Origin of the sequence: Micromonospora sp. NPDC005298 (genome assembly GCF_040607375.1) — a bacterium.
Classification (GTDB): Bacteria; Actinomycetota; Actinomycetes; order Mycobacteriales; family Micromonosporaceae; genus Micromonospora.
This window is the reverse complement of sequence record NZ_JBEXGP010000002.1, coordinates 227658-683612: the sequence shown is the minus strand read 5'-3', so window position 1 is coordinate 683612 and position 455955 is coordinate 227658. Positions and strand designations below refer to the sequence as shown.

The window sequence follows — 455955 nt, the reverse complement described above, 5'->3', positions numbered from 1 at the left end:
AGCTCTCCGCCGCCCTGCGCGAGCGGATCCTGGACGCCGCCCGCCAACTCGGCTATCCCGGCCCCAACCCCACCGCGCGATCCCTGCGACGCGGCTTCGTCGGCTCGATCGGGGTGCTGTTCACCTCGCAACTCTCGTACGCCTTCACCGACCCCTTCGCCGTTCGCTTCCTCACCGGTGTGGGCGAGGCCGCCGAGCGGCACGGCACCAGCATGCTGCTCGTGCCGCTGCCCGAGGCGCAGACCGACGCCCGCCAGGCGGTCGAGAACGCCGCAGTCGACGGCTTCTGCGTCTACTGCGTGGCCGACGAGGAATGGGCGCTGGACGTCATCCGGGCGCGCGGACTGCCGTACGTCAGCACCGCCCCCCGCGACGACGCCGGCGCGGACGAGCGGTTCGTCGGCATCGACGAACGGGCCGCGGCGTACAGCGCCGCCGCACACGTGGCCGGTCTCGGCCACCGCCGGGTGGCCCTGCTCGCCGACGGGCTGCTGCCCGACGCGCCGGCCGGGCCGCTCACCCTGTCCGGGGCGCACGAGGTGTGGCACCCGACGACCCGGGGCCGGCTCACCGGCTTCGCCGACGCGTTCGCCGAGGTCGGCGTCGACTGGGCCGAGCTGACCCTGCTCAACGCCCCGGGCAACAGCCGCCAGGCCGCGGCCGCCGCCATCGCCGGACTGTTCGACGGACCGGCGCCACCGACCGCCGTTCTGGCCGGCTCCGACGTGCTCGCCCTCGGCGTGCTGGACGTCCTGGCCCAGCGGCCCGGCGGCCCCCACCCGCAGGTGTCGGTCACCGGCTTCGACGACGTCCCCGAAGCCGCGGCGGCCGGCCTCACCACCGTCCGGCAACCGGCGAAGGAGAAGGGCCGCATCGCCGCCGAACTGCTGCTCGACCCGCCCGCGGACGCCGCGGCCGGCCACGTCCTGCTACCCACCGCACTCGTCGTCCGGGCCTCCACCGGACCTGTCCCGAGGAGTTGACCATGGAACACCCGACCGGATACGTCACCGCTCTCGACGCCATGAGCCGCCACGTCAACTCGGCCCGCCCGGACGCCCCCGTCCAGGTCGAGCGCGTCCGCCGGCCGCTGCTCGCCCCCAGCCGGCAGGCGACCGCCGTCGCCCTGCGCCGGCTCGCCGACCGGATCCAGCCCCGACCGGTGCCCCGCTGCTCCTGAGCACCGCCCATTTCGGTACGCCGAGGACGATTGGTGCCGGCCCGGGCACGCAGGGTGGTCGAGTGGGAACTCGCCAGGCAGACTGGTGAAGCCATGTCGCCCTTCATGCCCACCCTCCGTCTCCACGACCGCTACGTACTGCACGAGCGGATCGGTCTCGGTGGCATGTCCGAAGTGTGGCGGGCCGACGACGAGGTGCTCGGCCGGCCGGTCGCCGTCAAGGTGCTCGCCGGGCAACTCGCCGCCGACCCGCAACTGCGGGCCACCATCCAACGCGAGGCCCGCGCCGCCGCCCGGCTCACCCACCCGCACGTCACCCAGGTGTACGACTACGCCGAGGCGACCCTCGCCGGCGACGTCGTCGTCCCGTACCTGGTGATGGAGCTGGTGGACGGGCACAACCTGGCCGACCGGCTGCGTACCGGCCCGCTGCCCTGGCCCGAGGCGGTCCGGGTGGCCGGGCAGATCGCCGCCGCGCTGGCCGCCGCGCACCGCATCGGGGTGGTGCACCGGGACGTCAAACCGGGCAACGTCATGCTCACCGACACCGGCGCCAAGGTGCTCGACTTCGGGATCGCCGCGCTCGGCGGGCTCGACAGCCAGTCCGGTGAGCCGCTGATGGGCACACCCGCCTACTTCGCCCCGGAACGCCTCAGGGCCGGCCCACCCGACCCGGCCAGTGACGTGTACGCCCTCGGCGCGCTGCTCTACCGCACCCTCACCGGTCAGGCGCCGCTGCCCGTGCAGAGCTGGGAGGACGCCCTCGACGTGCACCGGCGGGGCACCCCGGTGCCGCCGCTGCGGGTGGCCGGCCTGCCCGCCGACGTCGCCGAGCTGACCCTCGCCTGCCTCTCCGCCGACCCGGCCCGCCGCCCGTCCGCCGCGCACCTGGCCCGCCGGTTCGGTGCCGGTCAGCCGGTCGAGCCACCCACCGAGCTGCTGCGCATCCCGTCCAGCGCGCACCCGCCCACCCTCATCGACCGCTCGGCCGCCCGCCCCCAGCCCGTACCCGTGCAGGCCCCGCCGCGCCGCCGTTCCCGCAGGCCCGCCGCCGTGCTGGTCGCGGCCGGCCTCGCGGCGCTGGTCGGCGGGGGAGTGCTGCTCGCCGACAACCTGGACTCTCCCGAGCGTCCCGGGCAGGTCGCCGCCCCGGCGCCGAGCGACACCCCCTCGCCCAAACCCAGCACCCGGTCGCCGTCGCCGACGCCGACGACCCCACCGTCGTCCAGGCCCCCGGCCCCCAGCAGCGCCGCGCCCTCGACCGTCGGTCAGCAGGTGCCGGTCAGCCTGCGCCAGGTCACCAACGAGTTCACGGCAGCGCTCGCCGAGGCGCAGGCCCGCGGCGAGATCGACCGCAGGACCGCCGAGGACCTGCGCGACGACCTCGCCGACGTCAACCGGCGGTCCCGCGACCGCGCCAAGCACCTCGCCGACCTTCGGGAGCGCATCGCCGACCTGGTCGATCGGGACCGTCTCTCCGCGCGAACGGCCGCCCACCTCGACGAACTGCTCAGTCAGGCGACCACCTTCTCCACCGGCCGTACGGACGACTGATCCATCAGCCCGCCTCACTGGCATGATGGGCCGATGCGGACACGGTTGATCTTCGTGCGTCACGGCGAGTCGGTCCACCAGGTCGACGGGACCGTGGGTGGGCCACACGGCTGCCGGGGGTTGACCGCGCGCGGTCACGACCAGGCACACCGGCTCGCCCGACGCCTCGCCGAGGACCATGCCGTCGACCGGCCGGTGGCGGTCTACTCGTCGGTGCTGCGCCGGACCGTCGAGACCGCGCAACCGATCGCCGCCGCGTTCGGCCTGCGCGCCGTGGCCGACTGCGGTCTGTGCACCTGGCACACGCCCCCGTACGCCGACGGGCTCCCCGTCACCCGTTTCCGGGCCGAGCACGCCGCGGCGGGTGGAGGACTGTTCCGGCCGTTCGAGACCGGCAACGAGAGCTGGGCCGAGCTGGTCGTACGCATCAGCCGGGCGATCATGGAGATCGCCGACCGGCACCGGGGGTCCACAGTGGTGCTGGTCGGTCACACCGCGACCGTCGAGGTCGCGTTCCACGCGCTCGCCGCACAGCCGCTGCACCGAGGATTCGACCTGGTCATCGCCCCAGCCTCGATCACCGAATGGACCACCGACCACGACACCGGCGCGTGGCCGCCGGCCCGCTGGACCCTGCACCGCTTCGGCGACACCGGCGGCTCGGCTAGAGGGTGATCCAGTAGCGGCGGGCCGGCCCGAGCTCGGTGTCCCGGATACCCTCCAGGACGCCACCGAGGCGCTCGACCGTCCGCGCCGAGGCGACGTTGTCCACCGCGCAGGCGATCAACACCCGGTCCAGGCCGAGCGCCCGCGCCTCGACGAGCATCCGGCCCAGCGCCCAGGTCGCCAGCCCTCGCCGGCGTGCCGACGGCCGGATGCCGTACCCGATGTGACCGGCGACGTTCAGCAGAAAGTCGTTCAGCTCGTGCCGCAGTGCGATCCCACCGAGCACACGGTCGTCCTTGACGATCCACCGGTGCGTGCACCGCACCTGACCGGCGCCCAGCGGCTTCGCGGGATCCGCCTGGTCGACCAGCCGCCGTACCCAGGCCGCGAACCCGTCCGGCGAGCGCACCTCGTCGGACGGCCGCAGCCCGAAACCATCCTCGTGGACGCCGGGACCCCACTCGTCGTGCGCCTCCAGCCAGGCGTCGTGCAGACGGACGGTGGGCACGGTCAGCTCGGGCATGGCGGCGACCCGGTCAGTCGCTCAGAATCTGCTCGCGCAGGATCTCCGCGTGCCCGCAGTGCTGGGCCAGCTCGCGCAGCACGTGCAGGTACACCCAGCGCAGCGGCAGCGGGCCGCGCCGGTTACCGCGGAGCAGGTCGTCCAGCCCGAGGGACGCCGTCGCGCGCCGGGACGCCTCGCACGCCTCACGATGTGCCCGCTGGACCGAGGCGATCGTGTCGGTGTCGTCGAGGACGAACGACTCGTCGGGCGTCGCGGGGATGCCGATCTCGGCGCGCGAGCGGCAGGTGACCGCCTCGTCGAACCAGACCTTCTCGACGAACGTCGTGTGCTTCACCAGACCCAGCAGCGTGGTCCGCGACGGCACCAGCGACCGGCGCGCCTGCTCCTCGGTCAGCCCGTCCAGATAGCCGTCGAGCATCCTGCGGTGCTCGTCGATGAACGCCTCGAACTGCGCCTGCGCCGGCTGGCCGACGACATCCTCGGCGAACGTCGGCGGGAAAGTGGTCATGGACAGAGCATTCCAAAGCGGGCCGGTCGGGAGCAACCACGGCACGCTCAACCGACTGTGACACGGTCGCCGTCCGCCACGCGGCCGGCACGGACCACCCTGGCGTACGCGCCGACGCACGGCTGCGGGCCCATCCCGGGCAGCGGCTCGACCCGGTTGAGCCGGGCGGGCACCCGCAGCGCCTCGGCCTCGCGGGGCAGTGGCCCGTGCGCGAGCGTCGGCACCGCGCAGCGCGGCGTCGGAGCGAGCACGGCGAGCACCAGGTCGGGGCCGACCCGCAGTTCCCGGCCCACCCAGTCGTTCTCGGCGAAGGCCTCCGCGTCCGTGTCGAGCACCAGATTGGGCCGGTAACGGTCGACAGTGCCGGCCCCGGGCGGCAGGCTCCCGGCGATCCGGTCCAGGGTCGCGGTGGTGACCAGGTGGATCGGGGCGAAGTCGAAGAAGGTGCCGGGCACCACCGCCCCGAGGCGGCTCTCGTCGGCCGGGACCTCGTCGGTCAGGCCGGCGGCGAGCACCGCGTCCGGGTGGGACCGCAGCAGGGTGGCACCGTCCGGAAGGGTGTCGACCACTGTCACCCGGCGGCCCACCGCGGCGCTGAGCGCCTCGTCGACGGTGGGGTCCGTGGCCGACAGGTGCCGCCCGTCGGGAAGGGTGATCCGGACCGGGTCGGGCGCCCCGCCGGTCGCCCGCAGGGTGAGCAGGTCGCGCCAGCGGTGCGGTTGCTTGGCGCTGGCGACCCGTCCGCTGGCCCGGTCCACCAAGGCCAGCGCACGATCACCCACGACGCCGGCCACACCGACCTCGGCGGCCGGGATCCGTTCGCCGAGCAGCGACTTCACCGGGTGTCGCCGCAGCTGCACCAGCCGTCCTGAGATCATCCAGCCACCCTAACCGGGCTCAGTCGATGCTCACTCGAACCAGCTCTCCCGGTGCCGTACCTGCCCGCGCGTACACCTCGCCCTGCGGCGTCCAGACGCCGGAACACCCCGCCGCCTCGGTGTAACCGCCACCGGTCGACCCGGCGAAACTCGCCACCGCCACCCACACCCGGTGCGTGACGGCGATCCGGTGCGCCCGCTGGTCCACCACCAGGGTGTCGCGCGCCGACTCCAGCACCCCCGCCGCGTACACGTCGATGCCGAGCCCGGCCGTGCGCTGCGCGTGCGCGGCGACGCCGGTGTCCTTGCAGACCGCCAGTCCCAGCCGCCAACCGTCCACAGTGAGCACACCAGGCGTGTCACCCGGCCGGAACCGGCGGGCCTCCACGTCACCCAGGAACATCTTCCGGTACGCCACCGCCACCCCATCACCGGTCACGGCCAGCACCCCGATGTGGTCACCGGCGACCGGCGCGCCCACCAGCGCCAACGCCCCCGTGTCGGCGCACGCCCGCACCAGCGGCGCCAACCGTGGGTCGTCGGTCGACACGACCGGGGCGTCCAACTCGTACCCGGTCAGTGACAGCTCCGGAAAGACCACCACCCGGGCACGCGCCGCGCGGACCGCCTCCGCGTGCGCCCGAGCATTCTCCGCGACATCGAGGGGTACGCACAGCGGTTGCGCCGCCGCGAGCCGCAGCGGGTTCCGGCCGTCGGCGCGTACGGCGGGCTCTCGGTTGGCTCTCAGGATCGGTTCGTAGCGTGTGTGCATGATTCGAACGTCGCACGCCGTGCTCGCCACCGGAACCCCTGCCGCCGCCGCGGAGCCGCCGCAGGGCGGCATCGTCGGCTACGTCAGCGACCTGGTGGAACGGCTCGGCGGGCCGGGCGCGGGCCTGGCGGTGGCGCTGGAGAACCTGTTCCCCCCGATCCCCAGCGAGGTGATCCTGCCGCTGGCCGGGTTCGTCGCCGCGCAGGGCCGGATCAGCCTGTTCGGTGCGATCTTCTGGACCACCCTCGGCTCGGTGGTGGGCGCGCTGGCTCTCTACCTGATCGGCGCGTCCCTGGGCCGCGACCGGATGCGCGCCATCGCCGCCCGGCTGCCGCTGATCAAACTCAGCGACGTGGACCGGACCGAGGCGTGGTTCCTGCGGCACGGGGTGAAGGCGGTCTTCTTCGGCCGGATGATCCCGATCTTCCGGAGCCTCATCTCCATTCCGGCCGGCGTGGAACGGATGCCCGTGCCGGTCTTCCTGCTCTACACCACCCTGGGCAGCCTGATCTGGAACACCACCTTCGTGCTCGCCGGCTACCTGCTCGGCGACAACTGGCACCTCGTCGAGGGGTACGTCGGCACGCTCCAGAACGTCGTCATCGTGGCCTGCGTGGCGGGCGTCGCGTGGTTCGTCGGGTCCCGGGTCGTACGCGCCCGCCGCGCCGCGCGCAGCCCCGAACCGACCGACCCCGAGCGGGACACCCTGAACGGCGTGCCCGACCCGGGCGGTCGCGGCACCCTCTACCGAAGCGGCTCGTGGCCCGCCGACGACCGCCGCACCGGCACGCCCTGACCAAACGGGCCGGTTGGTCTCCTCCAAAGGTCTCCAGGTGCACGGCCGGGGCGGCGATCATCGACACGACATCCCCGATGCGGCGGTTTCGTGTCGTCCCCGACTGCCCGTATCGGCGATACGGAGTGGATCATCGTCTGGATGCCCGAGACGAGCCCCGCTCCGTCAGGCCGGTTGGGGTGTTTGTCCGTTCGCGGCGTGTCTGGGTTGTGACCGGGCGCATCCGTGCGGCGGAATCATGGCGGGCCGGGGGTCGTTACACATCCTGACGATCGCAGGACCACGGCCGCTCGGCCCACCCTGCACGGGTGGGAATGGGAAGCCCTACGCGGTCGTTGCAGCCCCCAGGCACCGCCTCAATACGGGTGCCGCCGGCTCGGAATCATCCCGGCCCCCGGGTCGTTACGCAGACCCCTGGCACCGCCTCGATGCGGGTGCCGCCGGATGGGCCACCCCCGGAATGACCCCGGCCCCCGGGTCGTTACACACGGACCCGGCGCCGTGAGCCCCCCGGCTCGCAGGCCGCCGACCTTCCTCACAAGACTTTGTGCAGCGCCGGACGAGGTGCTCACACCCGCGCCGATCTTTTCCTCCGATGGTGTGGGTGTTTCCTACCCCCGAAGGAGCTACCCCCATGACCACGATCATCCGTAAGAGTGTGCTGTCCGTTGCTGGTCTGGCCTTCGCCGGTGGCGTGTTCGCCGGCCCGGTCGCCGCTCACGCCAACCCGGTCGACACCAAGCCCGTCGCCACGGCGGTGCAGACGGTGGCGGCGAAGCCGCAGGGCGACCAGTCCCACATCACCCTGAACGACGAGCAGACGGCGAACGTCAAGGCGATCATCGCCGCGACGAAGAAGGCCGGCCTGCCCGAGCGGGCCGCGGTCATCTCGATCGCGACGAGCCTGCAGGAGTCGAAGCTGGAGAACCTGGGCCACCTCGGTGACATGAACGACCATGACTCGCTGGGCCTGTTCCAGCAGCGCCCGAGCTCGGGTTGGGGTACGCCGGAGCAGATCACCGACCCCGCCTACTCCACGACCGCGTTCCTCAAGGGTTTGAAGCAGGTCGACGGGTGGCAGGACATGCCGCTGACCGACGCCGCGCAGACCGTGCAGGTCTCGGCCTACCCGGACGCCTACGCCCAGTGGGAGCAGCAGGCCACCGACCTGGTCAACCAGCACTGGAACAGCTGACCCACCGCACGACCCAACCGATGGCCGGCACCCCGCAACGGGGTGCCGGCCATCGGCATGCGGTCAGAAGAGGACCGTGGCCAGGGTGCCGACCGGCTGGAAGCCGCAGCGTTCGTAGACCCGGCGCGCCGGAAGGTTGAAGTCGTTGACGTACAGGCTGACCGTCGGGGCGACCCGCAGCAGCGCGTCGCGGACGACGGCGGCCATGGCGGCCGTGGCGATGCCCCGACCCCGCCACTCCGGTGCCACCCAGACGCCCTGCACCTGGGCGGTCCGCTTGGTCACCACGGCCAGCTCGGCCTTGAACACGACCTTGCCGTCGACGAAACGGGCGTACGCCCGACCGGCCCGGACCAGGTCGTTGACCCGCCGGCGGTAGCTGCGCCCGGCGTCCTCGACGAGGGGCGAGACGCCGACCTCCTCGGTGTACATCGCCACGGCGGCCGGGAAGAGCCGGTCGACCTCGCCGGCGCGGACCTGGCGTACCTCCGGGTCGGCCGGTACGGCTGGCAGCGTGTCGGTGGCCAGCAGCGGCTGGTTGGGGCGGATGTCCCGTGCTGGCCCCCACGTGTCGGAGAGCCGGTCCCACAGGCCGAGGACGGCGTCGGCGCGACCGACGATGGAGGAGCAGAGTCGTTCCTCGCCGGCGAGCAGGTCGGCGAAGGCGGCCACCGCGGCGTCGGTGGCGAGGACCGGGGTCAGGTTGCCGCCCAGCCAGCAGAGCGATTCCAGGTTGCGTCGGGCTCCGTACCCCAGGATCCTGCCCTCGGCCCGCCACCAGGACAGTCCGCGCGCGGCGATCCGCTCGGCGACCTGCGCGCCCGCGAACGGGTCCAGGTCGAGCAGTCGCTCGACCGCGCGGCGCTCCGATTCCCCCAGTTGGCGTACCGGCACCGTCAGCACGACTACCAGCCTGCCAGATCCACCCCGCCCCTCGCCGGCCGAGTGGCGAGCTCGACGGACCCGGAAGCCACATCAGCGTGAAGACTTGTCAGCGATACATAGCCGATATATCGTTGATGCATCAGCGACAGTACTACGAGAGGGAGAACCCGATGCGGTTCCATCGACAGCACCACGCGATGCAGGAGGCCCGGATGCGCGGATTCGGCTTCCCGCCGGTCCCGCCCGGCCATGGTCACGAGCGCGGACACGGCGGCCCCTGGGGCGGCCGGGGCCGTGGACGGGGTCGGGGCCGACGCCCCAACGTCCGGGCATCCGTGTTGGCCCTGCTCACCGAGCGGCCCATGCACGGCTACGAGATGATCCAGGAGATCGACTCCCGCACCGGCGGTGCGTGGCGGCCGAGCCCGGGATCGATCTACCCCACGCTCCAGCTGCTGGAGGACGAGGGTGTGATCGTCGCCAGCACCGAGGAGTCCGGTGGTGGGCGCAAGCGGTTCACGGTCACCGAGGCCGGTCAGGCCGAGGCCACCGAAGCCGCGCAGACCCCGCCGTGGGCGGACCTCGCGCAGGGCTCGGTGAGCAGCTGGCACGACATCCGCGACTCCGGCGCGCAGGCGATGAACGCCCTGCGCCAGGTCATGATGAACGGCACCGACGACCAGCGTGAGCGGGCCGCCCAGGTGCTCGACGAGACCCGGCGCAAGCTGTACGCGATCCTCGCCGAATCCGAGTGACCCTCGGCAGCACCACACCGACCGACAGCACAGCGGCCGTTCCCCGCACGGGGAACGGCCGCTGTCGTGTACGGAACAGGATCAGTGCACGGTGACGGTCGGGCCGGTGACCAGCCCGCGCAGCTCCTCGGGCAGTTCGGCGCCCATCTCGTCGGCGATCCGCAGCGCCTCCTCGATCAGCGTCTCCACGATCTGCGCCTCGGGCACCGTCTTGACGACCTGCCCCTTGACGAAGATCTGACCCTTGCCGTTGCCGGAGGCGACGCCGAGGTCGGCCTCGCGGGCCTCGCCCGGACCGTTGACGACGCAGCCCATGACGGCCACCCGCAGCGGCACCGGCAGCCCTTCCAGACCGGCGGTGACCTCCTCGGCGAGCTTGTAGACGTCCACCTGGGCGCGACCGCAGGACGGGCAGGAGACGATCTCCAGGCCGCGCTCACGCAGACCCAGCGACTCCAGGATCTGGTTGCCGACCTTGATCTCCTCGACCGGCGGGGCGGACAGCGACACCCGGATGGTGTCGCCGATCCCCTCGGCGAGCAGGGCGCCGAAGGCGACAGCCGACTTGATGGTGCCCTGGAACGCCGGGCCGGCCTCGGTGACACCCAGGTGCAGCGGGTAGTCGCACTGCTCGGCCAACTGGCGGTACGCCCGGATCATCACGACCGGGTCGTTGTGCTTGACCGAGATCTTGATGTCGCGGAAGCCGTGCTCCTCGAACAGCGAGCACTCCCACAGCGCGGACTCGACGAGCGCCTCGGCGGTGGCCTTGCCGTACTTGGCCAGCAGCCGCTTGTCGAGCGAACCGGCGTTGACGCCGATCCGGATCGGCACACCGGCGTCGCCGGCGGCCCTGGCGATCTCCTTGACCTTGTCGTCGAACTGGCGGATGTTGCCGGGGTTGACCCGGACGGCCGCGCAGCCGGCGTCGATGGCGGCGAAGACGTACTTGGGCTGGAAGTGGATGTCGGCGATCACCGGGATCTGCGACTTCTTGGCGATCGCGGGCAGGGCCTCGACGTCGTCCTGGGACGGCACCGCCACCCGGACGATCTGGCAGCCGGACGCGGTCAGCTCGGCGATCTGCTGGAGCGTGGCGTTGACGTCGGAGGTGAGGGTGGTGGTCATCGACTGCACGGACACCGGCGCACCACCGCCGACCGGGACCGAGCCGACCATGATCTGGCGGCTGGCCCGGCGGGGCGCGAGCGGCGGAGGCGGTACGGCCGGCATACCGAGACTGATTGCGGTCACTTCAGCACTCACCTTGGGAAGAGCGTGATCGGGTTGACGACGTCAGCGGTGATGGTCAGCAGCGTGAACACGCCACCGATCAGGATCACCACGTACGTGAAGGGCATCAGCTTGAGATAGTCGACCCGGCCGGGGTCGGCGCGGCCGATCTTCCCGTACAGCCAGGAGCGGGCCCGTTCGAACCAGGCGATGGCGATGTGCCCGCCGTCGAGTGGGAGCAGCGGCAGCAGGTTGAACACGCCGATGAAGAAGTTCAGCGAGATGAACAGCGTCACGAACAGCAGCCACGCCTTGTTGGCGAACGCCTCACCGCCGAGGCGGCTGGCGCCGACGACGCTGATCGGGGTGTCGACGTCCCGTTCGCCGCCGGTGATGGCGGTCCACAGGGCGGGCACCTTCTGCGGCAGTCGCTGCAACGCCTGGGCGGTGCCGACGGCCAGTTCACGGGTGAAGTCGGCGGTGGCGCCGAACGCCTCGCCCGGCCCGTACGTCAGGCGGGTCGGGGTGGTGGGCACGAGGCCGACGCCGAGCGCGGCGACGGGGGCGACGGCGCCCTTCGGGTCGTCGAGCGGCGGCCGCTGGGTCTGCGCGAGCACCGTGCTGGTCTCGCCGGGCTGCCCGTCGCGGACGTACCCGATCTTCGCGGTCTCGCCCGGCTTGAGCCCGCGCAGGGCGGCGAGCATCTCGCCGTAGTTGTTGATCGGCGTGCCGTTGAGCGAGGTGATCCGGTCGCCGTCGCGCAGTTGCGCCTGGGCGGCAGGGCTTGCGGCGTCGCCGGGGGCGCAGGCCCGCGGGGCGCTGTCGGGGATCACGCAGTCGGACAGCGCGATCACCGCCGGCTCCTGCCGGATCTGGGCATCGGTGGTGGGGAAGTTCTGGTTGGGCAGGCCCAGGGTGACGGCGGCGATCCAGATGGCGATCAGTGCGAGCGCGAAGTGGGTGATGGAGCCCGCGGACATGACGATCGTCCGCTTCCAGACCGGGTAGCGCCACATCGCGCGCGGCTCGTCGGCCGGGTCGACGTCGTCGTCCTGCGCGGTCATCCCGACGATCTTGCAGAAGCCGCCGAGCGGAATGCCCTTGATGCCGTACTCGGTCTCACCCCGCTTGAAGGACCAGAGGGTGGGGCCGAAGCCGACGAAGTACTTGGTGACCTTCATCCCGAACGCCTTGGCGGTCACCATGTGACCGGCTTCGTGCAGGCTCACCGAGACGAGAATTGCCAGGGCGAAGAGCGCCACCCCGAGCAGGTTAGCCATCAAGCTCCTTCCACCGAACCCGCGATGATCTCCTGGGCGTGCGCGCGCGCCCATGACTCGGCCGTGAGCACGTCCTCGACGGTACCTGGTTCGGCGAAGTCCGGAGCGTCCTCCAACACGCGTTCGAGGGTGTCGACGATACCCAGGAACGGCAGCCGTCCCGCCACGAACGCCGCCACGCACTCCTCGTTCGCCGCGTTGTAGATCGCCGGGCGGCAGCGCCCGGCCTCCCCGGCGGCCTTGGCCAGGGCGACGGCCGGGAACGCCTCGTCGTCGAGCGGCGCGAACTCCCAGGTGTGCGCGGCCGTCCAGTCCACGGCGGCGGCGGCCTCGGGCACCCGGTCCGGCCAGCCGATGCCCAGGGCGATGGGCAGGCGCATGTCGGGTGGGCTGGCCTGCGCGATCGTCGAGCCGTCCACGAACTCGACCATCGAGTGGATCACCGACTGCGGGTGCACCATGACGGCGATGTCGGCGTACGGCACGTCGAACAGCTCGTGCGCCTCGATCACCTCCAGCGCCTTGTTGACCATGGTCGCCGAGTTGATCGTGACGACCGGCCCCATGTTCCACGTCGGGTGCGCGAGCGCCTGCTCGGGTGTGACCTGCGTCAACTCGTCGCGCCGCCGGCCCCGGAACGGGCCGCCGCTGGCCGTGACGACCAGCCGGCGCACCTCGCCGCGCGACCCGGACCGCAGACACTGCGCCAACGCCGAATGCTCCGAGTCGACAGGCACGATCTGCCCCGGCCGCGTCACCGCGGCCTTGACCAGCGGGCCGCCGGCCACGAGCGACTCCTTGTTCGCCAACGCGAGGGTACGACCACCACGCAGCGCGGCCAGTGTAGGAGCGAGGCCCAGCGAGCCGACCACCCCGTTGAGCACGACGTCGCAGGGCCACTGGGCCAGCTCGGTCATCGCGTCCGGACCGGCCACGATCTTGGGAAGCTTGAAGTCTCCGGTGGCCCAGCCGCGCCGACTCGCCTCGGCGTAGAACGCGAGCTGGAGGTCCTGCGCGGCGGACGCCCTGGCCACCCCGACCGCCTCGACGCCCAGCTCGAGGGCCTGGGTGGCGAGCAGTTCCACGTTGCCGCCGCCCGCACCCACCGCCACCACCCGGAACCGGTCCGGGTTGCGCCTGACGATGTCGATGGCCTGTGTGCCGATCGAACCGGTGGACCCGAGCAGGACGAGGTCGCGGGGGGAAGTCACCCGGCCATTCTTCCCCACCGTCGCTGCACGCCCGCTGGGAGCCTCAGCCCGCCCCGCCCGGCTCTCGCGGCGCTGATCAACTCCAGATCGCCGATGTGGGGGTATCCGCAGCTCTCCGACACCCCCACATCGCCGAAACCGTGTCGATCAAGCGGTGCCAGGCTCTTCCGGGACTGCTTCCTCGCCCAGCAGGTCGCCCGGATCGATAGAGAACTCGAACGGCTCGCGCATGACGAACCGCGTGCCGGCGGCAGCAGCGGCCACCGGTCGGTACTCCCCCTCGGTCAGCTCGTACAGAGCGAGGGTGGGCACCCGATTGCGCAGGTCGACCCGGAGAAAGAAGGGCACACCGACAGCGGCGTACTCACGCGGTCGGTCGATGATGTCCTTACGTCGGTTGCCGGGAGAGACGATCTCGCCGAGCAGCACCGCGTGCCTGATGTCCATCGTCGTCCGGCCGCCAGCAGGAGCATCAAGAATCACGATGTCCGGAATGAAGAGGTCTTCGCCCGAGACGACGTTCGTCTCCAGATAGAGCCACAGCTTCGCGCGCCGAGCCGCCTGCTTCAGGAGATAGGCCAGATCGAGCTCCGCGTCCTGATGGTCATATCCCGCATGTGGTGTCACGATCACGCTTCCGCTCAGGACCTCAACCTTGGGGCCGTTGGTCTCCGGCAACAGGTCGAGGGCGAGCTGCGCGGTCCACGGCTCGTCATGCCACCGCAGCACGTCGAATGACGGCTCGGTGTGCTGGGGCGCCGGCTCCGGCGCGAACGCTGCCTGGGCCATCCGGACTCACCCCCTCAGCGGGACATTCTGCTCACGTCAGCCTAACCACCGCAGCCCTCAGAACGCGTCATCGCACAACCAGTCCGTCGACGGCCGAGGACGGAGTCACGGTCAGCGGGCCGACCGCGATCAGATGACCCTCGGTGAGGACGATTACCTGATTGGCGGTGACCGAGACGATCCGGCGGACCTGTCCAGGTAGCGCGACGGACCAGATGGTGCGGCCTGTCTCGATCTCCCAGACGCGCAGGACCCGGTCGGCGCAGCCGGTGGCGACCACCGGGACGCCGTCGAGGACGGTTGGCAGCATCGCACCGACCGCGCCGGGGTGCACCAGGGCCGGCCCGGTCGACTCCCCGGTGGTGATGTCGGCGCAGGTGACGGTGCCGCTCACGGCGCTGATCACGACCGATCCGAGCACGTGCAACCGGCTGACGGCGGCCGGTCCGGGCCAGTTCCAGCTCTCCGGGGCGGTTCGGCCGGTGCGCTCGGCGAACCGGCCTGGCGGTGTGAGCTCGGTCAGATCGGCGCTGTCGAACCAGCGAAAACCTCCACCGTCGGTGCCCGTCAGCACGACGGTGCGGCCGTGCAGGTCACCGAGCGCGATGGAGGTCGTCTCCCGCAGGTCCAGTTGCAGGGAGGCGCGCAGAGCCAGCGTGGCCGCGTCCCAGACGGCGAGGGCGCCTCCGCGGTCGATCGCCGCGATGAGGCCGTCGCGCGCGACGACCGCGTGTAGCACGGCGGGGGTCAGGGGCGACTCGGGCACGGTGTGGGCCTCCCCGGTGGCCAGGTCGACGGTTGCCGGCTTGAGCCTGGACAGCGCGACGACCAGGTCACGGCCCTCAAGGGTGACACGCCCCAGTAGCGGGCTCCAGTCTGCGGCGCGGTAGGTGATGTGCCGTTCGCCGGCCGGCCCGCCGAGATCTCTCCCGTCGGCGGCATCGACGACCGCAAACGCCCCACTCTGGTCCACGGCGACAACCACAGGCCGCCCGTTGATCATGGCCAACACCGCCTCATCGAAATACGGCCGCTCCGGGTCGTCCTGCGCGAGGGGATCGGCGAGTTCAAAGAGGTTCGTCCGCCCCTCGGTGCTTCCCCCCTGTGCCACGAAGAGGAACGAGCCGCGCACGGCGACCTGGTGAACGGGCTGTGTGAAGTCGGACCGGATCGTTCCGCGCAGGGTTCCGTCCCGCAGGTCCATGATCCGCAGCGCACGCCTCTCGCCAAGTACGGCCCAGGCGCCGCCGGCGAGAAATACCGGCGCCCCGCGCGGGTCTGTCGTGGTGGGGAACTGCGCGACCGGGGCGACCGTGGTGTCGTTCCAGACGGTCAGGAGACCATCGCCGCCGACGGTCACCGCGCGCCGCTGACCGTCGAGCACCGTCCAGCCGCCGCACGTCGTCGGCTCGGCCATGGCCACTTCGCCGGTGCGGCGCAGACCGTCGAGGTCGTGGAAACACAGCGTCATCGTGTGATCGTCCTCGCCACCGAGACTCAGGACGAGCGGAGCGCCGTCGGCGCTGATCGCCACCTGGAAGACATAGCCGCTGTGGGCGGCGGTCCTGCTCAGCAACCGACCGTCGGCCAGATCCCACTTCAACAGATAGCCGCCCTCGGTGCCGGTGACCGCCACTCCGGCACCGACCGCGAGGCTCCGCAGGGGCCCCGCGCGTAGGGGAATGCCATCCGGGTCGGTCGCCAGTAGCAGCTTTCCCGTCGCGACGTCCCACACGAGCAGCCGCTCATCCTCGACCGCGACCACTGTCTCGTCGTCGAACACGGCTTCCGGGTAGTAGGACTCGTGCCTGCCCTCCAGGCGCACCCGGTGCGACTCACCGCCGGCGATGGGCATTCGGTAGATGCTGCCGTCAGCCATTGCCCAGGCGTACCTGTCGTCCAGGCGAACCGCTTTGATCGAAGACCCGAGCTGGTGCACCTGCCGCAGCGCCGGGCTCAACGGCTCGCCGGCCGTCCATCGGGGCAGAAGCGCCGCGGGCTCCTCGGCGCGTAGTTGATCGGCACGGGCCGTCTGTCCACTGCGCAACAGCGCCACCATGCGTTCGAACCGGTCCACCCCGCACCCTCCCCAGGAATCGCGGGGAGGCTAACCCGGACCTGCGACAGACCGTGGAGAGGAGTCACCCCTCCGCGAGCGGCTCAGTGACGGGGGTCCAACTGCCTCGCACGTGTCGCCGCGACGAAAGCCGACCAGGCCGACTCGGTGAAGGTAAGCGTCGGCCCCTGCTGGTCCTTGCTGTCGCGGACACCGACCGTCTCCGCGAACCCCGCCACCTCGACGCAGTTGCTGAGCATCGTGAAGGTGCCGGACTGTGCCCGGCGGACCAGCCCCGCGTCTAACGGCAGCACCCGGATGCTGATGTTCTGCTGCCGCGACGACACCAGCAGCGACTCCAGTTGCCGGGCCATCGCCGCCCGGTCCCGCAGCGGGCGGCGCAGCACCGCCTCGCTCAGGATGACGTCGAGGCGTGGAGCCCGGGGCACCGCCCGAGCCAGCAGGCGTTGGCGGCGAAGCCGCACGTCGACCTTCGCCTGACGTTGCTGCTCGCCCATCTGCGGGTGACCGGTGGCGACTACCTCGGTCATGTACTCGGCCGTCTGCAACAGGCCGGCGACGCGCAGTTTCTGCGTACCCGAGTGTCTTGTGACGCCCGGCTCGGCGGCGTCGGCCGGTGCCGGCGGCCCGACGCCCACGACGGCCCCTTCGGGCAGGCCCGAAACAGCGGGTGACCCGACACCGCCCATGGCCGACCGTCATGATCATGCGTCTGATCGACGGATGACCCGGAGTGTCCTGCTCCGCAAGCATCAGCGGCGATCACGGTCAGACACGGAGGGGACCACATGAACCAGAAGCTTCAGGCGCGCGCGTTCGAGCGGGTGGCGTCGATCCTGCAACCCGGGGAACAGCCGGTCACCGCGACCCGGGCGATGGTCGGGAGTTTCTCGGCCGGTCGACTCGGGACGGTCGTCTCGCAAGGACTGATCACCGCGGGTGCGGGGGCGGCGGGCCACGCGCTGTCGCGGACCAAGAAGCAGTTCGTCGTCCTCACCGACCGGCGACTCATCTTCCTGCCGCAGACCTTCCTCGGCGGACCCGGCACCGGTCTTCTCGGCGAGGTACCCCGGGAACACGTCGCGCTCGCCGAGGCGAAGATGGGCATCGTGAGCCTGCTGCGTCTCGCCTTCGGCGACGCGGGAGACGGCGTCACGTTGACCTTCCCCCGGGTGGACAAGAAGAACGCCGAGGCCCTCGCGGCGGCCCTGGCACCGGTGCCGACCGCCTGACCTGCCCCGGCCCGCAGCAGGGACACACGCAGATCTTGGACAGTTTCCGTTCGGCGCGGACGGAAACTGTCCAAGATCTGCAGGAGTGGGGTATCCGTGGAACGCGCATACCCCGATATCGCTGAAGGCCGAGGGTGGGTGGAACGGCCGAGGGCCACCGGAGTGGCCCCCGACCGGGTTCAGCTCCCGTTGATGACGAACTGCGAGCCCGGCTGGATGACGACGTTGCCGTCGGCCGAGTTGGTGATGGTGACGTTCGTCAGGTTGGCGTTGCCGCGCGCGCCGCTCATCGCGAGGATGCCGGCGCCGTTGTTGGACTTGTCGATCCGCACGTTGGTGATGGCGACGTTCGGCATGTTGCCGCCGCCGTTCTTGAACTGGATGCCGTCGTACGTCGAATCGATGATGTCGGTGTCGCGGATCGTGACGCCGACGATGTCCCTGGTGGCGGGGAAGAGCGTGATGGCGCCGAACTCCTGGTCCTCGTTCCAGAAGGCGCCGCCGGTGCGGTAGAGCCCGTTGTTGGCGATCAGCGTCGTACCGGAGAACGGCAGCGGGTCGTGGTCGGTCGCCAGCATGATGCCCGGGTAGTTGGCGGTGTCGTAGATCAGGTTGTTCTCGATCGAGTTGTCGTAGCCGCCGTAGATGGCGATGCCGTTGGCCCGCCACGGCAGCTGGATGGTGTTGTTGACGAAGTGGTTGTCGTGGGCGATGTCGACGGTGCGGTCCTTGACGTACGGGTTGGCCCAGACCGCGAGGGCGTCGTCACCGGTGGTGCGGAACGACGAGTTGAACACCCGCGAGTTGCGCGTGCCGTTGCTGAAGTTGATGCCGTCGGCGTACGTGTCGCGGATCCGCATCCCGCTGAACTCCAGCCCGTCGGCCGGCCCCCACAGGTCGGGGATGTTGTCGTAGTCGCGGCCCACCCAGACGCCCACGTTGGCGTGCTCGATCCACACGTTGCTGACCTTCGTGCCGGTGCCGAAGCGACCGTTCAGACCGACCCCACCCTCGGCGTTGCCGTCACCGCCCCGGATCCGGCCGGAGCCGAAGATGGCGATGTCGGAAATCTGGGTGTTCTTGTCGATGTCGAAGCCGAAGTTGCCCTCGTGCGGGTGGTTGATGCCGCCCACCACGTTCTGCGGCTCGGTGAGCGTGTAGAGCTGCGAGTGCCACATGCCGGCGCCCCGGATGGTGACGTTGCTGATGCCGACCTGGTTGTGCGTACCCCGGTTCAGCGGGTCGTCGGTCAGGATCTTCTGCTCCTGCCGCCACTGCCCGGCGGGGATCCAGACGCAGCCGATGACGCCGTTCTGGTCGTCGGTCACCGCCCGCTGGATGGCCGCGGTGTCGTCGAGCCCGTCGTTCGGGACCGCGCCGTACTGGGTGATCGAGGTGCAGCCCGCCGGCTGGGTCGCCGGAGGCGCCACCTGCTCCAGGTCGATCATGTCGATGACGTAGAAGGAGGCGGTGTCACCGGCGTCGCGCTGCAACCTGAACCGGGTGCCTGCCGGGTACGACTGCGCCAGCAGCGCGTTCGACTCGTCGAAGAGCCGCCGGGCGTCCGCCTGCGGGGTGTTGGTCAGCGCCTCCGGCCCGTCCGTGTTGCCGTAGAGCCAGCTGTGCTTCGACGACAGGGTCAACTTGCGGGAGAAGACGTCGTTGACGTACAGGCTGATTGTCGCCTCGATGCCGCCGCCACCCGGCGCGTCCGGGATGGAGTTCCGGACCACTATGGCGTTGGCCTGGTTGGCCGAGGTGAACTCGACGAACTGGCCGGTGCTGGTGAGCCGTACCGACCTGCGGCCGGAGGACTCGCTGGCGAAGTTGGTGTGCCCGAAGGTCCGGAGTGGATCGGCCTCCAGCAGCGTGCCCTGGTAACGGCCGGCCTCCGCCTCGTACGAGACGTACGGAACCGCCGCGCCGCGCCCGACCACTATGGACTGACTCAACGCGTTGTTCGTCTCGTTGGTCTCGGCGACCACGTTCGTGGCGTCGGCGGTGGCGGTGGCGGTGGCGCCGCCGCTGGTGGCGGTCCAGCTGCCGCTGACCGCCACGGTGACCGTCGCGCCGGCGGCGATCGAGGCGGTGGTGGTGTTGAGCGTGGTGCTGCCCGCCACCAGCCGGGTGACCGTGGTCGCGCCGGTCGCGGTGATGCCCCGGTTACGGACCACCACGGTGAAGGTGACCGACGCCCCGACCGCCGGGTTCGGCGGGTTCGAGGCGATGCTGAGCACCTGGAGGTCCGGGCCGGGGGCCTGCGCCACCACCAGCGGCGACGCGGCCGTGAGGCTGTTGTTGCCGTTGTTCTGCTCGACGATCGTGTTGGCCGGGTCGACCACCGCCGAGACGGCGTAGCTGCCCATGGGTCGCGTACCCGCGTTGAACGACACGGTGGTCGACGCCCCCGCGGCGAGCGCGCCCACCGTGGCGCTGCCCACGACCGCGCCGGCCAGGCTGAAGTTGACGGTGGTCGCGGCGGCGGACGCCGAACCGATGTTCCGCACCACCGCCGAGAGCGTGACCGGGGAAACCTCGCTGGGCGAGGTGGGCGACCAGGTCACCGAGCTGACCACCAGGTCCGGGTTGGGCGCGGGCGTGCCGCACACCTCAAACTCGGCCACCTGCCCGGACGGCGCGCCGGTGTTACCGGTGAACCGCAGCTGCACGTCGGCGGTGGTCGCGCTCACCGGGATGGTCACCGAGTTGGTGCCCTGGACGAACTGGTACGTCGCCGCCGGCATCAGACTGGTGTACGCGGACGACGCCTGGTCGCGGCCGAGGACCTGGATGGTCTGGGTACGGGTGCCCCACGCCGGGTCCGGGTTGAGCTTCACGGTGACGCCGGAGATGGAGTGGTTCGCGCCCAGCGCCACCGTCAGGTTCTGCGGGTAGCTCGCCGCGCCCTCCCAGTAGGTGGTGAGCTGCCCGTCGTTCGCCTTGTCGGGGGTGAAGGTGAAGGTGGAGCCGCTCGCCGTCATGCTCCGGCCCTGCGCCACGTTGGTGCAGGCGGGCGGGTTGCCGCCGGTACGGGTGACGGTGTTGCTGTTGCCGGACAGGTTGCCCGCGCCGTCGCGGGCACGGACGTAGTAGGACACCGTCGCGGTGGCCGGCTGGCTGTCCTGGTACGTGAGGACGGTGCCCAGCGTGGCGATCAGGCTGCCGCCCCGGTAGACGTTGTAGCCGGCCAGCCCACTGCCACCGGAGTCGGTGGAGGCGCCCCAGTTCAGCGTGATGGTGCTGCCCGACGTGCTCTGCGACAGCGTCCCCGGCACGCTCGGCGCGGTGGTGTCCGGTGTGGTGCCGCCGCTGCCGTACACCTCCAGCTCGGAGAGCTGCCCGGCCGGCCAGCCGCTGTTGGCGGTGATGGTGATCCGGACGTGGCGGGTGGCGGTCGCGCTGAGGTTGATCGTGACGGTGTTGCCGCTCGCCGGGTTGAAGGTGTACGTCTGCGACCCGACCAGGTCGGTGAAGGACGAACCGTCGGCGCTGCCCCGCACGCTCAACGTCTGCGTCCGGGTCGCCCAGCCCGAGGTGGGCAGCTTCAGGACGACCTGGTTGACGGACTGCGACGAGCCGAGATCGACCTGCACCCACTGCGGGAACGAGTTGTTGACGCTCTCCCAGTAGCTGCCCGCGTTGCCGTCGACGACCCTCGACGAGTCGTAGACGTCGGCGTGGCCGCTCTCCTGGGTGGGACGGCCCTGGGCGAGGTTGGTGGCCGCCGGGGCGAACCCGGTGCCCGGTGCGGCCACCGGGTCGGCGGGGCGGGCGGCGGCCGGATGCGCGAGGGCCGTCGCGATCAGCGTGGTCGCGACTGTCGCCGCCACCATCCTGAACAGATTCGCTCGTCTCATGACTGTCCTGTCGTCGGGGGACGGTTGCCGCGGGCGGGGCGACCCCGGTGGGGGTGGGCGGCGGGCACACAGGATCCAACTAGCCGGGTTTTCCGGGAGGATGTACGAAAAGAAGCATGGCTTTGTCGAAATCTTGCATGACTTTGGCCAAAGGTTACTGACGTGCTACGGGAGCGTCAACACTTCGACAGGCGTGACTATTGGGACCGCTCGAAGGTCTCCAGCTCCTCGCCGCCGTACCAGTCGCCGCGGCGGCCCACGTACGCCATGTCGAGCCGCCGGCACACCGCCATCGACGCCTCGTTGCCCGGCGACACGACCGCGTAGATCCGCCGCGTACCGGCGGCGAACTCCCGTGCCATGACCGCACGGGCCGCCTCGGTGGCGTAGCCGTGCCCCCACGAGTCCGGGTGCAGGTGCCAGCCCACCTCGATGTCCGCCGTCCGAGTCGCCCCGTCCCGCCCCGGCAGGGGCTTGAGCAGCACCGTGCCCGCCACCACGCCGCTGTCGCGCACCTCGATCGCCCAGGTGCCGTACCGGCCGTGGTCGGTCGCGTGCCGCTCCCGCCAGATCCGCAGCCGGTCGACGGCCTGCGCGGGGTCGGTCATCGGCAGGCCGGGAACCGCGCCCAACCAGCGGGTGATCTCGGAGCGGGAGTAGATGTCGTAGATCCGCGCCAGATCGGCCGGATCGTCGGTCCAGTCGCGCAGAATCAGGCGTCCGGTGGTGAGAACAGTCATGACCGGCGAGCTTAGGGAGTGACGGACACGGCGACGGGGAAAGAGATCACGATGGGCAGCGGATGGCAGAGGGCGAAGCGGATCACCAGTGCCGCGTTCCGTCCGGTGCGGGGACGGGACCTGTCGCTGCACGCCGCCGCGATCACCTTCTACGGGGCCATCGCTGTCGTACCGGTGGCGCTGCTGGCCATCTGGCTCACCTCCCTGGTCGCCGGAGCCGACCGGGTACGCCGACTCACCTCGTACGCCGTGGAGGCGCTGCCCACCGCGATCGGCGCGCCCCGGGCGGTGGAAGCGCTGGTCACCGCCGGGGTGGAGTTGACCCCGCTGCTGGCGCTGGCCTCGCTGCTGCCCGCGTCGCTGTACGGCGAGGGCCTGCGCCGGGCGTTCGTGTCGGTGGCGAGACCCGACACCGACGAGCACCTGGTGGGGTGGCGGGGCCGACTCCTGCTGCTGCCGCTGCTCGCGCCGGCTCCCGCCCTGCTGCTGTCGATCCTGCTGGCCCTGCCGCTCACCACCCACCTGGTCAAACAGGGCGGCTGGGTCGGCGCGCTGGGCGTGGTGCTGTCGTTCCTGGCGGTGTGGCTGGTGCTCACGCCGGTGCTGATGTGGGTGTTCCGGGTGGTCGGACCGGCATCACCGGACTGGCTCTCCACCCTCGCGGTCGGGTCGTTCACCGCCGCGAACCTCTCCGGCTTCCTGCACGGCTTCGTGCTCTTCGCCTCGCTCCCGCTGGACCTCGGTGTGCCGTTCGGCGGCTTCGACCAGATCGGCGGCGGCGTCGCCGTGCTCCTGTGGCTCTACCTGTTCCACGTGATCGTCCTCGCCGGCTACTCCGCCACCCTGGCCCTCTCCCACTGGCGCGCCCACCGCACCCCCTCGTCCACCCCGTAGCCGGTCACCGGCGGAAGGGCCCCTGGATCTCGTACGTGACGCCGTTGGCGCCGGTGCGGTCGCCGGAGGTGCCGCGCTGTGACGAGAAGTAGAGGCGGGAGCCGTCCGGGGAGAACGCCGGACCGGTGATCTCCGACGACGACTGGCCCAGGAGGCGTACGACCGGGGCCACCACACCGGCCGGCGTGATCACGTTGATCTCCATGTTGCCGCCGTCCTCGGCGACGTAGAGGTCACCGGCCGCGGTGCCGGTGATGTTGTCCACCCCGGTCAGCGGCGCGGCGCCGGACGGCACCAGCGAATCGTCGTACGCCAGGTCCAGACGCTGGTTGACCGCGTCGTACGCCCACACCCGGTTGTCGCCCTTCGTGGTGAACCAGCAGGTGCCCCGGTCGTACCAGCAACCCTCGCCGCCGTCGAAGTGCTTCGCCGCGCCCACCTGGAAACGGGTGGGGATCGGGAAGCCGTCCCGGTCCGGGACGTCCCGCCAGGTGACCGGCCCGGCGACCTGGTCCGCAGGGGCGCACAGCACCTGCACCCGGCCGGTGCGCAGGTCACCCCAGGCGTCCGGGACGAAGCGGTAGAAGCAGCCGTCCCCCTCGTCCTCGGTCAGGTAGACCACCCTCCGGTCCGGGTCGCAGGCCGCCGCCTCGTGGGTGAACCGACCCATCCGGGTCCGTTCCTCGGCCGACCGGCTGCCGTCCGGCCAGGTCTCGAAGACCCGCCCGAGCGGCACCTCCTCGCAGGACAGCCAGGTCCCCCACGGGGTCGCGCCACCGGCGCAGTTGATGTTCGTGCCACCGAGGATCCGGTACGCGGAGACGACCGACCCGTCCGCGGCGAAGCGCACCGCCGACGCGCCGCCGATGATCGGGACCTCGGAGTTCGACACGTAGATCCAGCCGTCGGCGGCCGGGAAGCAGGCGCCGCCGTCGGGCGCCCAGTGCCAGAGGTACGAGGTGCCGGCGACCCGCTGGCCGGAACGGGCGATCACCCTGCCGGTGAATCCAGCCGGCAACTGGATGCCGTTGGCGTCGGCGGCCAACAGATCCCCGTACGGGCCGGGGCCGGGCTGCGCGGGGGCGGCCAGCGCGGCGCCCGCCCACAGGCTGCCGGAGAAGGCGGCCGCGCCGGCGACGGCGGAGCGCAGGACGGTGCGACGGTCCATCGGAAGACCTCCCGGAGTGGTCGATGTCCGACCAACGGTAGGCCCGGACGGCATCGACCGCAGCCACTGTCCGGTGAACGAGGGGTGACGGGTCCGCCGGCGAGGGGCTGACCTGGCCCGTCGGGGCGGACTAGGCTGCCGCGGCATGAGCAGTGAGATTCCGGACCGCGCCGACGTGGTGATCGTCGGTGCCGGGCACAACGGCCTGGTCTCCGCCGTCCTGCTGGCCCGCGCCGGCCTGGACGTCCTGGTGCTGGAGGCCGCCGACGTGATCGGCGGCGCGACCCGCACCGAGAACCCGTTCCCGAAGGTGCCGGGGCTACGCCACTCCACCGGCTCGTACCTGCTCGGGCTGATGCCGCCGGAACTGCTCGCCACCCTCGACGTACACATCCCGGTGCTGCGCCGCGACCCGCACTACTTCCTGCCCACCCCGGGTGGCGTCGGCTCGCCGTACCTGCTCTTCGGCAGCGACACCGCCGCCACCCGGGCGCAGTTCACCGAGTTCTTCTCCCCCGCCGACGTGGCAGCCGACGACGCCATGCAGGCCGAACTGGCAGCGCTGCGCGAGGACCTCGCCCCGGCCTGGCTGGCGGAGCCACTGACCGTCCAGGAGACCGCCGAGCGGTACGTCCGACCCGCCCTGCGGCAGGTCTTCGTCGACCTCGTCCAGGGGTCGGTCGCCGACTACCTGGCCCGGTTCGAGTTCCGCTCCGAACTGCTGGTCAGCATGTACGCGGTCACCGACGGCCTGTCCGGGCTCAACGCCGGACCGGACGACCCCGGCACCGGCCACAACTTCCTCGTGCACAACATGTGCCGGCTGCCCGGCTCGGGTGGCACCTGGATGATCGCCGAGGGCGGGATGGGCACGGTCTCGCGCACGTTCGCCGACGCCGCGCGCGCCGCCGGGGCGACAATCCTGACCGGTACGCCGGTGAGCGCCGTGACCCTCGACGGCGGCGCGGCCAGCGGAGTGGTGCTGGCCGACGGCCGGCAGGTCGCCGCCCGGGTGGTGCTCGGCGCGTGTGACCCGTACCGGCTGATGGACCTGTTGCCCGACGGCGCGCTGCCGGCGGCACTCGGCCAGCGGATGGCTGCGGTCCGCCGCCCCGGCACCACCCTCAAGCTCAACCTGGCACTCACCGGGCTGCCCCGGTTCTCCTGCCTGCCGGCCGGCGCACCCAGCCCGTTCGGCTCGACGATCCACCTGCTGCCCGGCTCCGCGTCGCTGGTCGGCGGGGACGACACCTCGCCGATGACCGCGCTGCGCGGCATGTGGGCGGACGTGCGGGCCGGGCGGCTGCCGGCGGAGCCGACCATCGAGTGGTACCTGCACACCACTGTCGACCCGTCGCTCTCCGACGCCGCCGGGCACCACTCGTCGGCGCTGTTCGTGCAGTCCGTCCCCTACGACCTGGCCGGCACCACCTGGGACGCGGAACTGCCCGGCTACGTCGACCGGCTGATCGGGATCGTCGAACGGTACGCCCCCGGCACCGCCGACCTGATCGCCGACGCGGTGCCGCTGCCCCCACCGGGCATCGAGGCGCACTTCGGCATCACCGGCGGGCACATCCACCACGTCGACAACACCGTCTCGTTCACCGACCGAATGCCCCACGCCACGGGCATCGACGGCGTCTACGCGGGCAGCGCCGGCTGCCACCCGGCGGGCAGCGTGATCGGCGCAGCCGGCCACAACGCAGCCCGCCGAATCCTGGCCGACCTCCGTTAGGCCCCCTTCACCCGTTGATCATGAAGTTAGCGTCCGTCGCCTTGGCGTGTCACGACGACAAGTTCATGATCGACTGGGTTCAGCGGGTGGGGTGGGGCCGCGGGTCAGATTGCGGCCTCGCCGGCGGGGGCCGGGGTTTCCGCGTCCACGCGGTGGGCGCGGACCTTGTGGCCGACGCTCGTCAGGCAGCGGCCGCTCGGCAGGTCGAAGCGCCAGCCGTGCAGCTGGCAGGTGAGCTGGTCACCCTCGACGATGCCGAAGCGGGTCAGGTCGGCCTTCAGGTGCGGGCAGCGGCGCTGCACCACCCAGTCGCCCAGGGTGATGTCCTCGGCGTCGGTGCTGCGCTCGTGCTCGTCGTACCAGCCCTCCGCGTACTGGAGCCGCTCCTCGGACAGGCACTTGAAGAACGCGTAGACGAACTCGTTGTACTGGCCGATCCGGGCCGCCGAGAACCGGCACGACAGGAAGAGCGAGTTGACCCAGTCCACCTCGTCGATGAAGAGCAGGTGCTCGATCAGCGCCCGATCGGTCCGGAACCGGTAGCGGACCTTCTCGTCGGCGTACGGCCGGACCTCCTTGCCCGGGAAGTCCACCACGATGGATTCAACAGTCTCGCCGCCTGAGCTGTCAGTGCCGACCAGGTCGAAGCGGACCGGCCCGCCGACGCCCTTGGCCAGGTAGATCGACTCGTCGAGGAGCGGCTCGATGCGGCGCTTCATCTCACCGAGCACGTCCACCTCGGGGTGCCGCCAGGACGCCTTCTCCGCCTCGATGATCGGACGCTTGCGCTCCCGCATCTCCTCCAGGTGGGCGACCTTGTTCGCGAAGAACTCCTCGATCGGCACCGGGTGGGTGGTGCTCGCGCCCTCGGTGGTGACCTCGGCGACGCTGCCCGGCAGCAGCACGATCCCGTTGGTGCCGCCGACCTTCGCGTACTCCGACAGGAACACCGACTGGTCGGGGAAGATGTTGCCCTCGTCGCCGTGGATGTCGTTGAACTGCCACAGGGCGTCGTCGAGGAAGCACGGCGGGCCGGCGATCGGGAAGACGTGGTCGGCCTTCAGGTCGTCGATGTAACGCCAGGTCCGGTCGAACTGCCGGTCACGCTTCTGCTTGCCGAACGCGGTCTTCGCCGCCTGCGGCAGCTCGTAGACCATCGGGTACCAGATCGCGCCGGAGAACTGGAGCAGGTGCGCGTGCACGTGGCCCAGCTCGGCGAAGACACTCAGGTCGGTGGGGCGGGCGTCGTTCTGGTTGAGCAGCCGCACCCCGTCGTACTCCACCCAGAGCGACGAGTCGCCGATCGGGCCGTCCGTCGGGCTGGTCAACGCCTGGATCATGACCTTCAGGCCGCCGTCCAGCTCCACGACCTGCTCGTTGGGCGCCTTGAGGAACTTCGTGAAGCCCAGCGCCCGGAACTCGTCCTCCATCTCCGAGGTGGGGAACTCGGGCAGCAGGACCGTCGCGTCCTTCGAGACGAAGTCCCGCAGGTGCTTCGCGTCGAAATGGTCCCGGTGCAGGTGGGAGACGTACAGGTAGTCGACCTGACCCAGGGTCTCCCAGTCGAGCAGGGAATTGTCCGGGAAGGGAAACCACGAGGCGAAGTACGCCGGGTTGACCCACGGGTCGCACAGGATGCTGCCCGCGGCCGTGTCGATCCGCATACTGGCGTGCCCGGTTCCGGTCACTCGCACCGCACAGTCCCCCTCAAACAGACAATCAGGTGTACGCCAAACGCTACCGGAGGGAGTCTGACCGCCGCCCCGCGACGCCGGTAGTGTCGTTCCGCCCGCCCTGAAGGGGTCGGAAGGCCCGCCCCGGCCGCCGGTCAGTTCGCGGCCGGAGACGTCCAGCTGCGACGGGACGGGTCGGCCCCACGCCACGCGTCCATCAGGCGGGGGATCTCGTCGGCGGGGGCCGCCACGTTCACCTGCTGCGCACCAGCGACCTGGTGGTCCGCGTCCTGCGACACGTTCCCCTCGCTACAGCAGGAGCAGATGAACTGCACTCCGCTGGCCGGCTCCGCCGCGTACCCGTGCTTGTCGAACAGCGCCGCCAGGGCACGGACGTCCTCCGGCGTCCCGGCCGTGACGTGGACGGTGGCCGTCGGCAGCGTGGACGCCCGGAACAGCAGCAGCTCGTCGAAGACGGAGTACGTCCGCCCGTCCACCACACGCTCCCCGTTCGGCGCGCCGTCGTGCACCACGACCTCACCGAACCGACGGCCCGACTCCGGGGTCGGCACGTTCAACACCCGGGCCCGGGTGGGGCAGAGCCGCTGCGCCCAGACCACCTCGTTGTTGCCGGCCGGACCGAGTCGGATCGGAGTGACCCCGAAGTCCGCCACGATCTCGCCGTCGCCGTCCGGCACGCTCAGCCCGAAGCCGCGCCAGGCGTACCGGGCGGTCGCCCAGTCCTCCATGATCGTCGCTGCGATGCCGAGATTCCAGAAGGCCGGATCCTGCGCGTCACGGTCCGCTCGGGCTGCCGCCTCGCGGCCCAGCTCATACGCCTTCGCCCAGTTGCGCAGGAACTTGTACGCCAGCGCCGCGTCGTACCACCAGACCCCTGCCCTCGGATGGTCGGGGTGCCGCCGCACCAACCGCTCCAGCAGTTCGCCCGCCTGCGGCCAGTCCTCGGACTCCCACGCCTCGTAGGCCGCCTTCAGCAGCTCCCGATCCTCCTCGCGGGCCACGTCGTCCCCTCCATCTGGTCGGACCCTGCGCCGGGCCCGGCACGAGGCGTGCCAGACTAACCAAAGATCCGATCGCGAGGGAAGGACCGACAGTGGCAGGAAGCGAGCCGGTAACGTCGCCAGACCAGCACAAGCCCGGGCACCGGAAGGCCGGGCGCATCGGCGCGGTGCTGTCCGCGCTGGCGCTGCTGGCGATGATCTGCGGCAACCACGAGGGCAGGGTCGAGGACATCTGGCTGGTCGGCCTGGCCGTGCTGCTGCTGATCATCGTGATCGGCGACGCCGTACTGCGTCGCAACGGTCTGCGTTCCTGACCTCCGCCGGGCAACCCCCGGCCGACGTACGACCGAGGGCCCGCCCCCACCCGGGGACGGGCCCTCGTCACGTACGCGTCGGGCTCAGCGCCCGAACAGGATGTCCTGCACGTCCTTGAGCGCGGCGTCGACCTCGGCCTCGAAGTAGCCGCCGGGAACCAGGCCGAACCGCAGCGTGTCCAGGTCCTTCGGGTCGACCGGCATCGGGTTGCGGCGCTGCATGCCGCCGAGCAGGGTCTCGAAGAACCGGTCCACCTGGTCCGGGTCGTACCCGCTGCCGAACCGGCGTACCTGGAAACTGCGCCGGATCTGGTCGACCCGGTACAGGTCGCTGCCGGGAGGGCCGGCCATCGGCGGACCACCCGCCGGCGGACCGGCCACGGCGGGCGGACCGGCCATCGGCGGACCACCGATGCCCGGCTGCGGCATGGGCGGCGGACCGGCCGGACCACGGCGCATGTCGCGCAGGTCCCGTTCCGGCATCCGGATCTCGGCGGTCATGTCGGCGCGACCGTGCCGGCCGGCCTCGAAACCGTCGAAGCGCGGCTCCTCCGGCGGGTAGCCGCCGGACGAACGCGGGTCGTCGGGCGGCCCGTAGCCGCCGGGCATGCGCTGGTCGTCCGGAGGGCCGTAGCCACCGGGCATCCGCTGGTCGTCAGGGGGGCCGTAGCCGGTGGGGCCGGCAGGCAGGCCGCGAGGCGGTACGCCGTGCCCACCCATCGGGCCGCCGGGACCCATCGGGCCCGGTCCGGCCGGGCCACGCGGCGCGTCGTAACCGCCACGGGGGGCGTCGTACCCACCGGCGAAGGCACCCGTCGGCTCGTCATAGCGGCCGTACCGGTCGGGCGGGCCGGACTGGGCCGGCATCGGCCGCGGCGGCATCGGCTGCGGCACCATGCCCCGGTCGTCGCGCATCGGCGGACCCATCCGGTCCGGTGGGCCCATCCGGGGGTCAGCGCCGCCGCGCCCCGCGCCGGTGCGCTCCTCCAACTCGGCCAGCTGCCGCTCGACGCGGTCCAGGTGCAGGTCGACCTGCCACTCGTCGTAGCCGTTGAACCGGACCCGGAAGACGACGTCGTGGACCTCCTGGGAGGCCACCGGCGCACCGACCTGCCGGCCGTCGAGCGTCGCCTCGACCCGGTCGAGGAAGGCATCCACCTCGTCGACCTTGTATCCCCGGCGGAGCGCCTTGCGCCGGAAACGCTGACCCTGACTCGCCACTATGTCTCCTGGTCTCGTTCGCCACGCCCGGTCACGCCGGTGCCTCTCCGGCGCGGTCGGTGTTGGTGTCGGTGTCCTCGGCGGCGGCGAGTTGGCCACACGCGCCGTCGATCTCACGACCCCGGGTGTCCCGTACGGTGGTGGACACCCCGGCGTCGCGCAACCGCCGGACGAACTCCCGCTCCACCGGCTTCGGGCTCGCGTCCCAGCGGCTGCCCGGCGTCGGATTGAGCGGGATGAGGTTCACGTGCGCCAACTTGCCGGCCAGCAGCCGCCCGAGCAGATCGGCTCGCCACGGCTGGTCGTTCACGTCCTTGATCATCGCGTACTCGATCGACACGCGACGGCCCGTCCGGGCGGCGTAGTCCCACGCTGCGTCCAGCACCTCGGCTACCTTCCAGCGCTGGTTCACCGGCACGAGTTCGTCGCGCAGATCATCATCGGGCGCGTGCAACGACAACGCAAGGGTCACAGAGAGGTCTTCGCTGGCCAGTCGGCGGATGGCCGGAACCAGCCCCACCGTGGAAACGGTGATGTGCCGCTGGGACAGGCCGAGGCCCTCCGGAGCGGGGCTGACCAGGCGACGGATCGCCGCGATCACCCGGTTGTAGTTGGCCAGCGGCTCACCCATGCCCATGAAGACGACGTGCGACAGTCGCGGCGGCGAGCCGGCGACCGCTCCGGACGCCGCCACCCCGGCCAGGTAGACCGCCTGGTCGACGATCTCGGCGGTCGACAGGTTACGGGTCAGCCCGGCCTGGCCGGTCGCGCAGAACGGGCAGGCCATGCCGCAGCCCGCCTGGCTGGAGATGCAGACGGTCACCCGGTCCGGGTAACCCATCAGCACGCTCTCCACGAGCGCGCCGTCGTGCAGCTTCCACAGCGCCTTGCGGGTGGCGCCGTCGTCGCAGGCCAGCTCGCGTACCGGGGTGAGCAGCGTGGGCAGCAGTTGGTCGGCCAGCCGCTCCCGGGTCGCCGCGGGCAGGTCGGTCATCGCCTGCGGATCGCGGACCAACCGCCCGAAGTAGTGGTTGGAGACCTGCTTGGCGCGGAACGCCGGCTCACCCAACCCGGTGACCAACGCCTGGCGGCCGGCCAGGTCCAGGTCAGCGAGGTGCTGAGGGGGCATGGACGCCCGGCGCGCGGCGGAGGCGTTCGAGATGGCGGGGATCAGGGGCAGGCTCGTCATGGCTGGTCCAGTGTGTCACGCCTGGGGCGGCACACACCCGTCCGGAGGTGCCGAACCGCTCCCGACCGCCGGATCGGGGAGACCGGGAAGCGGTGTTCCATGCCTCACCCCACCACCGGCACGAAGATCGCCAGCAGCAGGTAGGCGGTCGGCACCGCGAACAGGATCGAGTCCAGGCGGTCCATCAGGCCACCGTGGCCCGGCAGCAGGTTACTCATGTCCTTGACCCCGAGATCCCGCTTGATCATCGACTCGGCGAGGTCACCGAGGACCGCGGCGCACGAGACGGCCACCCCGAACAGCGCACCCCACCAGGGGGCCACGTCCAACATCAGCCACAGCAGCACGGCGCTGCCCAGCGCCGCCGCGCCGACCGAACCGGCGAAGCCCTCCCAGGACTTCTTCGGGCTGATCGACGGGGCCATCGGGTGGCGGCCGAACGACACGCCGGCCGCGTACCCGCCGGTGTCGGAGAGGACCACCGCGATCAGCGTGGCCAGGACGCGCAGCCGCCCGTCGTCGGGGGCCGCCGCCAGCAGCGCCGCGAAACCCCCCAGGAACGGCACGTACACCGCGATCAGGGTGGCCGCGGTCAGATCCCGCTGGAAACCGGCCGGGCCGTCACCCAATCGCCAGATCATGGTGCCCAGCACGGTGACCAGCAGCCCCAGACTGAGCGCGTCCGGGCCGGCGAACCAGGCCAGACCCACGGTCAGCACACCACCGGCGATCAACGGCACCAGCGGCGGGTGCGCGCCACTGCGGCGGACCGCGCGGGCCATCTCCCACATGCCGATGGCAATCGCACCGGCGAGCACCGGCAGGAACGCCAACGGGTAGAAGACCAGCGGCACCACGATCAGCGCGCCGAGGCCCAACCCCACACCGATCGCGGCTGGCAGGTTGCGGCCCGCCCGTCCGGTGCCCAACTGCTGGGTGGCCGGCCGGTCGACGCTGGCCCGGCGTCGACCCTTCGGCCGCCGACCGGCCGGAGGCTCGGGGTCGGGCTCGGTCACCGGATCCAGGTCCGGACCGAGTTCCGCGCCGATGGGGGCGATCTGGGCGGTCGGATACTCGGCGTCGTCGTCGAAGCCGCCCGGCCCAGCGAAGGACTCGGGGCCGTCGTAGCGGCCAGGCTCGTCGTACCGCTGCGGGCCCTCGTGCCGGGGCGGGGCGCCGTCGCGGCCGGCGGGCGGACCATCACCGTACCGGCCGGGCCGGCCCCGATCGTCGTACCGGTCGGGTTGGTTGCGGTCGTCGAAGCGGTCCCGGTCGTCCGGGCGGACCGACCGGCCGCGCTCGTCGTACGGGTCCGCCGGCTCGGCGTACGGGCGGGTGCGCGGCTCCGCGTACAGCTCAGGGCCGGACGGACGGCGACTCCACTGGCCCGCCTCGATCTCGGGCTCGGGCCAGGGCAGGGCCACCGGACGCTCCGGCCGGTCCCAGCCGCGCGGCTCTCCCACGTAGGGGTCGGGGTGGGACATCACGCACCGCGACGTGGCGCGAGAACGACCACATGACGCAAGACCACAACCATCCCCTACAACGCGATGTTCCTCCGATTGACCGCCTCGACGGTCGGTCGATTCCCGGTGTTCACCGCCCGGTGGCCGGGAATCGTGCCGAGCCTACTGCACCCGCCGTCCGGGCGAGGTGGACGAGGGCGGCCCACGGCGCGCAGCCGCGGCGTCGGTCGGACGCGGACGAGGCCCGCCCCGGCAGTCGGGGCAGGCCTCGTCGCAGCGTACGAATGCCGGGGTCACACCTCGAGAAGCTCGGTCTCCTTGTGCTTGACGAGGTCGTCGATGTTGGCGACGTAGCGCTGGGTCAGGTCGTCCAGTTCCTTCTCGGCACGGCGACCGTCGTCCTCGCCGGCCTCACCGTCCTTGACGATCCGGTCCAGCTCCTCCTTGCCACGGCGGCGGACGTTGCGGATCGCCACCTTGGCCTCCTCGCCCTTGTGCCGAGCCACCTTGATCATGTCGCGGCGGCGTTCCTCGGTCATCTGCGGGAGCAGGATGCGCAGCTGGTTGCCCTCGTTGTTCGGGTTCACCCCGAGGTCCGAGTCGCGGATCGCCTTCTCCATCGCGTTGATCTGCGAGTTGTCGTACGGCTTGATGATCGCCATCCGCGGCTCGGGAACCGCGATGGACGCCATCTGGGTCAGCGGCGTGGGCGTGCCGTAGTAGTCGATGATGACCTTGGAGAACATGGCGGCGTTGGCGCGACCGGTACGGATGGCGCCGAACTCCTCCTTGGCGTGCTCAACCGCACGCTCCATCTTCTCCTCGGCCTCGAGGAGGGTGTCGTCGATCACCGGTCTCCTCGCCTCCTTCTGTGCTCGTGGTGGGCTCTGCTGAAAGTCGTCAGGCGGTGATCAGGGTGCCGATCTTGTCGCCACCCACCGCGCGGATGATGGTGTCGTCACCCTGCGCGCCGAAGACCAGCATCGGCAGGCCGTTCTCCATACACAGGCTGAACGCCGCCGCGTCGGCCACCCGAAGGTTGCGGCGCAGCACCTCGGAGAAGGTGATCGAGTCGAGCTTGCTGGCGGTGGGGTCGATCCGCGGGTCGGCGGTGTAGACGCCGTCCACGCCGTTCTTGCTCATCAGCACCACGTCGGCCCGGATCTCCAGCGCCCGCTGGGCGGCCACGGTGTCGGTGGAGAAGTACGGCATGCCGGCGCCGGCGCCGAAGATGACCACGCGGCCCTTCTCCAGGTGCCGGATCGCCCGCAACGGGATGTACGGTTCGGCGACCTGGGCCATCGTGATGGCGCTCTGCACCCGGGTCTCGATGCCTTCCTTCTCCAGGAAGTCCTGCAGGGCGAGGCAGTTCATCACGGTGCCGAGCATGCCCATGTAGTCGGCGCGGGCCCGGTCCATCCCACGCTTCTGCAACTCCGCGCCGCGGAAGAAGTTGCCACCACCGACGACCACGGAAACCTGCACGCCGCGACGGACCACGGTGGCGATCTGCCGGGCGATGGCCTGGACGACATCCGGGTCGACGCCGATCGCGCCGCCACCGAACACCTCACCGGAGAGCTTCAGCACCACCCGGCGGGCCCGCCCCGGCGGCGGCGCCGTCGGATCGTCCACCGCCAGCGTCCGGTCACTCACAACCTGCGTCATCCGCCCCGCCCTTCCCCACGCGCACGCCCCGTGCGGCGCGTACCGCGAACCTGCCTGCCGACCCTATGTGACGAGGAGGCCGCGGTGCTGTCACGTACACCGGCGGCCTCCTCGTCGACGTCTCCTGCCCACGGGCGCGCGCGGCGCCCGGAGGCGGCTCAGGCCTGGCCGACCTCGAACCGCACGAAGCGGGTGACCTCGATGCCGGCCTCGGCCAGCATCTGCTTCACCGACTTCTTGTTGTCAGCGACGGACGCCTGCTCGACGAGGACGTAGTCCTTGAAGAAGGCGTTCACCCGACCCTCGACGATCTTCGGCAGGGCCGCCTCGGGCTTGTTCTCCTCGCGGGCGGTCTGCTCGGCGATGCGCCGCTCGGACTCGACGACCTCGGCCGGAACCTCGTCCCGGGTGAGGTACTTCGGCCGCATCGCGGCGATCTGCATGGCCACACCACGGGCGTCGGCGTCGCCCGCCTCGTCGGACTTACCGGTGTACGACACCAGCACACCGACGGCCGGCGGCAGGTCCTGCGCCTTGCGGTGCAGGTAGACCGCGGTGGTGCCCTCGACCTTGGCGAACCGGTTGAGGACCAGCTTCTCGCCGATCTTGGCGGACTGCTCCTGGATCAGGTCGGCGACGACCTTGCCGTCGAGCTCGCTGGCGAGCAGCTCCTCGGCGGTGTTCACGCCGGAACGCTCACCGTGCTCGACGAGCTGCTGGGCCAGCGCGATGAACGACTCGGTCTTGGCGACGAAGTCGGTCTCGCAGTTCAGCTCGAGCAGCGCCTTGCCGGAGTGGGCGACCAGGCCGTTGGCGGCCGTACGACCGGCCCGCTTGCCGACGTCCTTGGCGCCCTTGACGCGCAGGATCTCGACGGCCTTGTCGAAGTCGCCCTCGGCCTCGGTCAGCGCCTTCTTGCTGTCCATCATGCCGGCGCCGGTGAGGTCGCGGAGCTTCTTGACGTCCGCGGCGGTGATTTGGGACATGGCTCTCTCTTCGGTGTTGAGACGGCGTGTGGATGGTCAGAGGTGCCGGTTACCCGGATCCGGGCGGATCGTGCCCGGCGTACCGCCGCTGCCCGCCGTCCGCGAAAACGGACGGCGAGGCAGCGACGGTGCGGTCACTCCGCGGTGGCGGCCGCCGGCTGCTCGGTGGAAGCCTGCTCCGGGGTGGCGGCGGGCTGCTCGGTAGCGGCGGCGGGCTGCTCGGCGGCGGCAGCGGCCGGCTGCTCGGCCGGGGCGGCCGACTCGTCGGCCTTCTTCGGCTCCAGCAGCTCGCGCTCCCACTCGGTCAGCGGCTCGTCGGTCGCGACACCCTCGGGCTTCTCGTCGTTGCCCCGGCGACGGCCGGAACGCGCGATCAGACCATCCGCGACGGCGGCGGCGACGACCTTGGTCAGCAGCTCCGCCGAGCGGATCGCGTCGTCGTTACCCGGGATCGGGAAGTCGACCTCGTCCGGGTCACAGTTGGTGTCCAGCACCGCGATCACCGGGATGCCCAGCTTGCGGGCCTCGTCGACGGCGATGTGCTCCTTCTTGGTGTCGACGATCCAGACCGCGGCCGGAAGCTTCTGCATGTCCCGCAGACCACCGAGGGTGCGGGTCAGCTTGATCTTCTCGCGGGAGAGCTGCAGGGTCTCCTTCTTGGTGTAACCGGCGGCGGTGCCGCTCAGGTCACCCAGGCCCTCCAGCTCCTTCATCCGCTGGAGCCGCTTGTACACGGTCTGGAAGTTGGTCAGCATGCCACCGAGCCAGCGGTGGTTGACGTACGGCTGGCCGACCCGGGTCGCCTGCTCGGCGATGGCCTCCTGGGCCTGCTTCTTGGTGCCGACGAACAGGATGCTGCCGCCCTCGGCGACGGTCCCACGCACGAACTCGTACGCCTTCTCGATGTACTCGAGGGTCTGGCGCAGGTCGATGATGTAGATGCCGTTGCGCTCGGTCATGATGAAGCGCTTCATCTTCGGGTTCCAGCGCCGGGTCTGGTGCCCGAAGTGGACACCGCTCTCCAGCAGCTGACGCATGGTCACGACGGCCATGGTTGGGTTACTCCTCAAGATCCCTGGTTGTCACGCCCGGCCGGTGGCCGGGCGTCCTGGTGCCTGGTCGCCGGCCCATGGTGGGCCCGATGAGAATCGGGACCAGGGAGGCCGTCGCTCCACGACGATTTCGTGAAGAGGGCACGCGAGGTCGACCGCGCAAGGCGGTCGCCAGTTGGCCAGTGTACGCCCCTCCCCCGCCCGACACCCCCCGGGTGCTGCTCCGCCGCCCCAGCCCCTCGGCCTGCCCCCTCGCCCCCAGCCCGCCCGGCTGGTCGCGGTCATTCGCCCGGCCAGCGGGTTGGTCGCGGTTCCTCGCCCGGCCGAGCGGCTTGATCGCGGTCACTCACCCGGTTCAGCGGCTTGATCGCGGTTCCTCGCCCGGCCCAGCGGCTTGATCGCGCTGGTTCCAGGAAAGAGTGGCCTCCGGGGCGCGGGAGGCCACTCTTTCCTGGTTGTTGTGTGGATCATCAGGCTCGAACAGACACGACGGGCCGGGTCAGCGGGTGCGGCGGGTCAGCCCGCGGCGAGCGCGGCGGCCACGAAGAGCACCAGGCCGACCGTCAGGTAGGCCGTCGGCGGGCGCAGCCACCCACGGCCGGTGTCGGAGAGCGCGAGACCCCCGGTCCGCAGCCCGTACAGCCCGGTCGCGAAGATCGGCAGCCCGGCGACCAGGGCGATGCCCGCCACCACGTTCCCGGCGGAGACCGGATCGCCGGTCACCCCGGCCAGCAGCACCCGCAGCGCCGGAACCTCAAAGATCAACACCAGCAGGGCGAAGAGTACGGCCAGCACCGGCCGCCGGGTCCGGTACACGCCGTCGGTAACCGGGGGGTACGCCGGCGACTCGCCAACCGGCAGCTCGACGCGGGGACCGATACCGGGCATCGGGCCGGTCGGCATGTCCAGCGGGTGCGGCGTCTCGGCGCCACCCCGGGTCGGTTCGACGATCGGGTACCCGCCGAGCGGGGCGGGCCGGGTCTGCTCGGCGAGCACACCGGTAGCCGGAGGGGCGTCCGCGACGGCCTCCGGTACGGCGGTGGTCAGCGGGTTCGCGGCGGCCTCCCGGGCGGCGCGACGACCGGGCAGCTCACCGGAGATCTCCGACGGATCCCGATCGGCCCTGCGTGAGCGGGTCGCCCGGTAACCGTCAGCCTCCGGCCGCGCGTCACCTAGCGGGTCGACCGCGCCGAACCGTCCCGAGTCGGGCTCGGGCACACCGAAGCGGGCCGACTGGCCGTCGAGCGCCCCGAAACGCCCGGAGTCCGGCTCGGGTGCCCCGAAGCGACCGGCGTCCACCGCGCTCAGACGCCCCGAGTCCGGCTCCGGCGTGCCGAAGCGACCGGCGTCCACCGCGCCGAGGCGGCCCGGGTCGGGCTCCCGACGGCGTCCGGAGCCGGTGTCCTCGTCGTAGCGACTCCCGTCCGCGCCGCGCTGCTCGGGGACCTCGCCGTCCCGGTACCGCGGTTCACCCGCGGCACGCCACTCCGCCTCGCCGTAGCCGCGACCCCGCTCGTCGGGATACCAGCGCGACTCCTGATCTTCGGGAAAGCTCCGTCGTCCGTCCACGTCCGGCACCGTATGCGACCAGCCGCGGCCGCGCCATTTGGGCCCCGGCCAGCCGCCGCCGGCGACCCGGCCCCCGTCGTGACCATGGGCGGTGGCGGGTCCGTCGTAGCACGGGATGGGCTTGATCGTCCGGTTGTCCACAGGTCGCCTGTTGTCCACAGGTAAGGGTTACGCGGGGTCGCGGCACGCCCGCCTCGACGGGCAGCGTGCCGGGCATGACGAAGCGGAACCAGGCGGTCGGGGCGTACGGCGAGCGGTGCGCCACCCGGCACCTCACCGAGGCGGGGCTGCGCCCGATCGCCCGAAACTGGCGCTGCCCGTCCGGGGAGATCGACATCATCGCCTGGGATGGGCCGGTGCTCGCCTTCTGCGAGGTGAAGACCCGCCGGGGCGACGGCTTCGGCACGCCGGCCGAGGCGGTCGTACCGGCCAAGGCCCGTCGGCTGCGCGGGCTCGCCGCGCGGTGGCTCGCCGAGACCGGGACGACCGCCGACGAGGTGCGGTTCGACGTGCTCTCGGTACGGCTGCCCGACAGCGGTCCGGCTCAGGTCGACCACCTCAAGGGCGCGTTCTGAGATGCGCACAGGCAAGGTCGGTGACGCGCCGTGAGCTACGCCAAGGTGTTGTGCGTGGGGCTGGTCGGTGTCACCGGCCACCTGGTCGAGGTAGAGGCCGACCTGGCCGCCGGGCTGCCGGCCGTGGTGATCTCCGGATTACCGGACACCGCCCTGCACGAGGCGCGCGACCGGGTCCGCGCCGCCGTGGTCAACTCCGGTCAACGCTGGCCGAACCGCCGGATCACACTGAACCTGCTGCCGGCCACCCTGCCGAAGTTCGGCTCGGCCTTCGACCTCGCCATCGCCGCCGCACTCCTGGGTGGCTCGGGTGAGCTGCCGCTGCTCCCGCTGGAGGGGGTGGTGATCCTGGGCGAGCTGGGCCTGGACGGGACGGTCCGGCCGGTGCGGGGCGTACTCCCGATGGTCGCCGCCGCGGCCCGCGCCGGCGTCGGGCGGGTGATCGTGCCCGCCGGCAACGCCGCCGAGGCGGCGGTCATCCCCGGGGTACGGGTCCGCGCGGTCGACACCCTGCACCGACTGGTCGCCTTCGTCCGTGACGGCACCCCGCTGATCGAGCCGCCGGAGGCTACCCCGACACCCGAGGTGGGTGGACCGGACCTCGCCGAGGTCGCCGGGCAGCAGTTGGGCCGGCGCGCGTTGGAGGTGGCTGCCGCCGGCGGGCACCACCTTGCGCTGCTCGGGCCTCCGGGAGCGGGCAAGACGATGCTGGCCGAGCGGCTGCCGTCGATCCTGCCCGAGCTGGACGACGACGCGGCGCTGGAGGTGACCGCGCTGCACTCGGTGGCCGGGCTGCTGCCACCGGGCGGCCAGCTGCTGCGCCGCCCGCCGTTCCAGGCGCCGCACCACACGGCCACGGTCCCGTCGTTGGTCGGCGGTGGCTCGGGGCTGGCCCGTCCCGGCGCGGTGTCGCTGGCCCACCGCGGGGTGCTCTTCCTCGACGAGGCCCCCGAGTTCAGCAAGGGCGCGCTGGAGGCGCTGCGTCAGCCACTGGAGAACGGCCGGATCCAGCTGAGCCGCAGTGGGGGCGGCACCGAGTACCCGGCCCGTACCCAACTGGTGCTGGCGGCCAATCCGTGCCCGTGCGCGAAGCCGTCCGGCGACGCGCACTGCGAGTGCACGCCGCTGGCACGCCGCCGCTACCTGGGCCGGCTCTCCGGCCCGCTGCTCGACCGGATCGACGTGCAGGTACGGCTGATGCCGGTCCGCGCCGCGGAGCTGATGGCGTCCGGCGGCGACGCCGAGTCGTCGGCCACGGTCGCCGCCCGGGTGGCGGGGGCCCGACGGGCGGCGGCCACCCGTTGGAGCGGACTGGGCCGAAGGCTCAACGCCGAGGTGGACGGCCCGCACCTGCGTCGACCGCCGTGGCGGCTGCCCGCCCGGGTCACCGCCGAGCTGCGTGGCCGGCTCGACTCCGGCTCGCTGTCGGCGCGCGGCTTCGACCGGGTGATCCGGATGGCCTGGACGATCGCGGATCTGGACGGGCGGGACCGGCCGGATCTGGACGACGTCCGGGAGGCGACCCAACTACGAACGGGGGAGGCGACGTGAGCGCCGACTACGAGAGCAGGCTGGCCCGGGTGGCGCTGACCTGGCTGGCTGAACCGGGCACCAGGGTGGTGTACCAACTGGTCGAGCGGTTGGGGCCGGTGGCGACGCTGGATCTGCTGCTCGACGGTGGCAGCCCCGACGGCTGGTTGCATTCCACGGTGGCGGCCCGGTCGTCCGCTGGCGACGCCCGCGCGGTGGCCGCCGAGGCGCTGGAGAGGGCGGACCGGCTCGGCGCACGACTGGTCACGCCCGACGACGAGGAGTGGCCGACCCGGGTCCGTGATCTCGCCAAGCTACGGCTTCCGGACGTGACCCGACGGGTGGACGGCGAGACTGCGCCACCGCTCTGTTTCTGGGTACGCGGGGGCTGGCCGCTGGGCGAGGCACTGGAGCGTTCGGTGGCCGTGGTCGGCGCGCGGGCGTCCACCGGCTACGGCCAGCACGTCGCCACCGACCTGGGGTACGGGTTGGCCGAGCGGGACTGGACGGTGGTGTCCGGCGGGGCCTTCGGCATCGACGCGGCCGCCCACCGGGGTGCCCTGAACGCCGGCGGGTTGACCGTCGCCGTGCTGGCGTGCGGCGTCGACCGGCCGTACCCGGTGGGCAACACCGCACTCTTCGACCGGATCGCCGACACCGGGTTGCTGGTCAGCGAGTGGCCACCGGGTGCCGACCCGCTGCGGCCCCGGTTCCTGATCCGGAACCGGGTGATCGCCGGGGGCACGCTGGGCACCGTCGTGGTGGAGGCGTCGGCACGCAGCGGCGCGACGCAGACCGCGCGGCGGGCCATCCACACCGGCCGGGTCGCGATGGTGGTGCCCGGGCCGGTGACCTCGGCCATGTCCGTCGGCGCGCACGAACTTCTCCGCGACCAACCCAGGGCGCGGCTGGTGACCTGTGTGGCACACGTCCTGGAGGAGGTGGGCCGCATCGGCGCGGACCTGGCCCCGGTGGTGCGGGGGCCGCAACGGCCGACCGACGAGCTGGACGACGACTCCCGGTCGCTTCTCGAGGCGCTCCCCCGCCGGGGCGTGATGGGCGTGGACAGGCTCGCCGGACGCGCCGGCGTCGACGTACGCACCGCGTTGCGCAAGCTGTCCCTGCTGGAACAGCTGTCCATTGTGGTCCGACGCGATGACGGCTACGCCCTCGTCCCGCCCGCCAAAACCAAGACAGAGGCCAAGACTGAGGCCGAGGCCGAGCAGCACGCCTGAGCAGGGGCGACGAACGGGCAGGCGGACCGGTACGGTGCACGGTCATGGGTGCGATCAAGCCGTGGCACATCGCCACGCTGTGCTGTCTCGTCACGTCCGCCATCGTCATCGGCGGTCTGATCGTGTTCCTCGTCAAGCGGTCGAACCGCCGTTAGGCCGAGGTGACATCGGCGTGCCGGCGGCGAGGGGCGCTCGGCCGTACGCTGGTGCCGTGCCAGCAGTCAGTGGGGGTGCGCGTGCCGTGCGGCGGGCATCCATGCCGCCCCCGTCTGCGCGTCGGCGATGAGCCGGTCTGGCCGGAGCACCAGGGCCACCCACCAGGAGCTGCCGCCGGCGCTGCGCGACGCGGTCGACGACTTCGCCGCACACCTGTCCCGGGTCCGTAACCGGTCGGCGCACACCGTCCGCGCGTACGTCACCGATGTCGTGGCGCTGCTCGACCACGCCGTCCGGATGGGCTGCGTCGAGTTGGGCGAGCTGGATCTGTCGGTGCTGCGCAGCTGGCTGGCCCGGCAGCGGACCACCGGCGCCGCCCGTACGTCGCTGGCCCGACGGGCCGCGTCGGCCCGGGCGTTCAGCGCCTGGGCGCACCGAGCCGGCCTGCTCCCCACGGACGTGGGGGCCGCACTGGCCAGCCCGCGTGCCCACCGGGAGCTGCCCGGCGTCCTGCGCGCCGACCAGGCCGCCGCCCTCGTCGAGGCACCGGCCCGACGACAGACGGCCACGACACCGGCGGCCAGCGACGGCACGACCAGGACCACGACCACCGCAACCGCAACCGCAACCGCAACGACGACGGCGGCACAGGCGGCCAAGACACCGGCGGCCGCGAAACCGGCGGCCACGACACCGGCGGCCAGCGACGCGGCCGGTGGGGCAGCCGCGGACGCGGTGCAGCTTCGTGATCGGGCGCTGCTGGAGCTGCTCTACGCCACCGGGGTACGGGTCAGCGAGGCGTGTGGGCTGGACGTCGGGGACGTCGACCACGGGCGGCGGGTGATCCGGGTGTTCGGCAAGGGCGGGCGGGAACGCTCGGTGCCGTACGGGGTCCCGGCGCAGCGGGCGCTGGACGATTGGCTGCTCCGTGGCCGGCCGGTGCTGGTCGGCGCCCACTCGGGCAGTGCGCTGCTGCTCGGTGCCCGGGGTGGTCGGCTCAACCCGACGACCGCGCGTGCGGTCGTCGCCGGGTACGCGGAGGCCGCGGGTCTCCCCCGGACCAGCCCGCACGGGTTGCGCCACTCCGCGGCCACCCATCTGCTGGAGGGCGGCGCGGATCTGCGCGCCGTGCAGGAGCTGCTCGGTCACTCGTCGCTGGCCAGCACACAGATATACACGCACGTCTCGGTGGAACGGCTGCGTGCCGCCTACCGGCAGGCGCACCCCCGGGCCTGATCAACGGGCCGGAAGGGCGACCGCCCGGCGGTTACGATCATCGGGTGAGCGTCCCGCAGCCTCCCGAGCCGATCCCGGGCGCCCGTCTGCTCTTCTCCCTGGACCCGGCGGTCAGCCATCTCAACCACGGCGCGTTCGGCGCGGTGCCGATCCCGGTGCAGCGAGCCCAGCGGCGGCTGCGAGACGAGATGGAGGCGAACCCGCTGCGCTTCTTCACGCAGGGGCTGGCCGACCGGATCGCGCACACCCGCCGGCACCTCGCCGGGTTCCTGGGCGCCGACCCCGAGGGCAGTGCCCTGGTCGGCAACACCACCACCGGTGTCGCCGTGGTGCTCCAGTCGGTGGGCCTGCAACCGGGTGACGAGGTGCTCACCACCGACCACGGGTACGGGGCGGTGAGCCTGGCCATCCAGCGGGAGTGCCGGCGCACCGGGGCGGTCAGCCGGGTCCTGCCGATCCCCCTGGCCGACAGCGACGAGCAGATCGTCCAGGCCATCCGGGCCGGCCTGCGGCCGGGAAGGACCCGGCTGCTCGTCATCGACCAGCTCACCTCGGTCACCGCCAGGCTCTTCCCGACCGCCGCCATCGTCGCCGTGGCCCACGAGCAGGGTGTTCCGGTCCTGGTGGATGCCGCGCACGCCCCCGGCATGATCGCCACGACGGTGAGCAGCATCGGCGCCGACTTCTGGGCCGGCAACCTGCACAAGTGGGGGTTCGCGCCGCGCGGGACGGCCCTGTTGTCGGTGGCCCCGCAGTGGCGGGACCGGATCGAGCCGCTGGTGGTCTCCTGGGAGCAGGACGCCGGTTACCCGGCCCGGGTGGAGTGGCAGGCGACCCTGGACTACACGTCCTGGTTGGCCGCCCCCGCAGGCCTGTTCACGTTGCGCAGTCTCGGTGTCGACCGGGTGCGGGCGCACAACGCGGCGCTCGCCGCGTACGGCCAGCGGGTCGTGGGGGACGCGCTGGGGGTGCCCCCCACGCAGCTGCCCGACCCCGGCGGACCGGGGGTGTCCCTGCGTCTCATTCCGCTGCCCGCCGGTATCGCCACCACAATCGACGCTGCGCGGGCGTTGCAGACCCGGATCGGCGAACGGCTCGCCGCCGAGGTGGCCGTGATCGGCTGGAACGGCCGGGGGTGGCTGCGGCTCGCCGGTCAGGTGTACAACACCGCCGACGAGTACGAACGGCTGGCCGTGCGGTTGCCGGCCCTGCTCGCCCAGCGCTGACGGCTTTAGTCCACCGCCGACCGGGAACAGTCGCACCGGACCGAGGCCGAGCAGTGCCAGCGGATCCAGGTATTCGGTGCCCCGGCGCAGCCCCCAGTGCAGGCACGCCTCGGCCGGGCAGCCCGGATGCCCCGGCAGCAGGTCGCCCAGCGGCGCACCGGCGGTGACCGGCTGGCCGGCGCGGACCGTCGGGCGTACCGGCTCGTGGGTGGTCCGCAGCCCGCCGGTGTGGCCCACGGTGACCACCGGGCGGCCGGCCACCAGGCCCGCGAAGAGGACGGTGCCCGGCCCGGCGCTGCGGACCACCGCTCCGGGCGGGGCGGCCAGGTCGACGCCTCGGTGCCCGGCCAGCCAGGGCCGGGGCGGCGGGTCGAATCGGCGGACCGGTGCCGGCGGACCGTCGAGTGGCCAGCGGAACCGCGCCGTGACGAGGTCCATGGTGGAGGACGCCGGCAGCGCCCGTGGCGGCGGGCGGCCCGGCGTCGCCACCACGAGCACGGCCACCCCGCAGAGGTACGCGGCCAGCGCGAGTGGAACCGCCACGCGAAGCGCGACGGTGCGGCTGATCGAGCCGGCCCGGCGGCCGGATGACGCTTGCATGACGGCAGCCTCCGGCCACGGCCGGCTCGCCCGCCACCCCACCGCACGGGGCTGTGGACAACCGGGGGCGCTGTGGACGAGCACCGGAACGGTCGATGATCTGCTATGTCGGGCGGCGGCCGGACGTGCCTAGATTGTGTCGATGACGAAGGACTGGCTCTCCTGGCACGACGACTACGACCGGCCCGGTTCGGCGTTGGCCGCCCGGCTGGCCGAGGTGCGGGAGCAGGTCCGGGCGGCGCTGGATCGGGCGCCGACCGGGCCGCTGCGGGTGGTCAGCGCCTGCGCCGGGCAGGGGCGGGACCTCATCCCGGTGCTCGCCACGCACCCCCGCCGGGGCGACGTGACCGCCCGCCTCGTCGAACTGGACCCTCGCAACGTCGCACTGGCGAAGGACGCCGTCCGGGCGGCCGGGTTGACCGGCGTCCAGGTGGTGCTGGGCGACGCCGCGTCCACCGACGCGTACGCCGATCTGGTCCCCGCCGACCTGGTGCTGCTCTGCGGGGTGTTCGGCAACGTGTCGGACCACGACGTCCGGGCGATCGTCGGGCACTGCGCCGCCCTCTGCGCGGGCGGTGGCACGGTGATCTGGACCCGGCACCGGGGCGAGCCCGATCTGGTCCCCACCATCTGCGACTGGTTCGCGCGGGAGGGTTTCGCGCAGGTCGCCCTCAGCACCCCGGCGCACCGGGTCGGCGTCGGCGTACACCGGCTCGTCGGCAATTCCCGGCCGTTGCCCTCCAGCGTGACGATGTTCCGCTTCCTGCCCGACTGAACCGGCGTCGGCCGGACCGGCGGTCAGGGGCCGTCCGGCCGGCTGCCGGGCCGTGCCCGCGTCGACGGCGAGGGCCTACGCTGGGCCGGTGCGGCGTGCCGCCGCCGTCCGGACCAGGGAGGCCCTCGCATGACCAGTGTCGATGACCGGATGCCGACCCTGGACGAGGTGAGCGAGCCGTCCCGGCTCGCCGGGCCGGACGAGGCGATCAGCGCGGAGGAGTTGCAGCTGGCCGCCCGCAACCACGGCATCCCCCTGGAGGCGCTGCGGTACGACGTCACCCCGGCCGGGCTGCACTACCTGCTGATCCACTACGACATCCCGGACGTGGACGCGGCCACGCACGCGCTGACCGTCGGCGGGGCGGTCGACCGGCCGCTGACCGTCAGCCTGGCCGAGCTGCGCGAGCGTCCCCGGCTCACCCACCAGGTGACCCTGGAGTGCGCCGGCAACGGCCGTGCGCTGCTGCACCCGCGGCCGGTCAGCCAGCCGTGGCTCGTGGAGGCCGTCGGCAACGCCGAGTGGACGGGTACGCCGCTGGCGCCGCTGCTGCGCGACGCGGGTCTCGGGCCGGACGCGGTCGACGTGGTCTTCACCGGCGCGGACCACGGCGTCGAACGCGGGATCGAGCAGGACTACCAGCGGGCACTGCCGGTGGCCGACGCGCTGCGCGACGAGGTGCTGCTGGCGTACGAGATGAACGGCGCTCCCCTGCTGCCGCAGCACGGTGCCCCGCTGCGGCTGATCGTGCCCGGCTGGTACGGCATGGCGCACGTGAAGTGGCTGCACTCGATCGAGGTGCGGACCGAGCCGTTCGAGGGCTACCAGAACGCGGTCGCGTACCGGCTCCGCGGCGATGCCGACGACCCGGGTGTGCCGGTGACCCGGATCGAGCCCCGCGCGTTGGTCAGGCCGCCCGGCTTCCCCGACTTCATGTCCCGCCGCCGGGTGCTGCGGCCCGGGCCGTGCACGGTGGACGGTCGGGCCTGGTCGGGGCACGCGCCGGTGGTGGCCGTGGAGGTGACCACGGACGGCGGGCAGAGCTGGGTGTCGGCCGAGTTGGACCCGTCGGACGGTGGGGACTTCGCCTGGCGGCGGTGGCGGTACGAGTGGACCGCCACCCCGGGCCGGTACGTGCTCGGCGCGCGGGCGACGGACGCGTCCGGGCGGACGCAGCCGGTCGAGCAGCCGTGGAACCGGGGTGGGTTCGCCAACAACCTGGTGCAGCGGGTCGAGGTCGTGGTGCCGGCCGAGTGACCGGCGGGTCACGCCACGGGTGGGGGGCCCGTGGTGCGGCCGGGTGCTGCGGTCAGCCGCCGAAGCCGGAGTCGGCGGGCAGCGAGATGTCGGGCTTCTCCAGCTCCTCGACGTTGACGTCCTTGAAGGTCATCACCCGGACGTTCTTCACGAAGCGGGCGGGACGATACATGTCCCACACCCAGGCGTCGTGCATCTCGACCTCGAAGTAGACCTCGCCGTCGGAGTTGCGCACGTGCAGGTCGACCTGGTTGGCCAGGTAGAACCGACGCTCCGTCTCCACCACGTACGAGAACTGGCGGACGATGTCGCGGTACTCCCGGTAGAGCTGAAGCTCCATCTCGGTCTCGTACTTCTCGAGATCTTCCGCGCTCATCGCACTCCGCCTTCCATGACCACATCTTCCCCCACCGGCACCGGAGGTCGAGGCTGCTCGCCCAACGCCACGCCGACGGTACCCCCTGACGCCCAGGAGCGCTCCATCGGCTCGTCCGCGCCCGCGTCGGCGGGCCGGCGGGAGCGCGGCGGCCGGCCGTCGCGGCCGGAGACCACCGCGACATTGACGTACGAGAAACGGTGCTCCCGGCACGGCCCGTGCTCCCGCAGGGCGGCGCTGTGCTCCGGGGTGATGTAGCCCTTGTGCTCGGCGAACCCGTACGCCGGGAACACCCCGTCCAACTCCACCATGATCCGGTCCCGGGTGACCTTGGCAAGCACGCTCGCCGCCGCCACGCACGCGGCCACCCGGTCGCCCTTCCACACCGCCAGCCCCGGCACACCCAGGCCGTCCACGCCGAAGCCGTCGGTCAGCACGTACTCCGGTCGGGTGGTCAGCGAGGCGAGAGCCCGCCGCATCGCCGCGAGGTTGCACACGTGCAACCCCCGGGCGTCGACCTCCTCGGCCGGGATGACCACCACGGCGTACGCCAGGGCGCGGTCCACGACCTCGGCGTACACCCGTTCCCGGCTGGCCGGGGTGAGCAGCTTGGAATCGGCCAGCCCTTCGATCTCGCCGCGTCGCCCCTCCGGCAGGACAGCGGCGGCGGCGACCAGCGGGCCGGCGCACGCGCCCCGGCCGGCCTCGTCGGCACCGGCCACGTGTCGGAAGCCACGCCGTTGCAGCGCCCGCTCCAGCGCGTACAACCCGGCCTCCCGGCGGACGACGGTGCGCGGCGGGGTCAGCACGGCGCCTCCTCGGTGCGGGTGTCGGCGGTCGGTGTCAGGAGTCGGGCCAGCAGCACGGGCAGCTCGGGCGGGTAGTACCGCTCGTCGCTGGCGGCCAGCTCGGCGGGTGGCCACCAGCGGTGACCGGCGATGCTGCGCCGCTCGACGTCGTTGAAACCGACGCTGTCGACCTGCCAGGACGGCACCCGCAGAAGGTAGAAGTCCTGCACCTGGCGGTACCAGGTGCCGTCGAACGGGAACTCGGTCGTGTCGGACCAGACGGGGTCGCCCAGTTCGGCGGGGTCGATCCGCAGCCCGGTCTCCTCGGCCAACTCCCGGGCGGCGCCCGCCGCCGGTGACTCCGCCGCTTCGAGCCCGCCGCCCGGCGTGAACCAGTAGCGGTGCCCGGGGCGGGCCGGGTCGAAGCCCTGAAAGAGCAGCACCCGACCGGCCGCGTCGACGAGCAGCACGCGTGCGGCGCGTCGAGGGGTGTAGAGGGTCACCGCCCCAGCCTGCCAGACCGGAGGCGGTTCGCCCACGCCCCCGCCGGTCCTACGGCTTGGGGATGCCCTCGAACTGCTCCGGGACGGTCAGCCAGGTGGCCCGACTGACCGGCCAGAAGACGGTGAACGCCCGCCCGACGACCTCCCCCTCGGGGATGGTGGCCTCGGTGATGTTCTGCCCGGACTGCTGCCAGTGCTCCAACGAGTCGCCCGACGCCGAGCGGTGGTCGCCCATCACCCACAGCCGGCCCTTGGGCACGGTGATGTCGAACTCCTGGTCGGCCGGCTTGTCGCGGACCCCGTCCATCGAGAAGATGTACGGCTCGTCCAGCGCCCGGCCGTTGATGACCAGCCGCTCCTGCGGGTCACAGCAGACCACGTGGTCGCCGCCGACGCCGATCACCCGCTTGATGAAGTCCTCACCGTCGGGGTTGCCGCTCCACTCGGTCGGCGCCTTGAAGACGATCACCTCGCCGCGGTGCGGTGACCGGAAGTCGTAGACCAGCTTGTTGACCAGCACCCGGTCATCGATCTTGAGAGTGTTCTCCATGGACGGGGACGGGATGAAGAAGGTCTGCAGCACGAAGGCGCGGACCAGCACCGCGACCAGGATCGCCACACCCAGCAGGATCGGCAGCTCCTTCCAGAAGGAGCTACGCGGCTTGTCGGTCTGCTCGTCAATCACGCCAAGGAGCCTACGTTGCCGGGCCGGACGTCACCGTCCGGAACGCGCGGGAACCCCGTAGCGCCACCACCACGGGAAGAATCAGCAGCACGCCACCCTGCGGGGTGGGTCGGACCGGGGGCGCGCCCGAGGAGGCCGTGACGGGCCCGGCCACGTCCGCGAACGTCGGCGGCACCGACAGGGTGGTCCACCGCGACGACGGCCAGACCACCATGAAGGCGCGGCCCACCACGTTGTCGATCGGCACCGGGCCCTGGCAGCGGGCGTCCTGTGAGACCTCCCGGTGGTCACCCATCACGAAGATCTGACCGGGCGGCACGAGCACCTCGTCGAAGCGCCGGGAGCGGCACTCCTGCGGGTTGGGCGGCAGGTCCAGCGGGGAGTCCCGCAGCACGTACGACTCGGTGAGCGGGGTCCCGTTGACGGTGACCCGGCCCTGGGTGTCGCAGCACTTCACCCGGTCGCCGGGCAGCCCGATCACCCGCTTGATGAAGTCCTTCTCACCGGGGCGGCTCACCCCGACCAGATCGCCGACAGTGCGTGCGAACTTGCCGGCGAGGCCCGGCTCCGGCTGCTCGTCGACCTGCGGCGCCCAGCGGTCGGTGCCCCGGAACACGACCACCTCGCCGCGTACCGGGTCACGGACGTCGTAGACGACCTTGTTGACCAGCACCCGGTCACCGATCAGGAGGGTGTCCTCCATCGAGCCGGACGGGATGAAGAACGCCTGGAGCAGGAAGGTGCGGATCAGCACCGCGAGGCAGAACGCGACGACCAGCAGCAGCGGCAGCTCCTGCCAGAGGGGCATCTGCCGGCGGCCACGACGGGCCCGTCGGCGCCACGGATCGACGGTGTCGTCCTCGTCAAGCGTCTGCACCACGCCACTCCCCGGTCCGCAGAAACACCACCGCCCGGGAGCCTCGTCGAGGCTCCACGGGCGGTTGTGGACGGCTGCCCGCCACGAGGGCGGGGCCGCCGCCTGGCTGCGCCCGTACGACCAGGGTAATGCTGTCCGGGCGGTACGGCATACGCGCAGTTCAGGCGGCGTGGCGAGCGGGAAGTCAGCTGGGCTGCTTCTCCCGCTTCTCCTTGATCTTGGCCTTCTTGCCGCGCAGCTCGCGCAGGTAGTACAGCTTCGCGCGGCGCACGGCACCGCGGGTCACGACCTCGATCCGGTCGATGCCCGGGCCGTTGAGCGGGTAGGTCCGCTCGACGCCGACACCGAAGCTGACCTTGCGGACCGAGAAGGTCTCGCGCAGACCGTCACCCTGGCGGCGGATCACGACGCCCTGGAAGATCTGGACACGGGACCGGTTGCCCTCGACGACCCGCGCGTGCACCTTGACGGTGTCACCGGCACGGAAGTCGGGAAGGTCGGTCCGCTTCGACTGGGCGTCAAGGGCGTCCAGGATGTTCATCGCTGCGTCCTCGTAAGGCTCACGGCGCACCGTCACTCGGTGCGCGGGTGGGTGATTCTGATCCCCGGGTGGTAGTCGGCGGGCCGACCCCGGTCGGGGATCCTCGCAGCCGCCCACGGGCGCGGGCGGATGCGGCAACCCCCCTACTTTGCCACATCCCCCGGTGGGGACTGAAATCCGGCCCGGTCCAGGGCCGCGATGTCCCGTTTGTCGAGCTGATCGGCCGGCAACGCGGCCAGCAGATCGGGCCGTCGGGCGGCGGTGCGCACCAGCCCCTCCTCGCGCCGCCACCGCGCGATCCTGCCGTGGTCGCCGGAGCGGAGCACCTCCGGCACGTCGTGCCCACGCCAGCTCGGCGGCTTGGTGTAGATCGGCGCCTCCAGCAGCCCGTGGGCGTGCGACTCCTCGTCGAGTGAGCCGGCGTTGCCCAGCACTCCCGGCAGCAGCCGGGTGACCGCCTCCAGGATCACCAGCACCGCCACCTCGCCGCCGAACAGCACGTAGTCACCGAGCGAGACCTCGGTGACCGGCATCCGCGTCGCGGCGTGCGTCAACACCCGCTGGTCGATGCCCTCGTACCGGCCGCAGGCGAAGAGCAGGTGCGACTCGGCCGCCAGCTCGTGCGCCATGGCCTGGGTGAACGGGACACCGGCCGGCGAGGGCACCAGCAACCGGGGCGGTGCGGCGGGGGTGGCCGGCGCGAGCGCGTCGAGCGCCTCACCCCACGGCTCGGGCCGCATCACCATGCCCGGGCCGCCGCCGTACGGGGTGTCGTCGACCGTGCGGTGCACGTCGTGGGTCCAGGTCCGCAGGTCGTGCACGGCGAGCTGGAGTACGCCGTTGGCCCGGGCCCGACCGATCAGCGACAGGTCCAGCGGGGCGAAGTACTCCGGGAAGATCGACACGACGTCGACGCGCATGGGGTGGGTCCTAAAGGTCGAGCAGGCCGGCCGGCGGGTCGACGATCACACGTCCGCCGGCCAGGTCGACCTCCGGGACGATCGCCCGGACGAACGGGATCAGCGCGGTACGCCCCTCGGGGCGGCGCAGCACCAGCAGGTCCGAGGAGGGTGCGTGGTCGATGCGGGCCACCTCGCCCAGAGGCTCACCGGCCGGGGTGACCACCGCCAGGCCGACGAGTTGGTGGTCGTGGAACTCCTCCGGGTCGTCCGGCGGGGCCACGTCGGCGCTGTCCACGACGAGCAGGGTGCCCCGCAGCGCCTCGGCGGTGTTGCGGTCCAGGATTCCAGCGAACGCGATCAGCACCCGGCCCTGGTGGAAGCGGGCCTCCTCGATGGTCAGCTCCGCCGGCACCCGGAACGGCACACCCGGCGCGTCCGCCGAGGCGGGCGGCGGAACCGCCCCCGGCTCGGTGCGCAGCACCGTGCCGGGGGCGAACCGCGCTTCGGGCTCGTCGGTCCGCACTTCCACGGTGACCTCACCGCGGACGCCGTGCGGCTTGCCGATCCTTCCGACGACGAGCTGCATCAGTACGAGTCGACGATGTCGACGCGTACCCCGCGCCCGCCGATGGAGCCGATCACCTGACGCAGCGCCTTGGCGGTCCGGCCGGACCGCCCGATCACCGTGCCGAGGTCCTCGGGGTGCACGCGGACTTCGAGCCGCTTGCCCCGACGGGAATCGACCATCCGCACCCGGACGTCGTCCGGGTGATCGACGATGCCCTTGACCAGGTGCTCCAACGCCGGACGCAGAGGCATGTCAGGCCTGCTCACCGGCGTCGGCAGTGGCAGCCGGGGCCTCGGCCGGAGCCTCGGTCTTCGGCGCCTCGGCCTTGGGAGCCTCAGCCGGAGCGTCGGTCTTCGGCGCGTCGGCCTTCGGAGCCTCGGCCGGAGCGTCGGCCTTCGGAGCCTCGGCCTTCGGAGCCTCGGCGGCCTTGGCGGCCTTCTTGGCCGGCTTGGCCGGGGTCTCCGGGGCCAGCCCGGCGGCGGCCTTCGACTCAGCCTCGTACGCCGCCTTGCGGTCGGCCTTCTCGGGGGCGACCAGCAGCGGCGGCGGCGCCGGCAGGCCCTTGAACTTCTGCCAGTCACCGGTCAGCTCCAGCAGCCGCTGCACCGCCTCGCTCGGCTGCGCGCCTACGGACAGCCAGTACTGGACCCGCTCCGACTTGACCTCGATGACCGAAGGGTCTTCCTTCGGCTGGTACACCCCGACGAACTCGATCGCACGACCGTCACGCTTGGTGCGCGAGTCGGCGATGACGATGCGGTACTGCGGGTTGCGGATCTTGCCCATCCGCAGGAGCCGGATCTTTACGGCCACAGTTGTTTCGCTCCTGTTGCGATCTCACCGGCCCGTACGGGCGGTGTGCATGGGTGAGCGCCGACCGGCACAGTGGGGTTGGGCCGGAGACTACTCGGTGGACTGGCGACGCGCCCGGGTTAGAGGGCGCCGGACGCGCGCCGGATACCAGCGACCCATTCTGCCAGATCCGCTGCCGATCTCCCGCATCGGACCCGGACACGGCGTCACGGGTGACCGGGAACACCGCTCAGCGCACCGGCGGACGGTCCCATCCCGAGGGAAGTTCGTCCGGTACGTCCCAGTCCGCCGGTGGGGTGAAGTCGCACCAGGTGCCGTCGAACGGGAACTCACCCGCCTCGGCGAGCGCGATCACCCGCTCCCCCTCGGCCCGGACCGCCTTCTCGTCGGTCACCCAGTAGTCGTCCCCGAACGCGAGCCGCTCGACGAACTCGTCCTCGTCCTTCCACTGCCAGCTCAGGTCCGGGTGCACCACCACGTCGAGGTCCTGGTCCACCACGTCGACGCCGGCCACCGGGCCGTCGTCCCAGCGGACGCCGGGCTCCTCGAGGTTGACGTACCAGTGGGCGAACCGGCCCTGCGCGTCGCGGAACCACCAGACGGAGTGCGCCGCCCCGGTGGGCAGGAACTTCAACAGCGGCGGGCCGTTCCAGCGCCCCTCCGCCAACCGGTACGACGACGAGATCCACTCGGCGAACGGCATCGCCCGCATCCCCTGCCCGGCCTCGGTCACCTCGTGGGCCACCGGCGAGTCCCGGGCGATCCAGACCAGCAACCCTCGATCGTCGTCGCTGACCACGCGGGCCGGCCGGACCCACCCGATCCGGCCGTGCCGCACGTTCCGGTGCATGATCAGCCGACCCGGCGCGAAGCGCACGGCAAAACCTCCGGGGCTGTTTGCAGGGGGCCCTTCCTCTACCGCAGGCGATGGGAAGGTGCCCTTCCTTACACCTCAGTAGGCGCGGGCGAGGATCGCGACCAGGTCCGGCTCGTCCTCCGAGTCCGGCACCGAGCCGTCGGCCCGCAGCAGGCAGCGCACCGTGACGCCCTGGCCGTTCGCCTCGGCCTCGCCAGCCACACCCACCGCCGACCACGGCACCTTGGCCCAGCCGGTGGCGGCCGCCTCGATCGCCTCACCCAGGGTGGCGACCTCCACGGTGCGCGACTTGCGGTTCGCCAACGCCTGGTCGTGCAGCACCTGCTGGTCGGCCTCCAGCGCGGCAAGCACCGCGCCGACCACGTCGGCCACCGGCGTCGGGGACTTCGACCCGTCCGTACGACGCACCACGGTCGCGTTACCGACGGCCAGGTCACGGGGGCCGACCTCGACGCGTACCGGATAACCGCGCAGCTCGGCGTCGACGGCCCGGCGGCCGAAGGCGGTGTCGGTCCGGTCGTCGAGCGCGACCCGGACACCGGCGTCACGCAGGCCGTCGTGCAGCTTGGCCGCCGCCTCCGCGACGCCCTCGCCATCCTTGACGATCATGATGTACGCCTGGATCGGCGCCAACCTCGGCGGCACCCGCAGGCCGTTGTCGTCGCCGTGCGCCATGATCAGGCCGCCGAGCATCCGGGTGGACGTGCCCCACGAGGTCGTCCAGGCGTGCTCCCGGCCACCCTCCTTGGAGGAGTAGCTGATGTCGAACGCCTTGGCGAAGTTCTGACCCAGCTCGTGGCTGGTGCCCAACTGAAGCGCCTTGCCGTCGCCCATCATGCCTTCGCAGGTGTACGTGGCAGTCGCGCCGGCGAACCGCTCACGGGCCGTCTTCAGGCCCACCACCACCGGGATACCCAGCACGTTGACCATCAGGTCCTCGTACGCCTCGTGCAGGATCCGCCGCGCGTACGCCCGCGCGTCCTCGCGGGTGGCGTGCGCGGTGTGCCCCTCCTGCCAGAGGAACTCGCTGGTCCGCAGGAAGATCCGCGGACGAAGCTCCCACCGGACCACGTTCGCCCACTGGTTGAGCAGCAGCGGCAGGTCCCGGTACGAGTCGATCCACTTGGCCATGAACTCGCCGATCACCGTCTCGCTGGTGGGACGCACCACCACCGGCTCGGCGAGCTGCTTGCCGCCACCGTGGGTGACCACCGCCAGCTCTGGCGAGAAGCCCTCGACGTGCTCGGCCTCACGCTTGAGGTAGCTCTCCGGGATGAACAGCGGGAAGTACGCGTTCTCCGCCCCGGCAGCCTTGATCCGGGCGTCCATCTCGGCCTGCATCCGTTCCCAGATGGCGTAGCCGGCCGGGCGGATGACCATGGTGCCGCGGACCGGGCCGTTGTCGGCCAGCTTCGCCTTGGCGATCAGGTCCTGGTACCAGCGGGGGAAGTCCTCCGCGCGGGGAGTGAGCACGCGTGCCATGACCGCACATCCTATGCGTCGGGCGGGGCGACACCGCGCCCGGGAGCCGTCGTGCCGCGCGGGGCGCGTCGACGGACGGTCGACCGACGCGCGCTGGGCGCTTCGACCGCGCGGCCCTAGAATTCGACCACCATGACTGCATCGACGGACCCGCCCCGCCAACGACTGCGGGACACGATCGTGGACGCCGCCCGCACCCGGACCATCGCCGCCGGCTGGGACGCGGTCCGGATGGGCGGCGTGGCCACCACGGCGGGGGTGAGCCGGCAGACCGTCTACAACGAGTTCGGCAGCAAGGCGGGACTGGCCGAGGCACTCGCCCGCCGGGAGGTGGACCGGTTCGTCGGCGAGGTCCGCGCCGCCCTGCTCGCCCACGACTCCGATGTACGGGCCGGCGCGTACGCGGCCATCGAACGCACCCTTACCACCGCAGCCGACAACCCCCTCGTCAAAGCCATCCTGACAAGCGCCCGAGGCGGGTCCGACGAACTGCTTCCGTACCTCACCACGCGGGCCGAGGTGGTGCTCACCGAGGCGTCCGGCGCGCTCATCGACTGGGCCGGCGACCACCTGCCCGGAGCCGATCAGGCCGCGCTGGCCTTCGCAGCCGACACCATCGTGCGGCTCGTGGTGAGCCACATCGTGCTCCCCCGCGCCCCGATCGACGAGACCGCCACGGCCCTCACCGACCTGGCCGTACGCCTCTTCAGCGCCGCCGCCCGCACCCGCTGACCCGCTGACCCCGCACCGCGAGCCAACCGCGGCACAACCCGCGCCTGCGCCTGCCCTGCCCTGCGTCTGTCCCTGCGCCTGCGACCGCGCCTGTCCTTGCGGCTATATCCGCACAACTTCAATGAAGGTGCTGTCTCACGACGCCTGAGACCGCAACAACCCCGATGTTGCGCGGATCTGCCTTCGATCCAGCGCAAGATCGCGCTCGATCCTGGATGTAGTGGCATCCCACGACGCCGGAGGCCCTACTTCCTGGATCGAGCGCGATCTTGCGGGCGCGGGCGCGCGAGGCACGCGGGCGGCGCGAGGCAAACGGGGGCGCGCGCGGGCAGCGCAGGCCAGCCCGCGGGCAGCGCGGGCAGCGCGCAGGCAGCGCGGGCAGCGCGCAGGCAGCGCGGGCAGCGCGCGAGCAGCGCAAGGCGCGCGAGCAGCGCAAGGCACGCGAGCAGCGCAAGGCACGCGAGCAGCGCGGGTCAGCGGAGCACGCGGCCGCGCAGGATCGTGCGGGACGGGGCGCGGACGACGCGCAGGTCGACGCGGGGGTCCTCGGGGTAGACGGTCAGGTCGGCGAGGCCGCCTTCGACCAGGCCGGGGAAGCCGAGCCAGTCCCGGGCGCCCCAGGAGGCGGCGGCGAGCACGTCGATGGGTGCCATGCCGGCGCGTTCGTGCAGCAGCATCATCTCCTCGGCGGCGAGGCCGTGGTCGATGCCGCCGCCGGCGTCGGTGCCGACGTAGATGGGTACGCCCGCCTCGTACGCGGCGCGCACCACTTCGGGGAAGCCGTCGCGTAGGGCGAGCATGTGGTCGGCGTATCCGGGGAACTTGGCCCGCGCCTGTTCGGCGATGCCGCCGAAGGTGGCGATATTGATCATGGTGGGGATCAACGCGGTGCCCCGTCGGGCCATCTCGTCGATCAGGTCGAGGCTGAGGCCGGTGCCGTGTTCCACCGAGTCCACCCCGGCCCGCACCATGATCTCGACCGCGGATTCGGAGAAGGTGTGCACCGCGGCGCGTACCCCGGCGTCGTGCGCGGCCTGGACGGCCGCGGTGAGGGTGTCGGCGTCCCAGGCCGGCGCGAGGTCGCCGACGCCACGGTCGATCCAGTCACCGACCAGCTTGATCCACCCGTTGCCGGACCGTGCCTGCGCGGCCACGGTGGCGGCCACCTCGGCGGCGCCGACCTCCACCCCGATGTCGCGCAGGTAGCGCTTCGGCGGCGCGACGTGCCGGCCGGCGCGGGCGAGTCGCGGCAGGTCCGGTTCGTCGTCGAGTTCGGGGTACGGGTACGGCGATCCGGCGTCGCGGATGGCCAGCACGCCGGCGTCCCGGTCGACGCGGGCCAGTTCGCGGGCCTGTCTGAGGGACGTGATCGGGGCGCCGCCGCGGGCGATGCCGATGTGGCAGTGCGCGTCGACCAGGCCCGGCAGGACGAAGCCGCCGTCGACGACGGTCTCCGCCCCAGGGACCGGCGTGAAGGTCACCTGGTCGCCGACCAGCCAGATGTCCCGGACCTCGTCGTCGGGGAGCAGCACACCGCGCACATGAAGAGCCATGCGCACAGTCCTACCCGATCACCGCGTCCTCCGCGAAGCGGCGGGCGTCATCCACACCCGATCAGCGGGGGCGGTTGTCGCCCTTGCCGAGCTTGTTGAAGTCGATCTTCGGGAGCTTGAAGCCGGGCGGCAGGCCCTGGCCTCCGGCGAGGTCGTTCGGGTCCGTCCCCGGCGGGAGCTGCGGCATGCCACCCGGGAAGCCGCCCGGCATCCCGGCGCCGGTACGCGGACGACCGCCGCCCTTGGTGCCCTTGCGCTTGTTCTTCGGCGACTTGGTCGCCTTGCGCCGGCCGCCACCGGGCAGGCCCATCATGCCGCCCATCTGCTTCATCATCTTCTGCGCGTCGGCGAAGCGGTTGAGCAGCTGGTTGACGTCCATCACGGTGACGCCGGAGCCGTTGGCGATGCGCGCCCGGCGGGAGCCGTTGATGATCTTCGGGTTGGTCCGCTCGCCGGGGGTCATCGACCGGATGATCGCGGTGACCCGGTCGAAGTGGCTGTCGTCCAGCTCGGCGAGCTGGTCCTTCATCTGCCCCATGCCGGGCATCATGGCCAGCACGTTGGCGATCGGACCCATCCGTCGTACGGCGATGAGCTGGTCGAGGAAGTCGTCAAGGGTGAACTGTTCGCCGCCCATCAGCTTGGCGGTCATCTTCTCCTTCTGATCGGAGTCGAAGGCCTGCTCGGCCTGCTCGATCAGAGTGAGGACGTCGCCCATGCCGAGGATCCGGCTGGCCATCCGGTCGGGGTGGAAGACGTCGAAGTCCTCCAGCTTCTCACCGGTGGAGGCGAACAGGATCGGCTGCCCGGTGACCTCGCGGACCGACAGCGCGGCACCACCGCGGGCGTCGCCGTCGAGCTTGGAGAGCACCACGCCGGTGATGCCGACGCCGTCGCGGAACGCCTCGGCGGTGCGCACTGCGTCCTGACCGACCATCGCGTCGATGACGAAGATGACCTCGTCGGGCGAGACGGCGTCGCGGATGTCGGCAGCCTGCTGCATCATCTCGGCGTCGATGCCGAGTCGGCCCGCGGTGTCGACGATGACGATGTCGCGGGCGGCGCGCCTGGCGTGCTCGATCGAGGCGCGGGCCACCTGCACCGGGTCGCCGGTGCCGTTGCCGGGCTCCGGGGCGTACACCTCGACGCCGGCCCGACCACCGAGCACCTGGAGCTGCCCGACGGCGTTGGGGCGCTGGAGGTCGGCGGCGACCAGCAGCGGCTGGTGCCCCTGGCCCTTGAGCCAGCGGGCCAGCTTGCCAGCCAGGGTGGTCTTACCGGACCCCTGGAGGCCGGCCAGCATGATCACGGTCGGCGGCTGCTTGGCGAACTGGAGCCGCCGCCCCTCGCCGCCGAGCACGTTGATCAGCTCTTCGTTGACGATCTTGATGATCTGCTGGGCCGGGTTCAGCGCCTGGGAGACCTCGGCGCTGCGGGCGCGCTCCTTGACGGCCGCGATGAAGCCCTTGACCACCGGCAGCGCGACGTCCGCCTCCAGGAGCGCGAGGCGGATCTCGCGCGCGGTGGCGTCGATGTCGGCGTCGGTGAGCCGCCCCTTGCCGCGGAGCTTGGTGAAGATCCCGGACAGGCGGTCACTCAAGGTGTCAAACACGCGAACATCCCGTTTGTCAGTGTTCCGGCGGGCACAACGCGGCCGGCACTGCGGAGTCCGGCCACCGCTAGGGTAGCCGCCCGGCCGCACGGCCGCTGGCGGCCCGGCCTCACCCCGAAACCAACCCCGACTGGTACGCGAAGACGACGAGCTGGGCCCGGTCCCGGGCTCCCAGCTTGCCCATCGCCCGGCTGACGTGCGTCCGCGCGGTCGCCGGGCTGACCACCAGCCGGGCGGCGATCTCCTCGTTGTTCAGCCCTTCGCCGACCAGGCCGACCACCTGACGCTCCCGGTCGGTGAGCGTGTCCAGCCGGGGGTGCGGGCGGGGCACCCTCGACGGCCGGGTGGCGAACTCCCGCACCACCCGACGGGTCACCGACGGCGACAGCAGCGCCTCGCCCTCGGCCACCAGTCGAATCGCGCGCAGCAGCTCCGCCGGGCGGGTGTCCTTGGTCAGGAACCCGCTCGCGCCGTGCCGCAGCGCGTCGAAGACGTACTCGTCCAGCTCGAAGGTCGTGAGCACCACCACCCGCGTACCGGTCAGGTCGGGATCGGCGACGATGCGGCGGGTCGCCTCGATGCCGTCGATGCCGGGCATCCGGATGTCCATCAGCACCACGTCGGGCCGTTCCTGACGGGCCAGCTCCACCGCCCGCAGTCCGTCGGACGCCTCGCCGGCCAGCGCCAGGTCGTCCTCGCTCTGCACCAGCGCCCGCAGCCCGAGCCGGACCAGGTCCTGGTCGTCGGCGATCAGCACCCGGATCACGCGGCCGACCCCACCGGCAGCCACGCGGACACCCGGAACCCGCCGTCGGGGCCCGGCCCGGCGGTGAGCCGTCCACCCAGCGCGGTGACCCGTTCCCGCATCCCGGCCAGCCCGTGCCCGCTGTCGTCGGCGGCGGGATCGGAGCCGGTTCGGCCGACGCCCGCGCCCCGGTCGGTGATCTGGACGGTCACCTCGTCGGGGCGGTACCCCACGGTCACCTCCGCGCGGCCCACCCCCGCGTGCCGCAGCACGTTCGTCAACGCCTCCTGCACCACCCGGTACGCGGCCAGGTCCACCGGCGCCGGCAGCTCACGGGCGTCACCGACCACGCGCACCTCGACGGTGAGCCCCGCCCCGGCGAGCCGGTCGCGCAGCGCGGGGAGCCGGGCCAGGCCGGGCACCGGCCCGCGCTCCGCGCCCCGCCGGACCGCACCCAGGGTGACCCGCAGCTCGTCGAGCGCCTCGCGGCTGGTCCGGCTGATCGCGGTGAGGGCGACCTCCGCCTGCTCCGGCCGCTTGGGCAGCAGGTGCAGGGCGATCTCGGCCTGCATGCTGATCGCGGCGAGCCCGTGCCCCACGACGTCGTGCACCTCCTGTGCGATGCGGAGCCGCTCCTCGTCGGCCTGCCGCCGGGCCTGTTCGGCGCGGTCGCGGGCCTGCTCGACCCGGGTGCGCGCGGCGGCCTCCCGGCTCACACGCACCACCACACCCACCGCGAACGGTACGACCACCCAGGCCGAGGCGGGCAGCACTCCCGTCCATCCCGGCGCCGGGCCACGGGCGAAGAAGACGTGCGCCAGCAGCAGGACGAACGCGGCGCCGGCGGCGAGCGCGGCCGGGCGCACCGGCAGCCGCACCGCCACGGAGTACACCGCCACCAGGAACGTGAGCAGGACGGGTCCGTACGGGTAGCCGACCAGCAGGTACGTCGACGTGGCCACGGTGACCACGGCCAGTGTGACGACCGGGACGCGCCGCCGGACCGACAGGGCGAGCGCGGCGACGGCGATCAGCAGCCGACAGACGGTGTCCACGGGACGCGACCCCGGCTGGTTCTCCCCGGCCAGGCCGGTGGCGAGCAGCCCGAAGACGAGCAGCGGCAGTGCGAGCGCGGCGTCCGCCGCCGTCGTCCGCCACCCGTTGCGCCACATGGCCGTCATTCTGCCCGCGCCGGGGGCACTCGTCGTGCGTCCGGCGGCGGCACCGCCGCTACGTCCGCCGACGTACCCGCCGCCACCGGTCCGGCCTGCCGCTCCCCCGCGCGCCGGGGAGGCGGCGGCGCACACACCGGTGAGCGATATGACTCTCAGGTATGAATATGACTCTGCGGTATGTGGCTCAACGGGGTGGCCGGCTCGCATGAGCGGCGCGCCGTCGTTCCTGCGACGCGCGGCCGGCCCGACGCACGACCGGCCCGACGCACGGCCCGACGCACGACCGGCCCGACGCACGGCCCGACGCACGACCGGCCCGACGCACGGCCCGACGCACGACCGGCCCGACGCACGGCCCGACGACGGCCGGGAACCGCAGGTCAGACGGCGGCGAGGACGGCGGCCTCCAGGCGAGCCCGGGTGTCGTCGTCCGGCCAGCCGCCCACCAGGTAGAAGGCGTCCACCACGTCGCCGCCGAGGGTGGAGATCCGGGCCGCGCGGACCAGGGCTCCGGCCTCGTCGAGCGCGCAGGCGACCCGGTAGAGCAGCCCGGCGGCGTCGGCGGCGCGTAGTTCCAGGAGCACGGCGTCGGTGGCCGCCTCGCGGTGCCACACCACGCGGGGGGCCGCGCCACCGCCACGACCGGCGAGCGCACGCCCGCGCAGCCGCTGGGTGACCGACACGTCCCCGGCGACGGCCCGGCGCAGGTCGGCCCGGAGTGGGACCGGGTCCGGTGGTAACCCGTAGCGGGGTTGCACCCGGCACTCGACCAGGGCCCGGCCGTCGACCGCCGAGGCGTCCGCCGAGATCACCTCCAGCCGGTGCAGCGCCAGACAGCCGGCCACCGTGGCGAGCAGCCCACGCCGGTCGGCGGCGGCCACCGCCACCCGGTCCTCGGCGAGGTGGACGACCGGAAGCGGCCCGGCCAGCAGCGCCGGGTCCGGAGCCGGCGGCTCGGGCAGGGCGCCGGTGTCCAGTGCGGTACGGACCCGGGCGACCAGCTCGGCGACGAGTCGACCCTTCCAGTCCGACCAGGCCGCCGGCCCGGTCGCCGCCGCGTCCGCGCGCACCAGCGCGTGCAGCAGGTCGAGCGTGCCGGTGTCACCGACCGCCTCCGCCACCGAGGCGATGGTGACCGGGTCGGCCAGGTCCCGGCGGGTGGCCACGTCGGGCAGCAGCAGGTGCAGTCGCACAAGCGTGCCGATCAGCTCGGCCTCGGCGGCCGGCAGCCCGATCCGGGTCGCCACCGCCTCGGCGAGCGGCACCCCGACGGTGCTGTGGTCACCGGGGAGGCCCTTTCCGATGTCGTGCAGCAGGGCGCCGAGCAGCAGCAGGTCGGGGCGTTCCACCTCGCGGGTGTGTCGGCTGGCCTCGTGGGCGGTCTGCACCAGGTGCCGGTCGAGGGTGTAGCGGTGCACCGGGTTGTGCTGGGGCAGGCTGCGCAGGCGGGTCCACTCGGGCAGCCAGCCGTCGACCAGCCCGTACCTGTCGCACGTCTCCCAGGCTGGCACCAGACCGGGACCGGCGCCGAGCAGGGTGGTCAGCGCGGCCCTCGCCTCGGCCGGCCAGGGTGCGGGCAGCGGCGGGCAGTACGCCGCCAGCCACTCGCAGGTGGCCCGGGCGATCGGCAGCCGGGTGGTGGCCGCCGCAGCGGCGATCCGCAGGGACAGGCTCGGGTCGGGGCGCGCGCCGATGGCGGTCCGGGCGAGCACCAGCTCGCCGTCATGTTCGACGACGTCACGGGCCACCGGGCGGCGCACGGGACCGTTCCCGCCTCGGGACCGGCCCGAACGCAGCCGGTCGGCGGCCCGGAAGGCGTCGTCCAGGGCGTGGCTGACCGTGCGGGCGTCCCCGGCGACCCGACGCAGGAGGGCGTCCCCGTCCTCCAGGCCAAGCAGCGCGGCCACGCCGTCGCGTTCCTGGGCGACCAACCGGTCGACCCGGCGCCCGACCTGCTGGTGCAGGGCGTCGCGGGTGTCCAGCAGGCGCAGGTGGGCGGCCCGTACGGCGGGGCGCAGCGCGTCGGTGATGCCGGCGGCGGAGATGGCCCGCAGCAGCCCCACGTCGCGCAGGCCGCCAGCTGCCTCCTTGAGGTCACCCTCGAGCAGGAAGGCCAGCTCGCCGTGGGCCTGCCAGCGGGCGTCGGTGACCTGCCGCAGACCGGGCAGGTGCCGCAGGGCGGTCCGCCGCCAGTGGTCGGCGGCGGTGCGGATCAGCGCGTCGGCCAGTGCCCGGTCGCCGGCCACCAGTCGCGCGTCGAGCAACCCGAGGGCCACCTTGACGTCGTCCTGGGCCACCGACAGCGCCTCGGAGACGGTGCGTACCGAGTGGTCGAGGCGCAGGCCGGCGTCCCAGATCGGGTACCAGACCGAGGCGGCCAGCTCGTCGGTGCCGGGCACCCCGGCGTGCAGGAGGACGAGGTCGAGGTCGCCGTACGGCGCGCACTGCCGCCGCCCCAACCCGCCGACGGCGAGCAGTGCCACCCCGTCCCGTGCCGGCAGCAACCCGCGCAGAAAGGAGTCGTAAACGGCCGCCCGCCCCACCCGGGCGGTCTCCCCGATCCCCCCGCGTACGCCGACGACCTCGTTGATCAAGAGGTTCGCGTCGCCGTCACCGGCGTGTCCTGACGCGTTCTTCCTGATCAACGAGGTCATGTCGGCGTCCTCGCGGTCAGAGGGCGTCTAGGCCGCGTTCGCCGGTACGGACCCGGACGACCTCTTCGACACCGGTGACCCACACCTTGCCGTCACCGATCTTGCCCGTGCGGGCGGCGCCGACGATGGCGTCCACCACCTTGTCCACGTCGATCTCGTCGGTGAGCACCTCGACCCGGATCTTGGGCAGGAACTCGACCGTGTACTCGGCACCCCGGTAGACCTCGGTGTGCCCCTTCTGCCGTCCGTACCCCTGGACCTCGCTGACGGTCAGCCCGGCCACGCCGAGGGCGTGCAGGGCCTCCTTCACCGCGTCCAGCTGGTACGGCTTGATGACCGCGGTCACCAGCTTCATGTCCAACCCCTCCATCCCAGGAACGTTAACCGGCGACCTTTTCGCTTACCGGCTCGGCGGGCTCCGCCTCCGGCTTGGCGCCGCTCGTGCCGCCACCGGGGGTGCCGATGCCGGCCATCGCGAACGCGCTGCCCGTGCCGCCGCCCGCAGGAGACAGGTCGTAGCTGCTCTCGGCGTGCTCGGCGATGTCGATGCCCTCGACCTCGGCCTCACCCTTGACGCGGAAGCCGATGGTCTTCTCGATGACGAAGGCCAGCACCCAGGCGATACCGAACGACCACACGGTGACGATCAGGCCGGCCAGGGCCTGCCGTCCGAGCTGGGTCGCGCCGCCGCCGTAGAAGAGGCCGTCGGAGGCACCCACCACGTCGCTGATCGCGGCGTTCACCGAGTTGGTGGCGAACAGGCCCAGCCAGAGCGACCCGATCCAACCACCGACGAAGTGCACGCCGACCACGTCGAGGGAGTCGTCGTAGCCGAGCTTGTACTTGAGGCTGACCGCGAGCGCACACACGACCCCGGCGACGATGCCGAGCAGGACGGCCGCCCACGGGGCGATGAAGCCACAGGCCGGGGTGATGGCGACCAGGCCGGCGACCGCGCCGGACGACGCGCCCACCATTGTCGGCTTCCGGTCCTTGATCCACTCGACAGCGATCCAGCCGAGTACCGCCGCCGCCGTGGCGAGCTGCGTGTTGATGAAGGCGAGACCGGCGACCGAGTCGACGGTCAGCTCCGACCCGGCGTTGAACCCGAACCACCCGAACCACAGCAGACCGGCGCCGAGCGCGACAAGCGGGATGTTGTGCGGCTTCATGCCCTCACGTGGCCAGCCGAGCCGCTTGCCGAGCACCAGCGCCACGGCCAGGGCCGCCGCACCGGCGTTGATGTGCACCGCGGTACCGCCGGCGAAGTCCAGCGCGTGGATGTCGGCGCCGATGATGCCGCCGCCCCACACCCAGTGGGCGACCGGGAAGTAGACCAGGGTGGCCCACCCGAACGCGAACAGCAGCCAGCCGGCGAACTTGGCCCGGTCGGCGATGGCGCCACTGATCAGCGCGACGGTGATCACCGCGAAGACCATCTGGAACGCCATGAACACGTAGAGCGGGACCCCGATGCCGCTGGGGTTCTCCGCCGTGGCACCCCACAGGTCGGTCTCGGCGAGGAACGTCTTGGTGCCGAGGTACGCGCCCGGGTCGCCCCAGAAACCGTTCACGTCGGCCCCGAAGGCGACGCTGAAGCCGTAGAACCACCACAGAACACTGATGAGCCCGATGGCGGAGAAGCTCATCATCATCATGTTGAGTACGCCCTTGGCCCGGTTGAGGCCGCCGTAGAACAGCGCCAGTCCGGGGGTCATGAGCAGCACGAGCGCGGTCGAAACCAGCAGCCACGTGGTATTGGCGCCGTCGATCGTCGGTGCTTCAGGCACGCTGGCCTCCTAAAAGGTGAAGTCCTCCTTCGCGGCTTTCCGGGGCAGCGTCGCCCGTAGGCCGGTTGCGCGGAAGCTTCGCGGCCGGCTGTTTCACCAAGCGTCCCGTGCGGGTTTCCGTTTGGTGACGGGTTGTTTCGTACGTGTCACGAAGTCCGCACAGTACGCGGCATGGACGGGGGCGGATCGCCCGGACGGCGCGCGTCGATGGCCGACCGGCCGGTTTCATCGACCGGACGGCGCTCAGCGGAGGGCGTTCTCCAAGGCGTGCCGCTCGTAGTCGAGCAGCCGCAGGTCACGCATCGGCCGGCGCAGGTGCCCCTTGTGCACGATCCGGACGAACGCCGGCTCGCCGGCTGCGGCCATCCGGCGGATGCCCTCGACGTGGTCCACGATCCGCTTGCGGATGGTGCGGATCAGCCGGTGCCGGTCCCGCGGGATCAGACCGTACGCGTCGGCGAAGAGGCGCAACCGGCGCGGCCGGTCCGGACGCTTCCAGCCCAGGGTGATCGAGTCCCGGTCCGCGAAGATCGGCACCCAGGTCCAGGCCGCGTACGCCACGTCGTAGATCCGGGCGCCGGGCGAGGCGAGGTCGAAGTCGATCAGCCCGAGGGTGCCGTCGGGTCGCCAGATCACGTTGTGCGGCGCGGCGTCGTGGTGGCAGATCACCTCGGTGTCCGGCGGCGGTGGCCCGAACGAGCGCCAGACCGCCCCCGGCGGCGGGGTGAAGCCGTACTGCGCGTCGTGGAACATCCGCAGCATGGTGGCGACGGTGACCAGCGCCTCGTCGGTGACCCAGTGCGGGGCCAGGGGGTACTCCCCGCACTCCCCCTCCAGGTACGACAGCACCTCGCGGTTGCGTTCGTCCATGCCCAGCGCCCGGGGCGCGCCGGTGAAGCCGACGTACTCCAGGTGCCGCAGCAGGGCGTGCACGGACGGGGTCCACGGCCCGGCGTTGCGACGGACCGTGTCCCCGACCCGGACCACGGTGCTCACGTTGCCGCCGTGCAGCGGGATCTCCTGCGAAGTCACGTACGGTCTCCCGAGGCGCTGCGAGGGGTGGCCGGGGTCGCGCCAGCCCGCGTACGCGCGATCGTCGGTGGTCACCCGAGACTACGCGTCCCGTCCGGTGGCCTCGGTCCCCAGCAACGCGTCGACGAACTGCGCGGGGTCGAACGGGGCCAGATCGTCCTTGCCTTCGCCGAGACCGACGAGCTTCACCGGGATGCCGAGCTTGCGTTGCACGGCGATCACGATGCCACCCTTGGCGGTGCCGTCGAGCTTGGTCAGCACCACACCTGTCACGTTGACGACCTCGGTGAAGACCCGGGCCTGTTCCAGGCCGTTCTGCCCGGTGGTGGCGTCGAGGATGAGCAGTGTCTCGTCGATGGGGCCCTGCTTCTCCACCACGCGCTTGACCTTGCCCAGCTCGTCCATCAGGCCGACCTTGTTCTGCAGGCGGCCGGCGGTGTCGATGAGCACGGTGTCCACGCCGGTGTCGATGCCGCGCTTGACGGCGTCGAAGGCGACGCTTGCCGGGTCGGCGGCCTCGGGGCCGCGCACGGTCTCCGCGCCGACGCGGGACCCCCAGGTCTCCAGCTGGTCGGCGGCGGCGGCCCGGAAGGTGTCCGCGGCGCCGAGCAGCACGCTGCGGCCGTCGGCCACCAGCACCCGGGCGATCTTGCCGCAGGTGGTGGTCTTGCCGGCGCCGTTGACGCCGACCACGAGCACGACCGCCGGGACGCCGTCCTTCGGGGCGGTCCGCAGCGAGCGGTCCATGCCCGGGTCGAGGGCGTTGACCAGCTCGGCGGCGAGCAGCGCCCGCAGCTCGGAGGCGGACCGGGTGCCGAGCACCCGGGTCCGTTCGCGGAGCCGGTCGACGATGTCGCGGGTGGCGTCGACGCCGACGTCGGCGGTGATCAGGCTGTCCTCGATCTCCTCCCAGACGTCCTCGTCGAGGTGGTCGCGGGCAAGCAGGCCGAGCAGGCCCTTGCCGAAGACGTTCTGCGAGCGGGAGAGCCGCGAGCGGAGCCGGACCAGCCGTCCGGCGGTCGGCTCGGGCACCTCCACGGGTGCCTCGATCACCGGTGGCGGCTCGACCAGGACACCGGTGGACAGATCGGACTCGGGTGCCTCGACCGGCGGGCCGGCGAGATCCTCTTCGGCCCGGGTGTCGACCTCGGTGCGGGGCAGCGGGGGCTCGGGCCGCCGCCGCAGGCGCGGCACGACCAGCCCGACTGTGCCGGCGATCAGCACACCGAGCAGGACCAGAGCGAGGACGAGATATTCGGCCATGCCGGAATCCTGTCAGATGCCGGCGACGGCGTCCCAGCCACCGCACCCCGGCCGGTGCCGGGAACCGGCGGTAGGCTCGGCCGCATGCCCGCCGCACACCTCCTCATCGGCCCTCTCCTGCGGCGAGTCGTCGACACCCGGGCGACCATCTGGGTGGAGACGGCGGCGCCCGCCGTGGTCACCGTCCGCACCGCCAGCGGCGCCACCGGCACCGCGCCCACCTTCTCGGCGTACGACCACCACTACGCCCTCGTCGTGGTGGAGGGGCTCAGCCCGGACAGCGAGACCACCTACGAGGTGCTCGTCGACGACCAGCTGGTCTGGCCGGTGCCCAGCAGCGGCTTCCCGCCGAGCGTGATCCGCACCCGGGCGGCCGACGACCGGGACCAGCCGGTCAACCTGATCTTCGGCTCGTGCCGGGAGACGACGCAGCACTCCACCACCCGCAAGCTCCCGCCGGACGCGCTCGACGCGTACGCCAGGCGGTTGATGGCCGACCCGGAGTCCAACGCGCTGCCGGACCTGCTGGTGCTGCTCGGCGACCAGGTGTACGCCGATGTGACCTCGCCGACGGTGCGGCGGCTGCTGCGTCGGCGCCGGCGGCGGCCGAAGGGCGCTCCGGCCGACCAGGTGGTGAGCTTCGACGAGTACACGAAGCTCTATCTGGAGTCGTGGCGCGATCCGGAGATCCGCTGGCTGCTCTCCACCGTGCCGAGCGTGATGATCTTCGACGATCACGAGATCATCGACGACTGGAACACCTCGGCGGCGTGGCGCGCCGAGATGCGCGAGCAGCCGTGGTGGCAGGAGCGGATCGGCAGTGGGCTCGCCTCGTACTGGGTCTACCAGCACCTGGGCAACCTCTCCCCGGACGAGATCGCCGCCGACCCGGTCTTCGCCAAGGTCGCCACCGCCGAGGACGCCACGAGCGTGCTGCGCGAGTTCGGGCACCGGGTGGACCAGGAGTCCGACCTGGCGCACGACACGGAGCGCTGGCGCGCGGTGCAGTACCAGTGGAGTTACGCCCTGGACCTGGGCCGTACCCGGCTGGTCATGCTGGACAACAGGTGCAGTCGGGTGCTCGAGCCGGGCAGCCGGGCGATGTTGCCGCCGGGCGAGTGGTCCTGGTTCCTCGACCAGGCGCACGGCGTCTACGACCACCTGGTGGTCGGCGCCTCGCTGCCCTGGCTGCTGCCGCAGGGCATCCACCACATCGAGGCGTGGAACGAGAAGTTGGCGGACTCGCGCCGGCCGTGGATGGCGCGGTGGGCGGAGAAGCTGCGCCGCGCTCTGGACCTGGAGCACTGGGCGGCGTTCCGGCGCTCCTTCGAGGCGCTCGCGGAGACGTTCGCCCGGATCGGCACCGGCACCCCGAGGGAGTCCGGCGCCCGGGTCGGCGCGGGACCGGCGTACGCCCCACCGGCGTCGATCAGCGTGCTCTCCGGGGATGTGCACCACTCGTACGTGGCGCGGGCCCGGTTCGCCGATCCCGCCGTGGTGACCCCCGTGCACCAGCTCACCTGCTCACCGATCCACAACCAGGTGCCGGCCGGCATCCGTCCGTTGATGCGGCTGGGCTGGTCTGCCGGTCCGGCCGGGGCCACCCGGGCGCTGGCCCGTTCGGCGGGCGTACGCCGGCCGAGCGTGCGCTGGCGCAAGCTGGCGGGTCCGTACTTCGGTAACGCGGTGGCCACCCTGACCCATGAGGGGCGTGGTGCGGACGTGACGATCGAGGGCACCACGAAGGACGGGCACCTACGGCCGGTGATGCGACGTCGACTCTCGGCTGGCGGGGACCGGACCGCGCCGTAGTCTCTAGGCCGTGGACGAGCACCTGCCGCAACCGATCCGGGCGGTCGAGCACGAGTTGACCGCTCTGCTGCGTCGAGGGCGCGCGGTTTCGTGGGAGATCGCCCGGGAGGTGCATCCGACCCTCGAACCGAACACCTACGGGCTGCTGCTCTGGCTGCGGCGCAGTGGGTCGATCCGGTTGACCGAGTTGGCGGCGCGGCTCGGCGTGGGCAAGGGGACGCTGAGCCGGCAGATCAACGCGCTGGAGGTCCTCGGTCTGGTCCGTCGCGACCCCGACCCGAACGACCGGCGGGCCGCGCAGATCACGTTCACCGAGGAGGGCCAGCGCCGGTTCGACGCGGCCCGGGCCGCGCGGGTGGGAGAGTTGCTGCGCACGTTGAACGACTGGCCGGCCCGGGACGTCGAGGAGTTCGCGCGGCTGCTCGGCCGGTTCAACGACGCCTGGCAGTAGGCGGACGCCGTCCGGGGAATAGCGCGCCGCTCCGTCAGGTTGTTGCTTCGGGCAACCAAACATACGGTTGCCTCAGGCAACTCTCAGGCGACCCTCGCGAAACCGCCCCCGTCGCTCCACCTCGACTCCATCCGGAGGCAGCAACGATGAGCCAGGCGACAGCGCCCACACGGGCGACCGGCGTCGACATGACGCACCGGCAGATCCTGCAGGCCCTCTCCGGCCTGCTGCTGGGCATGTTCGTCGCGATCCTCTCCTCCACGGTCGTCTCGAACGCGCTGCCGAGGATCATCACCGAACTGAAGGGCGGCCAGTCCGCGTACACCTGGGTCGTCACCTCGGCCCTGCTCGCGACCACCGCGACCACCCCCATCTGGGGCAAACTCGCGGACCTGACCAGCAAGAAACTCCTGGTCCAGATCTCCCTGGGGATCTACGTGCTGGGCTCGGTGCTGGCCGGGGCCGCGCAGGGCACCAGTGAGCTGATCGCCTGCCGGGTTCTCCAGGGAATCGGCGCCGGTGGCCTCACCGCGCTGGCCCAGGTCATCATGGCAACCATGATCGCGCCGCGCGAGCGGGGCCGCTACAGCGGCTACCTCGGCGCCGTGATGGCCGTCGGCACGATCGGCGGCCCGCTGATCGGCGGTGTGATCGTCGACACCTCATGGCTCGGCTGGCGCTGGTGCTTCTACGTCGGCGTGCCGTTCGCCATCGCCGCGCTGGTCGTTCTCCAGAAGACCCTGCACCTGCCCGTGATCAAGCGGAAGGCGCAGATCGACTGGTGGGGCGCCACGCTGATCACCGCGGCCGTCTCGCTGCTGCTGATCTGGGTCTCGCTCGCCGGCGGTCAGTTCGCCTGGGCCTCCTGGCAGAGCGCCGTGATGGTGGTCGGCGCCCTGGCGCTCGCCGCGCTGGCGATCCGGGTCGAGACCCGGGCAGCCGAGCCGATGATCCCGCCGCGGCTGTTCCGCAACCGCACCATCACCCTGGCCGTCGTCGCCAGCATCGCGGTCGGCGTGGGCATGTTCGGCGCCTCGGTCTTCCTCGGCCAGTACTTCCAGATCAGCCGCGGCCAGAGCCCGACCATGTCCGGCCTGATGACGCTGCCGATGATCCTCGGTCTGCTGGTCTCCTCCACGCTGAGCGGACGGATCATCACCCGGACCGGCCGCTGGAAGCGGTTCCTGGTCATCGGTACGGCGCTGCTCACCGCCGGCTTCGCGCTGATGGGCACGCTCCGCGCCGACACCAGCTTCACCCTGCTCAGCGTCTACATGGCGCTGGTCGGCATCGGTCTGGGCATGACCATGCAGAACCTGGTCCTCGCCGTGCAGAACACCGTCGGCACGCACGAACTCGGCGTGGCCAGCTCGACTGTCGCGTTCTTCCGCAGCCTCGGCGGCGCGATCGGCGTCTCCGTGCTCGGCGCGGTGCTCGCCCACAAGGTCACGGGCTACACCGCGGAGGGCCTCGGCCGGCTCGGGATCGCCGCGTCCAGCTCGGGCAGCGGCGGCACCCTTCCCGACGTGCACACCCTGCCCGGGCCGATCCGGGCCGTGGTCGAGGGCGCGTACGGCCACGGTGCCGGCGACATCTTCCTGGCCGCCGCCCCCTTCGCGCTGATCGCGTTGATCGCGGTGAGCTTCATCAAGGAGGTGCCGCTGCGGCAGCACAGCGGCTCCGCGGTCGTCCCCGAGGTCGAGCAGGAACCAACCATCGCGGTCGGCGCTGGCGCGGCCGTGGTCCGTACCGGCGAGCAGAGGTGAGGTAGCACCATGAGCGTGGGAGCCCCCGACCGCGAGGAGTACGGCCCCCGGACCCGCCCACTGCCCTTCGAACGCGGCACGGACGGGCCCCGGGTCGTCCTGGTCGGCGTCGACGGCACCCGCACCTCCGAGCGGGCCGGCTGGTACGCCGCTGGCCTGGCCCGCCGACAGGGCGCCGCGCTCGTGGTGGTCTTCGTCAGCTCCACGAGCGGGCTGACCGCCATGCTGCCCGGAATGGACGCCGGCGCCGTTCAGCGGACCCACGACGAGCTGGCCGAGGAACTGCGCCGCGAATGCCGGCGCGGGGCCGAGGAGCTGGGCGTGCCGCTGACCTTCCTGTGCCGGCGCGGCGACGCGTACGCCGAGCTGTGCGCGGCGGCCGACGAGGTGCAGGCCGACATGGTCGTGGTGGGCTGCTCCGAGCAGGCCGGTCACCGGCTGGTCGGCTCGGTCGCCACCCGGCTGGTCCGCACCGGCCGCTGGCCCGTCGTCGTGGTGCCCTGATAATCCGTCGCGGCGTGTCGGGGGCGCCGGGCAGGATGCGCGGCATGACCTGGACAGCACCGGAGATCACCCGGACCCCCGAACCGTACGTCGGCGACGAGCGCACCATGCTCGACGGCTGGCTCGACTACCACCGGCAGACACTGCTGCTCAAGTGCGCCGGCCTGACCGGGGAGCAGTTGCGCACGCCGAGCGTGGAGCCGTCCGGGCTGACCCTGCTCGGCCTGGTCCGGCACCTGGCCGAGGTGGAGGCCTGGTGGTTCCGGGAGAACTTCGCCGGGCAGCAGGTCGACTACCCGTACTTCACGCCGGAGAACCCCGACGCCGACCACGACGTCAGCAGCGCCGACGCCGAGGCGGACTTCGCCATCTTCCACCGGGAGGTGGCGCTGGCCCGCGAGGCCGCCGCCGGCCACTCGCTGGACGAGACCTTCACCGAGGTCAGCGCCAAGAAGCGCACGTTCAACCTGCGCTGGGTGTACGTGCACATGATCGAGGAGTACGCCCGGCACAACGGCCACGCCGACCTGATCCGGGAACGCATCGACGGCGTCACCGGCGAGTGACAGGCGTTCAGTGGTCCAGGGCCGCCCGCAGGTAGCGCAGGTCGGCGTGGCCGCCCCAGCGGTGCGCCGACAGGCCTGCTGCGCGGGCACCCCGTACGGCCCAGTCCTCGTCGTCGACGAAGAGCACCCGGGCCGGTGGGGTGGCAAGCGCCCGGCAGGCCGCCTGGAAATACTCCGGGGCCGGCTTGTGCACGCCGACGACCGACGAGTTGACCACCACGTCCAGCTCGTCGACGAGGCCGAGGGCGGCAAGGTCGGCGTCGAGCAGGTCGGTGGCGTTGGTGCCCAGCCCGACCCGGACGCCGGCAGCCCGCACCTCGCGGACGAACGCCAGCACCTCCGGGTCCACCTCGCCCCGGTACCGCTGCCACTGCTCGACGGCGGCGCGCGCCCGCTCCGGGCTGCCCACGGAGTCGGTGAGCGCGTCCGCCACGCTCGCCATCCAGTCGGCGTGGCTGATCTGGCCGGTCAGCACCGGCTGGAGCCGACCCCACTGCATCGCGATCTCGCCGAGCACCCCCTCGGAGAGGCCGTACTCCCGCTCGACCTCCGCGGCCACCGCCGGTTCCCAGCGACGCAGTACGCCGTCGAAGTCCAGCAGGAGCGCCGTCGCGCGTTCCCGAGCCACTACCCGTTCTCCTCGCCGCGGCTGTGCCGCTGGTCGTCCTCGTCGGCCCGGTTGAGCCGTTGGCTGATCACCTGCGTGACCCCGCTGCGCATGGTCACGCCGTAGAGCGCGTCGGCGATCTCCATCGTCCGCTTCTGGTGGGTGATGACGATCAGCTGACTCTTCTCCCGCAACTGTGCCAGCAACGTGATCAGCCGGCCCAGGTTGACGTCGTCCAGGGCCGCCTCCACCTCGTCCATGATGTAGAACGGGCTGGGCCGGGCGCGGAAGATCGCCACCAGCATGGCCACCGCGGTCAGCGACCGTTCGCCGCCGGAGAGCAGGGAGAGCCGCTTGATCTTCTTGCCCGGTGGTCGGGCCTCCACCTCGACGCCGGTGGTGAGCAGGTCCTCGGGGTCGGTGAGGATCAGCCGGCCCTCACCGCCGGGGAAGAGCACGGTGAACACCTGCTCGAACTCCCGGGCGGTGTCCTCGAACGCGCTGGCGAAGACCTCCAGGATCCGCTCGTCGACGTCCTTGACCACGGTGAGCAGGTCGCGCCGGGTGGCCTTGAGGTCCTCCAACTGCTCGGAGAGGAACTTGAAGCGCTCCTCCAGCGCGGCGAACTCCTCGAGCGCGAGCGGGTTGACCTTGCCGAGCAGGGCCAGTTCCCGTTCCGCCTTGGCGGCCCGCTTCTCCTGCACCGGCCGCTCGTAGCGGACCGGCTCGGGCACCGGCAGCCCGTCCCGTTCGGCCAGCGCCACGTCGGCCGGGGTGGGCGGGACCGGCTGGGTGGGGCCGTACTCGGCGACCAGGGTCTCCACGTCCAACCCGAAGTCCTCGGCGGCCTTGGCCTCCAGTTGTTCGATGCGCAGGCGCTGCTCGGCGCGGGCCACCTCGTCGCGGTGCACCTGGCTGGTCAGCCGCTCCAGCTCCGCGCCGAGCCGCTTGGCCGCCCCGCGTACCTCCTGGAGCTCCGCCTCGCGGGCGGCCCGTTCCCGGGCGACCGCGTCGCGGCGTTCCTCGGCCGTCGCGATCGAGGTGGTGAGCCGGGTGAGCGCCTCCCGGGCGCCACCGGCGACGGCCCGGGCGATGCCCGCGCCCCGGGTGCGCGCGGCCCGCCGGGCGGCGGCGCGCTCGCGCGCGGCGCGCTCCGCGGTGGCCTGCCGGGCGAGGGAGTCGGCCCGGCCGGCGATCGAGGAGACCCGCTCCTCGGCGGTACGCACCGCGAGCCGGACCTCCATCTCGTTCTGCCGGGCCTGCGGCACCATCGCGGCGAGCTGGTCCCGCTCCTCGCTTGACGGCTCGGCGTCGACCGGGGTCTCCTCGGCCAGCCGCAGCCGCTCCTCCAGCTCGGCGAGCGCGGTGAGGTCCCGTTGCCGGGCGGCCTCGGCGCGGGAACGGGAGTCGCCGAGCCGGTCGGTCTCCGCCTTCGCGGAGCGGGCGGCGGCACCCAGCTCGGCGAGCCGGCGGGCGGCGGCGTTGCGGTGGCTCTCCGCCTCGCGCTTCTCGGCGGCGGCGTGCTGCACCCTCTCCTTGGCGGCGGCCACCTCGGCGCGCGCCTCGACGAGCTGGTCGCGCAGCTCCGCACCGGCGCGTTCGGCGGTGACCCGGTTGGCGCGGGCCTCCTCGACCGCCGCCTGCACCTCGATGTAGCTGGGCGCCTTGGACGACCCGCCGGCCGCCGCGTACGCCCCGACCACATCGCCGTCGGGGGTGACCGCGCGCAGCTCGGGGTTGCCGGCGACCAGCTCGGCGGCGGCGGCGAGGTCGTCGACGAGCGCCACGTCCCGCAGCGCCCGGTGCACCGCCGGGCGCAGCTCGGCGCCGCACTCCACCAGGTCGGGTGCCCAGCGGGCGCCGTCGGGCAGCTTCGGGCGCAGTGTGTCGGCGGAGCCGGTCATGCCCGGTCCGGCCGGGCTGCCGACCAGCAGGCCGGCCCGGCCGGCGTCGGAGATCTTCAACAGCCGCATCGCCTCGACGGCCTCGTCGACCCCGCTGACGGCGACCGCGTCGGCGAGGCCACCGAGCGCGGCGGCCAGCGCGGCCTCGTTGCCGGGGGCGACGGTGAGCAGCCCGGCGAGACTGCCGAGCAGCCCCGGTACGTCGTCGGCGCGGGCGAGCAGCGCTCCGGCGCCGTCCTTGCGCCGCAGCCCGAGCGCGAGCGCCTCCTCGCGGGCCTTCCAGGTGGCGGCGTCCTTCTCGGCGGCCCGCTCGGCGTCGGCGAGTGACCGCACGGTGGCCTGCGCGCGCTCCTGCTCGGCGACGGCCTCGGCGTGCCGGGCGTCCAGGTCGGCGTTGTCCCGGTCCGCCTCGGTGGACTGCGCGGCGACCGCGTCCAGGTCGGCCTGGGCCTGTTCGGCGCGGGCGAGAGCGTCGGCGTGCGCGACGGCGAGACGTTCGATCTCCTCGCCGGCGCTCGTGGTCCGGGCGCGGGCCGAGTTGACCTGCCCGGTGAGCCGGGCCATGCCCTCGCGCCGGTCGGCGATGGCCTTGGCGGCGGCGACCAGCTCCCGTTCGGCGGCGGCGAGCTGCCGTTCCAGCTCCTGGCGGTGCTCGACGGCCTCGGCGAGCCGGATCTGGTCGTCGGTCAACGCCGCGCGCAGCTCCTCCTCCTGCTCGCGGACCCGCTCCGACTCGGCCTCCAGCTGGTCCGGGTCGCGGCCGGGCCGCTCGTCGTCGCCGCTGGTGCTGAGGTGCCGCAGCCGTTCCCGGGCCAACTGCTCGATCGAGCGGAAGCGCTCCTGTAGGGCGGACAGCTTGTACCAGGTGTCCTGGGCGGCGGCGAGCAGCGGGGCGTCCTCGGCCAGGGCCGCCTCCAGCTCACCGAGGCGGCCCTGCACCTCGGCGTGCTCGCCCTCGATCTGCTCGCGCCGCTCCCGCAGGGCGGTCTCGTCGGCGATCTCCCGGTCCAGGGTGGTGCGCAGGGTGGCCAGGTCGTCGGCGAGCAGCCGCAGCCGGGCGTCGCGCAGGTTGGCCTGGATGGCGGCGGCGCGGCGGGCCACCTCGGCCTGCCGGCCCAGCGGCTTGAGCTGGCGGCGCAGCTCGGCGGTGAGGTCGGTCAGGCGGTTCAGGTTCACCTGCATGGCGTCGAGCTTGCGCAGCGCCTTTTCCTTGCGCTTGCGGTGCTTGAGGACGCCGGCCGCCTCCTCGATGAACGCGCGGCGGTCCTCCGGCTTGGCGTGCAGCATGCCGTCGAGCCGCCCCTGGCCGACGATGATGTGCATCTCCCGGCCGATGCCCGAGTCCGACAGCAGCTCCTGGATGTCGAGCAGTCGGCAGGAGTCGCCGTTGATCTCGTACTCGCTCTCGCCGGAGCGGAACATCCGGCGGGTGATGGAGACCTCGGTGTACTCGATCGGCAGCGCGCCGTCGGTGTTGTCGATGGTGAGGGTGACCTCGGCGCGACCCAGCGGCGCCCGACCGGCGGTGCCGGCGAAGATGACGTCCTCCATCTTGCCGCCGCGCAGCGCCTTGGCGCCCTGCTCGCCGAGCACCCAGGCGATGGCGTCGACGACGTTCGACTTGCCGGAGCCGTTCGGGCCCACCACGCAGGTGATCCCGGGCTCCAGCTTCAACGTCGTGGCGGAGGCGAAGGACTTGAAGCCCTTCACCGTCAGGCTCTTGAGATACACCTTCTCGATCCTCGTCCGGTGGCCGCCGTACCGTCGCCGGCTGCGCGGACCTGGGTGAACCCGCAGACTAACCCGGTGACGCGAGCGGGCCGGCACGCGACCCGCCCCGGACGGCGCCGGACGAGGGCGCGGGACGCGTTCCGAGGGACGCGCGGGAAAGACAAGCGCCTTTCATGATCGGCTTATCCGTCGCGCCTTTCCCGGGAGTGCTCACCCGTTTCCGCGCGACCCAGCGCAAGATCAGGAATCGTCGGGCGCGAAAGGGAGCCGGACAGCGTCGCGCGCCGGCACATGACGTGTCGGCGCGCTTTTCTGCGGTGGTGCGATTCAGTTTTTCCGACCCGAAGGTCAGGTCAGCGCCGGCTCGGCCAGACGGAGCAGGTCGTCCGCCTCCGCCGCAGCCGCCGCGAGCCGATCATTGTCGGCACGCAGACGCGTGATCTCGAACTCCAGTGCCTGAACCCTGGCACGCAGCCGGGTGACCTCGTCGAGCAGACGCCGGTCGGGCGCTGCACCTACGTGGCCGTAGAGGGCCTTCGCCATGCTGACTCCTTGATATGCGCTGCCGGAAAGGCCGGCCAACGCGCGCCCATTTATACGCGGCTGTCATTCCAGGCTGTATCTGGGCATGACCGGGCGCGACTGGCGACACCTATATATTGAGCCGCACACCCCTCCTTCGTCAAGTTCTCGCAGGCCGTAGATCATCTCTACGTCGACCTGTCCACTTGTCGGGGGGCTGCCTTCGCGGCACGGACACTCTCTGTCCGGACGCCTTTACTGTACGCCCGGATCCGGGGAAGTCAGCACCTTGGCGTCCGACTTCCCCTTAACTCTTCCTTAGCCACGTTGCCGCAGCTCGTAGGCGGGTCGTAGCGTCAGCCCGGCCAACAACCGACCCCGTGGAGGCAGAGGCGTGTACGGCTGGACCGACCCGATGGACCCGAACGGCGCACCCCGGCGCGCTGAGCGGCAGACAGACGAGCCGGACTGGCTGACCGACCGCCCGGAGCCCCGCTCGGCCTACCTGTTCGGCGACGACCCGGACCGGCCCGGCGACGAGTGGCAGCGTGCGCAGCCCACCGCCCGCTGGCAGCCGGAGCCCCCCGCCGACGCGTACGCCGCCGCCTGGCCGGCCCACCAGCCGGCCGACGACGACCCGACCGACCGGCACGTCCGCGCCGGCTCCACCGGTTGGCGCGCCGACGCCGGCCCGGAGTCCACCGACGGCTGGAGCGCCGCCGAGGCCGAGCCCACCGCGCGGACGGGCGAGGGGAAGCACCGCTCCCCGCGCCGCTGGCGTCGACCGCTGATGATCGGCGGCGCGGCCGCCGCTGCCACCCTCGTGGTGAGCTTCGGCGTCGGGGCGCTCGCGCTGCCCGGCGGCGACGACAACACGGCAAGCGAGCCGACGGCCGTCGACGACACGTACGCCACGTCCGCGGCGCCGGCCGAACAACCGGCCCTGGACACCCTCACGGCGCCCTCCCCGACCGGCACACCCACGGCCGCCACCCCGCCGAGCCCGTCGCCGAGCACGGTCGTCAAGCCCAGCCCGACGCCGTCGCGGACCACCGCCGCCTCCCGACGCGTCGCGCCGCGCAGCACCGGAGGGATCACCACAAACGGCTCCGGCAGCTCCAGCGGCACGGTGAGCAGCCAGGCGCGCGAGGTGGTGAACCTGGTCAACGCCGAACGGGCCAAGGCCGGCTGCAAGGCGCTGAGCATCGACGACAAGCTGATGACCGCCGCCCAGAAGCACAGCCAGGACCAGGCCGACCACCAGAACATGTCGCACACCGGCAGCGACGGCAGCAACGCCGGCGTCCGGCTGGACCGCGTCGGCTACACGTGGCGCACCTACGGCGAGAACGTGGCCTGGAACCAGAAGACCCCGGCCGCCGTGATGGACGCCTGGATGAACAGCTCCGGCCACCGGGCCAACATCCTGAACTGCGCGTTCACCGAGATCGGCGTCGGCATCGCCAGCAGCAACGGCCCGTACTGGACGCAGGTCTTCGCGGCGCCGCGCTGACCGCGCGTCGTCCGCGCCCCCGCGCTCGTTTGACCCGGTGAGGTACGTCGGGCCGAGCGCGGGGCCGGCGTACCGGCCGAGGGCGGCGAGGGGCCGCCCGGGACCCGGGAGATGCCGATGCGGATCCGGCCGCGGCGACCTGCCGCGACGCGTTCACCGCGCCGCCTCCTGGCCGCCGGCCTCGCGGCGGTCCTGGTGGTGCCGGCGTACGGCTGCCGTGCCGAGCTGACCCCACCCGGCGCCCCCACCGCGTGGCCGGCCGGTCAGTCCCGCCAGTGGCAGTGGCAGTGGCAGCTCACCGGGCCGCTGGACACGACGGTGGACGCGGACGTCTTCCTGCTGGACCCGGTCGACACCACCGCCGCGCAGACCGCCGAGCTGCGCTCGCACGACCGTCGACTGATCTGCCAGGTGCACGTCGGGTCGATCCGGTCGGCCGACCCGGACGCCAGCCGCTTCCCGGACGCCGTGCGGGGCGCGGTCGGGCGTCGGCCCGGCAGCCGGTGGCTGGACGTCCGCGCCTGGGACGCCCTCGAACCGGTGCTCGCCGACCGGTTCCGGCTCTGCCGGGGCAAGGGCTTCGGCGCGGTGGCCCTCGCCGACGCCGACGGGTACGCGTCCCGCACCGGCTTCGCGCTCGACTTCGACGACCAGTTGCTGTTCAACCGCCGGCTGGCCCGACTGGCCCGGTCGTTGAGCCTCTCCCCCGGCCTGGTGAACGACGTGCCGCAGGTCGCCGCGCTCGCGCCGGACTTCGACTTCGCGGTCAACGAGGAGTGCGTCCGCCTGGGCCAGTGCGCCAAACTGCTGCCGTTCGCGGACGCGGACAAACCCGTCTTCCACGTCGAGTACACCGGCTCGACCGCCGACTTCTGCGTCACGACCGTCGGCTACGGCTTCGCCTCGATCCGCAAGGACCGCACGCTCGACGCCGGGCGGGACGCCTGCCCGCTGCCCTGAGACGGCTGACCGGGCCGCGGTCGCGGCCCGGCCACATCGTCTGCCCTCAGGGCACCGGCACCAGCTCCGGGGCGGGCGCCGGCGGGTCGGCGGGGGCGGGCGCCGGACGCTGCCGCAGGAAGCGGGGCGCCCACCAGTTCGCGTCGCCCAGCATGGTCATCAGCGACGGCAGCACCACTCCCCGGATGATCGTGGCGTCCAGCAGGATGGCCGCCGCGAGGCCGATGCCGAGCTGCTTCATGTCGATCGTGCTCAACGTGGCGAAGATCGAGAACACGCCGACCATCACGATCGCCGCGCTTGTCACCACGCCGGCCGACGAGGTGATCCCGTACGACACGGCGTCCCGGTTGGGCATCCCCGCCCGGATGCCCTCGCGGATCCGGCTGACCACGAACACGTGGTAGTCCATCGACAGCCCGAAGAGCACCACGAAGAGGAACAACGGCAGCCAGGACACGATGGCGCCCATCGAGGTGAACCCGAGCACCCCCTCGGCCCAGTCCCCCTGGAAGACCAGCACCAGCAGCCCGTACGCGGCGCCGGCGGAGAGCAGGTTCAGCACGATCGAGCTGGCCGCGACCACCACCGACCGGAACGTGAGCACCATGACCAGGAAGGTGAGCACCAGCACGAAACCCATCACCAGCGGCAGCTTGTCGCGGACGTGCTGCGCGTAGTCCTCGCTGTCGGCCACGCTGCCGCCGACCGCGTACTCGATGCCCGGGATGCCCCGCAGCTCGGCCGGGACCAGGTCCGAGCGCAGCTCCTCCAGCGACCGCACCGAGCGGTCGTCCCGGCTGGCGTACGGGGTGGCGACGTCCAGCACCGACACCCGCCGGTCGGCCGACACCCGGATCTTCGGGCCGTCCGCCTCGGTCGGGGCGAACAGCGGGTCACCGGCGGCCCGGGTGGCCAGGTCGGTGAGGGCGGAGCGCACCCGGTCGGCCTGCTCGGCCGGCGCCCGGACGGCCACCACGTGGTTGGTGCCGGTGCTCGGGAAGGCCGCGGTGAGCCGGTCGTACGCCTGCATGGCCGGGGTGGTGCGGGGCAGGTCCTCCATGCCGGGGAACTTCAGTTTCATGCCCAGCGCCGGTGCCGCCAGGGCGAGCAGTAGCCCGACCGAGATCACCAGGGTCGCCACCGGGGCGCGCAGCGCGGGCCGGAGCAGCGCCGGCCAGAGCCGGGGCGGGCGAGGCGTGCCGTGCCGGCCGGTACGCGGCGCGGTCAACCGCCAGAGCAGCGGCACCCGCGGCCGGTCGACCCAGCGGCCGAGCCGGGCCAGCAGGGCGGGCAGCACGGTCAGCGAACCGGTGACCGCGACGGCGACCACCAGGATCGAGCCGACGGCGAGGGACGAGAAGACCACGTCGCCGGCGAGCAGCAGCCCGGCCATCGCGATGATCACGGCGAAGCCGGAGACCACGACCGCGTGCCCCGACGTCTCCGCGGCGATCTCCACGGCGTCCAGACCGGACCGGCCCTTGGCACGCTCCTCCCGTTCCCGGCGGATGTAGAACAGCGAGTAGTCGACCCCGACGGCCATGCCGATCAGCAGGATCACCGGGGACGTGGTGTCGGTGGCCGGCACCAGGTGCGAGGCGAGGGTGGACAGACCCATCGCCGCGGCGACCGAGGAGAGCGCCAGCAGCACCGGGACGCTCGCCGCGATCAGCGCGCCGAACGCGATGATCAGGATGGCGAGGGTGACCGGCAGGCTGAGCAGTTCGGCACGCTTGAAGTCCTTGCCCAGGGTGTCGTCCAGGGCCTGACCGATCGACGGACCACCGACCTGCTCGACGCGGAGCTGCGGATGCGCGCTCTGCACGGTGGCGGTGGCGTCGCGCAACGGCTGCACCCGGTCCGACGCCGTCTCCGGATCGCCGGACATGGTGATCGGCAGCAGCAGCGCGGACCCGTCGCGGGCCGGGACAGGCTGACCCACCTCGGCGACGCCGGTGACCGTCCGCAGCCGGGCCGCCGCGTCGTCGGCCGCGACCTTCGCCGCCGCCGCGTCCAGCGCACCACCCCGCGAGGTGATCAGGACGTTCTCCACCGCCGGGTCGTCAAAGTCGCCGGCGTCCACGATGAGGCCGGCCCGTCCCGCCTCGCCGATCGCCTGGTCGCCGCTCGTGGCCTCGTTGAGACCGGCGGCGTTGCCACCGACGAAGCACACCGCCACGAACACGGCCCAAAGGGCGATCGCCCGCCACGGGTGCTCGGCGCTCCACCGCGCCATCCGCACCGTCACCGGTCTGCCAGCCATCTCGGATCCCCCCGTCACGTCAGCCCCCTGCCAACTGTGCTGACGCTAGGGGCGTGACGAGACGGTCACATCGGGGTTCGGCCCTGGGCCGACCCGGAATCCGTACACAAGGGAAGGCCGGCCCGTCCGACGGGCATCAACCCACGATCCGGGCTCGCTCCCGGGTGCGGCCCGGAGCGTCAGGCCGCGACCCGCCGAAGCCGACCCGGAGCCGGCTCCGGGTCATCCCCGAGCGGCACCCCGAGGCCGCGGCTGACAGCGTGGGCAGCTGTACGACGAACGGTTCATGAACGCCTCACGTCGGATCGGCGTGCCGCACCGCCGGCACGGCTCACCCTCACGCCCGTAGACGTTCAGCTCCCGGTCGAAGTAGCCGCTCTCGCCGTTGACGTTGACGTAGAGGGCGTCGAAGCTGGTCCCGCCCTCCCTGATCGCCTCGCCGAGCACGTCCCGGACGTGCCCGAGCAGGCGCTGCGCCGCCGGGCCGGTCAACACGTCGGTGGGGCGTACCCCGTGCAGCCGGGCACGCCAGAGCGCCTCGTCGGCGTAGATGTTGCCCACCCCGGAGATCAGCGTCTGGTCGAGCAGGGCCCGCTTCACCTCGGTCCGCCGTCGGCGCAGCGCGGCCACGAACGCCGCGTCGGAGAACTCCGGGTCCATCGGATCGCGGGCGATGTGCGCGATCTCCGCCGGCAGGTCGGCGCCGCCCTCGCTGACCGACAGTCCCCCGAAGGTGCGCTGGTCGACGAAGCGCAGCTCCGGCCCGTCGTCGGCGAACCGGAACCGCACCCGCAGGTGCGTCTCGTCCGGGGTGCCCGACGGTTGCAGGAGCAGCTGACCGGACATCCCCAGGTGACCGATCACCGCGTCACCGCTGTCCAGCGGGAGCCACAGATACTTGCCGCGCCGCCGCACGTCGAGCACCGTACGGCCGGTGAGCACGTCGGCGAAGTGCGCGCCACCGGGGACGTGCCGGCGGACGGCGCGCGGGTGGCGGACCTCCACCGAGCCGATCCGGCGACCGATGACCCACTGGGCCAGCCCCTGCCGGACGGTCTCCACCTCGGGCAGCTCAGGCACGCCCCGCCCCCGCGTCGCGGTCGACGGCCGCGCCGACCCGGTCCTGCGTGCCACCGCCCGACGACTCCTGGGCCGCGACGTCGGCCGGCATCACCTGCGCCAGGTGGTCGGCCTCCTCCGTCCGGGCGACCCGCTCGGCCCGCTCCAGCGGACCCACCGACTCCCGGTCGGCCGACCCGTCCCGGTCCCCCGAGCCGTCCTGGTCGTTCTGCTCGGCGAGCGTCCGCCAGGCCGCCTCCGCGGCCCGCTGCTCGGCCTCCTTCTTGCTGCGCCCCTCGGCGCCGCCGTACCGGTTGCCGGCCACCACCACCCACGCGGTGAACGTCTTGAGGTGGTCCGGGCCGGTGCCCTCGATCCGATACTCCGGCACACCCAGCCCGAGCGCCGCCGTCAACTCCTGGAGGCTGGTCTTCCAGTCCAGCGCGGCGCCCCGGCCGGCCGACTCCGCCATCAGCGGGTCGAAGAGCCGGTGGATGACGATCCCGGCGGTGTCCAGCCCGTACTGGAGGTAGATCGCGCCGAGCAGCGCCTCCAGGGTGTCGGCGAGGATGCTCGCCTTGTCCCGGCCGCCGGTGGTCTCCTCGCCCTTGCCGAGCAGCAGGTACGCGCCGAGGCCGTCCGGGCCCAGACCACGGGCCACGTCGGCGAGCGCCCGCATGTTGACGACGCTGGCGCGCAACTTGGCGAGCTGCCCCTCGGGCAGGTCCGGGTGGTTGTGGAAGAGAGCCGTGGTGATCACCACGCCGAGCACCGAGTCGCCGAGGAACTCCAGCCGCTCGTTGGTGGGCAGACCGCCGTTCTCGTACGCGTACGAGCGGTGGGTCAACGCCCGTTGCAGCAGCTCCGGTTCCAGGCTCACGCCGAACGCGGCTTCCAGGTGACCGACGGACGCCCGCCGCCGCTTGTCGTTGCTCATGTACGTACCTCGGTGTCGGTGGAGCGGTCGGTGTTCTCCGTCGCGACGTCGCCGTCGAGCAGGGCGGAGACCAGGTCGGTGGCGTGCCGCCGCCACAGGTGGGCGGCGAGGGCGATGCCGGAGGCGACATCGTCGGCGCGAGCGGAACCGTGGCAGACGACCACCGTTCCCGCCACGCCCAGCAGTGCGGCGGCGCGGGGGGCGCCACCCCCGACGGGCGGGCCGCCGGCCATGGCGTACGCGCCCTCGATGGCCTTGAGCAGCACGTTACCGGTGAAGCCGTCGGTGACCACGACATCGGCGCGCGCGCCGAGCGTCACGTCGTACCCCTCGACCAGGCCGACGTAGCGCGCGTCGCCGGGCAGCGGCTCGACGGCCAGCAGCGGGTCGGTGGCGCGGCGGACCCGGTCGCCCTTGCCCGCCTCGGTGCCGACCGAGAGCAGGCCGACCCGGGGAGCGGCGATCGAGTGCGCCACCTCGGCGTACGCGGCGCCGAGCACGGCGTGCCGGGCGAGGGTGGCGGGGCGGGGCTCCAGTGAGCCGCCGACGTCGAGCAGCACGACCGGCCCGGTGACCGCGGGCAGGGTGGCGACCAGGGCGGGTTGGCGGATCTCCGGCCAGCGGCCGAGCCCGAGCACGGCGGCGGTGACTGTCGCGCCGGTGGCGCCGGCCGAGACCAGGGCGTCGGCCGTCCCGTCGCGCACGGCGGTGACGGCGGCTCGCACGGTGCTCTCGGCGCGGGCGGCGCTGGGGTGGTCGGCCATGCCGACGACGGCACGGACCGGTCGCACGGTGATCCGGGACCGTTGGTCCGGATCGAGCGCGGCGATCAACTCGTCGGCGACCTCGGTCGGACCGACGAGCAGCAGGTGCAGGTCCGGGTCGGCGCGCACGGCCCGCAGAGCGCCGTCAACCACGACGGCGGGAGCATTGTCCCCGCCGAGGAGGTCAACGGCGATCCGCGCGGTGCCCGGCTCCACCGGGACGTCGACCGGGTTGGGCCGGCCGGCGTCGGAGGGAGCCGGGGCACCGGGCGAATGCCAGGGTGCGCGCGCCGCCCGACCTGGGGTCGGGGGCGTCACTCGGCGTCCAGGTCAGACCTCGATGACCTGGCGGCCGTTGTAGGTGCCGCAGACGGAGCAGGCGGCGTGCGGCAGCTTCGGGGACTTGCACTGCGGGCACGCGACGGTCGCGACCACGGTCGCCTTCCAGTTCGCCCGGCGGGACCGGGTGTTGCTGCGCGACATCTTGCGCTTGGGGACGGCCACGGTTCTTACTCCTCTGTACGGGTCAGTTGCGACAGGCCCGCCCAACGCGGGTCGATCTGCTGGTGACTGTGGTCGGCCGGCAGATCGTCCCAGTGCGTCCCGCATTCGGGGCACAGTCCTGGGCAGTCCTCCCGGCAGAGCGGGTTGGTCGGCAGCGTGAGCACCAACGCGTCCCGCAGCGCCGGCTCCAGGTCGATCAGATCGCCCTGCATCCGGCCCACCTCGTCCTCGTCGGTCGTGGCGTCCGTGGTGCTGTTCTCGTACGCGTACAGCTCCTGGATCGTCACGGCCATCGATTCGTTGATCTCGCGCAGGCAGCGCCCGCACTCGCCCCGGATGGGACCGGTGATGGTCCCGGTGACGAGCACGCCCTCGGACACCGACTGCAACCTCAGATCGAGGTCGAGGTCCGCGCCCTCCGGCACGCCGATCAACTCCACACCGAGGTCCGTCGGTGCCGGCACCACCCGCTGGACCTCACGCAACGCACCAGGGCGGCGCGGCAGGTCCCTCGTGTCGAGGACCAGCGGCGACCTGGGGTCGAGTGTCGATGGCGAATGCTTGGGCATAGTCAGACTCCGGCCGGTGAGAGGCCGACAAAAGAGGTTACCTGGGCGACCGCCGGACCGTCGAACCGGGGGCGACGCCCGCCCGCGAATGTCGGCTGGTGAGGTGCCGCTCAGAAGGGTAGCGGGCGTTCGGCCTCATCCCCACCGAAGGTGCCGATCTCCCGCAGCGCGTGCATCTTGTCGCGGCCACGCTCTATCGAGGCCAGGGCCCGGGTGAGGAACTGCTCGAAGTTGGCGAGCGCCGTGTCGACGTAGTCGTCGACCTCCTCCCGCAGGCGCTGCGCCTCGGCGCGGGCCTCGGCGATGATCCGCGCGCCCTCGTGCTCGGCCGACACGGTGATTTCGTTCACCGACACGAGGCGGGCGTGTTCCGCCTCACCCTCGCTGATGATCCGGTCCGCCTCGCGCTTGCCGGCGTCCATGATCTTGTCGCGCTCCTCGAGCAGCGCGGCGGCCCGGCGCAGGTCGGCGGGGAGTTCGGCGCGCATCTCGTCCAGGGCCGCGATCATCTCGCCCCGGTCGACCATGCAGTTGTTGCGCGACATCGGGACGGAGCGGGCCTGCTCCACCATGGCGATCAGTTCGTCGATGCGATCGAGCGGGTCCACCGGTACCTCACTCCTGTCGTTCGTCGGCCGACCTCCATGATGCGGGCTACGGCCGGTCCCCCGCTTGACCAATCATGTCGTGCCCGCCCCACACCTGCCCCATCCACCCCAACCCGGCGCGTCGCGCCGTCATCGCGCTCCGCGATGAAGGTCAACTCCCAAACCCCGTCGATCTTGCACTTTCCGCCTCGACAAATGCCGCAACTGACGCCATTCCAGCGACAGAACCTGCAAGATCGCGGGAGTGAAGGGGTGGGAGCGGGGTCAGGGGCGGGGGGTCAGCCGGGCCTGGAGGGCCTCACGGACCAGGTCGGGGACGTGGGCGGAGATGTCGCCACCCCACTTGGCCACGTCCTTGACGAGGCTGGAGGAGAGGAACGAGTAGAGCGGGTTGGTCGGCATGAACAACGTCTCGACGCCGGCCAGACCGATGTTCATCTGGGCCATCTGCAACTCGTAGTCGAAGTCGCTGACCGCCCGCAGACCCTTGATCAACACGCTCGCCTGCTGCGCCCGACAGAAGTCGACAAGCAGCCCACGGAACGACTCGACCCGTACGTTGCCGTACGAGGCGGTCACCTCCCGGAGCATGTCGATCCGCTCCTCGACGGTGAACAGGCCGCTCTTCGACTGGTTCACCAGCACGCCGACGATCACCTCATCGAACAGCCGGCTCGCGCGGCCGATGATGTCGAGGTGTCCGTTGGTGACCGGGTCGAACGAGCCGGGACACACCGCACGTCTCATGATCGGCGACCGTACCAAAGGGTGGTCTCGCCGTAACGGCGACTGCGCTGCGGGGTGATCCCCTCCACCCAGTCGAACTCCCTGGTCCGCCGGGACCGCTCCACCACCACAAGCGCATCGGGCACCAACCAGCCGCCCTCGACCAGGGTGGTCAGCAGCGCGGTGATCTCCGCGTCCGGCACCGCGTAGGGCGGGTCGGCGAAGACCACGTCGTAGCCGCCGCCGTCGGGGCCGGCGGCCAGCACCGTCGCCACCTTGCCGGTGACCAGCCGTACGGCCGCGCCGGCCCGCAGCGTCGTCACGTTCTCCCGGATCACCCGGGCCGCGCGCGGGTCGGACTCGACGAGCAACACGTGCCCGGCGCCCCGGGACAGTGCCTCCAGACCGACCGCGCCGGAGCCGGCGTACAGGTCGGCGAAACGCGCGCCGTCGAGGTCGACCTCGGACTCGACGGCGCTGAAGAGCGCCTCCCGGACCCGGTCGGAGGTGGGTCGGGTGCCGGCGCCGGGTGGCGCGGCGATCCGCCGGCCGCCGAGCGTCCCGGCGACGATCCGGGTCACCGTCTCCTCCTGCTCATGACCACGACGCTACGCGACCCGCCGGACCCGCCGACCGACACGGTCGGTACCGCCACGGGGAGGACGTGATCACTTCTCGTATATCAATGATCTCAAGTTCATAACATCAGTCTTAGCAAATCCTGAGCGCTGTATCACGCGCGGCTATCTCGCTAGGGTCTGCCGGGTGTCGGCGGCAACCCACCGGCCCACGGCTCGGGAGTGCGCCTCTCCGATCGGACGTGCAGCGACCGTCCACTGTCACTCCCGTGCCACCCCCCTGACGCTTCAGCACTCCAGGAGTACCCGTGATCCGTCCCAAGCTGTCGCTCCGGCGACCGCTGGCCATCCTGGGAGCCGCCCTCATCGGCCTCACCGGGGTCGTCGCGGTGGCCACCCCAGCCAGCGCCCACCACACCACGATCACCGCCAAGGCGGACTGCGACCGGCTCACCGGCGAGCGCGTGATCACGTGGAAGGTGGAGAACAGCGAAGCCAAGAAGGACGCGACGATCCAGAGGGTGACCGCTGACCCGGGCACCCCGGTGAACTCGCTGGTCGCGGGGGCGAAGGAGGCGAAGCCGCTGCAGGGGCTGATCATCCCCAGGGGCTCCTCCAAGCTGGCCGTCCAGCGCGTGCCCGGCAACACCACCAAGGCCCACCTCCAGGTGTACGCCGAGTGGATCAAGGAGGGGAAGGTCACGGCGCACCACACCGCCGACGGCGACATCAACCTCGCCTCCGACAAGTCGTGCGCGCCAGCCCCGAAGTGCGTCGAGGTCGACAAGGCCAAGTACAGCCACACCTTCGACGGTCCGAAGGGCACCGCCACCGTCAAGCTCGACGGTGACCTGCCGCTCTGCGGCGAGGGCAAGCAGTGGTTCACGCTGGTGTCGTACTTCGCGCCGCGGCCGCAGTTCGCCACCCCGCAGTACGTGTACGGGACGCCGGACAGCGACTTCATCGGCGGCACCCAGACCGAGATCAAGCTCAACGTGGAGATCCCGGACTGCCACACCCAGGTCGACCTGATCTGGGGCGGTGAGGACCAGGTCATCGACGAGCTGGTCGACGGCGGCAAGCGCTACGACAACAAGAAGCTCGGCTCGCCGGGCGCCCCGGGCAACCGGTCCAAGGGCCCGCAGGGCTGGTACAACGGCGGCAGCAAGAGCTGCACCACCCCGGCCTCCACCTTCGCGTCCAACTGCGACGGTTCGGTCGCCGTCTCGCTGAGCAACGACGGCAAGATCAGCAAGTACGCGGTCGAGTTCGAGGTCAAGGGCGAGAACGGCTTCACCAAGAAGGTCTCCGTCCCGGCCGGCAAGGCCGACACGAGCATCGTGGTGCCCGCCGCCGACGCCGGCAAGATCGAGGTTCTGGTCGACGGCAAGGTCATCGAGCACGGCACCTACTCGTGGGAGCGCCCCGAGGACTGCCCGCTGCCGGCCGTCACCACCAAGGCCGACTGCAAGGAGTTCGCCCTCACCGTGACCAACCCCGAGGGTGGTCTCCCGGTCAAGGCGACGTTCACCTACGGCGACAAGACCGAGACCCGTACGGTCGCGCCCGGCGCGTCGGAGACCGTGACCTTCAAGGCCGGCAAGGACAAGACGGCTGTCGTCGCCCTGCCCGACATGGACCTTGAGATGGAAGCCATCTACACGCCGGAGGGCAACTGCGGCGGTGGCGGCGCTGGCGGCGAGGAGCCGGGTCTTCCGGTCACCGGTGCGGCGGCGGGCGGCATCGCCGCCGGCGCGATCGCACTGCTGATCGCCGGCGCGGTGCTCTTCGTCATCGCCCGTCGGCGTCGGGTGACCTTCACCGCCTGACCTGACCTGCGCTGAAGCCCGAGGGCGCGTCGACCACCCGGTCGGCGCGCCCTCGGTCGTCGTGGCCCAGGTGTCCGCACGGATGCCTCTGCCTCTGGCGGGCCGAGTGGATCGGTGCCAGGCGCCCGACGACCGGCCCCGACGCCCGGCGTCAGGTGAAGGGCGACCGCGTCAGCCCTTCTCCAGGTACTCCGCGCGGTCCTCGTCGACCAGGGCCGCGACCGACGCGGCGAGGGCCGGGTTGCGGGTCAGCTCCGGGTCGTCCTCGATCAGGGTGATCGCCTCGGCGCGGGCGTCGCGGATCAGGTCGGCGTCGCGACGCAGGGACAGCAGGCGCAGGTGCGAGCGGTGCCCGGACTGGGTGGCGCCCAGGACGTCACCCTCGCGGCGCTGCTCCAGATCCAGTTCGGCAAGCTTGAAACCGTCGCTCGTGGACGCCACCGCGTCCAGCCGTTCCCGCGCCGACGATCCCTCGGCGGCCTCGCTGACCAGCAGGCACAGCCCCGCGGCGGACCCCCGGCCGACCCGGCCGCGCAGCTGGTGCAGTTGGGAGACACCGAACCGGTCCGCGTCCAGCACGATCATCACGGTGGCGTTGGGCACGTCCACGCCGACCTCGATCACGGTGGTCGCCACCAGCACGTCCAGGTCACCGGCCGCGAAGGACCGCATCACCGCGTCCTTCTCGTCGGCGGGCAGCCGGCCGTGCAGGACCCCGATCCGCAGCCGGTGCAGCGGCCCCTCGGCCAGCAGCGGGGCCACCTCGGTCACCGCCAGCGGAGGCCGCCGGCCGTTGTCGTCGACCGGCGGTGGCTCCTCGTCGCTGACCGGCCCCTCGCCGATCCGGGGGCACACCACGTACGCCTGGTGGCCGGCGGCCACCTCCTCGCGCAGCCGCCGCCACGCCCGGTCGAGGAAGGCGGGCTTCTCGGCGGCCGGCACCACGTGCGAGGCGATCGGCGATCGGCCCCGGGGCAGTTGGGAGAGGGTGGAGACCTCCAGGTCTCCGTAGACGGTCATCGCCACCGTGCGCGGGATCGGGGTGGCCGTCATCACCAGCGTGTGCGGTGGCTGGTCGGCCTTGGCCCGCAGCGCGTCGCGTTGCTCCACACCGAAGCGGTGCTGCTCGTCGACCACCACGAGGCCGAGGTCGGCGAAGTCGACGCCCTCGTACAGCAGGGCGTGGGTGCCGAGCACGATGCCGGCGGCCCCGCTGGCCACCTCGCCCAGCGCCCGACGGCGGGCCGCCGCGCCGAGCGAGCCGGTGACCAGCTCGACCCGGGTGGCGTGCTCGGCGGAATCCAGCTCACCGGCACGCCCGAGCGGCCCGAGCAGGTCGAGCATGCCCCGGTGGTGCTGCGCGGCAAGCACCTCGGTGGGCGCCAGCAGTGCCGCCTGCCCGCCCGCGTCCACCACCTGGAGCATCGCCCGCAGCGCCACCACCGTCTTGCCCGAGCCCACCTCACCCTGCAACAGGCGGTGCATCGGGTGCGGGGTGGCCAGGTCCGCGGCGATCTCCTCGCCCACGTCGCGCTGCCCGGCGGTCAGCTCGTACGGCAGCCGGGCGTCGAAGGCGTCCAGCAGCCCACCCGTACGCGGCGGGCGGGGCCGGGCCGGCCAGTCGGCGGCCCGGTGCTTGCGCTGCACCAGGGTCACCTGGACGGCGAACGCCTCGTCCCACTTGAGCCGCCGCCGCGCCCGGTGGAGCGCCTCCTTGGTCGACGGTCGGTGGATCTCGCGCAGGGCGGCGCCCAGGTCGACGAGGTTGCGGCTGGCCCGTACGCCGGCCGGCAGCGGATCCTCCGGCGGGGTGAACGTGTCCAGGACGACCCGTACGCAGCGGGCGATGACCCAGGTCGGCACGGCCGCGGCGGCCGGATACACGGGGATCAGCGCGCCCGCGAACTCCTCGATCTCGTCGTTGACGGCTGCCTCGCCGTCGCCGCCCTCGCCGAGCAGGACGTACTCCGGGCCGTTGAGCTGGCGTTTGCCCCGGAACTCGGTGACCTTGCCGGCGAACAGCCCCCACCGGCCCGGACGCAGCTCGCGTTCGCGCCAGGCCTGGTTGCCGAAGAACGTCAGCGTGAGCAGACCGCCCGAGCCGTCGCCGACGGTCACCTCCAGCAGGTTGCCCCGGCGCTGACGCATCGGTCGTACGGCGGTGCGCTGCACCTGGGCCAGCACGGTGACCTGCTCCCCCACGTCCAGGGAGCGGATGTCGGTGTGTTCGCCGCGCTCGTCGTACCGGCGCGGGAAGTGGTAGATCAGGTCACCGGCGGTGTGCAGGTCGAGGTGGGAGGCCAGGGCCTTGGCCGTCTTCTCCCCGACGAGCTTCTTCAGCGGCGTGTCCATGGTGGACGGCTCGCTCATTCGACCCCCACCAGCAGTGGATAGAACGGTTGGCCGCCCGGGTACGCGTGCACCTCGACGAACGGCCAGCGCCGCGCGACGTGCGCGCGGACGGCGTCGGTGAGCCCGGCCGGGGCGTCCGCCCCGGTCAGCAGGGTGACCAGTTCCCCGCCGCCGCCGAGCATCCGGTCGACGACGGCGGCGCAGATGTCGGCGAGGTCGGCGCCGATGAGGTGCACCTCCCCCTCGACCAGTGCCAGCACGTCGCCGGGGTGGCACGGGCCGGCGACTGTCAACGCCTCCCGGCTGGCGTGGCAGACCTCCGCGTAACGGCAGGCGCCGGCGGCCTCGGCCATGGCGATCACGTCGTCCTCGAAGCGGCGGGCGCCGTCGCGGACCGCGAGGGCGGCCAGGGCCTGCACGGGTGAGCGGGTCGGCACCACGCTCACCTTGATGCCGTACCGGTGTGCCTCGCGGGCCGCCGCACTCGCCACGGCCTCCGTGTCGGGGTCGTTGGGCAGCACCACCACCCTGGCGACGTTGGTGTTGCGCACCGCGTCCAGCAGCTCCCCGATCGACGGGTTGCCCGGTACCACCGTGGCGCCCTCGGCGGCGAACAGTTCGGCGATCCCGGAGCCGGTGGCGACCACCACGGCCGCCCGGCCGTGCGCCGCCGGGCCGGGCGACGGCTCCGGCTGGTCGGCGAAGCGGGTCACCGAGATCCGGTACGGACGGCCGGCGACGACACCCGCCTCGACCGCCGCGCCCACGTCGTTGACGTGCACGTGCACGTTCCAGGTGCCCTGCGGCTCACGCCCGTCGCCGACGACGACCAGGGAGTCGCCCAACGCGTCGAGCGTCCGGCGCATCTGGTCGACCGCCTCGGCCGTGGCGTCGAGCAGGAACTGGACCTCGTAGGCGTACTCCTCGGAACCGGTCTCGCGGGCGACGGTGGCCGCCGGCCGCGCGGTGCGGGGGGCCGGCGCCACCTGGGCGGCGCTCTCCCCCGTGAGCACCTCGACCAGCGCGTCGAGCAGCACGCACAGTCCCTTGCCGCCCGCGTCGACCACCCCCGCTCGGGCCAGGGCCGGCAACTGCTGCGGCGTCCGGGACAGCGCCTCGGCCGCCGCCCGCGCGGCGGCGCGGGCCACCCGGCACAGGTCGTCGGTGTCCGTGCGTTCGGCGGCCTCGGCGGCGGCGGCGACCACGGTGAGCAGGGTGCCCTCCACCGGCCGGCCGACCGCGGTGTACGCGGCGGTGGTCGCGGACCGCAGCGCGACGGCCAGCTCCCGGCCGCGCACCACCGGCACGGCGGCGACGGCGTCGGCGAAGCCGCGCAGGATCTGCGACAGGATCACCCCGGAGTTGCCCCGCGCGCCGAGCAGGGCGCCCTGGGCCATCAGCCGCGACGCGTGCCCGTGTGCGGTCGGCCCGCTGTCGGGCAGCGTGTCCAGGTCCATCGCGAGGGCCTGCTGGGCCGACGTGAGGGTGAGCACCAGGTTGGTGCCGGTGTCGCCGTCGGGCACCGGATAGACGTTGAGCTGGTCGATCTCGCTCTGGTGGCGTTTCAGCGCGGCCAACCCACCCACACACCAGCGGCGGACCGCTGCGGCGTCGAGGGTGTCCAGCACGGCAGAAGCCTACTGGCGCGGACTGACACCCGTCGGACTCGTCCGGCGTGTCCGCTGGACCGGGGCGGTTGGCCCGGTCGGCGGGTCATCGGGTAACCTGACCAGGTTGCCCGGGCAGCACCTGCCGGCGACCCCATGAACGTATCAATCCCAGGAGTATCCCGTGGCTAGCGTGTGCGACGTCTGTGGCAAGGGACCGGGCTTCGGCCACAACGTGTCCCACTCGCACCGGCGGACCAACCGCCGCTGGAACCCGAACATCCAGTCGGTGCGTACCCCGGCCGGTGGCGGCAACACCAAGAAGTTGCAGGTCTGCACCTCGTGCATCAAGGCCGGCAAGGTCACCCGCGCCTGACGCGCGGCACCGACCCCTTCGTTACGGCTCAGCCGGCGGACCGATGCGGTCCGCCGGCTTTTGTCGTGCGCGCCGAGGGGCGCCTCGCCGTCCGGTCCGCGCCCGGCCGTCCGGTTCCCCGGGCAGGTCAGAGGGTGCGGCCGAAGGAGACGCAGCCCTCGTGGTCCTTGTAGAAGCCGAAGTTCGGGATGCGCTCGTAGCCGGCGGCCGTGTACATGGCGATCGCCTCGGGCTGCTTGTCGCCGCACTCCAGGACCATCCGCTTGCGGCCCTGCTCACGCGCCGACCGTTCGACCGCCGCGAGGACGCCGCGGGCGACGCCGCGCCCCCGGGCCGCCGGGGCGGTGTACATCCGCTTCAGCTCGGCGGTGTCCGCGCCGTGGCTGCGCCAGCCACCGCAACCGACCGGTTCGCCGGCCAGGTAGGCGATGAGGAACGCGCCGGCCGGCGGCTCGAACTCGGTGGCTGCCACCGGGGTGTCGTCGCCGGTGCCGCCGTAGCGGGCACCGAGGTCGGCCAGCGCGTCACGGATCAACTGCTGCGCCACCGGTGCGTCGAACCGCACCAGCCGGATCTCGATCTCACTCACGGTGTCCAGGGTACGGCGGCCACCGGGCCTCACCGGAAGTGGTCCCAGCCGGTCGGACCGTCGTAGGACGCGCCGTCGACTGTCACGCCGGCACCGTCGGTCACCACGCCGATCGCCCGCCACTCCGGCGGCAACGCCACCGCCGGGGGGAAGGTCGCGGCCAGGGCGTGGTCGTCGCCACCGGCCAGGATCCAGGTGTACGGGTCGACGCCGAGGGCCTGCGCCGCGTCGGCCATCTGCCGGGGCACCTCGAACGCGTCCCGGCGGACGTCGATCGCCACCCGGCTGGCCGTCGACACGTGACCGAGGTCGGCGAGCAGGCCGTCCGACACGTCGATCATCGAGGTGGCGCCGAGGCGGGCTGCCTGCGGGCCGGCCTGGTACGGCACCAGTGGCCGCCGGTACGCCTCGACCAGCAGTCGGGGCGTCCGGAAACCGCGGGTGAGCACGGTCAGCCCGGCGGCCGCGTACCCGGTGCGCCCGGCCAGGGCGAGCACATCCCCGGGGCGGGCGCCCGAGCGCACCACCGGCGGGCGGCCGTCGAGGTCGCCCAGCGCGGTCACCGCGACGGTCAGGGTGGGGCTTGCCGACATGTCCCCGCCGACGACGCTCGCGCCGACCGTGCCCGCCTCCGCCGCGAGCCCGTCGGCCAGCTCCTCGGCCCAGCCCGTCGGCAGGTCCGCCGGCATGCAGAGGGCGACGAGCAGGGCGGTCGGGGTGGCGCCCATCGCCGCGATGTCGGCCAGGTTCGCCGCCGCCGCGCGGTGTCCGACGTCACGCCCCGACGACCAGTCACGCCGGAAGTGCCGCCCGTCGACCAGCACATCCGTGGAGGCCACAACCCGGGCGTCCGGCGCGGCCACCACCGCCGCGTCGTCCCCCGGACCGAGCAGGGTCGTGGGCCCGACCGGCAGCCGGGCGGTGATCCGCCCGATCAACCCGAACTCGCCGATACCGGCCACGCTGGCGCCACCGCCGACGTTCCGTCCGTTCTGCCCGGCACCGCCGCGCTCGCTCACCGCTGCTCCTTGACCACCGATAGGGATCGGACCTGCTCCGTAAGGTAGTTTCACCCTTCGGGCCGCCCCGCGGCGGCGACGGACGGAGGTCGAGTCGTGGTACAGGCGTACATCCTCATCCAGACCGAGGTCGGCCGGGCACGTGACGTGGCCGGTCTCATCGCGGACCTTGCCGGCGTGGTACGCGTCGACGCCGTCACCGGGCCGTACGACGTGGTCGTCCTCACCGAGGCCAACACCGTCGACGAGCTCGGCAAACTCATCGTCAGCAAGGTGCAGATGGTGCCCGGCATCACTCGCACCCTCACGTGTTCGGTGGTGCGGTTGTAAGTGGACGAGATGACGACCTCCTCCGCTGCTCTCGACGACGACGAGACGCGCGGCACGACCGGCGGGACGTCCGAGCCGGCTGACGGTATCCGCGAGTCCGGCGAGCCGGGCGCCGACGCGCCGAGCGGCCGGGACCGGACGATCCGTGGGGCCGCGCTGCTGGCCACGTTGATCGCGCTGCCGGTCACCCTGCTGGTCGCCCTGCTGGCCTTCTCGAAGCTCTCGCCGGACACTCCGGCCGCCGCGCCGAGCCCTTCGCCGAGCACCGCGCGGGTGCAGTCCACCGCACCCGTGGAGATGGCCGCCCCGGCGCTCGCCGACCGCCCGGCCACGGTCTGCCGCGCGCTGGTCTCCCAGCTGCCGCAGACCATCCGCGACCTGGCCCAGCGTCCGGTCACCGCGGGCCCGGAGCAGAACGCGGCGTACGGCGATCCGGCCCTGACCGTGGCCTGCGGTGGCGCCGCGCCGACCGTTCCGGCCACCGACGAGGTGTGGCGGGTGAACTCGGTCTGCTGGCACCCGGTCGAAGAGGCCGACGCGACGGTGCTCACCGCGGTCGACCGGGAGACACCTGTCACCCTGCGCATTCCCCGCTCGTACGAGCAGCCGTTGCAGTGGGCGGCACCGATCTCCAACACCATCGTGGCGACGGTGCCCTCGGGTGGCGCCGCCCCCGCCGGCTGCCGGGGCTGACCCGACCCGCGCCGCCTCAGCGAGGGCGGGCGGTCTCAGTGCAGGCCGACGCCGCGCCGCTGCGCGGTACGGATCAGGCGGTTGACCAGCTTCGGGTACTCCAGGCCGGAGGCCGCCCACATCCGCGGGAACATCGACGTCGGGGTGAACCCGGGCATCGTGTTGATCTCGTTGAGGTAGACGTCCAGCTCGGGGGTGACGAAGAAGTCGGCCCGCGCCAGACCGGCGCAGTCCAGTGCGGTGAACGCGCGCACCGCGTACTCCTGCACCTGGCGGGTCACCTTGTCCGGTAGGCCGGCCGGGATGTCGTACTCGCAGGAGTCGTCGAGGTACTTCGCCTCGAAGTCGTAGAAGTCGTGGTCGGCGACGACCCGCACCTCGGCCAGGACGGACGCCTCGGGGACGCCGCCGGCCTCGCCCTCCAGCACACCGCACTCGACCTCGCGGCCGACGATCGCCGCCTCGATGATGACCTTCGGGTCGAACTGCCGGGCGGTGGCGACCGCCGCGTCGAGCCGCGCCCAGTCGGTGACCCGGGTGATGCCGAACGACGAGCCGGCCCGCGACGGCTTCACGAACACCGGCAGGCCGAGCCGGTCCTTGTCCTGCTCGCTGAGCGTCATGCCGTTGCGCAGCACCGCGTACGTGCCGACCGGGATGCCCTCGGCGGCGCAGAGCTTCTTGGTGAACTCCTTGTCCATGGCGGCGGCGGAGGCGAACACGTTCGCGCCGACGTAGGGGATGCCGGCCATCTCCAGCATTCCCTGGATGGTGCCGTCCTCGCCGTACGCGCCGTGCAGCACCGGGAAGACCACGTCGACGTCGGCGAGGACCCGGGGGCCCTCGGTCGGGTCGAGCACCATCAGGCCGTTGCCGGTGGGGTCGGCGCGCAGCACGATGTCGTCGCCGGAGTCGGCGGTGATCTCCGGCAGTTGGCGGGCGTTGATCGCGAGCTGGGCGGGATCGCCGCTGGTCAGCACCCACTGGCCGGCCCGGGTGATGCCCACCGGCACCACCTCGAACTCGTCCGGGTCGAGGGCGCCGAACACGCTGCCGGCGCTGACGCAGGAGATGCCGTGCTCCGGGCTGCGGCCGCCGAAGACGATCGCCACGCGGGTCTTGCCTGGGGTGGTCACTCCGGTCACCTCTTCGTACGCGACTGCGGCTGGTCGTGCTCGCCGGTGGCGCTCACCCGGTTGACCTTACTGTGCGTGGCGGTAGGGCGAGGCGATACCCGGTGAGCCACGGCGGTGCGCGGCAATCGGTCAACAGAGGTTATACGGTGCGTGACGGGATGAAGGTGGTCGCATCGATCGGCGGCGCGGGCCGTTCAGTCCCGGGCGTGCCGGCGGCCGACCGCGATCACCTTGACGCGCTGCCGGCCGGCCCGGACCATGCCCAGCGCCATGAAGGCCCCGGCTATCCGGTCGGCGGCCTCCCGACTGTTGGCGCCGACCACCTGCCGGCGCCGCTCGGGGGCGGTCCGCTCGTTGCGTTCGAGGCCCTCGACGGGACGTACGTCGGTGAGCACCACCAGGAAGCGGGTCATCGCCGACCGCCAGGCTGCACGGCGGGGCGCTGCGGACCGTCACGCACGTCGTCTCCTTCCGGCGGGGTGGGATGGCTGCGGCACGCGGCGATCGGGCACGGGGGAGAAACCCGATCGCCGCGCGCCCCATCCCCTCCGGTCGCTCACCACCACCGTCGCCACGACAACCGGCGGTGAGGACGCGATGACAGATTGACACGTGGACAGCCGTGAATGCAACTCTCATCGACGTTCTCTCATGCAGACGTTCCCACGAATGTGTGCGACCATCGATGCATGGCCCCGAAGACCGCTCGCGCCCGCCGACTCGGCATCGCCCTGCGCCACCACCGGGAAGCCGCCGGACTGACGCTGGAGACCGCCGCGGATGAGATCAACAGCACCCGCAGCACCCTCTCCCGCTACGAGAACGCCCAGACACTCATCACCCCGGCCACCGTGCGCGCCCTGCTGACCTCGTACGGGGTGGGCGCCGAGGAGGTGGCCTCGGCGGTGCAGCTCGCCAAGGACGCCCGCAAACCGGGCTGGTGGGTGTCCTACTCGTACCTGCTGGATCCCCGCACCATCGACTTCATCGCGCTGGAGGCCGAGGCGACGGCCATCGCCAACTTCGAGCCCTCGGTGGTGCCCGGCCTGCTCCAGACCGCCGACTACATCCGAGGGGTGATGCGCGGCGGCCCCCACACTCTCGGCGACGACCTCGTCGAGCAACGGGTCAAGGTCCGCCTCGACCGTCAACAGCGGCTCACCGGCGACGACCCGCCGATCCTCGACGCGGTCATCGACGAGGGCGCGCTGCTCCGGCCGGTCGGCGACCAGTCGGTGATGGACGGTCAGCTACGCCACCTCGTCAAGATGGCCGAGCTGCCGAACATCACCGTCCAGGTGATCCCGCTGTCCGCCGGCTACCACCGCGGCACCCGGGGCTCGCTGCACATCCTGGAATTCGTCGACCCGGAGGATCCGATCATCGCCTCGGTGGAGACCGTCGCCGGGCAGATGATCCTCGACCGGGCCGGCGAGACGCGTACCTGCACCAAGATCATGGAGCATCTGCGCAGCGTGGCGCTCAGTCCGGCGGACAGCCGGGCGATGCTCCTGTCAGTCCTGAAGGGACGGTAGGACCGATGACACCGACGATCACAGCGGCGTTGGCCGTGGCGGCGTGGCGCAAGAGCAGCCGCAGCGGCGATCAGGGCGCCTGCGTGGAGGTGGCCGCGATCCCGCGGCTGGTGGCCGTCCGCGACTCCAAGGACCCCGCCGGTCCGGCCCTGCTGTTCCCGCCGGCCGCGTGGGCCGCCTTCACCCAGGCCCCACCCCGCAGCTGACCGACCGCCGACGCGACCGGCCAGGTCCCGGCGGGTCGCCCACCGGCGTGGCCGGCCAGGTCCCGGCGGGTCGCTCAGCGGCCCGCCGGGATGCGGTCCTGCTTCAGGCCACCAGCGGACGGGACTCCGGCACGTCGCGCAGCGCCTCCAGGGCGGCGATCGCCACTCCCCGGGCACCGGCCATGTCCCGATCCGGCACCAGGGCGAAGGTCGCCACGGCCGCCTGCTCCTCCCGGAGCACCGTGTGCTCGCGGACCGTCGCCAGGAACCAGTCGCGGAACTCCGGCGCCGCCTCCACCACGCCACCGCCGACGAAGTACGCGTGCGGGTCGGTGAAGTTGGCCGCCACGGTGAACAGCCGGCCCAACGCCATCGCCTGCTGAGCGAACAGGTCCCGCGCGAGGGCGTCGCCCCGTTCGCCGTACCCGCGTACCAGCTTCGCCGCCCGGGCCACCGGCTCGGCGGCGAGCGGATGGTCGGGGTGCCGGGTCAGCCAGTACGGCAGCAGGTTGCGCTCGATGCCGGTCAGCGAGGCGACGCTCTCCACGTCGCCGGTGAAGCCGCAGGCGCAGGTGGGCTCGGGCTGTCCCGGGCCGAGCAGGCCGTTCAGCGGGATGTGCACGTGCCCCAGCTCCCCGGCCATCCCGGCCGCGCCGGCGATCACCCGGCCGCTCTCGACCACCCCGCCGCCGAGGCCGGTGCCGACGATCGCGGCGACCGACGACCGGTTCATCGCCTCGGCGCCGAAGTACACGTGGTGGGCGTAGAGAGCCGCCGCGTTGCCGTCGTTGTGGTAGACGACCGGCAGGCCGAGCCGTCGCTCCAGCGCGCCCCGCACGTCGAAACCGCGCCAGGCCGGCTGGGAGAAGTTGGTCGAGCCGCGCGACGAGATGACGCCGTCGGCGCTGGCGGGGCCGGGCGTGTCCAGCCCCACCGCCCGGACGAGCTCGCGCGGCACCCCGGTCTGCGCCAACGCGCCGTCCAGCGCCCGGGCGAGAGCCTCGATCGCCGCCTCCGGCCCGTCCCGTACCTCGCTGGGGATCTCCAACAGCCCGTCCACCAGGAAGCGGCCGTCCACCGTCAGCACTGTGGCGTTGTTGCTGGTGCCGCCGTTGTCCAACCCGACGACCACCGGCACCCCTGCGCTGCCCACCGAAAACCGCCTCCCGCCGTCATGGGTGTGAGCCGAGGCTAGTGCCAACCCTCCTCCCCCGCCACGCCCACCGCTCCCGCGATCTTGCACCCACCGTCGCGACACAGGGTGTATCGCACCCATTTCGACGACCGAAACCGCAAGATCGCGGGTGGGGATCAGGGGCGCCGGGCGGTTACGGCGGTGGCGTCCAGGTCTTCGTCCTGGCGGACGCCCGGCTGCAGGCCGGCTGCGGCGAACGCCTCGCAGAGCGCGTCCACCTGGGTGACGCCCGCCTCGACCACCAGGTGCCCGCCGGGGGCCAGCCACTCGACCGCCTCGGCACCCACCCGGCGCAGCACCGAGAGCCCGTCCGGGCCGCCGTCGAGCGCCACCGGTGCCTCGTGCAGCCGCGCCTCCGGCGGCATCAGCGCCACCGCCTCGGTGGGCACGTACGGGGCGTTGGCGACCACCAGGTCCAGCCGACCGCGCCACCGTCGGGGCAGCGGCGCGAACAGGTCACCCTCGTACACCTCTGCCGCCAGCCCGACGAGGTTGCGACGGGCGCACGCCACGGCCGCCGGGTCGATGTCGGCGGCGGCCAGCCAGCGCGGCGCGAGCCGGTGCGCCAGCGCGACAGTGGTGGCCCCGGAACCGCAGCACAGGTCGACCACGGCCGGCGCCGCGCCGGTCAGCGCCGCCGCCGCCTCGACCAGCAGAGCGGTCCGGCCGCGCGGCACGAACACCCCCGGGTCGACGGCGATCCGCAGGCCGCAGAACTCCGCCCAGCCGAGCAGGTACTCCAACGGCTCGCCGGCCACCCGACGCTCGGTCAGCTCGGCCACCGTCGCCGGATCGTCGGCGGCGGCCAGCAGCAGGTCCGCCTCGTCCTCGGCGTACACGCAGCCGGCGGCGCGCAGCCGGCCCACGAGGGCGGACCTGTCGACGGGAGACGGCTCCACTCAGACCTCTCCGGCGGCGTCCAGCGCGGCGGCGATGTCGGCCACCAGGTCGGCGGTGTCCTCCACGCCGCAGGAGAGCCGGACGAAGCCGGGCGCGGTGTCGTCGCCCCACTGCGCCCGCCGGTCCGCCGTGGTGTGCAGGCCGCCGAACGAGGTGGCCGCGGCCACCAGCCGGGCGGCCTCGACGAACCGGCTCACCCGGTCGGCGTCGCCCAGGTCGAACGAGAGCACGCCGGGCATCCGGCGCATCTGCGTCGAGGCCACCGCGTACGCGGGGTCGTCGGGTCGGCCCGGCCAGCGCAGACCCGTCACGTCCGCGCGGCCGGCGAGCAGGTCGGCGAGCGCGGCGGCGTTCACGCTCTGCCGGGCCAGCCGCAGGTCGAGGGTGGCCAGCGACCGGTGCGCCAGCCAGGCGTCGAACGCGCCCGGCACCGACCCCGTGGTGGTACGCCAGAGCGTCACCGCCTCGACCAGCTCGGTGGACCGGCTCGCCAGGTAGCCGAGCAGCAGGTCGGAGTGCCCGGTGAGCGCCTTGGTGCCGGATGCGACCACCAGGTCGGCGCCGAGGTCCAGGGGACGCTGCCCGAGCGGGGTGGCGGTGGTGTTGTCCACCGCGAGCAGCGCGCCGGCGGCGTGCGCCCGCTCGGCCAGGGCCGCCACGTCGACCACGTCCAGACCCGGATTGGCGGGGGTCTCCACCAGCACCAGCCGGACGCCGTCGAGGGACGGGTACGGTCCGACGGTCGGCACGAAGACCACCCGTACGCCGATCGTCTCCAGCACGTCGGTGGCGAACGACCGGACCGGGAAGTAGCCGTCGCTGGGAAGCAGCACGGTGTCACCCGGGCGCAGCAGGGCGAGCAGCATGCCGGTGATGGCCGCCTGACCGCTGGAGAAGACCCGGCAGTCGCCGCCCTCCAGCTCGCCGACGGCCGCCTCCAGGAGGCGTCGGGTGGGGTTGTCGGGGCGACCGTAGCCGTTCGGTGAGGCGGCGGGGCCCTGCCACGGGTCGAGGTGGTACGGCGCGGCGAGGACCGGCCCCGGCAGGAACGGGTCCCCCGGAGCCGGCTCGGGCAGGCCGGCCCGTACGCAGCGGGTGCCGTCTCCCAGATCAGTCATCGGATCCTCATTCGTACGACTCGGGTTTGGCGGTCCGGCTCATCAGCGTGTCCACGGCCAGCCGAGGGTCCATCCCCTCGTGGCAGATCCGCTCGACCTGCTCGGTGATCGGCATCTCCACACCGTGGGCGCGGGCCAGGTCACGGATCGCCAGGCAGCTCTTCACACCCTCGGCGGTCTGCCGGGTGGCGGCCTGGGCCTGCTCCAGGGTCTCGCCCCGGCCCAGGTGCTCGCCGAAGGTGCGGTTACGGGCCAGCGGGGACGAGCAGGAGGCGACGAGGTCACCCATGCCGGCCAGGCCGGCGAAGGTGATCGGGTCGGCGCCCAGCGCCACGCCCAGGCGGGCCGTCTCGGCCAGCCCCCGGGTCATCAGCATGGCCCGGGTGTTGTCGCCGAACCCCATCGCGGTGGCGACGCCGTACGACAGGGCGATGACGTTCTTGACGGCCCCGCCCAGCTCGCAGCCGATCACGTCGTCGTTGGTGTAGGGGCGCAGGTAGGGCGTCCGGATCGACGACTGCACGAGCACCGTGCGGTGGCTGTTCGTCCCGGCCACGACCGTGGCGGCCGGTTGTTCGGCGGCGATCTCCGGGGCCAGGTTCGGGCCGGACACGACCACCACCCGGTCCGCGGCCACCCCGGCGGTCTCCACGATGACCTCGCTCATCCGCTTGGTGGTGCCGAGTTCGATGCCCTTCATCAGCGACACCAGGGTCGAGTCCGGATGCAGGTGCCCGGCCCACCCGGCGAGGTTGCCGCGCAGGGTCTGCGACGGTACGGCCAGCACCACCAGTTCGGCGCCGGTGATCGCCTCCTCGGCGTCGGCGGTGCCGGTGACCCGGGCCGGCAGCAGCAGGTCCGGCAGGTACTCAGGGTTGCGGCGCTCGGCGCGGATGCTCTCGGCCACCGGTGCGCGGCGGGCCCAGACGGTCACGTCCCGCCCGGCGTCGGCGAGGATCTTGGCGAAGGCGGTGCCCCAGGAGCCGGCGCCCAGGACCGCGACGTGGCCGCTCACGCGGCTTCGCCCTGCTCGTGACGGGCGGACGGTCGGACCGGCCGTTCCCACAGCGGTGGCGGGGTGCCGCCACGGATCTCGGCGAGCATGTCCCGCAAACGCAGCATGATGGCGTCCGTCATCTCCTCCAGGGTCGCCCGGGTCGGCGCGGCGTCCGCCCACCGGCCCAGGTCGACCGGTTCCCCGGCGACCACGGTCACCGGGATCCGGGGTCGCGGGTTGAACCGGCTGGTCCGCGGGTCGAAGATCCGCTCCGGCCCCCACATCACCACTGGCACCACGGGCGCGCCGGTGGCCAACGCCAGCCGGGCCGCGCCGGTCTTGGCCTTCATCGGCCACAGGTCCGGCTGCCGGGTCGTGGTGCCCTCCGGGTAGATCACCACGGCGCCGCCCTGGTCGAGCGCGGCGACCAGCTTGTCCAGCGAGCGGACGGCGTCCACGCTGCCGCGCTCGACCGGGATCTGCAGGCAGCGGTGCAGGATCCAGCCGACCACCGGCACCCGGAACACGCTCGCCTTGCCCAGGTACTGCGGCCAGCGCCCGGACTCGTAGATGAAGTGCGCGGAGACCAGCGGGTCGGCGTGCGAGATGTGGTTCGCCACGATGATCACGCCGCCGTCACGGCCGAGGTGCTCCTGACCACGCCAGGTACGCCGGGTCCAGACGATCATCACCGGCTTCACCAGCACCACGGCGAACCGTTGCCAGAACCCCAGCCTCCGCCGTGCCACTGTGCCTCCTCGTCGCGCCCGCCCCGCCGCGAACCCCGCCCGCGACACCCGCAGCGGAAATCATGCCTGCTCGCCCCCGGTACGGCCAGCGAGGGTCCCACCGTCCTGCTGGCAGGATTGCGGACGTGAGTCAGCCGAGGTGGGCCGTGGTGGTGCCGGTGAAGCGTCTGACCGCCGCCAAGAGCCGGCTGCGGGGCGCTCTGCCAGGCGTACCGCATGAGGAGCTGGCACTGGCGCTGGCGGCCGACACGCTCCGCGCGGTGCTGGCCTGCCCGGCGGTGGCCGAGGTCCGGGTGGTCTGCGACGACGCCCGGGTGGCGGCGGTGGCCCGCACGGCGGGCGCGCGGGTGCTGCCCGACGAGCCGGACGCCGGCCTGAACGCCGCGTTCCGGCACGGCGCGGCGGCCGGGACCGCCGGATGGGTGGCGGGGCTCACCGCCGACCTGCCGGCGCTGCGCCCGGCCGAGCTGGCCGCCGCGCTGCTCGCGGCGCAGGACCGGGACGGGGTACGCCGGTTCGTGCCGGACGCGCCGGGCGGCGGCACCGTGCTGCTGGCCGCGCCGCCCGGCGTCGCGCTGGACCCGCGCTTCGGGGTGGGCTCGGCGGCGGCGCACGCGGCGAGCGGCGCCCTGCCGCTGACCGGGGACTGGCCCAGTCTGCGCCGCGACGTGGACACCGCGGCGGACCTGGCCGCCGCCGCGCGGCTCGGGCTCGGGCCACGCACGGCCGCGCTGCTCGACGCCGGCTGCCCGGCCGCCTCCGCGAGCTGACCCACCGGTGTACGGTGCCAGCATGCAGGGCACGGTGGCCAGCTACGACGGGGCGACGCGCAGCGGCGTCCTGCTGCTCGACGACGGCACCGAGCTGCGCTTCCCGGCACGGGCCTTCGACGCCTCCGGCCTGCGGTTGCTGCGGCTCGGCCAGCGGGTGCGCATCGACACCGATCCCGACGGCGAGGTCGTCCGGGTGACATTGCCGACGATGATCTGAACCGGCGGGCCCAAGTTCATTTTGCGTTAACCCGAATCGGGTGATTATGAGCGGGTGAGCACCCCTCGCGAGCACCCGGCCATCCCTTCAGCCACCGACTCCCTCAACGGCGCCCCCACCCGTGGCGCCGACGGTCGTTTCCGTCCGTCCCGCGCCGAACGCGCCGGCGCCGCCCGGGCCGACACCCTCGGCGACGACCCCGGATCGGCCTCCTCCGGGCTGGACGAGGTCCTCGACCCCGCCGTCGGGCCCACCGAGACGGACGGCCCGGCGGCCGGCGGCGTCGTCCAGCCGGCCGGTGCCGCCGAGGAGGACGAGGCGCCGCCCGCCGCACCGCTGCCGGAGGACCGGTTCCTCAACCGGGAGCTCTCCTGGCTCGACTTCAACGCCCGCGTGCTCACGCTCGCCGAGGACCAGCGCACCCCCCTGCTGGAACGGGCCAAGTTCCTCGCCATCTTCGCCAGCAACCTCGACGAGTTCTACATGGTGCGGGTCGCCGGGCTGAAGCGGCGGCTCTCCGCCGGCCTGCCGGTCCGTGGCGGGGACCGGCTGCCCCTGCGCACCCAGTTGGAGCTGATCGCCGAGCGGACCGCCGAGCTGGTTGCCCGGCACGCCGCCTGTTTCGTCGACGACGTGCTGCCCAAGCTGGCCGGGGAGGGCATCCGCATCCTGCGCTGGGCCGAGCTGGGCGACCCGGAGCGGGAGCGGCTGCGTACGTACTTCCGGGAGCACATCTTCCCGGTGCTGACCCCGCTCGCGGTCGACCCGGCCCACCCGTTCCCGTACATCTCCGGGCGGTCGCTGAACCTGGCGGTGGCGGTCCGCGACCCGGACGGCGGCTCGGAGCTGTTCGCCCGGGTGAAGGTGCCGAACAACGTGCCCCGTTTCGTCCGGGTGGACCGGGACCAGCCGGGCGTACGGATGCTTCCGGTGGAGGACCTGATCTCGGTGCACCTGGGTCAGCTGTTCAGCGGCATGCAGGTCGTCGAGTGCCACCTGTTCCGGGTCACCCGTAACGCCGAGGTGGAGGTCGACGAGGACCGCGACGAGGACCTGCTCCAGGCCCTGGAGCGGGAGCTGGCCCGGCGCCGCTTCGGCCCGCCGGTCCGGTTGGAGGTCGCCGCGTCGATCTCCGACCACATGCTGGAGCTGCTCGTGCGTGAGCTGGACATGGACGACCAGGACGTGCTGCGGGTGCCCGGCCTGCTGGACCTCTCCGCGCTGTGGCAGGTGTACGGCGAGGCCGACCGACCCGATCTCAAGGACCCGCCGTTCGTGCCGGCCACCCATCCCCGGCTCGCCGAGGGCGAGGTGCCGCGCAGCGTCTTCGCCACCCTGCGCGACGGGGACATCCTCGTGCACCACCCGTACCACTCGTTCGCCACGAGCGTGCAGCGCTTCGTCGAGCAGGCCGCCGCCGACCCGAACGTGCTGGCCATCAAGCAGACCCTCTACCGCACCAGCGGCGACTCCCCGATCGTCGACGCGCTCGTCGACGCGGCCGCCGCCGGCAAGCAGGTGGTGGTGCTGGTGGAGGTGAAGGCCCGCTTCGACGAGGTGGCCAACATCGGTTGGGCGCGCACGCTGGAACGCGCCGGCTGCCACGTGGTGTACGGCCTGGTGGGGCTCAAGACGCACTGCAAGACCGCGCTCGTGGTCCGGCAGGAGGGCAACCAGATCCGCCGCTACTGCCACATCGGCACCGGCAACTACCATCCGAAGACCGCCCGGCTGTACGAGGACTTCGGCATGCTCACCGCCGACCCGGAGATCGGCGCCGACCTCACCGACCTGTTCAACGTGCTCACCGGCTACAGCCGGCAGACCGCGTACCGGCGGCTGCTGGTCGCGCCGCAGGGCATCCGCAGTGGCCTGATCGAGCGCATCGAGCGGGAGATCTCGCACGTCCGCCTCGGCATGCCCGGTCTGGTCCAGTTCAAGGTCAATTCGTTGGTCGACGAGGGAGTCACCGACGCGCTGTACCGGGCCTCCCAGGCCGGCGTGCACGTCGACCTGCTGATCCGGGGCATGTGCACGCTGCGCCCGGGGGTGCCGGGGCTGTCGGAGAACATCCGGGTCCGCTCCATCCTGGGCCGGTTCCTGGAGCACTCCCGGGTCTTCCGGTTCGGCAACAACGGCGAGGCCGAGTTCTGGATGGGCTCGGCGGACCTCATGCACCGCAACCTGGACCGCCGGGTGGAGGCGCTGGTACAGGTGAGCGACCCGGTCGCGCGGGCCGAGCTGGACCATGTGCTGACCGCCGCGATGGGCCCGGACGTGGACGCGTTCGAGCTGGCCGGCGACGGCACCTGGACCCGACGGGCCGGCGGCGACGAGGCGGCCGGGACGCATCTGCAGGAACTGTTGCTGCGCCGCGTCGGTGGCACGGCCGGCTGACCGATCGCGGCATAGGCTGAGCTGATGGTGGAGGAGGAGCAGAAGTACGAGGTGGACGACGCGTACGTGCTGCCGGACCTGTCCGCCGTGGCTCCGGCGGGTGGCCGGGTCCGGGCGCTGCCGCCGGTGACGCTCGTCGCCCGCTACCTCGACACGGTCGACCTGCGGCTGGCCCGGGCCGGTGCGTCGTTGCGGCACCGCAAGGGCGACGAGCTGCCCTGGACGGTGAAGCTGCCGACCGGCACTCCCGGTGTCCGGCACGAGATATCCCGCCCCGGCCCGAAGGGGCAACCGCCACCGGAGCTGGTGGAGCTGGTCACGGTCCTGCACCGGGGCGCGTCGCTGGCCCCGGTGACTGTCGTCCGCACCGTCCGGCACGCCCACGAGGTGTGCGACGAGGCCGGCACGGTGCTCGTCGAGGTGGTGGACGACCGGGTACGCGTGCTTGACGCCTCCGGCACCGCCACCGGCGCGTTCCGCGAGCTGGAGGTGGAACTCAAGGCCGGCGACCGGGAGCTGCTGGAGCGGGCCGGTTCGGTGCTGCGCGGGGCCGGGGCACGGGGCGGCTCGTTCACCCCGAAGCACGTACGCGCCCTGGGCGCCGCGGCGCAGGCCGACCCGGACCTGGTCGCGCCGGCCGGGCTGCCGACCGACCCGAGCGCCGGCGACGTGGTCACCGAGGCGGTCCGCAAGGAGGTACGCCGCCTGCTGACGCACGATCCGTTGGTACGGCTGCGCGCCCCCGCCGCCAGCGGCGACACCGCCGTGCACCAGATGCGGGTGGCCTGTCGGCGGCTGCGCAGCGACCTGCGCACCTTCCAACCGCTGGTCCGCAGGAGCTGGTCCCGCCCGCTGCGCGACGAGCTGCGCTGGCTCGCCGGGGTGCTCGGCGCGGCCCGGGACGCCGAGGTGCTGCGCGAACGGTTGCGGCGCGCCGCGAGCGCCGACCCGCTCAGCCCGCTGGACTCCGGTGCGGTGGACCGACTCGATGAGGCGCTCGTCGCGCGGCAGCGGGTGGCGCACGCCGCGATCGACGAGGCGCTGCGCTCCCCGCGTTACCTGGCCCTGGTCGACGCGCTGGTGCTCGCCGCACGCGCGCCCCGGCTCACCCGCCGGGCGGCCACACCGGCGGCGCGGGCGCTGCCCAAACTGGTGGCCCGGCCGTGGCGGCGGCTGACCGGCCCGGACGGCGTCGACGGGCTCGACCCGTCGTCGCCCGACGAGCGCTGGCACGCCGTCCGCAAGCAGGGCAAGCAGGCCCGGTACGCGGTCAACGCGGTCGCCCCGGCGGTCGACAGGGCCGCACGACGGCTGTCCCGCGCGCTGGCCGGCGTACAGGACGTGCTCGGCGAACACCAGGACGCCGCCGTCGCCGCGGACACGTGGCTGGAACTCGCCGCCGAGCGGCCGGCCGACCACGAGGTGGCGGTCACCGCCGGCCGGCTGGCCGAACGGGAACGGGAGTCGGTGCGCCAGATGCGGGCCCGCTTCCCCGCCGCGTGGCACCGGGCGACCCGACGGCGGCGGACCCGTTGGCTGCCGTGACGGGCATCCGCGCGGCCGGCGGGGTGGCCTGGCGCCCGTCCGAGGACGGCGTCCGGGTCTGCCTGGTGCACCGCCCGCGCTACGGCGACTGGACGCTGCCGAAGGGCAAACTGGAGCTGGGCGAGCACCCCATGGTCGCGGCGGTCCGTGAGGTGGCCGAGGAGGCCGACGTGCGGGGCGTACCGCAGGTGCGGCTGCCGTCGGTGCGCTACCGCAGTGAGGGTCAGGCCAAGCTTGTCGACTACTGGTCCATGCTGGCGGTCGCCGACGGCGGTTTCCAGCCGGGCACCGAGGTGGACGACATCCGGTGGCTGGCCGTGGACGAGGCGATCCGGCTGGTCAGCTATCCGCACGACGCCGAGGTGCTCAGCGCGTTCGCGGCGCTGCCGCCGGTGACCGCTACCGTCGCGCTGGTCCGCCACGCGCACGCCGGCAAGCGCGCCACCTGGACCGGCCCGGACACGGCCCGGCCCCTGGACGCGGAGGGCTGGGCCCAGGCGTCCGCCCTGGCCGACCTGATCGCCGTGGTCCGGCCGGGCCGGCTGGTGTCCGCGTCGCCGCGCCGCTGCGTACAGACCCTCGACCCGGTTGCCGCGCTGCTCGACCTGCCCATCGAGATCTGCGGCGACCTGGACGAGCCCCAGCCGGGCCAGCAGGGCGACGAACAGGTCCTCGCCACCGCCGCCCGGGTGCTGGAGTTGGCCCACGCCGGCGGGCAGGTGGCGGTGTGCAGCCAGGGCAAGGTGCTGCCGGGCGCGTTGGAGCGGCTGTCCGGGCGGACCGACGGGGACTTCACGACGCCCAAGGGCGGCGGGTGGCTGCTCGCCTTCACCGCGGACGGGCTGCTCGCCACCGACCGCCTGTAGCGCCCGTCAGCGGGGCGGCAGGGTGAGGGTGACCGCGACCGGCAGGTGGTCGCTGGCCGTGCCGCGCGGCGCGACAGGTGCGGACGCGTTCAGGCCGGGCGAGACGAAGACGTGGTCGATCTGCTGGCGCGGGTCGTCGGCGGGGCTGGTGGCAAGTGGTCGGGCGCTGCTCAACGCGTCCACCAGTCCGGCGGCCGTGAACTGCCCGAACGCCTCGTCGCCCGGCTCGGTGTTCAGGTCACCCGCCACCACCAGGGGACGGCCGGCCGCGTACGCCGTGGCGAAGTCGGCGACCGCGCGGGCCTGGACCACCGGCCCCTCGTCGGGCGGCGGTTGCAGGTGGGTGCTGACCACGGCGGTGCGCACGTCGTCGCCGAGGTCCAGGGTGACGGCGAGGGCCTGCGCCCCGGTGGGCGCGCCGACGGCCGGCAGCGGCAGGGTCCGCGGGTCGGTCACCGGCCACCGGCTGAGCACCGCGTCGCCCCAGACGGGGTCGGCGGCCGGCCCGAAGACGTACGGCATGCCCAGCCGGTCGGACAGCAGGTCCAGGGTGTCGTGGCCGCCGTTGAGCAGCCACGCCCGGTCCACCTCGCTGAGCAGCACGACGTCGGGCCGCTGCCGCTCGACGGCGCCGGCGAGCCCGTCCAGGTCGAACCGGCCGTCCAGCCCGAAGCCCATCCGGATGTTGTACGCCACGACTGTCAGTCGTTGCGGCGGGCCGTCCCGGTTGCTGGCGACCGGCAGTTCGTCGGCGAGGACCGGGGCCAGCAGGGCCAGCGCGGTGACCACGGCGGTGGCGCGCAGCGCCGGGAACGGTCCGGTGGTCCGGGGTGCGGCGGGACGGGCGGCGAACGCCACCACGGCGACCAGCGCGGCGACCAGCACCGGCACCGCCGCGTTGGGGTAGCCGAGGTCGTAGGCGGAGTAGTAGCCGACCGCGCCGAGTGCGAAGACGAGCATCCCGGCGGCTGCCGCGTACCCGCGACGGGCCGCCGCGCGCGCGTCGTCGACGGTGCCGGTGTCCGTGGTGGCGTCGTCGCCGGCGTCGTCGGCCAGGGCGAGGCAGGCGCCGAGTCCGGCGGCGGCGAGCCCGATGGCCACGAGGAGCAGGCCGCCCCGGTCGAGGGCGAAGAGCACCGCGCCGGCCAGCAACGCCGCCGGTCCCAGCGCCCGCACCCACCGGCGCGGTGGCGCGGTCAGCGCCGCGAGGAGGAACACGGCGACCGCGACCGGCACTGGCGCCATCCCGACCAGCGGAGAACGGGCCACCCCGTCCCCACCGGCCAGGTACGACATCCCGGTCTCAGCCAGCGCCGGCGTCAGGGCCACCATTCCGGCCAGCAGCACCGCCGGCCCGGCCAACAACCACGCCCGCCCCCCGGTGGAGCCGGCCGGCGGCGCCGGCCGCGTCGTACCGAGCAGGAACAGCGCCACCGCCACCGCGCTGAGCAGCCACGCCCACCAGTCGCCCCGCCAGACGAGGTCGTACGTGTCCAGCACGGCGTGGACGGCCGCGTTGACCGCCAGGCCCAGCGCCAGGCCGGGCACCGGCCGGTCGGTGCCGGCGGCGACGCCGACAAGCCACACCAGCCCGGCGAGCAGACCGGCGGTGGCCAGCCAGAGCTGTGGACGCCCACCGGGGGTGGCGGTGAGCGCGAGGCGGGCACCGGCAAGCACGACGGCCGCGGCCACGGTGACCGGGCGGGCGCCCAGCCGGCGGACCACCGCCGGCGCGGCCAGTGCCAGAACGAACCAGCCGAGGGCGAAGGCGCCCATCAGCTCGGCCGGGGTCGACGCGGCCTGGCCGAAGATGGTGATGATGCCGGGCAGCCACACCCGCAGCACGTCGATGAGCAGGAGGACGCCAAGCGCGAGCGTCGCGGTGGCGAGTTGGCGGTAGCGCACCGGCGCCCCATTTCCCGTCGGCGGGCCGGCGGAGGGGGGCCGGCACGGCGATTCTGCGCGTACCCGGCGGTCCGGTCAACGGCCCGCGTACGCCGAAAGGGCGCCCACCACACGGGTGGACGCCCTGTCGGCAGGGTCGGTCAGCGCTTGCTGGCCGCCTTCTTGGCCGGAGCCTTCTTCGCGGGCGCCTTCTTCGCCGCCGCGCTCTTGCTGGCCGCCGCGGTGGTCTTCTTCGCCGCGGTGGACTTGGTCGCCGCGGTGGTCTTCTTCGCCGCCGCGGTGGTCTTCTTGCTGGCGGCCGTCTTGGTCGCCGTGGTGCTCTTGCTCGCCTTGGCCGGGGCGGTCTTCTTGCTGGCGGCCGTCTTGGTCGCCGTGGCGGTCTTGCTCGCCTTGGCCGGGGCGGTCTTCTTGCTGGCCGCCTTGGCGGCGGTGGCCTTGGTGCCCGTCGCCTTCGCGCCGGCGGTCTTCGCCGTCGTCGCGGCAGCGGTCTTCTTCACCGCCGCCGTGGCCTTCGGCACCTTGCCGCTGGCCACCATCTCCTTGAACCCGGCGCCGGGGCGGAAGGTCGGCACGGATGTCTTCTTGACCTTCACCGCCTCGCCGGTACGCGGGTTGCGCGCTGTTCGCGCGCCACGCACACGCTTTTCGAATGCTCCGAATCCGGTGATCGCCACCTTCTCGCCCTTGGTGACCGCCGCCTGGACCTCGGTGAGGACCGCGTCGAGCGCGGCCGTCGCCATCTTCCGGTCCCCCAGGCGAACGGCGAGCGCCTCGATGAGCTCGGCCTTGTTCACGACTTCCTCCCGATTGTGCAACTGACTCGACGCGAGCCATTCTGCGCGCACGGTATGCCCTGTGCTGCCGGGACACAAACATTCGGTGGAAAAAAGCCCTTGTGTCGTAACGGATTCGCCCCCACCGGTTGGACCGGTGGGGGCGGAATCGGCTGTGCGGAGGGACGTACGGCTATGCCACCGAGGGCAGGAACGGCAGTCGACGCGCCTCGTACGAGTCGATGTCGGCGACGTTGCGGAGGGTGAGTCCAATGTCGTCCAGGCCCTCCAGCAGGCGCCAGCGGCTGAAGTCGTCAAGCGGGAACGACCAGTTCGCGTCGCCCGCGCGGAGCTGACGGGCGGTCAGGTCGACGGTCACCGGGGTCGTCGGGTCGGCCTCGACAAGGTCCCACAATTCTTCGACGGCTTTCAATTCCAACTCGACCGGCAGCAGCCCCTCCTTGAGGGCGTTGCCACGGAAGATGTCGCCGAAGCGGGGGGCCACGACGGCGCGGAAGCCCCAGTCCCGCAGCGCCCAGACGGCGTGCTCCCGAGAGGATCCGGTGCCGAACTCCGGCCCGGCGATGAGGATCGACGCCCCGGAATAGGATTCATCGTTGAGCACGAATGCCGGGTCTTCCCGCCACGCGTTGAACAGCCCGTCAGCGAAACCGGTCCGGGTCACCCGCTTGAGGTACACGGCGGGGATGATCTGGTCGGTGTCCACGTTGGATCTCCGCAGCGGCACGGCGGTGCCGGTGTGGGTGGTGAACTTGTCCATCTCGTCGGTCCCTTCTTACAGGTCGGCGGGGGCGGCCAGCCGACCGACCACGGCGGTGGCGGCGGCGACCGGCGGGGAGACCAGGTGGGTACGTCCGCCCCGGCCCTGCCGGCCCTCGAAGTTGCGGTTGGAGGTGGACGCGGAACGCTCGCCGGGCTTGAGCGTGTCGGGGTTCATGCCCAGGCACATCGAGCAGCCGGCGAACCGCCACTCGGCACCGGCGTCGGCGAAGACCTTGTCCAGCCCCTCGGCCTCGGCTGCCTCGCGTACGGCGGCGGAGCCGGGCACCACGAGCATCCGGACGCCGTCGGCGACCCGGTGGCCGCGCAGCACGTCGGCGGCGGCCCGCAGGTCCTCCAGTCGCCCGTTGGTGCAGGAGCCCACGAAGACCACGTCGATCGGCAGCTCCCGCAGCGGCGTGCCGGGGCGCAGGTCCATGTACTCGAGCGCCCTGCGGGCCGCCGTGCGCTCCGAGTCGGTGGTGAACTCCTCCGGGTCCGGCACCGGTGCGCTCAGCGGCGCGCCCTGCCCGGGGTTGGTGCCCCAGGTGACGAACGGCGTGATCCGGCTGGCGTCGAGGGTCACCTCGGCGTCGAAGCGCGCGCCCTCGTCGGTGGGCAGCGTCCGCCACCACGCCAGCGCCGCGTCCCAGTCCGCGCCCTGCGGCGCGTTCGGTCGACCCTTGAGGTACGCGAAGGTGGTCTCGTCCGGCGCGATCATGCCGGCCTTGGCGCCCCACTCGATGGACATGTTGGCGATGGTCATCCGCCCCTCCATGGAGAGGGCCTGGATCGCCTCGCCGCGGTACTCGACGATGTGTCCGCGACCGCCGCCGGTGCCGACCTGGGTGATCAGCGCGAGCACCAGGTCCTTGGCGGTGACGCCGGGAGCGAGGCGGCCGGTGACGTTCACGGCCATCGTCTTCGGCCGGCTCTGCGGCAGCGTCTGGGTGGCCAGGACGTGCTCCACCTCGCTGGTGCCGATGCCGAAGGCGAGCGCGCCGAACGCGCCGTGGGTGGCGGTGTGCGAGTCGCCGCAGACGATCGTCATGCCGGGCTGGGTGAGCCCGAGCTGCGGGCCGATGACGTGCACGATGCCCTGGTTGTCGTCGCCGAGCGGGTGCAGTCGCACACCGAACTCGGCGCAGTTGCGGCGCAGCGTCTCGATCTGCGTGCGCGACGTGGGGTCCGCGATGGTGAGCAGGTCACCACGGCGGGACCGGAACGCCGGATCGGCGTACCCGGTCGGGGTGTTGTGGTCCTCGGTCGCGAGCGTCAGGTCGGTACGACGCACCCGGCGCCCGGCGAGCCGGAGCCCGTCGAACGCCTGGGGGCTGGTCACCTCGTGCAGCAGGTGCAGGTCGATGAAGAGCAGGTCCGGCTCACCGGCGGCGGACCGTACGACGTGCGCGTCCCAGACCTTCTCGGCCAGGGTCCTCGGCTCAGGAGTGACTCCCACCATCTGGACATCCTAAATTCTGGGAGGTAAGTTTCGGCTTGTGGGACACAGTATGAGCGGTGTCGGCGTTCTCGACAAGGCGGTGGTCATCCTGGCCGCCTGTGTCGACGGCGCCAGCCTGGCCGAACTCGTTGACCGTACGAAGCTGCCCCGGGCCACCGCGCACCGGCTGGCACAGGCACTGGAGATCCACCGGATGCTGGTCCGGGACACCCAGGGCCGCTGGCGTCCCGGCCCCCGGCTCGGCGAGCTGGCCAACGCCGCACCGGACGTCCTGCTGACCGCCGCCGAGCCGCTGCTCGCCGCGCTGCGGGACGCCACCGGGGAGAGCGCCCAGCTGTATCTGCGCCGCGCCGACGAGCGGATCTGCGTGGCGGCGGCGGAACGCGCCAGCGGCCTGCGGGACACCGTTCCGGTGGGTTCGGTGCTGCCGATGACGGCCGGCTCGGCGGCCCAGATCCTGCTCGCCTGGGAACCGCCGGAGGCGGTCATGCCCCTGCTGCCGCGCAGCAAGTTCACCGGCCGCACACTGGCCGAGGTACGCCGCCGGGGCTGGGCCCAGAGCGTCGCCGAACGCGAGGCCGGTGTGGCGAGCGTCTCCGCCCCGATCCGCGACCGCACCGGCAGGGTCATCGCCTCGGTCAGCATCTCCGGCCCCATCGAGCGCCTCGGCCGCCGTCCCGGGGAACGCCACGCCATGGCCGTGGTCCGGGCCGGCCAACGCCTCTCCGGCCTCTGACCCCCCGGTGATCAAGAGGTTCGCGTCACGACACGCCGGAAGCGGTGACGCAGAGCTCTTGATCACCGACGCAAAAGGGGTGGGTACGGAAAAGGCTCACCTCGCTGCGCGAGGTGAGCCTTTTGGTTGTAGCCCCGACCGGATTCGAACCGGCGCTACCGCCTTGAGAGGGCGGCGTCCTGGGCCGCTAGACGACGGGGCCAGAACTTCATCCGTTCACCGCCCTCGCGGGCGGTGCGGCAGTAGTCTAGCGGCACCACCATCGGGTGCGAGCACGGGGTGCGGGCCCGCCGGCGCGGCCGGCCACGGACACGAAACAGCCCGCCTCACCAGGTGAGACGGGCTGTACACGATGTAGCCCCGACCGGATTCGAACCGGCGCTACCGCCTTGAGAGGGCGGCGTCCTGGGCCGCTAGACGACGGGGCCAGAACCACTTCCGCTCCCCCACCCTCGCGGGCGGAGGAGCTGCACTCTACCAGAGGCCACCCTCCGCCCCCGAAAGGGCGGAGGGAACTCCGTCAGAATCCAGCGTCCGGAATTCTCGCGAATTCCAGCTGCGCTGGGGTACCAGGACTCGAACCTAGACTAACTGAACCAGAATCAGTCGGGCTGCCAATTACCCCATACCCCATTGGCCCCTTGCGGCGCCGGGAGTGAACTTTACCCTCCCGGTGCCGGCAGGCCAAATCCGATCCCCCCGAACCACCCGTGAGCTGCGGAAACAGGGGCATCCGGCGGATCAGGCGACGGGGACCACCGGGTTGCTGAGCTCGCCGATGCCCTCGATCCGCACGGTGACGGTATCCCCCTCAAGGAGGGGGCTAACCCCCGCCGGCGTACCGGTGAGCACCACGTCGCCGGGCAGCAGCGTCATCACGTGCGAGATGTACGACACCAGGCCCGGAACGTCGAACACCATGTCCTTCGTCCGGCCAAGCTGGCGTACCTCCATCTCGTCGGGATTACGGCCCACCTCGCACCGGATCTCCAGGTCGGAGACGTCCAGCCCGGTGGTGATCCACGGGCCGATCGGGCAGAACGAGTCGAAGCCCTTGGCCCGGGTCCACTGCCCGTCCGAGCGCTGGAGGTCCCGGGCGGTCACGTCGTTGGCGCAGGTGTAGCCGAAGATGGCGCGTTCGGCGGCGGCCCGGTCGGCCCGGCGCGCGCCCGGCGCACCGATCACCACCGCCAGTTCCGCCTCGTGCTCGACCTGCTTGGAGAAGATCGGCAGCCGGATGGCGTCCCGGGGGCCGATCACCGAGGTGGACGGCTTGAGGAAGAGCAACGGCTCCTTGGGTACGTCGTTGCCGAGTTCGGCGGCGTGGTCAGCGTAGTTGCGACCCACGCAGACCACCTTGCTGGGCAGGATCGGCGAGAGGAGTCGGACGTCGGAGAGGGCCCAGCGGGCCCCGCTGAAGGAGAGCGTGCCGAACGGGTGACCCTCGATCTCGGCGATGGTCAGGCCCTGCGGCCCGGCCTCCGGCTCGCCTTCGACGGCCCCGAACGACATTCCCTTGGCATGAGCGAAACGAGCGATACGCACCCGGCCAATCTAGCGCCGCCGACCCCGCCACCGGCCAGGACGGGCCGGCGGGTGTGCGCAAGCCGTCACCGCGCGGCACCTTATCGGAGCAGGAGGTGAGCGGGGCGGTCTTCCCGACTTCGTACCCGCACGGAGGTGCCACGCCCCTAGCGTCGGCTCCGGAGGTTCGTTCGTATGCCTGCATCGACACGACACCACAGAGCCCTCGCAGTGTTCGTGCACTGCCTCGGCATCCTCGCCGCCGTGCCGGCGCTGCCCTCGGCGGCGCCGCAGGAGGCGACGGCCGCGCCCCGGCCACCGGCGGCCACGCCACGGCCCTCGGCGGCGGCGCCACGACCGCCGGCCGGTACGCCACCGCCCGTGGGGGTCGCACCCCGCGCGACGGCGGCCACCGGGCCGACGGCGGCGGTGCCGCCCCTGCCAGCTGCACCGTCACCGGTGGCGGTGCTCGCCGGGGTGAGCGCGGAGCCCACCCCGCCCTCGGCGCCGCCGGCGGTGGCGCCGCCCTCGCCGACGCCGGCGGCGAGGCTTCCGCAACCGGTCACCGTGGCGATGGCACCGGAGAGCAGTCCAGCGCCGCGCTACCGGATCCACGTCCGCAACGTGGGCAGCTCGCCCATCGAGACGACGGTGCGTCAGGAGCTGCCGCCCGACGCCTCGGCCACCGCGATCACCGCAGGTGGCCGGTCCACCGGCGTCGGGGGTTCCACGAACGAGGTGACCTGGCGGTTGCGGCTGCCCGCGCACAGCACCACGACCCTGGGCACCGCGCTGGCCGCCACCGCCCCCGGCCAGACGCTCACCGCGCCGGCCTGCGCTTTCACCAGCGACGGCAGCCGCCCGTACGACTGCGCCACCGCCACCTGGCAGGGCGCGGCGACACCGGCCGAGGTGACCGAGGCCCCGGCCTGGCGGCGGTACCCGGTGCTGCTGGCCGGACTGGCCGTCCTGCTGCTGCTCGTCGTGGGCGGGATCTGGCTGTGGCGGCGGCGAGGACGGGGGCGGCGCAGGCTGACGGCCGCCGCGCTGGCCAGCGCCCCGGGACCGGACGACGGGCGCGGCACGATCTACCCGCGCCCGGCCGCCCCGAGCGCGACGAGGCGCCGGCGTACCCCGCCGGTCTGGGTGCTGGTCGGTACGGCCGTGGTGGTGCTTGCCGCCGTGGTCGGCACGGCGGGCTGGACGGCGACCCGGCGGGTGGCGGCGATCGACACCCAGAAGCAGCCGACCAGCGGCGCGTGGCGGGGCACGGGGGTCTCCGGGCCGATGGGTGTGCCGCTGCGGGAGTCGGCCTTCGAGTTCACCGTCTACCGGATGTCCTGCGCGGCGCCCGGCACCACCGACGGCGGCGGCGCGGCTCCGGCCGACGGGCGGCGCTGCCAGGCCACGGTGGGCGTGCGCAACCTCACCGGCGACCAGCAGCCCTGGCACGGCCAGTTGCAACGCGCCTACCTGCCGGGCGGTCGCTGGGTCGGCATCGACGAATCGGCCACCCGGGCGGCGAACCTGGGTCGGGACGTCTTCGCCGATCCGATGGCCGCCGGCAGCAGGGTCGTGCTGCCGTTGGTCTTCACCGTCGACGGGCGGGAGCCGCCCCGGCAGCTGGAGCTGCGCAGCGGGGTGTTCTCCGCGGGCGTGCGGGTGGACCTGCCCTGACCGGTGGGCGGGCGGCGGTCGTACTCTGGGGTCCGTGACCGCCGCCCTCGCCCCCGCCGTGCTCGACGTGGCGGCCTGGCAGGCCCGCCGCCGGGCCCACGAGCAGCGGGCCGACGTGTGGCTGACCCCGCACCTGGCCCGCCGCCGGCGCGGCGAGCGGCATCCGGTCGCCGACTTCCTGTTCACCTACTACTCGCACCGCCCGGCCCAGCTGCGTCGCTGGCACCCGGGCGCGGGCGTCGAGCTGCGGGGCGCCGACCCGGCCGAGTTCGGCCGGGACTACCGCGGCACCGCCGCCGGGGTCACCCTCGACACCGAGGGGGTACGCGCGCGGCGCGGCGAGTCGATCGCCTGGATCCGCTCGTTGCTGACGGCCACCGCGGGGCGGGCGCCGCACTTCGGCTGCTTCGGGATGCACGAGTGGGCGATGGTCTACCGGCAGACCCGCGAGGAGTTGCGGCACAACGCGTGGCCGTTGCGGCTCACCCCGGAGGGCACCGCCACCATCGTCGAGGAGCGGGGCGTACGGTGCAGCCACTTCGACGCGTACCGCTTCTTCACCCCGCCGGCCCGGCCGTTGAACGTGCTCACCCCGACCCGGGAGACGCAGCACGCGCATGAGCAGCCGGGCTGCCTGCACGCCAACATGGATCTGTACAAGTGGGCGTACAAGATGTCGCCGCTGGTGCCGTCCGAGCTGGTCGCGGACTGCTTCGAGCTGGCCCGGGACGTCCGCACGCTCGACATGCGGGCCAGCCCGTACGACCTGGCGGCGCTCGGTTACCCGCCGGTGCGGGTGGAGACCCCTGAGGGTCGGGCCGAGTACGCGGTCGCGCAGCGCGGGTTCGCCGAGCGGGCCGCCGTGCTGCGGGACCGGCTGCTCGCCGCCATACCGGCCTGACCGGCGGGGGCGCCGGTCAGCCGGTCGGGCGGGTCCGCAGACCGTTGAGGAGCAGCGCGACCACCGCTTCCAGGTCGTCGTCGAGGCCGGGCTCGGTCCACTCGGTGCGGTGTGACGGGTGGTGGAAACGGGCGGTGGCCTGGAGCAGCGCCCGCCCGGCCACCGCCGCGTCGGGCACGCTGAAGTCGCCGGCCGCCACCCCGTCCGCGACGATCATGCTGAGCTGACCGGCGAGCACCTCGAGGTGGTTGGCGACGGCACCCTCGGAGAGGGTGGCGAGCTGGTGGAAGTTGTCGAACAGCTCCGGGTCCTCCCGGGCCATCCGGCGTTTGGTGCCGCTCAGCTCGGCCAGCCACCGGCGCAGGCGCTTCGGTGCCGGCTCGGTGGTGGTGGCCACCTCGATCAGCGGGGTGGAGACCCGGGCCAGCCAACGTTCGGCGACCGCCTCGCGCAGCGCGGCCTTGCTGGCGAAGTGCCGGTAGACGCTGCCGTGGCTGACGCCGAGCGCGCGGGCGACGTCCAGGACGGTGGCCTTGGCCGGCCCGTACCGGCGCAGCACCTCCTCGGCGGTGTCGAGGATGCGGTCGGCGGTCAGGGCGGTGGCGTCGCTCATCCCTTCAGCCTCCCTGACCTCGTTGGCCGGCCGTGGCGCGACCCCCTTGCGACGGTCGCGCCAGGGCCGGGTGCTCATGCGCGCTCGCTGTCCAGCATGGCCATCTGCGCCTCGTCGTACCGGCTGCCGGCGACCGCGTCGGCGGGGACGGCGGCTTCGATGGCGGCCAGGTCCGCCTCGGTCAGGGTGACCGTCGCGGCGCCCAGCGCCTCGGTGAGCCGCTCCCGGCGGCGGGCGCCGATCAGCGGCACGATGTTCTCGCCGCGGGCCAGCACCCACGCGATGGCGATCTGCGCCACGGTGACGCCTCGCGCCTCGGCGATGACGCGCAACGCGTCGACCAGGGCGAGGTTGCGGTCCAGGTTCGCGCCGGCGAACCGGGGCAGGTGGCTGCGGAAGTCGGTGCCGGTCGTCTGCCGTCCGGCCGTCCAGTGGCCGCTGATCAGTCCACGGGACAGCACCCCGTACGCGGTGATCCCCACGCCCAGCTCACGGGCCGTCGGCAGGATCTGGGCCTCCGGGTCGCGGGAGATCAGCGAGTATTCGAGCTGGAGGTCGGTGATCGGGTGTACGGCGTGCGCCCGGCGCAGCGTCTCCGCGCTGACCTCGGACAGGCCGATGTGCCGGATGTGGCCGGCCTTGACCAGCTCGGCGAGGGCGCCCACCACCTCCTCGACGGGGACGTCCGGGGTGAGCCGGGCCGGGCGGTAGATGTCGACGTGGTCGGTGCCGAGCCGGCGCAGGGTGTACGCCAGGAAGTTCTTGATCGCGACGGGTCGCAGGTCGCTGCCGTTCCAGCCGCCGTCGATGTCGCGCAGCGCGCCGAACTTCACGCTGATCACGGCGTTGTCCCGGTTGCGGCCGCGCAGCGCGTCGCGCAGCAGCATCTCGTTGTGGCCCATGCCGTAGAAGTCGCCGGTGTCGAGAAGGGTGATGCCGGCGTCGAGCGCGGCGTGGATGGTGGCGATGCTCTCGGCCTCGTCGGCGTCGCCGTAGAGGTCGGACATGCCCATCAGGCCGAGCCCGAGGGCGGAGACGGTGGGGCCGGTCGTGCCGAGGGTGCGGGTGTCCATGGGGTCGTTCCTCTCGCTGGGTGACGCACTCAGCGTACAACCTCCTGATGACAGATTCCAGATTCTGTCACTCATAAGACGCCGGTCACCCGGTCGCAGAGGACGATTCGACCTACTCGCCGTCGACGCGGCGGTCGCGTTTGCGCTGGGACTGGCGCTTCTTCTCGGCCAGCCGGCGCTCCTTGGCTCCCCGGGACGGGCGGGTCGCGCGGCGCGGCGGCGGCGGGGGTGCGGCGGCCTCCCGCAGCAGCGCCAGCAGCCGCTCGCGGGCCGCTTCCCGATTGGCGAGCTGCGCCCGGTGCTCGCTGGCCGCGATCGTGAGGACGCCGTCCACCAGCCGGTTGGCCAGGCGTTCCAACGCCCGGGACCGGATCCAGTCCGGCACGGACGGGGAGTTGGCCAGGTCGTAGCTCAACTCGACCCGGGAGTCGGCGGTGTTCACACCCTGCCCACCCGGCCCGGACGAACGGGAGAAACGCTCCCGCAGCTCCCCGGCGGGAACCACCCACCGGTCGGTCACCCGCAGCCCGTCGTCCACGCCCTGAGGCTAACCCCCGACGACCCGCCGGAGGTCACCGGTGCGCGGGCTCGCTCCGCGTCGCCGACGGGCTCGGCGCCGGGCCGGCGGTCTCGTCGTCGGAGCCGACCGCCGCGTACGCCACCGCGCCGAAGAGCAGCAGCCCGATCACCGCCGCCTTCACGGCTACGCCGCGGATCAGCAACCAGGCGCCGCGGCGTGCCGTCGGCACCGTCTTCTTCACCGTCTGGTAATCGGCCCACCCGCGTCGCGCCCGGGCGTACGCCGACCCCACCGCACATCCGATGACCAGGCCCACCAGCAGGAGGACCGCAAGAAGGGGACTCTCCACCTCCGCCAGTATCCATACCGAGCGTGATATTTCCATGGCCCGATCCCCTCGGGCCGGATATCCGACAGTCACACCCCCACCCGGGGCGTACGGGCAGCTCAGCCACCCTTACCGATGATCGTGTCGGCGGTCTGCTGGACCTGCTCGATCGGAATGGCGAACCCGATGCCGATCGAGCCGTTGCCGTCGATGGTGGCGATGGCGGTGTTCACCCCGACCACCTCCCCGCGGGCGTTCACCAACGGCCCGCCCGAGTTGCCCGGGTTGATCGAGGCGTCGGTCTGCACGGCGCTGTGCCGGTTGTTGCCCAGCCGCACCTCGCGGTCCAACGCGCTGACGATGCCGGCGGTGACCGTCCCGGACAGGCCGAGCGGCGAACCCACCGCGAGCACCGGCTCGCCGACGCGGGTGGCACCCGGCTTGGCCAGCGGCAGAGGGCTGAGACCGGCCGACGGCGGCACCTTCAGCACCGCCAGGTCGCTGCGCGGTTCCCGGCCCACGACCTCGGCGGCGAACCGGCGACCGTCGGGCAGCTCCACCGTCACCGGCCCGCCACCGCCCTTGGCGAGGATGTGGTCGTTGGTGATCAGGTGCTGCTGGTCGTCCACGGCGAACCCGGAGCCCGTCGCGGAGGCGCCGTTCCCACCGCCGGCCAGCACCGACACCACCCCGGGAACGGTGCGCTCGGCGGCGGTGACCAGCTCCGCCGGCACCGGGGCCGCGGACGCGGCGGCCGGACCCGCACCGCCCTCCCGGCCGGCCACCACTCCGCCGGCCACGGCACCCGAGACGGTGGACAGCGCCACCACCGCCAGTACGGCGAGGAGGCGGCGCGGTCGCCGCCCGCCCGGTTCCCGACCGGTCCCGGGCGCGTCCCACCACCCCCGCCCGTCCGGGTCGAGTTCCGGTGAGACGAACCAGGGACCGCGCGGTTCGCCCAGTCCGGTCTGCACTGCCATGCGTACTCCTCACGGTCGACGCCTGTTGAGCGCGGGCGGTCAGGGCAGGCGCGAGAACCAACGCATCGAGCCGGCGGCGGCACCCATCGCGAACACCAGCCCGAGGCCGATGAACCGGGCCGAGATGTCCTGCCGTTCGGTGCGGTAGCCGACCGAGCTGCCGATGTCGTCGTAGACGGCGCGCAGCTCGTCGGTGGTGCTGGCCTCGTGGAACATCCCGCCGGTCTCGTCGGCGACAGCCCGCAGGGTCTGCCCGTCCACCGGCACCTGGATGGGCCGTCCACCCCGGTCCACGAATCCGGACGGGGTGCCGAAGGAGATCGCGTGCACCGGCACCTTCGCGGCCACCGCGTCCGCGGCCGCCTCCATCGGGTCCATCCCGGACGTGTTGGCCCCGTCCGACAGCAGGATGATCCGGGCCGGTGGTGGTTCCTTCGCCGCCTGGCTGTCCAGCCCCTTGACCGCGCCGAGCGAGGTGTTGATGGCCTCGCCGATGGCGGTGCCCTGCACTCCGGTGACCCCCTCGGCGAGCCGGTCGATCCCCTCGTCCAGGGCCCCCCGGTCGGTACCCGGCGGCACCAGGACGGCGGCGCTGCCGGCGAACGCGACGAGACCCACGTTGAACTCGTCGGGCAGCCCCTCGACGAAGCGGCGCGCCGCCTGTTTGGCGGCGGCCAGCCGGTCCGGCTCCACGTCGGTCGCGAGCATGGACGTGGACACGTCGACGGCCACCATGACGGTGGCCCGTTCCCGGGGCACCCGGACCTCGGCGGTGGGCCGCGCGAAGCCGACCACGAGCAGCGCCAGCATGGCCAGGAACAGGCCGGCCGGTACGTGCCGACGCCACGCCGGTCGCTGCGGCGCCACCCGGTCCAGCAGCCGCAGGTTGGTGAAGCGGACCGCGTACCGGCTGCGCCTGCGCTGCATGACCAGGTAGGTGACGACCAGGGCGAGAACCCCGAGCAGCAGCCAGAGCCGCAGCGGCGACTGCCAGATCACGCGGCACCTCCCCGGGCGGACCCGGCCGGGGCGGCGGCCAGCCGACGCTGGGCGTGCACGTGCCGGACGATGTCCGCGCTCCAGTCCCGGTCGGTCCGCAGCGTCAGGTGGCTGGCCCCGCTGCGGCGCAACGCCTGGCGTACCTGGTCGCGTTCGGCCTCGGCCGCCGCCGCGTACCGCTCCCGCAGCCCACGGTCCGATGTGCACACCTCGCGGTGGCGGCCGGTCTCCGGGTCGACGAGGGTGACGATGCCGACGTCGGGCAGCTCCAACTCGCGCGGGTCGGTCACCTCGATCGCCAGCACCTGGTGCCGGACGGTCAGCCGGCGCAGCGTCCGTTCCCAGGGCGGCTGTTTCCCGGGATCGTCGGGCAGCCCGTCGAGGAAGTCGGAGACGATCACGACCAGTCCCCGCCGGTTGGCGACCCGGTGCAGCGCGTCGAGGCCGTCCACCAGCTCCGGCGGAGTTGACGGCCCCCGTACCGGCCGGTCGGTGGGCGCGGTGGCACGCGGGGCCGCGAGCAACGCGCGCAGCAGACCGAGCAGATGGGTACGCCCGCTGCGGGCCGGGAACCGGCGTACCCCGTCGGCGCCCAGCACCTGCGCGCCGAGGCGGTTGCCGACACCCGCGGTGAGGAAGCCGACGGCCGCGACCGCCGCGACCGCCAGCTCCCGCTTGTCCAGCTCGGCTGTGCCGAACTCCATGCTGGCGCTGGAGTCGACGAGCAGCCACGTGGTCAGTTCACGGTCGGCGTCGACCTGCCGTACGTGCGGCACCGTGGTCCGGGCGGTCACCGCCCAGTCCATCCGGCGGACCTCGTCCTCGCCCGGCCGGTACTCGCGGCTGCCGGCGGGTTCGCTGCCCGGGCCGGGCAGCAGGCCCCGGTACTGGCCGTGCAGGAGACCGTTCAACCGGCGGGTGACCGTCAGTTCCAGGCGGCGCAACCGCTGGTCCGGCGCCAGCTCCGCCAACCCGGGGTCGGTCGACGCGACACTCGCGCGTCTCATGCCGCCGCCAGGTCGGGGGCCTGCTGCGGGTGCCCGTGTGCGAGCCGGGGCGGTGGGACGGCATCGACGAGTCGCCGGACCACGCTCTCGGCGGACACCCCGTCGGCGACCGCGTCGAAGGAGAGCACCAGCCGGTGGGCGAGCACGTCCACGGCCAGCTCGCGGATGTCCTCGGGCAGCACGTACTCCCGTCCCCGCAGCAGCGCCTGGGCCCGGGCGGCCGCGACCAGGCCGAGGGTGGCCCGGGGGCTGGCGCCGTACGCCAGCATCGGCGCGATCTCCGCCAGGCCGAAGCGCCCCGGGTCACGGGTGGCGAGGATGAGCCGGACCACGTACTCGGCGAGGGCGTGGTGGACGAAGACCCGTTCGGCCTGGATCTGGAGGTCCCGCAGCCGTTGCGCGTCGAGCACCCGGCGCGGGGTCGGCCGGTCGGTGCTCATCCGGTAGAGGATCGCCAGTTCGTCGGCGTCGCTGGGGTAGTCGACGACCACCTTCATCAGGAACCGGTCGCGCTGTGCCTCGGGGAGCTGGTAGACCCCCTCGGACTCGATCGGGTTCTGGGTGGCCAGCACCAGGAACGGCGCCGGTACCGGCCAGCTGCGTCCGCCGATGGAGACCTGCCGCTCGGCCATGGCCTCCAACAGCGCCGACTGGACCTTCGCCGGGGCGCGGTTGATCTCGTCGGCGAGCACCAGGTTGGCCATGATCGGGCCCAGCTCGATGTCGAAGGTCTCCTTGGAGGCCCGGTAGATCCGGGTACCGACGATGTCGGAGGGGACCAGGTCCGGGGTGAACTGGATCCGGGAGAAGGTGCCACCGACCACGGTGGCGAGGGTTTGCGCGGCCAGCGTCTTGGCCACGCCGGGAACCCCCTCCAGGAGGCAGTGCCCGTTGGCGACCAGTGCGGTGAGCAGGCGTTCGACGAGCCGATCCTGCCCGACGATCACGCGTTTGACCTCGAAGAGGGTCTGTTCCAGCTCGACGCCGGTCGGCTCCTGATCGACCGGGGTGGGCAGGCTGGCCAGGGTGTCCGAGATGTCCGTCACGGTGCTTGCTTCCCGTGGCGGGGGGCCGGCAAACGTCGGATTGTGAGCGCCGGACGGGTCCGTTGCGGCCCGGACGGGGATGAGCCGCCCGTACGGGGTACGAGCGGCACGAGTCGGTCAGCGAACCCAGGACGGTCGCAAGTGGGCACCGGCCGGGTCGAGCAGCCGTCGATATGCCCGAGCGGCCGTGGACCGCGAGGATCGAAAGCGATCCGGCCCCCGCGTGCGGGACGCGGGGGCCGGACATCGCCGTCGGTCAGGAGGTGTGGACGACCAGGTGGAAACCGAGGTCGGTCGGGGTGCCGGCCGAGTTGCGGGTCTGCACGAAGACCGCGTTCGGCGTGCTCAGCCGCGGCGCGACCGAGACCTCGCCGCCCGGCGGGATGCAGCACGCGTCAGCGCGGCCGACGGTGGCCACGTAGACGCCGGTCGTGACGGTGAAACCGAACTGGACCTCGTACTGACCGACGCCGTACTTGATCACGGTGCCAGTACCGCGCGCCTTGGTGCCGTTGGAGTTGACGACGACCGTGGTGGCGGTGGCGACGAGTGTCGAGTTGGCCTTCAGCGCGGCCTTCGCCGAGCGTGCCGACTCGGCCGTCACCGGCGGCTGGGAGTTGGTGCCGCGCGCCGCCGGCTGGACGGCCTCCTGTGGCGCCTTGGCCGACGGCTGGGCGGCGGCGATCCCACCGCCGGCCAGGGTCAACGCCAGAACGGCGAACGTGACCGCCGTCGCCTTACGTCGGAAGAATGTGCTCATGACAGGTCCCCCTTGTGTGACCGTGCGAATTCGGCCGACCCGCGGGGCGGGACGGATGATTGCCTGAAAATAGGGTCACGACCATTACGGGTGCGGATTATTCGACAATCTGCATCCCGCCTGAGCTGGTGTTACTACTCAGAGTTGCGTCGTTTAGGCCAGATGGAACGTAGCACCGTAAAAAGCCGACCGTCAATAGTTGATCTCACTTTGACGCACTGTCGGCCAGCCGTCAGCCAATTGTGAAAGGTGAAGGCAGAAACATTCACGAAATGCGTCGGGCGGTCCCGCTACGCTCATCGCCATGATCGTGGACACCCCGCCCGCGCCGACCCGACGCCACCACCGGCGGGTCGGCACCGCGCTCGCCTGGGTGGCGGTCGGGCCGGTGGCCGCCTGGGCCACGCTCCGGCTCGCCGGCCTCGACCGGGGGCCACTGGTGCAGGCGCTCGCCTTCACCCCGTACGCCGCGGGATGGAGCGTGCTGGCCCTCGCCGCCGCCGTCGCCCTGCGGCGCTGGTGGCCGGCGGCGGTCGCGGCACTGGCCGCCGTGACACTGCTCGGCCTGGTCGTGCCCAGGGCACTGCCCGCCCCGCAGCCGGCGGTGGCCGGGCCGACCCTGCGGCTGCTCACCGCGAACCTGCTCGCCGGCGCCGCGGACGCCCGGACCCTCGTCGACCTCGTCCGCGAACATCGGGTCGACGTGCTCACCGTGCAGGAGTTCACCCCGGACGCGCAGGCCGCCCTGGACCGGCTCGGCCTCGACCGCCTCCTGCCCTACCGGCACCTCAATCCCCAGGTGGGGACCCCCGGCTCGGGGCTCTACTCCCGCTGGCCCATCAGCGACACCGGCATCCGCGCCAACCGGGGCGGATGGGGTTTCACCCAGGCGTACGGCACGATCGCCGTCCCCGGCGCACCCCCGGTACGCGTCGAGTCGGCCCACCCCGCCGCGCCGTACGCGCTGGACCAGGTCGGCGCCTGGCGAGCTGACCTGACCGCGCAGCCACCGGCCACCGGTGACGGCGAGCTGCGGATCCTCGCCGGGGACTTCAACGCCACCCTCGACCACAGCCCCCTGCGCGCCCTGCTGCGCACCGGCTACGTGGACGCCGCCGACGCCACAGGCGCGGGGCTCACCGGCACCTGGGGTCCGTATGACGGCGACCTCATCCCCCCGGTCACCATCGACCACGTCCTGGTCGACAGCCGCATCGCCGTCCGCTCGGTGCGGGTGCACGCCCTCCCCGGCAGCGACCACCGCGCGGTCCTGGCCACCCTCACCCTCCCCTGACCGCCCCTGGCCGTGCCGGGGGCGGTCCGGGAGGGCGCGTCAGACGCGGGTGGGGGACAGTCCGTAGGTCAGGGCGTCCACCAGGGCGTGCCAACTGGCCTCCACCACGTTCGGGTGCACCCCGACAGTGGTCCAGTCTCGGCCGTCGCTGTCGGCGGTCTCCAGCAGGACCCGGGTGACCGCGCCGGTGCCGTGGCTGCCCTCCAGGATGCGCACCTTGTAGTCGGCCAGCTCGAAGTCGCGCAACTGCGGGTAGTGCCGGGCCAGCCCCACCCGCAGCGCCTCGTCGAGGGCGTTGACCGGGCCGTTGCCCTCGGCGGTGGCGATCACCCGCTCGCCGCGTACCCGGATCTTCACGGTGGCCTCGGAGACCACCGAGCCGTCCTCGCGGTGCTCGACGAGCACCCGGTACGACTCCAGGGCGAACGGGCGGGCCGGCCCGCCCTCGGGCAACTCGGAGCGGACGAGCAGCTCGAACGACGCGTCGGCCGCCTCGAACGACCAGCCGCCCGCCTCCAGTTCCTTGACCCGCCTGGTGACCGCGGTCAGCGCCTCCGGACGGCCGGCCAGGTCGAGGCCGAGTTCACGACTCTTGAGCTCGACGCTGGCCCGGCCGGCCATCTCGGTCACCAGGATCCGCATGTCGTTGCCCACCACCGACGGGTCCACGTGGTTGTAGAGCAACGGGTCGACCTTGATCGCGCTCGCGTGCAGCCCCGCCTTGTGGGCGAAGGCGGCGGCCCCGGCGTACGCCTGGTGGGTGTCGGGGGCGATGTTGGCGATCTCGGCGATGGCGTGCGAGACCCGCACCATCTGCGCCAGGCAGCCCTCCGGTAGGACGGTCATGCCCAGCTTGAGTTGGAGGTTGGCGACGACGGCGAAGATGTCGGCGTTGCCGGGACGTTCGCCGTAGCCGTTGGCGGTGCCCTGGACGTGCCGCACGCCGGCCTCGACGGCGGCGATCGTGTTGGCCACCGCGCAGGACGTGTCGTTCTGCGCGTGCATACCGAGCAGCGCGGGGTCGATTCCGAGCGTGGCGGTGAGGTCGAGGATCGCGGCGGTCACCTGGGAGGGCAGCATGCCGCCGTTGGTGTCGCAGAGCACCATGCGTTCGGCACCGGCGGCGAGTGCGGTCTGCACCACGGCAGCCCCGTACGCCGGGTCGTGCCGGTAGCCGTCGAAGAAGTGTTCACCGTCGACGAAGACCCGGCGTCCCTCAGCGACGAGGTGGCTGACCGTGTCGTGGATCATCGCCAGGTTCTCCGCGCCGCTGGTGCGCAGCGCACGCTCGACATGCCGGATGTCGGCCTTGGCGACCAGGGCGATCGCCGGGGTCTGCGCGTCGAGGAGGCCGCGCACCTGGGGGTCGTCGGCGACGGCGACGCTGGCCTTGCGGGTGGCGCCGAAGGCCACGAGGACGGCGTGCCGCAGGCTCAACTCGGTGCGCGCCCGGCGGAAGAACTCGGTGTCCTTGGGCACCGCTCCCGGCCAGCCGCCCTCGATGAAGCCGACGCCGAACTCGTCAAGCAGCCGGGCCACCGCGAGCTTGTCGACCACCGAGTAGGTGAGCCCCTCACGCTGGGCGCCGTCGCGCAACGTCGTGTCGAAGACCTGGAACGTCATCAGGATCCTTTCTCGGAGCAACAAAAAGACCTCCCGCGGGTGCGGGAGGTCTGCGCGCTCGGCGGAGGGGAGAGCCGGCGCGCTAGGTCGCAATAATCAGGGCGGTGCTGGTCACGACCATCACTCTGCCACTCCTCCCCCGCTTTTGGGAGGACCTATCCATATCGCGGGATGGTGACACAGCGTGGTTTCGCTGGGCGGCTCGCCGGCCGTGACCCGTCTCACCGCTCACCTGCCCACCCATGGTGGGACCATGCGTACGCGTGCCGCTATCGAGGAGGACCCGTGCTCACTCCCAGCAACCGCATCGGGGCCTGACCGTGGGTCTGGACGCGATCAGAGCCGCCCTGCCCGCGTACGCCCGGGACATCGCGCTCAACCTGGACTCCACCGTCGGCGCCAGCGCGCTGACGCCGGCACAGGCCTGGGGGACGGCGCTGGCCTGCGCGGTCGCCGCCCGCAACCCGGTGGTGCTGCGCGAGATCGCCGCCGAGGCGCTCGGTCACCTCGGACCGGACGGCGTCGAGGCGGCCAAGGGCGCCGCCGCCATCATGGCGATGACCAACACCTACTACCGGGCCCGGCACCACATCGGCGACGAGCGGTACGCCGCGCTCCCCGCCCGGCTGCGGATGCGGATCGTCGCCCGGCCCGGGGTGGACAAGGGCAACTTCAAGCTGTGGTGCCTCGCCGTGTCGGCGATCAACGGCTGCGACATCTGCCTGCGGACCCACGAGAAGACGCTGAGTGGTGCCGGCTTCACCCCTGAGCAGGTGAACGAGGCACTGCGGATCTCCGCCGTGGTGCACGCCGCGGCGGTCACACTCGACGCCGAGGCCGCCCTGGCCTGACCGGGTACACCGCCGTTTCCGGCCCCCGGCGGCCGGGTAGCTCCTGCGGGGACGCACCGCACCCACCGCCGCCGAGCCGATCGGCGACAGTCAGGAGTGAACGGCATGGACAGGATCGACCCGCACGCCGCCCACGCCGGGCCGGACCCGCTGCGCGGCGGCGACCAGGGCACCGTCCCCGGAGGCGCGCCGGCCGGCACCTTCGACCCCTGGCGCTACCGGGACCAGGCCGAGGTGGCCGACGCCGACCTGGTCGGCTACAAGGTCGAGGCCACCGACGGTGGCATCGGCAAGATCGACAGCGCCAGCCACGAGGTGGACGGCAGCTACCTGGTGGTGGACACCGGCCCGTGGATCTTCGGCAAGAAGGTGATGCTGCCGGCCGGCACGGTCAACCAGGTCGACCACGACCAGCGCACCGTCTCCGTCGACCGGACCCGCGACCAGATCAAGGCCGCCCCGGAGTACGACGAGACCAGCCACAGCGACCCGACCTACCGGGACCGGCTGGGCGGCTACTACGACGAGACGTACGGCGCGCTGCCGCCCGGAACGGCGCGCTGACGTTCGGACCCGACGGCCGGTGGGGCCAGACCCCGCCGGCCGTTACGGTGTCAGCGTGGACGCCATCGACGACAACCGACACATTCCGCTGCCCGCGACCTTCAACTTCCGTGACGTCGGCGGCTACGTCGGCCACGACGGGCGGACCGTACGCCGGGGCCGGCTCTACCGCTCCGACTCCCTGCACCGCCTCGACGAGCAGGACCGCGACGCGTTCGCCGCGATCGGCGTCCGTACCGTCATCGACCTGCGTCGGCCCAGCGAGGTGGAACGCGACGGCCGGGTGCCCGCGTACCCGGGGCTCGTCTACCGGCACATCCACCCGGAGCACGCGGACTGGGCCGGCAAGCGGCACGAGGAGGGCGAGAGCCTCGCCCGTTACCTGGCGGACCGCTACGCCGACCTGGCGCAGACCGGCACCGCAGGGCTGGCCGAGGCGGTGGGACTGATCGCCGACTCCACGAACGCCCCGGTGGTGGTGCACTGCGTCGCGGGCAAGGACCGCACCGGCATCGTGTGCGCCCTGACCCTCGCCGTGCTGGGTGTCGACGACGCCGACATCGTGGCGGACTACGCGCTGAGCACTGAGGCGTCGGCCCGGTTCAGTGCCTGGCTGGCCGAGACCGTGCCGGGCGGGGTGGACCTGCCGGCGCCGTTCCTGGCCTCGCCAGCCGAGGCGATGCAGATCTTCCTGGACGAGCTGCGCGCGGGGCACGGCTCGGTCAAGGCGTACCTGCGCCACGCCGGGGTGACCGACGAGCAGCTCGCCGCCCTGCGCGAGCACCTGCTCGACGAGGCCTGACACGCCACGCTGACCGGCCCGCCCGTCGGGGGGGCCGGTCAGCGGTGGACGTCAGAAGACCCGGTGCACCCAGCCGTGCGGGTCGGCCGCCTTGCCCCGCTGGATGTCGACAAGCTGCTGGCGCAGCGACATGGTGACCCGGCCCGGCTCGCCGCCGCCGATCAGGAACTCGCCGTCCGGGAAACGGACCCCGCCGATCGGGGTGATCACCGCGGCCGTGCCGCAGGCGAAGACCTCACGGAGCCGGCCGCTCGCCGCGTCGGCCTGCCAGTCGGCGAAGGAGACCGGCCGCTCCTCGACCCGGTGCCCGGCCTCGCCGGCCAACGTCATGATCGCGTCACGGGTGATGCCCGGCAGGATCGTGCCGCTAAGCGGCGGGGTGACCACCGAGTCGTCGTCGTAGACGAAGAAGACGTTCATCCCGCCCAGCTCGTCGACGAAGCGCCGCTCCACCGCGTCCAGGAAGACGACCTGGTCGCAGCCGGCCTCGATCGCCTCGGCCTGCGCCGCCAGGGACGCGGCGTAGTTGCCGCCGCACTTGGCCGCGCCGGTGCCGCCGGGCGCGGCCCGGGTGTGGTCCGGGGAGACCCAGACGGTGACCGGCTTGACCCCACTTGTGAAGTACGCCCCGACCGGCGAGGCGATCACCATGTACAGGTACTCGTTGGCCGGACGGACGCCGAGGAAGACCTCCGTGGCGAACATGAACGGCCGCAGGTAGAGGCTGCCGTCCTCGCCGGTCGGGATCCACTCCTGGTCGATCTCGATGAGCTTGTCGAGCGAGTCGACGAAGACCTCGGGCGGCAGCGTCGGCATCGCCATCCGCTGCGCCGACGTGACGAACCGCGCGGCGTTGGCGTCCGGCCGGAACGTGGTCACGCCGCCGTCGGTCGTCCGGTACGCCTTGAGCCCTTCGAAGATCTCCTGCGCGTAGTGCAGGACCGCGCTTGCCGGGTCCATCGGGATCGGCGCGCGCGCCTCGATCCGGGCGTCATACCAGCCCTTGCCGTCGGCGTACCGGACGGTGACCATGTGGTCGGTGAACACCCGGCCGAACCCGGGGTTGACCAGCAGGGCGGCCCGGTCGGCGGCGGATACCGGCGCGGGATTCGGACGGATCTCGAAGTCGAGCTTGTCACCACCGCTCATCGCGCTGACCTCCCTGCGGGACAACGGTATGCGGGACCGCACACCGACATGGCTGTGCCAGAAACTTACCCCGAACGGTCGTTCAGAGGTAGTGCCGCTCGGAGCGAGCGGAGTGCCCGGACACCGGCGGATACCGCTCGGCGTCGGTGGGCCGGGGCGGTCAGGCTACGGCGTGCGCGGCGAGCCGGTCGCCGACCTCGGCGGTCCGCAGAGCCACACCAGGGGCCCGGCCTGCCAGTTCGGCGGCGACCGCCGCGTTGACACGCGTCGCGGCCTCGGCGTGCCCGAGCTGCTCCAGCAGCAACGCCACCGAGAGCACCGCGGCGACCGGGTCGGCTACGCCCTGACCGGCGATGTCCGGCGCGGAGCCGTGTACCGGCTCGAACATCGAGGGGTACGCCCCCTCGGGGTTGATGCAGCCGCTGGCGGCCAGCCCGATACCGCCGGTGACGGCGGCGGCGATGTCGGTGAGGATGTCGCCGAACAGGTTGTCGGTGACCACCACGTCGTAGCGCTGCGGCTGGGTGACCAGGAACATCGCGGCGGCGTCGACGTGCTGGTACTCGGTGGCGACGTCCGGGTGCTCGGCGGCGACCGCATCGAAGGCGCGCGCCCACAGCGACCCGGCGTGGGTCAGCACGTTGGTCTTGTGCACCAGCGTGACCTTGCGACGCTCCCGGCGACCGGCCCGGGCGAACGCGTCACGGATCACCCGCTCCACGCCGTGCCGGGTGTTGAGGCTCTCCTCGGTGGCGACCTCGGCCGGGGTGTCGCGGTGCAGCGAGCCACCCGCGCCGGCGTAGAGCCCCTCGGTGCCCTCGCGCACCACGACCAGGTCGACCTCGCCGGGCTTGACGTTGCCCAGCGGCCCGGCGACGCCGGGCCAGAGGCGGGAGGGACGCAGGTTGACGTACTGGTCGAAGGCGAACCGGAGCTTGAGCAGCAGTCCGCGCTCCAGCACACCCGGCGGAACCGTCGGGTCACCGACCGCGCCGAGCAGGATCGCGTCGTGCCCGGCCAGCTCGGCCAGGACCGAGTCGGGCAGCACCTCTGCGGTACGGTGCCAGCGGGCGGCGCCGAGGTCGTACTCGGTGGCCTGCACACCGGGCAGCACCGCGTCGAGGACCTTGCGTGCCTGCGCGACAACCTCGGGCCCGATGCCGTCCCCGGCCACCACCGCGATCCGCGCCACGCCCGACTCCCCACATTTCGACTGCCCGTCCGGCCACGGTACGTCGCCGTCCCGCCTCCCGGTATGAACCTTCCACCATCTGGGAAGGGACGATCCACAGCACCCTCTCAGCCAGGACTCACCGAGCGATCATCTCCGCTGCCTAAGCTGAGCCTCGGCGGGTCACGGAGCCCGCGAACGGCGTCGCGACGGCGCGGCGCCAACTGCGAGGGGGCAGATGCGATGCGCATCGACGAGCAGCCGCGTACCCGCTGGCCGGACCCGTCGGCGTTCCGCAACCGCCGACCGGACCTCCGGCTCGGCGGCCGGCGGCACCGGATCGACCCGGCCGGCGCCACCCACGGCCGGATCGCGGTACGACACACCGTCCGCACCGGCACCGCCGAGTACACCCTGATCCTCAACGCCCCCGAGTGGCTCGGCCGTCGGGGTGTCGGCGAGGCCCTGCGGGACAGCGTCGCGGAACTGCGCGCCATCGACCTCACCTACGGCCCGAACCGGCCGGAGAGCCTGGTCTCCCGGCTGCGTCGAGGTGAGATCAGCCCCGACTCGTACCCCCCGCTGGCCGACCTCGTGGACCGCTGCGCGGCGATGCGCGCCGCCACCGACGGATGGTTCGACGCCTGGGCCGTGCCGGGTGGCTTCGATCCCGGTGGTCTGCTCGGCGGCTGGGCCGTGGAACGCGCCGCCGAGCGACTCCGCGCCGCGGGCGTCCACGACTACGCCGTGCTCACCGGCGCCGACCTGGTGGTCCGCGGCCACGCCCCGCACGGCGGGCCGTGGCGGGTGGCCGTACACCACCCGACCGCACCCGAACGCGCGCCGACGGTCCTGGAGATGACGGCCGGCGCGGTCGGCACCTCCGGGGTGAGCGGGCGACAGGGACACGTGGTGGACCCGCACACCGGCGAGCCGGCCGACCACCTCGTCGCCGCCACCGTCGTCGGCCCCGACCTGACGGCCGCCGACGCCTACGCCACCGCGTTGTACGCCGCCGGCACCACAGGCCTGGCGTGGTTCCGGGGAAACTCCGACTACCGAGCGCTCTTCGCCCACCGGCGCTGAGCGGAACGTCGCCCCACCGCGTCGTCTCCCCGCGGCGCTCCGGCCCGATTCGCACCTCGGCCGCCCCTCGGACGGCCGGTCGGGCCTGCGATCGGCCCCCACAGCCTCGGCAACGGCCGTGGGGGCCGGTCAGCGACGAGTGCGCGTGGCTCGCACAATCGAGGGGTGCGGACCCGGTCGGACCGGACGTCGACCGCGCCACCCGAAGACGGGCCGGCGCCGCGAACTCGGCCAGTGACCGCAGTCGTACGCTAGCGAATCGACGCAACTCGACGCAAGAGTCTCCACAGCGGACCGTCCCGGACGGACCGTGGCGGATCAGCGATTGGCCTGCGGTGAGGCAGTTTCGACACGGTGAACGTCGGATGGCACGCTGTCCGCCGTGAGTTTCGATCTGAGTGTGTGGGCCCTGGAGAACGGGGCGACGCCCGAGGACGTGCGGGCAGCGGTCGACGGTTGCCGGCAGGGGCGGCACGTGGACCGTTACCCGGACGCGCGAGTCGTCGCCTTCTACCGGGCGATCACCGCGTCCTATCCGGACCGTCACCCCGGCCCGGACAGCCCGTGGGCACGGGCGCCGCTGCACGCCGCCCACGACCACGTCGAGCTGAACCTGCACCCGACCTGCCCGGACCAGGTGCTGCTGGACATCGAACGGCTGGCCGGCGAACACGGGCTGATGCTCTTCGACCCGCAGGACGGCTCGGTCTATCCGCCCCCGGCCCGGATGCCCGGCTGACCCGATCCCGGGCGGCGGGACACCCACCCCGGGTACGACGAAGGGGCCCAGCGGATCGCCGGGCCCCCCGTGGTGCTGCCGTGACTACTCGTCGCGCAGGTCCGCCGCGCTCGCCGCCGTCGCGCCGATCGACTCGGCCGCCGAGGTGAGCAGGTCGGCACCGAGCGCCTGGTCGACGGTGAGCGTCATCAGCGTCTCGCCGCCCGCCTCGCGCCGGGCCACCTGCATGGCCGCGATGTTGATGCCCGACTCGCCGAGCAGGGTGCCGACGACGCCGACGACGCCCGGCCGGTCGGCGTACCGGAGGAAGAGCAGGATGCCCTCCGCGCCGATCTCCACGTCGAAGCCGTCCACCTCGGTCAGCTTGAGCACGTCGCGGGTGCCCGAGTGGGTGACCGTGCCGGAGACGCTGACCGTCCGGCCGTCCGGCAGCGCGCCGCGCACGGTGACGTGCGTGGGCTGCTCGGCCGTCTCGGCGAGGCTGGACAGGGTGACCTCGACGCCACGCTCGGCGGCCAGGTGCGGCGCGTTGACGTAGGTGACCTGCTCCTCGACCACCGAACTGAACAGGCCCTTCGTCGCGGCGAGCTTGAGCACCGACACGTCGTGCGCGACGATCTCGCCGCGGACCTCGACGGTGACGCTCGCGGCGACGACGCCGGCCACCGCGGTGAACGCCCGGCCGAGCTTCTCGGCCAACGGCAGCAGCGGCCGTACGTCCTCAGCGACCACGCCGCCGACCTGCACGTTCACCGCGTCCGGCACGAACTCGCCCTGCAACGCCAGCTTCACGCTCTTGGCCACCGCCAGGCCGGCCTTGTCCTGCGCCTCGTTCGTGGAGGCACCCAGGTGCGGGGTGGCCACCACGTTGTCGAAGGCGAACAGCGGCGACGACGTGCAGGGCTCCTTGCTGTACACGTCCACGCCGGCGCCGGCGACCCGGCCCTCGGCAATGGCGTCGGCGAGGGCCTGCTCGTCGACCAGGCCACCGCGGGCGGCGTTGACGATGCGGACGCCCGGCTTGACGATCGCCAGTTCCTTCTCGCCGATCAGGCCCACCGTCTCGGGGGTCTTCGGCAGGTGGATCGAGATGAAGTCGCTCTCGCGCAGCAGCTCGTCCAGACCGACCAGGCGGACGCCGAGCTGCGCGGCCCGCGCCGGCTGGATGTACGGGTCGTACGCGATCAGCCGGGTGCCGAACGCGGCGATGCGCTGGGCGAAGAGCACACCGATGCGACCGAGCCCGACCACGCCGACGGTCTTGCCCTGCACCTCGACGCCCGTGTACTTGGACCGCTTCCACTCCCCCGCCTTGAGCGCGGAGCTGGCGCTCGCGGTGTTGCGGGCCACGGCCAGCAGCAGCGCGACGGCCTGCTCGGCGGCGGAGACGATGTTCGAGGTGGGTGCGTTGACGACCATGACGCCCCGGGCGGTGGCGGCCGGCACCTCGACGTTGTCCAGCCCGACGCCCGCGCGGGCGACCACCTTGAGTCGCGGCGCGGCGGCGATCGCCTCGGCGTCGATCTGGGTCGCGCTGCGCACGATGACGGCGTCGGCCTCGGAGAGCGCCGAGAGCAGCGCCGGACGGTCGGTGCCGTCGACGTGCCGGACGTCGAAGTCGTGGGCGAGCACCTCGATGGCGGCGGGGGCGAGTTCTTCGGCGATCAGTACGACAGGATTCATCGGTCCTCGTAGACGTCGTGTTTGCGATCGGCTCGGCGGCAAGGCGCCGCACTGCGCCCTGCGCTGGTCCGTGCCGTGGCCGTCAGGTGCCGGCTGCTGCACCTACCCGCGATCGTAGGGGCCGCGCTGGTCGGCGTGTTCCGGTCTTCGGGGTGAGTGCCCTCACACGCCCGGTCGGGCGACGGACATCGGCCGTTCACCACAGCGAAACCGCCCCTGCCCGCTTGGGCGCAGGTCGGGCGTCGCACCGCGGTGAGCGACATACCTCAGAGGCATGAATATGACTCCCCGGTATACGGCTGCCCGGCGACCCTCCGAGCCGAGGGAACACCGGAGCCCTACCGGGGTGCACGGATGGTCGACGGCCCCGGGTCGCGCTGGGGAGAGCGCGACCCGGGGCCGTCGTCCGGCCGAGCGGTCAGGCGGTCTCGGTGATCGGGCGGTCGACCCAGCTCATCATTCCGCGCAGCTTCTTGCCGGTCTCCTCGATCGGGTGCGCCGCACCCTCGGCCTGCCACTTGGTGAAGTTGGGCCGGCCCGCCTCGTCCTCGGCGACCCACTCGCGGGCGAACTCGCCGGACTGGATCTCACCGAGGATCTTGCGCATCTCCTCCTTGACCCGGGCGTCGATGATGCGCGAGCCACGGGAGAGGTCGCCGTACTCGGCGGTGTCGGAGATGCTGTACCGCATCTTCGCGATGCCGCCCTCGTACATGAGGTCGACGATCAGCTTCAGCTCGTGCAGGCACTCGAAGTAGGCGACCTCGGGGGCGTAGCCCGCCTCGGTGAGCACCTCGAAACCGGTCTGCACCAGGGCCGCCGCGCCACCGCAGAGCACCGCCTGCTCGCCGAAGAGGTCGGTCTCGGTCTCCTCGGTGAAGGTGGTCCTGATCGCGCCGGCGCGGGTGCCGCCGATCCCCTTGGCGTACGCCAGGGCCAGGGCCAGGGCGTTGCCGCTGGCGTCCTGCTCGACGGCGACGAGACAGGGCACACCCTTGCCGTCGGTGTACTGGCGGCGGACCAGGTGGCCGGGGCCCTTCGGGGCGACCATCGCCACGTCGACCTCGGCCGGGGGCTTGATGAGGCCGTAGCGGATGTTGAATCCGTGCCCGAAGAAGAGCGCCTTGCCGGCGGTCAGGTTCGGGGCGATCGACTCGGCGTACAGGGCGCGCTGGGCGGTGTCCGGTGCGAGCACCATGATCACGTCGGCCTCGGCGGCGGCCTGCGCCGGCGTGGCCACCCGCAGGCCCTGCTCCTCGGCCTTGGGACGGCTCTTCGAACCCTCCGGCAGACCGATCACCACGTCGACGCCGGAGTCCCGCAGCGACAGCGCGTGCGCGTGGCCCTGGCTGCCGTAGCCGATCACCGCGACCTTCTTGGCCTGGATCAGGCCGAGGTCGGCATCGTCGTCGTAGTACACCTCAACGCTCATGAGACTTCCCTTTCGTACGACGGCCTCGGTGGCCCGTCGTGGTCTGTGCGGATGGGTTCGTGGCCCGCCGGAGCCGGCCAGCGGCAGGTCAGGCGGCCCGCAGCGCGGGACCGGCGGTGATCGCACGCGAGCCGCGCCCGATCGCCACCAGCCCGGACTGGACCATCTCCTTGATGCCGAAGGGTTCGAGGTCGCGCAGCAACGCGTCGAGCTTGTCCGGGGTGCCGGTGGCCTCGATGGTCAGCGTGTCGGGTGCGACGTCGACCACCCGGGCGCGGAACAGGTTGACCGTCTCCAGCACCTGCGTGCGCGCGGACCGGTCGGCGCGGACCTTCACCAGCAGCAACTCCCGGGCGACCGAGACCTGCGGGTCCAGCTCAACGATCTTGAGGACGTTCACCAGCTTGTTGAGCTGCTTGGTGACCTGCTCCAGGGGGGACGACTCCGCGTTGACCACGATGGTGATCCGGGAGACGTCCGGGTTCTCGGTCTCGCCGACGGCGAGGCTGTCGATGTTGAACCCACGCCGGGAGAACAGGCCGGAGACCCGGGCGAGGACACCGGGCTTGTTCTCGACGAGTACCGAAAGGGTGTGCATGGTCATCAGATCTCATCCTCGTCGAAGGCCGGGCGGACGCCGCGGGCGAACATGATCTCGTCGTTGCTGGTGCCGGCGGCGACCATCGGCCAGACCATGGCGTCCTTGCCCACCACGAAGTCGATCACCACGGGGGCGTCGTTGATCTCCATGGCGGCGGCGATGGTCTTGTCCACGTCGGCGGCGTTCTCGCAGCGCAGACCCACGCAACCCAACGCCTCGGCGAGCTTGACGAAGTCGGGAATGCGGTGCTTGTGGGTGCCCAGCTCGGTGTTCGAGTACCGCTCGTTGTAGAAGAGCGTCTGCCACTGCCGGACCATGCCGAGGTTGCCGTTGTTGATCACGGCGATCTTGACCGGGATGCCCTCCAGCGCGCAGGTCGCCAACTCCTGGTTGGTCATCTGGAAGCAGCCGTCGCCGTCCACCGCCCACACCACCGTGTCCGGCTTGCCGACCTTGGCGCCCATCGCCGCCGGCACCGCGTAGCCCATCGTGCCGAGACCGCCGGAATTCAACCAGGTGTACGGCTTCTCGTAGGAGATGAACTGCGACGCCCACATCTGGTGCTGACCCACACCCGCCACGAAGATCGCATCCGAACCGACGACCTCGCCCAGCCGCTTGATCACGTACTGCGGGGAGAGCGTGCCGTCGGCCGGCTCGTCGTAGCCCAACGGGTAGCGGGTCCGCAGGTCGTCGAGCTGCGTCCACCAGTCACCGAGGTCGGCGCCGTGCCCCGCCGACCGCTCGGCAGTCACCGCGGCGATCAGCTCGTCGATGACGTGCTTGGCGTCACCCACGATCGGCACGTCCGCGTGCCGGTTCTTGCCGATCTCCGCCGGGTCGATGTCGGCGTGCACCACCGTCGCGTCCGGGGCGAACGAGTCCAGCCTGCCGGTGACCCGGTCGTCGAACCGCGCGCCCAACGCGACGATCAGATCCGCCTTCTGAAGGCCGTACACGGCGGAGACGGTGCCGTGCATGCCCGGCATACCCAGGTGCTGCGGGTGCGAGTCCGGGAACGCGCCGAGCGCCATCAGCGTGGTCACCACCGGAATGCCGGTCAGCTCGGCCAACTGGCGCAGCCCGTCGGTGGCACCGGCCTTGAGCACCCCGCCGCCGACGTACAACACCGGCCGGCGGGCGGCGGCCATCAGCCGGGCCGCCTCCCGGATCTGCTTGCCGTGCGGATGCAGGGTGGGCCGGTAACCGGGCAGGTCGAGCGTGGGCGGCCAGGTGAAGGTCGTCGACGCCTGGAGCACGTCCTTGGGGATGTCGACCAGCACCGGGCCGGGCCGCCCGGTACTGGCCAGGTGGAACGCCTCGGCCAGCACCTGCGGGATCTCGTCGGCGCTCTGCACCAGGAAGTTGTGCTTCGTGATCGGCAGCGTGATGCCCTGGATGTCCGCCTCCTGGAAGGCGTCCGTGCCGATCGACGCGCGGGCCACCTGGCCGGTGATCGCCACCATCGCCACGGAGTCCATGTACGCGTCGGCGATCGGCGTGACCAGGTTCGTCGCACCCGGACCGGAGGTCGCCATGCAGACACCGACCTTGCCGGTGGCCTGCGCGTACCCGGTCGCCGCGTGCCCCGCGCCCTGCTCGTGCCGGACCAGGATGTGCCGGACCGTGGAGTCGTAGAGCGGGTCGTACGCCGGCAGGATCGCGCCACCCGGGATGCCGAAGACGACGTCGACGTCGAGCGCCTCGAGGGACCGCACCAGCGAACCGGCGCCGGACACCTGGGCCGGAGCTGTGGAGCGTACCGCCGGGGTGGCCGGGCTGGCCGGGTTGCGCGCGGCGGCCTGGTTGACGTCGGCGGCCGGCTCGGCGGTCGCGCGGGCCCGCCGGGCGGTGTGGGCGAGGGTCTCGGGCGTGGGTCTCGTCATGGTGGGTCTGGCCTTCGGCTGGAGCGGCTGGGGCTTGTTCAGCGATGCGACTGGGCGGTGAGCCCGTCGCGACAGGTTCCGACGGCAATAAAAACGGCCCTCGTGCAGATGCACGGGGCCAGCGCACTCTCGACGGAGGAGAGTGCGCTCAGGTAAGTACTCGCAGCGACCGGTACGACGACATGCGGCTAAGCCTGACGCATCTCACGCGATGAGTCAACTGATCCCACATGTTGGTTAACGGACGGCGGCGCGTCGGCCGGCGACGCGCCATCACCAGCCAGTTTGGCCTGCCCGGACCCCCCGGGCACCCGGCGTGGCGTGGGCAGCGGAGCGGGACGCGCACCCGGCGACGTCGCCGCCTCCAGCATCGCCTCCAGGTGCTCCGCCGGAACCCCCCAACCGAAGAGCGCCCCCTGCCCGAAGCGGCAACCGGCGGCCACCACCGCGGCCAACTCGGTCGGTGTGGTCACCCCCTCGGCGATCACCTCGAGCCCCAACTGGTGGCCCAGCCGCATCACGATGTCGACCATCGGCGCGAACGCCGGACCGTCCTGGCCGACCGGGCGGACCGGCTCGTGCTCGGCCACCAGACTGTGGTCGATCTTCAGGATGTCGATCGGCAGGCGACGCAGCTGCCCCAGCGAGGAGTAGCCGGCGCCGAAGTCGTCCAGGGCGATCCGCACACCGGTCAGCCGCAGCGCGGTCAGCCGTCGGATCAGCTCGTCCAGGTCGGTCGCGACGGCGTGCTCGGTGACCTCCAGGACCAGCCGCTGCGGCGGCACGTGGTGGGCGCGCAGCGCCTCGGCGACCTGCACCACGTACTCCGGGGCGTGCAGCTCGCGGGGGGACACGTTCACCGACACCCAGACGTCGTGCCCGTCGGCCAGCCACCGGGAGAGCTGGTAGCAGGCCTGGTGCAGCACCCACGCGCCGAGCGTGGAGATCATCCCGCACTCCTCGGCGAGGGGGATGAACTCGTCCGGGCGCACGTTGCCCAGCTCCGGATGGTGCCAGCGCAGCAACGCCTCGGCGCCCACCGGGCGCACCGACGGCAGCGAGGCCACCGGCTGGAAGGCCAGCCGCAGCTCGTCGCGGTCGATCGCGCCGCGCAGCTCGTGCTCCAGCGTCGTCCGCCGACGCAGCAACTGGTCGTAGGTGGCGTCGTAGCGCTCGATCCGGTTCTTGCCGCGCTGCTTGGCGTACCGCAGCGCCAGGTCGGCGTGGCGCAGCAGCAACTCCACGTCGGGCTCGTCGGCCCACCCGGCCACCCCGATGCTCACCGACAGGAAGACCGGCCCCTCCGGCTGGTCGTACGGCCGGTTGACCACCCCGAGCAGCCGCTCGGCGACCCGGTCCGCGTCGGCCGGCCGGCCCTGCATGAGGACGGCGAACTCGTCGCCGCCGAGCCGGGCCGCCACGTCCCCGGGGCGCAGGTTGCCGCGCAGCCGACGGCCCACCTCGGCCAGCACGGCGTCGCCCACGTCGTGGCCGCGCATGTCGTTGACGTGCTTGAAGCCGTCCAGGTCCAGGCCGAGCAGGACGCACGGGGTGCCCGCGGCCGCGCTGTCGTGCAACGCGCGCAGCAGCCCGCGCCGGTTGGCCAACGCGGTCAGCGGATCGGTGTGCGCCAGCTCGCGGAAGTGCGCCTCGCGCTCGGCCAGCCGGCCCGCGTAGTCCCGGACGTCCTTGAGCGTCAGGTACTGGCGGGCCACCAGGGCGAAGCCCTCCACGCTGCCGGCCACGATGCCCGCCGCCGTGAACCGGCCGTCCTGGAGCAGGTGGTACATCGCCGAGGCGGCCATCGCCAGCATCGGGGCGAGCGCGTACTCCCCGTCGCGGCCGATCAGGTCCAGGTCGACGTGGCCCGGCCGGTCGGCCCGTTGCACGGCGAGCGCGACGCTCAGCAGGCCGGCGGCGAGCACCGCCCCGCCGGTCAGCGCCAGCACCGGCCCGGCCTGGCAGAGCCCCGCGCTCAGACCCAGCCCGCCGCAGCTCACCGCGCTGATGCCGGCGCCGAGCACGGCCAGCCGGCGACGCGGCGCGGCGGCCCGGAAGACGATGATCACGGCGAGCCCGGCGCCGATGGCGGCGCTCACCGTGGCGAGCAGGATCGCCGGGCAGGCCATCGGGGTGGCGTCGCCGAGCAGGCGGGTGGGCTCGGAGAAGAGCACCCAGCCGACGAACCACAGCGCGGCCGCCATGGTCAGGCCGTCCAGGGCGAGCCGGGCGGTCCCGGCGGCGGTGGCGGCCACCCCGGGCAGCCGGAGCAGACCGGCCGCGAACGCCAGCCCGCTCACCGCCGTGCCGATCGCCGCCACTGTCGCCCAGCCGGTGCGCTGCCCCTGCTCGTGTGCCCAGTGGTCGTTGGCGGCGAGCGCCGCCCCCACGCCGATCACGAGGCTGGACAGGGAGATCCCGGCACCCACCGCGAGGAGCACGTGCGCGGGCCGGCGCGGCCCGGTGCGGCGCCCGGCGACGACGGTCAGCAGGGCTGCGGCCACCGCGGCGACGAGCCCGCTCAGCGCCGCGACCGCGACCATGCCCGGGGGGAGATGCACGTGCTCCAGAGTGCCGGATGAGCGCTCGCCGTGGGGGACCAGGTGTGCATCTGTTGGGACACGGCACACACGGCCGACGGCGGGCACCGTGGCGGTGTCATGCTGAGAGACATGCCTGAGCTGCGGTCGAAGACCTCCACGCACGGTCGGACGATGGCCGGCGCCCGGGCCCTCTGGCGGGCCACCGGGATGACCGACGACGATTTCGGCAAGCCGATCGTCGCCATCGCCAACAGTTTCACCCAGTTCGTGCCTGGTCACGTACACCTCAAGGACATGGGTGGCCTGGTCGCCGACGCGGTGGCCGAGGCCGGCGGCGTGGGTCGGGAGTTCAACACCATCGCCGTCGACGACGGCATCGCGATGGGCCACGGCGGGATGCTCTACTCGCTGCCCAGCCGCGAGCTGATCGCCGACGCGGTCGAGTACATGGTCAACGCGCACTGCGCGGACGCCCTGGTCTGCATCTCGAACTGCGACAAGATCACCCCGGGAATGCTGCTGGCCGCACTGCGGCTCAACATCCCGACCGTCTTTGTCTCCGGTGGCCCGATGGAGGCCGGCAAGACGATGGCGATCGAGGGCGTCGTGCACAGCAAGATCGACCTGATCGACGCGATGATCGCCTCCTCCAACGAGTCCGTCACGGACGAGCAGCTCGGCGAGATCGAACGCTCCGCCTGCCCGACCTGCGGCTCCTGCTCCGGCATGTTCACCGCCAACTCGATGAACTGCCTCACCGAGGCCATCGGCCTGGCGCTGCCCGGCAACGGGTCGACGCTTGCCACCCACGCCGCCCGCAGGTCGCTCTTCGTCGAGGCCGGCCGCACCGTCGTGGAGATCGCCAAGCGGTGGTACGACGGCGACGACGACTCAGTGCTGCCCCGCACGGTCGCCTCCAAGGCCGCCTTCGAGAACGCCGTCGCGCTGGACGTGGCGATGGGCGGCTCCACCAACACGGTGCTGCACCTGCTCGCCGCCGCCCGCGAGGCGGAACTGGACTTCGGTGTCGCCGACATCGACGCCATCTCCCGGCGGGTGCCGTGCCTGGCCAAGGTCGCCCCGAACTCGCCGAACTACCACATGGAGGACGTGCACCGGGCCGGCGGCATCCCGGCCATCCTCGGTGAGCTGGACCGGGCCGGGCAGCTCAACCGGGACGTGCACGCCGTGCACTCCCCCTCGCTGGCGCAGTGGCTGACCGACTGGGACGTGCGCGGCGGCTCACCCACCCCGACGGCCGTCGAGCTGTTCCACGCCGCACCCGGCGGTGTGCGCACCACCCAACCGTTCTCCACCACCAACCGCTGGTCGTCCCTGGACACCGACGCGGCCGGCGGCTGCATCCGCGACCGCGACCACGCGTACTCCGCCGACGGGGGCCTGGCCATCCTGCACGGCAACCTGGCACCGGAGGGCTGCGTCGTGAAGACCGCGGGCGTCCCGGACGACTGCCTGACCTTCCGCGGCCCCGCGAAGGTGTACGAGTCGCAGGACGACGGGGTGACCGCTATCCTCGCCAAGGAGATCGTCGCCGGTGACGTCGTGGTGATCCGGTACGAGGGCCCCAAGGGTGGCCCCGGCATGCAGGAGATGCTCTACCCCACCTCGTTCCTCAAGGGACGCGGCCTGGGTCGCTCCTGCGCGCTGCTCACCGACGGCCGTTTCTCCGGCGGCACCTCCGGGCTGTCCATCGGCCACGCCTCCCCCGAGGCCGCCTCCGGTGGGCTGATCGCCCTGGTCCGCGAGGGCGACGAGATCGTCATCGACATCCCGGCCCGGTCCATCGAGCTGAACGTGCCGGCCGACGAGCTGGAGGCCCGTCGGGTGGCGGAGGAGAAGCGCGACAGGCCGTACACCCCGGTCGACCGGCAGCGGCCGGTGTCGGCGGCCCTGCGCGCGTACGCCTCGATGGCCACCTCGGCCAGTGACGGCGCCTACCGCCGCGTCCCGGAGTAACGGTCCACGGGGCGGCGGCACGTGCCGCCGCCCGGCATACTTCCCGGGATGCGCACCCGTACGCTGCTCGCCATCGCAGCTCCGGTCGCGCTCGCCCCGTTCCTGCTAGCCGGCGTGGTGTGGTGGGCGCTGCGCCCGCCCGAGCCGGTTTGGCACGACAGCGCGGTGGCGGACGCGATCAGCACCGTCGACCGGATCGAGGCGCGGTTCGAGTACGACCATCTGTACAAGGCGGAAGACTACGCGCGCACGGCGGCGCGGGAGCCCGACGTGGCCGTGCTGGCGGTCAGCGGCGAGACGCACTGGCAGACCGGGGTGACCCTGGTGCTCCGGGTCACCGGGCACGGGGAGGGTGTCAGTAGCGGCGTCGTCGTCAAGGGGGAGGAGAAGGTCTGCTTCCGGTTCCGGCTCGGCCCCGAACGGGACAGCCGCGACGATGGCATCGACTGCCCCACCCGCACCCCGCTGCCGATCCGCCCCGAACCGTCACTGCACGCGGTGGACGGACGCCTCAAGCAGGCCCTCGGGGTCGCCGGCCCGGACGAGACCCGGGTCCGCGCGGCTCTCGACGCGCTCGACCTGGACCCTGCCGTGCGGCGGGACGTCGCGACCGAGGGCGGCACCGTCGGGCTGGCCCTGCGCGCCTCGCAGTACGACTGTCTCCTGGCCCGGGTCGACGCGGCAGGCGCGCAGACCTGGCGGCCGTCGCACACCCAGCTCGCCCCCGGGGAGTTGCCCTGCTCGGCAGGCACCGCGCTGAGCAGGCAGTTCGGCCACGGCCCGCGCTGACGCGGCCCGCCCCAAGGGCGAGCGCGCAGCACCCGACATGACCGTGCTGATCGCGCTCGAACAGGGATGTGGTGGCCTCCCTCGACGGGGAGGCCACCACATCATGGATCGAGCACGATCATGGGAGGTCAGCCCCGGTCGTTGACGCAGCGCAGCACCGGGCGGGCGGTGAGGGCCGCAGGGTCCAGCGGCACGTCCGCTCGCACGGTGAAGGTGACCGACTCGCCCGGCAGGAGGGTGACCAGGGCCTTGTCGACGGACGCGGCCGGGTCCAGCCGGTCCGGGAAGAGGGTCAGGTCGCGCAGCACCGTGCGCGCCGTCACCCGGACCCGCTGCCCACCGTCGAACGGCTCGACCGTCGCGTCCCACGCCGCCGCCGGCCAGTCGACCTCCCGGTCCTCGGCGAAGAACCACAGCGCCCGCTCCGCCGGGGCGCCGGCCTCCGCGACCAGCAGCTCACGGCGGCTCTCGTCCGGCCGCGCCAGGTCCGCCGGCAGCGCCAGCACCACCGAGGAGTACGCCGGGACGTCGAGGTCGACCGAGGTCTTCGCCCTCGGCTCCCCGGCGAGCGTGAGCCGGGTGACCGTGGCCGGTCCGCTCCACGGCTCGCCGGTCTCGTTCACCGCGACCAGGGCCAGCCCGCCGTCGCGGGGCTGCACGGTGAGGAGCCGATCGGCGTACGCGTGGCGCAGCGCGTACCACAGGGGTTTGCGCCGGCCGTCGCCGTCGACGGCCGACCAGGAGGTGACCGGCCAGCAGTCGTTGAGCTGCCAGACGATGGTGCCCGCGCAGACGTCCCGGTGGGAGCGGAAGTGCTCCACGCCGAGTTGGATGGCGCGGGCCTGGTTGAGCTGCGTCAGGTAGTGCCAGTCGTCGAAGTCCGCCGGGGCGGGCAGGTGCGCGTCCAGGCCCCGCTGGAGCTTGGCGTCGCCGCCCGTCGCCTTCTGGTGGTGGGCCATGCCGGGCGAGTCGGGGGCCAGGGGTTCGTCGCTCAGCGCCCGGCGCAGCGTCGCGTACGCGGGCGGCCCCTGGTAGCCGAACTCGGCGACGAAGCGCGGCACGTACTCCCGGTATTTGGTGTAGTCGTCGGTGTTCCACACGTCCCAGATGTGGGTGGTGCCGTGCGCCGGGTCGTTGGGGTGGATCTCGTCGCTGCCCGACCAGGGGCTGCCCGGCCAGTACGGGCGGGTCGGGTCCAGCTCGCCGACGACGCGCGGCAGTACGTCGAGGTAGTAGCCGCGCCCCCAGGTACGCCCGGCCAGCGGCTCCTGCCAGTCCCAGTCGTGCCAGCCCCAGATGTTCTCGTTGTTGCCGGTCCAGAGCACCAGCGACGGGTGCGGTGCCAGCCGGGTCACCTGCTCGGCGGCCTCGGCGGCCACCTCGCCGCCGAACGGCTCCTCCTCCGGGTACGCGGCGCAGGCGAAGAGGAAGTCCTGCTGTACCAGCAGGCCGCGTTCGTCGGCCAGGTCGTAGAAGTCCTGCGACTCGTACCGGCCGCCGCCCCAGACGCGCAGCAGGTTGACGTTGGCGTCGGCGGCCTGCGCGAACCGCCCGGCCAGCCGCTCCCGGGTGATCCGGGTGGGGAACACGTCGTCGGGGATCCAGTTGACGCCCCGCACGAAGACCGGCACGTCGTTGACCGACAGCACGAACGGGGTGCCGTGCTCGTCGGGTGTGGTGTCCAGCCGGACCGTGCGGAAGCCGACCCGGCGGGACCAGCTGTCCATTGTGTCACCGTTCGGGGCGTGCAGGGTCACCTCCAGCAGGTGTCGGGCCTGCTCGCCGTACCCCCGGGGCCACCACAGCGCGGGCTCGCGGACGGCGAGGGTCAGCACGGCCGTGCGCTGCCCGGCCGGGACGACCACGTCGGCGCTGGCACCGGCGACGGCGGCCCGGACGGTCAGCGGGACGTCCGCGACCCGCTCGACCTCGACGTGCAGCTCGACGCGGCCGTCGCGGCCGTCGACGGTGACGAGCGGGCGGACGGTAGCCAGCCGGGCGGTCGACCAGGCGTGCAGGCCGATGTCCTGCCAGATGCCGGCGGTGACGAGCGTCGGCCCCCAGTCCCAGCCGAAGTTGCAGGCCATCTTGCGGATGAACTGGAAGGGCTCGGGGTAGGCGTTGGGCCGGTCGCCGAGCCGTTCCCGCTGCGCCTCGGCGTAGCGGTAGGCCGAGTCGAACGCGACGACCAGCTCGTTGTCGCCGTCGCGCAGCAGCGGCCGGACGTCGAACCGGTAGCCGCGGTGCATGTTCTCGGTACGGCCGACCTCGACACCGTTGAGGGTGAGCGTGGCGACGGTGTCCAGGCCGGCGCAGACCAGGTCGATCCGGTCCGCGTCGCCCGGCGCGTGCGCGAACGTGGTCCGGTAGGTCCAGTCGGTGCGCCCGATCCAGGCCAGCGCCAGCTCGTTGTCGTCGAGGTAGGGGTCGGGGATCAGCCCGGCGTCGAGCAGGTCGGTGTGTACGCAACCGGGCACGGTCGCCGGCACGGCCCGCCCGGCGATCTCGGCCGGCACCTGCGCCCCCGGTGCCGCGCGCAGGGTCCAGCCGTCGTGGAGTGCCTGTCGGCTCAAGACTTCACCGCACCTTCCATGATTCCGCGGACGATCTGGCGTCCACCGATGAACAGCATGACCAGCAGGGGGATCGTCGCCACGAACGCCCCGGCGAGCACCCGACGGTAGATCACGTAGTTGCCGCTGGCCAGGTCGGAGATGGCGACCATCGAGGTCGGGTAGTCGGTGCCGCCGAGGGTGATCAGCGGCCACTGGAAGTCGTTCCAGGTCGCCACGAAGGTCAGCAGGCCGAGCACCGCGAGGGCCGGCCGGATCGCCGGCAGGACGATCGACCGGTACACCCGCATGGTGGTCGCCCCGTCCATGCGGGCCGACTCGACCAGCTCGTCCGGCACGGTGTTGACGATGAACTGCCGCATGTAGAAGACGCCGAACGCGGTGACCAGGCCGGGCACGATGACCGCCAGCAGGGTGCCGTTCCAGCCCAGCTTGCCCATCACGATGTAGAGCGCGACGACGCCGAGCTGGTTGGGCACGGTGAGGGTGAGCACCACGAACAGCATCAGCCACCGGCTGCCGGCGAAGCGCAGCTTGGCGAAGGCGAACCCGGCCAGCGAGCAGAAGAACAGCATCGCGGCGGTCACCACAGTCGAGACGATGACGCTGTTGACCAGCGAGGCGGCGAAGTAGACGTCCTGGAGGGAGAAGACCTCGTCCAGGTTGACCAGGAACCGGTCCCCCGGGACCACTGCGGGCGGGATCCGGGCCAGGGCCTCGTCGGTGCTGGTGGCGATGACGAACATCCAGTACAGCGGGAAGGCGGCGAAGAGCATGGTGGTGGCGAGCAGCAGGTACGTCCCGATGCCGGCGGGGGTGTCCTGTGGCGCGCGGCCCGTCAGCGCGGCCCGCCGGCGTCGCCTGGTGACGCGTGGTGCGGTGTCGACGGCGCTCACCTGGATCGCCCTCCCGAGAGTCGGTTGGTCAGCAGGGTGTTGATCCCGGCCACGACCAGGATGATCAGGAAGAGCGCCCAGCTCATCGCCGCGGCGTAGCCGAGGTTGAGGTCCTTCCAGCCGACCTTGTAGATGAGTTGGGCGATGGTCTGCCACTCGCCGTTGGGTCCGCCGGTGGCCGCCTGCGCGTTGAGGTCGAACAGCATCGGCTCGATGAAGAGCTGGAACCCGCCGATGGTGGACAGGATCACGGTGAACACGATCACCGGTTGGATCATCGGCACGGTGATCCGCCAGAGCTGCCGCCACGGGCCTGCGCCGTCGACCGCGGCGGCCTCGTAGACGTCACGCGGGATGGACTGCATGGCGGCCAGGTACAGCAACGCGTTGTAGCCGATCCACTTCCAGTTGACCATGGTGGCGATGGCGATCCAGGAGTGCAGCTTGTCGGCACGCCAGTTGATCGGCTCGTCGCCGCCGACGCCGAACAGGCCGAGCACCCAGTTCGCCATGCCGAAGTCGCGGGAGAAGAAGACGCTGAACACCATCGTCGAGGCGACGATCGGGGTGACGTACGGCAGCAGGACGCCGACCCGCCACCAGGTCTGCGCCCGCAGCCGGCGGTTGAGCAGCGACGCCACGACGAGCGCGAGCAGCAGTTGCGGCACCGACGAGAGCAGGAAGATGCCGAAGGTGTTGTAGAGCGCGTTCCAGAAGTCCTCGTCGCCGAAGAGCTGCCGGAAGTTGTCGAGCCCCGCCCAGCCGGCCGCGGCGGGATCGTCGAGCCGGTAGGTGCGCAGCGCGATGACGCCGTTGAAGACCAACGGGAACAGGCCGAACACCAGGAAGATCAGGAAGAAGGGCGCGATCAGCAGGTACGGCATGTAGCGCATGTCGAACCGGTACAGCCGGTCGCGCCAGCCGAGTCGGTGGTGGCGGTCCGGGCCGGCGCCGTCGCCGCGCCGCCCGGCGGCGATGCGACGGCCCGGCGACGCGGGTGCGGCGCGGGTGGTGGACATCGGGCTCACTCCAGGGCCGAAGAGACGGGGGGACGGGGTGGCGCCCGGGGGCGGCCCGACGACCGGCCGCCCCCGCGCCCGCGCTCAGGAGGTGCTTGCCTTCTCGGCCTCCCTGACCGCCTCCGCCCAGGCGTCCTCCGGCTTGAGCGTCCTGTTCTGCACCCGGATCAGCACGTTCTCCACGGCCACGCGGGTGGGGCCGTTCTTCTTGCCCAGGTACTGCGGGGTGAGGCCCTGCGCCATCTTCGGGAAGATCTGCCCGACCGGCGCGTTGTTGAAGAACGGGTTCTCGAAGTCGGCGATGGCCGGGTCGCTGTAGAGGGCCGGCTGGGACGGCAGGTTGCCGACCTTCTTGAAGATCTCGATCTGCTGCTCGGGCTGGACCAGCCACTCCAGCAGCTTGTACGCCTCGTCGACGTTCCTGCTCTGCTTGGGGATGGTCAGGAACGAGCCGCCCCAGTTGCCGCCGCCGCCGGGCACCGCCGCGATGTCCCACTTGCCCTGGGTGCCGGGGGCGGTGTCCTTGATGTGCCCGAGCATCCAGGCCGGGCAGGCGAGCACCGCGAACGATCCGCTGGTGAAGCCCTTGTCCCAGTCGGCCTGGAAGCTCGCCAGGTTGGCGGAGAGGCCGGCCTGGATGGCCCTGACTGTGTAGTCGAAGGCGATCTTCGGGCCCTGCTCCATCCGGAGCTGGTCCTTGTCGTCGTAGAAGCCGACCGGCTGCTGGCCGAGGATCGGGTTGAACAGGTTGCTGCCGGCGTCGATGAACTTCTTGTTGGTCCTGCCGGTGTACTGCTGCCCGACCTCGATGAACCTGTCCCAGGTGGGCCATAGGGCGGAGACCTGGTCGCGTTCGGTGGGCAGGCCGGCGGCCTTGAACAGGTCGGTGCGGTAGCACATGGCCAGGCCGCCGGTGTCGGTGCCGAGGCCGATCTGGGTCCTACCGTCGGCGGAGAGCGACTGCTTCCACTTCCAGGGCAGGTACCTGCCCTCGTACGAGCCGGCGCCCTTGTCGAGCAGGTTGACGAACTTGTCGGACTGGCTCCGGAACTGCACCATGAAGCCCTCGTCGATGGCCGCGATGTCCGCCGCGCCGGAGCCGGCGACCAGCTTCTTCTGCAGGTCCTCGTGCTGGGCGTTGTACTCGCCGGAGTTCAGCTGGATCTTGACGTTCGGGTTGGCCGTCTCGTACTTCGTCTTGAGGTCCTGAAGGCCGAAGTCACCCCAGAAGTTGATCTTCAGGGTGACCTGCCCGTCGGCGGTGCCGGAATCCTGACCACTCTTGCCGCTGCACGCGGCGACCAGCGCGAGGCCGACCGTCCCCGCGGCGACCGTACGGGCCCAGCGGGTCCAGGACCGTTTCATGTCGTCCTCCGAGCATCTGGGAACGCTCCCGATATCGAGAGACGTTGACTGAACCGGATAAGTGAAGTCACCGTACGGTCCGGCTCAGGGAGTGTCAACGGCCGGCCGAACCTGCCGCCGATCGATGCGCCAACCGGCTCCTCTAAGCGTGAAAATGCGTGGTGGAGCGCTTTCTGTCGCACCTGCGCACACCCTCCGGTGACCCCGCCACGTGCCACCGCCGGTACGCTGAACCGGGCAAGCGGATGACCACCCCATTCGATCCGCTCGACCGTGGACGGACGGCCGACGCCGGTTGCGCTAGGTTGAGGCCGCCGACGCGGCCCAACGGCCCGGCCCGACCGCGACGGTCACGACCCCCGCCCGGGGCGGAGAGTGGAGGAGCACGCCGGTGAAGCGGCCGACCATCGCCGACGTCGCCCGACGCGCCGGAGTGTCGAAGGGCGCCGTGTCGTACGCGCTGAACGGGCAGCCCGGCGTCTCCGAGGCCACCCGGCAACGCATCCTGGCCATCGCCACCGAGATCGGCTTCAGCCCGAGCAGCGCCGCGCGCGCCCTCTCCGGGGCCACCGCCGAGGCCGTCGGTCTGGCGCTCTGCCGGCCCGCCCGGATACTGGGGATCGAGCCCTTCTTCATGGAGCTGATCAGCGGCGTCGAGGCGGAACTCTCCGCCCGCTCGTACGCGCTGACCCTCCAGGTGGTGGCCGACCAGGATGCCGAGATCGCCGTCTACCGACGCTGGTGGGGCGAACGCCGGGTCGACGGCGTACTCGTCTGCGACCTGCGCACCGACGACCGGCGCATCCCCGCACTCGAACAGCTCCAACTGCCCGCCGTGGTGATCGGCGGTCCGGGCGGCACCGGCGACCTGGCGAGCGTCTGGTCCGACGACGCCGCCGCGCTGACCGAGGCGGTGGAGTACCTGGTCGCGCTCGGGCACCGACGGATCGCCCGGGTCGGCGGCCTGCCCGACCTGCGGCACACCCAGATCCGCACCGACGCCTTCACGACCGTGTGCGGGCAGCTCGGCCTGGTCGACGCGGTGACCGTCTGGTCCGACTACACGGGCGAGGAGGGCGGCCGGGCGACCCGCCGCCTGCTCAGCTCGGCCCACCGGCCCACCGCGGTCATCTACGACAACGACGTCATGGCCATCGCCGGGCTGTCCGTGGCCCAGGAGATGGGGCTCACCGTGCCGGGTGACCTGTCCATCGTGGCGTGGGACGACTCACCGCTCTGCCGGCTCGTGCACCCACCGCTGACCGCGCTGGGCCGGGACATCCCGGCGTACGGGGCGCACGCCGCCCGCCAACTCCTCGCCGTGATCGCCGGTCAGCCCGCCGGCCGGGTGCAGGACGAGACACCGCACCTCACCCCGCGCGGCAGCACCGCACCGCCCCGCGAGAGGTGAACCGGTTCACCACGCGGGTGGGTCAGCGGGACGCCGACGGGAACTCCTCGAAGTAGGCCTCCACCCGCTCGGCCGTCGCCGGTCGGGCCAGCGCGAAGCCCTGCCCGTACCGGCAGCCGGCCCGGTGCGCCCCCTCGACCTGGGCGGGCGACTCCAACTCCTCCGCGACGATCTCCACACCCAGCCGCTCGCCGACGTTGACCACCACGTCGATCAACGGCGGCTGCCCGTCCGGCCGCGCACCCACCAGCTCCGGACCCACCTTGAGCAGATCGATCGGCAGCCGGCGCAGCTGGGCCAGCGAGGCGTGTTCGGCCCGGAAGTCGTCCAACGCGGTACGCACACCCAGCGACCGCAGCCCGGCCAGGCGGGCCACCACGGTCGACAGGTCGGCGGCGATCCTCGGCTCGGACACCTCGACCACCAACCGCTCCGGCGACACCCCGTACGCGGCCAGCACGGCCGCGGCGCGCTGCACGAAGTCGGGAGTTGTCAGCTCCCGGGGGGTGACGTTCACCGCCATCCACAACTCCCGGACGCCCGTCGACCAGTGGGACAGCTGCCGGCAGGCCCGATCCAGCACCCACCACTCCAGCTCACCGATCAGATCCAGGTCCTCCGCGACCGGCAGCAGCTCGGCGGGGAGGACCGTGCCGAGCACCGGACTGCGCCAGCGCAGCAACGCCTCCGCGCCCACCGGCTGCCGGTCCGCCAGATCCAGGACCGGCTGGTAGACGAGGTCCAACTCGCCGCGCGCCACCGCACCGGGCAGCTCGCGTTCCAGGTCGAGCCGGCGGACCAACTGCTCCTCCAGGAACGCGTCGTACCACTCGACCCGGTCCCGGCCCAGCTGCACGGCCCGCCGGCGGGCCAGTTCGGCCTGGCGGAGCACGTCCGCCGGCCCGGCACCGCTCACCTCGGCCAACCCGATGCTCGCCTGCACCCGCACGGCCGACCCGCCCAGCAGGTAGGGCGGGGCGAGCGCGGTCAGCAGTCGGGTGCCCAGCGCGTACGCCAGCACCGGTCCCGCCGCGGTGACCACCGCGAACCCGGAGCCCGTGCAGCCGGTGACCAGATCGCCGGGGGCCACGGCCGCGCGGGCCCGGGCGACCGCCTCGGCCGCCAGGTCGTCGCGGGCGGACGGGCCGAGCACGTCACCTCCGTGCAGGTCCACAAGCAGCAGCGCGCCGGCCGGGGCGGGCACGTCGCCGATCGCGGCGAGGGCGTCCAGCAGGCCTGCCCGGTCCCCCGGGCCACCGCCGCCCGGGGTCGCCGCCCGGCCGGCCCTCGGCGGGGCGGCACCATCGCCTGACGACCAGGCCGCGCCGTCGTCCGACGACCAGGCCGCAGCGTCCTCCGACGACCAGGCCGCAGCGTCCTCCGACGACCAGGCCGCGGCGTCCTCCGACGGCCAGGCCGCGTCGAGGCCGCTCGGGGCACCGGATCGACCGGTCGGAGCGCCCCCGTCCGGCGCCTGGTCGGCGGACGGGGGTTGGGTCCTCGCCCAGCGGGACGCCGCCGCGCGGCGGTGCCGGACCCCGCGACCGGTACGCCGGCGGTGCGCGGCACGCCGTTCCGGGACGGCCGCGTCGCCGGTCCGCAGCAACTCCCGCAGCACCAGTGGCGGCACCGCGGCGAGGGCGAGCAGCACGCTCGTGCGGTCCGGTGCCCGGCCGGCGCCCACGTGCAGGCCGGCCGCCAGCAGCAGCACCGTCGCCGGGAGCACCGCCCGGGGCCACGCCGGTGCGACCCGGTCCGCGGTCGGCTCCGCCTCGGCGGTGTCCACCGCGACGGCCGCGCCGAGCGCGGTGAGCAGCATCCCCAGCACCAGCGGCGGTACGGCCAGCAGGGCCGCCCGGCCGGTCACCCCGGGTGGCAGGGCCGCCAGCACGGCCAGGCCGAGCAGGACGAGCAGCAGCCCACCCCGGCACACCGCCGCGGGCGAACGCCGATCCGATCCGGTGAACGCGCTGATCGAGGCCATCCCCAACGCGCCGAGCACAAGCGCGGCGGCCAGCCGGGCCGGAACCGGCAGGTCGTCGTCGGGCAGCAGCAGCCAGGCGGCAAGGGCCAACCCGAGCGCCGGACCGGCCGCCTCGACCAGAGCCCGCAGCCGGACGTCGGACGGTGGTCGCCACCGCCCCGGGAGCCGGCGCAGCCCGGCCACCGACAGCACCGCCACGACGAGCGACCCGAGCAGCGCGGCGACACGGTGCCCGTCGGCGACAAGCGGCAGCACGGCGGCGGCGAGACCGGCCGTGACGACCGCCGCGTCGAGCCGTACACCCGCCGCACGGCCGGACGACCCGGTCGGCGACGCGGGACCGGTGGGATGCCGGATGGCCAGCCGGGAGAGCCGGACACCGGCGAGCGTGGCGCCCGCGCCACCGGCCAGAGCGATCACCACCGAGGTCGACACCAGATCGGCGGCGCCGGCGAGGACGAGCAGCGCCACCCCCGTGGACACGGCGGCCTCCGGCAGCGCACGGCGGGGGACGTGGACGCGGAACGGGTACGCGAGGAGCACGGCGGTCGCCTTCGTGAGGGGGCACGGGGGCGGTGCGGCGGTGCGGCGGCATCGGACGTTGCGGGTCCGCTGCCCACCAGTCGAGAACGACCAAAGGCCGAAAGAGTTACGCGTTGGTCATCGGAGGGAAGCAATGACCTGTGTCACTGTACGGCGCATCGGGCCGCACCGGCACCGCCCGCCGCGACCGAGATCCGTCGGGGGTGGGATCATCGCAGGGTGAGTAAGTCCGACACGGTCCGCTTCCGGCACAACCAAGCCATCCTGGTCGCCGCGGTGATCGCCTTCATCGGCGCGCTGCCACTGGCCAACGCACGGGGCTACCTGCTGCCGGTGCTGCTCGTCCCGCTCGGCGTCGCGGTGTGGGCCTGGCGGGCCGGCACCGACGCCGACGCCCGAGGGCTGCGCCTGCGCGCGCTGCTCGGGCAGCGTCGCATCGACTGGGAACAGGTCGTCGAGCTGACCAGCGACACGCGCGGACGGGCCGTCGCCCGGCTCGACGACGGCCAGCAGGTCACCCTGCCGGCGGTACGCGGCGTGGACCTGCCCCACCTGGTGTCGGCCAGCGGGCAGGCGCTGCCCGGCGAGACGGCCGAGACGCCCGGTCAGTAACCGTCGACAACCCTGTTGATCAACGGCTGACCGGCGGCGAACCTGCGCACCTGGTCACCCACCAGCCGGTAGGCGCGGGGCAGCAACCCGCGCACCGACCCGGCCACGTGCGGGGTGAGCAGCACGTTCGGCATCGTCCACAGCGGCGAGTCGGCCGGCAGGGGCTCCGGGTCGGTGACGTCGAGCGCGGCCGAGATCCGGCCCGTGCCCAGCTCGGCGACGAGCGCCTCGGTACGCGCCACCGGCCCCCGGGCGGCGTTGACCAGCAGCGCCCCGTCCGACATCGCGGCCAGGAACTCCTTGTCGATCAGCCCACGGGTCTGCTCGGTGAGCGGCACGAGCACCACCACCACGTCCGCCTCGGGCAGCAGCCGGGGCAGCTCGTCGACACCGTGCACCCCCTGCTCCGGCCGGGCGGTACGGGCGACGAGCGTGAAGCTCACCTCGAACGGCGCGAGCCGGTCCCGTACCGCCGTACCGATCGAACCGGCCCCGACGATCAGCACCCGCTTGCCGGTCAGCTCGTCGGTCGGAGCGACCCCGTCGTACGCCCACCGGCGCTCGGCCTGCGCCCGGACGAACGCCGGGAACGCGCGCAACTGGGCGAGGATCGCGGTGACGACCCACTCCGCCGTGGACGGGTCGTGCACCCCTCGGGCGTCGCAGAGCGTCACACCGTCCGGCGTCCGTCCCACCCACGCGTCCGCGCCGGCCGAGAGCAACTGCACCACCGCCAGGTCGGGCAACTCCCGCGCCAGGGCCGTCGAGTCCGACCCGCCCAGGAACGGCGGCACCCAGAACCGCACCCCGGCCGCCGTCGAGGGCAGCCGGTCGGCGTGCTCCACGACCTCCACCGTCACGTCCGACGGCACCTCGCCGAGCAGGTCCAGACCGGCCTCGTGCGGAATCCATACCTTCACGTCCGCCGACGATAGCCGCCGGCGGGGCGGCCCGCGCGGGCACCGTCGCGATCCGACCGCACGGCCGGTGGCGCCCGCCGCCGCGGGGGGCGAGACTCAGCACACCGATGTTCGCCCGAGCCCTGAACGAGGTATAACGAAGGCCCGGAGGGCCGGTCGGCCTCCACCCCGGCAGACAGGTGCTCGATGACCGACGGCTCCCCCGCCAGCCCTCGCCGCACGCCCGGGCCTCCCCCGGCGCTCGGCGATCCGGCACGTCTGCGCGCGCTCGCCGACACCGGGCTGGACGCCGTCCCGGACGAGGCGTTCGACCGCTTCGCCCGGCTGGTCAGCGACCTGCTGGACGTCCCGGTCGCGCTGGTCTCCCTGGTGTCCGCCGACCGTCAGTTCTTTCCGGGTGCGGTCGGGTTGCCCGAGCCGTGGTCGGAACGCCGGCAGACTCCGTTGAGCCACTCGTTCTGCCAGCACGTGGTGGACATCGAGGTGCCGATGGTGCTGCCGGACGCCCGGCTCTACCCCCGGGTCCGGACCAACCTGGCCATCGAGGACCTGGGTGTGGTCGCGTACGCCGGGATGCCCCTGACCGACCTGTCCGGCCGGGTGCTCGGTTCGCTCTGCGCCATCGACAGCAAGCCCCGCGCCTGGACGGCGGCGCAGCTGCGGACACTTGCTGACCTGGCGGCCGCCTGCTCGTCGGAGCTGCGGCTGCGGATCGCGCTCGACGGCGCGCAGGAGGCCCGCCGACGGGTCGTGCAGGCGCACGAACGGCTGGAGCTGCTGGCCGGCGTGAGCGAGACCCTGGCCGACACCCTGGACGTGGGCGTGGCGGTACGTCGACTCGCCGCCACTATGGTGCCGCTGCTGGCCGACTGGTGCCTGCTCACCCTTGTCGGCCCGACCGGCCTGCCCCGCGAGGTCGTCGCCGTGCACCGCGACCCGGCCCGTACGGCGGACATCGACCGCTTCGCGCAACTGCTGCGGACCGGCCTGAGCCAGGATTCGATCATCAGGGCGGTGCTGCGGACCGGTCAGCCCCGGTTGGGCAGCGCGGCGTCCCTGGCCGACGTGTCGCGGGGCACCACCCATCCGGAGATGGGCCCGATCGCCGAGCGGCTCGGCATCACCTCCTACCTGAGCGTGCCGGTCCGCGCGGCGGGCGGCACCGTGCTCGGCGCGATCACCCTCGTCAACGGGGACGAACGCCAGCAGTTCGACGACCGCGACCTGCTCACCGCGATCGACATCGGTCGCCGTGCCGGGCAGGCCATCGGCAACAGCTCGATGTACGGCGAACAGCGGCACGTCGCCGAGGTCCTGCAACACAGCATGCTGCCGCGGCTGCCGGTGGTGGCCGAGCTGGAGCTGGCGGCCCGCTACCAGCCGGCGGCAGACCGGGTGGAGGTGGGCGGCGACTGGTACGACGCCTTCGTCCAGCCCGACGGGGATCTGATCGCGGCGATCGGGGACGTGGCCGGGCACGACATCGAGGCGGCGGCGACCATGGGTCAGCTGCGCAACCTGGTACGCGGCAACGCGTTCGGTCGACCGGACGCGGTCGGGGAGCTGATGACCCACCTGGACGGCGCGATCCAGGGCCTGCGACTGCCGATCGCGGCCACCGCGACGCTCGTGCGGATCTGCCCGCAGCGCGCCGGTGTGCACGAGGTGACCTGGTCCAACGCCGGGCACCCGCCGGCCCTGCTGGTGCGCGCCGACGGCACCGTCGAACGTCTCGAGGCGACACCGGAGCCGCTGCTCGGCCTGGCCCGGCCCTCCCGACGGTCCAGCCGGTCGGCCAGCCTGGCGACCGGCGACACCCTGCTGCTCTACACCGACGGGCTGATCGAGCGTCGGGACCGGTCCATCGACGATGGCCTCGCCGAGCTGGTCAACCGGATCACCGGCACCGGCGGCGTGCCCCTCGACGAGCTGTGTGACCTGCTGCTCGCGTCGATCCAGCACCGGGAGGACGACACCGCGCTGCTCGCCGTCCGGGCCCGGTGAGCGGTCCCGTCGTACGCCGTGCGCATCTGTCGGACCCGGGCGGGCTGTCCGGCGGGATACCCTGGGCCGGGTGAGCGCCCGTCCCCCGTACCCTCGCGTCCGCCGCCTCCGGGCGGTCCTCGCGGCGTCCTGCGCGGCGCTGCTGTTCACCACGGGTTGCAGCTTCGGTGAGCCGGAGCCGGACCCGGCCGGTGAGCCGCCCAACCTGCCGACCCCGTCGACGTCGGCGAACCCCGGCGGCGCCGGTCGGCAGGCGGTGACGACGGTGCTCGCCAAGGGGCTGCGGGTGCCCTGGGGCATCGCCTTCCTGCCGGACGGCGGCGCGCTGGTGACCGAACGCGACAGCGGCCGGATCCTCCAGGTCGGCCCCGAGTCCGGGCCGGACGGGCTGCGGGTCCGGGTGGTGCAGACGATCAGCGACGTGGCGGCGGCGGGCGAGGGCGGCCTGCTCGGCATCGCCGTCTCCCCGGCCTACGCGCAGGACCGCACGGTCTTCGTCTACTACACCACCGAGCAGGACAACCGGGTCGCCCGGCTGCAGGTCGGCGGGCAGCCCACGCCGATCCTCACCGGCATCCCCAAGGCCAACGTGCACAACGGCGGCGGGCTGGGCTTCGGCCCGGACGGGCAGCTCTACGTCAGCACCGGTGACGCCGGGGAACGCCCCCTCGCCCAGGACACGAAGAGCCTCGGCGGCAAGATCCTGCGGGTCACCCGGGACGGCAAACCCGCGGCGGGCAACCCGTACCCCGGCTCCCCGGTGTGGTCCCTCGGCCACCGCAACGTGCAGGGCTTCACCTGGGACGCGGGCAAGCGGATGTACGCGGTCGAGTTCGGCCAGAACACCTGGGACGAGATCAACCAGATCACCAGGGGCGGCAACTACGGCTGGCCGCAGGTGGAGGGGCGGGCGGGTGACCGTAAATACGTCGACCCGATCACGCAGTGGGCGACCTCGGACGCGTCCTGCTCGGGGCTGGCCGCCACGGACCGGCTGCTGGTCACCGGCTGCCTGCGGGGCAAGCGGCTGTGGGTGCTGGAGGTGACCGACACGGGCACCCTGCTCGGCCAGCCCAGCGAACTGCTCACCAACCGGTACGGCCGGCTGCGGGCGGTGGCCGCCGCCCCGGACGGATCGCTCTGGGTGAGCACCTCGAACCACGACGGCCGGGGCGATCCGGCGGCCGACGACGACCGGTTGCTGCGGGTGGTGTTCGCCGGCGGCGACGGCGGTCGCAGCTGATCCTTGTCACCATCCGTTCAGGTTTGCCAAGATCTCCCGACGGGCAGGTCAGAATCTCAGCATGGACGGGCAGCACGACGAGCAGCATGACGAGACCGGAGGCCGGGGCGACGACCCGGTGACCGGCGCCGACCCGTCGTCGCCCGTGGGCAACCGGCCCGGCCCGCTGCGGCGGACCGGGGTGATCCTCGCCGTCCTCGCCGTCGGCCTGGTGGGGGCGGCGCTCGGGGTGCTGGCCGGCGGGCACGTGGACACCGACATCGGGCCGTTCCGCGCCAACCTCGCCCTCACCCCGGCCAGCGCCGGCGGCACCACTGTCGACGTGCCGCCGCTCGGCGCGCTGCTGCTGGACAGCCACGACGGGCCGGTCCACCTCACCGTACGGCTGGGCGCGCTGGACCAGAGCCGCACCGAGGCGCTGCTCGACGACCCGGCCAGCATCAGCCGGGCCAGCCAGAGCGCCGTCGAGGACGTCCGCACCGGCGTGATGCGCCTCGGCCTGCGGACCCTCGCCTCGTCGGTGCTCGTCACCCTGCTCCTGGCCGGGTTGGTCTTCCGCGACGTACGGCGGACCGCCTGGGCGGGTGGGCTGGCCCTGCTCGTCACGGCCGGCAGCCTCGGCGCGGCGGCGGCGACCCTGCGCCCCCAGGCCATCGAGGAGCCGCGCTACGAGGGGCTGCTGGTCAACGCCCCGGCCATCGTCGGTGACGCCCGCCGCATCGCCAACGACTACACCAAGTACGCCGAGCAGCTGCAACGCCTCGTCGGCAACGTCAGTCAGCTCTACACCACCGTCTCGGCGCTCCCGTTGCTGGAGCCCACCCCCGGCACCACCCGGGTGCTGCACGTCTCCGACATGCACCTCAACCCGACCGGCTGGCAGTTGATCCGGACGGTGGTGGAGCAGTTCGGCATCGACGTGGTGATCGACACCGGCGACATCACCGACTGGGGCAGCGAACCGGAGGCGTCCTTCGTCGGCTCGATCGGCCTGCTCAAGAAGCCGTACGTCTTCATCCGGGGCAACCACGACTCGGGTAAGACCGCCGCCGCCGTCGCCCGCCAACCGAACGCGATCGTCCTGAACAACTCGACGACGACGGTGGCCGGGTTGACCATCGCCGGCATCGGCGACCCCCGCTTCACCCCGGACAAGAACACCTCACCGGCCGGCAGCGGCCTGACCCAGCAGGTCGCCGACCAGGTGATCGGCGCCGGCGAGCAGCTCGCCACCACGGTGCGCCGCGCACCCCGGCCGGTGAACATCGCGCTGGTGCACGACCCGGCGTCGGCCGGGCCGCTCGCCGGCACCTGCCCGCTGGTGCTGGCCGGGCACACCCACGCGCGACAGGTCTCCAAGCTGCCCGAGGCCCCCGGGCAGCAGCCCACCACCCTGATGGTGGAGGGCTCCACCGGCGGCGCCGGGCTGCGCGGCCTGGAGGGTGAGAAGCCCACCCCGCTGTCCATGACCGTGCTCTACTTCGACCAGGACAAGATGCTCCAGGCGTACGACGACATCACCGTCGGCGGCACCGGGCAGGCCCAGGTCAACCTGGAACGGCACGTGGTGCAGGCCCCGACCGCCGGCGCGCCCGCCTCGGTCACCCCGACCCCGACCCGCTGAGCGCGGGCCGGGGGCGCCGGGATCAGCGCAGGGCGATGGCGGCCAGCGCCGCGTTGACGATGCTGCCGGGCAGCAGGTCGTGCACCTCGTACAGCTCCGCCACGGTGCCCGACTGACCGAACTCGTCCACACCGAGCGGTACCGCCGGAGCACCGACCGCCGACCCGAGCCAGGCCATCGCGTGCGACGCCGCGTCGTGCACGGTCACCACCGGCACGCGGTCGGCGAACGCGGACCGCAGGGCGCCCGGCACGCTGGGCACGGTCGCGGTGCGTACGCCCTGGCGCAGGGTGCGCTGCCACGCCCGGTACAGCCGGTCGAGACTCGTCACGTCGACCACGTGCGCCGCGACGCCCTCCTCGGCCAGCTCGGCCGCGGCGGCCAGCACCTCGGGCAGCACCGCGCCGGACGCGGCCAACTGCACCACCGGCGCGTCGGCCAGGTGCGGGTACGCCTGGTGCGCGTCGACGAGGCGGTACGCCCCGGCGACCACCTGCCGGCGCAACACCGCGTCACCGAGCCGGGTCCGGGCCGCCTCGAACGGCGCCTGGTCCAGTGGACGGGTGCTGAGCCGGAAGTAGTACGCGCCGTCCTCGGCGGGCGCGGCCGTCGCCACCGGAGTCGACCCGCCGGCGATCTGCCCGAGCGCGTCGCAGAGCAGCCAGTCGAGGCTCGCCGCGTACGCCGGTTCGAGGAACGTCACCCCCGGCAGCTCCAGGCCGACCGACGCGGTGATGGTGGACTGGTGTGCGCCGCCCTCCGGGGCCAGGGTGATGCCCGACGGGGTGCCGGCCACCACGAACCGGGAGCCGGAGTACGTGCCGTACAGGAACGCGTCCAGGCCGCGCAGCACGAACGGGTCATAGACGGTGCCGACCGGCAGCAGCGGCTGCCCGGACAGGTCCCACGACAGTCCGAGCTGACCCAGCAGCAGGAACAGGTTCATCTCCGAGATGCCCAGCTCGATGTGCTGCCCGGAGGGGCTCTCGGTCCAGCGCAGCATCCGGTCCTCGGTCCAGGAACGCTGCTCGGTGGGGGCGAACACCCCGGTCTTGTTGATGAACCCGGCCAGGTTGGTGGAGGTGGCCACGTCCGGGGCGGTGGTCACCAGGTAACGCCCGACCTCCCGGTCCCGGGCCAGGTCCACCAGCACCCGACCGAAGACCTCCTGCGTGGAGATCGGCTTGTTGGCGCGTACTCCCGTGCTCTCCGGAACGGTGACCCCCAGCGCGCGCTCGCGCGGCGCGCGGGACAGCGCCTCGCGGCGGGCGCCGGCCCGGATGCCGCCGGGTGACGCCGGGTCGAGGCGGTCCCACTCGGTGTCCCGGGTCAGGCCCTGCGCGGCCCGCAGCGTGTCCACCTGCTCGGTGCTGAGCAGCGCCGAGTGGTTGCGCGGATTGCCGGCGATGGGCAGACCCCACCCCTTCACCGTGTACGCGAAGACGACGCTGGGCCGGTCGGTGACCGCGTCGCACTGGGCGTACGCGTCGAGCATCGCGGCCAGGTCGTGCCCGCCCAGGTCGGTGACGAGCGGGCCCAGCTCCCGGTCCGGGATGTCGGCGATGAACTCCGCGATGCCCGCCGGGGCGCCGTCCAGGAACTGCTTGCGCAACACCTCGCCGTCCAGCCCGAACAGCGACTGGTACTGCTCGTTGGGCATCGCGTCGATCCAGTCGCGCAACGCCTCGCCGCCCGGCCGGGCGTACGCCTCGGCGAGCTTGCGGCCGTACTTGACCTCCACGACGTGCCAGCCGGCCGCCTCGAACTGCCCCCGCCACTGGTTGATGCGGATGCCCGGCACCACCCGGTCCAGCGACTGCCTGTTGAAATCGACGAGCCACATGACGTTGCCCAGCCCGACGGTCGCCGGGTCGGCCACCGCCTCCCAGATGTTCCCCTCGTCCAGCTCGGCGTCACCGATCAGCGCCACGAACCGGGAGTGCGGCCGGGCCCCGAAGTGCGCGTCCACGTAACGCCGGGTGGCGGCGGCGAAGAGCGGCGCCGCCGCGCCCAGGCCGACCGAACCGGTGGAGAAGTCCACCTCGTCCGGGTCCTTGGTGCGCGACGGGTACGACTGGAGGCCACCCCGGGCCCGCAGCCGGGGCAGGTAGGAGCGGTCCAGGTTGCCGAGCAGGTACTGGATGGCGTGGAACACCGGCGACGCGTGCGGCTTCACGGCGACCCGGTCCTCGGCGTCCAGGTGCGCGAACCACAACGCGGTCATCGCGGTGACGAGCGAGGCGCTCGACGCCTGGTGACCGCCGACCTTCACCCCGTCGCCGGTGGTCCGGTCGTGGTTGGCGGCGTCCACGATCCGGGTGGCTAGCCAGAGCACCCGCCGCTGGATCTCGTCGAGGACATCGAGGTCGTGCTGGTTCACGGTGACTCCATCCGGGCGTCGCCGTTGACGCCCAAGCAGGTGCAGGGGGTGCAAGGAAGGGCCCCTTCTTAACGCCTGGTGCATAAGAAGGGGCCCTTCCTAACCGATCAGCCCTGGACGCCGAGGCGCTCCAGGATCAGCGTGCGGACGGCTGCGGCGTCGGCCTGCCCACGGGTGGTCTTCATGACCGCGCCGACCAGGGCACCGGCCGCGGCGACCTTGCCACTGCGGATCTTGTCGGCGATGCCCGGGTTGGCGGCGATGGCCTCGTCCACGGCGGCCGTCAGCGCGCCGGTGTCCGACACCACCTCCAGGCCCCGACTGGTCATGATCTCGGTGGGCGAACCCTCACCGTCGACCACGCCCTCCAGCACCGTACGGGCCATCTTGTCGTTGAGCTTGCCGGCGTCGACCAGACCCTGCAACTCGGCGACCTGCGCCGGGGTGGCCCCGATGTCGGCCAGCTCCACGCCGCTCTCGTTGGCCCGCCGGGACAGCTCACCGAGCCACCACTTGCGGGCCGCCGCCGGGGTGGTGCCGGCGGCCACGGTGGCCTCGATCAGCTCGACCGCACCGGCATTGAGCACCGACTGCATGTCCAGGTCCGAGAGCCCCCACTGCTGCTGGAGCCGACGCCGGTGCACCCGGGGCAGCTCCGGCAGGGCGGCCTTCAACTCGGCGACCCAGGCCCGGTCCGGGGCGATCGGCACCAGGTCCGGCTCCGGGAAGTACCGGTAGTCGGTGGCCGTCTCCTTCGAACGCCCGGGGGTGGTGTCACCGGTGTCCTCGTGGAAGTGCCGGGTCTCCTGGGTGATCCGGCCACCCGCGTCGAGCACCGATGCCTGCCGCAGCATCTCGGAGCGGACCGCCCGCTCCACCGACCGCAGCGAGTTGACGTTCTTCGTCTCGGTACGGGTGCCCCACTCCTGGCCCGGCAGGTTGAGCGAGGTGTTCACGTCGCAACGCAGCGAACCCTCCTCCATCCGCACGTCGGAGACGCCGAGGGTGCGGATCACGTCGCGCAGCTCGGCGACGTACGCCTTGGCCACGTCGGGCGCGAGCGCACCGGTGCCCGCGATCGGCCTGGTGACGATCTCCACCAGCGGGATGCCGGCCCGGTTGTAGTCGACGAGCGACTCCGTCGCGCCGTGGATGCGGCCGGTGGCGCCGCCCACGTGCAGCGTCTTGCCGGTGTCCTCCTCCAGGTGCACCCGCTCGATCTCGATCCGCACCGTCTCGCCGCCCACCTCGACGTCCAGGTAGCCGTCGACGCAGATCGGCTCGTCGTACTGGCTGATCTGGAAGTTCTTCGGCATGTCCGGGTAGAAGTAGTTCTTGCGGGCGAAGCGGCACCACTCGGCGATCGAGCAGTTCAGCGCCAGGCCGATCCGGATGATCGCCTCGATGGCCGCCTTGTTGGCCACCGGCAGCGACCCGGGCAGGCCCAGGCACACCGGGCAGACCCGGGTGTTCGGCTCGCCACCGAAGTCGGTCGGGCAGCCACAGAACATCTTGGTGTTCGTGCCCAGCTCGACGTGGGTCTCCAGGCCGATCACCGGTTCGTAGCGCGCGACGACCTCGTCGTACGCGGGAAGCGTCGTCGTCATCTGGGCTCCTGCCTCACAGTGCCGGTGGGGTGAACGTGCCGACCGCGGACTCCAACGCGGCGGCGACCCGGTACATCCGGTCGTCGGCCATCGTCGGGGCCATCACCTGCAGGCCCACGGGCAGCCCCTCGGAGAGGCCGCAGGGCACCGAGATGCCCGGCCCGCCGTACAGGTTCGTCGGAATGGTGTACAGGTCGGCCAGGTACATCTGGTACGGGTCGGCGGTCCGCGCGCCGATCGGGAACGCCACCGACGGCGTGGTCGGCGAGATCAACGCGTCGACCCGCTCGAACGCGGCGGTGAAGTCCCGCGTGATCAGCGTCCGGACCTTCTGCGCCTGCCCGTAGTACGCGTCGTAGTACCCCGACGACAGCGCGTACGTGCCGATCATGATGCGGCGCTTGACCTCGGGGCCGAAGCCGGTCTCCCGGGTCAGCGACATGACCTCCTCCAGCGACCGGTTGCCGTCGTCGCCGACCCGCAGACCGAAGCGGACGCCGTCGAACCGGGCCAGGTTGGAGGAGCACTCGCTCGGGGCGATCAGGTAGTACGCCGGCAGGGCGTACGCGAACGTCGGGCAGGAGATCTCGACGATCTCCGCGCCCATCTTCGCCAGGGCGTCCACCGACTCGCGGAACGCCGTCATCACGCCCGGCTCGGCGCCCTCGCCGACGAACTCGCTGACGATGCCGAGCCGTACGCCGGTCAGGTCGCCGGTCGCGCCCAGCTTCGCCGCCGCCACCACGTCCGGCACCGGCTGCGGGATCGACGTGGAGTCGCGCGGGTCGTGCCCGCCGATCACCTGGTGCAGCAGGGCCGCGTCGAGGACGTTCCGGGCGCACGGGCCGGGGGTGTCCAACGACGAGGAGAAGGCCACCAGGCCGTACCGGGAGGTGCCGCCGTAGGTGGGCTTCGCGCCGACGGTGCCGGTGACCGCGCCGGGCTGGCGGATCGAGCCACCGGTGTCCGAGCCGATCGCCAGCGGCGCCTCGTACGCGGCCAGCGCGGCGGCGCTGCCACCGCCCGAGCCGCCCGGGATCCGGTCCAGGTCCCACGGGTTGTGCGTCGGCCCGTACGCGGAGTACTCGGTGGAGGAGCCCATCGCGAACTCGTCCATGTTCGTCTTGCCGAGCATCACCGTGCCGGCCTCGCGCAGCCGCTGCACGATCGTCGCGTCGTACGGCGGGCGCCAGCCCTCCAGGATCTTCGAGCCCACGGTGGTGGGGACGCCCCGGGTGGCGAGCACGTCCTTCACGGCGACCGGTACACCCGCCAGGGGGCCCAGTTCCTCGCCGGCGGCCCGGCGCTCGTCCACGGCGCGGGCGGCGGCCAACGCGCCGTCGGTGTCCACGTGCAGGAAGGCGTGCACTCGGTCGTCGACGGCGGCGATCCGGTCCAGGTGCGCCCGGGTCACCTCGACGGCGGAGGTCTCGCCGCCGGCGACCAGCGCGGCGATCTCCGTCGCGGTCAATCTGGTCAGGTCACTCACGATGCCACGTCCTCGCTCAGGATCCGCGGTACGCGGAAACGCTGGTCCTCGGCGTCCGGCGCACCCGACAGCACCTCCTGCGGGGTGAGGCACGGCGTCACGACGTCCTCGCGGAAGATGTTGGTCAGCGGCACCGAGTGCGAGGTCGGCGGGATGTCCGCGGCGGCGACCTCGCCGACCTGGGCGACCGCCTGGAGGATCACGTCGAGCTGGCCGGCGAAGGTGTCCAGCTCCTCCTCGGTGACGGCGAGCCGCGACAGGCGCGCCAGGTGCGCGACCTCCTCGCGGGAGATGGCGGCCATCCGTGCCCCCTTCTGATGTCCTGCTGATCGGGCGGTGTGCCGGCCGCGCGGCGCGTACGGCGTGACGCGCGGTGACCGGAGCGAGTCTATTGTTCCGCCCCCTCCGCCGGCTGCTCGGGTGGGTCGGCGGGCGGGTCAGCGGGTCAGTCGGCGGCCGGCGTCCGGCTCGGGGCCGCCGCTGGGGCGGACCGGCCGGTACCGGGCCAGCCAGGTGACCAGCTCCTCGGCGGGCATCGGCCGGGCGTAGAACCAGCCCTGGGCCGCGTCGCAGCCGGCGGCGTGCAGCATCCGCCAGGTCCGCTCGTCCTCCACGCCCTCGGCGACCACCCGCAGCCCCAGAGCGCCCGCCAGTTCGATCATCGACCGGACGATGGCCGCGTCGTCGGCGTCGTCGGCCATGCCGAGTACGAACGAGCGGTCCACCTTCACCTCGGACAGCGGCAACCGGCGCAGGTGTTGCAGGGACGAGTAGCCGGTGCCGAAGTCGTCAAGGGCGATGGCCACGCCGATCCGGTGCAGCCGGGAGATGGTGGCCAGCACCCGGCGGGGGTCGGCCATCAGCGCGCCCTCGGTGATCTCCAGTTGCAGTCGCTCGGCTGGTACCCCGTAGCGGGCCAGGCGGTCGGCGATCTGGTCGGCGATCTCACCGGTGTGCAGGTCGCGGACGCTCACGTTGAGGGCCGCGCGCAACCCGATGCCGGCCGCCGACCACTTGGCGAGCTGCTCCACGACGTCGTCGACGACCCGCCGGGTCAGCAGCCGCATCACCGCGCTCTGCTCGGCGACCCGGATCAGCTCCTCCGGGTCGACCATGCCCCGGCGCGGGTGTCGCCACCGCAGCAACGCCTCGACGCCCACCACCTCACCTGTCGCGATGGCGATCTGCGGCTGGTAGTACATGGTGATCTCACCGGCGTCGTCGGCCATCTCACCGGGCTCGTGCGCCCACCCGGACGGCTCGGTCGGCTGCGTTCCCGGGCCGCCGTCGCCCCGCCGCACCGGTCCGCCGCGCTCCGGCGCGGGCACGGCACCGCCGTTCCGGGGCCGCCGGCCGCCGCCGGAGTGCCGGTCCCGGACCTGACCGGGTCGGCTGCCGGGGACCACCGCGCGGGCGTTGCGGCCCCGGATGGGGTCGGCGCTCGTCGCGATCCGATTGATCAGCTCGTCGGCGTGCGCGAGCTCGGCGTCGGAGCGCCGGCGGCGACCCCACCAGCGGCCGCCGAGCCTCGGCGCCGTGGCGACCACCGGCGCCGGGTCGCCGGGCGACCTGGTCTCGGCCCCGGTGGGCAGCGCCGCGCCGTCGCCGCCGCGCACCTCCGCCGCCCTGTCCAGGGGTACGTCGGGAACGTCGACGGGCACGTCCGCGCCCGCCTCGGATCGCGTCCGCTGGCCCTGCGCGGCGGACGACGCGTCGAACATGTCGTCGGTCGACGGACCCGCCTCCAGCACCCGACGCAGATCGGCCAGGAGACCGAGCCGCTCGGCGGAGTTGTGGTCGGACTCCGGGGCGTACACGGCGACCGTGTCGTTGCGGTGCTTCGCGTCGTACATCGCCACGTCGGCGTGGCGCATCAGGGTCGCGAAGTCGTCACCGTGCTCGGGGAACAGGGCGATCCCGATCGAGCCGCCCACGTCCAGTGGCAGACCGTCCAGCGGCACCGGCTCGGCCAGCGCCTGCACCACCCGGTCGGCCAGTTCGCGCGCCTGAGCGGCGTCGGTCAGCCCGGTCATGACGACCGCGAACTCGTCCCCGCCGAGGCGGGCGACCATCTGCGGTCGCGGCTGGACGTCGGTGAGCCGGGCGCTGACCTCGACCAGCAGTCGGTCACCCACCGCGTGCCCGAGCGCGTCGTTGACGTTCTTGAACCGGTCCAGGTCGATCAGCAGCAACGCCAGGTGACCGTCGGGTTCGCCACGGGCGGTCCGCTCGGCGTGCAGGTGCACCTGCTCCGCCACCTCGGTCAGCAGTGCCTTGCGGTTGGGCAGCCCGGTGAGCGGGTCGGCGGCGGCGAGGTGCTGCTGCTCGACGGTCAGCCGGGCCATCCGGTACACGGCGAAGAGCGGCACCAGCACCAGCGGGATCAGCGCCGCGCTGACCCGCGCGGCGGCGACCAGCACCGGCGCGAGCAGCAGCAACGAGCCGGTGGACAGCAGCTCGAAGCCGAGACCCTGGCGCAGGGTGGGCAACCACCGGTCGCCGAAGCGCAGTCGTACCGCCCAGCTGACCAGCCCGTAGTTGACCGCGAACCAGGCCGCCGTGGCGCCACCTATCGCGGCGACGTCGGTCCAGTGCAGCCGACCGCCGGAGAAGACCATGCCCGGCCCGAGTCGCAGGACGCCGTACGCGGCGGCGAGGGCGCAGGCGTACTGGCCGACGTTGAACGCGGTCCGCCACGGGGCGTGCCGCATCCGCCACCCGGACACCACCACCCCGACCGCCTGCACGGCCACCGCCGGGCCGAGGCCCCAACCGAGCAGGATCGCGAAGGTGAAGCAGGTGGACGGGAAGACCGCCGAGGTCTGCCGGCGTCCGGGCGGAACGAACGGGCGGGCGTCGCACACCACGGCGAGGGCGGCCATCGTCCAGAACGCCACCGGCAGCCGGGACAGCTCGGCCGGAAGCGTCGCGAGTGGACCGGCGGCGGTCAGCGCGGCCACCGCCAGGATGCCGCCGACGAAGGTGGCGAACGGCGCCACCCGGCCGGGCGGTAGCGAGTTGCGCGGGTCCGCGACCTCCACCACACCTCCCGACCGACAGTCGACGTGCCGGTGCGCACGCCGTGACCCAATGAAACGCCCTCGGCCCCAGCTTTCCCGGTATGACAGTCACGAATCGGTCGTAGTCGTAATTAAGTTGGTATACGCGCCGGGCCGCCGCGAGGTCAGCCCTCGACGCGGGCGACCTCCCGGGCGGCGTCCGGACCGGCGTCCAGCAGCAGCCGGAACCCGTCCTCGTCGAGCACCGGCACCTTGAGGCTGGCCGCCTTGTCGGCCTTGGATCCGGGGTTGTCCCCCACCACCACGAAACTCGTCTTCTTGGAGACCGACCCGCTGACCTTCCCGCCCCGGCTCTGCACCGCCTCGGCGGCCTGATCCCTGGAGAAACCGGCGAGCGTGCCGGTCACCACCACGGTCATCCCCTCCAACGGGCGCGGCCCCTCGTCCACCGCCTCCTCGGCCATCCGTACGCCCGCCTCGGCCCACTTGCGGACCACCTCGCGGTGCCAGTCCACCGCGAACCACTCCCGGATGCTCGCCGCGATGGTCGGGCCGACCCCGTCGACCGAGGACAGCTCCTCCTCGCTGGCCGCGTCGATGGCGTCCATCGAGCGGAAGTGCCGAGCGAGCGCCTGGGCCGCGGTCGGGCCGACGTGCCGGATGGAGAGCGCCACCAGCACCCGCCACAGGTCCCGTTCCCGGGCCACCGCCAGGTTGTCGAGCAGCTTGACCGCGTTGCTGCCCAGGCTGCCGTCCTTGTTGACGAAGAACGGGGACCGCGACAACTGCTCGGCGTCGAGCTGGAAGAGGTCACCCTCATCGGTGATGATCTCCGCGTCGAGCAGGGCCGCCGCACCCTTGTAGCCGAGCACCTCGATGTCGAAGCCGCCCCGGCCGGCGAGGTGGAACACCCGCTCGCGCAGCTGGGCCGGGCAGCTGCGGGTGTTGGGGCAGCGGATGTCGACGTCGCCCTCCTTGGACGGCGCGAGCGGGGTGCCGCAGGCCGGGCAGCTGGTCGGCATGACGAACGGCCGGGCGTCGGCGGGCCGCAGGTCGACCACCGGGCCGAGCACCTCGGGGATCACGTCGCCGGCCTTGCGCAGCACCACCGTGTCGCCGATCAGCACGCCCTTGCGCTCGACCTCGCGGGCGTTGTGCAGGGTGGCGAGCGCAACCGTGGAGCCGGCCACCCGCACCGGCTCGAGCACGGCGAACGGGGTGACCCGGCCGGTACGCCCCACGTTGACGTCGATGTCGAGGAGCTTGGTGGTCACCTCCTCCGGCGGGTACTTGAAGGCGATGGCCCAGCGCGGCGCCCGGCTGGTCGAGCCGAGCCGGCCCTGGATGGAGACGGGGTCGACCTTGACCACCACGCCGTCGATCTCGTGCTCGACGTCGTGCCGGTGCTCGGCGTAGTAGGCGATGTACTCCGCGACACCGGCCAGGTCCGGCACCACCCGCCAGCGGTCGCTGGTCGGCAGCCCCCACGCCTTGAGCGCCGCGTACGACTCGGACTGTGCCGTGGGCCGGAACCCGCGCCGGGCGCCGATGCCGTGCACCACCAGGCGCAGCGGACGGGAGGCGGTGACCCGTGGATCCTTCTGCCGCAGGCTGCCGGCGGCGGCGTTACGCGGGTTGGCGAAGGGCGCACGGCCCTGCTCGACGAGCCCCGCGTTGAGGTCGGCGAACCCGGCGACCGGGAAGTAGATCTCGCCCCGGACCTCCAGCAGCTCGGGCACGTCGGGGTATTCGGCGGACGGGGTGAGCTGGCCGGGCACGTCCCGGATGCTGCGCACGTTCGCAGTGACGTCCTCGCCGGTGCGGCCGTCGCCCCGGGTCGCCGCGCGGACCAGCCGGCCACCCTCGTAGGTGAGGTTGATCGCCAGCCCGTCGACCTTGAGCTCGCACAGGTAGGGCACCGGGCCACCGGCGTCCCGCTCGACCCGCTCGGCCCACGCGGCCAGCTCCTCGTCGGCGAAGGCGTTGTCCAGGGAGAGCATCCGCTCGGCGTGGGTGACCGGGGTGAAGTCGGTGGAGAACGTGCCGCCTACCCGCTGGGTCGGGGAGTCGGGCGTCCGCAGCGCCGGGAACTCCTCCTCCAGTGCCTCCAGCTCGCGCAGCTGCCTGTCGAACTCGGCGTCGGCGATGGTCGGCGCGTCAAGCACGTAGTAGCGGTACTGATGCTCGGTCAGCTCACGGCTGAGGGTGGCGTGCCGTTCGCGCGCCTGCGGCGGCGGCTCCGCGCCGGCCGCCGCCTCCTGAGCCGGGCTGACCTGCTGACCGATCTGCTCCTCGGACACCCCGCCACCTTCGGACACGCCTGCGACCTCCCTGATCACGCTACTCCGGCACGGTATCGGGCCGGGGTGACAATCCGCCGGCCGCCCGCGCCGGTGAAACCCGCCCGTCTCGTGTCCACCGGACGCCGAGCGTCGCCCCGGGGCGCTGCCGGGCTCTGCCGCGCTTCCCACGTCGGACACGAGGGGCGCGGCAGGCCGCCGCGTGCGAGGATCGCCGGACGAAGCGGCAGGTGTCGCACCGAGGAGGTACGCATGCGCGACGGGCTGCTCTGGGCGGCGGTGATCCTGCTGGCGGTGACCGCCGGCTGGGCGTGGAACAGTTGGCGGCACCGGGTGGCGAACCGGCCTCCGGGCACCCGACCGGGTCGGGACACCCGCGGCAGTCGCCCCGCCCCACCGCGCCCACGCGACGCGGGCCGGCCCCGGTCGGGCGACGGCGACCGGGCGGGCGGCACTCCGGCGGCCGGCGAGATCTGGTGGGCGGACGTGCCGTACGCCGACGGCAGCGGATCGAAGGTACGCCCCTGTCTGGTGCTGCGCGCCGACTCGCGGGGTGCCGACGTCCTGAAGATCACCAGTCAGGACAAGAGCGACCGCGACGACCACGTCCGGATCCCCACCCGGGACTGGGATCCGGGTGCCGAGCACGACAGTTACCTGAGCCTGACCGAACCCGTCCGGATCAGCGCGGCCGACTTCGCCGACCGCGCCGGCCGCTGCGACGCCGACCTGTGGCGCAAGGTCCGCGGCCTGCGCCACCTGCCCACCAGCTGACGCCCACCGGGTCAGTCCCAGGCGGCGCCGAGGGCGGCGAGCTGGTCGGCGTACTCGATGCGCTCGGCCCACCCGGCCGGCCAGGCCGCCATCCCGGCTGCCGCGCCCACGAACGCGCCGGCCAGGGCGGCGATCGAGTCGGAATCGCCGGCGGTGGTGGCGCCCCGGGCCAGCGCGGAGACCGGGTCGTCGGCGTGCCGTACGGCGCAGAGCAAGGCGGTGGCCAGCGCCTCCTCGGCAACCCAGCCCTCACCGGTGGCCCGGCACGGGTCGCCGCCGTCGTCCGGCCGCTCCAGGGCTGTGGTCAGCCGGCCCAACGCCGCCAGGCACTCGTCCCAGCCCGCGCTGCTGAACGCCGTCGGGGTGCTGGCACCGGCGCGCTGCCACAGGTCACCGAGCCAGCGCTCCTGATACACCCCGCGCTGGGATCGCGCCCGCTCGACGAGGATCCCGGGAACCTCGGACAGGCCGGCGCCGCCACGCAGGACGAGGACCGCGTACGCGGTCAGCTCGCTGGCGGCCAGCCCGGTCGGATGGCCGTGGGTCAGCCCGGCCTGCAACTGGGCCAGACCGGCGAGCGTGTCCGCGTCGACGTCGAGCAGCCCGACCGGGGTGACCCGCATGTTGGCCCCGCACCCCTTGGAGTCGACAACGGTCGCCGCCTGCCAGGGCAGCCCTCGGCCCAACTCGGCGCAGGCCCGCAGGCAGGTCATGCCCGGGGCGCGGTTGTTGTCCGGGCTGACCGACCAGGCCACGAAGCGGCGCCGCAGCAACGGCTCCACCGCCTCCGGGGTGAACGACGACGCCTCGTGCAGCGCCCCGCCCACCGCCAACGCCATCTGGGTGTCGTCGGTGACCAGGGCCGGGTCGCCGGACAACGCCCGGGGACCGGTCGGGCCGTAGCGGCGCTGGATCTCGGCGACGGACAGGAACTCGGTCGGCTTGCCCAACGCGTCACCGTAGGCGAGACCGAACAGCGAGCCGGAGGCGCGCAGCGCGGAGGGTGAGGTCACGGCGGTCATGATGCCCGGCCGCCGCAACCCCGCCCGGCTCAGTCCCAGCAGAGACAGAACGGGTGACCGACCGGATCCGCGTAGACCCGCCAGCCCTCACCCTCACCGGGCAGCCGCCGGGCGCCCAGGGCGAGCGCCGCCTTCTCGGCGGCCTCGATGTCGTCGACGGTCACGTCGATGTGGAACTGCTGGGGCCGCTCCGGATCGGGCCAGGCCGGCGGACGCAGGTTGAGCGCCCGCTGGAACGCCAGCCGGGGCTGGTGCCCGGGTGGGCCGCCGAGCACCACCCACTCGTCGTCGGAGTCACCCTCGACCAGAGGGATGCCGAGCAACTCGGCGTAGAACGCCCCCAACGCCCGCGGATCGGGGCAGTCGATCACCACTGAACGCAGCTGTCCAACCATGACCGTCATCCTGCCCACCCGGTACGACAGGAAACGTCAGTCCTCGGTGAACCGCCGGCCGGCGTCCCGGCACGCCGCGAGCACCGCCCGGGCGTACTGCGGGGTGGCCCCGGCCAGGCCGCAGGCGGGCGTGACGACCACCTGCTCGGCGAGCTGCCGGCGAGGAAAGCCGAGGCGGTCCCAGAGCTGGCGTACCCGGTCGGCGACCTGCGCGGAGGTCGGCACGGCACCGGCCGACGGCGGCCGGGTCGGCGCGGCCCCGGCCAGCAACCCCAGGCCGGCGTCGATGGCCTCACCCAGCGGGTCCAGATCGGTGACCAGGTCGAGGTCGAGGGCGACCGCCGTGGCGCCGGTGGAACGGATCAGCTCCAGCGGCACCTCCGGGGCGCAGCAGTGCACCACAGTCGGCACACCGACCGCCTCGACGACAGTCCGCAGCAGCGCCGCCGCGTCCGCCGACTCGACCGCCCGGTACGCGCCCAGCCCGCTCTCGGTCGGCACCCGCCCGGCCAGCACCGTCGGCAGTGACGGTTCGTCCAGTTGGAGCAGCACCGAGGCCCGGGGCAGCCGCCGGGCGACCGCCGCCACGTGCGCGCGCAGACCCTCGGCGAGGGAGCCGGTCAGGTCCCGGACCGCGCCCGGATCGCGCAGCAGCCGGCCGCCGATCGGCAGCTCCAGCGCCGCGGCCAGGGTGAGTGGCCCGCCGGCCTGCACCTTGATCGGACCGGCGTACTCCTCGGCCTGCTCGGCGAGCTGGTCCAGGTCGCGTTCCATCAGGTCGCGGGACCGACGCAGGTCCCGCCCCGGGCGGGGAGCGACCCGCCACCGACCGGCGTACAACTCCACGGGCAGCTCGACCAGCAGCCCGGCCGTACGTCCGACCAGGTCGGCCCCCGGTCCACGGGCCGGCAACTCGGGCAGATGGGGCAGCGCGGGAAGCTCACCGAGGACCACCCGCTGCGCCTCGGCGATGTCGGTGCCGGGCAGCGAACCAATTCCGGTCGCCGCGCCGGCCGGCCAGGGCCACGCCTGATCTGTCACGGCCGAAGGCTATCCCGCCGCGGGCGCGAGCCGTGCGGCGACCGGACCGTCAGCCGGTGATGGTGGCGGAGCCGAGGACCACGTCGCCGGCCGGGTCCGGCCGGTACGCCACGATGGCCTGGCCTGCGGCGACACCGCGTACCGGTCGGCGCAGCTCGGCGTGCAGCAGGTCGCCGTCGAGGGCGACGGTGGCCGGCACCACGTCGCCGTGCGCCCGCAACTGCACCTCGCACTCCACCGGGGCGGCCGGGCGCGCGCCGCCGGTCCAGACCGGACGGACGGCCCGGACCTCGGACACCTCCAACGCCTCGGCCGGGCCGACGGTCACCGTGTTGGTCTTCGGCGTGATGGACAGCACGTAGCGGGGCCGCCCGTCCGGCGCCGGCCGGTCCAGGTGCAGGCCACGACGCTGACCCACCGTGTACGCGTACGCGCCGGTGTGGCTGCCCACCACCGCGCCGGTGCTGGCGTCCACCACGTCGCCGGGCGCCTCGCCGAGCCGGCCGGCCAGGAAGCCCCGGGTGTCGCCGTCGGCGATGAAGCAGATGTCGTGCGAGTCCGGCTTGTCGGCCACCGCCAGGCCCCGCTCGGCGGCCTCCGCGCGGACCTGCGCCTTGGTCGAGTCACCGAGCGGGAACATCGACCGGTCCAGCTGCTCGCGGGTGAGCACGGCCAGCACGTACGACTGGTCCTTGGCCACGTCGACGCTGCGGCGCAGCAGCCCGTCCGGGCCGAGTCGGGCGTGGTGCCCGGTGACCACCGCGTCGAAGCCCAGGGCCACCGCCCGGTCCAGCACCGCCGCGAACTTGATCTTCTCGTTGCACCGGAGGCAGGGATTCGGCGTACGACCGGCGGCGTACTCGGCCACGAAGTCGTCCACCACGTCCTCGTGGAAGCGGTCGGCCATGTCCCACACGTAGAACGGGATGCCGATCACGTCGGCGGCCCGCCGGGCGTCGCGGGAGTCCTCCAGGGTGCAGCAGCCACGGGCCCCGGTGCGGTAGGTCTGCGGGTTGCGGGCCAGCGCCAGGTGCACGCCTGTCACGTCGTGCCCGGCCGCCACCGCCCGCGCCGCCGCCACCGCCGAGTCGACACCGCCCGACATCGCCGCCAGAACCCTCACCAGCGAACTCCCTTCCCCACCGACAAGCCTACCCACCCGCCCCGCACTCTCCGTCAGGGCGCGGAGCGACAGCGCCGACCTTGGATGTGTGGTGGCCGCAGAAGCCACCATTCGGCACCACAGGTCGATGATCGACCGCGGGTGGGTCGGAAGGGGGTCAGCGGGGCGTGCGGAGGGCGGCGGCGCGGCGGGCACGGTCGACCGCCGCCGGCAGGGCCGCCACCAGGGCGTCCACGTCGGCCTGGGTGCTGGTGTGGCCGAGGGTGAAGCGCAGCGAGGAGCGGGCGCGGTCGTCGTCGGCGCCCATCGCCAGCAGCACGTGCGAGGGCTGGGCCACACCCGCGGAGCAGGCCGAACCCGTCGAGCAGGCGATGCCCTGCGCGTCGAGCAGCAGCAGCAGGGCGTCGCCCTCACAGCCGGGGAAGGAGAAGTGCGCGTTGCCGGGCAGCCGGTCGACCGGGTCGCCGTTGTAGACCACCTCGGGCACCGCCCGGCGGACCCGTTCGATCAGGTCGTCGCGCAGCGCGGCCACCCGGGCCGCGTACTCCTGCTGGCCCTTCACCGCCGCTTCCACGGCGACGGCGAAGGCGACGATGCCGGCGGTGTCGAGCGTGCCGGAGCGGACGTCGCGTTCCTGACCGCCGCCGTGCAGCAGCGGCGTGGCCGGCACGTCCCGGGCGAGCAGCAGGGCGCCCACGCCGGTCGGACCGCCGAGCTTGTGCCCGGTGACGGTCAACGCGGCGACCCCGCTGGCGGCGAAGTCGACGGGCACCTGACCGACCGCCTGGATGGCGTCGGTGTGGAACGGCACACCGTGCTCGGCGGCGACGGCGGCCAGCTCGGCCACCGGCTGGACGGTGCCCACCTCGTTGTTCGCCCACATGGCGGTGACCACGGCCACCCGGTCGGCGTACGCGGTCAGCTCGGCGCGCAGCGTCTCAGGGTGGAGTCGGCCGACGTCGTCCACCGACAACAGGCCCACCTCGGCGCCCTCGTGCTCGGCGAGCCAGTCGACCGCGTCCAGTACGGCGTGGTGCTCGACGGCGCTGGAGACCACCCGGCGACGGTCGGAGCCGGCGCCCCGACGGGCCCAGAAGATGCCCTTGACGGCCAGGTTGTCGCTCTCCGTGCCACCACCGGTGAAGATCACCTCGGACGGCCGGGCGCCGAGCACGGCGGCCACCCGCTCGCGCGACTCCTCGACCCGGCGGCGGGCACGGCGACCCGCCGCGTGCAGGGAGGACGCGTTGCCGACCTCGCGGGCGGTGGCGACGTACGCCTCCAGTGCCTCGTCGAGCATCGGAGTCGTCGCCGCGTGATCCAGGTAAGCCATCACCGTTCAGCCTACGGCCGGGTTGTCGGGAAGCGGAGGGCGGAGGGGCCTCTCGCGCAACGGCCGGGGTGGGTCTCCCCACCCCGGCCGGTCGACCGCGTACCCGCTCAGGCGGGCACGGCGGTGACGACGATGTTGTCGCGGTACTTGCGGGCCTTGGCGTCGAACGGCCCGCCGCAGGTGATCAGGGTCAGACGCGGCTTGCCGTCCCGGGCGAAGTAACGGTCCAACGGGATCTTGGTCTTGTCGTACTCCTCCCGGGCCACGACCCGGTACTTGCGGACCTTGCCGTCGCTGCCGGTCGCGGTCAGGGTGTCGCCCTGGTCGAGTTCCCGCAGCCGGAAGAACGCGCCCTTGCCCTGCTGGGCGCTGTCGACGTGACCGGCGACGACGACCGAGCCGGCCTCCGCCTCCAGGCCGGGGCCGTACCGGTACCAGCCGATCTTGTCGACGCTCGGCGGCACCTCGAACTCGTTGGTCCGCTTGTTGATGCCGACCGCGTTGATCGTGGCGGTGACGTCGATCGCCGGGATCGCCAGCCGGACCGGCGGGACGATCTCCGCCCCCGCCGGCAGTTCTCCGGCGGTCACCGGGACCGCCGGGCCGTCGGTGGCGCCGGCCGACGGTGCCGGGGTGGCGGTCGCGAGGTTGGCCGCCTCGTCGGCGCCCACGTCCTCCGCCGGCTGGGAGCCGCACGCCACCAGCGTGGCGACGGTGAGCGCGGCAACGCCGGCGGCCAGAGCCGCCAGCGCGCCGCGGTTGCGCACCGTCACTTGCGACCGGTCCGCGCGGTCGCCATCCGCACCCCACCGCCGAGCAGCAGGAGTACGCCGGCACCGGTGAGCACGTACCACCAGGTGTTCACGCCCGTGCCGGCCTGGCCGCCGTCACCGCTGGGCACGCCGCCCGGAGCCGAGTGCAGGCCGGTGATCGTCTGGGCGACCACGTCGAGGGTCTTGCCCTCGGCGGAGCCGATCGCGTAGACGATCGTGGCGGTGCCCTCCTTGAGGTTGAGGTCCGCCGGGCCGATGGCCACGGTGTCGGTGCCGGCCAGCACCACGTCCGCCTTCACCTTGCCCGCGTCGACGTCGCCCTTGGCCTCGTTCGGGTTGGTGAGGTTCTTGAAGACCGGGGTGCCCCCGGCGCGAACGTCCACCTCGGGGGCGGCGGCGGTGTGCCGGACGATCAGCCGCGCCTTGCCGGCGTCGACCTTGGAGACGTCGTTCACGAACGGGGTGATCTTCGGCTGGCCGGCGGCGTCGAGGTGCGCGGCGATGCTGATGTTCGCCCCACCCGGCACCGCGGCGTTGTCGACCTTGAGGATCGCGCTGCCGACCGGCTCGCCCGGCTTGGTCAGCGCGATGTCGTAGTCGCCCTCCTCCAGGTTCAGGGGGCCGGCGACGTCACCGGGCTTGAAGTTGTCGAGCGTCTTCTTGCCGTTGACGTAGACGTCGACCGGGGTGTCCGGAATGCCGTGCACGACGGAGACCTTCGACGTGGCGGCGTACGCGGGGGTGGCGGTGAACGCCCCGACGCCGGCGAACGCCAGCGCGGCGACGGCGCCGCCGGCGGCGACCCGACGGAAGTACGAGAGCTGCATGTCTGCCTCCTGGTGATTACTGCTGATTCGTCAGGCCTGGCTTGCAGAACGGGTTACGCCGGCTCCCCGACGGACGGATGCGCCCGGACGCACTTTTCTTTTTTCGGTCTCGTCCGCATCCGGATCGATGGCGAAAGACGAAGAGCAGGTGAGATGACATCGACCGGGAAAGTGGGGCGGAGGCTGTGGCAGCTACAGTCGGGTATGCCCCATCGAAGGCGAGCCGCCCGATGACGGCGCCACCCCATGATCCAGACCCCCCGGTGGACGACACAGCCCTCCGGTTCCGGGCTGGCGACGAGGCGGCGCTGCGCGAGGCCTACGACCGCTACGGCCGTGCCGTGCTGCACCTGGCCACCACAATGCTGGCCAACCGTGCCGACGCCGAGGACGTGACCCAGGCGACATTCGTCGCCGCCTGGCTGGGAAGGGACACCTTCGACCCGGCCAAGGGGTCGCTGATCGGCTGGCTGCTCGGCATCGGCCGACGAAAGGTGATCGACCGGATGCGGGCCTCGGCCCGGGAGACCCGGGTGGTGGAGACGGTCCGGCAGCTGCCCGAGCCGGCACAGACCGGCCCGGACCCCGACCGTGTGGTGGACCGGCTGGTCGTCGCCGACGAGCTGGCCCGACTGCCGGACGACCAACGGCGCATGCTGGAGTTGGCGTTCTACGACGACCTGACACACCAGCAGATATCGGCGGTGACCGGCGTACCGCTGGGCACCGTGAAGAGTCACATCCGGCGCGGCATGGCGAGCTTGAAACGCAGATGGGAGGTGGACGGTGCAGCACCTGGACCACGACCGGCTGGTCTTTCTGGCGCTCGGTGAGAGCGAGGCGGACAACGGCGAGAGCACCCACCTCGACACCTGCGCGCACTGCCGCGCGGAGATCGAGGCCTTCCAGCAGGTGGCCGGGCTCGGCGCGGAGACGCAGGGTCTCGCCGACCTGCCCGACCCGCCGGAGCACATCTGGCAGGGCATCGCGGCGGAGGTCAGAGCGGCGGAGGCTCTGCCGGCGCTGACCGACTCCCGCCGGCAACAGGTACCCGAGCAGGTGAACGGCACGACGGCCGAGTCGGGCACCGGCACGGCCGTCACCCCGTTGGGTGCGACCCACCGGTCCCGCCGGGGCCGCGGCTGGTCCCGCTGGGCGTCCGTCGCCGTGACCGCGGCGGCCGCCGCGGCGGTCGGTGTGTTGGGCACGGCCTCCGTACTGCGCTCGGACGACCCGGCTCCCACCCCGCCGCAGGCGGTGGTGGCCAGCGCGCCGCTCGCGGCGTACGGATCGACACCGCCGGCGGCCACGGGTGACGCCCGGGTTCTCCAGGACGGCCAACTGCACCTGCATGTGGCGAATCTCCCGAGCGTCCCGGGGTACTACGAGGTCTGGCTCATCAACCCGACGACGATGGAGATGTTCTCGGTCGGCACCCTGGGTGGCGGCTCCGACGCCCTGCTGCCGCTGCCCCCGAACGTCGACCTCAAGAGCTACTCCGTGGTCGACGTCTCGGCCGAGCAGTTCGACAACAACACCCGCCACTCCGGTGACAGCCTCCTCAGGGGCACCCTGACGGGCTGATCGGCGGGCCGGCTCAGCTCCCCGGCCCGCCGATCAGCTCCCCGCGGAAACGACAGTGGCCGCCCCGAATGCTCGGGGCGGCCACTGTCGCGCAGGGTCACTTGCGCTTGCGGATCTCCTCGGCGGCCTGCGGGACGATCTTGAACAGGTCGCCGACGACGCCGAAGTCGGCCAGCTCGAAGATCGGCGCCTCGCCGTCCTTGTTGACCGCGACGATGGTCTTCGAGGTCTGCATGCCGGCCCGGTGCTGGATGGCACCGGAGATGCCGAGCGCCACGTAGAGCTGCGGGGAGACCGTCTTGCCGGTCTGGCCCACCTGGAACTGGTGCGGGTAGAAGCCGGAGTCGACCGCCGCGCGGGACGCGCCGACGGCGCCGCCGAGCAGGTCGGCCAGCTCCTCGACCAGCTTGAAGTTGTCGGCGTTGCCGACACCGCGACCGCCGGAGACGACCACGCCGGCCTCGGTCAGCTCGGGGCGGGAGCCCTTCTGCTCGGCGACCCGCTCGACGACCCTGGCCAGCTTGTCCGTGTCGGTGACCGACACGGTGAGCTGCTCGATCGCCGGGGTGGCGGCGGCCGGGCTCGGGGTGACCGAGTTGGGTCGCACGGTGACCAGCGGCAGGCCCTTGGTGACCTTGGACTTGACGATGGTGGAGCCGGCGAAGGCGACCTGGGTGGCGGTGCCGTCGGCGGCCAGGCCGACCACGTCGGTCAGGATGCCGTTGTCCAGCTTGACGGCGAGGCGGGCGGCGATCTCCTTGCCCTCCTGGGCCGACGCCAGCAGCACGGCGGACGGCTGCACCCGCTGGACCAGCTCGGCCAGCACGGTGGCCTTGGGGGCCACCAGGTAGCCGTCGATCTCGTCACCCTCGGCGGCGTAGATCTTCTCCGCGCCGTACTCGCCCAGCTTGCCGCTCAGCGCCTCGGCCGCGCCGGCGCCGCCGAGCACGACCGCGCTGGGCGTACCCAGCTCACGGGCGAGGGTGAGCATCTCCAGGGTGACCTTCTTGACGCCGAATTCCTTGGTGGCTTCGACGACGACGAGAACCTCAGACATGTCCAGACCCCGCTCTCACACGAACTTCTCGGTGGCGAGGAACTCGACCAGCTTGACGCCGCCCTCGCCCTCGTCGGTGACCTTGGCGCCGCCGGAGCGCGGCGGACGCTTGGAGTGCTCGACGACAGCGCTGGTCGCGCCGTCGAAGCCCACCTCGGTCGGTGCGACGCCGAGGTCGGCCAGGGAGAACGTCTGTACCGGCTTCTTCTTGGCGGCCATGATCCCCTTGAACGAGGGGTACCGCGGCTCGTTGATGGTGTCCCAGACGGAGACCACGGCCGGCGTGGAGGCGGTGACGACCTCGTAGCCCTCTTCGGTCTGCCGCTCGACGGTCAGGTTGCCGCCGTCGACGGTGAGCTTGCGGGCGCCGGTGAGCGCGGCGACGCCGAGCCGCTCGGCGATCATGTGCGGCATGACCTGGACCCGGCCGTCGGTGGACTCCGCGCCGCAGATCACGAGGTCGGCGTTGAGCTGACCGAGCGCGGCGGCGAGCACCTTCGAGGTGGCCACGGCGCAGGAACCGTGCAGGGCGTCGTCCACCACGTGCACGGCCTTGTCCGGGCCCATGGAGAGCGCCTTGCGGATGGATTCGGTCGCCCGGTCCGGACCCATGGTCAGGATGGTGACCTCGCCACCGTGCGCCTCCTTGATCTTCAGCGCCTCCTCGATGGCGTACTCGTCCATCTCATTGATCACGTTGTTCGCCGAACCGCGGTCGACGGTGTTGTCGTCATTGCGCAGGTTGCGGTCCGCGCCCGAATCAGGCACCTGCTTGACGAGTACGACGATATTCATCGCGCTTCGACGACCCTCCTGTGTGGTGATGCGAGTTCGCTCGCCCGGTCTGGGCCGCAGCCTCGCGCGTCGGTCGACGCCTGGTCAACCGCGGGCTGTTGTGCGGTTGCCCACGACGCAATGTTACCTGCCAGTAGGTTGCGGCTCCCGGGCACTCAGAGTGACACAGCTCACCAGCGTCCGCGCAGTCAGGCCGACTCGGCCAACGCGCCCCGGATCCGGTCGATCACCGCGGCCTCGGCCGGCGCCACCCCGTTGTGCGCCCGGGCGGCACGGTCCGCCGCCGTCAACACCACCGAGCGGTACGTCTCCACGTCCGTCGGAGACTTCTCCCGCAGGATCCGCACCGCGCCGGTGAGCGCCGGAAAAACCACCGACTCGATCTCCAACTCGGAGTCGCGGGGCAGCCGGGGCAACGGGCCGGTGGTCAACGCCTCCTTGACCACGCCGCTCGCGCCGGCCAGCGCACCGGACGCGGCGAAGCTCTCCCGGAACACGGCCACCATCCCCGGATCGGCGTTGGTGACCAGGAGGACGGCGCCGAACGCGCCGGTCTTGAGGGTCAACCGCTCCTGGTCCGTCAACCGCTGCTCCATGATCACGGAGTGTAGACGTACGGCGTGGTGGTGGTGACCGGGACGAGACCGAGACGTTGCAGGATGGGCCGGCTGTCCTCGGACGCGTCGACCTGCAACAGCGTCCGGCCCCGCTGGTCGGCCAGCCGGGCCCGGTAGGTCACCAACGCCCGGTAGATGCCCCTGCGACGCCACTGCGGCAGGGTCGAGCCGCCCCACAGGGTGGCGAAGCCGGTGTTTGCCGGGAAACGCACCCAGCCCGCGCTGACCACCGTCCCGTCCGCCTCGGCCACCACGACGGTGATCGAGTGCCGGTCGGCCTCGATCTCCTTGGCCAACCCCCACACGAGGTGCGAGCGGTCCTCCTGCCAGACCTCCTCCTCCATGGCGGCGATCCGCTCCAGGTCCTCCCGGGAGGTCACCTCACGCAGGCGTACCCCCTCGGGTGCCACCGGCAGCGCGGCGGCCAGCGGCGCGACCGGCCCGACCACGACGGTCTCCCGCTCCTGCGGCACGAAGCCCGCGGCGCGGAGCCGGTCGGCCAGGTCCGCCGGCTCGTCGTGCTCGTTGAGCTTCCACTCGACGGACTGGTCACGCCCGCGGAACAGCTCCACCTGCCGGGCGATCAGCTCGTCGAGCTCCGCGCCGGTCAACCCACCCAGGTCGCGGTAGGTGAGGAACCCGCCGGCGTCGAGCCCGACGATCCGGACCAGCGGCCCGTCCCGCTCCACCGTCACCCCGGCCGGGACCGGGTCGGGGATCTCCGGACGGAGTTGGTTGTCGTAGGCGTTGCGCAGCGTCAGCACGTCGAGATCGGTCACCGGCTCAGGCTAAGCCGGACATCAAGCGGATAATCGGCAGCGTGTGGGAGGCGATCAGACGGTGGTTCGACCCGGCAGACCTGCGCTCGGTCGGCGAGCCACCGGACTACCGGTTCTCGCTGGCCAACGAGCGCACGTTCCTCGCCTGGCTACGCACCGGCCTGGCGCTGGTCGGCGGCGGGCTGGCCGCCGCGCAGTTCCTCCCGCCGCTGCCGATGAGTCACCTGCGGGAGGTGATCGCGGTCGCGCTGCTGCTGCTCGGCGGCATCGTCGCGATCCGCGCGGTGGACCACTGGGCGCGTACCGAACGGGCCATCCGGCTCGGTGAGGAGCTGCCCGCCTCCCGGTTCCCCGCCCTGCTCGCCCTCGCCGTCGGCGCCGGCGCGGTACTGCTGGTGATCGCCGTGCTGGTCCGGGCGGTCGGCGAAGGGTGAGCACCGGACGCGATCCCGGGTTGCAGCCGGAACGGACCCGGTTGGCGTGGCGGCGCAGCATGCTGGCGTTGACCGTGGTGACCGCGCTCGCCGTCCGGCTGGGATCGACCGGCGACGCCGTGGGCGCGCTGGCCGCCGGGGGCACCGTGCTGGTCTGGGGCGCCCTGCTCGTGCTGTGCTGGCCCCGGGGCACCGGCACCGGACCGGCCCGTACCGGTGGCCGCACGCTGCCCCTGGTCGCGCTCGGCACCGTCGCGCTCGCGGGGCTGGGTGTGCTGCTCGCGCTTCGCGGACTGTGGTGACGCGACCGGGTGAGCCATGATGGGTGGATGGCCCGGCTCTACGTACTCCTCTTCCTGGCGCAGATCGTCCTCGCCGTATTCGCGCTGATCAGTTGCCTCTCCGCCGAGGACGGCCAGGTGCGCGCCCTCCCCCGGATCGCCTGGGTGCTGATCATCCTGTTCTTCCCGCTGGTCGGGTCGATCGCCTGGTTCGTCGCCGGCCGGGAGCCCAGCGCCCGCGGGACCGCGCCGATCGGCGGTGGCACGGTCCAACGGCCACGTCGACCGCTCGCCCCCGACGACGACCCCGAGTTCCTGCGCTCCGTGCAGGAGCGCGCCCAGCAGCAGGACCAGGAACTGTTCCGCCGCTGGGAGGAGGACCTGCGCCGGCGCGAGGACGACCTGCGCCGCCGCGACGGTGAGCCGCCACGCGAGGGTGACCGGCCCGAGGTGTGAACGCGCGGCCGCCGCCGTCGCCCCGACCGGGGCGACGGCGGCGGGTGCTACTCAGGCCAGGTTCGACGACCGGGGGTACGCGTCGGTCGGGTCGGTGAGCACGTTCACCAGGTACGGCACACCGGAGTCGAACGCGCGCTGCAACGCCGGACCCAGGTCGGCGGCCTTCGCGACCGTCTCCCCCGCCCCGCCCAGCGCGCTGACCACCGTGTCGTAGCGCAACTCCGGCTGGAGGTCGGCGGCGACGTCGTAGCCGTACATGGCCCGCATCGGGTGCTTCTCCAACCCCCAGATGCCGTTGTTGCCGACCACGATCACCACGGGCAGCTTCTGCCGGACCAGCGACTCGACGTCCATCAGCGAGAAGCCCGCCGCGCCGTCGCCCATCAGCACGCAGATCTGCCGGTCCGGGTGGCTGACCCGGGCCCCCATCGCGTAGCCCATGCCGGTGCCCAGGCAGCCGTACGGGCCCGGGTCCAGCCAGGTGCCGGGCTGCGCGGGCTCCAGGTAGCGGCCGGCGTACGAGACGAAGTCACCGCCGTCGCCGATGGTGATCGCGTCCGGGGCCAGCACCCGGCGCAGTTCGCCGTAGATGCGCGCCGGGCGGATCGGGTCGGTCTCGGCGGCCATCTCCGCCGCGTCGCGCGCCTTGGCGGCGTCCTCGGCGGCGCGCAGGTCCGCGATCCAGTCGCCGTGGTCGGCGCGGTCACCAGCGTGGTCGGCCAGCGCGGACAGGATCAGGCGCAGGTCCCCGGCGGGGGCGGCGGCCGGCTGCACGTGCCCGGCGCGCTGGCTGGGAGCGTCGACGATGTGCACCACCTTCGCGTCGCCGAAGTCACCGAAGCTGAGCCGGAAGTCCAGCGGGGTGCCGACCACCACGACGACGTCGGCGCCGGAGAGCGCGGCCCGACGGGCCTTGGCGAAGGAGAGCGGGTGCTCCGGCGGGAGCGAGCCGCGGCCCATGCCGTTGGTGAAGACCGGCACCTGCAACGCCTCGGCGGCCTCCCGCAGGGCGGCGACCGCGTCACCGGCGTACACGTCCGAGCCGGCGATGATGACCGGTCGTTGCGCGGCGGCGATCAGCAGCGCCGCGCGGCCGACCTCCTCCGGGTCGGGCACGACCGGGTCGACGCCCGCCACGGCGGGCAGCTCGACCTCGGCGACCGAGAAGACCGTCTCCAGCGGGAAGTCGAGGAACGCCGGGCCGCGGTGCGGGGTGAGCGCGGCGGTGAGCGCGGCACCCACCGCGCGTGGGATGTCGTCGGTGCTGAACACCGTTTCGGCGTGCTTGGTGACCGGGGCGACCAGCGGCAGGTGGTCCATCTCCTGGAGGCTGCCCGAGCCCCAGCGGAACGCGGGCGCCCTGCCGCCCAGCACCAGCACCGGGGAGGCGTTGAAGAAGGCGCTGGTCATGCCCGAGATGCCGTTGGTGACGCCGGGGCCGGCGGTGAGCACGGCGAGGCCGGGGCGGCGCTGGAGCTTGGCCACCGCCTCGGCGGCGAAGACCGCGGACTGCTCGTGCCGGACGTCGTAGATCGGGAAGTCGGTCTTGTGCGCGGCGTCGTAGAGGGGAAAGACGTGCCCGCCGGACAGCGTGAACATCTCCCGTACGCCGTGCGCGCGTAGCGCCGCCAGCGCCAGTTCCCCGCCGTGACCCTCGAACCGCTCCGTCATTCGCCGCTCCCCTTCGTTCCTCGTGACCGAGGCCCCACGCTACTGGCCGGTAGGAACAATGTGAACCGCTCTCGTCTAATCGTCAGCGGCCGGTGAAGTCCGGCTTGCGCTTCTCCACGAAGGCCGTCATGCCCTCGCGCCTGTCGTCGGTGGCGAACAACGCCGCGAAGAGCTGGCTCTCCCAGGCCAGACCCGAGTTCAGGTCCATGTCCAGGCCGCCGTCGACCGCCAGCTTCGCCGCCCGCAGCGCCTGCACCGGACCGGTCAGGTACGGCGTGATCAACGCGACCGCCGCGTCGTAGACCTCGGCGGCCGGTACGACCCGGTCGGCCAGGCCGATCCGCAGCGCCTCCTGCGCGTCCACCATCCGCCCGGACATGATCAGATCCTTGGCGCGGGCCGGGCCGACCAGGCGAGCCAGCCGCTGGGTGCCACCCGCGCCCGGGATGATGCCGAGCTTGATCTCCGGCTGGCCGAGCTTGGCGTCCTCGGCCACGACCCGCCAGTCGCAGGCCAGCGCCAGCTCGCAGCCACCACCGAGGGCGTACCCGGTGATCGCGGCCACCACCGGCTTGGGGATCCGGGCGATCGCACCGAGCGCGCTCGACAGGTTCGCCGCCCGGTCGGCCATGTCCACGTAGGACATCTCGGCCATCTGCTTGATGTCCGCGCCGGCGGCGAAGACCTTCTCCCCGCCGTACACGATGACGGCGCGGACGCCGGGGTCGTCGGTGGCCGCCGTGGCGGCGGCGCGCAACTCCTCCTGCACCTGGGTGTTGAGCGCGTTCATCGGCGGCCGCTCCAGCCGAATGGTCCCGATGCCGTCAGTGGTCTCCAGCCGAACGAACTCGCCCACGCTGCCCTCACTTCCTCGTCGAAGTCGCGTGCCAACCTTACGACCCGGCTCGTTTGGGTAAGTAGTGTGGTGTCAGCCCCGCGGGCGGGAGTCCAGCCATGATCACGTATTACGACGACAGGTCGGTGCAGGTCACCTCCACCGCCGTCCGGGTGGACGGCCGTAGCTACCCACTGGCCGAGATCACCATGGTCTGGCACCGCCGGGGCACCCGCTCCTGGCGGGTGCTCGTCGGTCGGGGCGCGATCGGCGCCGCACTGGCCGGCCCGCTGATCGCCGCGGTACTCGGCATCGCCCTCGCCGTCTGGCTGCACCGCTCACCCACGGTGACGATCGCCATCGTCGGCGCGTCGGTGCTCGTCGGGCTGGCCGTCGGGCCGGTCGCCGACTTCCTCTTCGAACACCTGGACCGCTCGTACGCCCGGGGCAGCCGTCAACTGGAGATGTGGGCCCGCTGGCGTGGCCAGCCGGTACGGCTGCTGCGCACCGGTGACTCGCTGCGCTTCGGTCAGATCTACCGGGCGGTGCAGCGGGCGGTCGAGCACAGCCACCCGGCCCGCCCGACCAGCCGACGCTAGCCGACCAGCCTGCGGGCGCTCCGCACCGCCGTCGCGGCGGAAGAACGCGCGGGGCGAGGTTGCCCGCCGGTGGTTAGGCTTAGTGATGACCCTCTATTACCGGGACGACGCGGTGCAGGTGACCTCCGAGTCGATTCGTTCGGGTGGTCACGTGGTCGCCCTCTCCGACGTGACGTACGTCTGGCACGCGCGCGGTCCGAAGACGCTCGCGGTGCGCGGCCGGGTGCTCGGTCGCGGTGTCCTGGCGCTGCTGCTCTCGCTGCCCCCACTGGTCGCGCTGGTCTGCGTGGTCTCGCTGGCCTGGTCGGCGCAGGAACGCGGCAACTGGAAGGTGACGCTGATCGTCCTGGCCGCCTTCGCGGTGGGCGCGCTGGCGTTGATCCCGTTCCTGGAGATCCCCCTGGGCTGGCTGGACCGCTCCTACGAGCGCGGCAGCCACGTGCACGAACTGTGGGTGCAGCACCACGGCCGGGAGGACCTGCTGCTGCGCACCCCTGACGCGCTGCGCTTCGGCCAGATCTACCGGGCCGTGCAGCGGGCCGTCGAACAGCAGGGAGACCACAGGTGAGCGCCTTCGGGGCGCGGTCACCGCCCCGGACGGCGGTCAGCTCAACGGCAGGGTGGTGGCGATCGGCCAACCCACCAGGACGGCGCCCACCGTGGCCAGCAGCCAGCGCGGGGCCGCGTACCGCCGCAGCACCGCCGCCCACACGACGTGCCAGCCGAGCAGGACCACGAACAGCGGGACGACCAGCACCACGAAGCCGGGCGCCAGGCCGACAAGCGCCGACGTGGTCAGCACCAGCACGGTGACCGCGACGACCAGCAGGTGCCGAACGGTCCGCCCGGCGGCGACCACCTCGACGGCGAACAGGAACAGCAGACAGGCGGCGAGCACCAGCGGGAGCAGCCACCAGCGGGCGCCCACCAGCAGCGCCGAGGTCAGTCCCAGGTGGATCGGAACGGCGACGGAGAGGACCGCGTACCCGGTCAGGGCCAACGCCGCGACGACGGTCCGCGTACGGCGATCCGGGGCGGCGACGTTCTCGTCGGCCGGTGGCACCGGGGCGCCCGGTCGTGCCGTGGCGGGCAGCCACCGGTGACCGGCGAGTACCAGCGCGCCGGTGACCAGCAGGAACCCGGTCACGTAGCCGCCCACCGCGAGCGGGATACGGGCCGTGGGCAGCACCGCCGCGGCGACCGCGCCGACACCGGCGGCGACGACCGCCAACCCGAGCAGCGCCGCACCGGTGACCGGCACCGGATCGCCCGGACGGGCGCCGGTGGCCCGTCGGCCCAGCAGCAGAGCGGCAAGCGGAACCACTCCCACGCCGAACGCGAACAGCAGCAGCGCCGCCCCCGCGAGCCGCACGAACGGGCGCGGCGCACCCGTCCCGTCGAGGGTGGGCAGCCAGTTGACGATCTCCTCGTGGGTGCGCGGGGCGAACAGCACCGAGATGTGTTCCACACCGGACACCACCACCGCCGGTCGCCGGCTCACCGCCGCACCCCGTTGGACCGCGTCGTCGGCCGCACGCCGGAAACCGGGGAACTCCAGGCCGCCGACGATCAGCAGCAACCGCGTCGGCCGGCCCGGGGGCAGTTCGCCGGCGTCGGGCAGTGAGATCGCCACCGTCCGGGCGATCTCCGGGTGCCCGACCGCGTAGCGGGTGACCGCCCCGGCGCCCATCGAGTGCCCGACCAGCGCGATGTGGTCCGGGTCCACGTCCGGCCGGGAACGCAGGTACCCGACGGCGACGTCCAGGTCGGCGGCGAGCGTCGAGTCGGAGGTGGCGCTGTCGAGCCGCGCCGGGTTGGCCCCGTGCCCGGCGAAGTCGACGAGCAGCGCGACCGCCCCCCGACGGGCGACGCTGTCGGCGATCGGGCGCATCAGGCGGGCCGAGCCGGCGAACCCGTGCGCGACAACCACACCGGGACGCCGTACACCGGGCGTCGGCAGGTCGGCGCGTACCTCGGTCAACGGCACACCGTCGACGGTGACCTGGCGGACGGTGAGGCCGGCGTCGGCGCGTACCAGCACCAGCGTGCCGAGCGCGGCGGCGACCGCCGCGACCACGGCGAGCAGGACGGCGGCGCGGGTGCTCGGCGGATGGTGCGGCGAGGGGGCCGGCATGCCGGCACCCTACCGCCGCGAGAGGCCCCTGACGGTGGGCGAGCGGTTGCGGCGCGGGCGACGCACACTGGATCCCATGGCGATCCCCCTCCCCACACCGGCCGCGATGGTCGGCCTGACCCGCTCCGCCCTCGACCAGGCCCTCGGCTCGGCGGCCTCGTTCGCCGCCGTGCCCGCCCGCGCCTTCGCGGTGCTGGACGGTGTGGAGGCCCTGCTCAGCCGGATCAACGGCGTGGTGGACCGGATCGAGACGACCCTGGACCGGACCGACCAGGTGGTCGCCAAGGCGGACGCGGTGGCCGACCGCGCGGCCGTCACCGTGGGGACCGCTGCGGAGGCGGCCGGCACGGCTGCCGAGTTGCTGGCGGCGTACGAGCCGGCGCTGCGCCGGGCCGCACCGATGACCGAGCGGTTCGTCGAACAGCTCAGCCACGAGGAGATCACCGCCGCGATCCACCTGATCGACGAGTTGCCCAAGCTCAAGCAGCACCTGACGGCGGACATCCTGCCGATCCTGGCGACCCTGGACCGGGTCGGGCCCGACCTGCACGACCTGCTCGACGTCACCCGCGACCTCAAGCTCGCCGTGGCCGGCATCCCCGGCCTGGGCATGCTGCGCCGGCGCGGGGAGAAGATCGTCGACGACCCGGCCCACTGAGCGCCCGCCCGCCGGCGACGCCCTGGACGCCGTGTCAGCAGTCGCAGGTGATCGTCGACCGGGGCGCGGTCAGGTCGTCGACCGGGCGCCGCGTCAGCCCCGTCTCCGTGACCACCGGCAGGCCCTCCCGCACCCAGTACTCGAACCCGCCGAGCATCTCCTTGACCGGGTGACCGAGCCGCGCGAACTCCAGCGCGGCCCGGGTCGCGCCGTTGCAGCCCGGCCCCCAGCAGTAGGTGACGACCGCCGCGCCGGCCGGGACCAGACCGGCCGCACGGGTCGCGATCTCGGCGGTGGGCAGGTGCACCGCACCCGGCAGGTGCCCCTGCGCCCAGGCGGCCGATCCCCGGCTGTCGACGACCACCAGACCGGGGGTACGGGCGGACAGGTCGGCGTGCACGTCGCTGACGTCGGTCTCGACGCTGAGCCGGGCGAGGAAATGGGCGGTGGCGGTGGCCGGATCGGCCGCCGGGACGGCGAAGGTGAAGGTCATGCACCGATCCTGGCGGCCCGTGCCGCGCCTCACGAGTGGCGGTAGGGACGTTCTTCGCTAACATCCCGCCATGCCGTCCCGCGCCCAGGCCACACGCCCACTCCCGGTGCCGACGGCCCGCTGGCCCACAGCCGGGTACCGCGTCGCCGTGCTCGCCTACGCGGGGATGTCGATGTTCGAGATCGGCATCGTCACCGAGGTGTTCGGACTGCCCCGGCCCGAGTTCGACGTCGACTGGTACGACCTGGTGGTCTGCGCCGAGCAGCCCGGGCCGGTGCCGGTCGTCGGCGGCGCCAGCCTGCACACCCCGTACGGCCTGCGGGAGTTGGCGACCGCGCAGATGATCATCGTGCCCGGCGTGCCCGATATGAGCGCTGAACCGTCACCCGAGGTGGTGGACGCCCTACGTCGCGCGCACCGGCGAGGTGCCCGGATCATGTCGATCTGCTCCGGCGCGTTCGCGCTCGCCGGCGCCGGGCTGCTGGACGGGCGGCGGGCCACCACCCACTGGCGCTACGCGGAGCTGCTGGCGCGGCGCTACCCACTGGTCACGGTGGACCCGGACGTGCTCTACCTCGACGACGGCGAGCTGCTCACCAGCGCCGGCAGCGCCGCCGGGCTCGACCTCTGCGTCCACGTGGTGCGGCGGGACCACGGCGCCGCGATCGCCAACGCGGTCGCCCGCCGGTTGGTGATCCCCCCACACCGCGACGGTGGGCAGGCCCAGTTCGTCGAGGCCCCGGTGAACACCGATCCGGCCGACGACCGCATCGCCGGCAGTATCGACTGGGCGCTCACACACCTCACCGAGCCGCTGAGTGTGGCCCGACTCGCCGAGCAGGCCCGCATGTCGCCCCGCACCTACCTGCGGCACTTCGCCCGAGCCACCGGCACCAGCCCGATCCGGTGGGTCATCGACAAGCGGGTCCGGGCCAGTCTGGCGCTGCTGGAGGAGACCGACTCCCCGGTCGAGCAGATCGCCGGCGCGGTCGGGTTCGACACCCCGGTCACCTACCGCCACCATTTCGCGCGGGTCATGCTGACCTCGCCGTCGGCGTACCGCCGGGCCTTTCGGACCGGGACCGCGACGAACCAGCAGGCGTGACGCGCGGCCGGGTCAACCGTGCGCGTACAGCTCGTCGATCTCGGCGCGCTGGGGCAGCGCCACCGAGGCGCCGAGCCGGCGGACGCAGGCAGCGCCGGCCGCCGCCGCCCAACGCATCGCGTCGACGAGGTCACGTCCCTCACCCCAGCCGACGGCGAGCGCGGCGGTGAACGCGTCACCCGCCGCGGTGGAGTCGACCACGTCGACCCGGAACGCGGGCACGTGCACGTCCGCGCCGTCCCGGTCGACGTACCGGGCGCCGGCACCGCCGAGGGTGAGTACCGCCCGGGGCACCAGGTCGAGCAGCGCCCGGGGCTCGTCCCGGCCCCGGCCGGTGAGGGCCTGCGCCTCGCCCTCGTTGACGACCAGCAGGTCCACCGCGGCGAGCAGTTCCGGTGGGAGGTCCCGGGCCGGGGCGGCGTTCAGGATGACGCGGGTGCCGGCGGCGCGGGCGGCCGTCGCGGCGGCGGTCACCGTCTGCACGGGGATCTCCAGCTGGGCGACCAGGACGTCGGCGCCCCGTACCGTCGCCAACTCCTCGTCGGTGAGACCGACAAGCATGTCGTTCGCGCCGGGGATGACCACGATGGCGTTCTCCCCCTCGGCGTTGACCATGACGAGGGCGACGCCCGAGGTGCCGTAGACGACCCGCAGCTGGGCGGTGTCCACGCCGGCCGCGGTGATCCGGGCCCGGAGCGTGACACCGAACGCGTCGGAGCCGATCGCGCCGAGGAAGGCGCAGGAGGCACCGGCCCGGACCGCCGCGACGGCCTGGTTGGCGCCCTTGCCTCCGGGCACCATCACGAAGTCGGTGCCGAGCAGGGTCTCGCCCAGCCGGGGCAGCGCGGGCGCCATCGCGACCAGGTCCATGTTGGCGCTGCCCACCACGGCCACCCGGGTCGGGGACACGTCAGGCCCTCCGCCCGGTCAGCTGGCGCGGGCGGTGTAGCGGTCGCCCGACCGCTCGACCACCAGCGGCAGGCCGAAGGTCTTGGAGAGGTTGTCGCCGGTCAGCGTCTCGGCCAGCAGACCCTGAGCGACCACCGCGCCCTCGCGCAGCAGCAGCGCGTGGGTGAACCCGGGCGGGATCTCCTCCACGTGGTGGGTGACGACCACCAGAGCCGGGGCGTCCGGGTCGTACGCCAACTCGGCCAGCCGGGCCACCAGGTCCTCGCGGCCACCCAGGTCGAGCCCGGCGGCCGGCTCGTCGAGCAGCAGCAGTTCCGGGTCGGTCATCAGGGCGCGGGCGATCTGCACGCGCTTGCGTTCGCCCTCGGAGAGGGTGCCGTAGCGGCGCTCGGCGAGGCCGCCGATGCCGAGTTGGCTGAGCAGGGCCCGCGCCCGCGCCTCGTCGCCGCGATCGTAGTTCTCCCGCCAGCGGCCGACCACCGACCAGGCGGCCGTCACCACCACGTCGCTGACCTGCTCCTCGGCGGGCACCCGCTCGGCGAGCGCGGCGGTGGAGAGCCCGATCCGGGTGCGCAGCTCGTTGACGTCGGTGCGGCCGATCCGCTCACCGAGGACGTGCGCGACACCGGTGGTGGGGTGCAGCCGCCCGGCGGCGAGGTTGAGCAGTGTCGTCTTACCCGCCCCGTTGGGCCCGAGCACGACCCAGCGCTCGTCCAGCTCGACCCGCCAGGTCAGGTCCTGCAACAGCGCGGTGCCGGACCGGCGTACGCCGACGCCGTCGAGGCTGACCACCAGATCCGGGTCCACGGGTGCGGCGGCGGAGGTGGCGTCGGCAGCGCCACGGATCAGGTCACCAGTCACCACTCCATCCAACCACGCACCGCCGGGGCGCCCCCCATGGGCGGCGCTCCGGCCATAGGCTGGTGCACCGTGTCGTTGATCACCAACCCGGAGGACGCCGCATGCCCGGTCGGGGTACGGAGCCGCGCGGATGAGCGCGGTCATCGAGATCGAGGGCCTGCGCAAGACCTTCCACGGCCTACGCAGCGGCAAACGGGTGGCGGTCGACGGGTTCGACCTGCTGGTCGAGGCGGGTCAGATCCACGGTTTCCTGGGGCCGAACGGCTCGGGCAAGACCACCACCCTGCGCGCCCTGCTCGGGCTGGTCCGGGCCGACGGTGGGCGGATGACGGTGCTGGGTGAGCGGTCCCCGGAGCTGCTGCCGCGGGTGGCCGGCCAGGTCGGCGCCATCGTGGAGAGCCCGCAGTTCTTCGGCAACTTCACCGGGTACCGCACGTTGCGGCTGCTGGCCCGCGCCGGCGGGGTGCCGGTGTCGCGGGTGGACGAGGCTCTGGAGCTGGTGGGTCTGCGGGACCGGGGCGACGAGCGGGTGAAGGGCTACTCGCTGGGCATGAAGCAGCGCCTGGCTGTGGCGTCGGCGCTGTTGAAGGATCCGCGGCTGCTCATCCTGGACGAGCCGGCGAACGGGTTGGACCCGGCGGGCATCAGGGAGATGCGGGACCTGATGCGGTCGTTGGCGGCGTCCGGGGTGACGGTGCTGGTGTCCAGCCACATCCTGGGCGAGATCCAGCTGATCTGCGACCACGTGACGATCATCTCGCGGGGTCGGCGGGTGGCGGCCGGTCGGGTGGACGAGGTGCTGGCCGGCCACGACAGGCACGAGTACCTGGTCCGGGTGACCGAGCCGGAGCGGGCCGTGGAGCTGTTGCTGGCGGCCGGACTGACGGCGGTCGTGGAGCCGGAGGCGCTGGTGGTCAGCGGGGCTGACGACCCGACGGTGATCAGCCGCGTGCTCGGCGAGCAGGGGCTGTGGGTGGGCGAGTTGACGCCGCTACGGCCCGATCTGGAGAGCGTCTTCCTGGAGCTGACCGGGGGCTACGCGCACCCGTCGGTGCCCCGGCAGGTCGACGACGGGCCGTTGTCGTACGCCGACCAGGGCGAAGCTGTGATCAACCTCGATCGGGGAGTGGGCGCGTGAACCTGGTCCGTGCCGAGTTGGAGCGGCTGACGGCGCGCCGCTTCGTGCAGCTCATGGTCGTCCTGCTGGTGGTGGCGTTCGCCGTCACGGTGGCGACCACGCTCGCCGGCTCCCACAAGCCGAGCGCGGACGAGATGAACACGGCGCAGACGCGGGCCGCCGAGGCGCGAAACGGGATGGAGACCGCCTACCAGCAGTGCGTGGCCCGGCAGAACGACGTGCTCTCGCAGGACGACGTGGACCAGTACTTCCCGGAGCAGTGCTCGGAGATCGACCCGCTCCGGCAGGACCGGATGCCGATCGCGGCGGACTTCCTGCCGGGGGTGTTCAGCTTCGCCCAGCAGGCGCGCCCGTTGCTCTACTTCCTGATCGCGTTCCTCGTGCTGTTCGGGTTTCTGGTGGGCGCCTCCTTCATCGGCGCCGACCTGAACTCGGGCGGTGTGGTGAACCTGCTGCTCTGGCGCCCGCGCCGGTTGACGGTGCTCGCGGCCAAGTTGGGCACTCTGCTCGGCACGGTGCTGGTGCTGGCCCTGCTGGCGTCGGTGGCCTACCTCGCCTCGTTCTGGGTGATCGGGCAGACCGCCGGGTTGCCGGGTCGGCTGAACGCCGACTTCTGGCGTTCACTCGGTGCGGTGCACGGCCGTGGCATGGTGCTGGTGCTGCTGGCCTCGGCGTTGGGTTTCGCGATAGCCACGCTGGGTCGGCACACGTCGGCGGCGCTGGGCGCGGCGGCCGCGTACCTGGTGGTGTGGGAGTTGGGTGCGCGTCTGGTCCTGGAGATCGTCGACACCCGCCGACCGGATCGGTTGATGCTCTCCAGCCACGTCGGGGCGTGGCTGACCGGTGAGGCACGGTTCTACGACGCGCGGCAGTGCCTCGACGAGGGCAACAGCCTGTGCGACGGCTTCTACAGCCTGACCTGGAGGCCGGCGCTGCTGGTGCTGCTCGTGATCACCGGCGGGTTGACGGCGGCGGCGTTCGCCGTGTTCCGTCGCCGCGACCTGATCTGAGCCGCCGCCGGGCCGCCGCCTCGGGCAGGTGAGCGGCCCGGCGACCCACCCGATCCGGCAAGAGCTTGCAACCCGCTGACGTGCGGTGAAATATTCCTTCACATGACGGCCGCAGTGGGCTCAGCCGACGGTGGAGCCGAACACCTCGTCGCGGACGGCGTTCAACGCGGTGCGCAGCGCGCCGTGCAGGATCGGCTCCTCGGTCAGCCCGGTGGGCACCACCCGCGGCTGGACCAGGGTGATCGCGGCGACCTCCTGCTGGACCCGCTCGGCGAGCGCCACGCCGCCGGCCTGGCCGACCTCGCCGGCGAGCACCACGAGCGGCGGGTCGAGGACCACGCAGGTGCTGGCCACGCCGAGCGCGAGCCGGCGGGCCAGCTCGTCGAGCATCGCGCCACCCTTGGCGCCGTCCGCGGCGGCGGCGCGGACGGCCTCGGCGGCGTCGACGTCCGGGTACCCGAGCTCGCGGGCCACTGCCCGCACCGAGTCTCCACCGACCAACTGCTGGAAGGCCGGCTTGGCGCGGCGGGAGACGTCGCGCGGGATGGGCGCGCCGGGCACCGGCAGGTAGCCGATCTCACCGGCCGCGCCGCTGCTGCCGTGGTGCAGCCGCCCGCCCAGCATGATCGCCAGACCGACGCCGGCACCCACCCAGACCAGCACGAAGTCCGACAGCCCCTGCGCGGCGCCGGACTGCGCCTCGGCCACGGCGGCCAGGTTGACGTCGTTCTCGAAGACCACCGGCGTGTGCAGGTCGTCGCGCAGCGCGGCGAGCAGACCGCTGTGCCAACGCGGCAGGTTGAAGGCGAAGGTGATGTCGCCGGTGCCGGGGTCGACCAGGCCCGGTGTGCCGAGCACGATCCGCCGTACGCTGCTCAGCTGCGCCTGGGCGCTGCTCGCGGCCTGCACGACGGCGTTGTGCACCACGCCCACCGGGTCGTCGGTGTCCCGGGTCGACTGCTCCACCCGGCCGATCACGGCACCGGTGATGTCGGCGCACGCGGCCACCACCCGGTCGGGGCCGACGTCCACCCCGACCACGTGCGCGCTGGACGGGCGGACGGCGTAGAGCTGGGCGTTCGGCCCTCGCCCGCCGGCCTGCTCGCCGACCCGGCTGACCAGGCCGCGCTCCTCCAGTCGCTCGACCAGCTGGGAGGCGGTGACCTTGGACAGCCCGGTCAGCTCGCCGAGCCGGGCGCGGGTCAGCGGCCCCCGCTCGAGGAGCAGTTCCAGTGCCGCTCGGTCGTTGAGCGCCCGCAACAGGCGGGGGGTGCCGGGCAGCCGGGTCGCACTCATGCCACGTCCTCTAGTTTTAGTAAACTTTGCTAACTGTAAACCGACCTGCGAACGGGTAGCCGTAGCGTAACGGCCACCCGCGCGGGGAGCGCTCGGCCGACCCGGCAGGGCGCAGACCACCGCCGGTACGAGGTTTCGACCTTCCGGCGCCGAAGGAGGACGATCACGTGGGTCTGGATCCAGGACTACGTCGGCTCGCGCTGGGCACCCTGCTCGCCGCGTACCCGGGACCGGTCCCGCCGGACTGGGCGGTCGACCTGCTGGCCGACGGGCTGGCCGGGCACACCCTGTTCGGCACCAACGTGCACGACCCCGCCCAGGTGGCGGCCAGCACGGCGGCGCTGCGCGCCGGCCGCCCGGACGCCCTGATCGCCATCGACGAGGAGGGCGGCGACGTGACCCGGCTGGCGCACGCCACCGGCAGCCCGTACCCCGGCAACGCCGCCCTCGGCGCGATCGGCGACGTGGCGCTGACCCGCCGCGTCTACCAGGCCATCGGCGCGGAGCTGTCCGCGCTCGGCATCACTGTCAACCTCGCCCCCACTGTCGACGTGAACACCGCCGACGACAATCCGGTGATCGGCACCCGCTCGTTCGGCGCCGACCCGGTGCGGGTGGCCGCCCACTCGGCCGCCGCCGTCGCCGGCCTCCAGGCCGCCGGGGTGGCCGCCTGCGCCAAGCACTTCCCCGGCCACGGCGCCACCGTCACCGACTCGCACCACGAACTGCCCACCGTGGACGTCCCGCCGGGTGTGCTGCGGCAGCGGGACCTGCCGCCGTTCGCCGCGGTCGTCGCCGCCGGTGCGCGCGCCGTGATGACCGCGCACATCCGGGTGCCGGCGCTGACCGGTGACGGCCCGGCCACCTTCAGCCGGGCGGTGCTTGTCGACCTGCTGCGCACCGAGTACGGCTTCACCGGCACCGTCATCACCGACGCGCTGGAGATGAAGGGCGCCGCGGTGGCTGCCGGTGGGGTCGGGCCGGCCGCCGTGCGGGCCCTGGCCGCCGGCGCCGACCTGCTCTGCATCGGCGCGACTGTCGACGCCGACCTCGTGGAGCGGGTGGCCGCCGAGATCGTCGACGCGCTCGGCGACGGCCGGTTGACGACCGCCCGGGTCGAGGAGGCGGCCGGTCGCGCCGCCGCGCTCGCCGCGTGGACCCGGACCGCCGGCGCCGCGCCGGTCACCGCCCACACCGACCTGGGGTACGCGGCGGCGCGCCGGGCGGTCCGGGTGGACGGCGTGCTCACCGGCCTGGACCGCCCCCTCGTGGTGCAACTGCACACCGAGTCCACGATCGCCGAGGGGCGCGTGCCGTGGGGCCTCGGCCCGCACCTGGACGGGATCGAGGAGATCCGGGTCGTGGCCACCGAGACCGATCCGGCGCGGCTGCGCGGGCTGGCCGGTGACCGGCCGATCGTGCTTGTCGGTCGCCACCTGCACCGCCTGCCCGGTGGTCCGGAGCTGATCTCCGGGCTGGCCACCGAGCATCCGGTGACGGTGGTGGAGATGGGGTGGCCGGCACAGTGGCGTCCGGACGGCGTCCGCGCGTTCGTCACCACGTACGGCGCGAGCCACGCCAACGGTCGGGCTGCGGCCGAGGCCCTGGGTCTCGTCGGCTGAGCGGTCCGCCGTCCAGTCGCTCTTGAACATGTTCAAAGACTCCCCTACGCTGACGGCATCGGTAGTTGAACACGTTCAAGAGAGGTGTCCGCATGGACATGAAGGTCTGGATGTACGTCATCTACCTCGCCGTCAGCGTCGGCCTGACGATCTGGGTGGCCCGCGCGTTGTCCCGCAACGGGCAGGTCTTCCTGGAGGAGGTGTTCTCCGACGAACGACTGGCCCGAGCGGTCAACAGCCTCCTGGTGGTGGGCTTCTACCTGCTCAACCTCGGATACGTCACGGTCGCCATGAAGCACGACGACCCGGTGCTCTCGACCAGCCAGGCCATGGAGGAACTCTCGATGAAGGTCGGGCTGGTGCTGCTGGTGCTCGGCGCGCTGCACTTCTTCAACGTGTTCGCGCTCGGCCGCTACCGCCGTAACCGGCTCCGCCAGTTCGCCACCCATCCGCCCGTCGCACCGATCGGCCGGCTTCCCGTGCAGACCGGACCGCACGGCCCCTACCCCGTCGCCCCGCACCCGACCGGTCCACAGCCGGGCGGTCCGCACCCGGTCGCCCCGCAACCGGCCGCCCCGCAACCGACCGCCCCGCAGCCGGGCGGCGGGCCGGCCGGTCCACCGCCGACCCGATGACCGGGCCATCGACCGACGACGTCGGCCGGCCGTCGGACTCCACCGCACACGGGGGCGGTGGAGTCCGGAGGTTCACGGTCCTGTTCGACGCGAACTGCCCGCTCTGCCGCGCCGCCCGCCGGTGGCTCGCGTCGCGCATCCAACTCGTACCCCTGGAGTTCGTCGCGGCCGGGTCGGTCGAGGCCAGGCGGCGGTTCCCCGGCCTGGACCACGACGCCACGCTGCGCGACCTCACGGTGGTCGCCGACACCGGCGACGTGTACGCGGGCGACGGCGCCTGGTTCGCCTGCCTCTGGGCGCTGGCCGACCACCGGTCCACCGCCGAACGGTTGGCCCGACCCCACCTGATGCCGCTCGCCCGGCAGGTGGTGGCCGCCGCCTCGGCGATCCGGGAACGGGTCCGCGACCCGGGGTTCGAGCCGACCGACGAGCTGGCGGGATACGGTGGCCCCGATGACCGAGCAGCCTGCGCCGACGACCACTGCGGGTGATCCTGCCACCGCCCGTGGGGAGCAGACCCGGCAGCTGATCAGGGACACCGCGATGCGGCTGTTCCGCGAGCGCGGGTACGCCCAGACCACCATGCGGGCCATCGCGCAGGAGGCCGGCGTGGCGGTCGGCAACGCCTACTACTACTTCGGCTCCAAGGACCACCTGATCCAGGAGTTCTACGCCCAGTCCCAGGTCGAACACCGGGCCGCCGCGCAGCCCGTGCTCGACCGGGAGGAGTCGTTCGGTGCCCGGCTGGCCGGGGTGCTGCACGCCGGGATCGACGTGCTGACGCCGTCGCACCAGTTCGCGGCGACCTTCTTCAAGACGGCGGCGGAGCCGACCTCCCCGCTCAGCCCCTTCTCCGCGGAGTCCTCCGGCCCCCGGGAGGCGGCGATCGCCCTCTTCGCCGAGGTGCTGAACGGTTCGACCGCCAAGGTCGACGCCGACCTGCGTCCGCAGCTGCCCGAGTTGCTCTGGCTCGCGTACATGGGTGTGGTCCTCTACTGGGTGCACGACCGGTCGCCCGGGCAGACCAAGACCCGGCAGTTGATCGACGGCGCCGTCCCGCTGATCGACCGGCTCACGGCACTGTCCCGACTCCGGGTCCTGCGCCCCGTGACCCGGCAGGTGCTCGACCTGATCCGCACGCTACGTCACTGACCCGACCCGCACCCTCGGCACCGCCGAGCCGCAGGTCAAGTCCACTATTCGACACTCCGAACCGACAGCTCACGCCTTGCACCGAGCTTGCTCGATACGTAGCGTGATCGGCACGGACCGGCCCGCCCTCGTGCGTGGGCGGTCGCCCGGAACCGGGACCTGGGGGGAGGTCGCGGACCGTGGATCCGGCCCGGGATCCACGGTCCGCGCCCGACGCGGGGTCAGCGCGGATAGACCCCGTACGCGCGCCAGCCCCGGTCCGGGAAACCCGCCGCTTCGGCGACCCGGGCGGAGGCGGGATTGTCCCGCTCGTGCAGGTAGGTGGGCACCGCACCCTCGTCGAGCACCCGACGCGCCGCCTGGGCGACCAGCCGACGGGCGAGGCCGCGGCCCCGCGCGGCGGGCACGGTGCCGACGGCCAACTCCTGCCCGTACGCGTCGTGCCTCTTCATCGCCGCCCCGGCCAGGTAGTTGCCGTCCGCGTCGCGGACCACGAGCACCGGCCGGTCGAACAGCCGCAGCCAGGGTGGCAGGCCGGGGGCGGTGGGCTCGGTCCACTCCCCCACGTCGGGCAGCGGCGCGGGAGCGAGGCTCCACCGGAACGGGCCGTCGTGCACGCACCACTGCGGTAGCCCGACCGCCTCGGGCAGTGCGCCGAGCAGCCGGCCCGGCGCACCGTCGGCCAGCGCGCGGACCGCGTCCACCCGGTCGGGCGCCACGGAGAGGACGGCGCTGCGGCCGGTGTCGACGGCGAGTGCCGGGCGCAGCCGGCCGTCCCAGGCCGGCCTGGCGCGCCGGTACGAGCCGATCACGTGCAGACCCGGTCCGGCCGGCCACTGTCCGAGCCAGGTGGCCAGGTGCAGGTGGAGCCGCCGGTCGAGCATGCGCACCTCCCCCGTCACCCGACCCGTCGTGGATCACCGTACGCCGGGGTCGGCCGGGCGGGCGGGCGATCCCCGGGGCAGCGGGGTCGGGTCACGGCGCCGTCGGGGCGGTGGGGTGGTGGCCGCCGTGGTGGTGCTGGTGCACCACCGCGTGTCCCCTCCCCCGGACGATCAGGGCGCGGTTCACCGGCACGGTCACCGCGAAGGCCACCGCCAGCGCACCGGCCAGGCTGCCCCAGAACAGGGGGTCGGCGAGGCCGGCGCGCATCGCGCCCGGGACGGCGAGCATGACGCCGTTGTCGACCAGTTCCATGACCGCGATGCTGACCGTGTCGGCGACCAGGGCCACCCGGACCGCCCGGGCGAGGGGCAGGCCCGAGCGGAGCACCGGGCGGATCGTCAACGCGTAGCCGAAGACGAAGGCCAGCAGGACGGCGAGGGCAATGGTGGCCAGGTCGGACCAGCCGAGCGCGGTGCCGACGACCATGCCGAGCACCTCGCCGATGGCGCAGCCGGTCAGGCAGTGCAGGGTCGCGGCGATGGCCAGTCGGGTGGGATTCGCGTTCTCCATGCCCGGCACGTTATACCCCCAGGGGGTATCCTGCCAGTGACCGGCGCCACGTCGAGGTCAGCGACCCGGGAACCCGCCGGACCTATCGACCGTCATAGGTATTTCCATACATGGACACCTTTGTTTGGGACGGTATGGCCATGCCGATTCAGCCGAACGACCGCCACCACCAGGACCCCGAGCGACTCTGGTGGCCGGCGGAGGCAGTCGAACACCTGCCGGTCCAACCACGTCATCGCGGACCCGGGGTCACCGGAGGCGGCATGTCGTGGGGCGAACTGAACAGACTGCGCGTCGGCAGTTCCAGTCGGCACGGGCTGAACACGCACTGACGCACCGGCCCCGCGTCCGGTGGCGCCTTACGACACACCGGTGGAGGTCCAGCGGCGGCTTTCGCACACCTGTCGGGTAATTTCTTGTGGTCCGGCATCCGGCCTACGACAGGAGAAGCTCCGCGCATGGGCAAGAAGACGATCCACGTCTCCGACTTCACCGGCACCGTCCTCCAGCAGGACGACGAGGCGGTGCGCGTCGTCGTCCTGGAGCACCCGGACCTGGTCGCCGGGCCCGTACAGTTGGACGCCACCCCCGCCGAGGTGGAGAACATCGACGACGCCGCGCTCGACGTCGCCGTTGTCGAGATCCACGACCGGCACGGGGGCGGCGAGCCCCGCCGCGTCGTGCTGACCGCCAGCGAGTTCGACGCGATGGCCACCGACGTGCCGATGGCACAACTGTTGAAGACCGCCGAGCGGGTCCGCCCACCGAAGGCCCGCAAGAGCGCCGAGAAGATCGACTACGGCACGATCGAACACGCCGGCAAGCCGCACCGGGGACGGGTCACCGAGGAGGAGGCCCGACTGGTGCGCGAGCGGCTCGACGAGGTCAACAAGCGCCTCGCCGACGCGGGCGTACGCCAGATCGACCCTGCCGATCCGGAGCACGCCCTGCGCTACGGCTTCCCCGAGGTCTCCTGACCCGGGCTGATCACTGCTGCGCGACGGCGGCGGAGAGGTCGGCCTCGACCGCCGACTTCTCCAGGCCGAGGTCGGCGAGCACGCCGGAGCCGTCCTCCTGCTCCAGCAGGGCGAGCAGCAGGTGCTCGGTGCCGATGTAGTTGTGCCCGAGGCGCAGCGCCTCCCGGAAGGTCAACTCCAGCGCCTTCTTGCCGCGCGCGTCGTACGGGATGAGGTCCGGGACCTGGTCGGCCGGCGGCGGGAGGGCGGCGCCCACCGCCTGGCGTACCGCCTCGGGGGTGGCCCCGCGACCGGCCATGACCCTGGCGGCCAACCCGTCCGGCTCGGCCAGCAGGCCCAGGACCAGGTGCTCCGGCCCGATCTCGGCATGACCGCTGGCCCGGGCCTCCTCCTGCGAGGCCACCACCACGTTGCGGGCCCGTGGGGTGAACCGGCCGAAGCCGGCGTTCGGGTCGAGCGCCGCCGCGTCGGTGGCCTTCGGCACGAAGCGCTTCTGCGCCGCCTGCTTGGTGACCCCCATGCTGCGGCCGATGTCGGTCCAGGAGGCGCCCGAGCGGCGGGCCTGGTCGACGAAGTGACCGATCAGGTGGTCGGCGACCTCGCCGAGGTGGTCGGCCGCGATGACCGCGTCGGTGAGTTGGTCGAGCGCGTCGGTGTGCGCCTTCTTGATGGCCTGGATGAGGTCGTCGAGCTTGACCGTGTTGCTGATCTGGATGGGATCCGTCATGCGTCAACCATAGGTTGACGACATCCGATCGTCAATCAAAGGTTGACGATCGCAGGTGTGAGCGACTGCGGTTCAGGCGGCGGCGTACTCCGGCAGGTGCTGCGCGACCGTCGCCGGCGACGGCATCGCGGCGATCTCCCCGGCGATCGCCCGGGCCGCGTCACCGTGCTCGCTCCGGCCGTGCCGCGGCAGCAACCTGCCGGCCTGCTCGGCGACGGCGGCCGCGTCCACCTCGTGCGGCAGCAGGCGCAGGGCCGCACCCGCCGCGCTGACCGCGTCCGCGTTCGCGAACTGGTCGGCACCCTGCGGCAGCATGAGCTGCGGTACGCCCACCGCGAGCGCGCCGAGGGTCGTGCCACTGCCACCGTGGTGCACCACGAGGTCCACGTGCGACAGCAACTCCGCCTGCGGCAGCCACGGATGCACCGTCACGTGGTCGGGCACCTCGCCCAGCTCCCGCGGCGCCACCCGCCCGGCGGCGACCACCACGTCGGCACCCAACGTCGCCAGCCCCGCGACGGCCGTGGCCAACAACTCCGGCGTGCCGAACGCCGTACCGAGCGTCAGGTAGACCAGCGGTCGGGAGCCGCGGCCGGCGACGTCGGGCAGCGGGGCCGGCGGCGAGAACGGCACCGGCCGCAGCGCGATGCGCCGCTGCGAGGCGAGGAACTCCCGGTCCTGGAGCGAGGGAGGGCAGATGTCGACGTGCGGGCGGTCGCCAACCTCGGCGTTACCCATCGGTCGTTCGAGTCCGATGCCGTCGGGGAACATCCGGCCGAACCCGTGCCAGAGCCCGGGGATGCCGGCCCGCCGGGCGGCGACGGCCGCCCCCGGCAGCCCCCACTCGTGCACCACCAGATCCGGGCGCAACCGGGCCAGCTCCGGTTCGAGATCCTCGGCGTACACCTCGTAGAAGGCGTCGCCGGGGCGGAACGGCCGCAGCCCGTTCGCGGCCAGCGGCGCGTGCACCGCCGTACCGGTGGCGAAGTGCACCTCGTGGCCGGCGTCCCGGGCGGCGACCGCCAGTGGGATCAGCGGGTAGGTGTGACCGACGGACGCGAGACTGGCGAACAGCAGACGCATGGCGACGGACCCTACCCGCCACACCGGCCCGTCCCGTGGCGTACGCACGCGTATACCGTGGGCTCCGGTCGGGCGCGGTACGGCGGAGGGAGGGCGGTCGTGCGGCTTGCCGTGGGATGCGCGATGTGGACCCACCGGGCATGGCAGGGGCGGCTGCTGGCACACCCGCTCGCGCCGCAGGAGCGCCTGCGGCACTACGCGGGCTGGTGCGACGCCGTCGAGGGCAACACCACGTTCTACGCGACACCGGCCCGGGAGACCGTGGAGTCGTGGGCCGCGCAGACCGACCCGGATTTCCGGTTCGTTCTCAAACTCCCCAAGGTCGTCACGCACGAGCGCCGGCTCACCGACACCGGCGAGCCGCTACGCGCATTCCTGGACGCGATCGAACCGCTCGGCCCGCGTACCCATGCTCTCTGGGTCCAGTTGCCCGGCGCGTTCTCCCCCGCCGACGTGCCGACCCTGGGCCGGTTCCTGGGCCAACTGCCCCGCTCCCACCGGTACGCCGTGGAGGTCCGCCACCCGGCGTTCTTCACCGACGCCCGCGCGATCCGGCTGCTCGAACAGACCCTCGCCGAGACGGACGCCGAATGGGTCCCGTTCGACACCACCGCGTTCTTCGCCACCCCACCGACGAGCGACGCGGAGCGGGACGCCTGGGTGAAGAAGCCGCGCGTCCCGCTGCGGGCCGTGGCGCTGACCGACCGGCCGATCGTCCGCTACCTCGGCCGCGACGCCGCCGACCGGACCGTCCAGGGATGGCGGCGCTGGGTCGACGTCACCGCCGGCTGGCTGCGCGAGGGACGCTCGCCGACGGTGTTCGTCCACACCCCGGACAACGCCGACGCACCGGTGCTGGCCCGCCGCTTCCACGACGAGGTACGGGCGCGCGTGCCCGGCCTCGACCCGCTGCCCGATCCGACACCTGTCGGACCGCTCACCCTCTTCTAGGGACAGCGGCGCTCGTCGAGAAGTTCGTCGAGGTGGGACGCGGTGCTGATCAGCGACAGATGACTGAACGCCTGCGGGAAGTTGCCGATCTGCTCGCCGGTGGCGGCGATCTCCTCCGAGTAGAGGCCCAGCGGGCTGCTGTAGGTGAGCATCTTCTCGAAGGTCAGCCGGGCGTCGTCGATCCGACCCGCCTGGGCGAGGGCCTGCACGTACCAGAAGGTGCACATGCTGAAGGTGCCCTCGGTGCCCGCCAGCCCGTCCGGGGAGGCCCTCGGGTCGTAGCGGTAGACGAGGCTGTCGGAGGCCAGGTCGGCGTCCACCGCCCGCAGGGTCGACCTCCACATCGGGTCGTTCGCCGAGATGAAGCCGACCCCGGGCATCGCGAGGAGCGAGGCGTCCAGGATGTCGGTCTGGTAGTGCTGCACGAACGCCTCACGCTCCCGATGGAAGCCACGAGCCATGACCTGCTCGTAGATGGCGTTGCGGTGGATCGCCCAGCGGGCGGTGTCGCCGGGGCGACCGCGGCGCTGCGCGAGGCGGATGGCACGGTCCAGCGCCACCCAGGACATCATCCGCCCGTACGTGAAGTCCTGCCGGCCGGACCGGGTCTCCCAGATACCGTCCTCGGGCTGGTCCCAGTGGTCGCAGAGCCAGTCCATCAACCCGGCCGTCTTGCGCCATCCCTCGTGCGGGGCGATCAGTCCACTGCGGTCGGCGAGTTCCAGGGAGTTCAGCGCCTCGCCGTAGATGTCGAGCTGCAACTGGTCGGCCGCGCCGTTGCCGATGCGTACGGGCGCCGAGCCGCGGTAGCCCTCCAGGTGGCCCAGCACCTCCTCGGGGAGGTCGGGTGAGCCGTCGATCCGGTACATGATCTGTAGGGGAAGGTCGCCGTCCCGGGCGTCCCGGATGCGGGCGTCGAGCCAGTACAGATATTTCGCGGCCTCGTCGGTGAAGCCCAACCGGAGCAGCGCGTGCACCGAGAAGGACGCGTCCCGGATCCACGTGTAGCGGTAGTCCCAGTTCCGCTGCCCGCCGACCTGCTCCGGCAGCCCCGTGGTGGGTGCGGCCACCAGGGCGCCGGTCGGGGCGTACGTCATCAGCTTGAGCGTCATCGCCGACCGCTCGACCATCTCCCTCCACCGTCCGGTGTACCGGGAATGGTCCAGCCACCGACGCCAGTGGTCGCGGGTCTGGGCGAGCAGCTCGCACGCCTCCTCGGTGCCGAGCGCCCGGGGCGCGTGCGGGCAGGCCGTCTCCAGGACCACCCCGCCGATCTCGTCGGCGTGCAGCGTGAACCGCGCGGACACGCCCTCCGCGTCCCGGCGAACTCCGTCCACGCCGATCAGCCGTTCGACGTTCCGGAACGGGGTGACGGTGAGGCTCATGGTCGGGCTACGGAACACGTCGCCCTCGGGGTGCACGTCGATCTCGCACGCGTCGCGGGCGTAGTTGAACCGGGGCTGGCAGTCGAAGCGGAACCGCATCGTCCCCCGCACCATCCGGATCAGCCGGATCAACCGGTGCCGGTCGGTGGCCTGCGCGCCGGTGACGGGCATGAAGTCCAGCATCTCGCCCACACCGTCCGCGCTGTGGAAACGGGTGATCAGGATCGGCGTCCCGGGTAGGTAGAGCTGCTTGCTCGTGTACGCGACGCCGTCGGGTGCGAGCTGGAAGTGCCCACCCTTGCGGCGATCCAGCAGGGCGCCGAAGATGCTCGGAGAGTCGAAACGGGGCGCGCAGAACCAGTCGATCGTACCGTCGGCGGTGATGAGCGCCGCGGTCTGCAGATCGCCGATCAGGCCGTGCTCCTCCAGTGCCGGGTAGGTCTCCACCCTGTCTCCCGCCGCTAGATCCGACGGCGGCGACTACCCGGGAACAGGCGTCTCACACCGCGCCGGGGCGGGGGCGCGTGGTCCCCGGCCCCGACGCCGTGGAGGGCTCAGGAGCCGACGTACGCCGCCAGGTGCTCTCCGGTGAGGGTGGAGCGGGCGGCCACGAGGTCGGCGGGGGTGCCCTCGAAGACGACGCGGCCCCCGTCGTGCCCTGCGCCCGGACCGAGGTCGATGATCCAGTCCGCGTGCGCCATGACCGCCTGGTGGTGCTCGACGACGATGACCGACTTGCCCGAGTCGACGAGCCGGTCCAGCAGGCCGAGCAGTTGCTCGACGTCGGCCAGGTGCAGGCCGGTGGTCGGCTCGTCGAGGACGTAGACGCCGCCCTTGTCGGACATGTGGGTGGCCAGCCTGAGCCGCTGACGCTCACCACCGGACAGTGTCGTGAGCGGTTGGCCGAGGCTGAGGTAGCCGAGCCCGACGTCCGCGAGCCGGTCGAGGATGGCGTGCGCGGCCGGCGTACGCGCGTCACCCGCGCCGAAGAACTTCTCTGCCTCCGACACCGACATCGCGAGGACCTCGCTGATGTCACGACCGCCGAGGTGGTACTCCAGCACCGAGGCCTGGAACCGCTTGCCCTCGCAGTCCTCGCAGGTGGTGGCGACGCCGGCCATCATCGCCAGGTCGGTGTAGATGACCCCGGCGCCGTTGCAGGTCGGGCAGGCGCCCTCGGAGTTGGCGCTGAACAGCGCCGGCTTCACGCCGTTGGCCTTGGCGAACGCCTTACGGATCGGATCGAGCAGACCCGTGTACGTGGCCGGGTTGCTCCGCCGCGAGCCGCGGATCGCGCCCTGGTCGATCGACACCACTCCCGCGCCGGCCGGGACCGAGCCGTGGATCAGCGAACTCTTGCCGGACCCGGCGACGCCGGTGACGACACAGAGCACCCCCAGTGGAACGTCGACGTCGACGTCACGGAGGTTGTGGGCGTTGGCACCGCGGATCTCCAACGCCCCGGTGGGCTTGCGCACCGTCGGCTTGAGCTGGGCCCGATCGTCGAGGTGGCGGCCGGTGATGGTGCCGCTGCCCCGCAGCCCTTCGACGCTGCCCTCGTAGCAGACGGTGCCGCCACCCGTGCCGGCGCCGGGGCCGAGGTCGACGACGTGGTCGGCGATGGCGATGGCCTCCGGCTTGTGCTCCACGACCAGCACGGTGTTGCCCTTGTCGCGCAACTGCAACAGCAGTTCGTTCATCCGCTGGATGTCGTGCGGGTGCAGCCCGATCGTCGGCTCGTCGAAGACGTAGGTGACGTCGGTGAGCGACGACCCGAGATGGCGGATCATCTTGGTGCGCTGCGCCTCACCACCGGACAGCGTGCCCGACGGCCGGTCGAGCGAGAGGTAGCCCAGCCCGATCTCCTCGAACGAGTCGAGGAGGTGTTGCAGGCCCTTGATGAGTGGCGCCACCGACGGCTCGTCGAGGCCCCGCACCCAGGCGGCCAGGTCGCTGATCTGCATCGCGCAGACGTCGGCGATGTTCTTTCCCTTGATCTTCGAGGAGAGGGCCGCCTGGCTGAGCCGGGTGCCGCCACACTCGGGACAGGTCGTGAACGTCACCGCCCGGTCCACGAAGGCGCGGATGTGCGGCTGCAACGCGTCGACGTCCTTGGACAGGAACGACTTCTGGATCGACGGGATCAGACCGGCGTACGTCAGGTTGATGCCGTCGATCTTGAGCTTGGTCGGCTCCCGGTGCAGCAGGTCGTCCAACTCCCGCTTGGTGTACTTCGCGATCGGCTTGTCCGGGTCGAAGTAGCCGCAGCCACGGAAGATGCGGCCGTACCAGCCCTCCATGCTGTAGCCGGGGATGGTGATCGCGCCCTCGTTGAGCGACAGGGTGTCGTCGTACAGCGCGGACCTGTCGATGTCGGTGACCGCACCCATGCCCTCACAGCGCGGACACATCCCGCCGAGTCTGGTGAACGTCGCCTTCTCGGTCTTCGTCCGACCCTCGCCCCGCTCGACGGTGATCGCGCCGCTGGCCTTCACCGAGGGGACGTTGAAGGAGTACGCGTTGGGTGAGCCGATGTGCGGCCGCCCGAGCCTGCTGAACAGGATGCGCAGCATCGCATTCGCGTCCGTGGCCGTGCCGACCGTGGAACGGGAGTTCGCGCCCATCCGCTCCTGGTCCACGATGATCGCGGTCGTCAGACCGTCCAGCAGGTCGACGTCCGGACGGGCCAGCGTCGGCATGAAACCCTGCACGAACGAGCTGTACGTCTCGTTGATCATCCGCTGGGACTCGGCGGCGATGGTGCCGAACACCAGCGAACTCTTGCCGGAGCCGGAGACACCGGTGAACACCGTGAGGCGGCGCTTCGGGATCTCGACGCTGACGTCGCGGAGGTTGTTGACGCGCGCCCCCTGCACCCGGATCAGGTCGTGACTGTCGGCCGCGTGCGGCCCCGACGCCCTCTTCATCGTGTCTCCATCTGCCGTCCGGCCCCGGCGACCGCTCAGCGCTTCTTCTCCTGAATGCGGACCATGTTGCCAGCGGGGTCGCGCAGGGCACAGTCCCGGACGCCGTATGGCTGGTCGGTGGGCTCCTGGACGACCTCGGCGCCGGCGCTCGCCAACGTCCCGAACGTCTCGTCCAGGTCGGTGGCGGCCAGGTTGACGCCGAAGTAGCTGCCCTTGGCCATCATCTCGGCGATGGTGCGGCGCTCGTCGTCGGTGAGGCCGGGCGTGGCGCCCGGCGGGTGCAGGACGATCGCCGTGTCGGGCTGACCGACGGGGCCGACCGTGATCCACCGCATGCCCTGGTATCCGACGTCGTTGCGGACCTCGAAGCCGAGGACGTCGCGGTAGAAGGCCAGCGAGGCGTCCGGGTCGGTGTGCGGAAGGAAGCTGGAGTGAATGCTGATGTCCATGTCAGTCAGGCTAGGTGCGGCGTGACGTGCGCGGCTTCTCGATTCCTGATCGGTCTGGTCACCTGCTTCGCCACGCAGGACGGCATCCCGTCCGTCGCGCGTACCGCCTCGCGTCGGTAGACGCTCGGCGGAACACCCACCAGTTCGGTGAAGCGGGTGCTGAACGTGCCGAGCGAGGAGCAGCCGACCGCGAAGCAGACATCGGTGACGCTCAGGTCGCCCCGGCGCAGCAGGGCCATCGCCCGCTCGATCCGCCGCGTCATGAGATAGCTGTACGGGGACTCCCCGTACGCCTGCCGGAACTCCCGGCTGAGGTGCCCCGAGGACATGTGCTCGCCCCGGGCGAGCGCCTCGACGTCGAGCGGCTGCGCGTACTCGCGGTCGATCCGGTCACGGACGCGGCGCAGCCGCGCGAGATCGCGCAGCCGCTGCTCCTCGGCAGGTGTGCTGGTCACGGCCCAAATCGTGCCACATCCGCGAGGCCCGGTTGGCAACCGGAACAATGTTCCGTACAGTGGTTAGCGGAACAACGATCCGCTTAACCTCTCGTGGAGGACAGTCATGCAGTACCGCACCCTGGGCCGCACCGGCGTACAGGTCAGCACCCTCGCGCTCGGCGCGATGAACTTCGGCAGCCTGGGACGCGTCACCCAGGACGAGGCCACCGCCCTGGTCGGCGCGGCCCTGGACGCCGGCGTCAACCTCGTCGACACCGCCGACATGTACAGCCAGGGCGAGTCGGAGGAGATGGTGGGCAAGGCCATCGTGGGCCGCCGCGACGACATCGTGCTGGCCACCAAGGCCGGCATGCCGATGGGCGACGAGCGCAACCACCAGGGCAGCTCGCGACGCTGGCTGGTGACCGAGCTGGACAACAGCCTGCGCCGCCTCGGCGTCGACCACGTCGACCTCTACCAGATCCACCGCTGGGACCCGCGCACAAGCGACGAGGAGACCCTGTCGGCCCTGACCGACCTCCAGCGCGCCGGCAAGATCCGCTACTTCGGCTCGTCGACGTTCCCCGCGTACCGCATCGTGCAGGCCGAGTGGACCGCGCGCGAACACCACCTGGGCCGGTACGTCACCGAGCAGCCCAGCTACTCGATCCTGCAACGCGGGATCGAGACGCACGTCCTGCCCGTCACCGAGGAGTACGGGCTCGGCGTTCTGGCCTGGAGCCCGCTCGCCTCAGGCTGGCTGTCCGGCGCGGTCCGCGCGGGCCGGGAGATCAGCACCCACCGCTCGGCGGTGCTGCCGCAACGCTTCGACACCACCATCCCCGCCAACCAGGCCCGGCTCGACGCCGTCGAGCGGCTGGCCACTGTCGCCGACGAGGCCGGCCTGACGATGATCCAGCTCGCGCTTGGTTTCGTCACCGCCCACCCGGCCGTGACCAGCGCGATCATCGGCCCCCGCACCATGGAGCACCTGCGTTCCCAGCTCGACGCCGCGGACACCGTCCTCTCCGCCGACGTGCTCGACGCGATCGACGCGATCGTGGCCCCGGGCGTCGACCTCGCCGCCCACGAGAAGTTCGACACCCCGCCCGCACTGCTCGACCCGGCCCGCCGACGGCGCTGACGGGCCCGCCGCTCAGGGAACGATCGGGAGGTCGTCCGAGCCTCCGCCCTGGGTCGGGACGGCGTCAGCGGTCACCGCGCTCCCCCACCCCGGGCAGCCAGCGCAGTGCGGCGTCGGCAGTGTCCTCGGGGCTGCTGTTGAAGGCGATCGCCGCACCGGGGGCGTGTCGCCGGACCAGGTTGACCACCGTCTCGAAGAGCGCAAGCAGCGGCTCGTGCTTGCGGATGCCGCCGCCGACCACCACACAGGCGTACGCCCTGCCTGTCAACGCCTCGACGACCGCCGCCTCCGCGCTCTCGTCCGGCACCACCAGGCACAGGTCGGCCTCGATGCCGTACTCGTCGAAGCGGGCCTGACCTCGTGCTATCGCGGCCACGACCGGCTCCGGGTCCCATCCCGGGATCCGCAGCGGATCGAGGCCGATCACCAGCACAGGTCCCCGTGCCATGTCCACCCCCCGCAGAACGGTCCGCCACGACCCCGCACGTCGATGCTGCCACGGGAGCAGCGGGATGAGTACGAACACTCATCCCGCTGCTCCCGCCAGCCGGCAAGCTCGACGCCATGGCACTCGTTCCCCGGGTCGGCGCGGTGGTGATGGCAGCCTGCCTGCTGCTCAGCGGATGCGCGGAACACCGCGACGGCGACGCGATGGCACGGGACACGGCGGCGGCCGAAGCCGAACGCCTCGCCACCGACCGCGGCCACCGCAACCGGGTGCGGGACGCCGAGTACATAGCCGCGACTGCCATCCCGCCGGTGGACACCGACGCGCCGATACGGTGCGGGCGGCGTTCCCCGAGCAGCGCGTCACAGTCGACACGACCACCCACGAGGGCGTACTCGTCGCCGCCGTGGGTGTGCCCGCCGAACGGGACTGCCTCCTGCCGATCCGTACCGCCGGTGGGGCCGTCGAGTCACCCGGGTACGACCCGACCTGGCTGGAGCCGGGCGAGACCGGGTGCCGGACCGGGCTGTACACCTCGCCCCCTCGGTAGGGTGGCTTCTCAGAGTTGACGCAGGATCACCGGGTCCTTGATCTTCTTGTCGGCGGCCAGGAGCAGCGCCTTGCTGATGATCTCGGCGAGTCGGTTGTCGCCCTCGAAGGGGAGGAACAGCTCCGGCTCCCTCGCCTTCGCCGAGGCCGGGATGATGCACAGGTACCTGTCGTCCGGGGCGATCAGGATGTTGCCCGAGCCGCAGTGGATGCGGTACGTGTGCAGGTCACCGCGTACATCGAGGAACCTGTCGGTGACGGTGCAGCGGTCGGCGATCCCCAGCCGTGGGATCAGCTCCGCCAGCACGTCCCGGCGTGTCTGGGCGGTCGGGGTGAGGTCGCCGAAGCTTGTCTGCGCCCAGTAGTCGCGGTACCTGCCGGCGGGGCCGCCGTCGTACCAGTTCGGGTCGGCGCCCACCCCGGCCGTGGCCACGAACAGGTCGACGTCCCGCATCACCTCGCTCAGCACCACCGCCGGAACCTCCTCCAGCGGCACCGGCGTGTGCTCGCCCCGGACGAACCACAGCTGGTCGGTGCCCATCGTGTCGAAGACGCCGTCGTCCCGGTCCTCGATGCCCGCGACGTTCAGCTGGGCGCGCAGCCCCCAGTCGGGAAGGGCCAACCAGGGCAGGTCGTAGCTGGCGCCGTCGTTGCGGTGCTGGACGTACGACCAGCCGCGCCGGGACAGCAGCGCGTTGAGGCGGTGCTGCTGGACGATGTGCGCGGCGAACCTGTTGGAGTAGGTGCCGGTGGCCCGCTCCGCGTCGGTGAGCAGGTACTGCTCCCGGTGCGCCTGCTTGAACGGCTGGGTGATCTCGTGCCGGGCCAGGAAGGCCCGCCACGGCAGGACCTCGGTCGGGTCGAGCACCGGGTGCCACAGTCGGACAGTGGCGTCGGCGGCCGGGTCGAGGACTGTGCCGTCCACGGTCCGCAGCGCATCGCCGCCCCAGCAGCAGGCCACACCGCCGACGGTCCAGATGAGCCGCCGGGCCAGGGTACGGGCCAGCGGGTGGTCCAGGAACCGGTCGCGCCACTGCTCGACGGTCCACGACCGGTCCCGCCGCAGCAGCCCCTCCAGACGGTCGCGGGTGGCGACGAGCGTCCCGGCGACGTCAGCGACAGTCCCCTTCAACTCCTTCACCTCGTCGCCGTGCTCCGCGCGTACCCGTGCCGGCGGGGCCTTGACCACCCTGCCCTCGGCGGTGCGCCACACGAGCACGGCATCGACGCCGCGCAACTCCAGCTCGTACGAGCAGTCGCCCAGCTTGTCGGCGAGCGGCAGCCCGAAACCGGGTAGCGCCATCTCCTCGACGTCGTCCCGACCGACGCCGAGTGCCTCGGCGTGCGCCGTCAGCCCCTTCTCGACGAGACGGAGCGTGCTTTTGTAGGTGAGCCGGGACGACAGCCGGGCCAGGTGCGCGAGGGCGCCGGGGTGATCGGTGTCGACGAGCGCCGCGACCGCGACGTTCGCCAGCTTGGGGCTCGCCGGGCCGTGGCCGGGGATCTTGCTGGCGGCCCGTTCCGCGATCTGGCCGAGCCCGCGCAGGGACTCCTCCGACGGCGGGCACATCACACGCATCCAGATCAGGCCCCACAGCAGCCCGACGTTGTAGCGGTCGATCGTCCGTGGCGACATGTCCGCGAGGTGACCGGGACAGCACGTGGTCATGCGCAGCGGCAGGGTGCGCGCCTGACCGACAAGCGGAAGCCACTCGTCGACCCGGGCGGCGAACTCGGAACGGCCGACCGCGTCGAGCAGATGCTGGGCCTGCCTACGCCAGGCGGCCGTGGGCTTGGCCCTGTCCGCACCGGCCGGGCAGTGGACAAGCAGCGCCTGCCACGCGCTCCGACGCTCCGCCGGCATCGCCTCGATGTCCGCGATGGCACGGTCGGCCCACCGCTCACCGACGTTGGGAACCGGCCACATCCGGTCGGCGTCGGCGCCCAGGTCGTCGAGCGAACGCTCGATCCTCGTGCGGCGCCACGCCGCAAGCGCCGCCGGGTTCGTCCGGTCGGCCGCCTCCGCCGCCTCGATGGACTCCCAGGTGAACGCCACCAGCAGCGCGCTCCAGCCACCGAACCCCAACCAGGCCTGGCCGCCCAGCCGCTCCAGCCAGAGCGTGCCGTCGAGCCCGCCGCCGGAGCACGCGGCACGGATCAGCTTTCCCCGCCCGTCGATGCCCTCCTCCGGCACCGCCAACGCGTCGAACACCACCTGCCGCACCGGCGTCGGCTGCGCGGCCACGAGTTGCTTCGCCCGCTCCCACGCGCGGCCACGGGCGTGGTCCCACGGGGTCTCGCGCCGATACGCGAGTCGCGGCAGTTGGTCGATCACGGTGAGCGCGGCCGCCGCCCGGCGCTCGGTGTCGGCGGTGTCGCCGGCCAGGTCCGCCACGGCGGCGGCGACCAGCTCGGCCTGCCGCGTGGCCTCCGGCAGCAGCGCGATCTGCGGCGGGGCGAGGTCGTACGGCCCGTGCGGATCGTTCAGGGCGGCGAGCAGCACCGGGACCGTGCCGGCCGGGGCCCAGCCACAGACCGTGGCCACACGAACGACGAAGTCCCGCTGATTGCGCTCGTTGAGGGTCTGGTTGCTGCGCTCGCACCGTCCCCGGACGGTGTCGACAACTTCACGCAGCGCCGGCTCCGGGTCGTACGTGCCCGTGTCGAGCGTGCCCACTCAGCCACCCACCAGCGGGACGAGCTTGAGGAACGTGATCCGGGACCCGGCGTGCAGGTGGACCTGCTCGTCCAGGGCCGTCACCTGCCGGTCGTCAACAAGCACCACGAAGCCGTTGCGGCGGAACGAGTCGAGGGTGTCCCGCGTCCGCGCCTCCGGGTCGACGTCCGCGCCGGACTCGGCGACCTCCAGGAACACCCGCCGACGGATCAGCTCGTCGAGGCGGACGCACTCCTGGAAGACCTCCATCGTCCACTCAGGCACGCGCGGCGCTCCCGTCACTTCATCGGCGATCGTGATCATCGGCATGGCGTAGAAGCTAGCGCAGGGCACCGACACCGCTTCGCGCACAACAGGTGGCGGAACGGCGAAGGCTCCGGCCGGATGGACCACCCACCGGACCGGAGCCCCTGCCGCCGAGCCCGCCTAGGTGCGCAGGCTCCACTGCTGGTTGGCGCCGCCGTTGCACGCCCACAGGATGATCTTCGTGCCGTTTGCGGTGGCGGCACCGTTGGCGTCGAGGCAGAGCCCGGACTGGCCGTTCGTGATGGTGCCGTTGGCGTTGACGTTCCACTGCTGGTTGAGGCCGCCGTGGCAGTCCCAGATGATGACCTGGGTGCCGTTGGCCGTGCCCGCCCCGGACGCGTCCAGGCACTTGTTGCCGTACACCGTCAGTTGCCTGCCGCTGGTGGCGGTCCACCGCTGGTTCGTGCCGCCGCCGCAGTCCCAGAGCTGCACCTGGGTGCCGTTCGTTGTCGTCGAGTTGGGCACCTCGACGCAGCGGCCGGACTGGCCGCCCACGAGCTGGCCGCCCTGCGGGGTGCCGCCGCCGCTCTGCTGCCGGACGATGGCTGTCGACTCCGCCGACCGGTTGCCCTGTGCGTCGACGACGTAGAGCCGGTACTCCCCCTGGGACGCCGGCACGGCGATGGTCGTGGCGTTACCGGACGCCCTGGTCATCGTCGGCCCGGCGGTGAAGGTGGTGGTGCCGGCGGGCGCCAACCAGACCGACCTGGTGGCGTCGCCGGTGCTCCGGATCGGGATCGACGCCGTGGCGCTGGTGACGAACGTGCTGGCCGGCAGCACGTAGTTCGGTGCGGAGAAGGTGCTCGCCGGGAGGATGTCCCGGTACGCGTCCTCGAGGCCGGAGTTCGCGGCGATGGCGTACGCCGCCGCCGGCCAGACGTAGTCGGAGGAGACGAGGATGTCGGCGACCGTGCTGTTCGGCAGGTTCTTGTTGGAGACCTTGTTGATGGGGCCGTAGATCTGCGTGATGCTCAGGTCGTGCTTCCGGCCGAAGTCATCTGAATTGATCATCCAGGTGACGTTCTTGTCGATGCTCAGGACGTTGTCCCGGAAGGTGATGAACGCCGAACCCTCGTCCGGGTGCAGACCGTACTTGTGGCCCGAGGGCACGCCCTGGAGGTAGTTGTCGGTGATCGTCGTGCCCGGCTGGCTGCCGAGCGTGTAGATCGGCGCCGTGTCGCTGAGGCGCTGCACCGTGTCGATGATGTGGTTGTGGCTGATGGTGTTGCTGCGGGCCGTCGTGGTCGGGCGGTTGGGCACGATCGAGCCCGACGACCCGTCGAAGTTCCACCACCCCCAGCCGAGGGTGATGCCCGACCACGGGGTCTTCTCGATCCGGTTGTGCTGGATCGTGAGGGTGTCGGCGAAGTACGCCGAGATCGGGCTGTGTCCGTTGAACAGGACCGCGCTGTCGTAGAGGTGGTTGTTCTTGATGTCGATGTTCTTCGGCAGCCCCTCGACCTGCGGGGAGTACTTCTCCCGGTTGGTCGACGTGCCGTCTCCGATGTAGACGTGCTGAGGGTGGCCGACGTCGACGGCCGACCCGGCGATGTCGTTGGTGTGGTTTCCGATCAACTGCGTGTTCTGTACGTCGTTGACGAGGCTGATGCCGTCGGCGCCGGAGTGCTGGACCCGGTTCCGGTGCAGCAGGATCCCGTCGGCGTTCTGCACCTGGATCATGCCGGGGGTCACGTCGACGTTGCGGTAGTGGTAGACGTGGAAGTTGCCCTTCGCGTACGCCTGCGCGCCGAGATTGCCCTGCTGCGCCTGCTTGAAGGACGACCCGGCGACGGAGAACAGGTTCCAGTCGGAGTGCTGCACGGTCAGGCCGGAGAACGTGATGTTGCGCGCGTGGCTGCTCGTCGAGGTGCCGGCGACCCGCAGCAGGGTGGTCACGTTGTTCGGGGCGTAGACCGTCGCGGTCGCCATGTTCTCGCTGCTGGACTTGTAGTAGTAGACGGTCCGGGCGCTCTTGTCGAAGTAGAACTCGCCAGGGGCGTCCAGGAACTCGTAGGCGTTCATGAGTTTGTGGGTGCCGCCCACCTGGGCGTTGCCGTTGAACGCGCCCTGGGCGATTGCCGCGCCGGGCTGCTGGAACAGGGCGACCCGGTTCGCGCCGTCGGAACTCGTGGTCACCTGCCGCACGCCCACGATGGCCGTGGTCCAGGTCGTGCCCGTCTCGATCTCGATGTCGTCGTGGTTGCGGGCGATGGCGGGGAAGTCGGCCAGGTTGTACTTCGCGCCGTCGCACTGGGAGCCCGATTCCCAGGCCCAGTCGGCCTGACCGGCCGTGACGGTGTACGTGCCGTAACAGCCCGCCGAGCCGACCGTCTTCGACGCCATGGACGCGCGCTTGTCGTTGACGTAGAGCGCCCGGAGCTTGTTGCCGCGGTCGAGCGGCGCCTTCCAGATGTTGCCGCTGTGCTGGGTCCACCCGGTCACCTGGACGCCGCCGTCGAGGATCGGCGTCTCGCCCGCGTAGGCGGCGTAGCTGACCCGGAATCCGTTGGTGCCGGAGTCGCCGGCACCGAACTCGACGGTGCTGCCGACCGGATACCTGCCGCCGCGCAGATAGACATTGATGTCGCCGGTCATGCCCGCGTTCACCGTGCGAACGACGTCCCGCGCGCGTTGGATCGTCCGGAATGGAGACGCCAGTGTGCCGGGGTTGGCGTCGTTGCCGTCGGGGGCGACGTAGTAGGTCGCCTGGACCGCCGCCGAGGCCGGCGACTGATCGACCACCACGGTCGGCAGCGTGGCGGCGACGAGAGCGGCCACCGCCAGCAGTGACGTTCGAGCGGTTGACACGATTGATCTCACGGACCCGTTCCTCTCACGTGCCGTCGACAGGGAACCCCGTGCGTACCGAGCGATGAGCACCGATGTAATCGCCCTGAAATCTTTCCGAAGCGTAGGTCACACGTGTGATGAATGCAACGGTCGATCGTCAGCCTTCTATGAGTCACGGGCCCGTGATCGGCGCAGACCATCCGCCGAGGTTCAACTCGGCGATCTGGTCATCAGATGAATGGCGCACCCGGTCGGCCCGGGCCGGGGCGCGACGCCGCCCCGGCCCGGGCTTGCTCACCCGATGCTGAACGTCGCCAGCCGCAGCGGGGAGTCGAACACCAGGTACACGTCGTGGGTGCCGGCGGCCCGCGCCAGGTCGGCGTCGACGCTCACGTACCGGTAGTCGTCACCGGTGCTGGGCACGGTGACCGTGCCGAGCAGCCGGCCGGTGGGCGAACCCAGCCGGACCTGGATCGTGCCGGTGCCCGCGCCGGCCCGGGCGACCCGCGCGGTGAGGGTGCGGGCGCCGGGACGCAACGCGGACCCGGCGAACGCGACCCACTGGCCGGCCCCGGTCGCGCCGACGACCGTGCCGCTGGCCTTGGTCTCGTCGAGCAGACGGACCCCGGAGTACCTGTCGAAGTTCTCCGCCCGGGTCGGCCGGGACAGGTCCCGGTCCGGGACCGTCTCACCGCGTACCCGGATCTGCGTCCGCGCCCGGATGTCCTCTGCGGACGCGCCCACCATGAGGTCGTGGACCGACGACTCGACAACCCACCGGCTGCGGGTGACGTCCCAGTGCGCCAGGTCGGCGGCGGGCAGCCGCAACGTCACGGTACGGGTCTGCCCGGGCGCGAGTTCCACCCGCTGGAACGCCTTGAGCTGGCGGATCGGTGTCCTGACCCGTGAGGTGCGCTGGTGGGTGTAGAGCTGCACCACCTCCGACCCGGCGCGGCTCCCGGTGTTCGTCACGTCCACACTCACCGAGATGGTGCCGTCGGCCGCGACGGACGTCGTGCCGGGGCGCGGCTGGCCGTAGCGGAACCGGGTGTACGACAGCCCGTGCCCGAACGGGTAGAGCGGCTTCGCGGTGCTGTACAGGTACGTCTGCCCGGACGAGATGATGTCGTACTCCAGCAGGTCCGGCGGCAGTTGCCCGTCCGAGCGGTACCAGGTCTGGGTGAGCCTGCCGGACGGGTTGCGGTCACCGAACAGGACGTCGGCGACGGCGTGCCCGGTCTCGGCGCCCGCGTGGGTGGTCCAGACGATCGCCGGAACGTGCTGCTGCTCCCACGTCAGGGTGACCGGGTAGCTGGTCTGGAGCACCAGCACCGTACGCGGATTGGCCCTGGTCACGGCCTTGACCAGCGCCTCCTGGCCGGCGCTCAACGCGGTGGAGGTCCGGTCGTGCGCCTCGCGGCCGTTGATGAACGGGTTGCTGCCGACGACCAGGACGGCGGTGTCGGCGGCCCGGGCCGCCGCGACGGCCCGGTCGATGCCACTGCTGATCACCTCGCGGCTGAAGTGGGCAGCATCGGCGGCCGTGGACGCGCCGAGCGTGAGAGCACCGTCGGCGCCCACGGTGACGTACGTGTTGGCCCCGAACCAGCTCTCCGTGGTCTCGTAGCCGGCGTAGCGCAGCGCGACCGTCCCGTCGGACTGCGGCTCCAGCTTGAACTGCTGCTGGACGTACCAGCCGTTCGGCTGCGCGTCCCGGGTGACGAACGGCCCCCAGTTGTAGCCGAGGTAGCGGCCGTTGGCGGCGTTGCGCAACGTCACCACGTCCTGCCCCCAGTCGACAACGTCGAACTGGGCGACGAGCGCCGGCACGGCGCCGGTCCCGAGGACCCGGTCGGCGTCGGTGGTGCCGGTGGCCGAGACGTACCGGCCGGTCGCCACGTTCTTCAGCGCGATCCGGTCCGCCCCGTCGAGCCCGCTCACGCTGGCCCTGTCGCCCAGGCGTTCGCGGATGCCGTCGAGCGCCGTCACCTGGTACGGCAGGTCGCCGCCGTACCAGTCGGAGTAGAGGGTGTCGGCCAGCGGACCGAGCACGGCCACCCTGCGGGTGCGAGCCGGGTCCAGGGGCAGGGCCTGCCGGGAGTTCTTCAGCAGGACCATGGCCTCTCCGGCGGCCTGCCGGGCCAGCCGCTGGTGTTCCGGACTGTTGATGACGTCCGGGGTGATGCCGCCGTACCGGCCGCCACCCGGGTCGAACTCCCCCAACCGGAACCGGACGCTGAGGATCTCCCGGATCCGGGCGTCGATGTCGCCCTCGCTGAGCAGCCCGGCCGCCAGCGCCTGCTTGATGGCCGTCACTGTCGGCTGGGCGTTCGTGTCGTCGGTGATGAAACTGTTCAGGCCGGCCTTGACGATCGCCGCGTTCGCCTCGGGCTGGGTGGCGTAGTACCCCTGGGAGGCGACGAGGTTGTTCGGGGCCCAGGCGTCTGTGACGTTCATCAGCGGCCTGTCGGTCCAGCCGCGGACCACCGTGGCGAGGTCCGGATCGACAGTCGCGGGTCGACCGTTGACCAGGTTGTACGCGGCCATCACCCCGGTCGCCGCGTCGGCGGCGAGGGCCGGTTTGAAGGCGGCGCGATCGTACTCGTTGAGCACCCGAGGGGGCACGTTCGACGAGGTCACGTCACGCCGGACCTCGTTGTTGTAGGCCAGGTAGTGCTTCAGGGTGGGTGCGCTCTTGAGGTGGTCCGGGTCACCGCCTGTCATGCCCGAGCCGTACGCGGTGGAGATGGCCGCGGTGAGCAGCGGGTCCTCGGAGTAGCCCTCCTCGTTGCGACCCCAGCGGGGATCGCGGAGCAGGTTGACCACCGGCGCCCAGAGGTTGAGGCCCCAGACCCGTGGGTTCTGCGCGTGGTAGCCGCGCGCCTCGTCGCCGACGGCCGAGCCGACCCGGTTGATCAGGTCGGTGTCCCAGGTGCTCGCCATGCCCACCGGCTGGGGAAACGAGGTGCCGCGGGCCTTGACGACGGCCCCGTTGTTGTCGATGTCGGTCGACCAGGCAACCCCGTGCAGGGCCTCGGTGCCGGTCTTGAACAGGCCGATGCCCAGCCGGGGAATGGCCGGCTGGTACTGGTGCAGCCAGGAGATCTTCTCGTCCAGCGTGAGCCGCCCCAGCAGGTCGTCGACCCGGGCGTTCACCGGCAGGTGGGGATCTCGAAAGGGGTAGGTGGGTTCGGCGAGCGCCGTGCCGGGAACGGCAGGCAGGGCCAGCAGGGCGAGCGCGAGCGCGGTGATTCCGCGCCGAAGGCGCCTGTTGCGCATGCGGTTTCTCCTCATGTCGTACGACCGACGTCACGGGGACGCCGAGACCGGCGTGGCCAGGCTCGACACCCGGCTGACGGGCCTGGACGACGGATCGTCGAAGCGCTTCGACGATCCGGCCGCAGGGACCACGGCCATGATCTGGTGATTTCGGCAACTATAGATGCGGGCCGATGAAGCGCACCAGTGGCCGCCGGCGGATCCGGGCCGGGACGATCCCGGCCGGGCGGTCCGGTTGATCACCCGGGTAGGCTTGTTACCGCTGCGTACCGTGCTGTCCGCACGGCACCGACAGGTGTCACGGGTACGGCTGGCCGCCGCGTCGCGGCCCCGCAGTCCATTCCGCTCGCGCCGCTCCAGGGGGACGTCACCAGGTGAGCACCCACTCGATGTTGCTGTTCGTGCTCGCCGCCGTCGCGGTCATCGTCGCCGTGCGGTGGGTGGCGGCCCGCACCGGACTGCCGGCCGCGGCGCTGCTGCCGCTCATCGGCATCGCGTACGCGCTGCTCCCCGGCCCGAACATCGGGCTGGATCCCGACCTCGTGCTCATGGTCGTGCTGCCGCCACTGCTCTACAGCGCGGCACTGGACTCCTCGCTGCTGGACATCCGCCGCAACCTGCGCATCGTGGTCAGCCTGTCGGTGCTGCTGGTGCTCCTCACAGGCGTCCTCGTCGGCATCGGTTTCCACCTGTTCGTCGCCGGCGCGACACTCGCCGCCGGGATCGCGGTGGGCGCCGCCATCGCGCCCCCCGACCCGGTGGCCGCCCTCGCGGTGGGCCGCCGGGTCAACCTGCCGCCGAAGATGGTCACCATCATCCAGGGCGAGGGGCTGCTCAACGACGCCACCGCCCTGACCATGCTCAGCGTCGCGGTGGCCGCCGCCGTGGGCGGCGAGTTCTCGTTCCCGGGGGCCGTGGCGAAGTTCCTGCTGGCGGCCGTCGGCGGGATCGCCGTGGGAGCGGCCGTCGCCTGGGTCGTCCGTCTGGCCCGACCGCTCACCAGAGACCCGTTGATGTCGAACGCCATCTCGCTCGCGACACCGTTCGTGGCCTACCTGCTGGGTGAGGAGCTGCACGTCTCCGGGGTGCTCGCCGTGGTGATCGCCGGCCTGATCGTCGGCCACCAGACACCCCAGCTCGGGTCCGGCGCGGCCCGGTTGCAGACGAGCGCGGTGTGGCGACTTGTCGACTTCCTCCTCGAAGGTTTCGTCTTCCTGCTGATCGGCCAGCAGCTGCCCGAGGTCGTCAAGGGCCTGCGCCAGTACGAGACGTCGACGATCGCCATCGCCGTCGCGGTGTCGGTGGGCGTGGTGCTGCTGCTGCGCCCCGCCTGGCTGGTGCTGACCCAGTCCCTCCCCCGGTCGCTGCACACCCGGTTGGGAGGCATCTCCGAGCAGGACGACCCCGACGAGCCGGGTAGCGCCCGGCAGGTCGCCCGCGCCGACCGCAACGCCCAGCGGCTGTCCCTGCGTGAGGTGACGGCGCTGAGCTGGTCGGGCACCCGTGGCGTGATCAGCCTGGCCGCGATCTTCACCCTGCCGTTGACCACGAACAGCGGCGCGCCCTTCCCCGACCGGGACCTGCTGCTGTTCTGCACCTTCGTGGTCGTCCTGGTGACACTCGTCGGGCAGGGCCTGACGTTCGCGCCGCTCGTGCGGAGGCTGGGCCTACGCGCCAACGAGACCGACCAGGCCCGGGTACGCAACGAGGCCCGCTCGGCGGCGGTCGAGGCCGCCCTGGCCCGCCTGGACGAGGTCGCCGCCCAGGATCCGGACAGCGCGGTGGCCGTCAACACCACGCGTACCCAGCTGCTGGCCCGGCTGGCGCGCTACCGCGGGCGGCTCGACCTGCTCGAACAGAGCGGGTCGTCGGAGATACCGACCTCACCGCAGTACGAGACGGCGCTCCAGGTCCGCCGGACTACCATCGACGCCCAGCGGGAGGAACTCGTGCGCTGGCGGGACAGCGGCCGGCTGCCCGACGAGGAACTCCGCGTCCTGGAACGGGAACTCGATCATGAGGAGCTGCTGCTCCCCAGGCGCGCGTCCAGCTGACCGCGTGGCGGCGCGCCGCCACTCCGGCTGCCCGGGCACAGCCGCCGCTCAGTCGTGACGGTCGGGCTCCCCCGCCCGCCTGACCGCCGCGGCCGCCTTGTCGGGGTCCATCCCACTGGCGCTGAGCAGGTCCTGGGCGGCCAGACGCAGCTCACCAGCGGCGATCATCCCCGAGTAGCCCAGACGGTGGGTGTGCGGGCGGGTCGGGTCCCGCGCCGCTTTCCCCTGCGCCCGTCCGACCAGATCGACCGCCGCCAGGAGCTGCTCGCGCGGATCTCGCGGCTCGTTGTGCGAGCAGATCGAGCAGCGCAGGGCCCAAGCGCTGTTGGCGAGCAGGTCGATGGCTGCGGGAAACTCCGCAGGTATCGGTTCGTCGTCCCTGAGGGCTTTCGTGAGTCGTCGCGCCATGGAGCGGCAGCTGTGCAGGCTGCGTTCCAGATGCCTGATGTACGCCGCGTGGAAGGCCAGGGAGGGACGTTCGCGCCAGCGGAGGGGCGCCAGGCGCACCACCTCCTCGGCGGCGGTCAGCCCTTCGTCCAGCGCGGTGAGCTGAGGGCTGAGGTCCCGCATCGTGTTCAGGCTCCCCTCGACCTTGCCAAGATCGCGGGTACGCAGCGCCCTGGCGAGGTCGGCCAGGGCGGCCACCGCCCGCCCGACGAGCGGCCCGGCCAGGCGCTGCAGCGTCCGTTGCGGGTGGATCGGCACCAACAACAGACCGACAGCGATCCCGATCAGCCCACCGAGTGCGGCGTCGACGAAGCGGGGGATGGACAGTTCGCGCACTGGCGGCTCCAGGGTGGCGATGAGCACCGCGGTGCCGCCGGCCTGGACGAGCAGGGAACCACCGCCCTTGAGCAGGACGGCGACGATGATCGCCAGCCCGACGACGACGCCGGTCTGCCAGGGTCCAACGCCGAAGAACGGCATGAGCAGGTCACCGGCGGCGAGCCCGAGGGTGATACCGGCCAGCAGCTCGAGGGTGCGCCGCACGCGTGACCCCATCGAGGCCGCCACGATGCCGACCGCCGTGGTGGGTGCCAGGATCGGGGTGGGGTTGTGCAGGAAGTGGAACGAGACGAACCAGGTGATCGCCGCCGCGACGCCGGCCTGCACGGCGAGCAGGCCGAACAGGCGCACCCGCCAGGCGCGGATGCGCAGCGCGCGCTCCGACCGTTCCCGCAGGTGCAGAGACGCCCAGAAAGCACGAAACCGCCCTCGTGGTGCCGGGCCCACATCGTTTGCCGGCTCCTCGCTCGCGGGCATGCGCGCCGCATACCCGCCAGACACGGACCTATCCCCGGCGGTGCGCGGGCGCGACAGTTGCCTCGCCGGTGCGGTGAGCTGCACCGGCGAGGCAACGATCACGGACGGGCGCTACCCCTTGGCGATCTTGATGGTCGCCGTACGGTAGTTGTTGCGCCTGTCGTTAGTCGTCGGGTCGTAGTTCTTCTCGATGTTGCCGGCGCTGTCCACCGAGAACCAGCGGAACGTCGTCGTCTCGGTCACGTGGAACACCTGCCCCGGCTCACGGAATTCCGTCGCGGCATAGCGGGGCGACTGGAGCGTGGGGCGGCTGCCGTCGGTCGTGTAGTAGATGGTGGCCGGCTCGCTCGTCTCGAAGCGCACGTCGACAGGCCCGCGGTACGTCCCGCCGCCCGGAACGAGCTGGGACGTCGGGTCCTTCCTGTCCCGGCCCCAGTCCGCCGCGACCCGGAACATCTCCATGATCCCGTTGGCGTACTCCATCGTCTCGGCGTGACCGCTTACCAGCTCGGGGTTCCCCGCCCACTCCGGCTGGAACGAACCGCCCTGCCAGTCACCCGTGGCCGGGTTGTAGACGGAGCCGCCGACCTCCCAGCCGAAGGCGTAGATCCCGTAGGTGTAGTACAGGTCCTCGCGCACGTTGCCTGCGGAGGAGTAGAGGACGTCGGACGAGCCGCCGACGTTCTCCGGCGTGACCACGGTCTCCCGGTGCGCCTTGACCTGCGACAGGATCCGGGATGCCGACTGCCAGTAGAACGCCTCGTCGCCCAGCGGCGGACGCGGCGTGGTGATCCGCCCGTCCGCGATGTACGCGCCGGGCTGCCAGAACAACTGGCCGCCGTTCGAGTGCACGGACATCATGAACTTGATGTTCGGGTACTTCTCGACCAGCCAGATGATGTTCTTCGACTCGGGCTCGGACAACTCCTCCGGACCCTGGTAGGTGCCGCTGACGCAGTTGGTCGACCCTCCCGCGTAGCCGTCGTGACCCGACCCGACCCGGTAGTTGCGGTTCAGGTCGACGCCCCAGGAATTCCGCTGCCCCGGATCCGCTGTCGCGTCCGGGCAGTGGTTCGTCATGTTCTTCCGCTGCGAGGCGAAGTTGAAGAAGCTGTAGTTCGCCCCGTCGGGGTTGTTGGAGAGGATGAAGAAGACGTCGGTGTTGTCGACGATCTTCTTCGTCTCCCGGTCCGACCGGTAGTTGTGCACCAGACGCTCGGCCGACTCCAGGCTGGTCGTCGCCGGCACCCACTCGCGGGCGTGGTCCTGGGCCTGGATCAGGACGCCCGGCTTCTTACCGTCCCGGTGCTTGCCGATCCGCAGGACGGGGATGGTGACCGGGCCGCGTGGCACCTCACCCTCCGGCGCGCCGACGCGCTTCTGGTCGAGGAAGTCGCTCAACGCCACCGGCCCGGTGGTCGGCGCGACGACTCCGGTGCCCGCGTTGGTGCGGTACGGGTGCGCCCGGTCGATGAGGCCCTGGGACCGTGCCTTCAGCGCGTCCGCCACCTGGACGGCCGTACTCGCCGGCGCACCTGAGGCGTCCGTGGCGAGCAGGACACGGACCGCCGTTCCCGCGACCTCCACGTCGAGCGGGAGATCCGCCTCCGGCCGACCCACGAACTCGACTGTGACGTCGTTGCCACCCTCGTGGCCCCACGCCGCCGAGCTGACCACGACCGCCGACTGGCCCGTACCGCCGATCGTGGCCTGCGCCTTGCGCTGGTAGCCGTTTGTCTGGTTCGGCAGGTAGACGATCTCGGCGATGTCCGGGTACTGGCGGGCGATCTCCTTCGCGCGGCCGTAGAGCTGCTGCGGGTGCTTGTAGCCGTCCACGAAGTCCGACTTGTAGGACGGGTTCGCCGTCAGCGGCGGCGGGGCGTCCTCAAGCCAGTCGGAGACCTTGCCGGTGGCGACGCCGCCGGTCGAGCTCGTGACCCGGATCTGGTTCGGACGGGCGTCCAGCTTGAACAGGTTCCGGTGGAACATGTACTGCCCGGAGTCGACGAAACGGCTCATCGTCCGGGCGAAGCCGAACGGCGTGGCCCTGCCGGAGTCGTTCTCGAGCTGCATCTCCACGACCGGTTCGGCCTGCTGGCCCTCGGTGGTGCGCGCCTCGACGTACAGGAAGCCCTGGCCCTTGGTGGTGAACCAGTCGGCGCGGGCGATCCGCACCGTCGCCTCGTGGCTGGCCGGCTGCGCCGCCCGCGCGGCGCCCGCGATGCCGCCGTCCGGCTCGTCACTCCAGACGAAGCCCTCATCCGCGTCGAGGACCTCGACGCCCAGCGCCGTCAGCTCGGTGACCTGCTCGGCGGTGACCACCGCCTCGCCCTCGATGCCGGTCGGCACGCGCTTGAGTCCGTGTTCGAGGTCGAAGCCGGCAGCGACGACCCGGTCCAGCATGTCGGCACCGGCCAGCTTGACGTGTACGCGGCGTACCTGGTCCCGGGTATCGAACTCAGATCGCGCGGAGCCGGCCGTGGCGGTCGGCTCCGTCGGATCCGCGCCCGCCGGCCCGGTCGACACGAGGACGCCCGCCATCAGGGCGGGCAGCACCACAGACGCGATGCGCCGTTGTCTGCGTCGCATTTCCCCTCCTTCGTGTTCGCATTGATCCACATAGGACGGACGGTTGACGCTCGCGCATCATGGGTCCGGGCAGGGGCGATGGTTGGCGTGGCGAGAAGGTCGGGGGCCGTGCGCGAGTCCGGTGAGCGTATGCGCGTCGCCGACGACATCGGCGCAGATCACCGTAATTTGAGCATTACTTGAGGCACCGCACGGGCGGACGGACAACCGCCCGTCGCCCAGTGCCAGTTTGTGTGACCTGGGCGGGTCGCAGCCCATCTCCACGGTGTACGAGGATGTCCCGTGAAGGTGAGGTTGTGAGCGTGACCTATCACGCGTACCCGAACAGAACCGACCTGTCGGCGGTGGTGGACGCGGCCCGCCGCGGCGACCACGCCGCGACGGACGTGTTGGTGTCGCACTACCTGCCGCTCGTGTACAACATCGTGGGCCGGGCACTGAACCGGTCCGCGGACGTCGACGACGTCGTGCAGAACACGATGTTGAGCGTCGTACGAGGGCTGTCCGGCGTACGCGATCCGCGACTCTTCCGGTCCTGGCTGGTGGCCGTCACCATGAACGAGGTCCGCGCCTACCGGAAGCACCGGCACACCACACCGACGCCGCCGGAGGACATCGACAACATGGTCGACCCGGGCTCCGACTTCGAGGACCTGACCCTGACCCAGCTCCGCCTGTCCGATCAGCGCCGCGAGGTGGTCCTGGCCACCCGCTGGCTGGACGACGACCACCGCCACCTGCTCTCCCTGTGGTGGCTGGTCGAGGCCGGTCACCTGTCCCGCGCCGACCTCGTCGACGCGCTGCGGATCGACCCCCACCACGTGACCGTCCGCGTGGCCCGGATGAAGGCGCAGCTGGACACGGCTCGGCTTGTCGTACGGGCCCTCATCGCCCGGCCCGGCTGCGCCGGCCTCATCGACACGGCCTCCGACTGGGACGGCCAACCGGCACCGGTGTGGCGCAAGCGGCTCGCACGGCACATCCGCGACTGCACGTACTGCCCGAACACCACATCCGACCTCGTTCCCGCCGAACGGCTGCTCGCCGGCCTCGCGCTCACGCCGGTGCCGGCCAGCCTCGCCTCGGACGTCTCACACCAGGTCCAACTCGTCTCCTCGTCGCAGGGTGCCGCGTCGGCAGGCGCGTACGCGAAGGTCGGGCTGGCGCACAAGGCCCGCCTGACGGCACTGTCCCTCCCCAAGACCCTGGTCGGCGCCTTCGCGGCCGTCGCCCTGGTCGGAGGGAGCGGCCTCATCCTCACCACCTACGCCGACGGGCCGACGAAACAGCCAGCGAGCGCCATCGAAGCCCAGCCCTCGATCCAGAGCACCGAATTCGCCGCCGGGACCAGCGAACCCACGACCGGGTCGCCCTCGCCCGACGCACCCGCGCCCTCCCCCACCACGGCGCGTCCGAGTCCCACTCCCACCCGCTCGGCGACGCCGACCAGAGCGCCGAAGCCCACCCCGTCACCGACCAGGTCGGCCAGTACGTCGGCCGCCCTACCGGCAGGCGTGTCCGCCGCCGAACAACGCCTGCTGGTGCTGCTCAACGAGCGACGCCGCGCGCTCGGGCTGCCCGAGGTCAAGATGCGCACGAACGAACAGCGCGCCGCGGAGTCCTGCGTGAAGCAGAACCTGGACGCCGGCACCATGACGCACTGCGGCCACGAGGTCCTGTTCGCCTCCTCGGGCAACTCCTCACCGGAGCAGATGATCGCGGCCTGGTTCAACAGTCCCGCCCACAAGACGGCACTGACCTACGCCAGCTCCCGCTTCGCCGGCCCCGCCATCGTCTACAACGGCACCCGCCAGGTCTCCGCCATCAACATCGACTACTGAGGCTCCCCGGCCCGGCGACCATCCTCGCCGGGCCGGGGAGCCTACGACCCGCCGCCACCACTCGGCGGCATCGGCCGCACGGAGGCCTCGGTGGCCAGCCGCGCCGCCAACCGCTCATCGAGGTACGCGGTCACCCGCGCATCCTCGGCCGGGGTCAGCGTCGTCCGGCACAGGTACCGAGGCTGCTGGTCCGCGCAGTCCAGGCGGTACGCCTCCCGCATCCGAACGGCGTGCCGTATCGCCGTCCACGGCAACCGCAACGCCGCATGAGCGGTGTGCCACTCGATGGCATCAGCGGTGAACACGTACCGCACGGGCGCGCGCAACTCGGCGTGGCGTCGCAGGTACACCGAGCCGTTGACAAATCCCGCGAAGCACCAGACCACACCGAACGGGAGACCGAACAGCCCCGCGAGGAGCCACCCGCCGTCGGCGGTGAACGTACCGAGACTCGTGATCGACAGCAGCAGACCCGAGAGGACGAACAGCCAACTCATCCGCCGCAGATCCCGTCGCAGCAACCGCGTGAACCGGACGTCGGGATTGACGAGCAGGTCGAACCCGCCCCGGACGTCTGCCTCGTCGAGCTTCTCGTCGCCCACCCCGTACCCCCGCCGCCGTCGTCGATACAACCGCGAAGAAACCTAGACTCTGCCGCCCGGACGAACCAGACCGCTACCAGCGGTCGGAACAGCTGCCGGCGGATGAGCGGGATGTCGCCCGGTCCGGACCGGATGCGAGGCTGAACGCGTGGCTTCCCGACCGACCTGCACGTGGACACCTCCGGCAGCCCGGCGGCCTGGTACCCACCCGACGCCCGCGACCCCCGTATGAGCTTGGTGTCGGCGTTCGTACCGATCTGGATCCTCACCGCGGTCGGCTACGCGGCCTGCCGGTGGGGCCTGCTGGGCGAGGCGGCGGCGTCGGTGCTCGGCCGGTTCGTGTTCCAACTCGCGATGCCGTCCGCCCTGTTCCTGGCCCTGTCCCGAATGCCGCTCTCCGGGTTCGCCGGTCGCTCGCTGCTGGCCTTCGGGGTGAGCACCGCCGCGGTCATCGGGTTCGGCTGGGCCGGCGCGGGCCGGCTGTTCGGTCGCACGCCCGGTGAACGGCCCATCTGGGGCATGACCGCCGGCTACGTGAACTCGGCGAACCTCGGCATCCCGATCGCCACGCAGGTCCTCGGCAACGTGTCGTTCCTGGCGCAGGTGGTGCTGCTGCAGGTGTTGGTGGTGACGCCCGTGATCCTGGTCGCCCTGGACCGGCACAGCGCCCCCACCGGGCGGGTACGGGTCCGCCGTATCGCCTCCCTGCCGGGACGCAACCCGGTGATCCTGGCGTCGCTGCTCGGTGTCGCCTGCTCCGCTGCCGGCCTGCATCCGCCGTCGGCCGTGGACGCGTCGCTCACCCTGCTGTCCGGCGCCGCGGTTCCGGCCGCCCTGGTCGCGCTCGGAGCGTCGCTGCACCGCACGACGCCATCGCAGGCAGAGCCGGCGAACCCGGCCGAGCTGGCCGTGATCACCGCGCTGAAACTCATCGCACAGCCGGTCATCGCGTACGCGGCCGGACTGGCGTTGCACCTGTCCGCCCCGCAGCTGCTCGCCGTGGTGGTCTGCGCGGGCCTGCCGACGGCGCAGAACACGTTCATCTACGGCCAGGAGTACGGCGTCGGCGAGGCGGTGGCCAACCGGGCGGTGGTGGTGACCACGACGCTGTCACTGGCCACGGTGGCCGCAGCGGCGACGCTCCTCGGGTAGGGACGTCCTCGGGCTTCGTTGCGTTCGGCATGTGAGGTTGGAGGTGGCAACGACACGAACGCCGGGGTACGTCGACCGGCAGGCGAGCCACCGTGCGTTCCGCTCGGCTTCCGCGTCCACGGCGTCGTCGCGCCCTTGCCTGCGGACGGTGTGAGAACCGGGGCGGGGCTGGCCGGTACGGCACCGCCAGCCCTGCTCAGTTTCCCGACGACCCCAGCTGTCGTGCCTCGACGATCGCCGCGTCGACGGCCTGCCGGGTGGTGGCGGTGCGCTGCACCAGCACGACGAGCACCTGTTTGGCGCTCTCCAGAGCCTGGAGCAGCGGCGCGGGCTGCCCACCGTGCAGGACGGCGACCACAAGCTGCTGGGCCTCACCGACGTGCGTGATCGTGGCGGACGCCTGGTCGCGGATGCCGTCGACAGCGCTCTGCAGCGGAGTCAGCCCGGTGATCGTCTCGGCCGGACTGGCCTGCTCGGGGACACCAGCGGCCGCCTTCGTGGCATCACCGACGGCACCGGCGAGACCACCCAGTCCACCCCGGACGGTGGCGATGACACCGCGAACCCGCGCCACACCGGCGGCGACCGCGGCGAATCCCGCACCGGCCGCGCGCAGCGCGATCTCCTGCGCCTGCTGATCAGCGGCGGCAGCCAGGCCCTGCGCACGCTCGACCCCGGCGGCCAGCGTACGGAGTTCCGTAGTGATCTTCTCGACGTGCGACACGCTGCCGGATTCCTCCACCTGGTGACGAAAGCCCTTCGAGAGGTCGAACCTACCGGCACTGCATCGCCGTCACCAGGCGTCGCAGAGGACGGGGATGGCGGCACGACGGAGAGCGGGAACGAGCTGATCCGACCGAGGACTGCTGCGCCGAAACGGCGTCACCGGTGGCCGGCGGAGCTGTTCCACGGGGGCGGAACGTTCGGAAGCAGGTCGTCGTCGCGTCCCGTCTGCGGTAGGCCGGCGGCAGCGGCGATTGTCTCGACGGCCTCGTCGAGTCCGGTGGTCTCGGGCAGGACGAGTTCGTCGGACCAGCCCAGGACGTCGTGAGCGGCGTACCAGCCGCTCATCTGGTCGGCGGTGAACTCGGTGGCCTGCGGGCGGGTGAGGTGCCGACGCAGGGTCTCGGGCAGGGAGACGTCGAGGTAGCAGAAGAGGGACCGCCCCCGGTGGCCGTCCCGCAGGGCGGTCAGCATTCCCCGGTAGCGGCTGGTGTGCATGATGCCTTCCAGCACCACGTGGTAGCCGCGGTCGAGCGCGAACCGGACGGTCTGCCCGATCAGCGCCGGTGCCGCGCCGCCCGGCCTGTCCCGTTCGCGCAGCACGATGCGGCGCAGGTAGTCCTGCTCGACCAGGGCGCAGCCCCGGCCGTACCGGCGTCGTAGCGCGCGGGCGATGCTGCTCTTGCCCGAGCCGGAGTTGCCCCGGACGCAGACGAGGATCGTGTCCGGGCTGCCGGTCGGTTCAGCGACCACGATGCCTCCTCGGCTTCAGTTGTCGCGGACGGTGAGGTCGAGGGCGGCGACGGTCAGGCGGGTGAGGTCAGCAAGTTGGTCCTCGCCGAGGGTGACGCCGCGCAGGTTGTCCAGCGGCGTCTTGAGACCGTGCAGGCGGCTGCCGCGCAGGTCGGTGCCGTCGAGGTGGCAGGAGTCCAGTTCCAGTCCGGCGAGGTCACACGACCGCAGCGCGACGCGCGGTAGTCGGCAGGACGACCACGCGCCGTTGGTAAGAGTGCAGTCGGTGAACGCGACCGAGCCGGCAGCGGTGACACGCTGGAAGGTGGCGTAGTCGAAGCGGCAACCGTCGAACAGGACATCCTTCAGGCGCACGTCGGTGAGTCTGGTGCCGGTGAACCGGGAGCCGGTGATCGCGCACCGTTCGATGGTGATGCCGGTCAGGGTCGCGCCGGAGAAGTCGGTGCGGGTGATCTCGCAGCCGAAGAGGCTGCCGGCCTCCGAGGTGCTCCCGCTCAGGTCCACGCCGGTGAGCAGGCTGCTGCGGATGCTGACGTCCTCGATGTGCGAGCCGCGCCATGCGGCGTCTTGGACAAGAGCCTCGGTGAGGCCGCCGGCGAGGTCCGTCGTGGTGTCGAGGTCGTCCGGTTCGAGGTCCGGCAGCAGGATCTTCACGCCGCCGACAGTCGTGGTGCGCATGTGTCCTCAACCTGTACGGGCGGGCACGCCACCCCGCGCGTTCCCGTGGCCGGGGCTACCTCTTCCGGTGTGCCCCACGCGGCCAGCCTAATCGCCAGTGATCGGCCCGGCGTGGATGCTCGAAGCAGGCGCGTCGACGCCCGGGCGGGCGGGACGCGCCGATGACCCCGAGGGCCCGACGCGAGCACCCGCCGAGCGACCAACATCCGCACGCGTACCCGAAAAAGGCCCCGACCCGGTGTCAACCACCAGGTCAGGGCCTTGCTCGTTGGTGCGCCGCCAGGGACTCGAACCCCGAACCCGCGGATTAAGAGTCCGCTGCTCTGCCAGTTGAGCTAGCGGCGCTCGCTGACAACGGGACGAGACGTTAGCACGCCCCGGACGCCGCCCCGAACAAGCAGGGGTCCGCGTCACCACAACGTCAGTGTGACCTGCCCGGTCGCCACCCCGGACGGGTCCACCACCAGGGTGTACGTGCCGGACGCCGGCAGCACTGTCGGCCCGATGTCGCCGGCCCCGTTGACCCCGCAACCGCTGGTGATCGGGCTGCCATCCGGGGCGCGTAGCTCCAGCACGCCGCACTGGTCGGGAAGGTCCGAGGCGGTCGCGTCAGCCTCACCGACGTGCCGGCGCTGGCGGTGAACCGGTAGGTGGTGACCGCGCCGGGTCGGTCGAGGGTGGCGACGACCTGCGGCCCGCCGACGGTGATCGTCGCCGCCCGGTCGCGGCTGCTGACCAGCCGGGGTCGCCGTGGGAGCGGCCGTCGCCGCTGGTACGTCTGGCCCGACCGTTCACCGCGGACCCACTGTTGTCGAACGCCATCTCGCTCGCGACACCGTTCGTGGCCTACCTGTTGGGCGAGGAACTGCACGTCTCAGGGGTGCTCACCGTGGTGATCGCCGGGCTGATCGTCGGCCATCAGGCACCCCAGCTCACCTCGGGCGCCGCCCGGCTGCAGACCAGCGCGGTGTGGCGGCTGGTCGACTTCCTCCGCGAAGGCTTCGTCTTTGCTGATCGGCCAGCAGCTTCCCGAGGTAGCCAAGGTCCTGCGTCAGTACGACACGTCGACAATCGTCATCGCCGTCGCGGTATCGGTCGGCGTGGTGCTGCTCCTCCGCCCCGCGTGGCTGGTGCTGACCCAGTCCCTCCCCCGGTCGATGCACACCCGGCTGGGCGGCATCTCCGAGCAGGACGACCCGGACGAGCCCGGCAGCGCCCGGCAGGTCGCCCGCGCGGACCGCAACGCCCGCCGGCTCACCCGCCGCGAAGTGGTGGCACTGAGCTGGTCCGGCACCCGCGGCGTGATCAGCCTCGCCGCGATCTTCACTTTGCCGCTGACCACCAACAGTGGCGCACCCTTTCCCGACCGTGACCTCCTCCTGTTCTGCACCTTCGTGGTCGTCCTGGTGACACTCGTCGGGCAGGGCATGACGTTCGCGCCGCTCGTGCGGATGCTGGGCCTGCGCGCCAACGAAAGCGACCAGGCCCGGGTACGCAACGAGGCTCGCTCGGCGGCGGTCGAGGCCGCCCTGGCCCGCCTCGACGACGTTGGCGCCGACGAGCCGGACAGTGCGGTGGCCGTCAACATCACACGTACGCAGCTGCTGGCCCGGTTGGCGCGCTACCGCGGGCGTCTGGAGCAGAGCGACTCATCCGAGATACCCGCCTCACCGGAGTACGAGACGGCGCTTCGTGTCCGGCGGACAGCCATCGAGCTCGTGCGCTGGCGCGACTCCGGCTGGCTGCCGGATGAAGAACTCCGCGTCCTGGAACGTGAACTCGATCACGAGGAGCTGCTACTCCCGAAGCGGGCTTCCAGCTGACCTGCCTCGCCAGTGCGGTGGACCCCACTGGCGAGGCAACGGTCGCCGGATGAGCGCTACTTCACCGTGCCAACTGGTGCAGGATCACCGGATCCTTGATCTTCTTGTCGGCGGCCAGCAGCAACGCCTTGCTGATGATTTCGCCGAGCCGGCTGTCGCCCTCGAAGGGCAGGTACATCTCCGGCTGCTTCGCCTTCGCCGAGTCGGGGATGATGCAGAGATACCGGTCCTCCGGGGCGATCAGGATGTTGCCCGAGCCGCAGTGGATGCGGTACGTGTGCAGATCGCCACGCACTTCGAGGAACCGGTCGGTGAACGTGCACCGGTTGGCGATCGCCAGCCGGGGAACCAGCTCGGCCAGCACCTCCCGGCGCGTCTGAGCGGTCGGGCTGAGGTCGCCGAAGCTGTTCTGCGACCAGTAGTCGCGATACCGGCCCCGTGGACCACCGTCGTACCAGTTCGGGTCGTTGCCCACCCCGGCGGCGGCCACGAACAGGTCGACGTCGCGCATCACCTCGCTCAGTACGACCGCCGGAACCTCCTCCAGCGGCACCGGCGTGCATTCCCCCCGGAGGAACACCAGTTGGTCGGTCCCCATCGTGTCGAACATCAGGTCGTCGCCCTGATCCTCGATCCCGGCGATGTGCAGCACGGCGCGCAGCTCCCAGTCCGGAAGAGCCAACCAGGGGTCCTGGGGGCTGGTGCCGTCGTTGCGGTGTCGAACGTGCGACCAGCCGCGCCGGGACAGCAGCGCGATGAGACGGTGCTGGCGCACGATGTGCGCGGCGAAGCGGTTGGAGTACGTGCCGGTGGCCCGCTCCGCGTCGGTCAGCAGGTACTGCTCGCGGTGCGCCTGCTTGAACGGCTGGGTGATCGTGTGCCGGGCCAGGAAGTCCCGCCAGGCCAGGACCGTGGTCGGATCGTCGACCGGATGCCACAGCCTCACCGTGGCGTCGCCAGCCGGCTCGAACAGCGTGTCGTCCACGGTCCGCAGGGCGTCGGAGCCCCAGCAGCAGGCGACGCCGTCGATGGTCCAGATCAGCCTTCGGGCCAGGGTCCCGGCCAGCGGGTGGTCCAGGAACCGTTCCCGCCACTGCTCGACGGTCCACGCGCGGTCGCGCCGCAGCAGTCCTTCCAGACGGTCGCGGGTCCCGGTCAGCGTCGCGCCGATGTCCGCGATTGTCGCCTTCAGCTCCTTCAACTCCTCGCCGTGGTCCTTGCGCACCTGAGCCGGAGGAGCCTTGACCACCTTGCCGTCGGAGTTGCGCCACACCACTGTGGCATCGACGCCGCGCACCTCGACCTCGTACGAGCTGTCACCCAGCTTGTCCGCGAGTGGCAGCCCGAAGCCGGGCAGCGCCATCTCCTCGACGTCCTCACGGCCGATGCCGAGCGCCTCGGCGTGCTTGGTCAGGCCCTTCTCGACGATGCGGAGCGTGCTCTTGTAGGTCAGCCGCGACGCCAGCCTGGCCAGCTGTGCGAGGGCCGCGGGGTGATCGGTGTCGACGAGGACCGCGACCGCGACGTTCGCCAGCTTCGGGCTCGACGGACCGTGCCCGGGAACCTTCCGGGCGGCCCGTTCCGCGATGTGGCCGAGACTGCGCAGGGTCTCCTCCGAGGGCGGACACATCGCTCGCGCCCAGAGTAGGCCCCACAGCACCCCGACGTTGTGCCGGTCGACCAACCGCGGCGGGAAATCGTTGACGTGACCGGGGCAGCACGTGGTCATGCGCAGCGGCACACTGCGCGGCAGACCCACCAGCGGAAGCCAGTCGTCGAGCCGCTCGGTGAACTCGTCGACGCCGACCGCGTCGAGCAGAACCCGGGCGCTCTTCTGCCAGGCGGCCGTCGGCCGCGCCTTGTCCGCGCCGAGCAGGCAGTGGGCAAGCAACGCCTGCCACCCGGATCGGCGCCCCTCCGGCATCGCCTCGATGTCCGCGACGGCCCGGTCAGCCCACTGCTCACCGACGTTGACGAGGGGCCACATCGCCAGGTCGTCCTCACCCATGAGGGAGTATGCGCGCTCGATCCGCGTCCGACGCCACGTCGCCAGCGCCGCCGGATGCGAACGCCCGGCGAGGTGCTCGGCCTGTAGCGACTCCCGGGTGAAGCTCACCAGCGACGTGCTCCACCGACCGAATCCCAGCCACGCCTGACCGCCCAGCCGGTCCAGCCAGACGGCGCCGTTCAGCCCACCGCCCGAGAGCAGAACACGGATGAACATGGACAGCCCATCCCTGTCCTGCCCGGGCACGACCAACGCGTCGAACACGCTCTGCCGGACCTGCACCGGTTGCGCGGCCAGGATCTGCTCAACCCGCTCCCACATCTCGCGGCAGGCAGCCCCCCATGAGGATTCCCTGGTGATGTTGTGGTGGCGTGGCAGGCTTCCGATCACCGTCATCGCCGCGGCGACACGCCGCTCGTGATCCGCCTCGGCGCCGTCCAGCGTCGCGATATCGGAGCTGAGCAACTCCGCCTGACGCGTCGCCTCCGGCAACAACTCGATCTGCGGCGGAGCAAGATCGTACGGGCCGTTCGGATCGTTGAGCGCGGCGAGCAGCGTCGGGCTCGTGCTGGCCGGCGCCCAGCCGCACACCACGGCCACCTGATCGACGAAGTCCCGCTGATCAGTGTCGTTGAGAGCGTTTTCCCAGCGCTCGGACCGCCTTCTGAAGGCGGTGACCACGTCGCGCAGCGCCTGCTCCGGGTCGAACGTGTCCATCAGCCACCCACCAGCGGGACGAGCTTGAGGAACGTGACGCGGGAGCCCGCGTGCAGGTGGACCTTGTCGTCCAGGGCCGTCACCTGCCGGTCGTCGACCAGCACCACGAAACCGTTGCGGCCGAACGCCTCGAGCGCCACCCGGGTGCGCTCCTCCGGATCGACCTGCACGCCGGACTCGGCGACCTCCACAAATGTTCGCCGGCGGATCAACTCGTCGAGACGGACTGTCTCTTCGAAGACCTCCATGGTCCACTCGGGCCCGCTCGGCGCTCCGGTTGCGTCATCGACGACGGTGATCAACGGCATGGCGCAGAGGCTAACCGAACACTCCGACACGCCGTTTCCCTCTCGTTCCCCCGCCCGGTGACCGGTGACCGCGCGGGGGTTGACCCGGCGCAGGCCGGGTAGCAGCACCGCATGCGACTACCAACTCTGGTCAAAACCGCGGCGGCGGTCGCCGCGACGGCCGCCGCCGGGACGGCGGTGAACGACACGTCCAACCGCTGGTACCAGCGGCTGCGCAAGCCGAGCTGGCAGCCGCCGCCCGTGGTGTTCCCGCTGGCGTGGACGCCGCTGTACGCGCTGATCGCGGTGGCCGGCGCCCGCGTGCTGGACCGCACCAGCGGCGCCGAACGCGCCGCGTTCACCCGCGCCTACGCAATCAACCTGGCCCTCAACATCGGGTGGAGCGCGCTGTTCTTCAAGGCCCGCAAACCCACCGCCGCGCTGGCCGAGATCGCCGCGCTCAACGCCTCCAACTTCGCGCTGCTCCGCCGCGCCTCGCGTGCCGATCGTGCCGCCGCTGTCGCGCTGGCCCCGTACGCCGCATGGACGGTCTTCGCTACCGCCCTCAACGGCACCATCGTCCACCTCAACAGCAACAGATGAGTTCGTTGGCGGCATGCCCGACAATCTGGTCGTTGCGGGCTCCGACTTCGAGGACCTGACGCTGACCGGGCTTCGCCTGTCCACTGAGCGCCGGGAGGTGGTCCTGGCCACGCGCTGGCTGGACGACGACCACCGCCACCTGCTGTCCCTGTGGTGGCTGGTCGAGGCCGGTCACCTTTGCCGCGCCGACCTGGTCGATGCCCTGCAGTTGGACCCACACCACGTGACCGTCCGGGTGGCCCGGATGAAGGCGCAGTTGGACACCGCTCGGCTGGTGGTGCGTGCCCGCTCCGCCCGGCCCGGCTGCGCGGGCCTGATCGACACGGCCTCGGATTGGGACGGTCAGCCCGCGCAGGTGTGGCGCAAGCGATTGGCACGGCGCATTCGCACCTGCGCGCAGTGCCCGAACGCCACGTCGGATCTGGTTCCGGCCGAGCGGCTGCTGGCCGGCCTGGCGCTCACCCCGCTCCCGGCCGGCCTCGCGTCGGACGTCTCGCAGGAGGCGCACACCGTCTCCGGGGGTGTCGCAGGGCGTCGCGCCGACCGGCGCGTCCGCGAAGACCGCCGGGGTGTCGCATCAGGCCGGCGTCGCGGCACTGTCTCTGCCCAAGACCCTGGTCGGCGCCTTCGCGGCCGTCGCCGCGCGCTCGGGCTGCCAGAGGTCGCGCTGGGATCAGTGGCGAGAATCCGGCGGACCGTGGCATTTTCGCCTCTCGTCTCCGGTGGCAGGCCTTCCTAGGCTCCTTCCCGACATGCTCTTCCACGAGAGGGAACGGGGCTGGATCGTGCTTCGCTATGTCATGCCGGTGGTGATCGGGCTGGTCTACGTCGGGCTCAACTCCCTCGTGCCGGAGCCGCACCGGCGGCGCCTGAACGCGCTCGTCGTCACCGGCGCCGGCGCCGCGTACATCAGCGGTGGCTCATTCGGGCTCTGGGAGCTGGCGTTCTGCGCGCTGTTGCTGGTAGTGGGCTACGCCGGGCTCACCTCGTACACCTTCATCGGCGTCGGATGGCTCCTGCACACCGTCTGGGACGTCCTGCACCACCGGCGCGGCACCCCGATCATCCCGTCGCTGCACGACTCGTCGTTCGGCTGCGCGCTCTGCGATCCGGTCATCGCGCTCTGGTGCCTCACCGGCGGTCTGTCGGTCCGGGACCTGTACGACCGGGTCGCGCGGCGGCCGGCCGGTGCGCGCCCGCCGGTCACCGCACAGCCCTGACTGGTTGAATTCCGCCATGCACACCGTGGCCGTGCTCGCCCTCGACAGCGTCGTCCCGTTCGACCTGGCCACCCCGATGGAGGTCTTCCACCGGACCCGCCTGCCCGACGGCCGCGCCGGCTACCGTGTCCTCGTCTGCGCCGCGACGCCGACGGTCACCGCGGGCGCGTTCAGCATGGCGGTGCCGTGGGGCCTGGACGTCCTTGCCGACGCCGACACCGTCGTCGTGCCGGGTGTCTCCGACCCCGCCGCCGCGACGCCGCCCGCGGTCCTCGACTCGCTGCGCGCGGCCGCCGCGAACGGCGCCCGGATCGCCTCGATCTGCGGGGGCGCGTTCACGCTCGCCGCCACCGGCCTGCTCGACGGACGCCGCGCCACCACGCACTGGCTGGCGACCGACCGGCTGGCCGCCCAGTATCCGCGGGTCCAGGTCGACCCCAACGTGTTGTACGTGGACAACGGCCAGTTCCTGACCTCCGCCGGCGCCGCCGCCGGGCTCGATCTGTGCCTGCACCTGGTCCGCCGTGACCACGGCGCCGCCGTCGCCGCCGACGCGGCGAGGTTGTCCGTCATGCCGCTGGAACGCGCGGGCGGGCAGGCGCAGTTCATCACGCACGAACCACCGGTCCCCGAGGGTGCCACCCTGGAGCCGCTGCTGGCCTGGATGCGCGACAACGCCCGGCGGGAGCTGACCCTCGCCGACATCGCCCGCCACGCCGGGATGAGTACCCGGACGCTGAACCGGCGCTTCCGCGACCAGACCGGTACCACGCCGCTGCGGTGGCTGCACCGGGTCCGCGTCCACCGGGCGCAGCACCTCCTGGAGACCACCAGCCATCCCGTCGACCGGGTGGCGACGCATGTCGGTTTCGGTTCCGCCACCGCCTTCCGGGACCACTTCAGACGGATCACCGGCACCAGCCCGCAGGCGTACCGGCGTAGCTTCGGCGGGCGGGACACCCTCACCGCAGGGCCACGGTGACCTGCCCGGTCGCCGCCCCCAGGGGTCGACCAGGAGCGTGTACGTCCCGGCCGTCGGCAGCAGTGTCGGCGCGACACCGCCGGCGCCGTTGATCACGCAGCCGGTGGCGGGTGTGCCGCCGTCCGGGGCGCGCAGCGCCAGCACGCCGCACTGGTCGGGCAGGTTCGAGGCGGTCGCGGTCACCGTCACCGACGTGCCGGCCCCGGCGGTGAACCGGGAGCCGGTGACCGGGCCGGGCCGGGCCGGGCGACGGTGGAGACGACGGCAGGCCCGCCCAACGCGATGGTGCCCGTCCTGTCCCGGCTGCTGACCAGCCGCAGGGTGACCGTGCCGGTGCCGCGTTCCACCGGGTCGACAAGCAGGGTGTACGCGCCGTCGGCGGGAAGGAGCGTGCCGTCGACCTCACCGACTCCGTTGATGACGCAGCCGCTGGTCAGGTGCGCTGCGGCACCGACACGAAAAGGCCCCGACCAGATGAGTGGTCGGGGCCTTTGACACCAGGTGCGCCGCCAGGGACTCGAACCCCGAACCCGCGGATTAAGAGTCCGCTGCTCTGCCAGTTGAGCTAGCGGCGCTCGATCGGCAACGGAGAGAAGATTAGCACCCGGTCGAGCCGGGCTCCAATCCGGTTACCCGGCTCCCCCCTTCGGTCGAGCTTACCGGGCATATGGCCACAAAGGCACCAGGGTACGGAAGTCCGGGGCGTGGGTCCCGGCACTGATACGGCACGATGTCCGCCAGGTACGCGAGAACAGAGGTGGGGATGGCACGGTTCACGCGAGCCGGGGCGGTGGTGGGCGCTCTGACCCTGGCGGCGTCGCTGGCACTGACCGGGTGCGGCGACGAGCAGAAGAAGCCGGAATTCGTGGGCGGGACGTCGTCCGAGGCGAGTGCGGGCGCCGAGCCCGGCTCGGCCGCGCCCTCGGCCCCGGCGACGCCGAGCGGGCCGGCGCTCACGCTGAGCCCGGCGGACGGCGCGAAGAACAGGCCGGCGAGTACGGAGATCAGCGCCAAGCTCCCGGACGGCGCGAAGGTGTCCGAGGTAACCCTGACGGCCGACGGCGGGGGCACGGTGGAGGGCAAGCTGCGCACCGACGGCTCGTCGTGGGTGCCGTCCGCGCCGCTCAAGTACGGGACGCGGTACACGGCCACGGTGACGGCGAACGCGCCCGACGGCACGAGCAGCCAGGGCACCAGCAGCTTCACCACGATGGCCAAGCCGAAGTCGACGATCGGGTCCGGGCTGTACCTGTTCGACGACAAAAGCTACGGGGTGGCCATGCCCGTGGTCACCGAGTTCCACCCGGGCATCCCGAAGAAGGACCGCGCCGCGGTGCAGAAGCGGATGTTCGTCAAGACCGACCCGCCGCAGCCGGGCGCCTGGCACTGGGTCAGCAACGGCACGCAGGCGTACTACCGGGCGCCGACGTACTGGAAGCCGGGCACCACGATCACGGTGCGGATCGCGCTCGGCGGGATGCCGCTGAGCAACGGCAGGTACGGCGACATCGACCGCAAGGCCACCGCCAAGATCGGCCGGTCGTTCGAAATGAAGGTCGACAACGCCAACAAGAAGATGTTGGTCTACGAGAACGGCGCGTTGCTCCGCACCATCCCGGTGAGCCTGGGCAAGAAGAGCACGCCGTCGTCGAGCGGCACGATGGTCGTGATGGAGAAGAAGGAAGCCACCGTCTTCGACACCCGCGACGATCCGGACCCGGCCAACCGCTACGTCACCGACATCCAGTTCGCCCAGCGGCTCACCTGGGGCGGCGAGTACATCCACGCCGCGCCCTGGTCGGAGCACGTGCAGGGGCGGCTGAACGTCTCGCACGGCTGCGTGAACGTGTCGATGGCGAACGCCAAGTGGCTGTTCGACAAGACCCGGATCGGTGACCCGATCACGATCAAGGGCACCGAGCGCAGGATCGCCGCCGGCAACGGCTGGACGGCGTGGAGTCTGAGCTGGTCGGAGTTCATCAAGGGCAGCGCGTTGCCGGTGCCCAAGGGCGGGTCCGGTCCGACGCTCTGAGTCGTCCGGTCTCTTCGCGCCGGCCCTGCCGATGGCACGGGCCGGCGCGTACCCTTGCACTGCCCACGACGCGACGACGGCGGCGGCGACCCCTCAGACCCCGCACGAAGACGAGGCCGAATCACGAAACGCCGGATAGTAACAAAAATCCGGCATCATGATCGGCGTGTTCCGGTTCACCCTCGGCAACCGGGGCCGGTTCCGGCGCGTCTTTAGGAGACGATGGGTCAGGGACCACGACTGTGAGGACATCATGCGAGCTAGCCAGGACCAGCTGATCCGGCCCCGGGGGCGACGCCGCGTGCTCGCGGCGGGGCTGCTCGCCGTGGCGCTGGCCTTCACCTCCGCCTGCACCGACGACGGCGGCAAGCCGTCCTCGTGGCAGGGCGGCGGCGAGAGCCCGCCCCCCAAGGCCGCGGCGACCATCAGCGAGCCGGCGGCCGACGCCAAGGACGTACCGGCGTCCACCGGCATCACCTTCACCACGAAGGACGCCGAGGAGACGGCCGTCGAGCTGAAGGACGCGGCCGGCAAGGCGGTCGAGGGCAAGCTCGCAGCGGACGGCAAGACCTGGCTCCCGGCCGGCGCGCTGGAGTACGGCACCAGTTACACCGCCACCGTGACCGCCACCGGGGACGACGGGCGTCCGGCCACCGCGACCAGCACCTTCACCACCATGGCCAAGCCCGGCAAGCAGATCCGGGTGAGCAGCTTCCTCGGCGACGACCAGGTCGTCGGCGTCGGGATGCCGCTGATCGTGAAGTTCGACCGGGCCATCCCGGAGGACTACCGCGACGACATGCAGCGCCGGATGACGGTGACCTCCACGCCGGCCCAGGAGGGCATCTGGCACTGGGTCAGCCCCACCGAGGTCCGGTACCGGCCGAAGGAGTTCTGGAAGACCGGCAGCAAGGTCTCGTACCGGGTGCAGGCCGGCGGCCTGCCGCTGGGGTCGGGCTGGTACGGCCGCGCCGACCTCTCCGTGGACATCAAGATCGGCGCCGCGGTGGTCATGACCGTGGACAACAAGACGAAGCGGATGACGGTGACCCGCAACGGCGCAGTGGTCAAGACCATCCCGGTCAGCCTCGGCAAGAAGAGCACCCCGTCGTCCAGCGGGACGATGGTCGTGATCGAGAAGCTGCGCAAGACGGTCTTCGACACGTTCGAGGAGCTGGGCCCGGAGGACGGCTACCGCACCAAGATCGACTTCGCGCAGCGCCTCACCTGGGGCGGCGAGTTCATCCACGCGGCGCCCTGGTCCGAGGGCCAGCAGGGCAGCGTGAACGTCTCGCACGGCTGCGTCAACGTGTCGATGGCCAACGGCGACTGGCTGTTCAGGAACACCCAGATCGGCGACCCGATCACGGTCAAGGGCACCGAACGCAAGCTCCAGAACGGCAACGGCTGGACCGACTGGAACATGAGCTGGGACGAGTACGTCAAGGGCAGTGCCCTGCCGTACGAGCCGCCGGCCGACCCGGACACCTCGCCGACGCCGGACGGGGCGCTCACGCCCACCCCCACGCCGACCGCCTGAGCGGCCGGAACGACGAGAGCCTCCTCCTCGGAGGGGGCTCTCGCATCGTCTTCCCACAACGACTCAGGCCCCCTCCGAAGAGGGGGCCTGAGCAGTGAAACACGTGGGGTGACTGATGGGAATTGAACCCACGACAACCGGGACCACAACCCGGTGCTCTGCCAACTGAGCTACAGCCACCATGCCGCCGTCGCCCGGTCGTTCGCCCCGGGCGGGGTGCGGACCAATAATAGCCACACCCCCGCCGGGCCCGTCCAGCGGGTTGCCGGCTCGACGGCCGAGGGGGTCAGAGTTCGGCGGCGATGCCCTTGGCGGTCTCGACGTCCGGGCCGGGCAGCGGGACGAAGATGGTGCGCCGGTAGTACTCCAACTCCCGGATGCTCTCCCGGATGTCGGCGAGCGCCCGGTGCGCGAGGCCCTTCTGCGGCTGACCGAAGTACACCCGCGGATACCAGCGGCGGCACAACTCCTTGATCGACGACACGTCGATCATGCGGTAGTGCAGGTGCGCGTCGAGGCGGGGCATGTCCCGGGCGATGAAGCCCCGGTCCGTGGCGATCGAGTTGCCGCAGAGCGGAGCCGTACGCGGATCCTTGACGAAGGTGCGGACGTACTCCAGGACCAGATCCTCGGCCTCGGCGAGGGTGACCGCCGAACGACGGACCTCCTCGGTGAGGCCGGACTTGGCGTGCATCGTCTGCACGATCTCCGGCATCCCCTCCAGTGCCGCCTCGTCGGCGTGGATCACCACGTCGACACCGTCACCCAGCACGTTGAGGTTGGGATCGGTGACGAGTGCCGCGACCTCGATCAGCTTGTCCCTGCCGAGGTCCAAACCGGTCATCTCACAGTCGATCCAGACGAGGAGTTCAGCCACCGGCACAGCCTACGCGCAGACCACGCCCCGCGGCTGCGCGCTATGGACGGAGCGGACCGCTAGGGTTTCGGGGTGCCAGCAGAACCCGTCGCACCGCCCGCCGTCACCGAGGACGATCCCGGCGGCCGTACGGTCCGTCGGTTGGTCGCGGTGGTGGCCCTGGTCGCCGTGCTGCCGGCGCTGTACCTGCCGGGGCTGGTGCACAACTTCTTCGACCTGAAGATCTACATGTCGGCGATGGACTGGTGGACGGCCGGCAACCCGCTGTACGACTACGTCCAGCCGGACCGGGTGCAGGGCGAGTTGTACTTCACCTACCCGCCATTCAGCGCGCTGCTGCTGTGGCCGTTCGGTCTGCTGCGGCTCGGCGTCACCGTGACGATCTTCACAGTGCTCACCATCCTGGCCGTGGTGCTGACCACCCGGTGGCTGGTGCTGCCGGTGATCGACCGGCACGGGCTGCCGCGGGCGTTCACGCTCACCGTCGCGGTGCTGCTGGTGCTGGCGGTGGAGAGCACCCGCGAGACGATCACCTTCGGGCAGATCAACATGCTGCTGGTCGTGCTGATCCTGGCCGACCTGCTGTTCGCCGTACCGCAGGCGCGGCGCTGGGCCGGGGTCGGCGTCGGTCTGGCGACGGCGCTCAAGCTCTTCCCCGGCATCTTCATCGTGTACCTGCTGGCCACCAGGCGGTGGCGGGCCGCGGTGGTGGCGAGCGCGACCGCGGCGGCGGCGACGCTGCTCGCGGCGGCGATCGCGCCGGAGGACTCGTGGCGATTCTGGACCCGGGAGCTGTGGGACAACGATCGGGTGGGCCGCACCGACTACGTCGGCAACCAGTCGCTCTTCGGCCTGCTCAGCCGGTTCACCGCGCCGGAGAAGCCGGACCGGCTGCTGTGGCTGCTGATCGTCGCCGTGGTCGCCGGCTACGGACTGTGGCGCGCCGCCCGCGCGGCTCGCGCCGGTGACCTGCTGACCGGCCTGACCCTGACCGGCCTGGTCGGTGCCCTGGTCAGCCCGATCACCTGGACCCACCACATCTACTGGTTCGTGCCCGCGGTGGTGCTGCTCGTCGACGCGGCGATCAGCGCCGACCGGCCGGACGAGGCGCGTCGGCGTTGGTGGTCGGCCGCGCTCGCGCTGGGCACCACCGCTGTCATCACCTACGGGGTGGTGACGTTCCAGAAGTGGGGCACGGACCCGGTCCGGACCCGGGATCCGGTGGACTTCGTCGTGCAGAACAGTTACGTGCTGCTCAGTCTGCTGTTGCTGGTGGCCCTGCCGGTGCGGGCGAAGCGGGTCGCCGAAAAATCGCATCAAATGGACAGAGTTCCCCAGTAGCCACGATCGCGGCTAATCTTCTCTCATCTACCTCAAGCGTCGCTCGGGTAGCACCGATCCCCCGGTGAGAGCGGCCCTCCGTGTCGGCAGCGCGGAGGGCCGCTCGCCGTCTCGTCCTCCACCACCACCGGTCGGGCCGTCGGCTCCGCCGCGGCGGGCGGCCACGCCAGACTCAACGTCACCTCCGGCGGGCGGAGCTGCCCGGCCGCCTCGTCCAGGTCGGCCAGGGTGGCCGGTCGGGCGGCCGGCTCGGCGCCGATCGCCGAACGCGCTCGCTCACCCGAGCCGACCGGGGCGAGCTGCCGCACCGTCGGCACCGGTGGGGCCGCACCGGGCTCCCGGACACCGAGGCCACTCAGCGAGGTGACCCCGAGCCGGCCGGCGAGCACCGGCACCTGGTCCGGTTCGACCACGAAGATCACCTCACGGGGGCGCTGCGGTCGCAGCAGGAGCAGCACCGCGCCCACCACCAGCAGCACACCGAGGGCGAGCAGACCCCAGGTCGCCGGGCCGGTCCAGGTCGCGCGCAACTCCGCCCGCAGATCCAGGGCAAGGTCGGCGCCGCCGTCCGGGCGCATCATCACCAGGCTCATCGGCTCGCCGGCCAGGTCGTCGGCGCTCCACTCCAGCGAGCCGATCCCCTCGCGTACCCAGAAGGGACGGCCCAGCGGGCTGGCCGGTTCGCCGGCGGCCGGCGCGACGGCCGGGCCGGCCGGGTCCAGCCGGACCGGCAGCGGACCCCGGGCCAGTGCGACGCGGCGGACCGTGGCGTGCGGCACCGGCTCCAGCCAGCGACGGACCTCGGCGGTGGGCGCCAGACCGACGAACGCCGGGCCGTCAGGTGTACGCGCGTCCACCCGCAGCCCGGTCTGGGCGGTACGCGCGAACGGCGCCTCCTGCCGCAGCAACCGGTCGAGATCGCCGACGACGACGGCGTGTCCGGGTGTGCGGACCGTCTCGAAGCGGGCGGCGAAGGCCCCACCGGGGTCGGCGTGCCGGGTCACCAGCCAGAGCGTCCCGCCGGCGAACACCGCCGGAATCCCGATGACCAACAGCAGCACTCCGGCGATCATCCGCACGAAACGCATTCGCACCGTCCCCCTCCGTAGCCAGATACCCGGCCGACCTTACCGACGTCGACCGCCTGATCAGGGGATATCCACGGCACGGCCGGGTCCGGCCGCAGAAAGCACGCTGGCCCGCCGGATGCTCCGGCGGGCCAGCGGACGCGCGGCGGGTCAGGACCTGGCGGCCGGCTCCCGGCGGGTCCGTGCGAACGCCAGGCCGCCGAGCGCCAGACCGGCGAGACCGGCGACGAGTCCGGCCACGCCGAGGCCGACCGCGAGGCCGTCGCCCTCGTCGTCGTCATCGTCGTTGTTCGACGCCACGGCTGCGGCCGGCGCTGCCGACGCCGACGGCGCGGCGGCCGTCAGGGTGAGCACCGGCGCCGGCTTCTCCGGCTCGGCGCCACCCGGCTGCGGCTCGTCGATCCACCGCGACACGTTGCCGTCGGAGTACGTCTGGAGGGTCTTGAAGACCATCGACTCGACCTTGGGCAGCGGGCCCATCGAGACTCCGAACTCCTGGAACTGACCCGGCTTCACGGCGGCGTCACCGGTGGCCGTCCAAGTGATCTTGGAGACCGCCTCGGTGATCTGGCTGCCGTGCACCTCGATCGGCGGATCCACCTTGCGGTTCTCCACGGCGACCGTCCAGCCGGGCACCGGCAGGGTCGACACCGAACCGACCGGGGCGTTCTCCGGCAGCACCACCTCCAGCTTGGTGGTCGACGCGGTGTCGCTCTCGTTGGGCACCCGGAACGCCAGCCGGGCATAGCCGCCCTGGGTGGCCTCCTTCGGGTTCACCGTGACGTGGGCCGATGCCGCCCCGGCGAAGCCGAGGACAGCGACGGCGGTGAACGCCAGGGTGGCAGCGGCGGTTGCGGTACGCCGGAGTCGGGTCATGGGTTTCGCGAACCTCTCTAACGGATGGGCACGGTGGCGGTCACCGTGGCCTGGTCGATGTCCGTCGTCCGGACAGTGATCTTGAGCTGCCAGTCACCGGCGGCCGGCAGGCTGACGTCGCCGTACGCGTGGTTGTCGACGAGCGGCAGCAGCGGGACGTCGATCGGCTCGATCCCGGCCGACGGCAGCGCGGCGGTGGCCTTCCACTCCTCCACCGGCAGCGGCTGCGACTGGTTGTCCGGGGCGTACGCGTAGAGGTGGATCGAGTTGTTGCCCCGCTGTGCCGGGTCCAGTTCGACCCGCAGGGAGTAGAGCTGGCTGGTCAGGGTGGTGGTGAACAGGCCGGCCTGGGTGCCGGAGGGCTCCCCCACGGCGGTCCGCGCGGGTGTCGTCTGCACCAACGTCGCGGACAGGCCCAGCACCACCGCGGTGACGGCCAACTCCACCCACACCGCCCGGCGCACCGGCACCGGCCGCTGCGCGGCGACGCGTCGACGCACCATCTGCCGGGAGTACGCGGCCACGGCGATGACGATCGCGAACAGGCCGATCTTGGCCAGCAGCAGGCGGCCGTAGGTGGTGCTGAACAGGGCGTCCGGGGTGGCCACCTCGATCAACGCCTGGACGGTGCCGGCCAGCAGCAGCGCCGAGACGGCGAGCGCCGCCCACCGGGACCAGATCGGCAGGATCGCGCCCAGCTCCCGCTCGTCGGCCTGGCGCAGCAGGAAACCGCCGAGCATCAGCAGACCGCCCAACCAGACCGCCATGCTGCCGAGGTGCACCGCGTCGACGACCACCGACACCGCGGGGGCCGGGGACGCCGCCGGGTGCCCGGCCAGCGGCCAGGTCAGCAGCGCCGCCCCGCCCAGCACGGCCAGGATGATCGCGTCGGTGCGGCCGGCCGGGCGGGCCAGCATCGGCCGCAGCAGGAACGCCGACGCCGCCAGCAGGCCGAGCCGGACCAGGTGGGCGGCGCCGAAGGAACTGCCGAACACGCTGCCGAACCCCTCGCCGGTCACCGCGAAGATGCCACCACCGGCGGTGTAGGGCACCTGCAACCACAGGTCGGCGACGGTGGCCAGGGCCACCAGCCCGAGACCGGCCCAGGCCAGCCGGGTCGGACCCCGCCGGGAGAGCCGGCGCGGCCACAGCGCGGCGAGCACCAGCACCGGCCCGACCAGCAGCACCAGCCCGGCGTAGCCGAGGAAACGGGCCACCTTCACCGCGTTCACCACCACCGGGTTGGCGCGGCTGTCGTTGCCGGCGTCCACCGGCGGGGTCGACGGCGCGCCCACCGAGTAGGTGAAGGCCCCGGAGACGGGGTGACTGTCGGCGGAGATCACCCGGAAGGTGACCAGGTAGGTGCCGCGCCCGCCGGACGGGTCCACCGGGATGGTCACCGTGCCGCCGTCGAACGACGGCTCACCCCGGTCGGCCCGGGAGCCGTCCGGCGCGATCACCCGGACCTTGTCGGGGACCTTGCGGACCGACTCGGTGAACGTGAGAACCACCTCGGACGGCGCGCTCGGCACCACAGCGGACGCCGCCGGTGTGCTGCCCGACAGCACCGCGTGGGCGCTGGCGGGGGTGGCCGGCGCGATCAACAGGGCGACGACGGTGACCAGGAGGCCGGCGGCTGCGGCCAGGCGGGCGGCCCAACGGCGGGGGGCGACAGTCATGCCGGCCATGGTCGCCGACCGACGCGGCCCTCGGCGACCCGAGGCGGGTGAACGGCTCACCTGCACCCAGCCACCAGCGCCGCGCGTACCTGGTCGCGTGTCATGAGCAGGTAGTCGGCGCGGCACGGGAAAAAGTTCCCGACGTGGCGCAGACCATCCAAGGGCCGAAGGACCCTGACGCTCCGCCGGGCCCCGCGTAACCTGGGTTGTCGTGATCCCCGTCCCGCGTGACACCGGTGCCTCCGGTCCCGCCGAGCCGACCGACGCCGCCGTGCGGGACCCGGCGACCGAGTGGGCGCTGACCGCCCGCGACGGTGATCCCGCAGCTCAAGCCGCGTTCGTCCGGCTGACCCAGTCCGAGGTGTGGCGCTTCGCCGCGGCGCTTGTCGACACCGACAGCGCCGACGATCTGACCCAGGAGACGTACCTGCGGGCGTTCCGGGCACTGCCGGCCTTCGAGGGTCGCTCCAGCGCCCGCACCTGGCTGCTCGGCATCGCCCGGCGGGCCTGCGCCGACCATCTGCGGACCGTCATCCGCCGTCGCCGCCTCGACGAGCGGCTGGCCGCGAACGCGTACACCGACCGGCCGCATCCCGACCCGGCCGGGCAGTTCGGCGCCACCGACCTCGTCCGCCGGTTGAGCGCCGAGCGCCGCGCCGCGTTCGTGCTCACGCAACTGCTCGGCCTGTCGTACGCGGAGGCAGCCGCCGTCGAGGGGGTGCCGGTGGGCACCATCCGCTCCCGGGTCGCCCGAGCACGTGACGAGCTGGTCGAGGCGGTCGGCGACGCCCTGGCCGGCTGAACGCGGAACTTCCTGCGGAGACGGGACGACAAATGAGCGTGACAGCACCACCCGCGCGGGCCGGCCGCTGGCCCACCGTCCGACCCTGGCTCGGTGTCGCCGCCCGGCTCGGTCTCGCGGCCGTCTGGTTGATCGCCGGCGCGTCGAAGGTCGGCGACCTGGCCGCGTCCGGGCGGGCCGTCAACGCCTACCAGGTGCTGCCGTACGACGTGGCGACGGTGGTCGGCGCCGCGCTGCCGTTCATCGAGCTGGCGCTGGGCGTGCTGCTGCTGCTCGGGCTGGCGACCCGGCTCGGCGCCGGGGTGTCGGCCGCGCTGCTCGTGGTCTTCATCGCCGGGATCGCGTCGGCGTGGGCGCGCGGCCTGGCCATCGACTGCGGCTGCTTCGGCAGCGGCGGGCAGTTGGCGCAGGGGCAGGCACCCAGTTACCTCCCGGAGATCCTGCGTGACCTGGGATTCTTGGTGCTGGCCGGATTTCTGCTGTGCTGGCCGCGTACGCCCGTGTCGGTGGACGGGTGGTTGTCCGGCGAACCCGCTGTGGAGGACGAGGATGAGTAGTCGCAAGGGGCAGCGGGACGCCGCCCGGGTGGTCCGCGAGCAGCTCGCCCGCGAACGGCGGCGCCGCCGCACGATCTGGGTCTCCGCCGCCGCCGTCGCCGTGCTGGTGATTGCCGGTGTGATCGGCTGGGCCGTCTGGTCCAGCCAGAAGTCGGACACCTTCACCACCCCGCCCGGGGCGAACGCCGACGCCACCGGAATCGTCACCGGCGGCGGCCCGGTCACCGTCGACGTCTACGAGGACTTCCTCTGCCCGGCCTGCAACCAGTTCGAGCAGACCAGCGGCGCCACCCTGGAACAGCTGGTCGCCGAGAACAAGGCGAAGGTCGTCTACCACCCGGTGGCGTACCTCAACCGCTTCTCCACCACCGAGTACTCGACCCGGTCCTCGGCCGCCTCCGGCTGCGCGGCGGCCGGCGGCAAGTTCCGCGAGTACGCCAAGGCGCTCTTCGCGAAGCAGCCACCGGAGGGCAGCGCCGGGCTCAGCAACGACGAACTGATCGACATCGGCGCCGGGGTGGGGCTCGACCGGGCCTCGTTCGGCGGCTGCGTCAAGGACGGCACCTACCGGACGTGGACCGCGCACGTCACCGACGAGGCCAGCCGCAACGACGTCACCGGCACGCCGACCATCCTGGTCAACGGCCAGCCGCTCGCCGACCGCAGCCCGCAGGGCCTCACCGCTGCCGTGGCGGCGGCCGGCAAGTGATCCGTACCCTGCTGGCCCGTGCCGGCCTGGTCGCCACCGCCGCCTGCGCGGCCACCCTGCTCACCGCGGCGCCCGCCGCCGCGCACGGCGCGGACGCCCCGAACGGCACCGACTACCGCACGCGGGCCACCGGTGTCACCCCGGCCCGCGCCGGCCTGGAGGTACGCGTCGTCGAGGCGGGCGCCCGACTGGAGCTGACCAACCGCACCGGCCGCCCGATCGAGGTGCTCGGCTACTCCGGTGAGCCGTACCTGCGGGTCGGCCCGGACGGGGTGTACGAGAACACCCGCTCCCCGGCCACCTACCTGAACCGCACCCTCGCCGGGGACACCGCGCTCCCCGCCGACGCCGACCCGGCGGCGCCCGCCTCGTGGCGGCGGATCGCCGACGGGAGCACCGCCCGCTGGCACGACCAGCGCGCCCTGTGGCAGGAGTCGGCGCCTCCGCAGGCGGTACGCGCCGCGCCGGAGCGCGAGCACCGGGTGCGGGACTGGACGGTCCCGCTGCGTGACGGCACCGACCCGGTACGGATCGACGGCACGTTGGACTGGGTGCCGCCACCCGACGCGTACACCTGGTGGGCCGTGACCATCGTGGGGGTGCTCGCCGTGGGCGCGCTCGGCCTGCTCGCCGCCGCCTCCCCCGCCGGCGGGCGGGCGCTGTCCGCGCTCGCTGTGCTGCTCGTCGCCGGTGGCGCGGTCGCCGTGGTGTACCCGGTCGGGCGGGAGCTGGACGCTGGCGCCCAGGGTGTCGGAGGTGTGCTCGTCGGGCTGCTGTCCGGGCAGGTGTGGTCGTTGCTGACCGGCCTCGGCGCGATCGCCGCCGGCTGGTACGCGCTGACCCGCCGGCCGGGAGCCGACTTCGTGGTCGCGCTGGGCGGGGCCTGTCTGGCGCTCCTCGCCGGCACGGCGAACGCCGCCGTGTTCGCCCGGTCCATCGCCCCGGTGCCGTGGGCACCCGAAGCGGCCCGCGTGATGGTCGCGGCGGTGCTCATCACCGGCGCCGGCGCGACAGCCGCCGGTGTCCTCCGCCTGCACGCCACCGCCCGCGCCGCCACACCGGCCCCGCGGGTCGGGGCCGCCGAGCGCGGGACTACGCCAGCGGAGTGAAGCCGTAGGGGAGTTCCAGGCGGTGCCGGGCCAGCAGGGCGGAATCCGTCAGCAGGTCGCGGGTGGGTGCGTCGGCGACGATCCGGCCACCGTCCAGGATCACCGAGCGTTCGCACAGCTCGGCCGCGTACGGCAGGTCGTGGGTGACCATCAGCAGCGTCACCGGCAGGCCGCGCAGGATCTCGGCCAGCTCGCGGCGGGCCGCCGGGTCCAGGTTCGACGACGGCTCGTCGAGCACCAGGATCTCCGGGTGCATGGCGAGGACGGTGGCCACCGCCACTCGGCGGCGCTGCCCGAAGGACAGGTGCTGCGGCGACCGGTCCCGGTGCTCGCCCATCCCGACGGCGGCCAGGGCCTCGTCGACCCGGGCCGACAGCTCCGCCCCGCGCAGCCCCAGGTTGGCCGGCCCGAACGCCACGTCCTCCGCCACCGTGGGCAGGAACAGCTGGTCGTCGGGGTCCTGGAAGACGATGCCCACCCGACGGCGCACCTCGGCCAGGGCGGCCCGGTCCGAGGTGACGGTCAACCCGCCGACGCTCACGCTGCCCTCGGTCGGCGTGAGGATGCCGTTGAGGTGCAGCACCAGCGTGGTCTTGCCGGCGCCGTTCGGCCCCAGCAGCGCCACCCGGTCACCGCGCGGCACCGTCAGGTCCACGCCGTGCAGGGCGACGTGCCCGTCCGGGTACGCGTACCGGACACCACGAACGTCCAGCGAGACAGCGGTCTGCACGACTCCGATCATGTCAGCACGACGGCGGCGGCGGCGATGGAGGCCGCCACCACCGGAACGGTCGCCGCGACCAGCCACTGGCCGGCGGTCGCCGCGCCCTCGCCCTGCCACACGACGGGCATCCGCCCGGTGTAGCCCCGGGACAGCATCGCCAGGTAGACCCGCTCACCGCGTTCGAAGGCGCGCAGGAACAGCGCCCCGATCCCGGCGGCGAAGCCGCGCAACTGCCACAGGAAGCGCGGGTCGTCGCCCCGGGAGATCCGGGCCACCCGCATCCGCCGCGCCTCGCCGACGAGCACGTCGAGGTACCGCAGCATGAACGTGGCGATCTGGGTGAGCACCTGCGGGCAGTGCAGCCGGTCCAGCCCCACGATCAGGTCCCGGGTGGTGGTGGTCGCGGCGAGCAGCAGCGAGGCGAGCACGCCCAGGGTGCCCTTGGCCAGGATGTTCCACGCGCCGTGCAGCCCGTCCTCGGACAACCGCAGACCCAGCACGTCGACCCGCTCGCCGGCGCCCAGGAACGGCAGCGCGATGGCGAACACCACGAACGGCAGCTCGATCAACGCACGGCTGAGCAGCCACCGTGGCCCCACCCGGGCCAGCGCGGCCACCACCGCGACGAGCACGGCGTACGCGCCGAAGGCCCAGAACGCCTCGCGCGGCGTGGCCACCACGGCGATGGTGAAGGCCACCATCGCCACGATCTTGACCTCGGGCGGGAGCCGGTGCACCGGCGAGTCCGACTCGCGGTACAGCACGTGCCCGTGACCGGCACCCATCCGCGTACCCCCTGCTCAGCCGTTGGCGCCGGCGTGGCGACGATCGTCGCCGGACGCCACGGCGTCGCCCTCGGCGGGCGTCGTCGCGTCACCGTCGGTCGGCGTGGTGCCCCGGCGGCGCAGCAGCCAGAAACCGCCGGCACCGATCGCGAAGGTCACCAGCACCCCGAGCACCCCGGAGAGCCCGGTGGAGAGGAAGCCGTTCTCCACTCCGCGCACGCCGTAGTCGGCGAGCGGGCTGTCGCCCAGCTCGTGGTCCTTCGCCTGCTGCGCCGGGCAGCTGCCGCCGACGATGTTGTCGTCGGCGTCGACGGTGCAGCCCTTGAGCAGGGACGAGTCCAGCCCGTCCGGGTGCGACGAGGCGTAGTTGCTGACCACTCCGGCGAGCAGCAGGGCGACCAGCAGGCCGCCGGCCAGGAAGGCCCAGGAACGGTTCTTCATCGGACACCTCCGGCGACCGGGACGACGGGAGCGGCGGGCGTGCGCAGGGAGCGCAGCGCGTACACCAGGTCGGGGCGCACCTTCGCGACGGTGAGCACGGTGGTCGCGGTGATCAGGCCCTCACCGATGCCGATGAGCAGGTGGACACCGGCCATCGTGCCGGCCAGTCCGGCCAGGTTGCCGCCCAGGTCGGTGGTGCCGCCGAGCCAGTACTGCACGACGAAGCCCTGCGACGCGACGACCACGCTGAGCATCGCGGCGACGAAGGCGGTGACCGCCAGGCCGGCGGGCGTACGGGGGAGCACCCGCAGCAGCACGGCGATGAGCAGGTACGCGGCGGCGGTGCCGAGCAGCGCCATGTTGGTGATGTTGAGGCCGAGCATCGCCACGCCCCCGTCACCGAAGATCAGCGCCTGGACGACCAGGACGACCGCCACGCAGAGCGCGCCGACCCACGGGCCGACAAGCATGGCGGCGAGCGCGCCACCGAGCAGGTGGCCGCTGACACCGGCCGTGAAGATCGGGAAGTTGAGCATCTGGACGGCGAAGATGAACGCGGCCACCAGGCCCGCCATCGGCGCGAGCCGGTCGTCCAGGTCGCGGCGGGCGCGCAGGACGCAGAAGGTGAGCGCGGCGAGTGCGACTGCCGCGAAGACCGCTGCGACGGGACCGTTGATGATCCCGTTCGAGATGTGCATCGCCAGTGTTTCCACGCGACCTCCCACGCGTCAACGGACCCGTGCGGGGCCGACGGGGTCAGCCTATTTCCCAAACCTCGTTGTTGCCAGAGTCTTGCAACAAGGCATGGCCTTGATCACCTCGCGCCGCCCGGGACGTCACCGGCCCCGGCCGCCTGTCGCGCCCCTGGCGCGTCGGCGACGACAGCACCGCGCGGCCCGGCGGTAGGGTCGGGCCATGACCACGCCCGACCGCCTCTCCCCCGGTGACCCCGCCCCCGACTGGACCCTGCCCACCGACACCGGCGACCAGCTCTCCCTCGCCGACCTGCGCGGTCGCAAGGTCGTCCTGTACGCCTACCCGGCGGCCATGACCCCCGGCTGCACCAAGCAGGCCTGCGACTTCCGCGACTCGCTCGCCAGCCTCCAGACGGCCGGCTACGAGGTGGTCGGCATCTCCCCCGACAAGCCGGAGAAGCTGGCGAAGTTCCGCGACCGCGACGCGATCACCTTCCCCCTGGTGTCGGACGTCGACCGGGCCGTGCTGACCGCGTACGGCGCGTACGGCGAGAAGCGGCTCTACGGCAAGACGGTGACCGGCGTGATCCGCTCCACCTTCGTGATCGACGCCGACGGCAAGATCGAACGGGCGCTCTACAACGTCAAGGCCACCGGGCACGTCGCCAAGCTCCGCCGAGACCTCGGCCTGGACTGACCGGCGCAGCGGGACGCCCGGGCTCGACACCGGCGCGGCGGGACGCTCTAAACTCGGTGCGTTGGCGGGAGTGGCGTAATGGCAGCCGCGCAGGTCTTAGGAACCTGTATCCGGAAGGATGTGGGGGTTCGAATCCCCTCTCCCGCACAGGGTCACACAGACTGACCGGTCAGCCGCACCAACGGGCGGTGGCCCCGGCCGGACGGGTGGACGGTGTCTCGGCGGGCGGCGCGCTCGCCCTCGCGACCTCGACCGGGCGGGCCGGTGCCGGCGTGCCCCCGGCCCGGGTGGCGGACGGCCGGGCCGAGGCCGACTTCCGCGGACCTGCCGACGCGCCGGGGCCGTACATCCGGACGGTGCTGGTCTGGACCTGGCCGGGCGCCATCCGGATGCCGGAGACGGTGACCCGGTTGCCGTACACGTCGCTGACCCGGATGCTGAACGGTCCGGCGCCCGCGCCGGAGGGGATCAGCCAGTAGTTGTAGTCCTGCCGGGCCGTCGACCGCCACGGGCCGCTGCCGCCCTGGCGGACCTCGACGCCGCGCAGCGGGTTGCCGTGGTTGCCGACCCGGACGGCGAACCAGAACTGCGACGCCCCCTCCTTGATCCGGAAGGTGAGAGGGCCGGGCAGCGGCGGGTTGACCACCGCCCGGTAGGTGACCGGGACCTGCCCCTGGACCGGGTTGGCGATCCGGGCGAACGCCTCCCGGGACAGGTCGAGATGCCCGGGCGCGCACTCCGGGCACTGGTCCATGATGAGGACCCGGACGGTGCCCTTCGGGCCGGTCACGTCGAGGAAGCCGCCGCAGGCGGCGCCGGCCGCGTACTCGCTCGGGCCGAGCGCCACGTAGAGCCGGTTGGCGGGCGCGGCCGGGTTCGAGCAGTTGCCGCCGGCGCCGTCGGAGTCGTAGAAGGTGGCCTTGCCGCTGTGCGTGGCGGTGCCGGTGGGCGGCGCGGCGGCGAGCGTACGGCCGGACGCGCAGGCCGGGGCCGAACCGGAGCGCAGCGCCAGACTGAGTCCGAGGGTCGCCGCGAGGACGGTGACGCCGGCGGCGACAAGCCAGGACAGCGGGCCGGACGAGGGCGCGGGCCGGTCGGCGGGGACCCGGTCCAGGTCGATGTCGATGTCGACGACCACGGGAGCGCTTCCGTCCGTCACGACGGCGATGGTGCCGGACCCGCGTGTCACCGGACAAGCGGGCTAAGCCAAAGCTAAGACAGCGTCGACGGACGGTGACCGGAGCGTGCCGACGGCGACCGGAGCCGCCGGTCAGGGCTCCACGACGACCTGGTCACCCACGGCCACCGGGCCCTCGTCGATCGGGACGATGTGCAGTCCGAACAGGAGCTTGCGCCCGATGGTGCGGTACCGCGCGAGGGTGCGCAGGGGCTCCTTCGCGCGTACCCCGGTCTCCTGGTCGGTGGTGGTCACCACGCAGCGGTCGCACGGTCCGGCGGCGCGCATCCGCAGGCCGCCGACGCGCAGCGACCGGCCGGCCCAGCCGTCCTCCACCCAGGCCGGCGCTCCGTCGACCACCAGGTTGGGCCGGAACCGGGTCATCGGCACCGGCTCCTCACCCGCCTCGGCGAGCCAGCCGTTGAGCGCGCCGAGGGAGGCGGTGTTCGTCAGCAGCAGCGGATGGACGTCGGCGAAGTTGACCTGGTCGCCGGTGTCGTACTCGCGGCTCCCGACGGCCAGGTGGCGGGTCGGTCGGGCCAGCCAGACCAGCCGGACCGGTCGGTCGAGCAGAGCGCCGAGCCAGGCGTCCGCCGCCGGACCGGCGGCCACCGCGGGTACCGGCAGCTCGCGTCTGCGGAACGTGCGCACCGGCACCGGGTCACCGTCGACCGGCTCGGGCACGTCCAGGTCGGGCCGCCCGGCGGCGCGCAGCGTCAGACCCCCCGGGCGCACGGTGGCGCGCAGGTCGACCAGCCGGGTCGTCTCCCGCTGGGTGACGCCGACGCCGTCGGCGTCCACCACCATCCAGCGCCGGTCGCCCGCCAGGCCCCACGCCCGCACGAACGCGCCGTCGTGGTCGACCCGGTGACAACCCTTGACGGGGTACGTGTGGATCGAGCTCAGCCGCACCCGCCTACCATGCCACGCCGATGCCGTCGCCCGGATACCAGTGGTTCGCCGGGCTCTCCCGGTAGGCCAGGAACCGTCGGCCGGTGCGTTCGGCGTGCTCGGCGAGGACGTTCGTGCTCGTGACGTTGTCGGTGAGCAGGATCGCGCCGGGGGCGAGCTTCGGCTCCACCGCGTCGAACTCACGCCTCTCGTGGGCGCGACTGTGGTCGCTGTCGTGCAGGAACAGGTCGACCGGCCGGTCCAGCGCCCCGATCGACGTGATCGAGTCGCCGATCACCAGGTCGACGACCTCGGACCAGGGCGCGCCGGCCGCGAGGTAGCCGGCCTCCGGGTTGATGTCGAGCGAGGTGACCCGGCCCGGGTGGCCCTCCTGCGCGTTGCGCAGCAGGGCGGCGGCCAGGACGCAGGTGCCCAGCCCCTTGTCGACGCCGGTCTCGACCACGTGCGCGGGTCGGGTGGCGCGGACGATCGCGTACCAGCCGACCCGGCGGGCATAGTGCACCCGCTTGTCGGCGAGGCCGCGGCGGGCGGCACCGGCGGTGGCCCGCTCGATGTGCTGGCGCAGCGCCTGGTCGGACTCGATCTCGTCGATCCACGTGCGGACCTGCTTGACCGGCTGGTCGCAGACCACGCTGACGAACCAGGCCAGGTGCTGGCGGCTGAGCTTGGTCAGCTCGTACGTGTAGTTGTGGTGCTCACGGGACGTCACCAGCCAGCGGGCCGAGACGCGCAGCACCCGGGCGTCGTGGCGGGCGACGCGGGCGAACCGCTTGGGGAAGGCGGCGACCGGCGCGAGAGGCGTACGGGCGATGGCCCGGCGCAGCTTCGATGCGTCCACGGCTGTTTCATACCAGGTTCGGGGGCCCGCCGGTCGGGAAAAGATTGCAGTCGTCAAACGGACCCATGTGGACCCCCTCCGGGGGACGTGAGCGAAACCCGCGGTCAGTAGCATCGAAGCTCATGCGGTATCGCCAGGAGCACGCGGAGCCCGAGACCCAGTTCATCGAGGCACAGCCACCATCGGAGCCGACGCAGGAGGCACCACCGAAGCGTCGCCGGTGGAAGAGGGTCGTGCTGATCACCCTCGCGGTCCTGGTGCTGCTCGCCGGGGGCGGCGTGCTCGCCGGAGGGCTCTACTACCGTTCGGTCAACAACGGGATCGAGCGGGTCGACGCCTTCGACGGCGTACCGGAGGCCGAGCGCCCGCCCGTGGTGGAGAAGGCCAAGGGCGCCCTGAACATCATGATCCTGGGCAGCGACTCGCGGGACCCGGAGAGCGACTCGGGCTCCCGCACCGACACCATCATCCTGGCCCACATCCCGAAGGACCACTCCAGCGCCCAGCTCATCTCGATCCCCCGGGACACCTGGGTGAGCGTGCCGAAGTCGGCGCAGGGTCGGGGCGGCCGGGACGCGAAGATCAACGCGTCGTTCGCCTGGGGTGGGATCCCGTTGATGGTGCAGACGGTGGAGAAGTTCACCGGGGTCCGCGTCGACCACGTGACGACGGTCGACTTCGGCGGCTTCAAGGAGATCGTGGACGCCCTGGGCGGCATCGACGTGGACGTGGAGAAGGGCTTCACCACGCTGTACGCGCTCAACGGCAGCCGGACGTTCGCCACCGGTCGGCAGCGGATGGACGGTGCCGCCGCCCTCGACTACGCCCGGGAGCGCCACGCCTTCGCCGACGGCGACTTCGCCCGCATCAAGCACCAGCAGCAGGTCATCAAGGCGATCCTGGACAAGGCGGCGTCCGGCGGGACGCTCGCGAACCCGGCCAAACTCAACTCCTTCGTCAAGGCGACGGCGGACGCGGTGGCCGTGGACAAGTCGCTCAACCTGCTGGACCTCGCGTCCGATCTCCGGGAGCTGCGCAGCGGCAACCTGACGTTCCTGACCTGCCCCACGAAGGGCACCGGGACGATCGGCGGCGAGAGCGTGGTCCTGGCCGACAAGGAGAGGGCCGCACGGGTCTTCGAGGCGGTCCGGAGCGACAACGTGCCGGAGATCCTGTCCGCCGCGAAGTAGTGCCTGCCGACCACGGCGGCGCGTTCCGGCCGAGCCCGACGCCCGGTCGCGGTCTTCGAACGGGCGATCACGGGGAGGTCCACAGTGTCAAGCCAACCGACGATGAGCCCATCCCCCGTGCCCCAGACCCGGCAGCCGGAGACCGGGGCGGAGCCGGCCGGGCTGAGCACCACGGCCGTGCTGCCGTACGCCCGGTCCCGCACGTCGTCGCGGACCCGGTGGCTGCGGGCGTGGATGGTGACCGCGCCCGTCGACGTCGTCGCGCTCGTCGCCCCGCTGGCGCTGAGCCTCGACTACTGGAAGGGCACACTTGCCAACGCCGCCCTGACGGTGGCCCTCTTCGCGGCCGGTGGCCTCTACCGGCCCCGCCGGCACGTGAGCATCCTGGACGAGCTGCCCGGCCTCTGCGGTCGCCTGCTGGCCTCCGCCGCGGTGGTGGCGATCATCGCGGCGGAACGCCACTCGTCGGTGACGTACGTGAGCGGGTTCATGCGGGGCGTCGCCCTGTCGGCGGGGCTCGTGATCCTCGGGCGGGCCGCCAGCCGGGCGTTCACCGTCCTGTCCCGCAAGCGGCGCTGGGCCGAGCACAACGCGATCATCGTCGGCGGTGGGCCGGTCGGCGTCGAACTCGCCCGTCTGCTGCGCCGCTACCCGCAGTACGGCCTGCGCTTCGTCGGCTGCGTCGACGCGCCGTCCCGCCAGGGCACCGACGTGCTGCCGTTGAGCGGCACCCTGTCCGATCTGGAGCACCTCATCCGATTGCTGGAGTGCGAGGTGCTGGTCATCGCCGATCCGGACTGCCTCGAGTCCACGCTCATGGAGACCCTGCTGCGTCCCCGCAGCTCCCGATGTGACCTCTGGGCGGTGCCCCGCCTGTGGGGTTCGCGCTCGCACAGCGGCTACCCGGACCACATCGGGGCGTTCCCCATCGTCAAGATCAGGGACATTTCGCTGACCGGCCCCCGCTGGGCGATCAAACGGGCGTCCGACATCGTGTTCGCGGCGTTCGCCCTCATCCTGTTGAGTCCGCTGCTGCTGCTCTGCACGATCGCCACGTTCGTCGACGGCGGCCCGGGGATCTTCTTCCACCAGGAGCGGATCGGCAGGTACGGCAGACCGTTCAAGGTCATCAAGTTCCGGACCATGCAGCCGGTGAACAACCACGAGTCGCAGACCAACTGGTCCATCGCGTACGACAAGCGGGTCCGGCCGATCGGCCGGTTCCTGCGCCGGACCTCGCTCGACGAGCTGCCCCAGCTGTGGAACATCCTGCGCGGCGACATGAGCGTGGTCGGGCCGCGGCCGGAGCGGCCGTACTTCGTCGAGAAGTTCTCCGCCGAGTACCCGACGTACGCGGCGCGGCACCGCGTCCCCGTGGGGCTCACCGGGCTCGCCCAGGTCAGCGGCCTGCGCGGCGACACCCCGATCTCCGACCGGGCCCGGTTCGACAACTACTACATCGAGAACTGGTCACTGTGGTTGGACGTCAAGGTGGTGCTGCGTACGGTCGCGGAGGTGTTCCGTGGCGGCGGCCGTTGATCCCCGGCACCGGCCCCGCCCGGTGCGGCCATCGACGTGGTTGCGGGTGCCGGAGCGTTCGGGTAGACAGTGCCAGCGGTGTGGACCTCGTCGTCCCCGCCGGTGTGCCGCACCACCCGGGGGAGACGAGTGAAGAGCGTTTCGGTGTCCAACGCCGGTCGGTCGTCGCCGGACGCCCCTGACGTCCCCGCGCCCGGTCCGCTCCGGCGACTCGTCGCGCCGGAGCGCCTGTACCTCGCGGCCCTCGGTCTGACCGGCCTGGCGGCGGTCGTGTCGGTGGCCCTGCCCGCCGCCGAGCGCGGTGAACTGTCCGCGAACATGGTCAGCGCCACGCTGGGCGCGGCCGTCGGCGGGCTGTCGCTGGACACCTTCCTGTTGTCGCGTCCGGCGGGTTGGGTCTTCTCCCGTGGGCGGGTGTGGGTCCTCGCGATGTTCGTGACCTCGGTGCTGCTGTCCGCGGTCGCCGCCGCGCTGCTGACGGCGTTGAGCGGGATCGGCGGCTACCTGATCGGTGTGGGCTCCGCCGCCGGTCTGACCATCGCCAACACGGTCTCGTCGATCGCGTTGCGGCAGCGGAGTTTCCTCGCCGTCTACTCGATGCGCGCCGCGAGCGGCGCCGTCCTGGTCGGTGGTTACCTGGCGCTGCTCGCCACCGGGCACCTTGACGGCGGTGTGTGGAGCGTCGCCTGGCTCGCCGTCCAGTGGGTGACCGCGTTTGCCGTGTGCGCCCTGGTGCTGGGGATGGTCCGGCGGGCCGGGCCCGCGCCGGCACCGACGGCCAACGCACTGGACTACCGCGCCGACCTGCGCGCGGTCGGCAACCTGCACACCGGGATCTTCGCGCAGATGATGACGCTGCGGTTCAACCAGATCCTGGTGGCCAGGTACGTCGGCGCCGGGCCGCTCGGTGTGTACGCCCTGGCGGTCGCGGCGCTGGAGTTCGCGCAGGCCGGTGCCGTGGTGCGCGCCCAACGGATCCTCGCCGACCGGAACGTCGACGCGTCGGCGCACCGGGCCGCGCCCGTGGTCCGGTCGGCTGTTCCGGTGGCCCTGGCCGCCGTGGCCGCGTTGGCGGTGCTGGGGTTCCTGCGGCCGGAGTACCGGCTCGCCTGGGTGCTGGGGCTCTGCCTCCTGCCGGGGACGCTGGCCGCGGCGGCCGGCAAGACCTGGAGTTCCCTGCTGTTGAAGAAGCGGGGCGAGAGGGCGACGACGGTCGCGGCGGTCATCACCCTCATCGTCGCGATCACCGCCTACTTCGGGGTCATCCCGGTGGCCGGGGTGATCGGAGCGGCGTTGGCCTCGTCGCTCGCGTACGCCGTGCACGCCTTCATCTCTCGTGCGAGCTTGCGACGGTCGCGGCCGCGAATCCCTGGGACGGTATGAGTTGGATGCCTCGATTGTGGTCCTCGCCTGGGAGGACTACGACCGTACGCGCGCCTGCGTGCTGTCGTTGCCCCGCGAGGCGGAGATCGTCGTCGTCGACAACGGCAGCTCGGACGACATCCGCCAGGCACTCGAGGAGTTCTGCGCCCGGCAGGGCGTCCGCTACGTCCAGTCCGGCTCGAACCTGGGCTACGCCCGGGGGATGAACCTGGGTGTCCGGCACACCACCAGGGCGAACGTCATCCTGTCGAACAACGACATCCTCGTGCACGAGGGGGCCGTCGAGCGGTTGCTGCGGGCACTCGACGACCCCACGGTGGGTGCCGCCTTCCCGGGTGTCGTCGCCCCGTCCGGCGAACCGCGGACGGAGGGCGGACGCTTCCTGAGCGTGCCCGTCGGGCTCGCCCACGCGACAGGTCTGAGCATGGTCCTGCCGAACCTGCGGATCATCGCCGACCCGGCGACGGCGGACTGGCTGACCGGGCCGTTCGTCGCGCTGCGGCGCAGCACCCTCGACGCGATCGGCGGCGTCGACGAGACGTCATTCTTCTACGGCGAGGACATGCGCCTGTGCTGGGCGGTGCAGCAGCGCGGCCTGCGCCTGGCGTACGTGCCGGACGCGGTGGTCATGCACGAGGACGACGCCACGGCCAAGCGGCGCTGGACCGAGGAGGAGATCTCCCAGCGGCGGACGCGTGAGCTGATCCGGGCCACCCGGCAGATGGCCGGCCGGCGGGGGCAGGTCGCCGGCGCCGCGTTCGTGGTCGGGGTGCTGCTGCGCGCGGCCGTCGGCCCGAACCCGGTACGGCGGGCGATCGCACGGGGCGCCGTCGAAGGACTGCGTGCCCGATGAAGGTGCTGTTCGTCTGCACCACCGGCGGGTCCGGCCGGCGCCAGTTCGGCGGCGCGGAGCGGATCCTCACGGAGATCATCCCCGCGCACGCACGGACCGGCGTCGACGTCGTCGCCGCCACCTCCGACGACGAGGTGGGCGCCTCGCTGCGGGAGTCCGGGGTCCCGTGGGTCAGCCTCGGCGCCGCCCGCCGGGTCGACCCGGGGTACGCCCGTTCGCTCCGGCGTCTCGTCGACGAGGTGAGGCCGGACGTGGTCTGCGCGCACCTGCTGTCCGCGGCGATGCACTCGCGGGCCGCCCTGGCCACCGCACACCGGGACACACCCCTGGTGGTCACCATGCACACCAGCCTGTGGCAGTTCCTCGACACGGCGCCCTCGGTGGCGCGCCGGGCCAGCATCCAGTCGAACATCACGCTCGACCTGCTCATGCGCCGGCTGCGCCCGCACGCGAGCGTGGCCGTGTCCCAGTTCGAGGCGGACGAGCTGCGCAACCGGGGCCACGTCCGGAACGTCCACGTGATCCCCAATCCCCTCCCGGCCGCCTGGCCCGCGCCGGCACCGACGGCGCCGGGGTCCCGGCGGCCCGTGGTGGGTTACCTGGGCCGGTTGGAGCCCGAGAAGGGCGTCGACCTGATACCCGACGTCGCGTCGCTCATGACGGACACCGACTTCGCCGTCGCCGGCACCGGGGCGCTGGCCCTGGCCGCCCGACCGAACGTGGAAACCGTCGGCCGGGTCGACGCCGCCGACTTCCTGCGCCGGATCGACTGTCTCCTCGTGCCGTCCCGGGTCGAGGCCTTCGGCCTGAGCGCCCTGGAGGCGCTGTCCCTCGGCGTACCGGTGGTCCACTCCGGGGCTGGAGGTCTCGCCGAGGTGACCCGGCACGCGGCCGGAACGCTGGCGTTCCAGAGCGCCCTCACCCCCTCGTCGATCGCCGCCACGATCCGCCAGGCCGTCGCGGCGGCCACCGTCGAGCAGCGGCGCGCCGTCGCGGACCGGTACGCGAGGGAGTACGCCTTCGACCGGTGCGTCACGCGGTGGCAGAGCCTGTACCGGTCACTCCTCACGAGGAACGCAGAATGATCTTCCAGAAGTACCTGACCGTCGGGCTGTGGGTCGCCGCGGTCGCCGTCGTCGTACCGATCTACCTGGTCGACGCGGCAGCCGGAACGGTGGCGGCGTTCGCGGCCGTCGCGGTCATCGCGGTGCGGTCCGCGCTGTGGCTCGCGGTGTGCTCCGCCGCGTGGTCGCTCGTCTTCCTCGCGGTGATCACGATTCCGGGCCCGTACGACTCGCCGGCCGGCCGGGCCGTCATCCCGGTGCTCGGCGTCTTCGTCGGTTGCTTCCTCGCCGCCTGGTACGCCGGTCGGTGGCTGGCTGGCCGTGGTCGGTCCGCCCTCGCCGAGCCGGCGAAGGCCCCTCCACTGTGGTGGATCCAGCCGGCGGGTCAGGACCGGTCCTCCGCCGCCACGACGGCCCCCGCGAGCCGGTCGCCGCGTCCCACGTTGCGGTGGCCGTCGGATCGTCGCCTCACGGCGTTCCTGCTCGTCGTGCTGGCCGTCGCGGTCATCGGGGGTGCGCTGAAGTTCCACGGTGCGGTGCCGCCGCTCTTCGCCGACAACCCGGACGTCGCCCGCGCCGAACTGGGCCTCAGGTCGAACATCGTCGTGGGCCTGCTGGCGGAGGCGTGGACGCTGGGCATGGCGATCTCTCTCCTGCGGGTGCTCAACGGCAGGTCCGAGGGCCGCTGGCGGTACCTGCTCCTGGTCGTGGTCTTCACGTTCGGGGCGGCACTCGGCGCCAGCAAGAACTCGGTGCTGGTGGGGATCGTCCCCGCGCTCGTCGCGGCGCTCTCCACGCGACGCGAGTCGGGCGGCATGAGTGTCCGGCACCGGCAGATCGCGGCCCTGGTCGTGGTCCTGGTCGGCCTCGGGGTCGTGGGCGGCGCCGTCTACCTCGGTGGGCAGCGCACCCTCGCCGGCACCGGCACCTTCGAGGACCAGTTCCGGGCTCAGTACGGCGGCAGCGCGCTCTCCACGAGCGTCGGGTCGCTCGACCTGTCGCTCAGTTCGTCGGTGGAGACGTTCGGTCGCCTCTGGGAGCACCGGGACGAGTACGACCCGGCGTGGGGGCGGTACTCGCTGACCTTCACCGGTTCGGTCGGCGAGCGGCTCCTCGGGCCGGTCGACCTCTACCAGATCACCGGTGGGCTCAGCCAGCCGTTCTACATGAACACCGCGACCTTCGTGGCGGTGCCACTGATGGACTTCGGACCGGTCGGTGCGGGTGTGGCGCTGGCCCTCACCGGGTTGATCGTCGGTTTCGCCGAACGGCGGCTCAGCGAGGCCCCCAGCCCGGCGCACCACATCGGGCGCGCGTTCCTCATCTACTACGCCACCTTCGGGGTCTACGAGTTCTACCCGGTCATCCAGCCGTTCTGGCTGTCCCTCGTCCCCGGGATCATCGCGTTCTACCTGGTCAGCAACCCCTCCAGGCTGGCGCTGCCGGCCTGGCCGAAGCTGGTGACGCCGACGTGGAAACGCTGACGATCGTCACGGTGCTCTACCGGTCCGCCGGCATGCTCGCCGAGACGCTGCCGACCTGGGTACGCGGTGCCGAGGGCCTGCCGGTGCGGTTCCTCTTCGCCGACAACTCGCCGGAGGACGGCTGTCGGAAGGTCATCGCCGACCACCTGGACGACGACCGCTACGAGTACCTGCCCGACCCCGCGAACCCGGGCTTCGCGACCGGCTGCAACCGGGCGGTGGCGCGTACGACGACGAGCCACGTCCTGCTGCTGAACCCGGACGTGTGGCTGCCCGAGGGCGCCCTGGCGACGCTCTGCGCGACCATCGCCGAGGTCACCGACGCGCCGGTCGCGGTCGGTCTGTCCATGCACGGCGGCGAGTACGTCGGCATCGACCTCAACCCGATCTCGCTGTTCATCGACCGGCCGGCCACCGCGACGAGAGGTCCGCTGGGTCCGTCGGGCGGAGCCGCCGTCTTCCCGGTCGAGCTGTTCCGACGGTTCGGCGGCTTCTACGAGCACCTGTTCGCCTGGGGTGAGGACGCCGACCTGGCCTTCCGCCTCTACGCGTCCGGGGTGCGCACCCACCGGTCGGAGCTGGTCCTGCCGCACGCCGGCGGGCACAGCGTCGAGGGTGACCACACGTTGCAGGGGTTCCGCGCGTACCTGCTGGCCCGCAACCGGCTCCTGGTCGCGGCCCGCACCTTCACCTGGCCACTGATGCTCGTGGCGATCCCGGTGCTGGCCCTGGCGCACCTCGCGCTGGCCGTCCGCCGGGTGCGTCAGGGCCTGCTGCGACCGTTCCTGCGGGGGGTGGGCGAGGGCCTGCGGGGCGGGCCGCGCGCCCGTCGGCAGTGGCCCGGTGAACGGTTCGGCTTCGCCACCCTGATCAGCTACCTGACAGTTCGGAGAGCGTGATGACGGGACGACGCTGGAGTGTCGTGACGGTCACCTACAACTCGGCGCGGACGCTGCGCGACTGCTGGCGGGGCGGGGCCAGACCGTACGAGTGGATCGTCGTGGACAACTGCTCCTCCGACGACTCGGTGGCCGTGGCGGAGGAGCTGGGCGCCCGGGTCGTCCGGCTACCGGAGAACGTCGGCTTCTCCCGGGCCAACAACATCGGGCTCCGCGAGGTGGTGGGCGAGTACGTCCTGTTCGCCAACCCGGACCTGGAGATCAACCCGACCGAGGGGTTCACCGTCCTGGAGGGACACCTCGACGCGCACGGCGGACTGGCCGCGCCGCAACTGCTCTCCTCGGACGGCGTACCGCAACCGAACGGCCGCGGCTTCCCCTACGCCACCGCCAAACTGGGCAACCGGAAGATCTGGCCGTTGTCCCGGCTGCACGCCTCGTACCGGTTGACGGCCGCACCCGGCGAGGCGGTGTGGGTGGCGTGGGTCATGGGCGCGGCGGTCGCCGCACGGACCAGGGACTTCATCGACCTGGGCGGCTGGAACGAACGGTTCTTCCTCTACTACGAGGACCACGAACTCGGCCTGCGCGCCTGGCGCGGCGGACATCCGGTGGCGCTGCTCGGCGACGTGCGGTGGACACACCACTGGGGCCGCGCGACCAACTCGTTGCGCTGGTCCCGGGCACACACACTTGAACTGCGCAGCGCCCGGACGTTCTTCGGCATGTTCCCGGAGTTCCTGACCGGGCTGCCACCGGCGCCGCGCCGGCACCGGCAGGCGGCGCGTCTGGTCGGCTCTCCCGTCCCGAACGGCCGCTGACCGCGGTCCGGGACTCTGACCCGCGATGACGAGAGGGGCTCCGATGGCAGTGACCACCGCCGACGGTCCGCTCCCCCGGGCGACGCCACCGGACGTCCGCGACCGGGTCGCGCGGCTCGGCCGCTCCTTCCTGCGCGGCATCTGGCTCTTCCCGGCCCTGCTCACCGTCCTGCTGACGGTGCTGACCGTGCTCCAGATCAGCGGCTCGTCGATAGGCGTCTACCAGTCGATGCTCTACGGGTCGCAGCACGACGCGAACCTGCTGGCCAACGAGCCGCAGCCGATCCGGTCGGACGAGTGGATCGTCAACACCCAGCTGACCATCGCGCAGGACGCCGCCGGATATCCCCGGATCAACCCCAACATGGGGCAGGGCGCGGACGTCTCCCTGGTCCTGGACGTGCCGTACAAGGACTGGTCGGCCGCGTTCCGGCCACACAACCTGGCGTTCCTGGTGCTCCCGCTCGACCACGCGTTCGCGTTCAAGTGGTGGCTCATGGCGGTGCTGCTCATCCTGAGTGGCTACTTCTTCGTGCTGGTGCTGATACCGGACCAGCGCTGGCTCGCCGCCGGGCTGTCGTTGACGCTCTTCTTCAGCCCGTTCGTGCAGTGGTGGTACCAGTACATCACCGTCGGCCCGCTGTACTACGCGCTGTTCATCGCGACGGTCTTCGTCCTCGTGCTGCGGTCGACCCGGATGCTCGCCACCGTCGCCTGGGCGGCGCTGCTGGCGTACCTGCTCACCTGTTTCGCGCTCGTCCTCTATCCGCCCTTCCAGATTCCCTGCGCCCTGGCGCTGACGGCGTTCTGCGTGGGGCACCTCGTCGAGCGGTACACCGCCCGACGGGACCCCCTGCTGCGTCACCTGGGCCTCGTCGCCGCGTCGATCGTGGTCGCGGGCATCCTGGTCGCCCTGTTCGTCACCACCCGGCTGGACGCCATCAACGCCGTCCTGAACACCGCCTACCCGGGTCAGCGGCTCACCCGCAGCGGCGGCTTCGACCTGGCCCACCTGTTCTCCGGACACACAAGCCTGGGCCTGGAGTCGAGCCGCTCGGCGGCGCAGTACACCATCCCGGACAAGGGCCTGACCAACCAGAGCGAGAACTCCAACTTCCTGCTCGTCCTGCCGTACCTGGCCGTGCCGTGTCTCTACCTGCTGTACCGGTCACACCGGAGCAGGCGTGTCGTCGACTGGCCGCTGCTGCTGGTCAACCTCGCGTTCCTCGGGGCGCTCGCGTGGCTGTACGTGTCCCACCTGGACGCGTGGGGCCGGCTGCTGTTCCTGGACCGGGTGCCGCACACCCGGCTGCTCATCGGCATCGGCCTGCTCAACTTCATCGGGCTCGTACTGTTCGTCCGGCTGCTGCGCGACAAGCGTTCGGCGCTGCCGGGTCGTACCGTCGTCATCGGCTACACACTGGCGCTGCTGCTCGTCCAGGCGCTCCTCAGCCTGCACGTGGTGCGGGCCTTCCCCGGCTTCCTGGGCCTCGGCGGCTTCGTCCTGTCGCTCGTTCCGGTGCCGTTGGTGGTGTATCTGACGCTCCGGCGCCGCTTCACCTGGGCCGCGTCGGTCCTGCTGGCGTTCTCGGTCGCCATGACGGCCTTCATCCACCCGCTCTACCGGGGTACGGCCATCCTGACCCAGACACCCCTGTCCCGGACCATCCGGGCCATCACCGCCGAGGATCCGGACGCCAGGTGGGCGGCGGAGGTGGGCATCGTCCAGAACTTCGCCGCCATGAACGGCGCCCCGTCCCTGTCCGGCGTCTTCGCGTACCCCCAGTCGCAGCTGTGGCGCAGCGCCGCCGTGCAGGACCAGCAGGAGTACGTCGTCAACCGCTACGCGCACGTCTGGTTCACGTTCGACCGGAACCCCGCCGTGATGGTGACGACGACCTTCACCCTCACGGCGGCGGACCACTTCCTGGTCAACACCGAGCCGTGCGGCCCCTTCCTCCGGCAGAACCGCGTCACGTACCTCGTGACGGGCACCGAGATCAACGAGTCGTGCCTGAAGCTGCGGGCCACGATCCGCTATCCGGCTGCCACGTTCCTCATCTACGAGTTCTGGTAGGGCGTCCGCTCAGCTGTTCCGGTGCCAGAGGTCGCGCAGCGCGTCCCAGTTGCCGCCGATGCCGGACTCGCACGGCGTCTCGAAGTACACGGCGCCCAGCCGGTCGTCCCGGTCCCACCAGATGCCGCACATGACGCGCCCGTCACCGGGGTTGCCTGCGTACTCCACGTAGCTGCCGGTGGCCCCGCTGGCGCCCCCTGTGGTGCGCGCCCCCTGCCTGATCCCCGGTGAGAGGGTGCCGGCGAGGAAGGCGAGCTGCTCGCGGTAGGCGCGCGCCGCGTCCTTCGTCGTCGTGGACTCGAAGAGCGCGAAGTGGACGAACACGTTGCCGTACCGGCAGAAGACGTGCCGCTTCTCGTCCTTGGGCAGCTTCGGGCCACCGGCCTCGCGGTCGGACGCGCAGTCGCCCATCCGGGCCAGCCACGGCTCGGCGAGCGGCACCAGATCCGGGTCGAACTTCGCCTTGTTCAGGGCGTACTGGGTCTTCTCGAACAGCGGCGTGGCCGGGCTGGCCGGGGACCGGGTCGCGGACGGCGTGTCGTCACCGAGGGCGCCACCGCCGAGGAATCCGGCGCCTGCGGCCAGCACGGCGGCCAGGACGATGCCGCCGATCCACAGGCCCGTCCTGCTGCGTGGCGGTCGCGCCACCGGGGCGATCCGCCGACCGCCGGAGGTCGAGAGTGGATCGAACGACGGAACCGGCGCAGGGCTGTCGGCGTACGCCGGGGACTGCGGAGCGGCCGAGACCGGCGTGGGCGGGGGCGGCGCGGGCGAGGCGGGCGCGGCCGAGACCGGCTGCGGCGACGCCGACACCGGCTGCCCGGAGACCGGGGTCATGTGGACCGCCCACGGGAGCTGCGGCATCTCGGACACCAGCTCGGGCGCCGGGGGTTGCGCCGGCCCGGTGGCCTGCTGCGGCACACCGGACACCGGTGGGGTGGGCGGCGCGGAGGTGGGTGGCGCCGACGTGGGGGGCGCGGACACCGGCAGGTCGGACACCGGCTGGTAGTCCATGCCGAGGCTCTGGAAGAGCCGCTGCGGCGCGTGCCCCTCCTCGGCCCGGTAGGCCACCCACGGGTGGGATGCGGTCAGGTCGGCGTCCGCGTAACGGTGGCCGCCGGCGGCCTGGGCCAGCGCGTTCGCCGCGTTGCCGAAGGCCACCCGCCAGCGCTCGTCGGACGCGGCGACCCCGTCCAGCACGGCCACGGTGGCGAACTGCCCCTGCCCGTCCACCGCGGCCCAGGCCTTACCAACCTGACACGCGCCCAACATGTGGGTGTACCTGTATGGGCTCTCCGGCTGCATGCCACTCCTTAGCTCAACCGCCGTGGATCCTACAGAGGTGGCGCCATCCCAGCGCCCCGCCGGTCGGCGGAGCGACAGGTGGAGAGACGGGCGAACCCTTGCCCCCTGAAAGTTTTCATGCATAGAGTCACGCTGTGAATGAAGGAGCGTCGGTCGAGCAGGTGCTGGACCTGTTCGACGGAGTGCGGCTCACCCCCACCCAGCGGCGGATCGCCCACTGCCTCGTGCAGCACGCACCGGCCGTGGCGTACCTGTCGGCGGCCGAGGTCGCCGAACTGGCCGGGGTCAGCCAGCCGTCGGTCACCCGGTTCGCCGTCGCGCTCGGCCACGACGGCTACCCGGCGCTGCGCCGTCGGCTGCGCGACCTGACCGCCGCCGCCGGCCGGCCGGCGGACGCCGGCAACGAACTCCAGCAGGCGGTACGCGCCGAGATGGGCAACCTGGACCGGCTGGCCGGTCAACTCTCCGACCGGGACCGGATCGCCGAGACCGGACGGCTGCTCGCCGCCAGCCGTCCGCTGCCGGTGCTCGGCCTGCGCGCCGCCGCGCCGCTGGCCGCGTACTTCGCCTACTTCGCCGCCAAGGTCCACCCGGACGTACGGGTCCTCGACGACGGCGGCAGCATGCTCACCGACCGCCTGGAACAGGCCGCCGAGGCCGGGGCGTCCGCCCTGCTCGCCTTCGTGCTGCCCCGCTATCCCCGGGAGACGCTCGACGCGCTGCGCGAGGCCCGCGCCGCCGGGCTGACCGTGGTGGCGATCAGCGACTCGCCGGTCAGTCCGGCCACCGAGCACGCCGACGTGGTGCTGCCCGCCGCGGTCGGCGCGCACCTCGTCTTCGACCTGCACACCGCCCCGATGACCCTGGCCATGGTGCTGTTGCAGGCGATCTGCGACGCCGCGCCGGCCGACACCCAACGCCGACTGGAGGCGTTCGAAGCCTCCGCGGCCCGCCGACAGTTGTTCCTCGGATGACCGGAGGAGACCAGAGATGACCCAGCCCGTCCGTGCCGCACGGGGCAGCCAGCTCACCGCCCGGGGCTGGCCGCAGGAGGCCGCCCTGCGGATGCTGATGAACAACCTCGACCCCGAGGTGGCCGAACGCCCCGACGACCTGGTCGTCTACGGGGGCACCGGCAGGGCCGCGCGGGACTGGCCGTCGTACCACGCGTTGGTCCGTACGCTCACCGACCTGCGTGAGGACGAGACGATGCTGGTGCAGTCGGGCCGCCCGGTCGGGGTCATGCGCACCCACGAGTGGGCGCCCCGGGTGCTGCTGGCCAACTCCAACCTGGTGGGCGACTGGGCGACCTGGCCGGAGTTCCGCCGCCTGGAACAGCTCGGCCTCACCATGTACGGGCAGATGACCGCCGGCTCGTGGATCTACATCGGCACCCAGGGCATCCTCCAGGGCACCTACGAGACGTTCGCGGCCGTTGCCACCAAGCGGTTCGGGGGCACCCTCGCGGGCACGCTGACGCTGACCGCCGGCTGTGGCGGGATGGGCGGCGCGCAGCCGCTCGCGGTCACCATGAACGACGGCGTCTGCCTCGTCGTGGACGTGGACCGCACCCGCCTGGACCGCCGGGTGCACGACCGCTACCTGGACGAGGTGGCGGACTCCCTGGACGACGCGGTCGCGAGGGTCCTCGCCGCGAAGCGGGAGCGCCGGGCACTGAGCGTCGGCGTGGTCGGCAACGCCGCCGAGGTCTTCCCCGAGCTGCTGAACCGGGGCGTCGAGATCGACGTCGTGACCGACCAGACCAGCGCGCACGACCCGCTGGCGTACCTGCCGGTGGGGGTGGAGCTGGCCGAGGCCCGGGACTACGCCGCCGCGAAGCCGGCGGAGTTCACCGACCGGGCCCGCGCGTCGATGGCGAAGCACGTGGAGGCGATGGTCGGCTTCCTCGACGCCGGCGCCGAGGTGTTCGACTACGGCAACTCGATCCGGGGCGAGGCGCAGCTCGGCGGCTACCAGCGGGCCTTCGACTTCCCCGGTTTCGTGCCGGCGTACATCCGGCCGCTGTTCTGTGAGGGCCGGGGGCCGTTCCGGTGGGCGGCGCTCTCCGGCGACCCGGCCGACATCGCCGCCACCGACCGGGCCATCCTCGACCTGTTCCCGGAGAACGAGTCGCTGGCCCGGTGGATCAAGCTGGCCGGTGAGCGGGTCGCCTTCCAGGGCCTGCCGGCGCGGATCTGCTGGCTCGGCCAGGGCGAACGGGACAAGGCGGGTGTGCGGTTCAACGACATGGTCGCCTCCGGTGAACTCTCCGCCCCGGTCGTCATCGGCCGGGACCACCTGGACACCGGCAGCGTCGCCAGCCCGTACCGGGAGACCGAGGGGATGGCCGACGGCTCCGACGCGATCGCCGACTGGCCGCTGCTCAACGCGCTCGTCAACACGGCGAGCGGAGCCTCCTGGGTCTCCATCCACCACGGCGGTGGTGTCGGCATCGGACGGTCGATCCACGCCGGGCAGGTGTGCGTGGCCGACGGCACCGCCCTGGCCGGGCAGAAGATCGAGCGGGTGCTCACCAATGACCCGGCGATGGGTGTCATCAGGCACGTCGACGCCGGCTACGACATCGCCCGCGACGTCGCCGCGCGCACCGGCGTGCGGGTGCCGATGGCCGAGGGCGCCGCGTGAGCGACGACCTGCCCGGCCGGTTCCGGGCGCTGTGGGACGAGATCGCGCCGATCGGGCGGGACGCCGGCAGCGGCGGCTACCTGCGGTACGCGCTGACCAAGCCGGAGCGGGAGCTGCGCGCCTGGTTCCGGGCACAGGCCGAACGCCGTGCCATGCCGGTCACCGAGGACGGCAACGGCAACCTCTTCGCGCACTGGGGTGACCCGCAGGGCTCCGACGCGGTGCTGACCGGCAGCCACTTCGACTCGGTGCCGCACGGCGGGGCGTACGACGGGCCGCTCGGCATCGTCAGCGCGTTCCTGGCCGTGGACGAGCTGCGCGCCGCGGGGGTCACCCCGGGACGGCCGCTGGTGCTGGCCGCGTTCGTGGAGGAGGAGGGGGCCCGTTTCGGCGTACCCTGCCTGGGGTCGCGGCTGCTCACCGGCGCGCTGGCGGCCGACCGCGCGGCCGGCCTGCGCGACGCGGCCGGGGTGAGCTTCGCCGAGGCGCTGGGCGACCGGCCGGCGGGCGCCCGGCCGGACCTGCTGGGCCGGTTCGGCGCCTTCGTGGAGCTGCACGTCGAGCAGGGCCGCGCGCTCGTCGACGCGGACGCGCCGGTCGGCGTGGCGAGCGCGATCTGGCCGCACGGCCGCTGGCGCTTCGAGGTGGTCGGCGAGGGCAACCACGCGGGTACCACCCGGATGGCCGACCGCCGCGATCCGATGCTCACCTACGCGTTCACGGTGCTGGCCGCCAACAAGGAGGCCCGGCTGCGCGGCGCGCACGCCACCGTCGGCCGGGTCGCCGTGGAACCCAACGCCACGAACGCCATCCCGTCGAAGGTGACCGGCTGGCTGGACGCCCGCGCCGCCGACCCGGAGACACTGACCGGGCTGGTCGACGCGGTACGCGGCAAGCTCGCCGAGCGGGCCCGCCGCGACGGTACGGAGGTGACCGTCACCGAGGAGTCGGTGACGCCGCTCGTCGCCTTCGACGGTGGGCTGGCCGAGCGGCTGGCCACGCTGCTCGACGCCCCGGTGCTGCCCACCGGCGCGGGACACGACGCCGGGGTGCTCGCCGCTCACCTGCCCACCGCGATGCTCTTCGTGCGCAACCCGACCGGGGTGTCGCACTCCCCCTTCGAGTCGGCCACCGACGACGACTGCGCCGCCGGGGTGCGCGCGCTGGCCCGGGTGCTCAAGGAGCTGACATGCCGGTGACACCGACCCGCTGGCTCGCCGAGTACGCCTGGCTGCCCCAGCACGCCGAACCCACGCCCGACGTGCTGATCGAGGTGGAGGACGGCCGGATCAGCGCGGTGACGCCGCTGACTCCGGGGAGCAGGCCAGCGGCCGGGGTCGAGGTGTACGCCGACGCCGTTCCGCTGCCCGGCCTGACCCTCCCCGGGCTCGCCGACGCGCACTCGCACGCCTTCCACCGGGCGCTACGTGGGCGCACCCACGGTGGCCGGGGCGACTTCTTCAGCTGGCGGGACCGGATGTACGCCGTCGCGGACCGGCTGGACCCGGACACCTACCTCGCCCTGGCCCGCGCGGTGTACGCCGAGATGGCGCTGGCCGGGATCACCTGCGTCGGCGAGTTCCACTACCTGCACCACCGGCCCGACGGCGGCGCGTACGACGACCCGAACGCGATGGGCGCGGCGCTCGTCGAGGCCGCCGCACATGCCGGTATCCGGCTCACGCTGCTGGACACCTGCTACCTGAGCGCGGGGGTGGACGGCCGACCCCTCGCCGGACCGCAGCGCCGTTTCGGCGACGGGGACGCGGCGCGGTGGGCCGAGCGGGCCGGGGCGTTCCGCCCCACCGACGCCCATGCCCGGGTCGGCGCGGCCGTGCACTCGGTGCGGGCGGTCCCCGCCGACCAGCTCCGTACGGTCGCCGACTGGGCCCGGGACCGGCACGCGCCCCTGCACGTGCACCTCTCCGAGCAGCCCGCCGAGAACGACGAGTGCCGGGCCGTGCACGGGCGTACCCCCGCCGCCCTGCTCGCCGACCACGGCGTCCTCGGGCCGGACACCACAGCCGTGCACGCCACCCACCCGACCGGCGCCGACATCTCGCTGCTCGCGGACAGCCGGACCGGGGTGTGCCTCTGCCCGACCACTGAACGCGACCTCGCCGACGGTATCGGCCCGGCCCGGCGGATGGCCGACGCCGGGATCCGGCTGAGCCTGGGCAGCGACAGTCACGCGGTCGTCGACCTGTTCGAGGAGGCCCGCGCGGTGGAGTTGGACGAGCGGCTGCGCACCCGCCGCCGTGGCCACTTCGCGCCTGTCGACCTGCTGGCCGCCGCCACCGCCACCGGGCACGCGGCGCTGGGCTGGGCCGACGCCGGGCGGATCGCCGTGGGCGCCCGCGCCGACCTGGTGACCGTACGGCTGGACAGCGCCCGCACCGCCGGAGTTCCGCCGGTTGGCGTGTTCTTCGCGGCCGGGGCGGCGGACGTCGACCAGGTCGTCGTGGACGGTCGGGTGGTCGTGGCCGAGGGCCGGCACCTGAGCGTCGACGTGCCCGCCGAGCTGGCGGCGTCGATCGAGGCGGTGACGCCGTCATGAGCGGCAGCCTGCTGGTCGACAACATAGGCGAACTGGTCACCAACGGCGTCGGCGAGGGCCCGCTGGGCATCCGCCGCGACGCGGCCGTGCTGGTCGAGGACGGCCGGGTGGCCTGGGTCGGGGCCGCCGCGTACGCGCCGGCCGCCGACCGGCGGGTCGACGCCGGCGGGGCCGCCGTGCTGCCCGGTTTCGTGGACAGCCACGCCCACCTGGTCTTCGCCGGGGACCGGGCCGCCGAGTTCGCCGCCCGGATGGCCGGCCAGCCGTACACCGGCGGCGGGATCCGCACCACTGTCGGCGCGACCCGGGCCGCCAGCGACGACGAGCTGCGGGCCACCGTGCTCCGGCTGCGCGGGGAGGCCCTGCGCCAGGGCACCACGACCATGGAAATCAAGAGTGGGTACGGGCTGACCGTCGCCGACGAGGCCCGCTCGCTGCGGATCGCCGCCGAGTTCGGCACCGAGACCACCTTCCTCGGGGCGCACGTGGTGCCCGCCGAGTACGCCGACCGCCCGGACGACTACGTCGGACTGGTCTGCGGGCCGATGCTGGCCGCCGCCGCGCCGCACGCGAAGTGGATCGACGTGTTCTGCGAGCGGGGCGCCTTCGACGTCGACCACGCCCGCGCCATCCTCGCCTGCGGGCAGGCCGCCGGACTGGGCGTACGGCTGCACGCCAACCAGCTCGGCCCCGGCCCCGGCGTCCAGCTCGGGGTCGAACTGGGCGCGGCGAGCGTGGACCACTGCACCCACCTGAGCGACGCCGACGTCGACGCGCTCGCGGACGCGCACACCACCACCGTCGCCACCCTGCTGCCCGGGGCCGAGTTCTCCACCCGCTCGCCGTACCCGGACGCGCGCCGGCTGCTCGACGCCGGTGTCACCGTGGCCCTGGCGACGGACTGCAACCCCGGTTCGTCGTACACCTCGTCGATGCCCTTCTGCATCGCCCTCGCGGTCCGTGAGATGCGGATGACCCCGGCGGAGGCGGTCCGGGCCGCGACCGCCGGCGGCGCGCGGGCGCTGCGCCGCGACGACGTCGGCGTGCTCACCCCCGGCGCGCGGGCCGACCTCGTCGTCCTGGACGCGCCGTCCCACCTGCACCTGGCCTACCGGCCCGGTGTCCCACTGATCCGCAAGGTTCTGCTCAACGGAGTTCCGCAATGACGAACGTGACCATCCAGCCCACCGGGATCTCCGCCGACGACGTCCTCGCGGTGGCCCGCGGCACCGCCACGGTGGTCCTCGACCCGGCCACCCGGGAGGCGATGGCGACCAGCCGCGCGATCGTGGACGGCATCGAGGCCGCCGGGCGACCCGTGTACGGCGTGTCCACCGGGTTCGGGGCGCTGGCGAACACCTTCGTCGCCCCGGAGCGGCGGGCCGAACTGCAACACGCGCTGATCCGCTCGCACGCCGCCGGGGTGGGTGCGCCCATGCCCCGCGAGGTGGTCCGGGCCATGATGCTGCTGCGCGTACGGTCGCTCGCGCTGGGCCGCTCCGGGGTCCGCCCGCTTGTCGCCGAGGCGCTCGTCGACCTGCTCAACCACGACATCACCCCGTGGGTGCCGGAGCACGGCTCGCTTGGCGCGTCCGGTGATCTGGCGCCGCTGGCGCACTGCGCGCTGGTGCTGCTCGGCGAGGGCTGGGTCCTCGGCCCGGCCGGTGAGCGGCGCGACGCGGCCGACGTGCTCGCCGCCGCCGGGCTCAAGCCGATCGAGCTGGCCGCCAAGGAGGGGCTGGCGCTGATCAACGGCACCGACGGGATGCTCGGCATGCTGCTGCTGGCCATCCACGACGCGGCACACCTGTTCGCCATGGCGGACGTGACCGCCGCGCTGGCCATCGAGGCGATGCTCGGTTCGGAGCGGCCGTTCCTGCCCGAGCTGCACACGATCCGCCCGCACCCCGGTCAGGCGACGTCGGCGGCGAACATCCACCGCCTGTTGCAGGACTCCCGGGTGATGGACTCGCATCGGGACGACCTGGCGCACGCCGTGCAGGACGCGTACTCGATGCGGTGTGCCCCCCAGGTCGCCGGCGCGGCCCGGGACACCCTGGACTTCGTCCGCACGGTCGCGGCGCGGGAGCTGGTGTCCGTCGTGGACAACCCGGTGGTGCTGCCCGACGGCCGGGTCGAGTCGACCGGTAACTTCCACGGCGCGCCGCTCGGCTTCGCCGCCGACTTCCTCGCCATCGCCGCCGCCGAGGTGGGCGCGATCGCCGAGCGGCGGGTCGACCGGCTCCTCGACGTCACCCGGTCCCGGGAACTGCCCGCGTTCCTCTCCCCCGACGCCGGTGTCAACTCCGGGCTGATGATCGCCCAGTACACGGCGGCCGGGATCGTCGCGGAGAACCGCCGTCTGGCCGCCCCCGCCTCGGTGGACTCGCTGCCCACCAGCGGCATGCAGGAGGACCACGTGTCGATGGGCTGGGCGGCGACCAAGAAGCTGCGCACCGTCCTGGACAACCTGACCAGCCTGCTCGCGGTGGAGCTGCTCGCCGGGGTACGCGGTCTTCAGCTTCGTGCACCACTGGTGCCGTCGCCGGCCGGCCGGGCCGCCGTCGCCGCTCTCGGCGGGGCGGCCGGCGACCCCGGCCCGGACGTGTTCCTCGCCCCCGTCATGGAGGCGGCTCGTGCGGTGCTGGCCGGCCCGCAGCTGCGCGCCGCCATCGAACGGGAGATCGGCCCGCTGGGCTGACCTCCGCCCGGTCGCTGTCGCCCGCCGCGGGTCAGGCGGCGGGCGACAGCACCTCGCGCACGTCAGGCGGGCGGCAGCACCTTCGCGACAAGCTTGGCCAGCTCGCGCAGCGCCTTGCCCCGGTGACTGATCGCGTCCTTCTCCGCCGGGCTCAACTCGGCGTTGGTCCGGTCCTGCCCGTCGCCCAGGAAGATCGGGTCGTAGCCGAAACCGCCGTCACCGCGCGGGGCCCGCAGCAGACGCCCGGCCTGCCGCCCGTCGACCAGATGCTCCTTGCCGCCGGGCAGCACAAGGGCCACCGTGCAGACGAACGAGGCGGACCGCTGGTCGTCGGGCAGGTCGGCGATCTGGTCCAGCACCAGCTCGAGGTTGGCGCGGTCGTCGCCGTGCCGGCCCGCCCAGCGGGCGCTGAGCACCCCCGGCATGCCGTTGAGCGCGTCCACCGCGAGACCGGAGTCGTCGGCGACCGTCGGCAGGCCCGTACGCCGACAGCCCTCCCGCGCCTTGATCAGCGCGTTCTCGCCGAAGGTGAGACCGGACTCCGGCAGCTCCGGGTACTCCTCGACGTCGTCGAGGCCGATCAGGGCGACCCGGTGCGCGCCGAGCGCGGAGTCCAGGATCCGCTGGAGTTCCACAAGCTTCTTCTGGTTGCGCGTGGCCAACAGGACCTTGTTCACAGCAGTGCCTTCCGCTGGGCTTCGGCCAATTCGGCGCACCCGGCCACGGCCAGGTCGAGCAGACTGTCGAGCTGGTCCCGGGCGAAGACGCCGGCCTCACCGGTGCCCTGCACCTCGACGAAGTCACCCGCGCCGGTGCACACCACGTTCATGTCCACCTCGGCGGCGACGTCCTCCTCGTAGCAGAGGTCGAGGCGCGGCTCACCGGCGATGATCCCCACGCTGACCGCGGCCACCGAACGGTGCATGACCTTCTCCGGCTTGCCGGCGAGGGCCTTGCGGGCGGCCAGCCAGCTGACCGCGTCGTGCAGCGCGACGTACGCGCCGGTGATCGCGGCGGTGCGGGTGCCGCCGTCGGCCTGGAGCACGTCGCAGTCGAGGACGACCGAGTTCTCCCCGAGCGCCTTGAGGTCGATGCACGCCCGCAGGCTGCGGCCGATCAGGCGGGAGATCTCGTGGGTCCGACCACCGACGCGACCCTTGACGCTCTCCCGATCGGAGCGGGTGTTGGTGGCGCGGGGCAGCATCGCGTACTCGGCCGTCACCCAGCCGAGCCCGGAGCCCTTGCGCCAGCGGGGCACGCCCTCGGTGACGCTCGCCGTGCAGAGCACCCGGGTGCCGCCGAACTCGACGAGCACCGAACCCTCCGGGTGGGTGCTCCAGCCCCGCGTCAGGGTCACCGGTCGTAGTTGAGAGGGCCCTCGCCCGTCAGGTCGCGCCATGCCTGCACCCTATGCGGTGCGGTGATCCACCTCCGCCGGGGTGTCCCGACAGGTGTCCGCGTCGTGCGTCCGGAGATGCCGGCGACCGCAGCCGACGCCGACCACCTCGGGCGCGTGCGAGGTCAGATGTCGTAGCTGGCGCCGGGCCGGACCACGTCGATCGGCCCGGTGTACGCGCCGGCGGCCGACTCCAACGTGTGCGCCTCGCTGCCCCAGGCGGCCACCAGATGGGTGAGCAGCAGTCGGCCCACCACCGCCTTGGTCGCCGTCTCGCCGGCCTCCCGGCCGGTCAGGTGCAGATCCGGTGGGTTGTCCACCCCGTCGAGGAAGCTCGCCTCACACAGGAAGGTGTCGACGTTCTGGGCCAGCCGCAACAGCGCGTCGCAGGGCGCGGTGTCCGACGAATAGCACAGCGACCGGCCGTCGTGCTCCAGCCGCACCCCGTACGTCTCGACCGGATGGTTGACCCGGTCGACGGTGACCGTGAACGGACCGATCGGGAAGGTGCCCGGCTCCAGTGCATAGAACTGGTAGACGTCCTCCACCGTGCCGTCGTCGTGGTACGCGGCGCTGAGCCGGTCCGGAGCGCCCGCCGGGGCGTACACCGGCAGGGGCGGATAGGGGCCCTCCGGGGCGTAGCGGCGGACCACCACGTACGTCACGGCGTCGAGGATGTGGTCGCAGTGCAGGTGGGTCAGCAGGATGGCGTCGGGGGCGTGCAGGCCCGCGTACCGCTGGAGGCTGGACAGGGACCCGGAACCGAAGTCGACCAGGAGCCGGAAGCCGGCGGCCTCGACGAGGTAGGCCGAGCAGGGTGATTCAGGGCCGGGAAAGCTGCCGGCACAACCCAGGACGGTCAGTCGCATCGGGTCGTCCCATTGTCACTGTCAGTAGCATTGGTGTCGGCCGTCGCTCCAGCCATGATCTCAACCGACGCGTGCGCCACGCTGCGCAGCCTACGCTGAGGTACCCGGAGGCAAGAATCATCCGCTGGAACTTGTCACGAACGTGACACCTGCTCACAGGTGGGGCACGGCAGCGTTCGGGCCGCCGACGCACGCGTCGACGGCCCGCACAGGAAGATCATCGCGGTCAGGCCCAGAGCTGACCCTCAAGGGCGTCCTCGGCGTCGGCCAGCGTCCCGCCGTACGCACCGGTGGAGAGGTACTTCCACCCGCCGTCGCAGACCACGAACGCCACGTCGGCCCGACGACCGTCGCGGACCGCCTCGTGCGCCACCGCGAGCGCGGCGTGCAGGATCGCGCCCGTGGAGAACCCGGCGAAGATGCCCTCCACCTCGACGAGCTGGCGGGTACGCAGCACCGCGTCCCGGGTGCCCACCGAGAACCGCCGGGAGAGCACCGAGGCGTCGTACAGCTCCGGCACGTACCCCTCGTCGATGTTGCGCAGCCCGTAGACCAGCTCTCCGTAGCGCGGCTCGGCCGCCACCACCTGGATGCCCTCGACCTTCTCCCGCAGGTAGCGGCCGGTGCCCATCAGGGTGCCAGTGGTGCCCAGCCCGGCCACGAAGTGCGTGATGGTGGGCAGGTCGTGCAGCAGCTCCGGACCGGTCGTCTCGTAGTGCGCCCGGGCGTTGGCCTCGTTGCCGTACTGGTAGAGCATCACCCAGTCCGGATGCTCGGCGGAGATCTGCTTGGCGGTGGCGACAGCCTGGTTCGACCCGCCCGCCGCCGGCGAGAAGATGATCTCGGCACCGTACATGCGGAGCAGCTGGATCCGCTCGGTCGAGACGTTCTCCGGCATCACACAGACCAGCCGGTAGCCGCGCAGCTTCGCCACCATGGCCAGCGAGATGCCGGTGTTGCCGCTGGTCGGCTCGAGGATGGTGTCACCCGCGCGGAGCCGGCCCGCCTCCTCCGCGGCACGGACCATGAACAGCGCCGCCCGGTCCTTGATGCTGCCGGTCGGGTTCCGGTCCTCCAGTTTGGCCCAGAGCCGCACCGGCGGAGCACCGTCGGGCACCGTCGGGGAGAGCCGGGGCAGACCGACGAGCGGTGTGCCCCCGCACGCGTCGAGCAGACTGTCGTACCGCGCCATGGCGGCCGTCCTCAGCGAGCAGCGACGGCGTGCTGGCTGATCGCGGCAGCGGCCGCGAAGCCGAACGCGCCGCCGGCCACCGCCGGCAGGATGGTGACGCTGTCACCGTCGGAGAGCTTGGCGTCCAACGCGCCGAGGAAACGCACATCCTCGTCGTTGACGTAGACGTTGACGAAGCGGTGCAGCGCGCCGGCCTCGGTGACCAGCCGGCCACGCAGCCCGGCGTGCCGGGAGTCCAGGTCGGCGAGCAGGTCGCCCAGGGTGTCGCCGGCGCCGTCGACGACCTTGGCGCCGCCGGTGTAGCTGCGCAGGATGGTGGGGATGCGAACCTCGATGGCCATGATGTCGTGCTCCTCGCTCGGGTGTGCCTACGGTGACGGGACGAAAACGGGTGCGGACGCTGACGGATCAGCGGCCGGAACACTCGTAGTCGACCGTCGCCGGGCTCTGCCCGAACATGTACGACTGGACGGCGTGCGGGTCGACGGCGGCCTCCACGATCTGGACCGGCTCCTCGGTCACCACGCCGTCGACGATCCGGAACGACCGGATCTCCTCCGAGTCGGGCTCACGGGTCGAGACCAGCAGGTAGTGCGCGCCCGGCTCGCCGGCGAAGGAGACGTCGGTCCGTGACGGGTACGCCTCGGTGGCCGTGTGCGAGTGGTAGATGACCACCGGCTCCTCGTCGCGGTCGTCCATCTCCCGCCACACGCGCAGCTGCTCCATCGAGTCGAACTCGTAGAAGGTCATCGAACGCGCCGCGTTGTCCATCGGGATGTGCCGGGTCGGGGTGTCGCTGCCGACGGCACCGGCGACGACGCCGCACGCCTCGTCGGGGTGGTCCCGGCGCGCGTGGGCGACGATCGCGTCGATGATCGACCGGTCGATGCTCAGCACGTGCACCAGCCTAACCCCTGTCGGACAGGGGCTGAAGTGGTGCCGGTCACGCCTAGTCGATCAAGGCGTTGAGCAGCGACTCCTGTAGATACCCGAGGTACTCGTAGACCGACAGCTGGAACACCCGGCTCGAACCCGGGTCCTCGGTGACCGCGTCGTCGAGCTCCTCACCCAGGTCGGTGCCGTCCTTGATCTCCAGACGGACACCCATCGCCAGCCGCGCGTCGTTCAACGCCCGCAGCCACGCCTCGGCCGCCTCGGCGTCCAGCCGCACCTCGCCACCGGCCTCGTCCGGCAACGCGGCCAGGATCGCGCCCGCCTGATCAATCTTGGCGGTCTTCAGGTCACCCTCGGTGTAGCGACGGAACTCCGCAGTACCCGCCACGTCCTTCGGGTAGACCGCCGGAAAGAGCCGGCCGACGACCGGGTCGGTGTGGTCGAAGCCATCGGTGAGCAGGCCGACAACCTCGGAGGCGACCTTGCGCAGCACCCGCACCTCGTCGACCGCGAAGGTGGCGACGTAGCAGCCGGCCTGCCGACGGAACATGCTCACGACTTGTCCACCGTCGCCCACAGCCCGTACGCGTGCAGCTGCGACGCGTCGTGCTCCATCCGCTCCCGCGCGCCGGTGGAGACCACGGCCCGGCCCTTGTGGTGCACGTCCAGCATGAGCTGCTCGGCCCTCTCCCGGCTGTAGCCGAAGAGCTTCTGGAAGACCCAGGTCACGTACGTCATCAGATTGACCGGGTCGTCCCACACGATCGTCACCCATTGCCGGTCAGCCGCCGGCACCTCGTCAGTGTCCGGCGTCTCGACCGGCGCAACCTGTGGAGCCGCCATGCCCCCCATCGTGCCACCGGTTTCCCGGAACCGAGGAACCGGAACGCCGGCCCGTCGAGGATCGCCCACTTCGGCCGTGCCCGACCCGCCCCGCACGTCGTCGGCCGCGAAGGGTGGAGCGAGCCCGGACGGTTGGGCGACCACGCCGTCAGGCGAGCAGGATGCCGTGGTCGACTGCATCGGAGAGCACCGCGCCCAGCGAGAGGCGGATCACCTCGAACCGCCGGGACACCTCCCGGGACAACCCCAGCTCGACCTCCCGCAACGCCCGCTGGGACCAGGCCCGCGCCGCGTTGTGGTCCTCGTTGCCGGGCGTACGCCACTGCTGCCAGCACCCGCCGGAGAGCGCCACCGCCACCGGCGGCAGCACCTCGTCGCGGGACGGCGTCGGATAGCCGGCGAGGGCGTCGATCGCATCCGCGCCGGTCAGGTTGGCCACCCCGGCCGTACTCGTGATCAACAGCACCCGGTCCAGGTCGCCGCCGTTGCGGTGGTCGGCCAGGCCGTACCGCACGGCGGTGGCGATCCGGCGGCGCACGCCCTCGGCCGGCGGGGCGCCGAGCACCCGGGTCGCCGCGTCGGTCAGGATGCCCCGCACGGCGTGGTCGCACTGGGCGGTGGCCAGCAACGACAGGGCGGCCATCTCCCGGTCCAGCAGGTCGGGCAGGCCGGGGCAGCCCACCCCGAAGACGATCTCCTGGACGGCCCGCAGGTGGATGTTGGCCAGCTCCAGGGCGAGATGCTGGCGGATGCGCTGCGAGCAGGAACGGGTCTGCCGATCCAACTGCTCGGACCAGTCCCCGGGGTCGGCGACGACGGTGACCCGCTCGTGCTGGCCCGGCAAGACCGGAGGATCGGCGCTGGCGCGTTGCAGGCCCTCACCCGCCGCCCAGCCCACCAGGGCCCGGCGCAGGTCGGCCGCGGAGGCGGCGTCGTCGACCGGGAACCAGCGCGCGCCGGCCAACGCCGGCACGGCGGCCAGCAGCGCAGCGCGGTGCGCCTCCACGGTCACCGCGACCGGGTCCACGTCGTTCGACGACAGCGATGCCCCGGCACCTACCCTCGGGGTCACGCGCTCGGCCGGCGTGCCCCAGCCCGCCGCGCCCGGGGTGACCGCGAAGGCGACCTCCACCGCCGCCTGGGCGATCTCGGCGAGCAGGTTCAGCTCCGCCCCGGTGAACGCCTGGTCGGCCGCGATCACGAAGAGCAGCGCGCCGGCCCGGCCCACCGCGTCGAGCAGCACCCGGCCGCCGGCCACACCGAGCGTGCCCGTGTCGGGTGTGTCGATCAGGGTGAAGTGCCGCAGCAGCGGCTCGGCCACGCTCAACTCGACCCGCCGGGGCGGGCGGGCGAGCGCCGGCCCGGCCGCGTCGCGGTCCGCTCCGTACGAGTAGGGCTGGCGGTAGCCGGGGACGAACGCGGCCCGGGTCGGCACCTTGGCGTGCCGCACCACCAGCCAACTGCCCGCCGGAACGGTGAGCATGACCGGGTCGAGCCCCAGCAGGGTGGCGAGCACGGTACGCCGCTCGGCACCGGCCGGGCCGACGGCGACCACGCCGAGCGGCTCCTCGGGGGCGGGACCGGTCACGCCGGTGCGGGTCGGCAGCGGCCCGCAACTGGGCAGGTCGGTATGGCCAGACACGTCGTCGGACGAGTCGACCGAGGGGAGAGGGCCCTGCTTCATCGGGTGACCTCCCAGGGCAGGTGACCGGGGAACCGGTCGCGTGGAAACTCCGGTGACGCTAGCCGGATGCCGGAAGCGTACGGGCGGCCCGGTGACCGGGCGGAACACTTCGGATACTCACGGGTAATCGCCAGATTACTCAACTTCGGTGCGTGACGGTGCGGGCGCGGACAGGTCTCGATGGATATGCTGCGCAAATGAGTCGATGGAAGTTCGTCGGCCGCACCGATGAACTCAACCGCCTGCTGGCAGCGGTGACCGGCGAAGCCGGCCGAGGGCTCTTCTTCAGCGGCAGCGCCGGCATCGGCAAGAGCCGCCTGCTGCGCGAGGGCGTCGCCACACTGCCCAGCGACAGGTACGCCATCTGGTCCATCGCGGCGAGCGCCACCACCGCGGCGTTGCCGTTCGGCGGGCTGGTGCAGGTCCTGCCCGCCGAGCAGCCACAGGGCCTCTCCCCCGCCGGCATCCTCCGCTGGGCGCTGGACGTGCTGCAACAACAGGCCGCCGGCCGCCGGATCGTGCTGGCCATCGACGACGCGCACCTGCTCGATCCGCCGTCCGCGGCCCTGGTGCACCTGGTCGCGCGTACGGACAACGCCACAGTGGTCGGCACCCTGCGCGACGGCGAGCAGATCCCCCTGCCGATCCGCGCACTGTGGACCGACGACCTGGTCGAACACGTCGAGCTGACGCCGATGCCACCGGCGGAGACCGCCGGGCTGCTCGCGGAGATCCTGGGCGGCCCGGTCGACGCCGGCTCCGCCGACCGGCTCGGCCGACTCTCCTCGGGCAACCCGCTGCTGCTGCGCGAACTGGTGCACGCCGCCACCGGCAGCGAGGAGCTCAAGCGCACCTACGGGATCTGGAAGTGGACCGGACGACTGGAGCTGGCACCCAACCTGACCGACCTGATCGACACCCGGGTCGGGCAGCTCACCGACGGCGTGCGCGCGGTCGGCGAGCTGGTCGCCTTCGGTGAACCCCTCGGCCTGCACCTGCTCAACCAGGTCGCCGACCAGGCGGACGTGGAGATGGCCGAGGAACGCGGACTGATCACCGTGGTGCAGCACGACCGGCGGACCAACGTCCGGCTGGCCCACCCGCTCTACGGCGAGGTGCTGCGCCGCCGCTGCCCGGTCAGCCGGACCCGGCGGCTCCAGGCCCGCCTCGCCGAGCTGCTGGAGCAGGTCGGCAAGCGCCGCCGCGACGACCTCCTGCGGGTGGCGGTCTGGCGCCTCGACTCCGGCACCGCACAGGACCCGGCCCTGCTGGTGGACGCCGCGGTGCAGGCGTTCACCCGCTACGACGTACCGCTGGCGACCCGGCTGGCCCGCGCCGCGCTGGACGCCGACGGCGGTTCGGACGCCGCCGAACTGCTGGCCACCATCCTGATGTTCGCCGACCGGCCGAACGAGGCCATCGACGTCCTCGACGCGGTCACTCCCGAACCCGGCGACGAGCGGCGGCTCTGCCGTTGGCTGACGGTCCGCGGGATGGTCAGCTACTGGGGGCTGAGCCAGGAGTCCACCGTGGAGGAGATCGCGAGCCGGGCGGCGCGGATCAGCGACTCCGCCGACCGCACCCGGGTGCACGCCTTCGAGGCGATCATGCGCCTGCACCGGCTGGACACGACCGCCGCCGTACGGCTGAGCCAACGCGTCCTGGACCGGCCGGCGGCCGGCGTCGCCGCCCGCGAGCTGGCCCGCTCCACGATCGCGTACGTCCAGGCCGCGCAGGGCGACCTGACCCGCAGCGGCGCGGCGATCGCCCAGGTGCACTCCGCGGCGGCCAGTTGGCGCACCGACATGCCGTACCTGCAACTGGCGCTGGAGCTGGCCCGGGGCACCCGGCTCATGCTCACCGGCGACCTGGCCGGGATCGACGCGATCGTGGCCGACGAGTTCGCCGACCTCGCGGGCGCCGGTGACTTCCGGCTCGGCACCGGCTACCTGGCCATCCTCCAGGCGTACGCGGCACGCCTGCGCGGGCAGAGCGACGCGGCGATGCGCACGTCGCTCGGCGCCTGCGCGGTGCTGGCCACCAGCCGCGTCTACGCCGGGCTGGCCCAGGCCGAACGGGCCCAGTCGGCGGCGCTGCGCGGCGACGCGACGCAGGCCGCCGCCGCGATGGCCGAGGCGGACCGTACCCACGCGCCGGGCATGGCGGTGCTCTACCCGTGGCTGGAGCAGGCCCGTGGCGCGACGCTGGCCGCCTCGGGCGACCTGCCGGGCGCCGTCAAACACCTCGGCGACCTGGTGGACCGGCTGCGCGCGGACGACTTCGCCGGGCACGAGGTGCACGTCCTGCACGACCTGGTACGGCTGGACCAGGCGTCGATGGCGGTCGGTCCCACCTGCTCGGACGGCGGCCGGCGTACCGTCGCGCAACGCCTCGCCGAACTCTCCGAGCGGGTCGACGGGGCGCTGCCGCCGCTGCTGGCCCGGCATGCCCGCGCCGCCGCGACCGACTCGACCACCGACCTGCTCGCGGTCGCCGACGACTACGCCGCGCTGGAGCTGACCGTGTTCGCCGCCGAGGCCACCGCCCAGGCCGTGCAGCGGCTGCGCCGGCAGCAGCCGGCCGCGGCCAACGACGCCCGGGAGCGGCTGGCGGGCCTGCTCGGCCGGTGTGACCTGATCCGTACGCCGGCGCTGAACGCCGGGGTGCCGGTGCTCACCGACCGGGAGTGGCAGGTGGCCCGCCTCGCCGCGCACGGCGCGCCCAGCCGGGCCATCGCCGAACGGCTCTACCTCTCGGCGCGCACGGTGGAGAACCACCTCCAGCGGATCTACACCAAGCTCGGCGTGACCGGCCGGGCCGAGCTGTGGGCGGCGCTGCGCTCGATCCCGGGCCACGAGGGCGGCGACGACGGCTGAACCTTAGGCTGGGGCGGTGAGCACCCTCCGCCCCGCGCTGCTGACCGACCACTACGAGCTGACCATGGTCAGCGCGGCACTGAAGGACGGCACCGCCGACCGCCGTTGCGTCTTCGAGGTCTTCACCCGTCGACTGCCGTCCGGCCGCCGCTACGGCGTGGTCGCCGGCACGGCCCGGCTGATCGAGCTGATCCGCGACTTCCGCTTCGACGAGGCGGAGATCGACTTCCTGCGCCGGACCGGTGTGGTCGACGACGCGGCGGCGGCCTGGCTGGCCGACTACCGCTTCACCGGCGACATCGACGGGTACGCCGAGGGTGAGCTGTTCTTCCCCGGCTCGCCGATCCTGACCGTCTCCGGCGGCTTCGCCGAGTGTGTGGTGCTGGAGACGCTGGCGCTCTCGGTGCTCAACCACGACAGCGCCGTGGCCGCCGCGGCAGCCCGGATGGTGACCGCGGCGCGGGGTCGGGCGCTGATCGAGATGGGGTCGCGTCGGGCCCACGAGGAGGCCGCGGTGGCCGCGGCGCGGGCCGCGTACCTGGCCGGGTTCCGGTTCACCTCCAACCTGGCGGCGGGCGCGCGCTACGGCATCCCCACGGCGGGTACGGCCGCGCACGCGTTCACGCTGCTGCACGACGACGAGCGGGCCGCGTTCGCGTCGCAGGTGGCCACGCTGGGCAAGGACACCACGCTGCTCGTCGACACGTACGACATCAGCCAGGGCATCCGCAACGCGATCGCGGTGGCCGGGCCGGAGCTGCGGGCGGTCCGCATCGACTCGGGTGACCTGGCGGTCATCGCCCAGCAGTCACGGGAGTTGCTGGACTCGCTGGGCGCCACCGAGACCAAGATCATCGTCTCGGGCGACCTCGACGAGTACTCGATCGCCGCGCTGGCCGCCGAACCGGTGGACATGTACGGCGCGGGCACGGCCGTCGTCACCGGCTCCGGGGCACCGACGGCCGGGCTGGTCTACAAGCTCGTGGAGGTCGAGGGCCGGCCGGTGGTGAAGCGGTCCGAGCACAAGGCGACCATCGGTGGCCGGAAGGTGGCCGTACGCCGGCACAAGCCGACCGGCACCGCCACCGACGAGATCATCGTCCCGCAGGGCGTACCGGACCGGCAGCCCAACGACCGGCTGCTCCAGCGCTCGTTCGTGGTCGACGGCGAGCAGGTGGCGCTGCCCACCCTCGATCAGTCCCGGGAGCACCTGCGCGAATGCCTGATCTCCATCCCGTGGGAGGGGCTGAAGCTCTCCGCCGGCGACCCGGCCGTACCGGTCACCGTCGTACCCGCCAGCTGACCCGACCGAGAGGGAGACCCGATGGCCAACGCGCTGATCATCGTGGACGTGCAGAACGACTTCTGCGAGGGCGGCTCACTGGCCGTCGGGGGTGGTGCGGGCGTGGCCGCCGGCATCTCCCGCCTGCTCGCCGCCGAGCCGGACCGGTGGTCGCACGTGGTCGCCACCAAGGACTACCACGTCGACCCGGGCGCGCACTTCGGCGATCCGCCGGATTTCGTGGACTCCTGGCCCCGGCACTGTGTGGTGGGGACCACCGGCTCGGAGTTCCACCCCGATCTGGACACGGCCCGGGTTGAGGCGATCTTCCACAAGGGCGAGCACGCCGCGGCGTACTCCGGGTTCGAGGGGCACGCCGACGACGGCGAGTGCCTGGCCGACTGGCTGCGCCGGCACGACGTGGACCGGGTCGACCTGGTGGGGATCGCCACCGACCACTGCGTACGGGCGACCGCGCTGGACGCCGCCCGGGAGGGCTTCACGACCACCGTGTTGCTGGACCTGACGGCGGCCGTCGCCCCGGACACCACCGACGTGGCCCTACGCGCGATGGACGGCGCCGGCGTGACCCTGAGCGGGGAGCCTGTGATCAGGGCCGCATGAGGCGGTAATTGGTTGGCCTTCGGGCCGCCGCCGGTCGAGGATGTCGCCGGAGGTACGGACCGACGTGAACATGAAGCCTTACCGGACAGCGCTCGCCCTGCCCGGCCTGCGGCCGTTGCTGCTGGTCGCCGTCCTCGCCCGCATCCCGCTCACCGCGACCGGTGTGACGTTGACCTTCCACGTGGTGCTCGACCTCGACCGGGGCTACGGGGCTGCCGGCCTGGTCGGTGCGGCCGTCACCGTGGGGGCGGCGATCGGCGGACCGCTGCTCGGCCGGCTGGTGGACCGGCGTGGTCTACGTCCGGTTCTGGTGCTCACCGCAATCGCCGAGGCGCTCTTCTGGTCTACCGCGCCCACGCTGCCGTACCCCGTGCTGCTGCCGACCGCGTTCGTGGCCGGCTCCCTGGCTCTGCCCATCTTCTCGGTGGTCCGACAGTCGATCGCCGCGCTGGTCCCGGAGGACCAACGCCGCCCGGCGTACGCGCTGGACTCGATGTCGGTGGAGCTGTCCTTCATGATCGGCCCGGCGTTGGCGGTGGCGCTGGTCACCGCGATCTCCGCCCAGACCACCATGTACCTGGTCGGCGGGGGCATCGTCGCCGCCGGTATCGCCCTGTGGGTGGTCAACCCGCCGATCCGTGGCGCCACCGAACCCGCCGGCCCGCCGCGCCGGGTCCCGCGCCGGGAGTGGCTGACCCCGCGACTGCTCGCCGTGCTGGCGCTCAGCAGCGCCGCGACCCTGGTGCTCGGCGGCACCGACGTGGCGGTGGTCGCCGTCCTCCGCGCCAGCGGAGAGGTCGGCTGGACGGGTGCGGTGCTGGCCATCTGGGCGGTCGCGTCGCTGGCCGGCGGTTTCGCCTACGGGGCCGTGCACCGCTCGTTCTCGCCGCTGGTCCTCACCGCCGCGCTTGCCGTGTGCACCATCCCGGTGGGGCTGGGCGGCGCGCACTGGTGGCTGCTCTGCCTGGCGCTGATCCCGGCCGGAGCGCTCTGCGCGCCGACAATCGCGGCCTCCTCGGACGCGGTCAGCCGGCTCGTCCCGGCCGAGGTACGCGGCGAGGCGATGGGCCTGCACGGTTCCGCCGTCACCGTCGGCATCGCGGTCGGCGCCCCGCTCGCCGGTGCCGTGATCGACGCCAGCGCGCCGCTGTGGGGCTTCGTGGTGACCGGTGCGCTCGGCGCGCTCGTCACCCTCGTGGTGCTCCCGATCGAGCTGCGTCGCCGCCGCAACGACGCCGGGCCGACCCTGCCGGCGCCCACCGAGACGGACCTCGTCACCGCCACCCGCTGAGGCGAGCCCGCGCACCGACCGCCGGGCCGCCTCGTCGACCTCGCCCGGTCGGCCGGCGCAGCGCCCACGTACGGACAGGCGAGCCCACGCACCGACCAGCGGGCCCACGTGGCGACAGGCGAGTCCACGGGCCGACCGGCGGGCCACACGGCAAGCGGCGGGCCCAAACACCGGCAGGCAGGCCCACACGGCGGGCGACGGGCCCTAACACGGCCGGGCGGGCCCACACGGCAAGCGGGCACCCGCGCGCCGAGGTGGGCTCACGGACGGAGGTGGGGTCGCCGCAGCGCCGCTCCAGCGCGGTGACGGCTGTCCCGGCTGGCCACTGGAGGCTCGCACGCTCATGAGCGACATACCTGTGAGTCATAAATATGCCGCACAGGTATATCGCTCGTCAGCACGCTTGCCTCCGCAGCCCGGCCGCGAAGCTGAGCTGCCAGGCCAGCGAGCCGCGGGCCATCGAGCCAGCCGTGCCACCGAGCCAGCAAGCTGCGGCTGCGGCTGCGGGCTGAACCGAGCAGGGCAGGGCAGGCCGAGCAGGGCAGGGCGCAAGCAGGGCGAGTAGGGCCGCCCGGACATGGCGACGGGCGCCGCTCCCGGTGTCCCGGGGGGGCGGCGCCCGTCGTACGGAGCGGTCGAGCGTCAGTGCCGGTCGACGTCGCTGGCGGTGTCCTCGCGGTAGCTGGCCCCGCCGTCCGACTCGCTGGTGAGCGGCTTGGCGCCACCCTCCGGCGGGCCGGCCACGCTCTGGCCGGCGGCCAGCTCGGGGAACTTCGCGTCGAACGCCGGCCGCTCGGAGCGGATGCGGGGCATCCGGTCGAAGTTGCGCAGCGGGGGCGGGCTGCTGGTCGCCCACTCCAGCGAGTTGCCGTGGCCCCACGGGTCGTTGACCTCGACCACCGGGCCGGTCTTGTACGACTTCCAGCAGTTCCAGATGAACGGCAGCGTCGAGATACCCGTGATGAACGCGCCGATCGTGGAGATCGTGTTCAGCGTGGTGAAGCCGTCGCTGGGCAGGTAGTCGGCGTACCGGCGGGGCATGCCCTCGTTGCCGAGCCAGTGCTGCACAAGGAACGTGGTGTGGAAGCCGATCATGGTGAGCCAGAAGTGAATCTTGCCCAGCCGCTCGTCGAGCATCCGGCCGAACATCTTCGGGAACCAGAAGTAGATGCCCGCGAACACCGCGAACACGATGGTGCCGAAGAGCACGTAGTGGAAGTGCGCCACCACGAAGTACGAGTCCGAAACGTGGAAGTCGATCGGCGGGCTGGCCAGCAGCACACCGGTGAGACCACCGAAGAGGAAGGTGACCAGGAAGCCGACCGCCCAGAGCATGGGCGTCTCGAAGCTGATCTGGCCCCGCCACATGGTGCCGATCCAGTTGAAGAACTTCATACCGGTCGGCACGGCGATCAGGTAGCTCAGGAAGCTGAAGAACGGCAGCAGCACCTGACCCGTGGCGAACATGTGGTGCGCCCAGACGCTCATGGAGAGCGCGGCGATCGCGACGGTCGCGGCGACCAGACCCTTGTAGCCGAAGATCGGCTTGCGGGAGAAGACCGGGATGACCTCGCTGATGATGCCGAAGAACGGCAGCGCGACGATGTAGACCTCAGGGTGACCGAAGAACCAGAAGAGGTGCTGCCAGAGCATCGGCCCGCCGGTGGCGGGGTCGTACACGTGGGCACCGAGGATGCGGTCCGCGGCGAGCGCGAACAGCGCGGCGGCCAGCAGCGGGAAGACCAGGATCACCAGGAGGCTGGTGACCAGGATGTTCCACGTGAAGATCGGCATCCGGAACATGGTCATGCCGGGCGCGCGCAGGGTCAGCACCGTGGTGATCATGTTCACGGCGCCGAGGATGGTGCCCAGGCCGGAGATGGCCAGACCCATGATCCACATGTTGGCGCCGACACCGGGCGAGTGCTCGACGCTGCTCAGCGGCGCGTACGCGAACCAGCCGAAGTCGGCGGCCCCGCCCGGGGTGATGAAACCGGCGGTCGCCATCGTGCCGCCGAACAGGTACAGCCAGTAGGCGAAGCTGTTCAGGCGGGGGAAGGAAACGTCGGGTGCGCCGATCTGGATCGGCACGATGTAGTTCGCGAAGGCGAACACGATCGGCGTCGCGAAGAACAGCAACATGATCGTGCCGTGCATCGTGAAGAGCTGGTTGTACTGCTCCGGCGACAGGAACTGAAGCCCCGGTCGAGCCAGCTCAGCACGCATGACCAGGGCCATCAGGCCACCGATCATGAAGAACACGAACGCGGTGACCATGTACATGATCCCGATTTGCTTCGCGTCCGTGGTACGCAGCAGCCGCGCGATGGCCGACCCCTTGACCGGCTCCCGGACCGGCCAGGGCCGGGTCACGACCGGCTTGGGTGCGACGGTGGTCACGAGTGGCCTCCGGTTCTCGGTTGTCCCGCTCGGCACACGCTGGTTATCGGCGGGCCGTCATCCGCAAGGAGGATAGTCCCCGGCAGGTCGCAGCGCCGCGTGGGGTGGCGTGACACGATCTACAACGGGTCTACAGCGGGCCGAGCAGGAGCCGGTAGTGCTCCCCGAAGATGCGGCCGCCCCGTCCGCGCAACAGCGGGTCGCGCAGCGCCGGCGGCACGTCCCGGGTCCGGTTGCGGTCCCTGGTCCGGTCCCGCACCCATCGGGTACGCGGGCGACGACGACTCTCGTACGCCACGAGCGCCGCGTCCACGCCACCCGCGGCGCGCAGCGACTCGGCCAGCACCACGGCGTCCTCAAGTGCCATGGCCGCGCCCTGGGACAGGGTCGGCGCGGTGGCGTGCGCGGCGTCACCGACGAGCAGCACCCGACCCCGGTACCAGCGACCCAGTTCCACCTCGTCGGTGATCCCGACGTGCACGGCGTCGAGCGTGGCCAGCACCTCGGGCACCGGCCCCCGGTAGTCGCCGAAGAGCTCCCGCAGCCGCGCGAGCGGATCGGTGGGGGCCTCGGTGCCGGCCTCGTCGGCGTAGAGGTGCAGCCGCCCCGCGCCGATCGGCACCATGAGGAACCCGGAGCGCTGACCGAGCAGGGCGGTCCACTCGGTGACCGGTGGGCCGTCGCGCAGCACGGCCCGGTAGACCACCTGCCCGACCGGGCGGGGTGGCCCGCCGAGCGCGGCCAGGGCGCGGACCGAGGAACGCGGACCGTCGGCTCCGATGACCAGGTCGTACTCGGTGGTGGGGCCGTCGGTGAAGGTGACGCCGACCGCGCCCGGGAGCAGGTCCAGGGTGCGGACCTCCGCGCCGTGGCGCACCGCGCCGCCGGCGCCGCTGAGCAGCACGCGGTGCAGGTCGGCCCGGGGCAGTGCCCGGCACTCCCCGACGCCGGCCCACAGGGTGTCGAGGTCGACCTCGCAGAGCGGAGCGCCGGCGGCGTCGAAGAACCGCTGCCGGCGGATCACCTGCCCGAGGGGGCGGACCGGATCGTGCAGGTCCAGCTGGCGAAGCGCGCGGGCGGCGTTCCCCGGCAGGTAGAGGCCGGTCTCGGTGGACTCGCCCGGTGGGAGCTTCTCGGTGACGTCGGGCCGGAAGCCCGCCATGCGCAGCGCCCGGGCGACCGCCAGGCCGGCGATGCCCGCGCCGACGACGAGGATGCGCAGGGGGGAGCCACCCATGGTGGTGTACGCCTCCGGAGGGGGAACGGCACGCGTTGGAGGCAACACGCTACTCGGAGCTATCGGCGCACACCAGGGCCGATCGGACCGGCCGGCGACGCTCGTCGGCGCGTCCCGGTCGCTCAGCTGGCGGTCCGGCGACAACCGTCCGGCGGGGGCGTGGGAATCCTCACAATTCACCAGTTTGACCCGCCCGGTTGCGCAACAGTTTCAGGCATGTAAATGTGTCGTTGAGCGTGGGAGCGCTCCCGCATCACCCCGCCCCCATCCCGGCGCCCGGGCACGCGCCGCAGTCAAGGAGCGTCATGAAACGTCCACTTCGGGCCTTGGTCGCCACCGGTCTGCTGCTCGCAGGCTCGCTGGTCGCCGTGGCTCTCGGCGGGACCGCGTCCGCCGACACCCAAATCTGCGAGCAGTACGGCTCGGCCGTCATCCAGGGCCGGTACGTGGTGCAGAACAACCGCTGGGGCACCAGTGCCCAGCAGTGCATCAACGTCACCAGCAACGGCTTCGAGATCACCACCCTGAACGGCAGCAGCCCCACCAACGGCGCGCCCACGGCGTACCCCTCGGTGTTCTTCGGTTGTCACTACACCAACTGCTCCCCCGGCACGAACCTGCCGATCCAGGTGAGCCAGATCAGCAGCGCCACCAGCAGCATCTCCTACCGGTACGTCAGCGGCGCCACCTACAACGCGTCGTACGACATCTGGCTGGACCCGTCGCCCAAGCGGGACGGGGTCAACCAGATGGAGATCATGATCTGGCTCAACCGGCAGGGCCCGATCCAGCCCATCGGCTCGGTCGTCGGCACCACCAACCTCGCGGGCCGGACCTGGGAGGTGTGGCGGGGCAGCAACGGCTCCAACAACGTCATCTCCTACGTCGCGCCGTCGGCGATCTCCAGCCTGAACTTCAGCGTGCTGGACTTCATCAACGACGTCCGCAATCGCGGCGCGATCACCAACTCCTGGTACCTGACGAGCATCCAGGCCGGCTTCGAGCCCTGGCAGGGTGGCGTCGGCCTGGCGGTTACCTCGTTCTCGGCGAACGTCAACGGTGGCGGCAACCCCACCACTCCGCCGCCGACGACCCCGCCGCCCGGTGGTGGCGCGGGCTGCGCGGTGAAGTACACGGCGAACTCGTGGAACAACGGCTTCACCGCAGACGTGCAGATCACCAACACCGGCTCCAGCGCGCTGAACGGCTGGACGCTCACCTACAGCCTGCCCGGCGGGCAGCAGGTCACCAGCGCCTGGAACGCCACGGTGAGCCAGAGCGGTTCCACGGTGACCGCCCGCAACGTCAGCCACAACGGTTCGATCGCGCCCGGCGGCACGGCCAGCTTCGGCTACCAGGGGACGTTGAGCGGGGCGTACTCGTCGCCGACCAGCTTCTCGCTCAACGGGGCGACCTGCTCCCGCGCCTGAGCGGGCTCGACACTGACGGTGGGGGCGTGACCATCCCGGTCACGCCCCCACCGCCGTCGCGTCGTGGTCAGACGCGGGTGAGGCGTACGGCGTCGGCGATGATCAGGCCGCTGGCGTTGCTCCAGCGGCTCACCGCCACCCGGTTGGCGTCGCCGGCCGGCAGGGTGAACGTGCCGAGGACCCGCCACTGCCCGCCGGTGGCCCGTTGGTCGACGGGCACCGTCCGGTTGCCGGTGGTGGTGGCGACGATGTACGGCGTGGCGCTGTTGTAGCCGCTGTTCGCGGGCCACCACGCCTCGACCCGGTAGTTGCCGGTGGCCGGCACGTTGAACTTGTACCAGGCCGGGTCGCTGGCCGCGACCGGGTCGGCGTACCGGTAGTCGGCCCCGTACCGCTGGCTGGAGAACGTCGAGACGCCCCAGTTGGCGCTGGCGGTGAACCGACCGGCGGTGGTGTTGTCCACGGTGGACGACCAGGCTGTGCCCCCGCCGGCCATCTTCGCCGCGACGTCGGCCCGCATCACGTTCAGGTCGATGAACGACGGGTCGATCTTGCCGGAGGTGCTCGTCTCCCGGTGCCCCCGGGCGTAGCTGCTGTCCCGGCCGAGGCGGGTGAGCACGGCGGCGGTGGCGGCGATCGAGGCGTTGTACTGCGCGGCGGTCATCTCCTGGTTGACGCCGTTGTAGTCGATCTCCCACCCGATCATCAGGGTGTTGCCGTCCCCGGCCGGGATCGGCCCACTGCCGCCGCTGGTCCCGGCGTGGTTGCAGCGCCCGGCGGAGATGACGTGGAAGACGCCGTTGTAGTCGACGAGCGCCTGGCACAGCGGCCCGGCCAGGTCGGAGCGCCCGTTGATGCAGATGCCGAGCGCCGGGTGCGGGTTGCTGGCGCTCGAGGTCGCCGCGGTGTGGTGCCAGAGCACCCCGATGGGGTCGAAGGAACCGGGCCGCATCCGGTTGAGCCAGTCGCCCTCGACGACGACCTGGACCCCGGCGCCGCGCAGCACGTCCACCAGCCAAGGAATCGTCGCCATCAGGCGTCCTGGAGCAGGTCGGCGAGGCACTCGGCCTTCGGCGCGGCGCTCGCCGCCCCGGGTCGGGCGACGACTGTCAGTGCGGCGACCACCAGGGCGGGGATGCCGAGCACCCCTCGGCGGCGCAGACGGGTGGATGGTGACCGGGCCATGACGATCCTCCAGCTACGGCAGGGTTCGAACAGATCGACGAACGTGATGACGGGCACGGTATACCGTCACGAGCGTCGATGTCGATACCCTTCATCACCGAGTCTCGGGCTGAAGGAATTCGCCGGCTCAGACCTCGCCGAGCGCGTCGATGTCGCGCATCTCCTCCGCCGTCAACGAGAAGTGGAAGACGTCGAAGTTCGCGGTGATCCGCTCCGGGGTCACCGACTTCGGGATCACCACGATCTCGTGGTCGATGTGCCACCGCAGCACCACCTGCGCCGGAGAGACATTGTGCGCGGCGGCGATCCGGGTCAGCACCGGGTCACTCAGGTCGCTGGTCTTGAACGGGCTGTACCCCTCCAGCACCACACCCCGGTCCCGGTGCTCGGCGTGCCGCTGCCGGTCGTACAGCGACGGACTCCACCGGATCTGGTTGACCGCCGGATTCTCCTCGGTCGACTGGATCAGCTCGTCGATCTCCGCGGTTCTGTAGTTGCTCACCCCGACCGCCCGGACGAGGTTCTCGTCCCGGGCGGCGAGCAGCTCCCGCCACATCGGGATGCTGTCCCCCGGCGACGACGGCGGCCAGTGGATCAGCCACAGGTCCACCTGGTCGACACCGAGCGCCTCCAGGCTGGCCTCCAACGTCTGCCGTTCCCGGCCCACCCGGTCCGGTGGGAGCTTGGTGGTGATGAAGACGTCCTCGCGGCGCAGCCCACTCTCCCGTACCGCCCGCCCGACCTCCCGCTCGTTGCCGTACATGGTGGCGGTGTCGAGGTGCCGGTAGCCGGTGTCGAGCGCGGCAAGCGCGGCGTCGAAACCGGCCTGGCCGGTGGCCTGCCAGGTGCCGAAGCCGAGCAGGGGCATCCGCACGTCCCCCGGGAGCAGGGCGGTGGGCTGGTCGGTGAGGTCCATGAGGTCCGTTCTACCCCGCCACGCCCCCGCCCGCCGAGCGAACCGGACACTCCGGCATCCAGCGCGACGGTCCGGCTTGCCGGAGAATGCGGGTGTGACCGACCGGCTCCAGGAGTACCGGCGACGGCGGGACGCGGCCCGTACACCCGAGCCCGTCCCGTCCGAGACCCCCACGGCAGCCGACGGCGACGGCGACACAGCCCGCTTCGTCATCCAGCAGCACCATGCGCGCAGCCTGCACTGGGACCTGCGCCTGGAGCACGAGGGCGTGCTCGCGTCCTGGGCGGTGCCCCGCGGCCTGCCCCGCGATCCGGGTCGTAACCACCTCGCCGTGCACACCGAGGACCACCCGATGGAGTACCTCGACTTCGCCGGCGAGATCCCCGCGGGTGAGTACGGCGGCGGACGGATGCTCGTCCACGACCGGGGCACGTACCGGTGCGAGAAGTGGCGCGACGACGAGGTGATCGTGACGCTCTCCGGTGACCGCACGTCGGGCCGGTACGCGCTGTTCGCCACCGGCGGTCGGGACTGGATGGTGCGGCGGACCGATCCCGCCCCGCCCGGTTGGACGCCGATGCCCGAGCTGGTCCGTCCGATGCACGCCACGAACGCCGCCGGGCTCCCCCGCGACCGCGCCGAATGGGGGTACGAGCTGCGCTGGGACGGGGTACGGGCGATGGCGTACGTCTCCGGCGGGCGGTTGCGGCTGCTGTCCGAGACCGACGAGGAGATCACCGGCGGGTACCCGTGGCTGCGGGCGATGGCCGAGGCGCTGGCGCCCACCGAGGCGGTGCTCGACGGTGTGCTGGTCCGCATCGACGGCGCGGGCCGGGTCCGCCCGGTTCGCCCGGCCACCGGCGGCCGGGTGCCGGCCGGCGCCCAGTACCTGCTCGTCGACCTGCTCTGGCTGGAGGGCGTGAGCAGCGTCGACGTGCCGTACGCGCAACGGCGGGAACTGCTCGATGGGCTGGCCCTGGCCGGACCGCACTGGCAGACTCCGCCGTGGTTCCCGGGCGCGGGCGACGAGGCCCTGCGCGCCGGGCGGGAGCAGGGCCTGCCGGGCGTGGTCGCCAAGCGACTGGACTCGGTCTACGAGCCGGGGCGGCGCAGTCGACGCTGGCTGAACGTCGACGCGGTCTGACGCGAGGAGCGACGTGTACCTCACCCACCTGGACTGCCCGCGCTGCGGCAGCGAGCATCCCGCCGACGAGCTGCGCAACCTGTGCGGGTGCGGCTCGCCACTGCTGGCCCGTTACGACCTGCCGGCGGTGGCGAAGGCGGTCACCCCGGAACGGTTCCCGCTGCGTCCGGCCGACCTGTGGCGCTACCGGGAGCTGCTGCCGGTCGACGACCTGCGGCACGTCACCACGCTCGGCGAGGGCTGGACGCCGCTGCTGCGCGCCCCGGCGTACGGCGCCGAGATCGGCATCGCGGACCTGATGGTCAAGGACGAGGGGCTGATCCCGACCGGTTCGTTCAAGGCGCGGGGCGCGGCGGTCGGCGTGAGTCGGGCCCGCGAGCTGGGCGTCGAGCGGATCGCGATGCCCACCAACGGCAACGCAGGCTCGGCCTGGGCGACGTACGCGGCGCGGGCCGGGATGGGCGCGACGATCGTCATGCCGGTAGGGGCGCCGAGCATCTGCCGGCGCGAGTGCGTGGCCGCCGGCGCCGACCTGCGCCTGGTCGACGGGCTGATCGGCGACGCGGGCCGGCGGGTGGCCGAGCTGGTCGCGGAGTCCAACGGGGCCATCTTCGACGCCGGCACGCTGCGCGAGCCCTACCGGCTGGAGGGCAAGAAGACGATGGGGTACGAGATCGTCGAGCAGCTCGGCTGGCAGGTGCCCGACGTGATCATCTACCCGACGGGCGGCGGGGTCGGTCTGATCGGCATCCACAAGGCGCTGCACGAGCTGCGTGAGCTGGGTTGGATCGGTGACAAGCTGCCCCGGCTGGTGGCGGTGCAGTCGACCGGCTGCGCGCCGATCGTGCGGGCGTTCGCCGCCGGCGAGGACCGGGCGCAGCCGTGGGCGGACGCGCACACCGTGGCGTTCGGCATCACCGTGCCGGCGCCGCTGGGCGACGAGCTGATCCTGGCCGCGCTGCGGGAGTCCTCCGGCACGGCAGTCGCCGTGGACGACGCGGAGATCCTCGCCGACCTGCGGGACTTCGCCGGCCGCGAGGGGCTGCTGCTCTGCCCGGAGGGTGCGGCCTGCCTGACCGCGGCACGGCACCTGCGCGCCGGCGGCTGGATCCGCGCCGGCGAGCGGGTGGTGGTGCTCAACACCGGCGCGGGCCTGAAGTATCCGGACACCGTCGACGTGTCCGGCGTACCCATGATGGCCTGAGCAGGCGGGCGCCGCGCGGCGCCCGCCTGCCGGGCGGTCTACTGGTAGGTGATGTCGGACGGTGAGTAGAGGCAGTTGACGCCGTCGGCGCCCTCGCCGATCTCGGTGGGCTCGCTGCCCTTCGGCACGCCCTTGTACTTCACGCAGATGGAGGTCTCCCGGTCCGGGTCACCGACGATGGTGATGCGACTGAACCGGGCCGTGTCACCCCAGTTGGTGTTGATGCCCGCGATCGCGTCGGTGTTGCGGACGATCACGTTGTCGATCACCACGTGCCGCTGGTACGACGTGGAGCAGTTGCCGCAGGCACGGTAGAGCTTGCCGGCGTTCTCCACCCGGAAGTTCTTGATGTAGACGGTGCCCGAGCCGTTGTGCTGGAAGACCTTGTCACTGGCGGAGCGGGCGCCGCCGCCGTCGACGGTGTACGTGGTGCCGCCCCGGAAGGTGGCCGCGTCCTCGCCGACGTCCTCCCACCAGACGTTGATCAGGGTGCAGTTGCCCTCGCAGTGCACGCCGTCGCCGGCCGGCGCCCCGATGATGACGTTACGCAGGGTGGCGCCGGCGGCCAGCTCGAACATCGGGTCCTGGCTCTCGCTCTGCCCGCCGTCGCCGATGCCGTAGTAGCGCTTGAGGCCACCGTCGAACGTACCGGAGACCGCGATCGTGGCGTCCACCTTCTGGCTGCTGGTGGGTGTCGGCCAGCCGGCCGGCGGCGGGGTGGTGGTCGGCGGTGGCGTGGTGGGTAAAGGGGTGGTCGTCGGTGGTGGCGTGGTCGGGGTGCCGCCACCGGAGGAGTCGACAAGCACGTCGTCGAAGCCGCCGCTGGCGTACGCGGTGACCAGCCCGATCCGGCCGGCGCCGGCCAGGCTGTTGCTGCCGGACGCGATCTGGGTGCCGTTGACGTAGCCACGGATGGTGCTGCCGCTGGTCTCGATGCGCAGCGTGTACCAGGTGCCGGTGGTGACGCCGAGCGACGCGGAGCCGATCGCCGTGACGTTGCTGCCGTTCACCGCCTGGAGTTCGGCCCGGCCGGAGCCGAGCAGGGCCAGCCGGTACATCTTGGTGCTGCTGGTGGACCGGGCGGCGAGCCCGACCAGGGCGCTGGACGAGCCGAAGCTCGCCGGTCGGACCCGGGCCTGCACCGAGTAGTCGGTCCAGCTGGTCTGGCCGGCGAACTGCCGGGCCAGTTCGCTGCCGGCGTTGGACTGGTTGAGCACGCCCGAGCCGACCGTCCAGGTGCCACCGGACTTGGACCAGCCGGAGGTGTCGCCGTCGGTGAAGTCGTCGCTGAACACGGTGGCCGCGAGGGCCGAGGTCATGCCGGCCGTGAGGGCCGCAACGGTCACGCCGGCGCCCACCGCCAGCAGCAGTGGTCGTCGGCCGGGGAGTCGTCTCTTCTGCACAGGTGTCCTCCTTGACGCGTGTGGTGGCGATCCCCTGGGCCTCTGGGCCGGCACCGCGTGCCGGCATGACCTGGGATCGGTGTGCCCCCGTCGGATGCCCGGGCCCGAGGCGGGGTGAAGCGGGATCAAAGCCGTGGGAAAGGGCTTTCCCGCTCCTTCGAGGCTAGGACTGTCCAACTACCAGCGTCAATGCCTGGAGTTTGCAGGTCTGTTGCAGGATTGCGGCCGACCGCTCAGAAGCTGTCCGGCTCGGTCAACCGCCAGGCCGCGTTGATCAGCCCGATGTGGGACAGCGCCTGCGGCGTGTTGCCCAGATGCGCACCGGTGTCCAGGTCGACCTGCTCGCTGAACAAACCCACGTCGTTGGCGAAGCCGGCCACCCGCTCGAACAGCGCCTCGGCACGCGGCAGCTCACCCGCCATCACCAGACACTCCACGAGCCAGAACGAACACAGCAGGAACCCGGCCGGGTCGGTCGTCCAACGCCGCAGCAACCCGTCGTCGGTGCCCAGCTCCCGCTCCACCATGGCGATCGTCGACCGCATCCGTGGATCGGTCGCCGGCAGGATGTGCGTCACCGGCATGGCGAGCACCGAGGCGTCCAACTCGGCCGACCCGAACGCGCCGGTGAACGCCCCGATCCGGTCGTTCCACCCCTCCCGCAGCACCGTCTCGCGGATCTCGTCGCGTACCCCCGCCCAGCGGCGCGGGTCAGCCCGTTCGCCGAGCCGGTCGGCGAGGCCCACCGCCCGGTCCATCGCGAGCCAGCAGGACACCTTGGACGAGACGTAGTGCCGCTCCTCGTCCCGGGTCTCCCAGATGCCCCGGTCCGGCAGGTGCCAGGTCGCGGCCACCTGCTCGGTCAGGCCGAGCACCATCTCCCGCAGCTCGTCCTCGAACGTCGCGCCGAGGTAGTCGCGCAGCCGCCACACCGCCCCGAGCACCTCGCCCGGCACGTCGAGCTGCCGCTGCCGCCAGGCGTCGTTACCGACCCGGACCGGCTGGCTGCCGCGGTATCCGCGCAGGAGGTGGCAGTGGTGCTCGGAGAGGTCCCGTTCCCCCTCCACCCCGAAGAGCACCGGCACCGGTTCGTCGCCGAACCGGCCGATCGACCGGCTCGCCCACGCGAACAGCCGGGACGTCTCGTCGGGGCAGGCCGCCACCCAGAACGCCCGCATCGTCAACGAGAAGTCCCGCAGCCAGGAGTACCGGTAGTCGTAGTTGCGGTCGCCGCCGATCTCCTCCGGCAACGACGTGGTCAAGGCGGCGACCACCGCGCCACTGCGGGCGTACGTGAGACCGGTCAGCACCGTCGCGCTGTGCCGGACCAGCTCCGGGTACCGGCCGGAGTAGGTGTGCATCTCCCGGTACGCCTCCCAGGCCCGGGTCGTCTCCGCGAGGGAGGCCACGGGGTCCACCCGGGCGGGCGGCTCGCCGTACGCCCTGCCGAACGCCACACTCGTCCCGAGGACCTGCCCGGCGGAGACCTCGAACTCCTGGGTCACCCGGTCGGCGCCGGCCCGCAGCCGCAGGCCGTCGGCGCGCAGCAGCAACAGCACCGGGCCGGCGCCGGCCAGCACCCCGCCGTCCGGCTGCTCGTGCAGGTAGGGGGTGAGCAGGCCGTACTCCGGGCGGGGCGCGAAGTCGAGCGTCATCCGGACCCGCCCGGACAGCCCTTCGACCACCCGGATCAGCACCGCGGGCGAGTTCACGCCCATCTCGTGGGCGCGGGCGCCGACCTCCGCGGCGAGGGCGTCGGTGACCGCCACGCTGCCGCGCGGTGTGTGGTGCACCGTCCGCAGCACCAACGTGTCCGGCCGGTACGCGCGCTCGACCCGGTGGCCCGGCCCACCGGCACCGACCGGTGCCAGCAGGAAGTGCCCGGCGCCCGGGTCGAGCAGCCGCCCGAACACGGACGTCCCGTCGAACCGGTGCGGGCACCACCAGTCGACCGAGCCGTCCTTCCCGACCAGGGCGCCCGAACGCGAGTCCGAGAGGAATCCGTAGTCGGAGATCGGCTGCTGCTCCACCCGCCGCGGGTACCCCGATCGGCCCCGATCAGGCCGCCGCCCGGAGCGTCACTCGGTCGGCGGCTCGTCCTCACCGGCGGCCTCGGCCGCGTCGGCCTCCTCCTTGGTGTGGTGGACGGCCTGGTCGGCGTGCTCCGGCGGCCCGTAGACCGTGTACAGCACCAGCGGGTTGGGGCCGGTGTTGACGAAGTTGTGCTTCGTGCCCGCCGGCACCACGACCAGGTCGCCGGAGACGACCTCCCGCTTCTCGCCGGCCACCCGGGCCTCGCCGGTGCCGCTGACGAAGGTCAGGATCTGGTCGATGCCCTCGTGCACCTCCTCGCCGATCTCACCGCCCGCGGGGATGGTCATGATGACCAGCTGGGTGTTCGCACCGGTCCACAGCACCCGCCGGAAGTCGGGACTCTTCTCAGCGACAGTCGCGATCGTGAAATGCTCCATGCCGCGCTCATACCCCGTTCGGTGGCCCGCCACGCCGGGACTCGCAGATGGTGGAATTCCCCACGGTTGGCAGGTTTGAATCCGGGGCGACCGGGGATCGACAACACTGACCGGCGCTCGCGGCCGGTCGAGCCAGGTCCCCGCCGGCGTACCGCCGAACGGCTGCGGTGGTGGGAGACGGCCAGAGCGCGGCGACGTTCCGACAACTGTCGAAGCGGCGCCGCGCGCTCGTTTCAGGCCCGGCGGCTCAGCGGTGCAGCCAGGTGAGCAGGTCGGTCGGGGCCAGGGCCGCCGTCCGACTGTGGTAGCGGGCCAGCGCGGACGCGTCGAGCAGATCACGCCCCTGCCCCGAGCCGCCCTGCCGGAAGAACGCCCGCCGGTCGCGCAGCACGCCGAGCGAGTCCGGGGCGAGCTGGTCGGCGCGCTCGCGCATCCGACCGAACGTCGCCGCCTCCACCAGCTCCGGCCAGCGCCCGGCGGGCACCTCGATGCCCCACCGACCGGCGAGCCGCCGCATCTCGCCCTCCAGGTCGGCCAGCAGATCGTCGAAGTGCACCAGCTCGACGTTCGGCTCGTGCCGCCGGGCCCAGGCGTCGCCGAGGTGCCACAGCACGCCGGGGAGCGAATCCAACTCTTCGCGCGGATCCGTCTCCCGGTCGACCCAGCTCGCCAGCCACCGCTCGACCGGCAGGCGCTCCCGCGCCGGCCCGGCGGGCCGGCCGGTCAGCTCGGCCAGCCGCGTTCGGTCCAGGTTGCCGACCTGGTGGTAGAGGGAGACCGCCATGTCCAACGGGTGCCGTGCCACCACCACGTAGTGCACCCGGGGGTCCAGCGGCACGCCGTCCAGCGGGGTGTGCGTCTTGATGAAGCGCCGGTGCGGTTGCGCCGCCAACCGGCGGTACACCACGTCCCGTGGCTCGGCCAGCCAGTCCAACCAGGGAGACAGCTCGTTCAACGGCCCCGGCAGCTCGGCGGTGCCCAGCACCAGCAGGGCGCAGATCATCTGCATCCACGTCGTACCGCTCTTGGACCGGGTGCTGATCACGATGTCACCGGACCGGAACGGGAAGCCGGTCCACCGGCCGCTGTCCTCGTCCTCGGATCGGTAGCGATGGGGTGGAGTGGGCATCGCGCGATCGTAGTCGCCGACCCGACAGCCCGGCAGCCGTTTTCCACCCCGACGACCTGGGACACATGCACATGCCTGGCTAGATTGAAGTATGGTGCCCGCCCACGGGGGCCGCGCGGCGGAACCGGTCTACCGCCCCATCCTCGCCGGCCGACGCGGCGAACTGGAGGCGTTGAACCACCTCGACCCCGCGGTGGTCCCACTGCTCGCCCCGATCCTCGAGGTCGGCGCGGCGGACCGATCCACGATCGACGTCCTGCGCCGGTTGCCCGCCGGACTGTTGACCGCCGTCGACATCACCGCCCTGCCCGAGGGCCCGGGCACCGACCTGGCGCGGTGGGGCGTACCCCTGGTGCCGGTGGTGGGGCTCGCGGAGAGCGACCGCCGGCTGGCCACGCACGGCGCGGCGGCGCGGGCGTACGGCCGGCGCGCGTTGATCCGGCTCCGGGCCGGTCGGGACCGGGCCGGACCGGACGCGAGCACCGCCGCCGCCGAGCGGATCTGGCGCGGCACCGGGCTCGCGCCGGAGGAGTGCGACCTGCTGGTGGACGCGGCGGACGTGTGCTGCCGGGCGGACGTCCGCCTCGCCGAGCCCCGCATACGACGGCTGCTGGGATGGGCACGCCGGCACGCCTGGCGGTCGGTGACCGTGGCGGCGGGCGGGATGCCGACCACGCTGTCCGGGCTGCCCACCGACGAGCCGGTCCGACTGGACCGCTGGGACTGGCAGCTCTGGCAGCGGCTGGACGACGCCGGGGTGGACTACGGCGACTACGGCGTCGGGCCGGCCGTGCCGGGCACCGGCGGCCCCGACGACCGACTGCCCACGGTGCGGTACACCGCCGACGGCGACTGGTGGGTCTACCGCTGGTCGCGGCGGGGCGGGCGGGGTGACGAACGGTTCGCGGACCTGTGCCGCACGCTGGTGTCGGCGCCGCACTGGCCCGACACCGGCGCGGCGTTCTCCTGGGGCGACCACGAGCTGCTGCGCCGGGCCCGGCGGGGCGCCGGAGCCGGGTCGGCCGCCAACTGGGCGGCGTGGAGCACCTCGCACCACCTGGCGCACGTGCTGACCGCCCTGCGACGACCGGCCGGTGACACCGGGTGGCAGCCCAGGGCGGGGCCACCGCAACGGGGTCGCCCGCGCGGCGGCACGACCCGCCGGGCGGGCTGAGCGGCTACTGCCGCTCGGTGAAGCCGAACTGGATGATGCCCTCGTCGTCGACTGTGGCGTCCACGGAGGCGTCGCCGAGCAGTTCGGCGGCGTCCGCGTCGAGGAAGATGCGGGCACCCTGGTTGTCGACCACCCGGTCGCCCTGCTCCGGCTCGGGCACCAGCTCCACGGTGAGCGAACCGGCGTCGGCGTCGGCGGCGATCCGTACGCCACCGTCCTCGCCGACGTCCTGTTGGGTGGCGAGGTCCCGGATGACGAGCACGGCATTGTCGGTCATGGTGAGCATTTGCGGAACTCCTCGTGGATTCTCTCGGCTCGCGGTCGGTTACCGCGCAGACCGGACAGTCGGCCCGCGTACGAGCACACGTGGGAGGCGACATGCGGGGGCGAACGTCGTCGCCGTCGCATCGCGTCGGGGCAGCTGAGAGGCCCCGTCCTGGCCAACGGTGCCCGCTGCCGGACGATCCGTCAAATAGAGCACGGTCAGTCGAGTGCGGCGGCGGGGGCGAGCAGAGCGCGGATCTCGGTGACCGCCGAGCGGCCGGCCCGGTTCGCGCCGACGGTGCTGGCCGAGGGGCCGTACCCGACCAGGTGGATGCGCTCGTCGGCGACCACACGGGTGCCGTCCATGGTGATCCCGCCGCCCGGCGCGCGCAGTCCCAGTGGCGCGAGGTGGTCCAGGGCCGCGCGGAACCCGGTGCACCAGAGGATCACGTCCGCCCGCACGGAACGGCCGTCGGACCAGGCGACCCCGTCGGGTGTGATCCGGTCGAACATGGGTAGCCGGTCCAGGACGCCGCGCTCCCGCAGCCGGCGCACCTCCGGCGTGACCGGCAGGCCGGTCACGCCCACCACGCTTCCCGGTGGGCGACCGGCGCGGACCGCCTCGTCCACCCGCGCCACGGCGGCGCGGCCGAGGTCGGAGCCGAACTCCTCCTCCCGGAACACCGGCGGTCGGCGGGTCACCCAGGTGGTGGCCGCCGCGACGGTGGAGACCTCGCCGAGCAGTTGCACGGCGGAGGTGCCGCCACCGACCACCACCACCCGCAACCCGGCGAACCCGTCCGGCCCCCGGTAGTCGGCCGTGTGCAGCTGCCGGCCCCGGAACGACGACCGGCCCGGGTAGTGCGGCCAGAACGGCCTGCTCCAGGTGCCGGTCGCGTTGATCAATGCCCGCGCTGTCCACCGGTCGTGGTCGGTCTGCACGTCGAGCCGCCCGTCCGGGCGCGAGCGCACCGCCCGGACCCGCACCGGTCGGCGTACCGGCAGGTCGAAGGTTCTCTCGTACGCGGCGAAGTAGGCGCTGACCTGCTCGGCTGCCGGACGGCGCGGGTCCGGGGCGGGGAAGGCCATTCCGGGCAGGTCGTAGAAGCCGTGCACCCGGTCGAAGACCAGCGTCGGCCAGCGATGCTGCCAGGCCCCGCCGGGGCCGTCGTCGCCGTCGAGCACGACGAAGCCGCCGCCCGGGGCGAAGCCGGTGCGGCGCAGGTGGTAGGCGGCGCTCAGGCCGGCCTGACCGGCTCCGATCACCACGACGTCGGCGGAGTGGGTGTCCACACGAGGTGCAACGCCGGGGTACGACCCCGCTCTGCCCGTGTCGGCCGTCGTGTCGATCACAGACTCCGTTTCAACCCGAATTGCCGGAATCATCCCTAGTCTGAGGGCATGGAAGATGCCCGTCGAGCCGCCGCCGAGTTCCTCGGCACCCTGCTGCTGGTGTTCTTCGGCGTCGGCGCCGCGGTCGCGGCACGCGTGCAGGGCGGCGTGGTGGTGGTCGCGCTCGCCTTCGGCTTCGTCATGCTCGCTCTGGTGTACACGATCGGCCCGCTCTCCGGCAGCCACGTCAACCCGGCGGTGACGCTCGGCGTCCTGCTCTCCGGGAAGATCACGGTCGTCGGCGCGGTGGCGTACTGGATCGCCCAGTTCGCCGGGGCGACGGTGGCCAGCTTCGTGCTCTGGGCGCTGACCCGGTGGGGCGAGGTGGCGGACCAGACCGGCGCGCTGGGCGCCAACGGGTACGGCGCGCACATCAACCGGGGCGGGGCGGCCGTGCTGGAACTCGTGCTGACCTTCCTCTTCGTCCTGGTCGTGCTCGTGGTGACGAGCCGCAGCGAGAATCCGGGCACCGCCGGGGTGGCCATCGGGCTGGCCCTCGCCGCGACCCAACTGGTCGGCGTGACGCTGACCGGCGCCGCCGTCAACCCGGCCCGCGCCTTCGGGCCCGCCGTCTTCGAGGGTGGCGTCGCCCTGCGTCAGCTGTGGCTGTTCATCGTCTTCCCGCTGCTCGGCGGGGCGCTCGCCGCACTGGTGGCGCCCCTGGTGATGGGGGCGCAACGGCACTACTGGGGTGGGCACGACAGGTCCGTCGGACGGCCGACGTAGCGCGAACGGCATTAACCTTCGCCCGAGGCTCTTCTCCGGCGAATATCTTCATGGCAGCATCAGCCCATGCATCGTCGTCTCTTTCCCCGGGCGCTCGCGCTGCTCGCCCTGGTCGCCACCGCGGCCACCGCCGGCGCACCCGGAGCCACCGCCGAGTCGCCCACTCCCGCGACGACCCAGCTACGCGCCACCATCGACAGGATCCTCGGCGACACCCGGCTGGACGGCGCGCAGGCCTCCGTCGTCGTGGTCGACACGAGCACGGGACAGACCCTCTACGACCGTAACGGGGAGCGCCGCCTCATCCCCGCCTCCAACACCAAGCTGCTCACCTCGACCGCAGCCCTGGCGCTGCTCAGCCCCGGGCACCGCTTCACCACCGACGTCCGCACCACCGGCAAGCGTCGCGCCGGCCTGCTCTCCGGCAATCTCTACCTGCGCGGCGGCGGCGACCCGACGATGCTCGCGGCCGACTACGACGCGCTCGCCGCCGAGGTGGCCGCCGACGGCGTCCGGGTCGTGACCGGCAACCTGATCGCCGACGACACCCGCTACGACCGCACCCGGCTCGGCCCCGACTGGACCTGGGACGACGAGCCCTACTACTACGCCGCCCAGGTCTCCGCGCTGACCGTCGCACCGGACACCGACTACGACGCGGGCACCGTGATCGTGCACGCCGCACCGGGCGCCCGGGCCGGTGCCCCGGCGGTGGTCAGCACCACCCCGCCCACCGGGTACGTCCGGATCGACAACCGCGCCCAGACGGTCGCCGAGGGCGAGACGTCGATCTCGATCGAGCGCGAGCACGGCGGCAACACGGTCGTGGTGACGGGCCAGATCGCGGTCGGCGACGCACCGGCCAGCGACTGGGTGACCGTCTGGGAACCCACCGGCTACGCGGCCGACGTGTTCCGCTCGGCCCTGCACCGGCACGGCGTCCGCGTCCTCGGCCGGACGGTGCTCGGCCAGGCCACCCCGGAGGCGGCCAACCCGGTGGCCAGGCACGACTCGATGAGCCTCGGCGAGTTCATGACGCCGTTCCTCAAGCTCTCCAACAACGGCCACGCCGAGGTGCTGACCAAGGAGATCGGTCGGATGCTGTCCGGCTCGGGCACCTGGTCCGCCGGGCTCACCGCGATCAGCGAGTACGTCGCGGACACCGGCATGGACACCGGCACACTGCGGCAACGCGACGGCTCCGGCCTGTCCCGGCGCAACCTGGTGCCGGCGACGGAGTTCGTCGACCTGCTGGCCGCCGTCCGCGCCGAACCGTGGTTCGGCACCTGGTACGACGCGCTACCGATCGCCGGGCAGCCGGAGCGGTTCGTTGGTGGCACGTTGCGCAGCCGGATGGCCGGCACCCCGGCGGCGGGCAACGTGCACGCCAAGACCGGCAGCCTGACCGGAGTCTCCGGGCTGTCCGGGTACGTCACCGGCGCCGACGGCCATCTGCTGGCGTTCTCCATCCTGCTGAACAACTATCTGACCGCGTCGGTCAAGACGCTCGAGGACCAGATCGCGGTGACGCTTGCCGGCTACCGCGAGGGCGCCACGACCGCCGCCCGGTCGGCACCGCCGTCGGTGCCGGAGACGCCCCGGACGCCCGAGGGGCTGGAGTGTTCCTGGGTGAAGCCGATCACCTGCTGAGCGGGAGCGCGACGCTCAGGCCGGACGGTCCGGTCCGGGGACGACCGCCGTGGGGTCGCCGCGTTCGATGAGCGCGGCGATCTCGGCGGCGCGCAGCCCGCGCAGCGCCAGTACGCGGGTGCCCCAGCGGTGCAGTCGACACGGGTGCGGGCTGGCGTCGTTGCGGCAGACCACACCGCCGGACCAGCGCCGGGGCGCGTGCACGACCACCGCCCGCACCGCGAACTGGGCGTCCTCCACAGTGACGTACGGCGGCAGGGGGATGTCGCGGAGCACCTCCCCGGCCGATTCGCGGGCGCCGGACGGGGCGACGGGACGGACGCGGTGGGCGGTGCTGCTGCTCATCTGCGCTGCCTCCACACTGGATGGCCGGACGGGGACAGCAGAAAGTTACGACGCCCTCGACGGTGTGCGACGGACAAACTGTCCCGCGCCGCCGTCGGCCGGTCAGCGCACGGCCACGGCCTGGAGGGCGACGTTCCCGCAGTGCGGGGTGAAGACCTTCTCCACGGTCCAGTTCACCAGCAGCCGGGCACCCTTGGGCAGTTGGAAACGGATGGTGAACTGGGCGCTCCGGCTGGTGTAGGGGTCCTCGAGCCGGACCGTGCTGACCGGGCCACCGGTGGAGAGCCGCACGTCCAGCCGGCCGCGCGCCATCCACGTCCCCGCGTAGAGCTGGACCGTGCGCGGTTCACCGCTGCCGGCGACCGCGAGGCTGAAGCCGTTGCCGGCGCCGCAGGTGTAGACACCGTTCGAGCTGTCCCGCACCGACCGCTCCGGTGTGCCGTCCCGCCAGCTCACGAGTTCCTGGTTGCCGTCCCAACCGACCCTGGCACCCCGGCCTCCCGCGTCGACGATCTCCCCTGATCCGCCGCGTTTGCGCACCACCGACGTGCCGCGCTGCCCCCAGTGCATCCAGTCCCGTTGCCCGGTGGCGGTGAGGTCGATCTCGCCGGGCGCCTCCGCCTGGCTGACCGACAGCGCGGGTGGGGCCGGGGGCGCCGGCGGGGCCACGGTCGGGCTGACCGACGGGGTCGGTTCGGGCGACGGCGGGCGCTGCCGGGGGCGCAGGCCGGGCGTCGCCGGCCCGACGTCGCCGGTGCGTCCCTCGGCGCCGGGGAAGCCGGTGGGCCGGGAGGCCCCCACGGGTACGCCCGCGCGGCCCGCCGGGCCGTCGCCGGACTCCGGCCCGTTGCGGGTGCCGAGGTACGCGCCGAGCCCCGCGACGCAGGCGAGCACGGCCAGCCCCGCCACCATCAGGCGTCGGCGCTGGTGGCTGCCGGCGAGTCGGCGCAGCGTGACGCGCGGCTGCCCGGCGGTGACGGCGGGCCGTCGATGCGAGGTCGGCGCGTCGGACACCCCGTCGCCGGCCCGGGAATCCGCCCGCATGCGGTCTTCGTCCGCCACCGACCCTCCACCTCCACCGCCCGGCCACCATCGACCGTCGCGGCTCGCACCGTCCACTGTGGGCCGTTTCACGTTTTGCACCGGCGTGGACGACACGCTAGATCCGGACCGGCAGGCCTGTCCAGTCCGGAACCGGAAGGTATCGGACAAGCGGGCAATCCCGGCCCCGCCCTGAACGCGTCCCGGTCAGCCGATCCGGAAGCCGAGCGCCTGCGTGATCAGCAACGCCTGTTCGGCGTCGACGATGGCGCCGGCCCGCTCGACGGTCGTCGGATCGAGCGCCGTCAGGTCGCTGCGGCGCAGGTCGGCACCCCCCAGCCGGACCTGGTGCAACTGCGCGCCGGAGAGGTCGACGCCGGTCACCGTGGCCCCGGTGAGGTTGGCCCCGGACAGGTCGGCCTCACGCATCCGTACGTCGGTGAGGTGGACGCCGCGCAGATCCGCGCCGGGCAGCGCGACGAACGACCAGTCGCCGCCCTCCACCCGCAGCGGGCGCATGTCGCACTGGGCGAAGGTGCTGCCGACCAGCTTGCAGCCGGTGAACTCGGCCTCGAAGAAGTTGCACCGCTTGAAGACGCAGCGGGTGAAGGCCGAGTCGACGTGCCGGGAGGCGTTGAACTGCACGTTCCCGAACGTGCACCCGGTGAACACGGCGCCCCGGCTCACCGCCTCGGTCAGGTCGACCTGGAAGAACTCACAGCCCACGAAGTGTCGGTCGGCCAGCTCCTCGCCGTACCAGTCCTCGTGGCGGTAGGTCACGTCCTCGGTCAACTCCGGCATCCGGTCAGGCTAGTGCCGGCCACCGACGGCGGGGACGGGACACCCTTCCGGCACCCGCATACCGGCTAGTAGGTTCGGCGACGTGAGTGTCGCTCGGAGCAAGGACCCGGACCAGATCGGTTTCGACCCGGCGCGGTTGGCGCGGATCGACGAGCACTTCGGCCGGTACGTCGACGACGGCCGGCTGGCCGGCTGGCAGGTGGTGGTCACGAGGCGCGGCGAGGTGGCGCACTCCTCGACGTACGGACTGCGGGACACCGAGTCGGGCGCACCGGTCGAGGCCGACACGCTCTGGCGGATCTACTCGATGACCAAACCGGTCACCTCGGTCGCGGCGATGATGCTGTGGGAGGAGGGCCGGTTCGAGCTGACCGACGAGATCAGCCGCTGGCTGCCGGAGTTCGCCGACCTGCGGGTCTACTCCAAGGGGTCGACGCTCAAGCCGTACACCGTGCCGGCGACCGAGCCGATCCGGGTGTGGCACCTGCTCACCCACACGGCCGGCCTGACGTACGGCTTCATGCAGACCTCGGTGGTCGACGGTCTGTACCGGGCCGCCGGCTACGACCTGTACCCGCCGGGGGACGTCGACCTGGCCGGCGCCTGCGCAGCGTTCGGTGAGCTGCCGCTGCTGTTCCAGCCGGGCACCGCCTGGGGCTACTCGGTCGCCACCGACGTGTTGGGCCGACTCGTCGAGGTGGTCTCCGGGCAGAGCCTCGACGCGTTCTTCGCCGACCGGATCTTCGGCCCGCTCGGGATGACCGACACCAGGTGGTGGATGGAGGGCGACGAGGCCGAGCGGCTGGCCGCGCTCTACGTACCGGATCCGCGTGGTGGCCGGGCGGTCCGCTACGACAGCATCGGCCGGCTCGCGTACCGCAGGCCCAACCTGCTCTCCGGTGGTGGCGGCCTCATCTCCAGCGCCGCCGACTACCACCGCTTCACCCAGATGCTGCTGCGCGGCGGCGAGCTGGGCGGGGTCCGCCTGCTCGGGCCCCGCACCGTGCGGTTCATGGCCCGCAACCACCTGCCCGGGGGTCAGGACCTCGGCACCCTGTCCACCGGCGGCTTCGCCGAGTCGACCCTGGACGGGATCGGCTTCGGCCTGGGCTTCGCGGTGGTCGACGACCCGATCCCGAGTCGGGTGCCGAGCAGCGTCGGCGAGTTCTACTGGGGTGGGGTGGCGAGCACCGCGTTCTGGGTGGACCCGGCCGAGGAGATCACCGCCCTGCTGTTCACCCAGCTGATGCCGTCGAGCACGTACCCGCTGCGCTCCCAGCTGCGCCAGCTCGTCTACGCCGCGATCGTCGACTGACCGGTCCCCACCGGCGGCTCCCCCACCCGCCTGCTCCGGCCCCTTTGCTCTGCTGCCCAGCATGCGCCACCGGCGGCCCGGACGTCGGACCGCGGGGTGGTGCATCCGCAGCGGCAGAGCAAAGGGGGTACGCCAGCAGGGTCGGGGTCAGCCGCCGGGACGCGGGCGAACGGTCAGTCGGCGAGGCGGGCGGGGAAGCCGCCGGTGGCGATCGGCCCCCAGGCGTCGATGGTGACCCGGATCAGCGACTTGCCCTGGCGCACCATGGCGGCCCGGTAGTCGTCCCAGTCCGGATGCTCCCCGGAGATGCTGCGGAAGTACTCGACCAGCGGCTCCAGCGCCTCGGGCAGGTCCAGCACCTCGGCGGTGCCGTCGATCTGCACCCAGGGGCCGTTCCAGTCGTCGCTGAGCACGCAGGCCGAGACCCGGGGGTCGCGACGGATGTTCGTCACCTTGGCCCGCTCGGGGTAGGTGGAGACCACCAGCCGCCCCTGCCCGTCGACGCCCGCGGAGACCGGCGAGGACTGCGGGCGGCCGTCGGCCCGGGTGGTCATCAGCACGACGCGGTGCCGCGGCCGGAGGAAGTCGAGCAGGGTGTCCCGGTCGACCCGGGTGTTCTTCGCGATGCTGCGCGCCATTCCCCGTTCCTACCAGGGGGACGGCGGTGCCCCGGCGGCGGGTCAGCGGGGCCGGGCCGCCGAGCGGTGCACCGCCTGGGTGGGCACGCGGGGTCGGCCGGCCGGGCGCCACGCCCGGCCGTTGGCGTAGATCACCCGGAAGCCGAGGTACGACGCGAGCGGCGCCCAGTGGGCCGAACCCATCCGCAGTTCGGCGGCATTGTGTCGCTGCCCGTTGGCCAGTACGTCGAGGAGCACGGTTTCGAAGGCCGCCGATTCGACCCAGTCCACTTCTCGGGTGAAACCGCAGATCAGAGCGGCTCCGGTGACGTCCAGGAACTCGCGCAGCACCGCGTCCGACGCGCGTAGGACCGAGCAGCTGCCGAAATAGAGCCGGCGGCCCTCGCACCGGCCGGCCATCAGCTCGGCGACCTCGCTCAACTCCACCGACTGCCAGTCGGTGAGGCACAGTCGGCTCGGCTCGCCGTGCATGGCGAAGAAGCCGACCCGGTGGTCCGCGTACTGCTTGAGCAGCCAGCGGTCCAGGAAGTAGAACAGTTCGTCGCGGGTCGCCGCGTCCTTGTGGATGAAGCGGATCTTGCCGAGCCGCTCCAGCAGTTCGAGGGTGGGCAGCACGGAGCCCCGCTCGTTGAGGTCGCGGTGCCACTGACCCTCGACACAGAAGACGCCACCGCGTGCCACGCGCACCTCCGCCAGTCCACCGCCCGGGCTGACGTTACCGCCCGGCGAGGGCCGGGGAACATCACCCGCCGTGGGGTCGATTGCGACGTTCGGTCGCGCTTGATCCGTCCGAGGGGTGATCGGGAGGAATTGGCTGTTTCGCAAATCAGCCGAATTCACAGCCAAGGCCCAGCGACCGCAGATCGTGAGGACAATTCTCGTTAATTGCCGCCAACCGCACGGATCAGTGCGAGGGTGGAAATCACGGGACGCCTCGGTCGATGTCCCGAAGCCACCCCATTCGCTCTCCTATCGGGAGGACTTCTGTGCGCGTAAACACCTGGAAGCGAGCCGCCGTCGCATTCGCCCTGGCGCTGCCCGGGACAGCGATCGCCGCGGTCGTCGCCGCACCCGCGGCCTATGCGGACGGCTGCTACACGTGGAACCGCACCCTGGCCCAGGGGCGCTCGGGCGACGACGTCCGCCAGTTGCAGATCCGGGTCGCCGGCTGGGCCGGCTACCGCGACATCGTGGAGAACGACGGCCGGTACGGGCCCAAGACCGCCGCCGCGGTCAAACGGTTCCAGCAGGCGTACGGGTTGCGCGCCGACGGGATCGCCGGTCCGCAGACCTTCGCCAAGCTGTACCAGCTACAGGACAACGACTGCACGCCCGCGCACTTCAGCTACAACGAGCTGGACAACGGGTGTGGCGGAAGTGGGTGGAGCGGCGGCCCGCTCTCGGCCAACCAGACCAAGCAGAACGCGCTGCGCACCATGTGGAAGTTGGAGGCGCTGCGCAGGAGCCTCGGCGACAAGCCGCTGCGGGTGTCGAGCGGCTACCGCAGCCGCGCCTGCAACAACCAGGTCGGCGGCGCCTCGGACAGCCAGCACCTCTACGGCAACGCGGCGGACGTCACCTCGCGGACGTCCTCGCTGTGTCAGGTGGCCCGCAACGCCCGCAACAACGGGTTCAGCGGCCTCTACGGGCCGGGCTACCCCGACCACGACGACCACGTGCACGTCGACTCGCGGCGGGAGAACAACAGCGACCGCAGCTCGAACACGACGAGCTGGTCCGCGCCGGACTGCGGGATCGGCGCCGGCAACGACTGAGCGGACGACCGGAACGACGTCGGCCCGACGCGGAGGGGGATCTTCGCGGCGGGCCGACGTCGTGTGCCCCGGGACGGGCGGCGGAGGGGTGCCGCGCTCAGCTCGCCCGGGGCCAGCGCGGCGCGGTGACGGGGGGTGTCACCGGCCGGCCGGCAGCGGAGGGCCGTACGCCCGGCGGGACGACCCGGGCGGCCTGCGGCCGCGAGGGCCCGGTCGCCGTGAACGGGAAGGGCACGTGCACGAACGGATTGCCGTGCCGGATCAACGCCTCGATCTGCCGCTCGTTGAGCCCGTGTGTCTCCAACACGCGCCGTCCCCAGCGGTGCAGGCGGCACGGGTAGGAGGCGCCGTCGTTGCGACACAGCGGCCCGGTGGGCCACTCCTCGGCTGTGTGCACGACCACCGCCCGGACCGCGAGCCGGACATCCTCGGGCGTCAGCGGCGCCGGCACCGGCACCTCACCCAGTACCTGGTCGATGGGATCCGTCGACTGCTCACCAACTCGCACGGCAGGCCTCCCGCAGTTCGGCAGCGGTACGGCGGACCCACCGCACCGACATCCTCGGGCATGGGTACGGCCGGCACCTGACGAAAGTTCAATTCCGGTACGCGGTAAGCGGATCGTCCCCCGACAGCACGCGGATCCCGTCGACGCGGTGCCGGCGCGGCACGGCGACCGTCGGCGCGGGTGGGGGCGCTCAGACCAGGCCGGCGTCGTGCACGAGCAGGGCCACCTGGACGCGGTTGTTGAGTTCGAGCCGGGTCAACAGGCGCGAGACGTACGCCTTCACGGTCGCCACACTCATGAACAACTCGCCAGCGATCTCCGCGTTGGTGCGCCCCCGACCCAGCGCGACCGCGACCTGCCGCTCCCGCTCGCTGAGGCCGGTGAGCAGCCGCAGCGCCCGCTCCTGACGGGGGTCGGGGCCGGTCGGTCCGAGGTCGGAGGTGACGTGGGCGATCAGTTTCCGGGTCACCGTCGGGGAGAGCGTCGCCTCCCCCGCCGCGACCCGGCGTACGGCGTGCACGATCTCCGCCGGCGGGGTGTCCTTGAGCAGGAACCCGGCCGCCCCGGCGCGCAGCGCCCGCAACACCTGCTCGTCGGCGTCGAAGGTGGTCAGCACCAGCACCTCCGGCGGGTGCGGCCGGGCACGTAGCGCCTCGGTGGCGGTCAAGCCGTCCACCCGGGGCATCCGGATGTCCATCAGCACGACGTCCGGGGCGTACGCGGCCACGGCCTCCGGCACCTCACCGCCGTCGGCCGCCTCACCCACCACGGTGAGGTCCGACAGGCCGCCGAGGATCATCGACAGCCCGGCGCGGACCAGGGCGTCGTCGTCCACGATCAACACGCGCACCGGCGGCCCGGCCGCGCCGCCGGGGCCGGTCACGCCGGCCACGGCAGCCAGGCGGCGAGCCGGAAGTCACCGCTGTCGTCGCGCCCGAAGGCGAGCCGACCGCCGGCGAGGGTGACCCGTTCGCTGATGCCGACCAGGCCGGTGCCCGCACCCGGCAGGGTGTCGCCAGGTGTGCCGACCGGCCATCGGTTGCCGATCGTCACGGTCAGCCCGGTGCCCGGCCCGCCGGCCACGTCGACGGTGACGGCCGCACCTGCCGCGTGCTTGCGGGCGTTGGTCAACCCCTCCTGCACGATCCGGTACGCGGCCCGGCCCAGCGCGGCCGGCACCTGCTCCGGGTCGGCGACGCTGTCGCTGACGTTGACCCGCACCCCGGCCGACCGCGACTCGGAGATCAACGCCGGCAGGTCGGCAAGGGTGGGCTGGGGCGGCTCCGGGGCGTCGCGGCCACCGTCATCCTCGGCCCGGAGCACCCCGATCACCTCCCGCAGGTCCTCGAGGGCGGCGTGCGCGCTGCCCCGGATCACCCCGGCGGCTCGGGCCACCTCGTCCGCGGGCGCGTCCGGGCGGAACTCCAGTGCGCCCGCGTGCAGGCTGAGCAGCGAGATCCGGTGAGCCAGCACGTCGTGCATCTCCCGGGCGATCCGGGTGCGTTCGAGGTGCCGGGCCTGGGTGACCCGGAGTTGCTGCTCCGCCTCGGCCCGCTCGGCCCGCTCCCGCAGCGACACGATCAACTGCCGCCGGGCCCGGACGAACATCCCCCAGGCCAGCACGGCGAAGCTGAACACCACGCCCCAGGAGACGGCGGCCCAGTAGGGCAGGTTCGGATCCGGGCGCAGCCAGGCGAAGGCCATGTTGGTGACCAGACCGGCACCGGTGACCGCGATGGCGACGGCCGTCCGCCGGTGCACCACCACGGTGAAATAGAAGATCAACAGTGGGATGGCGGCGGCCATCGAGAACAGGGTCAGCGGCGTCGTGGCCACCACCAGCCCGAGCGGCCACCGGCGGCGCAACCAGAGCAGACCGCAGCAGACCAGCCCGACGAGGGCGTCGACGCCGGTCATCCAACTGTGCGGCAGCGCGGTGGCCATCGACGGGTCCGGCGACAGGGCGTCGGCGGTGGCGAACACCACCCAGAGCAGGCTGATCAGGAAGGCCAGGATGTCGACCGCCCAGTCCCGGGTGGTGCGCCGGGGCCGTCGCGTCGCCGTCGCGTCCGGGCCCGCCGCGCCGGCCAGCGCCCCGGGCAGCAGCCAGGGGTGCTCGGGTACGGCGAGGCTGGTCACGCGCCCATGCTAGGCAGCCGAGGGACACCACGACCAGCTACCAAAGTCGAGACCCTCCGGTCGACCAAGGTCGACGCGGCACCGACCGGTGGCCGCAGCGGATGGCCGGGCGGCGCGGGCAGGCTCGACGACATGATCACCGTGGAGAACCTCACCAAACGGTACGGACCGCACCCGGCGGTGGACGACGTGTCGTTCCACTGCGAGCCGGGCACCGTCACCGGCTTCCTCGGCCCCAACGGCGCCGGCAAGTCCACCACCATGCGGATGATCTGCGGGCTGACCGCCCCCACCACCGGTCGCGCCACCGTCGCCGGGCACCCGTACCGGGAACTGCCCAACCCGGGGCGCGAGGTCGGGGTGCTGCTGGACGCCTCCGCCCAGCACGCCGGGCGCACCGGCCGCGAGGCGTTGACGCTGTCCGCGTACACCATGGGTCTGGACAAGCGCGAGGTCGCCGCGAAGCTCGACCTGGTCGGGTTGAACGCGGTGGCGGCGAAGCGTCGGGTACGGGCGTACTCGTTGGGCATGCGTCAGCGGCTCGGCCTGGCGCACGCGCTGCTCGGCGATCCCCGGGTGCTGATCCTCGACGAGCCGGCCAACGGCCTGGACCCGGAGGGGATCTTCTGGATGCGCGGCCTGCTGCGCGACTTCGCCGACCGGGGCGGCACCGTGCTGCTCTCCTCCCACCTGCTGCGCGAGGTGGAGGCGGTCGCGGACCGGCTGGTGGTGATCGGGGGCGGCCGGATCGTGGCCCAGGGCGACAAGAACGAGCTGCTGGCCGGCGGCGGCACTGTGGTCCGGGCCCGCGACGTCGCGGCGCTGCGCCGGGCGCTGGACGCGGCCGACCTGAGCGCCGCCGACAGCTCGGAAGGGCTGCTCGTGCAGGCCGACGCCGAGGCGGTCGGCCAGGCCGCCGCCGACGCCGGTGTCGCCCTGGCCGAGCTGCGTCCCGCCGGCGGCGGTGGTCTCGAACAGCTCTTCCTCACCCTGACCGCCGGCGAATCGACCAAGGAGGCCGTCCGATGACCATCACCACCGCGCCCGCCGCGGGCGCCGTCGCGCCCCGGCAGCACACTCCGGTACGCCGCCCGTCGCTGCTCCGCCTCACCGCCGTGGAGCTGCGCAAACTCGTCGACACCCGGGCCGGCCGCTGGCTGCTGATCACCATCGGCCTGGTCACCGCCGCGATCGTCACACTGCAACTGATCTACGCCCGGGATGCCGACCAGACGTTCCTCAACTTCTTCGTCCCGTCGCTCCTGCCGGTGTCGGTGCTCCTGCCGGTGCTCGGCATCCTGTCGATCACCAGCGAGTGGTCGCAGCGGACGGCCCTCACCACGTACGCCCTGGTGCCCCGCCGGGAGCGGGTGGTCGCCGCGAAGCTGATCGCCGTGTCGCTGACCGCCCTCGCCTCGGTGCTGACCAGCCTGGCCGTCGCCGCCGTCGGGACGTCGGTGGCGTCCGCCAGCGGTGGCGCGGGCACCTGGCAGCTCGACGGGTCGTTGATCGTGAACGCGGCGATCCTCCAGGTCACCAGCGTGCTGATGGGGGCGGCGTTCGGCCTGCTCCTGCTCAACCCGCCGCTGGCGATCGTCGGCTACCTGCTGCTGCCCACCATCTGGGGGGTGCTCGGCGAGATGGTCCGGCCCCTGCGCGGTCCGGCCGGCTGGCTGGACACCAGCAGGACGATGGAACCGCTGTTCAGCAGCGACGCCCTCACCGGCGAGCAGTGGGGACGGATCGTGGTGTCCCTGCTGGCCTGGATGGTCCTGCCGCTGGCCGCCGGGTTGTTCCGGACGCTGCGCCGCGAGGTGTCCTGACCATGGACGTCGCCGGCTACCGACCCCGCACCGTGGTCAGCGGCGGCCCGCTGGAGCTGGCCGTCATGTGGGGAGGCTTCCCGCTGCTCGGCGCGGGGGCCGGATGGCTCCTCGCAACGGCGACGGGCTGGCTCGCCCGGCTGCCCTGGGTGCCGTTCGGCGATTTCGTCGAGTGGCTGGACCGGCTGCCCGAGCCGCAGGCCACCGCCGGCACGATGGCGGTGGGCGTCCTGGCCGGTCTGGTCGTCGCCGGGGTCGGCACCGCCGAACGGCTGATCGTCACCGTCGACCCGGCGCGGGTCCGGTTGCGCCGCGCCGATCAGGACCGGACCGTCGCACGGGCCGACACCCGGGTGGTCTTCCTCGCCGACAAGCACCTCGTGCTGCTCGACGCCGAAGGCGCTGAGCTGGCCCGGGAGTCCACCGACCTGCCAGCCGACCGGCTCGCGGCGGCGTTCCGGGCACACGGCTGGGGCTGGGCGGACGACGATCCGCACCGGCCGGCGTACCGGCTGTGGGTGCCCGACCTGCCCGGGTTGCCCGCCGGCGCGGACGCGCTGCTGCGCGCCCGGGAGCGGGCGGTCGACCGGGATCGCCGCGACGACGCCCGGGAACTGCGCCGGGAGCTGGGTCTGCTCGGGGTGGTGCTCCGTGACGAGGGCAAGAGGCAGTACTGGCGGCTGACCAGGCGGGCTGTCGCCCCGGGGCCGGAGCGGTCGACTTCGGCCGAGCGGGAGCCGGACGGGCGGTAGCGTCTGTCCCAGCAGACCCTGGGAGCCGCGCGATGACCGAACAGCAGCCGTACCGGGTGGTGTCCCGACACCCCGGCTTCGAGCTGCGTCGGTACCCGGCCCACCTGGTGGCCGAGATGCAGGTCCAGGCGTCGTTCACCCGGGCCCCGATCGAGGCGTTCCGGCCGCTGGCCGCGTACATCGGGGGCGCCAACCGGGCTCGGCACCCGATCGGGTCGAGCACGCCGGCGACGTCCGCGTCCGACGGCTCGGAGAAGATCGCCATGACGGCGCCGGTGGTGCAGGTGGAGGGTGAGTGGCCGGGCGCGTACCTCGTCCAGTTCGTCATGCCGGCCACCTTCACCGCCGCCACCCTGCCCGAGCCGGTGGACGCCCGGGTGCGGACCCGCGAGATTCCGGCGCAGCTGGCGGCGGCGATGCGCTTCTCCGGCCGGTGGACCGAGCAGGCGTTCAGCCAGCGGGCAACCCTGCTCGGCCGGTCGGTCACCGCCGCCGGGCTGCAACCCACCGGTGCGATCCGGTACGCACGTTTCGACCTGCCGTGGAAACCGTGGTTCCTGCGCCGCAACGAGGTCGTGCTGCCGGTGGTCGAGTGAGCTGACGGCGGTCTGCTGGGCTGACGGCGGCCTACTGGGCTACCGACGGTCTGCTGGGCTATCGACGGGCGTTGACCGCCGGCCGGGCCAGCAGCAGGGCCATCGCGAGCCCGGAGAGCAGCCCGCACAGCGAGACCAGCAGGTCGGAGTCGGCCGCGTTGATCGGGATGTTGCCGGCCAGCGCCGTGAACGGCGCCCCGATCGGCAGCAGCATGGTCGTGGAGATGGCCGTGACCAGCAGGAATGCCACCGGGCCCAGCGACGCGGCGAGGGCGGCCAGCGCGTGGTGCCGCCAGATCGGCCGACCACCCGGCCAGTCCCAGGCCAGCAGGGTGATGCCGGTGAGCAGCACCGCCCCCAGGGCCACCTCCGACAGGAGCCGCGTGCCGGGCGCCACGGCCCGGACCAGCCCCACGCCGACCAGCGCCGCCACGGCGAGGCCGGCCGCCAGCCCGACGCGGGCCCGGGTACGCGCCGGGGCCGCCGCCAGCGCGGCACCGACGGCCAGGATGACCAACAGGGCCGCCGTGGCCAGGGCACCCTGGTTCAGCTCCGGCTCCCGGTCGGTCGGTGACTCGATGCCGGCCGCCACGAGCGTCAGCACCCCGGCCACACAGGCCGCGCCGGTCAGCGTCTTCCGCTCGGCGGCTTCCGGCGCGCCGCGCTCGACGGTTGACGGCGCGCCGCGCTCGACGGCTGACGGCGCACGGTGCTCCAGCCAGGACAGGGTCGCCGCGAGCGCACCCAGCACGGCGCAACCGCCGACGGCGAGCAGCACCGTCGCCCGGACGCCGACCGGGTCGAGCCGGTCGATCGCCACGTCGGCGGCGACCCAGCAGCCACCGAGCAGCACCGCCCACCGACTCCAGCGCACCTGCCCACGCCCGGCCAGGACCAGGCCGACCGCCACCGCCATGATCGCCATGAACCGCAGGTCGCGGGCCCAGTAGGCGTTGTTGCCCAGCAGCCTCTCCGACCACGGGCCGATCGGCTCGGTCAGCGGTTGCAGCACTGTCACGCCGAACGCCCAGAGCACGACGGCGGTGGCGGAGAGCAGCAGCCCTACCGGGCGCGCGGTTCGCATCCATCGACGGTAGCCGCCCGGCCGCTTCTTCGGGGGGTGCGCCACCGTCAGGATGTACGTGGGGCGGCTGTTGACCAAGCTGGCGGTAGGCGACCAGGCGCAACTGGTCATCGGCGCGTACGAGACGGGACTGGTGGGGCCGGGCGGCCTAGGCTGAGCCGGTCGGCCGTCAACCCAGGAGGAGCCATGGCCCGGTACGTCGCCCTGCTGCGCGGGGTCAACGTCGGTACGACCCGGCTGGCGATGGCCGACCTGCGCCGGATCGTCACCGACCTGGGGCACGAGAACGTCGAGACGTACCTGCAGAGCGGCAACGTGGCCTTCGACAGCACCGTGCGCGACGCGGAGAAGCTGGCCGCCGGTATCGGTCGGGCGCTCGCCGACGAACTGGCGTTGTCGGTGCCGGTGCTGGTGCGCAGTGGCCGGGAGCTGGCGGCGGTGGCCGGCGGCAACCCGTACGGCGACCTGGAGGACGACCCGACGCGGCTGCACGTGGCCTTCCTGGCAACGCCTCCGCCCCGATCCACAGTGGATGCCCTCACCGTGCCCGGCAGCGAGAACGTGTCGTTCACGGTGACCGGCCGGGAGGTCTTCCTGCACTTCCCCGACGGCGGCTACGGCCGGACGAAGTTCACGAACGCGTACCTGGAGAAGAAGCTCGGCGTCGTGGCCACCACCCGCAACTGGAAGTCGGTGCGGGCCCTGGCCGAGATGGCCGCCGGCTGACCGGGTGGGGACGCGACCGGCCCCCACCCGGGTCCGGTCAGAAGTGGTACGCGGTCTCGTACTCGGGCACCAGCACCCGGCTGCGCGGCGAGATCCGGCGCACCGCCGCGATCATGTCGTCCAGGCGGGTGCGGTCGGTCGGGGCGACCGGCGGCGGGTTCTTCAGCGCCGTCTCGAAGTTGTCGTAGTGCACCGGCACCACGACCTTCGGGTAGTCCAGGCCGGCCAGCAGCCGCGGCAGGTAGTCGCCGGTGGTGGTGGCGTTCTGCATGGCGACCATCGCCACGTCGGGCGCCAGGCCGGTGAGGTTCCGCTCGGCGACGTCGCTGGCGCCGGTGAAGTAGACCGACGGGCCGCGCTCGACCCGCAGCAGGTAGCCGAGCGTGTCGCCCTCCGGCAGGTCCGCGATGGTCGCCGGCTGCGGCGGCGGGGTCACCCGCACCCCGGGAAAGGCGAGGGAGTACGACGGGTTGCGGCTGTGCAGTGAGCCGACCACCTCGACTGTGTGGTCCCCGAAGTCCAGCACCTCCCCACCCTTGACGGGGCTGAGCTGCGTCGACGGCACCCCGTAGGCCAACCCCAGGTGGTACGCGGTGAGCGTGCCGAACACCCGCGCGCCGGTGCGCTTGGCGATGTACGGCACGTCCATGAAGTGGTCCCAGTGGGTGTGCGTGACCAGCACCGTCGTGGCCCGGTCGACGCGCGGGTCGATCACGTCCGGGCGCACGGTCAACGGGGTGGTCGTCCGGAACGCGCCGGTGAACAGGCCGGTGTCGATGCGGCTGAGGTACGGGTCGACCAGGACGGTCCGGTCGCCGTTGTCGACGCGCCAGCCGGCGGTGCCCCACCAGCGGAAGCTGACCGCGCCGGTGCGGCGGGTGGTCGGGGCGGGCGTGGCGGCGGGCGGCGCGGCCTGGGCGGGGGTGGCGGTGGCGGCGAGGCCTCCGGCGGAGACCAGTGCGGTGGTGGCGGCTGCGTCGCGCAGGAAGCGACGGCGGTCGAGACTGGGCATGCGGTTCTGCTCCCCGTGGTCGGGCGATCGGTCGACACGAGCCAACCAGCGCCACCGCGTCCCGGTCCAAGATCAGAGGCTGTCGCCGCCGATACGTCACCGCATATCGGGCCTGCTCAACCGCACCGGGTCGACGCTCGGGCGGCCGGGAAATCAGTCCCCGCGCAGCGCCTCGACAGCCGTACGGGCGGCCTGCCCCATCGCCAGGTCCACGTCGATCCGGCGCGGGGTGAGCTCGTCGGCGCGGGCGAAGACGGCGATGGCGTACCGCCCGCCGTCGGGGTACTCGGCGACGCCGGCCTCCAGGTGCAGTCCGGGCAGGGTGCCGGTCTTTCCGGACACCCGGACGCCGGGCGGGAAGCCGGCGGCCAGCCGGGTCCAGAAGATCTGCCGCGCCATCCAGGTGCGGACCATCGCGCACGCCGCCGGTGGGCCGGCCTCGTCCCGCCAGATCAGCGTGAGCAGCCGGGTGATCTCCCTAGCCGTGCTGGACGTGGTGTGCGCGGGGCCGAAGACCCGCATGGCCCGGATCCGGTGCGCCGGCAGGGTCGGGAAGATCCGGGCGAACTCCGCCTCGGTCCGCGCCCCCACGTCGGCGAGCATCAGCTCCACCAGCTCCCGGGGGCCACCGAGCACGCGGGTACGCGTCAGCCCCAGCTCGGTGGCGAGCATCGGCAGCAGGTCCGGGCCGACCCGGCGCAGCAGCAGGTCGGCGGCGGTGTTGTCGCTGACCGACATGGCGAAGTAGGCGAGGTCACGCAGCGACACCTCGGCGTCGTCCGCGCAGCCCGCCAGGCCCCACCCGCCGAGCCGGTCGGCGGCGGTGACCAGGACACGTTCGGTGGGGTCGAGCTGACCGGCCCCGACCTGCCGGGCGAACTCCAGCACCAGCAGGATCTTGAAGATCGACGCGATCACCACCTGCTCGTCGGCCCGTACGCCCACCTCCAGGTCCACGGCGTCCAGGTCCGCGACGTGCAGGCTCGCCGTCACGCCGGCGTCGGCGAAGACGGCCTCGATGCGTTCCCCCACGTCCACCCCCGCACGGTATCCAGCGGAACACCGCCGGCGTTGGCGTAGGGTCCGGCCGTGGACCTGCTCCGGCACCTGCGGCACTTCGTGGTGGTCGCGCACGAGCTGCACTTCGGGCGGGCCGCCGAGCTGCTGGGGATGGCCCAGCCGCCGCTGAGCCAGTCGATCCAACGGCTGGAACGGGAGCTGACCGTCGAACTGTTCGACAGGTCCCGCCGGCAGGTACGCCTCACCACCGCCGGTGAGCTGCTGCTCGCCGAGGCGGAGGACCTGCTCGCCGGTGAGGGCCGGCTGCGCAACCTGATGGGCCAGGTCCGGGCGGGTGAGCTGGGCGTACTGCGGGCCGGTGTGCCGCCGGAGACACCCGCGGTGACGCTGCGGGCGCTGCTCGACGAACTCACCACCCGGGCACCCGGTCTCGACGTGGAGCTGCACGAGCTGACCACCGCCGAGCAGGTCCGGATGCTCACCGAGCGGACCCTGGACGTGGGGCTGGTGCACCACCCGGTGACGGCGGACGGGCTGCGCTTCGGCGCTCCGGTCGACGTACCGCTGGGGGTGCTGCTGCCGCGGACCTCGCCGCTGGCCCGCGACCGGGAGGTGCCGCTGGCCGCGCTGGCCGGCCTGGACCTGGTGGCTGCACCGCGCGCCACCACCCCGGGCTGGCACGACCATCTGCTGGCGGTGTGCCGCCGGCAGGGCTGGCGGCCGGCCCGGGTCCGGCCGGCCCGCAATCCGGAGTTCCTGTTCGGCCTGGTGCTGGCCGGCGGCGCGGCGGCCGTGGAGCCGGCGACCGTCGCCCGCCGGGAACCGCGGATCGCCTGGCGACCGATCGCCGGCACGCCGCTGGTGAGGCGGACGTCGGCGGCCTGGCCGGACTGGTCGGCGCACCCGGCGGCGTCGATGGTCGGGCACCTCGCCGCCGAGGTGCTCGCCGCCGCCGACCCCGTCCCGGCCGCGCCCGGACCGGCGCCGGCGGAGCGGCCGTGGCCGGTGCTCTTCGACACGACAGGGTGATCCGGCCGGCCGTTGCGCTCGTCACCCCACGTCCGGCGGTGAATCGCCCACCGACCCGGGTATGGAGAACGGGTAGACGAAGAGGCGAAGGAGCCGCAGTGGCACTCACGATTCCCGACATCAGCCTGAACGACGGCACCACCATCCCGCAGCTCGGCTTCGGGGTGTTCCAGATCGAGCCGAAGGACACCGTCGCGGCGGTGAGCACCGCCCTCGAGGTGGGCTACCGGCACATCGACACCGCCGAGATGTACGGCAACGAGGCCGAGGTCGGCGAGGCGGTCCGCAGGTCCGGCCTCGACCGGGGCTCGGTCTACGTGACCAGCAAGCTGAACAACGGCTTCCACCGCCCGGACGACGCCCGCAAGGCGTTCGACTCGACCCTCGCGGCGCTGAAGATGGACTACATCGACCTGTTCCTCATCCACTGGCCGCTGCCGACCCTCTACGACGGCGACTTCGTGTCGACCTGGAAGGTGCTCGAGGAGTTCCAGCGCGACGGCCGCGCCCGCTCGATCGGCGTGTCGAACTTCCAGGTGCCGCACCTGCGGCGGCTCGCCGACGAGGCGAGCGTGGTGCCGGCGGTCAACCAGGTCGAGGCGCACCCGTACTTCGGGAACGAGGAGGTGCGCGCGTACGGCCGCGAGCACAACATCCTCACCGAGGCGTGGTCGCCGATCGCGCAGGGCAAGGTGCTCGACGACCCGACGGTTGTCGACATCGCCGAACAGCTCGACCGCACCCCCGCCCAGGTGGTGCTGCGCTGGCACGTGCAGCGCGGCGACATCATCTTCCCGAAGTCGACCACCCCGAAGCGGATCGAGGAGAACACCCGGATCTTCGACTTCGAGCTGGACGACACCGCCATGGAGCGGATCACCGGCCTGGACAGGGGCGAGGAGGGGCGGCAGGGCGCGAACCCGGACACCTTCGACTACGTCCCCCGCTGACCGGAGCCCGCCGTCCGGCGGATGATGCGGCGGTGGACGGCTCCGACCGTGTGAACGGGCGGCGGGACAGCGCCCTCAGCCCTCGGTCGGCGGGCCGGTCAGATCGAGCCGCCAGTCGTTGGCCCGCATCATCCGCCCCGGCGGGTACTCGAAACCCGTCTCGCCCAGCAGCGTGAAGCCGGCCTTGCGGCAGACCGCGTTCGATGCCGGGTTGTCGACCGACGGGTACGCGTGCGCGTACCGCCGGTCCCGTCGGCCGCGCGCCACGTCGAGCGCCGCGCGCACCGCGGCGGTCGCCAACCCCTGCCCCCGGTACGCGGGCAGCACCGCCCAGCCCAGCTCGTAGACCGGTTGGTCCCGCCACTCGCGGGCCCAGTAGCCGACGCTGCCGACCCGCGCGCCGTCCGGCAGCGCCAGGGTGAACATGCACCCCTGCCCGCTGTCGGCGAAGTGCACGTACCGGTCGTGCCGGGCGAGCACCTGCTCGTCGGTCTCCGGACCACCGGTGTGCCTGCGCGTCTCGGGTGAGTTGAGCTGCCGCAGCAGGTCGAGGTCATCCTCGCGCCACGGCTCGATGCGGACCTGCGTCATCCGACTCCCCTGTTCGTCGACCCCAGTCAAACCGATCCCACCGACATTCGGTTCCGGAAAACGCCGCCCGCTAGATCCGATCTAGCGGGCGGTCGCCGTCACCTCGCGCCTGAACAGTGGGAGGAGGTGGCCATGACACCGTTGCGGATCGCCGTGATCGTCGGCAGCACCCGGGAGGGGCGGGCCGGCGACCGGGTCGCCGACTGGTTCGTCGAGCAGGCGAAGCGGCACGACGACCTGACGGTGACTGTCGTTGACCTCAGCGAGTACGACTTCCCGGCCAGTTACCCGGCCGCGTCGACCGCGCCCATCCAGGCCTTCGCGCGTGAGGTGGGCCGGGCGGACGCGTTCGTCGTGGTCACCCCCGAGTACAACCACAGCTTCCCGGCACCCCTGAAACAGGCGATCGACTATGCGTACGACGAGTGGCAGGCCAAGCCGGTGGGCTTCGTGTCGTACGGCTGCCGGTCCACCGGCCTGCACGCGGTCGACCAGCTGCGTACGGTCTTCACCGCGTTGCACGCGATGACGGTGCGCGACGTCGTCGGCATCGACCTGCTCGCCGGCGACCCGACAGCGCGATGCGCCGACGAGCTGCGCCACGACACCGACGTTCTGCTCGACCAGCTCCGCTGGTGGGGTCTGGCGTTGCGCGACGGCCGCGCGGCGCGACCCTACGTCTCCTGAACACGTCCGACGGAAGGTAAGGATCATGAATAGACGCACCACCGGCCTGGCCATCGAGGCCGAGGGGCTCACCCGCTCGTTCGGGGAGACCCGGGCGCTGGCGGGCATCGACCTCCAGGTGCCCGCCGGCACCGTCTACGGCCTGCTCGGCCCGAACGGGGCGGGCAAGACCACAGCGGTCCGGGTGCTCGCCACGCTGCTGCGCCCCGACGGGGGCACCGCGCGGGTCTTCGGCCACGACGTGGTCACCGAGGCCGACAAGGTCCGTAGCCGGGTCAGCCTCACCGGTCAGTACGCCTCGGTCGACGAGGACCTGACCGGCACGGAGAACCTGGTGCTGCTGGCCCGTCTGCTCGGCCTGCGTAAGCCGGCCGCGCGGGATCGCGCCGCGGCCCTGCTCGCCGCGTTCGGTCTGACCGAGGCGAGTGACCGCCAGGTGAAGAAGTACTCGGGCGGGATGCGGCGGCGGATCGACATCGCCGCGAGCATCCTCAACACGCCCGACCTGCTCTTCCTCGACGAGCCGACGACCGGTCTCGACCCGCGTAGCCGCAACCAGGTGTGGGAGATCGTCCGGGCGGTGGTGTCGCACGGCACGACTGTGCTGCTGACCACCCAGTACCTCGACGAGGCCGACCAGCTCGCCGGTCGGATCGCGGTCGTCGACCACGGCCGGGTGATCGCGGAGGGCACCCCGGGCGAGTTGAAGTCGTCGGTCGGCTCCGGCACCGTCCACCTGCGACTGCGCGACCCCGGTCAGCGGGCCCAGGCGGAGAAGGTGCTGCGCGAGGCGCTGAACGTGTCGGTGCAGCTCGCCGCCGATCCGGTGGCGTTGACCGCCCGGGTCGGCGAGGCCGGCACCGACCTCGACGCCAGCGCCCAGGCCGCCCGCGCGCTCAGCGACCTGGCCCGGGCCGGCATCGTGGTCGACAACTTCTCCCTCGGCCAGCCAAGCCTCGACGAGGTCTTCCTGGCTCTGACCGACCATCCCGCCGTGCCGGCGGACGAGCGCGACGACGAGCTGGAGGCAGCCCGATGACCGACACCACGACCACCACGACCGGACGGGCGCCCTCGGTTTACGTCCCGTCCGCCGAGGCGCTGGCGACGGTGCTCGCGCCCGGTACCCGACCGCCGCGACCCAGCGCGCTCGGCGCGTCGCTCACCTTCGGCTGGCGGGCCCTGCTGAAGATCAAGCATGTGCCGGAGCAGCTCTTCGACGTGACGGCGTTCCCCGTGATCATGGTGCTGATGTTCACGTACCTGTTCGGCGGAGCCCTCGCCGGCAGCCCGCGCGAGTACCTCCAGTTCTTCCTGCCGGGCATCATGGTGACGAGCGTCGTGATGATCACCATGTACACCGGCGTCGGCCTGAACACCGACATCGAGAAGGGGATCTTCGACCGGTTCCGGACGCTGCCGGTGTGGCGCCCGTCCGCCCTGGTCGGCATGATCTTCGGCGACGTGCTGCGCTACATCCTCGCCGCCCTGGTGATCCTGAGCCTCGGGCTGGTGCTCGGCTTCCGGCCCGCCGGAGGGGTGGTCGGTGCCGCCGCCGGGATCGGGCTGCTGGTGGTCTTCTCGTTCGCGTTCTCCTGGGTGTGGACGTTCTTCGGGCTGATCCTGCGCAGCGAGAAGTCGGTGATGGGCGTCAGCATGATGGTGCTGTTCCCGTTGACGTTCCTCAGCAACGTCTTCGTCGACCCGAGCACCATGCCGGGCTGGCTCCAGGCGTTCGTCAAGGTCAACCCGGTGACCCAGCTGGTGGCGGCGATCCGCGGAACGATGGGCGGCGAGCCGGACCCGTCGGCCACCATGTGGCTGCTGGTGTGGAGCGCCGGGTTCGTGCTCGTCTTCGGCACCCTGACGATGTACAAGTACAACCGCCGCTGACCCCTGCGACGGGCGCCGCCACCACCGTGGCGGCGCCCGGTCTCAGAGCCGCCAGGGCAGCGGCTCGGCTGGCAGGTAACGGCACGTGCTGCCGGTCGAGACGGAGTCGCGTAGGTGGCTGGCGAGGGCCGGGTGCCGCTCGTCGAGCTTGCGCAGCGTGTCCCGGATCCGCGCGGTCACCGTCTTGCGGGCCCGCTCGGCCTCGTCGCCGAGGCGGCGGCTCCGGCCGGCCAGCCCCGCCGCGGCCCGCAGCTCGTCCAGCAGCGCCCCACGCTCGACGTCGAGCGCTGCCACCTTCCGGTCGTCGTCGCGTGCGGCGGCCCGGTCGATCTCCTCGTCGAGGCGTGCCAGGTGCCGCCGGTAGCGGGCCTTGGCCTCGTCGTCGAGGACCGGGTCGCCACCCATCCGGCGGGCGGCCACCAGCTCCGGACCGGCCGCCGGGTCGAGCAGCTCCACCGCCGGCACGTCGCCACCCGGCCGGCTCAGCAGCAGGTGCAGGTCGTGCAGCCCTTTCGCGTCGGGCAGGTGCACCACGCTGCCGGCGTACGCGAGTTGCCAGACCGGGCCGTCGCGGCGGAACTCGTACCCGCCGGTGGTGGGGGCGACCACCACGGCCGGGCCGGGAGCGTGAGCCTGGCTCGGCGTGGCGATGGTGAGCCGGTGGAGCACCTGCGTCATGCCGAGGGCTGTTGCCTCCTGGAGGATGGTGGCGCGCAGCGCGGCCAGTCTCGCGGCGTCGTGCGGGTGGCCGCGCCCGGCGAGGGCGTTCGCCAGACCGGCGCGGGCGAGGAGCGACCAGGGACGGGAGCCCAGCCGGTCGGCGGTGTCGCGGGCCGCCGCGAACCCGGCGATGGCGTCGTCCCAGCGCTCCTGGGCGGCGTCGACCAACGCGAGCCAGTGGTCGACGGGGCCGCTGATGTCGCAGCCGAACAGCGCGACCATCCACTCTCCACGGTGCGCGGCGAGCGCCGCCCGAGCGTCGTCGCAGCGTCGTGGGTCCCGGGAGGCGACGGCGACCTGCGCGCGCAACCGCAGCCAGAGCGGCGACACCGGACGCGGGTACCGGATGTTGGCGGACTCGATGCCGGCGGTCAGCCGGATCGCCGCCGCGTCGTCACCACGCTCCGCCGCGCTGATCGCCCGCAGCAGCTCGTGGTACGGGTAGTCGACAGGTGTCAGCCCGTCCAGCAGGGCGTCGGCCTCGTCGAACCGGCCCTGGAGCAGCAGTCGGGACCAGCGCAGATGGTGGCCCATGAACCCGAACTCGGCATGGCTGGGGTCGGCGACCTCGGTGAGGCTGGTGAACAGCTCGTCGGCCTCGTCGAAGTCACCCCGGAAAGCCGCGATGATCCCACTGTCGACGGTCGCCGAGATCTGGTGCCGGGTGAGGTCGCCCTGCCGGTCGGCGTTGACGAAGGTGGTGAACTCCTCGACGAAGTGGGGGTCGCCCAACTCCAGCAGCGCCACCCAGCGCAACGACGTGGCCCACAGCTCGGTCTCCCGGTCCGCCGTCCGGCGGGCCACCTCGCGGATCTCGGTGGTCAGCGCGGCGCGGGCCGCCGCGGTGCCCAGCCCCCAGGTGGTGTCGTGGCGGGCCCAGAGGCTGAAGGTGAGCGCCTCGTCGTCCTGCCCTCGACGGGCGATCGTCTCGGTGGCGGTGATCAGGTCGGCGACCAGCGTACCGATCGACGCGTCGGGGGCCGGGTCGCCGATCAACCGGCGGTACGCCTCCCGCACCAGCTCCGCCGCCTCGATCGAATGGGCGGTCTCGACCTGGCGGGTGCGGTTGACGATGAGCGCGACGCGGGCCAGCAGCACCGGGTCGTCGAGTGTGCGGGCCAGCGCGCCGGCCTCGCTGAGCAACGCCAAGGCCTCGTCCCGGCCGGCGTGGTGGTACTGCGTCTCGCCGAACTCGACGAGCATCCGCACCCGGTGCTCGCGGTCGTCGACGACCTCCAGCGCGCGGCGGAAGTGCACAGCCGCCTCGTCGGCGGCCAGCCGGGCGAACGCGTCCCGCCCGGCGGCGACCAGCAGCGCGGTCACCCGGGCCCGGTCGAGGGTGGGGCCAGCCAGGTACGCGTGGCGGGCGAGGTCGGCCGGGACCAGCAGGTCGGCAAGCTCGCGCAGGTCGTCGACCACCCGCACGACCGCGCCGTGCCGGGCCTGCCGGTCGTCGGCGGTCAGCCCGTCGTAGAGCGTCTCCCGGACCAGGTCGTGGGCGAACGCGAACCGGCCGCCGCCCCGGGCGACCATCAGCCGGGCGGTCACCGCCCGGTCGAGCAGCCGGTCGACCTGCGCCACCGGGGCGGCCACACACGCGGCGAGGACCTGGCGGTGAAACCCCCGACCCAGTACGGCGGCGACGGTGAGCGCCTCGACCACGGCGGTGGGCAACTGGGCCAGGCGACGCCGGACCGCCTCCCGTACGCCCGGCGCGATGGTGTCGACCGCGTCGTCGGCGTGCCACAGCCGCGCGGTCTGCTCGATGAAGAACGGGTTGCCGCCGGTGCGCCTGTGCACCTCGTCGACCAGGCCGGCGTCGGGCTCCCGCCCGGCGGTCCGTGCCATCAGCGCGGCCACCTCGTCGCGGGCGAGGCCGGTGAGGGTGATCGTGGTGGCCTTCGCGACAAGCGGCATCAGCAGTGGGCGCAGCGGATGTTCGCCGGATTCGACCTCGGCGTCGCGGTAGGTGCCGATCAGCAGTAGCCGCTCGAACCAGGTGTGCTGCGCGGCGAAGCCCAGTAGCCGTAGCGAGGCCGGGTCGGCCCAGTGCAGGTCGTCGAGGACGACCACGACCGGCCGGTGCTGGGAGACCGCGACCAGTGCGGCGGTCACCGCGTCGTGGAGCGCGAACGCCTCCTTGTCGGAGATGTCCCCACCCGTGTCGACGCCGGACCAACTGGCCAGGCGGTCGGCCTGCTGCTTGCCGGGGTCGGTCTCGCCGAGCAGGGCCGCGAGGGCCGGCTCGGCGTCCGGCCGCGCCACCGGCCAGTCGTCGGCGGAGCGCCGCAGGCCGCGCAGCACCTGCACCCACGGCCAGTAGCCGGGGGCGCTGTCCGAATCCCAGCAGGCCGCGCCGAGCACCAGGGCACCGCGCTGCCGCGCCTCCCGGGCCACCGCCGTGACGAGGGTCGTCTTGCCGATGCCCGGCTCCCCGGTGACCAGGACGAGACCGCCGTGGCTGGTGGCGGCGCGATCCAACTCGGCGCGCAACAGGCCCACAGGATGATCCCGCCCGATGAGGGCGTCGCCGCGCCGCGCGTCCATGGTTTCCAGACGGTACTGGAACCGTCCGACAACGAGGGCGGGTCGAGCGATTGGCTGGCCCGGCGAGCCCCCGGCGCGCTCGGGGCGGGCAGGTGCGCTGAGCAGCTGGTCTCACAGACGCATCAGACCCTATCCGTCCTCAAGCTTCCCTATGGTGATAGTGTCGGGAGCGATGATCGAAGAGATGTACTCGGTGGAGCAGGTTGCCGACCGGCTCGACCTCCACGTGCGGACGGTGCGCGGCTACATCCGCTCCGGCCGGTTGAGGGCGGTACGGATCGGCAAGCAGTACCGGATCGCCGCCCGCGATCTCGACGCGTTCACCGGCCAGACCCCGTCCGCCACGGGCGTCAGCGGGCTGGCGGAGGTGTCGAGCATCGTCCAGATCGACGGTGTCGACAGGGCCGCCGCCGACCGGCTCGGCACCCTCGTGCTCGCGAGCGCCAACACCGGCCACGACCAGGCCAACCCGCTGCGGGTGCAGACCGTGTACGACGAGCAACGCCACCGCATGAAGATCATCGTCCTGGGCGACCCGGCCGCGACCGCCGAGTTGCTGCACCTGCTCGACTCCGTGCTCACCGCCGACAACGGCCTGCTCGACCGGGAGGTCCACGATGCCTGACGAGATCCAGGAACGCGCCGGAGTGCAGGTGCTGGTCTGCGACCCCGACGGCCCGCCACTGACCACCGAGCAGGACGCGCTGGACCTGATCGGGGCGGCGTTCCTCGGCGCCCAGGTCGTCGCCGTACCGGCCAACCGACTCGACGAACGCTTCTTCTCCCTGGGCACCCGGTTCGCCGGCGAGGTCATGCAGAAGTTCGTCAACTATCGGCTACGGCTGGTCGTCGTCGGTGACATCTCGGCGCGGCTCGCGGAGAGTTCCGCGCTGCGCGCCCTGGTGTACGAGTCGAACCAGGGTGGGCACATCTGGTTCGTCCCCGACCTCGCCGCGCTCGACGGCCGCCTCCGGGCCGCGTCGTAGCGCCATCTCCACCGCGTCCGGTTCGACACCCTCGACCCGGGCCCGCTCCGAGGCCCAGCGCAGATACGCCAGCCACTCCTCGACCGACCAGCCGTCGCGGCGGCGGACGCCGGCTTCGGCGGGGAGGCGGCGGGCGACCACCCGGTCGAGGATCAGCGGCTGCACACCACCCACCCCGCCGGTAGCCGGCGAAGTAGAGGACCTTCGTGAACAGGCCCGGCCCCAACCACGGCAGGCGAGCGTGGTCAGGGTCGCGGAAGCGGCGGTACGCCGTACGCAGCGCGTCCTCGTCGAACGCCGGCTCCCGCAGCGCGTACGCCAGACGTCTGCCGTCCGGGTCGGCGCCGAGCGACCTGGCGGCGCGCCACGGGCCGTACCCGATGGGCCCGTAACCCCAGACCAGCACGGCGGTCAGCAGGTGCCGTGGGCTTGCGGAACCGGCCCGGTACGCGTCGGCCACCGCGAAGACGTCCCGCCGCCAGACGGTGCCGTCGGTGGGGAAGTCGTCGGGCCACGCGTTCGGTGGCAACCCCGCCCGCCACCGGTCCGCGTGCACGGTGACCGGGGCCTGCTCACCCGGTAACGGCTCCTGCATGGCGTCTCCCTCGGGTCGCGAACAGCCGGAAAGCCGAACGCTATGGCCGGGTCCGCAGACCCGGCTGCCCGAGAACGCCATATCGCGGTGTCGAGGACCACCGCCCCGCCCGGTGCGCGATGAGTGGCCCGCTCACATATTGACACGCGCCTATTGTTTTTCCGGAAGTCGTCCTAGCGTTCGCAGCATGTCCGCCCGCCGCATCGCCGCCGTCGTCGCCCTCGCCACGCTGGCGAGCCTGCTCGCCGTCAACGCCGCGAGCGCGGACGGCCCGGACATCAGCACCCCGGCACCCCGGTGGTGGTGGCCAACGAGCCACACCAGCTCACCCTCAGATGGGCACCCTCGACCTGGATCGGCGATCCGGCGGCCGAGCAGCCGATCAACTACGAGGTGCAGGCGGTACTGGGCCCCAACACGTACCGCTGGCTCGGCACCACGCTCGACACCACGATGACGGTGACCGACCTCGCGCCCGGCACGACGTACTGGATCGCGATCAGCGCCCGCGCGCTCGGCGCCTATTCCGACAGCTCGGCCACCATCATCGTGCGCACCGCCAGCGGCCGCGCGACGGTCAGCTACCTCAATCTCGACTGGTCTCCGACGAACAACCAGATCCAGCACGCCCTCAAGATCACCAATACCGGCACCGGGCCACTCGACCTGGGCGCGGTGCGGCTGCGCTACCACGTGCGCTTCGAGGGCGGCAACACCTCACTCGTGCCGAACTGCGACTGGGCCGCGGTGGGCTGCGACCGGATCAGGCAGACCGTGCAGTTCTTCGTCCCGCCGGGCGGCCCGTCCCCGTTGACCACACCCGCGCCGGGCAACCCGATCCCGGGCACCACGGTCCCCGGCTGGGTGGAGCTGACCTTCACCGGTGGGGTGCTCGAACCTGGCGCGTCGACCGGGCCGATCCAGTTGCGGCACCACAGGCACAGTTGGAGCGACATCGAGGAACGGGACGACCCGAGCTGGCTCGCGGCCACCGGCCAGTGGGCCGACAACTGCCGGATCACGCTGGACGTCGACGGGGTACGCGAGTACGGCGACGCGAACGTCTGACCCGACCCCCGCAGTTTGCACATAGATCGACGTCGTTTCGAAATGTTCCGGAAAACAATGCGGTCGATCAGTGCGTCACCTAGGCTGCCGAACGACCACATCGACGACTGTCTCTGCGTGCCGTGTCGGCCCCCGCGACCACGCGACCCGACGGCCTCAGCGACCGCCGACGCCGATTGGAGCATTCGATGACCTGGCGTTCCACCACCGCCACCCTGGCCGGCCTCTGCCTCGCGCTCAGCGCCGCGCCGCTACCGGCCGCCGCGCACCCTCGCGCTGCGGATGTTAGCGCTCACCTCGCGCTCGCCAACCCGCCCGGGACACCGCCCGGCGCCTGCCCGACGGGTACCGGCTACGGCCCACCGCTGCCGGCCAGTTCCGTGACGGCCACGAAGATCCAGGGTGGATTCTCGTTCCTCGAAGGGCCGGTGTGGGTCGCCGACGGCGGCTACCTGCTCTTCTCCGACATGGCCGCCGGCACCGGGCCATACAACGTCCAGCCGTCCACGATCCGCCGCTTCACCCCGCCGGCGACCTTCGACACGTTCCTCGCCAACGCCGGCAGCAACGGCCTGGCGCTCAGCGCCGACGCCCAGCAGATCGTCGCGGCCACCCACGACCAGCGCAGCGTGTCCGCATACCGGCTCAGCGACCGGACGCGCAGCACCGTCGCGGCGAACTACCAGGGCCGGGCGTTCAACTCGCCGAACGACGTCGCGGTCCGGTCGGACGGGGTCGTCTACTTCACCGACCCCAACTTCCAGCGCGGCAACCGCCCGGACCAGATGAGCGGACGTACCAGCGTCTTCCGCGTCTCCGGCGGCCAGGTGTCGCTTGTGGACGACCGGCTGCGCCAGCCCAACGGCATCGCGCTGTCGCCGGACGGGACCACCCTGTACGTGGGCGCCTACTCCGAGAACAAGATCTACAAGTACGCCGTGCAGCCCGACGGCAGCACCGGCGCCCGCAGCGTCTTCGTGAACTACGTCGGCGGCCCGGACGGCGGCACGATCGACTGCGCCGGCAACGTGTACTGGGCGTCCGGCTCGGACTCCCTGGTCCACGTCTACTCCCCCGCCGGCACCCAGCTGGGCACGATCCGGTCCGGCACCACCGGTACGACGAACGTGGCGTTCGGCGGCCCCGACCGGCAGACCCTCTTCGTCACCTCGGGCCCGAGGGGTGACTCCGGCCTGTACAGCGTCCGGCTCAACATCCCCGGCTACCCGTACTGACCAGGACCTTCGGAAAGGGACGTCTCCCGTGCGGACCAGACCTCGCCAGCCCAGACACCTGCCGTCACTCGCCCTGCTCACGTGCGCCGCCACCCTGCTGGCCGGCGCCCCCGTCAACGCCGCCGCCCAGGCGGCCGAGCCGGCCGGCGCCCCGGCCACCCGGCTCGCCGCGGACACCACGCCACCCACCCCGCCGACCAACCTGCGCAGCACTCGGACGACATGCCAGTCCGTCACGCTGGCCTGGTCCGCGTCCCGGGACAACGTGGGCGTCGCGTTCTACGACATCTACCACGACGGTCAGCTGGTCACCTCGGTCAGCGGCAGCACCCTGACCGCCACCCTCACGGCCGTGCAGGGCAGCACCTGGGGCTGGTACGTCAACGCCCGCGACGCCGCCGGCAACGTGTCCCAGGCCAGCGCCACCCTCACCATCACGCCGCCGTTCTGCCAGCGCGACACCCAGCGGCCCACCACACCGACGAATCTGGCCGCCACGGTGAACGGCACCGACGTGACCCTCACCTGGTCGGCCGCGAGCGACAACGTCGCGGTCACCGGCTACACCATCCTGCGCGACGGTACGGCGGTCGGATCCATCGCCGGCACCGCCACGAAGCCACCAGCCACCTCGTTCACCGACACCGGGCTGGCCGTCAACACGAGCTTCCGGTACACGGTCGTCGCCCGCGACGCCCAGAACAACAGCTCGGCGGCGAGCGGCGCGGTGACCGTACGCACCGGACCCGCCTGCACGAGCGCGGTCTGCGGCACCACGGTCGTCACCACCGAACGGGACCTGCCCTGGGGGCTCGTACAGCTACCCGACGGCAGCGTTCTGTACGGGCGGCGCGACCTGTTCGACATCGTCGCCATGAACCCCGACGGCACCGGAAAACACAGCATCGGCACCGTGCCGAACGTCGCCGGCACCAACGGGGAGGGTGGCGTACTCGGGCTGGCCGTGTCGCCCGACTTCGCCACCGACCGGTGGCTGTACATCTACCACACCACCACGACCGACAACCGGATCGTGCGCATCCGCTACGACACCGCACTGCGCACCGACACCACGCAGGTGCTCGTCACCGGCATCCCGCGCAACAAGTACCACAACGGTGGCCGGCTGCGCTTCGGCCCCGACGGCAAGCTCTACGCCGCCGCCGGCGACGGGCAGAGCCCGGACCGGGCGCAGGACGTCAACGACCTGGGCGGCAAGGTGCTGCGCCTCAACCCGGACGGCACCGTGCCACCGGACAACCCCTTCGGCAACCACGTGTGGAGCTACGGCCACCGCAACCCGCAGGGGCTGGCGTTCGACTCCCAGGGCCGACTCTTCGAGCAGGAGTTCGGAAACAACGTCCTGGACGAGACCAACATCATCGTCCGGGGCGGCAACTACGGCTGGCCCGCCTGCGAGGGCACCGTCGGCGACTGCGCGAACCCCACCTTCACCGCCCCGATCCACACGTACCCGGTCGCCGAGGCCTCGTGCAGCGGCATCGCGATCGTGCGGGACGTCCTCTACACCGCCTGCCTGCGCGGCAACCGGATGTACCGCGCCGTGATCAGCGGCAACACGCTCACCGACGTCCAGCAGTACTTCGTCGGCACGTACTTCCGGCTACGCACCGTCGAGCCGACCCTCGACGGCAACCTGTGGCTCACCACCAGCACCGGCGGGGACAAGGACAGCACCCCGAACAACAGCAACGAGAAGATCCTGAAGGTCACCCTCGGCGGCCAGCGCCTCGGTCGAAGCTGACGGGCAGGTGGATGCGCGCGGCCGGGACGCCCGGCCGCGCGCATCCGTCGCCGGGCAGGCTCAACTGCTCGACGGCCGGGTCGGGCAGACTGCGGGCATGACGGAACGTCGGGTGCTCCATCTGGTCGTCTGCGCGGCAGGTCCGGCGGAACACATTCACGAGCTGGTCGACCTGCTGATCGCCGACGGGTGGCGGGTATGCATGATCGTCAGCCCGACCGCTGCGGTGTGGCTCGACCGAGCGGCGTTGCAGGACAAGACCGGCTATCTCGTACGCGTCGAGTGGCGCATGCCCGGCGACCCGGAACCGCACCCGCCGGCCGATGTGGTGGTGGCCGCGCCCGTCACGTTCAACACGATGTCGAAGTGGGCGCTGGGCATCAACGACACCCTGGCGCTCGGCGTACTCAACGAGTCGTTGGGGGCGGGGTTGCCGATCCTCGCTTTTCCGCACGTCAAGGCGGAACTGGCCGCGCATCCGGCGTACGCGGGCCACGTGGCGGTGCTGCGGGCCGCTGGCGTGGTGGTGGCGGACGGGAAGCCGCTGAACCCGCCGCCTGGGCCGCAACGGTGGGCCGTGATCATCGAGGCGTTGCGCTCGGCCCGACGGAACTGAGCCGTCCGACATCCCCGGTATGCGCGCCGGGTCCCACGGGTAGGCGGGTCGTGTAGTTAGGTTGCGGGAATGACGGATCTTGCGCGGGGCGTCTACGAGCGCCTGATCACCGGTGAGCTGGCCACCCGCCTCCAACACGTCGATCCCACCTCTACGCCGGCACCATGACGTACGAGTCGCACACCGGCGACCGGCCCATGCGCATCCTCTGGCGGCTGCGGCACGCCCTACCCGCCGACGTGTACGCCACCGCCCGGGCGATAGCCGCCTGATCTCTCTTCGTCAGGCGGCGTCCACGTTCGGTGTGCCTCCGGTCGGGCGCACGCGCGAGCCACTTGCCCGGCCCCCGAGTGATTGCGGGTTAGGTTACGACCATGGAGCAGCGAATCAGCCTGGTCACCCTCGGGGTCACGGACGTGGCCCGTGCGAAGGCGTTCTACGAGCAGCTCGGCTGGCGGGGCCAGGAGGTCGAGGAGACGGTCTTCTTCCAGGCCGGCGGCTTGGCGCTCGTCCTGTGGAGCCGCGACAAGCTGGCCGCCGACGCGGGCATCTCCGACCCGGGCACCGGCGGCTTCGGCGGAATGACCCTCGCCCAGAACGTCCGCTCCCGGTCGGAGGTCGACGAGCTGATGGCTGCCGCGACCAACGCCGGTGCGGAGGTGACCCAACCGGCGCGGGAGACGTTCTACGGCGGCTACGCCGGCTGCTTCGCCGACCCGGACGGCCACGTCTGGGAGATCGCCTGGAACCCCGGCTTCCCCCTCGGCCCGGACGGCGCCCTGACCGTCCCCGACTTCAACGCCGCAGCCTGACCCGGAACGAACCGCCACCACCCGACAGCGGACACGCCGCTCAGGGCGCCGCCGACGGGCAGAGCAGCTTGTCCAACAGCGGGAGCTGAAGAGGGTCCAGGCAGACCGCCACAAGCGTGGAATCGGACGGCGTCGGACTCGGGGCGGGGGAGGTCGGCGTGGCCGAAGCGCTGGGCGTTGGGAGCGCCGGTGGGGGCGAGGCCGTCCGAGCTGGGCCGGGGGTCGGCACCGGCGGGGCCGGCGGTACGGCGGATGGAGCGGGAGTCGCCGGGCGAGACGCCCTGACGACCGGCCGGGCCGGCGCACCCGGTGCCGCACGCTCCACCACCCCTGCCGAAGGCCGCACCAGCGCCACCGGCACGGCCGGCCCGATCGGGGAGGCCGGCCGGCCGGGCAGAACGGGCCCGCCGGGCAGGACCGGGCCGATGGGGCGCACCGGCACCTCGACATGCACGGCCGCCGATACGTCCACCACCGCAGTCGCCTCCGCAGAACGCCCGCCCGACCCGAAGGCACCCGGTCCCAGTGTCGCGATGACCACTGCCGTGACGGCGGCGACCGCGGTCAACCGGCGGTCGGGACGTACGGCCGTGGGCGGCGCCTCCTCCGGACCCGCCAGCGGCAGCGGCGTGGGCCGCGCGCCCTGATGAGCGGCGAGCAGCGCGTCGAGATGCGCGGTGAGGGCGGCGCGATCGTCGGTGGCCGCGAGGGTCAGGTAGAAGCGGAAGTTCACCACCGCGCTCGCCGGGACCAGCAGCCCGGACAGTCGACTGTGGTCGGGCAGCAGGGTGACCGGCACGTCGGGGTGGTGGGCGGCGCCGACCAGGGCCGCGTACCGCCACTCGCGCCGGTGCTCCCGGCCGGCGAACGCCACCCGGCGGCTGGTCACGACGGCCAGGCCGGTGTCGACGACCCGCAGGCCCGCCGGCAGGGGGCCGCCGGGCGTCTCGCTGAAGGTGCACGGGCCGGGCGTGGGTAGCCCGGGGATGTGCCGCGCCTCGGCCTCGACCAGTTCGGCGACGGGGACGACGCGGAAGACGAGTTCGTCGTGGTCCAGGTCCACCGGCAGGCCGGTGCGGGGCTGCGTACACCCGAGGAAGCTGGCGGCTTCGATGCGGAGCCGGACCAGGTGGTCGTTGCGGCGTCGCCAGGCGTCGGTGGCGTCGCGGTACGCGCGCCGACGCCGCTCGTTTTCGCGTTCGGCCCAGGCGACCCGCCACGGGGACGACGCCAGTGAGGTCACGGTCACACGCGGTACAACCGCTCACGTACGTGACAGGCAACGCGGACGCGATCGATACTCCCCTTTGGTCCGGAAGGAGAGAATTGACGGACAACGACCGGCAGCGGTGGAGCCGACCACCTCGGGATCGGCTCCGCCGCCGGACATCACCTCTGCAGCGAGGTGAAGAACTCCCTCAGCTCACCGGCCAACAGATCCGGCTCCTCCAGCGGCATGAAGTGCCCGCCCCGGCCGGGCTCACTCCAGTGCCGGATGTCGGTGCAGGCCCGCTCGGCGATCTCGCGCGGGAAGTTGGCCATCGCTGGTTCGGTGCTCAGCGTGAACGCGGCGGACACGGTGATGTCGGGCCGCGGGGTGTTGTGCGCGAAGTCGGCGTACTGCCGGAACGACGAGCCGATCGTGCCGGTGACCCAGTACAGCGTGATGATGGTGAGCAGGGTGTCGGCGTCGAAGCTGTTCGCCAGGTCGCCGTGGTTGTCGCTCCAGTCGCGGTACTTGTCGACGAGCCAGGCCGCCAGGCCCGCCGGTGAGTCGGCGAGCGCCGCCGCGAGGGTGTCCGGGCGCGTCCCCATGATGGCGCTGTAGCCGCCGTCGGTCTCGTCGTACACGGCCTCGGCGTCCAGGAACGCCCGCTCGGCCGGCGACAGAGGACGGGCGTCGAAGCTCGCCGGGAACGGTGGATGGATCATGTGGATGCCGGCCACCTGGTCCGGGTACAGGGCACCGAGCCAGCCGGTGACCACCCCACCGACGTCGCCGCCGAAGGCGCCGTACCGCTGGTAGCCGAGCACGTCGGTCATCAGCTCGTGCAGCGTCCGAGCGAGAACCGCGCGGGTCACCGGCCCGTCTGGCAGCTCCGAGAAGCCGAAGCCGGGCAGCGAGGGCACCACCACGTCGAACCCGCCGCCGGCGGGGCTGGTCAGCCGGTCGACCAGGGGCAGCATCTCGACGAAGCTGCTGGGCCAGCCGTGGCTGAGGAGCACCGGCGGCGGTGCGGGCGTACCGGCCGGGCGGTCGGCACGGACGTGCAGGAAGTGCAGCTTCCGGCCGCCGACGACGGCCAGGTGCTGGGGGTACGCGTTCAGTTCGGCTTCGCGGGCTCGCCAGTCGAATCCGTCGTGCCAGTACGACACCAGGTCCCGCAGGTAGTCGGGGTCGACGCCGCCCTGCCACGGCCGGTCGCCGACGCGGGGGGTGAAACGGGTACGGGCCAGACGGGCCCGCAGGTCGTCGAGGACCGCATCGGACACATCGATGCGGAACGGGGAGTGAGACATTGGTCCTCCGATAAGGAGGGCGCTCCCCGACGCGGAAGGTCAGCTGAGGGGGACGGCGGAGAGGAGCGCCCGGGAATGACGATCGGTGGTCATCGGGCTCACCTCCTCTGCGGGCTGACGACGATCACTCTAGCTCAGTGGGTCGGGGAGCCAGCCCCGGGCCGGGAACCGCGACCGGACGCGCGGCGGGTACGCCTCGCAGTGCGCCATCCACTGCTCGGCGGCGACGGCGAGGGCGTCCGCGGAGACGGTGAGGACCAGCGGGTAGACGGCGGTGACCGGGCGGCGCATCCACGGCGGCAGCGACTCGGCGGAGAACTCGACAGTCAGCTCCAGCCGTCGCCGGCGGATCACCCGGGTCCGCAGGGCCAGGTTGGGTTCGGTGAAGCGGACCGTGGCCGGCGGCGAGCCCGGCCCGAGCGCCGCCGACGCCTGCCCGTGCAGCCAGCCGCCGAGCGCGCGGGCCTCCTCGACCATGAGGCTCGGGTAGTGGTGTGACCAGGTCTGGCCGTCGGCGGTGCGCGCGTCGACCTCGATGAGCAGCCAGTCCCGCCAGCCCGGCGCGGCCCGGTCGGGCTCGTCGGGCGGGTTGATGCCGGGCTGGTAGCCCACCGGGCGGATCCGCACCCGGGCACCGTCGTCGGACCGGATCTCCACTCGGTCATTCTGGCCGACCGAAGGGGACGTCTACCCCCAAATCGGTCACTTCGAGATGGTACGACGGACACCTCGGTGGTCGGCGCAGGCGTTGGACCGGCCTCCGGTAAGGCTCACCGAACCGTCCCGGCACTGCACGAGGTAGCCGCGACCGGCCCAGAACTCGGGCGCGCAGTCGAACCAGTCGCAGACCTCGGCGGCGGGCCGGCGGATCCGGGTCCCGCCGCAAAAGTCGTACCCCAGAGGGTTCTCCGGTGCTCCGCAGCGCGCGTCGCGGCTGGTGCTCGGCGACGGGCGTGGCGACTTCGTCGGCTTCGGCGCGGTGCTGCGCCCGGGCGTCGCCGGGAGTATCAGCGCGGGGGCAAGGCTGGGCGTGGGCGCCGGGGTGGCGGCGGCGGCCACCTCCGCCCCGCCGGTCGGGTCGGACGGGTCCGATTCGATCAACGCCGCCGGCACCAGCAACGCGACGGCCGCGGCCACCGCGACGGTCCGCCGCCCACCTGGCACCCGTGCGGTGAGCCGGGCCTGCGCGGGCGTGGCCACGGCCGGCCGGAACGGCTTGAGCTGGGCGTGCTCGGCGATCAGCTCGTCGAGTTGGTCGACCACCGCGGCGCGCTGTTCGATCGCGTCGGCGAACGCGAGCGTCAGCTTGAACCGGAAGTCCGGCGCGGCGTCTGTGGGCAGCAGCAGCCCGGAGGTACGCCGCCGGTCGAGCACCTGGATCAGGGTGACCGGAGCCGCCGGGTCGTGGGCCAGGCCGGTCATCCGGCCGTACGCCCAGTCACGCCGGCCGCGTCCGCCGAGCAGGACCAGGCGGCGGCTGGTGATGACCGCCATGCCGGCGTCGGTGACGCGTACGCCGTCCGGGCGGCGTGGGCGCAGCGGCGCGTCCGGTGGGGCGACAGTCAGGTCCGGGGCGGGCAGCACGCTGGTGTGCCGGACCTCGACGAGCTGCGCTGCGGGCAACGCCCAGAGCACCACCTCGTCGGCGGCCAACTCCAGTGGCAGGCCCGCGCCGGCCGCGGCGGAGCCCTGGAAGTCGGCGGCCAGGGCGCGCAGTCGCCGTAACTCGTCGTCCCGGCGACGCCACGCCGCCTCGGCGCCGCGGTACGTGCTGACCCGCCGCACGTTCTGCCGGTGCGCCCACCGGTACCGCCAGGTGGAACCCGTCGAATCAGTCTTTGCCACGCCGACTCCTTCGCCGCGTAGGCCACCAATCTGGGGTGTCACAGTGTTAACAGGGCTGGCGCGCCGGCCGGAAACGCCGAAACGGGCGAAGTATCCGATCGGCGGAGCAACCCACACGATAGGCCGATACTGCTGCGTCGATTCGTCGTGCCGTGCGGAGCGGTCTCCGCCTCGGTAACGTCAGCCGCAGCCGGGTGGCGACGCCGCCGCACCGCCGTACCGAGGGGGTGAGGGTCGTGCCGCAGGACACCCGACCCGCCGTGGTCATCGGCGTGGACATCGGCACCACGAGCACCAAGGCCGTCGCGTACGACACCGAGGGGCGGCAGCTCGGCAGCCACTCGGTCGGCTACCCGCTGGACGACCCGCAGCCCGGGTACGCCGAACAGGACCCGCAGCTCATCCTCGAAGCGGTGCTCAAGTCGGTCAGCATGGTCGTGGCCGAGCTGGTCGAGCCGGTCGCCGGCCTGTCGTTCAGCTCCGCGATGCACAGCCTCATCGGCCTGGACGCGGACGGCAACCCGCTCACCCCGTCGGTCACCTGGGCCGACTCCCGGTCCACCCGACAGGCCGAGCGGCTGCGGGCGGTGCCGTCCGGCCTGGCGCTGCACCGGCGTACCGGCACCCCGATCCACCCGATGTCGCCGCTGCCCAAGCTGCTGTGGTTCGCCGAGCAGGAGCCGAAGCTCTTCGAACGCGTCGCGCACTGGGTCGGCATCAAGGACTGGGTGCTGCTGCGGCTCTGCGAGGCGCTCGTCGTCGACCACTCGGTCGCCTCGGCCACCGGCCTGATGGACATCCACCGGCTGGAGTGGGACACCGAGGCGCTCACCGTCGCCGGCATCACCGAGGAGCAACTCCCCCAGTTGGTCGGCACCACTGCCGTCCTGCCCGGGCTCACCGCGCAGGCCGCGGCGGTGACCGGCCTGCCTCGGCGTACCCCGGTGGTCGTCGGCGCCGGCGACGGCCCGCTGGCGAACCTGGGCCTCGGCGCGGTGCACCCCGGCATGGTGGCCTGCTCGATCGGCACCAGCGGGGCGATGCGGGTGATGGTCGAGCAGCCGGGCGTGGACCCGCTCGGCGGGGTGTTCTGCTACGCCCTGACCGAGGACCGGTGGGCGGTCGGCGGCGCCATCAACAACGGCGGCATCGTGCTCAAGTGGGCCGCCGAGGCGCTCGCCCCGGATCTCGGCGAGCACTCCGAGGAGGAGCTCGTCGGCCTCGCCGCCCGCGCGCCGGCCGGCTCGGGCGGGCTCATCATGCTGCCGTACCTGCACAGCGAGCGGGCACCGCACTGGAGTGCCCTGCCGCGCGGCGCGTACGTCGGGTTGACCCACGGGCACCGCCGCGAGCACCTGGTCCGGGCCGCGCTGGAGGGGGTCTGCCAGCAGCTCGCGCTCGTGCTCGCCTCGGTACGCGCGGCCGGCAACGAGGTCCGTGAGATCCGCGCCGGTGGCGGTTTCGCCCGCAGCGGCCTGTGGCGGCAGATGCTCTCCGACGTGCTCGGCCTGCCGGTGAGCTTTCCGGCCGGGCACGAGGGGTCGAGCTTCGGCGCGGCGCTGCTGGGCATGCAGGCGCTGGGCCTGATCCCCAGCATCGACGTCGCCGCCGACCTGGTACGGATCGAGGAGACGGTCCACCCCGATCCGGCCGCCTCGGCCACGTACGCGGCGTTGCTGCCGCTCTTCGCCGAGCTGTACGACGCGTTGACGCCCACCTTCACCTCGATGCGCCGGCTGGCACCCGGCCTGCCCGCGGAATCCGAACCCTCAGCAGGACCCCCGATGTGACCCTTCGGCCGGCCCGCCTCGGGCCGACCCCGTCCCGAAGGTCGTGATCACCGTGCCCCCACCCCCCGCCCTCGCCGCACCGTTGACCACCCTCGCCGCGCCGGCCGAACCGGTGACCACCGCCGGCGACGCCCAGCTCGTCGTCGCCGCCCTGCTCGGCATCGCCGCCGTGGTGCTGCTGATCGCGTGGGCGAAGGTGCACCCGTTCCTGTCGTTGATCCTCGGCGCGGCGGTGCTGGGCGTGGTCGCCAGCGTCGCGCCCGACAAGATGATCACCTCGTTCACCGCCGGGGTCGGTTCGACGGTCGGCGGTGTGGGGTTGCTGATCGCCCTCGGCGCGATGATCGGCGGCCTGCTCGCCGAGTCCGGGGGCGCGGACGGCATCGTCGGCCGGATCGTCAACCGGGTCTCCGGCCGGGCGCTGCCCTGGGCGATGGCCGGGGTGGCCGCGCTCATCGGGTTGCCGCTCTTCTTCGAGGTCGGCGTGGTGCTGCTGGTGCCGATCGTGCTGCTCGTGTCGATGCGCACCGACGTACCGCTCATGAAGATCGGCATCCCGGCGCTGGCCGGCCTGTCGGTGCTGCACGGCCTCGTACCGCCGCACCCCGGCCCGCTGGTGGCGATCTCCTCGCTCGACGCCGACCTGGGTCTGACGCTCGGGCTGGGGCTGCTCGTGGCGATCCCCACGGTGATCATCTCCGGCCCGGTGTTCGGCACCATCATCGCCCGGTACGTGCCGGCGACCGCTCCCGCCGCCCTGCTGCCGACCCGCCGCGACGACGCCGGCCGGGCGGGCGGGTCCGGGGCGGGGGCGCGGCAGCGCGATGTGGACGGTGACCTGCTCACCGACGACGACCTGGTCAATCCGGGTGGCGGTCGACCGGGCGCGCCGGTCGACGACAGTGGCACCGAGACCGCCCGGCGCACCCCGGCGTTCTGGCCGGCGGTGATCACCGTGCTGCTGCCGGTGGTGCTGATGCTGCTGCGCGCGATCGGCGAGCTGGCCCTCGACGAGGGCACGGCGGGGCGGAAAACCCTGGACATCGTCGGTACGCCGATCGTGGCGCTGCTCGCCGGGGTGATCCTGGCGATGTTCACGCTCGGCTACCAGGCCGGTTTCAACAGGTCCCAGGTCTCCTCCGTGATCGGCGGTTCGCTGCCGCCGATCGCCGGCATCCTGCTGATCGTGGCGGCCGGCGGCGGGTTCAAGCAGGTGCTGGTGGACGCCGGGGTGGGCAACCTGGTCGCCGACGCCGCCAAGGACGCCAGCCTGTCCCCGCTGCTGCTGGGCTGGCTCGTCGCGGTCGGCATCCGCGTCGCCACCGGCTCGGCGACGGTCGCCACCATCACCGCAGCCGGCATCGTGGCGCCGCTCGCGGCGAGCATGGACCGGCCCGGCGTGGCCCTGCTGGCGTTGGCGGTCGGCTGCGGCTCGTTGTTCTTCTCGCACGTCAACGACGCGGGCTTCTGGCTGGTCAAGGAGTACTTCGGACTGACCGTGGGGCAGACCATCAAGAGCTGGTCGGTGATGGAGACGATCATCTCGGTGGTCGGCTTCGCCGGTGTGCTCCTGCTCGACCTTCTGCTGTGACGGGCGTGGCCCGGTCAGGCCTCCTCGACGGCGGCGATCACGTAGCGCCGCACGTCGGCGTCGAGGATCGCCGTCGTCTGCGCGTCGTCCGGCCCGGAGCCGCGGAACGCCTCCAACCGCTCGGCGGACTCCCAGCGTTCGTAGACGTGGATCCGGCCCGGCTCCAGCGGGTCGGGCGCGAGCAGGAAGTCGAGGCAGCCGTCGGCGGCGCGCGCCTGCGCGATCACCGGCGCGCAGTCGGCGAGGTAGCCGTCGCGCGCGGCGGGGTCGACCTGCAAGCTGCCGGCGATGATCAACATTGTGGGGCCTTCCGGGTCGGGACTACTGAGGGGCGTGGTTCCGCTGAGGCTTCCTGATGCCGCTGTGGAAGCAGGCTATCGGGGACTGCGCCGCCCGGACGGGTGACACCAGTCCCGGCGACCCCACCCGCCCCCGAGGCTTCATATCGTGCGAACGTGAGAAAAAGCGACAAAAATCCTGGCGTACCGCTGAAGTGGCTGACGGCGGCGGTCGCGCTCGCGGTGGTCGTGACGACCGGCCCGGCCACCGCGGACGGCCCGGGCCACGGGCCCGTCGCGGAGCCGGAGCGGCAGGCCGAACCGGGGTACGGAGCTGAGCCCGCCGACGACCAGGGCGACGAGCCCGGTGTGGACCCGGCCCCCGAGCGGGCACCGACGAGCGAGGTGTCCTGGCTGTCGTTCCCCGGCGGGGCGTTCGCGGTGGACCCGCTCGGACACACCGTGCGCTACCGCGCCTGCGACGGCGACACCGGCCGGGTCGCCGACCCGGACATGCGGGTCGCCGCCGGTGTGGCAAGCGGCGAGGTGACAGTGGACGGCAGGAGCTTCCGCTACCGGGTGCCCCTGGTCGGGCGCGGCTCGGGCGCGATCGTGGTATCCGGACCGCAGGCACAGCCGGTCGAGCTGACCGGCGTGGTCGTCACCAGCCCGCAGCCGCCCACCGACCAGGTCGCCGGAGCCCGCCTCTTCCCGCTCAGCGGGCAACTCGCCCGGGTCGTCGCCGACGCGAGCCGCAACCCGGCCGGGGTGACCGTACGCGACCTGTCCGGGCGGTACGGCGACCAGCAGATCTCGGTCAACGGCGCGCTGCGTCCCAAGGCCGCGAGCGTCATCAAGCTGTGGATCCTCGTCGAACTGCTCCGCCGGGTCGACTGTGCACAGGTGTCGCTCGACGACGGTGTGCTGGTCACCCCGGCCGACGTCGTCGGCGGCACCGGCCAGCTCCAGTACGAGACGTTCCCGCAGGTCGTGACCCTGCACCGGCTCGCCCAATACCTGATCAAGTACAGCGACAACGTCGCCGCGAACGTGCTGATCACCTACCTGGGCGGGTTCGCCCCGGTCAACGCGCTGATCGACTCGATGAACCAACGCTCCACCATCCTGGCCCGCCGGATGCTCGACAGCGCCGCCGCCCAGCGGGGCGAGGAGAACTACACGAGCCCGGACGACGTGGTGTCGCTGCTCGGCGCGGTCTGGGACGGCGAGATCCTCACCCCCGCCTCCCGCGACCTGATGATCGGCTTCATGCGGGAGCAGACCCTGAACACCAAGATCCCGGCGGCGTTGCCACCCGGCGTGCCGGTCGCCCACAAGACCGGCGACCTACCCGACGCGTCACACGACGTCGGCTACTACCTGATCCCCGGCACCGAGACCGCCGTCGCCTTCCTCACCGCCGGACCCATGGAAACCGGCGACGAGACGGTACGTCGGATGGCCCGCACCGTCTACGACTTCCTGGTCACCCCCACCGACGGGGCGGTCGAGGAGTGACCCGCTGTCAGGCGCCCGGGATGTTCGCCGGCGGATCCTCGCCGACCACGTCGGCGGCCGGCGGGTCGGCCGTCACCGACAGCCCGAAATCCGAGTACGTCAGGTCGAGCTGGGCCGTCTGCGACTGCTCGCTGGCCAACTCGATGCGGTAGCGGACCAGCCGACCCTGCTCGTCGACCGACGCCGTGAACGGCACCGCGCCGGCCCGGTCCCCCAGCACCTTCCCGAACCCACTGCCCAGCACCTCGCCGCTGCCCCGCAGGTCCAACGTGCCGGCGTACTCGCGTACCCCCGTCTGCCGCACCCCGGCGGGCGCGGCCAGGGTGCTCGCCAACCGCGTGTTGTCCAGGCCCTGCTTCGCGGCCGGCGCACCCGGCGCGCCGACGTGCCACCAGGTCTTGCCGTCCCAGACCGGGACGCGCCGGTCCGGGGCGGTGACCCGCACGTACACGTCCGGGCCGGTGGTCAACCGCTCGATCTTCACCACACCGGTGGGCACCTTCAACGAGGTCGTCTCCAGACCACGCTTCGCCCTCGGATCCCACAGCACCACAGTGGCGTCGCCGTCCGCGCCGCCGGTGCCCACGGTCAGCTTGTACGGCTGCTCGTCGGCCTTCGCGGCGGCGGCCCGGAGCACACCGACCGGGTCGGTCGCCTCCACCGACGCCGACGGGCGGGGCGCCGACGGCTCGTCGCCCGCGGCGACCAGCGCCCACACCCCGGCGGCGACCGCCACGGCGAGGACGGCGCCGGCGGCGATCAGCTTCGGTTTCTGCACGGTCATCTCCCCGGGGGCGGGTGCGGTCCGGCCAGACTAGCCGGACCGCACCGCGTCACGCGCGGCTGATCGCGTTGGCGTGGATCGCCTCGTTCAGGTACGCCGCCAGACCGGGGGCGATGGCCTCGTAGTGCGCCGTGAACCGCTCGTCGGCCAGGTACATGTCGGCCAGACCGGTGTGCATCTCGTACGAGCAGTCGTAGAACCAGCGGCCGATGATCTGCCGGTGTTCCTCGGCCAACTCCATCGCCTCCGGGCTGTCGGCCGGGGCACCCGAGGCCAGCACCGCGACGATCCGTCGACCCCAGTCCTCGTTCTCCGCCCTGATCCGTAGCCAGTCGTCCTTGCCGTAGCGCGAGGCCCGCCGGTTCGACTCCCGGTACGCGTCGGTGTCACCCCAGCGCTGCTCCGCCTCGGCCTCGTGCTCCTCCGGCCGGAAGTCCCCGAAGACCTCGAACCGCTCCTCGGGCGTGAGTTGGATGTTCAACTTGCTCGCCTCCATCGCGAACTCGATCGCCGTGACCATCTCCTGCAACCTCTTGATCCGTACCGTCAGCAGCTCGTGCTGGCGGCGCAGGTGCGCGGCCGGATCGGCCGCCGGGTCGTCGATGATCGCGGCGATCTCCTCAAGCGGGAAACCAAGCTCCCGGTAGTACCTGACGAGTTGCAGCCGTTGCAGGTCCGCGTCGTCGTAGCGGCGGTAACCGGCCGACGTCCGCCCGCTGGGCGAGAGCAGGCCGATCTCGTCGTAGTGGTGCAACGTCCGCACCGTGACGCCGGCCACCCTCGCCACCTGGCCCACCGTGTACGCCATGGTTCCCCTCCCTTCCGGGAACCAGGCTCCCGCCTGCCGCTACGTGAGGGTCAAGCCCGATTCTGACCCACCGTCGCGGCGCCGTCCGGCCGCCCGTACAGAAAGCCCTGACCGCGCGGGCAGCCGATCGCGGAGACCGCCTCGTGCTGGCGTTCGGTCTCCACCCCCTCGGCGACCACCGCCAGGTCGAACGCGCCGGCCAGCCGGGTGACCATCTCCACCGTGGCGTACGCCCGGTCGTCCGACCCCAGCCGGGCCACGAACGAACGGTCGATCTTCAGCTCGGTGGCCGGGATGCGGTGCAGGTAGCTCAACGACGAGTAGCCGGTGCCGAAGTCGTCGATGGCGATGGCGATGCCCAGCCCCCGGAGCTGGTGCAGCCGCTCCAGCACCGCGTCGGTGCCCTCGATCAGCGCCGACTCGGTCAACTCCAGGGTCAACGCGCGCGGCGCGAGCCCCGCCCCGGCGGTGGCCGCGGTGACCGTGGCGATCAGATCCGGTCGGCGCAGGTGCGCGGCGGCGATGTTGACCGCCACGGTGGCCTCCGGCGCCCGTACCCGCCACGTCGCCGCCGCCCGGCACGCCTCGTGAATCACCCACCTGTCGATCGGCAGGATCAACCCGGTCTCCTCGGCGAGCGGCAGGAACCTCGCCGGTGGCAGCATCCCCAGCCGCGGATGCCGCCACCGCACCAACGCCTCCGCGCTGCGCACCGAGCCGGTGGCCAGGTCGACGATGGGCTGGAACTCCAGGTGCAACTGCTCCTCGTCGACCGCCCGCCGCAGGTCGGCGATCAGCTCGGCGCGGGAGACCGCCGACTCGCGCAGCCCAGGCGTGCACGTCCGGTACGCCGCCTTCCCGGCCGCCTTCGCCGCGTACATGGCGATGTCGGCGTCCCGCAGCAGGTCGGTGTGGGACGTGTGCTGCGGGCCGTACTCGGCGATGCCGATGCTCGCCGACGGGTGCACACCCGCGTCGTCGTCGCCGTCCGAGGGGCGCAGGGCGTCCAGCAGTCGTTCGGCGAGCCGCTCCGGCGACACCGCCCGGTCCCGGTCCACCAGCACCGCGAACTCGTCGCCGCCCAGCCGGGCGATGGTGCCGTCGTCGTCGACGGCGGCGCGCATCCGGGCCGCCAGCCCGGTCAGCACGGTGTCACCGGTGGCATGCCCGAAACGGTCGTTGACCTGCTTGAACCCGTCCAGGTCGAGCAGCAGCACCGCCACCGGTCGCCGGTCGCGCAGGGCGAGCCGCAGCAGCCGGTTGAACAGCAGCCGGTTGGGCAGCCCGGTGAGTTGGTCGCCGTACGCGAGCCGGCGCAGCCGGGCCACCAGCCGCAGGTTCTCGTTCGCGGCCAGCCCCTGTCGTACGGCGAGGGCGGCGAGCAGCACCATCATCGTCACGAAGATCAGTTGTGGGGTCTGCCCGCTGGGCCGCCGGGCCAGCAGCACCGCGATGACGGCCCCGCCCACCGGCAGGTACGGCAGGGCGACCCGCCACCAGGGCGGCAGCGGCGACTCGGCGACCTCGTCGGTGCCGTCGCAGTCCGGCGGCGGCGGGTACCGGGTGGCCAGCCCGATCAGCAGGTAGCTCAACGGCCAGCACAGGTCGATCGGATGTCCGGCCGTGTAGTCGGCGCGGGCGACGAGCGACACGTAGACGACGTCGGCGACCACTCGGAGGGTGAGGCTCCCCGCGAGCACGCTCATGGGACGCCACATCGGCCGGGCCGGGCCGGAGACCGCCACCAGGATGGTGAGCTGCATCAGGTCGAACATCGGGTAGAGCAGGCCCAGTGTGCGCGCCGAATCGGCCAGCTCGGCGGCGGCCACCCCTCGGAACACCAGCACCCAGCCGAGCGGCACCAGGGCCAGCGCGACGATCACCCCGTCCAGCAGCGTCCGGGCGCGGCCCACCCCGGTGCGGGGCGCGGAGTGTGAGCTGAGCAGCGCGGCCGTGCCGGTGAGGATGCCGGCGGTGAAGACCACCCCGACCAGCGGGGTGTGCGGCAGGTCGCCCCCGCCGAGCCGCTGCGCCGTCCAGATCGCCCGGCCACACGCGGCGAGGGCCATGGTGACGGCGAGCAGCGTCCAGAACCGGCGCAGCGGCGCCGGATGTCGACGGGCCACCCCGGCGCAGGCGACTGTCGCCCAACCGGCCACCAGCATCCCGCCCAGGTCGCTGACGAGCGCGGCGCCCGGCAGCGCCGCGACGAGCCAGAAGGCCTCCAGGAGTACGACCGAGCCCGCGGCGACCAGCCCGACGCGGCCCGTTCGGGCCGGTGCGACGGCGGTGGCCGGCAGGCGGCCCGTCTCCGCGCCGGCGGGCCGGTCGACGCCGGCCGACACCCCGGCGGCCTCCGCCAGAGAGGTCGGCTCGGCAGCGGCGGGCTCCCCCGCCGCCTGCTCCACGTCCTGTCGCGACACGGCCGCTCCGGCTCTTCGTCGTGCGTGCACCCTCGGCGGACCTGTCCACGGCAAACCCCGAAAGCCTAGCCAGCTCCCCGGCGCCCGCCAAGGTCCGGAAGGCCGCGCGCGTCGGGCCGATCCGGCCACAAGGGAGCGGTCCGGCCCGGTGGGCGGAGACGTGCGACGGGTGTGGTCAGCGGCCGGCGGAGCGGTTCCACGGCGATCGGGGCAGGCTGGTGCCGGCCAGGGGACGGCGGGCACGACGACGCCTCCGCCGGCCGGGGGTGCAGGGCGGGCGTACGGCGGTGTGCACCGGCGGGGCGGCGGCCGGCGGCGGCCGGCGGATCAGCCAGCAGAGGAAGCGCTCCATCGACGGCTCAGCCGACCGGGAGGCGTTCGGCGTCGGACCGGGAGATCTCGTACTGCGCCCCGCAGAACGTGCACTGCTGCGCGTACCGGGTGCGGATCGGGATGAGGGGAATGAAGAAGAGGGAGAATTTCGTCGACCGTCGGGTGATCACCTGCGCGGCGTGGTTGCCGCAGTGTCGGCAGACCTGCTGCACGACACCGGACCGGTCGACCTTGGTACGCAGACCAAAGATGAAGAACATCGCCCGCCAGTACCCACTCCACCGCGAAAAGTCACCAGATCCGCCCGACATCTCGCAAGGATCGTGCTCGATCCGGGATCCAGTGGCCTCGGTCGCGCTCTGAGGCCACTGGATCCGTGATCGAGCACGATCCTGCGGGACTGCCGGTGGGCGGGCGGGTCGATCAGCTGGCGGGCTCCAGGCCGGGCACCTCGGTGGCGAGCCAGATCGGCTGCCAGGCCGGCACCTCGTGGAAGCGCCGCAGCTCGGCCAGCCCGGCCACCGACCCGCTCCAGGCCGCGTACGGGGGGTTGGTCTCGTCGAAGCCGCTCTGCACGAAGGTCAGGGTGGTCTTGCCGCCGGACTCGGCCAGCTCCCAGTTCGTGACGCCGGTGGGGCCCCAGTCGACGGACATCCGGCGACCCGGCTCCAGGTCGACGATCTTGGCGGCGAACCCGTTCTCGAAGCCGCCCATGGCGTACCGGCCGCCGACCCAGGGCTCGATGCCGATGGGGTAGCCGAACCAGGCGCTGGCCTGCTCGGAGTCGGTCAGCGACTCCCACACCTTGTCGGCGGGGGCGGCGATGACCAGCTGACCGCGCAGGTCGGCGGAGGTGAAGTCGGTACGGGGCAGCAGCGGCGCGCCCTCCAGGTGGGCGGCCAGGTTGGCGATGGACAGCGCCCAGTACGTCTGGAGCACCCCCCGGATGCTGGAGCCGCTCATCGCCTCGGCGAAGTCGAAGTGGCTCTGGGTCAGGGTCAGTACGGTGCTGTCCGGACCGTCGGCGGTCAGTTGGAACTCGGTGGTGGTCTCGACCCCGTCGATCAGCCAACCGAAGCGCAGCGTGTCGTCGTCGGCGTGCAGCAGCCGCTGGTGCGGGGCGTCGCCCTCGGGTGTGTAGCGGCCCCAGAACTCGTACCGCTGGGGCAGCTCGACCTCGGCGTGTTCGGCGAGCCAGACGCGCAGCTCGGCCGGGTCGGTCAGGGCCTGGCGGACGCGCCCGACGGGCGCGGAGAGACGGGCCTGGACCTTCATGGGCTCACTCATTGTCGTTCCCTTTCGGATAGCAGGCGACGGCCAGCTTGAAGGCGTCGCCTTCGCTGCCGCCGTAGCGGGTGAACAGGTCCTGAAGTGCGGTTTGCAGGTCGTGTAGGAACTGTGGGCGCTGCTCGGCGGGCACCCGGATCTCGCCGGAGACCCCGATCGAGGGCAGCTCGGGCGCGGCCCGGTCCAGGGCGGCGATGTCGGCCTGGACCTCCTCCATCAGGTCGAGCAGGTAGCCCAGGCTCAGCTCGTCGCGGGCCTTGCGCAGCCCGATCCGGCCGACCAGCCGGGGGGACAGCCAGTACGACCGGGCGGCCGCCTGGTAGATGCCCTCGGTGATCCCCCGGACCTTGCGCTCGTTGACCAGCTCGGCCAGGCCGGCCGCCACGAGCTGCTTGACGTGGTAGTAGACGCGCTGCGGCGTCTGGTCGAGTCGGGCCGCCACCTCGGTGCAGGTGCGCGGTTCGGCAAGTTGCCGCAGCACTTCGACGCGCTGCGGCTTGAGCAGGGCTTCGGCCTGCTCGATCTGCTCCAGGTACAGGACATCTCTCATGGCAAAATAAGTTTGTACGTACAAAACTTGTTTGTCAATCGGTTCGCGAGAAGCCGCGCCGACTTCCGGCGCGGCTTCAGGCAACTGTCAGCAGATGGTCAGGGCAACCAGTCAGGTCGCAGCGGGTAGCCGTTCACACCCTCCGGGCCGTTGTGGGTGGCCAGCACCTGGTGCAGCTGGATCCCGTTGCGCTCGAACGCCATCCGCGAACCGGCCATGTACAGCCCCCACACCCGGGCCGTGCCCGCGCCCACCTCCGAGACGCAGAAGTCCCAGTGCTGCACCAGGTTGCGGCACCAGGCGGCCAACGTCAGCGCGTAGTGCTGGCGCAGGTTCTCCTCGTGGTGCACCTCCAGCCCGGCGTCGTGCACCTCGCTGATCAGCCGACCCGGACCGGCCAGCTCCCCGTCCGGGAAGACGTACCTGTCGATGAACGCGCCGGAGCGGTGCGGCGCCCTGTTGTCCGCCCGGGTGATGCAGTGGTTGAGCAGCCGCCCACCCGGTCGCAGCCGATCCCGGAGCGCCCCGAAGTACGTCGGGTAGTTGCGCACCCCGATGTGCTCGGTCAACCCGATCGACGAGACCGCGTCGAACTGCTCCGCCGGCGCGTCCCGGTAGTCCATGTGCCGCACCTCGGCCAGCCCGGTCAGCCCCTCCCGCTCGATCGCGGCCTGCGCCCACTGCGCCTGCGCCTTGGACAGGGTCACCCCGAGGGCCTTCACCCCGTACTCGCGGGCGGCGTGGCGCACCATGCCACCCCAGCCGCAACCCACGTCCAACAGCCGCATCCCCTGCTTGAGCGCCAACTTGCCGGCGACCAGGTCGTACTTCGCCGCCTGGGCCTGCTCAAGCGTGTCGTCCGGAGACCGGTACACCGCGCAGGTGTACGTCATCGACGGGCCGAGCACCTTCTCGTAGAAGGCGTTCGAGACGTCGTAGTGGTGCGAGATGGCCGTGCTGTCCCTCACCCGGGAGTGCCGCAGCCCGTTCACCACCCGCTTCCAGCGCGGCAGCGCCTCCTGCGGCGGAGCCGGCGGCGGCATCAGCCGCTCCCAGCCCAACCCACGGACCAGCGCCAGCCCGTCGGTCAGCGACGGTGGCCGCAACCGCAGCTCGTCCTTGAGCACCCGCAACGCCTCGTACGGGTCACCCGGATGCACCCCCTGCAACGCCAGGTCACCGCTGACGTACGCCCGGGCCATGCCCAGGTCGCCGGGGGCGGTGAGCAGGTACGACAGTCCCCGTTCGGAGCGGATCGCCAGGGTGATGCCGGCGTCGGACGGGCCGACGGCGCTGCCGTCGTACCCCTCGATCCGCACCGGAAGCGGCCCGGCGGTGACCGCGCGGACGACGTCGGCGACGGTCGGACCCGTCTGCCGGCCCCCCGCCGGCGGGGTGGCGGGGACGCTCGCCGCCCCCTGATCTCGGTCGGTCAGGCTCATGCTCGTGCTACCGCCTTTTCGTACAGTCCCGTCAGCCGGTGGTCCGGGTCGTAGCGGTCCTTCACCGCGCGCCACGTGTCGCCGCCGTAGAGGCGATCGAAGGCGTCCCGGTCGTAGTACGCGTCGGAGTAGAGCGACTTGTGGCCCCCCGATTCCGACACCCTGCGTTCGATCGTGCGGTTGACGTCGCCGTCGGCGGCGCCCGGCGCGATCGGCACGCTCCCCCAGAACCCAATGTTGACGTAGTCCTGCCCCGGCCGGAGCGGATACAGCGGCCAGGACCACGCGGAACCGGGACCCGCCGGCTCGCGCAACCGCAACGGACACAGCCACACCGGGTTCATCCCCACGCTGCCCGCGAACCAGCGCAGGAAGTCGGCCGTACGTTCCAGCGGGATCTCCACGTCCTGGACGACCCGTTCCCGGGCCGGCTGGCCGCGCAGCCGGTCGATCCGCGCCGCCACCTGGTGCCGGTGCTCCAGTCGCACCAGGCGGTGGTAGAAGTCGCTGCGCCGGTACCGCGACGGCCAGAGCCGACGCACCACCGGGTGCTGCGCGCCGAACGCCGCCGAACACCAGAACCAGTCGGTGTCCCAGCGCCACAGATAGTCGTACGCGGTGAGCACGTCGCGGGTGCGCCGGCGCAGCGACCGGTAGTAGATGCCCTGGCCGGTGTAGTCGCTGGGCGGGCCGGCCGCGTCGGTGAACGTGGCGAGCACCAGGTACGCCTCGCCGGGGCTGAACATCACCCCGTCCATCGCGTCGACCGGCTCACCGGCCCAGGACCGGGTCGCGGTCACCTCGGCGATCGCGTCGGTGAGCGCCTCCAGCCGGGTGAACCGGATGTTGCGCAACGCCACGTAGCGACCGACCGGTTGCAGCTCGATGCGCAGCCGGGTGGCGTACCCGAGGCTGCCCAGCGAGTTGGGGAACGCGGCGAACAGGTCGGCGTGCTCCCCGTCGGGACGGGCGGTGGTGATCTCACCGGTGCCGGTGAGGACGTCCATCTCCCGTACCGACTCGTGCGGCAGGCCGTTGCGGAACGAGGTCGACTCGATCCCGAGGCCGGTGACCGCGCCGCCGAGCGTGATGGTGCGCAACTGCGGCACCACCAGCGGCATCAGCCCGTGCGGCAGGGTCGCGTCGACCAGGTCCTCGTACGTGCACATGCCCTGCACGTCGGCCGTGCGCCCGGTCGGGTCGACCGAGAGCACCCGGTTGAGTCCGCTGACGTCGAGGCCCGGGGTCCGTGGTGCGGACCGGGGGCGGAACAGGTTGGAGGTGCGTTTGGCGAGCCGGACAGGTTCGCCCGTGGGCACCGCGGCGTACGACCGCCGCAGCGTGTCCACCGCTTGATCATGGTCAATGGGGTGATCCACACGCTCAGCGCGCATGTGATCACCTTACGCCTGTGCCCGGGAAATCGTGGGACGTCCGCACCGGTCGTTTCCCGTCCCGCAGCAGGTCCGCCGGTTACCGTGGCGGTCATGCCGTCGCCCGCGATCGCCGCCCTGGACGCCGCCGCACTGCCGTACCGGTTGGTCAGCCACGGCGCGGTCGGCAGCCTGGCCGAGGCGGCGGCCGCCCGGGGCGTCGCCGTCGCGGACGTGGTCAAGACGATCGTCGTCCGCCGGGGCGCCGACGATCACCTGTTCGTGCTCACCCCCGGCGACCGGGTCGTCTCCTGGCCCAAGCTCCGCGCCCTGCTCGGCGTGCACCGCCTCTCCATGCCGGACGCCGCCGGCGCCCTGGCCGCCACCGGCTACGAGCGCGGCACGATCACCCCGTTCGGCGCCAGCACGGCCTGGCCGGTGGTCGCCGACGAGCGGCTGCGCGGCCGGACGATCACCCTCGGCGCCGGCGAACGGGGGCTCGCCGTCGCGGTCGACGCCGACGCCGCGATCACCGCCCTCGACGCCACAGTGGCCGACGTCACCGACCCGCAGCCCACCCGCTGACACTGCCGCCGTCCGCGACACGGCCTAGTGTCGGGGTATGCCGAAAGCCGTGTGGAACGACCTGGTCATCGCCGAGAGCGACGACACCGTGCTGGTGGAGGGCAACCACTACTTCCCCCGCTCCGCCCTGCGCGACGACCTGATCCGCGAGTCCGCGACGCACACCGTCTGCCCGTGGAAGGGCACCGCCTCCTACTACTCCCTGGAGCACGAGGGCAGCACCAGCCAGGACGCGGTCTGGTACTACCCGGAGCCCAAGCCGGACGCCGAGATGGTGCGTGACCGGGTGGCGTTCTGGAAGGACGTCCGGGTCGTCGACTGACCCGCCGACTGGCCGTGGCCGCCGGCGGTGGGTGAGGATGGCCCGTATGTCCGCGCCCGAGGAACACCCCGACCCCGCCGGCACCGTCTACGGCGGCCGCCGACGGGCGGCAGGTTCCGGTCCGCTCGCCGACCCGCTGCTGCGGGTGGCGCTCGGGGTCGGGCTGGTGGGCGTACTCCTCGGGGTGGTCTTCGCGACCGGGCTGCTCGGCGGCGGCGACGAGCCGGTGGTGCCGGCCACTGTCGGCGCGCCGTCCAGCGCGGCCGAGCCCGCCACCCCGGCCACCGAGCCGACCCCGTCGGCCGAGCCGTCGCCGACCCCCTCGGCGCCGCCGACCACCGGGCCCCGGGTGCTGCGCGTCGCGTCCGGCCTCTGCCTGGGGCTTGACGGCGACGACGAGGAGGCGGGGGCCGAACTGGCCGTCTGCACGGGCGGCCCGGAGCAGCAGTGGGTCGTCAACCCGGCAAGCGCGGACGTGGTGACGCTCACCAACGCCGCCCACGGGCAGTGCCTCGACGTCGAGGGCGGCAGTACCGACGACGGCGCGCGGCTGCTCCAGTTCCCCTGCCACGGTGGGGCCAACCAGCAGTGGCGGCTGTCCCCCACCGGCTCCGGCCCGGTGCTGCTGGTGGCCGTGCACAGCGGCAAGTGCGGGCAGGCCGACGACGACGGCGACGAACCCGACGACGAGGTCCGGCAGCGCGCCTGCGACGGCCGCCCCGCGCAGCAGTGGACCCTGGGCTGACCGGCCGGCCCGCTCAGCCCCGGTAGCTCCAGGCCCGGGGTGCGGTCGCGGCGGCCAGGACGGCGTCCGGCACCGCCCGACCCGGCCTGCTGCGCAGCACCAGCGACAGCCCGGCGGCGCCGATCGACAGGCCGCCGGCGACGTACCAGGCCAGTGCGTAGTCGCCGAGCCGGTCCCGGACCAGCCCCGCACCCGTCGCCGCGACCGCCGCCCCGAGCTGGTGCGCGGCGAACACCCAACCGAACACCACCGCTCCCGCGCCACCGAAGTACTCCCGGCACAGCGCCACCGTCGGCGGCACCGTGGCCACCCAGTCCAGGCCGTAGAAGACGATGAACACCAGCATGCTCGGCCGGGCGCTGCCACTGAACAGGCTCGGCAGCACCAGCAGCGACAACCCCCGCAGCGCGTAGTAGGCGCCGAGCAGCAGCCGGCTGTCCACCCGGTCGGTCAGCCAGCCGGAGGCGATCGTGCCCACGATGTCGAACAGGCCGACAAGCGCGAGCAGCCCCGCTGCGGTGGTCTCGGTCATGCCGTGGTCGTGCGCGGCCGGCACGAAGTGGGTGCCCACGAGGCCGTTCGTTGTCGCGCCGCAGATCGCGAACCCACCCGCCAGCAGCCAGAACGGCCGGGTCCGGGCCGCGGCGGCAAGCGCACCCAGCGCCCGGGCCGCCGCGCCGCCGGCCGGCGGCGGCGCCGCCACGACCTCGGTCGCGCCGTAGGCGGGCAGGCCGAGATCCGCCGGGTGTTCGCGCAGCAGCCACACCACCAGGGGTACGACCACCAGCGCGGCCCCGGCCACGACGAGTGCCGCCGTGCGCCAACCGTGGTCACGCACCAGCACGGCGATGAGTGGCAGGAAGACGAGTTGCCCGGCCGCCCCGCCGGCGGTCAGCACCCCGGTGACCAGCCCTCGGCGGCGCACGAACCAGCGACCGGTGACGGTGGCCACGAACGCCAGCGCCATCGAACCGGTGCCCAGACCGACCAGCACACCCCAGCAGAGCCACAGTTGCCAGCTCGCGGTCATGAAGACGGTCAACCCGCTGCCGGCGGCCACCAGCAGCAGCGCCACCGAGACCACCCGGCGGATGCCGAACCGGTCCATCAGGGCGGCGGCGAACGGCGCGGTGAGCCCGTAGAGCAGCAGGTTGACCGAGACGGCGGCCGAGATGGTGGCCAACGGCCAGCCGAATTCCTCGTGCAGCGGGTGCAGCAGCACCGACGGGGTGGCCCGGAAGCCGGCGGCGCCGACCAGCGCCACGAAGGCGACGGTGGCCACGAGCCAGGCGGGGTGCAGACGGCGGTTCTTGGTCACGGGACCAGTCTGGGCAGCGACGTGGGGTCACCACGAGTGGCCGGAAAGCCATCATGCGCAATAATCGGGCCATGAGCGTACGACCGCACCGGATCGCCGTCCTCGCCCTCGACCACGTCGTCGGCCTGGACCTCGGCACCCCCGCGCAGGTCTTCGGCACCGCCCGCGCCGCCGACGGGACGCACTACTACGACGTACGGGTGTGCACCCCCGGCGGGCAGCCCGTCCGCAGCACCGCCGGCTTCCAGCTGCTCCCCGACCACGGGCTGGAACTGCTCGACACCGCCGACACGGTGATCGTCCCCGGCATCCACGACGGCGGCGCGCTGACCTCGGGCACCGTCGAACCCGAGGTGGCCGAGGCACTGCGGTCAGCGTACGAACGGGGCACCCGGATCATGTCGATCTGCAGCGGCGCATTCGTGCTGGCAGCCGCCGGGCTACTCGACGGCCGTCGAGCAACCACCCACTGGGCGTACGCGGAACAGTTCCGCCGGCTCCACGCCCGGGTGGACCTCGACCCCGACGTGCTCTTCATCGGCGACGAGCAGGTGCTCACCTCGGCCGGGGTGGCCGCCGGCATCGACCTCTGCCTGCACGTCATCCGCCTCGACCACGGCAGTGAGGTGGCCAACCGGGCGGCCCGCCGCTGCGTCATGCCACCCTGGCGGGACGGCGGCCAGGCGCAGTACATCGAACGGCCGGTGCCGAAGGCCACCGACGCCAGCACCGCCGCCGCCCGCGAGTGGGCCCGGCAGCGGCTGCACGAGTCGATCGCCCTGCGCGACCTGGCCGAGCAGGCGAGGATGAGCGTGCGCACCTTCACCCGGCGCTTCCGCTCCGAGACCGGCCTGAGCCCGGCCCAGTGGCTGCTGCAACAGCGCACCGACCACGCGAGGCTGCTGCTGGAGACGACCGACCTCACAGTGGACCAGATCGCCCGCCGCTGCGGCTTCGGCACCACCGCCGCCCTGCGCCAGCAACTGCACCAACGCATCGGCGTAGCCCCGTCCACCTACCGCCGCACCTTCCACCCCCGCCGGGAGCTGGCAGAAACCTGACCCCGCCGACCTTGCACTTGCGGTCGTCGGACTGCCCTGGGCCGTGCAAGATCAGCGGGACAGGGGGGGCGGGTCAGGGGTGGAGCATGTGCAGTTGGGCCTGGTGTTTGGGGAGGTGGACGCGGGCGTGCAGGTCGAGGGTGCGGGACCAGGGCAGCGGCTCGTCGACGACCAGGTCGAAGCCCTCGCGTAGGTGGGTCTCGACCGGGGTCTCGGCGGCCAGGCCGAGCTGGTCGACAAGCCCGCACAGACGTTCGCTGGTGCCGTGCAGCAACGCGGTGAGGCCGCGCAGGCCGCCCTGTTCGGCGACGAGCGCGTCGAGCTGCGGACGGTGGATGTCCTCCTCCAGCTCGTAGTAGGCGAACGGCGATCCCGCCAGCAACGCCTCGGTGGCCTGGACCATCAGCTCGTCGTTGGCGACCAGATGCGCCACGATCTGCTCGGCGCTGAGCTGCCCCTGCGGAGCCGCCTCGAACTCCCCCGCGCCAAGCTCGGCGAACACACCGCCGTACGCCCGCCGCAAACCTCCACTGTCCATCCACCCAGTCAACCCGCCCCGGCGGGAGTTAGCGGCGGGATTGGCGGGAGCGGAGATAGTCGCTGACCACGTACTCGCCGAGGTCGTCGGTGTCGGGGGTGAACATGCGGCCCCGGCTGCGGCGGGCCACCGCGTCGACGAAACGGCGCAGGCCCGGGTCGTCGCCGAGCATGAACAGGTTGAGTGTGGCGCCGTAGCGGCTCAGCCGGTCCACCTCCCGGACGGTCGCCTCGATGGTCTCCGGCAGCGGCGGCCAGTGGAACAGCGCCTCCCCGTCGTCCGGGTCCAGGTGCGCGGTCGGCTCACCGTCGGTGACCACCAGCACCACCGGCTCGGCGTCCGAGTGCCGGCGCAGATGCCTCCCGGCCAGCCGCAACGCGTGCTGGAGGTTGGTGCCCTGCTGCATGTCCGGCTCCACCGCCGCCAGCTCCTGCTGGGTGAGTGTCATCGCCTCCCGGCCGAAGCCCACGATCTGCAACGCGTCCTGCGGGAATCGGGTCTCCATGAGGTGCGCCAACGCCAGCGCCGTCTGCTTCATCGGCCCCCAACGCCCCTGGGAGATCATCGAGTACGACAGGTCGACGCAGAGCACCACCGCGGCCGAGGCGCGCTTCTCGGTCTCCACCACCTCGAAGTCGTCGGCCGCCAGTTGCAGCGGAACGGTCGGACCGGCCCGGCGGACCGCCCGGGTCAGCGTGCGGACCACGTCCAGTGGCTGCTCGTCGCCGTACTCCCAGGGGCGGGACGCGCCGCTGACCTCGCCCGCCGCACCCGCCGACCGCAGGTCGTGCTGGCCGCGTGGACCGGCGGTCAGGTCGGCGAAGACCCGCCGCAGGGCGGTACCGCCGAGCCGGCGCAGCGCCTTCGGGCTCAGCGTCAGCCCGTCCGCGTCCCGGCTCACCCAGCCCTGCCGACGCAACTCGCGCTCCAGCTCGCGCAGGCGACGCACATCGTCGGCCGCGTCCCGGCCGAGCGTACGGGCCACCGCGTCGACGTCCACGTCGTCCAGGGTGGCGCCGGGGTGCTCCTGGTCGAGCTGGTCCAGCAGGTCGTCCAACTCGCCGATCTCACCGAGCGCGCCGGCCGCGTCGCCGTAGTCCAACGGTTGGTCGCCGCGCACCCGCTCGCCACGACCCCACCGCAGGTCGGGCCGCAACGACCGCAGGTTCGCGTCGAGCGCGGACAGCTCCCCGGCGAGGCGGTCGCCGAGCGACTGCTGCATGAGGCCGGCCAGCTCGGCGCGCTGCCGCTCCGACAGCGAGTTCATCAGTCGTTCGCCGGCCGCCGAGCGGCGCGCCAGCACGTCGATCAGCTCGTCGACGGTCTCCGGCTTCTCCGGGAAGAAGTCGCCGTGCCGGCGCATGAACTCGGCGAACGCGTCGGTGGTGTCCTCCGCGCGGGCGTGCCGGGCCAGCAGGTCGTTCAGGTCGCCCATCATCTCGGCGAGCCGCTGCTGGGCGGCCGGGTCGGCGGACGCGCGGACCGCGTCACGCAGCCCGGCGAAGCGCTGACCGAGCACGTCGTCGCGGAGCTGGTCGAGGATCCGCTGGTACGACCGGCGGGCCTCGTCGCTGGCCCACTGGTAGCCGGACAGCTCCTCCACCGCCCGAGCCGTGGAGCGGGGCAGGTTGTCCAGCACCGACTCGGCGAACCGCGCGGCGTCGTCGTCGCGGCCCCGCAGTTCGTCCCGTTCGGCGGCGAGGGCCTGGTCGAGCAGCGCCTGTGCGCGGGTCACCGCGCCGTCGAGATCGCCACGGCGCAGTGCCTCGCGGCGCAGCCGTCGCGCTCGGGCGGCCAGGTCGTCGAGCCCGCCACGCCCCTGCGGGCCACGACGCAGCAGGTCACGCAGCGCCTCGCGCAGGCTGCCGCCGGCCAGCACCTCGGCACCGACCGCGTCGACAGCCTCGCGTACGTCGTACGGGGGTGCGAGCGGGTCGGGCCCGCCGTTCCACTGCCCGTACCGGAACCGGTTGCCGGCCACGGTCAGCCCCGGCCGCCGTAGACGGTGCGCCCGGTGTCGGTGACGTCCTTGCCGAGCCGGCGGGTCAGGTGCAGTCCTTCCAGCACGAACTCGACGGCGGCGGCGGCCTCCTCCGGGGTGGGCGCGTCGCCCAGGTCGAGCCGGTCCAGGACCTTCGCCAGCCCGGGTACGGTGCCCACCTGGCGCAACAGCTCGGCGGCGCTGACCAGCTCGCCGGTCTCGATGGCCGTGCCGTCGTCGACCAGGGCGGTGAAGCCGGACAGGTCCAGCCCGGCCAGGTGCGCCCGGAACGTGTCGGCGGTCGCGGTCCGCAGCAGGTGGGCGAGGATCTCGACCTCCCGCCCCTCCTCGCCGCTCTCGAACTCCACCTTGCCGCGCAGGGTGGAGGTCACCGACATCGCGTCGCCGACACGCGCCACCGCCGCCTCAGCTGCAAGGAAGGGCCCCTTGTTATCGCTTTCCGTTGTAGAAGGGCCCCCTCCTAACACCTTGGCGGAGGCGGCGAGCAGGCCGGCACGACGCAGCGCGGCACCGGCGACGGTCTCGGCGGCGGCGATGGCGAACCGGGCGGAGACGCCGGAGCGCGGGTCCACCGACGGCGATTCGCGCACCGCGCGGGCGAACCGGGCCAGCACCTCCAGGACGTGCTCGGGCACGTCGGCGACCAGGTCGGCCTCCTGCCGGATCAGCGCCAGCTCCAGGTCCAGGTCGACCGGGTAGTGGGTACGGATCTCCGCGCCGAACCGGTCCTTGAGCGGGGTGATGATCCGGCCCCGGTTGGTGTAGTCCTCCGGGTTGGCGCTGGCCACCAGGAGCAGGTCGAGTGGCAGGCGCAGCTGGTAGCCGCGAACCTGGATGTCCCGCTCCTCCAGCACGTTGAGCAGGGCCACCTGGATGCGTTCGGCCAGGTCGGGCAGCTCGTTGACGGCGAAGATGCCCCGGTTGGTGCGGGGTACCAGCCCGAAGTGGATGGTCTCCGGGTCACCGAGGGTACGGCCCTGGGCGATCCGGATCGGGTCGACGTCACCGATCAGGTCGCCGACGCTGGTGTCCGGGGTGGCCAGCTTCTCGCCGTAGCGCATCGAGCGGTGCAGCCAGCCGACCGGCAGGTCGTCGCCAGCCTCCGCGACCTGGGCGCGGGACGCCGGGGTGAGCGGGTGCATCGGGTGCTCGTTGAGCACCGAGCCGGGTATGACCGGGGTCCACTCGTCGAGCAGCGCGCCGAGGGAGCGGATCAGACGGGTCTTGCCCTGGCCGCGCTCGCCGAGCAGCACCATGTCGTGCCCGGCGAGCAGGGCCCGCTCGACCTCGGGCAGCACTGTGTCGTCGTAGCCGACGATGCCGGGGAAACGGGGCTCGCCGGAGCGCATCCGGGCCAGGAGGTTGTCGCGGAGTTCCTGCTTGACGGTGCGGTACTGGTGACCGGCCGCCCGTAGCGCGCCGAGCGTGCCGGGCAGGTCGGCCGGTGGAACCGGGATTACCGGGGTAGGCGCAGTCACCCGACCCACGCTAGCTCACATTCGCCGGGGTGCCCCGGGCATCGGGGGGCACCCCATCGCCATCCTCAGCCCCGGCCGCAACGCCCGCAGGCCCCGCGGCGGCGCAGGTGGTACGCGAGGGTCGCCGCGGCGAGCGCCACTCCCCACAGCGGCCAGAGCAGCATCGGCGCCCCGGTCAGGCTGACCCCGCCGGTGAGCTCCCAGAACTTGGGGTTGCTGAGCAGCCCCAGGCTGGCCGCGGTCACCGCGATGGCGACCAGGGTGGCGGGCACCACGGCCAGCAGCACCGGCACCCGGCGTCCGGCGAGCCCGACCATCCAGCGCGGGAACCGCTCACCCCAGCGCTGTACCAGGCCGAGGGTGAGGATCGCGCCGACGGTGGCGAAGGCGCCCAGCCCGAACCCGGCCCAGACCAGTCCGGTGTCCTGCATCTCGGTCAGGAACTCGCGGGAGATGCCGAGCGGGATGCCGGCCGCCCAGGCGAAGCGGGTCACCGCGTACGTCAGCGGAATCACCGCCGCGATGCCGGCGGCCCACCGACCCCAGCGGGCGGCGGCGGCCGGGGTGGTCCAGCCCCGGTCGGTGTCGTCCCGGCCGCAGCCGACGCAGGCCCCGGCGGTGCGGCGCTGCCAGGCGAGCACCGCCCCGGCCAGCAGCAGCCCGCCGGCCAGCGCGGCGAACCGGCCGAACAGGGCCCAGTTGAAGACGTCGGAGTAGTCGACGGGTGGCCAGCCGAACGGCGCGCCGACGATCAGGATCGGCAGGTAGCCGAGGACGATCAGCACCCGTGCGTCCGGGACGACCACGGCGAGTCCGAACGCCACCGCCCAGGCGTAGCCGGCGAGCAGCGCCCGCAGCGGGCCGGGCGGGCGGACCGCCGGGCGGCTCATGGCCAGGGCGGCCACCGCGGCGGTGAGCAGGACGCCGGCGAAGAGCGGGGTGGCCAGGTCCACCGGCACCAGGCGCAGCAGGTTGACGTCGCCGCCGTGCGTGTCGTTCGCGCCGAACGGATAGCCGGCGCCGGTGAGTGTGGCGACCAGGGCGAGTACGCCCCACAGGCCGAGCCAGGCGGCGGCCAGTGGGGCGAGCCGGTCGGGCCAGCGGGAGTCGGAACGCGGTCGGGATGCGGTGATCGTCGTCATGCTCTCAGCGTCGACCGGCGGCCTGGCGATTCCCTCCCGGCCTGCGGTGAACCCGCTCCCCCGGGTGGGGGACCGGTCAGCGGGACGGTGTGACGAAGCCGGACTCGTAGGCGGCGATCACGGCCTGCGTACGGTCCCGGACGCCCAGCTTGGCCAGCACGTTCCCGACGTGCGTCTTGACCGTCTCCACCCCGACCACCAGGTGCTCGGCGATTTCCGGGTTGGACCGGCCGGTGGTCATCAACCGCAGCACCTCGGCCTCCCGTTCGGTGAGCCGGAAGGCGCGTAGCCGGTCACCGCCGGCCGGCCCGTACGCCCCGACGAGCTGGCGGATGGCGGCCGGGAAGAGCAGCGACTCCCCCGCCGCGACGACCCGGACGGCCTCCACCACCTCGGCGGGTCGGGCCCGTTTGAGCAGGAACCCGGAGGCGCCGGCGCGCAGCGCCTCGTAGACGTACTCGTCGTTGGCGAACGTGGTGACGACCAGGATCCGGGGCGGGTCGGCGGAGGTGGCCAGCAGGTGCCGGGTGGCCTGGATGCCGTCGATGCCGGGCATCCGCACGTCCATCAGCACCACGTCGGGGCGGTGCCGGGCGACCAGGGGTGGTACCTCGGCGCCGTCGGCGGCCTCGGCGAGGACCCGCAGGTCGGGTTGGGCGTCGATGATGGCCCGCAGCCCGACCCGGATCAGCTCGTCGTCGTCGACGATCAGCACACCGGTGGTCATCGCGTGTCCTCGTAGGGCAGGCGGGCCCGGATCAGCCAGCGGTCGCCGTCCGGCCCGACGGTGAGTCGACCGCCGAGCAGCAGTACCCGTTCCCGCATTCCGTCCAGGCCCCGACCGGACCGCCCCGTGTCGGCCCGGTCGGGGCGGCTCATCGTGTTGACCAGTTCCAGCTCCAGTGCGTCCGGCCGCAGGTCCAGGCGCAGGGTCACGGGCCCGTGGCCGTATCGGGCGGCGTTGGTCAGTCCCTCCTGGACGATCCGGTAGCCCTCCCGGGAGACGATCGCGGGCAGTCGCGCCGGGTCGCCGACGCGCCGTTCGTGCACGGTCAGCCCGGCCGCGCGGGTGTCGGCGACCAGCCGGTCCAGGTCGGCGAGGGTACGTTGCGGCGCGGCCGTGGGTCCGTCGCCGCCGGTCTCGCGGAGCAGCCCGAGCACGTGGTCCAGTTCGTCCATCGCGGTCCGGCCGACCTCCTCGATGGCGGTGAGCGCACGCCTGACGAACTCCGGGTCGGTGTCGAGCATCTCGCGGGCCGCGCCGGCCTGGAGGGTGGCGACGGTCAGGGCGTGACCGACGGAGTCGTGCAGTTCCCGGGCCAGCCGGTTGCGTTCGGCGAGTCGGGTGGCCCGCGCCTCCAGCGCGGCGATCCGCTCGGCCTGGGCGGGGCCGAGCAGCACCGGCGCCATCGAGACGGCAAGCGCGCCGAGCCCGGCGACGGCGTAGCCGAGGCCGACCAGCAGCGCCACCCCGGTCAGCGTCAACAGACCGCTGTCCCGTCCGTCCAGCGGCCCGAACCGTTCCTGGCTGGTCAGTTCGGCGCCCACACCGAACTGCTGGGCGATGAACGCCAACGCCATCGGCAGGGCGCTGAACAGCGCGATCACCACCAGCGCGCCGACGATCAGGTGCGTGGCGATCCAGAGGGCGCTGCGCAGGCGGCTCTCCCGGTCGCCCCGGTGCCCGGGCGCGGGGTCGGGCAGGTCGACGCCGAGCAGCGCCCGTACGGCGGCGATCTCCAGCGCCCGGCTGCCGTCGAGCAGCAGCGGCACCACGGCAATCAGCGCCGCGATCACCAGCAGGGCGTACACGAGTGGGCGGGGGATCGTCGAGTCGGTGAGCAGTTGCGCGAAGGTCACCGCGAGGACACCGTACGGCAGGGCCAGCACACCGCCGAGCAGCAGGAACACGCCGCGTCGCCAGGTGGTGCCGGCGATCAGCGGGGCCAGTGCGGCTCGGACGCTCACCTGGTCATTCTGCTGCCGGTGACGGACCGGGCGACTCCCCCGTGCCGGGGATATCTCAGCGGTGGTCGGCGACGTACCCCTGTGGGTCCTTGTCACGGAACGGCAGGTCGCGGCCGTTCTTGTGTTCGCCGTAGAAGGTCAGCCAGCGTTGGCCCAACTCGGCGCGCAGTTCGAAGCTGGCGTGCCGGCGGAAGTCGGGCAGCGCCTCGTCCTCCTCCTCGGCCAGGTGCTCGCTGTTCTCCCGGCGGGCCGTGCCGACCGCCTCCCACCAGGGCTTCGAGCCGACCGGGTGCAGCTTCGACTCGGCGATGGCGTCGCGGATCTTGTTGTGGTCGCCGATCGCGTCGGCTGTCTCGTCCTCGCCGTCGTCACCGTGCTTGACCAGGTGCGGGTAGAGGATCGCCTCCTCCGCCTCCGCGTGGATGTCCAGGTGCAGGGCGAGGGCGTCCCAGATGGCGAGCAGTTCCTGCTCGTCGCGGGCGTCGTCGAGGCGGGCGAAGCCGCGCCGGAAGGCGGCGTGGTCGTCCAGGATCAGTGCGGTGATGTCGTCCACTGTGCTCACTTTCCCGTCGTGCCGGCGAACCGGGCGCGCAGCATGGCGGGCATGGCGGCGAGGCCGGTGATCGGCCGGAAGCTCTTCGCGGCTTCGGCGAGCGCCGCGTACTCGTCGTCGGCGAGGTCGATGTCCGCGGCGGCGGCGTTGCGTTCCATCTGCTCCACCCCGGAGGCTCCGGGGATGGCCAGTACGTTCGGGTGGCGCAGCAGGTAGGCGAGCGCGATCTGGCTGGGGGTGGCGTCGTGGGCGTCGGCGACCTGGCGCAGCGTCTCGATCAGGGTGGCGCCGCGTTCCAGGTTCTCCGGCAGGAAGTACGGGTTGGCCCGCCGGACCGCGCCGGAGGGCGGGTTCTTGGCGTCGTAGCGGCCGGAGAGGAAACCCTGTGCCAGCGGGCTGTACGCGATGACGACCCGGCCGGTCTGCCGCGCGTACGGCAGCAGGTCCTGTTCGGGGGCGCGGTCCAGCATGCTGTAGCGGACCTGGTTGCTGAGCACCCGCCGGCCGAGTGCCGCCTCGGCGACCTGCCAGCGGCGCAGCCCGTAGTTGCTCACACCGACCTCGGTGACCAGGCCGACGTCCTGCAACACGCGCATCCCGCGCATGGTGGTGTGGTCGGCGACCAGCGGGTTCGGCTGGTGCACCTGGTAGAGGTCGATGCTGGTGACGCCGAGTCGGGCCGCCGAGGCGACCGCCCGCTGCTGCACCACGGCGGCCACCGGCACCACCGGAAAGATCTTGGTGGCGACGGTGACCTTGGGCCGGTCGTCGCCGAGGGCCGCGCCGAGGATCCGTTCGCTGCGCCCGAAGCCGTAGATCTCGGCGGTGTCGAACACCGTCACGCCCAACTCCACGGCCCGCCGGACGATCTGCGCCGCCTGCCGCTCGAAGTCCGACCCGTAGCCCCATTCCCGGGAGCCGAACTGCCAGGTGCCCAGCCCGATCTTGGACAAGGGTTTGGGGGTGTCGAGCGTGATGAACCGCATGGCGTCGAAACTACCCCGCTGTCCGGGTTTCCACGCCCGATCTCCGGCAGCACCGGCCGGAGCTAGGCTCATGATCGTGACCTACCTCGCCGCGGATGACCGCTACGACACCATGACCTACCGGCGCAGCGGACGCAGTGGTCTGCGGCTGCCGGCCGTCTCCCTCGGGCTGTGGCACAACTTCGGACCGGACCGTCCGTTCGACAGGCAGCGCGACATCGTCCGGCGCGCCTTCGACCTGGGTGTCACCCATTTCGACCTGGCCAACAACTACGGCCCACCGCCCGGTTCGGCGGAGGAGAACTTCGGCCGGATGCTCGCCACCGACCTGCGGCCGTACCGCGACGAGCTGGTCATCTCCAGCAAGGCCGGCTACCTGATGTGGCCCGGCCCGTACGGCGAGTGGGGTTCGCGCAAGAACCTGATCTCCTCGCTGGACCAGTCGCTGGGCCGGATGGGGCTGGACTACGTCGACATCTTCTACTCGCACCGGTTCGACCCGGACACGCCGCTGGAGGAGACGATGGGCGCGCTGGACGCCATCGTCCGCTCCGGCAAGGCGCTCTACGTGGGTATCTCCAACTACAACTCGGAGCAGACCAGGCGGGCCGCCGCGATCCTGCGTGAGCTGGGCACGCCGCTGCTGATCAACCAGCCGGCGTACTCGATGCTCAACCGCTGGACCGAGGACGACGGCCTGCTCGACACGCTGGAGCAGGTCGGCGCCGGCTGCATCGCGTACAGCCCACTGGCCCAGGGCCTGCTGACGGACCGCTACCTGGGCGGCATCCCGGCCGACTCGCGGGTGCGGACCAGCGTCTTTCTCAACGAGAGTGACCTCAGCGACGAGAAGATGGCCACCATCCGGGGGCTCGGCGCGGTCGCCGAGCGGCGCGGCCAGTCGCTCGCGCAGCTCGCGCTGGCCTGGGCGCTGCGCGACCCGCGGATGACCAGCCTGATCATCGGGGCGAGCAGCGTCGCGCAGTTGGAGACGAACATCGCCGCGCTCGACAACCTCGACTTCACCGCCGAGGAACTGGCCGAGATCGACGGTCTGCTGGGCTGAGCGCCCGGGTCACCAGATCCGGCGTCGACCGGCCCGGTGGTTGCGGACCCCGCACTGCCGCCCGGCCGGCGCCGCGACGCTCCGGCGTCGCCAGCCGGCAGTGATCAGCAACGCCAGCAGCAGCACGGTGGCAGCGCCGGCCAGCACCGGCCACCGGGCGCCGAGGTCGGTCACCGACGCCACCGGCACGCCCGGGTCGGCGGCCGCCGCGACCGGCGGCTCGGTGGCGGCCGGCCGGCTGGCGGCGGTACGCGCGGCAGCGGGCGCGCTCTTCGCCGCACCGCTCTTCGCCTTGCGGAAGACCACGTCCGAGCAGGAGTAGTAGGTGTCCGGGGTGTTGGAGTTCTGCCAGATCGTGTAGATCAGGTGTCGACCCTCGCGGCCCGTCGGCAGCCGGCCCGCCAGTTGGTACGCCTCGGCCCGTACCGGCGGGTCGGTCACCGTGAGGAAGGGGCGGGTCTCCAGGTCCGACCAGGTGAGCCGCTCGCGGGGGTCGTAGTCGGTGCGGGTGACGTAGAGCCGGAAGGTGCCCCGGTGCTCGATCGTGGTCCGGTACCGGAAGGTGAACGTCGCGCCCGGGGTCAGCTCGGTGGACGGCCAGTCGGTCCGGGGCAGGTCCAGTCCCCGGTACGCGGACAGTCCCCCGCTGCACAGTTCGCCGTCCGGAATCCGCTCCCGGTCCCGGCCGTTGATCGCGGCGACCCGTACGTTGTCCCACTCGCGTACGGCGGCGCCCGCCCGGACGGCTGCCCGACAGGCGGCGGTCGCCGCGTGCCGGCCCTGGGGTCCGCAGGCGGCGGCGCGGCTGATCGGGTCGGTCGGGGCGCCGTGGGCGGCGGCGGGCGTGCCGGTCAGCGGCACGGTCACGGCAGCGACCAGCACGGCGGCTAGCACTTGGCGCATGGTCATGGCGTTGACCTCCCGGGCAGTGGTACGGGCGCGGAGGGTCAAAGGTTCGACGTCGGCTGGTCGGGAATCGTGGCACCGGCCGCGGCGTTCCGATAGGCGGCACGAATTCAGGCCAGACCCCCAGGCCGAGGAGGCAGAGATGAAGGTACGTAGCTCGTTGCGTGCGCTGAAGCAGAAGCCGGGTTCGGTGGTGGTCCGCCGTCGTGGCCGGGTGGTCGTGGTGAACCGCGCGAACCCGCAGTGGAAGAGCCGCCAGGGCTGATAACCCACTTATCGGATATACAGTCGACGAACGTCCTGACCGGGCCACTCCGGTCAGGGCGTTCTCGTGTGCCGCGCCGTACACCCATCCAATTACGTACGTCGATGTCTTGCCACTGTCGGCGGTAACAGCTACCGTCCCCGCAGAGGCGAAGGGCACGCTTCCACGCTTCACCCACCCGCGCCGGCCGCTGACACGGTCCACGGGCACCCCACTGGTCACTCCGGGCACCCTGGTCGCCTTCGCACGCGGCCGGGTGAGGCTGACCGCCCGATTCACCGGGAGCCGACTCCACGACGGATCCGGCGACGTCACACAGTCGTCAGGACCTCCGTATCCACCACCCGGACGCCATCCTGGCGAGGAGTTGCCCCAGATGAATCCGCAGTACATCCGAACAGCGCGCCGACGGGTCGGTCTCGTCGTCGGCGCAGTGCTCACGCTGCTGGCGGCGGGCCTGATGGTCGCCGGCAACGCCCAGGCGGCGGCCGGCTGCCAGGTCGCCTACACCGTGCCGTCGCAGTGGCAGGGCGGCTTCACCGCCGACGTGAAGGTCACCAACCTCGGCGACGCGGTCAACGGCTGGACCCTGACCTGGACGTTCCCGTCCGGCCAACGGGTCAGCCAGGCGTGGAACGCGACGGTCACCTCGTCGGGCGACCAGGTCACCGCGCGGAACCTGAGCTACAACGCCGCCCTCGCCACGAACGCCAGCGTCTCCTTCGGCTTCAACGGCTCGTGGACGGGTGGGAACACGGCGCCGACGTCGTTCGCGCTCAACGGGATCACCTGCACCGGCAGCGTGGGCACCCCGACGCCGACCCCGACGCCGACCGATCCCCCGCCGCCGAGCGGCGACGCCATGGCCACGGTGGCAGCGATGCAGCCGGGCTGGAACCTCGGCAACACCCTCGACGCCATCCCGGACGAGACCGCGTGGGGCAACCCGCTGGTGACCCAGGCCCTGCTGCGGAAGGTGAAGTCGGAGGGCTACAACAGCATCCGAATCCCGATCACCTGGAGCAACCACCACGGCCCCGCCCCGGCGTACACGATCGACGCGGTCTGGTTGGCCCGGGTCCGCCAGGTGGTCGACTGGGCACTGGCCGAGGGGCTGTACGTGCTTGTCAACCTGCACCACGACTCCTGGCAGTGGATCAACGGCTATCCCGGCGACCGGACGACCGTGATGAACCGCTACACCGCGCTGTGGAACCAGATCGCCACCACGTTCCGCAACCACTCGTCGAAGCTCACCTTCGAGAGCATCAACGAGCCACAGTTCACCGGCACGTCCGGTGACGCCCAGAGCGACGAGCTGCTGCGCGAACTCAACGTCGCGTTCGTCCGTCTCGTCCGCCAGTCCGGTGGGAACAACACCGGCCGGCTGCTCGTGCTGCCCACCCTGTACACCAACTCCAACCAGGCGCAGCTCGACGCGCTGTCGACCACGATCAGCCAGCTGGGCGACCGGAACATCGCGGCGACCGTCCACTTCTACGGCTGGTGGCCGTTCAGCGTCAACATCGCCGGCGGCACCCGCTACGACGCCAACGTCGAACAGGACATGGTCGACGGGTTCGACCGGGTGGCCACCACCTTCGTCGCCAAGGGCATCCCGGTGATCGTCGGCGAGTGGGCGCTGCTCAGCTACGACTACACCCGGCCGGGCATCATCGAACGCGGCGAACTGCTCAAGTACGTCGAGGCCGTCGGCTACCACGCCCGGACCCGCAAGCTCACCACCATGCTGTGGGACGCCGGTTCGTTCCTCAACCGCAACGACCTCCAGTGGCGCGACCCCGGCCTGTACGCGCTGATGAAGGCGAGCTGGACCACCCGTTCGGCCACCGCGTCGTCGGACCAGATCTACGTACCCCGTGGCGGCTCCATCACCGCCAGGTCCCTCACCCTGAACCTCAACGGCGCCTCGTTCCGGAGCCTGCGGCACGGCAGCACTGCGCTGACCAGCGGCACCGACTACACCGTGTCCGGCAACACGCTGACCCTGACCGGCGCGGCCGTCACCCGGCTGGTCGGCAACCGCGCACCGGGCGTCAACGCCACACTCGAAGCGGTCTTCTCGCAGGGCGTGCCCTGGCCGATCAACGTCATCTCGTACGACCCACCGACCCAGTCGGCGGCAAACGGCACGACCAGCTCGTTCACCATCCCGACCCAGTTCCGCGGCGACCAGCTCGCCACCATGGAGGCGAAGTACGCCGACGGCAGCGCCGCCGGGCCGGCCAGCTGGACCTCGTACAAGGAGTTCTGGAGCACCTTCCAACCCGACTACACCGCGAACACGATCATCATGAAGCCGGAGTTCTTCGCCGAGGTCAACGACGGCACGGTCACCCTCACGTTCCACTTCTGGAGCGGGACGCAGATCACCTACCGGGTGACGAAGGCCGGCACGTCCGTGACTGGCAGCCCCGCCTGAGCGCGCGGGCCGGCCAGACAACAGGAAAGCGCCCCGGTTGATGATCATCAACCGGGGCGCTGACCCGCGTCCGCAAGGTGGAGCCGAGGGGACTCGAACCCCTGACCCCCACACTGCCAGTGTGGTGCGCTACCAGCTGCGCCACGGCCCCTTGCTGTCGTCCCGGTCGCCCGGGCACTGGGAAACTATACACAGACCGGCCGGCATGGTCATCTCGCGGGGGTGCCACCACCGCCGGGTCAGTTCAGCGCCACGTCCGGGGGGAAGTGGGCCACTGCCGCCATCATCCCGCCCTGCCGGCGCAGCACCATCGGCCACAAATCGTCCGGACGGTCGACGAACGCGTCGCCGGGCAGCGCGTCCAGCACGAACCAGGAGCCGTCTTCGATCTCCTGCTCCAACTGCCCGCCGCCCCAGCCCGAGTAGCCGGCGAACACCCGGATGCCGCCGATGCTCTCCCGCAGCCGCTCCGGGTCGACCGACAGGTCGATCGTGCCGACCGCCCCGGAGACCTGGTGGAAGCCCTTGACCCGGCGCATCGGATGGCGCATGCGGGCCAGGCAGATGGCCGAGTCGGGCTGCACGGGGCCGCCCTCGAAGAGCACCGCCGGGTGGCGGGCCAGGTCACTCCAGTCACCGAGCACGTCAGCGACCGGCACCTCGGTGGCCCGGTTCAGCACCACACCGAGCGCGCCGCCCGGCTCGTGGGCGACCAGCAGCACCACCGTACGGTCGAAGTTCGGGTCCTTGAGCGCCGGAGTCGCGACCAGCAGCCGCCCGGTCATCGACTCCATCGCGCGTCCGCCGATCGCCTGGCCCTCTCCCTGCATCCCACACACCCGTCAACCGTGAGCCCGCACCGGGGATCCGCCAACCACCGGATCCGCACGGTGCATCGGGATCAGCCGCGCTGTCAACGCCATGCCTGGCACCATAGCCTGCGTCCCGGGCGCTGGCTAAGGTCTGACCAGCAGGTGATCGGACAGTTGGGACGGAGGCTCGATGACGCCGACGGCGGACGTGGCGGTGATCGGTGGGTCAGGCCTGTACGCGTTCCTCGACGGCACCGCGCATGAGCTGGACACCCCGTACGGGCCACCGTCGGACGAGGTGACGATCGCCGAGGTGGCCGGGCGGCGGGTCGCGTTCCTGCCCCGGCACGGTCGGGACCATCGATATCCACCGCACCTGATCCCGTACCGGGCGAATCTCTGGGCGCTGCGTTCCCTGGGCGTACGCCAGGTCCTCGCCCCCTGCGCGGTCGGTGGACTCCGCCCCGAGCTGGGGCCTGGCACGTTCGTGGTGCCGGACCAGTTGATCGACCGGACCAGCGGCCGGGCTCAGACCTACTACGACCGGGGAGCGGTGCACGTGCCGTTCGCCGACCCGTACTGCCCGCACGGCCGGCGCGCGCTGCTGGATGCCGCCGCGGGTCGGGGCGTGGCGGCCGTGGACGGCGGCACGGTCGTGGTGGTCGAGGGTCCGCGGTTCTCCACCCGTGCCGAGTCGCGCTGGTTCGCCTCGATCGGCGGGACTGTCGTGAACATGACCGGCCATCCGGAGGCGGTCCTCGCCCGCGAGTTGGCCCTCTGCTACTCGTCGATCGCGCTGGTCACCGACCTGGACGCCGGGGTGCAGGTGGGCGACTCGGTGACCCAGGAGGAGGTGTTCCGGGTCTTCGCCGCGAACACCGACCGGCTGCGGGACGTGCTGCTGGACGCCCTGGCGGCGCTCCCGGCCGCCCGGGACTGCGCCTGCGGCCGGGCGTTGGACGGCATCACCGTGCCGTTCGCGTTGCTCTGAGCCGGGGGCCGGCGACCAGAGCGCCCGGGAAACGCCCGAAAGGTCCGTCACATCCCGATAGATTCGGTTGATCGGGAGGGCGACCACGGTCGTCCCTGCGCGCGAGACGGAGGCGGCGGCGATGGCAACGGTTCGGGACGCGACGTACGACGTGCTCCGCGCCCTCGGCATGACCACCGTCTTCGGCAACCCCGGGTCGACCGAGGAGCCGTTCCTCCAGGACTTCCCGGCCGACTTCCACTACGTCCACGCCCTGCACGAGGCGACGGCTGTCGCGATGGCCGACGGCTACGCCCAGGCCGCCGGCATCCCCGCGCACGTCAACCTGCACACCGCGCCCGGCACCGGCAACGGCATGGGCAACCTCGTCACCGCCTGGCACAACAAGACGCCACTGATCGTCACGGCCGGTCAGCAGACCCGGGAGATGCTGCTGCTCGAGCCGCGACTGACCAGCCGTCGCGCCACCGAACTACCCCAGCCGTACGTCAAGTGGGCCTACGAGCCGGCCCGGGCGCAGGACATCCCGGCCGCGCTGCTGCGGGCGTACGCGACCGCTGTGCAACCCCCGGCCGGTCCGGTCTTCCTGTCGCTGCCCATGGACGACTGGGCCCAGCCCGGCGAGCCGACACCCGGGGCACGGTCGGTGGCCACCCGGTTCGGGCCGGACCCGCAGCGGTTGGCGGAGTTCGCCCGGGTCCTCGCCGACAGCCGCGCCCCGGCGCTGGTGTTCGGGCCGGGGGTGGACCGCTCGGGCAGTTGGCCGGAGGCGGTCGCGCTGGCCGAGCGGCTGGCCGCACCCGTCTGGTCGGCACCCGCGCCGGAGCGGGCCGTCTTCCCGGAGGACCACCCGCACTTCCGCGGCGTGCTGCCGTTCGCGATCGGCCCCCTGGCCGAGGCGCTGAGCGGGCACGACACCGTGCTGGTGGTCGGCGCCCCGGTGTTCCGCTACTACCCGCACGTACCGGGTGAGCACCTGCCCCCCGGTACCCGTCTGCTGCACGTCACCGACGACCCGGACGAGGCCGCGCGAGCCCCGGTCGGCGACAGCCTGCTCGGCGACCCGGGGCTGACCCTCGCCGCGCTGCTCGACCTGATCCCGCAGGCCGACCGGACTCCCCCGGAACCCCGGGCCACCCCGAGCGCACCGGAGATCGGCACACCGTTGACCGCCGACGCCCTGTTCGCCGCGCTGGCCGGACACTGGCCGGCCGACGGGGTGCTGGTGCAGGAGTCACCGTCCAATCTGACCGCGCTACGCCGCCGGCTGCGGATCACCCGACCGGCCTCGTACTTCACGATGGCCAGCGGCGGCCTCGGCTACGGGCTGCCGGCCGCGGTCGGCGTGGCCCTGGCCGAGCGGGACACCGGCCGGAGTCGGCCGGTGGTGGCGGTGATCGGCGACGGCTCGTTCCACTACTCGGTGCAGGCGTTGTGGACGGCCGCGCGCCTGTCACTGCCGGTCGTGGTCGTCGTCCCGGTCAACCAGCAGTACGCGATCCTCAAGGCGTTCGCCGAGTTGAAGGAGACGCCCGGGGTGCCGGGGCTGGACCTGCCGGGGTTGGACGTCACGGCGATCGCGGCCGGCTACGGCTGCGCCACCGAGGTCGTGGAGACCCCCGACCAGCTCGGCGCGGCCCTGACCGCCGGGCTGCGCGCCGACCGTCCCACCGTGTTGCCGGTGCCGATCAGCACCGACGTGCCGAGCATCCTCTGACCGGCCCGCCCGTCAGCGCGGGACGATCGACAGCGGGGCGCCGGTGCCGACGTCCAGCACCGGGCGGGTGCCCAGCGGCGCCGCGAGGGTCACCGTGACCGGTTCGAGTTTGAGCAGGTCGACGCAGACTCCGGTGGCCCGTGTGACGCCACCGCCCACCACCACGGCGTCCGGCCCCTCCCGTACCAGCGGGGTGATCCCGGTGTCGCAGGCGCCGACTCCGAGCCGGACGGTCAGCCGCGCACCGTCGACAGCGGCCAGGTCCTGGGCGGCGACCAGCCCGTCCGGCAGCGGCCGGGACGGCATGGCGGGTGTGGGGACCGGCGTGACCGCCGTCGACGCGACGGCGAGCCGGGCCACCGGGGTCGCCAGCTCCTCGACGGTGAACAGCCAGGCCGGCACCTGGGCCTCACCCCGGCTGGTGCGGACCGGTACGGTCCCGAACTTCACGCCGGTCACGGTCAGCGCGAGGCAGGCCGTCCGGGGCGCGTTGGTGACCCAGCCGTCCGGTCCTGGTTCGACTGTGGGGCCGCCCGGACTCGGACGCCCAGGCCGTTTCGGCCGCCCCGGGCACGGTTCCGGGTCGCCCTGGTCGAGTTGCCGGTACGCCTCGGCCGCGCTGACCAACGGCACGGTCAGTGCGCCGTCCGGGAACCGGATCTCCCCGCCGACCCGGGTGGGCGGGATCGGGACCTGCTCCCGGTACCAGCCGGCCCGGAACGCCGCCTCGGTGTCGGGCGTGAAGCGCGGATCGCCGACGAGCACGGTCGGACCCTGCAACGGCACGTACCCGCTGCGCCACGCGGCGTCGGGTCGCCACGCCTCGGCGATCTCGGCGGCCCGCTCGTCGAACGCCGCCGACCGCTGCGGCGGGTCGCCGGACCCGACCGCCGGGCCGGCGTCCGTCGGGGCGCAGCCCACCGTGATGAGCAGGGGGAGGACGAGCAGCAGGGCCGGTCGACGCATGCCGGTACGACGCGTCCGTCGACACCCCGGTTCCCCGATGGGCGGTCAGGTTTCGCCGCCGAGATCCATCTGGTACGCCTGCCAGAGCACGTCGGCGCCCCGCCGTCGGTGTCGGGCCAGCGTCCGCAGCAGGTACCCGGCCCGGTGCCGTACCTCGTCGGGGCTGGTGTCGGAGCCCTCCGCCAGCCGCTGCACGGCCAGGAGGGTGGCGACGATCGCGCCGTGCTCACGGGTCAACAGCCGTACCGCGTGGTGCAGCCGGGGCGAGTGGGTGAGCAATTCGCGGTAGAGACCGGTCGGGCCTTCGGTGACCCGGACGTGCTCGGCGAAGCGGTGCCCGACCGGGCGCAGACGCAGCAGCAGGTCGTCGCGCCAGCGCGGCTCGGTCGTCGGAAGGGCGACCGCGCGGGCGAGGGCGTGCACGTCGCCGGCGAGCCCGGCGGGCCGGGGCTCACCGGGCAGACCGAGGGGGTACGGATCGGGAAGCCCGGTCGGATGGGGGTGCGCGGCGGACCGCCGGGCGACGAGTGACTGCTGCTGGACCGGTCCGGTGGCCATGGCGCCTCCCGCGCTCTATCCCATACGCCGATGGTGAACCGCGGGCCGTGTCCTTGTCCAGGGTCGCCGTACGCCTCATCTGCCCCAGGCGCCCCAGGCGTCCCGGCGTCCTCAGTGCTGGTCGCGGGCCGCCTGGCGGCGCAGGTGCGCGGCGACCGAGTGCGCGTCGCCGTCCCGTCCGCCGGCCGGTCGGCCCGCCGTGATCGCGTCGGCGAGCGCCAACAGCTCGGACGGGGGCAGCGTGGCCAGCCCCATGCCGCGCAGCGGGACGGTGACCCGCTGCCCGTTCGACGTGGCGATGACGCTCCGCATCCGGTCGGAGTCTCCCACCCCACGGTGCGGCGCCGCGCCGGTGTCGATCCGGGCGGTGGCGAGGTCGACGGTGCGGGTCCGGAGCGCACCCCGTACCCGCGCCCGGCTGCCGTCCAGCCACACGGCCGTGCGGAGCACCCGCAGGACGAGGTACACGCCGAGCAGGACGAACGGCAGGCCGCAGAGCCCGACGAACGGGCTGGGCCCGTCCGCGCCGCCGGAGTCGCGCAGCGCCGGGGGCAGCATCCCGGGCGGCAGGTCGCGGGCCTCCTCGTAGGAGGAGAACGCGTCGCCCGGGCCGGTCAGCCGGCGCAGCAGCCCGCCGGCGATGAGGGGCACCAGCACGAACGCCGCGCCGACGGCCGCGACGAGGACACCGGCCACCACCGCGACCGCGCGTTGGCCGGGTGACGCGCCGACCGACAGACGCAGCTCCTGGTTCGTCACAGCGGCAGCGTAGTGGAGCGTCGCCGGACGCCAGGTGACGCTCGACGTCCCCCGGCACGACGAAGCGCCCCGGCCGTGGGGCCGGGGCGCTTCGCTCGAGGTGGTGGAGGTGCCGGGAATCGAACCCGGGTCCTTCGCCGGTTTGTCAGGGCTTCTCCGAGCGCAGCTCGCTGTGCCTCTACTCGGCCCCACCGCTCACGCGAGCAAGTTGGTGTGACGGGCCCAGTCGCTGATTGATCTCGCCGCACGGACCCCGCGACCGGGTCCGATTGGCCAGCCTTCTAGCTGATGCCGGCTACTGGGACGAAGGCGTTCCCAGGCCGACAGACTTAGCTACTCGCCTCAGGCGGCGAGAGCGAAGTCAGCGCGATTGTTCTTGGCGCTTATTGGTTTCCGACGACCGATTCTCGAGACGACGTCGGCTTCCTCGGCTCGCTTCCCCTGTCGCTGCGTACGAAGTCGAAACCAGTCACCCCCTCGACAGGCCGCCGATGTGGCGGCACTGACAAGACTAACGCCTGCCGCAACGGCTTTCATCCCGAGCCCCGGGTCGGCACGCCGACCTGGACAAACGGGATGAATCAGTCGTCCATTCCCTTGCCCCGTCGACCGGACACCCGGGCGATCTCCCGGTCCGCGTCGCGCTTGGCGAGATCCTGACGCTTGTCGTACGACTTCTTGCCCTTGGCCAGGGCGATCTCCACCTTGGCCCAGCCGTCGGAGAAGTAGACCTGGAGCGGGACGATCGTCAGACCACCCTCGCGGGTCTTCCCGACGAGCTTGTCGATCTCACCCCGGTTGAGCAGCAGCTTGCGCGTACGCCGGGGCTCGTGGTTGGTCCAGGTGCCCTGGGTGTACTCCGGGATGTGCATGGCGTGCAGGTACAACTCGCCGTCGCGTTCCTGGGCGAACGCGTCGACCAGCGACGCCCGCCCGGCCCGCAGCGACTTGACCTCGGTGCCGGTCAGCGCCATGCCCGCCTCGTACGTGTCGAGGATCGAGTAGTCGTGGCGCGCCTTCTTGTTGGAGGCGACGACCTTGCGCCCCTTCTCCCGTGGCATCGGTGCCACCCCCTCCCGTCGGAACGTCGCGGCCGAGGTCACCCCGGCCGGACAACCGATCATGCTACCTGAATGACAAGAACCCTCCCGCGCCGTTTATTTCCGGCGGCGGGAGGGCCCCTGTGCGACGACGGGACGACCCGTACGGTGCCTAGACCCGCAGGTAGAAGCGCAGGGTGATCCAGGCGGTGGCGGCGCTGACCAGGCCACCGACGCCGGCCATCAGCGGGAAGATGAACAGGATGTCACCCCAGCTGATCGGCGAGAGCAGACCCTGCAAAGCGCTGAGCGACCCGTCGAAGAGCAGATACTTCGCCGCGACGAGAGCGACCAGGCCCAGCAGCGAGCCGATCAGGCCGGCCACGACGGCCTCCAGCACGAACGGCGCCTGGATGAACCAGTTGGACGCGCCCACCAGCTTCATGACCGCCACCTCACGCCTCTTGCTGTACGCGGCCACCTGGATGGTGTTCGCGACCAGCAGCAGGGCGGCGATCGCCATCACGATGGCGGCGGCCAGCGCGATGTTCTGGATCGAGGTCAGGATGTTGAAGATCTTGTCCAGCAGGCGGCTCTGGTCGACGATCTCGTCGACACCCGCCGTGTCCTTGTACTGGTCGTAGATGTTCTTGTACTGCTCCGGGTTGTTCAGCTTGAGCCGGAACGACTCGGGCAGCTGGTCCGGCTTGACGGCGTTCACCAGGTCCGGCGCGTCCTGGTACATCTCCTTGAAGCGCTTGTACGCCTCGTCCTTGTTGACGTAGAGGACCTCCTTCACCAGGGGGTCGTTCTTGAGCTTGCCGTCCAGGTCGGTGCGCTCCTGCTCGCTCACCTCCTGGTTCAAGAAGATCGAGACTTCGATGTTCTTGTAGTAGAGGTCCTTCATGTCGTCGACCTGGCGGTACATGAGACCGCTGGCGCCGAGCATGGTCAGCGAGACCGCCATCGTGATGATCATCGCGATGGACATGGTCACGTTGCGCCACAGTCCGACCAGTACCTCGGACAGGACGTATTTCACGCGCATCGGGATTTCCTCCGGGTCTCCGGCATGAGGTGTTCGTCGTCAGGCTGCGAATGGGGTGGAGCGCCGGCTCACCCGTAGACGCCGCGGGCCTGGTCACGCACGATGCGACCGCTCTCGATCTCGACGACGCGGCGGCGCATCTGGTTCACGATGTTGGAGTCGTGGGTGACCATCACGACGGTCGTGCCGGTGCGGTTGATCCGGTCCAGCAGGCGCATGATCTCGATCGAGGTGTCCGGGTCCAGGTTTCCGGTGGGCTCGTCCGCCAGCAGGATCAGCGGACGGTTCACGAACGCCCGGGCGACGGCGACCCGCTGCTGCTCACCACCGGAGAGCTCGTGCGGGTAGCGGTGCTCCTTGCCACCGAGCCCGACCAGCTCCAGCACCTCCGGCACGACCCGGCGGGCGACCGCCTTGGTCTTGCCGATCACCTCGAGAGCGAACGCCACGTTCTCGTAGGCGGTGCGGTTCGGCAGCAGCCGGAAGTCCTGGAAGACACAGCCGATCGAGCGGCGGAAGTGGGGTCGCTTCCAGGACCGCATCGACGTGACGTCCTTGCCGTTGACGACGACGCGCCCCTTGTTGGGGGCGACCTCGTGCAGCAGCATCTTGATGATTGTGGACTTGCCGGAGCCGGATGGACCGATGAAGAAGACGAACTCGCCCTTCTCGATCGAGACGGACACGTTGTCGAGCGAAGGCCGGGACGCCTTCGGGTACGTCTTCGTCACTTGCTCAAGCTGAATCACGGGTGGTGAGTCTACGCGGTGTAACAACTGAGCCAAGCCCCACGCCCCACAGATCCGGCGCGCGTCGTCGAATCAGGCCTCTACCTGGAGATCGACGACGCGCTCCGCCCGCGAGCCGTCACGCACCGTCGCCGGCGAGCTGACGCTGCTTGCGCCAACGGATACCGGCCTCGATGAACTCGTCCAGATCGCCGTCGAAGACCCCGCTCGGATTGCCGGTCTCCTGCTCGGTTCGGAGATCCTTCACCATCTGATACGGGTGCAGGACGTACGAGCGCATCTGGTCGCCCCACGAGCTGGTGCCGCCGCTCTTGAGGCCGGCCATCTTCTCTTCCTCCTCCTGGCGCTTGCGCTCCAGGAGCCGGGCCTGGAGCACCCGCAGCGCGGAGGCCTTGTTCTGCAACTGCGACTTCTCGTTCTGGCAGGTCACCACGATGCCGGTCGGGATGTGGGTCAGCCGGACCGCCGAGTCGGTGGTGTTGACGCTCTGCCCGCCGGGGCCGGAGGAGCGGTACACGTCGACGCGTACCTCGTTCTCCGGGATGTCGATGTGGTCGGTCTGCTCGGTGACCGGCAGGACCTCGACGCCCGCGAAGCTCGTCTGCCGGCGGCCCTGGTTGTCGAACGGGCTGATCCGCACCAGCCGGTGCGTGCCCGACTCGACGCTGAGCGTGCCGTACGCGTAGGGCACCTTGACCGCGAAGGTGGCCGACTTCAGGCCCGCCTCCTCGGCGTACGAGGTCTCGTAGACCTCGGTCGGGTAGCCGTGCCGCTCCGCCCAGCGCAGGTACATCCGCAGCAGCATCTCGGCGAAGTCCGCCGCGTCCACGCCACCCGCGCCGGCCCGGATGGCGACCAGGGCCTCCCGGGAGTCGTACTCGCCGGAGAGCAGGGTGCGGACCTCCATCTCCTGGATGGCCTTGGTCAGCCCGGCGATCTCCGTCTCGACCTCGGTGAGCACACCCGGGTCGGATTCGGCCTCGGCCAACTCGAGCAGCACCTGGGCGTCGTCGAGCCGGGCGCGCAGGCTGCCCAGCTTGCTGATCTCGCCGTTGACGTACGACAGCTGCGAGGTCACCTGCTGAGCCTTGGCCTGGTCGTCCCACAGGTCGGGGGCGGAGGCCTCCTGCTCAAGGCGGGCCTTGTCCTCGTGGAGACGGTCGAGGTTGAGGACGGCCTCGATGTTTCGCAGGGTCGCGTCGAGTTCCTTGAGCTGTTCGGCGTAATCGGCAGCGGTCACGACAGACAAGGGTACTGCGCAGACGAGGAGTGAGCTTGCGAGCCCCGCAGGTCCGCGCCAAATCGGCACTGCGTCACGGCAGCTCGTTCCCTGTCGGCGGACCCGCCGGAGATCACCCGACGGGGGCGGACTTCAACCACGACAGCGCGGCCCGGTGGTAGGCGACGGCGAACTCCAGGGCGCTGGCGTCGTAGGTCTCGCCGTCCCGTTTGGCGTTCTTGACCTGCTCCCGGACCTGGGCGAGGGCCTCGGTGTGGTACTCGTTCGCGGAGGCGTACAGGCTCTTGAGCTGGCTGGCGGAGTGCAGGTTGCCGAAGGCCATCCGGAGCGCTATCGGGTTACGGATGGTGTCCCGCCCCGGGTTCTCCGCCAGCCAGCGGGAAAATGTCCGTTTCCCGCTGGCGGTGAGAGCGTACGGTTGGCTCATCCGCGGCCCCGGCTTACCGAGCCGCACGAAACCCCGCTCGGCCAGCACCGGCAACTCGCGGTAGACCTGACTGCGGGTCATCGACCAGTACGGCGCCAGACGGCGCTCAGCGGCGGCCATCAACTGGCCGCCTGTCATCGGGCCCTCGTGGAGGAGGCCGAGCAGGGCCGCCGCCGTAGGGTTGACTCCGGATTCCGCCATGCCCACTACGCTGCCACTTTGCGCACGCGGCGTCCAGGATTTGGCGGTTTGCCACCCGACAGGACTTCCTAAGTGCACTGTCGGCGACAGACTGTCCGTTGAGGACTATCGATGGGTTGGCCCGGTCGGCCGACCGCCGGCGGCGTCGAGCGCGCCGCCGGCGGGTCGTCGCCGGTCAGCCCATGTGCGGGTACGTGTGGTCGGTCGGCGGCACGAAGGTCTCCTTGATCGTGCGCGGCGACACCCAGCGGACCAGGTTCAGCCAGGAGCCCGCCTTGTCGTTGGTGCCGCTGGCCCGTGCGCCGCCGAAGGGCTGCTGCCCGACCACCGCGCCGGTCGGCTTGTCGTTGATGTAGAAGTTGCCGGCCGCGTACCGCATCCGCTCGGCGACCGAGTCGATCACCTGGCGGTCGGTGGCGAACACCGAGCCGGTCAGCGCGTACGGGGCGATCGACTCGGCCTGCGCGACCACGTCGTCGAAGCGGGCGTCGTCGAACACGTGCACGCCCAGGATCGGCCCGAAGTACTCGGTCGTGAAGGTCTCGTGCCCGGCGTCGCCGCACTCGAAGAGGGTCGGCCGGACGAAGTAGCCCACCGAGTCGTCGGCGGTGCCACCGGCCAGCACCCGGCAGCTGTCGTCGCCGGCGATCAGCTCCAGCGCTGCGGTGTGCCGGGCGAACGCCTTGTCGTCGATCACCGCGCCGCCGAAGTTGCCGAAGTCGGCCACGTCGCCGTAGGTCAGCGAGTCGGCGGTGGCGGCGAGCCGGTCCCGCAGTCCGCCCTCCCAGAGCGAACGCGGCACGTACGCCCGCGACGCCGCCGAGCACTTCTGGCCCTGGTACTCGTAGGCGCCACGGATCAGCGCGGTGTGCAGCGCGTCCACGTCGGCACTGGTGTGCGCGACCACGAAGTCCTTGCCACCGGTCTCGCCGACCAGCCGGGGGTAGCCCCGGTAGCGGGAGATGTTGTCGCCGACCGTCCGCCACAACTGCTGGAAGACCTTCGTCGAACCGGTGAAGTGGATGCCGGCCAGGTCCGGGTCGGCGAGTACGACGTCGGAGACCTCCTCGCCCCGGCCGGTCACCATGTTGATCACGCCGGGGGGCAGGCCGGCGGCCTCGAACAGGCGCATGGTGAAGTGCGCGGCGAACTGCTGGGTGGGGCCCGGCTTCCAGACCACGGTGTTGCCCAGCAGGGCCGGCGCCGACGGCAGGTTGCCGGCGATCGCGGTGAAGTTGAACGGGGTCACCGCGTAGACGAAGCCCTCCAGCGGGCGGTGGTCGAAGCGGTTCCAGACGCCGGGCGACGATGCCGGCTGCTCCTCGAGCAGGCGACGCGCGAAGTGCACGTTGAACCGCAGGAAGTCGATGAACTCGCAGGCCGCGTCGATCTCTGCCTGGATCGCGGTCTTCGACTGGCCGAGCATGGTGGCGGCGTTGAGGGTGTCGCGCCAAGGGCCGGCGAGCAGTTCGGCGGCGCGCAGGAAGATCGCGGCGCGCTCCTCGAACGGCAGCGCCCGCCACATCGGGGCGGCGTCCTTGGCCGCCTTGGTCGCGGCGCGCGCGTCGTCGTGGGTGGCGTGCGCGGTCACGCCCAGCACGTGGGCGTGCTTGTGCGGCTGCACCACGTTGATCGGGTCACCGCCGGCCATCCGCTGCTCACCGCCGATGGTCATCGGCAGGTCGACGCGCTCGGCGGCCAGCTCGGTCAGCCTCCGCTGGAGCCGCTCCCGGTCTCCGCTGCCCGGCTCGTAGTTGCGAACCGGCTCGTTGCGCGGCTCGGGAACGGAGAACACGGCATCCATCAAGGCTCCTGGCGATCTCGACAGCAGTGGCGAAACCGGACCCGCGGGCACCGACCGGACGGCCGGACACCGGACGCCGCACGGGAGGCCGAGCAGCGGCGGGACCTCCCCGATTCTCCCATGCGGAGCCGTGCGCCCCACCTCGGCCACCTCCGTACGCCAAGGACCGCCCCACCCTTTCTCCCCTTACCGGCCGGTCCCGATCCGCCCCGCCGTCCCGGGGCGACGGGCAGCCCAGCGGGCCCGCGTACCCTGAATGGTCGGTGACCTGCCGCCTCGAAGGGGAGACGATGACCAAGCAGCCCGGCCGCGTCCCGGCCCCCGAGTCGGACGAACCGGCGGTCGACGCCCCCGACCGGCCGACGCTCGCCCCCGGCGCCGCGGTGCTCGCGCTGCTGGCGCTGGGCTGGCTCGCCGCCATGCTCTGGTCCACCCGGGAGGCCACCACCTCCGCCGCCGCCGGTGTGACGGCGATCAGCCTCTCCGCGTTCGCCCTGCCCGGCGTGATCTCGGCCGCGCTGGTGGCCGGGGCAGCCGTGGCGCTGGCCGGCGGCAACCTGCTGGCCCGCCGCTACGGCGACGGGGTCTCCCTGCGTTTCGCCGGGGCGATCGGCGCCGGGATGGTGGTCGGACTGGCCGCCGCCCTGGCCATCAACCTCACCTACTTCGACACCTCGACCACAAACGTGATCGCCGGCACCACGGCTGCCGCCGCGATCATCGGCGGCGCCATCGCCGGCGCGCGCTCGGCCCCCACCGTCGGCGCGGTGGTGACCGCCGCGCTGGGCACGCTGCTCTTCGTGGTGGCGTTCAGCCAGGCCCGGGACCCGCTGTTCGGCCTCTTCGGCGCCGGGGACAGCCAGGAGTCGCTGGTCAGTGCCGCGAAGTGGGTGTCGCGGACCGAATCACTCGTCGCCGGGCTGCTCGCCGGGCTGCTCGCCTTCGGCTACCTGACCTGGGCGCGGCGCCGGGCCGTCCGCCTCGACCCCGAGACGCCCGCGCTGCGCTGGCCGGCGTACCTCCTCGCCGGCGCCGGGCCGGGGCTCCTCCTGCTGCTCGCCGAGGTGATCATCCGGATCGGCGGCCGCTCCCTGCTGGATCTGGCCAGCGCGCTCAGCGAGGCGGACGCGGTGGCGCAGACCTCGCTTGGCACCTCGCGGGTGGACAACGGCATCTGGGTGCTCTTCGTGGGGGCGCTCACCGCGCTCATCGCGTTCGGCCGCACGCTCGGCCCGGCCCACACCGACGACGACGAGCCGGTCGACAGCCCGAGCCCCGTCGCGGAGCAGGTCGACCCGGAGGACGACAAGCCGGGCTACGCCAAGGCGTTCGACGCGGACCCGGCCAAGGCGGATCCGACCCGCTGACGCCGGGCGCCGGCCGGTGTACGGCTCGGACCGCCTCGGCCGGTGTACGGCTCGGACTGGCCGGGCCGGTGTCCGGGTTCAGTCGCTCGCGCGGAGCAGCTGGTCCAACTCCGTCACGTCGTACCACTCCAGCTCGTGGTCCTCGGCGCCGTCGACGGTGAACTGGGCGTCCGGGTCACCGGCTGCCGCCTCGGCCACCACGTCGGCCGCCGCGCCGACCTCCTCGACCGCGTCCGCGCCGTCCACGTGGATGGCCGCGACCGCGGCCACCGGCACGGTGTCGATCAACGTCACCGTGCTGGAGCCCAGCTCACCGTCACCGCGTCCGACCGCACCCGGCGGCAGGTCGACCGAGACGACGACGCGGCGGCGAGGAGCCTTCGGGTCGGCTCGGAGCAGGTGCAGGGCGTCCTGGGCAGCCCGGGTGAACGCGACGTACTCCAGCTCCTCCTCGTCGCCTTCGGCGTACCACTCGCGCAGGGCCGGGGTCACCGCGTGTGCCTGGGCAGCGGTCAGCCCGTCCGCGCGCAGTCGGGCCACCATCGGTACGGTCGCCGGCACGTACACCCGGACAAGCTCCTCGGTCACCTGTCGTCTCCCAGCGTCGTCCTCCACCGGCGTCCGCCGGCACGGGCGCAGATCATGCCGCACACCGTGACCGTCATACACCCCGGCTCCGGCCGGTGGAAGTTCCCGCCCGGTGTGTCCCGCGCGGCGACCTCGCGGCGGGGCCGCCGGGTGCTGGGCGACCCGGGCCGTCGATGGCAAACTGAGCCAAACGACATCAACCCCGGGAGTTCCTGTGGAGCCACGGTTCCTGTTGCTCTCCGACGTCGCCACTGAGCTGAACGTGTCGGACTCGCAGGTCTACCACATGGTGCGCAGCGGCGAACTGCCGGCGATCAAGATCGGCGGACGCGGCCAGTGGCGTGTCGAGCGCGCGCGCCTGGAAGAGTACATAACCCGCAAATACCACGAGACCGCTGACTGGGTGCAGAGCAACCCTCTCGTCGACCGCGACCCGGAATAGCCGCCGCCGGTCGCGCCCGACTCCCACCGAGACCTCGCCCGGGGTGTTGAGCCCCGGAGCCATTGACCGGCGCCTGCCCATCGGCCAAACTCGATGCCGTCGGAGGCAAACGAAGGCAAACGCAAGATCAATGGGGGGTACGATGAGCGAGGCGCGACCCGGACCGTCCCGGCCAGCCGTGCGACTGCGCCCTGTCCCGCCCGTCGACCCGCCGTACCTCGACGAGATCGACGGGTCGTACTGGCCGACACCGACCCACGGTCAGCTCGCCCTCGACCTGTTCGCCTCGACCCGCCCCGATTCGGCCCGGCCACCACAACGCCGCACCGACCTGCGCGCCGTGCCCGGCCGGTCAACCACCCGCCCGGTCGCACCGGCACCGCCGGCGACCGCACCGGAGACCGCCCGAGCCGCACATCGGTTCGTCGGCAGTTGCCTTGAAGTGATCAACGGCTACCGTTCGCCGGCGCAGGTGCGGGCCCTGCTCGACCCGGCCCAAGCAGGTGATGTGCTCACCGAGTTGATCCGGGCGAGCGAGTTGCTCACCGAGGTGGTCCGCGCGTCCGGGCGGGCAGGGGCACCCCGCCGCCGCGCCGGCCGGCCAGCGGTCCGGTTGCTCCGCATGCGGGTCTGCGAGCCCCGGGAGGCAGCGGTGGAGGCGGCAGCCGTCCTCGCCGGTGCGGGCGGCAGGAGTTGGGCGATGGCGCTCCGGCTGGAACACCGCCGGGGGCGCTGGCTCTGCACCGCCCTGCACGTCCTCTGACCGCTGCGGTGAGCGCCCCGGTTTTCCGGTCACGTGACCCCGGCAGGCAGCTCCGACGAGCCGACACCCGCGCTCGTGTTCACGCCGTTGGAGTTCCGTCGAACGGCAGCGAGGTGCACGAGCGCGGGTGTCGGTGGTGTTGCTCCTGATCTGAGCCGGCCGTTAGGCCAGGTAGGGCCGGTCATCGGCGCCGCGCGACGGTCGGCCCTACTCACGGCCGCCGATCACGTCCATCGGCTCCGGTCGAATCGCGAACCGGGTGGCAATCGTGATCGCCCCCCGGCAGAGCGCGACGGTGAGCGCCACGATCGCGATCACCCCGGCGATGGAGATGGTCGGTGTGGGCGACCGCGTCAACCCGAGGCTGAAGCCGACCAGCGGCGGGATCGTCGCCAACGCACCGAACAGCAGCGACCCGAGGATCACGATCCTGGCCTCGCCATTCATCATCGCTCGGAGCTGGCTCCGGCTGGCGCCGACGAGTCGCAGCATCGCGAACTCGCGAACCCGCGCCGCCGTCGACATCACCAGGGTGTTGACCACGGCGATGGCGATGTAGCCCAGCAGCACGGTCTGGAACAGCAGGTTGAGCATCCACTCACCCGACCGGACGGCCCCGGGCGCGTCCAGGAACGCCTCCCGGCCGCCCACCTGGACCGTCGGCCAGGGCCGGACGGCGTCGCGCAGCGCGTTGCCGAGCGCCTTCTGGTCGATCCCGGCCTCGGACCTGATCAGCACCGCGCTGTCGACCTGCGCGGTGGTGTGAGCGACGACGAGGTCGTTGGGCAGGGTGACGTCGCCGAAGCCCAAGCCGTTCTCGTAGATCGCCACCACCCGAGGCTTGACCATCGTGCCGTCGCCGAGGTGCAGTTCTGTCGTCCCGCCGACCCTCGCGTGCACGGTCTCCGCGACGACCCGGCTCAGTGCCACCGTCTCGCCGCGCAGGTCCGCGGTGTCCCCCTGGACAACCCCGAGCTCCATGGTGTCGGCGAGCCGTTCGGGTGCGACCCCCTGGGCGGCGAAGACCCTGGTCGCGGTGCTGTCCTCGGACGGGAACGTCAACAGCACCCGCATCCGCGCCACCGGTGTCGCCACGGCGACTCCCGGCACACCGCGTACGGCGTCCACGACCTGCGGGGATATCCCGGCGCCCGACGACGCGGTCAGGACGTGGCCCGCACGCAGTCCGTCCTCCAGCTGGTGCCGCGCCCCCGCGATCGTGGTGGAGGCGCCGAACACCTGCACGGCGGCCAGCGCCACGCCCATCGCCAGCGGTGTGGTGGCCGAACCGAGCCGCCGCCAGTTGGCCCGCGCGTTGGCCTGGGCGAGGAATCCGGCGGCCGTGGACCGGCGGTTCACAAAGCGGCCGAACAGCACGAGGGTGCCGTTGAGCAGCATGGGCCCGAGACACCCGAGCGCCACGACGAACAGGAGAACCGCGCTCGCCGCGGTGTCGGCGGCCGAATCTCCCGGCGAGGCGACATTGCCCAGCGTGAGCAGCAGCCCGAGCGGGATGAGCAGGACGCCGATGGTCAATCGGACCCGACCGAGTTTCTTGGGCTCGATCGCGGCGTCCCCGAGGGCCTCGACCGGACTGACGTTGGCCACCCGCCGCGCGACCAGCCAGCCGGCGAACCGGGCACTGATCACGCACAGCACCAGTGCGGCGAGGATGGGCAGCACCCCCACCTGCATCTGGAAGTCCGGCGGCATCGCGCCCGCGAGGACGAACACGCCCCGCATCACGAACGCGAGCGCCACGCCGGGAATCGCGCCGACCAGCGCGCCGGACACCGACACAAGCGTCATCTCAGCGTTGATCATCCAGTGGATCTGCTTGGGCGTCGCGCCGATGGCCCGCAGCAGAGCCAGCTCGCGCCTGCGCTGCCGCACCGACAGCGCGAGGGTGCTCGCCACCACGAACACCACGATCAGCACCATGGTGCCGCCGAACGACGCCGCCGTCTCCACCACCACGCCGCGGGCGTCCCCGACATCCAGGAACTCCACGTCGCCACGCTCCGCGCCGGTGTGAACCAGCACGTCCGGCACGGCGGACCTGATGCGCCCGGCCAGTTGCTCCGGAGTGATGCCGGGTGCGGCGAGCAGGCCGATGGCGTCGACCCGGTCCGGACGGCCGGAGAGCCTGAACGCCTGCTCGTCGCTGAAGAACACGGCGGACTGCCGGTCCAACCCGTCCGGCGCGGTGGCGATGCCCACCACGCGGTAGGAAGCCGGGATCGAGCCGACCACGATCTGCACCGTCGCGTCGAGCGCCACGTCGCCGCGCGCGGCCAGGTCGGCGTCCAGCACGACGTCGCCGGGCGTCGTGGGCGCCCGACCCTTGGCCACCGTGAACGGCGCGAGCGCCGCCGCGGACCAGCCGTGTCCGAGCACCGGAAAGCCGGGCGGGCCGCTCACCACGTCGCCGTCCGGGTTCAGCACGCTGAGTTGCACGTTCACGTCGCCGACAGCGGACTGGACGCCGGGCACCGCGGCGACGGCGGCGACCTTGTCCGCGGGTAGCGTCACGCGCTCGCTGTAGCGGACCTCGGAACTCTCGTCCAGCCAGAACGACTGCGGCGCACCCAGGACCACCGCGGCGCCCGAGTAACGCTCGGGTGTGACCCCGTTGCCCAGCCCGGACAGCAGCAGAACCCCGCAGGCGGTGATCACCGTCGAACCCGCGACGATCGCGATGAACGAGCCGCCGAAACCACCCCTGTTCCCCTTGATCGTGCTCCACGCCAGTTTCAGGTCTCCGGGTAACGGCACCACGAGGCGGATCAGCCGCCGGATGAGGCCCATCACCACTCGCCCAGACGTGTCATACGTGCCGCGACCTGATTCGGGGTGGGCCGGGTCAGCTCACCCGCCAGCCGGCCGTCGGCCAGGAACACGACCGAATCGGCGTACGAGGCCGCGACCGGGTCGTGGGTGACCATCAGCACCGTCTGCCCCGTGACGTCGACGATCCGCCGCAGCAGTTCCAGGACCTGCCTGCTGGACCGGGTGTCCAGCGCGCCGGTCGGCTCGTCCGCGACCACCACGTCCGGGTGGTTCACCAGCGCACGCGCGACAGCGACCCGTTGCTGCTGACCGCCGGACAGCTCGCTGGGCCGCCTCTTGACGAACTCGCCGAGACCGACCGTGGTGAGCACCTCCAGCAGGGAGGTGCGGTCGATCCTCCGGTCCGCGAGCCGCAGCGGCAGCGTGACGTTCTCCTCCACATTCAGCGCGCCCAGCAGGTTGTAGGTCTGGAAGATGAAGCCGACCCGCTGTCGCCGCACCTCGGTGAGCTCGACCTCGTCGAGACGCGACAACTCGACGTCGCCCAACCAGACCGAGCCCGAGGTGGGCCGGTCCAGACCGGCCGCGCAGTTGAGAAAGGTGCTCTTGCCCGAGCCGGAAGGCCCCATCACCGCAGTGAACGAGCCACGCGGGAACCCGGCTGTCACCGAGTCAAGAGCGCGAAACGCGTTCTTTCCCGACCGATATTCCTTCGACACCGAATCCAGGCGCACCGCATGGGGCGTTGTTCCGATCGTCGGCGCGACAGCGGCATTCGGAGAGTCGGCAGCGACGGTTCCGGTCTGCGCGACGCGCCGCCTCAACGGATTTCTCGTCCAGCTCATGGCGTCTGACGTTAGGTTCCGCGACAGCCCGAAGCCCTACCCCGTACCACCGGACATGCGCTACAGCTGGCTGTAGTGACGTGGGCGGCGTCTACCGGGCAGACTGAAGGTCGTGTCGGAAACGCCAGCTCCCCGCGGCGCAACGGAAGGACATCCTCCGGGGTCGGGACAACGCTGGATACGCTCCTGGCGTAGCGGCACCTACCTCCTGGGCTCCCTGGCCTCCGGAGCCGCCACGGTGCTCGCCCTGCCACTGCTGTGCGTACCGCGGCTCGCCCGGCTCTGGGCGAGCTGGCATCGTGAACGCGCCCGACGGCTGCTCGGTATGCCGTTGGCGCCGTCTCCCGCTCAGCCTGCGCCGAGACGCCGAGCAGGGGCCAACCGTGCCGCTGACCGCACCGCACGCGCCCTGCTCTGGCTGCCCGTGAACGCCATGAGCGGGGTGGGGCTCGGCCTGCCCGCCCTGTTGTGCGCGGGCAACATCGTGGTCGCCGCGATCGCCACACCACTCTGGTGGGCGTTCAGCGCGGGAAACGGGCCGCGGCTGTTCGTCAACGTACCGGTGAATGGCTGGACGACCGCTCTCACCCTCGGCCCACTACAGATCCTCCTGCTCACCGCCCTGGCGTACCTGTGCTTCCCACCGATGGCTCGTGCACACGCCCGGATCTGTCTCGCGGTGATGGCGTCACAACCAACTGACGAACAACTTGCCGAGCGGGTCGTCGAATTGACCCGCACCCGCGCGGACGTGCTCGACGCACACGGTGCGGAACTGCGGAGGATCGAACGCGACCTGCACGACGGCACCCAGGCCCGGCTGGTGGCGATCGCGATGCGGCTGGCCCTGGCTCGGCAGGCGATCGCCGACAGTCCACGCGACGAGCAGTTCCTGGAAGGACTTCTCCGGGACGCGCACGAAGGCGCCGAGGAAGCGATGAGCGAATTGCGGGAGGTGATCCAGACCGTCTATCCGCCGATTCTCGCCGACCGGGGCCTCGACGGAGCTCTGACGGCCGTCACTGCCCGCTGCCCGGTCCCCACCCGGCTGCGCATCGGCGACATCGGGCGGGTGCCGGCGGCCGTGGAGACCACCGTCTACTTCGCTGTCGCCGAGGCGCTCACCAACGTCGCCAAACACAGCCAGGGGACTGCGGCCGGCGTCCGGGTGGACCGCATGACCGACCGACTGTCGGTGGTGATCACGGACAATGGCATCGGCGGCGCTGATGATCGACTGGGAACCGGCATCGCCGGGATTCGCCGCCGGGTGCTCGCGCTCGACGGTACAGTCGACGTCGACAGTCCGGCCGGCGGGCCGACGACCATCACACTGGAGTTGCCGTGCGGGTCGTGATCGCCGAAGACAACGTGCTGCTCTCCACCGGTCTGGAACTGCTGCTGGGCCGCGCCGGGTTCCACATCGCGGCCATCGCCGGCGACGCGGCGAGTTTCCTCACCGCCGTACGGGAACACCGGCCCGACGTGACAGTCGTCGACGTCCGGCTGCCGCCATCGTTTCGCGACGAGGGAATCCGGGCCGCTCTTCAGGCCCGCCAGGAACAGCCCGGCCTACCGGTCCTGGTGCTGTCGCAGTACGTCGAGCAGCAGTACGCCGCCGAACTGCTCGCCACCGCCGGTGGTGGCGTCGGCTACCTCCTCAAGGACCGGGTCAGCCGGGTGGACGCATTCATCGACGCGCTACGCCGCGTCGCCGCGGGTGGCACCGCCATGGACCCCGAGGTCATCGCCCAACTCGTCCAACGCGCCGGTGACCCGATCGCCGCGCTCACCGGCCGCGAACGCGAGGTGCTCGCACTGATGGCACAGGGACTCGACAACAACGCCATCGCTCAGCAGCTCACCGTCACTGACAACGCCGTTCACAAGCACATCGGCAACATCTTCGCCAAACTCGGACTCGCGGTGACGGACAGCGGCCACCGCCGCGTCCTCGCCGTCCTCACCTACCTCAACGGCGCGGGCCGGACGAGCGGGCAGTTTGGCGGTTGAGTACCGCTCGCGTCTCGGCGTCTCTTTGCAACAGGGACGGCAGGTGCGGCCTCCCAGACCTCGGACAGCAGGACCGGCGACTGCGGTTCGTGCAGCTGGCGCCCCGGTGCGATGCCGAACGGGTCCCGGCCTGTCGGCCGGGACCCGTTCGGTCAGGTGCTGTCGTGTCGGTCAGTTGCCGCCGTTCGGCGCGCCGTGGCAGCGCTTGTACTTGCGGCCCGAGCCACACGGGCACGGCGCGTTGCGCGACGGGCCGTTGCTCGCCTCCGACTGGTTCGCTGCCGGTCGACGGGAGGCGGCCGAAGGAACCGCCGGGCCGCGTAGACCGGCGGCCGGGCGTTGCGGGGCGGACGGAGCGGTCCGGCCCGGTGCCGCCGGAGCGCCCGGGGCCGGGCGGCCCACACCGAGCGCCGGAGCCTGCTGCGCCGCCTGCTCGATGACGGGAGCGCCGGGGCTGGCCTCGCCGTCGATGGTGGGAGCCGAATATTGCAGGCCCTGCCGACGCGGCGCCTGGTTGAGGCCCTTGGCCCGGATCTCCACCGGCTTGTCGAGCAGCGTGACCTCCTCCGAGCCCGCCTCCGGCTCCGGTTCGGTCACCTGCACGTCGACGTTGTAGAGGAAACCGACGGTCTCCTCCTTGATGCCGTCCATCATGGTGGCGAACATGTCGAAGCCCTCGCGCTGGTACTCCACCACCGGGTCGCGCTGGGCGTACGCCCGGAGGTTGATGCCCTCCTGGAGGTAGTCCATCTCGTAGAGGTGCTCGCGCCACTTGCGGTCGATGACCTGGAGCAGCACCATCCGCTCGAGCTGACGCACCCCCTCGGTGCCGAGCTGCTCCTCGCGCCGGTCGTACGCGGCGTGCGCGTCCTCCTTGAGGCGGGCGACCAGGAAGTCGGCGTCCATGCCGGCGCGGGAACCTCCAGCCTCCTCCTCCAGCTCCTCGATCGTCACACCGACCGGGTACAGCTGCTTGAGGCTGGACCAGAGCTGTTCGAGGTCCCAGTCCTCGCCGTAGCCCTCCGAGGTGGCACCCCGCACGTACGCCTCGACGGTGTCGTCGATCATGTTGCGGACCTGTTCGGAGAGGTCCTCACCGTTGAGCACCCGGAGCCGCTCGGCGTAGACGACCTGGCGCTGCTTGTTGAGCACCTCGTCGTACTTGAGCACGTTCTTGCGGATCTCGGCGTTCTGGCCCTCGATCTGGGCCTGGGCGCTCTTGATCTGCCGGGTGACCATCTTCGACTCGATGGGCACGTCCTCCGGGATGTTGAAGCGCTCCATCACCGCCTCGACCGCGCCGGCCCGGAAGCGCCGCATCAGCTCGTCCTGCAGCGACAGGTAGAAACGGGACTCGCCCGGGTCACCCTGCCGGCCGGCACGACCGCGCAGCTGGTTGTCGATCCGCCGGGACTCGTGCCGCTCGGTGCCCAGCACGTACAGGCCACCGGCGGCGGAGACCTCCTCCGCCTCGGCGTCGCAGGCCTGCTTCCAGGTGGGCAGGACCTCCTCCATCGCCTTGGCGTACTCCTCCTCGTTCTCCAGCGGGTCGAGGCCACGCTGGCGCAGCTCGTTCGCGGCGAGGAACTCGGGGTTTCCGCCGAGCAGGATGTCCGTACCACGGCCGGCCATGTTGGTGGCGACCGTGACGGCGCCCTTGCGCCCGGCCTGGGCGACGATCTCGGCTTCCCGTGCGTGGAACTTGGCGTTCAGCACGTTGTGCGGGATGCCGCGCCGGCGCAACAGCTGGGAGAGGATCTCCGAGTTTTCCACCGAGACGGTGCCGACAAGCACCGGCTGGCCCATCTGGTGCCGCTCGGCGATGTCCTCGATGACCGCGTTGAACTTGGCCTTCTCGGTCTTGTAGATGACGTCCGGCCGGTCCTCGCGGACCATCGGGCGGTGCGTCGGGATGCTCACGACGCCGACCTTGTAGACCTTGTTGAACTCGCTCGCCTCGGTCTGGGCCGTACCGGTCATGCCGGACAGCTTGTTGTAGAGGCGGAAGTAGTTCTGGAGGGTGATGGTGGCCAGGGTCTGGTTCTCCTGCTTGATCTCCACCCCCTCCTTGGCCTCGATCGCCTGGTGCATGCCCTCGTTGTAGCGGCGGCCGTGCAGGATGCGACCGGTGAACTCGTCGACGATCAGGACCTCACCGTCGCTGACGATGTAGTCCTTGTCGCGCTTGTACAGCTCCTTGGCCTTGATGGCGTTGTTGAGGTAGCCGACCAGCGGAGTGTTCACCGACTCGTACAGGTTGTCGATGCCGAGCCGGTCCTCGACCTTGGCGACGCCGCGCTCGGTCACCGCGATGGTGCGCTTGGAGTGGTCGACCTCGTAGTCGCCCTCGCCGTCGGTGCCGGGCTGGAGCCGGGCCACCACGCCGGCGAACTCGCCGTACCAGCGGGCGGAGTGCTCGGCCGGACCGGAGATGATCAGCGGCGTGCGGGCCTCGTCGATGAGGATCGAGTCGACCTCGTCGACCACCGCGAAGTTGTGGCCGCGCTGGACCAGCTCGTCCTTCGACCAGGCCATGTTGTCGCGCAGGTAGTCGAAGCCGAACTCGTTGTTGGTGCCGTACGTGATGTCGCACTCGTAGGCGGCCTTGTGCTCGCTGGCCGGCCGGTTGGGCAGCACCACGCCGACGGTCAGCCCGAGGAACTCGTGCACCCGACCCATCCAGGCCGCGTCGCGCTGGGCGAGGTAGTCGTTGACGGTGACCACGTGCACGCCGTCGCCGGAGAGCGCATTGAGGTAGACGGCCATGACCGAGGTCAGCGTCTTACCCTCACCGGTCTTCATCTCGGCGATGTTTCCGAAGTGCAGCGCCGCGCCGCCCATCACCTGGACGTCGTACGGCCGCTGGCCGAGCACACGCGCGGCCGCCTCACGGGCCACCGCGAACGCCTCCGGCAGCAGGTCGTCGAGGGTTTCACCGTCGGCGAGCCGCTCCCGGAACTGCTCGGTCATGCCGCGCAGCTCCTCGTCGGTGAGGTTGACGTAGTCGTCCTCGATCGAGCTGACGGCATTGGCGATGGCCTTGAGCCGCCGCACCATGCGGCCCTCGCCCGCGTTAAGGACCTTTTCCAGAATCGACACGGATCAACGCTCCCCTAGACAGTCTCGAACCATCGTAGGCGCTCCATCGGCGCGATGGTCACTGGTGGCGGTGCTCCGTCCCGCCGAACCCGACATAACTCGCGTCCGGGCCGTGCGCCGGACGTTATCCGGTTACGCCGTCGGCGAACGTTCCGGCACGATGCACGAGTGGACCCCGTGGAGATCATCGAGGACGGCGTACTGCTGCGACCCTGGCGGGAAGCCGACGCGAACGCCGTACACCGCGCCTGCCAGGACCCGGACATTCAGCGCTGGACCACCGTACCGCGCCCCTACCTTCCGGAACACGCCCACGACTTCGTCACCGCACTGAGCGGACGGGCCTGGGCGGACGGCACCGGCGCCCCGTTCGCGGTCTGCGACCCGGAGTCCGGCGAGCTGCTCGGCTCGTGCGGCCTGGTCTCCATCGACGGCGACGGCACCGGCGAGGTCGGCTACTGGACGGCCCCCTGGGCCCGTGGTCAGGGCGTGATGGTCCGCGCCACCCGGGCGGTGGCCCGCTGGGCGTTCGCCACCCTCGGCCTTCGCCGGCTCATCTGGCAGGCCGACGTGGGCAATCACGCCTCCCGGCTGGTGGCCCTGCGGGCCGGTTTCCGCGTCGACGGCCGGCTGCGGCTGGCCGACCCGGGGCGGCACGGCGGCGCGGACGGTTGGATCGGCTCGCTGCTGCCCGGTGAGGTGCCGGCCGCCGGGTCGACAGGTCCGGCCGGACCGGGCACCCTGGTCGCCCGGCGGGCTGCCGTCTTCGGCCGCCCGCAGCCCGTTCTGTTCGCCACCACCGGGGCCGGCGAGCTGCGGCTGCGGCCCATGGAGGAGCAGGACCTGGACGCCGTCGTGCAGACCTGTCAGGACCCGGAGAGCATCCGTTGGACCACCGTCCCGGACCCGTACGACCGCGCCGACGCGCAGGACTACCAGACCTACGGTCGGGACGCCTGGGCCCGGGGGGACGCCGCCTGCTTCGTGATCGCCGAGTCGGACGACCGGTACGCGGGCACCCTCGACCTGCGGCTGTCCCCCACCGACCCGCTGGTGGCCGACGTCGGGTTCATGACCGCCCCGGCGGCCCGCGGCCGCGGGTACGTGCCGGCCGCGCTGGTCGCGCTCAGCGCCTGGGGCTTCAGCACGCTGGGTCTGGCCCGCATCGAGTGGAGGGCGAACGTGGGCAACACCGCCTCCCGCCGGGCGGCGGAGAAGGCCGGCTTCCTGGTCGAGGGGACCGCCCGGGGCGGTATGCAGCACCGGGGTGAACGGGTCGACGTGTGGGTCGGCGCGCTGCTCGCCAAGGATCTGGGATGACTCCGCCGCCGGTCATCGAGGCGCACGGGGTGCGGCTGCGCCCGTTCCGCGCCGAGGACACCGCCGACGTGGTCGACGGCTGCGCGGACCCGCTGACCCAACGGTTCCTGTCGAACCTGCCAGCGCCGTACACCGAGACCGACGCCCGCTGGTGGATCGACGTCGGCGCCCCGGCGGCCTGGACCGGCGGCGGCGCCGCGTACGCCGTCGCGGACCCGGCCACCGACCGGCTGCTCGGCGCGGTGGGTCTCAACAACCCGGTGCCGGCCCGGGGGCAACTGGAGATCGGCTACTGGATGCGGCCGGCGGCGCGCGGACGCGGGGTGGCCACCGCGGCGACCCGGGCCCTGGGCGAGCACGCGTTCGCCGCCGGAGCGGCCCGGCTGGAGTTGCTCACCGAGCCGGAGAACGGCCCGAGCCAGCGGGTCGCGCTGGCCGCCGGCTTCCGCTACGAGGGTCTGCGCCGGTCGGCGGGCGCGTCGCGGGAGGCGGGTCGGCACGACCTGCTGGCCTGGGTACGCCTCGCCGACGATCCGCCCGGCCCGGCCGCCCGGCTGCTGCCCGACCTGCCCGGCGGCGTGCTCACCGACCAGGTGGTGGCGCTGCGCCGGCTGGCACCCGGGGACGCGGAGCTGATGTACCGGCTGCACAGCCGACCGGAGGTGGTGGCGAACCAGGCGCCGCCGGTCCCGCCGACACGCGAGGCGATCGAGCGGCGCTGCCTGCTCGCGGAGAGCGGGTGGCTGACCGGCGACATCGCCCGGCTGCTGATCACCGACGCGGCCGGCGGCGAGCCGGCGGGCAGCTGCGGCCTGTCGTTCACCGACGCGGCGAGCGGCGAGGCCTCGGTCGGTTACGCGCTGCTGCCCGACTGGCGGGGCCGGGGGTACGCCACCCGGGCGGTCCGGCTGCTCGCGGCGTGGGCGTTCGGGTCGGCCGGTGTCGCCCGCGTGGTCGCGGGCACGGTGCCGGACAACGGCGCCTCGCACCGGGTGCTGGAGCGGGCCGGTTTCCACCGTGAGGGCCTGCAGCGCGGCCGTCTGCCGGGCCTGGACGGCCGGCGGCTGGACGACCTGACGTTCGCGCTGCTCCCCACCGACCTGCACTGAGACGGATCATGGGGTTGTGGTGGGTCCCCCCACCACAACCCCATGCTCAACGGTCGGTCAGGTGGCGAGGGAGATGATTCCGTAGTCGTAGGCGTGCCGCCGGTAGACGACGCTGGGGCGACCGGACTCCTTGTCCTGGAACAGGTAGAAGTCGTGGCCGACCAGCTCCATCTCGAACAACGCGTCGTCGATCGTCATCGGCTCCGCCGGGTGCACCTTCTCCCGGGCGATGTGCCAGGGCTGCCGGTCGTCCTCCTCCTCGACCCGCTCCGCGACGGCCGTGCCGGCGCGGGCGCCGTCACCCGGCGCGCTGAGCGGGGCGGCCACCAGGTCCGCGACCGGTAGGCCGGCGGTGGCGGCGGCGACGGAGATCGGCGCGTGCCGACCCCGGTGTACGCGGCGGCGGTCGGCCGCGCGGCGCAGACGGGTGTCGAGCTTCGCGATGGCGGCATCGAGCGCGCTGTAGAAGTCGTTCGTGCAGGCCTCGGCCCGAATCACGGGGCCCCGGGAAATGCAGGTGATCTCCACCCGCTGGCAGTGGTCGGCCTGGCGCGGATTGCGCTCGTGGAACAGCTCGACATCGACACGAATAAGTTTGTGGTCGTAGCGTTCGATCTTTGCGAGTTTCTCGGCTACGTGCACCCGGTAATGGTCCGGCACTTCGACGTTACGGCCCTTGACCACGATGTCCACGTGACCTCCCTTGTTCGGACGGTCTTCGATCCGGTTAACCCGGTCGCGCGCCGTGGGAGACCCGCTGGCGTCGACCGGTCAGTGCGGCTACGCCTCCTCTCACCGCCGGGGGCGGGTGGAATGGACCTCCTACCCCCGACAGGAAAACGCTAACGCCTGTTTGCCCGGCAGTCACCCCATGTTGCCGAGACCGCCCGAGATTTTTCGCCGCTCATACACCAACGGGTGAAACGGAAACACAATCGGTTACGAACGGACTCTTTTCCGGGTCGCCGCGAGCACCGCCGCGACACTCGGTGCCGAGCCGGTCGCAGCCAGCACGCGGGCCGCGGCGGCCAACGTGACCCCGGTGGTCACGATGTCGTCGAGCAGCACCACGACCGGCGCGACCCCGGCCGCACCGGCACCCACCGACGCGGCGGAGCGGGGTCGGAACGCCGCCTGCGCCGCCGCCGCACGGCCCGCGCTGTCAAGCGTCACCGAATCCGGTCGGGGCAACGCGCGCAGCGGCCGGTGCACCCGGACCGACCAGCCGGCCCGACGCAGCCGCGCCGCGCAGTGCCGCGCCAGCCGGTCCAGGTGGTCGCCGTACCGCGCCCGGGCCGCCGCCGCCGTGTCCGGCACCGGCACCAGCGCCACCGGACGGCTCCCGTCGCCGACGGCCGCCGCGACGACCTCCGCGAGCAGGCCGCCGAGCGGACGGGCCAACCCGTGCCGGCCGTGCTCCTTGTACGCCAGCAGGGCCTCCCGCAACGGGCCGGCGTACGGGCCGAGGGCGACGCAGGGCGGCAGGCCGTCCGGGACGGGGGTGGGACGTACCGGTGCGGGGCGCAGCTCGTCGAGCGCCGCGACGCAGGAGGGGCAGACCCCGTGCCGCAGGCCGGACCGGCGTTCCCGACAGCCCGCACAGTCGGCGGGCAGCACCAGGTCGGTGAGGTCCGCCCAGAGCGCCCGCATCACGTCAGTACAGGAAGAAGGGGGCCGACGGGTTGCTGAGACGGCCACCGGCCGGCGGCGGGGCGATGTCGCGGACCCGGTCGGGCTCGATCCGCTCCAACGGGCTGCTGCGGTACGCCACGCCGTTCGCCTCGTACATGTACGCCCCGCTGGGCAGCGGCACGGTGCGGTTGGTCGGGTACGCCGTCAGGTGGTTGACCTTGGCACCGACGTCGGTACGCAGCGGGGTCTCCACGGCGCCGTCGACGCTGATCTCGTAGATCGCCGGCTGGCCGGCCGACCCGGCCACCACGAGCTGGTCCTCCCGGCCCCAGTCCACGGTCGTGAGGCCGGTCAGCGAGGTGACCAACTGCCGGGGCGGGCCGATGGAGACCCCACCTCCGTCGAGGTTGACCGCCGCGACGTAGAGCTGACCGCCGGCGACCAGGGCGACCCGCTGGCCGTCCAGCGCGGCGGCCACCGCGGTGACCGGACCGGGCACGTTGAGCGGCACCGGATACATCCGGGCGCCCTCGTCGAAGCGGTAGAGCTGACCGTCGGCCACCACCAGACCCCGGCCGGGCCGCGAGTCGGCCATCCGCAACCAGACCGGCCGGCTGATCGAGGCGTACTCGGAGGTGCCACGGTTGAGCGTGGTGATCGGAACGGGCCCGCTGCCCACCGCGAGCCGGTGGCGACTCTTGCCGCTGGACACCACCATCGCGGCCAGCACCCGGCTGTCGGACCGGGCCAGGCCGGCGGAGACGATGTTGCGGTTGATGTCGGCCGCCAGCGGCACCTCCCCGCTCAGCTCGCCGACGAAGTCGAGCGGACGGATGCCGCCCTCGTACACGCAGAACCGCTGCGGACTCTCGGTGATCGGGTAGAGCCGTTCGGTCGCGCGGCGGGCGTTCAGGTCCAGTACGGGCTGCGAGTTGTTGCGGATCTTCAGCTCCAACTCCCCGCCGAAGTCGCCCAACGACCAGGCGAGCTGCGTGAGCAACTGGTCGATGCTGTTCTGGTCGTCGCCGGACATGTCCAGGTTGACCTCCCACCGGTCGTTCGCGCCGGTGGCGTTGTTGATCAGCTCGGTGCGGTCGGGCAGCCCCACGACGCCGGGGCGCAACCAGTCGGACGGGCCGGCGACCAGCCACTTCACGACCTCGTTGACCCGACGCTCCTCCGGCACCGCCACCGGCAGGTAGCGCTGGTCGGGCACCAGTCGGCTGCGGTCGGAACTCCAGAAGTAGATCGACTCGGCCTGGTAGTACTGCTGGAGGGCGAGGTCGCTGAGTAGCAGCACGTTCGGCGGGTCGAGGACGTACAGGCCGGCACGTTCGTCGGTGGCGGCGCCGTCGAGCGCACCGCTGCGCAGCCGGAACTCGTACTCCGTCTCGGTCGCCACCGGCGGGGCCAGCGTGCCGTTCGCCCGCAACACACCGATCTGCTGCACGGTGATCTTCACGGTGGTGGTCGAGTCGCTGTTGAGGGTGTAGACCGCCTCCCGCAACCGGACCACGGTCAACGCGACCTCGCTGCCCTTCTTGTCCTGGAGACGAGCCCGGTCCGCCGGCGCGATGAACGCCTTGACCCGCTCGTACGCCCGGTCCGGCTCGCCTGCGGCGGCGGACAGGAAGTTACGGACGAACGACTCGTTGGAGCTGCCGCTGGCCGTACGCGTCGGCGGCTCGCTCGGCCGGCCGTTCCCCGAGCCGGCCCCCGTCGCGGCCCCGCCCCTGCCGTCCACCCGCACGTCCGACGCGGCCGGGATCCCGCAGGCGCCACCCAGCAGGAGCACCACGCCGAGTGCCCCGAGCACGACCGGCCGCCTCATGTGCCCACCTCCGCCCGCTGCCCGTCCCCGGCCGGCGCCGGGCCGATCGCCAACGCCCCACCAGTGCCGGGCCCGATGGCGAGCGGACCACCGTCGCGGGGGCCACCGAACGGCAGCGCGGCGTCGGCCGGCACCAGCCGCAGCGGCGAGGTGGTCAGCCGGTCACCGGCCCGCGCCGGGAGGGTGAGACGGAACTGCGCGCCCTGCCCCGGCGCACCCCACGCCTCCAGCCAACCGCCGTGCAGTCGGGCGTCCTCCAGGCTGATCGACAGGCCCAGGCCGGTGCCGCCGGTCTGCCGCGCCCGGGACGGGTCCGCCCGCCAGAACCGGTTGAACACCAACTTCTCCTCGCCCGCCTTGAGCCCCACCCCGTGGTCCCGCACGGTGATCGCCACGGCGGTCTCGTCGATGCCGAGGGTGATCAGCACCGGGCGGGCCTCGCCGTGCTCGACGGCGTTGCCGACCAGGTTGCGCAGCACACGCTCGACCCGGCGCGGGTCGACCTCGGCGATCACCGGCGTGCCCGGCAGGTCGAGTTCGATGGGTACGCCCACCCGCTCGGCGAGGCCGGCCAGCCGCTCGACCACCCGGTGCACCACCGGCACCAGGTCGGTCGGCTCGGCGTCCAGCATGGCGAAGCCGGCGTCGAACCGGCTGATCTCCAGCAGGTCGGTGAGCAGCTCCTCGAAGCGGTCCAGCTCGGCCTGGAGCAGCTCGGCGCTGCGGGCCACCGCCGGGTCGAACTCGTCGCGCTCGGCGAAGATCAGGTCAGCGGCCATCCGGACCGTCGTCAGCGGCGTACGCAGCTCGTGCGAGACGTCGGAGGTGAAGCGGCGCTGCAACCGGGACATCTCCTCCAGTCGCAGGATCTGCCGTTGCAGATTGGTGGCCATCTGGTTGAACGAGGCGGCGAGCAGCGCCAGGTCGTCCTCGCCGTTGACCACCATCCGCTGGTCGAGAAGGCCTGCGGAGAGCCGCTGGGCGGTACGCGCGGCGACCCGGACCGGGTTGACCACCAGACGGGTGACCAGGGCGGCGAGCAGCCCGAGCAGGATCACCAGCGCCACTCCGGTGGCCACCACCGTCGCTCGGGCGTCGGCGGCGGTGGAGTCCTGCCGGGTCAACGGCACCAGGTAGTACAGCTCGATCTGGCCGAAGCGGGTGGGCACCGGAGAGCCGTACACCAGGTATTTGGTGCTCTGCCCGGTGAGCCGGCCGGTCTGGATCTGGCTGGCCACCTTGCCCCCGGCGACGGCGGCCCGCAGCTCCGGGCTGATCAGCGGTTGGACGTTCACCGACGGCGCGGCCCGGGTCTGGATGTCGTTCGGGTAGTCGTCGGCGGTGATCGCCACCACCACGCCACTGGTCTGCTGGGGGTCACCGCCGGCCAGGTAGTTGACCGTGCCGTCGATGGTCTCCTGGAGCTGCGCCTCCTGCGGCTGGCCGTACAGGGAGACCTGCTTGGCCGCGTAGCTGGCGCCGCTGTTCACCCGCAGCCGCACGTCGGTACGGGCGTTGTCCAGCAGGATCGTGGTGATCTTGTCGGCGATGAGGAAGGCGAAGCCCCCCACCAGCAGGCTGGAGGCGACGAGCGTGATGGTCACCACCCGCACCTGGAGCGAGCGGCGCCAGGTCTGGTGCACCCGGGCCACCACCCGCGCGGCCCGACCGCTCACCGCACGCCAGAGCTCCCCGCCGGCGATGCGCCGGCGGGCAGCCGCTGTCGGGGGGTGTGGAGGCGGTGGGGTCAACACAGTGTGACCAGGCTATCCGGTCCCCGCCTTGTAGCCCACGCCCCGCACGGTGAGGATGATTTCCGGTCGCTCCGGGTCCGGCTCGATCTTGGCCCGGAGCCGCTGCACGTGCACGTTCACCAGCCGGGTGTCGGCCGCGTGCCGGTAACCCCACACCTGCTCCAGCAGCACCTCGCGGGTGAAGACCTGACGCGGCTTACGGGCGAGCGCGACCAGCAGGTCGAACTCCAGCGGCGTCAGCTTCACCTCCTCGTCGTTGCGGCTGACCGTGTGCGCGGGCACGTCGATGGTGATCTGGTTGCCGGGCGGCCCGATGGTCAGCATCTCCGGCGCCACGTCCTCGCCCCGGCGCAGTCGGGCCCGCATCCGGGCGACCAGCTCCTTGGGCTTGAACGGCTTGACCACGTAGTCGTCGGCGCCGGACTCCAGGCCGAGCACCACGTCCACGGTGTCGCTCTTGGCCGTCAGCATGACGATCGGCACGCCGGACTCGGCACGGATGGACCGGGCCACGTCGATACCGCTCATTCCGGGCAACATCAGGTCGAGCAGCACGATATCGGGCCGGCTGTCGCGGAAGGCAGCCAACGCCCGCTCACCATCGGCCACGAACGAGGGCAGGAAACCCTCACTACGCAGCACGATGCCGAGCATCTCGGCGAGTGCGGGGTCGTCGTCGACCACCAGTACCCGGGCTCTCATGGGATTAATATTGCATCCCCGTTCAGTTCGGTGGGACCGGCGTCGGGTGGATCCCGGCCGGGCTGCAACCATGATCCCCCGTCGGCGGCGCCCAGCGCCACCGCAGCGTCGCGCCGGTCGCGCGGACGTGATCCGGACGGCCGTCAGCCGAAGAGCGCCCGCCCCCAGTGGTCCCCGCCGTCACGTACCCCGGGAGGACAGGCGAACACCCCGCTGGAGACGTGCCGCAGGTACTCGTTCATCACGTCGTGCCGGGCCAACCGGGTCTGGATCGGCACGAACTGACGGCGCGGGTCACGCTGGTAGGCGATGAAGAACAGGCCCGCGTCGAGCCGTCCGAGGCCGTCCGAGCCGTCCACGAAGTTGTAGCCCCGGCGGAGCAGTTGGGCACCGTTGTTGCGGCTCGGGTGGGCCAGCGTGACGTGGGCGTGCTCGGCGATCACCGGCTTGCCGTCGTCACCGCGTGCCGCGAAGTCCGGTTCGTCGAACTCGTTCCGCCGGCCCAGCGGAGCGCCGCTGCCCTTGGCCCGGCCGACGATCTCCTCCTGCTCGGCCAGCGACGTCCGGTCCCAGGTCTCCACCAGCATCCGGATCTTGCGGGTGACCAGGTACGAGCCACCGGTCATCCAGTCCGGCCCGTCGCCGGGCTGCACCCACAGCTGGTCGCGGAGCAGGCCGGTGTCCTCGGCCTTGAGGTTGGCCGTGCCGTCCTTGAAGCCGAAGAGGTTGCGCGCGGTGGCCTGGTCGCGGGAGGTCGACGAGGTCCGGCCGAAGCCGAGCTGCGACCAGCGGACACTCACCACGCCCATGCCGATCCGGGCCAGGTTGCGGATGGCGTGCACCGCCACCTGCGGGTCGTTGGCGCACGCCTGGACGCAGAGGTCACCGCCGGAGATCTGCGGCTGCAACGCGTCACCGGGGAACTTCGGCAGCTCGGCGAGGGCGGCCGGACGCCGGTCGGCGATGCCGAACCGGTCCCGGCCGTCGGCGTCGCGGAACAGCGTCGGCCCGAAACCGATGGTCAGGGTGAGCTGGGACGGGGGCAGGCCGAGCGCCTCACCGGTGTCGTCCGGTGGGGCCTCCGGCATCCCACCGACCGCGCCCAGCACGCCGGCGTCCCGGCCGGCGGTCATCCGGGCGGCGGCGGCGCTCCACTCCTCGAGCATCCCGACCAGCCGCGCCCGGTCCTTGGTGATCACGTCGAACGCGACGAAGTGCAGCCGGTCCTGCGCCGGGGTGACGATCCCCGCCTGGTGCTCGCCGTGGAACGGCACCGCCCCGGCCGGGTGGTCGCTGGCGGCGGCCGGGCCACGGGAGCCGCTGACCAGCGTTCCCGCGCCGACGGCCACTCCGGCGACGCCTGCCACCCCGGCACCGGCGAGCGTGATCGCCCGCCGCCGGGTCACCCTGCTTCCGCTCATCGGTTCGACTCCCCCTGACGTCAGGTCACTTGGCGACGGCCGCGGCGACCTTGCTGATCGGCTCGGCGAGCGCGTTGATGCCGTCGGACAGTTCCTTGAGTTCGGCCTTGCTCAGCGCGGTGTGCAGCTTCCAGCCGTCGCCGGCGCGGTGCTTGCCGAGCAGCGCCTCGACGTTTGCGAACTCGGTGTCCAACTGCTTCACCAGCTCCGGTGAGCGCTGCTCAAGCGCCGGCCGCAGGGCCGACACGGCCGCCTTGGAACCCTCCAGGTTGGCGGCGAAGTCCCACAGGTCGGTGTGCGAGTAGCGGTCCTCCTCGCCGGTGATCTTGCCGCTGGCGACCTCGTCGAGCAGCTCCTTCGCGCCGTTGGCGAGCTGGAGCGGGGAGAGCTTCTCGGCGTTCGCCTTGGCCACGATCTCCTTGACGTCGACGAGCAGCCGGTCGGCGATCGGGCCGTCCTTGCTGATGTCGCCGGACTGCCAGAGGTCCTTCTCGATCCGGTGGAAGCCGGTGAACTCCATCCCCTCCTCGAGGACCTCCTCACGGCCGTCGATCTTGGGGTCGAGGTCGCCGAAGATCTCGGCCACCGGCTCGATCCGCTCCCAGTAGGTGCGGGCGACCGGGTACAGCGCCTTGGACTTCGCCACGTCGCCGGCCTTGACCGCGCCAACGAACTCCTCGGTCTTGTCCAGCAGCGCGGCGGTCTGGCTCTTGACGTAGCGCTGGTAGTTCTCGGTGGCGCCGGCCAGGGCGGCGTCGGCGGTGAGCGGCTGCGCCGACCCGCTGACCTTGAGCGCACCCCGGATGCCCTTGCCGCTCATCCCGGGCTTGCAGGCCGTCTCGTACGTCCCGGCCGGCAGCTCGACACGCAGCTCGCGGCTCAGGCCCGGGGCGATGTTCTCCACCTCGCCCATCACCCGGTCGCCGGAGGCGTACACGTAGAACTCGGTCACCTTCGCACCCGAGTTGGTGATCTTGAAGGTGGCCGTGCCGGCGCCCAGGTCGGTCGTACCGACCTCGCAGGCGGTGTCGTTCGCCTTGACCACGATCGGGCCGCCGGCCCCCGCCGCGTCGTCGTCCTTCGCGGAGTCGGAGCAGGCGGCGACACCGGTCGTGGCCAGCACACCGGCGGCGGTCAGCGCGAAAAAGCGGGTGGTACGCATCTTGGGCTGTCTCTCCTCGTGAGGTCAGGCGCGCTGCGGCGCGGTCGCCGCCTCGGCCTCGGTGCCGGTGTCGGCTACACGCTCGGTGCCGGTGGACGCGGTGGGCGCCGGCTGACGCCGGGCCGGGCGCAGGAACAGCGCCAGGACCGGCACCGCGTACCCGATCCAGGCGATCGTCTCCAGCACGGTGGGCGCGGGCGTCACGTTGAACATTCCGGCCAGCAGAGCGGCGTACCAGGTGCTCGGGTCGAGCGTCCCGGTGATGTCGAAGGCCAGGTCGTTCAGGCCGGGCAGGACACCGGCCTCCTGGAAGTCGTGCACGCCGTACTTGAGGATGCCGGCGGCGACCAGGATCAGCAGCGCGCCGGTCCAGGTGAAGAACTTGCTGAGGTTGATCCGCAGGGCGCTGGCGTAGAGCAGCGCGCCGAGCACCACGGCGGTGAGGATGCCGCCGATCAGCGCGAGCAGTGGCCCGCTGTCGCCGGCCGCGCCCTGGGCCGCGGAGTAGAAGATCAGCGCGGTCTCCAGGCCCTCCCGGATCACCGCGAGGAAGGCCATGCCGGCGACCGCGAGGGACCCGACGGCCAGGGCCTCGGTGAGCTTGCCGCGCAGCTCGCCGGCGATCGTCCGGGCGGCACGCCGCATCCAGAAAATCATCCAGGTGACGAAGACCACGGCGGCGACTGAGGTGATCGCCTCGAACAGCTCCCGGTCCTCGGAGCGGGCCAGCAGCGAGGTCGACGTGTACTCGATCAGCCAGCCGAAGAGCACCGAGAGCGCCACGGCCAGACCGACACCCGCCCAGACCTGGGGCAACCGGTCCCGGCGCTGCGACTTCACCAGGAAGGCCACCAGGATGCTGACCACCAGGGTCGCCTCCAGGCCTTCCCGCAGGCCGATCAGGTAGGTCGCGAACATCCCGGCTCCGTGTCCATGAGGAATGCCTCAGCTAACTTAGGGCAGCCATACCTTCCTCCTGCCCGGGGCACTCGTCAAGTCGTTCATGGGAGGTTCACCCACCCCCGCTGTGGGAGGATCCCGCCGTGAAGGGATTCCTGCCGTGGCTGGCGGTGCTCGCGGTGGTTCTCCTGCTCAGCGCGCTGCGCCTGCGGGCACTGGCCACAATCGTGTCGCTCGGTTGGCTCGCCTGGTGCGTCTGGACCTGGTTCCGCCCCGCCCGCCGCCGACCCTGAGGCCGGAGACGACGAACCGGGCCGGCTGCGAACAGCCGACCCGGTCCGGAGAGAGCGATCAGTAGCGGTAGTGGTCCGGCTTGAACGGACCCTCCTGCGCGACACCCAGGTACGCGGCCTGCTCCTTGGTGAGCGTGCTCAGCTTCGCGCCGAGCGCGCCCAGGTGCAGCCGGGCCACCTTCTCGTCCAGGTGCTTGGGCAGCACGTAGACGCCGATCGGGTAATCCTCGGTCTTGGTGAACAGCTCGATCTGGGCGATCGTCTGGTTGGCGAACGAGTTCGACATCACGAAGCTCGGGTGCCCGGTGGCGTTGCCGAGGTTCAACAGGCGCCCCTCGGAGAGCACGATGATCGCGTGCCCGTCGGCGAAGCGCCACAGGTCGACCTGCGGCTTGATGTTGACCCGCTCGACGTCGGAACGCTTGGCCAGACCGGCCATGTCGATCTCGTTGTCGAAGTGGCCGATGTTGCCCACGATGGCCTGGTGCTTCATCCGGGCCATGTGCTCGTTGGTGATGACGTCGAAGCAGCCGGTGGCGGTGATGAAGATGTCCGCCTGCTCGACCACGTCGTCAAGGGTGGCGACCTGGTAGCCGTCCATTGCGGCCTGCAACGCGCAGATCGGGTCCACCTCGGTCACCACGACCCGGGCGCCCTGGCCGCGCAGCGACTCGGCACAGCCCTTGCCCACGTCGCCGTAGCCCATGACGACGGCCATCTTGCCGCCGATCAGCACGTCGGTGGCCCGGTTGATGCCGTCGATGAGCGAGTGCCGGCAGCCGTACTTGTTGTCGAACTTGCTCTTGGTCACCGAGTCGTTGACGTTGATGGCCGGGAAGAGCAGGGTGCCGGCGCGGTGCATCTCGTACAGCCGGTGCACGCCCGTCGTGGTCTCCTCGGTCACACCCTTGATGCCGGCGGCGATCCGCGTCCAGCGCTGGCCGTCCTCGGCGAGCGAGCGGTGCAGCACGTCGAGGATGACCGCGTACTCCTCGGAGTCGGCGGACTCGACCGGCGGCACGACCCCGGCCTTCTCGAACTCGGCACCCTTGTGCACCAGCAGGGTGGCGTCGCCGCCGTCGTCGAGGATCATGTTCGGGCCCTGCCCGTCGGGCCAGGCGAGCACCTGCTCGGTGCACCACCAGTACTCCGGCAGGGTCTCGCCCTTCCAGGCGTACACCGGGACGCCGGCGGGGGCCTCGGGGGTGCCGTCGGGGCCGACCACGATCGCCGCGGCGGCGTGGTCCTGCGTCGAGAAGATGTTGCAGGACGCCCAGCGCACCTGCGCGCCGAGGGCCACCAGCGTCTCGATCAGGACGGCGGTCTGGATGGTCATGTGCAGCGAGCCGGTGATCCGCGCGCCGGCGAGCGGCTGCGCCTCGGCGAACTCCCGACGGATCGCCATCAGGCCGGGCATCTCGTGCTCGGCGAGCTGGATCTCCTTGCGCCCGAACTCGGCGAGCGACAGATCCGCCACCTTGAAGTCGCCCTCGGCGAGCGTGCTCGGCCGGGCCTCGGACGGCGTACCGCTGGCGGACGCCGGGAGGGTGCTGGTCATGAAAGCTCCTGTCGAACGATGTCTGCGCCGACCCTCCACCTTACGCGCGTCGGCGACGGGCATCAGGGGGACGTCTCTGGACAGCGCACGGGGCGGTCGGTGGTGGACAGACCTGCCGCCCACTCCCGCCCGCCCCGCACATCCCCCCGGTTTGGTTCCCCGCACGTTGTCGGACCGTCGTCGCGATAACGCTGCGTACCCATAGAGTCACACTGAGCCAGGGCAACGTCAAGCTATTCCGGGAAAGTCGGACTTGGGTCGTGGACAGGGAGCGCGATCAGCGCAGCCCGGACGTCGCCACGTACGCCTCACCAGCGCCAGCGACCCGCAGCGGCGCACCAGCCGCGTCGCCGATCGCCGCCTGACCGGACACCAGCGTCACCGGGCCCGCGCCGTCGTCCACCGTGACCGACCCGGAGCCGCAGAGCACCACCCGCGGGCCGGGCAGCGACAACGTGACCGACGGCACCGCCGCACCGACCCGCACCCGGTGCAGGGCGAAGTCGTCCACCGGCACCGGCCACCAGTCCACCCCCGGACCCACCGGCTGCGGCGCCCGGACCGGGTCGTCGAGCACCTCGAAACGCAGCACCCGCAGCAACTCGTCGACGTCCACCCGCTTCGGCGTCAACCCACCGCGCAGCACGTTGTCGCTGGCCGCCATGATCTCCACGCCGCACCCGCTCAGGTAGGCGTGCAGGTTGCCGGCGGGCATCCAGATCCCCTCCCCCGGCACCAGCCGCACATGGTGCAGCAGCAACGCGACGAGCACACCGGGATCGCCCGGGTACGCCGCCGCCAACCGCCGGGCCAGGTCGGCGTTCGGGCCGTCGACCGGCGAGGCCACCACGGCGGACAGCAACCCGTCGCGCTCACCGACCGGCCAGGTGAGCAGCGTCCGCACCGCCGTCCGCAACCCCGCCGACCCGGCCCGCAACGCGTCCACCACAGGAGCCAGCACCGGTACGCCGAACGACGCGAGCGACTCGGCCGACTCGACCGGGTCCCGGAACCCGCACAGCGCCTCGAACGGGGTGAGCGCCACCAGCAGCTCAGGCTTGTGGTGCGGGTCGGAGTAGTTGCGTTCCGCCGCCGGACGCCCCGCCTCCGCCGCGTACCCGGTCCGGGCCTGTTCGGCGTCCGGGTGGGCCTGCAGGCTCAGCGGGGCGTCCGCGGCGAGGACCTTGAGCAGGAACGGCAGCCTGCTGCCGAACCGGTCGGACACCCGCGCACCGAGCCACTGCCCCGGCTCGTCGCGCACCAGGTCACACAGGCTGACCTGCGACCCGGCGCGTTCGACCAGGGCCGGGGCGGCCGGGTGGGCACCCAGCCACAGCTCGGCCTCCGGACCGACGCTCGGCACCGGCCGGCCCTGCAACAGCGCCAGAGCCGAGCGCGATCCCCAGGCGTAGTCCCGGATCGGTCCGTACAGCAGTTCCACAGGTCAGCCCCCGGGCCGCCCGGCCGCCTCGCCCTCCTGCGGCTGCGGTACGGCGGTGTCGGCGGCGGCGCCCGTGCCGGCCTTGGCGGCGGCGAGGCTCCAGATGTCCGGCTCCAGGTAGATCACCCGGGCGATGGGCACGGCGGCGCGGATGCGCGCCTCGACGGCGTTGATGCCGCGCGCCAGGTCCTCGGCGCTCTCGCAGGCCGGTACGCCGATCTTCGCGGCGACCATCAGCTCCTCCGGGCCTAGGTAGAGCGTCTTCATGTGGATGATCCGCTCCACCTCGGGACCTTCGGTGATGGACCGCTCGATGGCGTCCAGGTCCTGCTGTTCGGCGCCCTCACCGAGCAGCAGGCTCTTCGTCTCGATCGCCAACACGATGGCGATCACCACCAGCAGGACACCGATCATCGCGGTGCCCGCGGCGTCCCACTTGCCGTTTCCGGTGATCAGCGTCATGGCGACGCCGAAGAGCGCGAAGACCAGACCGACGAGCGCGCCGAAGTCCTCCAGCAGCACGACGGGCAGCTCCGGCGCCTTGGCCCGCCGGATGAAGCGCACCCAGGACTGCTTGCCCCGGACGTGGTTGGACTCCTTGATGGCGGTCCGGAACGAGAACGACTCCATCAGGATCGCCGCCACCAGCACCGTGATCGGCACCCACTGCCACTCGGTGATCCCGTGCGGATCCGACCACTTGTGGTACGCCTCGTACAGGGCGAACAGGCCACCGATGCTGAACAGCACGATGGACACGATGAACGCGTAGATGTAGCGCTCCCGGCCGTACCCGAAGGGGTGTTCCGGGGTGGCCGCCCGCTTGGCCCGCTTGCCGCCGAGCAGCAGCAGGGCCTGGTTGCCGGAGTCGGCGACCGAGTGGACCGACTCGGCCAACATCGACGACGAGCTGGTCAGCAGGAACGCGACGAACTTGGTGATGGCGATGCCGACGTTTGCCAGCAGGGCGGCGACAATCGCCTTCGTCCCACCGTTGGCGCTCATGCCGCCGCTCCGCTTCGCCGTACGAAGCCGACCGGTCCGCGCATGACGCGCCGCCCATTGCGTTCGTTCACTGGTTCGACAGCTCCTTCATCTCGGTGATGGCCGGTACGGCCATCGGGTCCAGCCCATGAGCCAGGGCAAGGTAGATCGAGGCGAAATCCGGTACCGCGATCAGCGAGGCCAGCCGCTCCAGCGCGGAGCCGCCCTCGGCGGTCACCACATCACACCGGACGCCGCGCCGCTCGGCGAGAGTATGCACGGCGTCCGCGCGGCGCTCCTCCACGGCCAGTGGTTCGTCGGTGTCGTCCTCGGCGTTGAGCCCGCCGTCGCGCAGCAGCACCAGCCGCAGCCGGGTCCCCTCACCGTCGTCCTCGGACGGGTCGGCGAAGATGTCCCGCTCGCCCTCGGCCAGTCCACCGAAGACGCCGTCGAGCAGGCCGACGCGACCCCGACCGGCCTCGCCGAGCGCCCCGGTGACCACCGGGTAGCGGGCGTTCGCCGACAGGGTGTCGCCGAACCGGCGGGCCGCCACGGTCGCCAGCGGGGACGAACCCCAGACGATCGGGATCGAGCCGGCCAGGCCCAGCGCCAGGGACTTCGCCGGGTTGACGAACGACTCCGCGGCGGACCGGCAGCGGTCGGCATCCGCGTCGAGCCGGGCCGCGGTCTCCGCCAGGTCCGCCTCGTTGACCTTCACAAGCCCGAGGGAACGGGCCGCGAGCAGCACCGGCACGGTGAGCGCCCAGAGGCTGGCCCGCGCCGGAGCACGCCGGGGCACCGGAATGAACGGCGCCCGGGCCTGCTCGGCGATCGACTGCAACTGCGAGTCGGGGGCACCCACGGCGACCAGCCGGGCGCCGCGCCGGTGCGCGGCCTCGGCCGCGCCGAGCGCCTCCGGGCTACGACCGGACGCGCTCACCGCGATCACCACGTCGGCCGCGCCCACCCAGCCGGGTACGCCCGCGCTGCGGTGCCCGATGATCGGGACCGGGCAGCGCGGCCCGGCGACCGTGGCCAGCACGTCACCGGTACGCCCGGCGGTGCCGATGCCCGCGATCACCACGGCCCGGGGCCGCCCGTCGTCGGCGAGCACCGCCAGGTTCGCCTCGGCGGCCAGCGCCGCGCTCTCGCGCACCTGCGCGCCCGCCGAGGCGGTGTGCCGCAGCATGTCACCCGGATCGTGCTCGGCCAGCGCGGCCGGGTTGTCGAGCAGGGCCTCGTCGGCGTCGCGACGACCACTGACCCCGGCCGTACCGTCGATCATGATGCCTGCCCGGGGCCACCACGCGCCTCGTCGAGCAGCAGCACCGGCACGTCGTCACGGACCTCGAAGATCCGGCCGCACTGCGTGCAGGTCAACGTCTGCGCCTCGGCATCGTAGGCGAGCGGGGCGTGGTGCGTGTCCGGACAGGCGAGAATCTCGAGCAACTGCGGACCCAGGGCCATGGCACGGCTCCTTCCACGTGTGCGGCTTCACCGGCGGCGGTGCCGACCGGCGCAGGCGATCTTATCGGCGAACGCGGTTGAGCACGTCGTCCCGGAGCGAGACCATCCGCTCCCGGGTGGGCGCTTCGACGTTGAGCCGCAGCAACGGCTCGGTGTTGGAGGCACGCAGGTTGAACCACGCGCCGTCGGGGAAACGCAGCGTGAGACCGTCCATCTCGTCGGCCTCCGCCTCGGGGTACGCGGCCCGCACGTCGGCGACCGCGCCCGCCTGGTCCGCCACCGTCGAGTTGATCTCGCCGGAGGCGACGTAACGCTCGTACTCCCCGGCCAGCACGGACAGCGGCAGCGACTGCTCACCGAGCGCGGCCAGGGTGTGCATCGCGGCGAGCATCCCGGTGTCGGCGAACCAGAAGTCCCGGAAGTAGTAGTGCGCCGAGTGCTCGCCGCCGAAGACGGCGTTGGTCCGGGCCATCTCGGCCTTGATGAAGGAGTGCCCGACCCGCGCGACGACCGGCTCGCCGCCGTGCTCCCGGATGATCTCCGGAACCGCGCTGGACGTGATGAGGCCGTGGATCACCGTGGAGCCCGGGTGCTTCGCCAGCTCACGGGCGGCGACCAGGGCGGTGATCGCCGACGGCGAGACCGGCTCGCCGCGCTCGTCCACCACGAAGCACCGGTCGGCGTCGCCGTCGAAGGCCAGCCCGATCTCGGCGCCGTGCTCGACCACGGCCCGCTGGAGGTCGACCAGGTTCGCCGGGTCCAGCGGGTTGGCCTCGTGGTTGGGGAAGCTGCCGTCCAACTCGAAGTACAGCGGCACGATCTCCAACGGCAGGGCCGACAGGGCGGCGTCGCCGAGCACCGTCGGGACCGTGAAGCCACCCATCCCGTTGCCCGCGTCGACCACCACCTTCAACGGCCGGATGCCGGACAGGTCGACAAGCTTGCGCAGGTACGCCGCGTAGTCGGGAAGCAGGTCCCGCCGTTCGACCGGTCGGACCGGCTCACCGCCCGGACGGGCCGCGCCCGAGTCCAGGAGGGCCTGCGCGCGGTCCCGGATCTCCGCGAGCCCGCTGTCCTGACCGATCGGCCGGGCACCGGAACGGCACATCTTGATGCCGTTGTACTGCGCCGGGTTGTGGCTGGCCGTGAACATGGCACCCGGCAGGTCGAGCGAGCCGGACGCGAAGTAGAGCAGATCCGTGGAGGCGAGCCCGATCTCGATCACCGAGCGGCCCTCGGCGCGGACACCGGCCGCGAACGCCTCCGCCAACCCCGGCGAGGTGGCCCGCATGTCGTACCCGACGACGACCGCGTCGCCCGGCTCGTCGGTGGTGTTGAGAAGCTGGGTGAACGCGGCTCCAAGCGCCTCGGCGACCCGCTCGTCCCACTGGTCCGGCACCGTCCCTCGGACGTCGTACGCCTTCACGATCTGGGACAGATCAGACACTGGTTCCGCTCCTTGGCCGCAGTTTCCACCGAACCTGAGCGTATCGGAGGGGAGGGGTCCGGCCCCGCTCAGCCGGGGAGCCGGGGCATGATCGCGGTGCGCTCGCCACCGTCGGGCGGATCGTCGGGCGGCGGCGGGGTACCCGGAGCACCCGGCATCGGCTGCGTCGCCTCCGGAACCGCCCCGCTCCCCGCCGGTCGCGCCCCGTACACACCACCGGGGGCGGGCCGGGGAGCGGGCACCGTGCCGTAGCCGCCGGAGGGCTGCTGGCCGTACACCGAGCCGGGGTGACCGGTCGCGGTCGGTGACCCACCGCCGGAGCGGTAGGTGGTGCCGCCGGGGTTGCCCGGCAGCGGCCCGGGCGGCGGGTCGGTCGGCGAGCGGTCCTGCCGCGACCGGCGGACCAGCAGCACGATGAGCAGCAGACCGACCGCGACCATCGCGATACCGAAGAACATCACGGGTGAACCACCTCCGGACTCGGCGGCGACTGGCGTCGTGGACGGCGCGGCGGCCGGCGGAACCAACGCCGCCGGGTTCACCACCCCGTCGGCGGTCGCGACCTCGGTCGGGCTCGGAGTCGGGGTGGGCTTCTTCGACGGGGTCGGCGACGGGGTGACCCTTGCGCCGTTCACCCGCGCCGTGTCGGTGCCCCGGCCCAACTCCTGACCGGCCGCGGTGGCCCCCACGCCGGTCACCACGAGCTGGCCGCCCGGCGTACCCGCGGCGAACGCCACCCGGTACCGCACGGTGACGCCCTTGCCCTTGCACAGGGTCGGCTTCGCCGGCGACGTCTGCCCGCTCACCGCGCTGCCGTCGCCCCCGGAGACCGGCACCGGGAACCAACGCCCGCCGGCGTTCACCTGCACCGTCACCTGATTCGGCTGGAGACCCTCAAGTCGCAGCCCGAGGGCGGTACGCAGCAGCACGCACCCGGCCGAGCGCTTGCGCACCGCGACGTTCACGCCCTGCGCCGAGCCACCGGCCGAGAAACTGCTGGCCGCGCCGACCCGGACCGAGTCGTCGTCGGCCAACGCCGGCGACGCGCCGAGCAGCACCAGGCCGCCCAGGACACCGCAGACCGTCGCGAGCCGCGCCGCGCGCCGACGCACCGTCATGATCACCTCACCGTTTCAACCCCGGGGTGGGGTCCGCGGGTCAGGCTACTACCGGCCCACCCCCACCCCCTGTCATAGAGCGGCCCGCATGTGTGCGGCGTTACGGTTTACGGCCTGACCTGCCCTGGGTCACTGCGAGAGGGCGAGCGCATCCCGGCAGAGCCGGTCGGCGCTGCGGGTGGTCTCCGGCAGTCGGTAGCGGGGCGCCAGCGCGAGCACCTGAGCGGTGGCGTTCTCCAGGCTCATCCGATGCCCCACGCTCACGAAGACCGGCTTCACACCGTCCTGCGTCCGCAGCACCCGACCGACCACCTCACCCCCGTCCCGCAACGGCGACCAGGCACCCCGCCGCGCCGGCGGCGGTTCCCACTCGCCGACCAGCGGCGTCTTACCCACCCCGATCGCCGGCAGCCCGGTCACCACCCCGAGATGACAGGCCAGCCCGAACCGGCGCGGATGAGCCAACCCGTGCCCGTCACACACCAGCAGGTCCGGTCGGGTGGTCAGCCCGTCCAGCGCGTCGAGCAGCGCCGGCAACTCCCGGAACGCGAACAGTCCCGGCACGTAACCGAACGCCGGCCGACCCACGCTGACAGCGGAATCGACCACGGCGAGCGTCCTGGTGTCCAACACCGTCACGGCCGCCGCGAGCAGGTCACCGCTCCGCGCGTACGCGACGTCCAGGCCGGCGACCGTCGCGGGCGCGGTCGGCCCCGGCCCGGCCAGGTCGACGAGCGGCCGCAACGCCTCCTGTACGGCCACCGCCTCGGCGACACCGCGAGGCGCCTCGGACGCGGGCCATGCCCGACCCGGTGCCGGCCGGTCCGGGGTCCCGGGATCCCGTAGTTCCGCCGAACTGGAGTGGGTCACCCCCGGTTCGTGCCGTCGGCGCCGTCTCCGGTCGTCACGCCGACACCGCCTTCGGTGTCGGCTTCGGCCCGCTTCCCGGTCGCGCCGAGCGCAACCGCGAAGGCGACGCCGAGTGCGACACCGAAGGCGACGCCGCCCTTCGAGCCGAACAAGGGGATGCCGATCGCCAGACCGATCAGAATGCCGACCGGCCACGCCCAGACACGGAACCTGGCGGCAAGCGCCACGAACCCCCGATCACCCTCCCGCCCCGGCCGACCGTCCATCTTCGCGACCATCACTGGCCAACCCTTCCGTCGATTCGCTCGCGCAGCAGATCAGCATGTCCATTGTGGCGCGCGTACTCCTCGATCATGTGCACCAGCAGCTCGCGCAGCACGATGACGTTGCCCCTCCGCTGCCGCCCCCACACCTTGAGGTCCGCAGCCTCGGCCACGAACCGCTCGGCGAACTCGACCTCCGCCCGCCAGGCGCGTCGCGCCGCGTCGACCACTGCCGGATCGGCCACCGCGCCGTCGAAGTCACCGTCGGGCTCGTCCTCCGAACAGTAGATCGGGGGCGCGTCCTGGCCAGCCATCGTCCGCCGGAACCAACCCCGCTCCACTTCCGCCATGTGCCGGATCAAGCCGAGCAGCGACATCGTCGACGGCGGGACAGAGCGGCGGGCCAACTGCTCGGCGTCCAGGGAGTCACACTTGCGCTCCAGGGTGAGCCGCTGGTTACGCAGGAACTCGACGAGGACGGTCCGCTCGTCCGCGAAGGTGCCGCCCGAGCGCGGATCGTCGTCCGAATGAACGAACATGTCCGACCAGCCGAAGACCCGCTTGGGCGCACTGTCGGAGATGTTCGGCTGGGCACCGCTGCCGGAGTCCGAGTCGGATCGGCGGGTCATGTCGGCGTCACCAAGTCGCGACGGGCACCTGGATCGCCGGCCACACGTAACTGCTCCTCGACCGTCGGCAGGTAACGCACCTCGGCTGCTACCCGCAACTTATCGTTGACCCGACGACGGTCGCGCACCGTCATCGACACCTGAGGGGAACATGCTGCGGATCTCCTCCTCGCCGGGCAGGACCGCGCCACCCGTGACGACCTCGGCCACCCGCTCCGCGGTCGTGCGGTCGACAGTGTCGAAGCGGTCGACGTTCCGATGGTCATTGACGAACCGCACAACCAGGCCGGGGTCGAAAGCCCATTCTCGACTACGGTGATCCCACAGGATCGCGTTGCCCGGGCCTCCATCAGTCACGAACAGTCCGGCCGGTCCCCCAATTCGTTCATCGTTCCGGTAAGTCACGTGGTAGATCAACAAATTCTCTTCTCCATGGCCGGATCCTATTCGGACCGGGTCAGGTCCTTCGAACGGAATCATGCCGAGGCGCCACGTGATCAAGCCGCGAACAGGGGACGGGACGCCGTCCACGCGTCCTCGGGAGACCACCTCGCCGACCGCCGGGCCCGACGAGCGGCGTTGAGGTACGCCTCCGCAACCCCAGAGGTCCTCGACAGAGCCCTGCCTACACCGCTCTCGCGATATCCGGGTCTGCGCCAGGATCACCAGCCGCGCGGAGCTGCTCCTCGAACATCACGAACGTCCGCTGGCGGATCCCCCGGATCAGCGCCCGCTCCTTGGGCGTCAGGTGACGATCTTTGGCCTTCGCCACATCGCGGACTGCCTGGATCGTCTCGTAGAGAGCGAAGATCGGGCCATCACCTTCGAGATGGTGAGCCCGAAAACGCTCCACCTCCTGCACGAAATCCTCCGGAGATCGACGGAAGACATCTCCCCCGACGTCGAAGACGATCTCGGTAAACAGGTCGTTCTTCTCCTGCCAGCCGCCGGTGTCGATGGCAACCCGCCATACCCGGGCACCGCCGTCGGGCGTCTCCACGATCTTTACCGGTGATTGGTAGTACATGTAGTAAGAGGGGAGCACCAGACCTGGCATCGGAGTCATCGAGCGTTCCCCCCAAGTGTCGACTGCAGTGCCTGCCAGAACAACTGTTGCTCGCGACGGAGGACCCCATCCGCGACGGCACCCTCACGCCTGGTCAGCGCACGACCTTCGGCTCGGGCCAGGGCATCCACATCACGCCGTACCTCATACAGCGCATGCGCCCAAGTCCGGAGCCGAGCCCGGCCCGTCCAGGAGCAGGTACATCCGGTTGACGTACGGGTCGCCGTGACCGCCGTCGTCCCCCGCCGACGGGTGGGTCGGCAGGTCGGGGCGTTCGCTGAACCGGCCTCGGGGTAGTCCGCCGAGCGGCATGGGCCGGCCGGCACCGTCGAGCACCAGCGCGTCGATGCCGACCACGTCCGGGTACAGCGGCCGGTCGCGGATGATGCCGGTCTGCGGGTCGACGTAGAGGATCGTGCCGTTCTGGTTGAGCGCCACCCAGGCGTGGGAGCCTCCGCCGGCCCACTCGGTGATCAGGAACGCGTAGCTGCCGTGCCCGCCCAGCAGCATCTGGTCGTGCAGGTTGCGGTAGCCGCGGTCGGCGGCCTGTCGTGCGTACGCCGGGTGCAGCCGTTGGCCGGGCGGCGGGGCGAGCAGCCGCTGGAACCGGCCTCCGGTGGCGTCCTCCACCCGGCCGGGGCCGCCGGCTTCGCCTCGGATGGGGCGGCGGGTGTCGCCGTCGAGGTACCCGTCGAAGGTGCGCGGCGCCGACACCCGAGGTCGACCGTGCACCCACGTCTCGAACATGGACAGGGTGCAGTCCAGGCAGTTGATGCCCCGGGTGGCGTCGGCCATCGGCCCGCCGTCGTTGAGGAGCCGGAACCAGGCGCCGCGGCGGGGGTCGGCGGTGCGGGTGACGCTGCCGTCCGGGTCGCGGGGCATCTGCCGTTCGACGTCGACCTGGTGCAGGGCCAGCGGCGGGCGTAGGCCGCCGGGCTGCCCGTACGGCCGGGAGTCGTCGATCGGCGGGGGCACGTCGTCGCCGGTGAGCCGGGACGGGCCGCGCACCTCCACGGCACCGAGTGCGAGCGCGCCCACGTCCGTGTTGGCCCGCTGGAAGGCCGCGTCGCCGATGTCGACGACCTCCGGCGCCCGGGCGCCGACCAGCACCGCGTCGGCCAGGTCACGGCACTGGGTGTACGCGCGTGTCTCGTCGTTCGCGGCCCGCTGCCAGCCGTCGGCCCACCGCTGGTGGCCGGTGCGGTGCAGGTGCCGGGCGTAGGTGCCGTACTCGACGGCCCGGCGGTCGTGTTCGGCGGCCAGGGCGTGCAGTCGGCTGGCTTCGGCCTGCCGGCGGCTGTGTTCGAACTCGTTGCGCCGCGACTCGTAGTAGCCCCGGTAGCGCTGCCGCTCGGCGGCTTCCGCCTCGGCCGCCCATCGGGCCGCGTACCAGTCGCTGGCCTCGAATTCGGACTGCGACGGCGCTGTCAGGTCGCCCGGGACCGACGCCCGGCCTCGTGCCGGGTGCGCGGGTACGCGGCCCGGCCCGAACGCCTGCCACGTCGGTGGGTACGGCGCCGGGGTGGCGGCCGGTGGCGCCACAGCGGCGGCGACTGTCGGGGCGGAAGCGCTCGTCGCCGGCGACCATGCGGACGGGCCTGTGACAGTCGGGGCCGTCCCGGTGCTGCCGCTGGGCGCGACGCCGGTGGCTGGTGCGCCGGTCAGGTCGGGCGTGCCGGTGGTGGGCGTGGCGACCGAGGAGAGGGTGGGGTCGGTGGCGACCGGTTGCGCGGGGCCGGCGCGGTCGATGGTGAGCCCGTCCGGGGATGGCGTGGCGGTCTCGGTCGGGAGCATCGGGCGGCTCGGCCCGTCACCGATCGTCGGCGACACAGGTGACCCGGCCAGGTCCGGAACGGTGGGCTGGGTCAGGCCGTACGACACGGCGGCCCGCACGTCAGGGGCCGACCCCACAGGTGACGCGGCCACATCCGCACCACCGACCGCCTGCTGCGCCCCAGCCACCGGCGACCCGGCCACCGGGCCGCCGACAGCGGATGACACCGACAGCGAAGAGGAGACCGAACCCGCCGAAGCCGGCTCCGGGGAGACCGGGGCCGACCCCGGGGAGACCGAATCCGCCGGTGCCGGTGCCGGCGAGGCGGCAGCAGACGAGACGTCGGCGGGAGCGGCAGCAGACGAGACGTCGGCGGGAGCGGCAGCAGACGAGACGTCGGCGGGAGCGGCAGCAGACGAGACGTCGGTGGAAGCGGCAGCAGACGAGACGTCGGTGGAAGCGGCAGACGACTCCACAAAGGAGGCGGTGGCGGCGGGAGGCAGAGCCAGGGACGGGCCGGTGAGCGAGGCTCCCGCCAGGGCGTTGGCCTGCGCGCCGAGTTTGGCGTGCAACGCGTGGTCGGTCTGCTCGGTGGCCGAGCCGGTGGCCCCGGAGGCGGCGGCGCGGGCGACGTCCTCCACCGAGGTGAGGCCCTGCCCGGTGGCCAGGCCGGCGGCGGTCTCGGCGAGCACCTCACCGGTCATCTCCCGGCCCAGGTGCTCACCGACCCGCGCGGCGCGACCTGTCGCGTGTCGGCCCAGGCCGGCCAGCGGCGCGACCGCCCCACCGGCGAGCCCGCCGACGGCTGACGCGCCGAGGTCGGTGAGGTCCAGGCCGTGCGCCCGGCCGGTGGAGTTCTGGTACGCCTGGGTGGCGAGGGTGACGCCGGCCTCTTCCGCCGCCTCCTCCAGCCCTTCGCGGGTGGCGCGCTTGGCCAGCCCGTGTACGCCACCGCGGGCGACCTCCTTGGCTGCCCGTTCCCCGGCCTCCTTCAGCCCGTGCCTGAGGGACTTGCTGGCCAGTTGCCCCATCAGCCGCTTGAAGATCTGTTGGATCAGCAGGCGGGTGGCGGTGATCGCCGCGCCGGCGGCCGGGGAGGCCGCGCCGGCGGTGAGCACGGCCGCCACCGCCACCGTGAGCAGTTCGATGACGAGGATGCCCAACTCGATCCAGACTTCGAGTTTCGCGCCCTCGATGTCGCAGCCGCACTCCTCGACGAGCCGGCCCAGGTCGCTGGTGACCGCGAGGAGCACCGGTAGTGGCGCGTCGGTGCCCTCGGCGATCCCCCGCCAGGCCGCCTCGAACGCGGCGTCGACCGCGCCGACGCCGCCGTATCCGGCGCGTACCTCGTTGGCGGCGGTGGCCGCGTCGCTGTGCGGCCCGGCGAGGACGGCGGCGACGGCGTACCACCGGTCGGCGACGTCCCAGACGGCCCGTTCGTCGCCCTCGGGCCACTGCACGCCGATGACCCAGTCCAGTGCCTCGTAGATCCAGCCGGGCACGTCCCAGGGTGCGTAGTCGAGCGGGTGCGGAATGGGGCTGGGCAGCACGCTCATCCGGTTGGCCCGCTGTCAGCGCCGGTCGGCGGCCCGGTCGAGCCGGGTGGCGCTGCGGCCGTCGGTCTGCACGCTCGCGTCGACGGAGCGGACGACGTCGGTGCCCAGCTCGGTGAGCCGGTGGCCGATGCCCGTCCAGGCGCGCAGCACGGTCTGCTCGAAGCCTCGGTAGCTGCGCTCGAACGCGGCGCCGATGTCGTCGCGGCCCCATGGCCGGTTGCCGCTGGCGGCTTCGATCTCGCCGCCCTCCGCGGCCCGGCGGGCGGTCACCGCCTCGCCGGCGAGGGCCAGGTCGGCGCCGGCCCGGCGGGCTCGGGACGGGTCGAGCCAGAGCTGCCCGTCGGTCATGCCGGACCCTCGCTCCGGCCGAGGACGGCCTCGGCGCGCCCGAGCAGCGTGCCGAAATCTCCGGTGCGCAGGAACTCGACCGGGCCGGAGCCGGCCGGTACGTGCTCGGCCACCAGATCCCGGGTGGCGCTGCCGGCTGCGGTGGTGGCGTCCCGGATCGTTTCGGTGATCTTCCGGCTCAACGCCTCGGCGTCGCGGTCCTGATAGATGGCCGGGTCCAGTTCGACGGCCACCAGCTCGCCCCGGGGTCCGACTGTCGCGGTCACCCGCCCGTCGGTCGACCGCCGGGTCACCCGTACCGCGGCGAGTCGGGTGCGCAGCTCGTCCAGGTTGGACCTGAGCTGCTGATACTGCCCGTACACGTCGTCGAATCGGGCCCGTAGCTCGCGATTGGCGTCGCGATCCCCGCGTTCGGTCACCGCCGCTCCTCCCGTCACCGTCGGTAGGGCGAACCATACCGGCTGCCATCAATCCCTGTAGTCCGGTAGTTTCGGTATGTGATCGACCGTCAACAGGCCGAGCAGCTCGCGGCCACCTGGGCCAGGCGCGACTCGCAGCGCCTCGGCCACGAGTGCACGCCGGTGGTCGACGAGTTCGATCTCGGCTACGTCATCACGTCAGTCGTGCCCACCGAGGCGCGGACGGTCCCCGGCGACCTGCCGACGACCGTCGTCGACAAGCAGACCGGGAAGGTCACCACCTGGCCCCGGGTGCCGAGCGACGTGGTGGCGGACATGTACCGGCGCAGTCAGCCGGACGGGCCGACGGCCGCGCGGACCGTCGACCAGTCGAGCCTGCTGGTGCGCGAGATCCATCGGATCGCCACCCCGAACACGACCGCGCATCTGACCATCGACGGTCGCATCTGGACGGCCCAGGGCACGAAGGGCGCGGTCCCGCTCAACCATCACCCGCTCGTGCGCACCTACCTGGAGCAGCTGCCACCGGGTGAGCTGGTGCGCGGCGGCGAGAGCCACGCGGAGCTGATCGTGGTGTCCGACGTGCTGCACGGGTACGACCACCTGCGGGCGGCCGAGGGCATCGCGCCGATGGGGCGGGCCGAGGCGGCGGCTCTGCTGGAGGGGGCGCGGTTCGAGATCTTCCGGGTCCGGGAGCCGGGCGACCCGGCGGGCGGCCCGGCCGAGCGGCCCTGCGACTCGTGCGTCAACTTCCTGGTGCTTGCCAACGTCCTGCCGGAGTCGACGCGGGCGTACACGGAGACCTGGCTGCCGCCGGCGGCGTCCGATCCGGACCCGGGTCGATTCCCGCGCGAGGTGGCGAACGCGCTGGTGGCGGCCGGCTGGCGGCCGCACATCGGCGACCAGCTCATGGCTGCCGCCGCCGTCCGGGACGTCACGGCCGTGGCGGGGCGTACCCACCGGCACGAGGTCTTCCCGGCCGCCGTGGAGGCGTTGAACGCGTTCCCCAGTCTGGTGGGCGCGCGGCGCGGCCCGGGCGAGCAGGTGTGGATCTCCCGGTTCGACATCCGTCCCCACATGATCGCGCACACTGCCGACACGCTCGCCGACTTCGGCGCGGTGCTCGGGGTACGGCTGTTCCCGATCGGCACCGAAGGCCAGGACAGCATCCTGGCCGTCGACGAACGCGGTCGGGTCTTCGCCCTCGACCAGGCCGGTGAGTGGTTCCTCGGCGACACGATCGACGCCGCGTTTACCACCCTGCTGCTCGGTCGCGCTCCGGCCCGGGTCGGCGACGACGGCACCTGGCGGGCCGACGAGGCTAGAGGGTGAGCCCGGTCAGCACCATGACGCGCGGTTCGGTGTAGTCGTCCATCGCGCTGCGCAGTCCTTCCCGGCCGACGCCGCTGCCCTTGACCCCGCCGTACGGCATCTGGTCGGCCCGGTACGACGGCACGTCGCCGACGATCACCCCGCCCACCTCCAGCGCCCGCGAGGCGGCGAAGGCGACGTCGAGGCGTCGGGTGAACACGCCGGCCTGGAGGCCGTACGCCGAGTCGTTGACCGCGGTGAACGCGGCCCGGTCGTCGGTGACCGGGGCGACCACCAGCACCGGCCCGAACACCTCCTCGGCGACGACCTTGGCGTCGGCGGGCACGCCGGTGAGCACGGTCGGCGGGTAGGTGGCGCCGTCACGCGCGCCGCCCACCTCTACGCTGCCGCCGGCCGCGACGGCCTCGGCCACCCAGGCCTCTACGCGGCGGGCGGCGTCCTCGGACACCATCGGGCCGACGTCGGTGGACTCACTCGCGGGGTCGCCGGTGCGCAACGCGCGGACGGCCGTGACCAGCCGGGGCAGGAACTCGGCGTACAGCGTGTGGTGCACGTACACCCGCTGGACGGCGATGCACGACTGGCCGGCCTGGTAGTTGGCGAACGTGGCTATCCGTTGCGCGGCGAAGTCCAGGTCCTCGTCGGAGGTCCAGTCCGCACAGAGCACGGCCGCCGCGTTGCCGCCCAGCTCGAGCGTGACGTGTTTGTCGGGCACCCGGCGGCGGATGGCCGCGCCGACCGGCCCGGACCCGGTGAACGACACCACCGGCAGCCGGGGGTCGGTGACCAGTTCGGCGGCGCGGTCGTTCGGTAGCGGCAGCACCGAGAACATGCCCGCCGGCAGGTCGGTCTCGACCAGCAGTTCGCCGAGCAGCAGCGCGGACAGCGGCGTCGCCGGGGCGGGCTTGACGATGATCGGCGCGCCGACGGCGACGGCCGGGGCGATCTTGTGGGCGACGAGGTTGAGCGGGAAGTTGAACGGCGCGATGCCCAGCACCGGCCCCTTCGGCGCCCGCCGGACCAGCGCGATCCGGCCGGTGGCGGCCGGGTCGGTGTCGAGGCGTTGCAGCTCGCCGGAGAAGCGGCGGGCCTCCTCGGCGGCCCACCGGAAGGTCGACACCGCCCGTCCCACCTCGGCGCGCGCCCACTTCACCGGTTTGCCGTTCTCGGCGGTGATCAGCGCGGCGACCTCGTCGGCGCGTTCGGCGAGCCGCCGGGACACGTGGTCCAGGGCCGCCGCGCGAGCGTGCGCGGGCAGGGCCGCGGCCTGCGCGGCCACCCCGGCCGCCGCGGCGACGGCGGCCTCGACCTGGTCGGGGGTGGCGAAGGTGGTACGCCCCACCTGGCGACCGTCGTACGGGTGGTGGACGGTCAGCTCCGTTTCGCCAGCGGCGGGTCGGGAGGCGACGAAGAAGGCGGTGGGCTCCACGCCGAGCAGCGTAGACGAGTCAGCGGTCGACGGAAACAGTCGCCGCAGCCCTTGTCTGCCGCGAATTCAGTGGCCAAGATGGCAGAGAGATTGCGATAACCGCCGCAGAACCGCGCCCCCGGCCCCTCGGAGAGATCCCGTCATGAGTGATCAGCAGCAGCTGCGCAACTTCGTCAACGGCTCCTACGTCGAACCGGCCGACGGCGGGTACGCCGACCTGATCGACCCCTGTACGGGTGAGGTGTTCGCGCAGGCCCCGGTGTCCGGCGCCGTCGACGTGGACGCGGCGATGAGTGCCGCCGCCACCGCGTTCGAGAGCTGGCGGGAGGTCACCCCCGCCGAGCGGCAGCGGGCGATGCTCAAGCTCGCCGACGCCGTGGAGGCCCGCGCGGCCGAGCTGGTCGACGCCGAGGTCCGCAACACCGGCAAGCCGCGCCAGCTCACCGCCGACGAGGAGCTACCGCCGGCGGTGGACCAGTTCCGGTTCTTCGCCGGTGCGGCCCGACTGCTGGAGGGTCGGTCCGCCGGGGAGTACCTGGCCGGTCACACCTCGTACGTGCGGCGCGAGCCGATCGGCGTCTGCGCCCAGGTCACACCGTGGAACTACCCGCTGATGATGGCGGTGTGGAAGATCGCCCCGGCGCTGGCAGCCGGCAACACGGTGGTGCTCAAGCCGTCGGACACCACGCCGGTGTCGACGCTGCTGCTCGCCGAGATCGCCGCCGAGTTCTTCCCGCCGGGGGTGTTCAACGTGGTCTGCGGCGATCGGGACACCGGTCGTACCCTCGTGTCGCACCCGACGCCGCAGCTCGTGTCGATCACCGGCTCGACCCGCGCGGGCATGGAGGTCGCCGCAGCGGCTGCTCCCGACCTCAAGCGCACCCACCTGGAGCTGGGCGGCAAGGCCCCGGTGGTGGTCTTCGACGACGCCGACGTGGCGGCGGCGGCCGAGGCCATCGCGATGGGCGGCTACTTCAACGCGGGGCAGGACTGCACGGCGGCGACCCGGGTGCTGGCCGGGCCGGGCGTCCACGACGACTTCGTGGCGGCGCTCGCCGAGCAGGCCCGCTCCACGAAGACCGGCGCCCCGGACGACGCGGACGTGCTCTACGGGCCGCTGAACAACGCCAACCAGCTCGCCCGGGTCAGCGGCTTCGTGGACCGACTGCCGGACCACGCGGCGATCCAGACCGGTGGGTCCCGGCAGGGCGAGCGCGGCTACTTCTACGCGCCGACAGTCGTCTCCGGGTTGCGGCAGGCCGACGAGATCATCCAGGACGAGGTGTTCGGGCCGGTCATCACCGTGCAGCGGTTCTCGGACGAGGACGAGGCGGTGCGCTGGGCCAACGGCGTCGACTACGGCCTGTCCGCGTCGGTGTGGACGCGGGACCACGGCCGGGCCATGCGGATGACCCGGCGGCTCGACTTCGGCTGCGTCTGGGTGAACACGCACATCCCGTTCGTCTCGGAGATGCCGCACGGTGGCTTCAAGCACTCCGGGCACGGCAAGGACCTCTCGGTGTACAGCCTGGAGGACTACACCCGGATCAAGCACGTCATGCACAACATCGAGGGCTGACCCGTGAGCGCGAGGAGTGAGCCGGGTCTGCGAGCCCCGCAGCCGCGAACGAAGAGAGGCGCGGTGGCGACCTCGCAGGAGTTGCACAAGCGCCGGGGCGCGTCGGTCGCCCGGGGCGTCGGCAGCGTCATCGGGTCCTACGTGGACAGCGCGTCCGGTGGGACGATCACCGACGTCGACGGCCGGGAGTGGATCGACTTCGCCGCCGGCATCGCCGTGACCAGCGTCGGCAACTCGGCGCCGAGGGTGGTCGAGGCGGTACGCGCGCAGGCCGAGCGGTTCACCCACACCTGCTTCATGGTCGCGCCGTACGAGTCGTACGTGGCGGTGTGCGAGCAGCTCAACGCGCTCACGCCTGGCGGGTTCGAGAAGCGCTCGGCGTTGTTCAACTCGGGCGCGGAGGCGGTGGAGAACGCCGTCAAGATCGCGCGGCACGCCACCGGTCGGCCGGCGGTCGTCGTGTTCGACCACGCGTACCACGGCCGGACCAACCTGACCATGGCGTTGACCGCGAAGAACATGCCGTACAAGCACCGGTTCGGGCCGTTCGCCGGGGAGATCTACCGGGTGCCGATGTCGTACCCGCTGCGCGACGGCGGGCTCTCCGGGGCCGAGGCGGCCGCGCGGGCGATCGAGATGGTCGAGAAGCAGGTGGGTGCCGAGAACGTCGCAGCGCTGCTCATCGAGCCGATCCAGGGTGAGGGCGGTTTCGTGGTGCCCGCGCCCGGATTCCTGCCGGCGCTGCGCGCCTGGGCCACGACCGCCGGGGTGGTGTTCGTCGCCGACGAGATCCAGACCGGCTTCTGCCGTACCGGCGACTGGTTCGCCTGCCAGCACGAGGGCGTCGAACCCGACCTGGTCACCCTGGCCAAGGGCATCGCCGGTGGACTGCCGCTCGCTGCGGTGACCGGACGGGCCGAGCTGATGGACGCGGTGCACGTCGGCGGCCTCGGCGGCACGTACGGCGGCAACCCGATCGCCTGCGCCGCCGCGCTGGCCACCATCGAGACCATGCACGAGCTGGACCTGGCCACCGCCGCCCGCCGGATCGAGTCCGTACTCGTCCCCCGGCTGCGGGCCGCCGCCGAGCGGGATCCCCGGATCGCCGAGGTACGCGGGCGGGGCGCGATGCTCGCCGTGGAGCTGGTGCAGCCCGGCACCCTCGTCCCCGACCCGGTCGCCACGGCGGCGGTCTCGGCCGCCTGCCACACCGCAGGCCTGCTCACCCTGACCTGCGGCACGTACGGCAACGTGCTGCGCTTCCTGCCGCCGCTGGTGATCTCCGACGAGCAGCTCACCCGGGGCGCCGACATCCTCGACGGCGCCCTCGGGTGGCCGGACGCCTAGCGGAGCACCTCGACCGTGTTCCGGCGGACGAGGTTCTTGCCGGGCTCGCGGATCTGCTCCATGGCGGCGGAGTTGAGCAGCACGCAACTGCCCGACGGGCCGGTCACCGTCACGGTGGTCGCCCGGTTGTTGTCCAGGTTGGTCACCCGCAGCCGCGTACCCACCGGGAACTGCCCGCTGGTCGCCGCCGGACCGGCCGCCTCCTCGAAGAAGGTGATCGCCCCCGAGCAGGCCGAACGGGGTGCCGGGCCGGACGCGCCGGGAGACGCCGCGCCGGGGCGTACCGTGCCGGGTGCCGGGGCACCGGCCGGCGGGGCGGCGGCGTCGACGCGTTCGACGACGTTGCGGCGGATCACGTTCTTGCCCGGCTCCCGCACGAGGTCCATGGCCGCCGCGTTGAGCAGCACGCAACTGCCGGACGGGCCGGTCACCGTCACCGTGGCGGCCCGGTTGTTGTCCAGGTTCGTCACCCGCAGCCGCGTACCCACCGGGAACCGGTCACTGGTCGCCGCCGGCGCGCCCCCCTCCGCCGAGAAGGTGACCGAGCCGGAGCAGACCGATGCCCGCGTCGGGGCGGTGCCGGCGAACCCGAACCCGGTCCCCACGGCCACTCCCGCCGCGGCGAGCACCGCCACAGTCGCCGCCAGCACGTGCCTGCGCTGCACCCTCATCGCCGTCACTCCCGCCCTCGGTGGTGTCCTTCACCGCCTGGTACGGATCCGAGCTCCCTACCGTTCATCCGGTCCGGGCAATCTCTGCGCCGGCCGTCCCGACGACCTCGATGGTTGGCGATCGAGGGTGAGCTGCGTCACGATGGGGTCGAGGAGGTCGCCCGATGGCTGACCCGTGGCTCGCCCTGGAATTCGGCGTCGATCCGGCAGAGCGGATCGCGCAGGTCGGTGCCGCCCACGAGGCCTTCCTCTCCGCCGGCGTCGCCCCACACCGGGTGCGGGAGGTGGTCCGCCGCTCCTGGGAACGCTCCGCGCGGCTCGACCCCGAGGCCACCCCGCCGGTCGACCTGACCGATGACGACCTGGCCGCGTACCGGGCCGCCCACCCGCTGGCCCGGGTGCTGCCGCTGTTCCGGGACCTGCTCGGCGGCATCGCCCAGGACGGCGCGCACCTGATGGCGGTCTGCGACGCGTACGGGCGACTGCTCTGGGTCGAGGGGCATCCGGGTGTGCTCCGGCACGCCGAGCGGATGAACTTCGTGCCCGGCGCCCGCTGGGACGAGACACACGCCGGCACGAACGCGCCCGGCACCGCTCTGGCCGTCGACCACAGCGTGCAGATCTTCGCCACCGAACACTTCAGTCGCCCGGTGCAGCGCTGGACGTGCGCCGCCGCGCCCATCCACGACCCGACCACCGGTCGACTGCTCGGAGCGGTCGACATCACCGGTGGGGACCACCTCGCCAACCCGCACAGCCTGGCGCTGGTCCGCGCCACCGCCCGGGCCGCCGAGGCGCAGCTCGCCGCCGGCCGGCCGGTGGAGCCCGGCGTCGCGACCGTGACCGCGCTCGGCCGGGACGAGGCGGAACTGCGGGTCGACGGCCGGCGGATCCGGCTCGGCCGTCGACACAGCGAACTGCTGGTGCTGCTGCTGCACCACCCCGAGGGACGCACCGGGGAACAGCTCGGCCTCGACCTCTACGGCGACGACCGGCTGCACCCGGTCACCGTGCGCGCCGAGCTGTCCCGGCTGCGCCGGGTACTCGGTCCCGAACTGCTCGACTCCCGCCCCTACCGGCTGCGCGGCACCGTCCGCGCCGACTTCAGCACCGTCGCCGACCGGCTGGACCAGGGCGATCCGGCGGGAGCGCTCGACGCGTACCCCGGGCCGTTGCTGCCGGGCTCGGATGCGCCGGGAGTGACGCGGCTACGCCGGCTGGTCGACGGCCAGCTCCGCGCGGCCGTGCTGGCCAGCGCGGACCCGGCGCTGCTCGCGGCCTGGACCGCGACACCGGCCGGCGCCGACGACCTGGCCGCGTGGCAGGCCCTGGCGCGGGCGTTGCCGGTGGGCGCGCCGCGTCGGCCCCTCGCGCTCGCGCGCATCGACCAGCTCGCCAGGGAGTACGCGTTGGAGCGCGCAACGTTCCTGCAACGTCCGCGAAACTAGCCTTCCCGCCGTCATCCCCCATCGACGGCGGAGGTCACCATGACGCGCTACGACGCGCCCACCCACTGGCAGTCCCGTTACGACCACTACATCGGCGGCGAGTACGTCAAGCCGCACGGTGGTGCCTACTTCGAGAACCCCACCCCGGTCACCGGGCAGACCTTCACCGAGGTCGCCCGAGGCACCGCCCCCGACGTGGAGAAGGCCCTGGACGCCGCGCACGGCGCCGCCGACGCCTGGGGACGCACCTCGGTGGCCGAACGCGCGCTGATCCTCAACCGGATCGCCGACCGCATGCAGGACAACCTGGAGTCCCTGGCCATCGCGGAGAGCTGGGAGAACGGCAAGCCGGTCCGCGAGACCCTGGCCGCCGACATCCCGCTCGCCATCGACCACTTCCGCTACTTCGCCGGGGCGATCCGGGCCCAGGAGGGTTCGCTCGGCGAGATCGACGACGACACCGTGGCGTACCACTTCCACGAGCCGCTCGGCGTGGTCGGGCAGATCATCCCCTGGAACTTCCCGATCCTCATGGCGACCTGGAAACTCGCGCCCGCGCTGGCCGCCGGTAACGCCGTGGTGCTCAAGCCGGCCGAGCAGACCCCGGCGTCCATCCACTACTGGCTGTCGCTGGTGGCGGACCTGCTGCCGCCGGGCGTGCTCAACATCGTCAACGGCTTCGGCGTGGAGGCCGGCAAGCCGCTGGCGTCCTCGGCCCGGGTCGCGAAGGTGGCGTTCACCGGCGAGACCACCACCGGGCGGCTGATCATGCAGTACGCCAGCGAGAACATCAAACCCGTCACCCTGGAACTGGGCGGCAAGAGCCCGAACATCTTCTTCGACGACGTCAGCGCCGCCTCCGACGACTTCCTGGACAAGGCCCTGGAAGGCTTCACCATGTTCGCGCTCAACCAGGGTGAGGTGTGCACCTGCCCGTCGCGGGCGCTGATCCAGCAGGGCCACTACAGCGACTTCCTCGCCGCGGCGGTGGACCGCACGAAGGCGATCGTCGCCGGACACCCCCTGGACACCGACACGATGATCGGGGCGCAGGCCTCCAACGACCAGCTCGAGAAGATCCTGTCCTACCTGGACATCGGCCGGCAGGAGGGCGCGCGGGTGCTCACCGGCGGCTCCCGCGCCGACCTGGGCGGAGACCTGTCCGGCGGGTACTACGTCGAGCCGACCATCTTCGAGGGCGACAACTCGATGCGGATCTTCCAGGAGGAGATCTTCGGGCCGGTCGTCTCGGTGGCCTCCTTCGCCGACCTCGACGACGCCGTGAAGATCGCCAACGACACCCTGTACGGCCTCGGTGCGGGCGTGTGGAGCCGCGACATGAACACCGCGTACCGGGCCGGGCGGGCCATCCAGGCCGGCCGGGTGTGGACCAACTGCTACCACGCGTACCCGGCGCACGCCGCGTTCGGCGGCTACAAGCAGTCCGGCATCGGGCGGGAGAACCACAAGATGATGCTTGAGCACTACCAGCAGACCAAGAACCTGCTGGTCAGCTACTCCACCCAGAAGCTCGGCTTCTTCTGATGCCCGTCGACCCCGTCGTCTCCGTCACCCCCGCCGCGGCCGACCTCATCCGGTCGCTGCGGGGACGGCACGGGCCGCTGATGTTCCACCAGTCCGGCGGCTGCTGCGACGGCAGCGCCCCGATGTGTTTCCTGGCGGGCGAGTTCCGCACCGGCGCGTCCGACATCCTGCTCGCGTCGCTCTCGGTCGACGGGGTGTCCGAGCCGGTCGAGTTCTGGATGTCGACGTCCCAGTGGGAGTTGTGGAAACACACCACGCTGACCGTCGACGTGGTGCCGGGCAGAGGCAGCGGCTTCTCCCTGGAGGCACCCGAAGGAGTCCGCTTCCTCATCCGATCGCGTCTCGCCCCCTGAGGCGGGTGACGCAGAGTTCGGCGGCACAGTCGAGGAGAGCGATATACCTCTGAGTCATATTTATGCCTCAGAGGTATATCGCTCTCTCCGGTGTCTCCCTCAGCTGACGTGACCCGGCACCGATGACCGTGACGAGGGATCAGTCGCAGCCGTAGCCGTCGTTGTCGCGGTCCAGGTCGTAGATGTCCTCGCCGATCACCTTGACGACCCCGCTGACGTAGGCCGGGCCGTTGCCGCTGCCGCCCGCGCAGTCGACGTCGCTGGCGATCGGGACGCAGGGGGTGTAGTTGGGGTCGCAGTTCGATGACCGGGCCTTCTTGGTGCCGACGGCGACGACCTGGGTCACCGCCGGCTTCGTCACCACGGATTTGACCAGCTTCTTGGCCGTCGGCACGCCGTCGGTGGTGGTCACCTCGTACGTCAGGGTCTTCACACCGTTCACGCCCTTGGTGCGGACCACTCGCTTGCCCTCGGCCAGGGACGAGTCCTTGACGGTCCGCTCGCCGTACCGGATCGTGGCCCGCTCCGTCACCGTCGTCACCTGCACCACAGGTGTGGGCGCCGCGCTGGACGGGGTCGGTGCGGCCGGGGTGGGGGCATCGGTGACGGGCGGCGCCGCCTCCTCGGACGGCTCGGCGGGTGCCGCCACGATGGGTTGCCCTGCCTGTTCGGCGGCGGTGCCGGTCCGGGTCGGTTCGGGTTCGCCGGTGAGCGCCCCGACGATTGCGGTACCGGTGCAGCAGAGCAGCAGGACCGACAGGGTGATCGAGCCGATGATGACGGCGGCCCGGTGGCCCGGGCTGGCGCGGCGGAACCAGTTCGGCGCGGCCGGCGGTGGCGGTCCGGGGCTGAACGGCGGACCGGGGTTCGGCGGTGGTTGCATCGTCACGGCGATGAGTGTCGTCGCAAACACCGTGTGCAATATCCACCGTCGCGTCTGTCACCTGCGTCGTTCGCCCCGGCGGGATGATCGGTGGGCGGTGTTCCCGGCGACGAGTCGACACCTGCGGTAAGTCTTCAGGCCGGTCGGGCAGGGCCGATCGTGCCGCCACATCTACCGACCAAAGCCGCATATCCGCACCTGTCACGCCGCACCGGGTTCGCTCTGCGGCGGCGACCGGTGGCCGTGTCGGGATGTTGTCAACGAGGGCGGTTCAGCGCTCCTCCATGCCCCACGGCGACCCGTAGTCGGTCAGCAGGTCGAGGAACGGGATCGGGGGCAGCGCCTCCGGCCCGAGCACCCCGACACCGGACCAGACGCCGGTGGCGAGCAGTTCCAGTGCGACGACCGGGTTGACGGCGGTCTGCCAGACGACCGCCTGGTGGCCGTACTCCCGCATCGACCATTCGTTGTCGACGACGTGGTAGAGGTACACCTCCCGGGGCTGCCCGTCCGGGCCGAGGCCACGGACCCAGGTGCCAGCGCAGGTCTTGCCGCGCATCCGCGCGCCGAGGGTGGCCGGGTCCGGCAGGCTGGCGGCCACCACGTCGCGCGGGGACACGTCGACGCCGCGTACCCGCACCGGGGACACCGCGTCCAGGCCGAGCTTGTGCAGCGTCTTGAGCACCCCGATGAACTCGTCGCCGAGGCCGTACTTGAAGGTGACCCGCCGCGCGTCGACCCAGCGCGGTATGAGCAGCACCTCCTCGTGTTCGACGTTGACGCACTCGACCGGTCCGATGCCCTCGGGGAAGTGGAAGACCTCCGGCTCGGAGAACGGTTCGGTGGTGTACCAGCCCCGGTCCCTCTCCCAGACGACAGGCCGGTTGAGGCACTCCTCGATGGTGGTCCAGATGGAGAACGAGGGCGCGAAGTCGTACCCGTCGACTGTGAGGTTCGCGCCGTCCCGGACGCCGATCTCGTCGATCTCGCTGAAGAGTTCGTCGGCGGCGTACCGGGCGAACACGTCGGACAGGCCGGGTTCGACGCCGATGCCGCACAGTGCCAGCCGGCCGGCGCCCGCCCAGGCTTCGGCCTTCGCGAACTGGTCGTCGCCGAGCTTCACGCCGGTGTCGGCGTGCGACAGCGACATCGCCATGTCCAGGTAGTCCGCGCCGGCCGCGTACGCGCCGTCGAAGATGGGCAGGACGAAGCGGGGGTCGACGGCGTTGAGCACGTGGGTGATCCGGTGCTCCCGGCACAGCGCGGCGACCGCCTCGGCGTCGGACGCGTCCACCCGCGCGGCGACGAACCGGTCCCCGTACTCGGCGACCGCGCGGTCGGCACGGCCGGGGTCGTGGTCGGCGACGACCATCGTCTCGAAGAAGGTCCGTCGGGCGGCGATGGCTACGGCGGCGGAGCCGACGCCACCGGCGCCGACGAGCAGGACACGCATCAGGAATCAAACCCCAAACCAAGACGATCGAGAGTACGGAGCCAGAGGTCGCGCCGGCCGTCGCGCGCGTCGGCGCGGGCCAGTGACCAGCGGGTGAGGTTGATGCCGATCGCGCGCACGGGTTCCGGCGGGAACGGCAGGGGCTTGCGACGAACGAGGTCGAGCCGGGTCAGCGGGGTGTTCCCGCCGTCGAGCAGGTCGAGCAGCACGCGCGCGCCGAAGCGGGTGGCTCCGACGCCGAGGCCCGTGTAGCCGGCCGCGTACGCCAGCCGACCGTCGTACGCGGTGCCGAAGAACGGGCAGAACCGGGTGCAGGTGTCGATGACGCCGCCCCAGCGGTGGCTGAAGCGCACGTCGGCGAGCTGCGGGAACGTGGTGAAGAAGTGCCGGGCGAGGGTGGTGAAGGTGGCCGGGTTCTGTTCCAACTCGGGGGCGACCCGGTTGCCGTAGTGGTAGACGGCGTCGTAGCCGCCGAAGAGGATCCGCCCGTCGACGGTGATCCGGTAGTAGTGGAACTGGTTGCCGGTGTCGGCCAGCCCCTGCCTGTTGCGCCAGCCGATCGAATCCCGCTGGGCGGGGGTGAGTGGTTCGGTCATCAGCACGTGGTCGTAGACCGGCACCACGTACGCCCGTAGGCGGCGCAGCAGCGGTGGGAACGCGTTGGTGGCCAGCACGATCCGCCGTGCCCGTACCGAGCCGGGTGCGGCGTCCCGGCCACCGAGCGTCCGCGCGTGCAGGGCCGTGCCGTCGGCCCGCAGCCCGGTGACCCGGGTGTGTTCGTGCACGCGTACGCCGAGGTCGAGACAGGCGCGGCGGAGTCCCCAGGCCAGCTTCGCCGGGTCCACCATGGCCACCCGGTCGGCGTCGACCATCCCGCCCAGGTACGTCGGCGAGTTGACCTCGGCGCGTACCTCGTCGCGGTCGAGCAGCCGCACCCGGTGGCCGTACCGGCGGGCCAGTTCCGCGTCGGCGGCCAACCCGTCGACCTGGTACGGCTCGACGGCGACGGCCAGTTCGCCGGTGCGTTCGAAGTCGCAGTCGATGCCGAACTCGGCGACGGTGGCGGCGATGGCGTCCAGGTTGTCCCGGCCGAGGCGGTCCAGTTCGCCGACCTCGTCGGGGAACCGCTCGACGCCGTTCGCCAGTCCGTGGGTGAGCGAGGCGGCGCAGAACCCGCCGTTGCGTCCGGACGCCGCCCAGCCGCAGGTGCCGGCGTCGACCAGCAGCACGTCACGGTCGGGGTCGGCCTGTTTGGCGAGCAGCGCCGCCCAGAGGCCGCCGTATCCGCCGCCGATCACCAGCAGGTCGGCGTCCTGCGGGCCGGTGAGCGGCGGCAGCGGGTCGGGGCGTTCCGGTCGGTCGAGCCAGTACGGCAGGGGTGCCGCGTCGGCGAGCGCCCGGCCGACCTGCGGGAGGGTCATGACGGCCGGCGAACCGAGGCCGTACCGGCCAGCAGGTTGGCGCGGCGTTCCCGCCGGCCGCGCAGCGAACTGAGCCCGACCAGCAGCAGGGCGATCACGAACATGGCCGTGCCGATGACGTTGACCTGCGGTGGGATGCCCCGCTGGGCGGCGCCCCAGACGTACATGGGGAACGTGACTGTGGTGCCGGCGTTGAAGTTCGTGATGATGAAGTCGTCGAAGCTCAGCGAGAACGCCAGCAGCGCGGCGGCCACGATACCGGGCAGCACCAGCGGCAGGGTGATCCGCCGGAACGTCTGCCACTCGCTGGCGTAGAGGTCCATGGCGGCCTCCTCCAGCCGCCGGTCCATCCCGGCGAGCCGCGCCTTCACGGTGACCACGACGAACGACACGCAGAACATCACGTGCGCGATCACGATGGTCCAGAAGCCCTGCGGCACCCCGGCGGACACGAACAGGGCCAGCAGCGACGTGCCCATCACCAGTTCGGGGGTCGCCATCGGCAGGAAGATCAGCACGTTGATGCCGGACCGGCCCCGGAAGCGGTGCCGCACCAGCGCGAACGCCATCAGGGTGCCGAGCACGGTGGCCACCACCGTGGCGATGAAGCCGATCTGCACGCTGCGGACCACCGCGTCGCACATGTCCGAGGTGGCACACGGCTGACGCCAGTTGTCCAGGGTGAACTCGTTGAAGTCGTACGACAGCCGGCTCGACGGCCGGTTGAACGACAGCCCGGCCACCACCAGGATCGGCAGCGCCAGGTACCCGAGCACCAGCAGAGCCACGATCATCACCCAGCGGTCCGCCAACCAGCGGGAAACCCTCACAGGACCTCCTCCGTGCCGGCCCGGCGGAGGTAGCCGAAGACCACCGCGAGGATCGCCGCCATCAGCAGGAACGACAGCGCGGCACCCTGCGGGTAGTCGAGCCGGACCAGGAACGCCGAGTCGATGACGTTGCCGATCATGTACTCGTTCGGGGTGCCGAGCAGCTCCGCGTTGATGTAGTCGCCGCTGGCCGGGATGAAGAACAGCAGCGTGCCGGCGACCAGGCCGGGCATGGACAGCGGCAGCGTCACCCGCCGGAACGCCTGCGTCGGGCTCGCGTACAGGTCGGTGGCCGCCTCCAGCAGCCGGGGGTCCAGCCGCTCCAGGCTCGCGTACAGCGGCAGCACCAGGAACGGCAGGAAGTTGTACGTCAGGCCGAGCACCACCGCGAACGGGGTGGCCAGGAGCCGGCCGTCCGGGGCGAGCAGGTGCACGTCCCGCAGCAGACCGACGAGCGCGCCGTTGTCCGACAGGATCGTCTTCCAGGCCAGCGTGCGGACCAGGAAACTGGTGAACATCGGCGCGACCACGCACACCAGCAGCAGGTTCTTCCACCGGCCGGCCTTCTGCGCGATGGCGTACGCCAACGGGTAGCCGAGCAGCAACGCCAGCACCAGGGCCAGGCCGGCGTAGCCGAACGAGCGCAGGAACTGCGGCCAGTACGCCTGGAGCACGTCCGGGTAGTTGCCGAACGCCCAGGTCAGCGTGTACCCGGTGGAGAGCGAGCCGCTGGGGTCGTACAGGCTTGCCGCGGCGAGCTGCGCCAGCGGCACCCCGAAGAAGATGAGCAGCCAGGCCGCGCCCGGCAACAGCAGGAGGTACGGCAGGAGCCGGCGCCGCCCGGGCCGGGCCGCCGGTGGCACGCTCGGCGGCTGCCCCGCCCGGGTGGGTGCCAGGAGGGTCACGACGACGCGCCCACCGGCTCGTCGAGCACCGGCGACGTCCGGTCGGTGTCGTCGGCGTCCCGGGGCAGCAGGAACGCGTGCCGCGGATCCCAGTACGCCACCGCCTCGCTGCCGACCGGCACCTGCGCCACCGCACCGCTGTTCGCGGCGAAGACCAACAGCTCGGTGCCCCAGCCGGTACGCAGCAGGTACTGCGTGCTGACCCCCACGTAGGAGGCGTCGGTGACGACACCTGTGACGTGCTGGTGTCCTTGGGGCACCTGGTCGGCGGAGCCGACCAGATGCAGCTTCTCCGGGCGTACCCCCAGGTGGACCGGACCCCGGTCGGCCCGTGCGCGGCCGGCGGGCACCGAGAAGCGCGCGCCGTGCGCCGTCACCGCGACGTCGCCACCGGTGGTGCCCGCGGCCTCGGCGGCGAGCAGGTTCGACTGGCCGAGGAAGTTCGCCACGAACGCGGTGGCGGGGAACTCGTAGAGGTCGGCCGGTGCGCCGAGCTGCTCGATCCGACCGGCGTTCATCACCGCGACGGTGTCGGCCATCGTCATGGCCTCCTCCTGGTCGTGGGTGACGTGGACGAAGGTGATGCCGACCTCGGTCTGGATGCGCTTCAGCTCGATCTGCATCTGCCGGCGCAGCTTCAGGTCGAGCGCGCCCAACGGCTCGTCGAGCAGCAGCACCTGCGGCCTGTTGATCAGCGCGCGGGCCAGCGCGACCCGTTGCTGCTGGCCGCCGGAGAGCTGCGCCGGACGCCGGGCGCCGTACCCGTCGAGCTGGACCAGCGACAGCATCCGGGTGACCTCGTCGTCGACCGAGCGGATGCCACGTCGACGCAGCCCGAAGGCCACGTTCTCGAAGATGCTGAGGTGCGGGAAGAGCGCGTAGCTCTGGAAGACGGTGTTGACCGGCCGCTTGTACGGTCGCAGCCGGGCGATGTCGGTGTCGCCGAGCAGCACCTGGCCGCTTGTCGGCTCCTCCAGGCCGGCGATCATCCGAAGCGTGGTGGTCTTGCCGCAGCCGGACGCGCCGAGCAGCGCGAAGAACGAGCCCTGCGCGACGGTCAGGCTGAGGTCGTCGACGGCGGTGAAGATGCCGAACCGCTTGGTGAGGTTGGCCAGGCGCAGATCGCCGGCGGGTGTCTCGCGCGCCATCGGAGTCACGCCCCGATGACCTGCTGGAACTTGCCCTCGTACTCCCGTTCCTGCTTCTCGTCCAGCGCCATGAACACCTTGGACTTCGACAGCAGCGCCTCGTCGGGGAAGATCAGCGGGTTGGCCGCCAGCTCCGGGTCGATCTTCTCCATCTCGGCCTGGGCGCCCTTGACCGGGCAGATGTAGTTGACGTACGCGGCGAGCTTCGCGGCGACCGCCGGCTCGTAGTAGTAGTTGATGAGCGCCTCGGCGTTGCCCCTGTGGGTGGCCTTGTTGGGCACCATCATGTTGTCGCTGTAGAGCATCACGCCGGAGTCGGGCGCGACGAACCGCACCTTCTCGTTCTCGCTGGCGAGCTGGATGACGTCGCCGGACCAGCCGATGCACGCGGCGATGTCGCCCTTGGCCAGGTCGGGCGCGTAGTCGTTGCCGGTGAACTTGCGGATCTGCCCGGAGTCGACGGCCTTCTTGAGCTTGTTGAGGGCGTCGTCGAACTGGGCTGCCGTGAAGTTGGCCGGGTCGTGGCCGTTGGATCCGAGGAGCAGGCCCATGGTGTCGCGCATCTCGCTGAGCGCCGTCACCTTGCCCTTGAGGTCGGGGCGGGTGAGCAGCTCGTCGACGGTACGCAGCTCCTTTGTGACACTGCCGTTGAACGCCAGGCCGGCGAGGCCGGACTGCCACGGGATGGAGATGCGGTTCTCGGCGTCGAAGGAGCGGTTGAGCAGCGACGGGAGCAGGTTGGCCTGCACGTTCGGGATCTTCGCCGGGTCGAGCTTCTGGATCCAGCCGAGCCGGATCATCCGGGCCGCCATCCAGTCGGTCAGCACGATGATGTCCCGGTCGGTGCTCTGGCAGGCGGCGAGCTGGTTCTGCACCTTGCCGAAGAACTCGTTGTTGTCGTTGATGTCCTCGGTGTACGTGACCTGGATGCCGGTCTTCGTGACGAACTCGTCCAGGCTGGGCCGCTTGGATTCGTCCTTCTCGTCCACGTCCATGTACTGCGGCCAGTTGGAGAAGGCAAGCTTCTTCTCGGTGCCGGACAGGTCCTCGCTGACGCAGCCGGCCTCGGTCTGCTGCGCGCCCTTGGTGCCGCAGCCGGCGAGGCTGCCGCCCATGGTGAGCAGTGCGGCCGAACCGAGAGTGCCGGTGAGCAGTCCACGCCGGGAGAGGGGCCGGAGGGGAGTACGCATGACGACTCCTAGGGGTCGGTGCCGTGGACGACTGATCCTGACATGAGGTGACCTCCCTTACAAGGGATTCCGTTGCGGGATTAGCGATGCACGACGAAATACGCCAGACTACGCGGTGATACACGCGCGACATCACGATCCGGGACATGGGGAGCGCACGATGACAAACCGGCAGCACGAGAACGGCAACGGCGGCCGCCGTGTCGCTGTCCGTGAAGGTGCCAATCACGCTCTGCTGGACGACGTGGCCAAGCAGATCATCGAACAGCTCCAGGAGGACGGCCGCCGCCCGTACGCGACGATCGGCAAGGCGGTCGGGCTCTCCGAGGCGGCGGTCCGCCAGCGGGTGCAGCGACTGCTCGACTCGGGCGTGATGCAGATCGTCGCGGTGACCGATCCGCTCCAGCTCGGCTTCCCCCGGCAGGCGATGATCGGGCTGCGTACCGACGGCGACCTGGAGGCGGTGGCGGACCGGCTCGCCGAGCTGGACGAGGTCGACTACGTGGTGATCACCGCCGGGTCGTTCGACCTGCTCACCGAGGTGGTCTGCCGCAACGACGACCACCTGCTGGAGATCCTGCAACGACTACGCGCGGTGCCCGGCGTGCTCTCCACCGAGGCGTTCGTCTACCTCAAGTTGCGCAAGCAGACCTACACCTGGGGTACGGCCTGACCGGACCGGCGGACGCCGCCCACAAAGGACGTCCACGCGGCCGGGGCGAAGGTCAGGGTGCCGCCGGAGCACCGCCCAAAGGCGTCCCGCAGGCGTCCCGACGCCCACCCGCACCGGCCAGAAGTTGATCCACTCGATGTCGCCGAAATCGCGGTGTCAACCGCGCTCCGGCACCGCGACATCGGCGAACCGGAGTGGATCAACCCATGCGGCGCGGGGCGAACGTGGGCGCAGTGTCAGGCACGTGCCCCATATCTGGGGCAGGTCGACAGCGTCCCACCCCCGAACGGCGGGCCGCAGGACGGCACCTCGACAGCGCCGCAGCGCGACGATGCGGAATCCGTTGCCATGACCCCTGCCACTCGCTGAATCCGTCGTTGGCAGCCCATCGTGCCACTGATCCCACTTGCCTCCGGCCCCGGGACTGTGCGATAACCGTTGGCAGAGCGGCCGGTGCCACCCCTTGGACCGGCCCGACGACCGATGGGGCTGACATGGCCAACGCCACCGACCACCTCTGGATGCACTTCACCCGGATGGCGAGCTACTCCGCCGGCGAGGTGCCGACCATCGTGCGCGGCGAGGGCGCCTACGTGTGGGACGCGCAGGGCCGCCGCTACCTGGACGGGCTCGCAGGGCTCTTCGTCGTCAACGCCGGCCACGGGCGCACCGAGCTGGCCGAGGCCGCCGCCAAGCAGGCGGGCGAGCTGGCCTACTTCCCGCTCTGGTCGTACGCCCACCCCACGGCCGTCGAGCTGGCCGAGAAGATCTCCACCCTCACGCCCGGCGACCTCAACCGGGTCTTCTTCACCACCGGTGGCTCCGAGGCGGTGGAGGCGGCGTGGAAGCTGGCGCGCGCCTACTTCAAGCGCACCGGCAAGCCGAACAAGTACAAGGTGATCAGCCGGTACATCGCGTACCACGGGACCTCGATGGGCGCCCTGTCGATCACCGGCCTGCCGGGCATCAAGAGCGACTTCGAGCCGCTGGTACCGGGAGCGATCAAGGTGCCGAACACCAACTTCTACCGGGCACCCGAGCACGGCGACGACGCCGAGGCGTTCGGCCGCTGGGCCGCCGACGAGATCGGCCGGGCCATCGAGCGCGAGGGGCCGGACACCGTCGCGGCCGTCTTCCTGGAGCCGGTGCAGAACTCCGGCGGCTGCTTCCCGCCCCCGCCCGGCTACTTCCAACGGGTCCGGGAGATCTGCGACGCGTACGACGTGCTGCTCGTCTCCGACGAGGTGATCTGCTCCTGGGGGCGGCTCGGCGAGTACTTCGGCGCGGTGCGCTACGGCTTCCAGCCGGACATCATCACCACCGCCAAGGGCATCACCTCCGGGTACGCCCCGCTCGGCGCGATGATCGCCAGCGACCGGCTGATGGAACCGTTCCTCACCGAGACCGGCATGTTCGCCCACGGGGTGACCTTCGGCGGCCACCCGGTCTCCTGTGCGGTGGCCCTGGCCAACCTGGAGGTGTTCGCCCGCGAGGACCTCGTCGGCCACGTACGCGCCAACGAGGACGCCTTCCGGTCCACCCTGGAGAAGCTGCACGACCTGCCGATCGTCGGCGACGTCCGCGGCGACGGCTACTTCTACGGGATCGAGCTGGTCAAGGACAAGACCACCCGGGAGGCCTTCGACGAGGCCGAGTCGGAACGACTGCTGCGCGGCTTTCTCTCCACCGCCCTGTTCCAGGCCGGGCTCTACTGCCGGGCCGACGACCGGGGCGACCCCGTCGTGCAGCTCGCCCCGCCGCTGATCGCCGAGCAGCAGCACTTCGACGAGATCGAGCAGATCCTGCGGACGGTCCTCACCGAAGCCTGGGCACGCCTCTGAGACTCCTCGGCCGCCGGGGTCAGTGGTTGGGAGGGATCACGCGGAGGTGACCTCGGCGGCCGGTCTGGTGGGGGTTCTCGTGGTGCTGGTCCGGCTCCGGCGGGCGGGGGGCCGGGCGGGCGGCCTCGCGGACCGCCTCGGCGAGCGCCACCAGGTCGTCGGTGGTCGGGGGCGGCGGCTCGAACTCGCCCTCGTGCCGGACCACGTCCCAGCCCCGGGGGGCGGTGAGGCTGCGGGCGTGCGGCTCACACAGGTCGTACGTGTGCGGCTCGGCGAACGCCGCAAGCGGACCCACCACCGCTGTCGACTCGTTGTAGACATAGGTCAATGTGGCGACCGCTTGCCGGGGGCAGCCGTTACGGGAGCAGCGCCGTGGTGACCTCACGTGCGGCAGGGTATCTCCATTACCGGGTCCGGCGCATCGCTTCGCGTTGCGACACGCCCGTCGTGGTGATCACAATCCGCCCGTCCGGTACGCGCCGCGCCACGCGAGCGGCGCTGCCGCTGGCCAGCCCGGCGTGGGGGCTACCCTTTGCCTCATGACGAGTCCGGAACACCGCCGCCCCGGTTCCGGCCGG

At 72.2% G+C, this 455955-nt stretch carries 420 protein-coding genes, 8 tRNA genes, 1 other RNA gene and 7 pseudogenes (2 of these 436 running past the window's edge); 165 read left to right on the top strand and 271 right to left on the bottom strand.

Annotated features, from left to right (window positions below; genetic code table 11):
* The 4 genes from ABZS77_RS07875 to ABZS77_RS07860 form a co-directional block, all read left to right on the top strand.
* Nucleotides 1–983 carry the 3' portion of a substrate-binding domain-containing protein gene (locus ABZS77_RS07875; RefSeq protein ID WP_354818911.1) on the top strand. It extends 61 nt beyond the left edge of the window, so the window shows 983 of its 1044 coding nt (coding positions 62–1044); its start codon lies beyond the left edge, outside the window; its stop codon occupies nt 981–983.
* A gap of 2 nt (nt 984–985) precedes the next feature.
* Nucleotides 986–1180 (top strand): hypothetical protein, encoded by a 195-nt coding sequence (locus ABZS77_RS07870; RefSeq protein WP_354818908.1) that lies wholly within the window; start codon nt 986–988, stop codon nt 1178–1180.
* 105 nt (nt 1181–1285) lie between these two features.
* On the top strand, nt 1286–2734 hold the full coding sequence (locus tag ABZS77_RS07865; protein WP_354818905.1) for a serine/threonine-protein kinase: 1449 nt from the start codon (nt 1286–1288) through the stop codon (nt 2732–2734).
* A 33-nt stretch (nt 2735–2767) separates the two neighbouring features.
* On the top strand, nt 2768–3409 hold the full coding sequence (locus tag ABZS77_RS07860; protein WP_354818902.1) for a histidine phosphatase family protein: 642 nt from the start codon (nt 2768–2770) through the stop codon (nt 3407–3409).
* On the opposite strand, the gene ABZS77_RS07855 is transcribed toward ABZS77_RS07860, so the two are convergent.
* From ABZS77_RS07855 to ABZS77_RS07840, 4 genes are read right to left on the bottom strand one after another with little or no spacing between them, the layout of a single operon-like run.
* Nucleotides 3399–3923 (bottom strand): GNAT family N-acetyltransferase, encoded by a 525-nt coding sequence (locus tag ABZS77_RS07855; RefSeq protein ID WP_354818899.1) that lies wholly within the window; start codon nt 3921–3923, stop codon nt 3399–3401. The genes ABZS77_RS07860 and ABZS77_RS07855 overlap by 11 nt on opposite strands.
* Before the next feature lie 13 nt (nt 3924–3936).
* Complete coding sequence (locus tag ABZS77_RS07850) at nt 3937–4434, bottom strand: DinB family protein (RefSeq protein ID WP_354818896.1); 498 nt, start codon at nt 4432–4434, stop codon at nt 3937–3939.
* Nucleotides 4435–4481: 47 nt separating this feature from the next.
* Nucleotides 4482–5312, bottom strand: coding sequence for an MOSC domain-containing protein (locus ABZS77_RS07845; RefSeq protein ID WP_354818893.1), 831 nt, complete (start codon nt 5310–5312; stop codon nt 4482–4484).
* Between the two features lie 19 nt (nt 5313–5331).
* Nucleotides 5332–6084, bottom strand: a complete 753-nt coding sequence (locus ABZS77_RS07840) for a carbon-nitrogen hydrolase family protein (protein WP_354818890.1) — start codon at nt 6082–6084, stop codon at nt 5332–5334.
* Here ABZS77_RS07840 and ABZS77_RS07835 point away from each other — a divergent pair.
* Both ABZS77_RS07835 and ABZS77_RS07830 read left to right on the top strand, forming a co-directional pair.
* A complete protein-coding gene (locus ABZS77_RS07835) occupies nt 6083–6880 on the top strand; it encodes a DedA family protein (RefSeq protein WP_354818887.1) in 798 nt (265 codons plus the stop codon). The two genes, ABZS77_RS07840 and ABZS77_RS07835, sit on opposite strands and share 2 nt — an antisense overlap.
* A 634-nt stretch (nt 6881–7514) precedes the next feature.
* On the top strand, nt 7515–8075 hold the full coding sequence (locus ABZS77_RS07830) for a hypothetical protein (protein ID WP_354818884.1): 561 nt from the start codon (nt 7515–7517) through the stop codon (nt 8073–8075).
* A 63-nt stretch (nt 8076–8138) separates the two neighbouring features.
* Here the strand turns inward: ABZS77_RS07830 and ABZS77_RS07825 are convergent, their stop codons facing one another.
* Nucleotides 8139–8978, bottom strand: coding sequence for a GNAT family N-acetyltransferase (locus ABZS77_RS07825; protein ID WP_354818882.1), 840 nt, complete (start codon nt 8976–8978; stop codon nt 8139–8141).
* A 152-nt stretch (nt 8979–9130) separates the two neighbouring features.
* Here ABZS77_RS07825 and ABZS77_RS07820 point away from each other — a divergent pair, with 152 nt between their 5' ends.
* Nucleotides 9131–9715, top strand: a complete 585-nt coding sequence (locus tag ABZS77_RS07820) for a PadR family transcriptional regulator (RefSeq protein WP_354818879.1) — start codon at nt 9131–9133, stop codon at nt 9713–9715.
* Nucleotides 9716–9796: 81 nt separating this feature from the next.
* On the opposite strand, the gene ispG is transcribed toward ABZS77_RS07820, so the two are convergent.
* The 7 genes and pseudogenes from ispG to ABZS77_RS07785 form a co-directional block, all read right to left on the bottom strand.
* A complete protein-coding gene (gene ispG, locus ABZS77_RS07815; protein ID WP_278151036.1) occupies nt 9797–10969 on the bottom strand; it encodes a flavodoxin-dependent (E)-4-hydroxy-3-methylbut-2-enyl-diphosphate synthase in 1173 nt (390 codons plus the stop codon).
* 8 nt (nt 10970–10977) lie between these two features.
* The gene (locus ABZS77_RS07810; RefSeq protein WP_354818876.1) at nt 10978–12228 is read right to left on the bottom strand and encodes a site-2 protease family protein; all 1251 of its coding nucleotides are present in this window, start codon (nt 12226–12228) and stop codon (nt 10978–10980) included.
* Entirely contained in the window at nt 12228–13439 is a 1212-nt protein-coding gene (dxr, locus tag ABZS77_RS07805) for a 1-deoxy-D-xylulose-5-phosphate reductoisomerase (RefSeq protein WP_354818873.1), read from the bottom strand. The genes ABZS77_RS07810 and dxr overlap by 1 nt, the downstream gene beginning before the upstream one ends.
* Before the next feature lie 147 nt (nt 13440–13586).
* The gene (locus tag ABZS77_RS07800) at nt 13587–14228 is read right to left on the bottom strand and encodes a Uma2 family endonuclease (protein ID WP_354818870.1); all 642 of its coding nucleotides are present in this window, start codon (nt 14226–14228) and stop codon (nt 13587–13589) included.
* Between the two features lie 67 nt (nt 14229–14295).
* Nucleotides 14296–16305, bottom strand: a complete 2010-nt coding sequence (locus ABZS77_RS07795) for a WD40 repeat domain-containing protein (RefSeq protein WP_354818867.1) — start codon at nt 16303–16305, stop codon at nt 14296–14298.
* Between the two features lie 83 nt (nt 16306–16388).
* Entirely contained in the window at nt 16389–16544 is a 156-nt protein-coding gene (locus ABZS77_RS07790; RefSeq protein ID WP_354819575.1) for a DUF397 domain-containing protein, read from the bottom strand.
* A pseudogene (locus ABZS77_RS07785) lies at nt 16539–16865 on the bottom strand (Scr1 family TA system antitoxin-like transcriptional regulator); the annotation flags it as partial. The gene ABZS77_RS07790 and the pseudogene ABZS77_RS07785, both read right to left, overlap by 6 nt.
* A 228-nt stretch (nt 16866–17093) precedes the next feature.
* Here ABZS77_RS07785 and ABZS77_RS07780 point away from each other — a divergent pair.
* Entirely contained in the window at nt 17094–17537 is a 444-nt protein-coding gene (locus tag ABZS77_RS07780) for a hypothetical protein (RefSeq protein ID WP_354818864.1), read from the top strand.
* Between the two features lie 179 nt (nt 17538–17716).
* Here ABZS77_RS07780 and ABZS77_RS07775 read toward each other — a convergent pair whose 3' ends face one another.
* Together ABZS77_RS07775 and ABZS77_RS07770 are read right to left on the bottom strand one after the other, a co-directional pair.
* Nucleotides 17717–21394, bottom strand: coding sequence for a CARDB domain-containing protein (locus tag ABZS77_RS07775; protein ID WP_354818861.1), 3678 nt, complete (start codon nt 21392–21394; stop codon nt 17717–17719).
* 197 nt (nt 21395–21591) lie between these two features.
* Nucleotides 21592–22134 carry a GNAT family N-acetyltransferase gene (locus ABZS77_RS07770; protein WP_354818858.1) on the bottom strand — a complete coding sequence of 181 codons (543 nt, stop codon included), beginning with the start codon at nt 22132–22134 and terminating at the stop codon, nt 21592–21594.
* Between the two features lie 51 nt (nt 22135–22185).
* Between ABZS77_RS07770 and ABZS77_RS07765 the strand changes: the two genes are divergently transcribed.
* The gene (locus tag ABZS77_RS07765; protein ID WP_354818855.1) at nt 22186–23028 is read left to right on the top strand and encodes a YhjD/YihY/BrkB family envelope integrity protein; all 843 of its coding nucleotides are present in this window, start codon (nt 22186–22188) and stop codon (nt 23026–23028) included.
* Nucleotides 23029–23032: 4 nt separating this feature from the next.
* Here ABZS77_RS07765 and ABZS77_RS07760 read toward each other — a convergent pair whose 3' ends face one another.
* Nucleotides 23033–24196, bottom strand: a complete 1164-nt coding sequence (locus ABZS77_RS07760) for an alkaline phosphatase PhoX (RefSeq protein WP_354818852.1) — start codon at nt 24194–24196, stop codon at nt 23033–23035.
* A gap of 145 nt (nt 24197–24341) precedes the next feature.
* On the opposite strand from ABZS77_RS07760, the gene ABZS77_RS07755 reads away from it, so the two are divergent.
* On the top strand, nt 24342–25934 hold the full coding sequence (locus ABZS77_RS07755; protein ID WP_354818849.1) for an NAD(P)/FAD-dependent oxidoreductase: 1593 nt from the start codon (nt 24342–24344) through the stop codon (nt 25932–25934).
* A 104-nt stretch (nt 25935–26038) separates the two neighbouring features.
* Here the strand turns inward: ABZS77_RS07755 and ABZS77_RS07750 are convergent, their stop codons facing one another.
* Both ABZS77_RS07750 and ABZS77_RS07745 read right to left on the bottom strand, forming a co-directional pair.
* Nucleotides 26039–27628: a Rieske 2Fe-2S domain-containing protein gene (locus ABZS77_RS07750; protein WP_354818847.1), complete on the bottom strand. Its 1590-nt coding sequence runs from the start codon at nt 27626–27628 to the stop codon at nt 26039–26041.
* Between the two features lie 134 nt (nt 27629–27762).
* On the bottom strand, nt 27763–28629 hold the full coding sequence (locus ABZS77_RS07745; RefSeq protein WP_354818844.1) for a tetratricopeptide repeat protein: 867 nt from the start codon (nt 28627–28629) through the stop codon (nt 27763–27765).
* Between the two features lie 92 nt (nt 28630–28721).
* On the opposite strand from ABZS77_RS07745, the gene ABZS77_RS07740 reads away from it, so the two are divergent.
* Nucleotides 28722–28943, top strand: coding sequence for a DUF2631 domain-containing protein (locus ABZS77_RS07740; protein ID WP_354818841.1), 222 nt, complete (start codon nt 28722–28724; stop codon nt 28941–28943).
* 84 nt (nt 28944–29027) lie between these two features.
* Here the strand turns inward: ABZS77_RS07740 and ABZS77_RS07735 are convergent, their stop codons facing one another.
* From ABZS77_RS07735 to ABZS77_RS07700, 8 genes and pseudogenes are all read right to left on the bottom strand, one after another.
* A complete protein-coding gene (locus ABZS77_RS07735; protein WP_354818838.1) occupies nt 29028–30164 on the bottom strand; it encodes a DivIVA domain-containing protein in 1137 nt (378 codons plus the stop codon).
* Between the two features lie 31 nt (nt 30165–30195).
* Entirely contained in the window at nt 30196–31353 is a 1158-nt protein-coding gene (gene rlmN / locus ABZS77_RS07730) for a 23S rRNA (adenine(2503)-C(2))-methyltransferase RlmN (RefSeq protein ID WP_354818835.1), read from the bottom strand.
* A gap of 104 nt (nt 31354–31457) precedes the next feature.
* Nucleotides 31458–32837: a phosphatidate cytidylyltransferase gene (locus ABZS77_RS07725; RefSeq protein WP_354818832.1), complete on the bottom strand. Its 1380-nt coding sequence runs from the start codon at nt 32835–32837 to the stop codon at nt 31458–31460.
* A gap of 275 nt (nt 32838–33112) precedes the next feature.
* On the bottom strand, nt 33113–33670 hold the full coding sequence (frr, locus tag ABZS77_RS07720) for a ribosome recycling factor (protein WP_204943784.1): 558 nt from the start codon (nt 33668–33670) through the stop codon (nt 33113–33115).
* Nucleotides 33671–33719: 49 nt separating this feature from the next.
* Nucleotides 33720–34487 carry a UMP kinase gene (pyrH, locus tag ABZS77_RS07715; protein WP_151490294.1) on the bottom strand — a complete coding sequence of 256 codons (768 nt, stop codon included), beginning with the start codon at nt 34485–34487 and terminating at the stop codon, nt 33720–33722.
* 158 nt (nt 34488–34645) lie between these two features.
* Nucleotides 34646–35473, bottom strand: a complete 828-nt coding sequence (gene tsf, locus ABZS77_RS07710; protein ID WP_203179044.1) for a translation elongation factor Ts — start codon at nt 35471–35473, stop codon at nt 34646–34648.
* A gap of 134 nt (nt 35474–35607) precedes the next feature.
* On the bottom strand, nt 35608–36525 hold the full coding sequence (gene rpsB / locus ABZS77_RS07705; RefSeq protein ID WP_354818829.1) for a 30S ribosomal protein S2: 918 nt from the start codon (nt 36523–36525) through the stop codon (nt 35608–35610).
* Between the two features lie 516 nt (nt 36526–37041).
* Nucleotides 37042–38131 (bottom strand): annotated as a pseudogene (locus tag ABZS77_RS07700) (hypothetical protein).
* 178 nt (nt 38132–38309) lie between these two features.
* On the opposite strand from ABZS77_RS07700, the gene ABZS77_RS07695 reads away from it, so the two are divergent.
* The 5 genes from ABZS77_RS07695 to ABZS77_RS07675 all read left to right on the top strand — a co-directional run bounded on the left by ABZS77_RS07695 (nt 38310) and on the right by ABZS77_RS07675 (nt 44052).
* Entirely contained in the window at nt 38310–38669 is a 360-nt protein-coding gene (locus ABZS77_RS07695) for a YraN family protein (RefSeq protein WP_354818826.1), read from the top strand.
* A 30-nt stretch (nt 38670–38699) separates the two neighbouring features.
* Entirely contained in the window at nt 38700–40220 is a 1521-nt protein-coding gene (locus ABZS77_RS07690) for a YifB family Mg chelatase-like AAA ATPase (RefSeq protein ID WP_354818823.1), read from the top strand.
* Nucleotides 40217–41434, top strand: a complete 1218-nt coding sequence (gene dprA, locus ABZS77_RS07685) for a DNA-processing protein DprA (RefSeq protein ID WP_354818820.1) — start codon at nt 40217–40219, stop codon at nt 41432–41434. The genes ABZS77_RS07690 and dprA overlap by 4 nt, the downstream gene beginning before the upstream one ends.
* A 282-nt stretch (nt 41435–41716) precedes the next feature.
* Complete coding sequence (locus tag ABZS77_RS07680) at nt 41717–42826, top strand: tyrosine recombinase XerC (protein ID WP_354818817.1); 1110 nt, start codon at nt 41717–41719, stop codon at nt 42824–42826.
* 44 nt (nt 42827–42870) lie between these two features.
* A complete protein-coding gene (locus ABZS77_RS07675; RefSeq protein ID WP_354818814.1) occupies nt 42871–44052 on the top strand; it encodes an aminotransferase class V-fold PLP-dependent enzyme in 1182 nt (393 codons plus the stop codon).
* A gap of 3 nt (nt 44053–44055) precedes the next feature.
* Here ABZS77_RS07675 and ABZS77_RS07670 read toward each other — a convergent pair.
* Nucleotides 44056–44652, bottom strand: a pseudogene (locus ABZS77_RS07670) (M23 family metallopeptidase); the annotation flags it as partial.
* 142 nt (nt 44653–44794) lie between these two features.
* Here ABZS77_RS07670 and ABZS77_RS07665 point away from each other — a divergent pair.
* Nucleotides 44795–45427, top strand: coding sequence for a class I SAM-dependent methyltransferase (locus ABZS77_RS07665; RefSeq protein ID WP_354818811.1), 633 nt, complete (start codon nt 44795–44797; stop codon nt 45425–45427).
* A gap of 129 nt (nt 45428–45556) precedes the next feature.
* Nucleotides 45557–46684 carry a sulfite oxidase gene (locus ABZS77_RS07660; RefSeq protein WP_354818808.1) on the top strand — a complete coding sequence of 376 codons (1128 nt, stop codon included), beginning with the start codon at nt 45557–45559 and terminating at the stop codon, nt 46682–46684.
* Nucleotides 46685–46736: 52 nt separating this feature from the next.
* Here the strand turns inward: ABZS77_RS07660 and ABZS77_RS07655 are convergent, their stop codons facing one another.
* The 12 genes from ABZS77_RS07655 to proS all read right to left on the bottom strand — a co-directional run bounded on the left by ABZS77_RS07655 (nt 46737) and on the right by proS (nt 55096).
* Nucleotides 46737–47060 carry a DUF2469 domain-containing protein gene (locus tag ABZS77_RS07655; protein WP_007075222.1) on the bottom strand — a complete coding sequence of 108 codons (324 nt, stop codon included), beginning with the start codon at nt 47058–47060 and terminating at the stop codon, nt 46737–46739.
* Complete coding sequence (locus tag ABZS77_RS07650; RefSeq protein ID WP_354818806.1) at nt 47057–47869, bottom strand: ribonuclease HII; 813 nt, start codon at nt 47867–47869, stop codon at nt 47057–47059. Before ABZS77_RS07650 ends, ABZS77_RS07655 begins: the two co-directional genes overlap by 4 nt.
* Nucleotides 47863–48351: an NUDIX domain-containing protein gene (locus ABZS77_RS07645; protein ID WP_354818803.1), complete on the bottom strand. Its 489-nt coding sequence runs from the start codon at nt 48349–48351 to the stop codon at nt 47863–47865. The genes ABZS77_RS07650 and ABZS77_RS07645 overlap by 7 nt, the downstream gene beginning before the upstream one ends.
* Before the next feature lie 49 nt (nt 48352–48400).
* The gene (gene lepB, locus ABZS77_RS07640) at nt 48401–49036 is read right to left on the bottom strand and encodes a signal peptidase I (RefSeq protein ID WP_354818800.1); all 636 of its coding nucleotides are present in this window, start codon (nt 49034–49036) and stop codon (nt 48401–48403) included.
* 10 nt (nt 49037–49046) lie between these two features.
* Nucleotides 49047–49916 (bottom strand): signal peptidase I, encoded by an 870-nt coding sequence (gene lepB / locus ABZS77_RS07635; RefSeq protein ID WP_354818797.1) that lies wholly within the window; start codon nt 49914–49916, stop codon nt 49047–49049.
* A 181-nt stretch (nt 49917–50097) separates the two neighbouring features.
* On the bottom strand, nt 50098–50454 hold the full coding sequence (rplS, locus tag ABZS77_RS07630) for a 50S ribosomal protein L19 (RefSeq protein WP_088991045.1): 357 nt from the start codon (nt 50452–50454) through the stop codon (nt 50098–50100).
* 143 nt (nt 50455–50597) lie between these two features.
* On the bottom strand, nt 50598–51374 hold the full coding sequence (gene trmD / locus ABZS77_RS07625; protein ID WP_354818794.1) for a tRNA (guanosine(37)-N1)-methyltransferase TrmD: 777 nt from the start codon (nt 51372–51374) through the stop codon (nt 50598–50600).
* Nucleotides 51375–51384: 10 nt separating this feature from the next.
* Nucleotides 51385–51942, bottom strand: coding sequence for a ribosome maturation factor RimM (gene rimM, locus ABZS77_RS07620; protein WP_354818791.1), 558 nt, complete (start codon nt 51940–51942; stop codon nt 51385–51387).
* Nucleotides 51942–52202: an RNA-binding protein gene (locus tag ABZS77_RS07615; protein ID WP_172862164.1), complete on the bottom strand. Its 261-nt coding sequence runs from the start codon at nt 52200–52202 to the stop codon at nt 51942–51944. Before ABZS77_RS07615 ends, rimM begins: the two co-directional genes overlap by 1 nt.
* Nucleotides 52177–52737, bottom strand: a complete 561-nt coding sequence (gene rpsP / locus ABZS77_RS07610) for a 30S ribosomal protein S16 (protein WP_354818789.1) — start codon at nt 52735–52737, stop codon at nt 52177–52179. Before rpsP ends, ABZS77_RS07615 begins: the two co-directional genes overlap by 26 nt.
* Before the next feature lie 229 nt (nt 52738–52966).
* Complete coding sequence (locus ABZS77_RS07605) at nt 52967–53614, bottom strand: DUF402 domain-containing protein (RefSeq protein ID WP_354818786.1); 648 nt, start codon at nt 53612–53614, stop codon at nt 52967–52969.
* A gap of 75 nt (nt 53615–53689) precedes the next feature.
* On the bottom strand, nt 53690–55096 hold the full coding sequence (gene proS, locus ABZS77_RS07600) for a proline--tRNA ligase (protein ID WP_354818783.1): 1407 nt from the start codon (nt 55094–55096) through the stop codon (nt 53690–53692).
* Nucleotides 55097–55228: 132 nt separating this feature from the next.
* Between proS and ABZS77_RS07595 the strand changes: the two genes are divergently transcribed.
* Complete coding sequence (locus ABZS77_RS07595) at nt 55229–55828, top strand: TetR family transcriptional regulator (RefSeq protein ID WP_354818781.1); 600 nt, start codon at nt 55229–55231, stop codon at nt 55826–55828.
* A gap of 473 nt (nt 55829–56301) precedes the next feature.
* Here ABZS77_RS07595 and ABZS77_RS07590 read toward each other — a convergent pair whose 3' ends face one another.
* From ABZS77_RS07590 to ftsY, 9 genes are all read right to left on the bottom strand, one after another.
* Nucleotides 56302–57381, bottom strand: coding sequence for an amidohydrolase family protein (locus tag ABZS77_RS07590; protein ID WP_354818778.1), 1080 nt, complete (start codon nt 57379–57381; stop codon nt 56302–56304).
* 61 nt (nt 57382–57442) lie between these two features.
* Nucleotides 57443–58993 (bottom strand): signal recognition particle protein, encoded by a 1551-nt coding sequence (gene ffh, locus ABZS77_RS07585; protein WP_354818775.1) that lies wholly within the window; start codon nt 58991–58993, stop codon nt 57443–57445.
* A 109-nt stretch (nt 58994–59102) separates the two neighbouring features.
* On the bottom strand, nt 59103–59759 hold the full coding sequence (locus ABZS77_RS07580) for a response regulator transcription factor (protein ID WP_354819572.1): 657 nt from the start codon (nt 59757–59759) through the stop codon (nt 59103–59105).
* Nucleotides 59756–60910, bottom strand: coding sequence for a sensor histidine kinase (locus tag ABZS77_RS07575; protein ID WP_354818772.1), 1155 nt, complete (start codon nt 60908–60910; stop codon nt 59756–59758). Before ABZS77_RS07575 ends, ABZS77_RS07580 begins: the two co-directional genes overlap by 4 nt.
* Nucleotides 60911–61293: 383 nt before the next feature.
* Nucleotides 61294–63567, bottom strand: coding sequence for a [protein-PII] uridylyltransferase (locus ABZS77_RS07570; RefSeq protein WP_354818769.1), 2274 nt, complete (start codon nt 63565–63567; stop codon nt 61294–61296).
* Nucleotides 63568–63583: 16 nt separating this feature from the next.
* Nucleotides 63584–63922 (bottom strand): P-II family nitrogen regulator, encoded by a 339-nt coding sequence (locus tag ABZS77_RS07565; protein ID WP_172862163.1) that lies wholly within the window; start codon nt 63920–63922, stop codon nt 63584–63586.
* Between the two features lie 25 nt (nt 63923–63947).
* Nucleotides 63948–65357, bottom strand: coding sequence for an ammonium transporter (locus ABZS77_RS07560; protein WP_354818766.1), 1410 nt, complete (start codon nt 65355–65357; stop codon nt 63948–63950).
* Nucleotides 65358–65600: 243 nt separating this feature from the next.
* A complete protein-coding gene (locus tag ABZS77_RS07555) occupies nt 65601–66464 on the bottom strand; it encodes an aminoglycoside phosphotransferase family protein (protein ID WP_192580334.1) in 864 nt (287 codons plus the stop codon).
* A gap of 6 nt (nt 66465–66470) precedes the next feature.
* The gene (gene ftsY, locus ABZS77_RS07550) at nt 66471–67652 is read right to left on the bottom strand and encodes a signal recognition particle-docking protein FtsY (protein ID WP_354818763.1); all 1182 of its coding nucleotides are present in this window, start codon (nt 67650–67652) and stop codon (nt 66471–66473) included.
* An 84-nt stretch (nt 67653–67736) separates the two neighbouring features.
* Here ftsY and ABZS77_RS07545 point away from each other — a divergent pair, with 84 nt between their 5' ends.
* The 5 genes from ABZS77_RS07545 (at nt 67737) to ABZS77_RS07525 (ending at nt 72751) form a co-directional block, all read left to right on the top strand.
* Entirely contained in the window at nt 67737–69464 is a 1728-nt protein-coding gene (locus ABZS77_RS07545; RefSeq protein ID WP_354818760.1) for an alkaline phosphatase D family protein, read from the top strand.
* A 10-nt stretch (nt 69465–69474) separates the two neighbouring features.
* Nucleotides 69475–69915 carry a MarR family transcriptional regulator gene (locus ABZS77_RS07540; RefSeq protein WP_354818757.1) on the top strand — a complete coding sequence of 147 codons (441 nt, stop codon included), beginning with the start codon at nt 69475–69477 and terminating at the stop codon, nt 69913–69915.
* Nucleotides 69916–70061: 146 nt separating this feature from the next.
* Nucleotides 70062–71681, top strand: a complete 1620-nt coding sequence (locus tag ABZS77_RS07535) for an MDR family MFS transporter (RefSeq protein ID WP_354818754.1) — start codon at nt 70062–70064, stop codon at nt 71679–71681.
* Between the two features lie 9 nt (nt 71682–71690).
* Nucleotides 71691–72185 carry a universal stress protein gene (locus ABZS77_RS07530; protein WP_354818751.1) on the top strand — a complete coding sequence of 165 codons (495 nt, stop codon included), beginning with the start codon at nt 71691–71693 and terminating at the stop codon, nt 72183–72185.
* 44 nt (nt 72186–72229) lie between these two features.
* Entirely contained in the window at nt 72230–72751 is a 522-nt protein-coding gene (locus tag ABZS77_RS07525) for a DinB family protein (RefSeq protein ID WP_354818748.1), read from the top strand.
* A gap of 7 nt (nt 72752–72758) precedes the next feature.
* On the opposite strand, the gene ABZS77_RS07520 is transcribed toward ABZS77_RS07525, so the two are convergent.
* The 3 genes from ABZS77_RS07520 to ABZS77_RS07510 all read right to left on the bottom strand — a co-directional run bounded on the left by ABZS77_RS07520 (nt 72759) and on the right by ABZS77_RS07510 (nt 77536).
* Nucleotides 72759–73379 (bottom strand): HAD-IA family hydrolase, encoded by a 621-nt coding sequence (locus tag ABZS77_RS07520; RefSeq protein ID WP_354818745.1) that lies wholly within the window; start codon nt 73377–73379, stop codon nt 72759–72761.
* On the bottom strand, nt 73379–76993 hold the full coding sequence (gene smc, locus ABZS77_RS07515; RefSeq protein WP_354818742.1) for a chromosome segregation protein SMC: 3615 nt from the start codon (nt 76991–76993) through the stop codon (nt 73379–73381). The genes ABZS77_RS07520 and smc overlap by 1 nt, the downstream gene beginning before the upstream one ends.
* A 348-nt stretch (nt 76994–77341) precedes the next feature.
* The gene (locus ABZS77_RS07510) at nt 77342–77536 is read right to left on the bottom strand and encodes a hypothetical protein (protein ID WP_007456482.1); all 195 of its coding nucleotides are present in this window, start codon (nt 77534–77536) and stop codon (nt 77342–77344) included.
* A gap of 373 nt (nt 77537–77909) precedes the next feature.
* Here ABZS77_RS07510 and ABZS77_RS07505 point away from each other — a divergent pair, with 373 nt between their 5' ends.
* Together ABZS77_RS07505 and ABZS77_RS07500 are read left to right on the top strand one after the other, a co-directional pair.
* Nucleotides 77910–79028: a CAP domain-containing protein gene (locus ABZS77_RS07505; RefSeq protein ID WP_354818739.1), complete on the top strand. Its 1119-nt coding sequence runs from the start codon at nt 77910–77912 to the stop codon at nt 79026–79028.
* 117 nt (nt 79029–79145) lie between these two features.
* Nucleotides 79146–79988 (top strand): endo alpha-1,4 polygalactosaminidase, encoded by an 843-nt coding sequence (locus ABZS77_RS07500; RefSeq protein ID WP_354818736.1) that lies wholly within the window; start codon nt 79146–79148, stop codon nt 79986–79988.
* Nucleotides 79989–80034: 46 nt separating this feature from the next.
* On the opposite strand, the gene ABZS77_RS07495 is transcribed toward ABZS77_RS07500, so the two are convergent.
* The 9 genes from ABZS77_RS07495 to rsmD all read right to left on the bottom strand — a co-directional run bounded on the left by ABZS77_RS07495 (nt 80035) and on the right by rsmD (nt 88002).
* On the bottom strand, nt 80035–82254 hold the full coding sequence (locus tag ABZS77_RS07495; protein WP_354818733.1) for an MMPL family transporter: 2220 nt from the start codon (nt 82252–82254) through the stop codon (nt 80035–80037).
* Nucleotides 82255–82476: 222 nt separating this feature from the next.
* Complete coding sequence (mutM, locus tag ABZS77_RS07490) at nt 82477–83334, bottom strand: bifunctional DNA-formamidopyrimidine glycosylase/DNA-(apurinic or apyrimidinic site) lyase (RefSeq protein WP_354818730.1); 858 nt, start codon at nt 83332–83334, stop codon at nt 82477–82479.
* A complete protein-coding gene (gene rnc / locus ABZS77_RS07485; protein WP_354818727.1) occupies nt 83327–84250 on the bottom strand; it encodes a ribonuclease III in 924 nt (307 codons plus the stop codon). Before rnc ends, mutM begins: the two co-directional genes overlap by 8 nt.
* Nucleotides 84247–85230, bottom strand: a complete 984-nt coding sequence (locus tag ABZS77_RS07480) for a phosphate acyltransferase PlsX (protein ID WP_354818724.1) — start codon at nt 85228–85230, stop codon at nt 84247–84249. Before ABZS77_RS07480 ends, rnc begins: the two co-directional genes overlap by 4 nt.
* 114 nt (nt 85231–85344) lie before the next feature.
* Nucleotides 85345–85518, bottom strand: a complete 174-nt coding sequence (gene rpmF / locus ABZS77_RS07475) for a 50S ribosomal protein L32 (RefSeq protein ID WP_074317731.1) — start codon at nt 85516–85518, stop codon at nt 85345–85347.
* Between the two features lie 5 nt (nt 85519–85523).
* Nucleotides 85524–86087: a YceD family protein gene (locus ABZS77_RS07470; RefSeq protein WP_354818721.1), complete on the bottom strand. Its 564-nt coding sequence runs from the start codon at nt 86085–86087 to the stop codon at nt 85524–85526.
* Nucleotides 86088–86197: 110 nt separating this feature from the next.
* Nucleotides 86198–86695 carry a hypothetical protein gene (locus tag ABZS77_RS07465; RefSeq protein WP_354818719.1) on the bottom strand — a complete coding sequence of 166 codons (498 nt, stop codon included), beginning with the start codon at nt 86693–86695 and terminating at the stop codon, nt 86198–86200.
* Between the two features lie 264 nt (nt 86696–86959).
* Nucleotides 86960–87442: a pantetheine-phosphate adenylyltransferase gene (coaD, locus tag ABZS77_RS07460; protein WP_354818716.1), complete on the bottom strand. Its 483-nt coding sequence runs from the start codon at nt 87440–87442 to the stop codon at nt 86960–86962.
* On the bottom strand, nt 87439–88002 hold the full coding sequence (gene rsmD, locus ABZS77_RS07455) for a 16S rRNA (guanine(966)-N(2))-methyltransferase RsmD (RefSeq protein ID WP_354818713.1): 564 nt from the start codon (nt 88000–88002) through the stop codon (nt 87439–87441). The genes coaD and rsmD overlap by 4 nt, the downstream gene beginning before the upstream one ends.
* 305 nt (nt 88003–88307) lie before the next feature.
* Between rsmD and ABZS77_RS07450 the strand changes: the two genes are divergently transcribed.
* Complete coding sequence (locus ABZS77_RS07450) at nt 88308–89828, top strand: cell wall anchor protein (protein WP_354818710.1); 1521 nt, start codon at nt 88308–88310, stop codon at nt 89826–89828.
* A gap of 171 nt (nt 89829–89999) precedes the next feature.
* Here the strand turns inward: ABZS77_RS07450 and recG are convergent, their stop codons facing one another.
* On the bottom strand, nt 90000–92198 hold the full coding sequence (gene recG, locus ABZS77_RS07445) for an ATP-dependent DNA helicase RecG (protein ID WP_354818707.1): 2199 nt from the start codon (nt 92196–92198) through the stop codon (nt 90000–90002).
* The gene (locus ABZS77_RS07440; RefSeq protein ID WP_354818704.1) at nt 92195–93808 is read right to left on the bottom strand and encodes a DAK2 domain-containing protein; all 1614 of its coding nucleotides are present in this window, start codon (nt 93806–93808) and stop codon (nt 92195–92197) included. Before ABZS77_RS07440 ends, recG begins: the two co-directional genes overlap by 4 nt.
* A gap of 163 nt (nt 93809–93971) precedes the next feature.
* Here ABZS77_RS07440 and rpmB point away from each other — a divergent pair, with 163 nt between their 5' ends.
* Nucleotides 93972–94163, top strand: a complete 192-nt coding sequence (gene rpmB, locus ABZS77_RS07435) for a 50S ribosomal protein L28 (RefSeq protein WP_007456456.1) — start codon at nt 93972–93974, stop codon at nt 94161–94163.
* Between the two features lie 127 nt (nt 94164–94290).
* On the opposite strand, the gene ABZS77_RS07430 is transcribed toward rpmB, so the two are convergent.
* Together ABZS77_RS07430 and ABZS77_RS07425 are read right to left on the bottom strand one after the other, a co-directional pair.
* Nucleotides 94291–94752, bottom strand: coding sequence for a GNAT family N-acetyltransferase (locus tag ABZS77_RS07430; protein ID WP_354818701.1), 462 nt, complete (start codon nt 94750–94752; stop codon nt 94291–94293).
* A 29-nt stretch (nt 94753–94781) separates the two neighbouring features.
* On the bottom strand, nt 94782–95771 hold the full coding sequence (locus ABZS77_RS07425; protein ID WP_354818698.1) for a thiamine-phosphate kinase: 990 nt from the start codon (nt 95769–95771) through the stop codon (nt 94782–94784).
* A gap of 96 nt (nt 95772–95867) precedes the next feature.
* Here ABZS77_RS07425 and ABZS77_RS07420 point away from each other — a divergent pair, with 96 nt between their 5' ends.
* Together ABZS77_RS07420 and ABZS77_RS07415 are read left to right on the top strand one after the other, a co-directional pair.
* Entirely contained in the window at nt 95868–96101 is a 234-nt protein-coding gene (locus ABZS77_RS07420) for an Lrp/AsnC ligand binding domain-containing protein (RefSeq protein WP_013284547.1), read from the top strand.
* Nucleotides 96102–96794, top strand: a complete 693-nt coding sequence (locus ABZS77_RS07415; RefSeq protein WP_354818695.1) for a DUF3515 family protein — start codon at nt 96102–96104, stop codon at nt 96792–96794.
* Between the two features lie 35 nt (nt 96795–96829).
* Here the strand turns inward: ABZS77_RS07415 and ABZS77_RS07410 are convergent, their stop codons facing one another.
* Both ABZS77_RS07410 and ABZS77_RS07405 read right to left on the bottom strand, forming a co-directional pair.
* On the bottom strand, nt 96830–97930 hold the full coding sequence (locus tag ABZS77_RS07410) for a D-alanine--D-alanine ligase family protein (RefSeq protein ID WP_354818692.1): 1101 nt from the start codon (nt 97928–97930) through the stop codon (nt 96830–96832).
* Nucleotides 97931–98124: 194 nt separating this feature from the next.
* Nucleotides 98125–98343, bottom strand: coding sequence for a hypothetical protein (locus ABZS77_RS07405; protein ID WP_139585588.1), 219 nt, complete (start codon nt 98341–98343; stop codon nt 98125–98127).
* 276 nt (nt 98344–98619) lie between these two features.
* Here ABZS77_RS07405 and ABZS77_RS07400 point away from each other — a divergent pair, with 276 nt between their 5' ends.
* Nucleotides 98620–99465 (top strand): helix-turn-helix transcriptional regulator, encoded by an 846-nt coding sequence (locus ABZS77_RS07400; protein ID WP_354818689.1) that lies wholly within the window; start codon nt 98620–98622, stop codon nt 99463–99465.
* A gap of 5 nt (nt 99466–99470) precedes the next feature.
* Nucleotides 99471–99671, top strand: coding sequence for a DUF397 domain-containing protein (locus ABZS77_RS07395; protein ID WP_354818686.1), 201 nt, complete (start codon nt 99471–99473; stop codon nt 99669–99671).
* A 103-nt stretch (nt 99672–99774) separates the two neighbouring features.
* On the opposite strand, the gene ABZS77_RS07390 is transcribed toward ABZS77_RS07395, so the two are convergent.
* The 5 genes from ABZS77_RS07390 to ABZS77_RS07370 all read right to left on the bottom strand — a co-directional run bounded on the left by ABZS77_RS07390 (nt 99775) and on the right by ABZS77_RS07370 (nt 104630).
* A complete protein-coding gene (locus tag ABZS77_RS07390; protein WP_354818683.1) occupies nt 99775–100824 on the bottom strand; it encodes an ROK family protein in 1050 nt (349 codons plus the stop codon).
* A 158-nt stretch (nt 100825–100982) separates the two neighbouring features.
* Nucleotides 100983–101765, bottom strand: a complete 783-nt coding sequence (locus ABZS77_RS07385) for a putative protein N(5)-glutamine methyltransferase (protein WP_354818680.1) — start codon at nt 101763–101765, stop codon at nt 100983–100985.
* Nucleotides 101766–102884, bottom strand: a complete 1119-nt coding sequence (locus ABZS77_RS07380; RefSeq protein ID WP_354818677.1) for a cystathionine gamma-lyase — start codon at nt 102882–102884, stop codon at nt 101766–101768. It abuts the gene before it with no gap.
* A gap of 7 nt (nt 102885–102891) precedes the next feature.
* Nucleotides 102892–103899 carry an NAD(P)H-dependent glycerol-3-phosphate dehydrogenase gene (locus tag ABZS77_RS07375; protein ID WP_354818674.1) on the bottom strand — a complete coding sequence of 336 codons (1008 nt, stop codon included), beginning with the start codon at nt 103897–103899 and terminating at the stop codon, nt 102892–102894.
* Nucleotides 103896–104630 (bottom strand): lysophospholipid acyltransferase family protein, encoded by a 735-nt coding sequence (locus ABZS77_RS07370; RefSeq protein WP_354818671.1) that lies wholly within the window; start codon nt 104628–104630, stop codon nt 103896–103898. The genes ABZS77_RS07375 and ABZS77_RS07370 overlap by 4 nt, the downstream gene beginning before the upstream one ends.
* Nucleotides 104631–104755: 125 nt before the next feature.
* Here ABZS77_RS07370 and cofC point away from each other — a divergent pair, with 125 nt between their 5' ends.
* Genes cofC through ABZS77_RS07345 form a run of 5 tightly spaced genes read left to right on the top strand, consistent with a single transcriptional unit; the run spans nt 104756 to nt 110428 of the window.
* A complete protein-coding gene (cofC, locus tag ABZS77_RS07365; protein ID WP_354818668.1) occupies nt 104756–105400 on the top strand; it encodes a 2-phospho-L-lactate guanylyltransferase in 645 nt (214 codons plus the stop codon).
* A 22-nt stretch (nt 105401–105422) separates the two neighbouring features.
* On the top strand, nt 105423–105620 hold the full coding sequence (locus ABZS77_RS07360; RefSeq protein ID WP_354818665.1) for a cold-shock protein: 198 nt from the start codon (nt 105423–105425) through the stop codon (nt 105618–105620).
* 54 nt (nt 105621–105674) lie between these two features.
* On the top strand, nt 105675–108017 hold the full coding sequence (locus ABZS77_RS07355) for an RNA degradosome polyphosphate kinase (RefSeq protein WP_354818662.1): 2343 nt from the start codon (nt 105675–105677) through the stop codon (nt 108015–108017).
* A gap of 24 nt (nt 108018–108041) precedes the next feature.
* A complete protein-coding gene (locus ABZS77_RS07350) occupies nt 108042–109562 on the top strand; it encodes a CYTH and CHAD domain-containing protein (protein ID WP_354818659.1) in 1521 nt (506 codons plus the stop codon).
* Nucleotides 109550–110428: an NUDIX hydrolase gene (locus ABZS77_RS07345; RefSeq protein WP_354818656.1), complete on the top strand. Its 879-nt coding sequence runs from the start codon at nt 109550–109552 to the stop codon at nt 110426–110428. The genes ABZS77_RS07350 and ABZS77_RS07345 overlap by 13 nt, the downstream gene beginning before the upstream one ends.
* A 6-nt stretch (nt 110429–110434) precedes the next feature.
* On the opposite strand, the gene ABZS77_RS07340 is transcribed toward ABZS77_RS07345, so the two are convergent.
* From ABZS77_RS07340 to leuC, 4 genes are all read right to left on the bottom strand, one after another.
* Nucleotides 110435–112333, bottom strand: a complete 1899-nt coding sequence (locus tag ABZS77_RS07340; RefSeq protein WP_354818653.1) for an endonuclease/exonuclease/phosphatase family protein — start codon at nt 112331–112333, stop codon at nt 110435–110437.
* A gap of 140 nt (nt 112334–112473) precedes the next feature.
* Entirely contained in the window at nt 112474–113127 is a 654-nt protein-coding gene (locus tag ABZS77_RS07335) for an HU family DNA-binding protein (protein ID WP_354818650.1), read from the bottom strand.
* A 172-nt stretch (nt 113128–113299) separates the two neighbouring features.
* Entirely contained in the window at nt 113300–113887 is a 588-nt protein-coding gene (leuD, locus tag ABZS77_RS07330; RefSeq protein WP_354818647.1) for a 3-isopropylmalate dehydratase small subunit, read from the bottom strand.
* Between the two features lie 15 nt (nt 113888–113902).
* Complete coding sequence (gene leuC / locus ABZS77_RS07325) at nt 113903–115348, bottom strand: 3-isopropylmalate dehydratase large subunit (RefSeq protein WP_354818644.1); 1446 nt, start codon at nt 115346–115348, stop codon at nt 113903–113905.
* A 49-nt stretch (nt 115349–115397) separates the two neighbouring features.
* Between leuC and ABZS77_RS07320 the strand changes: the two genes are divergently transcribed.
* Nucleotides 115398–116084, top strand: a complete 687-nt coding sequence (locus ABZS77_RS07320) for an IclR family transcriptional regulator (protein WP_110562481.1) — start codon at nt 115398–115400, stop codon at nt 116082–116084.
* A 129-nt stretch (nt 116085–116213) separates the two neighbouring features.
* On the opposite strand, the gene ABZS77_RS07315 is transcribed toward ABZS77_RS07320, so the two are convergent.
* The 4 genes from ABZS77_RS07315 to ABZS77_RS07300 all read right to left on the bottom strand — a co-directional run bounded on the left by ABZS77_RS07315 (nt 116214) and on the right by ABZS77_RS07300 (nt 117629).
* Nucleotides 116214–116286: transfer RNA gene (locus ABZS77_RS07315), tRNA-Glu, on the bottom strand.
* A 153-nt stretch (nt 116287–116439) separates the two neighbouring features.
* Nucleotides 116440–116512: transfer RNA gene (locus tag ABZS77_RS07310), tRNA-Glu, on the bottom strand.
* Between the two features lie 133 nt (nt 116513–116645).
* A tRNA-Gln gene (locus tag ABZS77_RS07305) sits at nt 116646–116717 on the bottom strand.
* A 108-nt stretch (nt 116718–116825) separates the two neighbouring features.
* Entirely contained in the window at nt 116826–117629 is an 804-nt protein-coding gene (locus tag ABZS77_RS07300; RefSeq protein WP_354818641.1) for a fumarylacetoacetate hydrolase family protein, read from the bottom strand.
* 174 nt (nt 117630–117803) lie between these two features.
* On the opposite strand from ABZS77_RS07300, the gene ABZS77_RS07295 reads away from it, so the two are divergent.
* Both ABZS77_RS07295 and ABZS77_RS07290 read left to right on the top strand, forming a co-directional pair.
* Nucleotides 117804–119285 carry a hypothetical protein gene (locus tag ABZS77_RS07295; protein ID WP_354818638.1) on the top strand — a complete coding sequence of 494 codons (1482 nt, stop codon included), beginning with the start codon at nt 117804–117806 and terminating at the stop codon, nt 119283–119285.
* A gap of 34 nt (nt 119286–119319) precedes the next feature.
* Nucleotides 119320–120186: a 3-methyladenine DNA glycosylase gene (locus tag ABZS77_RS07290; protein ID WP_354818635.1), complete on the top strand. Its 867-nt coding sequence runs from the start codon at nt 119320–119322 to the stop codon at nt 120184–120186.
* Between the two features lie 16 nt (nt 120187–120202).
* Here the strand turns inward: ABZS77_RS07290 and ABZS77_RS07285 are convergent, their stop codons facing one another.
* From ABZS77_RS07285 to ABZS77_RS07245, 9 genes are all read right to left on the bottom strand, one after another.
* Nucleotides 120203–120799 (bottom strand): TetR family transcriptional regulator, encoded by a 597-nt coding sequence (locus tag ABZS77_RS07285; protein WP_354818632.1) that lies wholly within the window; start codon nt 120797–120799, stop codon nt 120203–120205.
* A gap of 74 nt (nt 120800–120873) precedes the next feature.
* Nucleotides 120874–121872, bottom strand: coding sequence for an aldo/keto reductase (locus tag ABZS77_RS07280; RefSeq protein ID WP_354818629.1), 999 nt, complete (start codon nt 121870–121872; stop codon nt 120874–120876).
* Nucleotides 121873–121984: 112 nt separating this feature from the next.
* A complete protein-coding gene (arfB, locus tag ABZS77_RS07275) occupies nt 121985–122410 on the bottom strand; it encodes an alternative ribosome rescue aminoacyl-tRNA hydrolase ArfB (RefSeq protein ID WP_354818626.1) in 426 nt (141 codons plus the stop codon).
* A 34-nt stretch (nt 122411–122444) separates the two neighbouring features.
* Nucleotides 122445–122741, bottom strand: coding sequence for a hypothetical protein (locus tag ABZS77_RS07270; RefSeq protein ID WP_354818623.1), 297 nt, complete (start codon nt 122739–122741; stop codon nt 122445–122447).
* A 98-nt stretch (nt 122742–122839) separates the two neighbouring features.
* Nucleotides 122840–123700: a trypsin-like peptidase domain-containing protein gene (locus tag ABZS77_RS07265; protein WP_354818620.1), complete on the bottom strand. Its 861-nt coding sequence runs from the start codon at nt 123698–123700 to the stop codon at nt 122840–122842.
* Nucleotides 123701–123739: 39 nt separating this feature from the next.
* Nucleotides 123740–124699 carry a VWA domain-containing protein gene (locus ABZS77_RS07260; RefSeq protein WP_354818618.1) on the bottom strand — a complete coding sequence of 320 codons (960 nt, stop codon included), beginning with the start codon at nt 124697–124699 and terminating at the stop codon, nt 123740–123742.
* Nucleotides 124696–125706 (bottom strand): DUF58 domain-containing protein, encoded by a 1011-nt coding sequence (locus ABZS77_RS07255; RefSeq protein ID WP_354818615.1) that lies wholly within the window; start codon nt 125704–125706, stop codon nt 124696–124698. Before ABZS77_RS07255 ends, ABZS77_RS07260 begins: the two co-directional genes overlap by 4 nt.
* Nucleotides 125703–126752: a MoxR family ATPase gene (locus tag ABZS77_RS07250; protein WP_354818612.1), complete on the bottom strand. Its 1050-nt coding sequence runs from the start codon at nt 126750–126752 to the stop codon at nt 125703–125705. The genes ABZS77_RS07255 and ABZS77_RS07250 overlap by 4 nt, the downstream gene beginning before the upstream one ends.
* 256 nt (nt 126753–127008) lie before the next feature.
* Nucleotides 127009–127512: a hypothetical protein gene (locus tag ABZS77_RS07245; protein WP_354818609.1), complete on the bottom strand. Its 504-nt coding sequence runs from the start codon at nt 127510–127512 to the stop codon at nt 127009–127011.
* A 304-nt stretch (nt 127513–127816) separates the two neighbouring features.
* On the opposite strand from ABZS77_RS07245, the gene ABZS77_RS07240 reads away from it, so the two are divergent.
* Complete coding sequence (locus tag ABZS77_RS07240; protein WP_354818606.1) at nt 127817–128806, top strand: endonuclease/exonuclease/phosphatase family protein; 990 nt, start codon at nt 127817–127819, stop codon at nt 128804–128806.
* Between the two features lie 39 nt (nt 128807–128845).
* On the opposite strand, the gene cimA is transcribed toward ABZS77_RS07240, so the two are convergent.
* Nucleotides 128846–130429, bottom strand: a complete 1584-nt coding sequence (cimA, locus tag ABZS77_RS07235) for a citramalate synthase (RefSeq protein WP_354818603.1) — start codon at nt 130427–130429, stop codon at nt 128846–128848.
* 320 nt (nt 130430–130749) lie between these two features.
* Between cimA and ABZS77_RS07230 the strand changes: the two genes are divergently transcribed.
* The 3 genes from ABZS77_RS07230 (at nt 130750) to ABZS77_RS07220 (ending at nt 132646) form a co-directional block, all read left to right on the top strand.
* Entirely contained in the window at nt 130750–131280 is a 531-nt protein-coding gene (locus ABZS77_RS07230; RefSeq protein ID WP_354818600.1) for a carboxymuconolactone decarboxylase family protein, read from the top strand.
* A gap of 105 nt (nt 131281–131385) precedes the next feature.
* Complete coding sequence (locus ABZS77_RS07225) at nt 131386–131844, top strand: PRC-barrel domain containing protein (protein ID WP_354818597.1); 459 nt, start codon at nt 131386–131388, stop codon at nt 131842–131844.
* A gap of 55 nt (nt 131845–131899) precedes the next feature.
* Nucleotides 131900–132646 (top strand): tyrosine-protein phosphatase, encoded by a 747-nt coding sequence (locus ABZS77_RS07220; protein ID WP_354818594.1) that lies wholly within the window; start codon nt 131900–131902, stop codon nt 132644–132646.
* 51 nt (nt 132647–132697) lie between these two features.
* Here the strand turns inward: ABZS77_RS07220 and ABZS77_RS07215 are convergent, their stop codons facing one another.
* Nucleotides 132698–133795, bottom strand: a complete 1098-nt coding sequence (locus tag ABZS77_RS07215; RefSeq protein WP_354818591.1) for a branched-chain amino acid aminotransferase — start codon at nt 133793–133795, stop codon at nt 132698–132700.
* 160 nt (nt 133796–133955) lie between these two features.
* On the bottom strand, nt 133956–134987 hold the full coding sequence (locus tag ABZS77_RS07210; RefSeq protein WP_354818588.1) for a 3-isopropylmalate dehydrogenase: 1032 nt from the start codon (nt 134985–134987) through the stop codon (nt 133956–133958).
* Between the two features lie 222 nt (nt 134988–135209).
* On the opposite strand from ABZS77_RS07210, the gene ABZS77_RS07205 reads away from it, so the two are divergent.
* Together ABZS77_RS07205 and ABZS77_RS07200 are read left to right on the top strand one after the other, a co-directional pair.
* Nucleotides 135210–136052 carry an FAD:protein FMN transferase gene (locus ABZS77_RS07205; protein WP_354818585.1) on the top strand — a complete coding sequence of 281 codons (843 nt, stop codon included), beginning with the start codon at nt 135210–135212 and terminating at the stop codon, nt 136050–136052.
* A gap of 382 nt (nt 136053–136434) precedes the next feature.
* Complete coding sequence (locus tag ABZS77_RS07200) at nt 136435–136791, top strand: hypothetical protein (protein WP_354818582.1); 357 nt, start codon at nt 136435–136437, stop codon at nt 136789–136791.
* A gap of 84 nt (nt 136792–136875) precedes the next feature.
* Here ABZS77_RS07200 and serA read toward each other — a convergent pair whose 3' ends face one another.
* The 5 genes from serA to ABZS77_RS07175 form a co-directional block, all read right to left on the bottom strand.
* Entirely contained in the window at nt 136876–138474 is a 1599-nt protein-coding gene (serA, locus tag ABZS77_RS07195; RefSeq protein WP_354818579.1) for a phosphoglycerate dehydrogenase, read from the bottom strand.
* A 418-nt stretch (nt 138475–138892) separates the two neighbouring features.
* Nucleotides 138893–139906: a ketol-acid reductoisomerase gene (ilvC, locus tag ABZS77_RS07190; RefSeq protein WP_354818576.1), complete on the bottom strand. Its 1014-nt coding sequence runs from the start codon at nt 139904–139906 to the stop codon at nt 138893–138895.
* 88 nt (nt 139907–139994) lie between these two features.
* On the bottom strand, nt 139995–140510 hold the full coding sequence (ilvN, locus tag ABZS77_RS07185) for an acetolactate synthase small subunit (RefSeq protein ID WP_354818573.1): 516 nt from the start codon (nt 140508–140510) through the stop codon (nt 139995–139997).
* The gene (locus ABZS77_RS07180; protein ID WP_354818570.1) at nt 140510–142393 is read right to left on the bottom strand and encodes an acetolactate synthase large subunit; all 1884 of its coding nucleotides are present in this window, start codon (nt 142391–142393) and stop codon (nt 140510–140512) included. Before ABZS77_RS07180 ends, ilvN begins: the two co-directional genes overlap by 1 nt.
* A gap of 188 nt (nt 142394–142581) precedes the next feature.
* A complete protein-coding gene (locus ABZS77_RS07175; RefSeq protein ID WP_354818567.1) occupies nt 142582–144954 on the bottom strand; it encodes a bifunctional diguanylate cyclase/phosphodiesterase in 2373 nt (790 codons plus the stop codon).
* Between the two features lie 111 nt (nt 144955–145065).
* Here ABZS77_RS07175 and ilvD point away from each other — a divergent pair, with 111 nt between their 5' ends.
* Together ilvD and ABZS77_RS07165 are read left to right on the top strand one after the other, a co-directional pair.
* Complete coding sequence (ilvD, locus tag ABZS77_RS07170) at nt 145066–146913, top strand: dihydroxy-acid dehydratase (RefSeq protein WP_354818564.1); 1848 nt, start codon at nt 145066–145068, stop codon at nt 146911–146913.
* Between the two features lie 48 nt (nt 146914–146961).
* Nucleotides 146962–147702 carry a hypothetical protein gene (locus tag ABZS77_RS07165; RefSeq protein WP_354818561.1) on the top strand — a complete coding sequence of 247 codons (741 nt, stop codon included), beginning with the start codon at nt 146962–146964 and terminating at the stop codon, nt 147700–147702.
* Between the two features lie 128 nt (nt 147703–147830).
* Here ABZS77_RS07165 and ABZS77_RS07160 read toward each other — a convergent pair whose 3' ends face one another.
* The 4 genes from ABZS77_RS07160 to ABZS77_RS07145 form a co-directional block, all read right to left on the bottom strand.
* Complete coding sequence (locus tag ABZS77_RS07160) at nt 147831–150275, bottom strand: glycoside hydrolase family 2 protein (RefSeq protein ID WP_354818558.1); 2445 nt, start codon at nt 150273–150275, stop codon at nt 147831–147833.
* Nucleotides 150272–151051 (bottom strand): carbohydrate ABC transporter permease, encoded by a 780-nt coding sequence (locus tag ABZS77_RS07155; RefSeq protein ID WP_354819569.1) that lies wholly within the window; start codon nt 151049–151051, stop codon nt 150272–150274. Before ABZS77_RS07155 ends, ABZS77_RS07160 begins: the two co-directional genes overlap by 4 nt.
* A 116-nt stretch (nt 151052–151167) precedes the next feature.
* The gene (locus ABZS77_RS07150) at nt 151168–152190 is read right to left on the bottom strand and encodes a sugar ABC transporter permease (RefSeq protein ID WP_354818555.1); all 1023 of its coding nucleotides are present in this window, start codon (nt 152188–152190) and stop codon (nt 151168–151170) included.
* An 84-nt stretch (nt 152191–152274) separates the two neighbouring features.
* On the bottom strand, nt 152275–153555 hold the full coding sequence (locus ABZS77_RS07145) for an extracellular solute-binding protein (protein WP_354818553.1): 1281 nt from the start codon (nt 153553–153555) through the stop codon (nt 152275–152277).
* A 391-nt stretch (nt 153556–153946) separates the two neighbouring features.
* Between ABZS77_RS07145 and ABZS77_RS07140 the strand changes: the two genes are divergently transcribed.
* On the top strand, nt 153947–154966 hold the full coding sequence (locus tag ABZS77_RS07140; RefSeq protein WP_354818550.1) for a LacI family DNA-binding transcriptional regulator: 1020 nt from the start codon (nt 153947–153949) through the stop codon (nt 154964–154966).
* Nucleotides 154967–154988: 22 nt separating this feature from the next.
* Here ABZS77_RS07140 and ABZS77_RS07135 read toward each other — a convergent pair whose 3' ends face one another.
* Nucleotides 154989–157493, bottom strand: a complete 2505-nt coding sequence (locus ABZS77_RS07135) for a GGDEF domain-containing phosphodiesterase (RefSeq protein WP_354818547.1) — start codon at nt 157491–157493, stop codon at nt 154989–154991.
* Nucleotides 157494–157712: 219 nt separating this feature from the next.
* Between ABZS77_RS07135 and ABZS77_RS07130 the strand changes: the two genes are divergently transcribed.
* Entirely contained in the window at nt 157713–158105 is a 393-nt protein-coding gene (locus tag ABZS77_RS07130; protein ID WP_354818544.1) for a PH domain-containing protein, read from the top strand.
* Here ABZS77_RS07130 and ABZS77_RS07125 read toward each other — a convergent pair.
* Nucleotides 158099–159025 (bottom strand): 2-hydroxyacid dehydrogenase, encoded by a 927-nt coding sequence (locus ABZS77_RS07125; protein ID WP_354818541.1) that lies wholly within the window; start codon nt 159023–159025, stop codon nt 158099–158101. The genes ABZS77_RS07130 and ABZS77_RS07125 overlap by 7 nt on opposite strands.
* 186 nt (nt 159026–159211) lie before the next feature.
* Here ABZS77_RS07125 and ABZS77_RS07120 point away from each other — a divergent pair, with 186 nt between their 5' ends.
* From ABZS77_RS07120 to ABZS77_RS07110, 3 genes are all read left to right on the top strand, one after another.
* Entirely contained in the window at nt 159212–161029 is a 1818-nt protein-coding gene (locus tag ABZS77_RS07120; protein WP_354818539.1) for a SpoIIE family protein phosphatase, read from the top strand.
* A 70-nt stretch (nt 161030–161099) separates the two neighbouring features.
* A complete protein-coding gene (locus ABZS77_RS07115; protein WP_354818536.1) occupies nt 161100–162272 on the top strand; it encodes a PQQ-dependent sugar dehydrogenase in 1173 nt (390 codons plus the stop codon).
* Nucleotides 162273–162333: 61 nt separating this feature from the next.
* Nucleotides 162334–163896, top strand: a complete 1563-nt coding sequence (locus tag ABZS77_RS07110) for a metallophosphoesterase (protein WP_354818533.1) — start codon at nt 162334–162336, stop codon at nt 163894–163896.
* Nucleotides 163897–163918: 22 nt separating this feature from the next.
* On the opposite strand, the gene ABZS77_RS07105 is transcribed toward ABZS77_RS07110, so the two are convergent.
* The 6 genes from ABZS77_RS07105 to ligA form a co-directional block, all read right to left on the bottom strand.
* The gene (locus ABZS77_RS07105; protein ID WP_354818530.1) at nt 163919–166276 is read right to left on the bottom strand and encodes a pyruvate dehydrogenase; all 2358 of its coding nucleotides are present in this window, start codon (nt 166274–166276) and stop codon (nt 163919–163921) included.
* 107 nt (nt 166277–166383) lie between these two features.
* On the bottom strand, nt 166384–167883 hold the full coding sequence (gatB, locus tag ABZS77_RS07100; protein WP_354818527.1) for an Asp-tRNA(Asn)/Glu-tRNA(Gln) amidotransferase subunit GatB: 1500 nt from the start codon (nt 167881–167883) through the stop codon (nt 166384–166386).
* Between the two features lie 13 nt (nt 167884–167896).
* Complete coding sequence (gene gatA / locus ABZS77_RS07095; protein ID WP_354818524.1) at nt 167897–169372, bottom strand: Asp-tRNA(Asn)/Glu-tRNA(Gln) amidotransferase subunit GatA; 1476 nt, start codon at nt 169370–169372, stop codon at nt 167897–167899.
* Nucleotides 169369–169674: an Asp-tRNA(Asn)/Glu-tRNA(Gln) amidotransferase subunit GatC gene (gene gatC, locus ABZS77_RS07090; RefSeq protein WP_139586470.1), complete on the bottom strand. Its 306-nt coding sequence runs from the start codon at nt 169672–169674 to the stop codon at nt 169369–169371. Before gatC ends, gatA begins: the two co-directional genes overlap by 4 nt.
* Nucleotides 169675–169809: 135 nt before the next feature.
* Nucleotides 169810–172413, bottom strand: a complete 2604-nt coding sequence (locus tag ABZS77_RS07085) for a bifunctional diguanylate cyclase/phosphodiesterase (RefSeq protein WP_354818521.1) — start codon at nt 172411–172413, stop codon at nt 169810–169812.
* Between the two features lie 143 nt (nt 172414–172556).
* Nucleotides 172557–174692: an NAD-dependent DNA ligase LigA gene (ligA, locus tag ABZS77_RS07080; RefSeq protein ID WP_354818518.1), complete on the bottom strand. Its 2136-nt coding sequence runs from the start codon at nt 174690–174692 to the stop codon at nt 172557–172559.
* Nucleotides 174693–174944: 252 nt separating this feature from the next.
* Here ligA and ABZS77_RS07075 point away from each other — a divergent pair, with 252 nt between their 5' ends.
* Entirely contained in the window at nt 174945–175466 is a 522-nt protein-coding gene (locus ABZS77_RS07075; RefSeq protein WP_354818515.1) for a type II toxin-antitoxin system PemK/MazF family toxin, read from the top strand.
* 11 nt (nt 175467–175477) lie between these two features.
* On the opposite strand, the gene ABZS77_RS07070 is transcribed toward ABZS77_RS07075, so the two are convergent.
* From ABZS77_RS07070 to ABZS77_RS07040, 7 genes are all read right to left on the bottom strand, one after another.
* Nucleotides 175478–176488, bottom strand: a complete 1011-nt coding sequence (locus tag ABZS77_RS07070) for an ADP-ribosylglycohydrolase family protein (protein WP_354818512.1) — start codon at nt 176486–176488, stop codon at nt 175478–175480.
* Between the two features lie 29 nt (nt 176489–176517).
* Nucleotides 176518–176883: a VOC family protein gene (locus ABZS77_RS07065; protein ID WP_354818509.1), complete on the bottom strand. Its 366-nt coding sequence runs from the start codon at nt 176881–176883 to the stop codon at nt 176518–176520.
* Nucleotides 176884–176919: 36 nt separating this feature from the next.
* Nucleotides 176920–177924 carry a methionine synthase gene (locus tag ABZS77_RS07060; RefSeq protein WP_354818506.1) on the bottom strand — a complete coding sequence of 335 codons (1005 nt, stop codon included), beginning with the start codon at nt 177922–177924 and terminating at the stop codon, nt 176920–176922.
* 49 nt (nt 177925–177973) lie between these two features.
* Nucleotides 177974–179047, bottom strand: a complete 1074-nt coding sequence (gene mnmA, locus ABZS77_RS07055; protein ID WP_354818503.1) for a tRNA 2-thiouridine(34) synthase MnmA — start codon at nt 179045–179047, stop codon at nt 177974–177976.
* Nucleotides 179048–179204: 157 nt separating this feature from the next.
* Nucleotides 179205–180380 carry a cysteine desulfurase family protein gene (locus tag ABZS77_RS07050; protein ID WP_354818500.1) on the bottom strand — a complete coding sequence of 392 codons (1176 nt, stop codon included), beginning with the start codon at nt 180378–180380 and terminating at the stop codon, nt 179205–179207.
* A 107-nt stretch (nt 180381–180487) separates the two neighbouring features.
* Nucleotides 180488–181153: a class F sortase gene (locus ABZS77_RS07045; RefSeq protein WP_354818497.1), complete on the bottom strand. Its 666-nt coding sequence runs from the start codon at nt 181151–181153 to the stop codon at nt 180488–180490.
* Complete coding sequence (locus ABZS77_RS07040; RefSeq protein ID WP_354818494.1) at nt 181150–181980, bottom strand: DUF4397 domain-containing protein; 831 nt, start codon at nt 181978–181980, stop codon at nt 181150–181152. The genes ABZS77_RS07045 and ABZS77_RS07040 overlap by 4 nt, the downstream gene beginning before the upstream one ends.
* 230 nt (nt 181981–182210) lie before the next feature.
* Here ABZS77_RS07040 and ABZS77_RS07035 point away from each other — a divergent pair, with 230 nt between their 5' ends.
* Nucleotides 182211–182813, top strand: coding sequence for a sigma-70 family RNA polymerase sigma factor (locus tag ABZS77_RS07035; protein WP_354818491.1), 603 nt, complete (start codon nt 182211–182213; stop codon nt 182811–182813).
* Nucleotides 182767–183564, top strand: a complete 798-nt coding sequence (locus ABZS77_RS07030; RefSeq protein ID WP_354818489.1) for an anti-sigma factor — start codon at nt 182767–182769, stop codon at nt 183562–183564. Before ABZS77_RS07035 ends, ABZS77_RS07030 begins: the two co-directional genes overlap by 47 nt.
* Nucleotides 183565–183661: 97 nt before the next feature.
* Here ABZS77_RS07030 and ABZS77_RS07025 read toward each other — a convergent pair whose 3' ends face one another.
* From ABZS77_RS07025 to ABZS77_RS07010, 4 genes are all read right to left on the bottom strand, one after another.
* Complete coding sequence (locus ABZS77_RS07025) at nt 183662–184621, bottom strand: electron transfer flavoprotein subunit alpha/FixB family protein (protein ID WP_354818487.1); 960 nt, start codon at nt 184619–184621, stop codon at nt 183662–183664.
* 15 nt (nt 184622–184636) lie between these two features.
* Nucleotides 184637–185416, bottom strand: coding sequence for an electron transfer flavoprotein subunit beta/FixA family protein (locus tag ABZS77_RS07020; protein ID WP_354818484.1), 780 nt, complete (start codon nt 185414–185416; stop codon nt 184637–184639).
* Nucleotides 185417–185604: 188 nt separating this feature from the next.
* Complete coding sequence (locus tag ABZS77_RS07015) at nt 185605–186018, bottom strand: hypothetical protein (RefSeq protein ID WP_354818481.1); 414 nt, start codon at nt 186016–186018, stop codon at nt 185605–185607.
* A complete protein-coding gene (locus tag ABZS77_RS07010) occupies nt 186015–186812 on the bottom strand; it encodes a GNAT family N-acetyltransferase (RefSeq protein ID WP_354818478.1) in 798 nt (265 codons plus the stop codon). Before ABZS77_RS07010 ends, ABZS77_RS07015 begins: the two co-directional genes overlap by 4 nt.
* Before the next feature lie 41 nt (nt 186813–186853).
* Between ABZS77_RS07010 and ABZS77_RS07005 the strand changes: the two genes are divergently transcribed.
* Genes ABZS77_RS07005 through ABZS77_RS06995 form a run of 3 tightly spaced genes read left to right on the top strand, consistent with a single transcriptional unit; the run spans nt 186854 to nt 187983 of the window.
* A complete protein-coding gene (locus ABZS77_RS07005; RefSeq protein ID WP_354818475.1) occupies nt 186854–187246 on the top strand; it encodes a DUF202 domain-containing protein in 393 nt (130 codons plus the stop codon).
* Nucleotides 187243–187548 carry a DUF202 domain-containing protein gene (locus ABZS77_RS07000; protein ID WP_354818472.1) on the top strand — a complete coding sequence of 102 codons (306 nt, stop codon included), beginning with the start codon at nt 187243–187245 and terminating at the stop codon, nt 187546–187548. The genes ABZS77_RS07005 and ABZS77_RS07000 overlap by 4 nt, the downstream gene beginning before the upstream one ends.
* A gap of 27 nt (nt 187549–187575) precedes the next feature.
* A complete protein-coding gene (locus ABZS77_RS06995) occupies nt 187576–187983 on the top strand; it encodes a PLD nuclease N-terminal domain-containing protein (protein WP_354818469.1) in 408 nt (135 codons plus the stop codon).
* Between the two features lie 51 nt (nt 187984–188034).
* On the opposite strand, the gene ABZS77_RS06990 is transcribed toward ABZS77_RS06995, so the two are convergent.
* Both ABZS77_RS06990 and ABZS77_RS06985 read right to left on the bottom strand, forming a co-directional pair.
* Nucleotides 188035–189657 (bottom strand): acetolactate synthase, encoded by a 1623-nt coding sequence (locus tag ABZS77_RS06990; protein WP_354818466.1) that lies wholly within the window; start codon nt 189655–189657, stop codon nt 188035–188037.
* Between the two features lie 82 nt (nt 189658–189739).
* Nucleotides 189740–190513, bottom strand: coding sequence for an enoyl-CoA hydratase-related protein (locus tag ABZS77_RS06985; RefSeq protein ID WP_354818463.1), 774 nt, complete (start codon nt 190511–190513; stop codon nt 189740–189742).
* A 98-nt stretch (nt 190514–190611) separates the two neighbouring features.
* Here ABZS77_RS06985 and ABZS77_RS06980 point away from each other — a divergent pair, with 98 nt between their 5' ends.
* Both ABZS77_RS06980 and ABZS77_RS06975 read left to right on the top strand, forming a co-directional pair.
* Complete coding sequence (locus ABZS77_RS06980; protein WP_354818460.1) at nt 190612–191091, top strand: DUF6232 family protein; 480 nt, start codon at nt 190612–190614, stop codon at nt 191089–191091.
* 85 nt (nt 191092–191176) lie between these two features.
* Nucleotides 191177–191659, top strand: coding sequence for a DUF6232 family protein (locus ABZS77_RS06975; protein WP_354818457.1), 483 nt, complete (start codon nt 191177–191179; stop codon nt 191657–191659).
* Nucleotides 191660–191695: 36 nt separating this feature from the next.
* Here ABZS77_RS06975 and ABZS77_RS06970 read toward each other — a convergent pair whose 3' ends face one another.
* Nucleotides 191696–193225, bottom strand: a complete 1530-nt coding sequence (locus ABZS77_RS06970; RefSeq protein WP_354818454.1) for an alpha/beta fold hydrolase — start codon at nt 193223–193225, stop codon at nt 191696–191698.
* 76 nt (nt 193226–193301) lie between these two features.
* On the opposite strand from ABZS77_RS06970, the gene ABZS77_RS06965 reads away from it, so the two are divergent.
* Nucleotides 193302–193883, top strand: coding sequence for a hypothetical protein (locus ABZS77_RS06965; protein WP_354818451.1), 582 nt, complete (start codon nt 193302–193304; stop codon nt 193881–193883).
* Nucleotides 193884–193917: 34 nt separating this feature from the next.
* Here ABZS77_RS06965 and ABZS77_RS06960 read toward each other — a convergent pair whose 3' ends face one another.
* The gene (locus ABZS77_RS06960; RefSeq protein WP_354818448.1) at nt 193918–194376 is read right to left on the bottom strand and encodes a rhodanese-like domain-containing protein; all 459 of its coding nucleotides are present in this window, start codon (nt 194374–194376) and stop codon (nt 193918–193920) included.
* Nucleotides 194377–194446: 70 nt separating this feature from the next.
* Here ABZS77_RS06960 and ftrA point away from each other — a divergent pair, with 70 nt between their 5' ends.
* Nucleotides 194447–195481, top strand: coding sequence for a transcriptional regulator FtrA (gene ftrA, locus ABZS77_RS06955; protein ID WP_354818445.1), 1035 nt, complete (start codon nt 194447–194449; stop codon nt 195479–195481).
* A gap of 12 nt (nt 195482–195493) precedes the next feature.
* On the opposite strand, the gene ABZS77_RS06950 is transcribed toward ftrA, so the two are convergent.
* Nucleotides 195494–196390 carry a ribokinase gene (locus ABZS77_RS06950; RefSeq protein ID WP_354818442.1) on the bottom strand — a complete coding sequence of 299 codons (897 nt, stop codon included), beginning with the start codon at nt 196388–196390 and terminating at the stop codon, nt 195494–195496.
* 18 nt (nt 196391–196408) lie between these two features.
* Complete coding sequence (locus tag ABZS77_RS06945) at nt 196409–197251, bottom strand: ABC transporter ATP-binding protein (protein ID WP_354818439.1); 843 nt, start codon at nt 197249–197251, stop codon at nt 196409–196411.
* 130 nt (nt 197252–197381) lie between these two features.
* Here ABZS77_RS06945 and ABZS77_RS06940 point away from each other — a divergent pair, with 130 nt between their 5' ends.
* Nucleotides 197382–198389: an ATP-binding cassette domain-containing protein gene (locus ABZS77_RS06940; RefSeq protein WP_354818436.1), complete on the top strand. Its 1008-nt coding sequence runs from the start codon at nt 197382–197384 to the stop codon at nt 198387–198389.
* Nucleotides 198386–199399, top strand: coding sequence for an ABC transporter permease subunit (locus ABZS77_RS06935; RefSeq protein ID WP_354818433.1), 1014 nt, complete (start codon nt 198386–198388; stop codon nt 199397–199399). The genes ABZS77_RS06940 and ABZS77_RS06935 overlap by 4 nt, the downstream gene beginning before the upstream one ends.
* Nucleotides 199400–199519: 120 nt before the next feature.
* On the opposite strand, the gene ABZS77_RS06930 is transcribed toward ABZS77_RS06935, so the two are convergent.
* Nucleotides 199520–200695 carry an ROK family transcriptional regulator gene (locus ABZS77_RS06930; RefSeq protein ID WP_354818430.1) on the bottom strand — a complete coding sequence of 392 codons (1176 nt, stop codon included), beginning with the start codon at nt 200693–200695 and terminating at the stop codon, nt 199520–199522.
* 167 nt (nt 200696–200862) lie between these two features.
* Between ABZS77_RS06930 and ABZS77_RS06925 the strand changes: the two genes are divergently transcribed.
* From ABZS77_RS06925 to ABZS77_RS06910, 4 genes are all read left to right on the top strand, one after another.
* Nucleotides 200863–202317 (top strand): glycoside hydrolase family 3 N-terminal domain-containing protein, encoded by a 1455-nt coding sequence (locus tag ABZS77_RS06925; RefSeq protein WP_354818427.1) that lies wholly within the window; start codon nt 200863–200865, stop codon nt 202315–202317.
* 92 nt (nt 202318–202409) lie between these two features.
* Nucleotides 202410–202952, top strand: coding sequence for a hypothetical protein (locus ABZS77_RS06920; protein ID WP_354818424.1), 543 nt, complete (start codon nt 202410–202412; stop codon nt 202950–202952).
* Entirely contained in the window at nt 202949–203443 is a 495-nt protein-coding gene (locus ABZS77_RS06915) for a DCC1-like thiol-disulfide oxidoreductase family protein (RefSeq protein ID WP_354818421.1), read from the top strand. The genes ABZS77_RS06920 and ABZS77_RS06915 overlap by 4 nt, the downstream gene beginning before the upstream one ends.
* Nucleotides 203406–204104: a TetR family transcriptional regulator gene (locus ABZS77_RS06910; RefSeq protein ID WP_354818418.1), complete on the top strand. Its 699-nt coding sequence runs from the start codon at nt 203406–203408 to the stop codon at nt 204102–204104. The genes ABZS77_RS06915 and ABZS77_RS06910 overlap by 38 nt, the downstream gene beginning before the upstream one ends.
* A gap of 221 nt (nt 204105–204325) precedes the next feature.
* Here the strand turns inward: ABZS77_RS06910 and ABZS77_RS06905 are convergent, their stop codons facing one another.
* Both ABZS77_RS06905 and ABZS77_RS06900 read right to left on the bottom strand, forming a co-directional pair.
* Nucleotides 204326–204988 (bottom strand): GNAT family N-acetyltransferase, encoded by a 663-nt coding sequence (locus ABZS77_RS06905; RefSeq protein ID WP_354818415.1) that lies wholly within the window; start codon nt 204986–204988, stop codon nt 204326–204328.
* Between the two features lie 91 nt (nt 204989–205079).
* A complete protein-coding gene (locus tag ABZS77_RS06900) occupies nt 205080–205559 on the bottom strand; it encodes a DUF4396 domain-containing protein (protein WP_354818412.1) in 480 nt (159 codons plus the stop codon).
* A gap of 458 nt (nt 205560–206017) precedes the next feature.
* Here ABZS77_RS06900 and ABZS77_RS06895 point away from each other — a divergent pair, with 458 nt between their 5' ends.
* On the top strand, nt 206018–206536 hold the full coding sequence (locus ABZS77_RS06895; protein ID WP_354818409.1) for a hypothetical protein: 519 nt from the start codon (nt 206018–206020) through the stop codon (nt 206534–206536).
* Nucleotides 206537–206546: 10 nt separating this feature from the next.
* On the opposite strand, the gene ABZS77_RS06890 is transcribed toward ABZS77_RS06895, so the two are convergent.
* On the bottom strand, nt 206547–207263 hold the full coding sequence (locus tag ABZS77_RS06890) for a Clp protease N-terminal domain-containing protein (protein WP_354818406.1): 717 nt from the start codon (nt 207261–207263) through the stop codon (nt 206547–206549).
* Nucleotides 207264–207335: 72 nt separating this feature from the next.
* A complete protein-coding gene (locus tag ABZS77_RS06885; RefSeq protein ID WP_354818403.1) occupies nt 207336–208346 on the bottom strand; it encodes a glycosyltransferase in 1011 nt (336 codons plus the stop codon).
* A 123-nt stretch (nt 208347–208469) separates the two neighbouring features.
* On the opposite strand from ABZS77_RS06885, the gene ABZS77_RS06880 reads away from it, so the two are divergent.
* The gene (locus ABZS77_RS06880; protein WP_354819567.1) at nt 208470–209297 is read left to right on the top strand and encodes a DUF72 domain-containing protein; all 828 of its coding nucleotides are present in this window, start codon (nt 208470–208472) and stop codon (nt 209295–209297) included.
* Here ABZS77_RS06880 and ABZS77_RS06875 read toward each other — a convergent pair.
* The 4 genes from ABZS77_RS06875 to ABZS77_RS06860 form a co-directional block, all read right to left on the bottom strand.
* A complete protein-coding gene (locus tag ABZS77_RS06875) occupies nt 209294–211129 on the bottom strand; it encodes a glycoside hydrolase family 15 protein (protein WP_354818400.1) in 1836 nt (611 codons plus the stop codon). The genes ABZS77_RS06880 and ABZS77_RS06875 overlap by 4 nt on opposite strands.
* 107 nt (nt 211130–211236) lie before the next feature.
* Nucleotides 211237–213609 carry an excinuclease ABC subunit UvrA gene (locus ABZS77_RS06870; RefSeq protein ID WP_354818397.1) on the bottom strand — a complete coding sequence of 791 codons (2373 nt, stop codon included), beginning with the start codon at nt 213607–213609 and terminating at the stop codon, nt 211237–211239.
* Between the two features lie 35 nt (nt 213610–213644).
* Nucleotides 213645–214058, bottom strand: coding sequence for a VOC family protein (locus tag ABZS77_RS06865; RefSeq protein WP_354818394.1), 414 nt, complete (start codon nt 214056–214058; stop codon nt 213645–213647).
* A gap of 5 nt (nt 214059–214063) precedes the next feature.
* Nucleotides 214064–214513 carry a helix-turn-helix transcriptional regulator gene (locus ABZS77_RS06860; protein WP_354818391.1) on the bottom strand — a complete coding sequence of 150 codons (450 nt, stop codon included), beginning with the start codon at nt 214511–214513 and terminating at the stop codon, nt 214064–214066.
* A 106-nt stretch (nt 214514–214619) separates the two neighbouring features.
* Between ABZS77_RS06860 and ABZS77_RS06855 the strand changes: the two genes are divergently transcribed.
* A complete protein-coding gene (locus ABZS77_RS06855; protein ID WP_354818388.1) occupies nt 214620–215639 on the top strand; it encodes an aldo/keto reductase in 1020 nt (339 codons plus the stop codon).
* Nucleotides 215640–215703: 64 nt separating this feature from the next.
* Here ABZS77_RS06855 and ABZS77_RS06850 read toward each other — a convergent pair whose 3' ends face one another.
* Complete coding sequence (locus ABZS77_RS06850) at nt 215704–216087, bottom strand: hypothetical protein (protein WP_354818385.1); 384 nt, start codon at nt 216085–216087, stop codon at nt 215704–215706.
* A 334-nt stretch (nt 216088–216421) separates the two neighbouring features.
* Between ABZS77_RS06850 and ABZS77_RS06845 the strand changes: the two genes are divergently transcribed.
* Nucleotides 216422–216637 (top strand): hypothetical protein, encoded by a 216-nt coding sequence (locus tag ABZS77_RS06845; protein WP_354818382.1) that lies wholly within the window; start codon nt 216422–216424, stop codon nt 216635–216637.
* A gap of 9 nt (nt 216638–216646) precedes the next feature.
* On the opposite strand, the gene ABZS77_RS06840 is transcribed toward ABZS77_RS06845, so the two are convergent.
* From ABZS77_RS06840 to ABZS77_RS06825, 4 genes are all read right to left on the bottom strand, one after another.
* Complete coding sequence (locus ABZS77_RS06840; protein WP_354818379.1) at nt 216647–219313, bottom strand: DUF4132 domain-containing protein; 2667 nt, start codon at nt 219311–219313, stop codon at nt 216647–216649.
* Entirely contained in the window at nt 219314–219577 is a 264-nt protein-coding gene (locus tag ABZS77_RS06835; protein WP_354818376.1) for a hypothetical protein, read from the bottom strand. It lies immediately after the preceding gene.
* Nucleotides 219578–219739: 162 nt separating this feature from the next.
* A complete protein-coding gene (locus ABZS77_RS06830; protein WP_354818373.1) occupies nt 219740–222439 on the bottom strand; it encodes a ricin-type beta-trefoil lectin domain protein in 2700 nt (899 codons plus the stop codon).
* 264 nt (nt 222440–222703) lie between these two features.
* Complete coding sequence (locus ABZS77_RS06825) at nt 222704–225688, bottom strand: glycoside hydrolase family 3 C-terminal domain-containing protein (protein ID WP_354818370.1); 2985 nt, start codon at nt 225686–225688, stop codon at nt 222704–222706.
* On the opposite strand from ABZS77_RS06825, the gene ABZS77_RS06820 reads away from it, so the two are divergent.
* Together ABZS77_RS06820 and ABZS77_RS06815 are read left to right on the top strand one after the other, a co-directional pair.
* Nucleotides 225687–225836: a hypothetical protein gene (locus tag ABZS77_RS06820; RefSeq protein WP_354818367.1), complete on the top strand. Its 150-nt coding sequence runs from the start codon at nt 225687–225689 to the stop codon at nt 225834–225836. The two genes, ABZS77_RS06825 and ABZS77_RS06820, sit on opposite strands and share 2 nt — an antisense overlap.
* Nucleotides 225837–226077: 241 nt before the next feature.
* The gene (locus ABZS77_RS06815; protein WP_354819564.1) at nt 226078–227742 is read left to right on the top strand and encodes a Na+/H+ antiporter; all 1665 of its coding nucleotides are present in this window, start codon (nt 226078–226080) and stop codon (nt 227740–227742) included.
* A 48-nt stretch (nt 227743–227790) separates the two neighbouring features.
* Here ABZS77_RS06815 and ABZS77_RS06810 read toward each other — a convergent pair whose 3' ends face one another.
* Both ABZS77_RS06810 and ABZS77_RS06805 read right to left on the bottom strand, forming a co-directional pair.
* The gene (locus tag ABZS77_RS06810; RefSeq protein WP_354818364.1) at nt 227791–229005 is read right to left on the bottom strand and encodes an FUSC family protein; all 1215 of its coding nucleotides are present in this window, start codon (nt 229003–229005) and stop codon (nt 227791–227793) included.
* A 111-nt stretch (nt 229006–229116) separates the two neighbouring features.
* Nucleotides 229117–231594, bottom strand: a complete 2478-nt coding sequence (locus ABZS77_RS06805; RefSeq protein WP_354818361.1) for a M14 family metallopeptidase — start codon at nt 231592–231594, stop codon at nt 229117–229119.
* Nucleotides 231595–231890: 296 nt separating this feature from the next.
* Here ABZS77_RS06805 and ABZS77_RS06800 point away from each other — a divergent pair, with 296 nt between their 5' ends.
* Entirely contained in the window at nt 231891–233435 is a 1545-nt protein-coding gene (locus ABZS77_RS06800) for a sigma-70 family RNA polymerase sigma factor (RefSeq protein ID WP_354818358.1), read from the top strand.
* A 41-nt stretch (nt 233436–233476) separates the two neighbouring features.
* Here the strand turns inward: ABZS77_RS06800 and ABZS77_RS06795 are convergent, their stop codons facing one another.
* Complete coding sequence (locus ABZS77_RS06795) at nt 233477–234067, bottom strand: hypothetical protein (RefSeq protein WP_354818355.1); 591 nt, start codon at nt 234065–234067, stop codon at nt 233477–233479.
* A 198-nt stretch (nt 234068–234265) separates the two neighbouring features.
* On the opposite strand from ABZS77_RS06795, the gene ABZS77_RS06790 reads away from it, so the two are divergent.
* The gene (locus ABZS77_RS06790; RefSeq protein WP_354818353.1) at nt 234266–235189 is read left to right on the top strand and encodes an AEC family transporter; all 924 of its coding nucleotides are present in this window, start codon (nt 234266–234268) and stop codon (nt 235187–235189) included.
* A gap of 196 nt (nt 235190–235385) precedes the next feature.
* On the opposite strand, the gene ABZS77_RS06785 is transcribed toward ABZS77_RS06790, so the two are convergent.
* The 5 genes from ABZS77_RS06785 to ABZS77_RS06765 form a co-directional block, all read right to left on the bottom strand.
* Nucleotides 235386–235913 (bottom strand): DUF6244 family protein, encoded by a 528-nt coding sequence (locus ABZS77_RS06785; RefSeq protein WP_354819561.1) that lies wholly within the window; start codon nt 235911–235913, stop codon nt 235386–235388.
* A 158-nt stretch (nt 235914–236071) separates the two neighbouring features.
* Nucleotides 236072–236665: a kinase gene (locus tag ABZS77_RS06780; protein WP_354818350.1), complete on the bottom strand. Its 594-nt coding sequence runs from the start codon at nt 236663–236665 to the stop codon at nt 236072–236074.
* Nucleotides 236666–236680: 15 nt separating this feature from the next.
* A complete protein-coding gene (locus ABZS77_RS06775; RefSeq protein WP_354818347.1) occupies nt 236681–237343 on the bottom strand; it encodes a pentapeptide repeat-containing protein in 663 nt (220 codons plus the stop codon).
* Between the two features lie 269 nt (nt 237344–237612).
* Nucleotides 237613–237688, bottom strand: a tRNA-Lys gene (locus tag ABZS77_RS06770).
* Nucleotides 237689–237753: 65 nt separating this feature from the next.
* Nucleotides 237754–237918: a hypothetical protein gene (locus ABZS77_RS06765; protein WP_354818344.1), complete on the bottom strand. Its 165-nt coding sequence runs from the start codon at nt 237916–237918 to the stop codon at nt 237754–237756.
* A 233-nt stretch (nt 237919–238151) separates the two neighbouring features.
* On the opposite strand from ABZS77_RS06765, the pseudogene ABZS77_RS06760 reads away from it, so the two are divergent.
* Both ABZS77_RS06760 and ABZS77_RS06755 read left to right on the top strand, forming a co-directional pair.
* Nucleotides 238152–238283, top strand: a pseudogene (locus ABZS77_RS06760) (cation:proton antiporter); the annotation flags it as partial.
* Nucleotides 238284–238350: 67 nt separating this feature from the next.
* Nucleotides 238351–239166, top strand: a complete 816-nt coding sequence (locus ABZS77_RS06755; protein ID WP_354818341.1) for a cation:proton antiporter — start codon at nt 238351–238353, stop codon at nt 239164–239166.
* Nucleotides 239167–239227: 61 nt separating this feature from the next.
* Here the strand turns inward: ABZS77_RS06755 and ABZS77_RS06750 are convergent, their stop codons facing one another.
* Both ABZS77_RS06750 and ABZS77_RS06745 read right to left on the bottom strand, forming a co-directional pair.
* Entirely contained in the window at nt 239228–241891 is a 2664-nt protein-coding gene (locus tag ABZS77_RS06750; RefSeq protein WP_354818338.1) for a DUF4132 domain-containing protein, read from the bottom strand.
* Nucleotides 241891–242199, bottom strand: a complete 309-nt coding sequence (locus tag ABZS77_RS06745) for a hypothetical protein (protein WP_354818335.1) — start codon at nt 242197–242199, stop codon at nt 241891–241893. Before ABZS77_RS06745 ends, ABZS77_RS06750 begins: the two co-directional genes overlap by 1 nt.
* Nucleotides 242200–242310: 111 nt before the next feature.
* Here ABZS77_RS06745 and ABZS77_RS06740 point away from each other — a divergent pair, with 111 nt between their 5' ends.
* Genes ABZS77_RS06740 through ABZS77_RS06725 form a run of 4 tightly spaced genes read left to right on the top strand, consistent with a single transcriptional unit; the run spans nt 242311 to nt 244983 of the window.
* Nucleotides 242311–242781 carry a TspO/MBR family protein gene (locus ABZS77_RS06740; RefSeq protein WP_354818332.1) on the top strand — a complete coding sequence of 157 codons (471 nt, stop codon included), beginning with the start codon at nt 242311–242313 and terminating at the stop codon, nt 242779–242781.
* Nucleotides 242782–242794: 13 nt separating this feature from the next.
* Nucleotides 242795–243520, top strand: a complete 726-nt coding sequence (locus tag ABZS77_RS06735; RefSeq protein ID WP_354818329.1) for a hypothetical protein — start codon at nt 242795–242797, stop codon at nt 243518–243520.
* 13 nt (nt 243521–243533) lie between these two features.
* The gene (locus ABZS77_RS06730) at nt 243534–244001 is read left to right on the top strand and encodes a DUF6010 family protein (protein ID WP_354818326.1); all 468 of its coding nucleotides are present in this window, start codon (nt 243534–243536) and stop codon (nt 243999–244001) included.
* A 16-nt stretch (nt 244002–244017) separates the two neighbouring features.
* Nucleotides 244018–244983, top strand: coding sequence for a helix-turn-helix domain-containing protein (locus ABZS77_RS06725; protein ID WP_354818323.1), 966 nt, complete (start codon nt 244018–244020; stop codon nt 244981–244983).
* A 185-nt stretch (nt 244984–245168) separates the two neighbouring features.
* On the opposite strand, the gene ABZS77_RS06720 is transcribed toward ABZS77_RS06725, so the two are convergent.
* Nucleotides 245169–245330 (bottom strand): hypothetical protein, encoded by a 162-nt coding sequence (locus tag ABZS77_RS06720; protein ID WP_354818320.1) that lies wholly within the window; start codon nt 245328–245330, stop codon nt 245169–245171.
* A 155-nt stretch (nt 245331–245485) separates the two neighbouring features.
* A tRNA-Lys gene (locus ABZS77_RS06715) sits at nt 245486–245558 on the bottom strand.
* A gap of 188 nt (nt 245559–245746) precedes the next feature.
* Between ABZS77_RS06715 and ABZS77_RS06710 the strand changes: the two genes are divergently transcribed.
* Complete coding sequence (locus ABZS77_RS06710; protein WP_354818317.1) at nt 245747–247015, top strand: Ig-like domain-containing protein; 1269 nt, start codon at nt 245747–245749, stop codon at nt 247013–247015.
* Nucleotides 247016–247268: 253 nt separating this feature from the next.
* Nucleotides 247269–248555: an Ig-like domain-containing protein gene (locus ABZS77_RS06705; RefSeq protein ID WP_354819558.1), complete on the top strand. Its 1287-nt coding sequence runs from the start codon at nt 247269–247271 to the stop codon at nt 248553–248555.
* 104 nt (nt 248556–248659) lie between these two features.
* Here ABZS77_RS06705 and ABZS77_RS06700 read toward each other — a convergent pair.
* Nucleotides 248660–248735, bottom strand: a tRNA-His gene (locus ABZS77_RS06700).
* 106 nt (nt 248736–248841) lie between these two features.
* Nucleotides 248842–249438 (bottom strand): oligoribonuclease, encoded by a 597-nt coding sequence (orn, locus tag ABZS77_RS06695; protein ID WP_354818314.1) that lies wholly within the window; start codon nt 249436–249438, stop codon nt 248842–248844.
* Between the two features lie 66 nt (nt 249439–249504).
* Between orn and ABZS77_RS06690 the strand changes: the two genes are divergently transcribed.
* Nucleotides 249505–250773, top strand: coding sequence for a glycosyltransferase family 87 protein (locus ABZS77_RS06690; protein WP_354818311.1), 1269 nt, complete (start codon nt 249505–249507; stop codon nt 250771–250773).
* A 266-nt stretch (nt 250774–251039) separates the two neighbouring features.
* On the opposite strand, the pseudogene ABZS77_RS06685 reads toward ABZS77_RS06690, so the two are convergent.
* The 3 genes and pseudogenes from ABZS77_RS06685 to ABZS77_RS06675 all read right to left on the bottom strand — a co-directional run.
* Nucleotides 251040–251336: pseudogene (locus tag ABZS77_RS06685) on the bottom strand (hypothetical protein); the annotation flags it as partial.
* 675 nt (nt 251337–252011) lie between these two features.
* Nucleotides 252012–252737, bottom strand: a complete 726-nt coding sequence (locus ABZS77_RS06680) for a YcnI family protein (RefSeq protein ID WP_354818308.1) — start codon at nt 252735–252737, stop codon at nt 252012–252014.
* A 17-nt stretch (nt 252738–252754) separates the two neighbouring features.
* Nucleotides 252755–254425 (bottom strand): copper resistance protein CopC, encoded by a 1671-nt coding sequence (locus ABZS77_RS06675; protein ID WP_354818305.1) that lies wholly within the window; start codon nt 254423–254425, stop codon nt 252755–252757.
* A 202-nt stretch (nt 254426–254627) separates the two neighbouring features.
* Between ABZS77_RS06675 and ABZS77_RS06670 the strand changes: the two genes are divergently transcribed.
* The 4 genes from ABZS77_RS06670 to ABZS77_RS06655 are packed head-to-tail and all read left to right on the top strand — an operon-like array spanning nt 254628 to nt 257593.
* Entirely contained in the window at nt 254628–255218 is a 591-nt protein-coding gene (locus ABZS77_RS06670; RefSeq protein ID WP_354818302.1) for a sigma-70 family RNA polymerase sigma factor, read from the top strand.
* Between the two features lie 32 nt (nt 255219–255250).
* Complete coding sequence (locus tag ABZS77_RS06665; protein ID WP_354818299.1) at nt 255251–255775, top strand: MauE/DoxX family redox-associated membrane protein; 525 nt, start codon at nt 255251–255253, stop codon at nt 255773–255775.
* A complete protein-coding gene (locus ABZS77_RS06660) occupies nt 255768–256484 on the top strand; it encodes a thioredoxin domain-containing protein (protein WP_354818296.1) in 717 nt (238 codons plus the stop codon). The genes ABZS77_RS06665 and ABZS77_RS06660 overlap by 8 nt, the downstream gene beginning before the upstream one ends.
* Nucleotides 256481–257593: a hypothetical protein gene (locus ABZS77_RS06655; RefSeq protein ID WP_354818293.1), complete on the top strand. Its 1113-nt coding sequence runs from the start codon at nt 256481–256483 to the stop codon at nt 257591–257593. The genes ABZS77_RS06660 and ABZS77_RS06655 overlap by 4 nt, the downstream gene beginning before the upstream one ends.
* On the opposite strand, the gene ABZS77_RS06650 is transcribed toward ABZS77_RS06655, so the two are convergent.
* Genes ABZS77_RS06650 through ABZS77_RS06635 form a run of 4 tightly spaced genes read right to left on the bottom strand, consistent with a single transcriptional unit; the run spans nt 257577 to nt 260256 of the window.
* Nucleotides 257577–258335, bottom strand: a complete 759-nt coding sequence (locus tag ABZS77_RS06650; RefSeq protein WP_354818290.1) for an ABC transporter ATP-binding protein — start codon at nt 258333–258335, stop codon at nt 257577–257579. The two genes, ABZS77_RS06655 and ABZS77_RS06650, sit on opposite strands and share 17 nt — an antisense overlap.
* On the bottom strand, nt 258332–259102 hold the full coding sequence (cbiQ, locus tag ABZS77_RS06645) for a cobalt ECF transporter T component CbiQ (protein WP_354818287.1): 771 nt from the start codon (nt 259100–259102) through the stop codon (nt 258332–258334). Before cbiQ ends, ABZS77_RS06650 begins: the two co-directional genes overlap by 4 nt.
* Before the next feature lie 15 nt (nt 259103–259117).
* On the bottom strand, nt 259118–259543 hold the full coding sequence (locus tag ABZS77_RS06640; protein ID WP_354818284.1) for a PDGLE domain-containing protein: 426 nt from the start codon (nt 259541–259543) through the stop codon (nt 259118–259120).
* Complete coding sequence (locus ABZS77_RS06635) at nt 259540–260256, bottom strand: energy-coupling factor ABC transporter permease (RefSeq protein WP_354818281.1); 717 nt, start codon at nt 260254–260256, stop codon at nt 259540–259542. The genes ABZS77_RS06640 and ABZS77_RS06635 overlap by 4 nt, the downstream gene beginning before the upstream one ends.
* Nucleotides 260257–260458: 202 nt before the next feature.
* Here ABZS77_RS06635 and bcp point away from each other — a divergent pair, with 202 nt between their 5' ends.
* Nucleotides 260459–260935 (top strand): thioredoxin-dependent thiol peroxidase, encoded by a 477-nt coding sequence (gene bcp, locus ABZS77_RS06630; protein WP_354818278.1) that lies wholly within the window; start codon nt 260459–260461, stop codon nt 260933–260935.
* 64 nt (nt 260936–260999) lie between these two features.
* A tRNA-Leu gene (locus ABZS77_RS06625) sits at nt 261000–261082 on the top strand.
* Between the two features lie 22 nt (nt 261083–261104).
* Here ABZS77_RS06625 and ABZS77_RS06620 read toward each other — a convergent pair.
* The 3 genes from ABZS77_RS06620 to ABZS77_RS06610 form a co-directional block, all read right to left on the bottom strand.
* Nucleotides 261105–262094, bottom strand: coding sequence for an expansin EXLX1 family cellulose-binding protein (locus tag ABZS77_RS06620; RefSeq protein WP_354818275.1), 990 nt, complete (start codon nt 262092–262094; stop codon nt 261105–261107).
* A gap of 111 nt (nt 262095–262205) precedes the next feature.
* Entirely contained in the window at nt 262206–263024 is an 819-nt protein-coding gene (locus ABZS77_RS06615; protein ID WP_354818272.1) for an MOSC N-terminal beta barrel domain-containing protein, read from the bottom strand.
* Between the two features lie 4 nt (nt 263025–263028).
* The gene (locus ABZS77_RS06610) at nt 263029–263862 is read right to left on the bottom strand and encodes a class I SAM-dependent methyltransferase (protein ID WP_354818269.1); all 834 of its coding nucleotides are present in this window, start codon (nt 263860–263862) and stop codon (nt 263029–263031) included.
* A gap of 122 nt (nt 263863–263984) precedes the next feature.
* On the opposite strand from ABZS77_RS06610, the gene ABZS77_RS06605 reads away from it, so the two are divergent.
* The 9 genes from ABZS77_RS06605 to ABZS77_RS06565 all read left to right on the top strand — a co-directional run bounded on the left by ABZS77_RS06605 (nt 263985) and on the right by ABZS77_RS06565 (nt 275172).
* The gene (locus tag ABZS77_RS06605) at nt 263985–265052 is read left to right on the top strand and encodes an LCP family protein (protein ID WP_354818266.1); all 1068 of its coding nucleotides are present in this window, start codon (nt 263985–263987) and stop codon (nt 265050–265052) included.
* Between the two features lie 102 nt (nt 265053–265154).
* Complete coding sequence (locus tag ABZS77_RS06600) at nt 265155–266591, top strand: sugar transferase (RefSeq protein ID WP_354818263.1); 1437 nt, start codon at nt 265155–265157, stop codon at nt 266589–266591.
* Between the two features lie 129 nt (nt 266592–266720).
* Nucleotides 266721–267974 carry a hypothetical protein gene (locus ABZS77_RS06595; protein WP_354818260.1) on the top strand — a complete coding sequence of 418 codons (1254 nt, stop codon included), beginning with the start codon at nt 266721–266723 and terminating at the stop codon, nt 267972–267974.
* Between the two features lies 1 nt (nt 267975).
* Complete coding sequence (locus ABZS77_RS06590) at nt 267976–268827, top strand: glycosyltransferase family 2 protein (RefSeq protein WP_354818257.1); 852 nt, start codon at nt 267976–267978, stop codon at nt 268825–268827.
* Nucleotides 268824–269912 (top strand): glycosyltransferase family 4 protein, encoded by a 1089-nt coding sequence (locus ABZS77_RS06585; protein WP_354818254.1) that lies wholly within the window; start codon nt 268824–268826, stop codon nt 269910–269912. Before ABZS77_RS06590 ends, ABZS77_RS06585 begins: the two co-directional genes overlap by 4 nt.
* Nucleotides 269909–271375: a hypothetical protein gene (locus tag ABZS77_RS06580; RefSeq protein WP_354818251.1), complete on the top strand. Its 1467-nt coding sequence runs from the start codon at nt 269909–269911 to the stop codon at nt 271373–271375. Before ABZS77_RS06585 ends, ABZS77_RS06580 begins: the two co-directional genes overlap by 4 nt.
* Nucleotides 271363–272274: a glycosyltransferase gene (locus ABZS77_RS06575; protein ID WP_354818248.1), complete on the top strand. Its 912-nt coding sequence runs from the start codon at nt 271363–271365 to the stop codon at nt 272272–272274. The genes ABZS77_RS06580 and ABZS77_RS06575 overlap by 13 nt, the downstream gene beginning before the upstream one ends.
* Entirely contained in the window at nt 272274–273095 is an 822-nt protein-coding gene (locus ABZS77_RS06570; protein ID WP_354818245.1) for a glycosyltransferase, read from the top strand. The genes ABZS77_RS06575 and ABZS77_RS06570 overlap by 1 nt, the downstream gene beginning before the upstream one ends.
* A gap of 43 nt (nt 273096–273138) precedes the next feature.
* On the top strand, nt 273139–275172 hold the full coding sequence (locus ABZS77_RS06565) for a hypothetical protein (protein ID WP_354818242.1): 2034 nt from the start codon (nt 273139–273141) through the stop codon (nt 275170–275172).
* 9 nt (nt 275173–275181) lie between these two features.
* Here the strand turns inward: ABZS77_RS06565 and ABZS77_RS06560 are convergent, their stop codons facing one another.
* Nucleotides 275182–276477 carry a hypothetical protein gene (locus ABZS77_RS06560; protein WP_354818239.1) on the bottom strand — a complete coding sequence of 432 codons (1296 nt, stop codon included), beginning with the start codon at nt 276475–276477 and terminating at the stop codon, nt 275182–275184.
* Nucleotides 276478–276611: 134 nt separating this feature from the next.
* Between ABZS77_RS06560 and ABZS77_RS06555 the strand changes: the two genes are divergently transcribed.
* From ABZS77_RS06555 to hutH, 6 genes are read left to right on the top strand one after another with little or no spacing between them, the layout of a single operon-like run.
* Complete coding sequence (locus ABZS77_RS06555) at nt 276612–277451, top strand: MurR/RpiR family transcriptional regulator (RefSeq protein WP_354818236.1); 840 nt, start codon at nt 276612–276614, stop codon at nt 277449–277451.
* A 16-nt stretch (nt 277452–277467) separates the two neighbouring features.
* Nucleotides 277468–279123: a urocanate hydratase gene (hutU, locus tag ABZS77_RS06550; RefSeq protein ID WP_354818233.1), complete on the top strand. Its 1656-nt coding sequence runs from the start codon at nt 277468–277470 to the stop codon at nt 279121–279123.
* The gene (locus ABZS77_RS06545) at nt 279120–280322 is read left to right on the top strand and encodes an allantoate amidohydrolase (protein WP_354818230.1); all 1203 of its coding nucleotides are present in this window, start codon (nt 279120–279122) and stop codon (nt 280320–280322) included. Before hutU ends, ABZS77_RS06545 begins: the two co-directional genes overlap by 4 nt.
* Nucleotides 280313–281680, top strand: coding sequence for a formimidoylglutamate deiminase (locus tag ABZS77_RS06540; RefSeq protein ID WP_354818227.1), 1368 nt, complete (start codon nt 280313–280315; stop codon nt 281678–281680). The genes ABZS77_RS06545 and ABZS77_RS06540 overlap by 10 nt, the downstream gene beginning before the upstream one ends.
* Nucleotides 281677–282846: an imidazolonepropionase gene (gene hutI, locus ABZS77_RS06535; RefSeq protein WP_354818225.1), complete on the top strand. Its 1170-nt coding sequence runs from the start codon at nt 281677–281679 to the stop codon at nt 282844–282846. The genes ABZS77_RS06540 and hutI overlap by 4 nt, the downstream gene beginning before the upstream one ends.
* Entirely contained in the window at nt 282843–284381 is a 1539-nt protein-coding gene (hutH, locus tag ABZS77_RS06530) for a histidine ammonia-lyase (RefSeq protein WP_354818222.1), read from the top strand. The genes hutI and hutH overlap by 4 nt, the downstream gene beginning before the upstream one ends.
* Before the next feature lie 62 nt (nt 284382–284443).
* On the opposite strand, the gene rdgB is transcribed toward hutH, so the two are convergent.
* The 9 genes from rdgB to ABZS77_RS06485 form a co-directional block, all read right to left on the bottom strand.
* A complete protein-coding gene (gene rdgB, locus ABZS77_RS06525; protein ID WP_354818219.1) occupies nt 284444–285058 on the bottom strand; it encodes an RdgB/HAM1 family non-canonical purine NTP pyrophosphatase in 615 nt (204 codons plus the stop codon).
* Nucleotides 285055–285780: a ribonuclease PH gene (rph, locus tag ABZS77_RS06520; protein ID WP_354818216.1), complete on the bottom strand. Its 726-nt coding sequence runs from the start codon at nt 285778–285780 to the stop codon at nt 285055–285057. Before rph ends, rdgB begins: the two co-directional genes overlap by 4 nt.
* A gap of 122 nt (nt 285781–285902) precedes the next feature.
* On the bottom strand, nt 285903–286646 hold the full coding sequence (locus tag ABZS77_RS06515; protein ID WP_354818213.1) for an MBL fold metallo-hydrolase: 744 nt from the start codon (nt 286644–286646) through the stop codon (nt 285903–285905).
* A gap of 226 nt (nt 286647–286872) precedes the next feature.
* A complete protein-coding gene (locus ABZS77_RS06510; RefSeq protein WP_354818210.1) occupies nt 286873–287838 on the bottom strand; it encodes a cysteine synthase in 966 nt (321 codons plus the stop codon).
* 11 nt (nt 287839–287849) lie between these two features.
* Nucleotides 287850–288179, bottom strand: coding sequence for a MoaD/ThiS family protein (locus ABZS77_RS06505; protein ID WP_354818207.1), 330 nt, complete (start codon nt 288177–288179; stop codon nt 287850–287852).
* A gap of 67 nt (nt 288180–288246) precedes the next feature.
* A complete protein-coding gene (locus tag ABZS77_RS06500; protein WP_354818204.1) occupies nt 288247–288735 on the bottom strand; it encodes a M67 family metallopeptidase in 489 nt (162 codons plus the stop codon).
* A gap of 52 nt (nt 288736–288787) precedes the next feature.
* Nucleotides 288788–289282, bottom strand: a complete 495-nt coding sequence (locus ABZS77_RS06495; protein WP_354819555.1) for a DUF2017 domain-containing protein — start codon at nt 289280–289282, stop codon at nt 288788–288790.
* Between the two features lie 2 nt (nt 289283–289284).
* Complete coding sequence (gene clpS / locus ABZS77_RS06490; protein ID WP_139583456.1) at nt 289285–289575, bottom strand: ATP-dependent Clp protease adapter ClpS; 291 nt, start codon at nt 289573–289575, stop codon at nt 289285–289287.
* Between the two features lie 148 nt (nt 289576–289723).
* Complete coding sequence (locus ABZS77_RS06485) at nt 289724–291259, bottom strand: hypothetical protein (protein WP_354818201.1); 1536 nt, start codon at nt 291257–291259, stop codon at nt 289724–289726.
* A 197-nt stretch (nt 291260–291456) separates the two neighbouring features.
* On the opposite strand from ABZS77_RS06485, the gene ABZS77_RS06480 reads away from it, so the two are divergent.
* From ABZS77_RS06480 to ABZS77_RS06465, 4 genes are read left to right on the top strand one after another with little or no spacing between them, the layout of a single operon-like run.
* Nucleotides 291457–294135, top strand: a complete 2679-nt coding sequence (locus ABZS77_RS06480; protein WP_354818198.1) for a LuxR C-terminal-related transcriptional regulator — start codon at nt 291457–291459, stop codon at nt 294133–294135.
* Nucleotides 294136–294151: 16 nt separating this feature from the next.
* Complete coding sequence (locus tag ABZS77_RS06475) at nt 294152–295438, top strand: nicotinate phosphoribosyltransferase (protein WP_354818195.1); 1287 nt, start codon at nt 294152–294154, stop codon at nt 295436–295438.
* A 21-nt stretch (nt 295439–295459) separates the two neighbouring features.
* Nucleotides 295460–296041 carry an isochorismatase family protein gene (locus ABZS77_RS06470; protein WP_354818192.1) on the top strand — a complete coding sequence of 194 codons (582 nt, stop codon included), beginning with the start codon at nt 295460–295462 and terminating at the stop codon, nt 296039–296041.
* 40 nt (nt 296042–296081) lie between these two features.
* Nucleotides 296082–297332 carry an MFS transporter gene (locus ABZS77_RS06465; RefSeq protein WP_354818189.1) on the top strand — a complete coding sequence of 417 codons (1251 nt, stop codon included), beginning with the start codon at nt 296082–296084 and terminating at the stop codon, nt 297330–297332.
* A gap of 642 nt (nt 297333–297974) precedes the next feature.
* On the opposite strand, the gene ctaD is transcribed toward ABZS77_RS06465, so the two are convergent.
* Together ctaD and ABZS77_RS06455 are read right to left on the bottom strand one after the other, a co-directional pair.
* Nucleotides 297975–299732: a cytochrome c oxidase subunit I gene (gene ctaD / locus ABZS77_RS06460; RefSeq protein WP_354818186.1), complete on the bottom strand. Its 1758-nt coding sequence runs from the start codon at nt 299730–299732 to the stop codon at nt 297975–297977.
* A gap of 130 nt (nt 299733–299862) precedes the next feature.
* Nucleotides 299863–300969, bottom strand: coding sequence for an FAD-dependent monooxygenase (locus tag ABZS77_RS06455; RefSeq protein WP_354818183.1), 1107 nt, complete (start codon nt 300967–300969; stop codon nt 299863–299865).
* A gap of 305 nt (nt 300970–301274) precedes the next feature.
* On the opposite strand from ABZS77_RS06455, the gene ABZS77_RS06450 reads away from it, so the two are divergent.
* Nucleotides 301275–302399 (top strand): cellulose binding domain-containing protein, encoded by a 1125-nt coding sequence (locus ABZS77_RS06450; protein WP_354818180.1) that lies wholly within the window; start codon nt 301275–301277, stop codon nt 302397–302399.
* Between the two features lie 67 nt (nt 302400–302466).
* Here the strand turns inward: ABZS77_RS06450 and ABZS77_RS06445 are convergent, their stop codons facing one another.
* From ABZS77_RS06445 to ABZS77_RS06435, 3 genes are all read right to left on the bottom strand, one after another.
* On the bottom strand, nt 302467–303432 hold the full coding sequence (locus ABZS77_RS06445) for an N-acetylmuramoyl-L-alanine amidase (protein WP_354818177.1): 966 nt from the start codon (nt 303430–303432) through the stop codon (nt 302467–302469).
* On the bottom strand, nt 303432–303584 hold the full coding sequence (locus ABZS77_RS06440) for a hypothetical protein (protein ID WP_354818174.1): 153 nt from the start codon (nt 303582–303584) through the stop codon (nt 303432–303434). Before ABZS77_RS06440 ends, ABZS77_RS06445 begins: the two co-directional genes overlap by 1 nt.
* Before the next feature lie 127 nt (nt 303585–303711).
* Nucleotides 303712–304500: an aldo/keto reductase gene (locus tag ABZS77_RS06435; protein WP_354818171.1), complete on the bottom strand. Its 789-nt coding sequence runs from the start codon at nt 304498–304500 to the stop codon at nt 303712–303714.
* A gap of 94 nt (nt 304501–304594) precedes the next feature.
* On the opposite strand from ABZS77_RS06435, the gene ABZS77_RS06430 reads away from it, so the two are divergent.
* On the top strand, nt 304595–305644 hold the full coding sequence (locus ABZS77_RS06430) for a DNA polymerase ligase N-terminal domain-containing protein (RefSeq protein WP_354818168.1): 1050 nt from the start codon (nt 304595–304597) through the stop codon (nt 305642–305644).
* Between the two features lie 13 nt (nt 305645–305657).
* A complete protein-coding gene (locus tag ABZS77_RS06425) occupies nt 305658–306848 on the top strand; it encodes a threonine synthase (protein WP_354818165.1) in 1191 nt (396 codons plus the stop codon).
* Between the two features lie 38 nt (nt 306849–306886).
* On the opposite strand, the gene ABZS77_RS06420 is transcribed toward ABZS77_RS06425, so the two are convergent.
* The 4 genes from ABZS77_RS06420 to ABZS77_RS06405 form a co-directional block, all read right to left on the bottom strand.
* Nucleotides 306887–308251 (bottom strand): pectate lyase, encoded by a 1365-nt coding sequence (locus ABZS77_RS06420; protein ID WP_354818162.1) that lies wholly within the window; start codon nt 308249–308251, stop codon nt 306887–306889.
* A gap of 233 nt (nt 308252–308484) precedes the next feature.
* Nucleotides 308485–310281: a glycoside hydrolase family 15 protein gene (locus tag ABZS77_RS06415; protein ID WP_354818159.1), complete on the bottom strand. Its 1797-nt coding sequence runs from the start codon at nt 310279–310281 to the stop codon at nt 308485–308487.
* Nucleotides 310282–310329: 48 nt separating this feature from the next.
* On the bottom strand, nt 310330–310722 hold the full coding sequence (locus ABZS77_RS06410; RefSeq protein ID WP_354818156.1) for a cupin domain-containing protein: 393 nt from the start codon (nt 310720–310722) through the stop codon (nt 310330–310332).
* Between the two features lie 247 nt (nt 310723–310969).
* On the bottom strand, nt 310970–311851 hold the full coding sequence (locus ABZS77_RS06405; protein WP_354818153.1) for a sulfotransferase domain-containing protein: 882 nt from the start codon (nt 311849–311851) through the stop codon (nt 310970–310972).
* A gap of 91 nt (nt 311852–311942) precedes the next feature.
* On the opposite strand from ABZS77_RS06405, the gene ABZS77_RS06400 reads away from it, so the two are divergent.
* Nucleotides 311943–313025 (top strand): hypothetical protein, encoded by a 1083-nt coding sequence (locus tag ABZS77_RS06400; RefSeq protein WP_354818150.1) that lies wholly within the window; start codon nt 311943–311945, stop codon nt 313023–313025.
* A gap of 4 nt (nt 313026–313029) precedes the next feature.
* On the opposite strand, the gene ABZS77_RS06395 is transcribed toward ABZS77_RS06400, so the two are convergent.
* Nucleotides 313030–313311 (bottom strand): adhesin, encoded by a 282-nt coding sequence (locus tag ABZS77_RS06395; RefSeq protein WP_354818147.1) that lies wholly within the window; start codon nt 313309–313311, stop codon nt 313030–313032.
* Nucleotides 313312–313508: 197 nt separating this feature from the next.
* Nucleotides 313509–314582: an NAD(P)-binding domain-containing protein gene (locus ABZS77_RS06390; protein ID WP_354818144.1), complete on the bottom strand. Its 1074-nt coding sequence runs from the start codon at nt 314580–314582 to the stop codon at nt 313509–313511.
* 108 nt (nt 314583–314690) lie between these two features.
* Here ABZS77_RS06390 and ABZS77_RS06385 point away from each other — a divergent pair, with 108 nt between their 5' ends.
* Both ABZS77_RS06385 and dacB read left to right on the top strand, forming a co-directional pair.
* Nucleotides 314691–315407 (top strand): aquaporin, encoded by a 717-nt coding sequence (locus tag ABZS77_RS06385; RefSeq protein ID WP_354818141.1) that lies wholly within the window; start codon nt 314691–314693, stop codon nt 315405–315407.
* A 66-nt stretch (nt 315408–315473) separates the two neighbouring features.
* Entirely contained in the window at nt 315474–317057 is a 1584-nt protein-coding gene (gene dacB, locus ABZS77_RS06380) for a D-alanyl-D-alanine carboxypeptidase/D-alanyl-D-alanine-endopeptidase (RefSeq protein WP_354818138.1), read from the top strand.
* Between the two features lie 15 nt (nt 317058–317072).
* On the opposite strand, the gene ABZS77_RS06375 is transcribed toward dacB, so the two are convergent.
* From ABZS77_RS06375 to ABZS77_RS06365, 3 genes are all read right to left on the bottom strand, one after another.
* Nucleotides 317073–317402, bottom strand: a complete 330-nt coding sequence (locus ABZS77_RS06375; RefSeq protein ID WP_354818136.1) for a hypothetical protein — start codon at nt 317400–317402, stop codon at nt 317073–317075.
* 102 nt (nt 317403–317504) lie between these two features.
* The gene (locus tag ABZS77_RS06370; protein ID WP_354818134.1) at nt 317505–318464 is read right to left on the bottom strand and encodes a hypothetical protein; all 960 of its coding nucleotides are present in this window, start codon (nt 318462–318464) and stop codon (nt 317505–317507) included.
* A gap of 186 nt (nt 318465–318650) precedes the next feature.
* Entirely contained in the window at nt 318651–319244 is a 594-nt protein-coding gene (locus tag ABZS77_RS06365; RefSeq protein ID WP_354818131.1) for a pentapeptide repeat-containing protein, read from the bottom strand.
* Nucleotides 319245–319326: 82 nt separating this feature from the next.
* Here ABZS77_RS06365 and ABZS77_RS06360 point away from each other — a divergent pair, with 82 nt between their 5' ends.
* Nucleotides 319327–320559, top strand: a complete 1233-nt coding sequence (locus ABZS77_RS06360) for a serine hydrolase domain-containing protein (protein WP_354818128.1) — start codon at nt 319327–319329, stop codon at nt 320557–320559.
* 173 nt (nt 320560–320732) lie between these two features.
* Here ABZS77_RS06360 and ABZS77_RS06355 read toward each other — a convergent pair whose 3' ends face one another.
* Nucleotides 320733–321197: a PPOX class F420-dependent oxidoreductase gene (locus tag ABZS77_RS06355; RefSeq protein ID WP_354818126.1), complete on the bottom strand. Its 465-nt coding sequence runs from the start codon at nt 321195–321197 to the stop codon at nt 320733–320735.
* 42 nt (nt 321198–321239) lie between these two features.
* Nucleotides 321240–321878, bottom strand: a complete 639-nt coding sequence (locus ABZS77_RS06350; RefSeq protein ID WP_354818125.1) for a hypothetical protein — start codon at nt 321876–321878, stop codon at nt 321240–321242.
* Between the two features lie 305 nt (nt 321879–322183).
* Here ABZS77_RS06350 and ABZS77_RS06345 point away from each other — a divergent pair, with 305 nt between their 5' ends.
* Nucleotides 322184–322972 carry a D-Ala-D-Ala carboxypeptidase family metallohydrolase gene (locus ABZS77_RS06345; protein WP_354818122.1) on the top strand — a complete coding sequence of 263 codons (789 nt, stop codon included), beginning with the start codon at nt 322184–322186 and terminating at the stop codon, nt 322970–322972.
* Nucleotides 322973–323069: 97 nt separating this feature from the next.
* Here ABZS77_RS06345 and ABZS77_RS06340 read toward each other — a convergent pair whose 3' ends face one another.
* The 3 genes from ABZS77_RS06340 to ABZS77_RS06330 form a co-directional block, all read right to left on the bottom strand.
* The gene (locus ABZS77_RS06340; RefSeq protein ID WP_354818119.1) at nt 323070–323480 is read right to left on the bottom strand and encodes a hypothetical protein; all 411 of its coding nucleotides are present in this window, start codon (nt 323478–323480) and stop codon (nt 323070–323072) included.
* A gap of 190 nt (nt 323481–323670) precedes the next feature.
* A complete protein-coding gene (locus ABZS77_RS06335; RefSeq protein ID WP_354819552.1) occupies nt 323671–324381 on the bottom strand; it encodes a response regulator transcription factor in 711 nt (236 codons plus the stop codon).
* On the bottom strand, nt 324360–325619 hold the full coding sequence (locus ABZS77_RS06330) for a histidine kinase (RefSeq protein WP_354818116.1): 1260 nt from the start codon (nt 325617–325619) through the stop codon (nt 324360–324362). The genes ABZS77_RS06335 and ABZS77_RS06330 overlap by 22 nt, the downstream gene beginning before the upstream one ends.
* Nucleotides 325620–325751: 132 nt before the next feature.
* Here ABZS77_RS06330 and ABZS77_RS06325 point away from each other — a divergent pair, with 132 nt between their 5' ends.
* The 4 genes from ABZS77_RS06325 to ABZS77_RS06310 are packed head-to-tail and all read left to right on the top strand — an operon-like array spanning nt 325752 to nt 328790.
* Complete coding sequence (locus tag ABZS77_RS06325) at nt 325752–326648, top strand: ATP-binding cassette domain-containing protein (RefSeq protein WP_354818113.1); 897 nt, start codon at nt 325752–325754, stop codon at nt 326646–326648.
* Nucleotides 326645–327442: an ABC transporter permease gene (locus ABZS77_RS06320; protein WP_354818110.1), complete on the top strand. Its 798-nt coding sequence runs from the start codon at nt 326645–326647 to the stop codon at nt 327440–327442. Before ABZS77_RS06325 ends, ABZS77_RS06320 begins: the two co-directional genes overlap by 4 nt.
* Before the next feature lie 2 nt (nt 327443–327444).
* Nucleotides 327445–328194 (top strand): hypothetical protein, encoded by a 750-nt coding sequence (locus ABZS77_RS06315; RefSeq protein WP_354818107.1) that lies wholly within the window; start codon nt 327445–327447, stop codon nt 328192–328194.
* A gap of 32 nt (nt 328195–328226) precedes the next feature.
* Nucleotides 328227–328790 (top strand): heme-binding protein, encoded by a 564-nt coding sequence (locus ABZS77_RS06310; protein WP_354818104.1) that lies wholly within the window; start codon nt 328227–328229, stop codon nt 328788–328790.
* 58 nt (nt 328791–328848) lie between these two features.
* On the opposite strand, the gene ABZS77_RS06305 is transcribed toward ABZS77_RS06310, so the two are convergent.
* On the bottom strand, nt 328849–329874 hold the full coding sequence (locus tag ABZS77_RS06305) for a hypothetical protein (protein ID WP_354818101.1): 1026 nt from the start codon (nt 329872–329874) through the stop codon (nt 328849–328851).
* A gap of 186 nt (nt 329875–330060) precedes the next feature.
* Here ABZS77_RS06305 and ABZS77_RS06300 point away from each other — a divergent pair, with 186 nt between their 5' ends.
* Nucleotides 330061–330600, top strand: coding sequence for a DUF1697 domain-containing protein (locus ABZS77_RS06300; protein ID WP_354818098.1), 540 nt, complete (start codon nt 330061–330063; stop codon nt 330598–330600).
* Nucleotides 330601–330637: 37 nt separating this feature from the next.
* Here the strand turns inward: ABZS77_RS06300 and ABZS77_RS06295 are convergent, their stop codons facing one another.
* Together ABZS77_RS06295 and ABZS77_RS06290 are read right to left on the bottom strand one after the other, a co-directional pair.
* On the bottom strand, nt 330638–331612 hold the full coding sequence (locus tag ABZS77_RS06295) for an MBL fold metallo-hydrolase (protein WP_354818095.1): 975 nt from the start codon (nt 331610–331612) through the stop codon (nt 330638–330640).
* Between the two features lie 153 nt (nt 331613–331765).
* Nucleotides 331766–332650, bottom strand: coding sequence for a serine hydrolase (locus ABZS77_RS06290; RefSeq protein WP_354818092.1), 885 nt, complete (start codon nt 332648–332650; stop codon nt 331766–331768).
* A 51-nt stretch (nt 332651–332701) separates the two neighbouring features.
* Here ABZS77_RS06290 and ABZS77_RS06285 point away from each other — a divergent pair, with 51 nt between their 5' ends.
* Together ABZS77_RS06285 and ABZS77_RS06280 are read left to right on the top strand one after the other, a co-directional pair.
* Complete coding sequence (locus tag ABZS77_RS06285) at nt 332702–333661, top strand: LysR family transcriptional regulator (protein ID WP_354818089.1); 960 nt, start codon at nt 332702–332704, stop codon at nt 333659–333661.
* 98 nt (nt 333662–333759) lie between these two features.
* Nucleotides 333760–334611, top strand: a complete 852-nt coding sequence (locus ABZS77_RS06280) for an aldo/keto reductase (RefSeq protein ID WP_354818086.1) — start codon at nt 333760–333762, stop codon at nt 334609–334611.
* A gap of 75 nt (nt 334612–334686) precedes the next feature.
* Here ABZS77_RS06280 and ABZS77_RS06275 read toward each other — a convergent pair whose 3' ends face one another.
* Nucleotides 334687–335202, bottom strand: a complete 516-nt coding sequence (locus ABZS77_RS06275; protein WP_354818083.1) for a GNAT family N-acetyltransferase — start codon at nt 335200–335202, stop codon at nt 334687–334689.
* 132 nt (nt 335203–335334) lie between these two features.
* Between ABZS77_RS06275 and ABZS77_RS06270 the strand changes: the two genes are divergently transcribed.
* The 3 genes from ABZS77_RS06270 to ABZS77_RS06260 are packed head-to-tail and all read left to right on the top strand — an operon-like array spanning nt 335335 to nt 337782.
* A complete protein-coding gene (locus tag ABZS77_RS06270; protein WP_354818080.1) occupies nt 335335–335889 on the top strand; it encodes an NAD(P)H-dependent oxidoreductase in 555 nt (184 codons plus the stop codon).
* Between the two features lie 25 nt (nt 335890–335914).
* Entirely contained in the window at nt 335915–336928 is a 1014-nt protein-coding gene (locus ABZS77_RS06265; RefSeq protein WP_354818077.1) for an ATP-binding cassette domain-containing protein, read from the top strand.
* Nucleotides 336925–337782 carry an ABC transporter permease gene (locus ABZS77_RS06260; RefSeq protein ID WP_354818074.1) on the top strand — a complete coding sequence of 286 codons (858 nt, stop codon included), beginning with the start codon at nt 336925–336927 and terminating at the stop codon, nt 337780–337782. Before ABZS77_RS06265 ends, ABZS77_RS06260 begins: the two co-directional genes overlap by 4 nt.
* Before the next feature lie 42 nt (nt 337783–337824).
* On the opposite strand, the gene ABZS77_RS06255 is transcribed toward ABZS77_RS06260, so the two are convergent.
* Nucleotides 337825–341049, bottom strand: a complete 3225-nt coding sequence (locus ABZS77_RS06255) for an AAA family ATPase (protein ID WP_354818071.1) — start codon at nt 341047–341049, stop codon at nt 337825–337827.
* 172 nt (nt 341050–341221) lie between these two features.
* On the opposite strand from ABZS77_RS06255, the gene ABZS77_RS06250 reads away from it, so the two are divergent.
* Nucleotides 341222–341674 carry a helix-turn-helix domain-containing protein gene (locus ABZS77_RS06250; RefSeq protein ID WP_354818065.1) on the top strand — a complete coding sequence of 151 codons (453 nt, stop codon included), beginning with the start codon at nt 341222–341224 and terminating at the stop codon, nt 341672–341674.
* Nucleotides 341667–342035, top strand: a complete 369-nt coding sequence (locus tag ABZS77_RS06245; protein WP_354818062.1) for a DUF4180 domain-containing protein — start codon at nt 341667–341669, stop codon at nt 342033–342035. Before ABZS77_RS06250 ends, ABZS77_RS06245 begins: the two co-directional genes overlap by 8 nt.
* Nucleotides 342036–342044: 9 nt before the next feature.
* Here the strand turns inward: ABZS77_RS06245 and ABZS77_RS06240 are convergent.
* Nucleotides 342045–342200: pseudogene (locus ABZS77_RS06240) on the bottom strand (hypothetical protein); the annotation flags it as partial.
* Between the two features lie 22 nt (nt 342201–342222).
* Nucleotides 342223–342630, bottom strand: a pseudogene (locus tag ABZS77_RS06235) (hypothetical protein); the annotation flags it as partial.
* A gap of 303 nt (nt 342631–342933) precedes the next feature.
* Here ABZS77_RS06235 and ABZS77_RS06230 point away from each other — a divergent pair.
* The 5 genes from ABZS77_RS06230 (at nt 342934) to ABZS77_RS06210 (ending at nt 348126) form a co-directional block, all read left to right on the top strand.
* Nucleotides 342934–343698: a cellulose binding domain-containing protein gene (locus tag ABZS77_RS06230; protein WP_354818059.1), complete on the top strand. Its 765-nt coding sequence runs from the start codon at nt 342934–342936 to the stop codon at nt 343696–343698.
* 188 nt (nt 343699–343886) lie between these two features.
* Nucleotides 343887–344933 carry an SMP-30/gluconolactonase/LRE family protein gene (locus ABZS77_RS06225; protein ID WP_354818056.1) on the top strand — a complete coding sequence of 349 codons (1047 nt, stop codon included), beginning with the start codon at nt 343887–343889 and terminating at the stop codon, nt 344931–344933.
* A gap of 28 nt (nt 344934–344961) precedes the next feature.
* Nucleotides 344962–346698, top strand: a complete 1737-nt coding sequence (locus tag ABZS77_RS06220) for a PQQ-dependent sugar dehydrogenase (protein ID WP_354818053.1) — start codon at nt 344962–344964, stop codon at nt 346696–346698.
* A 97-nt stretch (nt 346699–346795) separates the two neighbouring features.
* On the top strand, nt 346796–347314 hold the full coding sequence (locus ABZS77_RS06215; RefSeq protein WP_354818050.1) for a flavoprotein: 519 nt from the start codon (nt 346796–346798) through the stop codon (nt 347312–347314).
* A 374-nt stretch (nt 347315–347688) separates the two neighbouring features.
* On the top strand, nt 347689–348126 hold the full coding sequence (locus ABZS77_RS06210) for a VOC family protein (protein WP_354818047.1): 438 nt from the start codon (nt 347689–347691) through the stop codon (nt 348124–348126).
* Between the two features lie 40 nt (nt 348127–348166).
* On the opposite strand, the gene ABZS77_RS06205 is transcribed toward ABZS77_RS06210, so the two are convergent.
* The 4 genes from ABZS77_RS06205 to ABZS77_RS06190 form a co-directional block, all read right to left on the bottom strand.
* Nucleotides 348167–349369: a hypothetical protein gene (locus tag ABZS77_RS06205; RefSeq protein WP_354818044.1), complete on the bottom strand. Its 1203-nt coding sequence runs from the start codon at nt 349367–349369 to the stop codon at nt 348167–348169.
* A gap of 146 nt (nt 349370–349515) precedes the next feature.
* Nucleotides 349516–350646, bottom strand: a complete 1131-nt coding sequence (locus ABZS77_RS06200) for an epoxide hydrolase family protein (RefSeq protein ID WP_354818041.1) — start codon at nt 350644–350646, stop codon at nt 349516–349518.
* A 129-nt stretch (nt 350647–350775) separates the two neighbouring features.
* Complete coding sequence (locus ABZS77_RS06195) at nt 350776–351303, bottom strand: hypothetical protein (RefSeq protein WP_354818038.1); 528 nt, start codon at nt 351301–351303, stop codon at nt 350776–350778.
* A 45-nt stretch (nt 351304–351348) separates the two neighbouring features.
* On the bottom strand, nt 351349–352491 hold the full coding sequence (locus ABZS77_RS06190) for a hypothetical protein (RefSeq protein WP_354818035.1): 1143 nt from the start codon (nt 352489–352491) through the stop codon (nt 351349–351351).
* 236 nt (nt 352492–352727) lie between these two features.
* Here ABZS77_RS06190 and ABZS77_RS06185 point away from each other — a divergent pair, with 236 nt between their 5' ends.
* Together ABZS77_RS06185 and ABZS77_RS06180 are read left to right on the top strand one after the other, a co-directional pair.
* Nucleotides 352728–354281 carry a gluconokinase gene (locus ABZS77_RS06185; RefSeq protein WP_354818032.1) on the top strand — a complete coding sequence of 518 codons (1554 nt, stop codon included), beginning with the start codon at nt 352728–352730 and terminating at the stop codon, nt 354279–354281.
* A gap of 52 nt (nt 354282–354333) precedes the next feature.
* Complete coding sequence (locus tag ABZS77_RS06180) at nt 354334–355872, top strand: SLC13 family permease (RefSeq protein ID WP_354818029.1); 1539 nt, start codon at nt 354334–354336, stop codon at nt 355870–355872.
* A gap of 14 nt (nt 355873–355886) precedes the next feature.
* On the opposite strand, the gene ABZS77_RS06175 is transcribed toward ABZS77_RS06180, so the two are convergent.
* Complete coding sequence (locus tag ABZS77_RS06175) at nt 355887–356171, bottom strand: antibiotic biosynthesis monooxygenase (protein WP_354818026.1); 285 nt, start codon at nt 356169–356171, stop codon at nt 355887–355889.
* Nucleotides 356172–356327: 156 nt separating this feature from the next.
* On the opposite strand from ABZS77_RS06175, the gene ABZS77_RS06170 reads away from it, so the two are divergent.
* The gene (locus ABZS77_RS06170; RefSeq protein ID WP_354818023.1) at nt 356328–357668 is read left to right on the top strand and encodes a serine hydrolase; all 1341 of its coding nucleotides are present in this window, start codon (nt 356328–356330) and stop codon (nt 357666–357668) included.
* A 7-nt stretch (nt 357669–357675) separates the two neighbouring features.
* Here ABZS77_RS06170 and ABZS77_RS06165 read toward each other — a convergent pair whose 3' ends face one another.
* The 9 genes from ABZS77_RS06165 to ABZS77_RS06125 form a co-directional block, all read right to left on the bottom strand.
* Nucleotides 357676–358446 (bottom strand): hypothetical protein, encoded by a 771-nt coding sequence (locus ABZS77_RS06165; protein WP_354818020.1) that lies wholly within the window; start codon nt 358444–358446, stop codon nt 357676–357678.
* Between the two features lie 55 nt (nt 358447–358501).
* A complete protein-coding gene (locus tag ABZS77_RS06160; protein WP_354818017.1) occupies nt 358502–359260 on the bottom strand; it encodes a MerR family transcriptional regulator in 759 nt (252 codons plus the stop codon).
* A 50-nt stretch (nt 359261–359310) separates the two neighbouring features.
* Nucleotides 359311–361683 (bottom strand): bifunctional diguanylate cyclase/phosphodiesterase, encoded by a 2373-nt coding sequence (locus ABZS77_RS06155; protein WP_354818014.1) that lies wholly within the window; start codon nt 361681–361683, stop codon nt 359311–359313.
* Between the two features lie 175 nt (nt 361684–361858).
* On the bottom strand, nt 361859–362035 hold the full coding sequence (locus ABZS77_RS06150; protein ID WP_354818011.1) for a hypothetical protein: 177 nt from the start codon (nt 362033–362035) through the stop codon (nt 361859–361861).
* 7 nt (nt 362036–362042) lie between these two features.
* Nucleotides 362043–362276, bottom strand: coding sequence for a zinc-ribbon domain-containing protein (locus tag ABZS77_RS06145; RefSeq protein ID WP_354818008.1), 234 nt, complete (start codon nt 362274–362276; stop codon nt 362043–362045).
* 163 nt (nt 362277–362439) lie between these two features.
* Complete coding sequence (locus tag ABZS77_RS06140; RefSeq protein ID WP_354818005.1) at nt 362440–363303, bottom strand: SRPBCC family protein; 864 nt, start codon at nt 363301–363303, stop codon at nt 362440–362442.
* A complete protein-coding gene (locus tag ABZS77_RS06135; protein ID WP_354818002.1) occupies nt 363296–363853 on the bottom strand; it encodes a helix-turn-helix domain-containing protein in 558 nt (185 codons plus the stop codon). Before ABZS77_RS06135 ends, ABZS77_RS06140 begins: the two co-directional genes overlap by 8 nt.
* A gap of 98 nt (nt 363854–363951) precedes the next feature.
* Nucleotides 363952–365295 carry a class I SAM-dependent methyltransferase gene (locus tag ABZS77_RS06130; protein WP_354817999.1) on the bottom strand — a complete coding sequence of 448 codons (1344 nt, stop codon included), beginning with the start codon at nt 365293–365295 and terminating at the stop codon, nt 363952–363954.
* On the bottom strand, nt 365292–366689 hold the full coding sequence (locus tag ABZS77_RS06125; RefSeq protein WP_354817996.1) for an FAD-binding oxidoreductase: 1398 nt from the start codon (nt 366687–366689) through the stop codon (nt 365292–365294). The genes ABZS77_RS06130 and ABZS77_RS06125 overlap by 4 nt, the downstream gene beginning before the upstream one ends.
* A gap of 93 nt (nt 366690–366782) precedes the next feature.
* On the opposite strand from ABZS77_RS06125, the gene ABZS77_RS06120 reads away from it, so the two are divergent.
* From ABZS77_RS06120 to ABZS77_RS06110, 3 genes are read left to right on the top strand one after another with little or no spacing between them, the layout of a single operon-like run.
* Nucleotides 366783–367253, top strand: coding sequence for a YbaK/EbsC family protein (locus ABZS77_RS06120; RefSeq protein ID WP_354817993.1), 471 nt, complete (start codon nt 366783–366785; stop codon nt 367251–367253).
* A gap of 37 nt (nt 367254–367290) precedes the next feature.
* Nucleotides 367291–367575 carry a DUF427 domain-containing protein gene (locus ABZS77_RS06115; RefSeq protein ID WP_354817990.1) on the top strand — a complete coding sequence of 95 codons (285 nt, stop codon included), beginning with the start codon at nt 367291–367293 and terminating at the stop codon, nt 367573–367575.
* Nucleotides 367576–367621: 46 nt separating this feature from the next.
* Complete coding sequence (locus ABZS77_RS06110) at nt 367622–368320, top strand: RICIN domain-containing protein (RefSeq protein WP_354817987.1); 699 nt, start codon at nt 367622–367624, stop codon at nt 368318–368320.
* Between the two features lie 13 nt (nt 368321–368333).
* Here ABZS77_RS06110 and ABZS77_RS06105 read toward each other — a convergent pair whose 3' ends face one another.
* Entirely contained in the window at nt 368334–369638 is a 1305-nt protein-coding gene (locus ABZS77_RS06105; protein ID WP_354817984.1) for an MFS transporter, read from the bottom strand.
* 53 nt (nt 369639–369691) lie between these two features.
* On the opposite strand from ABZS77_RS06105, the gene ABZS77_RS06100 reads away from it, so the two are divergent.
* Entirely contained in the window at nt 369692–370699 is a 1008-nt protein-coding gene (locus ABZS77_RS06100; protein WP_354817981.1) for a helix-turn-helix domain-containing protein, read from the top strand.
* Nucleotides 370700–370772: 73 nt separating this feature from the next.
* Here ABZS77_RS06100 and ABZS77_RS06095 read toward each other — a convergent pair whose 3' ends face one another.
* The 8 genes from ABZS77_RS06095 to ABZS77_RS06060 all read right to left on the bottom strand — a co-directional run bounded on the left by ABZS77_RS06095 (nt 370773) and on the right by ABZS77_RS06060 (nt 379366).
* Complete coding sequence (locus tag ABZS77_RS06095; protein ID WP_354817979.1) at nt 370773–371237, bottom strand: hypothetical protein; 465 nt, start codon at nt 371235–371237, stop codon at nt 370773–370775.
* 28 nt (nt 371238–371265) lie between these two features.
* Entirely contained in the window at nt 371266–373218 is a 1953-nt protein-coding gene (locus tag ABZS77_RS06090; protein WP_354817976.1) for a VWA domain-containing protein, read from the bottom strand.
* A 2-nt stretch (nt 373219–373220) separates the two neighbouring features.
* Nucleotides 373221–374726, bottom strand: coding sequence for a sigma 54-interacting transcriptional regulator (locus ABZS77_RS06085; protein ID WP_354817973.1), 1506 nt, complete (start codon nt 374724–374726; stop codon nt 373221–373223).
* Between the two features lie 56 nt (nt 374727–374782).
* Nucleotides 374783–375859, bottom strand: a complete 1077-nt coding sequence (locus ABZS77_RS06080; RefSeq protein WP_354817970.1) for a hypothetical protein — start codon at nt 375857–375859, stop codon at nt 374783–374785.
* Between the two features lie 76 nt (nt 375860–375935).
* A complete protein-coding gene (locus ABZS77_RS06075; RefSeq protein WP_354817967.1) occupies nt 375936–376586 on the bottom strand; it encodes a response regulator transcription factor in 651 nt (216 codons plus the stop codon).
* A complete protein-coding gene (locus ABZS77_RS06070; protein WP_354817964.1) occupies nt 376583–377827 on the bottom strand; it encodes a histidine kinase in 1245 nt (414 codons plus the stop codon). The genes ABZS77_RS06075 and ABZS77_RS06070 overlap by 4 nt, the downstream gene beginning before the upstream one ends.
* Nucleotides 377828–377882: 55 nt before the next feature.
* Nucleotides 377883–378389, bottom strand: a complete 507-nt coding sequence (locus tag ABZS77_RS06065) for a hemerythrin domain-containing protein (protein ID WP_354817962.1) — start codon at nt 378387–378389, stop codon at nt 377883–377885.
* Entirely contained in the window at nt 378386–379366 is a 981-nt protein-coding gene (locus ABZS77_RS06060; protein WP_354817959.1) for an aldo/keto reductase, read from the bottom strand. The genes ABZS77_RS06065 and ABZS77_RS06060 overlap by 4 nt, the downstream gene beginning before the upstream one ends.
* Before the next feature lie 70 nt (nt 379367–379436).
* Between ABZS77_RS06060 and mgrA the strand changes: the two genes are divergently transcribed.
* Nucleotides 379437–380432: an L-glyceraldehyde 3-phosphate reductase gene (gene mgrA, locus ABZS77_RS06055; protein ID WP_354817956.1), complete on the top strand. Its 996-nt coding sequence runs from the start codon at nt 379437–379439 to the stop codon at nt 380430–380432.
* 9 nt (nt 380433–380441) lie between these two features.
* Here mgrA and ABZS77_RS06050 read toward each other — a convergent pair whose 3' ends face one another.
* The gene (locus tag ABZS77_RS06050) at nt 380442–381341 is read right to left on the bottom strand and encodes a lytic polysaccharide monooxygenase (RefSeq protein WP_354817953.1); all 900 of its coding nucleotides are present in this window, start codon (nt 381339–381341) and stop codon (nt 380442–380444) included.
* Between the two features lie 139 nt (nt 381342–381480).
* Between ABZS77_RS06050 and ABZS77_RS06045 the strand changes: the two genes are divergently transcribed.
* Nucleotides 381481–381603: a 50S ribosomal protein L36 gene (locus ABZS77_RS06045; protein ID WP_030490864.1), complete on the top strand. Its 123-nt coding sequence runs from the start codon at nt 381481–381483 to the stop codon at nt 381601–381603.
* Nucleotides 381604–381979: 376 nt separating this feature from the next.
* Nucleotides 381980–384046: a cellulase family glycosylhydrolase gene (locus ABZS77_RS06040; RefSeq protein ID WP_354817950.1), complete on the top strand. Its 2067-nt coding sequence runs from the start codon at nt 381980–381982 to the stop codon at nt 384044–384046.
* 78 nt (nt 384047–384124) lie between these two features.
* On the opposite strand, the gene ABZS77_RS06035 is transcribed toward ABZS77_RS06040, so the two are convergent.
* A tRNA-Ala gene (locus ABZS77_RS06035) sits at nt 384125–384197 on the bottom strand.
* Nucleotides 384198–384285: 88 nt separating this feature from the next.
* Nucleotides 384286–384876 carry a YqgE/AlgH family protein gene (locus ABZS77_RS06030; protein WP_354817947.1) on the bottom strand — a complete coding sequence of 197 codons (591 nt, stop codon included), beginning with the start codon at nt 384874–384876 and terminating at the stop codon, nt 384286–384288.
* 172 nt (nt 384877–385048) lie between these two features.
* Between ABZS77_RS06030 and ABZS77_RS06025 the strand changes: the two genes are divergently transcribed.
* Nucleotides 385049–385849 (top strand): S-methyl-5'-thioadenosine phosphorylase, encoded by an 801-nt coding sequence (locus tag ABZS77_RS06025; protein ID WP_354817944.1) that lies wholly within the window; start codon nt 385049–385051, stop codon nt 385847–385849.
* A 121-nt stretch (nt 385850–385970) separates the two neighbouring features.
* Entirely contained in the window at nt 385971–387566 is a 1596-nt protein-coding gene (gene mdlC / locus ABZS77_RS06020) for a benzoylformate decarboxylase (RefSeq protein WP_354817941.1), read from the top strand.
* A 12-nt stretch (nt 387567–387578) separates the two neighbouring features.
* Here the strand turns inward: mdlC and ABZS77_RS06015 are convergent, their stop codons facing one another.
* From ABZS77_RS06015 to pruA, 10 genes are all read right to left on the bottom strand, one after another.
* Nucleotides 387579–388532: a hypothetical protein gene (locus tag ABZS77_RS06015; RefSeq protein WP_354817938.1), complete on the bottom strand. Its 954-nt coding sequence runs from the start codon at nt 388530–388532 to the stop codon at nt 387579–387581.
* 45 nt (nt 388533–388577) lie between these two features.
* The gene (locus ABZS77_RS06010) at nt 388578–389090 is read right to left on the bottom strand and encodes a hypothetical protein (protein ID WP_354817935.1); all 513 of its coding nucleotides are present in this window, start codon (nt 389088–389090) and stop codon (nt 388578–388580) included.
* Nucleotides 389091–389201: 111 nt separating this feature from the next.
* The gene (locus tag ABZS77_RS06005; protein ID WP_354817932.1) at nt 389202–389849 is read right to left on the bottom strand and encodes a hypothetical protein; all 648 of its coding nucleotides are present in this window, start codon (nt 389847–389849) and stop codon (nt 389202–389204) included.
* A gap of 101 nt (nt 389850–389950) precedes the next feature.
* Nucleotides 389951–390326, bottom strand: a transfer-messenger RNA (tmRNA) gene (gene ssrA, locus ABZS77_RS06000).
* Nucleotides 390327–390430: 104 nt separating this feature from the next.
* The gene (smpB, locus tag ABZS77_RS05995) at nt 390431–390910 is read right to left on the bottom strand and encodes an SsrA-binding protein SmpB (protein ID WP_354817929.1); all 480 of its coding nucleotides are present in this window, start codon (nt 390908–390910) and stop codon (nt 390431–390433) included.
* A 151-nt stretch (nt 390911–391061) separates the two neighbouring features.
* Nucleotides 391062–391937 carry a permease-like cell division protein FtsX gene (gene ftsX / locus ABZS77_RS05990; RefSeq protein WP_354817926.1) on the bottom strand — a complete coding sequence of 292 codons (876 nt, stop codon included), beginning with the start codon at nt 391935–391937 and terminating at the stop codon, nt 391062–391064.
* A gap of 68 nt (nt 391938–392005) precedes the next feature.
* On the bottom strand, nt 392006–392686 hold the full coding sequence (ftsE, locus tag ABZS77_RS05985; RefSeq protein WP_030331491.1) for a cell division ATP-binding protein FtsE: 681 nt from the start codon (nt 392684–392686) through the stop codon (nt 392006–392008).
* Nucleotides 392687–392804: 118 nt separating this feature from the next.
* Entirely contained in the window at nt 392805–393926 is a 1122-nt protein-coding gene (prfB, locus tag ABZS77_RS05980) for a peptide chain release factor 2 (RefSeq protein ID WP_354817923.1), read from the bottom strand.
* Between the two features lie 112 nt (nt 393927–394038).
* Nucleotides 394039–394554 carry a PadR family transcriptional regulator gene (locus ABZS77_RS05975; RefSeq protein WP_203177078.1) on the bottom strand — a complete coding sequence of 172 codons (516 nt, stop codon included), beginning with the start codon at nt 394552–394554 and terminating at the stop codon, nt 394039–394041.
* A 175-nt stretch (nt 394555–394729) separates the two neighbouring features.
* On the bottom strand, nt 394730–396358 hold the full coding sequence (gene pruA, locus ABZS77_RS05970; RefSeq protein ID WP_354817920.1) for an L-glutamate gamma-semialdehyde dehydrogenase: 1629 nt from the start codon (nt 396356–396358) through the stop codon (nt 394730–394732).
* Between the two features lie 290 nt (nt 396359–396648).
* Between pruA and ABZS77_RS05965 the strand changes: the two genes are divergently transcribed.
* Nucleotides 396649–397725 (top strand): hypothetical protein, encoded by a 1077-nt coding sequence (locus ABZS77_RS05965; RefSeq protein ID WP_354817917.1) that lies wholly within the window; start codon nt 396649–396651, stop codon nt 397723–397725.
* Nucleotides 397726–397803: 78 nt separating this feature from the next.
* Here ABZS77_RS05965 and ABZS77_RS05960 read toward each other — a convergent pair whose 3' ends face one another.
* Nucleotides 397804–398313, bottom strand: coding sequence for a hypothetical protein (locus tag ABZS77_RS05960; RefSeq protein WP_354817914.1), 510 nt, complete (start codon nt 398311–398313; stop codon nt 397804–397806).
* Nucleotides 398314–398527: 214 nt separating this feature from the next.
* Here ABZS77_RS05960 and ABZS77_RS05955 point away from each other — a divergent pair, with 214 nt between their 5' ends.
* Complete coding sequence (locus tag ABZS77_RS05955; protein ID WP_354817911.1) at nt 398528–398755, top strand: helix-turn-helix domain-containing protein; 228 nt, start codon at nt 398528–398530, stop codon at nt 398753–398755.
* A 142-nt stretch (nt 398756–398897) separates the two neighbouring features.
* Nucleotides 398898–399518, top strand: coding sequence for an Rv3235 family protein (locus ABZS77_RS05950; protein WP_354817908.1), 621 nt, complete (start codon nt 398898–398900; stop codon nt 399516–399518).
* Between the two features lie 207 nt (nt 399519–399725).
* Here the strand turns inward: ABZS77_RS05950 and ABZS77_RS05945 are convergent, their stop codons facing one another.
* Entirely contained in the window at nt 399726–402326 is a 2601-nt protein-coding gene (locus tag ABZS77_RS05945; RefSeq protein ID WP_354817905.1) for an FtsX-like permease family protein, read from the bottom strand.
* The gene (locus ABZS77_RS05940; protein WP_354817902.1) at nt 402326–403153 is read right to left on the bottom strand and encodes an ABC transporter ATP-binding protein; all 828 of its coding nucleotides are present in this window, start codon (nt 403151–403153) and stop codon (nt 402326–402328) included. The genes ABZS77_RS05945 and ABZS77_RS05940 overlap by 1 nt, the downstream gene beginning before the upstream one ends.
* A gap of 112 nt (nt 403154–403265) precedes the next feature.
* Between ABZS77_RS05940 and ABZS77_RS05935 the strand changes: the two genes are divergently transcribed.
* Both ABZS77_RS05935 and ABZS77_RS05930 read left to right on the top strand, forming a co-directional pair.
* Nucleotides 403266–404510 (top strand): histidine kinase, encoded by a 1245-nt coding sequence (locus ABZS77_RS05935; RefSeq protein WP_354817899.1) that lies wholly within the window; start codon nt 403266–403268, stop codon nt 404508–404510.
* Nucleotides 404498–405166: a response regulator transcription factor gene (locus ABZS77_RS05930; protein ID WP_354817896.1), complete on the top strand. Its 669-nt coding sequence runs from the start codon at nt 404498–404500 to the stop codon at nt 405164–405166. The genes ABZS77_RS05935 and ABZS77_RS05930 overlap by 13 nt, the downstream gene beginning before the upstream one ends.
* 171 nt (nt 405167–405337) lie before the next feature.
* Here the strand turns inward: ABZS77_RS05930 and secA are convergent, their stop codons facing one another.
* Nucleotides 405338–408265, bottom strand: coding sequence for a preprotein translocase subunit SecA (gene secA / locus ABZS77_RS05925; RefSeq protein WP_354817893.1), 2928 nt, complete (start codon nt 408263–408265; stop codon nt 405338–405340).
* 168 nt (nt 408266–408433) lie between these two features.
* Between secA and ABZS77_RS05920 the strand changes: the two genes are divergently transcribed.
* Nucleotides 408434–409585, top strand: coding sequence for a GNAT family N-acetyltransferase (locus ABZS77_RS05920; RefSeq protein ID WP_354817890.1), 1152 nt, complete (start codon nt 408434–408436; stop codon nt 409583–409585).
* Nucleotides 409582–410694 (top strand): GNAT family N-acetyltransferase, encoded by a 1113-nt coding sequence (locus ABZS77_RS05915; RefSeq protein WP_354817887.1) that lies wholly within the window; start codon nt 409582–409584, stop codon nt 410692–410694. Before ABZS77_RS05920 ends, ABZS77_RS05915 begins: the two co-directional genes overlap by 4 nt.
* A gap of 57 nt (nt 410695–410751) precedes the next feature.
* On the opposite strand, the gene raiA is transcribed toward ABZS77_RS05915, so the two are convergent.
* The 8 genes from raiA to efeU form a co-directional block, all read right to left on the bottom strand.
* A complete protein-coding gene (raiA, locus tag ABZS77_RS05910) occupies nt 410752–411387 on the bottom strand; it encodes a ribosome-associated translation inhibitor RaiA (protein WP_354817884.1) in 636 nt (211 codons plus the stop codon).
* Nucleotides 411388–411633: 246 nt separating this feature from the next.
* Nucleotides 411634–412344, bottom strand: coding sequence for a ComF family protein (locus ABZS77_RS05905; RefSeq protein ID WP_354817881.1), 711 nt, complete (start codon nt 412342–412344; stop codon nt 411634–411636).
* Between the two features lie 4 nt (nt 412345–412348).
* Entirely contained in the window at nt 412349–414157 is a 1809-nt protein-coding gene (locus ABZS77_RS05900; RefSeq protein ID WP_354817878.1) for an LpqB family beta-propeller domain-containing protein, read from the bottom strand.
* Nucleotides 414154–415911: an MtrAB system histidine kinase MtrB gene (gene mtrB / locus ABZS77_RS05895; protein WP_354817875.1), complete on the bottom strand. Its 1758-nt coding sequence runs from the start codon at nt 415909–415911 to the stop codon at nt 414154–414156. The genes ABZS77_RS05900 and mtrB overlap by 4 nt, the downstream gene beginning before the upstream one ends.
* A gap of 12 nt (nt 415912–415923) precedes the next feature.
* Nucleotides 415924–416613: an MtrAB system response regulator MtrA gene (mtrA, locus tag ABZS77_RS05890; RefSeq protein WP_007455837.1), complete on the bottom strand. Its 690-nt coding sequence runs from the start codon at nt 416611–416613 to the stop codon at nt 415924–415926.
* A gap of 143 nt (nt 416614–416756) precedes the next feature.
* Entirely contained in the window at nt 416757–418034 is a 1278-nt protein-coding gene (efeB, locus tag ABZS77_RS05885) for an iron uptake transporter deferrochelatase/peroxidase subunit (protein ID WP_354817872.1), read from the bottom strand.
* 25 nt (nt 418035–418059) lie between these two features.
* Nucleotides 418060–419196, bottom strand: coding sequence for an iron uptake system protein EfeO (efeO, locus tag ABZS77_RS05880; RefSeq protein ID WP_354817868.1), 1137 nt, complete (start codon nt 419194–419196; stop codon nt 418060–418062).
* Nucleotides 419197–419220: 24 nt separating this feature from the next.
* Entirely contained in the window at nt 419221–420114 is an 894-nt protein-coding gene (gene efeU / locus ABZS77_RS05875; RefSeq protein ID WP_354817865.1) for an iron uptake transporter permease EfeU, read from the bottom strand.
* Between the two features lie 125 nt (nt 420115–420239).
* Here efeU and ABZS77_RS05870 point away from each other — a divergent pair, with 125 nt between their 5' ends.
* Complete coding sequence (locus tag ABZS77_RS05870) at nt 420240–420389, top strand: hypothetical protein (RefSeq protein ID WP_354817862.1); 150 nt, start codon at nt 420240–420242, stop codon at nt 420387–420389.
* 58 nt (nt 420390–420447) lie between these two features.
* Here the strand turns inward: ABZS77_RS05870 and ahcY are convergent, their stop codons facing one another.
* The 15 genes from ahcY to ABZS77_RS05795 form a co-directional block, all read right to left on the bottom strand.
* Complete coding sequence (gene ahcY / locus ABZS77_RS05865) at nt 420448–421947, bottom strand: adenosylhomocysteinase (RefSeq protein ID WP_354817860.1); 1500 nt, start codon at nt 421945–421947, stop codon at nt 420448–420450.
* 277 nt (nt 421948–422224) lie between these two features.
* Nucleotides 422225–423388: a mannose-6-phosphate isomerase, class I gene (manA, locus tag ABZS77_RS05860; protein ID WP_354817857.1), complete on the bottom strand. Its 1164-nt coding sequence runs from the start codon at nt 423386–423388 to the stop codon at nt 422225–422227.
* A 3-nt stretch (nt 423389–423391) separates the two neighbouring features.
* Nucleotides 423392–424393, bottom strand: coding sequence for a cation diffusion facilitator family transporter (locus ABZS77_RS05855; RefSeq protein ID WP_354817854.1), 1002 nt, complete (start codon nt 424391–424393; stop codon nt 423392–423394).
* A 67-nt stretch (nt 424394–424460) separates the two neighbouring features.
* Nucleotides 424461–425657, bottom strand: a complete 1197-nt coding sequence (locus tag ABZS77_RS05850; RefSeq protein ID WP_354817851.1) for an SIS domain-containing protein — start codon at nt 425655–425657, stop codon at nt 424461–424463.
* Nucleotides 425654–425839 (bottom strand): Trm112 family protein, encoded by a 186-nt coding sequence (locus ABZS77_RS05845; protein ID WP_354817848.1) that lies wholly within the window; start codon nt 425837–425839, stop codon nt 425654–425656. Before ABZS77_RS05845 ends, ABZS77_RS05850 begins: the two co-directional genes overlap by 4 nt.
* 61 nt (nt 425840–425900) lie before the next feature.
* A complete protein-coding gene (locus ABZS77_RS05840; RefSeq protein ID WP_354817845.1) occupies nt 425901–427286 on the bottom strand; it encodes a phosphomannomutase/phosphoglucomutase in 1386 nt (461 codons plus the stop codon).
* Nucleotides 427287–427354: 68 nt separating this feature from the next.
* Entirely contained in the window at nt 427355–428404 is a 1050-nt protein-coding gene (locus tag ABZS77_RS05835; protein ID WP_354817842.1) for a hypothetical protein, read from the bottom strand.
* Nucleotides 428405–428533: 129 nt separating this feature from the next.
* Complete coding sequence (locus ABZS77_RS05830) at nt 428534–429166, bottom strand: endonuclease V (RefSeq protein ID WP_354817839.1); 633 nt, start codon at nt 429164–429166, stop codon at nt 428534–428536.
* Between the two features lie 104 nt (nt 429167–429270).
* Nucleotides 429271–429555 (bottom strand): hypothetical protein, encoded by a 285-nt coding sequence (locus tag ABZS77_RS05825; RefSeq protein WP_354817836.1) that lies wholly within the window; start codon nt 429553–429555, stop codon nt 429271–429273.
* Nucleotides 429552–430166, bottom strand: coding sequence for a DinB family protein (locus ABZS77_RS05820; RefSeq protein ID WP_354817833.1), 615 nt, complete (start codon nt 430164–430166; stop codon nt 429552–429554). Before ABZS77_RS05820 ends, ABZS77_RS05825 begins: the two co-directional genes overlap by 4 nt.
* A 99-nt stretch (nt 430167–430265) precedes the next feature.
* Entirely contained in the window at nt 430266–430583 is a 318-nt protein-coding gene (locus tag ABZS77_RS05815; RefSeq protein WP_354817830.1) for a hypothetical protein, read from the bottom strand.
* A gap of 208 nt (nt 430584–430791) precedes the next feature.
* On the bottom strand, nt 430792–431232 hold the full coding sequence (locus ABZS77_RS05810) for a hypothetical protein (protein WP_354817827.1): 441 nt from the start codon (nt 431230–431232) through the stop codon (nt 430792–430794).
* Between the two features lie 144 nt (nt 431233–431376).
* Nucleotides 431377–434562, bottom strand: a complete 3186-nt coding sequence (locus ABZS77_RS05805) for a toxin glutamine deamidase domain-containing protein (protein ID WP_354817824.1) — start codon at nt 434560–434562, stop codon at nt 431377–431379.
* A 15-nt stretch (nt 434563–434577) separates the two neighbouring features.
* On the bottom strand, nt 434578–434910 hold the full coding sequence (locus tag ABZS77_RS05800; RefSeq protein ID WP_354817822.1) for a hypothetical protein: 333 nt from the start codon (nt 434908–434910) through the stop codon (nt 434578–434580).
* Nucleotides 434907–435329 carry a YbaB/EbfC family nucleoid-associated protein gene (locus tag ABZS77_RS05795; RefSeq protein WP_354817819.1) on the bottom strand — a complete coding sequence of 141 codons (423 nt, stop codon included), beginning with the start codon at nt 435327–435329 and terminating at the stop codon, nt 434907–434909. The genes ABZS77_RS05800 and ABZS77_RS05795 overlap by 4 nt, the downstream gene beginning before the upstream one ends.
* 78 nt (nt 435330–435407) lie before the next feature.
* Between ABZS77_RS05795 and ABZS77_RS05790 the strand changes: the two genes are divergently transcribed.
* Nucleotides 435408–436661 carry an SUKH-3 domain-containing protein gene (locus tag ABZS77_RS05790; RefSeq protein ID WP_354817816.1) on the top strand — a complete coding sequence of 418 codons (1254 nt, stop codon included), beginning with the start codon at nt 435408–435410 and terminating at the stop codon, nt 436659–436661.
* Here the strand turns inward: ABZS77_RS05790 and ABZS77_RS05785 are convergent.
* Nucleotides 436651–438090, bottom strand: a complete 1440-nt coding sequence (locus tag ABZS77_RS05785) for an aldehyde dehydrogenase family protein (protein WP_354817813.1) — start codon at nt 438088–438090, stop codon at nt 436651–436653. The two genes, ABZS77_RS05790 and ABZS77_RS05785, sit on opposite strands and share 11 nt — an antisense overlap.
* Nucleotides 438091–438232: 142 nt before the next feature.
* On the opposite strand from ABZS77_RS05785, the gene ABZS77_RS05780 reads away from it, so the two are divergent.
* A complete protein-coding gene (locus tag ABZS77_RS05780; RefSeq protein ID WP_354817810.1) occupies nt 438233–439669 on the top strand; it encodes a gamma-aminobutyraldehyde dehydrogenase in 1437 nt (478 codons plus the stop codon).
* Nucleotides 439670–439732: 63 nt separating this feature from the next.
* Nucleotides 439733–441016: a 4-aminobutyrate--2-oxoglutarate transaminase gene (gabT, locus tag ABZS77_RS05775; protein WP_354817807.1), complete on the top strand. Its 1284-nt coding sequence runs from the start codon at nt 439733–439735 to the stop codon at nt 441014–441016.
* On the opposite strand, the gene ABZS77_RS05770 is transcribed toward gabT, so the two are convergent.
* Entirely contained in the window at nt 441013–441687 is a 675-nt protein-coding gene (locus tag ABZS77_RS05770) for a hypothetical protein (RefSeq protein WP_354817804.1), read from the bottom strand. The two genes, gabT and ABZS77_RS05770, sit on opposite strands and share 4 nt — an antisense overlap.
* A gap of 164 nt (nt 441688–441851) precedes the next feature.
* On the opposite strand from ABZS77_RS05770, the gene ABZS77_RS05765 reads away from it, so the two are divergent.
* Genes ABZS77_RS05765 through ABZS77_RS05755 form a run of 3 tightly spaced genes read left to right on the top strand, consistent with a single transcriptional unit; the run spans nt 441852 to nt 445033 of the window.
* On the top strand, nt 441852–443135 hold the full coding sequence (locus ABZS77_RS05765; protein WP_354817801.1) for a GAF domain-containing protein: 1284 nt from the start codon (nt 441852–441854) through the stop codon (nt 443133–443135).
* Between the two features lie 39 nt (nt 443136–443174).
* Complete coding sequence (gene adh, locus ABZS77_RS05760; RefSeq protein ID WP_354817798.1) at nt 443175–444680, top strand: aldehyde dehydrogenase; 1506 nt, start codon at nt 443175–443177, stop codon at nt 444678–444680.
* Nucleotides 444680–445033, top strand: coding sequence for a DUF779 domain-containing protein (locus tag ABZS77_RS05755; protein WP_354817795.1), 354 nt, complete (start codon nt 444680–444682; stop codon nt 445031–445033). The genes adh and ABZS77_RS05755 overlap by 1 nt, the downstream gene beginning before the upstream one ends.
* Nucleotides 445034–445172: 139 nt before the next feature.
* On the opposite strand, the gene ABZS77_RS05750 is transcribed toward ABZS77_RS05755, so the two are convergent.
* The 7 genes from ABZS77_RS05750 to ABZS77_RS05720 form a co-directional block, all read right to left on the bottom strand.
* Nucleotides 445173–445916 (bottom strand): G5 domain-containing protein, encoded by a 744-nt coding sequence (locus ABZS77_RS05750; RefSeq protein ID WP_354819549.1) that lies wholly within the window; start codon nt 445914–445916, stop codon nt 445173–445175.
* Between the two features lie 271 nt (nt 445917–446187).
* Complete coding sequence (locus ABZS77_RS05745; RefSeq protein ID WP_354817792.1) at nt 446188–447369, bottom strand: saccharopine dehydrogenase C-terminal domain-containing protein; 1182 nt, start codon at nt 447367–447369, stop codon at nt 446188–446190.
* A complete protein-coding gene (locus ABZS77_RS05740) occupies nt 447369–448790 on the bottom strand; it encodes an FAD-dependent oxidoreductase (protein WP_354817789.1) in 1422 nt (473 codons plus the stop codon). The genes ABZS77_RS05745 and ABZS77_RS05740 overlap by 1 nt, the downstream gene beginning before the upstream one ends.
* Entirely contained in the window at nt 448787–449620 is an 834-nt protein-coding gene (locus tag ABZS77_RS05735; protein ID WP_354817786.1) for an ABC transporter permease, read from the bottom strand. Before ABZS77_RS05735 ends, ABZS77_RS05740 begins: the two co-directional genes overlap by 4 nt.
* Nucleotides 449617–450525 (bottom strand): ABC transporter permease, encoded by a 909-nt coding sequence (locus ABZS77_RS05730; protein WP_354817783.1) that lies wholly within the window; start codon nt 450523–450525, stop codon nt 449617–449619. The genes ABZS77_RS05735 and ABZS77_RS05730 overlap by 4 nt, the downstream gene beginning before the upstream one ends.
* Entirely contained in the window at nt 450522–451673 is a 1152-nt protein-coding gene (locus ABZS77_RS05725) for an ABC transporter ATP-binding protein (RefSeq protein WP_354817780.1), read from the bottom strand. The genes ABZS77_RS05730 and ABZS77_RS05725 overlap by 4 nt, the downstream gene beginning before the upstream one ends.
* Before the next feature lie 5 nt (nt 451674–451678).
* Nucleotides 451679–452863: a spermidine/putrescine ABC transporter substrate-binding protein gene (locus ABZS77_RS05720; RefSeq protein WP_354817777.1), complete on the bottom strand. Its 1185-nt coding sequence runs from the start codon at nt 452861–452863 to the stop codon at nt 451679–451681.
* Between the two features lie 160 nt (nt 452864–453023).
* Here ABZS77_RS05720 and ABZS77_RS05715 point away from each other — a divergent pair, with 160 nt between their 5' ends.
* Together ABZS77_RS05715 and ABZS77_RS05710 are read left to right on the top strand one after the other, a co-directional pair.
* Nucleotides 453024–453536, top strand: a complete 513-nt coding sequence (locus tag ABZS77_RS05715) for an Lrp/AsnC family transcriptional regulator (protein WP_203177830.1) — start codon at nt 453024–453026, stop codon at nt 453534–453536.
* Between the two features lie 494 nt (nt 453537–454030).
* Nucleotides 454031–455377: an aspartate aminotransferase family protein gene (locus ABZS77_RS05710; protein WP_354817774.1), complete on the top strand. Its 1347-nt coding sequence runs from the start codon at nt 454031–454033 to the stop codon at nt 455375–455377.
* Between the two features lie 19 nt (nt 455378–455396).
* Here the strand turns inward: ABZS77_RS05710 and ABZS77_RS05705 are convergent, their stop codons facing one another.
* Nucleotides 455397–455762 carry a DUF3499 domain-containing protein gene (locus ABZS77_RS05705; RefSeq protein WP_053658603.1) on the bottom strand — a complete coding sequence of 122 codons (366 nt, stop codon included), beginning with the start codon at nt 455760–455762 and terminating at the stop codon, nt 455397–455399.
* Nucleotides 455763–455916: 154 nt separating this feature from the next.
* On the opposite strand from ABZS77_RS05705, the gene ABZS77_RS05700 reads away from it, so the two are divergent.
* Nucleotides 455917–455955: the 5' portion of a metallopeptidase family protein gene (locus ABZS77_RS05700; RefSeq protein ID WP_074316962.1), read on the top strand. It continues 411 nt past the right edge of the window; only the first 39 of its 450 coding nucleotides appear in the window; its start codon is at nt 455917–455919; its stop codon lies off the right edge, out of view.

Coding starts and splice junctions, on each gene's coding strand:
- ABZS77_RS06410 (WP_354818156.1), bottom strand. CDS start 310,722: ATGGAGCATTTCACGATCGCGACTGTCGCTGAGAAGAGTCCCGACTTC.
- ABZS77_RS06040 (WP_354817950.1), top strand. CDS start 381,980: ATGAATCCGCAGTACATCCGAACAGCGCGCCGACGGGTCGGTCTCGTC.
- ABZS77_RS06540 (WP_354818227.1), top strand. CDS start 280,313: ATGCCGGTGACACCGACCCGCTGGCTCGCCGAGTACGCCTGGCTGCCC.
- ABZS77_RS05820 (WP_354817833.1), bottom strand. CDS start 430,166: ATGACCCGCCGATCCGACTCGGACTCCGGCAGCGGTGCCCAGCCGAAC.
- ABZS77_RS07050 (WP_354818500.1), bottom strand. CDS start 180,380: ATGGCTTACCTGGATCACGCGGCGACGACTCCGATGCTCGACGAGGCA.
- ABZS77_RS06865 (WP_354818394.1), bottom strand. CDS start 214,058: ATGGACATCAGCATTCACTCCAGCTTCCTTCCGCACACCGACCCGGAC.
- pruA (WP_354817920.1), bottom strand. CDS start 396,358: ATGGATGCCGTGTTCTCCGTTCCCGAGCCGCGCAACGAGCCGGTTCGC.
- ABZS77_RS06975 (WP_354818457.1), top strand. CDS start 191,177: ATGACCCTCTATTACCGGGACGACGCGGTGCAGGTGACCTCCGAGTCG.
- ABZS77_RS06810 (WP_354818364.1), bottom strand. CDS start 229,005: ATGCCCGCGAGCGAGGAGCCGGCAAACGATGTGGGCCCGGCACCACGA.
- ABZS77_RS05755 (WP_354817795.1), top strand. CDS start 444,680: ATGCCCGTCGACCCCGTCGTCTCCGTCACCCCCGCCGCGGCCGACCTC.
- ABZS77_RS07775 (WP_354818861.1), bottom strand. CDS start 21,394: ATGAGACGAGCGAATCTGTTCAGGATGGTGGCGGCGACAGTCGCGACC.
- ABZS77_RS06095 (WP_354817979.1), bottom strand. CDS start 371,237: ATGGACAGTGGAGGTTTGCGGCGGGCGTACGGCGGTGTGTTCGCCGAG.
- mgrA (WP_354817956.1), top strand. CDS start 379,437: ATGATCGTGACCTACCTCGCCGCGGATGACCGCTACGACACCATGACC.
- ABZS77_RS05855 (WP_354817854.1), bottom strand. CDS start 424,393: ATGAGCGCCAACGGTGGGACGAAGGCGATTGTCGCCGCCCTGCTGGCA.
- hutH (WP_354818222.1), top strand. CDS start 282,843: ATGACGAACGTGACCATCCAGCCCACCGGGATCTCCGCCGACGACGTC.
- ABZS77_RS06790 (WP_354818353.1), top strand. CDS start 234,266: ATGAGCTTGGTGTCGGCGTTCGTACCGATCTGGATCCTCACCGCGGTC.
- ABZS77_RS07835 (WP_354818887.1), top strand. CDS start 6,083: ATGATTCGAACGTCGCACGCCGTGCTCGCCACCGGAACCCCTGCCGCC.
- ABZS77_RS06210 (WP_354818047.1), top strand. CDS start 347,689: ATGGAGCAGCGAATCAGCCTGGTCACCCTCGGGGTCACGGACGTGGCC.
- ABZS77_RS06135 (WP_354818002.1), bottom strand. CDS start 363,853: ATGAGAGATGTCCTGTACCTGGAGCAGATCGAGCAGGCCGAAGCCCTG.
- ABZS77_RS06050 (WP_354817953.1), bottom strand. CDS start 381,341: ATGACCATGCGCCAAGTGCTAGCCGCCGTGCTGGTCGCTGCCGTGACC.
- ABZS77_RS05810 (WP_354817827.1), bottom strand. CDS start 431,232: ATGACTCCGATGCCAGGTCTGGTGCTCCCCTCTTACTACATGTACTAC.
- ABZS77_RS06995 (WP_354818469.1), top strand. CDS start 187,576: ATGGCCCGGCTCTACGTACTCCTCTTCCTGGCGCAGATCGTCCTCGCC.
- ABZS77_RS07395 (WP_354818686.1), top strand. CDS start 99,471: ATGACACCGACGATCACAGCGGCGTTGGCCGTGGCGGCGTGGCGCAAG.
- ABZS77_RS05725 (WP_354817780.1), bottom strand. CDS start 451,673: ATGGCGCGCGAGACACCCGCCGGCGATCTGCGCCTGGCCAACCTCACC.
- ABZS77_RS06660 (WP_354818296.1), top strand. CDS start 255,768: ATGAGTAGTCGCAAGGGGCAGCGGGACGCCGCCCGGGTGGTCCGCGAG.
- gatC (WP_139586470.1), bottom strand. CDS start 169,674: ATGGCCGCCATCTCCCGCGAGGAGGTCGCGCACCTGGCGCGCCTGTCG.
- ABZS77_RS05905 (WP_354817881.1), bottom strand. CDS start 412,344: ATGCGGGCGCTCTGGGCGGACCTCACCGACCTGGTGCTGCCCGCCGAC.
- ABZS77_RS06515 (WP_354818213.1), bottom strand. CDS start 286,646: ATGCGACTGACCGTCCTGGGTTGTGCCGGCAGCTTTCCCGGCCCTGAA.
- tsf (WP_203179044.1), bottom strand. CDS start 35,473: ATGTCCCAAATCACCGCCGCGGACGTCAAGAAGCTCCGCGACCTCACC.
- ABZS77_RS07545 (WP_354818760.1), top strand. CDS start 67,737: ATGCCCGCCGCACACCTCCTCATCGGCCCTCTCCTGCGGCGAGTCGTC.
- ABZS77_RS06915 (WP_354818421.1), top strand. CDS start 202,949: ATGACCGGGCCATCGACCGACGACGTCGGCCGGCCGTCGGACTCCACC.
- rlmN (WP_354818835.1), bottom strand. CDS start 31,353: ATGACGAGCCTGCCCCTGATCCCCGCCATCTCGAACGCCTCCGCCGCG.
- ABZS77_RS05835 (WP_354817842.1), bottom strand. CDS start 428,404: ATGACGGTGCGTCGGCGCGCGGCGCGGCTCGCGACGGTCTGCGGTGTC.
- ABZS77_RS07215 (WP_354818591.1), bottom strand. CDS start 133,795: ATGAGCGGTGGTGACAAGCTCGACTTCGAGATCCGTCCGAATCCCGCG.
- ABZS77_RS06375 (WP_354818136.1), bottom strand. CDS start 317,402: ATGAGCAGCAGCACCGCCCACCGCGTCCGTCCCGTCGCCCCGTCCGGC.
- ABZS77_RS06820 (WP_354818367.1), top strand. CDS start 225,687: ATGCGGTTTCTCCTCATGTCGTACGACCGACGTCACGGGGACGCCGAG.
- ABZS77_RS06560 (WP_354818239.1), bottom strand. CDS start 276,477: ATGCAGCCGGAGAGCCCATACAGGTACACCCACATGTTGGGCGCGTGT.
- ABZS77_RS07110 (WP_354818533.1), top strand. CDS start 162,334: ATGGACGGGCAGCACGACGAGCAGCATGACGAGACCGGAGGCCGGGGC.
- ABZS77_RS06735 (WP_354818329.1), top strand. CDS start 242,795: ATGCCCGACAATCTGGTCGTTGCGGGCTCCGACTTCGAGGACCTGACG.
- ABZS77_RS07565 (WP_172862163.1), bottom strand. CDS start 63,922: ATGAAGCTGGTGACCGCGGTCATCAAGCCGTACCAGCTGGACGCGGTG.
- ABZS77_RS05770 (WP_354817804.1), bottom strand. CDS start 441,687: ATGAGGGTGCAGCGCAGGCACGTGCTGGCGGCGACTGTGGCGGTGCTC.
- ABZS77_RS06455 (WP_354818183.1), bottom strand. CDS start 300,969: ATGGGTGGCTCCCCCCTGCGCATCCTCGTCGTCGGCGCGGGCATCGCC.
- ABZS77_RS06965 (WP_354818451.1), top strand. CDS start 193,302: ATGGCGATCCCCCTCCCCACACCGGCCGCGATGGTCGGCCTGACCCGC.
- ABZS77_RS06680 (WP_354818308.1), bottom strand. CDS start 252,737: ATGACCCGACTCCGGCGTACCGCAACCGCCGCTGCCACCCTGGCGTTC.
- ABZS77_RS06930 (WP_354818430.1), bottom strand. CDS start 200,695: ATGAGTGCGACCCGGCTGCCCGGCACCCCCCGCCTGTTGCGGGCGCTC.
- ABZS77_RS07025 (WP_354818487.1), bottom strand. CDS start 184,621: ATGTCTGAGGTTCTCGTCGTCGTCGAAGCCACCAAGGAATTCGGCGTC.
- ABZS77_RS06855 (WP_354818388.1), top strand. CDS start 214,620: ATGCAGTACCGCACCCTGGGCCGCACCGGCGTACAGGTCAGCACCCTC.
- ahcY (WP_354817860.1), bottom strand. CDS start 421,947: ATGACCAGCACCCTCCCGGCGTCCGCCAGCGGTACGCCGTCCGAGGCC.
- ABZS77_RS07765 (WP_354818855.1), top strand. CDS start 22,186: ATGGGCAGCGGATGGCAGAGGGCGAAGCGGATCACCAGTGCCGCGTTC.
- ABZS77_RS05780 (WP_354817810.1), top strand. CDS start 438,233: ATGAGTGATCAGCAGCAGCTGCGCAACTTCGTCAACGGCTCCTACGTC.
- ABZS77_RS06505 (WP_354818207.1), bottom strand. CDS start 288,179: ATGGCCATCGAGGTTCGCATCCCCACCATCCTGCGCAGCTACACCGGC.
- ABZS77_RS07120 (WP_354818539.1), top strand. CDS start 159,212: ATGACCGACGGCTCCCCCGCCAGCCCTCGCCGCACGCCCGGGCCTCCC.
- ABZS77_RS06385 (WP_354818141.1), top strand. CDS start 314,691: ATGGAAGATGCCCGTCGAGCCGCCGCCGAGTTCCTCGGCACCCTGCTG.
- efeO (WP_354817868.1), bottom strand. CDS start 419,196: ATGCGTACCACCCGCTTTTTCGCGCTGACCGCCGCCGGTGTGCTGGCC.
- ABZS77_RS07755 (WP_354818849.1), top strand. CDS start 24,342: ATGAGCAGTGAGATTCCGGACCGCGCCGACGTGGTGATCGTCGGTGCC.
- ABZS77_RS07870 (WP_354818908.1), top strand. CDS start 986: ATGGAACACCCGACCGGATACGTCACCGCTCTCGACGCCATGAGCCGC.
- ABZS77_RS06120 (WP_354817993.1), top strand. CDS start 366,783: ATGCCGTCGCCCGCGATCGCCGCCCTGGACGCCGCCGCACTGCCGTAC.
- ABZS77_RS05945 (WP_354817905.1), bottom strand. CDS start 402,326: ATGGGCCTCATCCGGCGGCTGATCCGCCTCGTGGTGCCGTTACCCGGA.
- ABZS77_RS07810 (WP_354818876.1), bottom strand. CDS start 12,228: ATGGCTAACCTGCTCGGGGTGGCGCTCTTCGCCCTGGCAATTCTCGTC.
- ABZS77_RS07530 (WP_354818751.1), top strand. CDS start 71,691: ATGAGCGTGGGAGCCCCCGACCGCGAGGAGTACGGCCCCCGGACCCGC.
- ABZS77_RS06675 (WP_354818305.1), bottom strand. CDS start 254,425: ATGGCCGGCATGACTGTCGCCCCCCGCCGTTGGGCCGCCCGCCTGGCC.
- ABZS77_RS05710 (WP_354817774.1), top strand. CDS start 454,031: ATGGCCAACGCCACCGACCACCTCTGGATGCACTTCACCCGGATGGCG.
- ABZS77_RS07680 (WP_354818817.1), top strand. CDS start 41,717: ATGAGCCGGTCTGGCCGGAGCACCAGGGCCACCCACCAGGAGCTGCCG.
- ABZS77_RS06100 (WP_354817981.1), top strand. CDS start 369,692: ATGCGCAATAATCGGGCCATGAGCGTACGACCGCACCGGATCGCCGTC.
- ABZS77_RS06310 (WP_354818104.1), top strand. CDS start 328,227: ATGACCGAACAGCAGCCGTACCGGGTGGTGTCCCGACACCCCGGCTTC.
- ABZS77_RS06900 (WP_354818412.1), bottom strand. CDS start 205,559: ATGGAGAACGCGAATCCCACCCGACTGGCCATCGCCGCGACCCTGCAC.
- ABZS77_RS07830 (WP_354818884.1), top strand. CDS start 7,515: ATGACCACGATCATCCGTAAGAGTGTGCTGTCCGTTGCTGGTCTGGCC.
- ABZS77_RS07240 (WP_354818606.1), top strand. CDS start 127,817: ATGATCGTGGACACCCCGCCCGCGCCGACCCGACGCCACCACCGGCGG.
- ABZS77_RS06705 (WP_354819558.1), top strand. CDS start 247,269: ATGCGAGCTAGCCAGGACCAGCTGATCCGGCCCCGGGGGCGACGCCGC.
- ABZS77_RS06565 (WP_354818242.1), top strand. CDS start 273,139: ATGGCAGTGACCACCGCCGACGGTCCGCTCCCCCGGGCGACGCCACCG.
- ABZS77_RS06010 (WP_354817935.1), bottom strand. CDS start 389,090: ATGGCCACCGGACCGGTCCAGCAGCAGTCACTCGTCGCCCGGCGGTCC.
- ABZS77_RS07245 (WP_354818609.1), bottom strand. CDS start 127,512: ATGAGCACATTCTTCCGACGTAAGGCGACGGCGGTCACGTTCGCCGTT.
- ABZS77_RS07860 (WP_354818902.1), top strand. CDS start 2,768: ATGCGGACACGGTTGATCTTCGTGCGTCACGGCGAGTCGGTCCACCAG.
- ABZS77_RS07725 (WP_354818832.1), bottom strand. CDS start 32,837: ATGTCCCACCCCGACCCCTACGTGGGAGAGCCGCGCGGCTGGGACCGG.
- ABZS77_RS06890 (WP_354818406.1), bottom strand. CDS start 207,263: ATGACGGATCCCATCCAGATCAGCAACACGGTCAAGCTCGACGACCTC.
- ABZS77_RS06980 (WP_354818460.1), top strand. CDS start 190,612: ATGATCACGTATTACGACGACAGGTCGGTGCAGGTCACCTCCACCGCC.
- ABZS77_RS07760 (WP_354818852.1), bottom strand. CDS start 24,196: ATGGACCGTCGCACCGTCCTGCGCTCCGCCGTCGCCGGCGCGGCCGCC.
- ABZS77_RS06730 (WP_354818326.1), top strand. CDS start 243,534: ATGCTCTTCCACGAGAGGGAACGGGGCTGGATCGTGCTTCGCTATGTC.
- ABZS77_RS06275 (WP_354818083.1), bottom strand. CDS start 335,202: ATGACGCAGGTCCGCATCGAGCCGTGGCGCGAGGATGACCTCGACCTG.
- ABZS77_RS07845 (WP_354818893.1), bottom strand. CDS start 5,312: ATGATCTCAGGACGGCTGGTGCAGCTGCGGCGACACCCGGTGAAGTCG.
- ABZS77_RS06960 (WP_354818448.1), bottom strand. CDS start 194,376: ATGACCTTCACCTTCGCCGTCCCGGCGGCCGATCCGGCCACCGCCACC.
- ABZS77_RS06175 (WP_354818026.1), bottom strand. CDS start 356,171: ATGTTGATCATCGCCGGCAGCTTGCAGGTCGACCCCGCCGCGCGCGAC.
- proS (WP_354818783.1), bottom strand. CDS start 55,096: ATGGCACGCGTGCTCACTCCCCGCGCGGAGGACTTCCCCCGCTGGTAC.
- ABZS77_RS05915 (WP_354817887.1), top strand. CDS start 409,582: ATGACTCCGCCGCCGGTCATCGAGGCGCACGGGGTGCGGCTGCGCCCG.
- ABZS77_RS06265 (WP_354818077.1), top strand. CDS start 335,915: ATGAATAGACGCACCACCGGCCTGGCCATCGAGGCCGAGGGGCTCACC.
- bcp (WP_354818278.1), top strand. CDS start 260,459: ATGACCACGCCCGACCGCCTCTCCCCCGGTGACCCCGCCCCCGACTGG.
- ABZS77_RS07510 (WP_007456482.1), bottom strand. CDS start 77,536: ATGGCGAAGGCCCTCTACGGCCACGTAGGTGCAGCGCCCGACCGGCGT.
- ABZS77_RS07265 (WP_354818620.1), bottom strand. CDS start 123,700: ATGGCAGTGCAGACCGGACTGGGCGAACCGCGCGGTCCCTGGTTCGTC.
- ABZS77_RS06905 (WP_354818415.1), bottom strand. CDS start 204,988: ATGCTCGACCGGCGGCTCCACCTGCACCTGGCCACCTGGCTCGGACAG.
- ABZS77_RS06605 (WP_354818266.1), top strand. CDS start 263,985: ATGCGGTATCGCCAGGAGCACGCGGAGCCCGAGACCCAGTTCATCGAG.
- ABZS77_RS07855 (WP_354818899.1), bottom strand. CDS start 3,923: ATGCCCGAGCTGACCGTGCCCACCGTCCGTCTGCACGACGCCTGGCTG.
- ABZS77_RS07495 (WP_354818733.1), bottom strand. CDS start 82,254: ATGGCTGGCAGACCGGTGACGGTGCGGATGGCGCGGTGGAGCGCCGAG.
- ABZS77_RS06125 (WP_354817996.1), bottom strand. CDS start 366,689: ATGCGCGCTGAGCGTGTGGATCACCCCATTGACCATGATCAAGCGGTG.
- efeU (WP_354817865.1), bottom strand. CDS start 420,114: ATGTTCGCGACCTACCTGATCGGCCTGCGGGAAGGCCTGGAGGCGACC.
- ABZS77_RS07145 (WP_354818553.1), bottom strand. CDS start 153,555: ATGAAACGGTCCTGGACCCGCTGGGCCCGTACGGTCGCCGCGGGGACG.
- ABZS77_RS07790 (WP_354819575.1), bottom strand. CDS start 16,544: ATGCTCAGCAACTGCGTCGAGGTGGCGGGGTTCGCGGAGACGGTCGGT.
- ABZS77_RS06880 (WP_354819567.1), top strand. CDS start 208,470: ATGTGGACCCACCGGGCATGGCAGGGGCGGCTGCTGGCACACCCGCTC.
- ABZS77_RS06075 (WP_354817967.1), bottom strand. CDS start 376,586: ATGACCACCGGTGTGCTGATCGTCGACGACGACGAGCTGATCCGGGTC.
- ABZS77_RS05745 (WP_354817792.1), bottom strand. CDS start 447,369: ATGCGTGTCCTGCTCGTCGGCGCCGGTGGCGTCGGCTCCGCCGCCGTA.
- ABZS77_RS06200 (WP_354818041.1), bottom strand. CDS start 350,646: ATGTCTCACTCCCCGTTCCGCATCGATGTGTCCGATGCGGTCCTCGAC.
- ABZS77_RS07840 (WP_354818890.1), bottom strand. CDS start 6,084: ATGCACACACGCTACGAACCGATCCTGAGAGCCAACCGAGAGCCCGCC.
- ABZS77_RS07695 (WP_354818826.1), top strand. CDS start 38,310: ATGACGAAGCGGAACCAGGCGGTCGGGGCGTACGGCGAGCGGTGCGCC.
- smpB (WP_354817929.1), bottom strand. CDS start 390,910: ATGCCACGGGAGAAGGGGCGCAAGGTCGTCGCCTCCAACAAGAAGGCG.
- ABZS77_RS06665 (WP_354818299.1), top strand. CDS start 255,251: ATGAGCGTGACAGCACCACCCGCGCGGGCCGGCCGCTGGCCCACCGTC.
- ABZS77_RS07150 (WP_354818555.1), bottom strand. CDS start 152,190: ATGTCCACCACCCGCGCCGCACCCGCGTCGCCGGGCCGTCGCATCGCC.
- ABZS77_RS06495 (WP_354819555.1), bottom strand. CDS start 289,282: ATGTTCCGTCGGCAGGCCGGCTGCTACGTCGCCACCTTCGCGGTCGAC.
- ABZS77_RS06910 (WP_354818418.1), top strand. CDS start 203,406: ATGACCGAGCAGCCTGCGCCGACGACCACTGCGGGTGATCCTGCCACC.
- ABZS77_RS07040 (WP_354818494.1), bottom strand. CDS start 181,980: ATGCAGCTCTCGTACTTCCGTCGGGTCGCCGCCGGCGGCGCCGTCGCC.
- ABZS77_RS07285 (WP_354818632.1), bottom strand. CDS start 120,799: ATGAGCGACGCCACCGCCCTGACCGCCGACCGCATCCTCGACACCGCC.
- ilvN (WP_354818573.1), bottom strand. CDS start 140,510: ATGACCATGCACACCCTTTCGGTACTCGTCGAGAACAAGCCCGGTGTC.
- ABZS77_RS07065 (WP_354818509.1), bottom strand. CDS start 176,883: ATGGTTGGACAGCTGCGTTCAGTGGTGATCGACTGCCCCGATCCGCGG.
- ABZS77_RS06320 (WP_354818110.1), top strand. CDS start 326,645: ATGACCATCACCACCGCGCCCGCCGCGGGCGCCGTCGCGCCCCGGCAG.
- ABZS77_RS06895 (WP_354818409.1), top strand. CDS start 206,018: ATGGGCAAGAAGACGATCCACGTCTCCGACTTCACCGGCACCGTCCTC.
- ABZS77_RS06130 (WP_354817999.1), bottom strand. CDS start 365,295: ATGAGCCTGACCGACCGAGATCAGGGGGCGGCGAGCGTCCCCGCCACC.
- ABZS77_RS07400 (WP_354818689.1), top strand. CDS start 98,620: ATGGCCCCGAAGACCGCTCGCGCCCGCCGACTCGGCATCGCCCTGCGC.
- ABZS77_RS05900 (WP_354817878.1), bottom strand. CDS start 414,157: ATGAGGCGGCCGGTCGTGCTCGGGGCACTCGGCGTGGTGCTCCTGCTG.
- ABZS77_RS07280 (WP_354818629.1), bottom strand. CDS start 121,872: ATGGACACCCGCACCCTCGGCACGACCGGCCCCACCGTCTCCGCCCTC.
- dacB (WP_354818138.1), top strand. CDS start 315,474: ATGCATCGTCGTCTCTTTCCCCGGGCGCTCGCGCTGCTCGCCCTGGTC.
- ABZS77_RS06400 (WP_354818150.1), top strand. CDS start 311,943: ATGGTGCCCGCCCACGGGGGCCGCGCGGCGGAACCGGTCTACCGCCCC.
- ABZS77_RS06260 (WP_354818074.1), top strand. CDS start 336,925: ATGACCGACACCACGACCACCACGACCGGACGGGCGCCCTCGGTTTAC.
- ABZS77_RS07660 (WP_354818808.1), top strand. CDS start 45,557: ATGACCAGTGTCGATGACCGGATGCCGACCCTGGACGAGGTGAGCGAG.
- ABZS77_RS06970 (WP_354818454.1), bottom strand. CDS start 193,225: ATGCCGGCCCCCTCGCCGCACCATCCGCCGAGCACCCGCGCCGCCGTC.
- ABZS77_RS07590 (WP_354818778.1), bottom strand. CDS start 57,381: ATGGCTCTTCATGTGCGCGGTGTGCTGCTCCCCGACGACGAGGTCCGG.
- ABZS77_RS05750 (WP_354819549.1), bottom strand. CDS start 445,916: ATGCAACCACCGCCGAACCCCGGTCCGCCGTTCAGCCCCGGACCGCCA.
- ABZS77_RS05940 (WP_354817902.1), bottom strand. CDS start 403,153: ATGAGCTGGACGAGAAATCCGTTGAGGCGGCGCGTCGCGCAGACCGGA.
- ABZS77_RS05965 (WP_354817917.1), top strand. CDS start 396,649: ATGACCAAGCAGCCCGGCCGCGTCCCGGCCCCCGAGTCGGACGAACCG.
- ABZS77_RS06440 (WP_354818174.1), bottom strand. CDS start 303,584: ATGGCCCGGTCACCATCCACCCGTCTGCGCCGCCGAGGGGTGCTCGGC.
- ABZS77_RS07320 (WP_110562481.1), top strand. CDS start 115,398: ATGAGCGGTGTCGGCGTTCTCGACAAGGCGGTGGTCATCCTGGCCGCC.
- ABZS77_RS06045 (WP_030490864.1), top strand. CDS start 381,481: ATGAAGGTACGTAGCTCGTTGCGTGCGCTGAAGCAGAAGCCGGGTTCG.
- efeB (WP_354817872.1), bottom strand. CDS start 418,034: ATGAGCGGAAGCAGGGTGACCCGGCGGCGGGCGATCACGCTCGCCGGT.
- ABZS77_RS06600 (WP_354818263.1), top strand. CDS start 265,155: ATGAGCCCATCCCCCGTGCCCCAGACCCGGCAGCCGGAGACCGGGGCG.
- ABZS77_RS07525 (WP_354818748.1), top strand. CDS start 72,230: ATGACCTGGACAGCACCGGAGATCACCCGGACCCCCGAACCGTACGTC.
- ABZS77_RS06885 (WP_354818403.1), bottom strand. CDS start 208,346: ATGCGTCTGCTGTTCGCCAGTCTCGCGTCCGTCGGTCACACCTACCCG.
- leuC (WP_354818644.1), bottom strand. CDS start 115,348: ATGGTGGGAGTCACTCCTGAGCCGAGGACCCTGGCCGAGAAGGTCTGG.
- rnc (WP_354818727.1), bottom strand. CDS start 84,250: ATGAGCAACGACAAGCGGCGGCGGGCGTCCGTCGGTCACCTGGAAGCC.
- ABZS77_RS07255 (WP_354818615.1), bottom strand. CDS start 125,706: ATGAGACGCGCGAGTGTCGCGTCGACCGACCCCGGGTTGGCGGAGCTG.
- ABZS77_RS07165 (WP_354818561.1), top strand. CDS start 146,962: ATGCGCACCCGTACGCTGCTCGCCATCGCAGCTCCGGTCGCGCTCGCC.
- ABZS77_RS07350 (WP_354818659.1), top strand. CDS start 108,042: ATGGTGGAGGAGGAGCAGAAGTACGAGGTGGACGACGCGTACGTGCTG.
- ABZS77_RS07405 (WP_139585588.1), bottom strand. CDS start 98,343: ATGACCCGCTTCCTGGTGGTGCTCACCGACGTACGTCCCGTCGAGGGC.
- ABZS77_RS06710 (WP_354818317.1), top strand. CDS start 245,747: ATGGCACGGTTCACGCGAGCCGGGGCGGTGGTGGGCGCTCTGACCCTG.
- ABZS77_RS07295 (WP_354818638.1), top strand. CDS start 117,804: ATGCCTGCATCGACACGACACCACAGAGCCCTCGCAGTGTTCGTGCAC.
- ABZS77_RS06255 (WP_354818071.1), bottom strand. CDS start 341,049: ATGGACGCGCGGCGCGGCGACGCCCTCATCGGGCGGGATCATCCTGTG.
- ABZS77_RS06060 (WP_354817959.1), bottom strand. CDS start 379,366: ATGCGGTTCATCACGCTCGACACCCCCAAACCCTTGTCCAAGATCGGG.
- ABZS77_RS06740 (WP_354818332.1), top strand. CDS start 242,311: ATGCGACTACCAACTCTGGTCAAAACCGCGGCGGCGGTCGCCGCGACG.
- ABZS77_RS07865 (WP_354818905.1), top strand. CDS start 1,286: ATGCCCACCCTCCGTCTCCACGACCGCTACGTACTGCACGAGCGGATC.
- ABZS77_RS07035 (WP_354818491.1), top strand. CDS start 182,211: ATGACGGCGCCACCCCATGATCCAGACCCCCCGGTGGACGACACAGCC.
- ftsY (WP_354818763.1), bottom strand. CDS start 67,652: ATGGCCGAATATCTCGTCCTCGCTCTGGTCCTGCTCGGTGTGCTGATC.
- leuD (WP_354818647.1), bottom strand. CDS start 113,887: ATGGACAAGTTCACCACCCACACCGGCACCGCCGTGCCGCTGCGGAGA.
- ABZS77_RS06750 (WP_354818338.1), bottom strand. CDS start 241,891: ATGGACACGTTCGACCCGGAGCAGGCGCTGCGCGACGTGGTCACCGCC.
- ABZS77_RS06990 (WP_354818466.1), bottom strand. CDS start 189,657: ATGACGGAGCGGTTCGAGGGTCACGGCGGGGAACTGGCGCTGGCGGCG.
- ABZS77_RS07380 (WP_354818677.1), bottom strand. CDS start 102,884: ATGACTGATCTGGGAGACGGCACCCGCTGCGTACGGGCCGGCCTGCCC.
- ABZS77_RS06315 (WP_354818107.1), top strand. CDS start 327,445: ATGGACGTCGCCGGCTACCGACCCCGCACCGTGGTCAGCGGCGGCCCG.
- ABZS77_RS06445 (WP_354818177.1), bottom strand. CDS start 303,432: ATGGCGACGATTCCTTGGCTGGTGGACGTGCTGCGCGGCGCCGGGGTC.
- trmD (WP_354818794.1), bottom strand. CDS start 51,374: ATGCGCGTCGACGTCGTGTCGATCTTCCCGGAGTACTTCGCCCCGCTG.
- ABZS77_RS07070 (WP_354818512.1), bottom strand. CDS start 176,488: ATGACCGCCGTGACCTCACCCTCCGCGCTGCGCGCCTCCGGCTCGCTG.
- ABZS77_RS07360 (WP_354818665.1), top strand. CDS start 105,423: ATGCAGGGCACGGTGGCCAGCTACGACGGGGCGACGCGCAGCGGCGTC.
- ABZS77_RS06305 (WP_354818101.1), bottom strand. CDS start 329,874: ATGCGAACCGCGCGCCCGGTAGGGCTGCTGCTCTCCGCCACCGCCGTC.
- ABZS77_RS05950 (WP_354817908.1), top strand. CDS start 398,898: ATGAGCGAGGCGCGACCCGGACCGTCCCGGCCAGCCGTGCGACTGCGC.
- ABZS77_RS05720 (WP_354817777.1), bottom strand. CDS start 452,863: ATGCGTACTCCCCTCCGGCCCCTCTCCCGGCGTGGACTGCTCACCGGC.
- ABZS77_RS05715 (WP_203177830.1), top strand. CDS start 453,024: ATGACAAACCGGCAGCACGAGAACGGCAACGGCGGCCGCCGTGTCGCT.
- ilvC (WP_354818576.1), bottom strand. CDS start 139,906: ATGAGCGTTGAGGTGTACTACGACGACGATGCCGACCTCGGCCTGATC.
- ABZS77_RS06940 (WP_354818436.1), top strand. CDS start 197,382: ATGAGCGCGGTCATCGAGATCGAGGGCCTGCGCAAGACCTTCCACGGC.
- ABZS77_RS07470 (WP_354818721.1), bottom strand. CDS start 86,087: ATGCCCAAGCATTCGCCATCGACACTCGACCCCAGGTCGCCGCTGGTC.
- ABZS77_RS06245 (WP_354818062.1), top strand. CDS start 341,667: ATGCCTGACGAGATCCAGGAACGCGCCGGAGTGCAGGTGCTGGTCTGC.
- ABZS77_RS07570 (WP_354818769.1), bottom strand. CDS start 63,567: ATGACCTCGTTGATCAGGAAGAACGCGTCAGGACACGCCGGTGACGGC.
- ABZS77_RS06650 (WP_354818290.1), bottom strand. CDS start 258,335: ATGATCGGAGTCGTGCAGACCGCTGTCTCGCTGGACGTTCGTGGTGTC.
- ABZS77_RS07770 (WP_354818858.1), bottom strand. CDS start 22,134: ATGACTGTTCTCACCACCGGACGCCTGATTCTGCGCGACTGGACCGAC.
- pyrH (WP_151490294.1), bottom strand. CDS start 34,487: ATGACGCAGGTTGTGAGTGACCGGACGCTGGCGGTGGACGATCCGACG.
- ABZS77_RS06825 (WP_354818370.1), bottom strand. CDS start 225,688: ATGCGCAACAGGCGCCTTCGGCGCGGAATCACCGCGCTCGCGCTCGCC.
- ABZS77_RS06145 (WP_354818008.1), bottom strand. CDS start 362,276: ATGTTCTTCATCTTTGGTCTGCGTACCAAGGTCGACCGGTCCGGTGTC.
- gatB (WP_354818527.1), bottom strand. CDS start 167,883: ATGACGACGACGCTTCCCGCGTACGACGAGGTCGTCGCGCGCTACGAA.
- rplS (WP_088991045.1), bottom strand. CDS start 50,454: ATGAACATCCTGGACGCCCTTGACGCCCAGTCGAAGCGGACCGACCTT.
- ABZS77_RS06355 (WP_354818126.1), bottom strand. CDS start 321,197: ATGGCGCGCAGCATCGCGAAGAACACCCGGGTCGACCGGGACACCCTG.
- ABZS77_RS06775 (WP_354818347.1), bottom strand. CDS start 237,343: ATGCGCACCACGACTGTCGGCGGCGTGAAGATCCTGCTGCCGGACCTC.
- ABZS77_RS06140 (WP_354818005.1), bottom strand. CDS start 363,303: ATGAGTGAGCCCATGAAGGTCCAGGCCCGTCTCTCCGCGCCCGTCGGG.
- rpsB (WP_354818829.1), bottom strand. CDS start 36,525: ATGGCCGTCGTGACCATGCGTCAGCTGCTGGAGAGCGGTGTCCACTTC.
- ABZS77_RS05805 (WP_354817824.1), bottom strand. CDS start 434,562: ATGAGCGTGCTGCCCAGCCCCATTCCGCACCCGCTCGACTACGCACCC.
- ABZS77_RS06030 (WP_354817947.1), bottom strand. CDS start 384,876: ATGCAGGGAGAGGGCCAGGCGATCGGCGGACGCGCGATGGAGTCGATG.
- serA (WP_354818579.1), bottom strand. CDS start 138,474: ATGAATCCTGTCGTACTGATCGCCGAAGAACTCGCCCCCGCCGCCATC.
- ABZS77_RS06640 (WP_354818284.1), bottom strand. CDS start 259,543: ATGAAGAACCGTTCCTGGGCCTTCCTGGCCGGCGGCCTGCTGGTCGCC.
- ABZS77_RS07850 (WP_354818896.1), bottom strand. CDS start 4,434: ATGACCACTTTCCCGCCGACGTTCGCCGAGGATGTCGTCGGCCAGCCG.
- mdlC (WP_354817941.1), top strand. CDS start 385,971: ATGGCAACGGTTCGGGACGCGACGTACGACGTGCTCCGCGCCCTCGGC.
- ABZS77_RS05850 (WP_354817851.1), bottom strand. CDS start 425,657: ATGATCGACGGTACGGCCGGGGTCAGTGGTCGTCGCGACGCCGACGAG.
- ABZS77_RS07155 (WP_354819569.1), bottom strand. CDS start 151,051: ATGCTCTTCGCCGCCTTCCCGCTGTACTGGATGTTCGTCATCGCCACC.
- ABZS77_RS06250 (WP_354818065.1), top strand. CDS start 341,222: ATGATCGAAGAGATGTACTCGGTGGAGCAGGTTGCCGACCGGCTCGAC.
- ABZS77_RS06480 (WP_354818198.1), top strand. CDS start 291,457: ATGAGTCGATGGAAGTTCGTCGGCCGCACCGATGAACTCAACCGCCTG.
- ABZS77_RS06080 (WP_354817970.1), bottom strand. CDS start 375,859: ATGACGACGATCACCGCATCCCGACCGCGTTCCGACTCCCGCTGGCCC.
- ABZS77_RS06365 (WP_354818131.1), bottom strand. CDS start 319,244: ATGCCGGAGTTGACCGAGGACGTGACCTACCGCCACGAGGACTGGTAC.
- ABZS77_RS06570 (WP_354818245.1), top strand. CDS start 272,274: ATGACGGGACGACGCTGGAGTGTCGTGACGGTCACCTACAACTCGGCG.
- rimM (WP_354818791.1), bottom strand. CDS start 51,942: ATGCAGCTCGTCGTCGGAAGGATCGGCAAGCCGCACGGCGTCCGCGGT.
- ABZS77_RS05845 (WP_354817848.1), bottom strand. CDS start 425,839: ATGGCCCTGGGTCCGCAGTTGCTCGAGATTCTCGCCTGTCCGGACACG.
- ABZS77_RS06805 (WP_354818361.1), bottom strand. CDS start 231,594: ATGCGACGCAGACAACGGCGCATCGCGTCTGTGGTGCTGCCCGCCCTG.
- ABZS77_RS06295 (WP_354818095.1), bottom strand. CDS start 331,612: ATGCCCAGTCTCGACCGCCGTCGCTTCCTGCGCGACGCAGCCGCCACC.
- ABZS77_RS07535 (WP_354818754.1), top strand. CDS start 70,062: ATGAGCCAGGCGACAGCGCCCACACGGGCGACCGGCGTCGACATGACG.
- ABZS77_RS06115 (WP_354817990.1), top strand. CDS start 367,291: ATGCCGAAAGCCGTGTGGAACGACCTGGTCATCGCCGAGAGCGACGAC.
- hutI (WP_354818225.1), top strand. CDS start 281,677: ATGAGCGGCAGCCTGCTGGTCGACAACATAGGCGAACTGGTCACCAAC.
- ABZS77_RS06225 (WP_354818056.1), top strand. CDS start 343,887: ATGACCTGGCGTTCCACCACCGCCACCCTGGCCGGCCTCTGCCTCGCG.
- ABZS77_RS06450 (WP_354818180.1), top strand. CDS start 301,275: ATGAAACGTCCACTTCGGGCCTTGGTCGCCACCGGTCTGCTGCTCGCA.
- ABZS77_RS06725 (WP_354818323.1), top strand. CDS start 244,018: ATGCACACCGTGGCCGTGCTCGCCCTCGACAGCGTCGTCCCGTTCGAC.
- ABZS77_RS06870 (WP_354818397.1), bottom strand. CDS start 213,609: ATGAAGAGGGCGTCGGGGCCGCACGCGGCCGACAGTCACGACCTGATC.
- clpS (WP_139583456.1), bottom strand. CDS start 289,575: ATGGCGGCTCCACAGGTTGCGCCGGTCGAGACGCCGGACACTGACGAG.
- ABZS77_RS06510 (WP_354818210.1), bottom strand. CDS start 287,838: ATGGCGCGGTACGACAGTCTGCTCGACGCGTGCGGGGGCACACCGCTC.
- ABZS77_RS07225 (WP_354818597.1), top strand. CDS start 131,386: ATGGACAGGATCGACCCGCACGCCGCCCACGCCGGGCCGGACCCGCTG.
- ABZS77_RS06465 (WP_354818189.1), top strand. CDS start 296,082: ATGTCGCCGGAGGTACGGACCGACGTGAACATGAAGCCTTACCGGACA.
- ilvD (WP_354818564.1), top strand. CDS start 145,066: ATGCCTGAGCTGCGGTCGAAGACCTCCACGCACGGTCGGACGATGGCC.
- ABZS77_RS06150 (WP_354818011.1), bottom strand. CDS start 362,035: ATGGAGCGCTTCCTCTGCTGGCTGATCCGCCGGCCGCCGCCGGCCGCC.
- ABZS77_RS05765 (WP_354817801.1), top strand. CDS start 441,852: ATGGCTGACCCGTGGCTCGCCCTGGAATTCGGCGTCGATCCGGCAGAG.
- ABZS77_RS06110 (WP_354817987.1), top strand. CDS start 367,622: ATGTCCGCGCCCGAGGAACACCCCGACCCCGCCGGCACCGTCTACGGC.
- ABZS77_RS07655 (WP_007075222.1), bottom strand. CDS start 47,060: ATGAGCGCGGAAGATCTCGAGAAGTACGAGACCGAGATGGAGCTTCAG.
- ABZS77_RS05975 (WP_203177078.1), bottom strand. CDS start 394,554: ATGGCGGAATCCGGAGTCAACCCTACGGCGGCGGCCCTGCTCGGCCTC.
- ABZS77_RS06325 (WP_354818113.1), top strand. CDS start 325,752: ATGATCACCGTGGAGAACCTCACCAAACGGTACGGACCGCACCCGGCG.
- ABZS77_RS06395 (WP_354818147.1), bottom strand. CDS start 313,311: ATGCTCACCATGACCGACAATGCCGTGCTCGTCATCCGGGACCTCGCC.
- ABZS77_RS06025 (WP_354817944.1), top strand. CDS start 385,049: ATGACGCCGACGGCGGACGTGGCGGTGATCGGTGGGTCAGGCCTGTAC.
- mtrA (WP_007455837.1), bottom strand. CDS start 416,613: ATGAGAGCCCGGGTACTGGTGGTCGACGACGACCCCGCACTCGCCGAG.
- ABZS77_RS06815 (WP_354819564.1), top strand. CDS start 226,078: ATGTTGCTGTTCGTGCTCGCCGCCGTCGCGGTCATCGTCGCCGTGCGG.
- ABZS77_RS06435 (WP_354818171.1), bottom strand. CDS start 304,500: ATGGACCTCACCGACCAGCCCACCGCCCTGCTCCCGGGGGACGTGCGG.
- ABZS77_RS06215 (WP_354818050.1), top strand. CDS start 346,796: ATGACGGAACGTCGGGTGCTCCATCTGGTCGTCTGCGCGGCAGGTCCG.
- ABZS77_RS07575 (WP_354818772.1), bottom strand. CDS start 60,910: ATGTGGCGCAACGGGTGGCGGACGACGGCGGCGGACGCCGCGCTCGCA.
- ABZS77_RS06920 (WP_354818424.1), top strand. CDS start 202,410: ATGGACATGAAGGTCTGGATGTACGTCATCTACCTCGCCGTCAGCGTC.
- ABZS77_RS06485 (WP_354818201.1), bottom strand. CDS start 291,259: ATGAAGCAGGGCCCTCTCCCCTCGGTCGACTCGTCCGACGACGTGTCT.
- ABZS77_RS05740 (WP_354817789.1), bottom strand. CDS start 448,790: ATGACCCTCCCGCAGGTCGGCCGGGCGCTCGCCGACGCGGCACCCCTG.
- ABZS77_RS07205 (WP_354818585.1), top strand. CDS start 135,210: ATGCGCATCGACGAGCAGCCGCGTACCCGCTGGCCGGACCCGTCGGCG.
- ABZS77_RS07595 (WP_354818781.1), top strand. CDS start 55,229: ATGACTGCATCGACGGACCCGCCCCGCCAACGACTGCGGGACACGATC.
- recG (WP_354818707.1), bottom strand. CDS start 92,198: ATGAGCGAGCCGTCCACCATGGACACGCCGCTGAAGAAGCTCGTCGGG.
- coaD (WP_354818716.1), bottom strand. CDS start 87,442: ATGAGACGTGCGGTGTGTCCCGGCTCGTTCGACCCGGTCACCAACGGA.
- ABZS77_RS07780 (WP_354818864.1), top strand. CDS start 17,094: ATGAACCAGAAGCTTCAGGCGCGCGCGTTCGAGCGGGTGGCGTCGATC.
- ABZS77_RS07665 (WP_354818811.1), top strand. CDS start 44,795: ATGACGAAGGACTGGCTCTCCTGGCACGACGACTACGACCGGCCCGGT.
- adh (WP_354817798.1), top strand. CDS start 443,175: ATGACGCGCTACGACGCGCCCACCCACTGGCAGTCCCGTTACGACCAC.
- ABZS77_RS06470 (WP_354818192.1), top strand. CDS start 295,460: ATGGCCAACGCGCTGATCATCGTGGACGTGCAGAACGACTTCTGCGAG.
- ABZS77_RS07820 (WP_354818879.1), top strand. CDS start 9,131: ATGCGGTTCCATCGACAGCACCACGCGATGCAGGAGGCCCGGATGCGC.
- ABZS77_RS06585 (WP_354818254.1), top strand. CDS start 268,824: ATGAAGGTGCTGTTCGTCTGCACCACCGGCGGGTCCGGCCGGCGCCAG.
- ABZS77_RS06300 (WP_354818098.1), top strand. CDS start 330,061: ATGGCCCGGTACGTCGCCCTGCTGCGCGGGGTCAACGTCGGTACGACC.
- ABZS77_RS07075 (WP_354818515.1), top strand. CDS start 174,945: ATGCGCGACGGGCTGCTCTGGGCGGCGGTGATCCTGCTGGCGGTGACC.
- ABZS77_RS06580 (WP_354818251.1), top strand. CDS start 269,909: ATGATCTTCCAGAAGTACCTGACCGTCGGGCTGTGGGTCGCCGCGGTC.
- hutU (WP_354818233.1), top strand. CDS start 277,468: ATGACCCAGCCCGTCCGTGCCGCACGGGGCAGCCAGCTCACCGCCCGG.
- ABZS77_RS06745 (WP_354818335.1), bottom strand. CDS start 242,199: ATGCCGTTGATCACCGTCGTCGATGACGCAACCGGAGCGCCGAGCGGG.
- ABZS77_RS05800 (WP_354817822.1), bottom strand. CDS start 434,910: ATGACCGACGGGCAGCTCTGGCTCGACCCGTCCCGAGCCCGCCGGGCC.
- ABZS77_RS06270 (WP_354818080.1), top strand. CDS start 335,335: ATGACACCGTTGCGGATCGCCGTGATCGTCGGCAGCACCCGGGAGGGG.
- ABZS77_RS07800 (WP_354818870.1), bottom strand. CDS start 14,228: ATGGCCCAGGCAGCGTTCGCGCCGGAGCCGGCGCCCCAGCACACCGAG.
- ABZS77_RS07020 (WP_354818484.1), bottom strand. CDS start 185,416: ATGAATATCGTCGTACTCGTCAAGCAGGTGCCTGATTCGGGCGCGGAC.
- ABZS77_RS06405 (WP_354818153.1), bottom strand. CDS start 311,851: ATGCCCACTCCACCCCATCGCTACCGATCCGAGGACGAGGACAGCGGC.
- ABZS77_RS07500 (WP_354818736.1), top strand. CDS start 79,146: ATGCGGATCCGGCCGCGGCGACCTGCCGCGACGCGTTCACCGCGCCGC.
- ftsX (WP_354817926.1), bottom strand. CDS start 391,937: ATGCGCGTGAAATACGTCCTGTCCGAGGTACTGGTCGGACTGTGGCGC.
- ABZS77_RS07180 (WP_354818570.1), bottom strand. CDS start 142,393: ATGACGAGACCCACGCCCGAGACCCTCGCCCACACCGCCCGGCGGGCC.
- rph (WP_354818216.1), bottom strand. CDS start 285,780: ATGGCGCGACCTGACGGGCGAGGGCCCTCTCAACTACGACCGGTGACC.
- cimA (WP_354818603.1), bottom strand. CDS start 130,429: ATGACGTTCCAGGTCTTCGACACGACGTTGCGCGACGGCGCCCAGCGT.
- cbiQ (WP_354818287.1), bottom strand. CDS start 259,102: ATGGGTGCCGGTCACGGGCACGTGCTGTACCGCGAGTCGGACTCGCCG.
- ABZS77_RS06160 (WP_354818017.1), bottom strand. CDS start 359,260: ATGGCGTACACGGTGGGCCAGGTGGCGAGGGTGGCCGGCGTCACGGTG.
- ABZS77_RS06015 (WP_354817938.1), bottom strand. CDS start 388,532: ATGCGTCGACCGGCCCTGCTGCTCGTCCTCCCCCTGCTCATCACGGTG.
- ABZS77_RS06850 (WP_354818385.1), bottom strand. CDS start 216,087: ATGGCACGGGGACCTGTGCTGGTGATCGGCCTCGATCCGCTGCGGATC.
- ftrA (WP_354818445.1), top strand. CDS start 194,447: ATGCCGTCCCGCGCCCAGGCCACACGCCCACTCCCGGTGCCGACGGCC.